Here is a 461,373-nt window from a genome sequence, read left to right as displayed (position 1 = left end):
GTCTGTGTATGCGAAAGAGATTAAAGAATTCGTTCAATGGTGCGTGGAGAAGTTCCAGATGCGTTATTCTGAGTTCTTTGTTGACCCAGCATGTAAGTCCCTCAGGGAGGAATTAAGACTTGTAGGAGTCGCTACCAGAGGGGCAAACAATAACGCAAAGGATGTTAAAGGAACAGCCAAAGGAATTGAGGTTGGGATTGAGCGCGCCCAGAACTCCCTAACAAACGAACAATTCTTTCTGGTGGAGAATGATCAGTTTGGCCATTACCACTTCATTAAGGAAGTAGGTATGTATTGCAGGGATGACAAAGGGAAGCCGATTGATGACTTTAACCACGCCCTCGATGAATTCAGGTACAGCAACAACTATTTCTATAAACGATATGTAATTTAGGCGGTGACACCATGTTCAAAAATATTGTGGCCCGGATAAAGGCGGTGATGTATAGAATGGGTTTGATCAAAGGGGTCAAGAAGCTGGCAGAACACAAGGATATCCAGGTGAACGAGGAATTTTATAAACATATCGATGACTGGAAGGCCCTGTATAAGGGCTATTTTAGTGCTTGGCACGATATCAGCTATACAACAATCTCCGGCACCAAGAAACGGCGAATGGCAACATTGAACATGCCTAAGGTTGTTTCTCAGGAGCTTGCTACTCTTATTTTCAATGAGCGCTGCGAGATTAATATCTCAGAAACTAGCCTTTCGGAAAACATTCATAATGTCTTGAAGGATAACAATTTCATTAAGAAGTTCCAGGACTATCTGGAGTTTAAATTCGCAATGGGAGGCATGGTGATTAAGCCTTATGTCGCTGAGGATAAAATGAAGCTATCCTATGTGACAGCTGACTGCTTTGTTCCGATCAGCTGGGATCATGATAGGATTCAAGAAGCTGTATTCCCCAATGAATTCAGAAGAGGAGATAAGAAATACACACACCTTGAATGGCATGTCTGGGAAGGTGAAGAGTATGTCATTCGGAATGAGGTCTACGAGAATAAAGGCTCGGATGATTTAGGCGTTAAGGTTTCTCTTAAGCAGTTCTTCCCAAACCTCGAAGAAGAGACGAGGATAATAGGGTATAATCGCCCTGGCTTTGTCTACTTCAAGCCGAATACAGCGAACAACTTTGATCCGGCGAGCCCGTTGGGAATATCCATTTTTGCAAATGCGCTTGATACTTTGCATTCTTTGGATATTGCCTTTGATTCATATCAGAGGGAATTCAAGCTGGGTAAGAAGAGGATCCTTGTCCCTGATTCAGCCATTAAAACAGTAGTAGATCCTGAAACTGGTAAGGTAAGTCGATATTTTGACGCAGACGATGAAGTTTACCAGGCGTTTAATATGGGAGATTCAGAGGATAAGATTCACGATATCTCAGCAGAGTTAAGGGTAGAAGAACATATATCTGCTATCAACTCCTTGCTCAATCTACTAGCCATGCAAGTAGGTTTCTCCTCTGGTTCCTTTACGTTCGATGGTGACGGAGTAAAGACTGCCACCGAGGTTGTTTCTGAAAACTCTAAGACCTTCCGGACTAAGCAGAGTCATGAGAACCTGATTGAAGCAGGGATTCAGGAACTTGTAGGGGCCATTGTCCAGGTTGCAGAGCTTTACGATCTGTTCGAACGTCCAGCCAAGGATTATGAGGTTACTGTAGCCTTTGATGACTCCATAGCTGAAGACCAGAACGCTGAGATTAGTAAACAAGTTCAATTGGTGACAAACGGCCTGACATCCAAAAAGAAGTCCATTATGAAAATCCACGGATTCTCTGAGGAAGAGGCTGAACTGCTGCTGAAGGAAATTCGAGAAGACAGCGCCACGGCTACAGCTGAAGGAATTGATTTCTTTGGAATGAACCGGACGTCAGGAGGCAAGAAAAATGCAGAGGTGTCCTAATTGCAAATGGGGAGAATTTGTTCAATGCCCTTGTTGTGATTCAGCATTTTGCACCCGATGCGGCATAGACGAGGAAGATGCTGAAAGAATGCTTGAAGAGGAAGAACAGTAATGGATCCACTCCAACAGCAACAATTAGCAATGCCAACCGTGGAAGTTTTCCTTTCGATTGAAGAGCAGTTGCTTATTAATATTGCGAAACAGCTCAAAAAGCATCATTCTTTACTGGATGCTGAAAATATAGTCACTTGGCAAGCTGAGCAACTGGCCATGATGGGGGAACTTAATCGGCAAAACATCATAGCCATAGCAAAGTATTCCGGAATGGCCGTGGACGAAGTTTCAAAAGCTCTAGAACAGGCAGGTTACAGCACAGTTGAAGAGTATGAGGGAACGCTTCAGGAAGCTGTACAAGAAGGAGTGCTTTTGCAGCCGCCGAGCGTGGAAGCGAGCCAGGCTTTGCAAGATGTTTTAGCTGCTTATCAAGGACAGGCTTTGGATACATTCAACCTGATCAATACAACCCTACTGAATCAATCACAGCAAGCCTATCTAGACATTGTTAACCAATCGGTTGGCAAGGTATTAGCAGGGTCTGTTACTCCCCAGGATGTCCTAAGGGAGTTTGTCAGTAAAACGGCTTCAAAAGGTATTCCAGCCCTTATTGATAAAGCTGGTAGACGATGGTCCACAGAAGCTTACCTGAATGCTGTCATGAGGTCTACTGTGAACAATGTGGCCAATGAGATGCAGGATGCTAGAATGGATGAGTATGGAGTTGATTTGATTGAAGTGAGCTCTCACTTAGGAGCTAGACCAAAATGCGCTAAGGATCAAGGGAAGATATATTCCAGAAGTGGCTATAGCAATCGGTTTCCGTCTCTAAGCATGACGTCTTATGGTGAGCCGGACGGGTTGTTTGGCGTCAACTGCAGGCATCTAAAATATCCTTATCTTCCTGGTTACTCAATTAAAAGATTCCAACCCTACAACCAGGAAGAGAATAAGAAGGTCTATGAAGAAAGTCAACAACAGCGTTTGCTGGAAAGGCGCATCCGAACAGCAAAAAGAGAACTATATATGATGCAAGCGATGGGTGATGAGGTCGGTATTAAAATGGCCAAACAAAAAGTCAGAGAACGGCAGGCACTTGTAAGGGAGTTTATTGACGCTACCGGAAGAACACGAAATCGGGAAAGGGAGCAGGTGTATTGATGTTTGCCTCAAAAAAAGAACTAGAAGAGCTTAAAAATAAGGTGAAAGAACAAGACAACATTATAAACAATATTTCCTATCACCTTGTTCAGCTGCAGCAGGAATTGAATGAGTTGAAGACATCAAAGGAGCCTAACTATTTCGGTTAAGGCTTTTTATTTTGTCCGTTTATTCGTAGTGGACGCCATAAAGAAAACGAAAGGAAAATACCCAAATGGGAGGAATCGAGATGTTCAAAAAGTTTTATATGTTTTTTGTCTTACTGTTTTCAAAGCCGAATCAGCCGGCGAAAGCTGAAGGACTTTTACGATTGAATCTCCAACACTTTGCTGAGGGGGATCCACCACCAGCTGACCCACTAGGGACCGGAGACCCACCGCCTGCCGATCCACCTAAGTCATTCACGCAAGAAGATGTTAACAATCTTATTGCAAAAGAAACGAAAACAACTCAGGAGAAGCTTTTAAAACAACTGGGAATCGATGATTTTAAGAATGCTAAAGACGGTCTTCAAAAGTTCAAGGAGTGGCAGGAATCCCAAAAGACAGATGCTCAGAAGCAGGCAGATGCACTGAAAGCATTGGAGACTGAAAAGGGGACTCTTAGTGAGGAAAATAACTCCCTGAAAGCCCAAGTTTCAGCAATGAAGGCAGGCGTAACGGCCGAATCAGTTGAGGATGTCGTTGCCTTGGCACAGCGATTGGTAAATGACGACACTAGTATTGACCAGGCCATTTCTCAAGTTGTGGAAAAATATCCTCATTTCAAGCAGCAAGCCCAACAGCAGGAACAAGGCGGTACCCAAAAGCCTTCTTTCTCTACTGGTCAACACCAGCAAGGTACTCAAACAGAGCTGGACAAGTGGCTCTCAGCATTTAAGTAAAAATTATAAACGAAAGGTGGAAGCAAAATGCCTCCAGTAAACTATGCAACTCTTTATTTACAAGCTTTACAGCAAAAATTCACAGCCGGACTATTCTTTAACGAACTGTACAACACACCAAATAACCAACGAATTAAATGGCTCAGTGCGAAGACAATTCAAATCCCTCGCATTGACGTATCCGGCATGACCGATCATGACAGGGAGGCTGTTGGCTCGTTCTCTCGTAAGGTTGATAACAGCTGGGAAACTAAAACACTTGGCCACGATCGCGAATTCCGTACCCTTGTGGATCCGGTTGATGTGGACGAATCAAACATGGCTCTTACCATTGCGAATATCACTAGTGTTTTCAATGATGAGCAAAAGATTCCGGAAATGGACAAGTATATGGCTTCCAAGCTTTATGCTGAATTTACAGGTTACGGTCAAACTGCAGTCACTACTGCTTTGGATGACGCGGTTATCCTGGATGCGTACGATACAATGATGGAAGAAATGGATGAGGCAGAAGTACCGGCTGAAGGTCGTATTTTGTATGTCACTCCTGCTGTTAACACAATGCTGAAAAACGCCCAGAAGTTGCAGCGTTATATCCGGGTGGATAGTAATGCTGGCAGCGTTGCTCGTGGAGTCCGTTCGCTTGATGATGTCAGTATCAAAGTTGTATCTTCTGCCAGAATGAAAACTCTTTATAACTTCACAGTTGGCGCTGTAGCTGATGCAACTGGTTTCCAGATTAACATGATCTTGATTCATCCATCTGCTATTATTGCTCCACAGAAATACGAGTTCGTGGACCTAGATCAGCCTACTGCAGCAACAGGCGGCAAGTATCTCTATTTCGAGCGTAAATACTGGGATGTCTTTGTTATCGAGCGCAAGGCTCCTGGAATTAAAATTCATAGAAACGCAGTAGCAGGTTAAGAGAGGGCTTAGGCTCTCTCTAATTTCTTTTTAGGAGGAAAATAACGTGGCAAAAGTTAAAAAGGCAAACCGTGTTCTTACGGTACAAGGTAATGAGGTCGCTAGTTATCTGAAAGAAGGGTATGACCAGATTGATGAAAATGGCGAGGTGCTAAAAAGGGCAACTGGCGGCAGGAATGTTTCATTGGCGGAGCACAATAAGGTGCTAGATGAATTAGATGAATTGAAAAAGGCTTCATCTGGTGTTAATGAGATAGGAAAAGAACTTGTTGAAGAAATGAAGAAAGAAATTAAAGCTCTTAAATCTGAAAATACGAAGTTGAAAAAGGCAGTTGAAGAGCAAAAGGGTGAGTAATCATGCCTTATATTGACCAGGCATTTTATGATGATGTCTATAAGGGCGATCCGGTTAATACGGACGCCTTTTCCCGTTTTGCAGAAAGGGCGAGCGATATAATTGATCAGGTGACTAACTTTGCTCTTGTTAGTGTTGATTTTAATAATCTCCATCCTGTAATTCAAACTCATGTAAAAAAGGCCGTTGCTGCCCAGGTGGAATATCTATCGATGGCAGGTACAAATGCAGTCCATGGAGAAACCTCAGCTTCAAATGTTAGCATCGGGAACTTCAGCTATTCAGAAGGTCCAGATTTAGCTGGATTGTCACGAGAGCAGCGTAGGATAAGTCCTGCAGCGATATCCTATTTGAGGGCTACCGGACTTCTAAACAGGGGAGTGAGTGTCATTGGTTAAACCAATTCCGAGACATGTGTTGATACACACCGTCACCTATGAAGAGTTTCAACAAGGGGACGGAATCAATACAGAAGACGGCTTTAAACCTTCTGTAACCTTAATGAATGTTCGTGTACAATCCTTATCCAATATTCGACGCAACAGTACAGCAGAGGGAATTGAGTACGATGCGATTCTATTTTTTGACGTTGCTCATTCATTGTCCACTGGCTCTTTTGAGTTTGTTGAGAAGTCTAAGGTTATCTTTAACGGCAAAGTCATGTTAGTGGAAAAGGTGAATCCTGTAGTAGCAAACGAACTTCATCATTATGAGATCGGTATGAAATAGGATGTTCTCCTTTAAAACGAAAATCAACATCGATGAAAGCAAGTTGCGGGAAAAGCAAAGGTTATCCAAACAAAAGGCACAATTTGCCCTGGACACCCAGGTCCTTAAAGACAGCAACTTTTTCATCCCGAAAAGAGAAGGTTATTTGGAGAGTTCAGGCCTTCTTCATAGCATGATTGGAAAGGGTCATATCGAATGGAAGACTCCATACGCCAGACGGCTTTACTACAATCCTCAATACAATTTTTCAAAAGATACAAATCCAAACGCTCAGGGATTGTGGTTCGAAGTGGCCAAAAAAGGATCCTTAAAAGAATGGGCTGAAACAGTTGGTATCGAATACTCAAAAATCTTTAACGGGAAGTAGGTGGAGCTGTGGATTTTATAAAACAAATTTCCCAATACCTTACGGATAAGGTGGTTTTGAACGCGCCAATCACTTCACCTGTTTTAAAGAGCGATCCAAGTTCAGTCGCTATCCGTGAGACACCTTCTTCTGTTTCCAGTCGATATCTGAATACTGGTAAATCAGTAGATTTCCAGTTTCAGATTTTAGTTAAGGATCCAGGGATTATTAAAGCGAGAGATACAATAAACGGCATCACCAAAGCCCTTGATGGGATTTTATCAGGAACAGTATCCAGCGGCGACGATAGTTTTTCGATGACTAAATGCGAATGTTATTCGTTTCCTAGTTGGGTTGAGACAAACGAACGAAATGAACACATATTTACGGCTTTATTTACAGCCGAATTAGAGCAAGGAGGGAAATAGAAATGTTTGAATTGATGAACGCTCACTCATTCAAAATCAAAACAGGAACAGATACAACTGCTGGTACTGACATCATGTCTGCTATTGCAAAAGGAATTACAAATGTCGAGCCAAGCAATAATGAAGAGCTCTCTCAGGACAAATACCTAGATGGCGATGGGTATGGAGAAACAGATGTAATCGGCGCTCAAACAGTTTTAGCCTTTACTGGACATCGTTTTTACGGTGATGCTGCTCAAGACTATATCTTTAGCAAAATACTAGATTTGGGTGCTTCCAGAAGGACAACATTTGAATGGGTAGAGCCAGACGGGGGAACATTCAATGGCGCTTGTACCATTGCCAATATTTCAGGTCCATCAGGGTCTGCTGGTGCTAAGGGTGAAATTTCATTCGAAATTCACTTCAACGGTAAGCCAGCCTACACTCCTCCTGCACCATAAAAATATCTAGGGCCGTATATTCAGCCCTTTTTTAGTATGAAAGGATGATAACATGAGAAAGTTTGAGTTTAAGAAATCCTATGAAGAAATTGAAATCGCAGATAAGGTGTATCAAGTCAGATTAAAAGATGAAGATCGCAAGAAATATAGCCAACAGTTGAAGAAGTTCTATGACCTGGTTAACAAAGTGAACAAAACGGATACGGACAGCTTAACTCTTGAAGGAGCACAGGAACTTGAGGATGAGTTTAAAAACATAACTCTTGAAACCTTGGACGTATTATTTGGTGAAGATGCTGGTCAAGATTTATACAAGGCTGCAGAGGAGCAGACGGAGGAATTGATTCCGATCGTTTTCGCGGTTGCTGAAATCATCAATGAACGTAGGCAGGAGAAGTTTAGTAAGTACACCAAAAAGAAAAAAGTGAAGTGATATGGACTTCCTTCTGACAATGCCATTTGACGGGGACTTTTTTGAATTCAAAGGAGAGGTCCTCAATGTTGATATGGCATTTGACAACATACTTTTGCTCTTTGAAATGTTCGATGATGAGGAAATTGAGGATCATGAAAAAGTGTTTCTCACCTTCCAAATGCTAATATTTGAACATGAGCACTTAAAGTTCGATACCTACGAAGAAGCCTACGAATTGTTCAAGTATCTATTGAGGGAATTCCTTAATATTGATTTGGACAATCAAAGTGGTGACGGACAATCGAAAGTGAAAATGTACGATTATCAAAAAGACGCTGAGTTGATTTATGCGTCTTTTTTTGCTGTCTATAACATGGATCTTGCTCAACAACAAGGAAAGCTTCACTGGAAGAAGTTCCAGGCGTTGTTGACTCACTTGGATGATAATTCTCCCTTCAAAAAAGTGATTGGTTATCGCGTGATGAAGGTTCCTAGCGAGAAAGAATCCTCAAAAGATTACAGGCAGCATGTATTGAAAATGAAATCATTATATTCACTTGACGACGGACCGCAGGATGCTACCAGTGTCTTTGATTCACTCGCAAACTCCTTCAAACACCAAAAGGATGGAGGTGAGGGCTAGTGGCTGACGGGAAAGTTATAATTGATTCCAAAATAGATGACTCCGGGGTTACCAGGGGAATTAGGGCGATTAAGGCAAAGTTGGCCGTTCTCAACCATAGCTTGTTGAAGACGGCTGCACTAGGATCAGCAGTATCCCTCTCGACATCTCTCGTTCCTGCAATTGCTGCTGCCTCTGCTGCGACATTAGCATTGGGGGCTTCATTTGGAGCAGTGGGTGCCGGAGTAGTAGCATTTGGTGCAGTGGTCGTTGGAGTATTGGGGCAAGTTTTTGAAGCTGCTGATCAAGTTGCACAGTTAGAAGAAAAGATAGCGAATGCTTCTTCTGCAAAGGAAAGAATAGCTGCTCAAAAGGAACTAGCAAATTACTATAAGCAAATGAGTGATGCACAACGGTATGCACTCGAAGAGTTACAAAGTTTCAAAGCGTTCTGGAAGGACTTCACCAAGCAATTTGAAGAGCCAGTACTTAACTCATTCGGTCTTTCGTTGCATATTGTTCAAGAACTGCTAAAAGGGTTAGCTCCTACCATTTCAAATGTAGCTGATGTTATAGAGAGCTTGCTTGAATCAATGGATCAAGACATAAGTAACGGTGGTCTGGCAAGGTTCTTTGAGTGGCTTGAAACGAATGCGGCAGAAGCTCTGTATAATTTCGCTCGAATATTCGGTAATGTGTTTGCTGGTGTCTTTGAACTCATGATGGCTTTTGCTCCTTTAGGTGCATCGATGGAGGAAGGGCTTTTAGGCTTAACTGAAAGATTTAAGGAGTGGGCAAAATCCTTAAGTGCTTCAGAAGCCTTCCAGAAGTTTGTAGATTATGCAACAAGGAACGGACCAGTACTTCTGTCAGTACTCGGAAACATTGTTGAAGCAGTAATTGAATTTGGAAAAGTATTGTCCCCGTTTGGTCAGGTAGCGCTTGACGTCTTGGATATTTTGACATCGCTTTTAACTGGAGACCTAATAGGGGCTTCTGAAGCTTTTAGCAGGGCTTTTGGGGCTGGTACACTTGCGGCTGTGATATCTTTCTTTGATTCTCTTAAATCAGGTATAGAAGATTCGCAAATATCATTGGATACGATAAAAGAATTTATAACTGTGTTTGCAGAGTCAACTATTGAACGTTTCAAGATGATGGCTGATTTCATTATTTCTGCTTTTACCATTATCTGGTCCTACCTTCAACCGTTAGTAATGGACATCCTAGCATTTCTTCAGGAAAAGCTTCAACAAATCACCCAGTTCTGGAAAGAAAACGGCGAACAAATCATGCAAGCCGTAGAAAATGCCTTTAATTTTATTCTTCAGGTCATTGAATTTATCATGCCTGCAGTCATGTTCATTATTGAGGGAATTTGGAGTGCAATCAAGAATGTGATCAATGGCGCCTTAAACATTATCATGGGTTTGTTAAAGATCTTTGCAGGACTTTTCACTGGTGATTGGGACAAGATGTGGGAAGGCGTTAAGCAAATGCTTTCCGGAGCCGTTGAGGCAATTTGGGGACTCTTACAGCTTGGATTCCTTGGTAAGATATTTAAGGTTGTAAAAACATTTGGAACCCGAGCAGTAGAAAGCTTTCAAATCATGGTAAAGGGAGTAAGGCAATGGATTGATGACTTACTTGCCGGAGCATCAGCAAAATTCTCTAGTATTGCTGAGAAAATCATGACCCCCATAAATAACGCCAAAAATAAGGTCATTGGTTATATCGAAGATCTTTACCTGAAGGCTTTATATAAATGGGATGATTTAAGTAAAGCAGCCAAAACAAAGTTTGATGGCATAAGAGATAAAATCATGAAGCCTATAAGAGAGGCAAAAGACAAAATCAAAGGATTTATAGATGAAATCAAAGGATTCTTTGAAAATCTAAAGTTAAAAATTCCAAAACCACAAATCCCTAAGTTATCTGTTTCGGGAAGTCTGGATTTAAACCCAGTAGGTGGAATGAGCGTACCTAAAATCGGTTTTGATGGATGGTTTGCAGATGGTGCGGTATTCCCTTCAGGAAGTCCGAGGCTCATTGGTATAGGAGATAACACCAAGTATCAAGAGGCAGCCTTACCTTTATCTCCATCTGTACTTGGCATGATCGGAAAGAAAATTGCTGACACGATGCCAGGTGGAAGAAATGATCAACCAATCGAAATCACGATTCATAATGTCAACGAGCTAGATGGTAGAGAGCTTTCTCGATCCACATACAAGTATGATATGGAATTTCAAGAATTGGATAGGAGGTAACCAGGATGAGTTTTATGTTTAACGGGCAGCGACGTTCCTACTTAAAAGCCACCAGGGGTTCGACTCGTCCTGCGTGGGCTCCTGTAACCAGAAACCTTCGGAAAGTGCCAGGGAGACCTGGAGCTTATCCTGAGAGTACAGAAGTTGAACCTGTCATCATTCCGGTAAACATAAGGGTAGAACGAACGGCCGATTTAGACCTGAACAAGGTGAAAGAGGACCTAGCAGCATGGCTTATTACCGAGAATGCTGAGGGGCTTATCTTTGATAATGAGCCTGACCGAACTCTCTATGCAATGGTTGACGGCGGCTTGGATTTAAGGGAATTCGTGGAAACAGGGCGAGGATCATTCAATTTCCTCTGTCCAGACCCATACAAATACGGACCGTTAAAAACGATTCCGGCTATTACAGATTTAGCAGCGCCAGTTGTGTTAAGAAACGATGGCACAGTAGATGCTAAACCAAATATAAAAGTTACACTGAAACAGCCTACCACTTATCTGGATATCATCGGTGAAAATGATTATATGAGGATTGGCCGTCCTATCGATATTGATAAGGCTGCAGTCGCTGAAAAAGAGATAATCCTGCATGATACGATGTCAACGATGACCGCTTGGGGAGACGCTGCCAATACAGACATCGATGGCGGTACAGTAACTGGAACAATGGCAAGTGATGGAGCCAAGTTTTATGCTTCGTCATTTGGTACCGGCACCAGTTGGCATGGTCCGGCTAAGATTAAATCCCTTGGTCAGGAGCTGGTAGACTTTGAGGTAGCATTGCAGCCTATCCTTGATAACGATGACCTTTCAAAGGTAGGGCGAATTGAACTTTACTTGCTTGATGTCAATAAAAAGGCTGTAGCCAAACTGGCTATCAAAGACATTTCAAAAGGACAGGGTGGGAACATCGTTGAAATAAGAGTAGGCGATAACCTCGTTAATACCTTCTTAATCAACGAGTACGGAACCAATTGGAACACATGGCACAACTTTAACGGCTTGCTGCAGTTGACCAAGAAAGGCAACAAATGGACTTCGTATGTATGTAAGTTTATTAACGGTCAGGCTGATCAGAGAACGGCAAGAAAGCTAGCGGAATGGATTGATCTAGATAACCAATTCACTCGTAAGCTTGCACATGTTGTCGTCCACATCGGGGCAAATGGCACCTCCACACCATCCCAAATGAGTATCCAGGATTTAAAGGTGCTCAAGCTGAATCAGCTAACAGAAAGCCAGATTCCATACATCGGAGTAGCTGGTGATGTGTTTGAATTTGATTACGCACGTAGCGTAATACTGAAAAACGGAGAATTTTTTTATAAGAAAGATTTTGGTGCTCGCTTCTTTGGACTAAAGCCAGGTGACAACCCGGTTGTTTTCAGCCCTCCTGAAGTGATTGGACAAGTTGAAGCAGAATGGAAGCCACCGTATCGATGATCCATATACTCCATCATCAGAAAGATGAAATCATTAATTGGATTAATCATGTGAAGTCTGATAATCATGAAAACTCAATAGAGAATGATGAAAAGTATAACTTCATAGTTTCTGTGGATGAATCTGGTGCAGCTGATGTAGGAAGCCGATCGCGAATACTTATCCCAGGAGAAGAAGGAGATTACCGGGAGTTTATTGTCGATTATACATTCGAGCGCACGGCCTATATGGAAAAAGAGGTTTACACCAAAGGCTCATTCATCGATATCCGTAAATCCAAAATCATTTCTCCACAGGTACTTGACGGTCAAACCATCCAGACAGCTGGAGGCATGGTCCTCAGCGGGCTCGAATGGGAAGTTGGCATCGTTGAGTATAGCGGTATCAGAAAATGGGTTATCGAGAAGCATCTGGACGCATATGAAGCATTGAAGGCCATCGCTGAGTTATTCGACTGCGAATTACGTTTCAGGGTGACGGTAGACGGTGACCAGATTACTGGCCGTTATGTGGACTTCATTAAGAAACAAGGGCTGAATCGCGGCAAGGAAACCGTGTTCGGCAAAGATCTCATTGGTATAATTCGAAAAGTCTATTCAGACCGAATTGTTACTGCTTTACATTGTTTAGGACCAGAAAGGCAGGACGGAACCAGGCTAGAGGTTGTCGTTACAGATGACGCGGCATTCCAAAACTGGAATCGTAAAGGAAAGCATTTAATTGAGTTGTACGAGCCAGAATCAACCGATCAGGATATGACTCTTGAAAGACTAACACAGCTGGGCGAGATAGAGCTGAAGAAACGGATAGCGGCAGCCATTGAATACGAGGTGGAGGCAGCAAGTCTCGAGCACATCTTTGGATATGAACATGAGATTACCAGACTTGGAGATTCAGTGAAAATTAAAGATGAACATTTCAACCCTCCTATGTACTTGGATTCGAGGGTTATTTTCGTTGATCGCTCGGTTTTCAATAAGGCGAAAAAGTCCTATAAGCTTGGGGAAGTCATCGAGTATAAAAAAGAAGATGTCATGAAGACGTGGCGAGAGCTGCAGGCACTCTACGCGACTAAGGTAATCAAGTCACCGACTGCCCCTCCAGGAAAGCCGAATATCATCTGGATCAAGACAGGCGGAACTGTCGAAATTGCTCATACTTGGGATGCTGAACTAAATGAATGGGTACCAACAGGTGGAAGTTTATATAACTGGGTTATGTACTCGGATGATGCCTCAGGGAATGGTATTTCAAGCTCACCTGCGGGAAAAGAATATATCGGCTTTGCCTACAATAAGGAAGAAGAAACACCATCTTTGAATCCTGGTGAATATGCCTGGTCTAAGCTTCAAGGTGATCAGGGGGTACCTGGGCCTCCAGGGGATGATGGACAAACACCGTACTTCCATACTGCGTGGGCAGACAGCGCAGACGGAACGGTTAACTTCTCAACGACAACAGCAGGAACTCGCGCTTACATCGGAACCTATTCTGATTTCACTTCGGCTGACTCGACGTCCCCTGCTAAATATAAGTGGGCTAAGATTCAAGGGTCAAAAGGGAATGATGGTTATACGCCGGTAAAGGGTGTTGACTATTTCGACGGGAAAGATGGACAGAATGGGGTCTCAAGTTATCTGCATATCCGATACAGTCAAAGTGCGGACGGTAGTTCAATGACTACAGATCCATCGGGAGCGAAATATATTGGTGTTGCAACAACATCTACATCTGCAGCACCAACAGCCAATACTTCATATCGATGGAGTTTAATTAAAGGTGACCAAGGATTACCTGGGGAAACAGGATCAGATGGTAAGACTAGCTACCTTCATATAAAGTACTCGAATGATGGGGGAGCAACCTTTACTGCTAATAATGGGGAAACAGTTGGAGCCTGGATAGGAACTTATGTGGACTTCATTCAGGCTGACAGTATGAGTGTTTCTGCTTATACCTGGAATAAGGTGAAAGGAGAGAAAGGGGACACTGGAAGTCAAGGTGTACCAGGTCCGGCCGGTAAGGACGGTCAATCTCTTTACACCTGGGTTAAATACGCTGATACTTCAACAGGTGGAGGTATAAGTGATAGTCCAACAGGTAAGAAGTATATGGGTATCGCGGTTAATAAGACGAGCTCAACGGAATCGACGAATGCTGCAGATTACACTTGGGCGAAAATTGAAGGTGATCAGGGGATTCCTGGACCAGCCGGTTCTGATGGTGTAACGACATATACGTGGGTTAAATACGCTGATGACAATCTAGGAAACGGCATGAGCGACTCGCCAGACGGAAAGCGATATTTAGGGTTAGCGTACAATAAGACGACGGCTTCCGAAAGCACGAACAAGGCGGATTACTCGTGGAGTCCATTGTATGACAACGTAAAGGTTGGCGGAAGAAACTTATTGCTTAATTCTGCGCAATTAGTACAGAATGCAAAGTATGACATTGCTCAGTACACACTGAGTGAGTCGGTAGCTAACGGGGATAAAGTCACCTTTACGCTAAAAGGACAGTTAGCAGCCACTAAGTCTTCTTTTAGACTATATAATAGCGGAGGATCGGTACCCTTAGCCACTCTTCAGTCGATAGGTGGAGGGCTATACCAAGCTACTTTTGACTGGGTGGTAGGTAGCTCTGCAAACAGAGAAGTCTGGATTTATACGTTTTTAAGCACTCAATCCGGTACATCTACTATTGAATGGGTAAAGCTTGAGAAAGGGAACGTAGCAACCGACTGGACACCGGCACCTGAGGATGTAGACAAAGCGATTTCTGACGTCGATACGAAAGCCACTAACGCTCAGACTGCGGCTAATAACGCAAAGTCCACGGCAGACGGCAAAAACACATTATTTCGACAATCAACTCAACCTTCAACTTCCGGACGTAAAGTAGGCGATCTATGGTTCGACACTGCAAACGGTAATCGCATGTATGTGTGGACTGGTAGCTGGACGTTAACAAAGCTCGATTATCAGGCCCTGGCTGTTGGTAAGCTTTCTGCTATCAGTGCTGACTTAGGTGATGTGACAACTGGAAACCTATCCGGTGTAAGAATAGTGGTATCAGACGACATTTACAACACTGTCACAATTGATAATGGTATCGTTGAGTCAAAGTACTACACTCCGGCGGGCGAGCAGCGAAAGTCGACGCTTAAGGACGGCTACATTAACTTCGACTACCAGTCCGATTACGTTGCACCTCGGTCGGGTTCTGTCGGCATTGAGATTGGCGGAAGTATGGGAATTAGAGGAGTCAGTCCTGTTGAAGTGAAATCAACTGGGTCATTCGTGGAAGTCAAGTCGGATACAGACGAAGTCAAGATCAATGGCAAAACGGTAGTTGGTCTATACAACAACGGGTTTAAGAGAGCTGAAGTCTTTAACAACGGCATACGTCTCATAGGGGATAATTTCCTTTCGACTGCCGACCGTACATGGATTGCACCAACGCTGTTAAATGGTGTAACAAATATGGGCGGAGGTTATAGAACAGCTGGTTACTACAAAGACGCGCAAGGCTTAGTTCGTATCCGAGCGTTCCTCCAAGGAGTTGCAGATGGAAAGCACCTTTTCACCTTACCGGCAGGGTTTCGTCCATCAGAAATGGAGACATTCATTTGCTGGACTAATAACTCTGTAGGAAGCGGACGAATCACCATATACCCTGATGGAAGAGTTGTAGCAACCATTTCAGGAAATTGGCTTGCTTTATCACCTCCACCTTTCATGGCTGAAATCTAATTGGGGAGTTGACACTATGTATTTTGAAGCTAATAAAATTGATGCGAACGGATTCATTGTAGATCCCGTGATTGTATTACCAACAGATGTTTTACAAAGTGATATAATCACTAATCCTGTTCCGGAAGGACTTTACAAGCCAAAATGGACCGGCACAGAATGGACTGAAGGGGCAACTGATGAATATAAATATTCGGTTGATCATCCACAGAAGGAACCTACTGAAATGGAAATCCTAAAGCAGGAAAACACTTTACTGAAAGCACAAATACAAGCAGCTACTGATAGATCGGACTTTCATGAGGAACTAATCGCTGAAATGGCGATGATGTTTTATCCATGAAGGTTCGTTTTTTATTATTAAAATACTATTTTAGGAGATGAAGATATGATGGCATTATTTTTTGCGCAGCGAGTGATTTTGGGAAAGACAGCCTTCCAGGATGTGCCGGATTCACTAAAACCTGCTGTATACGAACACTTGAAAGATAGTGGCGTGGAGTATTTAGCTGGTGATTATCAGCCGACGGTTAACTAAAATTATAACTTTCATCTGAAAGGGGAAAGAGAATGTTTATTACTTTTGAAGAACTTAGGATTGTACATGCATACTTATTTGGAGCCGTGAAGTTTCTGGATCTGCTGGTCATACTAATGGTCGTTGATATATTCACTGGAGTGCTCAAAGCTATTAAGGAAAAACGATTAAGGAGTCGAAGCGCCCTTTACGGTTATGCAAGAAAAGTCGGGGTGTTTTTGATCATCATCCTGGCAAATGTTATCGATGTAATATTGGGATTAAATGGGGCAGTGGCATTTATCACGGTCCTTTTTTATATTGCAAATGAGGGATTGTCTATTATTGAAAACCTTGCTCAGATTGGCGTTAAAGTACCTTCAGTGATTGCAGATAAGCTTCATGTCATTCAAGCGGATAGTGAGAAAGCAGATGAAAAGAAGCTGTCCTAAAGGGCAGCTTTTCACTTTGAAAGGAGAGAATTCACATGAATGAAGAGCTCCATAATGACTTCGGTCACGGGAAGAACACCTATCCCCCAAGCAAAGGTGTGCCAGGACTTCCTGAATTCGAATTCAACAGTGCCGTTGGCAGAGAAACAAAGAGATTGCTTGAGGGCATAATGACAACTTATGAAGCGCAGCCTTTCAATGGAAATGATGTGCCTCTGAGAACCAGAACCAACTTTTATAACGCTCGGTATGCCAGAAATAAAAAAGCCATTGGTATTTCAGATCACGCGAATGCGAATGGAAAGAAATCCGTTCGTGGGTTCGGTGTCTTTTATTGGCATTCCAGTTCAGAAGCAAAGAAGCTTGCACAGATCATTCTGGATGAGTACAAGAAGGAGTTTCCTGATCGCGAGAAGTATCCGATTTGGGGTGACGGGTTATTTGCCTCAGAGCCAGGTGAATGGACAGACCTCCACATGTGCCGGGAAACAAAAGGAATATTTGTTTTAGTCGAATGGGAATTCATGACTAATCCTGAATCATATAAGCTTTTGAAATCAGATGATTATCGAAAACGCTGTGCGCTGGTCAAAGCCAGGTCTGCTTGTCGTTGGTACGGTATCCCGTTTGATAAGCCAGCTGCAAAACCTGCTGCTAAACCAGCACCAAAACCAAAGGAGGAAGATGACATGTTGGAAAAAGCAATTGTTGTTTTTGGAATGGATGATTTCCCTGCAGCCAAAAGATTAGCAAAAAAGATTAAAGCCCCTATTTATGTTCGTGATGGATTACCTGCCGGAAGACTTGCTAAAGAAGTGTATGTTGTAGGCGGGGATGAAAAAGGTTTAAAGGGCGATAAATTTGTAATCCTGTCTGGTTCCGATCTGTTCGAAACTTCTAATGCTGTTGGAGAGTTTCTGAAGAAATAATGAATATACTAAATGATTTCATTCACCTAACACAAGGTGAGTTGCTAATTAAATACTGGTGGTTATGGGTGACAATCTTGACTGCCTGGTTAATATTAGTTTGTAAAAAATAATATATTGTCTAGCTGTATGCTTAAATGGTACGCTAATACTGAGTTTTGGCGAATTCATAAGTGTAGCAAGATAAAAGCCCTTCTCATTATCTGGGAGGGGCTTTTTTTTATGTTTACTAAACGAACATTTGTTCGTATAATAAAGAAAAGGAGGTCTTATCGATGAAAGGTATGTTAGAAAGAGCGCGGGAATCAGGTGATACATATGAAATGATTTATCAGTCCAATGATGGTGTGTTATCCCAAAGAAAAGTTAAGATTTTGTCTGTAAACGAATTGACCATAAAGGCTTATTGCTACCTGAAACAGCAACCCAGGATTTTCAGCCTCGCTAATATCCTTTCGATCGAGCCAGTTCGACCATCAAGGAAGGGAGCATGACCATGTATTACAACTTTAGACGTCCATCAAGGGCTGAACGCGTGATGGCTCAAGAGGAAGAGATTTTATTAATAATTAAAGATTATTATAGTAAGAAGGGGTATTCACCCACCGTACGGGAAATCGCTAAGAAGTCCCAAGTAAGCTCCACAAGTACTGTGCTTCGGTATTTAAACCGGTTACAGGATAAAGGAAAGATTTCATGGGAAACCAAAATGCCAAGAACTATTAAAGTGAATACAAATATCATTTGAAAATAAAACAATATGAAAAAATATGGACATTTTCCAGTATTTTTTTGTTAATATTTGCTCATTTTTGTTCATTTTTGTACATTTGGTGATATATTATGTATGTACAGAGTATGCACGAATACTATTTTGTTTATTCTAAAAGAAACGAATATTCGGAAAAAAAGGGGGTTAGGGTCATGACATATCCATTATCTGATGTGATAAAATGGTTTCTTTCTCAAGAATCCATGTCACCAAAGAAGCTCCAGAAACTACTTTATTACTCATATGCCTGGTTTTTGACCCTTCAAAACGAATCAAGCGACGAGTTGGATAACAAGCTATTCGATGCTGAATTTGAAGCATGGGTACACGGACCGGTTATCTATAGTGTCTACGATCAGTATCGTCACAAAGGTTATCAACCCATAGAAAGATATGAAGGAGAAATTCCTGTTTTCGACGAAGAAACACACGACGTACTTGAACAGGTCTGGAACGTATACGGTGGTTATACGGGAAATGAATTGGAATCTATTACTCACCAGGAATCTCCTTGGTTAAATGCTAGATCAGGATATTCTCCACTCGATCGATGTAACGAAGTGATATCAGATGAAGATATGTTTAACTGTTATGTAGAGCGACTGGAAGACTAGATATGGGCAAAAGGGGAAAAGTTACGAATACAGTACAAAAGAAAAAGGGTATTACGAATCCCGTCCATCCAGAAGGGATAAGTAATACCTTATCTTTTGATTTCTCATATTCTAATTGGCTTAAATGTGTGAACAACAAGGATTTTACCAACAAATTAAAAGACGAAGCGCAGTTCGCAAGTTACTTTTTTGAGATATTCCAGAATATATTGCCGACAGTTCAAAAGAATTGGGATATCATAAAGTTAAATCAAAAGAAACAATTCCCCCACTGCCATACTCTGGCGAAAGGGAAAATAGAAACAGCCGAAAAGGTAATAAGGGAAATACACGGGAGACCATTATTGGACAAGGATGATAACACATTGAATTATTGGCAGCTCGGTTTAACCCAGTCAATTCGAGTGGTAGCTGTCTATAATCAAGAAAGAAATCTGATCTTCCCTGTGTTTGTGGATTATCACCATTTACTTCATGAGAGTATTAAATACAATCAAAAGGATTATGATAATTACGGATTTTGTCCAGTTTGCAAATATAGTAAATCAATAGTTTATTAAAATCGTATGCGCTCTGCTTCCAGCAGAGCTTTTTATTTTCCCAAGCGCTTGGGAATTTACATATCCCAAAAATCCTTATAATCCACATGGCCGTCATATCTTTTCAACGCTTTAACAATCTTCTTTGCAACTCCAAGCGTCGGCTCGCTTTCGTCTGGATCACACAATCGACTAATCGTACTCTTGCTGACTCCACTTTCCTTAGCCACTTCCTTTTGAGTAATCGAATGCTTATCCAGGTACTTGCCGAATTTAGATCTCTTTTTTCCGAGTCCGAACAATGCTAACCCCTCCTAAACCGTATCTGTCAAAAGCTTGGTCAGATTTCCCTTTTCTTAAACATTCTCCAATAAATTAAATTTTATCCAATCCGTTGGAATATTGGACAAGCAGGACCCAATATTCTTTATCAAGGACGTCACAAGACGCCTAAAAGGAGGCAGTGAAATGTATAGACCTACCGTACGTTATGCAGATTGTTATCAACAATATGTGGATGAGATATTTCTATCCACAACCCTTGATCGGAACCAAATCATCAGAGCAGCGTTATTCACAGCTGCGCACTCGGAAGAATTTTTAAAGTTGATGAAGCAAAACCAAAAAGCTGACGTCCCTCTTCCCTCCCCTTTATGGGAGCTGGATAATACTCCGTTATGGAGGGAGCAATCACCTAAAACAAAAGGAGAGGAGAGGGACGTCAATGATCATGATGACCGAAAGGGAGAAGTTGAGGATTATAGCCGAGTTGTTAAGTCAGGAACCTACATCACCAATATCGAGGGACGTCACCACCAGGTCCAGGGATCAGAAAGGTCGGTTCCAGAAAGAATCAAGACGACAGGAGAAATCAAAATACGGATCGGTTAGGGAGATTAAATTAAAAAAGGTGAGGGGAAGCTACGGCACATTTATAGTGAAAACAAGAATTCTGTCTGAAGAGGATTTAGCATATCTCTATGGGATGGCAGGAGTGATTTTATTGGCCATCATTTTTTGACCACACGACCACGCACCTGACCACATTTTCACCATTTTAGAACATACATTCGTAGAGGGCGATTCCATTTAATTAACTGGAACGCCCTCTTATTTTTACATTATAAATTTTTATAGAAGATTATAAAATCACCTCTTCATACGACACATTGTGAAGCTGTCGCGAAAATTGAACTTGCATAAAATTGAGAGCCTTGTCCTTTCGCGGATAAGGCTTTTTTATAGCCATATTACACTGATTGAAATGATATATGCTTCCTGAATGAGACGCATGAACCGTCCCTATTTGTTCTTTGTTATTAAAATGCATGTACTGCCTTTTTGTGTTATTTCTAAATACTTTGTCCTATACAATCAGCGCTATGATAGGCAATTTATTGTTTTTAGAGACTATATTTTTTTATATGTGGGTGCGTTAATTTCTAGTAAACAACGTCAATCAATTCAACAAAAAATTGCTTTATTCTAATTGAAGGTCATAACATGCAAGAGTTAACATAGGAAAATAAAGTTATCCTGAAACAATTATAAGCTGGCTTCCGTCTAAAGGATGCAAAATTACAGAACAACACGGGAAAGAGGGGGAGTTGTGGAAAAAGATACAAGAGAGAATCTATTGGAAGAAATAATGATAGAGCATGGAAGTGATTTGGTGCGTCTAGCATTTAGTTATGTGAAAGATAAGGAAACAGCAAAGGATATGGTTCAGAACACCTTCATTAAATGTTATGAATATCTAGATGAGTTTCGTTATGAGTCCTCAATAAAAACTTGGTTATATAGAATCACAATTAATCAGTGTAAAGATTATTTAGGAAGCTGGCATTATAGAAAAGTTCATGCTAAGAGTGTTATAGAAAATGCTATTACATCTTTTTTTCCTTCACCAGAAGACAAGATTATCAAGGATTCAGAACAAAAGAAGGTGAAAGGTTTTATTTTTTCTTTGCCAAGTAATTATCGGGAAGTTATCTTTTTGTATTACTACGAGTCTTTAACAATTGACGAAATAGCTGAAGTAACACAAATGAATCCTAATACAGTTAAAACAAGGTTAAGAAGGGCAAAGCAAAGGTTAAAGTTGTTAATTGAGGAGGCGAATGTTTATGGTTGACAAGTTTAATAAAGAATTATTTACTTCTTTGGAAGATGAAGATCTAACCTTTACTCAAGAAGACAGGAAAGAAACCTTCAAGAAAATCAAGAGAAGGAATGATAAAAAAAAGATAAGCAAATTCTCCATTGTCTATTTGAGTAAACAATATATAGGGCCAGTATTAGGTACGGTAATGGTATTTCTCTTAGCAATTGGCTTATTTTTACCGAATCTTTTTTCAGGCAATGACACAAGTATGTCCAATCCAGATTTAAAGCAGGCAATTCAACAGAAGGATTATTCATTTTCAGCATTAGTAATGGGCAAGGACTCTACTAGTCATAGAAGTAATATCAATATTTTGCTTACCTATAATGGTAGTGAAAAAAGTATAAAGTTAGTTCCAATTCCTCGAGATACATATGTTGAGATTTTTAATTCTGAAGAAAAAATGATTGGTAAGGATAAGTTGATGCATGCTATTGCTTTAAACCGCCAACCTGAACAAGTCTTGATAACAGTGTCAAATCTATTTAATATTTCTGTTGATTATTACTCAGTTATTGCAGAAGAAGATATATACCGAGATTTAGGAATTAGAGTGGATGGTAAGGATGAAAGTATCCTGGTTAATGAAGTTGGAAATTCACTTGAAGAACGATCATCCTTTTCAAAAATAAAAAAACTCTTAAAAGAAAGTGAAACTAATATTCCAATTGATATACTTAATGAAATGCAGGGTAGTGATTCTGATTCCATTCAGGTAATCGATATGAATAAGGGGCTAAAAGAAAAGGTTATTAACGGTATCTATTATGTAGAGATTAATCAAAAACTTTTAGAAAAAACGTCTACTACTTTAAAACAGCATTTGGGCGATAAATAGTGAAATGAACTACTTCAGTAAGATAGAGAGGCTTAAATATGGGGAAACACACAAGAGTACAACAAAAGAATGGGAAAAAGGCTTATAAGGTATCATTTCTGATCATAATAACTCTGGCTCTTTGTGCAGGTATTTATTTGCTTTATGTATACAATCACGTAAAAGATACTGTAGATAAAAGCATCCAAGAGACTATTAAAAGTATTGATAATAACCCAGAAAAAATTAAAGAAGGACAAGAATCCCTTAATATTCTATTAATGGGGGTAGATGAGAGAACCAATGATATTGGACGGGCTGATACTTTAGTGATATTATCCTTAAATCCAAAAAATGACAGTATGCAATTAATTAGTATACCACGAGATACCTTAACACCAATCTATGGAAAAGAGGTTGAAGATAAAATAAATCATTCTTACGTTCATGGTTATACAATTAATAATAGTAAGGCAGAAGGAATTAATACTTCAGTTGCTACTGTTGAAAACCTTTTGAATATAGAGTTAGATTATTACGTGATGATGAACATGGAAGGGCTACCAGATTTAGTAGATGCAGTAGGCGGTATAACTGTAGATAATCCTTTAGAGTGGTATGACGAAGGTTACTACAAAAAAGGATATCATTATGAAAAAGGTAATATATCACTCAATGGACCACAAGCAATTGGTTATGGAAGGATGAGAAAAGAAGATCCGGAAAATGACTTTGGACGCAATAAAAGACAGCGTTTAGTTATTCAAGGTATAGTTGACAAGGGAGCGAGTGTTGGATCTATCACCCGTATTGAATCTATTTTAAATACATTAGGGAATAATTTGAAAACTAACCTGACATTTAAGGAAATGAAAAGTTTATATAAAAAATATCGTGATACAAGAGAAAACTCGATCAGTTATCAAATTGATGGTGTAAGTCAGGAAATAAATGGTGTGTGGTATGTAGTAGTTTCAGAGGAAGAGCGTCAAAAAGTTCACGAGATGATTTCTGAATTTAATAATAAAGAATAATACACTGTAGTTTTGTTTTATTATGAATGGGAGCTTAATAGAAACCATTGAAAAAGTCTGCTTTAAGAAGTTGTCAGTTTTGGAGAACTTTTAAGGGTATTCTAGTGGAGGATTAACGAATTTTCGAAGGTGAACATTATTTAAATCTGTACATAAAGGATGGTTAAAATATGAAGGGCACCCCTTTTATTGTTCTAATGATGGCTTTACTGGTCATGGTTGGAGACTGCTCACAGACTGAAGTGAAGAATGATCTGTCACCAGCAAACGAGGAAGAAAATCAAACTGCTTCTCCTGACTTAGATGATGACAATGGAGAGGAAGCGCAACCGTCTGAAACAGATAGTGCTTCAGATGAACAACTCTCAGAAAATATGAATATTGACGAATACCTGAATGCGCACTATAAAATTGATGGAACGCATTATGAAACGGACGTATGGGAAAGCGACTCAGGAATGACGAATTATACAGTTAAATTGCTGCCAGATACGGAAGAGTACAGTCAGGAGATCAACGAAAAATTTCAGAATGGACATATGAAGAGTTATGAAGAAACTGAAATGATGTTCGATATGGCGAAACAAATCATGGATGAATTGCCTGAAGTTAAAAATAAGAGTCGCGTGGATTCAGTCAGTTGGGTCTCCTATGATGGTGAATTCAAAGTCGTACTGATCCAGGATTTTGAAAAAAGTAAACATCAGGCAAACGGGGAAGGGTTATCTAAATATACAAGTAATCAAATTGAGTACGCTCGAGTTTGGCTGCAACTAGGACCCAATCAGGAAATCGATGAATTGAATGTCCGGCACATTCCAGCGGGAGAGAAACTCAATCCTGACGATGAGACAAGTGCCAGTTATCCGGAGGATGTCATCCAGTTGGCGGGTTCTCGTTTGGTGGATGGTTCTGTGACTTATAGTGGTAATGGGGACGGCACGATTAATGTGTACAATATCCCTTTGCGCTGGGATGGTAGATATCCAGCTGGGAAAGATTTTTATAATAAAATCATTCAAAGAACAAAGCTCGTCGTTATTGATACTGGGGACGATCAAAAGGTCATTCGACTGATAAAATTGCTGGAGGTTCACTAAGTTAAATTGTGAACCTGTAATTTTCGGAAGTGAGGGTTTTATTTGAGAATAATCGGAATTGACCTATCAGGACCAAGAAATCATAAGGATACAGTCCTCACTATTTTTAACCAAAAGGGAAACCACCTGCAATTGGTTAAATGGGCAAATAATTTAAGTGATCAGGACATATTGAAAGAGATTTTTGAGCAAAGTCAATTAGATGAGGTCGTTATCGGAATTGATGCACCATTATCCTATGAAGACGGTGGAGAAGATAGAAAAAGTGACCGGGAACTAAGAAAGTTTATTGTGAATTTAGGGATGAGATCTGGGTCAATCATGCCTCCAACCTTAAATAGAATGGTGTATTTAACATTAAGAGGAATAAAGCTTAGTAGAGAAATAGAGAATTTAAACTCCGTTTATCCCATTTCTTTAGTGGAAGTCCATCCAGGGGCCATAATTGGATCGAGACTATCCAAACAAAATATTGAATATGTATTGGCTTACAAACAAGAACAATCAGCTAGAAGTTATATTCGAAATTGGCTTTCGGAGCAGGGACTTACACAATTACCTATTGAAATTGAGGTAGAAAGCCATTCCATCGATGCATGTGCAGCTGCGTTAGGTGCATGGCACTGGAAGGCACCTTCGTATAGTGCAAAGTGGATATTCCCAGCCTGCCCCCCGCTGCATCCTTATGACTATTGCTGTTAAATTCAGCAGTAGCTGGCCGTAAGTATTGAAAATACGTTAGGTTCGGTTAGTTGTTATTTCTTTAGTATCCATTGCAGTTACCAACTGTTTTCCATCTTAGATTACAACCAAGGTAATAAAGAGATTAAAGGCAAAACAAGTTGAAACTGAGGAGGTAAGTAGATGGATGTTTCAAATATTGTTAAAAGAATTAATGAACTTTTTAATATAACAAATGAGGAAATCTATTCAAAGGAATCTGGGCTTACATACCATGCGGATAAAAAAGTTAAGAAGTTAGGGTACAGTGTTAACTTAACGCTTGATACGATAGAGGAAGCGAGAATTCAGGGTGTTGATATGATGGTGACACACCACGATGCATGGGGTGAATTATATGAATTAAAAGAGGCTTGTATAGAAAAACTAGCGGAATATGGCATAAGTCACTACTATAATCACTTGCCGCTTGATGACTGTGATTTTGGAACTAATGATAGTTTATTAAAAAAATTGAATTTAGAAATTGTAAAAAGAACCCACGAATGGGAAGGGTTATATTTTGGTAGAGTCGCAGAATCTGATGAAAAAATCGAATTTAATGAATTAGTAAATCGTATGGTAAATCTACTTGAAGAACCAGTTAAATTTTGGCGGTTCAATGACAAGAAGGTGAAACGAGTGGGTTTGGTCTGTGGCAATGGAGCGCCAACAGATTGCCTTAAAGAAGCAGTTGAAAATGGGTGTGATGTATACATTACAGGGGAATGCAATTTGTCTACGATTCAATATGCTCAGTTTAAACGAATCAATCTTATCATTGGGAGTCATACTTTCACAGAGCTTTTTGGGATAGAAAGTTTAGCATTGAAATTGAATGAGAATATAAAAGAACTTGAAGTAGTGAGACTTAATGAAGGGCATTATGAAGTGAATAATTAAAGCATGAAAATTAAAATTTTTAATCAGATAAGAAGTTATTGACAACGCTAACATTTAGTTTGTATACTATAGTAGTGTTATCGTTAACATTATTTTTGCATCTTGGTTTGTACCGCTTCAGTAAAGGCGGAAGTTTAGGAAAAACAGAGGTTCTGTGTTAATAAAAAAAGAAAAATGAATGAAAAGTTTTTTTTAAACATAAATGTTAACGATAACATAAACCTATTCTGTTGAGGGGGAGAAAGATGAAAAAGCAATACTTGTTATCAATCATTGCAGTTTTAGTATTAGGTCTTTTATCAGCATGTTCTGGCTCCGAGGATACTAGTAAAAGTAATGCAGGCGGAGAGAAAGAGGACGCGACCCTGGATTTTTGGGTATATGAGCCTGAATCCATTGAAGGTAAAAATAAACTGAAGGATTTGGTCAAGGAGTATCAAGAGGAAACTGGGACTGAAGTTAAATTAACGTTTATTCCTAAGGATGATTTTAATACAAAACTTAACGGAACAATTGCTGTTGGTAATAATCCAGATGTTTCATATTTGGATCAACCTTTAGTGCCACAGTTTGCTGCTGATGGGGTTTTGCTAAATGTTGAGAAGTATGCTGATGGAGAGAATGGAATTAACCGTGATGATTACTTTAATGGTGCATTAGATTCTGTATTAGTAGATGGTGAACTATATGGACTTCCATTAAATCAAACAACAGTTGTCCTTTTTTATAACAAGGATTTAGTTGAAAACCCTCCTGAAACTTTTCAAGACTGGGTAGAAATTGCGAAAGAAGTGTACAAAAAGAATGAAATTGCTGCCTTTGAAGGTATTGGTGACGGTGGTTATGCAGCATGGCTATATCCATCTCTTGTGCACAGTGCGGGAGGTTCAATGGTGAACGAGGATGAAACTAAAGTTACATTTGGAGAAGGAAAAGCTCTAGAGGCAGCAAAATTATTAAGCGAATTACTGAAGTATTCAGATCAATCCGTACGTGATACACAAAATGCATTTGGTAACGGATTAATTGCTACTAAGATTAGTGGAGCTTGGGATGTTGACAACTATAAAAACAATTTCCCTGAGTTGAATTTTGGTGTTTCTCTTATCCCTTATAAAGAAGGTGAACAATCACATTCAAACATGGGTGGAGATGATATTGTTATTTATGAAAATACAGAGTATCCAGAAGCTGCATGGGATTTAATTAAGTTCTTAACGAATGACAAGAACGCCATTACTATGTCTGAAGTAACTGGAAACTTTCCTGTTAATGTGAAGGCTGCAGATAATCCAAGGTATACAGAAGATGAATACCTAAGTATTTTTTCAAAGCAAATGGAAACAGCTGTAGCAAGACCAAGAATTACCGAATGGTTAAAGATTAATGACGAAGTTGTTGGCTCATCTTTAGATAAAGTAATTGTTTCTGGGGAAGATCCAGTAAAGGTAATGAAAAAGGCACAAGAAGATGCAAATGCTATAATGGGTAAATAAAATATAAAGAGGGAGGACCTGTTCTCCCTCTTTATATTGACATATTGTAGAGGTGTTAAACAATGAGTAACGAAAAACTAAGAAAATTCAAGAATTGGTATGGAAAAGAGTCAACAATGGGATGGGTATTTATTTTACCATTATTAGGTTATTTTATGGTATTTCAGCTGGCCCCTATGCTTCTTTCATTCGGTATCAGCTTTACATCTTGGAACTTAAGATCACCAGCAGAGTTTGTTGGGTTAGATAATTATAAAAACTTATTGTTTGACTCAGTAAATTATCCTGACTTTTAGCCATCACTGTGGATAACGATAAAATATATTGTTTTTAGTTTACCAGGTGGAATATTTATTTCACTCGTACTAGCAGCAATGTTAAATGCGAATGTAAAGGGAGAAGGTTTCTTTAAAACAGCTTACTATATTCCTAATATAACGGCGATGGTTGCTGTTGCGGCAATGTGGATATTTTTGTTAGATCCAAAATTTGGATTAGTCAGCCAGTTATTTAATGTTGATCACAGTTGGTTAGGAAGTAAAACTACTGCACTTCCAACGCTAGCGGTTATGGCTATTTGGTCAGCCCTTGGGTACAATGTCTTGATTTTATTGTCCACGATGAAGGGGATCCCTGAAGAACTATATGAATCAGCAACAATAGATGGTGCCAATGCATGGCAGAAGTTTACGAAAGTAACATTGCCGATGATTCAACCAACTATATTTTTTTTGATAGTTACAGGTTTAATTGCCGCATTCCAAGTTTTCGATCAAATGTATTTGATGACTGGTGGAGGACCTGACGGTGCAACACAAAGCTTTATGCTTAGTTTGTATAATCATGCATTTCGGTATTTTGAAATGGGTACTGCTTCTGCTATGTCATACATTTTGCTAGTAATTATATTAATCATTACCTGGATTAACTTTAAATTTATACCGCAACGATTTGATGATTAGGAGCTGAACATTCATGAAAAAAATGAAACTCGAACGAATCTTCCTATACATTGGATTGATTCTCTTTGCTCTAGTCTTGGTGTTTCCTTTTATTTGGCTTCTGTCATCGTCATTTAAAGAAAGTAAAGATATCTTTTCTGCTTCTTTTGAATTATTTCCTAAAAAAGAGGACGGTAGCTACTATTTTACATTAGAAAATTATAAACAAGCATTTGAGTACTTAGATTTTGCTTTGCTTTTTAAAAACACATTATTTGTGGCTGTTGTAAACACAGTTTTAAATCTTTATTTGAATGGAATGGCAGGATATGCCTTTGCAAGGATGCACTTTAAGGGGAGAGACGTCATTTTTAAAGTGATCTTAACAGCAATGATGGTACCAGGAACGGTACTGCTCGTTCCTAACATGATCATCGTCAACAAGCTCGGTTTTTATGATAGCTTAGGGGCATTAATCTTACCCTTTTTTATTTCTATTTATAACATCTTTATGATGAGGCAACACTTTTTTGGGTTTGCCGAGGGAGTTAGAAGAAGCAGCCATTATGGATGGTGCAGGCTGGTTTAAAATTTTTAATAAAATAGCCTTACCACTTTCGAAGCCGATTCTAGTTGTATTAGGTATATTTACATTTATGTGGAATTATAATAACTTTCTATGGCCGCTCGTTGTTATAAACTCCTCAGAAAAATATACATTGGCGTTAGGTTTGGGTGCATTACTAACTTCAGGTGGCCAAAGTGCAGAAAAGTATCCAATAATGATTGCAGCAAGTGTTATCGTAGCTTTACCGCTAATTGTATTATTCTTCATCTTCCAAAAACATATTATGAAAGGCATCACAGCAGGAAGTGTCAAAGGGTAAGACTATACTAGACTTGTAGTTAATTTAACAAAAGAGGAGTTTAGAAATGAAAAACGTCAAAGTATATTTAACTTCTAAGGATTCAAGTGATTTACTTGCAAAAAAACAAGATTTACAGTTACATCCAGGTAGTACTTTAGAAAAGAATACTATTTTCATTGATCCGGAAAAAAAATATCAAGAAATCATTGGGTTTGGCGGAGCATTTACTGAAGCTACAGCTTATACATTATCGCAAATAACACCAGATAAAAGACAGGAAGTGATTGAAAGCTATTTTAATCAAGAAACAGGACTTGGTTATACAATTGGTAGAGTTCATATTCATAGTTGTGATTTCGCTTTAGGGAACTACACATATGTAGATGATTACGATGAAAATTTAAATACATTTGATATAAGTCGTGACCATAAGTGGGTTCTTCCGCTATTAAAAGATGCCGTAATAGAAAAAGGGAGTCAAATAAAATTATTAGCTTCCCCGTGGAGTCCACCTGCTTGGATGAAAACTAATAATGAGATGAATAATGGTGGAAAGCTTCTTCATCAATATAGGGATACATGGGCCAAGTATTATACAAAATTCATTGATGCATACGAAAAGGAAGGATTTCCTATCTGGGGTATTACTGTTCAAAATGAACCAGAAGCAGTACAAACATGGGATTCTTGTATTTACACGGGTGAAGAAGAAAGAGATTTTATCAAGAATTATTTAGGACCACAGATGCATCAAGCTGGATATGAAAATGTAAAAATACTTATTTGGGATCACAACCGAGATGTAATTGTTGAGCGAGCAAAGGCAGTCTTTGAAGATCCAGAAGCATCAAAGTATGTGTGGGGAACAGGATTTCACTGGTATGTAAGTGAGGAGTTTGAAAATGTAGGGAAAGTTCATGATCTCTATCCTGATAAACACTTACTATTTACAGAAGGCTGTCAAGAAGGTGGAGTGCAGTTAGGTGAATGGTTCACTGGTGAACGTTATGGTCGCAATATGATAGGAGATTTGAATAATTGGACAGAAGGCTATATTGATTGGAATATGGTACTGAACGAAGAAGGTAGCCCAAATCATGTAAATAATTTATGTGATGCACCAATTATTGCTGATACAAAAACTAATGAAGTTCATTATAACAGTTCTTTTTATTATATTGGTCATTTTAGTAAGTTTATCCGTCCTGGAGCTAAACGTATTGGTTTAGAAAGGACGAATGCGAACCTACAATCAACTGCATTTATGAATACGGACGATTCCATTGCACTCGTGATTATGAATGAAACAGACCAAATAGAATCATTTACGGTTGGGTATGAAAATGAACATTTTTCTGCACAGTTGCCACCGCATTCTATTGCTACGTATGTCCTTGAAAAATAAATAGTACTCGAGGGAGGAGATTCTCTTTGAACACCAACACAGTCCGAGTATGGCTAACTAAACCAGATAAAAGCTGCTTATTAGAAGAGCAAGATTCGCTCTTCTTGATGAATCAAGATGATGCGATTGAGCGATCCGTTATGATAAATGATACACAAGAATTTCAAGAAATTGATGGTTTTGGAGGTTCATTGACAGATTCCTCAGCTTGGCTCTTATCTGAAAAATTAGATGAGCTCTCAAGAGAAAAAGTAATGAAGCAGCTTTTCGATCCAAAAGAAGGTATTGGTTTAAGCTATTTACGACAACCTATGGGTGCTTCGGATTTTGCCTTAGACAACTATACTTATTGTGACATGCCCAAAGGTGAAAGTGATTATGAGTTGTTGAATTTTTCAATAAAGTATGATGAATCTTATATTATCCCCATGGTAAAAAAAGCATTAGAAATTAATCCATTTATAAAGGTAATGGGCAGCCCGTGGAGTCCACCTGCTTGGATGAAAACAACGGAGAGCGTCATTCAGGGAAGATTAAAAGAAGGTTGTTTTGTCCCATTTTCAAATTACTTTGTTAAATTTATACAGGCATACGAAGAAGCTGGTATTCCTATCCATGCAGTTACCTTACAAAATGAACCACATTTTGAACCAGAAGGGTATCCTGGAATGAGAATGGAGCCAGAGGAACAAATAGAAATAATTAAAAATTATATGGGGCCAGCATTCGTGCGAAATGGAATTCAAACCAAAATCCTTATTTGGGATCATAATTGGGATGAACCAGACTATCCTATAACTGTATTAAACGATGAAGCTGCAAATAACTTTATAAGTGGGACGGCTTTTCACTGGTATGCTGGTGATATTGAAGCACAAAATCTTGTTCATAATGCCCACTCAGATAAGGACATATACTTCACGGAAGCATCTGGGGGCTGTTGGACACCGGACTTCCCCCGATATATTAAAAGGGGATGTTGCAAACCTTATTATAAGAGGAATAAGAAATTGGTCAAAAACAGTAATTAAGTGGAATATTGCGCTTGATGAAAATCATGGTCCTCAAAATGGCGGATGTCCTGACTGTAGAGGATTTATACGGATTCACCAAAAAACAGGTGAAGTAAGTTATATGGATGATTTTTACACAATTGGGCATGCAAGCAAGTTTGTCCAACCGAAAGCCAAGCGTATTGAATCCTCTCAAGAAGGTTCAATTGAGAATGTAGTCTTGAAAAACCCTGATGGATCTAAAGTACTGATTGCTTATAATCATGGAAATTCAAATGAAGAATTGATTGTAAGTGATCAAGGCAATTTTTTCTCATATTCACTGCCAGAAGGCGCTGCTGCCACATTCGTATGGAATAGTTAAGCTCCTTTTTAGTTTTTTCTACTTTAAATCTAATAAGAAACGCACTTAGACTATGATTCTATACTTTTAAATTTTTTTCATCATAATTCGTAATAGTGGCTATATTGACACCTGCATAGGATAATACTATATTAGTAATTGTTAACGATAACATAATGTGAGTAATACTTATAATCGTAAAAAAAGAATAGAGGTATATTCTATGGCTACTATGAAAGACGTTGCTTCAAAAGCGGGTGTCTCTGTTATGACCGTATCTAGAGTAATAAATTCACCAGATACAGTAAAAATTGAAACGAAGAACAAAGTATTGTCAGCAATGAATGAATTAAAGTTCCAGCCGAACTATGCAGCTAAAGCGCTTGTAACAAATAGAACGAGAATAGTTCATTTACTAATTCCTAACCAACTTGAAACCGCGGATCCATACTTAATGACACTTATTGCAGGTATTAGTGATATATTAAGTAAAAATTATTATGCCTTCTTATTGAGAAGAGAATGGGATTCCCAGTTTAAGTGTGATGGGGTTATTGCGATGGGGTTAAAAGAAGAAGACCAGTCGTTATTAGATAAAATGGATGTTCCTTGTATTTTATTTGGGGATACGAACCTAAGTATCGATTGTATAAATGTAAACGATCTCAAAGGAGGATATGATATGACAGAATATATCCTCAAAAATGGACATAAAAAGATTGGGATAATTGTGATTGATGAAGATAGTGCGTTTCCTAAAAAAAGGTTTAAAGGCTATCAAGAGGCTCTAAATAAGTACGAAATCCCGTTTAACCCAGACTATGTTCGTTATGCAAATAATACTGAAGGTGATGGTTTTACAAAGGCCCTCGATCTTCTTGGAAATACGGATGTGACTGCTTTATTTTGTTTAAGTGATGTAATAGCACTTGGTGCTTTACGTGCAGCGAGAGAGTTAGGGAAAAGTATCCCCGAGGAAATATCTATTGCAGGTTTTGATGGAGTTTTATTTGATCAAGTTGCAGAACCACACTTAACAACAATGAAACAGCCAGTGTATGAAATCGGTCAAGCTTTAGCGGATGAGTTACTTAAAAGGATCGAAAATCCAACCAAGCTGGAAACTAAAAAATTGTTCGAATCAAAAATTGTGATACGTAACTCAACATCAAAATTACAATAGCTATATTAATTAAAGTGTAAGTCCCTATATGGGGCTTGCATTTAGCACAATAATGTTAGCGCTATCATTTCGGGATATTACATTATTGGAGGGAAGTCAGAGTATGTTAAAAATAATAGTGAAAAAAACCACCTACTTTTTATTGTCGTTACTTGTTTTACTTGGGAGTTCCCCATTTTATCAAAATGATATTTTAGCAGTAGGGAATGAAGTAGAAGTCTGGCTTACTACAGCTGATGAATCGAAAAAATTAGCAAAACAAGAAAATGTCCCATTGCTAATAGATGAAAAAACCCCGTCTAACATGAATACAATTAATGTAAATGAAGAAGAGAAATATCAAGAAATGGATGGGTTTGGTGCAGCAATCTCTGGCTCCTCAGCACATATTTTATCAAATTTAGATCCTGAAAAAAGAGAAACATTACTAAAAGATTTATTTACACCCCAGGGCATTAACTTGAGTTTTTTGAGAATGACAATTGGTTCATCTGATTTTTCGTTAGATCGATATACGTATAATGATATGCCGATAGGAGAAACCGATGAAGATTTAAACCATTTTACTATTGCAAAGGACCAAGAGGTTATTTCTATTTTGCAGCAAGTGTTAGCACAAAAAGACAAAGTGAAAGTTATGGGAAGCCCGTGGAGTCCACCGGCATGGATGAAAGTAGGGAATTCTTTAAATGGTGGAACATTAGACCCTATCTATTACGATTCTTATGCCAGTTACCTTGCAAAATATATTAAAGCCTTTGAGAAACAAGGGGTCCCGGTTTATGCAATTACCCCACAAAATGAACCACTGCATGTCGCGACGGGAAATGACACACAATATGGTTATCCAAGCATGAAAATGACAGCGGCGGAACAAGCTGACTTTATTAAAAGTAGCTTAGGACCAACATTTCAAGAACAGAAAATTGATACAAAAATTATTGCCTATGATCATAACTGGGATAAACCAGACTATCCAGTTGAGGTACTAAACGATGAAGAAGCTAGAAAATATATTGCTGGATCTGCTTTCCATGCATATGCCGGAAATCCAACAGCCCAATCTATTGTACATGATCAATATCCTGAAAAAGGGATTTGGTTTACGGAGATTTCTGGTGGAGAATGGGCTACCAATTTTGGTGATAACCTAGCGTGGAATATGAAAAATATCATAATAGGGACGACAAGAAACTGGAGTAAAAGTATTTTATTCTGGAATTTAGCACTAAATGAAAATCATAGCCCCATTACACCTTCTGACGAAGAAGAAAAAACAGAATCCTCAGGTTGTGAGGATTGCAGAGGGGTTGTAACAATTGATTCAGAAACAGGTGAGATTACTAAAAACGTAGAGTACTATGTTTTAGGCCATGTTAGTAAATTTGTAGAGCCGGGTGCACATCGGATTCAATCTTCGGATATTAATGATCTAAGTAACATAGAGAATGTGGCATTCATAAATCCTGATGGATCAAAAGTAATGCTAGCCATGAACACAAGTGACAGAGAGACAGAGATCAAGGTTCGTTGGGGCGACAAGTCATTCCTTTATACATTAGATGCTGGTTCAGTTGCAACTTTTAAATGGTCGGGTGAACAAGCAGGAAGTCAAGTCATATCAGCTCTTAGTAAGGTAGAGGCTGAATTGTATGATGAATCAAATAAGGACATACCTAGTGAAGTGACAAACGATGTTGGAGGAGGAAAGTCTTTAACAGGAATCACTAAAGGAGATTATATTGCGTTTGAACAGGTTGAATTTTTAGAAGATATACATTCGCTCCAAGTGCGGGTAGCTGCTGAGAAAGCTTCCGGTATAGACTTGAGAATAGGATCACACGAAGGACACTCAATAGGAAGGGTGGCGATAAATCCTACAGGTAGTGAAAACACATGGGAAACTATCACGGTCCCGGTAGATATAACAGGGGTAACAGGAAACCAAAAGCTCTTTCTTGTATTTGAAGAACCAGTAAACCTCAATTGGTTTCGCTTTTCAACTGACTTTTTCCAAGATTCATTGAATTATATAAAAAACCCTAGTTTAGAAACAGGCTCATTCGAGTTTTGGTCGGAAAGCCATCCTGACGGACAAGAGCTTTCGCAAAGTGTTAGCAGTGGAGAAGCGCAAGAAGGTAATCATAAAATAGACCATTGGAGTTCAGAGGATTATAAGCAAGCTACCTATCAAACTGTACACGTACCTAATGGAACGTACAAATTTAGTGTTTGGGTCAGGTCGAGTGGAAATCAAAATGAACTCACACTACAAGCAAGAAACCATGGAAGTTCTATGATAACAAAACAAATTGGTTCAACAGGGATTGGAACATGGACTAAGTATACTATCGAAAAAATCCATGTCTCTACCGGTGAAATAACAGTAGGAGTATTTTCGGATGGTAAGGGAGGAAACTGGGCAAATTTTGACCAGTTTAGCTTAAATCGAGTATCAAGAGAAGTGCCATCTAAGGCAACTAATGGTCTTTCAGCACCTAATAATGTGAATGCTAACCAATCTGAACAAATAGAGTTGACCTGGGATGAAATAGAAAACGCCAAAGGGTATATTTTGTATAAAGCAACAATTGTTAATGGCAAGTACTCTCCATATATTGAAAGAACAATTACTAAAGAAACAAAGTTTATTGATTCAGGATTAAAAGTGGACACAACTTACAGTTACAAAATTACAGCGATTAATGACGATGGTGAATCCCTGCCAAGTCAACCAGTTCAGATTAAGCCCAAAAAAGCAGATGTAACCCCTCCTGCTATTCCAGCGGGTCTACAAGGAATAGCACAGGAGGAAAGTATTCTATTAAAATGGAATAATGTTATTGATCTGGATTTTCAAGCTTATCGTATTTATCAAGATGGGGAAATGGTCACATCAATAAGTCCTATAAATGAGACCATGAAAGTTATATCAAATTTACAAGGTGGAAAGAATTACTCTTTCTCAATAAGTTCAATAGATTTATTTGGGAATGAATCGGAACTTTCAGAGCCTATTTTAATATCTCCTTTATCTATAGGAAAACCCATTACTCTTGAAAATCTAGACTTCGAAACAGGAGATCTAGCTCACTGGAACGATTGGCATCCGGAAAATCAAGAAAGTGCACATAAAGTTGACAATGATTACCCACTGAATGGTGCTTATAAGCTAACTCACAACTTAGCAGAGAATAATGAACAGTACACCTATAGGACGATAGAGGTTCCAAATGGAAAATATAAAGTGTCAGTAAGTGTGCGAGCAGGGATAGAAAAGTTAGAATTACAAGTTAAAAACTATGGAGGCGAAGAGAAGAAACAATTAATGAACTCTCCATCGTGGGATGCGTGGACAAAGTTTACTATTGATCAAATCGAAGTTACAAATGGACAGCTAGAATTCGGAGTTTACTCAAAAACAGGAAACAATACTGGCTGGGCAGCAATTGATGGCTTTGAAATAATTTCTTATGAACAATCACCACCAGGAGAAGAAACACCAGGAGAAGAAACACCAGCAGAAGAGGTACCGGGCGAAGAAGATCCTGAAGAACAAACACCAGGAGAAGAGGTACCGGGTGAAGAAGGTCCAGGAGAAGAAACACCAGGAGAAGAGGTACCGGGTGAAGAAGATCCTGAAGAACAAACACCGGGAAAAGAGGTGCCGGGTGAGGAAGATCCAGGAGAAGAAACACCAGGAGAAGATGATGAGACAGGGGATAAAACAAAAAAAGATCAGGCGCCTTCAGTTAATCAAATTGATGATGAAATGAAAGGACAACAGGGTTCAGGGAATAAGTTACCCAAAACAGCAACACAGGTTTATAATCTATTACTGGCGGGAGTATTACTGATCGTGATAGGATTTATATTCTTCACCCAGTATAAAAAAAGATTAGAATAATATATAAATATCTCTTAAAAGTGACCCTGTATTATTATGGATTGGTATTGACTATCCTGGGAGTCTATCTTTTAGTTTATTTATGATTCTGAACATGTAAGCATTTGTAAAATTAAGTAAAAAGACGTTTCCCGTATAACTGCGTCAACAGCTATATGGGAAGCGTGATCCAAAAATTATCTGGTTATTGAAGTCATAGAGATGGAAGTCAGCACTTCAGGCTTAGACTTTTATTAAAGTAACTGCTTAGGTAATCCGAATGTATAACTTCCTATAAAACAGGGTATCTATCCCTAATTTCATTATTAAAAATAATTTACTTTTCTGATTGCTACAATCATCGTTCTAAGTTCAATCATGAGAGCAAATATTCACCTCATAGAAAACCAGACAGTTATAATAGATTTTTTGATAAAGAACAATTTTGACTTTGATGAAAAAACTAAAGAGGTATTAGTGTTTTTGACACCCTTAAATTTCCGAAAGTTGACGGTATTGCCTGTCCAGAATTAGTCGATTATAATGTCCGTATATAATTCGAAACATTTCGACATTTATTCTGGAGAAAGGAAAAGACGTCCCCCATAATGTATAACTGCGCCAACAGTTATACAGGAGACGTCCCACAAAAAAGTATATGGTTATTGTATCAGATTATCAGCTGATTGAAAACACTCTTACTGGAGTTTTTAGTTAGGGGTGCGGGGAGGATTCCTTCCCCTTGCTGTGGTAAAGACATGTTGGTTAGAGGTACAAAGAATCGAAAAGCCAAGGATCATACAGGTCAGAGTAAAACATATAACATCCGAAGATTGCAGTGCACCAATTGTCAGACCATCCATCATGAACTTCCAGATTTATTGATTCCTTATAAACGCTATGAGGCTGAATGTATCGAAGACGTTCTTACGAACCCATCCACCCACATTGTTGCTGCCGATGATTCCACTCTTTCGAGATGGCACGGCTGGTTTCATCAATTTATGGATTATTGGATCGGCTGTTTGAATTCCATCATGATCAGGACCAACCAGGGAAAGATCCCCCAGGATGTTACGTCCAAATGTTCAGGGACCGCACTTCAAAGGATAGGACGCATGGCAGGAGATGCCAATGGTTGGCTGACAAGAATTGTCCGGCCCATCGTAAATATTAATTTATGGTTACACACCCGTTCTGCATTCATTGTCCAATAGAACCTGATTTACACTCGTGATAGACACAGAGAGGAGAATGTATCATGAGTGACCATAAGAAATCAGAAGAAATGGCAGTGCAGCGTTTTCAGCTGATATCCCCATTATTGGCAGAGGGGCTTGACGCTGGGAAAGTAAAGGAGTTAAGAGACCAGATAGCGAAAGTAAGCGGACTTTCAGAAAGAACCATTAGGCGATATCTTGCTCAATTTCAGGAAGATGGGTTTGGAGGACTGAAGCCGCAAGGAAGAAAAGGTACTAGAAAGTCAGTAGCTATCCCTCCTCATTTAGTGGAACAGGCAATCCTTCTGCGTAAGGAAGTGCCTAGCCGGAGCGTAGCTCAAATCATACAGATTCTCGAATGGGAAGATTTGGCTGAACCAGGACAGATCAAAAGGTCAACACTCCAGGAAAAGCTCACGGAAAAAGGTTACAGTACAAGGCATATGCGACTCTATTCCCAGACAGGAGTAGCTGCCAGGAGATTTCAGAAGCGACACCGCAACCAACTATGGCAGTCAGATATCAAGTATGGGCCTTACTTGCCGATTGGTCCGAATGGAATGAAGAAACAAGTATATCTTGTCGCCTTTATCGATGACGCCACCAGGTTTGTGCTTCATGCAGCTTTCTATCCTACATTGGATTCAAGGATCATTGAGGATGCCTTCCGTCAGGCCATCCAGAAGTATGGTGTTCCAGAAGCTGTCTATTTCGATAATGGAAAGCAGTATCGAACCAAGTGGATGTCGCGTACCTGTTCAAAAATAGGCACCCGCCTTACTTACACACAGCCATACTCAGCTGAATCAAAAGGGAAAATTGAACGCTTTAATAGAGTCATAGATTCTTTCATCAGTGAAGCTGTCATCGAAAAACCCAATACTTTGGATCGTCTGAATGAACTTTTCCAAGTGTGGCTGACAGAGTGTTATCAGAATAAGCCCCATTCGGCACTCGGGGAGAAAATCAGCTCAGAAACGGCATTTCGTTCGTTCAGATAAGAAAGCGATTCGGTTCATCGATCCGGATACGTTGAGTAATGCATTTCTCCATTGTGACACGAGGAAAGTCGATAAATCGGGATGCATCAGTTTCATGGATCAAAAATATGAAGTCAGCCTGGCATTCATTGGACGACAGGTTGAGGTAGTTTATGACCCTGCGAATATCGAGGAGCTTACCATTGAGTTCGATGATCATACTCCTTGGAAAGCCAAGAAGCTTGTCATTGGGGAAAGAGCTGGGAAGCGTCCTGCATTACCTGAGCACCTGCAGGTGCAGGGTGTAGAATCTTCAAGACTATTAAAGGCAGCTGAACGAAAGAACCAGGAACGTCAAACTGAACAGAAACCTGCCGTGACCTTCCGTGCCGTTTGGAAGGAGGATGATTCTCGTGTTTGAAGCCTTCTATGAAATGGATAACACCCCTTTCTCCAGAGATCTTCCGACTGATCAATTGTATGATTCCTCCATGATGCATGAAATTCTTGGAAGGCTGAAGTACACAGCTGAAAGACAGCTTTTTGCCGTTCTGAGTGGGGATAGTGGTACTGGCAAGACCACAACCATCCGTAAGTTTGTGGACAAATTGGATAAAGGGAAATTCCATATCCTTTACCTGTCCGACTCTAAGTTAACGCCTCGTCATTTTTACAAAGGTCTTTTGGAACAGTTAGGTTCTGAAGCGAAGTTTTATCGAGGAGATGCAAAACGGCAGCTTCATCGTGAGATTGAATTAATGAAAGGCATACGAGGGCTACAACCTGTAGTGGTAGTGGACGAAGCCCATCTTCTGGACCGGGAAATGCTTGAAGAGGTTCGTTTCCTACTGAACTTCAAGATGGATTCGCAAAGCCCGATGGCACTCATTCTCGTCGGTCAAAGTGAATTGTGGGATCGGCTTCGACTCCAATCATACGCAGCGATACGCCAAAGAATCGATATCCAATTCCAGTTAGGACATCTCGATCGTGCCCAGGTTGAGGAATATGTTTCTAGGCATCTTCGTTATGCCGGAGTTGACCAACCAATATTCTCTGATGGGGCTCTTGACGAAATCCATCGGTTTTCTGGTGGTGCCGCAAGGCTCATAAATAAACTCTGCACACATAGTCTACTCTATGGCTCACAAAATGGCCGAAGGATCATTGACGACCATATGATCAAGCAAGTCATCCAGGGTGAGCTTTCATGAAAAGTCGCTGGAAAGAAATGAATTACAATGAAGAGTTGGATTGTTGGGTTGTGTTTTGGGGAGAAAATTCTGGTTATAAGATGCGATGTGGGGAATGGTTTGATCTACATCTGGGAAATGGGAAGACTCTTTCCTGTCGACTGGAACTGGGCAGAGACTGGTACATCCTTACGGGTCGAAATGATGTTAGGTTCTACCTTAAGAAAAATGAGACGTATCAAGTTGACTTGTAAAATTATTGGGGAAGCAACGGAGCTGCTTCCCCTTCATTATGGACAGTGATTCCGTCAGTTTTAGGACAATTAGCGCCGTCAAGTTCTGGACATTGTAGAACGTCATTAACAGTATTAGGAATAAATGTTACCATTTTGCCCAACTTCCGACTAACTTCATTCATTGTCACAATTTCGATTTTCAATTTTTCGAAAAAAAGTCGGGTGTGTAAACTCACCAGCTATCTCATGTGTTGCCACATACACTCAACACATTGTGAAGCTGTCGCGAAGATTGAATTGATGTAATTGAGAGAGCCTTATCGTATATATTGATAAGGCTTTTTTTATATTATGGTTTTACACTTGTTGAGAGAGTATTTCCGCCTTTCGAATGAGACGCACATCACCGTCCCCATGTATCTTTATCTTCCAGTTTTAAAAAAATAATTATTTTTTGAATCGTTTTTTGTGTCAGTTTTATCTAATAATCGAAAACGAAAAAGGAGGTGCCACATTGGAACCTAAGTTGAACTTAATATCCAAAGCGAAAAAAGGGGATATAAATGCATTTCAGACATTAATTCATTTTGAGAAGGAAAAATTGTACAAGATGGCATATGTGTATATGCGGAATGAAGATGATGCATTAGAAGTGTTTCAAGAAACGATTTATAAAGCTTTTGAATCGCTGTCAAAATTAAGAAATGATGAATATTTCTCCACGTGGTTGACGCGTATTTTGATTAATTCAGCTATTGATTTATTAAGAAAGAAAAAGAGAGTAGTTCCAATCAATCAAACAGTGTTAGAAAACACTAGTGATACCTCATCTTTCAAATCCGATGAACAAATAGATCTTCTTAAAGCTATGGAAGAAATTGAAGAAAAATATAAAACGGTCTTGCTTTTAAGGTTTTATCAAGATTATACGGTTAAACAGATCGCCGCGATGCTTAAATGTCCAGAGGGAACGGTGAAAACGAATATCCGGCGCGGGTTAGATAAACTTAAGGAGAAAATGAAGGGGGTTTACAGTGATGACAGAAAAAATTCCATCGTTTAAGGAAGACATTGACAAGATTCATGTTCCGACTGATAAGCTTAATACGATAATATCGAACTTTTCATTGGACTCTGATACAAAAAAACAGCAGGTCAAGCGTAAAAGGAATCGTATTTTAATTACTGCTGCCTGTTTATTGATTGGCATACCGACAACTGCCTTTGGTGCAGTAAAAGCCTATGATATGATTGTCCAAAAACAAAATTATGAAGTGAATATTTCAGTGGCAAATAAGATTTTCAATAAGAAAGACAGTTGGTATAAGATGAAAATTGGCTATTTACCAGAAAATATGGAAGAGTTTGAGGCGATGAAATATTCCTTTAAAGATAATTATGCAAATGGTGGGTTTTCATTCATTCTATGGAGATTAGGGAAAGATTCTGATTTTCAAACTTTGTATGCAAACGACTACGAAGAAAAGGAGATCAATGGCAGGAAAGCAGTGATTGTTAATAAAGATACAGGAAACAAAAATGTAATGTTTGATAGACAGGTCTTTCTCTTATTCGAAGAAGAGGGGATGATGTTACAAAGTTATGTTGGAACGGATGTAAGTGATGAGCAAATGTTGAAAGTCATAGATGGCATTTCACTTGAATCAACAACGGAGGAAAAGGCAACATACACAGTGGATTATGATGGAGCCCTTTTTAGTAAAGCGAAGGAACCAACAGAATCTCGTGTTATTCCTTTGAAAAAGAACAGCAAACAACTATTTAAGGTAGGTCAAAAGGTTCCAGTAACCATAGATATGAATGAAACCGAAAGTAAACTTGAATATGTGATAGAAAAAGTTGAAGTCTTTAATTCAATAGAAGATTTTAAACAAGAGAACTTTAATGAATTGGGACTAAACATACTAAGCGAAAATAAGGCTTTAGATTCAACAAATAAATTGTTACCGTACAAACGGGATGTATATAAAGTAGGAAATGGTAAAGATTCTGTTGACGAATTAGTAGAGTCGCAATTAGTTAATCTGAAATTTGTCTACCTGACAACAACAGTGAAAAATAGTGGTAAACAGGCAACAGAAGAAATCTATATGCATCCGTCCTTACAAGTGCTTAAATTTAAAAAGAATGCATGGAACTATGCTGGAGAAGATGGAATCGCCGAAGATAGTATTATGACAGGGGAAGTTGATTATCTAGAACCTCACGGAAATGGAAAAGGCTTTTACAATATTGGCAGTATCCAGCCTGGACAAACGAACAAGATTAATTTAGGTTATTTTGTTGATGAGGATAAATTGGATTCAATCTTCCTTGATGCTTTCCATTTCAGCGGGTTTGGTAGTACTGAAAATATGAATGCGAAAGATCGCTGGTGGATAGATATTCGTCAATAGTAGTAAGTACTAGCACCCCATGTGTTGCCTCTTACTCTCTGGACAATGTCGAATGTGTGGTGCAACTCATTACAAAGAAAGGCAACTAACCCATATGGGAGTTGCCTTTTTGCTTTTTTTGATATGACGGTGTTATTGTCGAATGATTGGGATGTTGTATTATATAGCTACAAACGAAAGAACAGTACATTAATCCTAAAAATAAAATATTGCAAGTCCGACCCTGTTTTCGTTCGGGGTCTTTTTGCTATTAGTCCTTGTTTCGTAGCAAAGGGACATAACCGGGTACGTCCCCTCGTCCCCATGCTCCCCTAAACATTATGCTATAATAACCTAGTTAAAAAACTGTATATACTTATTGATTAATTAACCATTTCAAAACTTTCCTTTTGTTAAAAAAGCAGGTGGATATATGAAAAATACTCAAAGTAAGGCATATCGGTGTCCGATCGCTTTGACCAATAAGGCAAAGAGTAAAATGCGAGAAGCTGGGTTGGATGAGCGATCGTTTTTTTTATTGGAGAAATCGTTTCATGTTTATATAGAAAAGTATCCGCAATCGACCGATGGTCTTGTTTCGGCTGCCTTATTTTTTGACATTGAAAGAAACGAAAGACTGGCAGAGAAGTACGGCAGGTTTGTTGTTGTATTCCATTGTTTAGTAAAAGAAGATGGGTTTGTTGCGACGAATGTAACGACGAGACCGTCACATATCCCATTGCCGTCTAATTGGCGCATTTCGGCAGATCTTACTTTTGACTTAAATGTTCAAGGTAGCGGACGGTTACCGATTGGGTTACTGAACTTGATTCACAACATGCCGGTTGCCCAGGAAAGTTCTATGTATGTGAAAAAGCGTATTGCGAGTTGGGAAGGCTACCTGAAAATTCAGGAGCAGTCTGCAGATATTCCTGATATAACCTCCCGCTATTCCACGCTTTTATTCAATGAAGATTTCAGTACGGTAAAAATAACAGGCTGTGTGCTGAATGATAAGGATTGGAAGTCGCTCAAGGATATGAGCGTCAAGCTAAAGGGAATCGACCAGGAGATTGGCAAAGTTCTGAAAGCGAATCGTGCGGCTTCTACGGTTGAGGTGGAAATACACAGTTATATGGAAGCTCAAGCCCGCAGACAGCGGCTTGATGTACCTCCTAAGGAAGTCATCTTTAGCAATTTTGCAACCTTAAGCCAGCTGAAAAGACTAAGGCAAGGGTTTAAGCAATTGGAAAACGGTTTGGCTGCGAATCCTGAACTGGAACGCCTTTTATTTGAAAATAAGCCGCCGGTCAAAGAGGTCAAAGCTCAGGCAAAGCTGCAGTTTCACAATACATTGAACGAGTTCCAGCAGGCAGCTGTGGAAGGCGCAATGTCTGCCGAAGACTTATACGTCATCCAAGGGTCGCCCGGAACAGGAAAAACAACCGTTATTTCTGAAATCTGTCTGCAAAATGCGAAGGCGGGGCTGCGCACTTTAGTTGCTTCGCAGTCGAATTTAGCGGTCGACAACGCCCTCGGACGTTTGCTGGCAACTAAGGATATCCGAATCCTCAGAGTGGGGCGGACGGAAAGCATAGAAGAAGAGGGCAAAAAGTTCATCGAGGAGAACGTCGGACAGTATTGGAAAGACCATACGCTGCAGGAAGTTTCCAGTCAATTATCAGCTCGAAACCAACGGGAAACCGAAATTGAATTAGAATGGGCAGCGAATGAACAGGAACAAGAGTGGCTTCAGAAACAGCTTGTGGAACTAGAAGGGGAGCTTGAGGCAAAGAAGAAAGCACAACAGCAGTATAATGAAGTTCAGTCCATTATTGAAGAGCATAACAAGAACATTCATGGAGTTGAACAGGAGGGACAAGTAGTCCAGCAGCATGTAAAGAAATCTGAACAGTCCCTACGTTTGTTAAATGAAACGATTGATAAAGACGAAACTTTTCTGGATGAAGAGTCAAATCATGACTTGATCCAAAAAGAGTTGGAAGCCAATCAGCAAGAGATTGATCGGCTGCAAGACAGTGTCGCCATTCAGGTGCTGCAAGATGAAATAAATGAACTGAAACAAACGATAGACAAGGTTTCTGCTTATTGTGAGATATGGAAAGAGGCCACGAAGCAGACGGAGGCAATAACAGATAGAATAACTGCCGCCAAAAAATTCGACAGTTTAAAGTGGATCATTCTGGAACAAAATCTGACTCGCTCTCTACAGGTGCAGTCATTAATCGCAAAGCTTGATCAGCTTCGCGAAAGAATCAATCAGCTGGAAAAGTTAAAGGAATATAATGAAAAATTAAATCCTGCGATTTCCTATCTTGAGCAACTTTTTGGGGAGAAGGAGAAGTACAGCAAGCTTCAGGAACAATTGAAAAAAGTGCCTCCCGTTACTACGACAGCTCTCGAAATTGACCGATTTTTAGAGAAACTGAGAAGTGAGTTAAAAGAAAAATCAACCATTCATCCGGACAGACTTGAAACCTTTCTTAAGTGGCTATATGGCCGGAGACATTTCATATGGCAAAAGGCGGACCAGCTCAAACTGAATGATACAGATAAAAAAATGGCACAAGAAGCTCTTCAGCATTTGAAACAGGAACTGATCGAACAGCTTCAGCCTAGTCTCGATGAAAACAAGATGATGCAACAAAAGTATCAGAGAGAGATGAACGACCAGACTGCCAAGCTTACTTTCCTACAAAACAAGCACGCAAAAAAAATAGTCTCAGCCGTCATTATTCCCAATGCGAAGGAGTTGCTTCATGAAAAAGAAGCCAAAGCGTTTGAACTGAAAGCGAAACAAGAACAATATGGGCAAGCCAAGCTACGGGTAAAAATGAATCGCCAAAAACGGGAACAAGAATCTCTTCAACTGCAGCAAGCAAAGCAGAAACAAATCGAAGTTGAAGTCAGTCTTGCAAATCTCGCCTCCATAATTAAGGGAAAAGAAGCTGAACAAGCACTACTAAATGATATCCTTTCTTTAGAACCCGAAAAGGAGCACGAAGTGGTATTAAAGAAGCTGGCGAGCGTTTCTTTTACCCGGGAGTCGTTGAAACAGGAAAAGCAGAGACTGCCGCTGTTCCAGTCAGTTCAGGGAATGTGGCAGTCCTTGCTAGAAGAAGCAAATGACCATGACCTGAATGAAATCCGAAAGCTTTATGTGAAGCATGCAAATGTAATTGGAACAACATGTGTGGTCTCCGCCCGCAAAGATTTCATAGAAAACTACCCGGTTTTTGACGTTGTCATTATTGACGAAGTATCAAAAGCGACACCGCCGGAGCTCCTTTTGCCGATGCTGAAAGGGAAAAAAATCATTCTGGTTGGCGACCATCACCAGCTGCCGCCTCTTTTGGGGAACGATACGCTGGAGGAAACACTGCAGGAAATGGCGGAAGAAAGTGAAGACTTTGAAGGAAAAGCTGAACTTAAAAAGCTATTAAATGAATCTTTGTTTGAGCGATTGTTTAAAAACTTGCCGAAAAACAATAAAACGATGCTTGCTATTCAATATCGGATGCATGAAAACATTATGGAAACGATAACGCCATTTTATATGCAAGAAAACGAAGTGCTCCAATGTGGCTTAGCCAACTCCGATCTGGATCGGGACCACAAGCTGGAATCACAGCTCATCCAGCGGAACAATCATCTCCTTTGGCTCGATATGCCGAACGAGCCTTTATTTTTCGAAGAAAGAATGAAAGGCGGAAAAAGCCTATACAACCCGGCTGAATTGAAAAGGATTGGCGAATTACTGAAGGAATTGGATGATGCAAGTGCTGAGGCAAAGAGAGCTGGAAGAATGGAAACCAATGAGAAAAAAAGCATTGGAGTCATCAGTTTTTACGGAGAACAAGTAAAAAGGATTGACCGAATGCTTCAACAGGAGTTGCATTTGCCACACTTAACGATTCGCACCGGGACAGTGGATAGATTCCAGGGCATGGAGATGGATGTGATTCTGTTAAGTATGGTGCGTAATCACGATAATAAGCAGGATGATATCGGTTTTGCCAAAGACTATCGCAGGCTGAATGTGGCTTTGTCGAGGGCAAGAGAGCTGCTTGTGATGGTTGGCAGCTCGAAGATGTTCACACAGCGGACGAAAAATAGGGATGCAAGAAAAATGTATACTCACGTTTTAGAAACGGCCAAAAATCAGAATGGACTGCGAACCCTTGAAGAGGTGGGTATGAATGGATAAATTAAAACAGCAGCTACATGCGAATTTACTTAAAAATCCAGCTGTCCAAATCAAGAAATCAGTGATCTGGAAATTTCCGGTGACCATTTATACTGTGTCGTTTAACCGTGTAAAACGCTCTAAAATGGACATTCTCATGAAAATGATGCTGCTCACTTTTGAAAAGACCCAAATCCGGCGCGCAGCCAATTTATCTCAACTGCTCCTGGTCGAGGAGCTGTTCATTGAAGATTTACTGAAGAAAATGCAGCGCACGGGTTTGATCACATTGGAAAAAGGAAGCTACAAGCTGACATCGAGAGGGCACGATCAACTAAATACAGGGATTATGGAAGAAGAATTGGCAGAAGAGTCGGCAGTGCTTTCCTACAGCCCGATTCATGATGAGTTTTGGTCAGAGATGACCGAGCCATTGCCTGAAACTGACGGAGAACTGCCGCTTTACCGGTATGGAAATCATCCGAATAACTTAGAGAAGGATCGTATTCTGGAAGTGCTCGCAGAGAGAGGCAATGGTGAGGAGGAAGACGGATTCCAAACAGTAGTGGCTGCTGTAAATAGCTTTGACCAGCAGAAGATGGAATACATCCCATGCTTGGAATTTCAACTTTACAATAAAGAACAAGACAAATTCTATGCGCGCGTCTGGAATACCTTGCTTCAACGCTGGGATGAAACGTTCGAAAAGCAGATAGAAGAGAAAGAACGTTTGATATGGCGAGAATAATATGCAGAAACAAAGGGACGTACCTTGGGTACGTCCCTTTGTTTCTGGCATGCAAACAGGCGAGGAGTCGGTCATCGACGACTATTGCTGCATCGGCACGATTTCCCTGTTCCTGGCGCAAAAAGCCAAGAAGGTATTCGGTGTTGTAGTCGTTCCCGATCCCATCCAAGATGCAAAAAGTGGATTAATACTTTCTTTTAGGGTATTTCACTTTTCAAATGATACGCATCACCGTCTCCGCATCTCATAAATTTCAGAAGTTGCTTGACACGAATCTTATCCTTAGGATATATTGTGCATATACGGTATACACAATTATTTCAGGGAGGAGTTATCATATGTTAGCCTTAGAGGTTAAAAATTTGAGTAAAAAGTATGAGAATTTTCATTTAGATGATGTATCCTTCCAGTTGGAAAAAGGATATATTATGGGGTTTATCGGCGCAAATGGTGCTGGAAAAACAACCACTATAAAATCAATTTTGAATATGATTCGTATTGATAGTGGTGAAATTAGTGTTTTAGGGAAAAACTTTATCGAACATGAACTCGAGTTGAAACAAGTGATTGGGTATACATTTGGCGGTGTCAATTATTATACGAGAAACAAAGTCAAACATGTGACTAATGTGATCAAAAGGTTTTACGATAATTGGGAGGAAGAAACATATATCAATTATCTAAAAAGATTCAATTTGGATGAGAATAAAAAAATAGCAGAATTGTCAGAAGGAATGAAGGTTAAATACAATTTGGCTCTTGCTCTATCACATGGTTCAAAGCTTCTTATCCTTGATGAACCAACAAGTGGTCTTGATCCTGTAGCAAGAGATAATCTGTTGGATCTATTTCAAGAATTAGTAGAAGAAGGCGAAATTAGTATTCTTTTCTCCACTCATATTACATCTGACTTAGAGAAATGTGCGGATTATATTACCTATATCAATAATGGGAAAATCATAAATAGCTGTGAAAAAGAAGAATTTATTAATACTTATCGATTGTTGAATGGAAATGAAAGTCAACTTGAAAAGGTTAAAGAGCATTTGATTTCCTACAAGAAAAACTCTTTCGGCTTTACAGGATTAATTCATGATCTAGATTTTGATCCAGCGTTAAATATTAAATCAGCGCGTCCTAATCTTGAAGAGGTAATGATTTATTTTTCAAAAAGGGAGGATATGTATGTATAACTTGCTATCGAAAGAATTAAAACTTGGTATAAATCCTTTCTTTTATGTATTACCCTTTTTAACAGGAGCTTTAATGCTAATTCCCGGATGGATATACTTTATTGTTCCACTATATTTTTGCTGGATTACTGTACCTAATATATTTGGGAATTATAAAGCTCAGAATGATTTACTGTTTTCTTTCATGATGCCTGTCACAAAAAAAGACATTGTTCAGGCGAAAATCGCTGCTATTGTAATTCTAGAGTTATTGCACATTGTAATTGCTGTAATCTTTGGAATGATCAATACTCAGTTATATCCTAATATCAATAACTTTTTCTTTGGACCAACTGTAGGGTTTTGGGGACTTTGTTTTATCATGCTAGCTATCTTCAACTTAATCTTCATCTCTATGTTTTTCAAGACAGCGTATAAATATGGAGTTCCATCTTTAGCAGCAATTACCGGTGCTATGCTATTTGCAGCAGGTGCCGAATGGCTTGGAATACAAAACAATAAGGTGTTTGAGCTATTTAAAGGTAGCGGTGCTGATCGTTTAGTCGTTCACATACCTATCCTGTTAACAGGAATGGCTATATTTGCAGTTTTCACGATTACCGCTTATCATATTGCCATTAAACAATTTAAGAAAGTGGATATCTAATGAACATAGCTATTTCAAATTCTTCTGAAAAACCAATCTATCAGCAGCTTTTTGAACAAATCAGCGCTCAAATTCTAAAAGGTGATATTGAAAAAGGCTATAGTTTACCGCCAATACGACAAGCGGCCAAGGAACTGGGTGTTAGCATCATAACCATAAAAAAAAGCTTGGGAAGAACTTGAACGCTGTGGTTTGATTTATACTGTGACTGGCAAGGGGTGCTTTGTAGCCGACCTTTCACCTGAACGTATTCTTCAAAAGCGTGAAGAAATGATCGAAAAGCAATTGGCTGTAGACACGTCATATTACAAATCCTTTGGCCTGACTCTAGAAGAGGTTATTGAACTCCTGAAGAAGGTTTATTAAAAGGTTATACGTATGAATGAAATGAATTGTTACATTCCTTATCAATCAGTGTAGGTTTACAAATAGAAGGCATAGCATTGATATGCTTTGTTTTATCCATGCGGAAAAATAATAGTTTTACCAGGAGGGCAACAACCACTGAGATAAGTCTGGGGGTAAATAATATGAAACAATCGGGGACACTATACTTTTTCTGTGGAAAAATGGGCGCCGGAAAATCAACTAAATCAAAACAATTGGCAAAAGATACACATGCGGTATTATTGTCTGAGGATGAATGGCTTTCCTCTCTTTATCCAAATCAGATCGAATCATTTGAGGATTATCTAAAATTTTCAGCGCAGCTCAAGCCGTTGGTGAAAAGGCATGTCCAAAACATTTTAAGTGTCGGGACGGATGTAGTGATGGATTTTCCAGCTAACACTCAAAAACTGCGAAAGTGGTTTTTGGAGATGGCGTCAGAGGTCAACGCAAACCATCAACTCATTTTCCTTAATCTAAATAACGAGCAATGTTTACATCATATTGCACTAAGGCGTAAGGAACAGCCCGAAAGAGCAGCTTTTGATAACGAAGCGGTATTTAATCATGTGACTAAATTTTTTGAAGCACCAGAAGCATCCGAAGGTTTAAACATTTTGGAGCATTCCCCTGATTAAAATGATAGTTCTTCCCGACTGAGACGCAAGGACCGTCCCTAGGACTTTAAAAAGGAAAAGTTCTGAGCAATAGACCTGCTCAGAACTCAAGGATCATTTCAATGTACTTCCGTCAATATACACTTTCAATCTGTCAATCTTTCCATCACGATTGAAAATCGATTGACTTGTTACATGATTTAACGTATCGGCATCTACAAAAATTGTTTCTGTTCCATCTTTATAACAAACGATGATTTTCGTTTGATTTTCTAAATAATAGATGACGGGAACTGCACAGAATGTAAATCCCAGGGAATTCTTCTCTAACTGGATAATTGTTTCTGTATCCGAAGCATGGTTATTCCTAGGCAGTGTCCAGATTTTCTTCTCTGATAAAAACTCAGACTTTGTTAATAGCTCTGGTTTAAATCGAATCAGTCCATCCTCAACTTTTACTCCTAACTCACCTAGTCTAGAGATAAAGTCTTCTTTAACCTGTCCGGTCATTCCCGGCTGTTGTACGCCTGCAAAGCTCGGAGTATGGGAATAAGCCTCTGTTGGAAATGCGCCGTATTGTTCTGGTGATTTTTCTACTCCGATTCCTGCCTTAAGATCTTCATAATAATTCATAAGCGTCCTGGCTTCTTTAGTCAGCCCTTGTTGATCAGAGAAAACTTCAAAGTTTTCTTGTGTCGCCAGGACTAGCTTTGATACCATGTGCCAATAGATGCTTCCTAAGCCTTCATACTTATAGAACGTGCCGGAGCGTCCTGTAAAAGCATGATGGTCAAAAAGGTTCGTGAAGATTTCTTCAACGTTTTTAATATCCTCATCTTGATACTCTTTTGTGGCTTTAAGTGCTTCTCGAATCTCTTCGCCGTTTCTGAATTGACCGTTAAAATGGTACTTTCCATTCACGTCTTTTTCAATAAACCGTGTGGTATTCCGATTCAGTTCTGCTTTTAAAACCGTTGATGACATCACTTGTGATTCAGGAATCACATTTTTCTCTAAAAACTTTGGCAGCTCACGATTCGGATAGAGCATATAGCTGTTTTGGTCTTCGCGATAAATAGAGCTATTTCGAAGTGCTTCTAAGACATCAATGGTTTCTTTTCCATCCAAAGCTTTTGAACTTAGAACGGCAACCTGGCCTTCTAACATCTCATAAAGATTTGAAATGCTACAGTTTTCCTGATCAAATCGGATGAGATTGTAAGAGTGGTACAGGCCGTCTTCTCGTTTATTCTTTTTAATAGAATCTTGTAAGTGGAGCATCGAAACCTCAATAAATTCTTTCAGCGATTCGATGGAAAGTGCACCTTTTTCTCCTGTAAAACCATTGTCATAGATGGAGTTTCTATAGGTTTCTCCAATCTTGCCTAATGCTTTTACAATAGAATAACGAGTGTCATTGGACATTTTACTGCCAAGGTATTGTTGACTATCCTTCAATACCGCCATTGTTTCCTGGAACATCTGATGCACTTCAACTGAAACCTCAATGGAGTCTTCTTTCAATTCCTTCACGATTTGACTCATGAAAGCCTGGAAACGATGCACATAATACAGGGTAACCATGGACAATCCATTACCAACAAGAGCATTGTTCGCATCGTTCCACTCTGGCAGCTGCGTATTCATCCAAATGCCACCCTCAGGCACATAGTTTGAAAACTTGGCAAGAAGGGTGACCAAAAGTTTTTCCATTAAGTTAACTTTGTAGATTCCATCCTTGTTGGAAACTAACTTGCCATCTGATCCAAGAGTTGCCGTTTTGTTTTCAATACGCTGATCACGCTCTTCATCATAAACAATGCTGTTTCTTGGATCCTTGACTAATGCATCAAATCCTTTAATCCTGTAGGGAACATTTCCATAGACATATATGTCTTTTTGAAGAAGTGCCTGCAATTTTTCAGGATGATAAGCCTTTGATAGTTCCATCAGTTTTAAAAGATAAATAATTTGGTGATCTCCCCAATATCCAATATTCGACCACGGATCTTCAGGGTCAAGCTTTTCCCAGTCGATTCCGGCTTTCGTAATCCGGTAAGGGTTATAGCCGTCAGGTGTTGATGCATTTACAAATTTAGCAATGATGCTCTCCGTATATTCAGGATAGGAAATGGATAACGCTTCCCAATTCTGAAAAATATCACGCCAATTTCCTTCAAACTTCAGATCTTTGCCACCATCTTCTTTGGCAATCTCGATACTGAATTTATTCCATGGACGGCTCGGGTCTCCATGCCGCCTGCTATAGGTAAGTGGCAAGTACTCAAATACTAACCGCTCAAAATCCTTGCAGCCACGCTCAGCTGCCAAAGCAATCAGTTCATTATAATTAATGGTTTCAGGCAATTGATTCATAAAATCCAGCTGTTCCGTAAAGACTTCTTTATTCCAAGTACCTACGAATGCTTTGAAATCTTCTCGATCAATTCCATAGCCATTTGCATAGATACCGCCGCGCATAATATTGTAAAGGGTATTTGAAAAGTGTCTGTAACCCGCCTTCTCATTAGCAGTACTTTGGAATCCGTCTGCATCAAAGACAAGTTTTTTAAGATTGTTATCCCCTTTTGCAACATCAGCTTCTATGTTTTCAAGAATGGAGTGTTCATTCGTAAGATCCTTAATAAGTTTCTCAACTTTTGAAGCGCTTTGATTCAGTTCAGCAGCGATATACCAGTTTTTTGCTTCATTTCCCTTAAGGTGGATCGAATCTGAAACATAGTAAGAACCTCTTCGGCCCTTTATATCCACTTCCGTTTGAATCTCTTCATTTTGTGAGAAAGCTTTAATCTGCTGTTCGGATAAAAGGTAGCTAGGATTCTCAAGTCCCTTTGACCAAACGGTCGTGGCTTTCAATGATTCACTTGGCTCCGCTTTATCGGTTAAAATCGAACTTAGCGTGTAGATGCCAAGTCCTGCTTCTTCAACTAATTCACACCGTTTATATCCATCAACAAGGGTACTTTTTGTGGTTTGCAAAAGCGTGTTGACTCCGTAAGGCAGGATGTTGCGAATCCCGTCCAGGACTCGAATCTCTGCTTCCTGTTCCGCCATGTTCACCAAACTGGATTCTTTAATAAATCCAAATAAATCACTGCTCTTCCATGTGTAGGCATAACGAACCTCAAGATCATGGTTAATCTCTTCAAACATAATCTTATTGCCAATGGTGTTTTTATATAGGTTTCTCGTAATCTTGTAGACATCGCTATGGTGAAGTGAGAAAGGTTTCCACAGAAAATTCTTTTCATCTTTACTTATAATCAGGACGGTATTTGATCCGGTTGTCTCAATACTGTCATGGATTTTATCATCTGTATCATATGGAAATAAGGCTGACTCTGCATTTTTACGGCCGCAAGTCAGTCCGCCAGTACTTGATATGAACATCCAAAGGTCGACATCACTTACGACCGTCATAAAGAATGGATTCATTTGATTGTAGTTTTCTATCTTGAAATAAGTTTCCTCATTCATCGTTACCGTTTGCAGGGAGACTGGTTTCGTTCCAGCGTGCAAAGCTGCATTTCCATAATATAAGGTTGGGATATTTCTCATTGTATATTCCTTTCTAATCAAATTTTAAAAAATATCAAATCACTAATTATAGTTTAACCTTTAGTTGTATTTTTCTTTAGGTTCGGTTTTTTGTAAACGGTCCCAAACTTTTAGGGAGTGTATTGCAGCGCTTATAAAGTAATCTAATTCAATCGGGTTATAGACGCATTTAAGTCACCAGCAGTTGCCACTTACACTAAAACACACGGTGAAGCTGGCGGAGAAGGTACTTACAATACTATAGTCTTATCCATTGGCTGAAAAGGCTCAGTTAATAGTTTGTTTTATTTCCATCTTTTGGTGTGATATATTGGTATGAGCCTTTGGAAGCGCTTGAAGGAGAGGGCTAGCTTAAATGGGAGTGAACTGAATTGGATAGTATCATTTTTGATTTAGATGGAACAATTTGGGATCCAATCGACACTGTACTTAGTGCATGGAACAACGTGATAAGAAAAAATAATCTCATAAATAGTGAATTAACCCGGAATGACTTTGAAGGTACGATGGGTTTACAGATGAATGAAATAAGCCGGAGATTCTTTCCTACCCTTACTGAGGAGGACCGACAAAAGATAATAAGTGATTGTTGCGAAGCAGAACATTCTGTCATAGAAAAAAACGGAGGGGTTCTTTTTCACAATGTAGAGAACGTCCTAAAGAAGCTTTCTCAAAAATACAAACTATACATCGTCAGTAACTGCCAAGATGGTTACATAGAAGCGTTTTATAAGTTTCATAGGCTTGATCAGTATTTTTTAGACTTTGAAAACCCAGGCAGAACGGGTCTGTCAAAAGGTGAAAATATTAACTTGATTATTGAGAGAAATAACTTATCAAGCCCAGTCTATGTGGGCGACACACAAGGTGATTTAGAAGCAGCCAGATTTGCTGATATTCCCTTTATTTATGCTGAATATGGATTTGGCCAAGTAAGTGAATATGATATGAAAATTAAAAGTTTTGAAGAACTTTTAAGAGTATTCTAGTGGATGTTAAATCTGTACATAAAGGAAGGTTAAATATGAGGAGAATCCCTTTTATTGTTTTAATGATGGCTTTGCTGGTCATGGTTGCAGGCTGCTCACAGACTGAAGGGAAGAGTGACACGTTACCTACAAACGAGGAAGAAAATCAAACTGTTGGTCCTGACTTAGATGATGACAATGGAGAAGAAGCCCAACCGTCTGAAACAGATGGTGCTTCAGATAAACAACTCTCAGAAAATATGAATATCGACCAGTACTTGAATGCGCACTACAAAATTGATGGGACGCATTATGAAACGGACGTATGGGAAAGCGACTCAGGAATGACGAACTACACAGTTAAATTGCTGCCAGATACTCAAGAGTACAGTCAGGAAATCAACGAAAAATTTCAGAATGGACATACGAAGAGTTATGAAGAAACTGAAACGATGTTCGATATGGCGAAACAAATCATGGATGAATTGCCTGAAGTTAAAAATAAGAGTCGCGTGGATTCAGTCAGTTGGGTCTCCTATGATGGTGAATTCACAGTCGTACTGATCCAGGATTTTGAAAATAGTGAACATCAGGCGGACGAGGAAACTCTATCTAAATATACAAGTAAACAAATTGAGTACGCTCGAGTTTGGCTGCAACTAGGACCCAATCAGGAAATCGATGAATTGAATGTCCGGCATATTCCGGCGGGGGAGAAACTGAATCCTGACGATGAGACAAGTGCCAGTTATCCGGAGGATGTCATCCAGTTGGCAGGTTCTCGGTTGGTGGATGGCTCAGTGACTTATAGTGGTAATGGAGATGGCACGATCAATATATACAATATCCCTCTGCGTTGGGATGGTAAATATCCAGCTGGGAAGGATTTTTATAATAGAATCCTTCAAAGTACAAAGCTCGTCCCTATCGATACTGGGCACGATCAAAAGATCATACAACTGATAAAATTGCAGAATGTTCATTAAGCAAAATCGTGAACCTGTAATGATGGAAGCGAGGGTTTTATTTGAGGATAATCGGTATTGACCTATCAGGTATAAAAAATCATAAGGATACGGTTCTCACTATTTTTAAACAAGAGGAAAACCACCTGCAATTGGTTAAGTGGGCAAATAACTTAAGCGATCAGGACATATTGCACGAGATTTTTGAGCAAAGTCAATTGGATGAGGTAGTTATCGGAATTGATGCACCCTTATCCTATGAAGACGGTGGCGGAGATCGAAAGAGTGACCGGGAACTAAGGAAGTTCATTGTGAATTTTGGGATGAGATCCGGATCAATCATGCCGCCAACCTTAAATAGAATGGTGTATTTAACTTTAAGGGGAATAAAACTTAGTAGAGAAATAGAGAATTTAAACAGCGCGTATCCCATTTCTATAGTTGAAGTCCATCCAGGGTCCATCATTGGATCAAGACTGTCCAAACAAAATATTGGATATGTGCTGGCTTACAAGCAAGAACGATCCGCTAGAAGCTATATTCGAAATTGGCTTGCGGAGCAGGGGCTTACACAATTACCTACTGAAATAGAAGAAGAAAGCCATTCTATCGATGCGTGTGCAGCTGCGTTAGGGGCATGGCATTGGAAGGCTCCTTCGTATAGTACAAAGTGGATCTACCCGGCGAATCTCCCTCTGCATCCTTATGACTATTGCTGTTAAATTCAGCGTTAGTTGGCCGTGAGTATTGGAAATTCGTTAGGTTCAGTTGTTATTTCTTTAGTATTCATTGCGGTTACCTCAATTAATTCCATCTTTAGATTTCAACCAAGGTAATAATGTAATGAGTAAATTTAGGCAAAACAAGATGGAATGGAGGAGGTCAGTATATGGATGCTTTATTTATTATTGAAAGAATAAATGATTTGTTCAATATAACAAATAAGGAAATCTATTCAAGGGAATCTGGGCTTACATACCATGCAGATAAAAAAGTTAAAAAGGTAGGCTACTGTGTGAACCTCACGCTTGAAACGATAGAGGAAGCAAGAATGCATGGAGTTGAAATGATGGTGACACATCACGATGCCTGGGATGAAATATATGGATTAAAAGAGGCATGCATCGAAAAACTAACAGAATACGGCATAAGTCACTACTATAATCATTTGCCTCTTGATGACTGTAACTTTGGAACAAATGATAGCTTATTAGAAAAATTGAATTTAGAAATTGTTAAAAGAACTCATGAATGGGAAGGGTTCTTTTTTGGCAGAGTCGCAGAGTATGATGAAGAAATCGAATTTAATGACTTAGTAAAAAAGATGGAACATTTGCTTGAAGAACCAGTTAAATCTTGGCGGTTTAATGATAAAACGGTAAAGCGAGTGGGCTTGGTTTGTGGCAATGGAGCGCCAACAGCTTGCCTTAAGGAAGCTGTTGAAAATGATTGTGATGTATACATTACAGGTGAATGTAATTTGTATACGATTCAATATGCTCAGTTTAAAGGGATGAATCTGATCATTGGCAGTCATACTTTCACGGAATTCTTTGGAGTTGAAAGTTTAGCATTGAAATTGAATAAGACTATTAAAGATCTTGAAATCGTGAGACTTAATGAAGAGCATTATGAGGAGAATATAAAAGAAGAACAGATGCGAAATAACCGTTAATATCCAGCCTAACAATTAATAAATGACGTACCAGGGTCTCATGAGATCCACATTACAATTGGTGCACCTGAAGTGTGTGGCACAACTTATTACCAAGTAAGACAACTAACCCATCGGGCGTTGTCTTTTTTTTATTCCCCTTACTCTATGTAAGTTTTCGTATTCTGCGATATATCAATATTCCGAGTTTTAAAGCTAGTTAATCATTATTTCTGAAGTTTGCCTCCTTCACATCTCCTACCTCCATTAATGTTATAAGACAGACGTGGATTTTCTTTAACGATTCCTGATTTTAAACAAATAGTCCAATCCTCTGTAAAGAAATTCCCATAAGATATTGTGTTCTCAATAAAAAATAAGGGAGTGAGATTATTGAGAGATAATGAGAATCACAATAAGGATTTTTCAGCGAATGTTAGCAATTGTTCAAACAGAAACGTAGAACCAGATGTGAATTTTGATGCAAGGATCAGCAAAGTACCTGTAGTCTTAGCTGAGATTGAAGTTAGCACCCCGGTTAAAGTTGACATTACTTTTCCGGAAGATGTACTGGAAATCAAGGATATAAAAAAACGAGTAGTCCTTGTTCAATGTCGTCTTCTGGTGCCAACTAATCAGCTATTCATAAAAGGATATGTAGAAAAAAATATCAGATACGCTGCTGCACCAAAGGGATGGAAGCGAAAGTCTATAGACTCGGATATCCGATCTCTTACTGTGAAAGCTCCTTTTGAGTGTACCACTTCAATTAGGGATTTCATAACTCGTCCAGTAAACGTTCGATTTAACCAGCGAAGTGAATTTGATTTCTTGGTTAAAGAACCTTTACCGAAAGGTTATCCTGAAAAAGATGAGCTGCTGACGAGCGACCCTTCTCAATTTCATCAATCTAGTACTCAACATTATAATGAACTTCCATACTGTGACTTGGTCTCCAGTAATATTATAGAATACGATGAAGCAACAGACAGGGAACCGTTACAAGAGGGAGCAGTATTTGAAGGAACGTTTAGGCATATCGTCGAAAAGATGATTGTCAAATTCACAATCAAGCTGCTTCAGAAACAACAAGTTCCAATTGGTGGGGGAGCACCTGGACCGACTGGACCGACCGGACCGACGGGGCCAACAGGACCGACAGGGGCAATTGGGCCAATCGGAGAAACCGGAGCAACGGGAGCAACAGGGACAACAGGGACAACAGGGACAACAGGAGCAACAGGAGCAACCGGAGCAACAGGGACAACAGGGCCAACCGGAGCAACCGGAGCAACCGGAGCAACAGGACCGACGGGAGCAACAGGACCGACGGGAGCAACCGGAGCGACCGGACCGACAGGAGCGACCGGACCAACGGGAGCAACAGGACCAACAGGACCGACGGGAGCAACAGGACCGACAGGAACGACAGGGCCAACAGGAGCAACCGGAGCAACAGGAGCGACCGGACCGACAGGAGCGACCGGACCAACGGGAGCAACAGGACCAACAGGACCAACCGGACCGACGGGAGCGACAGGACCGACGGGAGCAACAGGACCAACCGGAGCAACCGGACCAACGGGACCAACAGGACCAACGGGAGCAACCGGAGCGACCGGACCGACAGGAGCGACCGGACCAACGGGAGCAACAGGACCAACAGGACCAACCGGACCGACGGGAGCAACAGGACCGACAGGAACGACAGGGCCAACAGGAGCAACCGGAGCAACAGGAGCGACCGGACCGACAGGAGCGACCGGACCAACGGGAGCAACAGGACCAACAGGACCAACCGGACCGACGGGAGCGACAGGACCGACGGGAGCAACAGGACCAACCGGAGCAACCGGACCAACGGGAGCAACCGGACCAACGGGAGCAACCGGACCGACTGGACCAACGGGACCAACGGAGCCAACGGGACCAACAGGGCCAACAGGACCGACGGGACCAACGGGACCAACGGGGCCAACGGGACCAACGGGTCCAACAGGACCGACTGGACCAACAGGACCGACGGGACCAACGGGGTCAACAGGTCCAACAGGACCAATTGGACCAACGGGACCAAGAACAGATGATGAATGTGATTGTTGTGTAGATCCAATGAGAAGATTATTAGAAGATTTAGCTACACCAGACACTCCTAATATAGATTTCAGTACAACCCAACAGAGTAATTTGGGTCCACTGGTGAATGCGACAATCAATGCAGTTATTGGCGATTATGTAATATTGAATGATGGAGAGATTGCAATTCCAATTTGTAAAATAGTTGGATTAAGAGGAGCCAATCTTGCTGGAGTAACGCTACCAACTTCACCAGATTCAGAAGGAGGCTTCTGTGATTGCTGTGAGCAAGCTACGAGGGATATTCTAGAAGCAATTCCTAATGGATCAACTACTGATATTCAAACAGAAGGCGCTGGAAACTTTGATACTATTGGTGATGCAACAATAGGTGACATAGAGGAAGGGTTGGTGAGAGTGACTTCTGGTGCAGCAACTATAATATTATCTACTTGCCACATTTCAGCATTTACTGACATAAAACCATTAGGTTTAACTTTCCCACCAGACCCATCTTAATTGCAAGAAATTTAAAGTGCAGAGAAAAAATTGCTTCTCTGCACTTTTTTATTTATGAATAAAAAGTCATTTATGGAAATAAGACATAAAATGATTGGTGAACAAAAATTCTTTAGTTAAGGCTCTTTTCGTAAGCTTTGTTGTTTTACTTATAATAGTAAAAATAGGCTTCTGGATTTTTCGATAGACATATTTCGGGACGGTAATATCTCGAAGTGAGTCTGAAGGGGAATACAGTATGTAAGCTTATTCAAAAAGCAACAATCAATGCGAACATAGCCTTAGTTAAAAATGGATGTGAGGTATATTGATTCAAGAACTTCGAACAAAAGAGTTTAATGACCGGCTAGCACGCCTTCCTTATTTGAAAAATCAGGTACTAACAGGACCTGGTAAAAGCAATGGTAAGCTGCATATTGTCTACGCAATGACCCATGTAGGAATTTGTGGTGGTGTAAAAGTAATATTTGAACATGCGAACAAACTACAGAACGCTGGTGCTAAAGTAACGCTTGTTTCGCATTATCAAAAGCCTAACTGGTTTCCAATTGAAACAGATTATATCCAAGTTCCATTTGACCTTGAACTAGCAAAAGGAATCCCGGATTGCGATGTCATTGTAGCCACTTACTGGGACCACATTCAGGCATGTATTGAATCAGGCATTGCACCTGTTGTTTATTTTGAGCAGGGTGATTTTCATTTATTTGACTATGATTCAATGAATTTAACATTAAAGAACTTTATTCAGAGACAATATGAAGTTCCTCCTTTTGTTTTTACTGTTTCAAACCAGGCAGCAGGATTGATTACAAAGATATATGGAAGAGAAGCACAGGTTTTCCCGAATGCAGTAGATGAAAGTGTGTTTTGTGTAAATGGAGAAAAAGAGTTAGGGGAACGTCCATACTTATTGATGGTTGGGGGAGAAAGTGCAGCTTTTAAAGGTATTCCTGATATCATTAATGCATATGAAAAAGTAAAAGAAGAATTAGATATTGATCTGTATTGGATCACACCAGAAGAGCCCTCTGAAAAGTTAAGAAGCCGGGTCACGAGGGTATTTGTCAACCCAAGGCAACAAAAGATAGGCAGCCTATATAGAGGTGCTGCTATATATGTATGTGGGTCAACATATGAGAATTTTCCACTGCCGCCCCTTGAGGCAATGGCCTGTGGGTGTCCTGTTGTTACAACAAATAATACAGGTTCACTGGAATATGCAGTACATGAACAGAATGCCTTCATTTGTAATATGAGAGATCCTGTTGATATGGCCGAAAAAATAAAAGAAGTGTTTTCAAATGATTGCCTAAAAGAGAGTTTGATAACGAATGGATTAGCTACAGCGAATCATTACAACTGGAAAACGATCATCCAGAACATCCTGGAGTATTATAAAAACATTGCAGAGCACGAAGTTTCACCTGAAAACACATTAGAGGATTGGGATATAGCCATAAGAGAAAAGGATTGTTTAAATAAGGAAGATTATATTAGGTTGAAAAAAATGCTCCTTGTAACGAATGCAGATATTGTAAGGGTACCTGTCATTTATTCTATAGAAAAAGTTCCTCAAATAGCGAGGTGGGAAGTAGTCGCAATTAGGAAAAACAGCGATGGAGGAATGGTTGAAGAATGCTATTGTCCTGAATGGCCATTAAGGAAGCTCTATTTGTATAATTTAAAAGGCTATCAATCATTTCTGGAAAAACAATATGATAAGGCATTAGATGAATTTACACAATTATATAATGGGGATCAGTCAAAAGATAAAGCGGTTTGGGCAAGATGGATTGTATTAACATTAATCAGGCTGCAGCGGAAACAAGAAGCAAAGAGAAAACTAAACGATTTTATTAAAGAATATCCACACAATGCGGATTTTTATAAATTAAGGATATTAGCAGGGGAAAGGGATCATCCAGACTCGTTTTCGATTGAGGCAATAAAAATATTAGGTGAGGCTACTGCTTCTTCAGAGTTTTTCTATAAAATTGAACCGTAAAATAACAGAAACCCTCTAAAAATTTTAGAGGGTCATTTATATCTATTCACACGTTTATCGATGGTATTTTGACCTTTTATCAAACCGATTGCTCTTATGTTTTGTATAGGTTCGTTATAATTCGGTTGAATGGTTAGCGCTTTGATAAAATGTGAAAAGGCTTCGTCATACTTTTTTAAATAAAGGTAGGCTTCTCCGAGGTAATTTTCGAGAATATGATTTTTCTCATCTGCTTTACGAAACATATTTACGGCACGGTGATAATCCTTTTCTACAAGAGCTTTCATTCCTTCAAAAAAATCCCTGTCAGATTGGGTTTTGATCAGAGGGATGGCATCCCTGAACATATAGATTGCCTCATCCAGCATTCCTCGTCTTGAAAGAGCTACACCTGCTATCAGTTTTGCGGTAAATAGCGAGTTCCCAGCACCTGAATTCCAATCCACTTCCGGAATCCATTTCAAGTCCTCATCTCTTAAATTCTTCCTTACATGCCTGGTCAATACTTCTAGATCTTTGTTGTTCGTCACATTTGTTTGATGTCTTCTGTATAGATATAAGGGTTCTGGAATATGATAGGATTTCCACTCTCTAGCGATTTGCAGGACTAGATCTGTATCGGAACCGACCTTTACTTGTTCATCATGCAAAATGCCATTAATCGCTTCTCTTTTAAAAATGATAGTTGGATTATTAAAAGGTGTACCTGTATTCAGCAAGAAAGGGTACATGGCTTCGGGGAAAATATTGTTGGATTGCCAGTAGCCAAAGGGTTTGCCCTTCTCAGTCATTAACAGCATGTCACTATGGACAAATCCAATGTCACTTGATTCCAAACCCTTTAGCATCCTTTCAAATCTATTGGGAAGGGAGATGTCATCAGAGTCATGGATCGTGATATATTCTCCTTTTGCCTGCTTTAGCCCTGCATTTTTGGCTCCTGCTACTCCTTTGTTTTCTTGCTTATAGTACCGAATGCGCGGATCATGAAAAGATAGGATGACCTCCTCACTTCCGTCTGTTGACCCATCGTTTATAATGATTAATTCAAAGTCGGCTAACGTCTGGTTTAAAATACTCTGGATTGCTTCGCCAATAAAATGTTCGCTGTTATAAACGGCTAGAACTACACTTATCATTTTAATTCCCTACTTTTTAATTTTGTTTGATCATTTTCCTTCCTTCTATATACCAATCTAATAGATGACCAAAATCTATAGCCACTTTACCCTTTTTGGCTATGTCTACGCATATTAGGTTTGCTGGTATTCCAGCGGATACAAAGGCAACATCAAATTCATATTGATTTACTTCTTCAAGTACTTTTGGCACTTCATAAATATTAGGGACTGATATCGTGCCTACAATCGACTTATACCCCAAATTCTTAAAATATTTCGAGCCGTCCTTTGCCCGGTTTCCGATAAGTAAAATACGATATTTTGATAGCAGGTCATGATAGATGGTGAATCCGTCATTCATCAAATAATTTATGCGGGAATCGGTAATATTCATTTCATTCAAAGGCAGCTTCAGTGATTTGGCAAGCTTGTTGAATAATCGCTGATAAGTTGGATATCTGGCAGCAGGAATACCAATGATATCAGCTTCAGATAAATTTCTGGTAAGTTCCTTTCTTTTATCAATGTCAGGTACTTTAAAGCCCCCTAAGGCATATTTCAACTTTCCACTTTTGTTGATTACTTCAGAAGGAACCAAAATATCATGTGCTAGCGCCAAAAGTTCCCCATCACCTAAGCGAATGACACTTAGGCCCTTTTTTTCACTCGTAGCTTGCCAAATTTGCTTCTTTACTTCATGTGGAGTTTTAAGTTGAATAATGTCCTTTGAGAAACTCTTCAAGCCCTCCTCGATAATGTCTTCAATATTATAAGGGAGATATTGATTATCCTTTAATTTTCTTTGTATGAGATCCTCCCCGCCTTTATAGATAGCTTCTGAAGCTAATGAGGCTTTATCCCATTGGCCAGGATACCCAAGATTATAGATCGTTTCCCATTGTTCTCTAGAGATTGAGTAACTCAAGAAATGTCTCCTCTCCATGTGATTTTTGCAGTCTTAATATTATATTTTCAAGCAAATGAATGGTTCATAAATGAAGCCCGAACAACGGGTTGAAAAAGAACATAAGGTATAAAGAAAACAATAAACTAAGCTGTGAAGGGAGAAGACAATGAAGGTATTGGTTGTAGGAGGTGCAGGTTTTATCGGCTCACATGTTGTAGATGCACTGGTTAAGAAGGGCTATGAAATAGTAGTAGTGGATAATCTTTCTTCAGGAAAGAAGGATTTCCTGCATCCAGGGGCCGCGTTTTATTCTTTGAATATACTAGATGAAGGTTTTGTGACTATTTTTGAAAAGGAAAGGCCAGATGCAGTCTTCCATCTTGCAGCACAGATCAATGTCCAGAAATCAATCGAAAACTCAAGACTAGACGCTGAGGTCAATATATTGGGTACGTTGAAAATTTTAGAACTATGTAAAAAACATGATTGTAAATTGATTTACTCCTCCTCAGCCGCAGTCTATGGGAACCCCGTCTATTTGCCTGTGGACGAACGCCACCCTGTTAAACCTCTATCAAACTATGGTATTTCGAAATACACTCCAGAAATGTATATCTCCCTTTATTCCCAGCAATATGATGTTGATTATACGATTCTGCGCTATGCGAATGTTTATGGACCAAGGCAGGATGCAGAGGGAGAAGGAGGTGTCGTTTCGATTTTCATGAAAAAAATGATCAATAATGAACCGCCGATAATCTTTGGGAATGGAGAACAAACCAGGGACTTTATTTATGTAGAAGACGTTGCTGCAGCTAATATCGCTGCTATGGAAAAGGATTGCCGCGGCGTTTTCAATATAAGCAGTAATCAAGAAATGACCATTAACTCGCTCGTCGACGAAATTAATTCTTCATTGAAAACCAAGCTGGCACCCATTCATAAAAAATTCAGGGCCGGCGATATCCTCCATAGCTGCCTTAATAACCTATTGGCACAAAATAAACTAGGTTGGGAGCCTAGATTTTCTTTCAAAGAGGGATTGAAGAAGACGGTTGACAGCTACAGGCAGTGAATCGTTACGGTATAGAAGAGCTTGAAAGGGAGTTTTGGTTATGAAAAAATTTTTACTTGTCTATGACGTAGATTGGTGGGTTCTTGGCAAGCATGCCATGGTCGTTCAATCTCATAATCCAAATCTAGAAATAGCATCGATTCAATCAGTGTATAACCGGGTTGCAGCACATGGCGCGAAAAAGATTAATGACCAATATGAAGTTATTTCTGCCATGTGTTTAGGTCTGGCAGAATACTTGCTGAAGGCAGGGGTAAGAGTAGACAGTTCATTAGCGGTATCTTACTTTTATTTTACTAAAAACCAGCCCGAATTTAAGGAGTGGCTGGGTGACTTCGAGTTAAATCCGCCATTTATCAATAAATACCTAACAAGAATCAATAAAATCGGGTGCATAAATCCAAAGCTTGCTTCCTTTTTGGGAGACATTGTACCTAATTGTAATGTGAAATATTTAAAGCAGTTTGTCGATACAGAACTCTTTAAACCTAAAGAGAAAAAAGACTGTGGAAAACTTGTAATTGGCTGGGTTGGTGATGTGAAAAAGAAAAGTAAAAACTATGAAACTCTTTACAAGCCAATCAAGGATTCTTTTGCAGACAACTCAAAAGTTGAGTTTAAAGAAGCAACTATGGACTCCTACGTCCCCGTTGAAAAGATGCCAAATTATTATCATTCGATTGATTTGCTACTAATCACTGGTAACAACGAAGGGGGTCCTGCTCCTGCACTAGAAGCTTATGGTTGTGGAGTACCTGTTATTTCCACCAATGTTGGGTATGTGAAGGAAGTGGCACCGTCATCAGCCAAGCATCTGGTTCTGGACAGTACTGATCCAGCTGAATATATTAAAGTGATTACTCATTTACTGGATCAAAGAGACGAGTTGCTCAAGTATGGAAAAGAAGGTAGTCAATCTGTCCTAAATAATTATTCGATTGAAAAAACGGTGCCTGAATGGAATCAGTTTTTGTTCGAAATGTAAAAAGAAGTAAGGGCACCCCTTACTTCTTTTCTTTTTTACTCTTCAAAAAATCGCCGAAGAACTTCTCATTGAACAAAACCTGCTTGTCATCCGGGCGGTATTTTTTAGCATTCTGATTATGTTCAATCGATTTTTCTACATTACCTAATTCCCAATAGCATACGCATAGCTGAAGCTGCGGGTACCATGTGGAATAAGCCTGGTTCTGGAAGCCGGCTGTGTCCTTATTTTTCTGTGTGGCGGTAGTATACCAAAAAATTGCTGTATGATAATCCTTATTGGTCTTGAAACGATCGCCAATCCGGCAACACGGTTCAGGCCGTGGTACATCGAAAGACAGCGACTTCAGCAGGGCATCCATTTCTTCATCTTTTTCTCCTCTATTGGCATGGCAATCAGCCAGATTCAAACATGCACATATGTTGTCCTCCACCCAGCCTTTTTTGCCACCCAGGAACTCATTATAATAAATGATTGCTTTTTCAAATTGCCTATGGTCACGAAGCTCATTGGCATAATAGTAAAGATCTCTTGGCGAAAAGTCTTCTCCTCTTTTAATCCGATTTTCATATATTCTTAAATTCCTGTCTGAATGGCCGATCGATTGTTTTTCATCTTTTTTATGCTCTACTGATATATCAGAGGATAAAATATTGCCGCTCACATCAAGATATTCATGGACGGGTCCGTTCCATTTGAAGTTCTTGATTCTCTTCACCAGGCGGTTCCTTCTGTAGTGGAAAGTCGGGTTCCCATATTCATCCCTAAGGATGACATAGATCATGGAGACAGCATCAACATTCGAATTCAGAGAGGTTTTCAGCTTTTTGAACTTTTGCTGGTCGGCCGGCAGCAAAATATCATCAGCATCGAGCCAAAGGATATACTCCATCGTGGCGTTGCTGAAGGCAAAATTCCGGGCTGCGGAAAAGTCTTCAATCCATTCGAAATCAAGTACTTTATCAGTGAACTGCAGGGCTATTTCCTTCGTCCTATCAGTCGATCCGGTATCCACAATGACGATCTCATCACAGATATCCTGTACACTCCTGAGACAGTTCTCCAACACTTCTTCTTCGTTTTTAACAATCATGCAGAGACTGATGGTGGTCATTGTTACCCCTCCTGTAAAAGATTTTCTTCTCATTTTATGTAAAGAGATAAAAATGTGAAACCCGTTCGTATCCGGTTGTGGAATATAGATCTCAAGGTAACACTTTATTTTAACCAGCCCAGTGGAATGCTAAGTGGTGGAAAGTTGAAATTACCATTTCAATCAGTTTGATAAAAAGTGCCCAAGCATGGTATAAGTGTAAAAGGAGCAGGGACATTCTGCTTTTTAATTTTGGGATAAGGGGAAGGTCGTTTATCCCATGATGAGAGGAATTGAACTAAGATGAAAGAGAATTTTTGGCGTGATTTACCACGGCCATTTTTTATATTGGCACCAATGGAAGAAGTGACGGATGTTGTTTTCCGCCATGTAGTGAGTGAAGCGGCAAGACCGGATGTGTTCTTTACAGAGTTTACGAACTCGGAAAGCTATTGTCACCCAGATGGAATCAAGAGTGTGCGCGGACGCTTGACTTTTACAGAGGATGAACAGCCGATGGTAGCTCATATATGGGGGGACAAGCCTGAAAACTTTAAGCAAATGAGCATTGGTATGGCAGAAATGGGTTTTAAGGGTCTGGATATCAATATGGGCTGTCCGGTTCCCAATGTGGTACAGAACGGGAAGGGAAGCGGCCTAATCCGTCGTCCTGAGGTTGCAGCTGAATTAATTCAGGCTGCCAAAGCAGGAGGATTGCCGGTAAGTGTCAAGACAAGGCTTGGTCTTACGGAAGTAGACGAATGGCAGAGCTGGCTGAAACACATTTTGGAACAAGACATTGCCAACCTTTCCATCCATCTGCGTACAAGGGATGAAATGAGCAAGGTGGATGCACATTGGGAGCTAATCCCGGAGATTAAGAAGCTTCGTGACGAGGTGGCACCAGATACTCTTTTGACAATCAATGGAGATATCCCTGACCGACAAACCGGCTTGAAGCTAGTTGAGCAGTATGGTGTTGATGGGGTGATGATTGGACGAGGCATTTTCCATAATCCATTTGCCTTTGAACTGGAGAAGAAAGAGCATGGCAGTGAGGAATTGCTTGACCTCTTAAGCTTGCATATGGAGCTCCATGATAAATATTCACATCTGGAGCTGCGGCCTTTCACGGCGCTTCATCGCTTTTTCAAAATCTATGTCAAAGGATTCCCCGGGGCGAGTGCATTAAGAAATCAGTTAATGAACACGAAGACAACAGATGAAGTGCGTGAATTGCTTGATAATTTTGCGTCACAGAATCTTGATGAACAAATGAAGCAGTAAGATAGCGAACGGAATCAGGTGATACTGGTTCCGTTATTTATTTGTAAAATCATCAACAATACCCCTTGAATGTTAATACAATCAACATGTAAAGAGGATAGCGCAACTTATATTATAGGGAGGCAACTAAAGTAAGTGTTCACATAATTGTTGATAAGTTTTAAAAAAGCGAAATTCAACCAGATACGCAATATGGTATTATTTTTTCATCAGGTGGACAAAAATGAACAAACTATCTCTCACAATTTCTTCGATTAAAAAAGTGATTCTAAAAGTGCATAATAATTGATGCAAACCTTTCTGAATACCTCGGAACCTCGGATTATCTTTCGAACCATCTCTTACTCTCTCATACTATTTTAATTGTAAGTTCCTATATTTATACAAACGTGAAAGGAGTGATTAGCCATGTAGACTACTCGACGTCATTTCTAAAATAACTTTAAATTTGAAGGAGGAATATTAAGTGGGTCATGATATTTACGGATTGAATAAAGCAAGGGAAGAAATCGCTTATGCGCGCTTTAGCATGGGGAATCATAATGCCCTCCTGCTGTATCGTTTTCTCGATGCCTACCAGTTCTATGCTGGAGTCAGCGGTTCTGGCAGGAGTTCGGTCTTTTCGCTGCAACAAGTTGAAAAGGCTATGAAGGGCTATAAAAAATTCTTTAAAACTGCTGCACCGTCGGAAAGTGATTGTATCTCCTGGGATCAAAAACAAATCTTCCTCTTTATCCAAAGCTGTTTGGAAACGGCACAGAAAGAAAAAAGTGTAGAAGTTTATTTTGGCTAATAGTTGACCAGCTTATACAACCTCCTATGCCCCAATTCAACCCTCAGTCGCCTTCCATCATAAAAGATTCCAATTATAGATACTAAATTCCTTGTCTCTTTCATAGTTATTAATGTTGATCGTTTAATCAGTTTTATTTTAACGAAAGGGGAAAGAAAATGGACAAGGATACTGCGAATGTTGGGAAATGCCCGTTTACGCACGGGGGTGCTACTAGTCATAAAACCAGCGGGACAACAAATCGGGATTGGTGGCCAAACCAGCTGCAATTGAATATTCTCCATCAGCATGACAGAAAATCCAATCCTCTGGGAGAAGATTTTAATTATAATGAAGAGCTTAAAAAGCTGGACTATGATGCTCTAAAGCAGGATCTTAGTGATCTCATGACAACGAGTCAGGACTGGTGGCCGGCTGACTATGGACATTATGGGCCGTTGTTCATCCGGATGGCCTGGCACTCAGCAGGCACCTATCGTATAGGAGATGGCCGCGGCGGCGGTGGAACAGGTTCACAGCGTTTCGCACCGCTTAACAGCTGGCCTGACAATGGCAACCTTGATAAAGCACGCAGACTGCTATGGCCTGTCAAGCAGAAGTATGGCAACAAGATTTCCTGGGCTGACTTGATGTTGCTGGCAGGGAATGTGGCAATTGAGTCCATGGGCGGCAAGACCGTCGGCTTTGGCGCAGGCCGTCCGGATATTTGGCATCCTGAGGAAGACACATACTGGGGTGTTGAATCTGAGTGGCTCGGAGATAAAAGGTATACCGGTGACCGCGAGCTCGAAAATCCGCTTGCTACCGTGCAAATGGGTCTGATATATGTGAATCCTGAAGGACCAAATGGCAAGCCGGATCCACTGGCGGCAGCTCGGGACATTCGCGAAACCTTTGCAAGGATGGGCATGAACGATGAAGAAACAGTAGCGCTGATCGCTGGGGGACATACATTTGGAAAAGCCCACGGAGCTGGGGATGCGGTCAAGGTGGGTCCGGAACCTGAAGCAGCCTCTATTGAAGAGATGGGCTTAGGCTGGAAAAATGCATATGGCAGCGGCAAGGGTCGTGACACGATCACGAGCGGTCTTGAAGGAGCTTGGACGGCAAATCCGACACAGTGGGATAATGGTTACTTCGATCTGCTGTTTGGATACGAATGGTGGCTGACAAAGAGTCCGGCAGGTGCCTATCAGTGGCTGGCTGTAGATCCGGCCGAGAAGGACCTTGCCCCGGATGCAGAAGATCCTTCTGTAAAAGTTGCAACGATGATGCTTACCACCGATATTGCTTTGCGTCATGATCCGGCATACGAAAAGATTTCCCGCCGGTTCCATCAGAATCCAGAAGAGTTTGCTGATGCTTTTGCGCGTGCATGGTTCAAATTATTGCATCGTGATATGGGTCCTAAATCAAGGTATCAAGGTCCGGAAGTCCCGGAAGATGATTTTGTCTGGCAGGACCCTGTTCCGGCGGTTGATTATGAATTGAACGCTGAAGAAGTAGAAAAGATGAAATCATTGATTTTGGACTCTGGACTTACCATCGGGGAGCTGGTTACGACTGCCTGGGCTTCAGCAAGCACGTTCCGAGGCTCGGACTTCCGCGGAGGAGCGAATGGTGCCCGTATTCGTCTAGCACCGCAGAAGGATTGGGAAGTGAATCAGCCGGAACAGCTTACAAAGGTGCTAAATGCACTGGAAGAGATTCAAAATCAACTGGATAAGAAAGTCAGTCTTGCTGATTTGATTGTACTTGGCGGAAGTGCTGCAGTCGAGAAGGCCGCGCAAGATGCAGGCTTTGATGTAACCGTTCCTTTTGCTGCTGGCCGCGGGGGATGCTACGGAAGAGCAAACAGATGTTGAAGGCTTTGCGGTACTGGAGCCATATGCAGATGGCTTCCGTAACTATCAGAAAAAGCAGTATGGTGTGAGTCCAGAAGAGCTGTTACTGGACAAAGCGCAGCTGTTAAACCTTAGTGCACCGGAAATGACAGCAATGATTGGCGGAATGCGCGTCCTCGGTACGAACCATGGCGGCACAAAACACGGCGTATTCACTGACCGCGTCGGTTCGCTCACGAATGACTTCTTCGTGAATTTGCTCGATATGGGAGTGGAATGGAAGCCTGCTGATGGCGGAGTATATGAGGGACGCGACCGCAAGACAGGTGACGTTGTTCGTACAGCGACCAGAGTCGACCTGGTATTCGGTTCGAACTCACAGCTGCGTGCGATTGCGGAAGTGTATGCCCAGGACGATAACAAAGAGAAGTTTGTGCGCGACTTTATTTCCGCATGGGTCAAGGTCATGAATGCAGATCGTTTTGATTTGAGTGAACAGGCTCGAGAGACTTCGGAATTGGCACGCACACGGTAAAAAAATTGGATAAAAGTTTAACGGATAGCAGACCGAGAAAATTTGGTCTGCTATTTTTTCTGGCCTGGGACTTTCCGAATTAGAATGTCTCTTCTCTCAATAAATAGAATCTATTCTTTAAAAGTGACCATTCTTGGGAAGAATTATCTATTAACAATTGGAAGCAATTCAAGGTATGATGATTGAGTATTTAGAAAGTTTAAATTTTATGTTAATTATAATATTTATATTGTAATATAATGTTTCAGCCTCTATAATACTCAGTACACGAACAGTTGTGTTTTTAAGGAGGACATTGGTGGTTATTGTCCTCTTGTAAAATTACAATCAACAGAACTTACTTATGGGGGAGAAGACAATGAAAGATTTACTGAGGAAGTGGAACCAAGTAAGCCTGGTGAAACAGATCATAGCGGGTTTGATAGTTGGTATTATCCTTGCTCTATCCATTCCGGAACTAGCAAAGCCAGTTGCTATTTTAGGATCCTTATTTGTAAGTGCCTTGAAGGCGGTTGCCCCTGTATTGGTATTATTCCTGGTTATGTCAGCGATTGCGCAGCATAAACGCGGGCAGAAAACAAATATGAAAACGATTATATCTTTATATCTTCTAGGAACATTTGCTGCCGGGCTTATTGCGGTTATTGCTAGTTTTATGTTCCCGATAAGCTTGAAGCTTACAGCTGGCGCTGAGGGCATGACGCCTCCTGGGAGTGTAGTTGAGGTTCTTAAAACCGTATTGCTCAATATTGTTGATAATCCTGTTAATGCTATTATGAATGCTAATTATATCGGTATTTTAACCTGGGCGGTCTTAGTCGGGCTTGCTCTGAAGAATGCGTCTGATTCAACAAAAACAGTCATTGGGAACTTATCCGATGCGATGTCCAAAATCGTCACTTGGGTGATAAAATTCGCTCCACTTGGCATCATGGGCCTTGTATTTGATTCGATTACAGCAAACGGACTTAGCTCTTTGCTTGGCTATGGAAAGTTACTTGCCGTTCTGATTGGCGTCATGCTTGTTGTGGCTCTTGTAGTCAATCCACTCATTGTATACACTCAAATAAGGCAAAATCCATATCCGCTTGTCTTCAAATGCTTGAAGGAAAGTGGGATTACAGCATTCTTTACACGCAGTTCAGCTTCAAACATTCCTGTTAATATTAAAATCTGTGAAGAATTAGGCTTGGACAAGGATTCATATTCTGTTTCCATTCCATTAGGCGCAACCATCAATATGGCTGGAGCCGCCGTGACGATTACTGTCATGACAATGGCTGCTGTTCATACACTAGGTATCCAGGTTGACATTCCTACTGCCATTCTTCTAAGTTTTATGGCTGCGATCAGTGCTGCGGGTGCATCTGGTGTTGCCGGCGGATCTCTTTTGCTGATCCCTCTCGCTGCAAGCTTGTTCGGCATCCCGAATGATGTCGCCATGCAGGTAGTTGCAGTTGGCTTTATCATCGGTGTTTTACAGGATTCTTTTGAGACAGCCCTTAATTCATCGACTGACGTATTATTTACGGCTGCAGTAGAATTTAAGAAATGGCGGAATGAAGGAAAAGTTATCGAAATCAAAAAGGCATCATAAGCTTGTCAGAATAAAGTTGATCGCTCATCTGTTCAGTATTCATCTGCATAAGGAAGCAGGGGTCCAACAGGTTCCTGCTTTTCTGCTTATAAAGAATATCCCGTCTGTAATAATTTTTGCAGTCTTTTTAGAGGACGTGCCTTTTGTCTTCACTTTTCAATTGATCTAGTATTGATATTTTGCAGGTTATATGGTAACATTTCGTTAATTTAATAAATCAATCGAGAGATTTTCATTAACTTATTTATACTAATAAGCTTGAGCATGCCAGTTAAATTTTTATTTGGCCGGATGAAAAAGCATTTTATTAAAAATAATAAAGTTGATAATAAGTAAATCGATGTATTCCTTAAACTAGAATTTTAGCTTGAGGAATAGATCGATTTTTTGTTTAGGGGGGATTATTATATGAACAAGTCGAAAGGTTCTGTGGAGTCTGATATTAGCAAGGCGATAACTCAATGGGAAAAGGACTATCTTGGACGTGGCTCTGTTTCCGTTAAGACAGATATATTGCGAGATCTGGTCATCGTAAGTTTGCAAGGGGTCCTGACACCAGCAGAATATTCCGTTTGTGAAACTAAAGAGGGAATGTTAACAGTAAAGAAAACCCGTTCGGAACTAGTGGAATCAGGTTTGGGAACTTTGAAAGAAATCATATTTACGAACAGTGGGGAACAAGTGAAAAGTTTTCATACTGATATAAGTTCTCGAACAGGGGAACGAGTAATGGTATTTAAATTAGATAACGACCTTGAGAAAAAATTTTTATGATAATAGAGGGAGATCTTTAATAGCATGTTGCCAGTTGAAGATAAACCGACAATTCCGTTCAGTGGCTAACCGCTTGGACTCTGGAATTGTCGGTTTTTTTATTGAAAAAAACAAAAAGGAGACAGCTGAATGAACGAAATAATACTTCAAAATTTATTATCACCCGTTGTGTTGTTTTTTGTGTTGGGTATTATAGCGGCAATCGTTAAATCAGATTTGAAGTTTCCCAATGGTTTAAGTGAAGGCCTAAGCATTTACTTATTAATTGCCATTGGAATAAAAGGAGGCATTGAACTTTCGCATTACTCAATTGAGTCTGTACTCGCACCAATCCTGGGAGCCTTGTTTTTAGGGATAATCATTCCCGTTATTACGCTGGCTCTCATGAGAGTAATAAAATTGGATCTTAAAAACTCTATAGGATTAGCAGCCACTTATGGGTCCATCAGTATAGTTACCTATGGAGCTGCTATTACATTTCTTGATGAGAGCGGTACATCTTATGAAGGGTTCATGAATGCTTTGGTTGTTTTAATGGAGAGTCCGGCAATTTTAGTATCTTTACTGTTATTAAAAATAGCAGAGAGCAAAAAAGATCTTCCGGTTTATCCCACCCGGAATTTGGGCTTTATCCCTGCATCCTCAAATTTAATAGATAAGGAAGTGCTAAGGGAAAGCATTTTTGGTAAAAGTATTTTGCTCCTTGTTGGCAGCCTGTTAATAGGCTGGGTTCTTGGTGAAAATGCAGTTCCAATGGTAAAGCCTCTATTATAGACTTATACAGCAGTGTATTAATTCTTTTCCTTTTAAATATGGGATTGATTGCAGGAAAACGCCTGCCAGAGGTAAAAAAACACGGGGTGAAATTGCTGGCATTTGGTTTGTTTACTCCCCTTTTGTTTGGCAGTTTAGGCGTTCTCGTAGGGGATTTTGTTGGCTTATCTTTAGGGGGAGTTACATTAATGGGAGTATTGGCTGGAAGTGCTTCATACATTGCTGCACCCGCAGCCCTTAAAACTTCAGTCCCAGATGCAAACCCATCCATATACCTGGGTTTATCTTTAGGAGTCACTTTTCCATTTAACTTAATAATTGGAATACCCGCCTATTATGAAATCGCAAAATGGATACAGTAAAGGAGAGATTTTCATGTCAACATTAATTAGTTCAGCAACGAAAAAAACAATGATCATAACAGGTGTTAATGAGGCGATTTATCCTTTATTTCCAGAGATAACATATAAAAAGAATAAAGATATGATGATTCTTAACAGTTTTGGGGCAGTTATTACCCAGCCTTATGGGTGCTTGATTCGAAATATCATTCTAGCGATCTATAATGAACTGGTGGATGAAATCTTTATAATCGGTGAAATGGAAAGTAAAGAAGTCAAACTAAATATGTCAGATAAAATAAAAGAACATGGAGTTTCAGAAGAAATACTCAAGACAATTAACTACATTGATGTAGTGGAGCATGATGTAATCAACTGGTTAACAGGACCACAAAATATTGAAGATGTCATTAAGAAGAATAAAGACTTAATAAAAGGTCATCCATTAATTCCAAAATCAATACCTGTCCATGCTTACATTGCCAATCCAGAGACTGGGGAGTATTTTCCGGTTTAAGAGAAGAACGTTAATCATTTTAAAACAGGAAATAGTGCCTTTAACGAGGTTCGATTGATGCTCCTTCCACTTTATTGGCGAAAAATAAAATAGATCGACCACATTTTTAAATAGATCAGCGGATTTTTGATTTTATCGACCACTTTCCGAAATATATCGACCAGAACCACTGGAAGGAGGAAAATGAAAAATAGTTGAAAAAGCTGTCAAGATGATTTACTATCAATTCATAACACGATATATTGTGTTGGTAAGTGACTTTTATAACTAAATATTGAAATTACCGGTAAGTATGGTGTCTGAACAAGACTTAATAGGGAATCTGGTGTGAATCCAGAACTGTTCCCGCAACTGTAAGTGCTGACGAAATAAGGATGAACCACTGTCTAAAAAATAGATGGGAAGGCCTTAAAGTAGGGTGAAGCACAAGTCAGGAGACCTGCCATATTTATTCGTGTTATCTTCTTCGGGAATAGGGAAGGTATACGGATAAATTGATAGACTCATGCTGTTTTTTTGCTGCTTCATATGAGCTGTTAATAGATCAACGTTACTTAAGCCCATCTTTCGAGATGGGTTTTTCTTATTTTTCAGGGAACATTTTTTACACACAGGAGGTCAGAAATGGAAGGATTATCAGCAAATGTGTCAAGGACTTTTCAGAACAGGCTCGTTTTGCCGCCGGATACAAACCATCTTGGCACGATTTTTGGCGGAACCGTGCTGTCTTATATTGATGAAATTGCCGCAATAGCAGCAATGAAACACAGCAGAAGGGCTGTTGTCACCGCATCGATTGACTCGGTTAACTTTTTGTCTTCCGCTGTAGTGGGCGATATTTTAACACTCGAAGCGGTCGTCATTTCAACTGGCAGGACGTCGATGGAAGTGTTTGTGAAAGTGGAAAGTGAAAACTTGAAAACTAGCAGAAAAACGCTGACGACCACTTCGATTCTTACCATGGTCGCGAAGGATGACAACGGTGCACCTGTACCGGTTGCGAAGGTCATTCCCGAAAATGATGAAGAAAGGCAAATGTTCAAAACTGCCGATATGAGGAGGCAGCGCAGGCTGGAAATGAGAAAAAGTAATCAAGTTGGAGGGATAATTGATGAATATCCAAGTAAAGGATGAAATTGTAGCCAAACTGATTGCAGAAATAGAGTCTTCGTTCCCTGAATTGGACTTTCAATCGTTCAAAGAGAAGGTGGACCAAGCACTTGAAGTGAAGGATATGACAGTGAATCAGGTTGAAAATATGCTGATTCTGACCGCAGTTGAACGAATCGGCCGAAACGAACCTGAATGGACATATGTGGCAGCGGGTTTTTATCTGAAAAAATTATACAAGCTAAGCGCAAACTTTCGTAATACAAAAATAGAATCTGGTTACGGTTCTTTCTACGAATTGATCAATAGTTTAATAGAGATTGGGATTTATGACAGTCGAGTTTTAACATCCTACTCCCGAGAAGAAATAGATCATTTGGAGAAAGTCATTGATCCCGAAAGAGACAAGCTGTTTACTTACATAGGCCTTGTGACCATGGCGGAAAGATATCTGGCACGCACACAAAATGGCGATTTTGCCGAATTGCCACAGGAGCGGTTCATGATGATTGCCATGACGTTGCTGGCTGAAGAACCAAAGGAAATACGGCTTCAGTTAGTGGAAGAGGCATATTGGGCGCTTTCCAATCTATATATGACGGTCGCCACACCGACATTATCGAATGCTGGCAAAAGCTATGGTCAATTATCGAGCTGCTTTATTGATACTGTTGCTGATGATTTAAGGAGCATCTACGACTGTAATACAGATATCTCCACCTTGAGCAAAAATGGCGGCGGTATTGGCGTCTATCTTGGGAAAATCAGAAGCCGCGGCAGTGATATCAAAGGTTTTAAAGGGGTCAGTTCCGGAGTTATTCCCTGGATGAAGCAGCTGAATAACACCGCTGTTTCTGTTGATCAATTAGGGCAGCGCCAGGGCGCGATTGCCGTGTACCTCGATGTGTGGCATAAAGATATCTTCCCGTTCCTTGATGCAAAACTGAACAATGGTGACGAGCGACAGCGGACGCATGATTTATTCACTGGCATATGCATCCCCGATATATTTATGGAACAAGTTGAAAAACGAGGCGATTGGTATCTGTTCGACCCACACGAAGTAAAGAGGATCATGGGATTTTCGCTTGAAGATTATTTCGATGAGGAGAAGGGGGCTGGCTCTTTCCGTGAAAAATATTGGGACTGCGTCTACCATCCCGGTTTGTCACACGAAGTCGTCCCTGCTATTGAAATCTTTAAATCGATCATGATCTCTCAGCTTGAAACCGGAACACCTTACATGTTTTACAGGGATCAGGTCAACAGGCTCAATGCCAACCACCATAAAGGGATGATTTACTGCAGCAATCTTTGCACGGAAATCACACAGAATATGAGCCCTACCCTCCTTGAAGAAGAAACAGTGCAGGACGGAAAAATTTTAATCTATAAAAAACCGGGTGACTTTATTGTCTGCAACTTGTCCTCCATTTCTTTAGCAAAAAGTGTGATGGATGATGTCCTTGAGAGAGTGATTAATATCCAGGTCAGGATGCTGGATAATGTCATTGATATCAATGACATTCCCGTTCTCCAGGCCCAGATTACTAACAAGAACTACAGGGGGATCGGGCTGGGAACTTTCGGCTGGCACCACCTGCTCGCTCTTAAAGGAATCAAATGGGAGAGCGAAGAAGCGATTGAGTATTGTGATAGTCTCTATGAAAATATCGCCTTTTTAACCATCAATGCAAGCCTCGAGCTGGCAAAAGAAAAAGGGGCGTATCCTTATTTCGAAGGTTCGGACTGGTCGACAGGACAGTTTATCGAAAAGAGACAATACACAGGTGGAAGCTGGGAGGACCTTGCTGTGGAAGTGAAGCAGCATGGGATCAGGAACGGGTACCTGATGGCTGTAGCACCAAACTCTTCAACCTCAATTCTAGCAGGATCATCAGCTAGCATTGACCCGATTTTCAGGCTTGAGTACTCCGAGGAGAAGAAGGATTACAAGATTCCGGTCACCGCACCGGATCTATCAGCCGAAACCATGTGGTTTTACAAGACAGCCTACAATATTGACCAGCACTGGAGCATCAGGCAGAATGCCCGTCGCCAGCGACATATCGACCAAGCCATTTCGTTTAATTTTTATGTGACAAACAATATTAAGGCAAAAGCGCTGCTGGATCTGCATATGGCTGCCTGGAAGTCCGGATTGAAAACGACGTATTATGTCCGCTCCACCTCAAGCAGTGAGTTTGATGAATGTGAGAGCTGCCATAGTTAAGAGGAAAGGACGGATAACAATGACACAATTGAAGAAAAGAACTCTTGTAGACGTTGAAGCTCCCAATGCTTCGACAGGCATTTTAAATGGTCAGAGTTCCAATATATTGAATTGGGATGATGTGCGTTTCCCCTGGGCTTATCCAAAATATAAGAGAATGCTGGGGAATTTCTGGACTCCTTTTGAGATCAATATGTCAAAGGACATTAAGCAATTCCCCATGCTTTCCGAAAAGGAACAGGATGCCTTTTTAAAAATCATCGGGCTGCTGGCACTCCTTGACAGCATTCAAACTGACTATGCAGGTAAAGTTGCCGATTATCTCACCGACTCCAGCTTAAATGCACTGATGATCATTTTGGCTCAGCAGGAAGTAATCCATAATCATTCCTACAGCTATGTGCTGTCAAGCATCGTAACCAAATCAAAGCAGCAGGAAGTGTTCGACTATTGGAGGACAGAACCAATCCTGCGCAAGCGGAATGAATTTATAACAGACGGTTATAAAGGTTTCGCGGAAAATCCAAGCATTGAAAATCTATTGCATTCGATTGTCTATGATGTCATTCTTGAAAGCCTGTTTTTCTACTCGGGCTTTGCCTTCTTTTATAATCTGGCCCGAAATCAGAAAATGGTCGGCACCAGCACGATGATTAACTACATCAACCGTGACGAACAGCTGCATGTGGGGTTATTCGAAAAGATTTTCAAAGAGATTCTGCATGAAAATCCCGAATACAACACAAAATCATTGAGGGAATTTGGTACCGCAGCCTTCCGGGAAGCGGCACGTCTGGAGATTGAGTGGGCAGATTATATAATCGGCAACGAGATCAATGGACTGCTCATGTCAGACGTAGAAGCCTATATCAAGTTCATGGCAAACAAACGAGCAGAACAACTAGGCTTTCCTGCCCCCTTCGAAGGACATCGAACCAATCCGTTAAGGTGGATTATCGCCTATCAAGAAGTAGACCTTGGCAAGACCGACTTCTTTGAGCAAAAATCAAGACAGTACACGAAAACATCCGCTGATAATGGGTTTGATGAACTATAATTTTATAAGTTCCATTACTATTGATAATATGGAAGCAAAGGGACGCCCCTTTGCTTCCATTTTTTCGACGTCCCATACACTCATTTGAAAGTAGGTAAACAGAATGAAATCGGAAAAAGAGAAGATGTTGGCTGGGGAAATGTACAATCCTGCTGACCCATTATTAGTTAAGGAACGTGAGGAAGCTAGACGAAAAGTTAGAATATATAATCAAACATCGGAAACCGAAGGGGAAAAACGCACACAGTTATTAAAGAAATTACTCGGTTCAACCGGGGAAATCGTCGTTATGGAGCCGAATATCCGCTTTGATTATGGCTATAACACCCATGTGGGAGAGAACTTTTTTGCGAATTTCGATTGTACCATATTGGATGTTTGTGAAGTTCGCTTTGGCGACAATTGCATGCTGGCACCTGGCGTCCAGATCTATACAGCAACACATCCACTTCATCCAACTGAACGGAATTCAGGGCGGGAATATGCCAAGCCGATTACGTTTGGAAATAATGTCTGGATTGGAGGAAGTGCCATCATAAACCCGGGGGTAACGGTGGGCGACAATGTCGTAATTGCATCAGGAGCAGTTGTTACGAAGGATGTGCCAGATAACGTTGTCGTTGGCGGCAATCCAGCGAGAGTTATTAAACAGATTGAACTTTAAGCTAGCTTGTTTTTGGACAGGAAGAAATGTCTAGATCAGGTCTGACCCTGGGAATGAAGTGTGAATGAAAGGAGGAAACAAGAATGAAGGAACCGGTTATTATTGTCGGAGCTGGCTTATCTGGGCTTCATGCGGCCGCTTTACTGCAAGCAAAAGGAATAACCTGCAGAGTGCTGGAGGCGCGCAGCCGGATTGGGGGCAGGGTTTTGAGCTTGGAGGTCAAAGACAGTCCGGAGATTGGCAGGTTTGATATGGGTCCAACCTGGTTCTGGCCGAATCACGAGCCTGCCATAACCAAATTGGTGAAAGAGCTTGGATTGTCCACCATTGAACAGCATACCGCTGGAGCAATGCTTTTTGAACAATCGCAAACTGGGCAAGTACAGCGGCATGTTCTCCCAGAAGGCGCAGTTGAGAGGTCGATGCGGCTGGAAGGCGGCATCCAGGCCCTTATTGATGCTCTTGCATCCTCGCTTCCACCTGGGACCGTTGAACTGAATACCCGGGTTAATGCAATCCAACTGGATCAGTCAGGCGGAGTTAAAATAGAAGCAGAACAGGCTGATAGAAAAATGACAAGCATCCAGGGAGCAGCTGTAATCCTGGCATTGCCGCCACGGATACTGGCAAAAAGGATCACCTTTTCACCGGCACTCCCCGATGGAATGATAGCCAGCCTGAAAGAAAAACCGACGTGGATGGCGGGCCAGGCCAAAGTAGTAGCGATTTACGATCGGCCATTCTGGAAGGAGGCTGGTCTCTCCGGTCAGGTCACCAGCTGGGCCGGCCTCTTGCAGGAAATTCATGATGCTTCACCTGAAACAGGATATGGCGCACTTTTTGGTTTTTTCGGGATCCCGGCAAAAATGCGTCAAGAACTTGGTGAGGAACCTACTCTGAGACTGGTCACTGACCAATTGACAAGGCTGTTTGGTCTACAAGCCGGAGAACCTATTGCTCTCCTTTACAAAGATTGGGCGAGCGATCCAGAAACAGCAGTGGAGGAAGATGCCCAACCGTTGACCAGCTTTCCAGAGTATGGCCTGCCAGCTGGAAAGAGTTCGTGGGAAAAGAGGGTTATTTTTGCTGGTACAGAAACAGCGCCTGGACATGGCGGACATCTGGAAGGTGCACTTCAGGCAGCTGAGCGAGCGGCATCTGAAGTATTGAAGGTTTTAAGATAAGGAATAAGGCCTGATCCAATGGGGTCGGGCCTTATCATATTCGTCATTGTTATTTAAAAATATTTTGCTGCATCTTGGTGAAGTCATCTTCCTGGTAGTAACTGTTTTTTACCAGTATATTCGGTCCCAGGCAAGAGACAGCTGGGCAGTGGCAGCTTAGTTCACGTGCAGTCCCTGATTCCTGCCATTTTTGAAAAGCGTCTTCAAGCCTCGTGTCCTTGATATTCCCAAGCGGCGGGGTGTCACCGAAATCGGTGACGATGATATCACCGTTGAAAATATTCACATTGAGACGTGAGCGTCCGTCTGGGTCATTCCGTACGGTAACATTCTTGCTGGTATAAAGGCGTCTTAACAGTTCGAGATCTTCCTGTTTATCGCTGCATGCATAAAAAGGCAGCGTCCCGAACAACATCCATACGTTCTCATCACGGACATCAAGCAGTTGATGAATGGCCGCGCGGATTTCCTCAAGTGTCAGTGATTCCAGGCTGCTGGCGAAATCGCTAGGGTACATAGGGTGCACCTCATGCCTCTGGCAGTTCATTTCCTCGACGATTTGCCTGTGGATTTTTTCAAGATACGGTAAAGTGCGCTTGTTCAGCATCGTTTCTGCCGAAACCATGACACCGGCTTTGACGAGCTCTCTGCTGTTTTCTATCATTCTTGTAAAATATTTTTCGCGCTGGTGGTAGTCAGGTTTCTTTTCCATCATCGCAAATCCGCCTTGAACGAAGTCATCGACAGTACCCCAGTTGTGGGAGATATGAAGAACATCCAAATAGGGAATGATCATCTCATAGCGCGACAAATCCATTGTCAAATTCGAATTGATTTGCGTCCGGACACCACGGTCAGAAGCATATTTCAAAATCGGCACAACGTAATTTTTTACAGAAGAAAGGGACAGCATCGGCTCCCCGCCGGTTATGCTCAAAGAGCGTAGTTTCGGGATTTCGTCCAACCGGTGCAATAGCAGCTCCATTGGAAGTGCAGCAGGGTCCTTGGTCTGCAATGTATAGCCGACAGCGCAATGCTCGCAACGCATATTGCAAAGGGTAGTAGTCGTGAATTCGATATTGGTGAGTTGAGGGCTGCCATATTGTTCGACATCAAGATAAGCTTCCCAGGGGTCGTGTTGAGGGGTAATTGGTTTTATGTCTGTCATAGTAGGCTCCTTATAATAAATTGAATTAAGAAAACCACTTCATTATAACTGAGTTGCCATGCTTAGACTATTCCTTCACCCCTATTTTTTAAAAAGGGAGCATAAAGCCGGAAGCTTTGCTGCTGCCAGTGATTTTTGCCCGGTTTGCCTTCGGATTAGAGTGCTGAAAAAAGGAGGGCGTCTTTTTGACCGGGAGAATGGGGGCCTATTCGCAGGCTGCTCGGATTTTAGGGGAATCTCTTTTTCAAGAATACTCCTTAATGCCCATGATTTCCTGCGAGTGGTTCGTTTTACCTATTTTTCTTGCCGTGATATAGTATTAACTAACGAACTTGAGAGGAAGTTGTCATCGATGAGTTGTCATGCATGCGTGGTCAGTAATCTGCAGTTTGAGATAATGGTAGAAGGGGAGCCGAATTTGTCCATTTATCCTGAAGTGGTTCAGCATATGGAACGCAACGGTGAATTGGTCCGTGCTGAAGGGAATGCTTTAGTTGTAAGTGAAACGGGAATGAGGGATTTCCTTGATTTTTGCTATGATCATATGGACTCGGATAAGGTCTTATTTCGTCTGGATGAAGGGAAATGGCGGCTGCTTTCAGAATCGGAAGAAGTTCTTGAAAGCCAGTGGATTGACGAAGTCATCCGCAAAGAGCAGGTGACTTGCCATGCTCAGCCGATTCTTGATGCTGAAGGGGATACATACGCCCATGAGATGCTGGCCAGATTTTACCGCGAGGATGGTACGATGATATATCCTGGTGAAATCTTTGGTGCTGCCAAAAAGCGTGACCGGTTATATGCTCTCGACCGGATTTGCCGAATGGCTGCAGTCAGGGCAGCTTCATTTACGGACAAGAAGGTATTCATCAACTTCATACCAACCTCTATCTATTCTCCAGAATTCTGCCTGAGGTCCACGACTATGCTGGCTGACCGGTTAGGAGTTCATCCAGACAGGCTTGTGTTTGAAGTGGTGGAGACAGAAAAAGTCGAGGACACAGACCATTTGAAAAGAATACTCGCATTTTATAAAGAAAAGGGTTTCCGCTATGCGCTTGATGATGTGGGTGAAGGGTACAGTACATTGGATTTGCTTTCAGAGTTGCAGCCGCATTACATGAAACTGGATATGCAATATGTCCAGGGAGTAGCTCAAAGTGAAAAGAAGCAGCAAACGGCGCTTGCATTCCTTGATGAGGCGATTAAGCTGGGTTCTGTTCCGCTCGCAGAGGGAATTGAAGTGGAAGAAGATTTTGAGTGGCTTAAGGAAAAAGGTTATATGTTATTCCAGGGGTATTTGTTTGGAAGGCCCGCTCCAATTGGAACCCTAGAAAGACAAAACTAGTGATCTCGCAACCACTAGTTTTTCTTTTGGGGTTTATTAGAATAGTGACGGTAACCATTGCCGCCATTGCGTTTCATTTGGTACATTGCTGTGTCGGCATGTTCAAGCAGTTCCTTGCTGTTCCTAGCCTTGTTCGGATAAGAGGCAATTCCTCCGCTGGCTGTCAGCACAGCGCTGGTTTTATCTACTGTCAAAGGTTCATGGAAGCCTTCCATTATTCTTTTCGCTAGCTCATTACATTCACTTTCATGAAAAACAACCAGGAATTCATCCCCGCCAAGTCTGCCGACTACTGCCCTTCCTTCAGTTATTTCAATGAGCCTATTTCCAATTGCCATCAAAAACTGGTCGCCAACAAAATGGCCACCGAACCGGTCATTAATTTGTTTGAACCCATCAAAATCAATAAGCATCACGCTGAAACTCTTTTCTTTTTTTATCATATATTCAACTAGCATCGTTAAAATTCTTCTATTGGGCAGGCTTGTCAGTTCATCATGGTAAGCTAGAAATTTAATGTGTTCTTCTTGGCGTTTTTTGTCTGTGATATCTTCGATGATCAGGTGAAAGGAAATATCCCTTTGGTTATGTAATTTGACAATGGATAGATGTACATCCTTATAATTTGCCTGTTTGGTGAGCATCCGTGCTTCTATTTTCCGTATGCAGTCTGTTTTTGGATTTAACAGACACTCCTCCATTGAGCTAACCTTTTTAAATGGAAAGAGTGTGTAGATAGACTTCCCCTGTAAATCTTCCTTTGTGTACTGCGTCGTATGAAGGGCATGTTGATTTACTGCTACGATTCGTCCCTTGCCGTCTATGGAAATCATGGCATCAGGATATTGCTCATAAAGATGTTGATACGTTGAAAGTGAATCCTTTAACTTGCTTAGGTACCAAAGCAGCCCAAGAGACGTAGTGACGATTGGCAGAGCTTTTTTTTGAAGGAATGACTTCCAGCGGGACTTCAACAATAACCTTGCAGCCAAAGTAATCCCTCCTGCTGTGTTTGCATAATTTGGTTTCAAATACCTATCAATACCCTTTGTTTAGGTCTATAAACTCAGTTTTTTATATAAGTTGAGCGAATAAACCATGAAAAAGGTCTGAAATTCATTCGTAAGTGCTTAGGGCAAAAAAGAAACCGCAGAATAATCCGGTTTCCTCTGGTGGCAAAAGTTTTACTCAAAAGCTAAGACGATCGTTTACTCATTCATAGTAGGGTCCAGGGAATTTCTTGCTTCCCAAGTCTCCTTTATTTCTTTTATGGCGGCAGAAAGCAGAGCAATATCCTTCTGGATTTGAGCTTTAATGGCGTTGTCAGCACTTGATAGATAGTCGTTTTTTAATTGTAATAATTCCCTCTGGAACAGAAAAAGTGTAAGCATCTTTATCTCCCCTTTTGGTGAAACGTTCTCTCTCTCTATATATAGTCCTAAATACCCAAATAGTCATTCTGTTAAACTGGAAATTGGATATATTTTCAAAAAAAACAAACTCGGAGGCTAGTAGTCGTAATCAAAAATAAAGCCTCATCCGCATTTGCAGATAAGGCTTTTTGTTTGAAATGCTAGGCAGTGGCTGCCGCCTTTTTTTGTGCACTGGCTGCTTCTGAAGTCTTTCTCAGGTAGTAGTACCAGTTTAGGATAATTGACAGTACATAGAATCCAATGAAGATAAAGAGTGCAGGAGCATAGCCACCGGAAATATTGATGGACCAGCCGAACAGCTTAGGAATGACGAAGGATCCATATGCTGCGAAGGCTGCTGTAAAACCGAGCACTGGTGCTGCTTCTTTCGGAACGAAAATTCCAGGGATCATTTGGAATGTTGAACCAGAACCGATTCCTGAAGCAATGAACAGGATCAGGAATGAAATAAGGAAGCCGCTGAATTGTTTGTTGCCAAGGAAAAAGATGACGCTTCCTGCTCCGATCATCATCACGAACAAGACAATCGCTGTCAGCTTGGCTCCACCCATCTTATCAGCAAGCCATCCGCCTACAGGGCGAGATGCTGCAGCAAGGAATGCGCCAAGGAATGCCAATGAAATATGTTCAGGGAATTGTGATTTCAATAAAAGCGGGAATGCCGCTGAGTATCCAATGAAAGATCCGAATGTTGCTACGTAAAGCCATGTCATGATCCAAGTGTGCTTTCTTTTTACAATGACGAATTGATCTGAGAATGATTGCTTTGTTCCAGGCAGGTTATCCATGCCAAACCATGCAGCGATCGTTACGATCGCAATCGGGATCAGCCAGATGAATGCTGCGTTTTGAAGAAAAACTTCCTGGTCATTTGATAATTTTTGTCCATCGCCAGAAATAAATGCAAAGGTTCCAGTTGTAATGATTAAAGGTGTAACGAATTGAACGACTGAAACACCCATGTTACCTAAACCGCCATTAATTCCAAGTGCTGTACCGCGTGCTTTTTTCGGAAAGAAGAAACTGATGTTGGATGAAGAACTTGAAAAGTTACCGCCACCCAGGCCGCAAAGTGCTGCTAGTAAAAGCATGACTGAATATGGTGTTTCAGGATTCTGAACTGCAAAGCCGATACCAACAGCCGGAATGGCAAGAACTGCAGTTGTCAGGACTGTCCAATAACGTCCGCCCATCATACCTACGCCGAAAGTATATACAAACCGTAAAGTTGCCCCGACAAGACCTGGCATTGCTGCCAAAGTGAAAAGCTGCTGTTGGGTAAAACTAAAACCAATATCATTCAATCGAATTGCCACTACAGACCAGATTTGCCAGACAATGAAAGCGAGCATTAAAGAAGGTACCGAAATCCACAAGTTACGTTGGGCATGTTTTTTTCCTTCAGATTTCCAAAAACGTTCGTCTTCAGGATTCCATGTATTTATACGAGCCATTTTAATTCCTCCATATATTTTGATTAGGTGTTTACAAGATTAATAAACCATTTATATCACAGCCAAGGTGTGACGTACCTCACAAATATTTTAGTGCACACAATTCTGTCAAAAAGTCTTGAACAATTTATGACAGAGTGTGATAAAAGTAGTACCCATAGGGGTTTTACCGGATGGTAAAGGGTCTTTCCGCAGCAAAAAAACCAGGAAAAAGGGAAGGGATTAGTCTGCGAGGTGCTTCGGAATATTGTCAAATACACCTCACAAAGTTGAAACGATCTCGCTTCAATTTTGTGATTTAATAGTATATAGATTGTGAAATTATGAGCAAAAAAAGAACGGAGGTAAAATGATTGAAGTATCCGAATTTATTTACCGTTGGAAAGATAGGAAGCTTAATGCTCAAGAACAGAGTCGTGATGCCAGCGATGGGAACACGGCTGGCCACTGCCCATGGAGAAATGACCGATCAGCAAGTCCGTTATTATGAGGAAAGAGCTAAGGGAGGAGCGGGCTTAATCATTACTGAGTTTACGACAGTGGATTTTGAAATGGGAAGAGCGGTAGTCAACCAGCTCAGGATCGATGATGACCGTTTTATACCAGGGTTCCGCAGGCTAGCAGACGCAATTCATATTTATGGAGCAAGGGTGTTTATCCAGCTGCACCATGCTGGAAGAGAATCAGCCTCCTATTTGACAAATGGGAAACAAATTGTTGCTCCAAGTCCGGTTATATGTGAAGCAATAGGTGAAGAACCCAGGGAGTTGACCACCGTAGAGGTAAAGGAAATCATCCAGCAATTCGTGGACGGGGCAGCCCGCTGTCAGGCTGCTGGCATTGATGGAGTGGAATTGCACGGAGCGCATGGTTACTTGATCAATCAATTCCTCAGTCCGAATACGAATATCCGTACAGATGAGTACGGAGGAAATGTTGAAAAAAGAATGAGATTTATAGAGGAAATCATCACCGGGATTAAAGAGAGATGCGGAGCAGATTTTCCTGTCACTGTTCGGCTTAGCGTCAGTGAGTTTGAAGAAGGCGGTCTGGATCTGCCGTTGAGCAGGGAAATAGCCAGACATCTAGAAAAGGCAGGCGCTGATGGACTACATGCGAGCTCGGGGAACTATAATACGATGGAAACGGTCATTGAATCACCACTTTATGAAGAAGGCTGGAGAGTCTACTTGGCTGAAGAAATCAAGAAGGAAGTCAACATCCCAATCTTTGCCGTAGGCAATATCCGTGACCCGCAATTCGTGGAATCAATTTTAGCAGAAGGCAGGGCAGATTTCGTCGCGATTGGCCGTGGACATATCGCGGATCCAGATTGGGTGCGAAAAGTGGCAGAGGGACGTGAGCAGGAAATCAGAATGTGCATTTCCTGTCTTCATTGCATTTACACACAAGGCTCTGTCGAGTGTTCCGTCAATGTCAGAGCAGGTCGTGAGCTCGAATACTTGGAAATGGAAAAGATCCATGAGAAGCGCCATGTGGTGATTGTCGGAGGAGGTCCGGGCGGGATGGAAGCGGCAAGGGTTTTAGCACTCAAAGGGTACAAGGTAACTCTTTTTGAAAAAAACAGCAAGCTAGGCGGACAGCTCAACCTAGTAACTGACCCCGTCTATAAAAAGAAAATGAAAAAATATGTAAAGTACTTAAATAATGAAATGGCGAGGCTGAATATTCATATCAGACGGAATACAGAGGCGACTGTCGAGTTGATCAAAATGCTGGACCCTTACGCTGTTCTTCTGGCAACGGGAGGAATCCCTTATACGCCGGATATGGAAGGGTATGACCTGCCACATGTATGTAATTATAGAGCGATAAAAGTTGAAGACAGTGTCCTCCAAGGCAAAAAGGTTGCGGTTGTAGGAAGCGGAATGGTTTGCCATAGCACATCCCGCAGACTTTTGGAGCAAGGAAATGAAGTGGTTCTCATTGAGGTACTGACTGAATCCGCCAGGAAAATTAGTCCTGTGACAAGAAAGAAACTGCAGGGAAAGCTGCAGAATGAAGGGATTCAGGTCGTTACCGGTCACGATGTAGTCAAGGTAGCTCCTCAGGGACTTATCTTACAAGAGAAAGAAACGGGCACGAGGGTGGAAATCGATGCGGATCAGGTTGTCATAGCTATGGGAGTCCAGGCTTATAATCCATTGGAACACCCATTGAGAATGGAAATGGAGAATGTCTTTGTGATTGGTGATGCAGCAGGCAATACATCGCTGGCTGATGCAACAAGAGAGGGGTTTGAAACAGCCTATTCACTTGAAACATTAGTTAAGCAGCCGGCTTTGAAATAGAAGGACATACTTTATTGGCGAAAATGAAACTATATCGACCACATTTCAAGATATTTCAGCGGATTTTTGATTTTATCGACCACATTTTAGGATATATCGACCACATCCCATCGAGACTGCTAATTTGCAGACTTTTTACACATCAAAGAAGCCTAGATTCACTCGCGGTCTAGGCTTCTTTGTAAACTCGGTTAGTAACCTTTACTCTCTTTTAATGGTGACCGGGTATAAATAAGGAACTGCTGGTTCTTCGGTGATCTCCCATTTGGAGACTTTGACAAGCGGGATAGCGGTGTCCATGTAGGAACCGGCCTCAATGACACCTTCTATTTTGATCCACGTGTCTTTTTCGATCTTCGCTGCGTCTGGGAACTCAGATAAAAATCCGATGATGCTGGCATCTGCGACACAGTGGGTGACTAGGAATCGTGAGACGACCAGCTGATTTTCTGTAAAGCCTTCCTCTTTATACACGAATCCATAGAGACTTACCTTCCTGCCCTGGAACTTATTGATGTCAGAGCTGATTTTCTCATAGTAAGAAGAATAGATACTGTCATTAAAGATGATGGTTGACCCTGTCTCCAGCTCTTTTATCTTTTTATTGTACTCTTCATCTGTCATTTGATTTTCATAACCTGTGGCAGTCTCGGTCCCTTCTGGTACTTGTCCAGCCGAATCATCGCTTTCTTCTGCTGGCAGGCCGGCTTCGTTGGTTTCCTGGCTATCTGCCTGTTCTGTCGTTTCACTCGTTGTCTGATTTCCCTGTCCGCTTTTGCTTGAGCCGGCAATGGACAGCATCGCGCCCTTTTTATCGGCGATCGCGGAGTCGAGAACCTTTGCAGGCAGGAAAAAGCCTGATAGTAATGGCAGGACAATGATTGAGTAGGATAGCAGTTTTTTTACCGAAAAAGGTGTTGTCCCATGATCATGAAAATGGTCATGGTGATCATCATGAGAGCAGCATTCTCCCATATGACTGCAGGAGTCGTGGTCATGTTCCCCCTTTATTGTCCAGACTCGAGTAAGTTGGATAAAAAACAGGAGCAAAAATAGGAACGCGGCTGCCTGACTTAAAAGCAAATACTTTGGATTGATGAATAAATAAATCTTTCCTGTAAAATGCAGCATATAAATCAAGACGGAAAATCCGAGCAGGATCAGGGACCTTGCCGCCTGCTGTGCATGGAATTGCATGGACAAGACCTCCTATAGCATGCCGCCAAACAGCATGAGAATAGTGAATACAGTGCCAGCGACGAGTGCAAGAACGGTCATGACAAATTTAAACCGGAATACGCTCATCATGATCAGCGTGTTTTTCAAGTCAATCATCGGTCCAAAAATCAGGAAGCCAAGGATCGAGGTTGAAGGAAAGATGCTGCTGAAGGAAGCCCCAATGAAGGCATCCGCCTCAGAGCAAAGCGACAGGAAGAACGCTAGTCCCATCATGACAGCCAGCGAGGAAGCCGCACCACTGCCGATTTCCAATAAGGTTTTCGCCGGCATATAGGTCTGGACCATAGCGGCCAGAAATGCACCGATGATCAGATACTTGGCCATGTCGAAAAACTCATCAATCGAATGCTGGAGCATGGCCCAGAACTTTTCGAGGAAGGACTGTTTTCCGGAATGGCTAAGCACATGCATTGAAGTGCTTTTTTTTGAACTGTGTTCCTTTGAAAATCATTCCAACCATGAGGGCGACAAGAATCGCGATGGCAAATCCCAATCCCATCCGAAGCGCAGCGATTTTAAAATCATTGCCAAAAGCCATATAGGTAGACGCAATGACAATCGGATTGATGAGGGGCCCTGTCAGCATGAAACCAATGGCAGCGGCTATCGGGACTCCTTTGCCGACTAGCCTGCGGATGATAGGCACGATTCCGCATTCGCACGCTGGAAAAAGAGCGCCAACACTGCAGCTCATAATAATCGCCAAATATTTGTTCTTAGGAATCCATCTGCTTATATGCTCCTCAGTGACAAAAATCTGGATCATTCCCGCAATCAGCACCCCGATCAGGACGAAAGGGAAGGCTTCTATTAAAATACTGAGAAAGATCGTATTCAGATTTAAAATGGAAGAAGGAATCTCCAACTTACTCTGAAAACCCATCCCCAGGCTTAGCAGCAAAAGAAACGCCAGAATGACAGCAAAACCTGTAATGTCCAATAAATTGGAGCGGATTAATCGAATCATTTTATCCTCCTAGTTAGTTTTACTAGATTGTACTATTTAATTTAAGAAAATATGTACAATCTAGTAAAAAGACTATCAATTTAACACTTTTTCCAGTGTCTGAAGATTTTTCCGCATCAGGCTGAAATAGTCCTCTTGATTCTTCATATCTTCAGCCGAGATGGACTCAAGGTTATACAGGGTAACTGTCTCAGCACCAATTTCCCGTTGAATCATTTCTGCCACGCGTGACGAAACATTCTGTTCAAACGCAATGTATTTCAAATCATGTTCTTTTGCTTCTTCAATCAAATTTGTCAATTCACGTTGTGAAGGCTCCTGGGTAGGAGAAAGCCCATTGACAGCGATCTGGATGATTCCATATCTATTGGACCAGTATCCATAAGCTTCATGGGCAACTAAAAGATGTTTATTTTCAGCCTGTTCAATCACATTCTTGAATTCATTGTCCAATTCCTTTAGGTCTTTCTCAAGTAGCGCAAAATTCTGTTCAAATTCCTGTTCACGATCAGGCATGAGCTCGATCAAGGAATCTTTGATATTTGCTGCCAGTTTGATAGACAGAATAGGATCAAGCCAAACATGGGGATCCAAGTTTTGGTCATGCTGCTCCTCGTCCGAGTGAGAGGCATCTTCGTCCTGGTGCTCTTCATCAGAGTGAGAGGCAGCGTCGTCCTTGTGTTCTTCATCAGAGTGAGAGGCATCTCCTTCCTGGTGCTGTTCATCGGAATGAGACTCCTCTTCATCATGAGAATGCGTATGGCCAGACTCAATCATGTCCACATTCTCTGCTGCCTTTACCATCATGACCTTTTCATTTCTCAAGGCTTTCTCCGCTTTTTCGGTGAACCCCTCGATTCCAGCTCCGGAATAGATGAACAAATCAGCTTCTGCCAAATTCATCATATCCTTCGTGCTTGGTTCGAAGCTGTGAGCGTCTACATTCGGTGGATAGATGCTTTCCACTTCAACAAATTCCCCGCCAATTTTCTTCGCAAAATCCTGAAGAGGGTAGATGGTTGTATAGACAGTCAGTTTATTAGCCTCAGATTCATCTTTTTTGGCTGATTTCTCGCTGGAAGAACAGCCGGCCAGTGTCAGACCCACTAATAGCAGTAATCCAAGCGATAGTTTAGTAATTCTCATAGTGATCTCCTTAAACGATATTTTCATTAATCGAAATGATTACGATTTAAAGTTTAAAACAGAAATTCAAATTTGTAAATTATTTTAGGAATCATTACGATTTAATTCCTTTTGGACAGAATCGACTATGCCCTTAAAGAGAGAAGGGCAGTGAAGTATTTTCATTTATAAATAATTGACAAGCAGGAAGGAAGCGATTATTATCAATCTCAAATCGTAATGATTACGATTAGTGAGGTCTAATTGAATAGTATGCTAAGCGGAAGGCATGTATGTGAAAAAATCAAAATAAATAAAGAGGTGTAGAAATGAACAGGAAAATCCCTGTAACTGTATTGAGCGGCTACCTTGGTTCAGGAAAGACCACGTTACTGAATCATATATTGAACAATCGGGAGAATAAAAAAATTGCAGTGATTGTAAATGATATGAGTGAAGTGAATATCGACGCCGCTCTGATTAAAAATGGAGGCTTTTCAAAAACGGAGGAGAAGCTGGTCGAGCTTCAAAACGGCTGTATATGCTGTACATTAAGAGAGGATTTAATAATTGAAGTGGAGCGTCTGGCGAAGGCTGGGGACGTTGACTATATCGTTATTGAATCGTCCGGGATTTCAGAACCGATTCCGGTTGCCCAGACATTTACTTATGTGGATGAGGAACTGGGGATTAATTTATCGGAGTGGTGTAATCTCGACACTATGGTAACGGTGGTTGATGCAAACAGGTTTTGGCATGATTTCTCTTCAGGGGAAAGCCTTTTGGACAGAAAGGAAGGTACAGATGAGAATGATACACGAGAGGTCGTCGACTTATTGATTGATCAGATCGAGTTTGCTAATGTCATCCTTTTAAACAAAAAGGATCTGGTCGATGCCGATGTCTACCTTGAGTTGAAGGCAGTACTGCAAAAGCTGAATCCGGGTGCAAGAATCATTGAATCCAGTCATTCAAGGGTAAGGATGGAGGAAGTTCTCGATACGGGATTGTTCAATTTTGAAGAGGCCAGCCAGGGAGCAGGTTGGATAAAGGAACTAAATGAAGAACATGTCCCCGAAACAGAGGAATTCGGTATATCTGCATTTGTTTACAGGAGGAAGCGTCCATTCCACCCTGCGAGATGGATGAGGTGGCTTGAGGAATGGCCTGAGGATATTGTTAGGGCAAAAGGCTTTTTCTGGCTGGCAACCCGTAATGATGTAGCAGGATTAATATCCCAGGCCGGACCTTCCATCATGCTGGAGGCTGCCGGAGAGTGGATTGACGCCTACCCGGAGGATGAGAAAAATCAAATTTTAAAAGAAGAGCCTGAATTATTGGCAAAATGGGATATTGAATTTGGGGATCGAATGACGGAGTTGGTTTTTATTGGCGTGAAGATGGATGTGCATGAGATTATTGGTAAACTTGATCAATGTCTGGTGACAGATGAAGAAATGCTGATGGATTGGCGTCAATTCCCTGATCATCTTCCGCCTTTCACCGTACCGGTGGAGAGTGGCAGCTAAGATGGTATTCGGCAGTGTACAGGTGATAGCAGGACGTAAGTTTCATAAAAGGGATTTAAAGGCTAATTAAAAACAAAGCGATTATTGGAGTTGCGCTTACTGAATATATGTGATTAAATATCTTTATGTTATTTTATAAATCGTAATGATTACGATTATCTTTAAGAGAGGAGTGAGTCTATTGGCTAAAAAATCAAAGGTTGTAAAAGAAAAAAAACGCCAGGAGCTGGTGTTGAAATATGCAGACCTGCGCAGGGAACTGAAAGAAAAGGGCGATTACGAAGCGCTGAGGAAGCTACCGCGTGATTCTGCACCGACTCGCTTGAAAAATCGTTGTGAAGTGACCGGAAGACCGCGTGGATATCTCCGTAAATTCAAAATGTCGCGTATTGCTTTCCGTGAATACGCCCATAAAGGCCAGATTCCGGGCGTGAAAAAATCCAGCTGGTAGAAAGATTGGAGGAATTTACGATGAAGGAAAACATTCATCCTAATTATCATAAAGTAGTATTCATGGATACAAACAACTGCTTTAAGTTTTAACAGGATCGACAAAGAATTCGACCCAAACAACCGAGTGGGAAGATGGCAACACTTATCCGCTTATTAAAGTAGAGGTAAGCTCTGATACTCATCCGTTTTATACGGGCGTCCAAAAGTTTTCTGACCGCGGAGGCCGGACTGAAAGATTTATGAAGAGGTATAATTTAAAGGATAAATAAAATGTAAGTCAGCTGAGGTGGACATATGAATTCACATTTAATGGAGATTCTCTCGAGAGATATAATAAAATCACTTCCAATTGAACAAAGAGAGGTCTATGAGTATGTTGTTCGGCTGGAAGACGATTTGGCTCAACAAGCTGAGACATCTGATGAATTTATGTCACTCCTTGTTAAGCATGCACCTCACAGACAGGCAGCAAGGCATTTCAATTTAACATTCGGGCAGCTGATGGCGCTAATGAGAGAAGCGGAAAATTATATCAATCAGCAGCTAGAGAAAAAATCGGAGAATATGACTTGGGTTGATCTCACGGAACAAGTTCTTTCAAGAAGAAGGATCGTTAATGACAAAATAAAATATTTTTATTTCTCAGTTAATGAAGTTCATTCGTGATTTTTTTTATTTTACAAATCGTAATGATTACGTTTTATTTAGCAGGAGGGTATAAATGTGTACGAATGGATTGTAATAGGTGGAGGCATACAAGGATGTACGGTCGCCACCTTTTTGTTAAAAAACAAAAAGGTTTTACCAGGTAATCTCTGTATTATTGATCCGCATGAAAAACCTTTATCTAATTGGACAAGAAATACTGGGTTAATTGGTATGAAGTTTCTTCGTTCTCCATTCGTGCATCACCTTGATGCCGATCCATTCAGCCTCATCAGTTTTACAAAAAAAAAGAACCTCAAGGATAACGAATTTTACGGTCAATACAAGCGTCCATCGCTGAAGATTTTTAATGAACATAATCAGCATCTTTTTCAAGAGACAGCTTTGGAACAATCCTGGCAGCAGGGTTATGTCAATGACATCGAGAAGGTTAAGGACCACTGGAGGGTTCATACATTAGACGGTAAAAGCTTGGTTGGCAGGAATATCGTATTGGCACTAAGTGTAAATGACCAGTTACATATTCCTAAATGGGCAGACGCACTTTATGAAGAATCCAACCAGGTCTTTCATGTCTTCGATAAAACTGCCTCTATCCAGGAGCTGAAGCCTCCCATTGCCGTAGTAGGAGGAGGAATCACTTCTGCGCATCTTGTGATCAAGCTAGCTGCGATGTATCCGGGAGGTGTCACCTTAATCAAAAGGCATCCCTTCAGAGTTTTCGATTTTGATAGCGATCCGGGATGGCTGGGACCAAAGAAACAAACTGCCTATCGTCAAATCAGCGATTATGAAAAACGCAGGGATGTCATTATCGGTGCGAGGAACAGAGGGTCGCTGACTACGGAACTATTCCAGAAGCTAAAGAAACTAGAAAATGAACAAAAGATCAAGGTAGTGGATGATGAGGTAAAATCAGCAAGTAAAGGGGACAGGAAAGAGATTAACCTTATACTTGAACAACAAGAGGTCAGCGTAAAATCGATCGTTTTCGCCACAGGATTTAAGCCCGGTCGCCCTGGCGGCGGATGGCTGGACAAGGCGATAGAAAAATTTGATCTCCCATGTGCCCGATGTGGTTATCCAATTGTCAGTCCAAAGCTCGAATGGTGCCCTCACCTTTACGTGATGGGAGCTCTTGCCGAACTGGAGATTGGTCCTATTGCCCGAAATATCTCTGGTGCACGTCAGGCAGCCGAAAGAATACTTCACAATAGATAAAAGAAATTAGGAGGAAAGAAAAAATGAGAGTCAAAATTACCCTTGCATGCACGGAAACAGGAGACAGAAATTACATTACAACCAAAAATAAAAGGAATAATCCTGATCGGATCGAATTAAAAAAGTATTGCCCGCGCTTAAAGAGATACACGCTGCATAGAGAGACGAAATAAGGAGAATTGCAAGTCTTTAAATTGATTTTTGCGCTCTGATTTTCAGTGGCCGGAAAATGGCTTGGTAAGGGGGAGAAGCTTAATGCTCTCACCCTTATTTTAATGCTGGCTTCGCATATGCTACAATAGAGTCTGCTTAAAATTGTTTCGGCTATAGGAGGCTCTTTCATGCTTAACAATGATATAACAATCCGTTTGCGCTACGCCTTGGATATAAAGGATACCGATATGGTAGAGATCTTCAATCTAGGCGGGGTGAACGTGACGAAGGACGATGTCCGCATGATGCTGCAGAGGGTAGATGAAGATGAATTTGGTGAGGAGATTGTCCCAGAGGGCTACATAAGGATCAACAATGCAATGATGGAGCAGTTCTTGAATGGGATGGTTACTTTTAAAAGAGGCAAGCGTCCAGGGGAGACTGGTGCCCCGCCACTGACCGGAGAGACTGTGAATAACCAGCTTTTGAAAAAAATGAAGATCGCCCTGTCGCTCACGAGCGAGGATATGCTTGAGATTTTTGACCTTGCGGGAGTCCGCGTCAGCAAAGGTGAATTAGGGGCGATTTTACGAAAAGAAGGGCACAAGAACTACCGGGAATGCGGCGATAAATTTGCTCGGAATTTCCTGAAGGGCCTGGCTTTGAAATTCCGCGGATAGAAATCTGAAGAGACGGTACTCATGAAGCATGAGTACCGTCTTCTTGTTGCTTAGGAAATTATAAAAATATTTAAGTGTGGATGACTACATGTAGTTTTCTTAATCCAGCTCCAGCGCCTAGCCCCTCGAGTCGCTTGTCCAGCTGCGGCTCCTAACTCCTTGAGACGCTTGTCTAGCTGCGGCTCCTAACTCCTCGAGACGCTTCGGTCCTGCCAATGAAGTCAAAGACCGACTTCACTGTCAGGCCCTCCAGCGCTTGTCGGGGCTGACCAAGGCGCTTGTGCTTTTCTTATTTTGTAAGCTGGATTTCTTTGATTTTCTGGCGCTGTTCCTCTGGTCACCATGCCCCGCAGTCATCGGAGACGACACAGACGGCACATTTTTCAAGGTCGTAGACTTTCATCCCGCTGATGGGAGGGGAATAGAGGTGGAGAGTGACGAGCCCTTTTGCTGCGTCTGCCTGCATTTTATGCACTCCTTTTTGCGGAGCATAGAAGAATTTCCCTTGATGATGATACTCCTTGAACAGTTCTTTTGGCAGGCTGTTGTCGATGACTTCGTAAACTGAATTAATGGAAGTGCCGTTAAGAACCTGGATCCACCCATGGGAATCGCCGTGGTCGTGCGGAGCGCACTCTAAATCTGACCAGTTCATCACAAGGAGCTCGACATCCTCGGTTTTGTACAGAAGTTTCCGGTAATAAGGCTTGCCGGAAGACGATTGAAGAAAGGGCTTCAACTCTTCTTCAGACATATTGATATTCGCCAGGGCTTTCTTCATCTCTTGTTTGGAAGGGTTTTTTAGTAAATCTAACAGTTTTTTTGCCTGAGAATTCAAAGTCATGGGCACTCCCACCTTCTTCATTTTTTAAAAATCGTACTCGCCACTAAACGTGCAAGACCACCATTGACAATAACCACTCCAATAATAATTATGATTCCGCCAATCGCACTTATGAGGATAAATTTTTCATGTAAAAGAAAGATGGCGGCAATTAGCGTAGCCAGCGGCTCAAGGTATAAGAACATTGACACTTTCGAGGCATCCAAAACTTCCAGTGCCTTTCCCCAATACCAATAGCCAATTCCAGATACAAATATCGCAAGGAATAAAAGATGTGCCCACTCTGTCTCGGTCAGCATGGGCAGAGATTCCCAGCCTTTGTTGCGGATGATAAAAGGGAGGGTGAGCATAAAGCCGATCAGGCTCATGTAAAAAGTCACCAAGAGTGCAGGATACGGGATGTGGAGCTTTTTTAGCAGGATGGAATAGATCGCCCAGTTCAATGTGCTGAGAATCATCAGGATGAAGCCGAAGTTCATCGCGAACTCGAAGGAATGGCCGCTCCGGGTCGTTGTGACAAGAAAGACGCCTGCTATGGCGACCAGCATTCCGAGGACCACCAAATGTGGGATGTATCCGATCGAAATCCGCAGACGAGAACGGTTGAGCAGTAAAATTACCAATAAAAATAAAGCTCCTAGGCCAAAGCGGAGCACCAATAAGGAGTAAGGATCGAGCTTTGCGAGTACAGCTTTTGCAGAAACGAAGGAAACTCCCCAAAAACTGATCGATAATAGGGCATAAAAAGAAGCGGTAAGCTTAGCGCGTAACGGAATCATGGAATGGAATCCTTTCTGGCGGACAAGTTTTCTACTAATTTATGCTTGTCCTGGCGGAAGAAGAATCATGAAAGATTATCCAGTAATATTTACAAAATAATGTAAAACTGAGATAATGAAGCAAATGACTGAGGAGGGAAAGTAAGTTTATGGAACCAACAACTAATTGCTAATTATTAATTTTATTAATAAGGATTTTGTATTGAGTGTAAAAGTACCTATATTGCATAGGTTTATTTCGTTATGCTCTTTATGGAATGTCGGCAATTAGAAGATAACTTACTTTACTGAATCGTGATAGAGATTTTTGGCATGTGCTTATTTGTGCTTGCTGGAATTGTTGATTCAAGACTGTAGGGATTTCTACGGTCTTTTTTGTTTATATATAAGAAAAGTAATTTTTTCTTCGGGAATTGTCCAGCTCCAGCGCTTGTCGGGCCTGACCAAGGCGCTTCCGCTTTTCTTATACAATTGAATAGTAAATAAGTTCTTCTTTGTGCTGTCCATAAAAAGCGTAGCTTCATTATGGATGAAAGAAGGAATGGATATGTTAGAACTGAAAGTGCATGGAATCAAAAAATATATGGAAGCGACGCTGGTCGTGAACAGTTTTACATTGGAGGCATTTGAAGGGGATAAAGTGGGGATTGTCGGTGCGAACGGCAGTGGTAAGAGCACGGTTCTCAAGGTGATTGCCGGGATCGAACCAATGCATTATTATCCGGGCTATCCGCAAACCTCGAGTCCGGGATATGATGAAGGGCTTGTCCATCGTCCTCGGGGAGCTTCGTTTGCCTATCTGGAACAAATGCCTTCCTATCCGGGCGGTCTGAAAGTGATCGATGTACTGAATCTTGCATTTGAAGAGGTTCATGAGGTTGAAAAACAGATGCGTGAAATGGAGGCTCAGATGCAGGTTTTAGAGGATGGTGCTTTGGAAAAAGCGCTCAATAAATATAGTGATCTGGTAAATCTCTACGAGGCAAAGGGCGGGTACGATCAGGAGGAGAAACTAAGCAAGGTTTGCACCGGGCTTAAGTTTACCGAAAGCTTTTTACAGAGGGATTTCGATTTGCTGAGCGGCGGGGAGAAAACAACGGTTGGATTGGGGAAGATTCTGATTCACCAGCCGGATATCCTGCTGCTCGATGAGCCGACGAACCACCTGGATATGGAGTCGATTGAATGGCTGGAAGGCTTTTTGAAAAATTATAAAGGAATCGTGCTGATTGTCTCGCATGACCGCTATTTCCTTGATAATGTCGTCAATAAAATCGTCGAGATCGAGGATATGGAAACGATTAGCTACAGGGGGAATTATTCTTCTTTTATCAGTCAAAAGGAAGAGAATATGCGGGTACAATATGAGCAGTTCCGTGAGCAACAGAAAAAGGTCAACAATATGGAGAAGCAGGTGACGAGCCTGCGGGACTGGGCGTTGCGGGCGGATAATAACAAATTTTTCAGGCGTGCAGCGAGCATTCAGAAGAAGCTCGATAAGCTGGACCGTATTGATAAACCGATTTTCGAGCGGCGGAATATGAGGCTTCATTTTAACGATACGATGAGATCAGGGAATGAAACGATCAAGGCAGTTGGTGTTTCTAAGCGTTATGAAGACCAGTTGATTTTTGATGGCGCTGATTTGATGGTTCATTACGGTGAGCGCGTCGGCCTTGTTGGTCCGAATGGCAGCGGCAAAACGACATTCCTGAAGATGCTTTTAGGTGAAGAACAGCCGGATTCAGGCGTGGTCGAGTTGGGTGCGAATGTGATGGCCGCCTATTTGCCTCAGAAGATTGAATTTAATAATGAAGAGCTGACGGTGCTTGAGTGTTTCCGTGAAGATATCTCAATTGTGGAAGGGAAAGCGCGCGAGTACCTGGCGAAATTCATGTTTTACAAAAAAAAGTGTCTTTAAGAAGGTGAAGTTCCTGTCAGGCGGGGAGCGGATCAGACTCAAGCTGGCGATGCTGATGTTCCAGGATATCAATTTGCTGATCCTTGATGAGCCGACAAATCATCTGGATATCGAATCCATTGAGACCTTGGAGGCAGCGCTTGCCGACTTTAAAGGCACAATTTTCTTCATTTCTCATGACCGTTATTTTATCAATAAAATCGGGGAGCGCGTGATTGCGGTTGAGAATTGTGGGCTGAAGAGCTATGAAGGGAATTACGATGATTATAAAAGGGAGAGAGCAGCAGTCGAGCCGATGCCGATTCTAAAGGAAAAGGCAGAAAAGGTGCAGCGATTATCCTCACCAGACCCGGGTGAAAAGCTTTTGAAAAAGATTGAAAGCCTGGAGAAAGAAATCACCGAGCTTGATCTAGTGATGGGAATCCGGAAATCTTATGAAGAACTGGATCAGCTGTTTAGCAGGAAGCAGCAATTAAATAACGAGCTTGAGCTGGCAATGGAGATGTGGTTGAGTGCCGGTGAGTAAGGGTTTGGAAGCATGGATTCGTTCATGCTTCCTTTTTATTGTTATAGTAAAAAAACACTATAAATAAGTTAGTAATATAAGGATTTTATCCCTTGAAAGGGAATATTTATGTTATAAATATATAGGTAAAAAGTTCTAGGTGGAATAAGAGTGACTTTATATGGATCATTGGTTTTAGTTCATGTGATCGCCGCCGTTGTTGGTTTAGGAGCGAGCTTTGGTATGCCGATTGTAGCCAAGTTTGGTGCTAAGTCAGTAACGAACGCAAAAGTATGTTTTGAGATTAATAAAAAAATAGAGATGTTTGCCAAAGTCGGGTCGTTGACTTTGTTAGCCAGCGGGATTTTAATGGCCATCGTCAACCCCGTGCTATGGTCAGAGGGATGGTATATCGGATCTTTGGTCATTTACGTTCTGATTCAGCCAATCGTCGCAGGAATGTTACCGAAAACAATCGAGAAGCAAGTCGATATGGTGATGAACAGTCATGATGGCGAACTGCCAGCTGAGTATCATCAATTGGATAAAAAAGCTGCCAAGTTGAACGGCATCGCACATGTCGCAGCAGTATTGCTCATCGTGCTCATGTCAACAAAACCATTCTAGGGGGATACGAAAATGCAAGCAAAGCCAATGTTCTATGATGGAAGCGGAGAAAAGAAACAGACGACAAGTGCTGCTGAAGGTACACAGGCCTCCAGTATCGTAATCACTGAAGAAATGAGGAAGTCCATCGGCGGAAATCCTTATGTGTTTGTGAAGTAGGATGATAGAGAGAGTGTGCTAGCCTTTTGGGCTGGCACTTTTTTTGTTATTCAGACAGGTTTGGTGGTGTGAGGAGAAAAGCTGTCCGAAGTAAGGGTAAGTTCGGACAGGTTTAGTAGTGTGTGGGGGGGAAGCTGTCAAGAAACCGAAGGAATTATGACAGGTTTGAGGTCCTAAAGCGAAAAGCTGTCAAGAAAACAAAGGAATTGTGACAGGTTTGAGGTCCTAAAGCGAAAAGCTGTCAAGAAAACAAAGGAATTGTGACAGGTTTGAGGTCTTAAGGCCAAAAGCTGTCAAGAAACCGAAGGAATTGTGACAGGTTTGAGGTCCTAAAGCGAAAAGCTGTCAAGAAAACAAAGGAATTATGACAGGTTTGACTTCCTAAAGCGAAAAGCTGTCAAGAAAACAAAGGAATTGTGACAGGTTTGAGGTATTAAAGCCAAAAGCTGTCAAGAAACCGAAGGAATTGTGACAGGTTCGAGGTCCTGAAGCGAAAAGCTGTCAAGAAACCGAAGGAATTGTGACAGGTTTGAGGTCTTAAGGCCAAAAGCTGTCAAGAAACCGAAGGAATTGTGACAGGTTTGAGGTCTTAAGGCGAAAAGCTGTCAAGAAACCGAAGGAATTATGACAGGTTTGACTTCCTAAAGCGAAAAGCTGTCAAGAAAACAAAGGAATTATGACAGGTTTGAGGTCTTAAGGCGAAAAGCTGTCAAGAAACCGAAGGAATTATGACAGGTTCAAGGTGCTGAAGCGAAAAGCTGTCAAGAAACCGAAGGAATTGTGACAGGTTTGACTTCCTAAAGCGAAAAGCTGTCAAGAAAACAAAGGAATTGTGACAGGTTTGAGGTCTTAAGGCGAAAAGCTGTCAAGAAACCGAAGGAATTATGACAGGTTCAAGGTGCTGAAGCGAAAAGCTGTCAAGAAACCGAAGGAATTATGACAGGTTTGAGTTCATAGGGCTAAGAGTAATTGTAAAGGCTTTACTATATTATGCGATTATTACAATTTTTCCTTTGTCTAAACGAACTTCTAAAAATTGGTGGAATAAAAGTTTGCTAGATTGGGAATACTATAACTAACAACATAACAATGGAGGTAGATTAAGATGAAACAAATTAAGGAATTCATGAATGAAGAAGGTTTTGAGCTGAAAGGGTATCTATCACAACTTTTTGAACAATCTTCCGATAAAAATGATAAGAAAAAACGCTGATCGTAGGAAAGCTGATCAGCGTTTTTTCATTTGCTCCAACACGTCATCGATTTTTGCGTGGTCCTCTGGTGATTCATCGATATGCTTCCACAACAGTTTGCCTTGGGCTGAATAAAGCCATGTTCCTCCCTGGATATAGACATCCTGTGTCTTCATCGATTTCAAGACGAATTCCTTCTGCTTTTCATTTTTCGGAATAAAGTCTTTAACTTTGCCGGTAATGAAGCCGAGGCCGGCCATCGCGAGCAACTTCCATTTTGGCATCGTTTTATGACCCATGCCGCGGTATGCTTTTCTCGAAGGATCCCCGAGTATAGGAAAGGGGAAAGGTCCGAACTGGTCAACAAACTGCTTGATAAAAGAACCTTTTGACGGGGCGACAGCAATGACCTGGTAGCCTGTTGCTTCAACCTCAGTTATTCGCTCGCGCAACTGCGCAAGGTATGCTCGGCACACTGGTCAGCCAAGGTGGCGGACAAACACGACCATTGTCGGCTTTCCCTGGATGGCTGTTTCCAAACTGATGGTTTTTTCAGAATCGGTTGTTTCTAAAATATAGTCCATCTTAAAACCTCCTTTTCCTCACTATATATAACTTCTCCCTTTCATGAAAGAATTAACATTCCTTAACAATCCTTTTCAATGAATTTACAAATCCTTAAAACCACATTAATAACTGTCTAGTAATCTTGTACTTGTAGCAACGGACATAATATTAGGGGGAATTAAGGAATGAAGAGTTTTAAAAAGTTAGCGATGTTTACTATGCTTGCTGGTGTTATGGCTTTCGGAACAGCTTGTTCAGATGGAGATAGCAACGCAGAAGCGACGAATGGTTCTAATGAAACTGAAACTCAACTTGAAGGCAGTGTCGTGATTGATGGTTCAGGTACAGTATACCCGTTCATGGCAAAAATGGCTGAGAACTATATGGATAAACAAGAAGATGTATCTGTTGAAGTAAGCCGCTCAGGAACTTCTGCTGGCTTCAAGAAATTCCTGGTTGAAGATGGAACAGACTACAATGATGCATCACGCCAGATCAAAGATGAAGAAAAAGCACAAGCTGAAGAGCTAGGCATCGATGTGAAAGAAATGAAAGTAGCTTTAGATGGAATTACCATCGTTATTAATAAAGACAATGATTGGGCTAAGGAACTGACTAAAGAAGAAATCGTGGATATCTTCCTAGCTGAAGGCGGAAAGAAAATGTGGTCTGATGTCCGCGCTGACTTCCCGGCTGAAGAGATCAAGACATACGGCCCTAACGAAAACCACGGAACATATGAGTTCATGTTTGAAAAAATCCTTGAGGAAAAAGACCTTGTTGAAGGCATCAACCTTCAGCAAGACTATGCAACACTTGTTGACCTAGTATCAAAAGACAAGAACGGAATCGGCTTCTTCGGCTATGGATATTATGCAAGCAACAAAGACAAATTGTCTGCAGTAAACGTTGATTTCGGTAACGGTTCTGTTGAACCTTCTCTTGAAACAATCAAGGAAGACGGAGATTATGCTCCATTCACACGCCCAGTATTCACATACTTAAACGTGAACATGGCTAAGGAAAAGCCACAAGTGCTTGACTATGCAATCTTCACTATGGAAAATGCACAGGATGTAGCAGCAGAAACAGGCTTTGCTCCTCTTTCTGATCAAGACATCCAGTCAACATTGGCTGAACTGCAAGAATTGAAATAAGGGAAACTTAAAGGATGGGGGAAATCCCCATTCTTTTTTTGTCTGAAAAAAATAACTGCAACTTCCGTTGTAATTGTCGATTTATAGCCGCCATGAATATTGGGTGTTAGTTAGTAAGAAGCTATTCATTGGCTTCCAACAGGGAATCGCTTTCTATCTGTTTTTGCGTTCAGCAATTCAAGCTTAAGTTCCGCGAGTTGTTGTTTTCCTCTGCGTTCAATCCCTGCCTCATCTTTTGTCCGCAAAAAGCTGTTTTATGCCTGAATGAAGAGTGTTAAGGGGGGAGCTATTCTACCTTCATCCACCTTAATTATTTCTCGAATACTTAATCGAGAAATAGAGAATTAAAATATTGGTTATACTACAATTGATTTCCTTTATTTGTAAAAAGAAGAGGCGGAATTATGGTAAATACAATATACGGGTTAATTTGGGTAGGGATATTGATAAAATGGGGAGATTGGAAAAACTGGAGAAAGTATTATCCAACCATTCTCTTTTTTATCCTCGGCGATTTTCTTTATATGTACCTTTTGTCGGATCATTATCCAATGTGGAGGTATGTTCCATCACCCGGGGACGAAGAAGCAGGGATTAAGAATACCCATATTTCTTTTTCAATCATGGCGATAAAGTATCCGGCGACATGCCTGGCGTACTTAGCGCATTTCCCGAGACATGGCTTTATGAAAAAAACTCTTTATTATCTGGCGTGGGTGATTGTCTATTTTGCAAATGAGCTCGTGGATTTACATTTTCAGCTGATCAGATATTTCAATGACTGGAATATTTGGTGGTCTGCGCTGTTCAATTCGGCTATGTTCCTCATCTTAAAACTGCATTTTCATAACCCGCTATTTGCCTGGATTGCCTCTGCGGTTTTTGTCTTGTTTTTATGGAATCAGTTCGATGTGCCGTCAACAGTCTTTCGTTAATTACATAACGAAATTAAGCCTGATTCTCTGTGTGGAATCAGGCCGTATTTATCTTCCCTTTTAGAAACTGCTGGTGAAACTTTTTAGGCAGCAAAATTGCAGGACTACTTTTAAGAAGCATACGAAAATCGGTCAATGGAAGATAATTATTTATTTTTGCTATACCTGATTTTAAACCAGACAAAAAAGTCAGTTATTAATTTTGCATAGATTATGATCGATAAGTAACTAAGAAATAAGTGAATGTAGCTAATCGATCCGTACATTCTAAATAACCCTAGTCCTACAAGCATAGGTTTAAAAACAAAGGACAGGATTACCGCAGTAAGAGTTGCATACAAATAATATTTTTTATTATTGTTTAGTGTGAATTGATAAACGAAAATAAAAATTATTGGAATCAGGCTTGAGTCGAGTGTAAGTCCTGGCAAAACGGGAATGACGGGAAAGGGATAATTCCAGTAACCCATGTTTTTCCCATACAAATCTTCATATGCAAAAGAAATATGAACACTGTAGCCGTAAAAGAGAATCTGGAATAATTTGTTCTTATTAATTTTAAATAGTAGCAAGATGAGCGGGGCCACAAGGAATAAGACCATCAACCAAAACTCAAATGAGGTATATAGAGAATACTCCCACCAATACTCATTTAGAGCTTCTTGACCTTCCTTCCCCTTCTTGACAATCTTATCAAAACGCGCTATACGCTCATTTTCCAAATTGATCAGTCCTTTTAAGAGCCGACTTTGATTGCATATCTATAGATTCTCTTGTTCTATAATCTCGTATGCACTATGTTGAATATTTTTGGAAAATAAATTGTTAAAAAATGAGTAAGTTCGTCATAATGCGGGAAAAAGAGGAAGATAATCGGTTTTTCACTATCGGGAGGTATCGGTATGTCATTTGAATATACAGAAGAAGATGGACGTTTTGTCGCGAAGGACTCAGATGGACTCGAGGTAGGGGAAGTTACCTATACTCGTGATGGAGATGAGCTTCTTGTCATTAATCATACGGGTGTCGACCCAGCGAATCGCGGTCAGGGTGTTGCGGAGGAATTGATCCGCCAAGTTGTTGAGAAGGTCAAAAATGAGGGCATGAAGGTTGAGCCGGTATGTTCCTTCGCGCAAAAGGAATTTGAAAGGAAATCCGAATATAAAGAAGTTTTAAAGCAATAGGGGGGAAGCCTTTGGGTAAGCTCAAAGGCTTTTATCCAGGTTGACATGAAAATCCCCTCATGATAAAATTATCTCGAATTCAAGATATTATGCTTTTTTAAAGTCGTTAAGGATAAAGTAAAAATAGATATTATTTGGATTAATATCTCGGTTTCGAGATAAAGGGGGAGATAACTTGAACGAATTAAAAGGAATTCACCATGTTACGGCCATTACAAGCAGCGCAGAAAAGAACTATGAGTTTTTCACCAATGTGTTAGGGATGCGTCTTGTAAAAAAGACAGTCAACCAGGATGATATCCGCACGTATCATTTATTTTTCGCGGATGATAAAGGGTCAGCGGGCACGGATATGACCTTCTTCGATTTTCCGGGAATTCCAAAGGGAGCTCATGGAACGGACGAGATTTATAAAACGGGTTTCCGCGTGCCGACCGATGAGGCGTTGGAATACTGGGTAAAGCGTTTCGATAAATACGACGTCAAACATTCAGGAATTCAGGGATTGTTCGGCAAAAAGACGATCTCATTCGTCGACTTTGATGATCAGCAATACATGCTGATATCAGACGAGTCTAACGAGGGCGTAGCGTCAGGCACTCCATGGCAAAATGGCCCGGTACCGTTAGAGTACGCGATCACAGGTCTAGGGACGATCCATATTCGTATCTCACGCTTCGATTATTTTAAAGAGGTATTGGAAAAAGTCATGCATATGAGAGAGATTGGGCAGGAAGGCACGCTGCACTTATTCGAGATGGGAGAAGGCGGAAACGGCGCTCAGGTCATTGTTGAGGATAATAAAGTACTGCCGGCAGGACGTCAGGGATTCGGCACTGTGCATCACACGGCATTCCGTGTTGCCGACACATCGGTTCTTTATGAGTGGATCGAGCATATGAAGACTGCTGGATTCGGCACATCCGGCTATGTCGACCGATTCTTCTTTGAATCATTGTATGCTCGTGTGGCACCAGGAATCTTGTTTGAGTGGGCAACAGACGGGCCAGGCTTCATGGGTGATGAACCATACGAAACCCTTGGTGAAAAATTGTCACTGCCACCGTTCCTGGAATCAAAACGGGAGCAGATCGAGGAATTTGTACGTCCGATTGAGACGGTACGGAGCACGCGTAATATTGAAAAAGAGTATCTGTAAGCGGGTTTGTCATAAGAGATTGGAAATGCCATTAAGTTTGTCATAAGACAATAGTGGAAATACCATTAAGTTTGTCATAAGAAATTAGTGGAAATACCATTAAGTTTGTCATAAGAGATTAGTGGAAATACCTTAATGTACTATCAAATAAGGGAGGCAATCAATTTGGTCAAATTAGCAGTGATTTTTTACAGCATGGGCGGAACGAATGTGCAGCTTTCGAAGTGGGCTGCAGAAGGTGCAAAAGAAGCTGGAGCGGAAGTGAAGGTTTTTAAAGTGAAGGAATTAGCGCCTCAATCAGCAATTGAAGGCAACGAAGCATGGAAAGCGACTGTTGAAAAAACAAAGGATATTCCTGAAGTGACTCCAGACGATCTTGAATGGGCAGACGCAATCATCTTCAGTGTTCCTACTCGATTTGGCAACATGCCATCCCAGATGAAGCAATTCCTTGATACGACAGGTGGCCTCTGGGCTGAGGGCAAGCTGGTGAACAAAGTCGTAAGCGCCATGTCCTCCGCGCAAAACTCGCATGGCGGGCAGGAAGCGACTATTTTGTCACTATACACGACGATGTACCACTGGGGTGCAATTGTCGCTGCGCCAGGTTACAGTGATCCCGTGACATTTGCTTCCGGCGGGAACCCATACGGAACAAGTGTAACGGTAGACCAGGACGGCAACATGGTTGAAGACGTCGAGGCTGCGGTAAAATACCAGGCTAAGCGTACTGTGACGGTTGCTGGATGGGTTCAGAACGGAAATCAATAATTATGTAGAGACAGCCTAATTCCTTCATGGAGTTAGGCTGTTTTTCTTAAAGAAGTTTTTTCAGCAATACCTCAACTATGAATTCTATCTTTACTAACTGTTTAGGGCAATAAAACGTTGTGAATGAAAAAGGGTTTCTCAATGTGCCATAAAGGGAGTACCCATATCTCTTTAGGGTAAAAGAATAAAGTCTGTCTGAGTGTTATAAATTCGGATGGAAATCACAGACTAAGAAATAGAGTCCGTCATCTCCGTTTTTTGGCTCCACGATTACTATCCACCACTAACCTTTCAACAATATCCACAAAAAAGGAGAGAAAGTATGTATATTCATTTCAATCACAACAACCAGCTTTCGATTAAGAGGATATGGGGAGCGCCTGAACAAAATATTAGCGGAATTTATTATGATTCACGGAAGTCGACTCCCGGTTCAGTTTTTGTCTGCATGAGCGGCGAGAATCATGATGGTCATATGTATATGAAAGAAGCGATTCAGAATGGTGCCACTGTAATCGCTGGTGACAACGCTGAGCGACTTAAGGAAGGGAGTCAGCAGTACCCGGGAGTAACATTTATTTTAACTGAAAACGCCCGGAGCTTCCTGGCACATATTTCAATCATCTTTCATGAACGGGTACATGAAAAAATCAAAACGGTAGGGGTAACCGGTACGAATGGGAAAACGACCGTTGCCGCATATGTGAAGTCGTTGATGACAAATTTAGGCATGTTGAGCGGATATATCGGGACGATTGGAATGTTTACTTCAAAGGGCCGAATTGAATTCAGCCAAACGACCCCGACTACACCTGAATCAATTGATTTACATTCTATTTTTAATGAAATGTACCTGGAGGGTGACCAGCTGGCTTCGATGGAAGTGACCTCCGTGGTCATCGAACAGAAACGGGTTGAGGGAATCAACTTTGATATCGCCATACATACCAACCTGACACCTGAACACCTTGAATTTCATCAAACATTTGAAAATTACCGCACTGCAAAGCTGAAGCTATTTCACCAGGCAAAACAGGCTGTAGTAAATATCGATGATGAAGGAATGTCAGCGGAAATCCTGGATATTTTCAAAGGACCAGTGCTGACGTACAGCCTGGATAAAAACACGGAGGCGGACGTGAAAGCAAACAATATAAAGATGTCTGCAACAGGGACAGTTTTTGAGATGGTCGTCGATGATGAGTCCTATATCGTCAGGGCTCCGATTTTCGGTAATTATAATGTTGCAAACCTTCTGGCGGCAGTATGCACTGCGCTTCATTCCGGCTACACCGTCCAGGAGATTCTCCCGGCTATTACGATGATTGAGAGCCCTGAGGGACGGCTTGAAGTATTGCAGGAGTATGGGAACCGCAACATCATCCTTGATTATGCGCATACACCTCCTGCTTTGAAAAACCTGATTAGTGAAGTGAAAAAAATGCCGCACCGCCGCCTGATTGTCATGATCGCAGGAATTGGGATCAGGGATTGGGAGAAGATGCCGCAGATGGCTCAGGCGATTGAAGGGGAAGTGGATGAAATTGTTGTTTCGGTTGACCATCCAGGCTTTCATGAACCTGAGGATATTATCAATAAAGTTCTTACCGGTTTTAAAAACCCTCGTGCTGGCAATATCCATACAGCACCAACTCGCCATAAAGGCGTATTGACCGCCCTTGAACTAAGCAGGGAAAAAGATCTAATCATCTTTACCAGTGGATGCATTAATGGTGCACAGCTGGTAAAAGGGGAACGGGTTCCGCATTCTGATAAAGACATCATCACAAATTACTTCAGCTCGACCAAAGAGGCTCCGAGCGTGGAATATGTACAAGGATAGAATTACAAAAGCCTAATCCAATGATGGATTAGGCTTTGTTGTTGTTATGAAAATTACAAAATTGCTTAAGTGTGGATCACTACATTTAATTTTCTTAATCCAGCTCCAGCGCCTAGCCCCTCGAGACGCTTGTCTAGCTGCGGCTCCTAACTCCTCGAGTCGCTTGTCTAGTGTCGCCTCCTATAAACTCCGAAACTTCAACTCCGCCGGCAGAAGCAAAAAGCGCTTCTTTGTCGGAGTCTCCAGTTTCTGCGTTTCTGGGCAGTCGGCTCCGCTTTTCGAATTGTCTAGTGTCGCCTCCTATAAACTCCGAAACTTCAACTCCGCCGGCAGAAGCAAAAAGCGCTTCTTTGTCGGAATCTCCAGTTTCTGCGTTTCTGGGCAGTCGGCTCCGCTTTTCGAATTGTCTAGTGTCGCCTCCTAGAAACTCCGAAACTTCAACTCCGCCGGCAGAAGCAAAAAGCGCTTCTTTGTCGGAGTCTCCAGTTTCTGCGTTTCTGGGCAGTCGGCTATACATTTCGATTTCGGTCCTGCCAATGAAGTCAAAGAACGACTTCACTGTCAGGCCCTTCTGCGCTTGTCGGGGCTGAACAAGGCGCTTGCGCTTTTTGTTCTTGTTAGGCTTTTAAGAAATCAGGCTGTTCATAGGCTGGATTCGGATACTTATAGAATCCTTCGCCGGTTGCGACACCTAGTTTTCCTTTGTCAATGTACTCTGTTTTCAACAGGTTCGCCAATTCCTTGAACTGTGGAACGCCTGCTTCGCCTTTGGCATTAGCGATGTTGTAAGCCGTGGTGATTCCAACGATATCTAAAATTGCGAACGGGCCTTTGGGAGAACCGGTGGCAATCATCCATGTTTTGTCAATCGTTTCAGGGTCAGCGACTTCCTTCATTAACAGCATTTGACCAGCTTCGAGGAACGGAACCAGTAGGGAATTCAGGATATACCCAGGCTGCTCTTTGTATAGTGGCAGGGCGATCATGCCGATGGCTTTGGCGAATTTCAACAGATCGTCAAACACTTCCTTGTCTGTGCCAGGGTGCATCATCACTTCAGCGGTGTTATTTTTCCAAATTTCGTTCGCAAAGTGAAGAGCAAGGAATTTTTCCGGACGGCCTGTCGCCTCGGCAAACTGGCTTGGCAGCAGTGTAGAAGTGTTTGTCGCGAACACCGTCTTCTCGGGTGCAGCTTGTCCTAGTTTTTTGTAAAAATCATTCTTGATATTGATGACCTCAGGGACAGCCTCGATCACGAGATCGGCATCTTTTACAGCCTCTGAAAGGTCACTGTAAAAAGTGATGCGATTGTATGCTGCATCTAAATCGTGTTCAGCAGCACCAAGATCCTGTTGATATCGCGGCTTCAGGAGCATAATTCTATTTTTAGCTCCCTCAATTGCTTCATCATTGATATCATAAATAGAAACGTTGAAGCCGTGGTATGCCGTTTGAAAAGCAATTTGGCTTCCTAAAACGCCGCTTCCGGCGACTGTAATGTTTTTATAATTCATTGTAACTCTCCTTTCTGGATATATGATATTTACCCGAATTTAATATTCTTAAAAAGTATTTTTTAAATCTTAATGTCAAACTAAATGGCAGCTTTACCAAACATTCGGAAGGGTATATTAAGTAACAGGAAGAATACATTAATGGATATGATTAGAAATTGAAGAAAAAGAGAAGGTAAGGAGGCAATCCAATGACATCCAACCATGCTGGCTGGAATATCGATAATAGCTATTCCCAGCTCCCTAACATATTCTATAGATTGCAGAAGCCAACTCCTGTAGAAGCACCGGAAGTGGTAATTTTCAATGAATCACTGGCGGAGGAACTTGGTTTAAATCATGAAGTCCTTCAAGGTGGCGAAGGAGCTGAGATCTTTAGCGGCAATGAGGTTCCCGATGGAGGTACTCCACTTGCGCAAGCTTATGCCGGACATCAATTCGGGCATTTTACGATGCTTGGAGACGGCAGGGCGGTCCTGCTGGGCGAGCATGTGACTCCGGATGGTAAGAGGTTTGATATTCAGCTGAAGGGTTCAGGCCGGACGCCATACTCTCGTGGAGGAGACGGGCGCGCAGGGCTAGGGCCGATGCTGAGGGAATTTATCATCAGTGAAGCGATGGTGGGATTGGGCATCCCGACCACCAGGAGCCTGGCAGTGACGACGACGGGGGAGCAAATCATTCGCGAAACGATGCAGACAGGAGCAATCCTGACGCGTGTGGCAGCAAGCCATTTAAGGGTTGGAACATTCCAATTTGCCGCGAACTGGGGTAAGACAGAGGATCTTCGGGCACTGGCTGATTACGCAATTGAGCGCCATTACCCTGAAGTTGAAGGCCAGGAAAACCGCTATCTTTCTTTTTTGAAAAAAGTGATCAAGCGTCAGGCGGCATTGATTGCGAAATGGCAGCATGTTGGTTTTATCCATGGTGTCATGAATACGGACAACATGGCAATCAGCGGCGAGAGTATTGATTATGGGCCTTGTGCTTTCATGGACACGTACGACCCGGCGACAGTTTTCAGCTCCATCGACCGTGATGGCAGCTACGCCTACGGAAATCAGCCGTATATCGGCGGCTGGAATCTCTCTAGGTTTGCTGAAGCCTTATTGCCTTTGCTTGCTGAGGATGAAGAAGAGGCAGTAAAGCTGGCGGAGGAAGCCCTCTCTGAATACCCAGAAGTATTTGAAGCGGAGTTCATATCCGGAATGAGACTGAAATTGGGGATTTTCAATGAGGAAAAAGAAGATAAGAGCCTTATTTCGGTTCTGCTAAACTTGATGCATACACACAAGGCTGACTTTACGAATACGTTTAAAGCCCTGACCTTTAACCAGCCTGATGGGGACGAGTTGTTCCAAGTTGAGGAGTTCACTGAGTGGCATGGAAAGTGGCAGAAAAGACTGAGACGCCAGGATCAATCGAAGGAAGACTCACTGGAGCTGATGCGTGACAACAACCCAGCTGTGATTCCGCGCAACCATAGGGTGGAGGAAGCACTGCAGGCTGCTGTCAATGGTGACTTGAGTGTCATGGTGAAATTGCTCGAAGTCCTTGCCAACCCGTACGAGCATTCAACTGAACAGGCAGAATTCTGCAATCCGGCTCCACCATCAGCACGGCCATACCGGACATTTTGTGGGACGTGAGCTGTTAGCGTGAAATTATGTTAAAGAGTCCGTCTAGCAGGGCTATGACGGACAAAAACCAGAGGGGAAAGTGGAAATGAGTCCGTCATCAGGGCTATGACGGACAAAAACCCGAGGGAAAATCCAAAAAAAGAGTCCGATAGAAAGGATCTATCGGACAAACGTGAGGGAAGATCCGCCAAAAGAGTCCGATAGAAAGGCTCTATCGGACAAACGTGAGGGAAGATCCGCAAAAAAAGTTCGTCATGCCTTTATATAAAATTCATTTAATAATCTCGTTACTGTTAAAAATCAGCGCATAAACGAGCTATACCATCTATCCCAATCCGAACCGAGGGAGTAACTGACAGACTGTGACTCCAGCTTTGGACAGTCTTTTACACAGCTGCCCCCAACAATGAACTTCAGGGATGGATCTATTTTGAGGCATGATTGAATCCAGTCCTCCACCTTTTTAATTGGATTCGGATTCGTCATGGAAATCGAGACAACCTTGATGTTTTTCAATTTTATCAAATCTGCTAATCCCTCAAGTGGGGTGTTTGGACCTAAATAGATGACGTCGTGGTCTTTCTTCTTTAAAAATAAACTGAAAACCATCAAACCGATTTGATGCTGCTCACCTTCTGGGCAGAACGCCAGCACTTTCGGAAGGGAAGGATTGACAGGCAGGACCCTCAGGAACTGGGTGCAGCGGTTGATGATGAACTGCGTAGCGAAATGCTCCTGGGCAACCGAAATGGAGCCATTCTCCCATTCGTCCCCAACCTTGTACAAAACATGGACTAATATGTGATGGAACACCTCTTCAAAGTCATACAAAGAAAAAGCAAGATCGGCAATCTGGTTTGCCTCCTGGGTGTCAAGGTTAATCAGGGCTTGGTAAAGCTTTTCTTTTAACTCGCCGTACTTGTCAATTTGTGAAGACGGAGCCGGGGAGGAAGCCGTAGGGGAGCCCTGCAGCTGCCTGGCCGCGTCACTGATTTTTATATTTTTTTCATGAACTTGAGTCTTGAGCCACTTAAGTGTTTCAACATCTTTCTGGCTATATAAACGATGACCGCCCTCTGTCCTGGTGGGAGCTACGACATTATAGCGATTTTCCCATGCCCTGATCGTGACTGCGGGTATATCCAATAGTTCTGACACTTGCTTGATGCTATACAAATTCTTCACCTCATTCTTCGGTATGGAGAAGTTATACAAAAATTATACAACGAGTGGTGTCAAATGAAAACTTTGAATATGGTATCATTAGTATTGCTTATTGTCGGCGGATTAAATGGGCTTTTGGTGATATTATTTGAATGGAATTTGGTTGGCGGTCTCTTCTGAGGATTGGATAGTCCGATTGCCAAAGGGTGTACATTCTAGCAGGACTCGCAGCAATTCACAGTATCACGCATTTATCCTAAAGTGTATAAATAGAGAAAAGGGCGTACAGAAACTTATTTGTACGCCTTTTGCATGCACCTTGAATTAACACCTTGATATCGATATTCTAATAAGAGGAAATCGTCGAAACTGGGGGAGTAAGCAATGGATAAAAAAGAAATTGAATATAAAATCGTCGAATTGAAAGATGAGTATTTGCAGCTTCAACACAATCTCGAAAAATTGGAATCTGTAAAAGGCAACCTGCACCCGCTCGAGAAGCGTCTTGCCGCGATTGAAGAGGAGTTAGGCTCTTTGAACACAATGCTTCGTGATCTTTAGTTATCCAAGCCTGTTCTGAATAGGAATCAGACTTGTCATTTGGTAGGATAAGTATAAAAATTTCACTTAGAGAATGTCCAGCTCCAGGCCCTCCAGCGCTTGTCGGGGCTGACCAGGCGCTTGCGCTTTTCTTATCTGAATATAAACAAGGCGTGAGCTTGATCATTAATCGAGCTCATGCCTTGTTTTCCACTAAACTATCAACCTGTTTAAACTCATACTTCCTTTTGGAGCATAGCTTCAGGCACATTTAATCAAACGTTTGATTAATATCCTGCTAGGATGCGAGGGAGCCATCTCACGGTTTTTGAATCTTTTCTTCGGAGATGTCCGCTCCGTCAATTCCTAGTTCAGCAGGTCTTAAGATAGGGTCCTGGTTCGCTTTTTTCTGTGCTGATTAGTAAAGAGATAGCGGATACTTCCTTTTACTTAACTTCCACTTTTCGACCTTCGCGAGCAGAGACCCTGACTGCATCCAATACTTTTTGAGTTGAATGTCCATGATTGAAATCAGCGAGATAGGGATGCTTTGTTCCGGTAGCCAACGTTTCATGGAGCGCATCCAAGGCTCTTTGGAAGCTGTTATAGTAGCGTGCTGCGATCTGCGGCATAGTCGAAGGTGCTTCGAGATCAGCTGCCAGCTCGACTTCTTGAAGTGCGGAATGTCCCTCTGAAAGCAGGACTTTGTTGTCATCCAGCATGACCAGCGTGCCTTCTGTCCCGTAAACCTCAAGGCGCCAGGTGTGCTCAGTTTGTCTCGCCGCAGAGATAAGCTCAAGCGTTACAGTCGCTCCGTTTTCCAGAGAACCAATAATTTGGAAAGCATCGTCCGCTGTCCGGTGTTCAGTAGTCCCGCTATCATCAGACTGAGTCGGAACGTGAATCGGGAGCTGGCCGAATACTTCTTTTAAGGTGCTGTCCATCCACCATTGAAGGGCATCGGTCATATGGGATCCGATTGCGCCAAGCATTCCGCCGCCCTTTTCTTCCTGTCCAAGCCAGCCGCGAGGTTTTGAAACCAGGCCAGTATAATTGGCAAAAGAGCAATCATAGCGGACATGTAAAATTTCTCCGAGTTTTCCGCTTTCCATAATTTCTTTTACCTTTGTGCGAGCCGGAAGAAAGCGGAATTCATGGTTGATATCAAGCCGAGTTTACCTGCACTGTCTCTTTCCGTAATCATTTCTTCTGTTTCGGCAACATCCAAAGCCATTGGTTTTTCACAAACTACATGAACACCCTTTTCGAAAGCTGCAGCAACCATTTCCTTATGTAAATGGACTGCAGAAGCGACGACAACTAAATCGAGCTTCTCCTGCTCGATCATCTGACGCCAATCGGTATAGATATTTTCAATCCCGCTGGCTTTCCGTGCTTCCTCAAAGTTGCCCCGTGATACACTCGAAATTGCGACAACATCAAATCCTTCATGATGATCCATCATCGGTGCATGAACCTTCGCGCCAAAACCGGTACCGATTACGCCTGCTCTAAACTTTTCCATCAATCCCACTCCTGTCCAGAATTTAGTTTAATAGTAAATCCGTTAGAGAGGAATGTAAATCAATATAGTATAATAATGGAAAATACAATGTGAGGCGGGAAATATATTGAACATAGGGGATCTATTATTTCAGCTGATTTTCTTCATTTTACTGATAGGTATTGTGGCGGCTGTTTTCTATGCTGTACGCACACTCGTCATAAAGAAACCAAATAATCAAAAGAGTATAGAACAAAAACTCGATCGAATAATTGAGCTGCTTGAGAAGGAAAATAAAGACTGAACAGCTTATATAATTGTATGTCTGCTCATGGTATAATGAGAAACTTAGATGAATTTGCACATCATTGCACGGATGCTTGAAAAGCCTCCGCTTAGCGATCATATATGGAGGTATAAGAACATGAATAAACGATGGACGATTGATAAGATTAGAGAGTTTGTGGAGAAAAACTCAGATAGTAAGCTGCTGACGACAGAATATCATGGTTTTTCGCAAAAATTACTATTTAAATGCGCGTGCGGCAACAATTTTGAAAAACCCTTCAAGAAGTTCAAGGATAATCACCAGCGCAAGTGTGATGTGTGCCAGCCGCCAAAAGCGTCACGCTAATTGGACAGATAAAAGCGAGATGCTGCCATTAAGCTTCAGGTCTAACAAGGTGGCTTTTTTAGTAAAAAGCTTAATATACTAGCAAAGGAAGCGTAAATCTTAGAGGATTCACGCTTCTTTTTGTTGAATTTAATGAAAAGAATCTTATAGGAGTTACAGGGTAATGTTGAAATTAATGAAATCTTATAGGAGTTACAAGGATAATAATGAAAAAATATATGTTGAAAAACGATTTTAGAGATTTCAAAAAAGGTGCTCAATTTTATTTGATTGCTGAATCGGAGTTTATCGGAATCAAAGAGTATGTGCTGCGAAGCGGGGATTTAAAGATCAGGTTATCGATTAATGATAGTGAGTTTCGGAAGAATTTTATTTTACTAAGTTAAAAATGGGGGGATGGTTGGCATGTATTTGTTTTTATCGATTCTGTTAAGTGTCATTCTAGGATACCTTCTATTTGCCATGGGACCGATTGTTGGCGGAATTGCTGCCTTTGGAATCATTGCCGGCAGTTTATTCAGAGGGATTTACTTGTTGAATGATATCCGCAAAAGGCTCGCGTGCGATTCTCCTGTTGAAAAAGAGGTTCAAGAGCAGCAGGTGACAGAAGTCGTTCCCGAGCATTTGAAGAGTCCGGGTGCTTATAAAAAATATCTGGTTGGAAAAGAAGATCGGGGATTTTAATGCAGTTCACAGCAATAGTAGTGTTTGCGATTGTCTGGGGCGGTTTGATGATCTATTTCCTTACGCCTTTTCACAGTAAAATAGAAAGAAACCCTAATGATACATTCAGCAAAGCATTGCAGGTAAACCTGACCAGGCTTATTTTACATAAAAAAGCCATTCTTGCCTTGCTATTGTTATTGGTTACATTAATGAGTATAAGATCATATTTTATATCGGCTGAAGAGTATGCTCGGCTCCACGCAATAACCAGGGAGTCGGGGAACCCTGTCTTTTATATGGTCAGTGTGGTCTTGTATGCCGCATTAATATATCTTTTTTTGGCAGGCAGGTGGTCCGTGAAATCAGCAAAGTGAATGGAGAGAATTGTTGTGAAAGAGACGATATTAAAATCGCTGGCAAAAATAGAAGAAGATTTCGATGTGAAAATTCTTTATGCGGTCGAGTCCGGCAGCAGGGCATGGGAGTTCCCGTCCAAGGACAGCGATTATGATGTCCGGTTCATCTATGTACATAAAAAAAGAAGACTATCTGACGATTGACCAGATGGGAATAGGCAAGAAAAGAGATGTGATTGAACTGCCGATTAATGATTTGCTGGATATAACCGGTTGGGAACTGACCAAGGCCCTTAAGTTATTCAGAAAATCGAATCCTCCGCTAATGGAATGGCTGCGTTCGGGGATTGTTTACTACCAGGCTTATTCGACCATTGACCAGATGAAGGAGCTCAGCAAAGAAGTTTTCGCCCCGAATTCCTGTTTGCATCATTATTTGAATATGGCGAGCAATAATTTCAGGGAGTACTTGCAGGGAGATCAAGTCAAGATTAAGAAATATTTCTATGTACTAAGGCCGGTCCTTGCTGCAAAATGGATAGAAAAATACAATGAGTTTCCGCCGCTGGAATTTCCGCAGTTATTGGAGGACCTGCTGCCGGAAGGCGAATGGAAGAGTGAGATCCAAACCTTATTGAAACGGAAAATAAGCGGTGATGAACTGGACTACGAACCGAAAATTGAAGTCATCAATCAATTCCTGAACGAGGAAATCATACGCCTGAAAGAATTTACTTCAACACTGAATGTTGATTTGCCAGATTTCACACCTCAGCTTGATTTGCTTTTCAGGAATAAGTTAGCGGAAGTGTGGCAATAGCTTTCTGGCGAATGGCTGGATATTAGTATGGACTGGGAAAAGAATTTGACAAGGGGGATCATCGATATGGCAACGGAAAATAAAAAGCTGTCAATGGAACAGCAGGAAGAACTGCTTGGAAGATTGAAAGCCCGTTTTGAGAAAAATATGAGTCGGCATGAGGGGCTTGATTGGGCGGAAGTGCAGACTAAGCTCGAAAACAATCCTGAAAAAATATGGTCGCTCAATGAAATGGAAGCAACTGGCGGAGAGCCGGATGTAGTTGGTATGGATGGTGTGACGGGGGAATACATCTTTTATGATTGTGCTGCTGAAAGTCCCAAAGGCCGCAGAAGTGTTTGTTACGACAGAGAAGCGCTGGAGTCAAGGAAGAAGCACAAGCCGGAAAATAGCGTCATGGATAGGGCAGCTGCGATGGGCATTGAGCTTTTAACAGAGGAACAATACAAAGAGCTGCAGAAGCTTGGGAATTTCGACCTGAAAACGTCGAGCTGGGTGCAAACGCCTGACAATATTAGAAAACTTGGCGGAGCCCTCTTTTGTGACCGTCGCTATGATACTGTCTTTGTGTATCACAATGGAGCCGATTCCTACTATGGAGCCAGGGGTTTCCGCGGCTCGTTAAAGGTCTGATTTTTGTACAGAAAGCGATTTTTTGTAAAGCTTGGTATAAGACACTTTCAATGTAAGACGAGCCAGTCTAGTTTGCTGGCAAAAGAAAAGCCGTTACGGAAAGATCTTCGGAACGGCTTTGTCTGTTATTTTTCAGAATCTGCCACTTTAACGATCGCTTTTCCGAGATTTGCTCCTTTAAACAAATCCAAAAATGCGTCAATTGTATTTTCAAAGCCTTCTGTAACCGTTTCTTCGTACTTCAGTTTACCTTCCAAAAGCCAGCTCCCCAATTCTTTGGCACCTTCCCCAAAACGGGACGAGTAGTTTCCGACTGTGAACCCTTGCATTAAAGAACTGGTCTTAATTAAGTAACCTTGAACACGAGGTCCTACATCTGGCTCTGACTGGTTATACGCTGAGATCGCTCCGCAGACAGGAATCCTTGCGAAGTTGTTCAAGAGAGGGAAAATCGCATCGGAAATCTCTCCGCCGACGTTCTCAAAATAGACATCGATTCCATCCGGACAAGCCTCTTTTAGAGAAGAGCTTACATCCTGTGTATTGTAATTTATAGCTGCATCAAATCCAAGGTCATCGAGTAGATAACGTACCTTCTCATCGGAACCAGCAATCCCAACGACCCTTGCCCCTTTGATTTTTGCAATTTGTCCAACAATCGAACCGACAGCTCCCGCAGCACCGGAAACAACGACAGTTTCACCAGCTTTCGGTTTTCCGATATCCAATAAGCCGAAGTATGCTGTTAGACCAGTCATGCCTAGTACACTTAAGTATGCTGATACTGGAGCCAAATTCGGGTCGATTTTGCGGACAGTGTTATCTTTTGCGACGGAGAATTCCTGCCAGCCTAATGAACCTATGACGAAATCGCCCACTTCAAAAAGGTCTGACTGGGACTCAACGACTTTTCCGATGACGCCACTTGAAATAGCCTCGTTTAATTTGAACGGCGGGATATAGGATTTGGTGTCATTCATGCGCCCGCGTAAATAAGGATCGACCGAAATATAGATAGTCTGTAAAAGTATTTCTCCTTTGGCTGGTTTTTCTACAGGTACTTCTGCGAATTCAAAATGGTCATAAGTAGGGACTCCGCTTGGTCTCTTTTTTAGCTGTATTTGCTTCTGAATAGTAATCACCCTTCCTAAATATTTTCTAGCCTTAATATACAGGAGAGAAGGGGGGATTCAAACTCATTTGATTTGAAAAGTTGGTTTTAAATTTAATTACAGTAACTATTGGGAGTAGAGATGACATAGGAACAGATAGGCAATTCATTTTAGATGGAATATTGGGTTCTTTGTTTATGATTTCCTGCTAATCATTCTATGTTTCACATATCCTCCTCCTGGGAAGATGACACTATTGGTTCATATAGATAGGAGGAGTTAAAAATGGCTAAAACGATATTTATTACAGGCGCTGGGAGCGGGCTTGGCCGCGGGGCTTCGTTAGGGCTTGCGAAAAAAGGACATCGGGTGATTGCCACGACTGAACTCACTTCCCAAAAGACAGAACTGATGCGGGAGGCTGAGGAACAGGGTCTTGATATGGAAGTTTTCAAGCTCGATATTACGAATGAGCGGGATCGTGAACAGATCAGGCAGTATGATTTTGATGTGTTTGTCGCGAATGCGGCGATCAATGAAGGAGGACCACTGGCTGAGGTGCCGATGGACCGGATCCGTGCGCTTTTTGAAGTGAATGTTTTCGCTACGTTGGAGACTGTACAAATTGCAGCTAAGAAGCTAGTAGAAGAAGGAAGCGGCAAAATCATCTTCATGAGTTCAATGGCGGGTATTTCAGCAACGCCGTATGTCGGTCCATATACGGCAACGAAGCATGCCATTGAGGGCATCGCCCAAACCATGAAGTCGGAGTTGGAGAAGCACAATGTAAAAGTAGCGACGATTAACCCGGGAGCTTTTGAAACGGGCTTCAACAAGCGGGCAGCTGAGGAAAAGTGGAAGTGGTACGATGAGGAGAAGAATTTTACCAGGAAAGAGGATATGGAAAAGCAGGAGGAGGGATTGAAGAACCAATTCGATCCTGAGGATATGATTGCAAAAATGGTAGAAATCATCCCTGCAGATCACCATAAATTCCGGAATGTTTATCCTGAGGAGACGGAAAAACAGCTGAAAAAGACGCAAGAAGAAAGATGGACGATGGATATCTAACATGGTAATAGGAAGCCAGGCAATCGTCGAGTGCCAGGCTTCTTACTGTGCGGACTTCCATCAGATACAACGTGTAGAGGTTATTTTGTGATGGTATAGCTTTAATAGAGCGAAAGTTCGTTAGGATGGAAGAAAGCTTCGAGGATGAAAAAAGCTGGATTCTTTTAGGATTCGGCTGGTCTATTCCTCTTAATCAGTGGTGATAAAGGCATCGATTCCCTTGCTCTCGATTTCCCGGATGCGAGTTTCTGCATTTTCGCGGCTTGAAAAAGCACCAGCCTGTACACGATACCAGATTTTGCCGGATACATCGGTTTTTGCGATAAAGCTTTCAATCCCTTTAGCGGTCAGCTCTGCCACTCGTTGCTCGGCATTCTCTCTTTGTTTGAAAGAACCGGCGATGATTTTATAGTTAGCGTCTCCGCGATTGGCTGTTTCTTTAGCTGTCAGATTGAATGCTTGAGCAATGCCGTTTGCGTGACCCCGGGCAACATCACGACGCCAGGATTCCTGCTTCATAAGGGCTGCGTCCTGGGCATTGTCGATAAAGCCGTTCTCAGATAGCATCGCATCCATCCTTGATTCGCGAAGTACATGGAAATTTGCTTTCTTCTTGCCGCGGTTATTAAGCTGATTCAGCTTCATGACTTCCGTGTGGATGATGTCGCGGTATCTCGCCGTTGCTGAACTGTTCGAAAGACCGTTGTAGATATAGTCCTCGTATCCACGGACAGAGCCGTTGAAGGAATTAGTGTGTATCGAAAGATAAAAATCAGCTCCCCACGCGTTGGCTTCATCTGTACGTTGGGCGAGACTTTTTGTTACATCACTTGTCCTGCTCATTCTGACATCGATATTTTCATAGTTGTTTTCCAGGATAGAACGGATATTAAGCGCAATATCCAGGTTCAGATTCTTTTCCTGAAGACCATTTCCCTGCGCGCCAGGATCCGATCCGCCATGGCCTGGATCTAAATAAAGTTTCATATAACCTCCTCCTTTTAGTTGGTCTTTATAGAATATGTAGGAGAAAAGTATTGGTAAGGGTACATGTCCCGGCTGGGTAAAGATACCTTGTATTTTAACGAAACATTTTTAGAGTTGAATCGTAAAACAAAGAAGACTTAATAATAGCTGAGGTGGTAGGATGGAAACGAACATGCAGACATCACAAACTGTTGAAATAGAAAGGACCCCGGAAGCGGAAATCAAAAACCTATTGAATATCATCGGTGTATTCATCTTTGCTGGATTGGCACTGACCACAGTCACCAATCCGTTGCCGGCAAAATATCTCAAGGAATATATGCTGTTCATCGGAGGAAGTGCCGTGACTTATTACTTTTTGCTGAACATCTACTTCATTGGGGACACATGGAGAAAAGTGTTTTATGCTAGTCTGGCCTTGCTAGGGCTTGGCAGCCTGTTCATGGCGGTGTACTTGTTTATTAATTCATCGCATTAAAATTTGAGTGTAGTTAAGATTCCGCTTGGTATTTTCCTTAATATGGATGAAAGCGCAATTAATAGAGTTAGGTGCGCAATTCCCATTTTGGAGCGTGCAATTATAATAAGAGGCCGTGCAATTAATCAGCTTTACGGTGCAATTATTGATTTTCTCAACACAAAACTCCCTGTACCAAGGGAGTTTTTATTTTGCGAAAAAGTCCTTGTCTAGTCGCTAAATACGTTGATCTGAATTTTCGCAATATATTTACTTCGATAAATTTTGTAAGCGTTACCATTCCTAACAGGCTAGTAATGGCGCGATTTTTGCTTTTTCGCTATATCCTGTAACATCCTTGAAACAATTCGGAATGTTTGTTAGGTTAGATAACCGTAAGCCCCATGAGGGCAGGAAAAACTTGGACGGCATAATTAACATAAGAACTTATTCTGTGTGGTTCGGCTGGTTATCTCTTAATAACTTTCATGATTAAGAATTCATTTTCATTCTTGTATGTTAGCCGCTTTTCAATTGTCTAGCTTCAGCGCCTAGCCCCTCGAGACGCTTGTCTAGCTGCGGCTCCTAACTCCTCGAGACGCTTCGGTCCTGCCAATGAAGTCAAAGACCGACTTCAATGTCAGGCCCTCCAGCGCTTTTCGGAGTTGAGCAGTCGCCTCCGCATTTCGATTTCGGTCCTGCCAATGAAGTCAAAGACCGACTTCAATGTCAGGCCCTCCAGCGCTTTTCGGGGCTGACCAAGGCGCTTGCGCTTTTCTAACCACTATGTTAATTATTTCGTTTAGGGAAAACGAAAAGGAGAGATTTGGTGAGTTTTGAAGTATTTATTTCTTTAGCAATTTATTTTATTGCAATGATCCTGATCGGATTGTATGCATACCGCAAAACATCTGATCTATCAGATTATATGCTAGGCGGACGTGGTCTTGGACCGTCGGTAACGGCTCTATCAGCTGGAGCATCTGACATGAGTGGGTGGATGCTGATGGGATTGCCTGGCGCAATGTACACTTCAGGTATTTCCAGTGCCTGGATCGCAGTTGGATTATCGATTGGTGCTTATTTGAACTACCTCATTTTAGCTCCAAGACTTCGAACCTATACGGAGCTGGCAAATGATTCAATTACAATCCCCGATTTCCTTGAAAACCGCTTTTCAGATGGGACGAAAATCCTTAAGTCTGTATCTGCAGTCGTTATCATCATTTTCTTCACTCTGTACACTTCAGCGGGTCTAGTTTCAGGCGGTACTTTGTTTGAGTCAGCATTTGGACTCGATTATCGTATGGGCTTGTTTGTGACAGCTGGTGTCGTTATTGTTTATACTCTTTTCGGCGGTTTCCTTGCTGTTAGTTTGACTGACTTTGTTCAAGGGGTCATTATGTTCCTTGCACTTGTCTTGGTGCCGGTAGTTGCCTTTACGGAACTTGGAGGACCTGGAAACGTAATGGATACTGTCAGTGAAATCGATCCTACGTTGATGGATCTTTTCAAAGGTACGACATTCCTTGGAATTATTTCGCTATTGGCATGGGGTCTTGGTTACTTCGGCCAGCCGCATATCATCGTTCGCTTTATGGCGATTAAATCGATGGAGGATCTTAAGCCTGCCCGCAGAATTGCGATGACATGGATGATCGTTTCGATTATCGGTGCTTTGGCAGTCGGTCTTGTTGGGATTGCATATGTAGAGTTGAACAACGTTACGCTTGAAAATCCGGAAACAGTCTTCATCATGTTTGCGAACATCCTGTTTAACCCTTATATCACTGGATTCCTGCTCGCTGCGATTTTGGCTGCGATCATGAGTACGATTTCTTCACAGCTGCTTGTGACTTCAAGTGCATTGACGGAGGACTTTTACAAGGCGTTCTTCCGCCGCGAAGCAAGTGACAAGGAATTGGTATTCGTCGGCCGTGCAGCCGTATTGCTTGTCGCATTAGTAGGTATCGCGCTATCTTATACGCCTAATGACACGATTCTTTCATTGGTTGGTAATGCATGGGCTGGATTCGGTGCCGCATTCGGACCAGTCATGATCCTGAGCCTGTACTGGAAGCAGATGAATCGCTGGGGTGCGCTTGCAGGTATCGTCGTCGGTGCGCTTACCGTCATCATTTGGATCAGCATCGATGGATTATCAGCATTCCTGTATGAAATGGTCCCTGGGTTCTTCTTGAGCTTGATTGCCGTCATTGTTGTTAGTAAAATCACAACCGGACCAGGCAAAGCGGTAAAAGAAGAGTTTAAAGAAATGGAAGACATTATGTCTGAGTAAAATAGTAACAGGCTGCTAGATTTAATTGCTGGCAGCCTGTTTTTTTATTGTTTGAATTTTTCCGGCTTTCTCACATAGCTTTCTATAATGAATCCACAGTTTGTACAAATGATATGTAAAATCTCCGACCCTAAACTCATTACTCTATTTTCTGGATGCATAACAGCATAGCCAGCCTGTTTACCTTTCCCGATTTCCGTTCCGCCGCATTTGGGACATTGTTTCGCATAGTTCATCACTGGAATCATCCTTTCAAAACCATTTTCTTCTTATATAGATTTACGATTCAGACATGCAATAGGTTTCAAGGCTTTTTGGTATTGAGGACTTCAATGTATAAAAGTTTGTCTGTAATCATCTTTATTGAAAATTTGCGAGAAATCTTTTTGAACCATGGTTAATTTTGCAATAAAGGCGAATACTACCTTTTGTAAAATACCGAGGTTGTATGTGCCTCTATTTGAAAAGGAGTGTTATCCATGAAAAAGAAATTAGCGTTGGTTTTGTTTGCGGTGATGATGGTGTTGTCAATTGCAAACCCTAGTTTTGCAGCCGACAATGCTGGAGGGAAAAAGGATATTGTTGATACTGCGGTAGCAGCAGGGAACTTTAAAATCCTCGCGGCGGCATTGGAAAAAGCCGGATTGGTTGAAACCTTGAAAGGTGAAGGGCCATACACTGTATTCGCACCGACGGATGAGGCGTTCAATAAGCTTCTGAAGGATTTGGGAATTACAGCAGATGAGTTGTTGGCAAGAAAGGATCTCAAGGACATCCTTCTGTATCATGTGCTTCCTGGCAAAGTCATGTCAGGCGATTTGAAGGATGGAATGCAGGCGCAGACTCTTGCGAAGAAGAATGTCACGATTTCACTTGACCCGGTTCGCGTAAACGATGCAAAGGTGATAACTCCCGACGTTGAAGCATCAAACGGTGTCATTCATGTGATCGACAAGGTATTGCTGCCAAAATAAGTACGACAGGCTGGATTCCATGGGGATTCAGTCTTTTTTTTTGAAATGATCCCGGAAGATTCACCATCATGGACATTTATGATGTAAAACGGTATAATTAATTCGGTTCTCGAAATATTATTTTACATCTTAGAGTTTGAAGGTGAACGTATGCAAAAAGAAAAATTATGGACAAAAGATTTCATTTCGATTTCTCTAGTGAATTTCGTGATGATGCTTTCGATGTATTTATTGATTGTCACAATGGCTTCCTATGCGACTGATACGTATGGAGCTTCAACGAGCATGGCAGGATTGGCGTCGAGCATCTTCATCATCGGCGTTCTTTTTGCCAGGTTGTATGCCGGCAAGGAAATTGCGAGGATTGGCAGCAGGAAAATGTTAATCGGAGGAATCTTGTTTTTCGTCCTGATCACTGTTTTATATTTAATTCCATCGAATATCTATGTCCTCCTGATTGTCCGTTTTCTCCATGGTGTCGGAATCGGGTTTGCGGCGACAGCAACGGGGACGATTGTGGCACAAGTGGTTCCTGCAAGCAGGAAAGGAGAAGGAATCAGCTATTTCAGCTTGAGTGTGATTTTATCGACCGCAGTTGGTCCTTTGATTGGCCTCGGGATGATTGCTGAGTTTGGCTATCAAAGCATGTTCATCTTTTCCCTTGTCGTCGGGCTTGTCAGCTTGCCAATCGCCCTTAGGGTAAATGAGCCTGCTGTGGATGATCAGGGAGAAGGAAAAGGAAATAAAAGCAGCCGCTTCAGTCTGGCAAACTATTTAGAACCTAACGCCTTGCCAATCTCGATTGTCATGTTCGTCATTGCGCTTGCATATTCAGGTACTCTATCATTCATCGCGTCATTTGCAAAGGAAGCTGAATTGACAGACGCAGGCAGTATGTACTTCTTTGTTTATGCGATGGCTGTCTTATTCTCCCGTCCATTCACCGGGAAGCTTATGGACGCAAAAGGTGCCAACAGCGTTGTGTATCCGGCATTGATGGCCTTTGCCCTTGGGATGTATGCACTAAGCCAGGCGCAATCCAGTGCCGTGTTCCTGTTAGGGGCCGCCCTTATTGGGTTAGGGTATGGCAATTTCCAATCTGTCGCACAAACGATTGCCATTAAGATGACACCTCCGCACCGGATGGGAATGGCCACTTCGACCTTTTTCATCATGATGGATATCGGGATTGGCTTCGGGCCCTTCCTGCTGGGATACATGATCCCGGATTTCGGATATCGCGGATTGTATCTGGCGATGGTGCCATTAATCATAGCGGGTATCTTTATCTACTACTCTTTGCATGGAAAAAAAAGAGAGAATGAAGGCTACAATATGAAAACCTCGCCAAGCATCGGCGAGGTTTTACTTTTTTTGCTTAGGAAATAAAAAAATTTTGTTGTAGATGGCTATAGGGGGTATTTTGGTTCAACTTTAAAAACCGACCGGTCTTGCTGAAAAATTTGTTGCCGTGATTGGCTCTCTTAATTTCTCCTTAACCAGTCGGATATCTTTCTGTTAAAAATACTACAGACTGATTGATCAATGCTTTTAATACCTCCACATCAATATCCGCTACTTTATTTATGTACACACATGCTTTCCCTGAAGTATGTTTGCCGAACTTTTCTAGTAACGCTTCTCTTTCCGTGTCGCCGGTCGCGAAATATAAGCTTATTTTTGCCTTCCGAGGTGAAAAGCCAACAAGTGGCGCGTCGCCTTCGTGACCGGAATCATACTTATAATGATAGGAGCCAAAGCCAATAATGCTTGGTCCCCACATTTTTGCAGGATAACCTGTCGTTTCTGTAAAAATATCCAAGAGTCTATAAGCATCATCCCGCTTTTTAGGGCTGTCGACATTTTCAATGAATTCGATGACACTATTGTCGTTCTCCTTCGTTTTCAGTTCGTACATGATCAAAACGCCTCCCTTCCATTCATATACTTATCTATGCTGGTCAACAAGAATCTGATTGCCATCAGGATCTTCAATTGTAAAATGAGCCGGACCCTCTCCAGATTCATCTGCTTCAGTAAGGAACGTAACTCCATTTTCTTTAAGCTGCTTTTGAAGTTCGCGAACATCAGTGAAGCTTTCCAGGTTTTCAGCATTTTGATTCCAGCCAGGATTGAAGGTAAGGATATTTTTTTCAAACATCCCCTGGAACAGTCCGATAATGCAGTTTTCATTCTTCATAATCAGCCAATTTTGATTGATGTCTCCACCCAGGGCTTGAAATCCAAGGTTTTCATAAAAAGATTTCGAAGCTGCAATGTCTTTTACAGTTAAGCTTACAGAAAATGCACCGAGTTTCATATGTATTTGCCACCTTTTATAAAATGAATATTCTGATATATACACTTCTAGTATAGACAAGCACTTTAAAATTTACAATTAGCGACGGTAATAGCGGGCAATTAATTTCGAATTGATCCCTCTGACATAATTTGGTCAAAGCTTTTCAACAGAATTGTGACTAATGTCACAACGCAGTATTTTTCTTCGCTGAATTTGATATCTTAATAGTGTAATAATATTAAATAACTTATTGGAGTGAGGAACATGTTTGCTAAATGGTTAAGAGAAAACAATGTTGCTGCTGGTATATTGACTGTCATTAGGGTATGGCTTGGATACAACTGGATGACTGCTGGATGGGGCAAATTGACAGGTGAAGGCTTCGACGCTTCTGGATACTTGAAAAATGCGGTGGCGAACCCTGTAAAAGGCCCGGATGGAAACATGGTGTATGGCTGGTATGTGAACTTCCTAGAAAACTTTGCGATTCCAAACGTCGATCTGTTCAACTTCATCGTGCCGCTAGGAGAATTCCTTGTGGGTCTTGGGTTAATACTGGGAACACTGACAACTGCTGCAATGTTCTTCGGTCTAGTGATGAACTTCAGCTTCTTCTTAGCTGGAACAGTATCTCACAATCCAACTGACATCTTCTTCGGATTCATCATCCTGTTCGCAGGCTACAACGCAGGCAAATACGGTTTAGACCGCTGGGTGGTACCATTCATCCGAAAAACTGTTTTCAAGGGAAGAGAAGAAGCTGCACGAAACGCTGCTTAACATAGTTAAATCCCCCTTTAAATAATCGAGCTGCCGGGTATTTCCTGGCAGCCGTTTTTTTTTGTCTTTTTTTAAAGTGTAAAAGCATAGGAAAATCAATCCTATGCCTAGCACATGAACTTATCTTCCGAAGAAATTGCCCATTGAGTTTCTGAAGTCATCAAATAGACCGTCTCTGTTTCTGTTATTGCGGATATCATCAGCAAATGTACCCATCCAGTCAAAGGCGTTATCGTCTACAGAGACATATACCTTGTCGAGCCCTCTTTGAGATTGGCGGACCTTTTGTTCAATTTCTCGTTCCAATCCATTTCCACGAGCAGTGTTTCTGTTTGTTTCATCTCCGGCATCACCATGGCCGTCGATGATTCCGTCGTTTCCTGCAGGGTTATCATCTTGGTCTACTCGGCCATTTTCTGCGAACGTTCTGCCGTTTCCATCCAAAGCATCATTGACGTCAGCATTGCCGTTATTATCGGTCGCCAGTCTTACGGCAACATACGCATTATTCTCCGTGATGATGACACGAGCGTCGTCTACTTCTGGCATCTGTTCAACCTGTCGTTCTGCGCGATCTGCCAGCTGCAATTTGTTTTCTTCTGTAGCAGGACCACGTCGAACCTGGGAAATTTGGACTTGCTGTTCGCCGTTGTCGTCGGCTGCATTGTTATTCGCTCCGCATCCAGCCAGCCCAAGGGTAAAAACAGCACAGCCTGCGAGGATTATTGATTTTTTCATCCCGTTCACTCCTTGTAGTGTATTCGTCTTTATGATGGCTTGAAATCAGAGCGCTATGCAGGGTGAAAAGATTTTTTTGCAAAATTGAAGGAGATGATATTGCAGATTAGGAGGCTTTGTCATCATTCGTTCATAACATTTCAACAAAATTGTGAAAATGTTCACAAATAACCCTGCTTTCGAGATTTATTTGTTATCTTATAAGTGTACTAATACTAAATCATTTACTGGAGTGAGGAACATGTTTGCTAAGTGGTTAAGAGAAAACAATGTTGCTGCTGGTATATTGACTGTCATTAGGGTATGGCTTGGATACAACTGGATGACTGCTGGGTGGGGCAAATTGACAGGTGAAGGCTTCGACGCTTCTGGATACTTAAAGAATGCGGTGGCGAACCCTGTAAAAGGCCCGGATGGAAACATGGTGTATGGCTGGTATGTGAATTTCCTTGAAAACTTTGCGATTCCGAACGTCGATTTGTTCAACTTCATCGTGCCGCTAGGAGAATTCCTTGTGGGTCTTGGGTTAATTCTGGGAACACTGACAACTGCTGCAATGTTCTTCGGTCTAGTGATGAACTTCAGCTTCTTCTTAGCTGGAACAGTATCTCACAATCCAACTGACATCTTCTTCGGATTCATCATCCTGTTCGCAGGCTACAACGCAGGCAAATACGGTTTAGACCGCTGGGTGGTACCATTCATCCGCAAAACTGTTTTCAAGCGAGGAGAAGAAGTCACTCGTAACGTCGCTTAACATTAGTTAAATTCTCCTTCAAATACATTAGCTGCCGGGAAGTCAACGGCAGCTTTTTTCTGTATTGATTCTTGTCATTGAAAACTTTCGTTTGATAAAAAAGGAGTGTACGAATGGTTAAGCGAATAAAATATATGACGATAAAAAGGGATTTAAGGAGCGCTGACAGTGCAAAAAATACATAAACCGTGGATTAAACTTAAGGAAAACATTGACGATGAGGATTATAAAGTAATCAACGAACTTCAGGACCGGTGCCTTCAAACAGATCAAATCGCTCTGAAACTGGAGCTTGATTATAAGGTTGGGGTCAGGGGTGACAGCAGCAAGGGTGTTCAGGATATCAACGAGTATTTGTACTTTGATGGGGAGCTGTTGATTGGCTATATCGGGATTTGCAGCTTTGGCGGTCCGTTGGAAGTGAATGGGATGGTGCATCCTGAGTACCGGTGCCAGGGTGTATTCACCAAGCTGTTTGAGTTGGTCATCGCGGAATGGAGGCGCAGGAGTTCAGGCAGCCTGCTATTGTTAAGTGACCGCAACTCAGAATCGGGCCAGCAATTCATTGCAACAACTGGTGCACAATACAAGCATTCTGAATATGAGATGTATTTGAAAAAAGATGTTCCGGTTACGACTACAGACCAGCTGACGGGCATTGTCTTCCGGAAAGCTGCGAATGCGGACGCGAAGGAAATCGCCCGACAGAACGCGATTTATTTTAACGATGAAGAAGAAGTCAACGCAGATGACATGCCACTGCCTGAGGTAGAGGAAAAGCGGGGGATGACTTCTTATCTTGTTGAAAAAGAAGGGGTAATCATCGGGAAAGTGAATTTGCAGCTGACCTCGAAACTAGGTGCCATCTTTGGTCTCGGTGTACTGCCGGAACACCGGCGCAAGGGGTACGGAAGAGCGCTTCTTTTGCTTGCTATTAAAAAGCTGAAGGAAGCTAACGCTCAGGAAATCATGCTGCAGGTAGCTTCGGAAAACTCAAATGCGCTCGACCTTTATAAGTCTTGCGGGTTTGAAGAGACATCTACTATGGATTATTTTGAGTTGAGATCATAAAAGCGTCCGCCTTCATAATAACCCGTTCGGTTGAGAAGGAGAAAACTTAATTCGCAGGTTTATTAGCAAGGGTTTTAGTAAGCTAATTAGCAATACAAATAACAATACAAAAAAAGGATCAGATTCAATCTGATCCTTTTGCTATGAAAACAAAACTTCTTAAACTAAAGCACCCTATAGTTTAAGTACATTTGTTCACAAACTTAGCTTTTTACAGGAATGCTCGTCCGTAAACTCAAAGAGGAAAGCTGCCTACAGACAGCTTTAGAGACTACAGACAGCTTTAGAGAATAAATATCCAGAATACAATAGCTAATACAAACCGATATATTGCAAACGGCACTAATTTAATCTTATTAATAAGATTCAGGAAAAACCTTATAGCAATTAGTGCTACTAAGAAAGCAGTAAAAAATCCTGTTAAAAATAATGGCAAGTCATTAACGCTAAGATAGTTCCAATTCTCCAATAAATCTTTACCAGAAGCTGCAAACATTATAGGTATAGCCATTATAAAACTAAATTCTGAAGCAGTTCGATGGTTCATACCTATTAGCAGCCCACCAGACAAAGTTGCTCCCATCCTAGAGAATCCAGGAACTAGTGCTAAACATTGAAATAACCCCATTCCAAGTGCCTGTTTATATGTTACTTGATCTAAGGTAGTAGCAGTAGGTGAATTTTTCTTATAAGTCTCTGCTAGTAACATTAAGATGCCACCCGCGATAAGAGATATTACAACTATTTGGGCGGAGAATAGGCTTTTTATTAAGCTATAAAAAAAGGCACCTAGTATAAAGAATGGAAGGATTCCTATTAGTATATGGGTATACCTTAACTTTCCTAACTGTTGATTATTATCATTCCCAAGCTTATGTAGACCGAGAATGCTTAATATTCGTTTCCAAAAAACAAATACGACTGCAAGTATAGAGCCTAGTTGTACTATTACCTCGAAGGTTGTTACTCTTATTGTCCCCTCAAATCCTAATAAGTGGCCTACCAAAATCATATGGCCAGTAGAGGATACTGGAGCAAACTCTGTAAGTCCCTCTACAAGGCCCAAAATCAATCCAATAATAATATCCATTAGTTTCTCCTTTATCCACTTTCACACATATATAGAATAGCAAAATCCCAAAAATTGTTAAAGGGATATACTTCAACTATCCTGCCCCGTTAGTTGAACAAACTCTATTTATAGAATAACATATTTACAAAATATTCTTATAAACAAATTGGGAGCAACAGGTTTATAAATTTACTTCATAAATATTTTTTAATAACCTAATTAGCGACCATTTTAACAGGTGTACAAAAATTATTGTAGACCTGTTATTTACTATGCTAATTAGTGTGCTAATTCCACTTCTAAAACCTATAAAACCATCATAAATCATTGATATATCAACGAAAAAAAGAGATGAGAATTAGCGTGCTAATTACATCTCTAAAAGGTGTGTTATTTCGTGTTTTCTCCCTATCAACCGAACGGGTTACCTTCATAATGAAGGCGGATCTTTTTTTTAGCGGAATATTGAAGCAGGTTCAATATGTGAAGGAGTTACTGTGAAATTCTAGACAGGTTGTGGATCTGGTGAAAGGGAAGAAGGATTTTTCAACTTCAGCCATCGTTATTTCTTAGGTGATTACGGTAATACTCAGAGAACTTGCGGAGGAGTTAGCGAAGGTCTTTGCTGGATTTGAGTGAAATTTTAATAAATTCCTAAATAAGGTATTGACAGTCGTTGTGAATCCATGATAAATTTATCTCGAATTAAAAATAAATTGTTTCGAGATTTTATTTTTGGACTTATATCTCGAATTCGAGATAATAACAAAACAGGGGGATTTTAGAATGGCTAAATTTGCAGTAGACCAGGCGCACTCAGCAGTAGGATTTGAAGTGAAACACATGATGGTTTCAAAGGTAAAGGGACAATTTGGTTCATATACAGCTGATGTCGAAGCAGCAGACCTTACGGATTTAACAACAGCTTCCATCGCATTCAAAATTGACGTAGCAAGCATCGACACACGTAACGAAGATCGCGAAAATCATTTGAAATCAGCCGACTTTTTTGATGTGGAGAACTATCCAACAATCGATTTCAAATCCACAAGCATCACTCGCGATGGCGATGATTACAAAGTAACTGGCGATCTGACAATCAAGGACGTAACAAAACCAGTCACATTCGACGTGGAATACGGCGGCAAAGGCACAAACCCATGGGGCGTCGAAGTGTACGGTTTCGAAGCTGAAGCAAAAGTGAACCGCGAAGAATTCGGTCTTACATGGAATGCCACACTAGAAACAGGCGGCGTTCTTGTCGGTAAAGACATTAAGATCAAGGTTGAACTAGAAGTGAATCCAGCAGCTTAAATTTATTGAGAAAAGGGCGACTGACTATATGTGAGCCGCCCTTTCCTTTACAGGATCTATTTCTTTTTCTGGCGAAAGAGATCAAACGATTTATACCCCTGTGATAAGATTTCGATCATTTGTGCCTGACGTTTTTCACGCGTTACTTGCTGTTTGGCTGAAAAAATATACCGTGCCCAATCTTTTTGATAGCCTGGTGTCAGCTCTTTATAAAAATTGAGTTCATTTGGATGATCCGCAAGTAGTTTTTCAACATCAAGAACATGGGACTCATAATCAGCCACACATTGACTTGCAGCTGAAGACTTTTTGGCTGGCTTTTTTTCACGCTTTAATCCGACGACAGTAAACACATCATCCATACTGACCATTCTTGAAAATTTGATATCACTTTTTTCTACATATCCGTCTTCGCCAACCTTCAACGCAGGGAAGATCTCATCTCTATGAACATAGGTATTATATCGTTTGTTGCCTTTTTTCGGGTAAGCAAAAAATACATACCCTTTTTCTTGCAAATGGTGCCCACTAATGATGCGATTTGTGTGTTCCGTCATTTCTTCAATACTTTCAACAAAAATGAAAATCGCGTCATGGTCTCCATAAATTTCCTCCTGATAACCATCGAAAAGCCTATAATCATCCGGTTGGTTGAGTACAGCCAAATTCCTATATTTAGTCAGATTTAATTTATTTATGATTGTCATAAATGACTCCTTCGGTTTTAAAGTATTATGTACCAGCAGTTGGTTTTTATTTTTTATTATAGAGGAAAGAAAGTGGTGTGATGCAAATCCAATTGGCTTACGCATATATATAAAATGAAATTCAGGAAAAAGTGTAGACTATTAAAACCATTCAGACATGTTTATTACAGCGTCTTGGCTATCCAAAAAAGGGCGTCTTATAGACTGTGTGTCACCTGTTTTTTGGATTATTGAGATAAATAGTGTGAAAAACTCATTTACTATTAAACCCATTTTCTTTATGCTTTAATTGAGGTGATGAAGATGATTTGGTTGATAATTGGTGCGCCGTTAATTGTTTTGATCATTATTGCATTGATATTGGAAAAGAAAAATGGGGCTGTACCCCCAGAGCCAGTCCATAACCACGGTATTGAATCTGATACAATGAAAAATCAGTATTATAATACTCCACATAGTGGAGGAAGTGAAGGCAATCCCCCTCAAGGATAATTTAAACACTTAATCACGGTAGATGCCTTCTAATCGTCCAGCCTATCAAGATAAAAATGGATAGAGATAATGATAATTTTGTTTGTGTATGATCTATTAGTAGACCTTTTGATGTATTGAATTATGATGAATCATCCCTTCTCAACTAATGAGATGGGATTTATTTTTTGTAGTCCCTTAACAATTCCTAGGCTGAATGACTGAATGGATATATGTAGATTTGAGTCTTATGGAAGTAGAGAATAATATCAAACTATTTTAGGAGAGTTTTAACATGAAAAAGAAAATGAACTATTTAATCTTCCTTTTAACAATCATGTTTATGGTTGCTTGTACGACCGTAGAAGATGCATCCATTATAGATGAAGAAACAGGTTCAAAAGAAGAAGAAGTAACCAAGGTTAATACAAATGAAAATAGTGAAAAAGAAGAAACTGTTACTACGATGGATGAGGAGCGAGAAGTAGAGGAAACACCAGGCCAATCCAATGATGAACTGTTTTCAGGATACAAACTAATTGAAGTTGATGGCGGTGATTTGTCTGGATATCGTGAACCTAACGTCGTCGTTGACATTGGTTATGGGGACCGTGAATATTGGGCATTTACGAACGAATACGGACAGCTAGTACGTGTCATTGCTGAAGAAATCATTTTACAAGATGATCGTAATGAACCTGTATTATCTTCTGGCAGGTACTACTCTGATGAAGCAAAGGTTCCCGGTGTCGTAAGTGACGTTTTAGATGAAGGGCATGTTATTGCTGATTCTCTCGGAGGAGTATCGAATGCTTATAATATAACCCCACAAGATAGTGCACTCAACCGACATGGTGATCAAGCTTATATGGAAGAAGTGATCCGCAGCGCAGGCGGAGCCACTAATTTTGAAGCAATTATCACCTATCCCAATACGAAAACGCAGATTCCTTCAAGATATCAGTATACCTATACTTTGATGGGTAACGAAATCGTTGATACATTTGACAATGCGAACCCTGATGCAATAAACGAATCAATCGATTCAACAGGCAGTGAGCCTTCCGATTCAACGGATTCAAACACAAACGGTGATATTTCTAGTGTTGATACAAACGGCAATGGACAGGTAACGATAAAAGAAGCAAAAGATGCAGGTTTCAGTATGCCGATCACGAGCGATCATTGGTTATACCCCTATATGGACGATCGCGATAACGACGGTATGGTTGGTGAGTAAGCCCCTAGAGCATTGAGGCAAAATAAATGAACGAAAGAACATTTTCTCATTGGACGATTAATAACAAATTGCGAATGAGTGTCTTTACAGAAACAATAATTTTATATGATGAAGGTATAATTATCCTTCACTAACAGATACGTTGATCCAGCAGGATTAACGGCCTTTTGTTGAATTCTATATTATGCTAACGAAGCAGGTAGGCGGAATAAGGATATTCTATTGTTTATCTAATAACATAACTATGAGAAAGTTCAGTTAAAAGGGGATAAGATAATGGATAATTGGTTGTTTGTTTTCATCATAACCTTCATCGGGAATATTGTTTTAGTATATGGAATTGGATCTATTATTGGTGGAGATAATATTGAATTCATTTATTTACTTTTGTTTATTTTTCAATTTTCTTTTACCACGACAATACTATTTCAGATATTGCATAGAGTGAAACAAATGGAAAAAAAGGAATACCATAAAGAGTAATATTTAATTCTTTTCAAAAAATGCGTTCAATACATTACGTTTTAAGTTTAGGGATCTCCTTTTGGGTGCGTTGATCTTGGAAGGATTAACGCACTTTTTGAGTGTGTTGAAGAAGGAAATAGCTCCTTTTGGAAGAGTTATAACTTTTAAATAAAACTTTATAAGGAGTTCTTATATTGAAAAAGATACTTGTACTCTTACCTGTGAGTTTAATTTTAATAGTAACAATTGCAGTTTTTAAAGTTAAGGAAAATAGTATAGAATATACAAGTTTGAGTAAGAGTCAACTTCCGATAGCGATCCGAAAAGATTTACAAAAAAATCCTGATGATAAATTCACTATTTACAATGATGAAAAGTTTACTTATGTATTATATAAAGCTGAACATAAGACTAATGAATATATGAATACGGATTTAACACTAACTGAGCAGAATGGAAATTATGTTGTTAATGCCATTATTGACATAGCATCAGACGAAACCAATGTTGCTTACGACAAAATAATTAGGTTTAAAAAAGTCCCCCAAAAGGATATTGAGCTAAATGAAATCGACAAAAGATAAATATCCTTACCGCATTAACGAGGCAGTTTAGTGAAGGCAAATTTGAGTTCCCAACAAGACTCAAAATAACCGGAGATTCTCCGGTTAGAGTAAAGAATATGGCTCGGTTGGGTGGAAATAAGCGGAGAATTTCCGATTAAATGGTGCTCCGCTTATTAATCAACTCGCTGCTGCTTCCCTTATCCGTGACCGGGCTGTGCGTGGCAGAAAAAAGTATTCTTGAATAACCACGGACCGCTTATTGAACTCCCTCAGTTAGATACGATTATCTCTCGAATACTCACTTATTCGCAGGATTTCAAATCACTTGAAAGAATAGTAGGGGATTGATTGAATGAGTTTGAACATTATGGCTACAAGAAGGCGTACTTTAATAAAGGATTTAATGCTAAATCCAATGATTTCCATATAATGCACGTTTTCTCCACGCTACCCTTGGAGGTTTTCACTCCCATGTCTCAACGGGTCAAATGCCCTCTCATTCCTTCGTTACACATCCAAGTGGTAGAGTAGGTCTTTCTATAGGAACGGGTCGGAGCCCTTTTGTTCAATAAATCCGGTACTCGTACTTTCTTTGAGTCCTGCGAATAAGTCAGTATTCGAAAGGTATTAAATCTAAAGTGTTTCTTTAATTATCAACTAAACGTTAGGCAGCTATTGGTGAAATCGATTGGATCTTCTCGGAACGATAAGAATCATTCTTTCTGGCCATTCCTACTAATACTCTGGCGAGTTTATGGATTAATTTCATTATTGATTTCATTTTCTTCATCTTCTTCACATTAACATTATTGGCGTGCAGCTCTTTAAAATCAGGGTTGTTCATGACAAGACTCATTGTCGCTAAATACAAAAACCGCCGTAAACGAGATCTGCCACGCTTAGAAAGGACAATTTGTCCTTTCCATTTACCTGAACTGGCCTCTGAAAGATGTAATCCAGCATGGCGCAATAGAGAATTACCATGCGCAAAACCACTGAGGTCACCTGATTCCAAGAATGCCTGCAATTGCAATTTCACTAATTCCTTTGATGGCAAGCAACTTTCTTGCGAAAGGAATTTGTTTAAGTAGGGAAGTGACTTCTTGTTCAACTCGTTCAAGTTGCACAGTGGCTAAATCAAACTCTTCAATTAACTGTTCCAAGTGTAGTTTATAAGCATCGAGTGCTTGTCGAGTGCCGACTGAATGCACAGCTAATTCAATTAACGCTTGTGCTTTTTTTATCCCAGGTTGTCTTTTCATTTGGGATTTCCAGCCTTCAACGATATCAACTGCTTTCATTGAGCGAAGTTCAAGTGGTGTCGGGAATAGGCGAAGAGTCGCCATAGCTCCTTTGCCTTTAACATCTTTGAATACCTGTCGAAGTTCTGGAAAAACAATATCGACCCAACGGTTGATTTGATTGATGGCACTAACAAGTCTCTTAACCGTCATATCACGGTTAGACATTAAAACTCTTAGTTTTTCAAAGGTCTCAGAACTATGATGAATAAAGGAATAATAACCATTCTTGACCATATCAGCGATGACGAGAGCATCTTTTTTATCACTTTTCGATCGGCTATTATCACGGTTTTCTTTATTCTTTTTGACGAGATGAGGGTTAACAGTTACTGCTTCAATGTCTTGGTCATAAAGCCATTTTGAAAGGTTAATCCAGTAATGTCCTGTAGGTTCCATACCAACGATAGTGGAAGCAAATCCTCTTAAGGTTTTTAACTGGTTTATCCACTCTAGTAATTTAGCAAAACCTTCTTCATTATTTTCAAATGTAATTGGATCTCCGACTATTATTCCACGGAAATTCACAGCTCTAGCTACGTGTAATTCTTGTGCAATATCCACACCAACCACAAGGTGGCTATCTGAAATTCTTTCTATTAGTTGATTTTGTTTGTCCTGCATTTTAAACTTCATAGTAAGGGTTCCTCCTAGGGTTTTGAGTTAGAGTGGTGTCTATACTCATATCTTACTGAGGAACCTTATTTTTTTCAAAGTTGAGAATTAGCTCTCTACAGGAATTCTATTGGGTGCTTAAGCTGTATAAAAATGAATTTATTTTTTTAAACTGAAAGTACAAGTAATTAGAAAAATAGCGTGTTAGAACTGTTTTCAGTTTGCATACCATTTTCATTAATAAGATTTGTATCCTTTCTGTTATTTGTAGAGTATCAAGCACTGGATGATATATATTGCTGGACTTTTTGTTATGATGTTTTTATCAGAAAAGTCTTTTAATATGGGAGTTTACTCTATGGTGCAAATTGAATTTATGAAAAATGATGAAGTCGATATTGTTGCTAAGTTCATTTCGGAAATTAATAGTGTTGAAGAATCGCATATTGGTTATTGTGGCAAGGATCCTAAGGAGATTGCTTATTCATTAAGGGAGGATATTTCGGATATCCCCTGTGATCACTGCTTCTTGACTGTCTATGAGGAAGGTAGACTTATTGGTGTATTAGGTTTTGATGCAGATCTAGAAAGCAATAGTGCGGAAGTTTGGGGTCCATTTGTTAAGTGTGATAGGCGGGATATTGTTAATCCCCTTTGGAATAGAATGATTGAATTACTTCCCGAAGAAATAAACTCGATTAGTTTATTTCCTAATAGCAAAAACAAACAAGTCCTTCAACTTGCTAACGACTTTTCATTTACCAGACATAGTGACCAAACCATATTGAATTTCAACCGAAATAGAACGGCTGAATTAGATGAGGTCCCTATTTTAGAATTAAAGGAAGAGTATTTTAAAGAAATGAAACAGCTGCATGATCAATCTTTTCCTGATACTTATTACAATGGGCAACAAATTATTGCCCGACTGAATGAGGATAGGAAGGTTTTTATAATTGTTAAAAACGGTCATCTAAGCGGCTATATTTATGTTGAAGCTCAACCTGAATATGGAGAAGCGAGTATTGAGTTTTTTGCTGTTGAGGAAAGTGAGAGAGGAAAGGGAATAGGACGCGAGCTATTAACTGTTGCACTAAAATGGCTTTTTACGATTGAGAGTATCGAATCGATTACGCTTTGTGTTAATTCAAGTAATCAGAATGCTATAAATCTGTATAAGAAAGTTGGATTTCAACATGTACATGATTTATGTTTTTTTACAAAAAGCTTATAACTGAACACAGGATTAGAAAAACAATATGTTTTAACTTGAAATTTTGGTATAATTTTACCAAAATACTAAAGCAAGAGGTACCTACTTTGACTAAATCTAAACTGCAATCTTGGCTGATTCAAATTTTGCTTATATTGACGATCATTTATGTTTCTACAAAGATTTCATTTATGTTTGAGCCGATTGGAATCTTCATCTCAACGGTGTTCTTTCCGATTCTGATTACTGGATTCCTCTATTTCCTGCTGAATCCGGTGGTGGATTTTCTTGAACGAAAGAAACTTCCTCGGGTACTCGCAATATTGATTATTTATGTGGTGTTTGGGGCGCTTCTTGTTTTGGCGATCGGGAATTTGGTTCCGGCGGTTTCCAAGCAGGCGACAGAACTTGCGAATGATTTACCTGTTTTTGCGGACAAAACGACGGAGTATTTTTATGATGTTGTTCAGTCTTCTGAGTTTAAAAGCTTTAGGGATGAACAGCGGGAAATGATTGATACGGTGCAGGAGCGCGTCATTGAGTATGCAAACACGATGCCGACCAAACTGACGAATGGACTCAAAGGGTTTTTAGGTATTATTACCAATATCGCGATCATCCTTGTTACCGTCCCATTTTTATTGTTTTACATGTTCAAGGATGGGCACAGGTTCCCGCTTGCTGTTTCAAAGTTCATCCCGAAAGATTATCGGGAGGAAGGGCTTAAAATCCTGAAAGAAACGGGAGAAACACTGGCTGCATATATCCAGGGGCAGGTTACCGTCGCTTCCGCTGTTGGGATTTTGGCTTTTATCGGGTATCTAATCATTGATTTGCGCTATGCATTGATCCTCGCGCTAATCGTCGCCTTCACAAACATTATCCCGTATGTCGGGCCGATTATTGGCGGCGCGCCTGCAGTGCTGGTTGGTCTCTTTGATTCCCCGACAAAGGCTTTGCTGGTAGTGGTGGTGATCCTGGTGGCGCAGCAAATTGAAGGGAATTTGCTGTCTCCACTAATTCTAGGCAAAACCCTGGACACCCATCCGGCAACGATCATCATTATTTTATTGGCTGCCGGAAATCTGGCCGGCGTACTGGGGATGGTGTTAGCTGTCCCAACCTACGCCGTCACAAAAACAATCGTATTGAACCTGGTCCGATTTTTAAGAGCCAGGAAACGAGCAACGATTACCACAGACGTAATCTGAGTCATAAACTAACATGAGAATCCTGTCCTAAATCTTTGGGCGATAGAGCTATCTGTATAGAAGCTACTATCGCTTTTTTTAATATGAAGGTAATTTCATGTGCCATTTATGGCGCAATAAATCCTCTTATGGTTACATAAAAGATGGTTAACTTTACAAAAGCAGAGCTGGCCTATGATATCCATTTTCTTATTTGCCACGATCCAATGGTTAGGTGTTTTGGTTTCGTATTTGATTTTTGTTGTTCGGTCTTGAGTACGAAACTTTTTCCATAAAAGTACTAGGGCTTTTCCATACTTAGAACTCCATAACTGAACATAATAAAAGAGGGTTTTTATTAAAGTATGGAGGACGAAATTGTATGAGCGGAACAAAAGATGAACTTAAAGAACAGCTTAGAGTGCTGACAGCTCGCAGGGACCGGATGCAGAAGAATCTCTATGAGGTGGAGAAGGAAATTGCGGAAATCACCAATAAGCTAGCTAAGTTAAGATAGTGACTGCAGCAAAGAGGAAGCGGTAAAAACCAGGCAGCTTCCTTTTTGCTTCTTTTAAGAGGAATTTACTTCTCTTCATCGAATTCAATAAAGTTGGTGGATAAAGGTCGGAAATGAAGGTGGTATTCGGGTGAAGTTCAATCGTTTGGGATGGTTAATACTTTTTCTCTTATTCTTATTTTTTCTTGGACTATTTTATATTGAAGTGTCCGTTTATTCAGTGCTGCCTCCAGAACTAGGCGGAATGAGTTTTTGGACAGAATTGAAGAATGTCTGGTATCGTTCTGTATCGTTTTATGCCATGGTCATGATTGTTTCCTTTTTTCTTTATGTTCGTATTATACATAAATGAAAGTGCCAAAAATAAAAATGTCCCTCCATATGCGGAAGGACATCATAACTATCAGTTATCGTTTGCGAGTTCTTTTCGATTGGGAGCCAGTGGTGGCTGTTCTAACCATTTGTTTTTTTCCATAATATCAAACCATTTCTTTGTCACCATTAAATTTTTCAGGATTATCGTTTCATAAGTAGTGATAAGGTCGGTCCGCATGGCAGATGCCAAACCAGTACCGTGATAGACTTGAGCAGCCTGGAACAAGAAGCCGGTGTGATACATCATCAGCTTGTCTGAAAAAGGAGAGTCCGTGGCTGTTGTGACTTCTGTTTCCCATGACCGGGGAATTGGCAGGTTATCCTCGTGCATGATTTTTCCAAAGGTTTGTATTTGCTGGTCAGCTGTTTTCTCTGAATCCGAGAAGAACTTTCGAAGTTCTTTTGATTGAGCAACTTGGCTGAAAGCAATAGATAGAGTTTTAGCCATAATATTCTTTTTAAGGTTGAAGGAAATACTGATAATTTCTGTGGCAGATAAACTTCTTCCTTTTCCAAATATCCCGTCCGTAAAATCCTTGCTCTCAATTAATTCAGGGTTCTTGGCAGGGTAAAACAGAGGGTCTCTTTGGAAACTGCCTTTCTCGAGTAAAAGTTCAATTGTCTGGTGGTACATTCTTTTACCATCAGAATCACATGAATCGTAAAAATTCCGTAAGTCTTTTCTGACTGAAACTCCTAAGGCAGTCACGTGTCCGACCAATCCATGCAATGTCATGATATGTAAATAATTCAAACAAAAAATGTCTGAAAACAATCTTTTTGCACCTTTAATTAGATCCGCTTCACTAAACCCGATAGGAACTGGAAACCCTTCATTTTCTAAAAATGTTTTCATTTGATTCTTTTGGCGTTCGAATGTCGAAATGGCATCCTCGAAAATTGCCTTGATGGCTTCATCTTCAATAATTGTGTACATATATCGATTCACTGTATCGATCATTGTCCCGTTTACATATTCGCCCCACAAGGTTCCTATTTCAGAAGAAGTTAGTTGTATTTTATCCTTGTCCATATTTTCACCTCCACAGTATTATTTCCTCATTCAGGAAAAATATGAATATTCATGTGTCCAAGATTGGTATTTAATATCAAGTATTTTTGTTATCGAGTTCTTATTGCCAATTGTGATTTTTTTCGGGGGGGAACAGAAGGTCTTAGTATCTCTTGTTACTTATGAATTAGAAAACTACAATTTAAATAATAAAATTCTAAAAAAAATGAACTTTCCATGATGGTTATGACTCTTACATAGGAGCGGGGTGAGGGGATGAATGTTGTCCGGTTGGTGAAAAAGGCCAAAAGAGGCAGTAAGGATGCGTTGCTGGAGTTGATTATGGCGGAGAAGGATGCCATGTACCGGCTTGCTTTAACATATATGAAGAATGAGCATGATGCGATGGATGTGCTGGAGGAGATGATTGTCCGGCTTTATGAAAGCATTGGTCAGCTGAAGAAGGAAGAGGCTTTTTACAGCTGGAGCAAGACCATCCTTGTGAATCTTTGTAAAACAACGCTTCGCAAACAAAAGAAGGTTGTGTTGATCGATAACTGGCTGTCTTCCAAAGAGGAGGAGCAAGTCGAATCCGCTGAATCGAATGGGCAGCAATTAGAGATTGCCGAAATGCTATCGATTTTAAATGCAAATCAAAAAGAAGCGATTCAGTTGAAGTATCTTCTCGACCTTGATTATCAAAGTATTGCGGATTTGACGAATGTTCCGGTGGGGACGGTAAAATCGAGGGTGTTTCAGGGATTAAGGAAAATGAAGGAGCATTTTGGGGGTGAAGGCATTGAAAAAGATAGAGGAAGTGTTGAATGAGGAGAAGAGGCGCTTAGCTGACATGGCACCTCCGCCAGATTTCGAAGCGAGAATGCGCAGCGCCCTTGATGCAAAGCCTTCAATCAAGCAGAAGCGAAGGAATCCCTACGTGATCATGGCTGCTGTTGGCGTTTTGTGCTTTATGCTGATTGGCTATAATTACAATGCCTTAGCCTTTTATGGGAAAAAAATCTTTGGTTATGAGGAAATTATGACTGGAACAATGAAGGACTTGAATGATAAAGGCATGGGGCAAATCATTGATAAAAAAACGACATTGAGTGATGGAACAGAGCTGATCATTGACGGGATCATGACCGATCCGAATCAATTGGTTATGTACTATACACTCTTCAATCCTCAGGGTCTTGAGGATTCACTGGACTACGCCTTTATTGGTGATGAAATAACAGGTTTTCTTACCAATGCCCATAGTGGAGGCAGCATGTCAAAGGTGAATGATGCCGGCACAGAAATTAAAGGGACGATGTATTTTGATCCAGTCAGTCCATTTTCGAAGAAACTGACTTTGCATTTTTGGCAAGGGGAAGAACATCGGGAAGGGAGCATCACTTTTCCTTATGATCCAAACAAAGCCATGCAGACACAGATAAAACAGTCTATTAAAGAGACGGTAAAGGTCGATAAAGGTTCAGTTACTTTCAAAACGATTACAGCGACCCCAACTTTAACAGTGATCGAAGGGAAAATGGACGTGGATAATTTTAATCGACTCCATTTTGGCTTTGAAGGGGTCAAGTTAATGGCAAATGGTCAATCCATCGACAATATGGGTTATGGTGTACAGAGCACGTTTAATGGAAGCAAGTTCGATTTGCGTTTCGATGGTCTGCCTGAAGAGCTGCATTCTCTAGAATTGGTTTTTAACGAGTTTGTTGGATACCAGAAACTATCGGAACAGATCCCACTTGGTAACAATACGCACCATGATCTTGAAGGAAAAGATCTTTGGATTAAAAGCGTCGTTCCTACTGAGCGTGGAATTGAAATCACGATTGAAACAGACTGGAACCTACTGCTTGACGGCGTTTCTATTCAAAGTGGGGACAAAGTGACTCCTTTAAAAACAACGATTGGCCAGAGATTGGACAGAAATACAGATAAATTCACCAGTGAGCGGACGATGGTCTTTGATACGAAGTCCATGCCAGAGGATCTGCTCATCGAAGGGTTCCATTATGTGAAAAACTACAATCATAAGATTGAGATTCCGGTTGATTAGTTGGTGTGTATGGATCAGGGTCAGGAATAGAGGGGTGGCAATGAAGCAAGCTACTTTACAATGTTAGTCATTCTCTTTGAACACTAGATTGTAGATTTATCAGTGATTTGCGAATTCCGGTTGTATTTTTCAGATCACTTCACTGCAAAATAAAGCGAGGGCATTGTTTTTTCAAACAGTGCCTTTTCTTATTGTTTAGGTATTTATAAAATTATTTAGTGTGGAAAACAACATGTATTTTTTAAAAGCGCCTAGCCCCTAGCCCCTCGAGTCGCTTGGCTAGCTGCGGCTCCTAACTCCTCGAGACGCTAGTCTAGTGTCGCCTCCTAGAAACTCCGAAACTTCAACTCCGCCGGCAGAAGCAAAAAGCGCTTCTTTGTCGGAGTCTCCAGTTTTCTGCGTTTCTGAACAGTCGGCTATACGGTCCGCTCAGGTGAAGTCAAAGAACGACTTCACCGGTCGGCCCTCTAGCGCTTGTCTGGGCTGAACGAGGCGCTTGCGCTTTTTGTTCTGCTTGTTATTCAGGTGTTTACTGAAATTTACATATGAAACGTCCATGTGATTTTTAAAAAGAGATTGACACTCTTAAGCGATAGGAGTAATTTATACTTATTCATTTTAATAAAAAGCCTTTATGCTGAATCTTTTGAGCGGGGGAACCGATTTTGATAAAGCTATTTTATCTTGGGGTGAATTTTAGTGATTGAAGCTAAAAAGGGATACTCTCAATCCCTAATCCGACAGCTAACTCCGTAAGCCGTGAAGAGAGAAGGGTTGATGATATGAACATTAACCATTCTTATTAGGGATGGTCTTTTTGTGTTTTTGAAAATTAATCTGACAAAGTAAGAAGGGGTAAATCTTGGCGAAAATTTTAAAAAGGAACTGGCTGAAACCTGCGCAAATCATTGTGTTTTTTTATGTCATTGCTGTATTGATCTCGGCGTCGCTCCTCAGTCTCCCTATTGCGCTCAAGCCTGGGGTGAGCTGGACTTTGATTGACGTTTTATTCACGGCAGTCAGTGCGGTGAGTGTGACAGGGCTAGCGGTGGTATCGACACCGGACACCTTTAGTACACCGGGCGTTTTCATATTAATGTTCATCCTCCAGTTTGGCGGTATTGGGATCATGACGCTTGGTACGTTTTTCTGGATGATATTACGCAGGAGGATCGGTCTTAAAGATCGGCAGTTAATCATGACCGACCAAAATCAGTCTCAAATGTCAGGTCTGGTCAAGCTCATGAGACAAATATTGGCTATCATCCTCTTGATCGAGGCGGTGGGGGCCCTTATATTAGGCACCTATTTTCTTCGTTTTTTCCCGACATGGCAAGAAGCCTATCTCCAAGGCTTATTTGCAGCGGTCAGTGCAACGACGAATGCTGGCTTTGACATTACAGGAAGTTCGCTGATTCCTTTTGCGCATGATTACTTTGTGCAAACCGTGAACATCATCCTACTAACCTTAGGTGCGATTGGATTCCCGGTATTAGTGGAAGTTAAGGAGTTCTTTTTGAATCGTAAAAAACACAATCGATCACATTTTTCCTTATATACGAAACTGACCACCTTAACATTCTTTGCGCTTATGTTCTTCGGTACATTTGCCATTCTGCTTTTTGAATATAATCATTTTTTCAAGGACTATAACTGGCATGAATCATTTTTTTATGCCTGGTTTCAATCGTCCTCCACTAGAAATGGCGGGCTTGCTACTATGAATGTGAGTGATTTCTCTAATCCTACCTTACTGCTTCTTTGCTTTTTGATGTTTATTGGAGCGTCGCCAAGTTCTGTTGGCGGCGGGATAAGGACGACTACTTTTGCGGTCATTATTTTACTGATCATCAATTTTGCAAAAGGGCATAATGCAATCAAGGTGTTTGGACGGGAGCTGCATGAGGAAGATATCCGGAAATCGGTAGTGGTTAGTTTTCTGGCGATGCTGCTCTGTTTCGCCGCTGTGGTGATCATGAACGCGACTGAAAACTTCACGATGATGGAAATCATGTTCGAAGTCAGTTCAGCATTCGGGACGACCGGCTTGTCGATGGGAATCACTCCTGAACTTAGCACGGCAGGAAAGATTGTCATTATTTCTTTGATGTTTATAGGAAGAATAGGGATTCTATCATTCATATTCCTGTTCAACCGCGGAAAGCTAGAGCCAAAATGCCATTATCCGAAAGAAAGATTGATTGTTGGATAGAGGTTTCAGGAAGTATTGGGTGAAGGAAAGTTACCCGATGCTTCCTTTTTTCATGGAACTTCCAGTCTCCTTATCCGTATATAAAACAAGGGATAGGGGGATGGAAATGAAGAAAGTATTTGAGGTTACATATAAAGGGCATCATATACAAGTGGAGAATACCTGGTTTAGTGGGGAAAAACTCTATGTGGACGGCAAATTACAGGACCAGAATCTTGGGTTTGCCTTTGATCGAGCGACTTTAAATGGGGTAATCAAAAATAGTGAAGGAGCACACCAGAATATCAAGGTCAGTCTCGGTGGTGCTATTACGGTTGAATGCAGGATCTTTATAGACAATGAATTGATTTATCCTGAATATGAGGTTTAATAGTAAACAAAAGGAGTTCAACTTAGAAGTTGAGCTCCTTTTTTACTGAATAAGAAAGCATATATTCACTTTGAGAATTGTCCAGCTCCAGCGCCTAGCCCCTCGAGTCGCTTCGGTCCTGCCAATGAAGTCAAAGAACGACTTCACAGGCAGGCCCCTCCAGCGCTTGTCGGGGCTGAACAAGGCGCTTGCGCTTTTCTTAGACGTTAAATCTTTTTCTGATCTTTCTTGCTCTGAAAAATAAAGATGCCGATGGCCACTGCTGATGCGAGTAAAAAGACTAGGATGGTGATCGTGATGTAAAGCGGGTCATTGTTTGTTTCTTCTGGTAGGAGTCTTGTTGCAATCGGACCCATAGAGAGAAATAAAGGAATCAGTATGGTGAACCAGGTTTTGGTGTAGAGAGCTGCACCGATGAAAATGACGGCACAAAGGATAATAATCAGATTGTTTTGCACTGGCGTTGCTACGAAAACGGCTTCGAAGTTTTGTGCTCTATACCAAAACATGAAGACTACCATTAATCCTGTCACAATCAGGGAGGTGCAGAAAATAAAAACATACCCCCATCTAGATTGAAAGAATCTTGGCATTATTTTGAACAAGAACAAGCCATAGCCTAGGAAGCTTACCGTGGTGATGATGAGCGCAAACCAGATCGTCCCTCGTGATACGGAAAAAGTTCCTTCGATTGCAGGACCGATACTTAAATAGGCCGAAATCAGCAGGATCATCAAAGGAACCAAACCCGCGAGCTCGCGATAATCGGTTTTCATGGATTCACCAATGCTTTTCATATAATTCTTCGGGCTGTAGCCAATGATGTGGCTGACATCTTTCCCTTCAGCCTCCGCCTCCATCAAATGAACCTCAAGTTCTTCGGTAATTTCATTAATTTCCTTGTCGTTTTTTCCTTTTGAAATCAAGTACATCCGCAGTTCTACTAAAAATTGTTCCGCTCGTTTTGAAACCATTCTGTCAATTCCCCCTTTTATTCAAAACATTGTTCACCGAGGAGCTCAATTGTGTCCAGCGGTTGATGAATTGCTCCAATTCCAGCTCGCCTTTTTCCGTCAATGAATAATATTTCCGTTTCGGTCCGGCAGTCGATTTCCTTAAGGTGGTGCTCACCAGACCTTCCTTTTGCATTCGCAGCAGAAGGGGATATATCGTTCCTTCGCTAAAAGAATGGAAGCCGTAGGACTCTAATTTGGCAGCTAATTCATATCCGTAAATTTCGCCCTCTTTGATGATGGACAAAAGGCATCCATCGAGAATCCCTTTAAGCATTTGCGTCGTATCAGCCATCTGACAGGCTCCTTTCAGTAACTTGTATTGCAAGGTATTTGATGCAAAAAATAGTACCTTGCATTACAAGATATACCATTACTATACAATATGCTATCTTGTAATGCAAGGGTTAAGGAAGAAGTCAGAAAGACGCCTCTCTCCTGGAAAGGCGTCTTCGTGATTATTTTTTCGCAACTAGCGGCCTGTCGTTTAGATACAGCTTCAGGTCGGGGCTGTTTCCAGTTATGATTTCTTCAGCTATGATTTTCGCAAGCATCTGGCTGTAAACGGTTCCATTGTCGCCGAATCCCATGAGGAAGTAGCTGTTTGGATATTCTTTATACTTACCGATGATCGGGATGCCGTCCGCAGTCCCCCCGTAAAAGGCAGCTAAATAATAGTCCGGTTCTACCTGGATGGACGGAAACATCTTGTTGAATTCTTCAATCAGTTTGTCCCGCTTATGAATGAGTTTACTGTCCCGGTCCTCAGCATAGGGAGTATTATCATCAAGACCGCCAATGATAATCCGGTTATCACTTGTAGTCCGCAAATACAGATAAGGCCTGGCTGTTTCCCATAAAAGCGTCTGGTTGTACCAGAACGTCAAATCAGCAACAGGCTTTGTCGTCACGGTATACGTACTCACGAAAGAAACCTGTTTTTCTTTCTTTAAGTCGATTCCCTCATAGCCACACGCAAATAGGACTTTGCCTGCCGAAATGGATCGACCGTCTGTGGTGGTAAGAATCACCCGTCCTGATTGCGGATCCACATGATGTCCATTCATCTCGGTGTTTTCGAAGATTTGTACACCTTTTTTAGCGGCGTAGTCTATCAGCGCATGGGTGAACTTGAAAGGGTTAAGTTCGCCATCACCATAGGAATAGATGGCGGCCTCACGGCTGAACGGATATTTTTCCTCGATTTCTTCTTTGCTGAGAAAGTCTACCTTCAGACCTTGCTCTTTTAAAAATTCATATTCTTTCCTCAGCGATTCCACATCTTCACTGCAACTTGCCGAATATAGCGAGTCTCTTCTTTTAAATTCGCAGTTGATGTCTACTGTCCTGCATGCTGCTTCTATTTCATCGATCGCTTCCTGCAAGAGTTCTAAATGTCTTGAAATATACTCCTTTCCAAAAGAGTTAACGAGGTTCGTGAACATTTTTTCCCCTGAATACTGAATGAGTGCCGTATTCGAACTCGTGCTTCCGCTGCCAATCTTCCCTTTTTCAATGACTGCCACTTTCAATCCAGAATCCGCAAGATAGTAGGCGCATTGCGAAGCTGAACTTCCTCCTCCAACGATCAGGACATCGCATTCCACATTGTCTTCCAACTGTGGATAGGAGGGGGGAGTAGGGAAAGTGGCAGGCCAATAATATGTACCAGACATTAAGTTCATGCTTGTCCCCCTGCTCATAAAGATATCAATAGTATTTCCATGATAAGCTATGGCATTCATTCAAGTTACACGCCAAGGAATAGCCTGTTTTTGCAAAATCAAACCGTTGGTGGAAAAGCAGACAGGAGTATTTGCTGACCCCTCCGTTGTATGATGCCCTTTCTTTTTACGGCAGGGAAATTGGTGTGTTTTTTCTCCGCTGAATTTTAGCCACAGCTCTCTAGTTCCTATGTCTCTATCTGCCATTTTGTGGTATCGTTGAGGGTAGAGGTGGTTGTCTTGAGGAAAAAATTAGCCTTAAGCTTTTTTATAGTGATCACACTAACAGCTTGCAATACGGATGAACCGTTTGCCTACTGGACTGAAAGGACAGATAACCAGATTCAGCGTCTTGATGAAGCGGGGATAAAGTACGAAATCAGGGAAGGCGATATCTGGGTTCGCAAGAAGGATTTGAAGAAGGTAATGGCCTGTTGCTCTTAAGGGCACGGTCTTGTTTACTGAATAAGAAAGTATAAAATTTTTTGACTTAGATTCGTGTCCAGCTCCAGCGCTTGTCGTGGCTGACCAAGGCGCTTGCGCTTTTCTTAAAATAACTGATTATTCTAATATATTTGTTGTGTCGCAGGAATAGTGGAGTTTGTAATTTTGGGAGGCGGGGGAACAGCCCTAATCCTAGGGGGGGAAGTCATTGATGATCCTGGAAAAAATGGAGCCAATCTCGATTGGAGCGATTCAAGAGAACGGCATACAGTCAGTCGTGGATTGGTTTGATGGGCATAAGGAATATTTCTATCGTTTTGGTCGACACTTTGTTCAAAATCAGCAGCAGATGGAGGAGCTTTTTTACAGGTCGATCCTGAAGGTGCATAAGGAGTATCCACGGTATAAAGAGAATTTGCCGTTCAAAATGTGGGTCACTTCAATTTTTATTCAAAACATCCGCGAGCTTCCAAGCCTGCAAGAATCAAGGGAGATGAACCCGGACCGTGAAGTGTATGCTGGATTGAATCAACTGGAAAGAGAAGCGCTGGTTCTTACATATATAACAGGTTTCACCATGGATGAGACTGCGCAGCTCCTTGAAGTTCCGTATGGAAAAATAAGGGACTTATTATTTTCCGGTATTCAGACGCTCAGAAAACAAATAGATGGAGCTGACTATCAAGGCTGTGAGCCGTTCAAAGAGCATTATATCGATTACCTGGAAAAAACGATGGAACGACCGGCAAAGATTGAGTTTGAAATCCATCTTTATAACTGCACAGAATGTCAGGAGGATTTGGCGAGCTTCCAGGAAGTCGCAATGACTCGGCTGAATGATGTTGAGGCAGGGAATGACCTGAGTGTACACCCTGAACTAATGGAAAATGTGAGAAAAAGATTGGCAGCTAAGAAGGAACATAGGATGCAGAAGACTAAAAAGCGCAAAAAATTGGCGCTTGGTTTTGCGAGTGCATTTGCTTTCATTATGGCAATCGGCTTCATTACCGGTGCATTCCCAAAGGTCTATTATGCATGGACAGAAGATGATGTGCATCTTCGAGCTTTTCTCCAGGAGGGTTTTGGTCAGAGACTGAATCTTGAAGCGGAAAGTGACGGGGTGAAGGTGAAAATCAAAGGCGTGGTGGCGGATGACATCCAGACGCTGGTTTTCTATGAAATTCATGATATGAAGGAAGACAAGCAATATTTCATGAACTTTCAGGATGGGGTGACTGTAGAGAACGAATTTGACATTATGAAACGCGACGCCTATCCGCGCTATTCTTTTCCCGATATCGAGGCGGAGATGAACAAAAGTAATAAAAACGTTTTTTATGGAAAGCTTGCACTGCCACCTCTTAAGGAAAAGCAGAGTGAAGTCAAACTGAGAATCACCAAAATTCAGGAATTGACTAATGAAGCTGGGGGATCATATGGTTTTAGAGCTGGTGAATATAAAAACGGTTACTGGAGCTTCGAGTTCCCGGTAACTAAACAGCCTGTCACTGAGTACGAAATCAATGAACCAAGAGAGCTCGAGGGCGTGGCGATCAGATTCGAAAAATTGATGGTTGCCCCTACTGCCACCTTTTTACAATTTAGCATCAATACAGAAAAACTGGAGAAGCGAATCGATTTCCTCAATTTTAAATCGCTGGAGGTGAATAATGAAAAAGTGGAGGCGGAGCGATATGGCAGCCACTTTATGGAGTACCAGCCGGACAATGGATGGACTGGTTTTCAAGCTTATTTTGATCCCCTTTACGGTGAGAAAGTGAAAGATTTCAGAGTCCAATTAGACTCGATCTATCTATCGATTGTAGATCATAAAAATATCGAACTTAGCGGAAATCAGACCTTCCCGCAGACAATCCAGTATGCAGGCAGCACCCTCTGGATCGATAAGACCAAAGCCGGTCAGTCTACAGAGATTATTATACGCAATGAAGATCTGGAAAGTCAGGGATATGAATCTCTTCACATTAATTTTACGGACGAAAATGGTCATCAGCCTAACATCACCCATATGGATTCCAAAGGAGTGCTCGTCGATAAAGACGGCGTCGAATATGATCCGCATAAAGGTCCAATCGACTATGAGAAATTGGAGCAGCCACGCCATTTCGTCACAGAACAATCCATGAAAGTAGAAGCCATTGAGGAACAGTCCATGAAGCTCCAGATCACTGGTTATAACACGCTAAAATACTTGGACGAAGTTTGGGATCTGGGGGCGGTTAAGATGTCTCAAGATAAGGAATAAAATGAATGCTTTTTGAGGAGGGACGGGAAAACCGTCCCTTCATTTTATTTGTTCGTGTCAGGGGTTCTTATGAAAATAAAGAAATAAAAATAAGAAAAGGCACGACTAAAGTGCCTTTTCTTATCGGAAGTACTCTATTTTGCATTTACATCTGGTTGATGAATGCCAAATATATTTCCTTCTGTATCTTTATAATACCCCTGCCACGCCATGCCAGGCAGTGCGTATTTTGGCAATGCTACTACGCCGCCATTATTAAGGATTTTAGCTTCAGTCGCATCGTAATCTTCTACGCCCATTGTACATGCATAACCATTCAAAGGCTGGTTTGATTCTGGAGGCGGACCTTGACGCTGCATTAAGGCACCGTTAATTCCAAGCGCATCTTCACTGCCAGTCACTGCCCCCAAATAAGGCATGCCAGTGTATTCGCTCCAATCTTCAAATGCCCACCCAAATACTTCACCATAAAACGTTTTAGCACGGTCCATATTATCTACATGTATTTCAAAATGCACTACTCTACCCATAATTACCTCCTGATTATAAAAATATCTTCTTGTATGTATTTTCTACAAAACTGCTGGACACTCCTTCTTCATGATGGGGTTGTACAGTTGATTTATGCATTGAGTAATTTTGCTTCTGCACGTAGTGGTGGTAAAGGAAATCATGAATAAAATCCTATTAAAGAAAATATATAAAGAATATGTAAATGGACAACTACTGGTTTCGATAATTTGAAACTATAAGGTGCTGATCTTTTGAACAGGAATAAGAATCTACAATTATTCATCTTTTTGCTTGTTTGTCTGCTTATAGTTCTCATTGTTCATGTGATCCTCCACACAAAAGTTTATGTAGTGTTCAGCGCAAGTCTTGGTTCAGTTTTCATGATTGGGCTAGTCATCTTCCTGATTGTTTACCTCTATTTAAACGGATAAAAGAGAATTGTGTGGGGAGAAGCTCCCATTTTATTCCGTGAACCTAGACAATTTCGAATTCACTTCTAATGAGCGGTTTTGAATCAGGATTTTAACTTTCTATGAGTTGGTCGATATATTGCGAAAAGTGGTCGATATATTTAAATGTAATCAAATTTTTATTTTAAAAGCGGGTAATTTTGTTGAAAATCTACCTGCGTGCTGTATTTATTAGCGATTTCAGATTTTTATTGGCGATTTTCAAGATTTATTGGCGAAAAATTAATTTTATTGGCGATAATGCGCTGTTTATTGGCGAAAATCAATTTTTATTGGCGACTTGGAAATTTTCGTTGATTTTTTCCAGTTTCGATACGAGGAAACTGTGTGTCCAAGGAATAGCAGGATTTGGGACGGGAAAACCGTCCTTTGTCTTTATAATGCTCCCAACTTCATAGCCGATCTCGCCCCGGCTTTATTTGCAAACTCCGTATAATCCACCAATTCAGCTTCGTTTTCAGGAATCCCTTTGTCGTGAAAACATGATAGGAGGGCGGCCATGAATGCGTCGCCGGCACCGGTTGTATCTACCGCTTTCACCGGGATTCCGGGAACGTGCACCAACGCATGATTATGAATGGCAGACGCTCCGTCTTTTCCTTTTGTGATAAAAAGGAAAGGGATATCCATTTTTGTGAGGTGTTCCAAACTTTTATCTTCGGTTAAAAATAGCCATTCATCCTCGGTCATTTTTACGATATCTGCCTGTCTAATGTAAGAAAGAATCGTTTCTCTGCACTGATTCTCGCTTTCCCATCGTTTCAGCCGGATATTCGCATCAAAGGCTATTAGCAAATTCTCTTCTTTGGCATATTGAAGAGCTTGTTCAGTTGTTTTTCTTGCGATTGGATGAAAAAGAGTGCCAGACCCAAAGTAAAAGATTCTATGATCCGCGAACGGCTTTTTATCGAGTTCTACAGAGGCAATCCACTCATCAGGAGTTTCGTTTAAGTACGCATGGAAATAGCGTTCTCCATGCTGATTCGAATGAATATAAACACAGCAGATTTTTTTATCTGGATGATAGGAACAAAAGGATAGATCAACATTCTCCTTTTGCAATTCTCCCTCTACAAATGTACTTGTTTCATCCATTCCCAGTTTGCATAAATAATACGAGGGAATGCCATGTCGGCTGACTCCGACGGCTACATTAACAGTCGCTCCTCCCAGTAAACGCTCATAGGTTGTATTTGATGAATCGAATGAGATGTAGTCAACTATTGGTTCACCTAGTGATATAATTCCTGGCTTTTTCAATATGTGGCTCCTTTCGTCACTGCAAAGAACGGACATCTTAAGTATTTTACGAATATTTTAACAGCTATTTCAGCTGCATGGGAAACAGAGAATGCATCACATTGAAAGTAAGGAATGCATTACATTGAAAGTAAGGAATGCATCACATTGAAAGTAAGGAATGCATCACATAGGAAGCAGGGGAAGCATCAAATAAAAAACAGGGTATGCATCACTTTGAAAGCAGAAGCATCCTACAATAAGGAATCTTCGATTAACATCCGGACATCCTACTATCAGGAGGGATGTTTTTTGAAGAATACGTGGATTGTCCTGCTAATTTTCATGCATTTTCTTTTACCATTGGAAGTAAGTGCTGAAGTCCCGCTCACGGCTGCGTTTGTCCGCGACCATCAGCTTTGGATCAAAGATGGGGAACAGGAAACGCAAATAACAAAAGGGCGGTATGTATATTCGCCGAAATGGTCTTATGATGGGCGTTTCATTGCCTATATTGATGGAGATGAACAAGGAGGTAAATCGGATTTATTCATTTATGATACGAAGGCTAAAGAAAGCTATCAGCCTTATACCAGGGTTGAAGCATCAGATTTTAAGTGGTCACCGGTAAAAAATCAATTAGCCTACAGTGATCATGGATTACTGAACGTGACAAAAGTAAAGGATGGCCGTCCGCAAGGTTTCGAGAATGTTGCACTGGGGGTAAGCGGGTTTGCGTGGTTTCCGAATGGCGAAGATTTCATTGTTTCCTCGCAATCCAGTTTGCGTCCTACCGGCTGGGGACCAGTCCCGCTGTATAAGGTCCCGGTCCATGCGAATCTCGCAAAGGAAAAAATGCAGCAATTCTATACGATCCAAACACATGAGCCAGACTTGTTTGGTATCGATGCGGACTATTTCAAATGGAGTCATGATGGAAAATGGGTCAGTTTCATTCTGATTCCTACAGCTTCCTGGTCGATGGATAGCCAAACCTTGTGTGTCCTGTCAAACCAAGGAGAACAATTTCAGTCAGTCGGTAAAATGCTGGGGTACAAGGACTGGGTGAAGTGGGCTCCCTCCTCTAACCAGCTGGCTTATATTTCAGGCGAAGGAAGATTTTTTGTTGAAAACAAGAAAACCAAAATTGCGGATATACCGATATTTAAGGAGCAGAAGGATTACACACCAGCGGGTTTCGTAGACCTTGATCTGGAATGGTACTCGCAGGATCAAGTAATCGTCGCCCGTGCAAAAGAAAACAAGGAATGGACAGAAGGGCCGGTCCCAACGATGTACACAGCTCTGTATGCAATCAATATCAAAACCGAGGAGCAAAAACAAATCGCTTTTCCGAAAAAGAATGAACTTGATATAGATCCGCAAGTGGCTGGTCGAAATCTTACCTGGTTTCGAAAAAATCCCAATGATGAGCAGGGAGATGTGTGGGTGATGGAGGGATTGAACGGGGAGGAGTATAGGTGGATTAAGAATGTTGATTCAGCCCCGGAATTTTTCATTGTAAAAGAGAAGCAATGACTTCTTCAATACTGTAAAGTTCCCTTAACCAAAAAAAGCAGCGAGCCCAAATGGCTTCGCTGCTTCAGTCATCAAGATGCTTGTTCTTTATCGGATACAGAATAAATCAGAGAATTTTCCACGCTTAGCATGCTTTTTCGCAGATCCTTCTTGTCATTAAGAATGATGACGCAAGTATCCTCAAACTCTCCAAGACCATTGATATATTTTTCATATAAAGCCTCTTCAGCTTCATCCAGATCTGTACTTTTCGGAAGTGACAGGTCAAGTCCAAGCACATACTGCTTACGCTCTGGAATCGAAGCGAGTTGCTTTCGTACGAGATAAGCAGTTGTAATTTCCTTGTATTGTGCAAGCTGGTTTATGCCGGCGAGTAGTTCTCTGCTATCTTTGTCATGAGTGATAAAGTGGTCTTTTGGCTGGATAAAATCGCACTCCACATTGGAAGCTTCCACGATTTCCTCCCACTTCTCCAGCTCTTCTCTCGTGTTTTCAAATAACTCGCTTTGTTCAGTCTCATAATAGTAACCGCATAATAGGTCAAGCGCTGGCAGGCGCAATTCCCAATCGTAGGACATAGCAAGGTGGATCAATCGAATTCCTTTTTCCGCCGTGTCCCTAGATTCCAGATAATGCTCAGCTAAAGTCAACAGTGCCCCTGCAGTTTGCGGATCTTCCGAATGCTTCTCAGCAATCTCCTCATACAAAGGAATTGCTGCTTCCAGGCTATTGAACTCGACTGTCAAATAGGCTTTTTCCAGCAATTCTTCAAGGTTGGCAACTTGTTTGTTGGTTAATTCCTCGTATCGTTGCTTTGAATCATTAAAGTTTTCAATTTCTTCTTTCCAGCTATCCTGATTGTAGTCGACCCACATTTTATTAAAGTCATTGATCACTCGACCTGGGAATGCCAGGAAATAGTTCAGTGCAGATTCTTTTGGCTTTTCCGGCACTTCGGCTTCTATTGCCAATGCAGCAAGTCTGTCCCTTAAACACGGGTGAGTGTCTGTCATATAACTTTCCTCAGCCAGCTGCTCATTGAAATATTCGGCTGATTTTTGTTCACTAAGTGACTGGAACTTCTCAGTGAAATTCGAATATGGTTGAGGAACACTGTTCGTCTTCGCACATTCTTCAAACAGCTCGCTGTAAAAATCACGGTAGTAATATGGAGCTGCCACAGAGATCAGCGTCAATGCTTCGCCCATCGCCGGCGAGGATGTTGCTAAGGCTGCCGAACGGTCTGCAGCGTATTCTTCCTGCCTTGCCATCGCAAATGTATAGGCGTCAAACCTCGGATAAAACCATTGGAAGAATTTTTTAAAGATGAAGGTGCCGAATTGTTCGTTTTCCTCCAATGAATGCAATAGACAGCTCCAGCTCATTCGCAGACGGTATATTCTCGCGCCGAGGGCAGTGTCAGAATTAGAGATATGGGCAAGCTCATGAGCAAGCACAGCAGTAAACTGTTGCTGGGAAAGTGTGGATAGAAGCGGAATTCCAATGGCAAGGACATTTCGCTTTTTCCCGAACATACCATAGCTTGAAATTTGTGCGACGGAGGCATTAAATTCACTATCAAGTACAATTGCATCAATAGGCGGGGCGTTCAATCTAAGGCGCAGTGTGTCGATGATCTCGAACAACCTTGGAGCTTCCTCCCGTTGCAGGTAATACCCTTCTGGCATTTCCATTTTCACAATCAAGGCCTTGATAATGAAGAATGACAGAGTTCCCGTCAAGAGCAGAACTTTCACATTTCCAAAGGTAAAATTCCCATCAGCAATCATGGCAATTGAAATGGTCATCAAAAATAAAAACAACGACAAAAACAATGCAACATAACCAAAACCAAGTCCAGTAAGCATGATGACCTTGAACCTGTAAAGCTTCGGGTTAGCAGAAGCCTGCTTTTCAAGCTTGTTTACCAACTTTTCAAACTCTTGAACTGTCATTCTCATTCCCCTTTATTAAGTGATCGATAGTATTATATCAGGGAGGAAGTTATTGCTAAAAGATGTTTTTTATTGGAAAATATTAAAATATTAGAGATTGAGGAAATTATACTTTTATTTGCGTATAAATCGCGTTAATTTCCAATAGAAACTTGGACTTGGGGTTATTCGAAGGTACGATAAGGGAAGAACGATACCCTTATGCAGTTGTTTGTGTCCACATAAGGATACGATAAGGAAAAAACGATACCCTTATGCAGCTGTTTGTGACCACATAAGGATACGATAAGGGAAGAACGATACCCTTATGCAGTTGTTTGTGTCCACATAAGGGTACGATAAGGGAAGAACGATACTCTTATGCAGCTGCTTGTGACCACATAAGGATACGATAAGGGAAGAACGATACCCTTATGTAGCTGCTTGTGACCACATAAGGGTACGATAAGGGAAGAACGATACCCTTATGCAGTTGTTTGTGTCCACATAAGGGTACGATAAGGGAAGAATGATACCCTTATGCAGTTGTTTGTGTCCACATAAGGGTACGATAAGGGAAGAACGATACCCTTATGCAGCTGCTTGTGACCACATAAGGGTACGATAAGGGAAGAACGATACCCTTATGCAGTTGTTTGTGTCCACATAAGGATACGATAAGGAAAAAACGATACCCTTATGCAGCTGTTTGTGACCACATAAGGATACGATAAGGGAAGAACGATACCCTTATGCAGTTGTTTGTGACCACATAAGGGTACGATAAGGGAAGAACGATACCCTTATGCAGCTGCTTGTGACTACATAAGGGTACGATAAGGGAAGAACGATACCCTTATGCAGCTGCTTGTGACCACATAAGGATACGATAAGGGAAGAACGATACCCTTATGTAGCTGTTTGTGACCACATAAGGATACGATAAGGGAAGAACGATACCCTTATGCAGTTGTTTGTGTCCACATAAGGGTACGATACCCTGAATTATGTATTTCTAAGAACCGTAATAAATCCATCCAGAATTTGATGGCTTATTTTAAAGCCTTTACTTTTGTAAAAGTTCAGGGCGGCATCATTGCCGTTGGATACATAGATGAATTGGTCTTGAATGTCATCCAGGGAATCTAGCCATTCCTTGGATTTTTCAAACAGTACCGACCCGATGCCCATGCTGCGGTAGCCTTCTTTTATATAAAATTGCGAAAGGCAGCCGACATCACTTCCTTTTACGGATTCCATAGCAAAGAAAGTAGCAAAAGCACTTGAATACACTTCTTTTGGCGAGACATTGCTATACACGTATCCGACAATCTCATCGCCATCCATCGCGGCAATGATATGATTCGCCTTCGCGTTTTTAACCGAGGGGATCATTCTGGTTTCAAAACTCATGCCATCAAAGAGCTCGGGGCGAAAAGTGGCTAGTGACTTTTGATAGATCATCAACTCATTGCAAAGATCTTTTACCAGGCTAATCTGATCATCAGGAATAAGCTCATAACGGATTGGCATCATCCAACTTCCTCTCTTAACAGGGTTCTTATGGAATTATATCGCAATCCATCATTGCTTGATAACCAAAACCCCGCCTCTTGAAGGCTAATTGCTGTTACTGTTCTCTTTCCCGATATCCCTGTGTCTCCTGAGCTGTTGGCCGGAGGGAACAAGCCGAGCTTGCTGGTCATAGAATGAACATGAATAAATGGTCACCTGCCTGGAGGGAGAAGAGAAAATATGATGCACAATGGAATGTATTCACAGGGAACACAAAGCGGACCAATGAATGTGGTGGTGGTTGAGCCGTATGTGTATGCAGCTCTTTATAATCTTATCGGAAAAAGAGTGGTCCTCGATACAACACGAGGTTCCGTTAGCGGAATGGTTAGGGATGCCAAGCCGGACCATGTGGTGATCCAGGAGCATGATTCCAGCTTTTTTGTCCGGATCCGTGAAATCGTCTGGATTATGCCGGAGTCTTAATAAGGATTTTTAGAAGACACTGAGACCAGCTATTGATCTGCGATGAAAAAAAGCAAAGGGAACTGAATTCCTTTGCTTTTTCAATACATAATCTTTAATACTGAATAGAATATTGTCTTATTGTAAGGTTTTGTTGCGCAGAATGGATGAAACCGTTCTGTTTTTATGCGAGGGTTTAAGGTTTGGAAGGGATCCATAACTTAAATCCTATTTTGCGTTGCAAACTTGATGGTCCGGCGCTGCTGAAGACATCAATGCCCAAAAGATTGCCTTCAGATTCGCCAATTGGATCCGAAATCTGTCCGAAATCAGCGCTTCTTCAATAGCCTGAAAAAAACCATGATGAAAATGACTGCGGACAGGACATAGGAAGTGGTGCTGACTATTGGGTGGGAGGCAGCATTTTCTACGCCGATTCCGATCAAAGCCCAGACGAATACAAGCGGATAGATAAAGTCTTCATTTTTTCGGTGAAAATAAATAGCCAGGAGTGTGGCGACCACGAGCATGATTATTGTCCAGGTGACATCTGAAAGGACGAAGCCATTCCAGTCTATATACTTCAAGTAATAGCTGATATTGGCAATGGTGGCGACGCTGATCCAGCCGAGGTAGACAGAAAAGGGGAGTAGGTCCCAAAACGAATGGTCTTCATTTTTAATGACATGATAAAGCCTGATGAGAGTCAGCAGCAAACCAATCATCACCAATACCGTCAGCAGGAAAAACTCGTAATGCCATAAAAGGATCCAGGCGATATTAAGGACTGAGCTCAGTAAATAAAGGGGAGTAGCTTTTTCGTAAATCGGCAAATTCCTCCTTGAAGAGGGAAACTGCCTGATTGTCCAAATAAACAATAAGAAATAAATCAATCCCCATATCCCAAAAACATATCCAGCCGGAGTGAACAAAACATCCAGTCTATCAGATATTTCCCCCGTCGTCTGCCCGTTGATCGGAAGGATATTCGCAAGCGCATTGACCAGCACGACGAGCAACGTGGCAACAAGATTCAAAATAAAACGTCCCATTCTCATTCCTCTCTTTCATTTTAGTAGTTTATTCATAGTATTCCACTTCACTAAAGTGCATAACTACATTTAGCCTCTGTGCAAGGGGATAAACATTCAAATGTGTTGGGAATACCGTCATACCTTATTTCTTGAGTTTTAATGGTTGTGGGACATCTATTATGAATCATCCTTTGTCCTAATATATTCCATATATAGGTCTGAAGGCTGATTAAAGTTAAAGCCTCAGCCTGTTAAAGGAAAATGGGGAGTGCCTTATGATTAACCTATAATCAATTGGAGGCGAAATGAAATGAAAAAAGTGATGGGTTTTGGTGTGGCAGCATTATCAGCCGTTTTGTTACTTTCGGGATGCAATAATACGATTTTTGCCAGTGATGAAAAAGACGATGAAATCTTTGTTGAGAAGGATAAAGCAAAAGAGCTTGAGATTGTTCTAAATTTTGGCGCCGGGAAAATGGATGTTGCGGGCGATGCAGATGAATGGGTGAACGGCAACGCTGTCTATGAGCCTGAAAAAATGAAACCGGAAGTCTCATATGATTTGAATGGGAAAGTCGGCAAAGTGGAGATTGCTCAGCCAGACCACTTTAAACTCGGAAAGATGAAAAATGAATGGGATCTGAGAATAAGCGAAGAGGTTCCAGTGGACCTTGTCGTTAACGCAGGGGCATCAGACACCGATTTGGACTTGAAAGGCATTCAGCTTTCCAACCTGGAAGTGAACGCAGGTGTTGGTTAAATAACCGTCGATCTCGGAGGAGACTGGAAAGAAAGCTTTGATGTCCGTATTTCATCGGGAGTAGGAAAAATGACCGTCATCCTTCCAAAAGATACAGGAATAAGAGTACGCTCGCAAAAAGGCATAGGCTCCTCATCCTTTGAAAACTTAATTTCAAAAGGAGATGGCGTCTATGTAAATGAAGCCTACGAAGATGCAAAAGTAAAGATTGATCTGGACGTAGACTTGGGTGTCGGCGAAGTAACATTTAAAACGGAAAAATAACTCGGTTATAAGGGGCGGTTTCAGCACTTCATAATTCGTAAAGAATTGAGGACTGCGGATCCGTCCCTTTTTGGATTTTTATGGTAAAGTTAATGCGAGGAGGGATAATCTTGAGATTTAAGATATTTAGAATCATTCACCTAGGCTTAATGGGCGCTATTACAATACCAATCAGTATTTTTATGGCAGCAGGGGCAATTGGGGAAAACTTTGGTGATGATTATTTTGTTGACCCTGGATTCCTTGTGTTTATTTTAATATGGTTAGTTGGTGCTGTTCTCTCTTTTACTAAAAGAGGGGCGAGGTTTGGGTTGATTATTAGTGCATTGCCGCCAATGCTTTTCTTGGGGATAATTACTTATACAATTATAAGCGGCTTTTTTATTTGATTTAAAATATTAACGTTCAGGGCTTTCGGGCTCTGGACGTTTTTTTTTTATAAAAGTCAGGATTGGTAACGTCTCCACCCTCTTTAATCAAACGTTTGATTAAGAAAAATCCACTGTAAATATTTTTCGGGATAATAATGTATCATTTACAATACTGTACGACATACACTATACTGAGAGTAGGAGTTGATACAATGAGCAATGTGAATGAAATGGTCGATAAATTGCTGCAGGAATTGCGAAGGGGAACGATTACGATTGCTGTATTGAGCCAGCTTGAAAAACCTCAGTATGGATATTCCCTCGTTACAATACTGGCGGAAAAAGGGGTTCAGGTGGAAGCGGGGACCTTATATCCTTTGCTTAGAAGGCTGGAAAAGCAGGGACTGCTGATTAGTGAATGGGATACAAATGAAGCGAGGCCCCGGAAATTTTACTTGCTTAGTGCTCTTGGAAAAGACGTTTATATAAAGCTGCTGGATGAATGGAAGAAGATGGCCTCAAGTATGGAGGGGCTGATTAATGGGGGAGGAACTGAACATGGAAATGATTGAGAAGTATATTTATGCTGTAACCCACAGGCTTCCGCAGTCTCAGAGAGCAGATATCGCGATGGAATTAAGGGGCTTGATTGAAGACATGCTTGGGGAAAGGACAAATGGCGGTCCGGTTGCTCAAGAGGATGTGGAAAGTGTGCTGCTTGAGCTGGGCCACCCGAAGGACTTAGCTGAAAAGTACCGCGGATCTAAAAGGTACTTGATCGGACCAGAACTCTTTCATCCATATATAACTGTACTGAAGATTGTCTTCTTTGCTTTGGTGGTCGCCATGAGTGTCGTGTTCATAATTGAATACATGATTGAACCACGCTCAGTAGTTGAGCATATTTTCGGTTATGTTACATCGGTAGTCAGCGCCAGCATGCAGGCGTTCGTTTGGATAACAGTCGGATTTGCGATCGCTCAATATAAAGGGGTCGCACCAAAAGCAGGAATCGCTGAAGAAAGTGAAAAATGGTCACCGTCATATCTTCCACCGGTTCCGGATCAGAAAAAACGGATTAAACGCGGCGAGGCAATCACGGGAATTGTTTTTTCAATCCTATTTCTTGTCTTCCTCTACTCTTCCAGTCACGTATTTGGAGTCATGATGTTTGAAGATGGAGAACTAGTAAACGTTATTCCGTTTCTGAATGGAGAGCGCATAGAACAATTCATCAATATCATCTATGTCATCACGGTGATTGGGATTTTAAAAGAAGGATTAAAGCTGATCATCGGAAAATGGACGAAAAAACTAGCGTTATATAATTTGATTCTGAATGCAGTCACCTTGGTACTTGTAGCATTCTTATTTAACGATCAGGCGATCTGGAACCCTGACTTTATGCAAGAGTTGAACCAGGTGAGCAAAGCCGATTTAAACCAGGATACGTACGATCTGATAAAAACGATCTGGATGCAATCAAAAGCATGGGTCGTGATTGGGTTTACGATTGTTTTGATCATCGATACAGTATCCGGATTTTATAAGGCATATTTGAAATGAACCACGGGACGTTGCTTCTTAAAATGAAACCTTTTCGAAGTATAAGCGTAACATTAGATAGGGTCCAACGCTGAATTCTCAGGGAGGTGCATTGTGGCAGCAACGATTTTTTTTACCGTGGTTATTATGGTCCCGATCTATGGCTTGTTGATTTGGACTTATTTTGAACCTGAAGAAAGTATCCTGTTTGGGAGTCGCTGGATGTATAAAGAGGAACCGGAAATATCGAATAAAGCCATTCGCTATACAAGGTTCATAGCGATGGCTTCCATGATTGCAATCCCTTTTTGCAGTCGTAAGTCTTATCCTCGAAATCTATGTGCTTAGATTAGTATTAGTCGTGATTCCGATTGTGATGATATTTGGAGCTCTTAAAATATTCACTGATGAGAATGATCAGTAAACTGGCGTGATCCGGGGAGGATTAGCGCCTTTTTTTTATTTAATCAAGTAAAAGGGTTTGGCGTTACAGGAGGAGGATAGAGCGCGGGGACGCACATTGGGCTTCTTTGTTTTCTCTCTTTGTGAGGGGTTGGAAAATATCTCTGCCATAGAAGCTCAAATAGGCGAACATAAGTTATTATAAAGAGAGTGATTCTTTTTACATAGGAGGTTCTTATGAACGATAAAATTGTGGTAATTACAGGAGCGAATTCTGGTATTGGCAAGGCGGCAGCCATCAAGTTTGCGAATGAGGGGTACACCGTCGTAATGGCTTGCCGGAACCTTGAGAGAAGCAAAATCGCCCAGCAGGAAATAATTGAAGCAACCAAGAATCCTCATATTGATTTACTGCAGCTAGACATTTCTTCATTCCAATCCATCCATCAATTTTCCACAGTGCTCAAAGATAAATATTCAAAACTGGACATTCTGATTCACAACGCGGCTTATTTAAATCATGGGGAGAAAAACTACTTGCTAAGCCAGGATGGCATCGAGCTTTCTTTTGCCACGAATACAGTTGGCCCATTCCTGCTCACCAGGCAATTGGTTAGTATGCTTGAAAAATCGGAGGATGCTCGAGTCCTACATGCATGCACGACCAATATCAGGCATTTTTTCGATCCGAAAAGGAAGATTGAGTTCGACAACCTTCAAGGAGAATTCAAGAACGAACGGCCATTCAAGACATATAAGTTTTACGGAGATACAAAAATGGCCTTGTTGCTGATGACATTTAAAATGGCCGAAGAATTGAAAGGACACCGAATCAGCGTCAATGCCGTGCAAATTTCTGCTATTAAACTATCGAAAGAAACCATTGGAAAATTTCAATCAGGCTGGAAATTCGCGGCAAGGATTCAGAATGTATTCAGCGCACCTCGTGAAACAATGGCCGACACCTATTTCCACATATGCACTTCCGAAGAGTTCAAGAATATGACAGGCAAATTCATCAACGATAAAAGAAAGGTGATGAAGCCATCACAATATTCCGCCGGACTGGCACAGGATATCAAGCAACTAATGGATCAGAATGTATATCCAAAATATGCAGACAATCCGGAGAATATCGAGAGAGTCTGGAATCTGTGTGTCAGCCTGACGAGCGATTCTTTAAGCAGGGTATAGGGAAGCAAAGGGTACGTCCCTGTGCTTTCCTAAGGAGGGATTAGAGCCTCTCGTGTAGAATTTATTTGAAGTGTCTTTAAGGATAGTTGATTAAAAATGAAGGTTCTGACATTACAATTGAATGAGGGGAAGCTTTTTGAGAATAAAAATTATCATTATAGCAGCTTTGGTCGTTGTTTTTATTCTATTGCATTCAACACCTACTATGGCTTTGAAAACACATGTTTTTATAATGGGATATCCAAAAGCTGCGATTTTATCAGGGGTGATTCAAGATGAATATCATAACAAAGTGGACAAAGAGAAATTTGCTGAATTGAACGCTAAGGCGTACACACTGACAAAACCGCCAATTGAAAAAGCTACTCAAGGTGAACTTAGAAATTATCTTGTAAGGAAAATTGGGTTTTTACACTTTGCTGAATACTATGGTGAAGGTTAGCGGAATCTGTTGGTCGAGATGCAAGAACCCCTATTCAAACTGTTAAAAAATTATTGACCGATGATGAAATAGGTTTTATCTGTTAGTTGCTAGTTATCAAGGGTGAGCGGGTGGACATTATGGAAGGTTCTATTAAAATAAATAAAATGCTCCCAGATGATTGGGGAAAAGTACATTCAATCTACCTAGAGGGAATTGCTACTGGACATGCAACTTTCCAAAAGGAGGCACCTTACTGGGAGGAATGGGATCTCGGTCATAATGGGGAATGTCGGATTGTCGCGCGTTTAGATGGGGATGTTATGGGTTGGGCTGCGTTAAGTCCTGTATCAAGCAGGAGTGTGTATGCAGGTGTTGGAGAAGTCAGTGTGTATGTTAGTCAACAACATAGTGGGAAAGGCATAGGCAGTCTTCTTTTGAAGTCCTTGATTGAAATTAGCGAGCAGAATGGTTTCTGGACAATGCAATCTAGCATATTCCCTGAAAACGAAGCAAGTATTAAATTACATAAAAATCATGGCTTCAGAGAAATGGGACGGCGGGAACGGATAGGAAAGATGGATGGGGTATGGCGTGATACGATCATATTGGAAAGAAGAAGTAGGATAATGGGGAATCCTTAAATTCTGATAACCCATTCTGCATGTAGAAGCGCTGAGGGCATTGTGTTAGATGAAAATAACAAATTCAAACTGCATGACGTAGCCAAAGATAAAGGCTCTATAAAATCAACTATTATCAACAAGTTCATCGTTGATATAGAGAAGGTTTTCTCTTGAATGAAGTGCGGGGACGTTCCCTGTGCTTCTTTTTTTCCATTAGTGTCGGATTGGATAATATAGTTTTTTGTGATTGAATTTCGCGTACCAAATATATTTCAATCTGATAACAATTTATTTAAAACTTCCATTTTATTTCGAGTAATGTGATAATATGACGGACAAGTTATGTGAAAGGGGAGTTTCTGATGATGAAGCGTATTTTAACAGGCATTTTCATTTTGAGCATTGCCGTTCTTGTGCTGGGCGCATGCAGCAATGATAGCTCAAAAGGGAATACTGAGAAAGAAAATAAAGAGGATTTGGTTGCGACAGTAGATGGGGAAGGCATTTCCAAGCAGCAATATGAGAGAGAGCTGGAGGGCATGAAGGCAACTTATGAACAACAGGGCATGCCGGAAGATCAGATGGACAGCAAGATGAAGAAAGAACTCGAAAAGTCGGTCCTGGATCAAATGATCAATGCCGAGCTGCTTCTCCAGATAGCTGAGAAGGACGGCATCTCGATTGAAGAAAAAGAAATCGATGCAGAGCTGGAAAAGATCAAAACCAACTTCAAAGATGAAAAACAGTTTGAAGAAGCATTGAAAAAGAACGAAATAACCGTGAAAGAGCTCAAGAGCCAGCTGAAAAAGCAACTGACAGTCAATAAATATCTGGACAGCAAGATTGGCAAAGTAGAAGTAACCGATGAAGAAATCCAGGCTAGTTATGATCAATATAAAGAGCTAGCTAAAGTCCAAGAACAAGAGCCCGAAGAATTAGAAAAGATCAAGCCACAACTCGAGCAGCAGGTTATCTCTGAAAAAGAAAATGAAAAAATCAGCAAGTTGATTGAAGATCTCCGCAAAGAGAATGAAGATAAAATTAAGATCATCGAGGCATAGGGATGATCCTCACAAGAAACAAAGGAACCAATCAGGCAGAAGGCTCTGATTGGTTCCTTTTTTTATTGAGTTAGTCCTTTTCACTCGCGGCAAAGATTTCATTGAGGTGCGTCTTCAAGATCCGTATCAATTTTTCCTCTGTGTACTTTTCTGGAGAAATCATGGCATGAAGGGCTAGTCCATCGACCACAGCCCGTAATCGTTCAATCTCCACCTCCATATCCAGCTCGTTTTTAAGAAGGTCATGTTGCTCCAATTGCGTCATCATGAGGGTGATCCCTTGCAGCATATCATCGGATTCCGGGGAGAATATCCGCTGCCTAACTCCGTTCATGAATTGGAACCAAACGGACATTTCCTGATATGTTTCCTCGTTATGAGGAATCATTTCCAACAGAATGCGCAGGGTTGATTCTGCGGGGGGAAGCTGCTGTTCAAGAATCCGCTGAATCCTTTGCTGAACTCGCTCCTTCACGAGTTCCAATGTGAATCCGATTAATTCATCCTGGGTTTTGAAATAGTAACGTAGTGCACCCAGTGATAATCCTGCAGCCTCTGCAATGGTTCGGACTGTTGCTGCTTCCGCACCCTTCTCAGCAATCACTTTCCAGGTGGCACTTGCAATAGTTTGTCTTCTTTCTTCGTGGTCAACATGTTTTGGCATGTTCTTATTTTAACATAAAAAAGTTTATTTAATACAGTTGTGCTATTTAAACATTTTGTGTTATCTTTTTAATACAAACGTATTAAAAAGGGGGAATTCAATTGAATTATATTGCATGGATGATTGTTGCCTGTGAAATCGCGTTTTGGATTGTCATTATACTGGGACTTGTCACTCGGTATATTTTTAATAAAAATACGCTTAGTATCCTTTTCTTTGCTCTAACACCAGTGGTCGATCTGTTGCTATTGGCTCTGACAAGTTATGATTTGTACCGCGGTGCGACGGCAACCATCGCTCATGGAATTGCGGCCATTTATATAGGTGTTTCGCTTGCCTATGGAAAAAGCATGATCGACTGGGCGGATTCACGTTTCCGATATTATATTTTAAGAACAGGAGAAAAGCCTGAACGCTTGAGCGGAATGGAATTTTCACGGAACGAAGGGAAAAACCTCCTCCGCCACTATGCTGCGTTTCTTATTGGCGGCAGCATGCTTGGACTGATTATTTTCCTAATCAATGATCCTTCAAAGACTGAGAGCCTTTTCTCTGTTTTAAAAGTATGGGGTCTTGTACTCGTCATAGATACAGCGATAACAACAAGCTACTTCATTTGGCCGAAAAAAGATAAAACCACAAGCAGAGTTGGATGATGGAAAACAAGAGGAGTATAGGGACGGTTCATCTTCCATTATCGGTAACCGGAATAAAAAATATAGTCGGAGCATTAAGGAGAACATAATCCGTAATTCTTTTAGTTCGATAACAGAAAGGGACGCAAGAATCGTTCTTGTGTCCCTCCCCAAAAAAACTGTACTCAATTCTGGTTATCCTTTAATGTCGACATGAATCTGTTCCGATACTTCGCTTTGTTGAGCAATTGTTCGATAGCTTTCAGAATGGAATGGCGCTCGTCTTGGTTTTGGGCATTCATTAATTGTAACTTCAAATGTTTTAATTTCGCTTGTTCTTCTGTAGAAAGATTGCTTTGCATTCGTGAATCCTCCTTTAGATTAAAACATTAATACTAGAATAAATGGAGGATATTAAGAAGGTGCAGGTGATTTATTAAGACTTTTTTAAAACTGCAGGGTCCAGTCCTGGTTTAGATGTCGATGCGGGCAATAGCAGAATTCTATCGGACACATTTTGTGTCTTCAGCCATCCGATTGTCCGATAGGGCTCTTCTACTGGACAAATACATGCATATTCATCAAGAAAAGCCTGATCACTGTAGATCAGGCTTTACCTTCAAGACGGAACTGGCTGGTAATCTTGGATAATGACTCGGCGAGGCTATTTAACTTCATACCGATTGCATCTGTGGCTTCCATCCGTTCGACCTGGACCTCGCTTGCCAAGAGCATTTCTTCTGCACTTGCCAGGGTTTCCTGTGAAACAGATAAGAAGCTATCGGCTCCTTCAGCTAATTGCGGCAGTGTGTTTTCAAGGTTTTCCAATTCTCCTTGCATAGAGTGGAGCTTGGTGCTTACGGCGGAAATCCCATTCATCAGTTCATCGAAGGAAGTTTGTGAGCTGCTGGCCATTGATAGATTTGTGTTAATTTTCGTGTGCATCTCATCAAATTCCGCTGTTGCTCCGATTGTGATTTTCTCCATTTTACCGATGGCCCGGGTTATTTCCTCAGCCGTTTTCGCCGATTGTTCGGCGAGGGTGCCGACTTCATTAGCGACAACAGCAAAGCCTTTGCCAGCTTCCCCGGCGCGTGCTGCTTCAATCGAGGCATTGAGTGCGAGCAGCTTTGTCTGGTCGGCAATCGCTTTTACCATGCCAACAAGCTTGGTAATCGAATGGGAATAGTCTTTAACCTGATGGACTGTACTGGCTAATTGTTTGAAGTCGGTCTCAAAAGAGTGAATCATTGAGATTAATTTCCCCAGTGTTTCTTCTCCATTCCGTGCTGATGCGTTCATTGTGGCCGAACTGCTGAACACACTGTCCATATTCGTTACCATGGCTTCAATCATATCCCTCATATCTATAAAGCTTCGAACGCTTGTCTCAGAGCTGGCCGCGGTTTGTTGTGCTCCCGTTTTGACAAGATGGATTGCAGCGACAAGCTGCTGACTGCTTGCCAGTGAGCTTTGAGAAGAATCCTTCAATTCATTTCCGGTATATCCTAATTCTTTTGTTGTTGCCGTCAGTTCGGTGACCATTTTCACCATCTGCTCAATCATGCTGTTGTAGCTTTTTTGCAGTGAGTTGATTTCCGGAATAGAGGTATGTATGTCAGGGAGCACCTTGCAGATGTCCATCACGTACCTTTTTCATTGTGTTTCTAAGCTCATTCAATGGCTTCGTCAGTTTTTTAACGAACAAGCTGATCAACATCGTCGAAGCTAATAGACTGATTAAGATGACAACGAGTGTAAAGGAGGCCATTTCATTAACAGGCCCCATATATGTACTGGTCGGAATCACGATGACATAAATTCCGTCGATTTCTTTCATTTCATTGAATGCCATCGTATAGTCCTGACCATTGAATTCGAAATGGGTCACTCCGTTCTTGGACTGTTGGATGGATTTGATCTGGTTGTCAGAAAAGTTATACTTAGAGTTTTTGCTTACGTTGAAGGGAGAAGCTTTTCCTTCGCTGATATAGAAGAATTCAGAAGCAATACCTTCATCCTTAAGCTTATCCTGCTGTGAGCGGACATTGGCCTCCAGCTGCTGTCTGAAATAATCATCGTCACTGACGTAGACGAATTTTAAATTCTCGGCTATGTATCCTATTAATTCCGCTTCTCTTTCAAGACGGTGCTCGATCGTTTCAACAGCCATATTTCTCGCTTTCATATATGAGCTGACACCCACAGTGACAACCGAAACCATCAGCAAAGAGATGAACAAGAGCAGCAGGCGAGTGCCAAGGGTGAAAGATGAAAGCCTCGTTGTAAACTTCAAAATGATTACCTCCAATTATGATACTATCGACCTATTAAATTAAGTATACAGAGGCATTGTAAATAGAATGTTAAGGTTTTGTAAGGATAATTTTTCTATTTTGCAACAGTGGAGGGCAATCCTAAACTTTATCGTGTTTATAGTGTGCTGATGGGGTTATAGATGATTTCTGAAATGCATCTTCAGTGAAGGATGGAAGTTCTAATATGTTTATAAAGTGAATTCATCTTTAGAATGAGGAGGGAGCTAGTGGACCCGGAAATTACGTGAAATGATGCAGGGCAGGGGAACTTTTTTGGCTGCTGTACTCAAAAAATGGATGGGAACGATAAGCGATCACAAGAGAACCCGAATAAACACGAAAAAAAGCCGGAGATTAATCCCCAGCTTAGGTGTATTATAGACATTCATTTTCCACGGTATAAATCAGCTTTTTTAATATTTCTACTGAGTGATCCAGTGAGAGTGAGTAATACCGCTGCGTGCCCTTTTGTTCGATTTTCACCAGATGATGTTCTCGAAGGATTTTCAGATGATGAGAGATTGCCGGGCGCGATAAGGTTGAATGCTCTGTTATCTCATTGACGCTTAAAGGCTCTTTGTCGGCTAATAATAGGATGATATCTTGTCTGGCAGGATCACTTAATGCTGTGAAAAGCGGTATGCACGAACGAAAAACATCGATTGCTTTTTCCCCCATTGAATGCTCTCCTTTGTTGAATCATTATTTTTTATTAAAAGGCAGTTAGGCTTCTTTCGCAACATATTTAGCGATTTTTGCAGCCAGGCTTCTAGGGAGGAATTTCGCTGCATATGCTCCAATTTTATTTGTACTGCCGGTAATGATGACACGCTTTCCGGCCATTAATGCCTGATAACCTTGTTTTGCAACCTCTTGTGAGGACATGGCTCCGCTGAACATCTTCGTTTTTTCAACATTTGCCACGGATGCAAAATTCGTATTTGTCGCTCCCGGGCACAGTGTCGTGACTGTCACATTCGTGCCGGCGAGCTCTTCTGCAAGAGCTTCGGAAAATGATAACACATAGGCTTTTGTCGCATAGTATACGGCCATCATAGGTCCAGGCTGGAATGCAGCGGTGCTGGCAACATTCAGGATTCTTGCTTTATTGGAGTTTTCCTTCAGTTCCGGCAGAAAGTAATGCGTCAACTCGGTAAGAGCTGTAATGTTCAAGCTGATCATTTCTGATTGCTTTGCTATGTCGAGATCTTCAAATTTGCCCATCAGTCCAAACCCGGCATTATTCACTAAAGTATCGATTTTGATTCCCGCGGCTTTCACTTCCTCATATACTTCCCTTGCTGCCTCCGGCTTGCTTAAATCCTTGGTAACCACTGTAATGGTTAAATTGGGATAACGGTTTTTGATTTCTTCCATTTTAGTCTTGTTTCAGGCCACTAAGACCAAATCATATCCATCCTCTGCAAACTGGACGGCAAACTCATATCCTAAGCCAGCAGATGCTCCCGTAATCAAAGCTGTTTTGTTCATTATATAAAACCCCCTATGTCTATGTTTAAAAGTTTAAACGTTTAAGAACTTAAGCATATAATAAGCTTTGCTTTAAGAAAATGCAAGGTTTATACAGCAGAAATGGATTTGTTTGATTTATCCATCCTGCATTTTTGATTGAATGACATCGGCCGGTTCGGCTTTCTTTCCGGAAGTTCTGGGACTTCCATCATCAATCCTGATATATCCCCAAATTTCTTCTTCAGAAGTGCTGAGTATCGCTCAGCCTTACCTAACCGCTAGTATCTGCAAAATGGCACCGCTTCCATTCGCTATCTCAGCCATATGCTCACGAATGGCAGGATATCCCTTGAAACTGAATCTGAGGATGTTACGATTAATATCGTTGACAAATACGAACGGTATACGAACACTTTTTGAATGAGTGATTGTTCCATATGTGTTAGAGGGAATCACGAGGAGGTATTAGATGTTAGAGCAAGACAAGAAGATAAAAAGAGTTGTAATTAAGATTGGCAGCAGTTCGCTGACGAGTATGCACGGGGAAATCAGCCGCAGGAAGCTCGAGAACCTGGCGAACCAGATTGTGGCCTTGAAGGATGCTGGCTATGAAACGGCCGTTGTTTCATCAGGTGCCGTGGCTGCGGGGTATCGCAAGCTTGGCTGCATTCAGCGGCCGACTTCATTGCCTGAAAAGCAGGCAGCCGCTTCAATCGGCCAGGGACTGTTAATGGAATCTTATTCAGAACTGTTTTTATCTCACGGGTATGTCGCTTCCCAAATCTTGATCACGAGAAGTGATTTCGCGAATGAAAATCGCTACAACAATATGAAAAATACGTTGAACGTTTTGTTGGAGAGGGGAATCATCCCGATCATCAATGAAAATGACACGGTCACGGTTGACCGTCTGCGTTTTGGCGACAATGACACATTGTCAGCAAAGGTCGCAGCGTTGATTCAGGCAGACCAGCTGATTATTCTTTCCGACATCGACGGCTTGTATGATGAAAATCCGAACAACAACCCAGACGCTAAGTTGCTGGATAAGGTGCATGAAATCACTCCTGAAATCGAAGCAGCAGCTGGCGGTTCCGGAAGCGCGGTAGGCACGGGCGGGATGAAATCGAAAATCTCCGCGGTAAAAATTGCGATGGCATCCGGTATCGATTCGTTTTTAGGGAAGGTCGACAGCAAGGACATCCTGGTAAAAGCGGTGAGCGGAACAGCTAAAGGGACGTATTTCAACCAGCATCCAGAAGGATTCAACCTCGACAACAACCAGCAATGGATTGCATTCCATTCCGGCCCTGAGGGTGAAGTCATCATTCGGCCTGACTCCAGGACAGCGATCATCGAGGATCGAAAAAATATCCTCCCATCTGACATTCTTCAAGTAAAAGGCAGGTTCGGAGAAGGAGCCGTCGTCAGAGTGCTGGATGAAAACGGGGAAGAAATCGGACTCGGACGAATCAATTATTCTAGCGGAAAATTGGAAGAAACATTGATTGAAGAAGATTGTGAACGAACAGAAGCAATCGAACAAGGCACATTTGTCTGTTCAAGAGATTTTGCATTGCCGGTATCAGTCTAAAATTTTTCAGGAGGCGTTTTAATGACATTGACTATGACTCAACCAACGACAGTAGAAGAACAAGCCATTGCAGCGAAAAAGGCAGCGAAGCAGCTGGGCATCCTTTCCACTGAGGAAAAAAACGAGGCGTTGCTGATTCTCGCTGACGCACTGGACCATAATTACGAAGCCATTTTAGCGGAGAACGAAAAGGATCTGCAGAACGGCAGGGAAAAAGGCTTCGAAGCTGCATTCATGGATCGCCTGGCACTCTCGCGCGAACGAATCGCAGACTTTGCACAAGGACTTCGCCAGGTGGCAGAGCATGCTGATCCAGTCGGCGACGTCCTGTCAGATTGGACCTTGGAAAACGGACTCCATGTAAAAGAAATCCGCGTTCCGCTCGGAGTCATCGGCATGATTTACGAAGCGCGCCCGAATGTGACCGTCGATGCAGCAGGCCTGGCACTCAAATCCGGGAACGCCATCATCCTAAAAGGCGGATCCTCTGCGCTATCCTCCAACAAAGCCATCGTCGACATCATGCACCAGGCACTTGAAAACACAAAGGTGCCAAAAGAAGCGATCCAGTTCATCGCCACAGCAGATCGCGAAGCAACACAGCAGCTGTTCACGATGAAAGAGCACATCGATGTCCTGATTCCACGGGGAGGAGGAGCATTGATCAAGGCAGTCGTGGAAAACGCAACGGTTCCTGTACTAGAAACTGGAGTCGGCAACTGCCATCTGTATGTCGACGAAGAAGCGGATACCGAAAAAGCATTGAACATCATGGTCAATGCCAAAACAGACCGCCCGGCAGTGTGCAATGCAGCTGAAACACTCATCGTTCATCAAGCGTGGCTTGAGAAGAACAATGAAAAGCTTGCTGCTGCTTTCCAGGAGAACGGAATCACTGTCCATGGAGACGAAGATGCAGCTGCCACACTTCCAAACGTAGTACCAGCAACTGAAACCGACTGGTCCGAAGAATACCTGAGCATGGACATCGCTGTTAAGGTGGTAAACGATATCGATGAAGCGATCGAGCACATCGACCAGTACGGCACCAAACACTCTGAAGCGATCATTACTGAGAATGCAGAGAACGCCAAGAAGTTCCTGCAGCTTGTAGATGCCGCAGCGCTCTATCATAACGCATCCACTAGATTCACAGATGGAGGAGCTTTAGGATTTGGTGCAGAAATTGGAATCTCGACGCAGAAGCTGCATGCCAGAGGACCAATGGGATTGCCAGCGTTAACTACTCGCAAGTATGTGATGGTTGGCGATGGGTTGGTTAGGTAATCGATCAGATATTTATATAGAAGAAAAAGAAGGCTTTCCTCGTCAAATTTGGCGTTGAGAGCCTTTTTTTGTGGGGGTAATTTGAGTGTGAAAATATGGCTGTAAATCCATCTGGAAATAGATACATTAATATTCTTATATAGGAGTTACTCACTTCCCATTTGAAATGATTCAATTATATCGGTTATCATGTTTAGATTATGTAAATAGGACGAATGGAAAACTACTCGAAAGGGTTATGAAGTGCGAGATAGCAGAAATTTGCTTCTCTCAAACAAGCTCTTGAAGTGAAAAGAAAATTAAATGGTGAAACGTTTCCATATATGATATGCTTTTGTCTGAGGTGATAGCATGGCAACGATAAAAGATGTCGCAAAGTTGGCCGGAGTGGGTCTTGGGACAGCCTCCCGTGTAATTAATCAGTCTGGCTATGTGAGCGAAGCAACAAAGAAGAAAGTGGAGGATGCAATAGCTGAACTGGGTTATGTTCCTAACGAAACGGCTAGAGCGTTTGTGACGCAGGATAATAGGATTGTAGCCTTATTTCTGCCTTCCATTAATCATGCGTTTTTCTCTGAACTGGCCTATTTTATTGAAGATGAGCTTGATAAAAACGGTTATAAAATGATGCTTTGCAATTCCAGCAATCAAATAGAGAAAGAGTTAAGCTATATCAATATGCTCAAGCAGAATAAGGTATCAGGCATTATCGGAATATCCTATAATCAGATTGAAAATGAGATTAACAGCTCTATGCCGATTGTGTTAGTGGATCGTCATATCGGCGAGATTCCTTATGTCTCCAGTGATAATTATGCAGGAGGGAAAATGGCTCTTCAAGCACTGAGGGATTCAGGCTGCAAACATGTTGCATATATAGGGACATATTCCAAAACCATACTAACGGAAGTGGAGAAAAGGAAAAAGGGGTTCGAAGATGGAGCCAAGGAATATGGAATGCATTATACACTCCACCTTGAAGAGGACCCGATAAAGGATCAAACCGTTTTTCTCAATCAATTCTTATCTAAGCATAAATATGTGGATGGAGTCTTTGTTGAAAATGATCTTATGGCCCTGGAATTGGTGCAGCTAGCTCTTGAGAAAAACATCAAAGTTCCTGAGGAGCTATCCGTAATAGGCTATGACGGAATCCAAAGATACGCAGCACTTAAACCTAAACTCTCAACCATTCGCCAACCTGTTGAAGTAATGGGAAGAAGCTTGGTTGACTTGCTGATTAAAAGGATCAAAGGGGTGTCGGTAACACCGGCAATTCATCAAGTGGACTACTTGAAGGGTGAAACGACACGATAACAGCCAAAAGAATATTAAAAAAGGATTGACAACAAAGAAGTGCATTTTATATACTGATATTGAAGATGGAAACATTTCCACATACGATTACCCGGGGCATTGCCCCTTTATTATTAAAGTGTGTGGAAACGGTTCCATAATTTAAGGAGGGGTTCAATTGAAGAAAATGATCAGCCTTTTTATGATTTTTGCACTAATTTTGGTTTCAGCTGCTTGTTCTGATTCTGCAGGGAATGATGCAGAAGAAAAGGAAGGAACAAAAGAATTAAAGGTATGGGTTCATGTGCCTGCAGATGAACCTGAAGGAGAAAGCTACGACAAAAGAGCAAAAGAATTCGAAGAAACTCATAAAGGTGTAAAGGTAACAGTTGAACACATCGTCAAGACAGGCGAGGGCAGCGGTTATAATGACAGAATCAATGCGGTCATCACGACTGGAGATCTTCCGGATATCATCACATTAGAGAGTGTACATACGGCCTCTTATGTAGACTCCGAGCTTTTATTGCCACTAGATAAATATTTAGACCAGTCAACCGTTGATTCTTATTTAGAGACAATCGTTGATGCTGGCAGTGTGGGAGACAATCTCTATGCCTTGCAATCCTTTGATTTATCTTCACCAGTTTTTTACAATGTAGATTTATTTAAAGAGGCAGGCATTGAAGTCCCTGCTGATGAAAATGGAAATTGGACCCTGGAGCAAGCCTGGAGCTACGATGAGTTTTTGAAGAATGCACAAAAGCTAAAGGAGCATATGGTCCAGGAACCAGTTCACATGTTTCCTGATAACAGTGGCTGGCAAATGTATGCTCATTCACCAATTATTTTCTCTAATGATGGGCAATTGGTTGGAGAAAATGGATTGGAAACAGATGGGTATTTGAATAGCGATAACACAATTGAAGCTCTGAAATTTATCGAAAAATTGTTCAGAGATGGAATTGTTTCTCCAACTGTAAGAGAAAATGCGTTTGCTTTAGGTAAAGCAGCAATCAGCTTTGAAGGACCTTGGATGGTAGATGTATTAAGCAATGAATATCCAGATCTTAATTGGTCTTTAATGCCTTATCCATACGGAAAAAAAGGCCACCAGTCAGCTCCGCATGGCAGCTGGTATGTATCAGCGACTCAGTCTACTGAGCATCCTGAACTTGCAGCGGAATTGGTTGCTCATTTAACGAATAAAGACAGTGCAAAAGCAATGGAGGAAGCAGCTGGCCTTATTCCTGGGCACAAAGAATTGTTGGAGTCCTCCGAAAAATATAATGAGTATCCAAGAAAGCTTATGTTAGATCAGCTAGTTAACACAGAACATCTAAAGCCAAAATCACCAATTTTCCCTGTGCTGGAAGATGTGCTTGGGGATATCGTTGAAGGAATTGCATTAAATAATGGTTCGGTTGAAGAACTGGTTAAAGATGCGATTGACAAAGCAGATCGTGAGGCAGCAAGATTTAAATAAATCTTTAAAATGATAATAAAATAGGGAGTGTGCGACTAGTCGTACACTTTCTATTCTATTAAGGAGTAATAATATGGACAAAATCAGAAGGCACATAAACCAAATTCCATTTCTGAAGTTTTTATTCAGCAGTCAGTTCTTGTTTCTGCTGCCTGCATTCACCTTAATCGGCATTTTTGTCATCTATCCGTTGATTCTGGCAGTGGGATATTCATTCACGGACTATTACTTGCTAAAACCGAATGATATCTCATTTGTTGGCTTCGATAACTATGTTGAAATAACAAAAGATAAATTTGCTAAACAAGCATTTTTAAATTCTACTAAATATGTCATATATATCGTTCCCCTTCAAGTGATTTTATCATTATTCCTTGCAATTCTAATTGCAAAAAAATCTAGAACCAACACACTCTTCAGGACAGCCTTCTTTTCACCTTATATATTATCTATTATTGTTGTGGTCTTATTATGGAAGAATATTTTAGATCCCAATTTAGGAATTGTGAACATGATTTTGTCAGAATTAGGGTTTGCTAAACAAGAATTCTTTGCGGATCCGAGCATGGCTCTGCCTACGATTTCTTTTATTATCCTGTGGCAAGGTATCAGCTTCCAGATGTTGATATTGATGGCTGCCCTTCAGGATATACCAGCATCTTTATATGAAGCTGCCTCCATTGAGGGTGCAAATGCCTGGCAGAAGTTTAAATACATTACCGTTCCAAGCATCAAGAGCCAACTTGTTTTCGTGCTGATTGTTGTCACAACCGGTACATTTAAAATCATCATTGAGCCGTTAGTCCTCACCAATGGAGGTCCTCAGGGCAGTACATCCAGTATCCTCCTATACATGTTCGAGCAAGGTACGAGGTATCGACAAATTGGATATTCAAGTGCGATTACTGTTGTTTTCGCTTTAATCTTAATCGTAATCGCTTTTGTTCAAAGCAAGTTAGTAAAGGAGGACTAGGACGTGAAGATCTTGCTAAGAGTTTTGAAAATAACTATTTTAATAGCATTTGCCGTTCTGTTTGTATTTCCGACCATCTGGATGTTCGTCAGCAGTACAAAGTCAGTTGCTGAGATTTCAAGAGAGATTGGCACCATCCAAAGCTTTATCCCGAACTTCAGCAATATTGGTTCATGGCTGAATCCATATAAGGAAATGTTCAGCAGGTTCAATTTTTCTCTTCATTTCTTTAATAGTGTGCTCTACAGTGCTGTCATTGTGTTTGGGAGTTTGCTTGTTAACTCTTTAGCGGGATACGCCCTAGCCGTATTCGACATACCATTTAAAAAGTACATATCGGCATTTTTGATTATACTAATCATCTTTCCTTTCCAATCTGTCCTTATTCAAATCTTCATTATAGTCAATGAATTGAATTTGGCTAACACAGTTTGGGGATTGGCACTGCCTCATATTGGCAGCGCCTTTAACATTTATCTTTTCATGGTGTTTTTCAAAAGGATTCCGAAAGAACTGAGAGAGTCTGCTTTCATGGATGGGGCTTCGGACTGGCAGGTCTTTACGAAGATCGTTATTCCGATTTCAAAGCCAATCTTCATGACAATTGGAATATTGGTGTTTGTAGGCTCTTGGAATGACTATGTATGGCCTTTGATGATTTTCACCGAAACGGGAAAGTATCCGTTGTCTGTCGCTGTTAATATCATGAATGAAACAAAGCCTGTCTACCTGAATCAGGTGATGGCGGGATTAACCATTACAACCATACCGATTCTGTTAGTTTATATTTTTGGTCAAAAATATATCATGCCGCAGAATACATCATCAGGAATTAAATAAACAAAGAGGTGTGACCATGAGTCTTATTTACAATCTTGAGTTTAACGAGGGATATGGAAGTAAAACAAAAGAGAGGGTTCGCGGCACTTTTTTATCCATCAATTATGTGTTAAATGATGCAAAATACAAGTCTACTTGTACCCCCAGGTGGGTGAAGTCTAACACATCAGGATACGCTTTGGATTTTGATGGCTATTCTACTTTTATAAAGGATGAAGCGCTGGTTCATGACGGGGCATTCACCATTTCGTCCCTCGTAGCACCTCGTTGTTTTGAAATACTAGGCCTGTCATGGGGAGGTCTCTACAGCAATCATTGACCAGCTTGATAAAGAGAACAATCGGGGATTTGCACTCAGTCTTTTCCAGCATGGTGAAGTCCAATTTGAAATGGGCGATGGAGAAAAGATACATTTGCTGAGGACTCGGCAACAACTTGAGTTGTACAAGAAATCACTTATTACGGTTACATATTCCAAAGGTAAAATCGAGCTATTTATTAATTCAAAGCTGCAAATGGTCAAAGAATTTGATTGGGCTTTTGTCACTTCGGATATTCCTTTGTCCATTGGAATGAATAATACACCCTTCCAAATTAGCGGAATTTTTAAGGGTGGGATGTTTTCCGGTCTGATTGATTACATAAGAGTGTTCAATGAACCCTTATCGGAAGAGGCAATCCACCGGGAATTCATTGAACTAGAGGGGAAGCTGCAGCTGGACCTAAAGGATATTGATTTAGATGAAACATTGTTATTGGATGATGTCCACCGGCCACAATATCATGCGATTCCACCTCAGCATTGGATGAATGAGCCTCACGCACCTTTTTACTACAACGGGAAGTATCATTTGTTTTATCAAAAGAACGCTTCTGGTCCCTATTTTTCCAATTTACATTGGGGCCATTGGACAAGTGAAGATATGGTGTTTTGGCGGAATGAAAGAACAGCTCTATTTCCACAAAGGGGAGATGTGTCTCCCTCAGGGGTATGGTCAGGCTCGGCCACTATAGGTCCAAAAGGGATTCCTTATCTTTTCTATACATCTGCCGACTTTTCTAAGAAGTATAACCAGGGAGTTGCCATCGCAACACCTAAGGACATCGGAGATCCGAACCTGGTGGAATGGGTTATGGCGGATAAGATGGCAATCATGCAGACAGACAGACAAGGTATCAGATCTCAGTTCCGGGATCCTTTTGTCTGGAAAGATCCTGCGAACGATATATGGTATCTGATTATCGGTGGAGGAATAGTCGGAAAAGGACCGACAGCTTGGATTTATACTTCTATTGATTGCGAGAATTGGGAGTTTAAAGGAGAGTTTTTCACAGTCGATAAGGATGAATATCCTTATTTAGGGTCAAATTGGGAGCTTCCAGTCTTTTTGCCAGTTTCAGATGCGAAGGGAAATACGAAACACGTTTTGATAGTTATGAGCTTTTTCCACACTGAATCAAGGTATCATGTCGATACCTATTATTATATCGGTGACTTTGACAAAGACAATTTCAGATTTGTTCCTGACAGTGAGGAACCACAGTTAATAGACTACGGTAAATTTAAATTCAGTGGGCCAAGTGGTTTTGTTGATCCAGTGACTGGAAAGTCCATTGTGTTCTCCATTCTTCAGGGAGACCGGAATGAACAAGAAGAGTATGACGCGGGATGGGCCCATAATGCCGGACTGCCAATCGAGCTCTATTTGGAGAACAACGAACTTAGAATGAGGACGCTAGAGAACTTGACTTCATTGCGAGAAGAATTACTAGTTGATGAATCCAACCTGACTTTATCGGAAATAAATCAAAAGCTCGAAAAGATCAACCATAAGATGCTAGAAGTCCTGGTGGAATTTGATAAAAGCGATGGAAATGTTGGTTTAGAACTTAAAAAAAATCAGAATGGGCATGAGAAAACGGTACTCGTTTATGACGGGAAAAATAGTCAAGTGTGGCTTGACCGCCGTATGAGCCGATTAGGCCGCGAAGGAGATATTCAAGGCGGTCCGCTTGATATCGAAAAAGGTTTTAAGGTGCAGCTTTTTCTTGACCACTCAACCATTGAATGCTTTATGAATAACAAAAAAATGATGACAAGTCGAGCCTATCCTATACTGGCAGACAGCGACCATCTAACTCTTATTGGAGATTTAGAAACAAATATTCGATCAATAAAAGTTTACAGGTTGAAGCCGATTTGGAAACGAGGAGAAACGAGTGACCACTATGACAATAGATACTGACAAAATCAATCAAATGTATAGGCATCACTATCATTTGATGCCTGAGTGCGGCTGGATGAATGATCCGAACGGTTTTTCCTGCTTCAATAATGAGTATCACCTTTTTTATCAGCACTATCCGTATGATACGATGTGGGGTCCTATGCATTGGGCACATGCGGTTAGTCCAGATCTTATCCGCTGGACCCACAAGGAAATTGCCTTAAAACCAGATAAGAAATATGACCGAAATGGCATCTTTTCAGGATCAGGGCTTCAAGTGGGGAATGAGCATTGGCTATATTATACGGGTCATACCGATTCCCACCTGGATTTGTTATATGATGAAAAATTCAAAAAGAAATCAGACACTGCTATCCCTGCATCAGAGCCGCTTATCAGGCAAGTTCAGTGCCTTGCTAGGTCGGAAGATGGGGTGACTTATAAAAAATTTCTTGATAATCCTATTATTGGAATAGATCAGATACCTGAAGGAATCCGGATAGAAGACTTCAGAGATCCCAAGGTCTGGGTTCACAATAATAAATTCTTCATGGCAGTAGGGTCCAAAAGCATCGAAAATATCAGCCATGTCTTATTCTATGTCTCTACAGATGGGGTTAAGTGGGAATTTTTGAATCGGTTAACGCTTGGAAAGAGCTTTGGGACCGTATGGGAATGTCCGGATTTATTTGAATTGGATGGAAAACATGTCTTACTATTTTCTCCCCAGGATAAACCACGGGTAGGGTATGATTTTGAAAATGTCCATTCTTCAATGGCATTGATTGGTTCATTTGATTATTCTACAGGGGAGTTTACAGTAGAGAGCGATCAGGAAATTGACCAGGGGTTTGATTTCTATGCCCCGCAATCTCTTTTAACCCTGGAAGGCAAGAGAGTCATGATTGCCTGGATGAACATGTGGGACATGAAATACCCTCTGCACGAATTAGGGCACGGTTGGAATGGTTCCATGACACTTCCACGAGAGCTTTCTATAAAAGACGGAAGATTAATCCAAAGGCCGTATCATACGATTGAGAACTACCAGGATATTCAAGTTGAGCTTAATGATTTCATCATCAGTGGCGAATATAAGAATGATCGTCTTAATGATATGAGTCAACGAATTGATATTAAATTTAATATGGAACATAGTTCGCATTTTTCGATTGATTTCTTTAAGGGCGCCAAAGAGAAGCTGACATTGACATTCAATAAGAACCGAAACCAAATGGTCCTGGATCGGAAAGAATCTACATACGCAATTGAAAACCTTGCATACAAAAATGATTATTCCAGGAGCCAGAACATCGATTTGTCCAAAGAAGTAAAACTATCTGTCTTCTTGGATGTATCTTCGATTGAGATCTTTGTAAATGGTGGAGAACTGGTGTTTACTTCTTTGTTTTTCACTGAAGAAATGGGAGGCCTTGTTTCTTTTTCTTCGAATGGAAGGACGCATGTGAACAAACTTCTAAAATGGACGATATCTTAGGAGGAGAATAATGGCGAAGGTAATCACGATGGGTGAAGTATTGATTGACTTTATTCCCATTAACAGAGAGTGCAAATTGAAGGAAGTAGAAGGGTTCATCAAGAAGCCTGGAGGAGCACCTGCCAATGTGGCAGCTTGTGTTTCCAGGTTGGGAGGACACGCTAAATTCATAGGGAAAGTAGGGCAGGATGCATTTGGGGAATATTTAATCGATGTATTAAATGAAGAGAAAATTGATACTGATGATGTATTCTTTACAGATGAGGCAAATACTGCACTGGCTTTTGTTTCCCTTACTGAATCTGGGGAAAGGGATTTCTCATTTTATCGCAAGCCAAGTGCTGACATGCTGTTGAGAGAGGAAGAAATCAGACCGGAAATCTTCCGGGAAGGGGACATTCTTCATTTTTGCAGTGTGGACCTTATTGAGTCACCGGTTAAGTATGCCCATTTAAAAGCCATTGAATATGCCAAGCAAAATGGCTCATTGATTAGCTTTGATCCTAATGTGCGTTTGCCCTTGTGGGAAAGTCCTGATGATTGCAGGAGAACAATCAAAGAGTTTATTCCATACGCAGATATTTTGAAGATATCAGAGGATGAGTTAGAATTCATCACCGAAACGAAAGATGAAAAAGCAGCAATTCAAAAAATCCTGGAACTAAACCCAGCTATCTCTTGGTTCATACTCACAAAAGGCGAAAAGGGTGTCGAAGCGATTGTTGATGACGTCGCTTATAAAGTAAAGGGCTATCAAGTAGATGTCAAGGATACAACTGGAGCTGGGGATTCTTTTATAGGAGCGATTCTTTATTCGCTCATTGAAGCAAAGGAGAAAGATATAGCGGGGATTTTGAATTTTGCTAATGTTGTTGGTGCCCTAACGACAACAAGGGAAGGCGCGATTACAGCCTTGCCCCGATATGAGGAGGTCGAAACGTTTCTTCAGGGGGATTTCGACGTATCGGTAAATGGAAAAAGGAATATTTAATAAGAGAAAATAGTGACTCACGCAGGCTTGGCTATTTCGATTCTTGAGACCGTTCTTATGTCTCACAATTTATCCTGAAATTAAAGAGGGTGCCCAAAGGTTTTTACTTTTGGACACCCTTTTATATTGAATATCGCTACTTTTTTACCTCTTTAGGAACATCCACGAAAAAGCCGTTAAGGATGGATTGGAAATTAGTTTTTTGTATATTTAGCGTTTCAGTGGATATAAGAAGTTCTGAATCCGGATTTTCTTTCACTTTCAGATGCGCGACTTCATTATTGATGCTCTCCATTTTTTTATCCAGCTCAGCTGCTGAAATGGCTGCGTCTTTTAGGTCTTTTTTGATTCTTTCTGGTATTTCTTTATCATACTTATAATATATTTTATGTTCCAGGCTGGCCCAAAAATCCATGGCGATTGTTCGTATCTGCAGTTCCACAAAAACCATTTCTACTCGGTCAGACATGAAAACCGGGATTTTAATAATAAGATGGAGGCTCTGATAACCATTGGGTTTTGGCTGTTTGATATAATCCTTTCGTTCAACCAACTCTATATCCTGTTGATTTTCAATCATCTGGCTTATTTTATAAACATCGGTGATAAAAGGACAAATGATTCGGATCCCGGCAATGTCTTTTATATTTTCCCTGATTGAATCTATCGAAAAGCCAAGGTTTTTCCTGCTCAGTTTATTGATGATACTCTCTGGAGACTTTATCCTAGAATTGCAATGTTCTATTGGATTGTAGTCGTGGATATGAATGAATTCTTCTTTTAAAATATTGATTTTTGTATTCATTTCATCCAGTGCGAATTTATAAATCAAAGAAAACCTTTTGAGTTCGGTCCTCATTTGTTTTGGATGGATTCTATACTGTTGAGTCAATTCTTCCATTGTGAGCTTCTCCTTGTGGTTATAGGTGATTATCCCTCCTATTACAGCCCATCAATATTGGGTGGACTTTAACAGGGGGCATCTGCCACTTTTGATATAAATAACTCTCTTTTAAAAATCTAAAAGCTGTAAGTGATCTGCTTTCCATTGAAGCCGTTGAAACTTGCGAACTTTTCTGGGAAGGAATTGCCGGATTTCCTCCTCGTTATAACCAACTTGAAGCTTCTTATTTTCTACAATCAGAGGGCTTTTAAGCAACCGGGGGTGTTCATGGACGATTTCCAGTAATTCCAGTAAAGAAAGTTTATCAAGATCGATATTCATGGTTTTGTAAGGAAGAGACCTTTTAGAAATGATGTCATCGGTCCCGTCGGTTGTCAATCGTAACAGTTCCTGAAGCTCATGAACTGTTAAAGGATCGTCCAGCAAATTTCTTTCAACGTACGGAATTTGGTTGGTTATCATCCATTGCCTTGCCTTCTTTGTTGATCTGCATCCTAATCCATATATCGTTACAGTCATTTAACCTGCACCTCTGTACTTATCAGTTATTTTAAGTTTTGCTTGTATATGCCTTGTTTTAGAAAACTCATACTAAGTTTAAAGGACTCCATAGCTTCATCATCAGATAAGCCTTTTACTGTTTTTTCAATCAGGTTGTTAAAGGAAAGGGCAGAAACTATTTTGAAGATATGTACCAACTCTTTTTCTGCAGTTGAATTCAGGCAGTCTCTATTAATTAATTCCCCGACCTTCTTGGATTCCTGGTTATCTAGCTGAGTATCCCAAACACTTGTAAAGGAACTTTCTACTCGATGTGTTGTGTAGAGCAGGGCATTCTTTAAAAATAGCTTCTCCTCCTCATCGGATAGGGCATGCAAAAAGTAACTTTGAAGTTCAATCAGGGCTTCAATCAGATCTCCCTGGTGTTTTTCAAGTAAACCGCTGAGATAGAATTTTGCCTTTTTTAATTTATCTTCTAATAAATAGAAATATAAATCCTCTTTGTCCTCAAAATATTGATAAAAGCTTCCCCTTGATATACCAGCTGTTTTGATAATATTCGCTATGGAAGCTTCAAAAAATGGAGCACTAGCGAATTCGATTTCTGCTGATTCAATCAGCTTTTCCCTTTTATGATCTGACAAATTAAAGAATGTTTGCTTTGGCAAATGATCACCTCAGTTCGGGTATGTGACACTGTGTCATATTATGATTATATAGTATATGACACGGTGTCACTTGTCAATAACGAATGTGACACGGTGTCATATGTTATGGGTGATAGCTAGGTGTCCAGTTTTTTGTCGAACAGTAATTCTTTATTGAGAACGAAAATTTACTTATAATGAATATGTGATTATTTTTTCTAAGGGGGAAGAAGATGGCGAAGGTTATTGTTATTTACGATCAGCCGAAGGATCAAGCGGGATTTGAACAGTACTATAATGAGGTGCATATTCCGCTCGTACAAAAGGTTCCGAATTTAAAAGGTGCTGAGGTTCACCATGTGCTGCAGTCCATGTATACAGATGAAAAATTATACTTGATTGCTGAACTGCAATTTGAAAATCCAGAAGTCCTGGCACAGGCGCTGGCCACTCCGGAATTCCAGGAAGTGCAGGGAGATGTTAAAAACCTTGTTACCTACCTTAACAAGCCGCCAGTAGTGGCGATTGTCGATTAGATATACACAACGAAGGGACATTAAAAAATGTCCCTTCGTTTTTTTCTTCTATTACTGCTGTTAAGATGTTGTTTTTTCTTGTGCCGTAATGGTAGTACCAGCAGGAGACGCAACAATCGTGATGTATCTCCTTAGCTATTGAGTGAGCTTGGCGACGATTTTCCCTTTCACTCTCCGGGTTGAAAGTTCAGCCAGGGCTTCAGGCACTTCTTCTAAAGAAATCACCTTCTCGACCAAAGGGTTGATTTTTCCTTCCGCCAGCATCGAAAGCATATGATCGCCCATTTCTGCGAGCTTTTTTTTGCTCTCTCAGGTGATTCGATTCGTGCACACTTCCCAGAGCGACCTGGTGGAAGGATAGTGGATGCGCAAATGTAATTGCATCGTTTACGTTTGGCGGGCCGGCAATGAAAGCGATTTGCCCATTGAAAGCTAGAGCTTTCAATGACTTGTCTGCATTGTCCCGGCCGACTGTATCAAGGACTAAATCAACACCGAGACCTTTTGTGATTTCCAGCGCTTTTTCGACGAAGTCTTCTTCACGGTAATCGATGGCATAGTCGGCTCCGAGGCTTTTGACATATTCGTGATTGGCAGATGATGCAGTTGTTAAAACCGTCAGTCCGGCATTTTTCGCTAACTGGATCGCAAAGCCTCCGACTCCGCCAGCACCGGCATGAACTAAAATGGTTTGTCCCTTAGCAGCATGCATCTTGTGGAAAAGTGCCTGATACGCTGTATAGCCTGCAGTAGGCAAAGCAGCCGCATCTTCAAATGAAATGCCTTCCGGAATAAGGGAAACGGTATGGGCTGTTGTCACACCATATTCAGCGTAGCCGCCTTTTTTTCGTTAAGTCTCCATGATAGACGACCTTGTCCCCGACCTTGATATTCGTAACACCTGACCCGACTTCTTCCACGATGCCAGCAGAATCAAGGCCAAGAATATGAGGGTATGTCCAATTCGGATTCCCGCCGTTTCCTGTTTTATAGTCGACAGGATTCAAGGCAGTTGCTTTTATTTTGACGAGGATTTCTCCTTTTCCGGGAGCGGGTTTTTCTGTAGTGCCTACTTTCATTTCAAAAACTTTTCCCTTGTCCTCTAACAGTAATGCTTTCATGACCAACTCTCCTTTTTAATAAGCTCCTTGTGAATAAGTCATTTCGTAGCTATGCGTATAAATTTCGATCAAGTTGCCGAATGGGTCTTCACAGTAGACCATCTTATAAGGTTTCTCATTCGGGTAATATTCCCGGATTGGCATGCGCTGTTTGCCGCCGTGAGCAATAATCTTTTCAACAAGCCCTTCAATATCCGGATCCTGGACGCAAAAATGAAAAATTCCCGTCTTCCAGAATTCAAAGTTGTTTTCCGGTGCTTCGTTGCTCGGGAATTCAAAAAGCTCGATGCCGACCTTATCAGATGTAGCAAGATGAGCAATCTTGAATTGGCCCCAGCCTTCGCCGAATACATCCGTACACATCTGGCCAATCGGGCTGTCGTCTTCGATTACGTCAGATGGTTCCATGATAACGTACCACCCAAGTACCTCCGTATAGAAGCTAACAGCCTCTTTTATATTTGGTACCGATAATCCTATATGTGAAAAAGAACGTGGATAAGTTTTGTTCATTTGAATTTCTCCTTATTTAATAATGGCTTTTTTGTAAGACTTTGTTGCTACTTGCTGCAAAATTGTCTTGAATGACCTAGGCAACTTCGTCTAAATAGACGATTAAGACGAGTAAAGAGCTTGCAAACTAGATACCGACAAGCAAAATGCCTTATAATACGTTAAAATCGGCTTGAGGATTTTAACAATAATCATGATGAAAACAGTCTTAGTAAAAGACTTTTTAAGTATAATGAGTATTTACTGTGAATGTAAGACGGCACTTTTATGTAACCTGGTACCTTATAAGTAACCCTATTTATTTTTACCCATATCGTGTGTGAATATTATGTAGCTGGAGGTTTGAAGATGGTAAAATACAATGTCCCAGTTGAAGCGACTCTTGAAGTGATCGGCGGAAAATGGAAAGTGGTCATTTTATGCTTGTTAAAAGAAGGCGAAAAACGTTTCAGTGAACTGCAGAGGGTCATGCCTGCGATAACAAAGAAAATGCTCTCCCAGCAGCTTAGGGAGCTAGAAAAAGACGGAATCATCAACCGGAAAGTGTACGATGAAATTCCGCCGAAAGTGGAATACTCACTAAGTGAGGAAGGAGAGACCTTAAAGGAAATCTTGAACTTGATGTGTGCCTGGGGCGACAGAAGAATAGGGAATGAGCCGGATTGCGGTTGAAACTTGGAAGCGCGGGGGCGTACCTTTTGCTTCATTTTTAAAGATTGATTTAGAAGCATAAGAAACGTGTCCCTTGTTTCCTCTTGAAATTGTATCCTTATGTGAAGGGAGAAGCTCTTATAAGGGTACGATTAGGCGGAAATTGTATCCTTATGCGAAGGGAGAAGCTCTTATAAGGATACGATTAGGCGGAAATTGTATCCTTATGTGGAGGGAGAAGCTCTTATAAGGGTACGATTAGGCGGAAATTGTATCCTTATGTGGGGGGAGAAGCTCTTATAAGGGTACGATTAGGCGGAAATTGTATCCTTATGTGGAGGCCGAAGCTCTTATAAGGGTACGATTAGGCGGAAATTGTATCCTTATGCGAAGGGAGAAGCTCTTATAAGGGTACGATTAGGCGGAAATTGTATCCTTATGTGGGGGGAGAAGCTCTTATAAGGGTACGATTAGGCGGAAATTGTATCCTTATGTGGAGGCCGAAGCTCTTATAAGGGTACGATTAGGCGGAAATTGTATCCTTATGTGGAGGGAGAAGCTCTTATAAGGGTACGATTAGGCGGAAATTGTATCCTTATGCGAAGGGAGAAGCTCTTATAAGGGTACGGTTAGGCGGAAATTGTATCCTTATGTGGAGGCAGAAGCTCTTATAAGGATACGATTAGGCGGAAATTGTATCCTTATGTGGAGGGAGAAGCTCTTATAAGGGTACGATTAGGCGGAAATTGTATCCTTATGTGGAGGCCGAAGCTCTTATAAGGGTACGGTTAGGCGGAAAAGGTGCCCTTACCGCCCTTTTGTCTTGCTTACAATTCTTTCGTCATAAATAAACTATTTGGATCATCTGCGTAATCGGCAAATGGCGGGCAGTAGTGGAAGCCGAATTTTTCATAAAGCTTCCGTGCTGGAAGGAATGCCTCCATTGAACCTGTTTCCAGGCTTAGTTTTGTATAGCCACGCCTTCTTGCCTCATCAATGATGAATTGTAGTACAGCTCGCGCGACTCCTTTTCGAAGATGGGAAGAAGCCGTCCTCATCGATTTAAGTTCACCGTGCTGGCGATCAAGCTCCTTCAGTGCCCCGCAGCCCATCAGCTGATCTCCATCCCAGACAGTCCAGAAGGAAATCTCCGGTTTTTTCAATTCTTCCAGGCCCAGCGCATGAATGCTTTCCGGCGGAGAATGAAGTGTCATCCCGCTCAAATGCTCCCCAATTAACGAAATAACCTCGCAGCCTGTTAAATCATCCTGTTTAATTTCCACAAAAATTCCTCCAACAGATTTTTTCATTTTATAATAAAGTAGATTTTGGTAAATTAGGATTATCATAACCTTCGATAAAATGGAAGACAACTAGTTTCTTATTTCATATAGCAAAAGAGGGAAATACCATGAAACATTACAACATAATCACGAACTTGCCGCCATGCCCGAAATGCAAAAGTGACCGTACCACGGATAAGCATGCTGCCATGGCCGGTCTTGAACCTCTGCTTAAAACAACCGTAAAGTGGTGAGCGCGATTCAACAGTTACTTTTACTTCAACGAGTCATCGATTATATAGAAGATCATATTAAAGAGGAACTTTGTGCGGAAGAGCTGGCGAGGATGGTTGGGTACTCACCTTATCATTTTTCGCGGATTTTTCATAAACAGACAGGTTACACATTGATGGATTATGTGCTGAAAAGGAAGCTTCAGTTTGCGTTGTATGAATTGGTGAATGGGAAAAAGATTATCGACATTGCCGTGGATTACGGTTTTGAAACACATTCTGGCTTTACGAGAGCGTTTAAGAAATGTTTTGGAAGTCCTCCGAGCCTTTACAAGGAGCATGGTCCGACATCACTGCCTCAAAAACTGAATCTGAGGAGCCTTCACGAGAAGAACACGGGCGGTATTGTCTTGCAGCCACAGATTGTGAACCGGAGTGCCTTCAATGTCGCCGGGAAAATCTTCAGGATCGAGAATTTCCCTGCTGACCGAAATGTGCCCGCTTTTTGGGACCAGGAGGGTTTAACAGACGGGTCGATTGAAACGTACTTGTACAAAGAGCTGTCGCCGAAAAAGCATGGGGAGTATTGCATCAATTTGAGCCGCAGCCTGGATGAGGGCAGGTGCAGTTATTTATTTGCTGTAGACCATGACGATGGAAAAGGCTTACCAGCGGGAATAACTTCTACTCGAATTCCCGAGGCTGTCTATGCGATTTTCCGGACGCCTTTGGTTGAGGTTGATCAATTCGCTGCGGCAATCAAAGGGACGTGGAGATACATTCTCGAGGATTGGTTTCCGCACTCCTCCTATGAAGTAGATGAAGAGGGCTTTGACTTTGAATTTTACGACGAGCATTGCCATTACTGGGATTTTAAAAAGGTCTATATGGAAATACATATTCCGATCAAAGAAAAATCTCGAGAGTAAATTTATCACTCTCGAGATTTTTTGATAGCCAGCTGATACAAATAGATCACAGGCGTTAACAGAATGGCACTTACAATCATGGCGATTTTAATCGAAAAATTTGCGGCAATGAATCCAATGGCCGGTCCTCCGCCAATTTGGCCGATCGCATCAACCTGACCTTTTACCGAAAAGAAAGTTGCACGTGTCGACGAATCAGGGATGATTTTATTCAGCCATGTATCCTCAAGCGGTGCCATGACAGACCTTGTTCCCTGGATGATCAGGTAAAAACACAGCAAACCGATGATACCGGTCGAAAGAGCAAAACCGGTCAGTGACGTGATAATCAGAACACATCCGATCAACAAGGAAGCATAGATGGTGTTCAACTGGTGATGGAGGGAACTCCGGCTGATAAAATGAAGGCCAATAAAGGACAGGAGCATAACGACGAAATTAATGCTTCCGATCAAGATGACCAAGTTTCCTTCCGTCATATAGGCGAGGTGAGTTTCTTCTAAAAAGTGAGAAATCCATAGCCGATCAAAGCCTTCACTATATAACCCGAAAAACAAACTAATAAGGAAGAGAATCCGCATGATATAACTGGCCTTTGTATAATGGACCATCTCGTTGATATTATTTTTTAGCGTCTTCCAGGTTGATGTATTTTCATGTTGAACCGGTTTGAAATTCTCTTCTTTCATAAAAAGGAGCAGAATAACAGCTAAACCCAGCATGGATAATCCGCCGATGATGATCGGCAGATTGATCATGAAAAAGTAACCAATCAACATGCTTAAAGGAATTGCGATCACTTCTCCAAGTGTGCCAGCCTTAGCACCATTCACAAACGCCACGGAAGCACGATCTTCTCCAATTTCATCGGCAATCCACGCTTGATGCGCACCGCTTGTAAACGTGTAGCCAATTCCCCAAAGAACTTGAGACACTAACACGGCTGCGAAATACGGAAACGAGCCTTCGATCAGGAACCCAGCCCCAATCAAAAAATACCCGATAATCACAGAAAGCCTGCGACTCTTCAAATCCGCCACAAACCCAGTCGGAATCTCAAACAGGAAAACAACTGCCTCCAGAACAGTGCCGACCAGAACCAGCTGCAACGGATCAAGACCGACAACTTTCACATGATACAGCAAGTTAACCGTAAAGATAAACGTAAAAAAGAACTGCGACCAAAAACGTGTATATATATAAACAGTATACGAATCCATTTTCTTCAAAAATGTCAATTTCATCTCCCCCTATACAGATTATAGAGAGGGAGAAAGGGGATTTCTTTTCCGAATTTGCGGTTTTGGGAGTGTGCCGATTGCTTTTTTGGAATCTCAGGGGCGGTTCTCGGAGGAACAAAGGGGCGATTCTCATGACCCAGGAAAACGGACCGTCCCACGCCTATTTTAAATTGAAATCATGATAGTTGCGTTATTGTTAGGAAAACTGAACCTAAACTCTGTCACGGTTCAACCCGCTGCCGGGGGAGTTGCTGCATTTATTCTTGTTCCTAATTCTTGATCTATTAGTAAAAGAGCGGAAGGATTATTCCCTGTAAGTTTAAGACGATCAATAATTGTTTTAGCTTGTGCTTCTTCATCTATTTGTTCCCTTAAAAAGTCCTGAATGATCAAGGCAGCCTGAGGGTCAATTGGATTTACATAGTTATAAGCTTGACGGTAAGTATTCGTAACAAATTGCTCGTGGCTTAAAATAACTCCATTTCCTGTACTTTTTTCTATGGATGAAAGAATGTGACTAGATAAGGTGTGCCATCTCACGTCACGTTACATGATTGACCTGCTTTGATAACTCTTTGTGGGAAATTTTTGAAAAAGTGAGATTGGCTGTTTATAATTCTTCTATACATATATCCAAGGAGATACATATGAAAAGATTTTATAGATGCTGACTGCATCCATAATCTTGTATGCTTTTCTGTCTTATTCGTAAAGGAACATTCCGATGTAAGTATCCACTTCATAAATATCGATTCATAAGGCTTTGGCGCCGGAAGAAGAGCAGTGATGTCTGGTAAGAAGGCGGCATGAAAGTTGTTCTGATTTTTGTCCTCTCGTCTGTGACATCAATATAATTAAGGAGTTGTAGTTGTGATAAATAAGATCGTGATTCTTCTGGTTCTGCTTTTGCCCATTGCCACGCCTGTGTTTGCAAGTTCTTATTCGATTGATGAAGTCCGGATAAGGGCGTGGATTCAGCCTGATGGTGATTTGCTAGTTAATGAAATCCTCACGTATACCTTTGATGGTGATTATGACAGCGTAAGCAGGGCTATACATAAGAAAAACCATAAAGGAGTCGAGCTTTTTGAAGCGTATGAATTGGTGAATCCTAAGGCGGAGCTTGGTTATGTGAATATGGAAGACCTGCGTCCCCTCAAGGTATCGAGAGAGGATAATACCTATCGTGCAGGACTGACGGCAAAGGATGAACAGAAAGACGTTTTCTTTATTTATGAATTAAAAAACGCGGTTAAGACCTATGATTCTTACAGCGATCTGACTGTCCCTTTCTTTGGAACGGATACGAACCATGATGAGGATTTAAATATGGTGACGATTGACTTTGTTTTCCCAAAAGAGCTCCGGCCGAACAGTTATTTTGCATTTTTCCATGATCGTCAAGGCAAGGTGACTGAAAAAGGCCCCCTGGGTAGTGCGGTTTAACACCTCAGTGTCCGAGATGTACTCACTGACCGAAACCCGCCTGCTGTTTCCTTCTTCCGTGATGTCGGAGCAATCCAAGGCCAGGGCACCGATGTCATTGAAGGACGCGATTTTAATGGAAGAGCAATTGGCTGAAAAGAAAGCGTTCAAAGAGAAACAGCTCAACATGCTGGAAAATGTATTGCTTGGCATTGCTGGTTTCTTGGCACTCGGAGTGTTGACACTGCTTTTCACGCGTTTGCTTAGGAAATTACGGAGTGCTGACCGGCCAGAGGAACTGCTTCGGACCGATCCGCTTATTCTGTATATGATCAACCGACGGGGTAAAATGGATTCTTACGCTTTCCTCGTCGGATTGTATTCGCTTGTTGAAAAAGGAAAAGCAACCGTGAGGACGGAACAAAATGCCGGCCGATTTCTAAAAGACGATCAATCCTCTGACCAAACGCTCTATTTTACATTAACGGCCCTGGAAACGAGCTTATCGAAATGTGAGCATGTATTGGTGTCCTGGCTGTTCAAGCGGAAAGCTAAAAATGGAAATCCGGTTTTCTTGATGAGTGATATCGCAGGCGCATCCAGCCAGCAAAGAAATAACCCGCAGCATCTGAACAATTATCATACAAAGTACAAATTGTTCAAGGACAATGAAAAGGAATGGTTTGCCTGTGTTTTAAACGAGGTGAAGGAAGAAGGCATGATGAGTGATAAAATGAGCAAGCTGGTTGGCAGGGGACTTATGCTGATTCTGGTTTCGGCTATGGTTTATGCTTATTATCTCGATTCCCTGTCCACTGCAGCTATAGTCATCTATTCAATCACGGCCGGGTTCCTGTTGATTAGAAGCTGGCTGAAACCCGGACGGAAATTGTTCTTCATGCTATTTTACCTGGTATCCCTGATTGCTTCCGTGATGCTTTACGATGCCGAAGCACTCACCCTGCTGCTGATCACGACCGTCTTTTCAGCGATGGTGACTCTACTGATGCCTCATATGACGCTATCAGGAGAAGCTGTCGCGATTGAGCACGACATACAGGCTTTTAAAAAGCAGCTTAAGTTAGAGAGATTCCCAGATCAAATCAGCAGCCAATCCGATAAATGGATGATTCGCAGTCTGCTATTCAAGCAAAAACGTCAATCAAGGTCATTAGAAAAAGAATTCGACGGTGATGAAAAATCAGCAGCCCCATTAACCTATCTAATTGCAACAGGACAGAACCCTGTAGAATTCCTGGTGAATACGTGGAAGTGGAGCATCCCTCCAGGAAGCAGCTCGTCATCCTCGGTGTCTGGAGACAGTGGCTATTCAGGTGGAGGAGACAGCGGAGGAGGCAGTGATGGAGGCGGGGCCAGTGCCGATTGATCGCTAGCTAGCTTATTGAACTACCCACCAAAAGCAAAGGGACGGACCTTTTGCTCTTTTTTCCTTCATAATTTCGGAAGCAAATGGTACGCCCCTTTAGAATATCCAGCCGTTAGCAACCATCCCTAAATTGATAATAAAATGAAATAATATGGCTGGGTATATGCTATTGGTCTTTAAAACTACGACTGCGTAGAAAATTCCTCCTAGCGAAAAAAGTAAACTCATTATTATGGGTATTCCTATTGATAGATGCAAAAGACCGAATCCGATGCTGGTAGTGAGAATGGCGAAAATTGTAGATACATTTCTTTTTAAATTGGATAACATAATACCTCTCCACAGAAACTCTTCCAAAATAGCGTTTATGAATGAGAAAGATATACCATACAACACGAATGACTTTGTATAGCTTATATCTCCAAGGAACAACAGCGGTATGAAGATGGTAGTTGATCCTATTAGTCCATGAATTAAAAAATGTGGCATCTTAATTGAATGTGATGAAAACACTATGGATTTCTTCCAATCTGGTAACCTATTAAAAAGGTACACTTTTTGCTTGGATAACATAATGGAAATCACTAGTGCACTTATGATAATCAGGAGTGTGCTTCTGTTAATTATCACTTTCAGCATTTTGGATAGATCCCATTGAGCATAATAATCGCTTGCTATTTGAAACAGTAACAACCCTAATAAAAAAAAGATAAACAAAGAGACGGTTGATCGATATTTAGAGGTAGAAAAGGCAATGAATACAAAGATTAAGACTGTTAACATTCCCCAAATAAACAGCTTATACGAAAAAAGGATAATGCCTGTGAAAAACAAACTTGCCAAAAATATCTGTAATATATCTATTCGAAATACGGTAATAGTAAATCTCTCCCATGATCGATTATTTTTCAATAACAATAGCCCTTTGACGGAACAATGGCAATTTCTCTTAAATAATTTTAGCATAAATTTCCTATTTAACCGTTTATTTAGAGAAAGTTGCAGAATGGCTCATACTGACGAAAGCCGAATTTGTCACCCACGCAACAGCTAAAAAAACAAACCGGTGAACGTCTGCCTGCCTGTGAATTCTGAGGAAACCTGCACCATTGAATAAAGTAAGAATAAGATATTGGGCGATTGATTTTTGGAGGTGCAGAATGGAGAGCTATTCTACACAAAGCATCATTGTTCTTGGTACGGCGATTCTTGTTATAGGTGCGTTGATTGTCTTTATTGGGGAGTATAGAAAACTCGGGGAAATTGCGGCAGATACTCAGGCGGTGCCTATGTGACGTCTGGGGAATCTTTTAAACTATTTCGGTTTCAAGATGAAATGTGAAAACCTTCCTTTTGCTATAAAAATACAAAACTTTTTCCTTGTTGAATCGTATTAAAGGTCATGACGGATCAATGGAGGTTTAACATGGACAAAGCAAACAGGAATATTGAAAATTATATTGAGATTTATTCCCAGATGAGAGAGAGATTCCGCTGGAAGGTGACCGATCAATCAGTTTTGATGATGGTCGCATCTTTGTATATCTCTAACAACCGGACCTTTGATATCAATAGATTTACTGAACTTGCGGATTTTATAAAAAGAGAGTCGGGGATCTTTTCGCCTATGCGAACTGAGTCGCGTTTCACCTTTGCCGCTATGCTGGACACTAGATTCGATAGTCCTCAAGAAAAATTCCCTGCCTTTATCAACGCATACCATGCATTGATCTCGGAAGGTTTCAGTAAAAATACGTTCAGCTACATCGCCGCCATGCAACTGGTCACAGCCAATCCAGAAGACCTTAAGTCCCTGTCTCAACGGGCAAGAGTCATTTACAAGAAAATGAGGGAAGAGCATTTGTTTTTGACCGGTCACAGCGACTACCCTCTTGCTGTCATGCTGGCTCAGCACGACACTCAGACAGATGAGATGATTTTTCATATTGAAGACCTGTACAGCAAGCTTTCGCAAAATGGATTCCGTAAAGGAAACGATCTGCAAAGCATGAGCCATATACTATCCCTAAATGAAAATTGCCCTGCAGATGACATCGTTGCTCTATCCACTGAAATCTATGACAGAATGAAAAAAGAAGGAATCAAACCGAAGGTCATGTTCTATCCTCAGATTGCGCTGCTCACATTAATTGAACAAGACAACGACAATCTTTCGGAAATAAAAGAAATATCGGAGCAGTTGAACGCAGAGAAGTTTTTCAAATGGAAAAAAGACATTAATTTCATGATGGCGGTCAATTTCGTCATCAGTGATAAAGTCGAACATTCCTCCCTGCTTCAGACCAATCTTTCAACGACAATCGAAACATTGATCCAGGCTCAGCAAGCGGCATCGATCGCGGCTATTTCAGGTGCAGCAGTCGCAGCTTCTTCAAATGGAGGGGAGTAAAGGCATAGGAAGTACGGGGAAGCATTCCTGTGCTTCTTTTTTGTCACGAAGGAATGGTCCATTCCCATTTTGACTTGTTCAGGCATAGACTCAATCCAGTAATCAGTTTTCGCAGCGGTGTCCCACAACCATTCTTGCGAATAAATACTAGCAGTTAATATTCGTTATCTTCTCTTCGGATACTTTTTCGGCAATTCGTCGGACGTATATTTTAATAGGTAAGATTGATAGACTACCAATTAATAGAACAGAAAGATTGGGCAAAATCATCGCCCAGAGGATCGCCGCGATAGGAGAGGATGGCGAAACGCGTGTCATTTGCTGAAATCAGTTCATGGCTGGTAAATTCCTGTTTGATACATAAAAATGAGCCCAGGTTATGTCCCAGGGAGCATGGGGGTGTACCTGTATCCTGTGACTAATTTTAGGAGCAAAGCAACCCAGTACCTCACTTCCTCTATTTCAAATGAATAGTGCATATAAACCTATCAAGCTAAAACTATTTTCCATAAAAATGAAACCTCAGAGATTAGCTTTCGTATGTAGTAAATAAACGAAAATCATGGAGGTTAGCTTATTGAAGATGGTTTGGATCATTACTGGAGTCATTCTAATTTTAACAGCAGCAGTTTTATCAGGATTTTTGTATCTCAAGAGTAAGAGCAGCGGAGATCCTGAGTCAGTCATTAATTATGTGCAAGAACACAGAGAATCAGAAAATATGGCTATGGTTATTCGCCATAACGATGAGGACTGGGTCAGCATCAATAAGGACTTGCCGCTTCCTTTGGCAAGCACGGTCAAAATTATGGTGGTCATTGAATATGCACGCCAAGCAGCACAGGGGAAAATAGATCCGCAGCAAAATATCGATTTAAAGACACTGGAAAAGTACTATGTTCCTAAAACAGATGGCGGAGCCCATGAGGCTTGGATTGATAGCCTGGCAGATGATGCGGAAAAGGTGCCTTTAAGCGAAGTAGCAAATGGGATGATCGCTTATAGTTCAAATGCTAATACTGATTTCCTGTTGAAAGTTCTGGGGATTGAAAATGTGAATAAGCTCCCTGATGATCTGCAGCTTTTCAGTCATGAAGAGATGTATCCGCTTGTCAGTGCCTTGTTTATCCCGATGGAGCTGATGGAGGATATGGGATTCACCAAAGAGGAAACATTAAAAGAATTGAAGAGCATGAGTCTTGAAGAATATCGAAAGAGAGCTATAAACATTCATCAAAAATGGGAAAGCAGCCCGCCGCAAGCAAAGGATAAAGAAAGAGTGCTGAAGGTTCTGGATATGGAATTTCAAAAGGTGTGGTCTGACCGGCTTCCGCGTGCTTCTGCTGATGATTATGCAGAGCTTATGAAGCTGTTAAACAGCAAAAAGTATTTTTCTAAAGAAGTCCATTCTTTTTTGGATCCAGTGATGGAACAGCTAATGAAAAATCCGAAAAACCGGGAATGGCTTGAGCATGCAGGGCAAAAGGGCGGTTCTACAGCCTTTGTTTTTACTATTAGCATGTATGCAACCGACAAAGATGGCAATCGTACTGAAATGGCATTCCTGGCAAATGATTTGAGCAATCTCGAATTCGAAAAGCTTGCAAAGAATATGAATCGTTTTCAGCTTGAGTTTATGACAAACAGCGAATTCCGGGACTCTGTAAAAGAAAAGCTGCATTAAGAGTATTCTTGATCATGGGTGAGGCTGTCAGGAGTTGTGAGTTTATCAGCACAGGGGTTAAAATAGGGATAAAACTAGGAGGCAATGTAGTGCTAATTGGTCATATCAGAGAAATAGTTCGGCATCCTGTTAAATCCTTTTATGGAGAGAGCGTCGAGAAAACAAAGGTTATGGATTATGGATTGTACGGAGACCGCAGTCATACGATCCATGACCAAACAAGGTCAGGGGAATTTTTAACGATTACGCAGTTCCCTGAGATGGCTCGATACAAGGCGAGGTTTATAGGACAAGAAGAGATGGAGGAGTACCCTAAGGTCGAAATCGTGACACCTGAGGGAAAAGTTCTTGAATGGGGCAATAAGGAATTGGAGAAAGAAATACAAGCTAGGTCCGGAAGGGAAATTGCTTTTGCTTCATACCGACCGTCTTACGTCCCTCTAGGCGCAATTGAAGAGGAGCATATTCAACTGGTTACGGACGCTTCACTACAGGGTTTGGAACAAATTTGGGGCAAAGAGGTTGATTATAGGCGTTTTCGTCCCAATTTATTCATTGCATTAAAAGATCCCAAACCTTTTATCGAAGAGGAATGGTTTGGGAGACGAATGACAATAGGCAATGAAGTGGCACTGGAAGTGAAAAGGCATTGTGAAAGATGCATGATCATTACCGTTGATCCTGAAAATGCAAAAAGGGATCCATCATTGCTTAAAGCGGTTGCGAAAGAAAGGAATAATCATTTCGGCGTGTATGCTGCTGTCATAACAACAGGTGAAATCAATGTTGGAGATGAAGTCCATCTTGAATAGTTGGATAGCAGGTCCATGCATGGATTATTGAAGAAAAAGATTCCTAAGCAGACATTTCCGATGATATAAACGAAATGAAATTCATGACGAGCAATTCTGAAGGCAGGGAATAGTGAAGAATGGATGAATAAAAGAAGCAAAGGATGTGATATGCTCCCCTTTAGGTAGACAGATTAAAAAATAAAAATCTGTCTACCTAAAGGGGAGTATTTATTATGTCAAAAAGGACATATTCATTCCAAGATAAAATCAAGATTGTAGAGGCGTTAAAAAAGGGTAGCCATTCTATTTCAGAGCTGAAGTTTATATACAAAGTAAATGATCATGCAATTTATGATTGGGTCTACAGGTATGAAAAATACGGAGCAGAAGGATTAAAGAAGTCTTCTACCTGGAAGAGGTATTCTAAGGAACTTAAGCTGGCGGCTGTACAGGACTATCTTAGTGGGGACTACTCTCAAAATGATGTTATCAGAAAGTATGAAATCTCATGTAGACGCGTCCTCCAGAAATGGATTAACAAGTATAATAGTCATAGAGAATTAAAGGACACTTCCAAAGGAAGGACAAACACTATGACTAGAAGAAACACTACCATAAATGAACGAAAAGAGATTGTGCTCTATTGCCTTGAGAACGGCAAGGATTATCAGAAGGCAGCTGAGACCTTTAAGGTCTCTTACCAACAAGCATATCAATGGGTTAAAAAGTATGAGGATGGCGGCGAAGAAGCCCTTCGGGATAAGCGAGGGAGGAAAAAGGAAGAAGTTGAACTCTCCCCAGAACAGAAGATGAAATTGGAGATGAAGAGGCTTGCGAGCGAAAATGAGCGATTACGCGCAGAGAACTTATTCCTAAAAAAGTTAGAGGAGATCGAAAGGAGGCGAAGATAAGCCAGATACGCCTTGAGGAGAAATATATCGCTATCAAGGAACTACACGAAGAAGAAGGATTCTCTTTCGTTATGCTTTGTGAAATTGCGGGGTTACCAGGTCTGCATATTATAAATGGCTGAAGCGAACACCTTCCAAGCGTGAATGTCAAAATGTGATGCTTGTAGAAGAAATGAAGGCTCTCCATGAGGAGGTTAAAGGAATCTACGGCTACCGCAGGATTACGATGACTTTGAATAGAAGGTTGAACAAGAGCTTCAATGAAAAGCGAATCTATAGGCTGATGAAGATTGTCGGCATTCAAAGCGTTATTCGGAAAAAGAAAAATCGCTATAAAAAGTCAACCCCTCAACACGTCGCAGAAAACGTGTTAGACCGTAATTTCCAAGCCGAAAGTCCAAATGAGAAATGGGTAACTGATGTGACTGAGTTCAAGTATGGAGAAGCAAAAAAGGCTTATTTGAGTGCAATTAAAGACTTACATGATGGAGCCATCGTTAGTTACGTATTTGGACATTCCAACAACAATAAACTGGTATTTGATACGCTGGATCAGTACTACTACCTACTGAATGGTGACCGCCCACTTATACATAGCGACAGGGGCTTTCAGTATACCCATTTTGGATTTAAACAAAGAATAGATCAAGCACAGATGACTCAAAGTATGTCCCGAGTCGGAAGATGTATTGACAATGGTCCAATGGAATCCTTTTGGGGATCACTGAAAAGCGAGAAATATTACATGGAGAAATATAAGACCTTTGAAGAGCTTTCTGCGGCGATTGATGAGTACATATACTTTTATAATCATGAACGTTACCAAAAAAGATTAAACGGCCTTAGCCCCCTAGAATTCAGGGCTAAAGCCGCTTAGGCTGTTTTTATTATTTCCACTGTCTACTTGACGGGGAGCAGTTCAATGCTGTTCAGCGCCCTTTGCTTCTTTTTTTAACTAAACCCCTTTAGTTTAAGTACATTTTTCACAAACCATAAGGATACACTGTTTGTCTAAATGTAGTCCACCCCATCAATGCACCTTCTAAGATGAATATACCTATTTGACTCTAAGAACAATCTTCCCCTTTGTACGCCCACTTTCAATATGCTTGTGAGCCTCTACAATCTTTTCCAAAGGGTAACATTTTTCAATAACAGGTCTTAATTTTTCTTGTTCCACAAGACTACTTAAAAAAGCCAAGTCTACATCATTGGGTTTTGTAAAATGAATCTTAGCTTTTTTGCTACCTAAAAATGAACCTATCATCACTTGAAACGGATGGTATTTAGGAAAAAACAGGTGCTCAGTAATATAAACACCTTTCTCGGTTAAAGTACGTAAGCAGCTGAAAAAGGTTCGCTTGCCAACAGCATCTAGAATAACATCGTATTTATTTCTATGATCAGTGAAATCTTCTTTAGTATAATCAAGGACATAATGTGCCCCAAGATTCTTAACCCAGTCTAAATTGGAGGTACTACAAACAGCAGTTACTTCAGCCCCATAGTAATTTGCAAGTTGAACAGCAAAATGCCCTACTCCTCCAGATGCTCCATATATTAAGACTCTTTGACCTTCCTTTACCTGTGCTACATCTCTCAATGCTTGTAACGCAGTTTGAGCAGCACACGGAATAGCAGCAGCATCTTCAAAAGTTATGTTTTTTGGCATATGACATAGGAAATTCTCACGTGGAGAGACATATTCAGAATGGGACCCGAAGCAACTTCCGAAAACGTTGTCACCCACCTTAAATTTGCGAACATTTTCACCGACAGCCTCAATAGTACCCGCAACATCTATGCCAAGTATGGGATTTTTGGGTTTTGTTAGTCCATTATCCAACCTTGTTGGTAAATAACCCTTTCGGTACAAATAGTCCAAAGTATTGACAGATGCACTGTGAACACGAATCAACACCCTGTCTTGTTCCTTGATTGATGGCTTTTCAATATCCTCTATACCCATAACTTCAGGGGGACCGTAGGTATTATAAATTGCTGCTCTCACCTGCATACCTCCATAATAATCCTATTTTAAGGGTTTATTTAATAGAAACTCTTTCCACTTATTATATACTGTTTTTTAAATGTTCAGACTTTTAACAAAAGTTTTTTATACCTAACCATTAGTTCAAGATGGCTAATGACCGCTAACGCAGATATAATCCTTTAAATTTGGAGAACATTATTTCTCCCTCAAAAAATCCGTCCCATTGGTTTAATTCTTACTAGATCCTTCTTCCGCTAACCTGCCCCATTAGTGAAATAAGAAAAGCTACCTAAATGGTAGCTGGTTCTTGTTATATTGCTCCCGTTACTTAGTTAGAAAAACATTCAAGCACCTGCTGCACTCAAACAATAAATTCCAAGAAGAATAATCATTACCATCAATCAAATTTGATAATGATAAAAAGCTCGGCCTAAGAGCCACACCTACCAAAAGGAGGCGCTGCAGCTACCCCCTTTGTTAAATTTCCAATCAATAGTCAATAGTTTAAGTACTTTACTTCACAATACTTTTTTAACCCCTGGCATCACTTTTCTTTTAACTTAGAATACTTTCGATAAGCTTTATAGTAACTGATACTATAAAAAGCAACCATAATGGCGGGAAACAACCTTAATAGGGCAAATGGAGTTTCAAATAAGAATGCTTTCCAAAATAATGACCCTTTCATGCTCCAAAGACCTTCGGCTAAATATAATCCTGAATCTTTGTAAATCGTATAAGAGAAAAGCAAAAACACTATAGCTAAACTAGATGAATAACCCATCAATCTTTTATAATAATTTCTCCTCGATTGGCGATCCGAGAAGATTTCAGTTTGTCCGTCATCGTCCTTTTGCCAATATTGAATTCCACCAAGCCAGGTACCTTTTATATAATTCCAACCGAAGTCTTCATATATCCCTTTATATTCATTCAATTTTTCCTTTGATAAATATTCTTGATAATCCAGTCGCATCACATATCTCTTGTCAGTCTTTTCGAAAGTGTATATTCCTAATCCACTAATATTTGTGCAGCGATATCCTTTTTGTAATTGCTCGTTCAGCCATTGCTCCTCTTTTTCAATATCAACAAACATCTTAAATTTCTTCATTTCATTCACTTCCTTCGTACAGGGATAAAATATGCAGTAACCTGTCTTGTTCCATTTTCAAGATCGCATTTCCTTCCGCAGTGACCTTATAAACCTTCCTCCGACCTGACTCTCCAACAGATTCAATCCAACCGTGCTTATTCAAGTTTTCAATCGCACCGTATAAAGTACCAGCGGCTAAAATAACAGAACCGTTACTAATCTTTTCAATCTTTTGCATGACGGCATAGCCGTGGAGTGGCTCACGCAAAGTCAATAAAATATAATGCATGGTTTCAGACAATGGTAATAATTTGTGTTTCATAACCTCAACCTCTATTCAGTTCGACTATATAGTTCAACTTAATAAAAAGATAATACAGTTCAACTGAATAGTCAATAAAATTGTTAAAATAAATTAAAGAGCAAATACATTATGCACCTCAAAACTGAACGGCTTAAGAATGTAGTAAAGGTTTGTTGAAGAAGGATTTATTGCTCAAGGTGTTGAACAATGTATCTATCGGAAATGACTCTAAAGCATGGAAACAGGTGGAATGAGGGTGATGCAAATGAAACCGGAATATGAAGATTTTCCATTAAAGGCATATGACAAGATCAGGTATGCAGATACGGATCGTCAGGGACATGTTAATAATGCGCTGTTTTCAACCTTCCTGGAAACGGGAAGAACGGAGCTTCTCTATGCAAAGGAGCCGCTGCATGCTGAAAACGCGGCATTTGTCATAGCAAGTCTGAAGCTGGACTTGCTTTCTGAAATACGATGGCCCGGGACAGTGGAAATTGGCAGTGCCATTACAAGAGTTGGCAACAGCTCCTTTTCTTTATTTCAAGGAATCTATCAAAATGGCAAGCTTGCTGCAGTGGCAGAAACCGTCATCGTGCAAATGGATGAGGAAACGAGGAAATCGGCGCCGCTTTCCTCTGAAACAAAAGAGCGATTAAGACAATATTTAGTTGAAATTCAATAAAGGAATCAATGATCGAAACGTGAGGACGGTATCAGTGTTCTAGACAGCGGAACAGAGGGTTCCTGTAAATCAAAAAAGAAAATTAGTAAGGGGATTAGAAAATGAATGTTCTCATCGTATTCGCCCACCCGGACGGACAATCATTGAATGGGGCACTGAAAGACATAACGGTTGGAATCCTGGAACAGAATGGTCATAAGGTAGAAGTGTCGGACCTTTATAAAAAGAAATTTAAAGCAATTGCAGATCAAGACGATTTCCTTGTCCTTAAAAACCCAAACCGTTTCAATTATATTTCTGAACAATATCATGCACTGAAAAATAATACCTTTGCAGCTGACATTGTTGAAGAGCAAAGATTAGTAACCTGGGCGGACTTAATCATTTTTCAATATCCGATGTGGTGGACAGATGCTCCTGCCATATTGAAGGGATGGTTTGATCGAGTGTTCTCGTATAGCTTTGCCTACGGTCCAGGACGGTATGAAGATGGGAACTTAAAGGGGAAAGCGGCCATTATATCTTTGACCCATGGCGCGGAGGATCTGTCGGAGTATGGAGAAAATGGAATAAAAGGCAAGGTCGAAGAGCGTTTGTTCAATATTCAGCATGAGAAGCTTTACTTTTGTGGGATGACCGTCTTAGAACCGTTCTTATTTCCGGCAGGTGCAGATGAGGAGACGAGACTGCAGCATATACAAGCTTGGGAGAAACGGCTAGCGGGCTTAAAGGACGAAATATTGGTAGGTCTATAATTATGTCTCTATTCAAACAGGGTTGGTGAATATGAATATCTTAATTGCGAATTTACCTGAAACGGAAATAGCGTATATCAGACGAACCGGGAGTTACTTTGAGCCCCAAGAACACTGGGGAAAGCTGGTCCGTTGGGCGACTGGCAATGGACTATACCCTCCCCAGCAGTCATTTATCGGTATTTCATTAGATAATCCGGATGAAGTGGAAAGCAAGGATTGCCGTCACGATGCCTGCGTTACATTGCCAGAAGAATTTGAAAAAGAAAACCATAGAGATATGGAATTCAGGAAGTTGCAAGGCGGGCAATACGCCCTGTATTCCTTTTATGAAAAACCTGAAAAGCTCCATTCTGCTTATCAATACATGTTTGGCGAATGGCTGCCAACTAGCGATTATACAGCCGATTATGAGAGAGATAACCTCGAATACAACATGAATAACCTTTCCGAAGATCCTGAAGGGAAATGTAGAGTTGATCTATACATACCCGTTAAAAAGAGAAAATCTTAGGGCAAAATGTCACCAATCAACGGTGGCATTTTGTAATTGTTCTGAAGGTGCCGGGTGGCAATGTTAAAGATAAGGGTGGAACCAAAATGATGATCAAGTTTTCAATCGATAAGGACAGAAGCTTTCATGTAAGATCTGCAGCGATTATCCAACATAATGGCAGGGTCCTATTTCAAAGGCCGGTTGATAGTGAAAATTGGTTTTTGCCAGGAGGAAGAGTCGAGCATTTTGAATCGACAGAGGAGACGTTAAAAAGAGAGTTAATGGAAGAGTTTAACTTACAAGCAGACCACATGAAACTCTGCTGGGTAGTGGAATATTTTTTAGAGACAGAGAATAAAAAAATCCAGGAATTAGGGATGCATTACCTTGTGGACATTCCTGAAGATCATCCATTAGTTCACTATAAAGATGAGTTCAAAGGAGAGGAAGAGGGGTATATTCATAAATGGATTGAGATCGATGAACTTGATCAGTACAAAATAGTACCCGAGTTTGTTGTTCCTCAGTTACAAAAATTGGAGGATAGTAGCAATATTGAGCATACAGTTTTAGCAGTAGTAAGATAGTACGTTGATCCATGAGGGGTTATTAAGCGCTGTTATCATCCATTATTGATTTTCGTGTAGGTATAGAATTTATAAGCGGAGAAATTCCGGCTATTGTATATAGAGAACGCCTTTGAAGCAGAAATAAGCGGAGAAATTCCGGTTAACTAATAAAAATAAGGCAAAATCCAACGCTTTGGATTAAATAACCGGAAAAATGACCCTTATTTTAAGGAAACAAGGGTTGTTTGCAAATTTAAGCGGAATTTCTCCGTCTATTTTCAAACACTGTGAAATTAACATACAGATATAACAGAGCTTTTTACTAAAGGAGGTGTAAATGTGAATTCAGCGTCAGAAATAATACAAGAATTAACGGAGAAAGAACAATGGTTAGAAGCCTTTCCAGTTATCAATCAGCTGCGTACTGAGCTGACTCAAGAGACATACCTGGAATTACTTGAAGAAATGAGGAAAGATGGGTATTCATTGTATGCTTTATATATAAATAATCGGATTGTATCCCTGGCTGGTTTAAGCTGGAGAGTGAACTTCTATAATAAACGTCACGTTTTTATCTATGATCTGGTAACGGATGCTGCATACCGTTCATCTGGGTATGGAGAGAAATTATTAAGTTATATACATAATTGGGCAAAAGAAAATGGAGCTGAATACGTGGCATTAGAATCAGGAGTTCAGCGAGACAAAGCTCACCGTTTTTATGAAGAGAAATTAGATTATGATAAATGGTGCTACTCATTTAGAAAACCATTATAGGCCTATGGCTTTGAATAGGGAAGAATTACATTATCACTAGATAATCTGGATGCCTGCGTTACATTACGAAACGGATATAACATAGAAATGAGGAAAAATCTTAATGAAAACAGAACAACTGTATTTTGAAGAGGGGAAATCCATTCAAAAGTATATGGATGAAATGGGCACATTAAAAGAGGAAAGTTTTGCTGTTTATGAACAATTTCATCTCCCGGCAGATGGATTTGCTGAGGAGTTAAAACAATATCAACTTCATTTCCTGACGATTACCGAAGATTGGTGTGGAGATGCCATGATGATCAATCCTGTTATTCGCAAATTGGCGGAGGCTGCGGATATAGAAATGCGCGTCGCATTGCGGGATGCAGATACTGATTTGATTGATCGCCACTTAACTAACGGTGGACGCGCCATTCCAATGATTTTAATTTTTAATAATCAAGGAGATTTACTTGGCAAGTGGGGACCTCGGGCACCCAAAGCTCAGCAAATCGTTGATGAAGTTCGTGCTGCACTGCCACCAAAAGAAAATCCCTCCTTTGCGGAGAAACAAAAAGAAGCCTTTGGTTCTTTAAGAAGGAGGTATACAGAGGAATCCGTTCTTTGGTCAGATGTTTATGATAGTTTTAAGGAGACGTTATTAACTGAACCTAAGTGAAGGTGATTTTTATGATAACAAAAAATAAATACCTATTGATTTTCTTTGTGTTGTTTATTATTTGCTTAATATCTTGGCAGGTTACAGGTTCTTTGGCGGAAAAGACGAGTGATATGGACATGGTCACTTCATTTGCGATATTTAGCTTTCTAGGAACAGTGCTTTTTCTTCTGATTACTTTAGTTGTATTGTTGATAACGATTGTATCTAAGTATAAAAATAATAATCTTAATGTATAAAAAACTGATTATTGCTCTATGAAAGAACGGCGTGTCAAAACTGGTGTCAGTTTACACGCCATTTTTTTTGCTTTTTTTCTTCCCGGTTTCTACTGCCTGTTTTCCTGGTGGATTATTCAGGTTTAAAATATAGAATAATTGGGTAATAGGACCTGGATAACATTTGGAAAAACACACCTTTACACCTATTTATAGGAAAATGTAGTGATTTAATTAAGATTACTTCTCATTTATAATTAAAATGAAGTGGAAAAGTACACCAATTTGTCAGGGATTGATTATTTTTGAATTCTAAAATTGTTTTTAATCCTAAACAGGTAAACTCCTCCCTAACGGGTTTGAGTCAAAATATTTCCCGGCTGATCAGTGTTGAGAACGGTATTTCCAATGTGAAGTCCAGTGTGGATCCAAGAATCATAAACAGAAGAGGAATAGGCGGGAGTTTGTCCAGGGCAACAGCGTCCATCAATCGAATTGAACAAAAGATGGTTCAGCTGAAAACCTATACCGCCAATTCGATAAATCAGTATTCAATTGCAGAAAAGCGTGTCAATGGCCAGGCAGAGGAAGTCAAAGAAGCATTTGCATTAGCTCTTGATAAAATGCTGAACGATCGGTATGCGAGCGGACTATATGACAAATACCATTCAATAGCCGGACATCTAGAACATATACTGCATGGAGCCCAATATTCAGCAGGAGCAGGACTGATGCATCTGCTCGGGTTCAGGTTCACCGATGTCGATGATGTCCTTAAGAAGTTCCAAGTAGCTGAGTACATAAAGGCTGGGAAGTTGAAAATCCCACTCGCAAGCATGATTCAGCGAGTCGAAAACTCCCGCCCGCTGAACTTCATGGCGAGGATGATGGTGAATCCATTATATTTGGTTTACAATCGCAAAATGCCGTTAGCGGAACTGCTTTATAAAAAGATGGCGAGTTATTATCCTAAGGATATGGTGAATCTTAGCAATAGCGTTTCTACATTAAAGCAAGCACTCAGGGATTCAAGCACTTTTAAAAGCGGATTCGAGGCTGTAAAAAGCCAGGCAGGCAGTATCCTGAAAAACAGCGGAAAGCTTATCAGATCCAATGCCCTTCTGGCAACAGTCATCACAGCAGGTGTGGAGTCAGTAGGAGCAGGCATTAAAATCACCGAAAACTATGGCATGTACAGTGGCGAAAAATTAAAAGAAGAAAATGCTAAGGTGGTAGGAAGGGCTGTTGTCAAAACTGCTACAGTAACAGCTGGTTCCGTTGGTGGAGCGGTAATTGGCGGTATAATTGGAAGCTTGGGCGGTCCTTTAGGTACAGCAGCGGGCGCCACAGTTGGGGGCTATCTGGGCAGTATGCTTGGAGATAAAGTGGCCTCGATGACTTCTGCTTGGACCGATAAACAATCAGTGCGGTTTAAGGACTCTATCCACAAAGGTACAGAGGCAGTTGCTTCAGGCGTCAGGAATGTCAAGGAGAGCTTTAACAATGCAAAAGAAGCCATTAATGATGTTAAGTCACATGCAGCAAACCTGCTGGATAGTTCAAAATCCTTTTTCGGGAAACTATCATTTGGAAATTAGGAGGAGACTATGGACAAAATTTCGCTTTCGATTGAGGAATTAATCTATTGCTTTTACAGCGAAGGTTTTTTTGAACAGGGCAACGCATTGAAGCAAGTTTACTTCGGTGATCTGGATGATGAAAAAATGGACCTCTTGCTGCAAATCTCAACCCGTTCATTGTTGTCTAAAAGCTTAGTAAGCTATAAAAATCATAAGTTTACACTTGTAGAAGAACTGGCTGATATCATTGCTATCCTTAATTACTCAGACCAATCTATGAAAGTTTCCAGGCATGATGGAGAGGGTGGAGAAGAAGCGGTATCCTACCATCTGAGAGGAGACCGTTTCATCCAGCACTCACTCTTTTATGATGAGCAAGTCCATGTGTTCTCAAGTGTGACATTTGATGAGGCAAGCGATCTGGTATCGGATTTTTATTCTATACAAGGTGATAGAGAAACAGGAACAAATGGTTTTTCATTAAGCCAGCAAGAATTTGAATTCATGATCGATTCATTGGAGAACAATTCTGCATTATTTGAGCAGCAGAAATACGAAGGTTCAAAGAATGATTTCTACCAATCATTAAAAGAGTCGAACGGATTATTGAATACATTGCTCTTTTTCGAATTCAATGAAGCCAAAGAGCCCGAAGTCACAACTCTTGTCTTGTTTACGAATAATCCGGCAAACAATTGGATGATTGAAAAAAGGGAACAGGACTTTTATCTAATACCCTGCAACCGGGAAATGATCAAGATGCTTATTGAGGACAATATCGAGGTCAAAGTAAAGGAAACGGTGAGTGATGGAAAATAAAATCGAGCATAACACGGAAGAACATAATATTATCGTTTCCGAGGATAAAGTAGAGGTCGTTTATACAAACGTCGGGGCTGGTTGTATGCTTACTGGCATAGGCATGATGACGCTTGCTTCACTAGTGATTTTCTTTATCGTGCCAGACGTAAGTTTTGTAAAAGGATTTTTCGGGATCCTCATTGGTGTATTTGGCTTGCTGGTATTTGGGTCGATGCTCATCAGGATGCTGACCATGCTGTTATCCGGCAGAGCGGTCATTACCGTACAGGATGGCTATTTAAAAGGCAGGAAAAAAGGTGTCCGGATCAGCGATATCAAGGATATTCAGTGGGGCGGCAGCGGTTTTAAATACATTGCGATTCGGACCATGAATAACAAAAAAATCAAACTCTCTACTTATAACCTAGTCAACGAACAAAAAGTACATAAAGTCCTTGATACATACGTTGTCCCAGAAGGTACTCCTGAATTGAAGGAGAACTGGGCGAAACGGTATGGCGGTAAGGGATATACAGCGTGAAAATTAAAAGGACTTGTCATCATTCCTGTATAGGGGCTGGTGACGAGTTCTTTTTTATATAAAGGGACAAATATTTGCAAGTATGATAAGTTATGACAAAAAATTTTGAGAAATACGTCGTATAATAAATATATAAGGTAGATATTTCGACATTTAGAATATGGTTTTAACGGTCAACATTGGTTCTAACTACAACTTAGTGAAGGGGAGGAGCCGCAAATGGAAGTGGAGAAGACCAGGGTTGAATCTAACCAAAAACCGGTGCTTCAAAAATATTTGTTTCCTATTACCATTATTTCCTCAATCTTAATTTCAGGTTCAATCGGATATACAGCTAGCAAAATAGCTGTCAACAATAGTGTTAGTAATCCAACAGAGACAAAAAATATGAACAAGCAAATGGATGAAGCTAGAAATCAATCGTTAAAAGTAATAGAAACTGAACTGCCAAAAATAATTAACGATCTGGATCAATACAATCAGGATATTAATCTAGTAGTTGAAAATGTTGAATGGCTAAAAGGGAATTTAGCTCCTATAAGAGATGGAATAGGCAAATTTGATTCAGTAATTTCCGTCGCTAAAGGAGTCAACACTTTTGTTGATTTTCCTGTTGTAGGTAACATAAGTATTAAATTAGCTTCAGCACAGATTCAAATTAATGAAATTGATAGTACATTATCTCGTTTGGAGGACTTAACCGTTATTCAAAAGGAGATCGGTGATTCTCATCAAAAGTTAAATTCATTATACGAAGAGTATCAAAAGGAAAAGGACATTGAACTGTTATTTCAAATTGAACAAGAATTAAACTCAAATTTGATTTATCAGATTGAAGATTTAAGAAGTTCTACAGTAGAAGCTCATAAAGTTCTTGAACTATCTTCAAGTGTGATAACTACAGTAAGTAAAACTAAATCTCTTTTTAGTTCAATCCAAGAAATGAGTAAAAATACGCTAGATGCCATTCAGTTTTGGAAAGAAGATGAAGGAAGTGCTGAAAATGAGGTAGAAAGTATCGAAGAAGATTTAGTTGCTTCTATAGATAAGATTGAAAAGCTGCCTGATGAATTAGCTAAGCGATCCAAGAGGAGTATTACGTCAATAAGCATTGTTCAAAAAGAGTTGCAGACTATAAAGATAGCACAAATGATTAGCAGTGACTAAAGAGGGGATAACCCTCTTTTTATTTTTCGCATTTAGATGGGTTAAATTGACTGTAGCACAAATAGTGGTGAAACTAAGAGTTGAAGTTTCACTAATAAAGAGTTTGCAAAGTGAAATTTTCTTACTAAGTAATAGATATAAAAAGGAGAACTAATTACAGTCCTCCTTTCTTCATTCTATGGTATTAATAAAATCTTACCTGTGCTCCTGCGACTTTCTAATAATTGATGAGCCTCTTGACCATCTTTTAATTTGTATGTGATAGGGGAGTGTATGATTAACTCTTCATTCTCAATCCACTTGAACAGCTGCATGGAACGGTTTATTCTTTCTGTTCTTGAAATAAGGACATTCCAAAGGTCACCACCTGTTAAGGTCTTGGAAGTATCCATTAACATCCTTGGATCAACGGGTTTAGGGTCGCCGCCAGCCATGCCGAAAAATACTACCGTACCGCCTGTTCTCGTTGCAGAAAAGCTATCCGATAAGGTAGAACCGACTGATTCGAATACGACATCTGCTCCATTCCCATGAGTTGCCTGCAGGATTTTGTCTGGCCAATTTTCGTTGTAGAGGAATACTTCTTCTGCTCCCGCTTTCAAAGCGATCTCTGCTTTATTTTTAGAAGATGTCAGTCCTATTGCTTTCCCGCCAAGGAGATTGACCATTTGAATTAACAGTTGCCCAACTCCACCTGCGGCTGCATGTATGACTGCCACATCTCCAGGTTTAATAGCGTAGCTGTCCCGGACGAGGTAGTGCGCAGTTAAGCCTTGCAGCAGAATGGATGCAGCAGTCTCGAAAGAAATCCTCTCTGGAAGCGGAATGGCTTTTTCTATTGGTACCGCCACAAGCTCTGCGTTCGCATAAGGAACATCAGCAAACCCGATTCGGTCACCAATCTTAACAGAGGATACTTCACTTCCAATTTTCTCGACGACCCCTGCACCTTCATACCCCAGAATATAGGGTGGCTGTCCGACAAGATGATAGTTACCTTTTCTCCGATAAATATCTGCAAAGTTCAATCCGATTGCTTTTGTTCTGACAAGGACTTCGTCTGGCCCGATCATTGGGTCGTTTACATCTTTATATTCTAAAACTTCTGGACCGCCAAATTGTCCAAATACTAAAGACTTCATTTGTAGACCTCTTTTCATTAAACTTATTTAAGCATCGCTAATACTTTTTTCCCAACTTGTTCATCCCTGGCGATGAGTGAGACCTTCCGCTGTATGTCAAAATCAGTAATCGGAATGGCTTTGATATTAGGGGAAAGCCCGTTCACGAATATTTCAGGTAAGATGGATATGCCAATATTTGCCTCGATAAAACCGAGTATGCTGTGACCAAATTCAATTTCTGAAGAAATGTTCAGAGTTGCGTTCCTCTCTGCGAATGCATGCTGGATTATAGTTCTTGCATCACAGGTTTCCAACAGCATCACAAATTCCTCCTCTTTTATCTCATCAAATGTGACAGAATCCTTGTTTCCGAATTCAGGATGCAGTTTATTGACAAAAAGCATAAATCCTTCAGAAAACACAAATGTGGAGTAGTAGGGGTGTTGGATGCCTTTTTCATCAAATAATGCGACATCCAAACTACCTTCATTTAATCCTGCTAATAAGTCCACATAACTATGGGAGATCTTTAAGTTGTAGTCAGAACGTAGTGTACAAGCGAGCTTCTTTGGCAAATAGGAAGTAGCAATGCTTGGCCATGCTCCAATCGTGATACCCATTAACCCCTGATCAACCGCTATAGCCTTTTTGACTGCGTTTATCTCCTTTATAATTTCTTTGCTCGCTGCCAGAAGAAGCTCACCAGCCTTGGTTAGTGTTACGCCCGTACTCGATCTATTGAACAAATTGGCTCCAATATCATTTTCAAGATTTCTTATTTGTTTACTTAGAGCAGGTTGTGTCATGTTTAGTATTTCACTTGCTCTGGTTAAACTCTTTGTTTCAGCTGTTGTTTGGAACGCTTCCAGCCATTCTATTCGCATTCTGAATCCCTCATAACGTTTGGTTATCACCCACAAACATAGTGGAAGTACCGCAATTTCTACACAGATGATAACCTATAGCAGTACCAAAAACAAATACATCTGCTTAGCAGCAAGTGATCAATATAGAAGGGAGTGAATTGCATGTTTATAGAAAAAAATGTAGTGAATGGAATTTGGTTTGAAACAAAAGAGACGATCAATATTCAAAATCCTGCTACTAAAGAAATTTTGGGCAGCGTTCCAAGGTCTGGAACCAAAGAAGCCGTGCAGGCTGTTGATGCTGCAGCTAATGCTTTAGCCCTTTGGTCCGGGACTACTGCGTACGAACGGAGCAGGCTTCTGAAGAAATGGCATGACTTAATAGAGGATAATAAAGAAGTTTTAGCCAGAATCATGACAATGGAACAAGGGAAGCCGCTAAATGAAGCGATAGGTGAAATAAACTATGCGAATCAATATGTGGAATGGTTTGCAGAGGAAGCGAAACGATTATATGGAGAGCTTATTCCATCGTCTTCAAGTGAAAAACGACTATTTGTGCAAAAAGTACCTGTAGGTGTGGTTGCGGCGATTACTCCCTGGAATTTTCCCGCCGCAATGGTTACCCGGAAATTAGCACCGGCTTTGGCAGCAGGCTGCACAGTCGTATTCAAACCTTCAGAAGAAACACCTTTTACCGCACTTAAATTAGCAGAGCTGGCAGAACAAGCCGGTATACCCAATGGTGTGATAAATGTTCTGACTGGTGACCCAAAAGAAATCGTTGGGGTTTGGCAAACGGATTCCAGAGTCCGTAAAATAACCTTTACGGGTTCTACGCCCGTCGGAAAGCTTTTAATGAAAGATGCAGCAGATACAATGAAGAAACTTTCATTAGAACTTGGCGGACAAGCACCATTTATCGTGACCAACAAAGCCGATATTGAAACTGCTGTCAAAGGAGCAATCCAATCTAAATTCCGCAATGGTGGACAGGCTTGCGTTGCCGCAAATCGTTTTCTCATTCAAGAAGATATAGCTGATGAATTTATTGCTCGATTTACAGTAGAGACAGCCAATCTTAAATATGGGGATGGTTTGGAAAAAGATGTGTTAGTTGGACCACTGATCAATGAAAAATCATTGATGAAAATAACGGAACACGTGAAGGATGCGGTCCGAAAAGGTGGAATCGTCTTAACTGGCGGCTCTGCTGTAATGGAGGAAATGGGGTATTTTTATCAGCCGACTGTTGTAAAAAATGCTTCTGACGACATGCTTTGTATGACAGAAGAAACCTTTGGTCCACTAGCGCCAGTATCAACCTTCAAAACAATAGATGAAGCGATTGAACGTGCGAATAAAACTCCTTATGGATTAGCCGCTTATGTGTTTTCACAGGATATGAAGGAAGCCTTATATTTGGTAGAGAGATTAGAGTATGGAGTAATCGGTTTGAATGATGGGTTGCCCTCTGCGGCTCAAGCTCCTTTTGGGGGATTGAAGGAAAGTGGGTTAGGCCGTGAAGGTGGGAAGCAGGGAATAAGTGAATATCTTGAAGAGAAATATATATCATTGGGTTCTATAAACTGATTTTAAAATTGGAGGAATTGAAAAATGACAAAACGTATTTTAATGGTAGTAACAACAGCGGATAAAATGAATGAGGGTCATGCAACAGGTTTATGGCTTTCTGAATTTGGTGAGGCTTATGTGGAATTTGCAAAGCAAAGTTATGAAATTACAGTCGCAAGTCCTAAAGGCGGAAAAGCTCCAGTGGATGACCGAAGCCTTGAAGGTGAAGTACCACAGGAAATCCTTGATACAGCGAAATATTTAGAAAATACAATGAAACTTGAAGATGTACAAGATGCATCTGCCTATGATGCTATTTTCATGCCAGGCGGACATGGTACGATGTTCGATCTTCCTGATAACACAAAACTCCACCAGCTTGTACGTGAAGCTTATGAGGCAAATAAAATCGTTGCAGCAGTTTGCCACGGTCCTGCCGGCTTAGTAGGAGTAACATTATCAGATGGGACCCCTCTAGTGGCTGGGAAAACCATCACTGCCTTTACAGATGATGAAGAGCGTGAGACAACACTTGATCGTTTTATGCCTTTCTTGCTGGAGACTCGCCTTCGTGAACTTGGAGCAAATGTGATTGTCAAAGGAAACTGGGCGGACCATGTCCAAGTGGATGGCAATCTAATTACAGGCCAAAATCCGCAGTCGACTGTTTCTGTAGCGGATGAAGTAGTAAAACAACTAAACAACTAACTAACATACAAATCAGGGCTGCATCTTGCAGCCCTAAATCTTAAATATAGAGGAGGATAAAGGAAATGAAAGCATTACTCCTTAAAGATAAGAATATGTGGCGTGAAATGAAGGTAGAAGAAATAGAAACCCCTATTCCTGTAGCTGGGGAAGTGTTGGTGAAGGTACATGCAGCAGGCTTGAACCCTGTTGATTATAAGACTGGAACGAACGGCAATCCTGCTTGAACTTTTCCTCACATCTTAGGCTTAGATGTAGCTGGAACCATTGAAGCATTGGGTGAAGGTGTAACGGGCTGGTCCATTGGAGACCGAGTCGTGTATCACGGAGATTTTAGGAAGAGAGGCGGTTTTGCTGAATACGCCATTACCACTGCTCATACAATTTCCCGTATTCCTGACTCTGTTTCGTTTGAAAATGCCACATCACTTCCAACGGCTGGTTATACTGCCTATCAGGCCTTGTTCCGCAAACTTCCGATGGAAAATATTAAAACCATTTTGATTCAAGGGGGAGCAGGCGGAGTTGGCGGATTTGGTGTTCAGCTGGCTAAACATGCAGGAAAGACAGTTATTTCTACTGCATCTGAACATAACCATGACTATGTGAAATCCCTTGGAGCAGACCACGTCATAGATTATCGAGATGAAGATGTCAGAGCTAGAGTGATGGAAATTACAAATGAGCGCGGTGTAGATGCAGTCCTGGATACAGTAAGCCGCGAAAGTGCTACGAATTCACTGGATCTCGTTGGGTATGGCGGACATTTGGCACATATTGCTGGGGCACCTGATTACACTCATATTAAACCATTCACAAAAGTAATTTCCTATCACGAAGTTGCTTTAAATGCGAACCATCACCAGAATGATGTAGCAGCTGAGGAAGACCTCGCGAAAATGGGCGATGAACTTTTAAAATTAGTAGCAGAAGGTAAAGTGGCTTCTCCGCTTGAAAGAACAATTTCTCTTGAAGAAATTCCACAAGCTCTTGAAGAACTTTCTGAACGTCATGTCAAAGGCAAAATCGTCGCTAAGATTTTATAAAAGTTGGTCGGAGAGAATAAAATGGAGAATATCGTCATTACTGCAATAATCAAATCAAAACCTGACTGTGAGAACGAATTATTTGAAGTCTTGCACCAAGTTGTACACCCTTCGCGGAACGAAAGCGGATGTATCACATATAAACTGCATAAATCCTTAGATGAACAGGGTGTATTTGTATTTTATGAAATATGGCAAGATGAAGAATCACTAAAGAAACACATAGAATCAAATCATTATAAAGCGTACCGACTACAAGCAGAACAGCTGATAGAAAGCAGGAACGTTCATCGTTTATTTTTGGTATAAAGAGAGTGCCCTGCGACTTTGCAGGGCATTTTTTCTGTCAGTTAATTTAGTAATAGGTGAATTTACTTGACTGAAGTGCGTTACAAACAGTGAGCAGTTTTTTTACTTTTTGTCGGTAAGACAACTGTAAAAATACTAAGCTAATTACTTTGCCAATACATTTATAGTTGAGCCGTATCATAAGTAAATGAGGTTTTAACCAAATACCTCTCTCTTAAGGTTAGGAGAGGCAAGAAGAAAAATTATGGAACTAGTATTGAAGTAAACGGATTGACAATTGTAAGAATTCTATTAAACTAAAATTAGTTCTATCCGCGAATTCTTCTTGTAACTTGCTACTTCTAAATTCTTATTTGCCGTTTGCAATTCTCCAGTTGATTTCATATTAATCCTCTTATTTTGTTGTAACCTACCACTTATAAACTTCATAGTTTCTCAAAAATCTGTCTCAATTTCATTGAGTGATTCATTAAGTGTTATAAACGTTTATGTTGTGAATATTCCTATAGTTAGGAGAGGGATGTATGGGATTTGAAGAAGAATACCAGGCCTTTTTGAATGCTCACTTACAGGCAAGAAGCGGTGAACGGTTTCGGCGCTTACAAGAAGGTCATAATCAGGCTGAACTGTTGTTTTTGAAGCAAGTTTGGTGGCCTTTATTTTATCATTTTAAGTACCTTCACCCAGAATATGAAGTCGATGATTTCAAGGATGGTAAAAGGTATTTGGATTTTGCTTATATTCGTCCCTCTATGCGAATTTGCTTTGAGATCGACGGGGGTATGGCCCTCACCTAAAGAACATAAGCAGATGGCAATTTTCCGACAACCTGGAACGTCAAAACCAGCTGGTGATTGATGGATGGACTGTGATTCGCTTCTCTTTTGACCAAGTGAAAGAGAAGCCGCGTAGATGCCAACAGGTTGTTCAGCAATTGATAGGCCGATGGCTGGGTGATGAATTGGACCAGACATCTCTGTCCTTGCTTGAAAAGGAAGTCCTTCGGCTAGTGATTCGAAAAGGAGAAGACATATCCCCAACAGAAGTCGAGAAGTATTTAAAGCTAAGTGACAAGACGGTAAAAAAAGTACTTTCTCAACTAGTCGAAAAAAAAGATGCTAATCCCTGCAACTGGAACCAAAAGGATCCGCTCTTATCGGTTAGGGAATCAGGTTAAGGACCCGGTCTGATTAATAGTCGGAAGAATTCCGCTTAATTATGAATTTTAATAAAAAATAGCTCAAATAGCCGGAGAAATTCCGCTTATTGACTCTAAAAACATAAAAAAGTGGTGTTTTGCTTTGCATAACCGGAAAATCTCCCCTTATTTCCCTCGAAATGAGCTCCATTCTGTATTTAGCCGGAAAATCTCCGCTTATTTTTCTTTTGCAGGATTCCATCAATCAAAAGAAAGAAAGAAGATGAGGAACCGTATCACAAATATCGGTAAAGCAGAGAATTGAAGTTGTGCTTTTAAAGAAGTACATGAATGTAAAAATTATCTTATTGAAAAGGAAAACAAAAAGAATTACCAATCTTATTAAAGTGGTAATTCTTTTTTAAAATTATTTATTAATTCTTTTTATCTCTTTCTTGCATTTTTCTAACATTATCTGAGTGATAAGGAGAACCATAAACTTCATTTACCACACTAAATGGGTTACCATCCAAGTCAAAGAAATCAAAAAATTTCATTCCGCCAAAATGATCAATCTCGGTAGTAACTATGCCATTTTTCTTAAAGTGTTGATGGACAGATTCAATATCATCCACAACAAAATTAAAATAAGAGTTCTTCTGGTCACCTTTGGTAATAAACTCAGTGGGCTGTGGGGAGTCCACTTTCACTAAAGCTAATTGTGTTGACCCAGTTGGTAAATAAAAGCCAGTACCGTCTCCCCAACTATCTATTATCTTTGCACCAAGAAATTTCACATACCATTCTGTCGACTTTTCCATGTCTGTAACTGGGATAAATATACTACCTACCTTAAACATAACCATCCTCCTCAAATTAAATTCTACCTTAAAACGGTTATAATGGTGTAAAAGTTACACATGCATCTAAATTTAATTAAGAAGGTGTTAAAACATGGTTTTTAATGATTTAGAGTTTGAGATTAATAAATTATATAGATATTGCTTAAAGTTGTCAGGTTCACCTTGGACAGCCGAGGATCTTGTACAAGAAACGATGCTAAAGGTGTATAAAATTAAACGTTCGGAACCGAATAGGGAGTTTACTTTCTCCTATTTATGTACTGTGGCTAAAAACAAGTTTATAGATGAGAAAAGGAAATATAAAGAAAGCATTCATTTTAATGAAGACTTATTCGGAGAGGAGTACAATTCCATAGATTACTACGGTTTAATTGAAATCTTACTTACGACCTTACCTTTGAAACAGTCTATGCTCGTTGCCTTAAAGGATGTATTTGGATACACTTCAAAAGAAATAGCTATAATGTTAAGAGTAAGTAATGAGTCAATTAAAACAGCACTCCATCGTTCTAGGAAGAAACTAAAACTAAAAACTAATATTTTGGAAAAGGCAACTCTAACTCCTAATCACGAAATTATTATTGCACTCTCAAAAGCAATACGGGAATCTAAGCCAATGCAAATATTTTTTTATTATCGACTGTTAGAATCGCAAAACTTTCATGTGAGAAGAAGTTCTGTGCATTCCGTATTACATGTTATAGACCCGGATGGGAATATTCTAGAAATTATATCTTAGTCACATGGACACTCACTTCAGCCCACTTTTGTAGCTGAAAAGAATCTATCTCCTTATTTTAGACGGAGGGATTCTGATACTACCGATTCAACCTGACGCATTTCCTTAATAGACATCACTCCAAACAAGCCAATTAGAGAAAAGATGACTGGAATGATGAATCCATAGAAATAGCCTTCACTCATACTGCCTGATACAGACTGAAAGTGATCCAATACTTTTCCGAAAAATCCTGGCAGTAAAACGGCACTTAGAAATCCGCCGGTATTCGCAAAACCAGATACTAAGCCAGATTCGCTGATAGGAAAGGATTGCCGAACGACAGCAAAAGTTAAGGCGCTTGCTCCAAATCCGAAGCCAATGATAAAGAAAAGCAAAATGAGCATGAAAAGTGGCGGATTGCCTTTGAATAAAAGGAATGCAGCCCAGCATGTTAAAACAATAAAATGAACAATCACATAAGGACGCTTAATTGTTCCAAGCATGCTTGAAAGCCAACTGGTTAGCGGGGCCCCGATAAGTGCCCCTATAAGACCAACCATGATAAGCTGACTGGCATCTGATCGAGTCATATCATACATATTCATCCCATAAGGCACGGCCCATGAACTGATAAAGCCCACATAGCCGCCAACAACCCCAAAATGGCAGAAAAATAAAGCCCATGCCTGCTTATTCAAACATATTCTTTTCAGTAACATCCTAACGTTTTGCCGTTGAATTTCACCTTTTACCGTTGCCGATCCATCATGAAAAAGTTGTCTTGGTTTCTTTACCAGCACAATATAAAGAAGAATTCCGGATAGACATAAAGCAATGCCCGCAGAAAAAAAGGCTGCTCTCCAGCCAAGTAAGTCAATCCAAGCGGAGAAAGGAACTGTCGCGAGAAGGAATCCAAGACTTCCCGTCATGCCCGCGAAACCAATCAATCGAACAAATTCCTTTACTTTAAACCATTGTCCTAAAATCAATACCATATTGACCCAAATAGTCGCATCTCCAATGCCCGTAAGGATTCTGGCAAAAAACAAGACAAACTCATGGGTCCCAAGACTGTAAATGATCGTGCCTAACCCAGTAACGATGGCTCCTATAATGAGAAAAAAATTCGGCCCAAACCGATCAGCCAAAATCCCCATCGGAATTTGCAAACTAGTATAGACAAGGAATTGCATACTTGTAAGCAACCCAATCGTTGTCGCTGTTACCTGGAAATCCTTCATCACCTGCTCGGTTATCAATCCCGGAGCTGTTCGCTGGCTCGACATTAATAAGTAAGTGAACAATACGGAAACAAATACAACCCACCGAAACCTGCTATTTTGTTGGTCCAATGATTTCTACTCCCGTCAGCTTTTACACTATATATATGGATATCAAGCAGCGGTAATGATAATTACTGAACCACCGAGCTTCTTCACGTTTTCTTTACGCAGTTAGGAGGGGGAGCAACACTGCCCAGTGTCTACTGCTTCTCTGTTAAGTACATTCCCAAAAAAATCGCATAGGATATTGTGATGAACTGGGAAGGGATTGAAAAAAATGTACTATGTTCCAAATGGTTATTTTAATCAATATTATGGACCGAATAATTACAATGGCAGACAGTCAGGTCAATGGGCTTATCCTTATGGAGCGCAGCAGGTCAACGGTTTTCATGCTTTCCGTTATCCGAACGGCAATGGAATGATTCCTTTAGCGGATTATGGACCCAATCCATATGTGGTAAATATCAATGAAGCAACGAAGCAAAATAACACGTATCGTACGGCTTTATGGACAGGAACACATTTACAGGTCACATTAATGAGCATCGAGGTTGGCGATGATATCGGTTTGGAAGTCCATCCTGATGTTGATCAATTTTTGCGGATCGAACAAGGTCAGGGGATTGTTCAGATGGGCAAGCGCAAGGATAACCTCACCTTCCAAAGTCCAGTCGTTGACGATTCTGCGATCATGATTCCAGCCGGAACATGGCATAATGTGACCAATACCGGTAATACTCCGTTAAAGCTCTACTCCATCTATGCGCCACCTAACCATCCATTCGGGACAGTCCACGTAACCAAAGCCGATGCAATGGCCAGTGAAGGTGGAGCGAACGGAAATGGAAATACGATTGTTTTTGGCAAAACTCCAGATCAATGGGTACAGCACACTGAATATTTAGTGCAGGAAGGATTAGAGGACGTTAAAAGGGGAATCAACGCTACGCATATTCTTCAAGAATTCATTCTAATGGGAGTCCTGGTAGGGAAGGGGTATACTCCTGAAAAAGCATATGAAACAGTGGAAGAGTGGGAGCGTTCCGGAAAGTCGCAACTTCTTCTGCAAAGCAAGAATATGTAAGATAAAAAAGTATGGGGGACATGGGGGCAATGGTTCTCATGTCTCACTTCATGTCTGGGGGCAGCAGCCATTCCTGTGGTGGCAATGGACCATCTAAAACAAAGACCCTTGTCCCTCTAAGGTTAGCATATATTTAATCAAACGTTTGATTAAGAGTGAGGAGCGTTAGAATTATCCCCATGTCTCCTCACGTTCATGGAAATCAATGAGCGGAGATGATGCTGTTCTCACTTTTTTTGAATGTTCACGACATAGGTTAGCTACATGGGGACGGTTCTTAAGTCTCATGTATAGTAAAAATATGTAAAAAAATGAGACAGCCGATCCGTCCCACTGTCTATGTGACAGCTTTCAGGTTGCGGAGCTCAAAGCTGTCAAGAAAACGTAGTTATTGTGACAGGTTTCAGGGTGCGGAGCTCAAAGCTGTCAAGAAAACGTAGTTATTGTGACAGCTTTCAGGGTGCGGAGCCCAAAGCTGTCAAGAAAACGTAGTTATTGTGACAGGTTTCAGGTTGTAGAGCTCAAAGCTGTCAAGAAAACGTAGTTATTGTGACAGGTTTCAGGTTGTAGAGCCCAAAGCTGTCAAGAAAAAGCAGTTATTGTGACAGGTTTCAGGGTGCGGAGCTCAAAGCTGTCAAGAAAACGTAGTTATTGTGACAGGTTTCAGGGTGCGGAGCTCAAAGCTTTCAAGAAAACGTAGTTATTGTGACAGGTTTCAGGTGCGGAGCCCAAAGCTGTCAAGAAAAAGCAGTTATTGTGACAGGTTTCAGGTTGCGGAGCTCAAAGCTGTCAAGAAAACGTAGTTATTGTGACAGGTTTCAGGGTGCGGAGCCCAAAGCTGTCAAGAAAAAGCAGTTATTGTGACAGGTTTCAGGTTACGGAGCTAAAAGCTGTCAAGAAAACGTAGTTATTGTGACAGGTTTCAGGTTGCGGAGCCCAAAGCTGTCAAGAAAACGTAATTATTGTGACAGATCTCAGGTTGTAGAGCACAAAGCTGTCAAGAAAACGTAATTATTGTGACAGATCTCAGGTTGTAGAGCCCAAAGCTGTCAAGAAAACGTAGTTATTGTGACAGGTTTCAGGGTGCGGAGCACAAAGCTGTCAAGAAAGTACTAATGCTAACATTAGTGCTGGTGAACAGCTAAAAAATGGAGAGAGCCTAAATTGATGAAATGTAGGAAAGGTATGTTGAAGAAGGGTTTGTTGTTTCAGGTGTTGAAAAATGTATCTAGAAGGAAATAATTCTAGAAGCATATTGGCAGGAGGAATGAGAGTGATGCAGATAAGACCGAAATATGAAGATTTCCCATTAAAGACATATGACAAGATCAGGTATGCAGATACGGATCGTCAGGTACATGTAAATAACGCACTTTTTTCAACCTTCCTGGAAACGGGAAGAACGGAGCTCCTCTATGCAAAGGAGCAGCTTCATGCTGAAAACGCCTCATTTGTCATAGCAAGAGTCTAAAGCTGGACTTAATATCTGAAATACGGTGGCCCGGAACAGTTGAGATTGGCAGTGCCATTACAAGAATTGGAAACAGTTCCTTCTCTTTGTTTCAAGGAATCTATCAAAATGGCAAGATTGCTGCAGTGGCAGATACCGTCTCATCGTGCAAATAGACGACCAGACTAGAAAATCTGCGCCACTTTCCTCTGATTCAAAAGAGCGATTAAAGGATTATTTAGTTGAAATAGAAAAATAGAAATGAAATCGAAACATGGGGCGATTTTTAGTGTGATAGAAAGCGGAATCGTCCATTATGTATTACTGATGCAGCCTTGGCCTCACAAAACTGTGCTTTGGCTGCTGAAGATATATCCTAACTTCCATTTTGTGGTATCGTTAAATTAGAGCAGTTTTTTTGAAGATGGTGAGGAATTTAGACTGTGTAAAGGAGATGGGATGGTTTGGTGTACAACGGCAGAATACAATCATTTTTAGAAAATGAAGTGAGTGATCAAGAGTATTATGATGGAATCATTGACTTCAATCTGGTCTGGCAATATCAGATGCGGAGAATACGAAGGGAATCAATTTGTCATTCAAAAGGTGGACAAGGATAATTTTATTTTATTTGAAGAATATGTGATTGATGGAAAAAGAGAGGTTCATAATGCTTTTTCCCTTAATAAAAGCAAATTAATGAAATACATCAATGATTATGCACATGTGCAAGGTTTCTCATTGAAGTATAAATAGTGACTGCAGGAGGAAGTATTTCGCCTTTGAAATTCGGGTCGAGAACCGTTGCTGTGTCCCTATAAGCTAAGTGAAAGGATGCATAAAAATAAATGAGATTATTATACTTTTTCGGCAGTATGATCGTTGTTCCTTTCTTGCCATTTTTATATTTTCAAGGAAAAAGAGTCAGAGCAAGTACGCCCCGGTTACCAGAAGCGGAAGGAACCCAAGGCATGGTGAAACTTGAAGGTGATCAGGAGTTTCGCGTTATTTTTCTGGGGGAAAGTTCGATTGCCGGTGTGGGGGTTCGTCATCATGAAGAAGGGTTCGCGGGTGTTTTTGCTAAAGAAATGGCAGAAAAAACGAATGCGACAGTCCATTGGGAAGTGTATGCCAAAAGCGGGTATACTGTAAAAAAAATCAGAGAAAAGATTGTACCGGTAATTCCAGATCGCAAAGTGGACTTGATTGTGATAGGCCTTGGGGCCAATGATGCCTTTACCCTTAATAATCCATGGTCATGGCAAAAGCAATCAGAGTATCTAGTGACTGATTTGAGGTCAAGATTTGAGGATGTACCCATCGTGTTTGCCAATATGCCGCCGATCAAAGACTTTCCGGCATTTCCACTTTTAATCAGAGTGTTCATCGGGAATTTGGTGGATATTTTGGGGAATGAATTGTTGACTACTGCCTCAAAGTTCAATGGAGTCCATTACAATGATCAAAAAATCCGGCTAAGAGATTGGCGAACAAGAATGAACCTGAAATCAGAGGATTTCTTTAGTGACGGAGTTCATCCCTCAAAGCTAACATATGGCTTATGGGCTAGTGAATTATCTGCCTTTGCTTGGGAGAAAGCGGGCCTGAGGGAAAAAGGAACCGTTTCGGTCATTCGGGAAAAGTAAACGTCATTTAGGTGGGGGACATGGGGAAAGTTCAAGAGAAACTTTGGGACGGCAAGACGTCCCTGTGCCTTAAAATAAAAGAAAAAGACCATCGAAATGGTCTTTTTCCTACTTATAGGTAATTCTTTAATGTCTCCTTAAGAGTCCCTCTTGTTTCTGTATCTTTTTCAAAAAGAATCCCTCCATGAATCATTTTTCTGACAAGGTCTGGACGGAGCCCGGTCAGAATGCCTTTGCAGCCCATCATAGCCACTCCAGTCAAGATCTTTTGAAAGTAGTCGATAACATCCTTATCCATCATGGCTACACCTGATAAATCGATAACTAAATTTTGGAACCTTGTGTTAGCTATTTCGTTTAAAACTTTCTCTTCAATTATTCTAATCCTGAAGGAGTCAATGGTGCCGATTAGAGGTAAAACAGAAACAGTCTCACTTACAGGAATGATTGGTACAGACAAATGTTCAACCATTTCTCTTTGCTTATGGAGCATTTGATCTTTATATTTTGAGTAGCTGAGAAAGAAGTTGTTCAGAAATTGGTCTATTTGTTCGTTTATGAATTCTTCCATTTCATAAAAATCCTTTTTTCCATCAGTCAGGTTCTTTTCTTCATCAATTTCCCCAATGATCTGCCAAAAAGTTCTTCTGATTGCTTGAACCCATTCCAATTTTAAAGACAGAGTTAGAGAATGTCCTGCCCAGGCAATTCCCTCCTCCTCTGCAAAAGCGATTAGATCTTTTTCATTTTGATCAATTATGAAGAAAATTAACTTCTTGGCGTTTTTTAAAAGGTCAATGTTTCCTTTTTCTAAAATCTCAGTGATCTTCCCCGAAACATTCACTGCTTGAGAAAGTAAATTCTCTTCAAATATCGCCCCATTATCATTAAAGTAGTTCTTTATTTCTTCTCTTAAAATAATAATGTTATTCAATTTCCCTTACCCCCGTAGTGATAACTTAACAATCGATATTACATACCCTGTGAGACGATTTTTAAACCAAATTACCTAGAAAAATCATTAGAAATTTTTAGGGAGTACGCAGGCGTTATCTCTCAGAATCGTCACTGTATCTACTCAACATCTCAGCCAAAAGTTGTAGATAGATTACACCATTCTTCCGAGGAGATTGCTTTATGGTTTTCTTATACTAAAGATAAGATAATCACAGGAAGGTGTTCAAAATGAACCATTATATATGCAATACTTGCGGTGTCCAATATTCCCATTCTGCTCATGCTCCTGAAACCTGCTTGATTTGCGCTGACGAAAGACAGTATATTCATCCTGATGGACAGTCATGGACAACGCTTCAACAAATTATAGATTCAGGGAAATATCAAAATACCATTGTCCAGGAAGAGGAAGGACTGTACAGCCTTACCACGACTCCTTCGTTTGCGATTGGGCAGACAGCCTATTTAGTTCAGAATAAAGGGTTCAACTTGTTATGGGACTGCATCACCTACCTGGACGAAAAAACAGAAAATGAAATACATTCCCTAGGAGGAATCGATGCCATCGCATTATCCCATCCGCATTATTATTCGACACAGGTGGAATGGGCTGAAAAATTCGGAGCAAGCATTTATATTCACGAAAACGATCGCCAGTGGGTCACCAGGCACAGTGACAGGATCATATTCTGGTCTGGTGAATCCCTGGAGCTTGAGGGTGGTGTAACCCTGCATCGTTTGGGGGGGCATTTTAATGGGGGAAGTGTTTTACACTGGGAAAATGATGTGAACAAGCAAGGGGTCCTGCTTACTGGTGATATTATTACAATAGTGGCCGATCGACAATGGGTCAGTTTCATGTATAGTTACCCAAACCTTATTCCATTGCCAGCCGTCAAGGTTCAGGAGATGGCAGCTCAAGTCAGCGTCCTGAATTTTGACAGACTATATAATGCCTTTCATCGTGTCATTAAGGAAGGTGCCCATCAGTCTGTTCAAAAATCCGCTAAGAGGTATATTGAGGCTTTGGAGGGGAAGTTCGTTCATATAAACAATTAAAATCATTATATAAAATAACGCCTGGTTGATCAAAATAGGCATTCAATGGAGCGAGGGGACGGACCTTATGCTCCTTTTGTTCATTTGATGATTTACTCTGTAAGTAGCATACCAATTAGTAAAGTGAGAATGAACATTACCATGCTGTTAGTTTATATACTCAAACGCCTGCCTGAAAATACTGTGTTAAATTTGATGGGAATGGAAAATTTCCAAACATAAAATAGATGCATCAGCAGAAAAAAGTCTGGTTCTTGAATAAATACCAGCGAAAGTATAATAAGCGGAGTTTTTCCGGTTACATTCAAAATGGAGTACGTTTTCGACTAAATAAGTGGAGTTTTTCCTCTTATGCCAAACAAAATTCAGCCATTTAGCTTTTTTTGAGTCAATAAACGAAATTTCTCCGTCTATTTCGTCTATTTTCAGTGTAATTTACTTATTAAGCGGAATTTCTCCGACTATTTTCCGTCAGGGAATTTCTTTAAACACTCCCCATCTTAAAATGAAAGTGTAATTCCAATTATAATGACTTTGAATGATAAAATTCAGAAGTTAAAAAGCATGATGATTTAATTGCTAATCATCATGCTTTTTTCTACTTTTATGTCCATTGGCAGGGAAAGCCTTTATTTTGTTTTTCACTATTCTTGAACTGTCCATATGTCTTCCATTGATACCATTCTAGCCCATTGAAATTAGAATATACTATTGCTAGTAGTCTATAATTATAGATTATTGGAACATGAATCATGTGGATGTTGGTACGATTTATCTATCATGCTCGTAATGTCTGAATAGTATTTTATAAGTCTGGTTGTTTAAAGACTTAAGCAGATATAAACAAAAGTCTTCTCTCATCATTATATTGGTCCCAGAATGGCCTGCATCAGGTTCAACACCAAGGAGCAGCTATTGTTGGAAAAGGAAGACGCTTCAGGTTTCAGGCTTCTGATTAAACGAGAGGTGGGTGCAGCGAAATGTGGAAAAGATTAAAAGGACTTCACCATTTGAATGGATATGCTACGTTATTTTTGTTCATAAGCGGAATCTTGCTTTTCATTCCTTCATTACGGGGGCCGCCGCTCGCTTCATACCGTGTGATGTTGAAGGATGTCCATATTTGGATCGGTTTTGCAACGGTTGCCTTCCTTTTGCTTTATTTCCGCTATTTTGCTTTCCACTACAAAGTCATAAAAAAACAACAAGGGAAGAAACGGAATCTTGCGATGGTGATTGGATTGATCATTGGCTGGATTATTAGCGGTACGGTTCTAACTTTTCAAAGGAGTCTTCCTGAAGAACTCGTTCAAGCTTCATTGATCGTACATGATGTATTCACCTGGATGGGTCTGCCGGTCATCCTTTTCCACTCAGTGACTAGGTCAGGATGGTTTAAGAAAAGATCAGGTCAACTGCAAGAGAAAAAGAAAGAACTATATGCCTTCAGCCGCAGAGGGTTTTTCAAATACGGCATTGTCACTTTGCTTGCGATCTTTTTGGGTCCATCTATATATAAATGGCTAAAACAAGTGATGGATGATGGAGGATCGACACTGCAGGAGGTGGCGCTGAACAGCACAAATGAGCTTTCGCCCCTGCCAATTCCCGCCACGCAATCCTCGCCTCCCATTGGCGGAGGGTATGAAGGCAAATTCCGGATTTATACAGTGACGGAGACACCGGTTTTTAACAATGGAAATTGGAATTTTGCAATTGATGGACTGGTTGATGAACCAGTGTCGTTGTCATGGGAAGAATTCGTCAAATTGAAGAGGACAGTCCAGGTCAGTGATTTTCACTGCGTTACTGGATGGTCCGTGCTTCATGTCACGTATGAAGGCATCCTGCTGAAAGATCTCATGAAGAAGGTAAAGCTGAAAGAGAACGCCTCCCATCTGAAATTTTACTCGGGCGACGGTGTCTATACGGACTCATTGTCCCTTGAACAGGCAGCCTTGGATGATGTCATGGTCGCTGTGCTCATGGATGGAGAGCTGATTCCGTCAGACTATGGAGGCCCCGTCCGGCTGATTGTCCCCAAAATGTATGCCTATAAATCCGTGAAATGGCTTGTCCGAATCGAAGCTATTGATCATGCTCATGAAGGTTACTGGCAAGTGAGAGGATATGATACCGACGCATGGGTCGGATCATCAGGCACAACTTGAGCTACTCTTGAACAGAAAGATGGAGCACGTACAATAAGGCAGCAAACAGGGAGCAAGGGTGACGGACCTTTTGCTCTTTTTTTCGTTTTTGTTTTTGGAAGCAAAAGGTACGTCCCTATGCTTACAGTAATTGTTTTGTTTGAAGCAAAAGGTGCGTCCCTATGCTTACAGGATTTCACGAAAACAGAAAGTTTGGTACAAAGTAAATCATCCGTGAATGGGAACGCCATTGATCCAAATCATAAAAATTAGATATTATATGAGTTGTAGGAAAATATACCCAACGGTGCACAAAAAGTGATAAAATAAAATTAATAAATAGTGCGAATTCCGGAGGATCTATGACTATAGAAGAGCTACGCAAAAAGAGGATGGATTTAAGTCGAAACACCGACCTCACACTAAGCAACATCACTACGATTGCTGAAGAATCTAAACGAGTGGCAGGGGTGGCAAATCAATCCCAGAAACTTTTACGAAAGTTATCACTTGAATTTGAGCATCAAACAGGGCTGAATGGTGTGGACTTAAGCTTTCTCTTCTTTGCTACTGCCCTTCAATGTGCTCGACAATACTTGCTGACTCCGTTTCAAGAACGGTTAAATGATAAAGAGGCTGCAAAGAAAGTGAAGAAGCAGCAGCCGAAAGAAACGAGCAACCGGATTCATCAATGGTACTGGCCATCACTGGAAGAAATCCAAACAAGTCCTGTCCCTTATGACGCTATTTATGGGGCAAAAGAATTTGATTTAGGTTTCAACGGACATAATCATCGGTACAAGACACTGGGGCATGATCCCTTGCTCGGTTGGGTTTTTGGCCTCGCAAATATTGTGACGAGCACAATGACCACCTGGGATTTTCAGTCCTTTCATATCAAAACTGGTCTGACAGCCAATCTCCATCGGCGGGACAAGATTAGCAATAGAGCAGATACCGCAAAAGTCTTTACATATACAAAAGAACGCCTGCTTGATGATGGAACAGAAGGGAAAAATGCCATGGGGGTCGCATTGTTTAAGCATGCGATCCACCTACAATCCGATCAATATTCGAAGGCAGGTCTACCGATTCCAGCCCTTAGTACCCTTTCTCCGCAGCTTTCACAAAAGGCGGCCGAGTATGGAGTGGATATGGGCAATGTCGCAACGGTTGGGAAGCAGGCTTCGCTGTCGATCCTAATTAACTCTTTGATTGCAACAATCCACGCCCTGTATTATGATCCATCCAAGTATTCATCCTGGTCACTATATGAAGTGAAAACAAGGAAAATACTAAGCTATTCGAATCTGATTGCTTCAAGTAGCAATCTACTATATGTCGGAGTCAGTAAAGATGTGAAAAAACTAGATATTGGAGGCCTCCTCGTCACATTATATCGCTTGGTCTCTGATATTGAATATATCCAAAAAATTAAAGAAGAGTTTGTATTCGGCGGATTCAATGACCTCATTCGTGGAAAAGGATATGACTTTTAGGAGTGGATGAACAGTGGGTTTTAAACGATTTGTGAAGAAAAGTCTCGTCCCGTTCTATAACACTAGAGACATGGTTGATAAGGTTCAGACATACGGTTTCATTGATGGAATTAAAGAAAAGTTACGAGAGGACTTCTTAGAAGACACACCAGGTATCAGCCATATCTACAATGCGGGAAGATATGATGGAAAAATAGAAGGCTATGTAAAAGCCTCTAGGGAGTATGAGCAAAAACTGCTCGACCAAGCAGCAGCCTTCCTTGACCAAAAAGAAGTATTCGAAGACCAAAAAGAACAATACGAACAGCTTCTTCAAGAATATGAAGATTATATTGAAGAAATGAGCGGAAAAGAACACCTAAGCAACGAAGAACAAAGTGCCCTCAACCAAATCATGATTACCGAGCGCGCCCTATCAAAGTTAGTATCTTAGCAGAAGAGCAATAGACTGATAGGAAAGCCGACATGTAGTCTCATGAATAGTTTCATCCATGTCTCATGCCTTCTTTTTAACCTTCGAACGCTATTCCTTGGAACAGGGGGTTTCCGAATGGGACATGGAACCCCTCTGTACTACTCTTTGGTCCTATGATTCTTCGATCTGATTAGTAAAGCCTGTTTGTATATCCTTCATTTAATTCTTTTGCGACTTGTTCAGCGGTCGTGTTTGGCAGCTTTGCGTGCGCAACTAGCATGTTGGGGACAGAGGGAAGGGCTTCTGTCTGTAACCAGGAGTCCGGCTGCCATAAGTTTGATCTGATAAATGCCTTAGCACAATGAGCGTAACATTCCTCTACTTCTACTAAAATACCAAACAATGGAGTCTTTCCATTGACCACTGTTTTTTTCGAGAAGGTCAGCATCACGGCAGATATAGGCTTTCCCGTTGATTCTTAAAGTTTCACCCAGCCCCGGTATGAAAAAGAGCAGCCCGATATGTGGATTGGTAATAAGGTTATGAACGGAATCCATTCTGCGATTTCCAGGCCGTTCTGGGATAAAAAGATGCTTTTCATCAAGTACTGTCACAAACCCGGGAGCATCGCCACGCGGTGAAACGTCACAATGGCCGTCAGCGTGAGAAGTCGACATGGATAAAAAGGGGAGACTTCAAGATAAAGTTTTTACAATGATCGTCAATAAACGAAATCACTTTATTTGCAGCCCTTAGGCTCGGTTCTCCAATAGAAGAACGAAACTCTTCAAATTCTTCCTGTGTTGAGATGATATTTTTATAGTTTGATAGCATGTTATTACCTTTCATATTGGGTATTTGTAACAATGTTACCATTTATTTAATTTAAGTGCATCACTTCCAGAGATGGAAATATGGGACGCACCTTTTGCTTCTGTTTTTCAAGACATAAGGATGGTCCTTGTGTCTTGATGAAAATTAAAACAGGTACATATTAGAAACGTGGGGACGGTTCTTCTGTTTTAGTAAATTGCCTATTTTAACAATTTATGAAACGCCAGAACCGTCCCTGTGTTTTGGGAGTCCAAATAAAAGTTGAATGGTGCTTAGATAATTTAAGGGAAGCTAAATTATGCTTCCCTTTAAATATGATTTGGGACATGTAGGTGAAATTAACCAGAATACAGCATTTTTTTGTACAGATGAACCATCACCATGAATGTCTCCAAATAATTAATCATCTATTACTGCGGTTCCTTGTTCACGTGATTTTTTTAAAAATGTATGCATATGATTTATTTCTTCATCGGTATGTCTTGCCCATGAACCTAATTCAGCTATGATTTTCAAAGGAGATTTAGACCTATACGAACGCGTTGGGTTTCCGGGGAATTTTTTGTCAGTTAAGTTCGGATCATTTTCAAAATCACCTAAGGGTTCTACAATGTAAATTCTTTCTTTTGATTGAGATGTTGCTAATTCAGCACCCCATTTAGCTGCATCTAATGTTGCAGTGAAATATATATAATTCGATTTTTTGTCTTGGTAATTTGATAAGTGCTGCGGTTCTAAAAAATCTCCAATATTCAGTTCTGCTTTAGTACCGTGAAAGAAAGGACCATTATCTAAGACCGCTTTTATGTCATTCATACTGATACACCTCTACTTTTTAGGGATTTGTATATAACAGTATAAGACAGGAATTTTAGAAAATGTAGTCTATAAACAATATATAATTAGTCGTATAATGGAAGTAGAGAGTATGTTGTCGGAGGTTTGGACCCGGTAAATTCCATTATGCTTAACGGTACAGTTCAACTGCGATGAAAGTCGCTGTCACGAAGGTAATCCATGAGGGGGATTACCTTTTTTCTTGCTAATGATTTGAACGACTAAACCAATCAATAATACCCATACTATGAACGCTGCTGTCGCTAAATCCATGATCTCACCTCCGTTCGCTGGAGGATTGATCGCCCAAACCTTAAATTTGTACGAAAGTGGTGGAGACAGCTCAATTCTATATTTTCAGTACGTTCATTGTTTCCTAAATGAGACATGGTTCCTGCGTAAAGTAAGTAGCTCAGTCTTTTTCTAATTAGCTAAAACATGAAAAAGAGCAAAGGGTACGTCACAAAATCTATTATTTTGCTGCGTTTATAGCATAGAGTTTTAACTCTTCATTGCTTTGAGGAAGAGTCACGTATCCTTCAAAATCCATACCAAGCTTTTCAAGGAGTTTTGAGGAGGATGCATTGTCTTTGGTTGTAATAGCCACGATCCGATCCAAACCTAGATTATAGGCATATTCCAATGTTCCTTTTGCTGATTCAAAGGCATATCCATTTGATTGATATTCTTCAAGAAAGGCATATCCAATATCCACATCCTCCAGCCCATCCCGTTTAATCAAACCGCATAGACCAACCGGCAGTTGGCTTTCTTTTAGTTCAACCATAAAAAGACCGAAACCTACTCGTTCATACATCTTTCTTGGCCCGATCAAAATATAGTTCATAGCATCCTCAAGCGACCGAATGCCTTTATCTCCGATATATTTCAGCCATCCTGGTTCATTCAGCAACTTAAAAATAAACTCTTGATCACTGACTTCTAGCCAGCGGACTTTCAAACGTTCCGTCTCAAATACTAGCAAAAGGCATACCTCATTTCATAAAAAAGATCAGTTTAGCACCATCTTATCATTATAGAAAGGTCTCGAGTCGAAATAGAGTCTCCTCGTAGAAGCGCGTGGACGTGCCTATGAGACAAGGGGACGATTCCGGCGTCTCGTTAATAGAAAAAGTATAACCAAGTAATCTCTACTAGCACAGTCTCGTACGGCGTGTACTCAAACAAGAATACTTGATGCATTTCTATGATTATTTCGGTTCACGATTGAGACGAGAAAACCGTCTCTGTGTCTCTGTGTTTACTTTTTTAAATTTTAAAGGAAAAGTAGTTGACACTGAAAATAAATTTATGGTATTATTAAAAATTTGTTAAAAAATAATATATGTGTTAAGGTTAAGAAGGTTACCATATATGGAGGTGGATTATTTGTTTCAAATTGACGATACCATTGTTTATCCAATGCACGGTGTAGGTATAATTAAAGCTATAGAAGAAAAGGAAATCTCAGGGGAAAAGCAACAGTATTATGTCATAAAAATGTTAATCGGTAATATGCAGGTCATGATTCCTGTGGGTAAAATATTGAGTTCAAATATACGGCCTGTTACTGACATAAGTGCAATAAAACACATCATGAACATTTTCCAACATGGAGAATCTGATCGTTTACTGCCGTGGAAACAAAGGTATAAACTGAACACGGACAAAATTAAAACAGGTAAAATACAAGAATGTACTGAAGTTGTACGTGATTTAATGCGTATAAAGAAAGAAAAAGCACTTAATACAAGCGAAAAGCAAATGCTAGATAACGCACATAAATTTTTGATCAGTGAACTGGGATTAATTAAAGGGATTACTGATCATCAAATAAAAAGTTTCTGTTAAGGTTTCTTTCATACATTTCCCGAAAATATTCTTTTCCAAGACATTCAACTTCTCCAACTCACCTGTAGACCATGAACCTCTTTTGTTTTTTTCTACAATCTAATCCATTTTTATTACTTGAATTTCCTTTACGAACGTTTGAAGTTTCATCAAAAACTCGTTAAAATAGTCACTTGATTTTTGCAATCCTGATTCACACTGGCACGGACTAGGAGCCGTAAGGATGAAAGAGAGGTAGGGCTTTCATTGTTTTAGGGATACAATATATTATATACCGCGACAAGGGGACTGTTCAGGCATCTCGTGAATTGTAAGGATTTAACGCGAAGACTGAAATGAACTTTGTCCCCACTTCTTTTTATCGTTGTATGGCAGGGCTTAACTAAGATTTCTTAACTATTTCGGTTCCTGAATGCGACATGAGAACCGTCCCTGTGTCTTCCATTGTGATCGACTTTCATCGCAGTTGAACCGTAACGTTCTCATCCTGCTAAAGTCCCTTGCAATTTTTCCTGAATCTTGTTATTCTTAGGTAGAATTATTTTTGTTCGGTGTAAAGTTCGACTCTTCGTTCTAATGATCACTTTGGGCAAGGATAGTAATACAATGTGCATTAGCACTAGGAGGCAACAAACATGGAACAAGGTACAGTTAAATGGTTTAACGCAGAAAAAGGTTTCGGATTCATCGAGCGCGAAGGTGGAGAAGATGTATTCGTTCATTTCTCTGCAATCCAATCTGAAGGCTTCAAATCATTAGACGAAGGTCAAAAAGTTACTTTCGACGTTGAGCAAGGTGCACGTGGACCTCAAGCTGCTAACGTTCAAAAAGCTTAATTTTGATATAGCATACCGAAACAGACTCCAAAAGGGTCTGTTTTTTTATTTTCAAAAATAACAGCAATAAAAAACCCCTACTCAACGAACGAGTAGGGGCATGGAACCGGTAAAGTAAAAAATTTAAAGCAAAAGGTTATTTACATTATAACACAACAATCTCATAATCAAATGATTAGCAGAAATTTAGCAAGTGCATGATAATGACAACATCGAAGGCACACAATTGGAGGAATGGATGATGAAATTTCCAAACGACGCGGATGGAGAAGCATTGCGCAGTTTGTTTAATGAAGGTGTCAGTTTTAAAAAGCCGCAGCCAGTCGAGTTTTTTATAGCTGTGCCGGATAAGGCAACTGGCGAAAAGCTTCTGCCCGTATTGAAGGAAGCAGGCTTTCATGGCTTACTCGATCAGGATGATGAGACAGATGAGTGGGCTTGCAGCTGCTCGAAAAGGATGCTCCTTAACCATAGCGAATTAAAAAAAAGTGCAGGAAAAGCTGGATAAAATAAGCAAGCCTTACGGCGGCCATTCTGATGGCTGGGGCGTATTTATTGAATAAAATGCAGGTGATGACATGGTCCATACATTTTTGGGTGAAACAATCGGGTATGATGTGATTTATAAAAATCGGCAAACAATCGGCATTTATATGGATTTGTACGGCCATGTCGAAGTCCACGCTCCTAAGGGGACCTCAGATGCAAGTGTGCTTCAAATCCTAGAAGGCCAATGGGACTTGATCCTGCAAAGGGCGAAGGAAATGAAAGAGCGGGCCTCAGCCGGTAGGGAAAAAGAGTACGGACCAGGCGGACAGTTTCTATATTTGGGGAGGCTCTATCACATTCTGATTTCCCAGGATGCAGATATCGAAAAAGACAATGCCGTGTTCGAGGCAGACAAGCTCCACGTATATGTGAAAGAGCAAAATGAAGAGAGCATCAAACAGGCTTTGAAGCGATTTTACTATCAGCAGTGCAAGGCATTAGTCGAAAAACGGGTTAAATTTTTTCAAAGCGAATTCAAAATAAAGCCGCGCTCGATTCGAATCACGGACAGTAAGGCGAACTGGGGAACGTGTGATTCCATGAGGAATTTGACATTCAATTGGAAGCTGTCCATGGCACCAATGGAAGTGATTGATTATGTTGTCGTCCATGAAATGTGCCATATGGTCCATATGAATCACGACCGTTCATTTTGGCGGCTTGTCGGAAAAATCATGCCTGAATATGAACGGTATGAGCGCTGGCTCGCTGTGTCGGGGTGGAGGATGGAGGTTTAGTGTAGCGGGGGTGACAGATCCTCTCAGCGGAGCAAAAAACTTCAAAAATATTACTTTTACTAAAAAGGGATAGATGAATATTCTTTTCTGTTGGAATCGGTAAGTTACATCATCCCCTTCCTCATGTTTATATTCATACTGGCATTTGCAAAGAAGCTTGCTTCCAACAAAGTATTCCCGGAGCAAAATCAGATACATTATATGTCATGTTCAACCTTGGAAACGTGGGGGTGGTTCTTCCATATCAGTGGATAGCATATTTTAACAATTTATGAAACGCCAGAACCGTCCCTGTGTTTTTCCCCTGTGTTTTTTCATGAATGACTTACTGGAAACGCAAAGAAAGCAGTCGAAAAACGAGAGTTGATCTCTCAGTTTTCCAACTGCTTTGCATTTGCATTAGGCAGAGCAACCATGCTCTGAATGTAAGTACACTCTTATTATATCAAGTGTATATCTATTTTTATATGCGTAATTCTAGTGCAAATCTACTTTGAAACAAAAAAACAAGAGAGAAATGCCTCTCTTGTTTCTTGACAACTACAGCTTTCCGAAGAAGTGACGAATTTCCATTTGAATTGCACCATTCTTATAGACAAAAAGTTTGTCCATGTACCAATACTTCTTAGAGTAGTCGTAATAATGCTTGTAGGTTAATTCATATGTGTAACTTCCAAATGTTAACGCAATTAAACCTGCGGCAGCTCCAATTAATGCCGCAGCTTTTACATCCGGTTTCCTCTCAAGGAAGGATTGTGCCAAAGCGGAAGCAATTGCTAGCTGAGTTGCTAGACTATAGACATGAATTTTCATATTTCTGCTATATGAATGTACGTACATTCCTGATCCTACATCAGATGGACCAATCGTGTATTTTGAATAATAAGGCATAATAACGTTTGGGTCATCTTCCAGGATGACTGTTCCTTGTTCCGACTGGTCAGTACCTTCCTTTTCCTTAATGGTTGCTACTAACTTTCCGTCAAAATACGCATCGCCAGTCTTTTTATTGTAACGAGAAATGCTCGTTTTTCTTTCCCCATTCTCTTCGTATGTAACTTTCATGATGTTCATAGTAGCGTTGTCTGTTAGTACTTCCGTTTCTATATTCTCATAGGTTGGAGTTTCTGCTGGCGCAGGAATACGTTCCCTAGTGTTTTCTTCGGCTTGTACTTTTGATAAAGGTGCAAAAACTGAAATCAGAAGTGCCAAACTTAAAATCATTGATACTATTTTTTTTATATGGATTCTCATTAAACTACTTATTTTTTTCGAAATGCATCCCATACCATTATGGCTACTGATATGAAGAACACTCCTTTAAAGATATTGACTACCATAGGCTGAGTCGCATAATAGGTAATTAAGACACTGATCGTCATTAGCAAGACGATGGAAAGCTTACTGTTTCTAGTCACTTAAATACCTCCTAATATATGTGTTTTGCATGCAATAGAAATAAAGTTTTGGAGGCTTATTCCTATTTGGATATTTTTTCTAACCATAACGTTACAATGATACCTTATCACCTTTTCCTATATCTGTCAGTTATTCTGGGCAATTTCACCTATCACTAACGTTGGGAAAATTTTATATGAGCTGAACTTCTAAGAGAACAGACCATAGTTCCTTTAAGGACTTTATTCTCTAAGGGGCTTAAAGGTATTTTGCAAGATAATCTTTGTTTCTTCTTTCAGGAGAATCCATTTTATATTATACTGGCAAACTCTTAGTTTAAGTCACTTATTCCTAATTAACGAACTTGGGGAATTTATTAGTACCTATTCATTTCACGGCTTAACAAAATACTTTACGAACAGCTTTCTATTTTTCTCTTACCTGCATAAAATAGCAATACCGGAAACTAAAAGCGCGAGTATGAACCGAAAACAAGACTCCCGGACCATAGAGGAAGATCAATTGCTTGCGAAAACCGTATTGAGAAACATTCGTGAGGGAGGAACTCAATTAGGAGTCTTTGAAGAAGTAGGACAGCACGTAAAACGAACACCAGCTGCCCGGTAATATGACTGTTGGTGGAACGATAGAAAAGGTTGAACAGTTTGCCGACGTGCTGCAGGTATGTGTGGGTTCAGAAGCAAAGAAAGTGCTGATCCCCGCATCATCAGTTGTTGATTTTCAGACTGTCCCATCAGACTTATTAATAAAAGAGCAGCCTATATTTTATTCAACCCCGATTAATACTGTTTTTAAGGCGTTGGGGTAAGTTGAATTTCGATAACGGACAATTTAAAAGTTGTCGGTTTTTTGTATTTATTGGCAGGATTTAGCAACGGGGTGGAAGAAACGCGGGGACGGTTCTTCAGTTAAGTGAACTAGTAATTTTTTACCAATTTTTGAAACGCCAGAACCGTCCCTGTGTTTTTCTATATTGAGGCTTTGGAGGGAAAGTTCACTAAACCCCATGTAAAACAACGATAAAACTATATTTACATTGCTGTATTCGATTTTGATTGTAGAAAGACTATGTCTTTGACTAATTGATCTCTATCGATAAGAATTACTGAATTTGAATTTGCAAGCTGGTATGCTGCTTTGGTGAAATAACTGTTTGTCACAACCCAGGATTCGTCAGCACCGTAATGAAGCTCTGCAGATTTAACCTCCTGTACTGCTTTAACTCCCACATTCTTTTTATATCGTTTGGCTTGGACAACTATTTTTCTGCCATTTTTATTTAGTATAAGATCCGCTCCAAAATCACCGCTGGCCCTCGTTACTGTTGCTTTATATCCGTATGCTAAATACAATTCCCTTAAATAATGCTCGAATTGGGTACCATCCATCATATCGATTTCGAAAATCCCGGAATCCCTTAATTTTTTTAGTTTATTTTGATTAAGGACGAGAACAAATATAACCGCAATTAACATCATAACCAATAACGCTATTGCTGCCGTAATTAACGATTCTGTTAAATAAAAGACTAATCCGAAGACAGCCATTGATATAAGTGTCATTATACTTTCCGTCTGCTTATCTTGTTTCTTGGAACTTTTTTTCATGTTATCCCCCCTTGATACAATTTCTATAAAAAAAACTAGAGTCTTAATAACCCTAGCAAACAGTATGTGTATCCGTTAATTGAGAAACTTTAGTCTAATCTTTCATCAATTTCCGAAGTATCCACATCATTCCCGAACCAGTCTCTTAATTTTGCTTTCGCTTTATCTTTAACGTCTTTATCTATAAAAATCGCTATTTGGAATAAAGCAACTCCAATAGCACCAAGATCATCAGTGAATCCTACTCCGGGTGTTAAGTCTGGGATTAAATCTAAAGGGAGTATAAAATACCCTAGTGCTCCTATAATAGTTGCTCTTGCTGATAAGGGTAAGTCTGGTTTTTGAAGAGTAAAATATAGTAACAGTACCATGTATATCAAAGAAGAACCTGCTTTTTTCCCAAACTTTTTTACCTTTTCCCAAAACTTAACATCTGAAAAATGCTCTTTCGCTGATTTCATTTTTTCTTCAAATTCATTTTTAAAATCATCATCTGATGGTATAGTTTCTTTTTCACTATCTCTATTCTGCATATCTTTAGAATCAAATCTTTCGGATTTTTGTGATGGATGCATCTTCGTCCCCTCCTATTATTGGTAATTTAATTTTACTACAAAATAGGTTATAAGTGGAAAAATGATATTTAATCTAATTCTATTAATTTGCTATTTTAATTAGTGTGAAGTTGAACATTCCATTAAAATTACAAAATAAAAAACAGCCCTTGAGACGACGTAGTCTCAAGGCCTTAATAAATCAAATGTAACTTTTAATAATCGGCGGCCCTAAACATTAGTTAGCAATAGGTAAGCGTTTGAAGTAATCTCCGGCTTTTCCCCTGCTCCGCAAGGAATGTGACAGTTTCCCATCATTTCGCGGTCCATCTACCGATACAAAATTTTATTATAAGTTTTTGGAGAAACGCCGGAACCGTCCCTTTGTTTCCCCTTTGTTTCTTCCGATTGTCCACTTTAAGAACCGTCCCTGTGTCTCATGGAAGATGAGTTATTCACTTTAATTCGTTGGAGCGAAGAGATAGACAAGGTGTTGGCTTTAGGTTTAGCTTTAGGAAAGTGACAAAAGTGTTTTTGGAAATTATTTGAATGTGTCTTAAGTTATCATTCAAAAGTAAAGGATATCCGATATGGTGTATAGAATACTTACTAATTAAATGCAATGGAATTTGACGGAGATAGGATGAACAAGAATTGGATTATATAATACAACCATTTTTATTTACAACTTACTTTTTTGCTACGTTACTAAAGGATATTCAACAGAGAAAAACTACATTTGTAACCTATATCAAAACCATATTATTTCATTTGCTTTATATAATGATTATTTCTATACCAGTTGGCGGATTAATGTGTTTATATATCGTGATGTTTAAACAAGGGCAGATCGCTCTTAGTTTTTCTCTTTTCCTTAACTTGAATATATTTATTTGGGGTTGCATGCTTCCTATCGTATTATTAAACATCGGGAATCCCAAATTGAATATTCCAAATTTCATTATTAACATTTACTTAGTCATAATAAAAATAAATTTATTAAAACAAGTTATGTTAGCAATTGCTTGGGCTATATCTGCACCACTTTTGTATTTTTACTTATTTTCTAATATTATATTTGAGCTATTTCCAGAAGAGAATTGGTTGTTGGTTGGAACATTGGTGCTTTGTTTCTTTTTTTCGGTAATGCTTTTTACTGAAGGTACGGTAGAGCATAAGCAACGTATTGTAAGAAAATTTATGCTTTGGTTTTTATTATTTCTTCTATTAGCTGGTTTTTCATTTTCACAAATTGTAATGAACGTGAAAGATGGAAATGAAATTGAAATGATATTCGTGGTTCCAGTAGTTTTAGGTTTGATTTTTAATTTTTCATTTATTCTTGAGAATGCTCGTGAATTATACAAGGTGTATGTTATTGAAAATAAAGATTTTCTTATTGAGAAACAAGAGTGGATGGACAAAAAAGAAAGTTATTCTTACCTTTATTTAAAAAATACCCTATACCTGAAGAGAGAAGAGTTAAAAATTATTAAAGAAAAGTATATTCAGATGAATCGTAGAGAAAAGAAACAATTTCATAAATTTATCATTAAACTATTTTTAATAATGGTTTTATTTTATGGAATAGGACAATTTTTATTTGTAGACCAAATTGAAAAAATTGAATTATTTATGACGGATATTTTTAAGGAGATATATTCTCTTTATGTAAGTATGTTTCAAGGTGACGAACGCGTTGCTATCATCATAGCGGTATTGACCTGTTTTCTTTATTACTTCTATAAGGAATTAAAAATCGGCTTAAGTAGTTTTAATTTGTATTCATTGCAAGAAAAGATTAATCAAATCGAAAAAATAGTTTTTTTGTTGACTGCAATAGTGGTAATAGTCTTTTATTTATTTAATTCAAATTCAAATAACCTTTGGCTTGAATATATGGTAATTATTCTAATGGTAATCCTAGTGATTATCATTCCGCTTACGAGAATAATTGTAAATAAAATAAATACTATAAACAGTAAAAATGATAATAATTCACTTGATCAATAGCAATACTGATGTTAATAAGAACCCCGTTCTATCGACGTCCTAATTTGAAACGAAAGTGACAGTGACATCTATACTTGACACCGTCAATTTCGTTTCCTTTTTATTTCCGCCAATTTTTTCATAAAATGGAAAGAATATATTTTCGGAGGGTTCTTCATTTCAATCACCTGCCAGAAGGCTACAATATGAAAGTTATAGATTTTAGATAATAACTTAGATATGATAATAATTGGAAATTTCCAAATTTATTATTTTCAGAACGGGGAGTTATTATGCTAAATACAGAAAATAAAGATCGTCTTATTTATGCTCTTACACTGGCAATTGAAGCGAAATTTGATGCTGGGGATTGGACAAAACTAGCATATGAAATAAATGAGGTTGAAGCAATCGAAGGTCACGGCCGACTAATAAGAAGTTTAAATTGGGGAGACCCTGATTAAGGGAAACGTGGGGACGGTTCTTCTGTTTCAGTAAAATGAATATTTTAATAATTTATGAAACGCCAGAACCGTCCCTGTGTTTCTAGTGGTATCACTGATTGCCATCTGGGCAGTGAAAAGCCGCGTTGAACCAACTGTGATCACTGGTAAAATGAGCTCGGCCAAATAATTGGCCGAGTTTTTACATAAGAAGGAGAGAGTCTATATGCTTATACTGAACGAACAACTAATCCAATCGATTTATAAAATCGAAGATGCCATTCGAGATGTCGAAAACATGTTGGTGGCCATTCATGATGAACGTGTTGAAAATCCTCATCGGACGGTACTGAATGTCCCCGAACGCAACGGATCGGTGATTACGGCCAAAAGAATTTACCACCCGTGCCATCTTTTTTACCACTCAATGACAGAAAATTTACCACCAAATGCCAAGCTCTTTACCATACACATTTCAATAGAATACCCCTGCCTATTTGACCAGTGGCAGGGGTATTCCATTAATTTTGAAAGCTTTATTTTAACGAGGATAACTTTTGTCTTAGTATTTTGTTTTCCTTCTCTAGCTGTATAATTCTATCCTTAATCTCTTTGTTCTCCTGAATGAGCCTACTTATCTTTGTTTCATCATTTATTCCAATCTCGTATGAGCTGCCTTTCCAAAGTATTTCGAGGAAATCATAAACATCATCAAGACCGATTCTGTAAACTCTATTTTCATGCTTCGCTTTTATTTTCCCCTCTATAGCCCATTTCTTTACTTCATGAAACTGACATTCTATTCCGCAAGATTGTAAGATTTCGGTGGCTTCCCGAACCGTTAATAACTCCCTCATCCTACACCTCTATACCCAATCCATGACGTTCCCGCATGGAAATATCCCCATCCAAAAGTAGTTGGTAAGAGTCATGAACAATGCGATCCAAAATTGCTTCTGCCATCGTTCCGTTACCCAATTTGATATGCCAACCGCTCGGATCAATTTGGGAACAATATATGGTGGAAGCAGTTTTGTGCCGGGCTTCTGTAATCTCCAACAGGATATTTGCTTCATCTTTTGAAAGATCCGAAAGTAACCACTCGTCAAGAATGAGTACATCTGTTTTTGTGTATTTTTTTATTAGCTTTCGATAGCTGCCGTCGGCAGCCAATTTAGCCAGAGACAGTTCATCCAGTAATTCTGGGAGCCGGACATACTTCACTTTATACTGCTGACGGCAAGCGGAAACACCCAATGCACACGCCATGTAGGTTTTTCCGGAGCCAGTGGGACCTTTTAAAATGATGTTATGATGATCTTGATATAAAAGTACTTTTACCAATTTCAAAATGAGTTCCTTCTTAAGTCTTCGATCCTCATGGTATTCAATATCCTCAATGCAGGCTTTTGAGTCTGAAAATGTGGCGTTTTTAATTAAACGATTTAGATGATTGCTTTTCCGACGCGAATATTCCAGGTCGACAAGCAAGGAAAAACGATCTTCAAAACTCATAGATTGGTATTCTCTGTTTAAGGATTGTTCTCTAAATGCTTCACCATACCTCCTAAATTCATTTCTTGTAGTTTGGATAACATATGCTCATTTAACATTACTCTTTTCCTCCATAATAAGAAGCCCCACGTGTGAAGCCAAAATTGGTCTCGCTTACCTCTGTATTTTTATTTATTTCTTGTTCAGCGTCTTTTTTCTTGTTGCTTTTCAATATTGTCTGGATGCTTTTGACCGTCGGTCTTCCTGTCATGGATAACACCATTTTACATGCCAGTTCTATCTCATATTTGGTGTAACGCTGCTCCATTTTCTTTAAAGAAAAGATAGATTGCAGTGCCTGTCTTTCAGACTGATAGGAGTCTAAAAGGTATTGAACGACAATAGTAGTGGAGGAGCCAATGCTGCTGGTACCACTCAATCGCTACTTCGGGCGTGTGCTCTACATATAACTTATGATTATCGGGCATATGCTCCGGAAGGGTTGATGGCTGACCGAATCTCCCATATAATCGTTTGTGTGAAGTTAGCCACATGTGCTTAAAATAGACTACAACCATATCATCGGTAAGCTTCACATCCACATCCTGATTAATATATTCGTATGGCACGGAGTAAAACATACTGTCTACAGATATGTGGTAATCAGGCTTTACTTTCGCCGTTCTCCATTCAGATATTTTGTAAGGCGTGGCTGGGAGAGGGGAAAGCGCAAATTTCTCCTCTTCCTCAAAAGCAGAAAAACGGCATCCTTCTTTTCTGGTAAAAGGACGCTGGTTATATTCCTCAAGTTTCTTACGTAATTCCACATTTAATTCTTCGATGCTAAAACAATGCGTATTCCTCAGTGCTGCTATAATCCATGTTGAAATCGTACCAACAGAGCCTTCAACACTCGCTTTATCTTTAGGGCTGCGCACACGTGCTGGCATAATGATTGTATTGTAATGATTGGCCATTTCCTTGTACGTAGGATTCAACACAAGTTCCCTAGAAGTGTGCTTCGTTACACCGGTTTTCAGATTATCCGAAACCAGTATCTGAGTTACGCCGCCAAAATATTCATACGCATGTATATGTGCGTTAATCCAGGAATGCCGATCCATTGAAAGCGTTGCTTCCGCATAGGAAAACTGACTGCACGGTAATGTAGCGACAAATACATACGCCTTCACTTTTTCCCCAGTATCTCTATCAATAATGAAAAGTGTGGACCCAGCCCAATCAACCTCCATTATTTCGCCTGGTTTTCTTCGAATACGCATTGTCGCCTTGTACTTTTGAGCATAATTACTGTAATACCGTACAAAACTCCGATAGGAGTAAGGAATCGTGTTATTCGCACGGCTACGTGCTTCGTATTCATGATGCAAAAGAGACAGAGTAACATTCGGTTTAGCTAACTCTTTGTGAATGTACTCAAAATCAAGAGGCTGTCTGCCGGAGCCTTCCATGGTCTTTTCAGGAAAAAGAAAATCCTCAATCCATCTATCGTCCATTTCCTCCTCTAGCGGGCATTCCAATCCTTTCTTTCCAGCCAATTCAATGATTTCAGTTACTTTCTGCCGAGAGTGACCAGTACTGGCGGCAATGCCCCTTAGACTAATTCCCTCGTCATATAATTCCAATATCTTACGATAATGGATCATAAAAAAACCTCCCATATAAAGTGTCATATCTGTAGATATGCTCACTAATTATACGGAAGGTTTTAGGTGGTAATTAAGTTGTCGATTAGTGGTAAATTTCTTGTCACTCTCTGGTAAAAACAATGGCAGAGGTGGTACATTTGGGTGGCTGTAATCAGGATCGGTTCTCTATATGCCAAGCTCGGATGGAACATCCATGGCAGCGACCAAAATTGTCTCGATTTTTCCTGATAACAGTTCCGCTGATCTACCGACCACACAAGGAGCCATTCTACTTACAGAACTACAAACAGGAAAACATATAAGCTTACTGTCCGCTTCTTACCTGACACGATTAAGAACCGGCGCATTAAGTGCCATCTCAGCCCGCCATCTCGCCAGGCCCGACAGCCAAGTGCTGACCGTCATCGGCACAGGCGGAATGGCGTTCGAGCAAGTGCTGGGAATCGTCAACGTACTGCCGATTTAAGACATCTATTTAATTAATCGTTCCATCGATAAGACATACACATTCGGCGAAAAGCTCAAAGAAGCAGGTATTACCACTAAAATACATACCGGCGTCGACCGCAACGAAGCCGTCGCCCAGTCCGATGTCATCTGCTGTGCGACACGGTCAACACAAGAAGTATTTGATGCTGATTATGTAAAAGCAGGGACACACATCATTGGCGTAGGCAGCTACTTACCCGAAATGCGTGAAATTCCGTTAGGTGCGATTGAAAAAGCAGCATTAATTTATGCAGATGATTATGATGGAATGAAAGCAGAAGCTGGAGAATTCATTGATGCAGTTGAAAGAGGAAAATGGTCGTTTTATCAGCTTTCAGGTACATTGGCTGAACTTTATGTGAATCAGGTCGAGCGTGGGGGTGAGGATATTACTATTTTTAAATCAGTGGGGGCTGCTCATATTGATTTGGCTGTGGCTAAGGGGGGTTTTGAGAAGGCGGAGGAGGTTTCTTTATAGGGTTGCTAGGATAGATATTGGACATGGAACAGACCCCATGTCCAATATGCTTACAAACTATTTGATTGAAGTATTATTAATGTTCTCGCTGTGTTTCAAAATGAGAGACTCTGTACTGGTACTTATATTGGTTTGTTATTTTAATTGTGAGAAAATGTCATTTTTTCGACACGGAGCTTTCTTCAGACGACACGTTTCATCCTCAACTGTAATTGTCGAGTACAATTCATTCTATCCTTTATACAAGAGAATCTTAGTATATTCAGACAGTCATCGGCTCTAATCATTTATTTTGATTCCACACTGAAACGTGGGAACCCGTGCCATCATCCCACCAAAACAGAAAAGCCAGCGGGGTTACCCCAGCCAGCTTCCTGTTAGGATGAATGCAATTACGAAAGTAATAATTCGTAATGATCCATCTGAAATCTCAAATGAGAATTTCATGTCGAACACCTCCAATATAAATTTCCTTAATCAGGAAAACACCTTTTCGGAAATTTTTATATTGGTTATTGGTGTTATTCATATTATACTAGATTATGGGTTAATTTACCACTACATTTTTAAAAAAATAATGGAGGGTTAAAATGATAGAGAAACATTATGATCAAGAACAAGAAGAACTTTTTGAGAGAATACATAATGAAGAAAACGAAGAAGCGGATGAAGAGATTTATGATATAAAGTCTTGGGGTGCTGATCTTTCATTTAGGGAACTAATAATGATGTTTGACGATGACGACCTTATAAAGCCAGAAATTCAGAGAAACTATGTCTGGGATAAAACTATGGCTAGTCGTTTTATAGAGTCCATTCTTATGGGTTTACCAGTTCCTAGTATCTTTTTAAGTAAAATGAAAAATGATAAATATTTAATTATTGATGGATTTCAAAGGTTTATGACTGTTTATGACTTTGTTAAAGGATTATTTAATGATCAAACACCTTTCAAGTTAACAAATTCTAAAAAAATCCAACCTAAATGGGCAGGTAAATCTTTTATTGAACTAAGTGAAGATGATAAAAGAAAGATAAAAACAACTACAATTCATGCTATTATATTTGACCATAAAGATGATGCCAGTTTATTTCAAATTTTTGAACGTATAAATACTGGAGGAAGAAGTTTGTCATCTCAAGAAATTCGGAATTGCTTATATCATAATGAGATGAATAAACTTCTGTTACAGCTTAATCAAAACAAAGATTGGCGATACATTTACGGTAACGATAAATACGACAGAATGACAGATGTTGAGCATATTCTTCGCTTTTTTGCGTTTAAATCGGATGATGTAAAGTCTAAGATGTCTGGCCAACTGCTATTAAAAAGATATTTAAGCGAATTTATGGGTGACGAACGAATATATAAGAATGAAAAAATACTTATGGAATACAAAGAAGAGTTTGATAAAGTAATAAAATATATTCGTAAAAATTTTAATAAGGAGATATTTAAAGCTAGAAATTCTTTTAAATCTCCAATTTTTGATTCCATTGCAATTGCAACAGCACACGCATTATCTGTCAATAAGGATCTTGAAGATATTTCTCAGGATAAAATTGATTCATTGCTCAAGGACGAAGATTTTAATACGTATACTACTTTAAGAACAACAAACTATGAACATATTAATAAGCGAATAAATATTGCTGCTAATAAATTATATGGACTGAAATATCTGAATGAATAATCAAGTTGTTGAAAAAAAAATAAAAGATTGTTTTAAAGAAATTCAATATGTAAAAAGGACATTGAAAAGGTTTAAGCCTTTGGATAAAGAAAGAGAATTTTTTTCGAAATATATATTAATATATATTTCGGGTGTTTTAGAAATAAGCTACAAAACGCTCATTTCGGATTATTGTGTTGAAAAATCAAATGTCCAATTGCATAATTTCTTTGAAACAATTATTGTTAAAAAGTCTAAGAATGCAACCATAGATAATATATGTGAGATTCTCAAAAATATAGATCCAGAAATAAAAAAATCTTTTAAAGAGAATTTAAAAAAGAATAGACACTATGAAGAAATAAAGTCTTCAGTTGAATCTTTGAATACCTTAAGGCACTCTTTTGCACATGGAATACTTACAGAGAAAGTTTACTTTGCTGATATAGAGAAATACTATTTACAGTCAGTAAAGATGTTAATAATTCTAGATAAGACTATTTCAACCAGGCCTGTACTTAGCCAACAGTAATAAAAGAACAAAAAACTCAATAATAAATTATTGCACCGAGACCAAATCTCCACCAGGGATTTGGCTTTTTTCATTCCTGGAATGAAATATAGTGTGACATAGAGAGGAGGTCAGCGTCACGTGGATTGGAAAAACAACTCTATAATCTCTCGGACAGTTAGTCCAATTTAAGAAATTTTTTCTGTGCCAATTCTTACATCTAAAAGTACTTTATATCATCTTTTTTGTCCTGTACACCATGTACTCAAAAAAGAATAATCAGGACTCTTTTCTTAACTAGTTCGTTTCCGAGTAAGACATCCCCTCCCCATGTATCGAGATGCACTAAATTTAAAGTGAAATTAGTAAATAAATGACAATAAATCACATTTTAATAGACTTATTGAGGATAGGATTTTCGTTATCCACTTTAAGTTTACCGCCAATGTGGTTAAAATTGCTTGTAAGGTCAAGCTTTTTAGACCGTACCCTCAGGCACGACCTACCACGTGGTAGTAATTCATTTCCCCGTTCTTCTATTCCTGACAAGCCCTTTTCTTATATTTTTCTTTAAACTTGTCCTCCTTTTGTTCCTGGCTGTATCCATAGAATTCTGGAGTATTAAATCGAACATCCGATATTCTACCCACTGTGGTTCCTTTAATTCATGTTTCCGATTGTTCACTCGAAGTACATTCTGACCAAACAGATGGAAATGTAGTATTATAAGGATATACAAAAGTTCAAACAGACTTGTTCGTTAATTAGAGGTGATAAAATTTGATTTTTGGATACGTCAGTGTAAGTTCAAAAAATCAAAGCCTTGCAAGCCAGTTACGAGAATTAAAAGAGTGTGGCTGTGATAGGATGTATCAGGAAAAACAATCTTGTAAGGATTTTGAAAGACCAGTATACAAGGAAATGCGTTCAAATATGTGTTCTGGAGATGTAATAGTTGTCCATGATTTAAGTGGATTTGGTCGAAATAAACGGGAAATAAGAGATGAATGGGAAGCTCTTGTTGAAGAGGAAATTGATATTGTTGTTCTTAATACACCTATTTTGGATACACGAAAGTATAAGGAACTAGAAGGTGTGGGTCAGTTAGTATCCGATCTAGTGCTTATTCTTTTATCATGGATGGTAGAAGTGGAACGAACTCGTATTAAAACCGCTCAGAGAGAAGGCATTGAAATAGCGAAGAAACAGGGTAAGTTTCGGGGAGGTAAAAAAAAATATTACAAAGGAGCTAATGGAAAAGATAAAGTTCTTTATGATGAAGTAGTTAGATGTTTAAATGAAAATTTAAGTGTAATGGACATTCATCGTAAAACAGGCTTATCAAGAAATACTATTTACACTATCAAACAAGAAATTCAAATTACTGAAACTACCTAAAACAACCATAAAGCGGAGGAATAACAATGATTAAAGAGACGCTTGAGAATAATGGACAAGGAAAACTAAATGATAAGAAAATTGAGATTTTAAAACAGAACTTCCCCAATTGTTTCACGGGGGATACTCTTAATTTTGAGAAATTCAAAAGGGAGATAAACCAAGACATAGATTTTTCTTCGGAAGGCTATGAAATGAACTTTCTAGGGAAAAACTATGCTAAATACATAGCGGATTCTATTGATACAGAAACAGTTTTGGTACCAAATGTCGAGAATAATTCTAAGCCTCAAAACAACAAATCGGAAAACATCTATATTACTGGTGATAATTTAGAAGCGCTAAAACATTTGAGGAAGTCCTACACAAGTAAAGTGGCATGTTGTTACATAGATCCGCCTTATAATACTGGTGGTGATGACTTTGCCTATAATGATAATTTCAAGTTCACAAAAAAGGAACTTCAAGATGCTTTAGATATTGAAGAACAAGAAGCAGACCGTATTTTAAACATGACTTCTTCTAAATCATCTTCTCACAGTGCGTGGCTTACCTTTATGTATCCACGTCTATATCTAGCAAGAGAATTATTAAAAGAAAGTGGAGTAATCTTTATTTCTATTGACGAGAACGAGCATTCCCAATTGAAATTGCTTTGTGATGACATTTTTGGGGAAGAAAATTTCGCAGGTGAATTAATTTGGAAAAACAGTAGTAAAAATGATCAAGATTATATTTCAATGCAACACGAATATATCATGTTCTATGTAAAGGATAAAAAAAAGAATTCAGGTAGTTGGAAGGAAGGGAAAGAGGGAATAGACGAGATAAATAAAGCATTTGCAGAATTTAGAGAAAAACATGGTAATGATTGGGAGGCGATTCATCAAGAGGCTTTAGAATGGTATAAGCAGTTCCCAGAATCCAACCCAATTTATTCAAGCAAACATTACTCCTGGATGGATGAAAGAGGGGTTTATTTTCCAGATAATATTTCGGGTCCAAACTATGGACAGTATAGATATGATGTTATACACCCTATAACAGGTAAAGTTTGTAAAGAGCCTGCTAGTGGTTGGCGGTACCCAGAAACCACGATGAAACAAAGGATAAAAGATGGCCTAGTTCATTTTGGAAAGGATGAAACAACGGTCCCGAATAATAAAACATATCTAAATAATACCACCCTTCAAAGTCTTTCTAGTGTTAAATATAAAGATGGTAGGATTGCATCAAAACAATTAACTACATTGTTAGGGGAAAAGGACATTTTTACTAACCCCAAGGATGTTGATTTAACAGCAATGCTAATAAAAGCTACAACCCAAAGTAGCGAAGAAAATATTATATTGGACTTCTTCGCGGGTTCGGGTACAACAGCCCATTCAGTTATGCAATTAAATGCTAATAATGAAGGTGATTTCAAATATATCATGGTGCAAATTAATGAACCTGTAAAAAAGGATTCTGTAGCGGAAAGACATGGTTATAAAACAATAGATGAAATAGGAAGAGAAAGGATTAATCGGGCCGCACAGGTGATAAAAGAGAGTACAGGTGCGGATTTTGATTATGGCTTTAAACATTACTATGCAAAAGCATTGAATGAAAACGTTATTGATCAAATTAAGGAATTTGATCCTAACCTATTAGCATCCGAGTTAGAAGTCGAATTCGATAAAGAAACGATTATAACAACTTGGATGAATCAAGATGGACATGGTTTAACCCCCTCAGTAGAAGAAATTAATCTTGGTGGGTATATTGGTTATTATGTAGGTGATTATCTCTATTTACTCGATAAAGGGTTATCACAACAGCATATAGATACTCTTTTATCCCAAATAGTCGAGGATAAAAACTTCAATCCCACTAATGTAGTTCTATATGGTTATAACTTTACAGATTTTAACGTTTTGACTCAACTTGAAACGAATTTAAAGCAGTTAAGAAATGAAGAAAAAAGTATTGAAGTATCTTTAATTAAACGATATTGAGGTGAACAAAGTTGGATTTGATTTTAAAGAGAAATTTATCACACCAAACGATTCCGATTGAGAGGCTTTGTTCAATATTCTCAAATGTCGGTATACAAAAACCTATGAAAAGTATTGAAAATCCAATCATTGATTTAAAAAGTCCATATTTGTATCAAAACATAAAAAGGTTGCAGGATGATCTCCCATCCAGTATGCAGGGAGTAAGTCAGGGTGAAACAGATTATTTGAATGTTGATATAAAAATGGAGACAGGTACAGGTAAAACTTATGTATATACCAAGACCATTTATGAACTAAATAAATTGTATGGGTTCAAAAAGTTCATTGTAGCAGTTCCCTCATTGGCAATTAAGGCTGGAACTGCAAACTTTATGAAAATACAAAGCAATATTAATCATTTTAAAAACGTTTGTGGTTATAAAACAGAAATAAAGCTAAGAACAGTTGAAAGTATTAAGACAAAAAAGGGTTCAAAAAAATATATGCCTAACAGCATTCGTGATTTCGTAACCTCATCAAATCTCCAGAGAAATACGATTGAAGTATTGTTAGTTAATATGCAACATTTAAAAGAAAGCAAGAATGGTGTATTGGTACGGAATGATTACGATTCCCATATAGAAGGCTATTATAGACCGATTGATGCCATTTCTGCCACCAGACCAATTACAATAATTGATGAACCACATCGTTTTAGCCGTGAAAATGCTACATTCAAATTTATTGAGGAACAAGTAAAACCACAGCTGATTATACGTTTTGGTGCCACCTTTCCTAGTAAATTCATTGGTAGAGGTAGAAATAAAGTTGAAGTAAAGGATTACCAAAACTTAATATACGACTTAAATATTCATAAGGCATTTGAACAAAACCTGATTAAAGGTGTAGCAAAAGAGCATGTTGAAAGTCCAGGTAATGAAGAAGAAGCATATAAAATTTTAACAATGAAGAAGGGCGAGTTTGTTCGATTTCAAAAAACAGCTTTAAATGAACAAAATCAGACTATTAAAACAACAAAAGATTTGAAAGTACATGATTCGTTGAGTTTACTCTCCCCAAAACTTTCAGGTATTACAATAGAGGGTATATTGGCTACTAAGGTGAATTTAAGCAATGGGGAAGAAAAGTTCACAGGAGATGTATTCTTTGCGGATGTGTTTGCTACTTCTTACGTTAGGGAATCAATAAGGCTAGCCTTAAAAAGACATTTTGAGACAGAACGAGAAAACTTCAAACGGAAGTTCAAGATCAAAACATTAGCCTTATTCTTTATTGATGATATCTACTCATATCGAGATAATGATATAAAAGAGCCTTATTTAAAGCATATCTTTGAAGAAGAATTAAGGAGGAAACTGAAGGAAGAGTTCAAAAAGTGTGATGACTCGGAGATAGAATATAGGAACTATCTTGAAGAGTCGCTTGCAAATATTAAAGAATCTCATGCTGGATATTTCTCTCAAGACAATGTTTCGACGGAAGAAGAAATCGAAAAAGAAGTTAATACAATTCTTTTTGAGAAGGAAAAACTCTTGAGCCTAGTAGATAAGGATGGTAAAGCTAATACAACACGCTTTATCTTCTCAAAATGGACACTAAAAGAAGGATGGGACAATCCCAATATCTTTACGATTGCTAAGTTACGTTCTAGTGGAAGTGATAACAGCAAATTGCAAGAAATAGGACGAGGATTACGCCTGCCGGTTGATGAAACTGGAAATAGGATTGAAAATGAAACCTTTACGCTGAATTATATTGTAGACTTTACAGAAAAGGACTTTGTAAAAAAGTTAGAAAAGGAAATTTATGGGGATACATCTTTTGAACAAAAGGTTCTTACATCTGAACAAATTGAAAAAATTGCTACAAATAAAGGCGTAAGTAAAGAAGAAGTTGTTATCGAACTTATGGGCAAAGGTTTTATTTCGTTCGAAAGAGAGATAAAAACGGACAAGCTACAAGAATTCATCAATGAATACCCTGAAATTTTCAATAAACTTGATAAGAATAGAATACGAGACAGAAATGTTGATAAAAACCAAAAGGTTGCCATTCGTAAGGATAATTACATGAAGTTAAAGAATTTGTGGGAACAGCTAAATGAAAAATACTATCTACACTTTGACACCATTGAAGACGATATACTCATTGGTATAGTTTCGGATGTAATCACTGAGGACATGATAAATAAAACTGTTAGACGAACGAAAAGAGAAATATCAGAAATGGTGCAGGGTGAATTAATTTTTAATATGACGCTAGATTCAATAGATAGTTCAGTTGATGATACTTTTAATTATGGAATATTTTTAAAAGCGGTAGCAGAAAGTACAAATCTTGCTATACCTTTAATTCATCAAGGAATAGTAAAAGCATCGAAACTGAAAAAGATAGAAAATGCTTTTTTTACAAAGGATACTGTAAGAAGTTTTTCTGTTTATTTTAAACAGCGAATTTATGATGAACTATTGAAAATATATTCTTATAGACAATTACCAAATACAACCGTTCATCCTACAGAACTAACTGAAGAAAATGGGAATCCGAGGGATTATGTAAAGACTTCTGCTTATTTAGGTGTGAATGAAAGAAAAGGAACACCATTAGAAAACTACTTGTATGATACTATCTTATTTGATTCCGAAATTGAGGAAAACAATATAAGTGAGAATATCAGTAGTGTCGAGGTATTTGGGAAAATTCCAAAACGCACCATGCAAATACCTTTCATTGATGGAAGTACGTACAGTCCAGATTTCATGTATGTAATTAAGGATAAAGTAGGAAAACCTACAATTAACCTAGTTGTTGAGAGTAAAGGAGTAAAGAAAAAGCAAGATCTTAGAGGTACAGAGGATCATAAAATACAGGCTGCAAATAAACTCTTTAAGATGGTTAAAGAAGAAGAATTTAAGGATAAATATAAAGGACAAACAAATTTGGGTGATTTAGGCGATATGTTGAGCAAAAAAGGAATCAGCGTTACCTATACAAGGCAAACAAACAATGAAACAATACTTGGCATTGTAAATCAACTCATTGATAAAAACTAATAACATACGAGGACTACTCAGTAAGTGGACAACCCAAGAATAAACTGTAGAAGGCAGTTCCTATAACATAATGTGGAACTGTCTTTTTAGTTATAATGATTTAGAACGTATGTTTGCAAAAAAAGTTTAGGTGTTTAGAATATTCAGTATATTATTAATGTTGAAATTAAATTTAGGGAGGTCGCAGATTATGTCGCTCATTGAAACATATCGAAGGAAAATCAAAAGAAAAAAAGAAGAGTTAAATAAACTTAGGATTTCTAAAGCAACTGAGCTTGGAAAAATCCTTTCACACAAGAAAAAAATCCTCTCAGCTCAAGCAAATATAGGTAGAACAAAGTCAACAGCTACCATAAGTTCTAAGTATAGAGAAATTGAACGGGAAGAAAAGAAAATAGCTGATATTGATAAAAAGGTTGCGGATCTTGATAAAAAAATAGCAAGAATAGAGGCAGATGTAATATCTGAAGAAAAGAAGTTGGGTCGAGAAGTTGATGGTGAGCAAAAGAAAAGAAATGCTGCCGATAAGAAGAGATTAGCAGACAACGAAAAACGTATGAAGGAGGTTAGCGGAATGCTGAATAGACATAGTGAAATGCATCAAGAGACAAATAGGGTATTGGAAGAATTGAAGAACCTACCAGAGGAAATTACTGTCTTATTTATGGCTTCGAATCCATTAGATGCACCACAATTAAGATTGGATGAAGAGGCTAGGGTCATACAAGAGATGATTAGAAAATCGGAACATAGGGGTTCTGTATCATTCGAAACTCGATGGGCTACTAGAGCTTTGGATGTAATACAAGCAATTAATGAGGAAAATCCCACAATTATTCACTTTAGTGGACATGGGTCTGAGGATGATGAAATCGTCTTCCAAGACAATCAAGGGAATGCTAAACTTGTCTCCAAAGAGGCAATAGTCCAAACAATGATGAGTACATCGGATGAAATTAAATTGGTGTTTTTTAATACCTGTTTTTCTTATGGACAAGCACAGGTAGTGGTACAACATGTGGATGCAGCCATTGGGATGACGACAACAATAGGTGATGAGGCTGCCAGAGTCTTTGCTGCTCAGTTTTATTCTGCTATCGGATTTGGACTTTCAGTAAAAAAGGCATTTGAACAAGGAAAAGCTGCTCTAATGCTAGAAGGTATTCCAGAAAAGGATACACCAGTAATGTATGTGAAAGATGGACTGGATCCTAATGAATTAACTATAGTGAAACCTTAATTTTATAAGTGTATTCGTATTTAAGTTGAAGATAGAAAGTGACAGGAGTTTCTGTTGAGACAGGGGGACGGTGGTCAAGCCCCCAAATAGTAGAGTCTAATGTAACGTGGGGACGGTTCTTCTGTTTCAGTAAATTGCATATTTTATCAGTTTATTTACCGCCGGAACTGTCCTTCTGTTTTAATCAAAAAAATTACTCATTCAGATACTAGGACCAAATATGAAGCGTTTATATACCGCAGTAGCATCTTTTTTTGAAATTTTTCTAGCAAGCAGGAAGATTCATCTGAGAACCATCTTAACAAATTTATAGGGGTTTAGACGGTATTTATATCATTTTCTGGGATTTTAGTATTTTAAGATAGAGAGTTATTTGTCTGCTTAGTTCTTATTTGCGGTTAAATAGTTCTGGGTATGCCTGTTTGTATAGAAGAGTCATTGCCTTTTTGGCTGCATGCTTTTTGCTTCTGGGGTGTGTGCCTGTGGCGGTGATGTCTCTGTATGGTGGTTGTTCGTCGCAAATATTTACGGTGATTAGATATTCGTTTGGATATTGGATTATTTCCATTTCTATTTCATCGCCGTATTCATTTTTAAATTGGGTCACGTCCCAGGAGAGGTAGTAATCTACTTTCATAATCATCACCTTTTATTCCTTCTCATCTTCTATGATTTCAATCTCTATGATTTTGCGGATGTCTGTGATGTCAAGTGCTTCGCTTATTCGTTTGATGTGATCAAAGTGAATGCTTTTTCTTTTATTGTTGGCCAATTCGCTAAGTGTAGCATGACGAATGTCTGCTAATCGGGATAGCTCTCGTAATGAGATGCCATAATCATTTAGCAGTTTTTTTATATTGATATTCACCTGTTTCTCTGCCATAGCTTACACCCATTCCTATTAACTATAAGGCAAAGCTATCATCTTTAGTTGTGCGAAGTGGTACGCTGTTTAGTACCATTTAGTTTGTTTTTAAAAGAAATTTTGCGGTTAGGGAATAGATGCTGTTTTAATTTTATTTGGAGATGATGTCTTTCTGATTGATAGGGTAATACGGGACATTGGTTGGGTCTCAAATGGAAATTTGATGTATACAATATGCAAGGAAATAGAACGTTTCTCATGTCCCGGAAATTGCTACAAGCCTATAAGCTTAAATGGTTGAAACCCAAAGACAACGATACGCAGCTCAAGCTGCTTATCGTATTTTTTTGCTCTAAAGTCTTCTATCTAACTGTTCACAAAACCGCCACAATCCAACGCTTCCCACCCTGTCCTTTCCACCTTCTCATCCATATATAAAGGGTGAAAGGGTGGTGCATTAGCATGACAATTAAATCGGCGGTTATTGAGAGTTTTGCGGAGTATTCACAGTTTGGTTCGTTGAGGGAGTTTAACAATCATTTTGAGATGTGGATGGCGGATAAGAAGCGTTTTTTCAGTAAGGGGGAGTTGGTTGGTTTGAAACGGCTGGCTCGTTTTGCTGCGAAGGTTCCTGGGGTGGCGAATGCCAAGATCGGGACGGTCCTGAAGGCGATTTATGAGGAGTATGGGGAGATGGGGATTTCCCGGTCTACTTTTAAGAGGATGATCCTGAAGGCGAGTGAGATTGGTATTTTCACTGTATATGAAACTGCGCGCAAGAATGGCTCACAGTCTAGCAACCTGTATGTATTCAATCGTTTCCCGATGAATGAACTACCGGATGGCGATCAATTGAGCCACCAATATAAAACTATCATTCCTTCTGAAACTAACATTAAAAAGAATAATAAACGTGAAAAAAAGTCTGCTGAAGAACAATTATCCGAAATCACAGAGGTAAAACCCATTGCTGAAAGAGGATCGGAAGAGCATCTCTTTGTCAGTGACCGGGTTCCAAGTGATTTTGTCAATCTTGTAAAATATTTTTACCCGACCGCAAAGTCGATCGAAGAATTCTGGCGGATGAGCATGGTGGCTGCCTACCGTAACAACTATGAAAAAGACACGGATCTCTTGTTATCAGTATCACTTGACTCCTTCAGGCAGCTCGTCCGGAAGCTGAAGTCGAAGGTGGAAGTGAAGAATCCGATCGCTTATTTTACCGGGATTTTGAATAAGAAGTTCAAGGAGCTTTATTTTGGAGAGCTTTTTGACATGGAGCTATGTTGGAAATAGGCCAAATATTTTTCTTGTTCAAGTCAAAAGACATTCAAGAATGTGAGGATTATGATCAAATGGCAGGAGACTTTGTTCGGCTTTTTTAAGGGGGAGAGGGAAGGTATCTGCGACTAAAAAATGAGAATTACGAGTACAGCCTCCTGACATTGTCACATATCGTCATAATTTTATAACATATGTTTTTCTTTTAATTGGTTGCTAATAGCCTCTTTTGTTAATTTTGCTTGGTTTGTTTCCAGTAGTATTTTTTGAGGTATTTCCATATCATCTAGAATTATAAGCAATTGGTGTAAATCAAGTATACAATCTTCAAGATGATAACAGCTGTCAAATTGAATACTGTGAAGAATAGAGATAACTTCCTTCTTTAACTCTACTACCTCAATTTTGCTTAAAAGGTCATTTTCCAAAGTTCTCAATGGTCCATCTCCTTAAATTTGTTACTAATATTCAGTTCAGAAATGTATTAATCCATACTTTAGAAAGCTATAACTAAAGCAGAGAACGCAACTTTTACTTCCTTCATCCTAATACTTTCCTGCTTGATATAATTTGAACTAAAATTGGATTGAATAAAGGTATTAGTGGTTAATATTAGAGTTTAAGTATGCTAAGGTGTCTGTTATGTGTAAAATAGAATAAATAGTATGAAAACTTTTACCGTGAGAGGAGGGAGTCCTTTAATGAAGAGTAAGAGTGAGATAATGGACATAATTAGCAAGTTAGACCATCAAGTTGCTGATGATTTTGAAGCACAAGACTTGGATTTCAAACAATGGAACAATAGAAGCAGAGAAGATAATGTTAAAACAATGATTAGTTATGCCGTTTGTATGGCAAATGGCGGTGGGGGAAGTGTTGTTTTTGGTGTGGCTGATAAAGTGCAAGGGGGAGGTCAGGCAATAAAAGGAGTACCACTTGATATAGGAATACCAGAACTGCAAAAAAGAATTTATGAAAAGACGGATCCTCATTTAACTCCTTCATTTGATGATATCTATTTGAATAATGGTTCAGTACGGATTTTGATAATGAATGTATTCCCCGGTATGCCTCCTTATACAACAACGGACGGAGCAGCAACAATAAGGCAGGGAAAAGATTGTCTTCCTTTTACAGGTACATTAAGAAGACAAATGATTGATACAACAGGTCAGGTGGATTTTACATCTGAAGTGATTTACGAGGACTGGAGAACTTTGTTTTCCCATTCGGCAATGGAGCGAATACGTGAATTTATGTCACGTGAGAGAGCTGATCACAATTTGTTAGCTCTTTCTGATGAAGACCTTTTAAAATCAATTGGTGGGATCAAGAATGGATATTTCACAAATGCTACTCTATTGTTAGTGGGTAAATCAGATGCTATTGAAAGGCTAATTCCACAACATAAATGGTCATTTAGAAAAATGCTGAGTGACACAGATTACTCTCATAGAGATGATGGAACTCAGGCTATTCCTGTTGCTCTATATGAATTAGAGAGATATATATCGGTTGATAACCCAATGGTTACAATAGAGTCAGGTCTGGTTCATCCTGAGTTTAGTACGTATCCTACTATTGCCTTAAGAGAAGCGCTGTTAAATGCCTTTGGACATCGAGACTACAGGATGAGCGGAACAATTATGTTAAAGCAATTTAGAGATAGACTAGTTTTGACGAATCCTGGCCAATTCATAGGTGGAATAACCCCTTATAACATATTACATCACCCTCCCGTCGCTAGGAACAATCACCTTATGGATTTACTTGATAGACTCAAACTGGTTAACAGGTCTAATCTAGGCGTATCTAGAATATTTCGCTCGCTGCTAGTAGAAGGCAAAGAGCCCCCAATTTATAGAGAAGTTGGCAGCAATATTGAATTGACCTTTATCTCCTCGCCCTTAAATAAAGGGTTTAAGAACTTAGTGAAGCAAATGGTTGATGAAGGGAATCCGATTGATGTAGATCATTTACTCATTTTGCAATACTTAATGCGTCATGAGCAGATAGATTCAGCGATAGCAGCAGAAGTTTCTCAACGTGGTATACAACAGGCAAGAGAGTTATTAAGTAAAATGTTTAATGATTTTAACTTGTTAGATTCAGTCGGACGTGGTAAAGGAAGGTATTACACTTTATCAAGGAAGGCATATGAATTACTAAAAGAAAATATGAAGTATGAACGTCAGCAAAGTTTAGATAAAGAGGCAGTTAAAATCAGGGTATTGTCAATTTTAAAAGAACGGACTCTGACGAATAAAGAAATAAGGCAGTTAACCGGTATGAATAGCAAGCAAGTACAACGTTTGATAAAGGAACTAGAACCAGATGGTGTAGAGGTAACAGGAAGAGGTGCTGGAACAAAGTATCTATATAATCCATCAAAATAAGGACAAAAATAGAGACAAAGTTCCGGAATTATTGATGTTTATATGCCTGTTTTCCATTTCATGAGAATTTAAAATGCGGACATAATACGGACAAATAAGGACATAATACGGACAAATAAAGACAAAACCATAAGTGCAGTTTATGCTGATATTCAGAAGAATTAGGAAGAGAATAAGTTTTTAGGGAGATACCAAGATGGCTAAGGGATAGAAGTAAGGTTAAAAGCTAAAAGGAAGGCTCTTGAAATGAGCCTTCCTTTTAGCTTTAACGTAAATGGCTTTTTAGCACATTTCTTAATTCATCAAATGTTGTACATCCATGTTCTACGACTAAGTTCCAAACCAATGCTGAGTTGTTCAAGCCTATTCTAGGCATAAAGTAATTCCATAGCTCCATTTGTTCTCGTTGTTTTAAATGAATTTTTTCACGCAAAAGTATTTTTAGATCAGCATATGACAAATTTTCTCCGATCTTACTTGGAGATGTGTGCTGCTTTTGATCTAATAACTGCTGTAATAATTGTCTTTTCTTTTCTTTCTCTTGTTGTTTCTCTTCTTCCTGACGCCTTTGTTCCGCTATAAATGATTCCTTTGCTTGTTGATATTTATTAAGGAAGTTTTTACGATGTTCATCTTCCGAATTGGAGTTACTTAGTAGGAATTCATCTTTAATCGTAAGAGCTTCTGAAAAAGGAATTTCATAGCCGCTATTTAAAAGAAATGATCGATATGGCTTATCAGTCCGGTCCTTCAGAAATCGCTGAACTTTTACAACTACCCTATCTTCACTGGAATAGATGTAATACATACTTCTTACATCAATTTCTACACTTTCATTGTAAAAGGGATAATTGAAATAGGTGAAAAACTCCCTATCCTCAATGACTTCCGAAAGTAAACTGTCCCATAGGTGATCTTCTTCAGTTTTTGAAGAGATTGCTAATTCTGCATCCCAAAGAACAATGGCGTTCTTCTCCAGTTCAACTGATTGCTCTTTCTTTTCTATGAACCAGATTGGTTCCATTCCTTGTTCCTCAAAATATTGGTGTCTTTTTATGATTTGATTAGAAAGTTTACTATCATAAGAAGAGGAGACATTTGTAATAACAGAGAGAGCAAATTCTTTAGCTCCAATTTTAACCCAAATATCCGGATACTCTTTTAAGTCAAACTTTGCTTTGTATCCATATTTGACACTTATGTTTGCTCTTATTTTGGCCTGTGTAGATATCTCATCATGAAGTATGTTGACTATTACAGTATGATTTTTGGTTTCTCTCTCAATTTGTCTTTTATATTTTCTCTCCGCTTGATCGACTTTTTTAGATGGTTCACATGCTTCAGAATGAAGGTGTGAAAAATAAAGTCCTCGCTCATCCCCAGCCTTCACAATTAACTTAGCCTGACAATAGGGACATACAAAAAGATTTTTCTGGGCTAGTTTTTTTAAGTTGTTAACCCTATCTTCATCTGTTGAATGTGGGAGTGTGATGACTTCTTTGTCTATAACATGGAGTGCTTCTCTCATGATTACACCTCAGTTCGTACATTTAGTAAATTTGTAAACTCGTTTTCATTAAGTACTGTTATCTCTATTCCTTGCTCTATAAGGCTATAAGCCTTTACTTCTTTTGTACTTAATCCTTTTTCACCAACCAAAGATTTGTCTTGATGCCCAACAATAACGTAATCAGTTTTACTTGAAACCCCGGATTTAATTATCCCGCCTAGGTTCACAACCCTTTGCATGGCGGCTTTTCTGTCAATAGCCTGGAGTTCACCAGTAAAGACAAAGTTTTTATTGTAAAAAGGATGTTCCTCGTTGAAGTGGTCTACGGTAGATGTTATCTCGGATGGCTTAACTCTATTGAAGGTTTTTCTTTTGTAGAGATGTGTTTGTGGTTTGAGTTCAGAGAATTTTCTCACTGGAATGCTTTTGTGCTTTGTTAAATATGATTTTAAAGATGTGTAGTTCTTACTCTCGACACTTTTGATGACAAGTTCAGCACAAGCACGAGCATCTGCCAATGCATTATGGTGCTCGGGAAGTTGTATGCTAAAATGCTCTGCTCTTTCTTTTAATGAATTCCCAATTTTTAAACCGCGAGTAGCCTTGGTACTTATAGGGATACTGCAAATATAACTGAAATCCGGTACCTCTAATTCATATTCTTTTAGGCAAGCGTATAGGACGCTCATATCAAATTGTGCATTATGTGCGACGATAAAAGTATCCTTGAAATGATGGTTGATTTCCTCCCAAATATTATTGAATTTTGGTGCTGAAAGGACATGTCGAGGCTCAATCCCATGCACAGCAGTCATCTCAGGGTCAAAATTGTTTGTAGGTGGATGTATTAGATAATACTTTTCATCGATGATCTCGTTGTCATGGACAAAGGTAATACCCATTGAACAGGCACTGGTCAAACTATTATTCGCAATCTCAAAATCTATTGAAATAAAATCCATTCTATCAACTCCGTTCTTTTATAAAATTGAAATATCTTCCATTAATTATACCCCCTCTGGAATAAGGTTACAATCTTATAATTGAATCTTTATAAGCTTGTAGGTAGAGGTTTGATGAATATTAGGACACAAGAGCGACATTAAAACTTTTAGTTTATATAGCAATTTCAGGAGATATGACTTTAAGGAAAGTGTACTCTTGGCGTAAATTACGCATCAGTATGTTCTTTTTAGTAGTGTTCACAAAACAGCCACATTCCCCCGCTCCACACCCTGTCCTTTCCACCCTTCCATCCATATATAAAGGGTGAAAGGGTGGTGCATTAGCTTGACAATTAAATCGGCGGTTGTTGAGAGTTTTGCGGAGTATTCACAGTTTGGTTCGTTGAAGGAGTTTAACAATCATTTTGAGATGTGGATGGAGGATAAGAAGCGTTTTTTCAGTAAGGGTGAGTTGATTGGGTTGAAGCGGCTGGCTCGTTTTGCTGCGAAGGTTCCTGGGGTGGCGAATGCCAAGATCGGGACGGTCCTGAAGGCGATTTATGAGGAGTATGGGGAGATGGGGATTTCCCGTTCTACTTTTAAAAGGATGATCCTGAAGGCTAGTGAAATTGGTATTTTCACTGTATATGAAACTGCGCGCAAGAATGGCTCACAGTCTAGCAACCTGTATGTGTTCAATCGTTTCCCGATGAATGAACTACCGGATGGCGATCAATTGAGCCACCAATATAAAACTATCATTCCTTCTGAAACTAACATTAAAAAGGATAATAAACGTGAAGAAAAGGCTGCTGAAGAACAATCATCCACAATCCAGGCGTTAAAACTCACTGCTGAACAAGCACCGGAAGATCATCTTTTTGTCAGTGACAGGGTTCCGAGCGATTTCGTTAATCTTGTAAAATACTTTTACCCAACCGCAAAATCAATTGAGGAATTCTGGCGGATGAGCATGGTCGCTGCCTACCGTCACAACTATGAACAAGAAGCAGATATTCTGTTATCCGTGTCACTAGACTCCTTCAAACAACTCGTCCGGAAGCTGAAGTCGAAGGTGGAAGTGAAGAACCCAATTGCTTATTTTACCGGGATTCTGAACAAGAAGTTTCAGGAGCTTTATTTTGAAGAGCTTTATGATATGCAGGCTGGTTGAAACTCGGTGATTAATATTCACAGTCATTTCTTGAAACGGTTAGCTGTGCGATTGGTAACAATCGGCTTGATAAAAAAGATACATAGGGCAGAACCGTTACTGTGATGAAGTATTGCAATGGTTTGTCTATGCCGAAGAGGAACGATCTTTACAGTGGTGAATTAGATTTTTGTTGAGAATCAGGTTTAGTCACCAACTCCATTGGGTAAAAAGACCTTGATTTCTAACTGGTTAAATCAACCTTTTAACCTATATTCAGGTAATGATATTTAATTAAAAAACGTTCTCAACTATAATAAAAAGTGGAAAACTTCACCAACTCATTGGTGTTGTTTGTAAATTTTTTTAACAGGAAGTGAAGGTCCTTGTCTTCAAAAATTGTATTCAACATCAATGATATCAATAATTCTGTTTCAGGCCTAAGTCATACAATCAGCAGACTGCAAAGCATCCAGAATAATGTTGCCAGTGTGAGGAGCAGTGTGGATCCACGAATACTTGGGCGCAATGGAATTAGCGGCCAGTTTCGGCGTGCTTCGGCTTCCTCGGACCGAATTGAAATGCATATGAAGCAGCTGAAGTCTTTCACCATTCAATCCGCCGACCGATATGCGAATTCCGAAAACCGGGTGAATCGCCAGGCAGACGCTGTCAATAAGGCGATTGAGGCGGCAAGGAAGCAGATTGATGGGCACTTTGCGAGTAATTTATATGAAACGTACAATAATACTTATGGCAGATGGGTGGATTTTCTCCATGGTGCGCAATATTCTGCTGGTGCAGGACTCATGCACCTGCTTGGATTCAGGTTCGCGGATATTGATGGAGTACTGCGCAAGTTCCAGGTAGTCGATGATGTTTTACTGGGTAAGATGCGATTGCCTATGGCTAGCATAATTCATAGGATTGAAAGCTCTAAAATGAATATGCTTGCACGGTTGATGGTCAGTCCTACCAGAGCCTTTAGCAAAAAAACCTTATCTGAACTTATTTATAAGCGGGCGGCCAATTATTTTCCGAAGGATATAGCAGGCCTTAGCAACAGCGTTTCCAAGCTTATGGATGATGCCAAGGGCGGAACGATGCTCAATGCAGTGAAAAATAATGCGGGTAGTGTATTGAAAAACGGGTTGAGGCTCGGAAAATCAAATGCGGCACTGGCCGTACTGATAACAGCGGGAGCCGAAACAATTGGCGCAGGAATAAAAATCACTGAAAATTATAATATGTATAGCGGTGAGAAGTTGAAAGAAGAGAACGCGAAAGTGGTAGGCAGTGCCGTATATAAAACGACGGTTGTATCTGCAACCTCTGTCGCAGGAGCCGTAGCAGGCGGGGCTCTTCTAAGTGTGTTCGGCCCTGTAGGCACAGTTGTCGGTGCTTCTGTCGGCGGTTTTATAGGCAGCTGGGTTGGCGACAAGATTGCTGATAAAACTCCTGCATGGGTTGATAAAACAGCCCTGCATTTTAAAGATGGGATCCATAAAGGAACTGAGGCGATTGCTTCAGGTGTCAGCAAGGTAAAGGATGGTTTTAATAATGTGAAAGAACATGCTTCAGGCCTTTTGAGCGGAGCAAAATCAATCCTTGGATTTGGGGGCTAGGAGGGAAACATGAATAAAGTTTCACTTTCTATTGAGGAATTAATTTATTGTTTTTACAGCGAAGGTTATTTTGAGCAGGGGAATGCCTTGAGGCAGGTTTATTTTGGGGAACTGGACGATGAAAAAATGGATCTTTTGCTGCAAATCTCGACTCGTTCGCTTCTGTCTAAAGATCTCTTGATATACAAAAATCATAAGTTTACTCTAGTGGAAGAGCTGGCAGAGGTCATCTCCATGTTAAATTACTCAGACCAATCAATCAAAGCTTCCCGTCATGGGGAAGAAGGCGGCGAGGAGTCTGTTTCCTTCCATTTCAATGGAAAGATGGTCCTCCAGCATTCTCTGCTATATGATGAGCAGGTGCATGTTTTTGAAATAGTATCTGAAGAAAGAGCAGGAGAGATCATATCTGGATTTTACCGAATAAGTCATCAAAGCAGTGGAAGTGGATTTGAACTTAGTCAGGCTGAGTTTGAACAAATGCTGGACTCACTGGAGGATAATCAAAAGCTCTTCGGACTCCCTGTGATGGAGGGGGAAAAACAGCAATTCTATCAAACTCTGAAAACAACAAATGCTCAGTTAAACACGCTGCTATTTATGGAGTTCACTGAGCAAAAGGAACCCGTAGCAAAGAATGTGGTGTTATTTACAAACGATCGCAAGAATAACTGGATCATTGAAAAAAATGAGGATGCTTTTTATGTGAACCAGTGCGATAGCAGTAAAGTGGACCAATTAATCAAAGAAAATATCATAGAGTCATTGGAAAAGGTGCCATATGGAAAATGAAATGCAAGAGAATAATATAAAAGTTTACGATGATCGAGTAGAGGTGGTTTACACCAGCGGAGGGGCAGGCTGTCTGTTGACTGGTGGCGGTATCATGTTCTTGGCATCCCTCTTCATCTTATTTTACATAGTTCCTACATCAGGGGTAGTAAGAGCATTTATAGGAGTGATAATTGGGGGCATTGGCTTCTTGTTTATCAGCACAATGTTGATAAAAGTGTTAAGAGCTATACTCACCGGAAAGGCAGTATATACAGTTCAGGATGGGTATTTTAAAGGGAAAAACAAGGCAGTCGCGATTAAGGACATCACAGATATGAAATGGGCTGGCAGTTCATTGAAGTATCTGGCAATCAAAACGACAAATAAAAAGACCGTCAAGTTATCTTCTTATAACCTTGTTCCTGAAGAGAAAGTGAACCAGGTGATTAACGATTATGTCGTTCCATATGCGACCCCAGAATTTAAGGAGAACTGGAATAAGCGTATGAGCAATAAAGGTGCATAACTTTATAGAAGCTTGCAGGCTAAAGCGATTAGCTCTGTAAGCTTTTCTTATGTGAAAGGTGAGCTTTATATGGAAGAACATAATATAAAAGTTTCAGAAGGAAAGGTTGAAATCCTCTACACGAATCCCGGTGCCGGCTGCATGGTGTCATCGGCGTTATTTGGCACCTTGCTTTCGGCCTTTGTTCTGTTTGTTGTAGCGCCTGATTCCGGTTTCGTAAGAGGCTTTTTAAGTATCGTAATCGGAATGATCGGACTGGTTTTTTCAGGCTCCATTTTACTCAAGCTCATAAGTGTGATCCTTTCAGGCAAGACATTATTAACGATTGAGTCTGGACTGTTAATATGTCGTAAAGATCATGTTCCAATCAATGAAATCAAAGATATCAAATGGGGCGGCTCCAGCTTAAAGTATCTTGTAGTCCAAACCACAAACAAAAAGAACATCAAATTTCCTACTTATAATCTGGTAGGTGAAGAAAAGGTGAACCAGGTTATACAGGAGTATCTAGTTCCTCATGCGACACCTGAATTAAAATTGAAGTGGGAAAAACGCATGGGTAATAAAGGAGCATGAGTGTGTGACTTAGGGACTCAGGGACGGTATCTTGTCTCAATCGGGAGTTGAAATAAGGGGCCTTTTGCTTCTTGTTTTTGGAAGAAACTCTGCTTCCAAATTAATCAAAGAAAATGTCATAGAGTCATTGGAAAAGGTGCCTTATGGAAAATGAAATGCAAGAGAATAATATAAAAGTTTACGATGATCGAGTAGAGGTCGTTTATACCAGCGGAGGAGCAGGTTGTCTGTTGACTGGTGGCGGTATCATGTTCTTGGCCTCCCTCTTCATCTTATTTTACATAGTTCCTACATCAGGGGTAGTAAGAGCATTTATAGGAGTTATAATTGGAGGCATTGGCTTCTTGTTTATCAGCACAATGTTGATAAAAGTTTTAAGAGCCGTACTAACCGGAAAGGCAATATATACAGTCAGGATGGGTATTTTAAAGGGAAAAACAAGGCAGTCCCGATTAAGGATATCACAGATATGAAGTGGGCTGGCAGTTCATTGAAGTACCTGGCAATCAAAACGGTAAATAAAAAGACCGTCAAGTTATCTTCTTATAATCTCGTTCCAGAAGAAAAAGTGAACCAGGTGATCAATGATTATGTTATACCCAATGCGACCCCTGAATTGAAACGGAATTGGGAAAAACGTATGGGCAATAGAGGAGACTGATTGTGAGATTCTAGGGAGTAAGGGGAAGTACCTTTTGCTCCTTTTTTGGAAGATTTTTTGATACAGCAGAACCGTCACTCTGTCTCCTGTAGGCTATTGGTTTATATAAGGATGTGAATGTTGTTGTATACAATCTTTGTGTTTTTATTGGGGGTATTGCTTGTAGGAATTGGAGCAGTTTCTTTTTTTCGGCCCTACAAATATCCTTGGTTAGTAAGATTCTTGATTTTACTCTTTGGTGTAGGGTTTTTGACTTATTCCTTTGCGGATTGGTCAGGTCTAGTAAATTCATTATTATAGGAATTTAAGCAGAACTGGAATAAGTGTATGAGCAATAAAGGCGCATAGATTGGTAGGAGCTTGCTGGCTAAAGCGATTAGCTCTGTAAGCTTTTCTTATGTGAAAGGTGACCTTAATATGGAAGAACATAATATAAAAATTTCAGAAGGAAAGGTCGAGATTCTCTACACGAATTTCGGTGCTGGTTGCATGGCATCATCTGCGTTATTTGGTACGTTGCTTTCCGCCTTTGTTCTGTTTGTTGTAGCGCCTGATTCAGGTTTTGTTAGAGGCCTTTTAAGTATCGTTATCGGACTGATTGGGCTGATTTTTTCAGGCTTCATCTTACTCAAACTCATAAGTGTCATCCTTTCAGGCAAGACATTATTAACAATTGAGTCTGGATCTTTAAAAGGTCGTAAAGAACCGTCCCTAAGTCTCCACCAACCAACTTCCAACAATCAACAAAACGACTAAAACACCAACAAAGACATTTTTCCTCCCCATACCTAAACCTCTTTTCTTTGAATTAGAAATAGGATTGAGAAAATCACCCTTCAATAATGGGAAAAGACAACCGTCCCTTGGTCTTAGGCTCCTTTATTATCCATGCGTTTTTCCCAATTCAATTTTAATTCAGGTGTCGCATGTGGGACTAGATATTCCTGTATAAGCTGGTTCACCTTTTCTTCACCTACCAGATTATAAGTAGGGAATTTGATTTTCTTTTTGTTTGTGGTTTGGACAACCAGGTACTTTAAGCACCGTCCCTTTATCTATTTTACAGTGGCTATAAGCCACCCTCGTGTACATCCTCTGACTAATCAATGATCTAATCTCATAGGGTAATAGTCCTGGTATCTTGTTTGTATAAAGTTGAAAAATTTGTGCATAGGGAACTGAAATCGGTCAAAAAATGAACATTACTATTTGAAAGTCGACAGGTAATGATGTTTGAAACAAATATATACAATATGCTAATGCAACTAATCAACAATTCAGTAAGTAATTTCAATAACCTCTCTCTTCTCATACGGTACCGCATTCATTATTGTGGAAAAATGAAGTAAACCACATAAAGTTTTCGGTATACTTCACCGAAGATTTCGGTGTTGTCAAAGTTTAGTTACATTATACTGGAAATACACATCCAATGTATCATTTTAATTCCATATTAAAGGAGGGTTTTTTTTGGGAACAAAGCCTTTGGAGAATTTCCATAATCCATTGGGAGGATTAATGTCTTACCCAGTAAGTCTTCCTACCAATTGTGGTGAGCCAGACTACCCGATATTCAGTGCTTCGCTTGGGGACCTGAACAATGTCAGCTTATTTAAGAACCGTAATTACGGCAGGCCGATCGAACTTACTGGTGCTGGAGGAGATTTGAAGGAAGATCTAGCGCGAACCAAAGCGATTGCTGAGACTCTGGAAAGGTATTGTTCGTGTGTTTATAAAGAAGAGCAATTCATTTATGCCACTGCTAACGAGCTTGGCGACGAAGCCTTGAATCTGGATAGCATCCCGCAGATTTCAGACTTAGAAGCGGCTCATCCCTCATGCTTCATTAGCAAGCCAGACAAAGACAAAGTGATTCGCTGGGTCAAAGGTTACTCGCTTACGAATAAGAGGACTGTATGGGTACCGGCTGTCATGACTTATCTACATATCCCCCAGCATGAAAATGAAAGATTTTGGCTGCCAATATCGACTGGTTGTGCCATTCACAGAAGTTATGAAGAAGCACTGATTAACGGGATCAATGAGGTTGTTGAGCGAGATGCGATTGCCTTGACATGGCTGCAGCGTTTACAGCTTCCTAAATTGAAAATCAATGAGTACAAGTTGCCGAAATGGGTTCAGGAATATTATCAACAAATCATCAATCAGGATTTTGTCATCACTGAGTTTTTTGACGCGACAACCGATGTGGGCATTCCTTCCATCTATTGCGTTCAGACAACTCCCCATAACCCAAAGTTGTCTACCATTGTCATGTGTACTACGGAATTAGACCCCAATATTGCTTTGACTAAAATCATGAGAGAGGCTGCCTCCTTAAGGATCGCCTTACAAAATAAAAAGCAGAATGATAGAAACATAGATGAATTTCTCGATGTAATGGACGGGGCTTTATTTATGGGGAAACCAGAAAACATGCACAAGTTTGATTTTCTGAAAGAATCCCCGAATACCACTAATTTTGAGGACATGGCTAACTACGCTACAGGTGATAGCAAAGCAGACCTTGATTTCTTGATTGACCACCTAGGACAGAAAGGGCATGAATTGATCGCAGTAGACATGACAACCGATGAGTCCAGGAGACACGGAATGTACGCTGTAAAAGTGATTGCTCCTTCGTTGATGCCATTATCGTTTGCGTACACGGCGAGATTCTTAGGAACGGAAAGACTATATTCTGCTCCTCTTAAAATGGGATACGGAATCAAAAGGGAACAGGATATCAATAAAGATCCTCAGCCATTTGCCTAAATGAAATTGGAGAAAAGGGGGTTAAAAAATGAAGATTCAATTATTCAGCATTGGAAAATTTGCCGATGAAATCGCTAGTTTTCTAGATAGAAATATGGATAATATCCAAATAACCCAATTAAGTGGTATTTATCCTGAATACGACATGGAATTATTACAGGAAGCGGAATTATTCATTGTTCTAAGTTCTCAGCCTTGTGTTGATTTATGTAAGAATTTGGAGAAGCATGCTTATTCAATTGGTGCGAAGTTCTTTCCTGTCATTGCGAATCAACCAATGGTTACTATTGGACCGCTAAGTAATACGGATGAAGGTGCCTGCTACCATTGCTTTGTTGATCGTGTCTTGCAGCATAGTCCAATCGCTGCCGTGCAGAATTCGGTCAATGAATTCTACAATCATAATATGATTCCTTCGGATATGGGTTTCCACCCTGCAGACGTAAGTATGTTCGGTAATTGGCTGCTTTATACGCTCGAACATAATTTAGGTAGCCTGGAAGGTCAAATATTCAACTTCAATACTTATAGTCGATATGGTTATAAAAGTAATGTCATTGGCGTCCATGGGTGTGAAAGATGCGGTACACAAAATGAGGCAGCCAGGAGCTATATGACTTTGGAAAATATGTTCAAAAATGAAATGGGCGGGAAGGAGCTTATAAAATGATTGCATCCAAAAAAATAACAGCGCAACAAATGGGATTGGCTGTTTTCAACGATCCGCAATTCAAGCTTCCTGAAAGACCTTTGTTTTCTAATCACTTCACCCTAATCCAACATCTCGAGGATGGCCTTATCATAGATGGAGGAATCGAAAAACAATTACTTAGAGGGAATGCGACTAAGACATTGATTCCTGAACTAATCCCGTTATTGGATGGTACTAAAAGTATTCCGAAAATAGCTAGTGAGCTTCCAGAATATGAGCTCAGGAATATATATGAAGCTGTAGCCTTATTATATACAAGAGGTGTCATCCAAGAGGGGTATCAAGTAAATGAATCTCCTGCATCTCCTTACCTGCCGTATCTGGAAAGGTTCATTGATGGGACGCGAATCAATGTTTCGGCTGGCCAGGCTTTAGAGCGTCTGCGCAGCCACACGATCAATATTATTTCCGACAGAGAGAAATACATTAAACTAAAAGAGCATTTTTTACAATATGGGGTACAAGTTGATGATCGGGACTGTGCTGAACAATCCGCAGATGCCAACCTGATTACTTTGTTGGTTCTGGATCACATCGACGATTTATATGACCATAAAGTAACCATGAAGAAGCTGGCTTCCAGGAAAGTTCCTTGCTTTGTTGCGATATTACAGGGCAGTACGCTTATTACTGGGCCATACATAGATACTGAAAATACAATGTGCTTTGAATGTTTTCTAGAGCAGCTGGAGAGAATCTCTGTCAGTACAGAAACAGATGATTCCGTTGGAGTAAGCAGGTTGAAAGAGGCAGGCTTAGGATATGTGGCCGGGGAGCTGACCAATTTCTTATCAAGGGTCTCATCTCTTCTAATCACCCAGAATATGGTGAATATAGTAGATTTAAAAACATGGGACTCAAATCAAATTAAATTCTCTAAAGTTCCATATTGTATAGGTTGTGATTGCGTCGACGACAAGGACCCGGTTATTGATATCGTAAGTCAATATGAAAGTTTTGTATCGTTTCCACCTCGTGAATTCATCAGTATCAAAGATCATCAGAATCATTATCGACCGAAGAATCTTGAGTTGGCAAGGTTTTTTAAAGAGTTTCATAGCTTTCCTTTTATTCAGCTAGAGAAGGAAAGCAGCTTGCCGACGGCACAGGAACTGAAGGAAGGGAAAGCTGCTGATTTAAGAAAGCTGGCAAAAATACTGCTGTTTTCGAATGGGCTCAAAACGGGCAGTACTCCAAGACCGAATCAAGTGAATCGATATGCCCCGACAGGTGGGAATTTGGGATCCGTTGACATGTATTTCTTGAATACAGGAATTGAAGGGCTTGAACAGGCCGTTTACTTTTACGATCCATTAAAACATGGGCTTTATCAAATTACCGAGAAGCTGGATCAATCAATATTAGCTGAAGCCATAGCTGATAAGGACAAAATCCAAGCGGAATTTTCGGAACATTTGGGATATTTTGTACTTGCAGGTTCCTATGAGAAAGTTGCTCAAAAATACAAAGAATTTGGATATAGAATCGTGAATCTCGATGCAGGTGTTGCATTTACCCATATAAAGGCATCGAGTGAGGCAACGGGATTGAGTGTGTTGGAAACAGATCGATATATCGATGATCATTTAATGCAGTTACTCAAGTTCAACAGAAGGAAAGAAATCATCACATACTTAATCGCAGTAGGAAAAAGGAGTGAGCTGGATGAATAAGGCACTTCACCCTAATTATACGATTGTTCACGAGTTGATTGAGACAGCGAAGCATGGCTCATTGGTGGATCTCCCGGCTGCATCTGAACATATTCTTACGGAAATGCCAGCATTCGATCATAGTCTGGATCAGATATTAAGTGCGCGACAATCAACACGATTCTTCGATCAGGAGAAAGCCATATCATATGAACACTTGATGAAGATCCTAGAAAACAATAAGGAGTTCCAGAGGACTAACTGGTTTGAGGATTTTGAAGAGGGTACCAGCATCGAGCAATATGTTCTGGCCAGAAGGGTCGAGAAAGATCTGGAATTCAAGAATGACCGTATTTATGAATACTGTGGACAGGAATTGATTCCTTTAAATGATATCTGTTTAACAGAAATCATCAATGAGATTTTTCTGCAAAAAGAGAATTCTCTCAAGCTGCTGCTATCATCATTTTTGTCGGAAAAGTGGAGAGGGCTGTCCAACTATATGGTCCAAGAGGATACAATCGACTGCTAAAAAAATCTGGCGCGATTGCCGAATTCTCATGGCTGCATACAATTGACCTAGGCTATGTAGGAACCGTCTTCGCAGGCATTTTGCCAAGTGGGTTAAGGAAAATATCAGATCTGGATGGTTATCGGAAGTGTCAGATGTTTGCTTTCGCGTTGGGTCATCCAATACAGCAACTTGAAAGGAGGTGATAAACATGGAAGATAAGAAACAATTAGAACTATATGCTGAGGAACTGCCTGAGATGTCACAAGGGAATGTCTTGCTCGCATCTACTTCTACAATCAGCACTGAGTCCAGTGCCCTAAGCGCTTCATGCCCTACATCAAGCGTAAGCACTTACGGAACAATGAGCAGTTTCAGTTGGTAAGGTGAATTTTGAATTTTAGGAGGACTCATATGGATACTAATCCTAAAAAAGAACTTGAGTTGTTTGTTGAAGAGCTTTCTGAAAATGAAACTTCTATCATGAATTATGGCTGCTGCTGGGCTTGTGGCTCTTCGTTCACATCAGCATCAACATTTGGAAGTTGTGCAGGAACGGCATCGACAGCAGCAAGTGCTTCCTGTGGATGTTAAAAAATAATAAGGTGGGTTTGACATGACTGAAAACGTAGATTTGGAGTTATATGCAGAAGAGCTTACGAATGAAGCTGACTTGAATCTCGCGAACTGTTTGGCCACGCTTTTGACTGGCGGATCCTTTGCAACTGCGGGTAGTTGCGGATCATCTGTGGGAACTTCATCGACATTCTCTTCTGCCGGGTAATAAACAAAAAAAGTATGGATAAGAGACATTATATAGTTGCCGCTATATATGTCTCTTATTACTAAAAGAGGGTGGAACTATCAATGGCAGGTGAACCATTAATATATGACAATAATCAGGATGCCTTTCATTTCTCAAGTACATCTAGACTTCAATTCAATGATCTATTCGAAATAAGTGATATAGATAATAACATATATTTATACAATAAACAAACAGAAAAACTCTTCAGGATTCCGGCACATGCGAAGCTGATCTTATCCAAGATCAGGGAGTCAAACGTAACGTTCGACGAGTTATTTAGGGATCTGGGAGAAAGCTTCGATTTGAAAAATCCGGATGTAACCAACCAATTAACAGCCTTTATAAATCAAATGCTCAATGTGGGTGTTATTTTTACCCATACCCACAATCTTGAAGAAGAGAAAAGTTCTAATGGAACGATGTGGAAGGATAAGATTGATGGACGAATCTTGAAATTCAATCTTATATCTACATTGGATGAAGACCTGCAGGGATTTAAGCTCAAACTTCCCGCCTGGTCGAAAAAGACTTGGACAATAACAATAAGCATATATACATTATCATTATGCCTATTTATCTATATTTTTATGATGGATAACCCTAGTTTATTCTATGGGAGCAGAAATTACTTCTTGATTATTCCCTGGCTGATCGTCCACCTTACAGGACATGAATTAATGCATGCAATAATGTGTAAACACGTCGGCGGTAAGGTCAAAGAAGCTGGTGTAGGATTGTTATATTATTTTATTCCTGTTGCTTATGTGAGAACAGCTGAAACATTCAAATTATCATCGGGAAAAAGGGCAGCCATTGCTGTAGTGGGTCCTGTTTACGATATTACAATGGCTTTGATAACACTTGTAATCACTATTTTGACTGAAGGAACATTTTTCCATTATATAGCTTTTCATATTATGGTTTTTCAGTTTTCATTATTTATCTTCAACTGTAATCCTTTATTGCCAACAGACTTGTTCAGGACAATTGAAAGCTTGTCCGGGCAGATCAATGTCCGCGGAAGAAGCCTTAAGTTCCTGAAAGGAATGGTAATTAAAAAGTCTTTGCCGTTGTATCTCAAGAACATAAGCGTAAAGATGAAGTTTTTTTACTTTACCTATTCCATCCTGTCAGTACTATACCTCTCGTTATTAATCTATTTGACTTTAAATATAATCATTAAGGCCATCAATTAAGGCCCTGGAGGGAGATTTATGAATCCACAAATCCTTGAAGGCACAAGTACCGGGATTGCTGATCTTCTGCTTACTAGAATTAATGTGAACAGTACCCCGCAAATGAAAACACTAAACTTATGTGAAACAGGGGCAATGATTGATAAAATCGTGAATTTGAAAAAATCATTGAAACCATTGTCAAATGAATTAATAGATGAAATCTTTTCAGTGATCCCAAAAGTGGAAGATAAATCTTCAAGAAACGCCTTTATAAAATTAAAAAGGGATTTGCATAATGACAGAAGAACCAGCATTACGGAACAGAAATTACAATCCATGCTTTCTCATTTGAATGATGGGCAAAAAGAGTTATTCAAGAGCTGGTATGAAAACCATATGGAACTAGTTTGCTGTGAAGAGAGATTAGTTGAAACATATAATCAAGAAATCGCTGCTGCCGAAAACAACCTGAAGGCAGCATTTGAGGATACAGATGACAATGAACTGCTCAGAGGGCTTTCTTTGGTGAATCCCAGCCTGGTTGACACTATATTAAGGAAGAAAAATAAAAAGTGGAGCCTGGATGCCAATATTACCAAATCAACCTATTCCTATCTGCAGCGTGCCATTTTGAAAACGAGCCCTTTAAGTACTCTTACCCAATTAGCAGGCACTTGCTTAGATAGTGGGGAAAAAGAACTTCAATGGAGTAACGGCTCCAGGCACAGTCTAAGATGGTCGAGGTCACTGATTACCTCTTTCTTTGAATATGTAAGCAGGAGTGACGAGTATAAGCACCTGATTCAATTCCATCTTTCAACAGAAGTGAATTTCGATGGAAAGTCACGAAGGATCAGAGGTGTGTACTATAACCAGGGAGGATTTAGCTGGAAAAAAGAAGAAATCATCTCTAATAATATGTTGGTCACTATACTTTCTAAGCTTGATAACAAGTTTAATTCACCGTTTTTCTTGGCCGGTTTGGAGGAAGAACTGGATGTCCCGAACAAAAGCATGATTATGAAATTATTATTATCTCAACGTTTGATCAGGCCCCATTGCGCCTTTTTCGAGTGCCATCGATGATCCTTTCGCTAAAATAGCGGACCTTATTGAGACAAGGAATAATGAAAAGGACAATTCCTTAATCAGTCTATTAAGGAATTTGGAAACTCTTAGATGCCGCTTAATAGCAGAAGAGCGGGCCTCAAAAAGGCTGAACATCGTCCAGGATATCAGAACGACTCTTCAACATATCATTGAACAGATTCCTTTCACCAGCGCTGAGCGATTAAGTGAAACGTTAATTTATGAAGATGTCCGCTCGAAATGCTCCATTCCGTACCTTGGAGAGCATGTAAAAAAAAGACTTGGAGAAGCTTGAAAAACATATTGAACCATATATTTTTGTGACGAATTTTTATAGTCAATTGGTTCAATGGTATAAAGACAATATCGGCAAAGGTAAGAAATGTGACTTATTGACATTTCTTACCCAGCTGGCCAGCAAGGAGAATGTTTTGAGCCATATGATCAGTTCAGCAAGAAGTTATGATATGGATCCTTTAAAGGTAAAGGCTGAATTGAAAGAACCACTGACATTCAATGTATTTTTCCAAGTTGCCGCTAAGAGTTATGATGACATTTTAAATGGGAATTACTCTTTGATCGTTAATAAGATTTCTAATGGGCGGGGTACCATTTTTTCAAGGTTTAACAAGTTGTTCAATCCTGAAGTTTACCGAAGAGAGCTGCAATGTTGGATGACACAAACGTTTGAAGGCAGACCTGTGGAGTTCTCCGTTTCGACGGATTGGTCGAATTTGCAAGAGAATTTTTCAGTATTGGATGACTTTATAAGATGGGTCGAAGATATGGATTATACGGATAGCGGAACCAAGCATTTTTTGAAGGACTTTAACATTGAACATGATACCGAGAATGATGTACTGAAAATTATCGATGGATCAGGTGAACGGATTTCCCCGGTTTATACAGGTACGGTACCTGAGCATATGACGTCCGGGATCAACAAGATTTTCATGACGCTTGCTAACCCCTGGATCATCAATACTCCTTTTGGAATTAATCCAAGACCATTTCAGACTGAATTCAATGGAAACAGGATGCACATTGAAAGAGAAGAAGATGGAAGGATCGTGCTTAATAGGGAAAAATGGATTTTCCCAAGTAGCGATTTTGAAGAAATCCTTTCCACTGCGGATAAAATCAATGTTATGTTTAAAATAAGAGAATTTTTCCAATCCAATTATTTGCCAAATGAAGTATTTGTTTTAGTTTCTGACGAACATGGCTCTCTATTGGGAGAGAAACCATTTTATTTACATATTGATAATCTATATTCGCTCAATATGTTGATCAGGAAAGTAAATAACAGTAAATTTGTTGTCTTTACAGAGGTACAACCGAATGAAGGCGATACATGGTACAAGAATGAGGCGGGAGAGCCTGTGGTAACTGAGTTCGTCAGTTTGGGAAGCATTAAATACCAATAAGGGGTAGACAGATGAAAAATTATGAGTGGCTTCAGTACAATATTTATTCGAAGGATATTCACGAGTTGGATTACCTCGTAAGTTTCATTGTAAAACCAGCAGCATACAAAGTGAAAACGATGTTTGATGTGAGCAATTGGTTTTTTATCCGATACCTGGACGAAACGGGTCCACATATCAGGCTCCGCTTCCAAATCAGTGAAAATGAATTCTCGGACGTCATGGGATGCCTGGAAGAGTTCCTGTCAACTTCTCTTGAATCTTTAAATGAACAATCCATTGCCATTCCGAAAAGGCTGCTTCCGCTAAATATGGGAGAAGGGCTTTTCTCCTCGGCTGCGAGAAGATTTGAATTGTCTCTTTATGATCCCGAGTTAGAAAAGTATGGAGGGGAAGAAGGAATCTTACACTCGGAAAAGCACTTCAGTTCATCCAGTAACCTTATTTTAGAGGTTATCGAAGACATTATAACAGAGAGGGTCAACAGGTTCGAATTTGCGATAAAGTTGATGGATAACCTGATGAAGGCGGCTTGGGAAAACCAAAACGAAATCGATGAGTTCTTATTAAACTACACGAAGTATTGGGCAGGAGATAAACTGAAAAATGGTGATAATCAAATCAGCCAAAACTTCATCAATTCTGCCATGTCCAGAAATGAGAAAGTCAAAGAAATACTGGTGTCTGAATTTCCTCCAAATACTGAAAGGGCATTGGAGCAATTCACTGATGAACTGAAGCTGATTTTACAGGAAATGAACCCTTTAGGTGAGAGTGGACCTGACGGCATTTATTTTCATTTCACTCATATGATGAATAATCGCTTAGGGGTATGGCCAATTGAGGAATCTTATTTAGCGGCACTTCTGTATAGTGCAGGGAAAACAACAGTAACCAATTAAAGGTTAGGAGTTGAAAATATGAGCGTGCTGGTAATGGAGAAAGAACCATTGATAGTAGAAGGTTTATCGAAGAGTTATGGAGAAAGCAAAGTGTTGAATGAAATCTCCCTTACTTTAAATCAGGGAGAAATTTTTGGGGTTCTCGGAAGGAATGGAGTTGGTAAAACAACCTTCCTTGAAAGCTTGATTGGTCTTAGGTCATTTGAAGCAAAAAGAGTTGAAATATTAGGGTTAGATGCTAATGATCACCGCAAATTTCTTACTAATAAAATTGGTGTGCAGCCACAAGAGGCAGCCCTTATGCAGCGTCAAAAGGTCAGGGAAATCATGGAGCTATTCGCGAGCTTCTATGAGGAGAAGACGGACATAAACGGAATCCTGGATGATTATGATATGCAGGGAATCTCAAATAAATATGTCAAGGATCTATCAGTTGGTCAAAGGCAAAGATTGTTGATAGCTCTTGCATTAGTAGGTAATCCTTCTATATTGATCTTGGATGAACCAACAGCAGGGTTGGATCCACAGGTCAGGTTGCTTATTTGGGATAATCTGGAAAAGTTGAAAAAGCAGGGAAAGACGATCCTAATCACAACGCACTATATGGAAGAAGCCAGCCAGCTCTGTGACCGTATTGCTATTTTGCATGATGGCCGATTTGTTGTATGTGATACACCGAAGAAAGTTATTCAAAAGCATGCTACTCCAATCAAGCAGACACTCGAATCTGCATTCATTAATTTAACGGGGTCAGATTTAAGAAGAGGAGTGGATTGACCGATGGAAGTTAATACTGAAACAAATGCTAGAATTAAAGTTGACAGCTTTGGGAAGACCCAGAAAAATTCCTTTAATGGGTACAGTCAATTAACTAAGGCTGGGTTAACTGAAATCATCCGCGAACCCAAACTTATGTTTTTCATTTTAGTGTTTCCATTGATCTTCCTTTTGTTTTTTGGTGTGATGGGTAAAATGGTGCCTGCATCGGAATCAATGGGGCTGGAGTTTTTTGAATTCATGTTTCCGGGTTTATTGATTTTTGCATTAATGTCGATCGGGCTGCTTGGCACCTCGACTCCTATTGTGGAAATGAGGCAAAAAGGAATCTTAAGGATGTTCGAACTAAGTCCATTAAGTAAGACAACTTTCATCCTTGCCCAAATCAGTATCCGCTATTTACTCTCAGTGATTCAAATTACCTTGTTTATGATTTTAGGTCTATTATTTGGTTTTATTTCATTAAACAATTTGGTTCCAATCATATTATTATCCTTACTCGGTGTGGGACTTATGCTGACACTGGGATTCTTTTTTGGTTCGGTTTTCAAATCTAGTGAAGTTACAAGCGGAGTACTTGCAGGTGTTAGTGCGCCATTGCTCATGTTGAGCGGTGTTCTGCTGCCATTCACTTTGCTTCCAGATATCATCGAAAAAATCGCCATGTTCATTCCTTTCACCTATCTTGGTGATGCGATGAGGCAGATCTTTTTCCCAGATTTACCTGGCGAATATTCTCTTATGACAGATATCTTAGTCATCATTGGTTTTACAGTGGTTGTTTATTTCATATCAGTTAAAACTTTTAAATGGAATCTAGATAAGAATTGAGGGTGATTTTATGAAAAAAGGCAGAAAGATGGCGATGTTCATTTCTTTGTTCATTTTAATTGTCTTTCCACTCATCTTCTTAATTCTATCTTTGAAGACTGGACAGTGGAAATATAGTACTTATAGCTTGGCTCCTATTTTAGCTGCAGGTCTGACCGGTATCTTAATTGCAGTCAGAAAACCGAAGGAATGACTGAAAGCTATTAAGTCATTCTCTGCCTTGACCGTGGATTTTCCAAGCTTTCGTATCTATCATTAAAATTTTGATTCCGATAACCGTTTTTCTATTTTTACAAAAATGACTTTGATATGGGCCTTTCTATTCTGTCTGGAACAGGGAAAAGTCGTGCTAAATTACTAAGAATTTACTAAAAATTCTCAACAATTCACATGAGTCATGGTATACTACTGGTAAAATAGACCATTCCACACAAGGAAGTCCCCTCTTATTGGGCCTTGTCGAAAGGTCATAGACAAATGGTTATGAGGTTTTAGGAATGATGGATTCTAGTGCTGTACCAATTTATGTGGAAATGATCAAGGTCATTGAGAGCTCTATTTTTCAAGGTTCATTCAAGGAAAGCGCTAAGGAGTTTGTTAGATTCAAAGCTGAAAAAGGTCTGGTTTTCGGTAAGTTGACAGTCCTTCATCATCACCTTTTTGATAATAGTGAAAAGCATATTTATGAATTGGCAGCTGTTATAGAAATTCTAATACTCTCGGCAGATATTTTTGATGATTTGCAAGATAAGGATAATCCGTTTACTCCATGGTCACAAGTTCCCGACTCCATTGCGTTGAATATTGGATTGGGGCTGTTAAGTCTTTCAAATCAATATTCATTCACTATTTCGAAATCCATTCCCCATGGGCAAGAATTGCTCAGCTGCATTCAAGATTACAGTCTTGACTCTATAGCAGGACAGCATTTGGACCTATTGGATTTAATTAAGGGAGAAGAGGACTATATTCAGATGATCCGGCTGAAGTCTGGAAAACTCACTGCATTAGCCTGTCTTGCTGGGGCTATCGCGGGAAATGCATCTCCTCAGGCTTTGGAAATCATCAGAAAATATTCGGAAACTGTGGGAATGTTTGCTCAAGTCAGCAATGATATTGAGGGAGTATTAAGGACTGACACCAAAAATGACCTGTTGAATAAAAGAAGGACCTTGCCAGTTTTATACCTGTTAAATGAATTCAACCAGGCATCGAAGGAAGTTGTCCGGGAAGTCTTTACAGATCGAGGGCTTATAGAAGAAACCCTTCCATTAGTTGTTGAGAAAATTAAACAGTCTGGTGCAGTCCAGTATGCTCAAGTCAAACAAAGAGTCTGGAGTCTAGAGGTATCCAGGATGATCGATGAATTGCCCGTTGAGGATGATAAAAGAAATCAGTTAAAACAATTTATCTTATAAGGAGGAATTATAATGCAGGAGTTAATAAGTTATTTAGTGGAAAATGCTGATGTTTTGGACAAGGTGAAAGTGGGGACAGCCAGTCTGATCAATGTTACATCTACAGAACTCCAGGCGATATTAGATGTCTTTGACAGTTCTTCTGGATTGTCGAAAAGAGCTGGATATTGGGATTGATCCGGGAGAGTTGAATGAGTTTCCACGGTCATATCAAGTTAGATAGTAATAGAAAGATTGTTTTTTATGGCACAATTTTATTTGCTTTGCTCAACATTATTTATTCAGCTTACATAGTCCTTAATTATCCCTATATCGGACTAGACGTTAAGCGACTCCCAGACGAGAACGCATATTTGGTGTACGGTATGCAACCCAATGGGTGGGCAGTTAATTCAGATATAAACATCAGCGATAGAATTGTTTCGATAAATGGTGCACCTCCAGCTGAACATCTGCCAGTGCAGATGTTCAGTACGATTGAGAAAGCCCATTCATTCATCCTTGATCGCCAAGGAAATCGAATGGAATACATAGTAGAGAAGGGATACGGGAACCTTCAATTAGGGACTCAACTTTTGTATCCAATCTCCGTTCTTCTCATATCTGTCCTGCTGGGTCTATTTGTATACAGCCGTTATACTGGTGGGCGTGAAGCCTTGTATCTATTATTATTCACCGTTTGCCTGGGATGCAGTTATCTCAATGCAAGTGGTTCGGCGAGGTCCGACATCTTCAGCAAAGGCATGACCTTTGCCACTTTGATGCTGATCCCAGTATTCTTCGCGTATTTCCTTGATAATTACATAAGAAATAAATTTAATGTATCTTTCATTCATAAGAGACTTTTAAAAATGCTTGTGTTTAGTAACATCCTGTCTTTTTCGGTATTTTTATTATCTCTTTTTATTTATGCAATGCAGGATATTCGCACTGCTCTGATCTCTCTTTCGTTCATTTTGGAAGTTATCTTGATTGTTTTTTCACTTATCATCCTTTTGATCAGGCAGCAGGATCCTGCACTAAGAGCCAATTTGAAAATCTTGTTATCTGGAATCATTCTCGCTTTCTTTCCATTCATGTTCCTGAATAGCATCCCAATGATTTTTTTCGGATCAGGGATTGTATCTGGAGAGTTTGGTGCTATCTTTATATTGATTCTTCCCCTAACAATCGTTTATCTGTTGATGGCCAAGCAGTTGTTTGACATTGACTTTGTCATAAATCGAGTTGTCTATAATTTTGTAGTCTCCATGCTCTTTACACTGATCATAGCCGTTCTGATGCTTTTTTTAATAAAGGATTCTTTAGTTTCCTCAGACTTTATTACGTTCACCGTGATTTTGTTTTTGTTGTTGAATATTTTCTTATATCTTATAAAGGATATATTTCATTATGATTTCAGATTAAGCGTGTTGGCAGGTAAAAATTTTTATCAATACAGTTTATACAGATATATTGAAATGATTAAAAATGAGCCATCCCGGGATAAGTTATTCGTAAAGCTCTCAGAAGAGGTCCGGACCGTCTTGTCTGTTAATGAAGTTTCGGTAATGGGGATTCCTAAGCTTAAAGACTTTCAAGATGCTCCTGAGGAAATTCCGATTGGAATTCTAAGGAATCTTGAAGTTGGTGAAATACACCAGAACCATAAATGCTTCTTTGTGAAGGTTGGCAGTACGAGTGATTTTAATTATTTGCTGTTCAGTAAATCGAAGCCAAATTCGACAAAGTTAAATCGTGAAGAAATGGAATGGTTAAGAGCCCTTGCCTACCATACATTCGTTTCTTTCGAAAACCTATGGCAAATCGATGAATTGCTTACAGAACTGCAATCTCCACAGAATAGGATTGAAGAGGCACCCTCCTATTCGTTTTTTTCTAAACTGCTCTTTTCTATATCAGAGCGGGAGAGAATGAACCTTTCCAAGGATATTCACGATACTATTCTTCAAGAGAGTATATTCATCAATCGTAAGTTCGACTCTATGAATGAAAGTCTAAGCAAAGAGGAACTCCTTGCTGAAGTTCGCTGTATTCAAGAAAGAATTCTTGATGGAATCTCCTTGGTCAGGGAGGTTTGTCATGAATTACGGCCACCTTTGTTGATAGAGAATGGGATACTATTTTCTATAGAAGAATTGATTGGCAAGGTGCATTTAAGAACCAACATGGTTGTGAAGTTCCGACATAATCTAATAGATTCCCTTGAAAATGATATTGATTTCAGCCTTAATATTTATAGGATTTTCCAGGAATTATTGAATAATGCCGTAAAGCATTCAAGGGCTTCCCTTATAGAAATGAATTTGAACCAGGTTGAAGAAAACTTGGTCATTGAATATCGAGACAATGGAGTTGGTTTTGAACCTTCGGAACATCTAGAGGGGTCTGACCAATTGGGTCTTGTAAGTTTAAAGGAAAGAGCTGCAGGTTATGGAGGAACCTTTAAAGTCGAATCAGGAAAAGACAGAGGAGTTTTTATTCAATTCCATTTTCCAATAAAGAAAGGAGAAAGGTATGATTCATATTCTTATTGTAGATGATCATCCTGCGATTGGCGAAGGAACAAGACTTATACTGGACCAAGAAGAAGACTTTAGAGCGGATTATATCGATCCCGTTAACCAAGATCTTGATGCCAAGAACTTTGATAATTATCAAGTATTCATTCTTGACCTTTATATGCCAGAAGTAACTGGACTTACACTGGCGAAGAAAATACTCTCTAGTCATCCAGAAGCAATCATCATCATCTTTACCGGATTTGAAATCAGTACCCATTTTAATATATTGTTGGAATCAGGAGTGCATGGATTCATAAGTAAAACGGCCTCAAAAGAACAGTTCATTACCTCGATAAGATGTGCGTTAAGAGGAGAAGTCGTTTTGCCCTTGGAATTGTTAAGGCAGCTAAAGAAAGTGGAGACCAAGCCTTTAGGGGGAGATTTATCCGATGTCAGTTTGACAGAGAGGGAGCAGAAGATCTTAATTGAGGTTTCCGAAGGATATACAAACAGGGAAATTGGTGAAAATCTTCTCCTAAGTCAAAGGTCAATTGAGTATTCCCTAACAGGAATCTTCAGCAAGCTGGGGGTAAAGTCCAGGACAGAAGCGTTAAGAAAAGCTGATAAACTAGGCTTGATTCCAAAGGTAGGAATTTAGGCAGCGTTAATTCTGAGCATGGGGACGTACCTTGTGCTTTTTTTTGTGTGGGGAAATGGTGGAGGGTCAGGGAGAAGGTTCTTTATTCATAATAAGTGAAATTGTGTAAATTATAGAGACGGCACATCACCGTCCCTTTGTCTCTTTGGTATACAAAAATCATTAGTTTACTCTAGTGGAAGAGCTGGCAGAAGTCATCTCCATGTTAAATTAGTTGAAGTAGTCTATACCGGCGGAGGGGCAGGTTGCCTATTGACTGGTGGCGGTATCATGTTCTTGGCATCCCTCTTCATCTTATTTTACATAGTTCCTACATCAGGGGTAGTAAGAGCATTTATAGGAGTGATAACTGGGGGCATTGGCTTCTTGTTTATCAGCACAATGTTGATAAAAGTGTTAAGAGCTATACTCACCGGAAAGGCAGTATATACAGTTCAGGATGGGTATTTTAAAGGGAAAAACAAGGCAGTCGCGATTAAGGACATCACAGATATGAAATGGGCTGGCAGTTCATTGAAGTATCTGGCAATCAAAACGAAAAATAAAAAGACCGTCAAGTTATCTTCTTATAACCTTGTTCCTGAAGAGAAAGTGAACCAGGTGATTAACGATTATGTCGTTCCATATGCGACCCCAGAATTTAAGCAGAACTGGAATAAGCGTATGAGCAATAAAGGTGCATAACTTTATAGAAGCTTGCAGGCTAAAGCGATTAGTTCTGTAAGCTTTTCTTATGTGAAAGGTGAGCTTTATATGGAAGAACATAATATAAAAGTTTCAGAAGGTAAGGTCGAGATCCTCTACACGAATCCAGGTGCCGGCTGCATGGTGTCATCGGCGTTATTTGGCACTTTGCTTTCCGCCTTTGTTCTGTTTGTTGTAGCGCCTGATTCAAGTTTCGTAAGAGGCTTTTTCAGTATCGTAATCGGATTGATCGGACTGATTTTTTCAGGATCCATTTTACTCAAGCTCATAAGTGTGATCCTTTCAGGCAAGACATTATTAACGATTGAGTCTGGACTGTTAAAAGGTCGTAAAGATCATGTTCCAATCAATGAAATCAAAGATATCAAATGGGGCGGCTCCAGCTTAAAGTATCTTGTAGTCCAAACCACAAACAAAAAGAACATCAAATTTCCTACTTATAATCTGGTAGGTGAAGAAAAGGTGAACCAGGTTATACAGGAGTATCTAGTTCCTCATGCGACACCTGAATTAAAATTGAATTGGGAAAAGCGCATGGGCAATAAAGGAGCCTGAGTGTGAGATTCTAGGGAGTAAGGGGAAGTACCTTTTGCTCCTTTTTTGGAAGATTTTTTGATACAGCAGAACCGTCACTCTGTCTCCTGTAGGCTATTGGTTTATATAAGGATGTGAAAGTTGTTGTATACAATCTTTGTGTTTTTATTGGGGGTTTTGTTTGTAGGCATTGGAGCAATTTCTTTTTTTCGACCCTACAGATATCCTTGGTTAGTAAGATTCTTGATTTTACTATTTGGTATAGGATTTTTGACTTATTCATTTGCGGATTGGTTCGGTCTAACAAATTAATTATTATTAGGATTCACAATTCAGTGATTCATCTTGCTGTCCGTTAGCCTAATAAAGAAAATCCATACTTCTTTGCGAAGTATGGATTCCTCTCAGCGACAAGGGGACGGTTCTCGTGTCTCATAAAAAGTGAAAATATGTAAATATCAGAGACGGTAGAACCATCCCTCTGTCTCGGTAATTGAAGGAGGAGTTAGTATAGCCACATATAAAGTAATTTTATTGGATTTGGACGGAACGATAACAGACCCTAAAATAGGGATTACTAAATCGGTTCAATATGCGTTGCGAAAAATGGATATAGCTTCACCTGACGTCGATCAACTTGAAGGTTTTATTGGGACTCCTCTTCAAGTTTCATTCGTTGAATACTTCGATTTTGATGAACATCAAACTGAGAAAGCAATTGATTTTTACAGAGAGAGGTTTAAGGTAAAGGGAATAGTAGAAAATGAATTATATCCAAACATTCTCGGCTTATTAACATTTCTAAGAGAACAGAGTTTTAGTTTGATTGTTGCTACTTCAAAACCTACTATCTTTGCTGAACAAATATTACAGCATTTTAAGATTGACCACTATTTTGACCTTGTGGTTGGAAGTAATCTAAATGGAACGAGAACTTCAAAAACAGAAATTATTCAATACGTACTTGATGAGTACAAACAATATAAGCCGGAAGATTTTCTTATGATTGGCGATCGGAAGCATGATATAGTGGGTGCCAATCATAACGGTATCGATTCAATAGGAGTGTTGTATGGATACGGATCTCTCGAAGAGTTAAAGAACTCCGAGCCTACTTATCTTGTCGAGAGCGTTGAACAGGTAAAGGCGGTTTTTGACTTGAGTTTTACGCTTTCTGAATAGTTTCCAGTATTAATAGTTGGGATCTTCATAGGTTATATTGGAATTCCAATGCTCTCACGATTGGTCGATTTAATCTTGGACTAACGATGGATTAAGTAAATGAGCAAATCTATAAAATACAATGTTTTGAACCAATAAAGGGGTAATTAGATGAAAAAGGTTGGATTTATACTAGGTATAGCAATAGTTATTATAGCTGTGTTCATATTTGTAAATAAATTGTACTATCCCTCTCTTCCTATAGAGGATTTATCAGCAAAAGAAGCTATTGATAAACTAAAAGAATCGCAAAGTAAAATAGCAGAAATTGCAGTAGAAGGCGATTCTATTTGGTACATCACAAGAAGTGAGAACAAAGGTATATCGATTGCTGATGAAAATATAAAACAAATGATTGGCTCAAATGGATGGGAATTTAAAGAAAAAGATGGTGCTGGTCTGTTCTTTGAAAAAGACGGAAGGAGATTAATTGCCACCACTCAAATGTGGACTGGAAATTATGTTCTCGTTAAAATCCCAGGTGATTTTAAATAATCTTGAGAGGATTTAAATAATAAACTATCCTGTGAGTTGATCCAGGGAGGATTAACTGATTTTTCTGTTTATTTCCTATTGAGTTAAAGTAATCAGGAGTTGATGAAGCACCGCTAATAATAAGTTTACAATGATAAAAGAAGGTGATAAATATGTTTCAATTTCTTAGTCTGGAACTAAGTCAATTATATGGAGAAGATAAGAAAAAATTACGAACCAAAACTGTCCTTTATAGCCACATAGGAGATGGGAGATGGCACACACATATTCAATCGCCATTATCAAAAGAAGATATTAATAAGTTTGAAGAAGATTTAAAACAAGAGTTGCCTGCTGAATATAAAAAGTTTTTAACAGTATATAATGGTTGTTATTTATTTGATTTATTAAGAGTCGCGGGAAAAGGTGCAGACACATATAAAGGTTTAAGCATAGAAGAGCAAGTTTATTCAGCTTTTGATTTGTAAAATATGGACAATTTATACCGAAGAAAACGTACTCCTAAAAACCATTTCATTTTCGCTGATTCAATTGTAAAAAACACTTATTATGTGATTGACTCTAATGAGAAAGTATTGGAAATAGATTTTAGAACAAAAAAAATGATCAAATCGCACGAAGACCTTCAAATTTTCTTTTATGAAATATTATTAGAAGGGAAAGAAAATTAAGTAAATGGAATATTTTATGAATTTGGGTAAAAGTTATTTTAATTAAAGGGTGTATTGTTTCAGGAAGGATTAACCGCATTTTGTTGAATTACTTATGGAACTATCGACGCAGATTAGTGAACAAATTTGAGATCCCAACAAGACTTAAAATAACCGGAGATTCTCCGGTTAGAGTGAAGAATATGGCTCGGTTGGGTGGAAATAAGCGGAGAATTTCCGGTTAAATGGTTTAAAATTGTCCATTTGCCTGTTTTTTGAGTCGATAGTCGGAATTTCTCGGGCTATTTGAGCTATTTTTAAAGCTTTTCGGAAATAAGGGGAATTTCTCCGCTTATCAACTCGCCGCTGCTTCCCTTAACCGTGACCGCGCTGTGCATGGCAGAAAAAAGTATTCTTGAATAACCACCGACCGCTAATTGAACGATCGGGTGCATTACTTTAACAAAGAATACAAAGAAAGGAGCAGGGATTTCAGATCCAGCTCCTTCCTTATTGCTAAATAGTATACAATTTTATTTGCTGATTCATATGTGAAATTTGTTGTTATTTGCTATGTTTTTTTCTATTTTACACTTCAAATTAAAGTCCGTTAGATTAGCCATGCAGGTGGGTTTTTAACCATTGAGCAGTGATTTTCGGGACACAAGAACCGTCCCTATGTCCCCAAACTTTTCTATTAATAAGGCTTCTCCTGGTAAAAGTAATTAGGCTTTACGATTTCATTTTCATACGATTTATGGAAAATATGCGTCGCAGCAGGGGACACTGGCGGAATCAGCCATGTCCAGTCCCCAGTCAGGTTCCTTCCAGCTCCCTTTTCCTTTTCTTCAAAAATCTTAAACTGCATTCCCGCAGTATGGTGGTCGACAATGGCCACTCTGTCTTCATTGAATGAATAGAGAACACTGGCATTAAGCTCAATCAGGGCCCCGGTCTTTCCATAAGGAAGCATTTTTCTTCATATTCAACCCCATATAATCTGCGATTTTTGGCAAAAGATTGTAGCGATTTTCATCTGCCAAATTCCGTGCCCCTATTTCTGTTCCCATATACCAGCCGTTGAATGGAGCAGCTGAATATTCAATTCCGCCAATCTCGAGCTTCATATCGGATATGAACGGAACGGCATACCATTTTAAAGCTAAATCCTCGAACCATTCAAATTCCTCATGGCGCAAAGGGACCTCAAGCACTAAGCTCTCGGGTATTGGGGAGCATTTTGGCGGATTGCCGTCGACTTGAATCACCAATGGCAGGATGTCAAAATCTGTTCCAGCGCCTTCCCAACCCAGTTGTTCACACACTTTTGTAAATTCAATAGAGCTTGAATCACCGATGATGCCAGTCTCCGTTTCATAGCCAGCATACCGTACGAGCTGGTGGTTCCAAATCCGGATAAAATCCTTCTCATTCCTTTTGGGTTTAAAAATAGTGATTGTCGGCCTGATCCGCCCCTGATTCGTTGCATATTCTATATGATGGAACAGGGCATGCTTTATTTGGTCTTCCTGTTGCAGACCTCGACCATCAAACACGGTCAAAGTATCCCAAAAAAGACGGCCGATGCAGCGGTTGCTGTTCCTCCAAGCCATTTTCGCTCCATGCTCAAGTTCTTCAAATGTATGTTCATAAGTTCCGGTTTGAGAAATCTCCTGCTTTATTAGCTGAATTCTCGCTTCGGTTTCCTGCTCCGATTTTTGCAGCTCTTCATAACAGTTGCGTATAAATCTTTCCGCTTCCATGACCAACTGATTAACCAAACCTGAATCCTCCTGTTACTGTTATCTCGTTCTTATTTTAGCATGAAGGCCGCAATATCAATAATTGGAGAAATGCAGTCAGTTATTTGGAGTTGAAATGAATCAATCTGAAAAACGCAAAGCCAGTCGAATAATCGACTGGCCATGTAATTTATTGATTGCTATATTTCTTTTTCATTTCTTCGCCTTTTTCCTTGATCTTAGTTTTGAGGTTTTCGCCGTTTGTTTTTAGCGTCTCTTAACCGGTAATATATTTCTTCAATATGTGCCCGGTTATTTTGTTTCCGCTCATAACCGGTGACATATCCAATCATTATATGCCAGTTGCTTTGTTTTTTTCCTTCAGCACCGGCCACATATCCCTTCATCCAAATAGTATGAGATAGGTGATCAAGCTTATCTTTTATCTGTGAAAAACCATTTATAACAAAAGGTTCTTGCTCAATAGTGATAATATTTTTATGAGGTGATTGGTACCATTCTGGTTGGTTTTCCAGAATGATGGAAGTTCTTGTGGCGCGAGAACCGTCATCATCATACCAAAAAAGTTAGGAATGTTTAAAACTATTTTTCTGTTGATTACGAATAGATGAGTGAAGGTACTTTCACAGAATGAGGACTGACATAATGACGGAACATGCATGGATTAGGAAGGTTCAGAGGAAAGGTGATGAGCGGGCTGCGAATGAGCTGGTGTCGTTTTATTATCGGCCGATTTATGCGTTTGTGTACAGGCAGACGTTTGATAAGGAGCTGTCTCTGGATTTGACGCAGGAAATTTTCATCGGGATGCTGCAGTCAATTCAGGGCTTTGACCATGAAAGGGGTTCGTTCAAGTCATGGCTGTACAGGATTGCGACGAATCATGTCGTGGATTATTTTCGATCGCGGAGTTACAAGTATGAGAGGATTATTGATTCGGTGGAAGATGTGGATGTGCCGGAGCACTATGATTTCACTGTGGAACTTGAGTACAGGGAAGTGATCGAGAAGGCTGGTGCGTTCGTGAATGAACTGGATTCTTTCTCGCAGCAAGTGATGCGTTTGAAGCTTTTTGCTGAATATACTTTCCAGGAGATCGCGAGTTTGCTAGAAAGGCCGGAATCTTCTGTTAAGACGAGGTACTATACGGTCATGAAAAAATTAAAAGAAGAGATGGAGGCTGAGCGTGTTGGAGGATGAAAAATGGACTGTTGACTTTCCGGATGATTCCGAACTGAAAAGCGAGATCCAGTTCATTGTTACCAAGGGTCTTGTTAAACCAAAGCACTTTCATGAGTATTTATTCGAAATGTACAAGCAGCTTGGGTTCCGGTATCTTTTCCGCGACGCAACTGAAATCATTTTTACACTGCTGCTGGTTTCGATAGCGATGATGTTCAGTCTGGCCCAGGTCATGGAAAGCGGGAAAGCTGCGAACGATCTGTATGCCTATCTTTTTACGATGGCACCCATTTTGTATATGCTAATTGCCGCGCTGTTCCTGGTCAATATCCGCCACAGCCATACTTTTGCCATTGAGATGACATGCAAATACCATGTTTACCAGTTGGCGGCGTTTCGGATGCTTGTGTTCAGTATCGCAGCGGCACTGCTGAATATTATGTATATCCTGTTGTTGTTTTTGTTTTACCAGACATTCAATCTAGTCGAAGCGATGCTGATTTCGGTCAGTTCACTGAGCATTTTTTCCACGGGCTACTTATACATCATTCAAAAGGTGAAATTGAGGGTTACAACTTATGCGGTGATGGCTGGCTGGCTGTTCGTGAATGCTGCGCTTGCTTATTTTAGCAAGGAGTTATATGCCAATGTGTTAAGCCACATTCCGTTTTATGTGTATATCAGTGTAATTGCGGGCTGTCTGTATCTTTACGTTCGCCGGTTAAACTTTTTTCTTACATTTCGTAATGTCGAAGGGGTCATATAAATGTTGATGGTTCAAAATGTTTCGAAAAACTTTGGAAAGTACAACGCATTGAAAGAAATCAATCTTGAATTCCGCAATGGGGTATATGGGCTGCTTGCGCCAAATGGTGCCGGCAAGACGACGCTGATCAAAATGCTTACGACGCTGCTGTTCCCGTCTAGCGGCTCGATTTTATATAACGGCAAGGACATCATCAAGCTCGATGAAGAGTACCGGGAGATTCTCGGCTTTTTGCCCCAGGAATTCGGCTACTACAAGAATTATAGTCCGACAGCTTATTTGCTCTACCTCGCAGCGTTGAAAGGAATCGAACGCGAGGCCGCAAAAGGGAGGGTGAAGGAGCTGCTGAAGCTGGTTGCGCTCGAGGATGTTGCGGATAAGAAGATGAAGAAGTTCTCCGGGGGGATGATTCAGCGTGTCGGGATTGCCCAGGCGATGTTGAATGATCCAAAAATCCTGATTTTGGACGAGCCGACAGCAGGACTTGATCCAAAGGAGCGCGTCCGCTTCCGCAATCTGCTGACAGACCTTGCTAGGGACCGGATTGTCATTCTGTCGACGCACATCGTCTCCGATGTCGAATCGATTGCGAATGAAATTATCATGATTAAAGACCAGCAGGTGCTCTATCAGGACAGCGTGTCGGATATTTGTAAAAAGCTTGATGGTCTTGTCTATGAAACGGAAGTAGAATACGAGGCTGCGGCTGCATTCCGCAAGAAGTATTTTTCATTATCAGAAAAACAGGAGAGTGGAAGGATGTATATCCGCTTTCTGACGGAAGAGCCAGCCCGTCCGGAATGGAGAGTGGCCCGGCCGAATCTTGAAGATGTCTTTTTGCATACGTATCAAGATGAAGCGGGTTTAGTATGATCACGAGACTGGAGTTAAAAAAGATTGTTAGCTCGCCAATTGTGTTGACTTTGCTGCTGCTTTTTACCGCATTCAATTTATATCTCATTTATGTGGATGCGCCTAAGAGCGAGGATGTAGAAAAGATTAACGAGGTCATCGATGAATATGGTTCATTGATGGACAAGGATGGCCGCTTTCTTTTAAGAGATTCATATGAGATTGGACTAGAAAGCTGGAATGCCCGGAATGGCAAAGCGTTTGAATCAGCTTCTGAATTTTTTCGGGCTGAAAATTATTATCCTGCGGTGGATTCAGGTGAAATCTCGGATCAAGAGCTTGAAAAAATAATAGATTTGAATGTGAAAGAATCGATCCTTTTAACGTCAGAGGGACTCGAGGAGCAGTATCAAAAATTAGATCTCTTAAAAAATGCAGAAGTTCAGATTGAATTATTTGGAATTCAGGGTGAAGCTGCTGAAACGGTGCGGGAACAGTATCAATCTCTGATTCCTAGACTTGAGGAGATCAAATCCAGTCAGGACCATTTGCATGTTTTCCTTCCAGGGAAAATCTTCAGGACTCATTCGCTTGTATTTAAAACTTTATTCGGTGTTGTCCTCTTCCAGATCATGCTGCTTGTTGTGCTGTTCACAGCGTTTTCGACGAATTATGAATTTGATCAGGGAACGCATCTGGTTGCTTTTTCAACCAGGAGGGGCAGAATGCTGATGTGGGATAAGCTATTGGCCGCCCTGAGTGCGACGGGGATGGTGACGGCATTCCTGCTGCTCGCCACATTTGGAACCTATTTTATTGCGGTAGATTATTCGCGGCTCTGGCATATGCCGATCAGCACGGGATTCATGATTGAGCCGGATGGCAATCCCTTCATCAGCTGGTGGAATTTCAGCTTTATTCAGTATTTCTGGCTGGGGATCCTATTGATTTTCGTCCTGCAGATTCTTTTTACATTGATTACATTTGTTCTGTCACTATGGTTGAAAAACAGCTATGTCGTCTTTATCGTTTTCGCGATTCTGTTTGGGTTGGGTCTGCTTGTGCCCGGGGAAATGCCGAAGAACTCGGTGCTGTCTCTTTACACGACCTTTAATCCCTCGTCTCTAGTGCTTGGGTCGAAGAAATGGTGGATGGAGAGCGGCGCATTCACGACTTTCAAATACTTTGAAATGGTTACAGCTGGCGTATGGATGTCAGGGTTTATTTTAGCAGGATGGTTTAGCATGAAGAAATTTCACATGAGGAATTTATAGATAGGAGAGAGTATATGAGAGTGATCTGGAATGAACTGAGGAAAATCTTGACGTTGAAAATCATGCTGCTGCTCGTGCTTGTCAGCGCCATCTTCTATCAGCTTTTTATCGTGTTTGACTTTGACCATTTTCCGAATGGAAGGCCTTCTGCGGATACGTTCAAAGTCGGCGAAGAGATGATGGCGAAATATGGTCAGTACATGGATGATAAGGAATTCGAGGACTTTAAAAAGGTGTATGAACAAAGGGTGGAAGACGCGACGGCCTATCTTCAATCCCAGCCGGAAATGGAAGCGGCGGGGATGGGCAGCTATGAGGATTTTGGAAATGCTGACCTGATGGAGGATGAGAAAAAGTCTGAACTTCACTCCAAAGTGATGTTCGAGGATGAAGTGGACGTTATGTGGGAGCTGCAGTCGCGGGAGGAACTGATCGATTTGTATGAGCATCCTGAGTGGTTTGGTTATTCTGAGGGGAGGAAGTTGACGAGTGAGCAGTCAGACCGCGTAGAAGCTTTGCGAACGAGCGGAAATGCGTTCGCGATTTTCATTCATGACGTTTTTGAGAATTATCAGAACCTTTCCGGCAATCTGGCCAACCTTGTTCTGGTCAGTGTCATGATCGTCGTGACACCATTGTATATGGCAGACCGCAGGAATAAAATGACCATGTTGCAGTATTCGACGAAAGTGGGACGCAGGCTTTTTTACATAAAATTTGCAGCAGCCTTTATTGCTGTTGTTACGGTCATTACCGTGCAATTAGCGGTGTTTTTCTATCTGTACAGGGGGAATGATACCGGACAGTTCCTAGACAAGAAAGTCAGCTCGGTCTTTAGCTTTTTTGTCTCCTGGTGGGACCTGACATTCCTGCATTATATCCTGCTGACAGTCATGAGCATGTACATAATAGGAATCGCTGTCCTGTTCCTGGTGGCCTTCATCTCAAGCTCGGCTCCTAACTACATGACTAACATCGGATTGCAAATCCCATTGGCCGCCATCTTCATCAGCATTGGAATTGATTATTGGATTAAGGACCTGACCAGTTTTCATTTGTCGAAACTCTTCCTGCCATTATCATTAGGCATGCTGCTGGCAGTGAGCGCCGGAATCTTTCTGTTAAAATGGAGAAAAGAAAGGATTGCCGATGTTCAGTGAGTAATGGTGGAAGGACATGGGGGACTGCCCCTGTTTCTCTTCTGCATTTGTATGATAAAATGGCTTGCTTAAGGAGAGCAGAGGTATCCAAATCAAATAAATTGAGAACAAAAAGGACTTTTTCGGTCCTTTTTGTTTTATAACCGTTGAGGTAAATGGAAAATAATCAAGGTGCCAATAAAAATAATGTATTTCGCTAGCATAAAGCATGTACAAATGAATAAAGAAAAACGGTGGAGGTAAAGATATTATAATAATCTTTACCGTGTAATTTTGTAAAGGTATAATTAAATTAAGCAAGGGAGGAAATAAACATGGCGAACCGGCTTACCAACCAACAAGGTTCTGGAGCAAACATATACTCTAGTGCTTATACTTCGACACTTTCCTCAAAGAATCAAGTAACAGTGCCTTCTAAAATTAGAGAGATCATAAATGCACAACCTGGGGATCAAGTTTTATTTGCCGTAACTGCAGATAACGAAGTGGTAGTGAAGGTAAATAAAAAGGATTCACTACTTGCTCTATTTGGCAGCATGCAACCAAAGGAAAAGTCTGAACCAAAGGATTGGCAATCAATTAGAGAACAAGCACGGGATGAAATGACAGCTCCTAATAACTAATTTTATTAGGAAAGGAAAGATCTAGCTTGGAATCTCATCTTCTTGATGCAAATGCAATTGTACGGTTTTTAACAAATGATGATCCAATACAGTCACCGGCAGCTTATGATTTATTTGAAAAAGCAGTCGAAGGAAAATATCATTTAATACTGATTCCTTTGATCGTCACTGAGTGCTGCTGGGTACTTCAATCAAAAAGGTATGGCTTTTCAAAAACGGAAATTGCTGAAAAAATGAGCCAGATTGTTTCAGCCAATGGGATAAAGACAGTTGACAAAGAAAGTGTACTTAAAGCCTTATACGGTTATAGTACCTATAATGTTGATTTTGTTGACGCATATTTAGCTGCCATATCATTGACAGAAGAATATGGGCCCCTCATTACCTGGAACGTAAAAGATTTCAAGCGTCTTGGTGCTGAGTTTTATACACCTGAACAGATAGTACATTCGAGTGAAACGGAATAATGGTCAAGCCTAGGCTAAACAGTCTAGGCTAAATTTGTATGTGTGGGACGTACCTTTTGCTTCCATTCCCGGGAATCAACACCCTTTGCTTGGCATAACATTCATGCACTTATTTCCTTATTAAAGCCCGAAGCAGGGTAAATAGAGTGGAGGTGCGACTCATCCGGATGGGGAAGATAAAGGCAATGATGAAGCTGATGGAAGAAATTCGTGGGAAGTGGAGATTGAAGGAAAACGGTTCTCGACGATTACCTATTTCAGTGGTCGAGAACCGTTTCTGAATTTTTTCTTATCCTAAAGGTTCGGCATTGTATAGTTTTACATCGGCGGGTGCTGCCATATATTGTGGTGCTTTTGCCGTGAAGGCTGTAAAGTGGCTGGATTGGTTATGAGCCTTGACTGCGACCATGTCTTTCCAAGTTTCGACCATTGTATAGACTCCGGTTTTTTCGGTGTCTTTTAACAAATCGTAAGAAAGGTTGCCTTCTTCTGCTCTTGAAGCTGTAATCAGTTGTTGGATTTCGTTAAGAAATTCGGATTCCTGTTCTGCTTTTACTTGAAAAGTGGCGTGAATGATTAACATGGTGAATCCTCCTTTATTTCCATTCTGCAATTTCGTCAACAGGCAAGCGGACGGATGGATATCCCTGATCAGCTGCTTTCCCGATTGAGATCAGCATGACAGGATAATAGCGTTCCTTGTCCATGTCAAAGGCTTCGGCAATACGATCCTTTTCATATCCGCCAATGGGATTTGTATCATAGCCGTGAGCTCGGGCTGCAAGCATCAGCTGCATGGAAACAAGGCCTGCGTCGATTAAATACATCTCTTTTTTCTGTTCAAATGTCGCAGCATCTAATAGACCTTTTATGGACGGAAGCTGCTGATCTCTTACCTCAGCAGGCATGTATCCTTTTTCCACTGCGGCATTGTAGATGTTTTCTACGTAATCCTCGGTCTTCATGTCCACAAAAACGGCGATGACAGCCGCAGAAGTAGCGACTTGCCTTTGATTGAATTTTGCTAGAGGAGCCAGCTTTTCTTTTCCTTGTTCTGATTCAATCACGGCAAATCTCCAAGGCTGAAGATTAAGCGAAGATGGGGTCAGGGTGGCTTCCTCAAGGATTTCGGCCATTTCCTCTCTTGCGATCTTTACAGCAGGATCATAATTCCTGATTGAGCGGCGGACTGTGATGATATGCTTGAAGTCATTTTGTTTCGTCATGTTGTACACTCCTTATGATGAATTTATCGATGATTAAATCTCTTCTATATTGCTCTGAATACGGGTAAGCATCCCTAAAAGCAGAGAGCTTTCTTCTTTTGTAAAACCTTTTAACACGTTGGAGATGTAACTCTGTTTTTTTTCACAGTAAGAGGATACTCTCCTTATTCCCTCAGGAGTCAGCTGGACATAGGTAAAACGGTTATCTTCCGTATTTTTCCTGCGGCTGACCATATTGTGCTCTTCAAGCTGCTTAAGGTGCCTCGTTACCGCAGCATGATCAATGTTAATCTTTTTCTGAAGAGCCCTCTGATTGATTTCCCCCGACTCATACAGCTCCCGCAAAATATCAAGCCTAGTCTGGCTGATTCCGGTGCAATGTTCAAACTTGCTCATAGCCTGCTTGTTTAGCTCAAACAAGCGTTGAATGATTAACTCTTTCTCATTATCCATTGACATCAGCCGCCTTTAAATAATTGATAGGTCAATTATTGATGCGTCAATTAATATACTACAATAATAAAACATCGTCAAAGAAAGTGACTCGCAGTTCCAGCACGAATGAAGCCTGGGAAGGGAGTTTGTAAGGGTATGGAAGTTCGCGAACGATCCCCTTATGCAGGAGGAAACGAGCACATAAGGGTACGAAAAGAGGCGAACGGTACCCTTATGCAGGAGGAAACGAGCACATAAGGGTACGAAAAGAGGCGAACGATGCCCTTATGCAGGAGGAAACAAGCACATAAGGGTACGAAAAGAGGCGAACGATGCACTTATGCAGGAGGAAACAAGCACATAAGGGTATGAAAAGAGGCGAACGATACCCTTATGCAGGAGGAAACGAGCACATAAGGGTACGATACACCGCGAACGGTATCCTTATGCAGGAGGAAACGGGCACATAAGGGTATGAAAAGAGGCGAACGGTACCCTTATGCAGGAGGAAACGAGCACATAAGGATACGAAAAGAGGCGAACGATGCCCTTATGCAGGAGGAAACGAGGACATAAGGGTACGAAAAGAGGGGAACGGTACCCTTATGCAGGAGGAAACGAGCACATAAGGGTACGAAAAGAGGCGAACGATACCCTTATGCAGGAGGAAACGAGGACATAAGGGTACGAAAAGAGGCGAACGGTACCCTTATGCAGGAGGAAACGAGCACATAAGGGTACGAAAAGAGGCGAACGATACCCTTATGCAGGAGGAAACGAGGACATAAGGATACGAAAAGAGGCGAACGATACCCTTATGCAGGAGGAAACGAGCACATAAGGGTACGAAAAGAGGCGAACGATGCCCTTATGCAGGAGGAAACGAGGACATAAATGGCTGGACTGGGTATGACAAGATTGCCTCCTTTGATTGTTTGTTGCGGGATTTTCTTATTTTCTCAGGGAGCTTTAGCCAATAGGGTGGGTGTTCAGAATCAGCAACTTAAGAATGAATCCTATATCAAATCGGAAACGAAGCCGGACCCTGAATTGGAAAGAGCGTTCAGGAACAAGGTGGTAAATCAGAGGAAGGGTTCTTGCGTCTACGAAATCTGAAATTATTGTAATACGAGACATGAGAACCATCAAATGTACAAAGTGTTATGCAGAGTTGAAACTGACTTTTTAAGTTTTTGAAAACGTATTCAAAAAATGCTTGATTATAATTTGATGTGATGATATTCTTACATCAGAAACAAAAATCTAAACGTTTACATTTTGTTTTAACACATCAATTATAGTTTCTATTCAGTTATTTATCTATTTTTTTATCTTAAAATCTAAACGTTTAGATTTAAGACAATCATTAAATTATTATAGGATATAAGTTATAATATATTTTTAATGAAAAATCTAAACGTTTACATTTACGAGGTGGAAACATGGATACTAAACCAAACATTCAGGATGTAGCTAAGCTTGCAAATGTCTCAATTGCTACTGTATCTAGGGTGATAAATAACCAGGGCGGGGTACGAAAGCCTACTGAAGAAAGAATTCTTAAGGCGATCAAAGAACTAGGATATATCCGCAACGCTGCAGCTAGGACGATTAAGAGTAAAGAGACAAATACAATTGGTGTCATTGTTCCAGATATAAAAAATCCGTTCTTTCCAATGGTAATGGCCGGGATTGAGATGAAGGCCAGAGAGAAGGATTACTTTACTATTTTGAGCAGTACCAATGAGTCACCAATTGTCGAGGAAAAAATAATTAAGAATTTCGTTGAGCGTGGTGTAGACGGGGTAATCCTTACAACGGCAAACGAAAATGGCGATCAGTTAAAGCTTTTGCGGGATCAAAATATCCCGATTGTTGCTGTCGACAGAAGCATTAAGAGTTTTGACGTGGATACAGTATTGGTTGACAACCTGAAGGGTTCCTACCAGGCTGTGCAGCGTTTGATTCTTCAGGGGCATGAAAGAATTGCTATTATTTGCGGGACTCAGAATACAACGCCGGGGAAAGAGCGATTTCTTGGATACAAAAGGGCTTTAGAGGAGTACGGAATTACCCTGGATGAACAGTATGTGGTCCAAGGAGATTTCAGTGAACAAAGTGGTTATTTTGCTGCAAAGGAACTTAGTGAACTCAATGTCCGGCCAACTGCGATATTCTCATCCAATAACTTAATGACTATAGGCTGTATGAAGGCACTTTCGGATCTAGACTGGAAGCTTGGGAAGGAAGTATCGTTCATAGGGTTTGACGATGTTGATATTGCAACGTTCTTAAACCCCAAACTTTCAGTAGTAGCGAGACCGATGAACGCAATTGGGGAGATTGCCTTCACTCTTTTACATGAAAGGATTCATCATAAGGGAAATCTTCCTAAACGAGAGTATTCTTTGACACCTGAGCTGATCATTAGAGAGTCCTGCCGGAAGCAAAATAAATAATTGTGTTGAATAAGTGATGTGCCAAAGTGGTCTGCATCGCTTGATTGGAAATGAAAGCGTTTTAATGATTCGAGGAGGAGAATGAACGATGACGATAGCAAAGATGATCGACCATACATTATTAAAAGCAGATGCCGCGAAAGAACAAATTATTCAAATATGCACTGAGGCAAAGGAATATGATTTTGCTTCCGTGTGTGTGAATCCTGTTTGGGTTAAGACAGCAGCCGTTGAGCTGCATAACAGCGATGTCAAGGTTTGTACCGTCATTGGTTTCCCTCTGGGAGCATCGACTTCAGCGGTGAAGGCTTTTGAAACGAAGGATGCGATTGAGAATGGTGCAACTGAAATCGATATGGTGCTGGCGATTGGTTTGTTAAAAACGGGTGATGTACAAGCTGTTGAACAAGACATTAAAGCCGTAGTAGACAGTGCGCAAGGAAAGGCGCTGGTTAAAGTGATCATCGAGACTTCCCTCCTGACAGATGAAGAGAAGGTCCTTGCATGTGAACTAGCCCTTAAAGCGGGAGCTGATTTTGTGAAGACTTCGACTGGATTCTCAACAGGTGGAGCGACGGCAGAAGATGTTGCTCTAATGCGGAAGGTTGTTGGAGACAAAGCTGGAGTTAAGGCATCTGGAGGAATCAGGGGTCTTGCAGATTTAGAAGTGATGGCAGAAGCAGGGGCAAATCGCATTGGAGCAAGTTCAGGCGTGAAAATCATGAAGGGCGAGGAAGTCCAAGGAAACTATTGATCGCAATCAGGACAGCACCCTCAATTCATACTAAAAGGAGAATGAAAAGATGATAAACAAAGATTTAGTGCAGCTTCCGGACGGTTATTTGAATAGGACCCCGATTTTCCAATTTATCTTATTATCGCTGCTGTTTCCATTATGGGCGGTAGCTGCAAGTTTGAATGATATCCTGATCACTCAATTCAAACATGTATTTGAGCTAAGTGACTTCGCAAGTGCTCTCGTTCAAAGCGCCTTTTACGGTGGATATTTTTTAGTAGCGATTCCTGCATCCATGGTCATCAAGAAAACAACCTATAAGTTTGGTATTATTACAGGTTTATTGTTTTACATAGCAGGATGTACGCTGTTTTATCCAGCTTCCAACATGGCAACCTATACAATGTTCCTATTTGCGATTTTCTCCATTGCGATTGGACTGGGTTTCCTGGAAACAGCAGCAAATACGTATAGTTCCATGATTGGCCCTCGTAAGTATGCAACACTTCGTCTGAATATCAGTCAGACATTTTACCCAATCGGGGCTATTTCTGGAATCCTGTTAGGAAAATACCTGGTGTTCCAGGAAGGTGCAAGCCTTGAAGCGCAGATGGCGAATATGACTCCTGCACAAGCCCATGCATTCGGCTTGGAGATGCTTCAGCATACACTAGAACCTTATAAATATATTATTTTTGTCCTAGTTGGAATTTTGATCATGTTTGTCCTGACTAAATTCCCCGAGTGTAAGCCAGCCGCAGAAAAATCCAAGACTGCCGCGAAAGCTGCAAGCTTGTTTGAGACTTTGAAATTTTTAGCGAAAAATAAACTTTTCCGTAAAGGAATTATGGCTCAGTTTCTATATGTAGGGATGCAGGTGACAGTGTGGTCATTCACCATCCGACTTGCATTGGATCTTAATCCGGATATCAATGAACGTGTTGCATCAAACTTCATGGTATTCAGTTTCATCGCTTTCTTTGTCGGCAAATTCATCGCCAATTTCCTGATGACAAGATTCACACCTTCCAAAGTACTTACAGTGTATGCGGTCATTGGAACAGCACTTATGGCTTATGTCGCATTAGTTCCTAACATGACGGCCGTTTATGCGGCAGTAGCTGTTAGTATGCTCTTTGGTCCTTGCTGGCCAACTATTTATGCAGAAACACTTGAAGTGGTTAAGGAAAAGAAATATACAGAGCTAGCTGGAGCCATTCTGGTCATGTCGATTGTTGGAGGAGCTGTCATTCCTGCTGTACAGGGCTTAGCGTCTGATGTATTCAACTCGTTGCAACTGTCATTCCTTGTACCGATGGGATGCTTTATCTTTGTTGGTTTTTACTTTTACGGAAAAATGAAAGAGCAGAAGATGCAAGATGGGAATTTAAATGAAACGGAAAGAATTGCATAAGAACGATTCACATCCCGGTCAGGCGGCCGCTAGTTGGCTGCCCCAAATCGGGAGCTCTTTATTAGCGGGAGCTTGGATCTAAAAATGGGATATGCCCGAATAAATAATTGGAGATGACTGAATTGGCAACTGGGAAATTGGAATTACAGCGCAGTTTTTTTACAGAGAATAAACGGGTTATTTTTCAAAATGATGGCATAGTGGCCAGTCTTTTCCGCTACCCATCAGGAGTTGAGGCAATTGAACTGAAAAACTCCAGAGGGAAAATGGTCGTCCTTCCTTTCATGGGACAAATGATTTGGGATTTAGAGTTTGATGGGTTAGATTTGAAAATGAAAAACATGTTTTCACAACCGAAGAAGGCATCAAGTGTCATTGATACATATGGCTGTTTCGCGTTTCACTCCGGCCTTATTCGCAACGGCTGTCCGTCACCTGAGGATGATCATGAATTGCACGGGGAAATGCCTTGTGCGGAAATGGATACAGCCTGGCTTGAGATCACTGACAATAGTATGATTGTTTGTGGTGAAACAGAATATGTGAAAGGGTTCGGTCACCATTATCTAGCCAGTCCGAAGGTGGAAATGTTTATAGACGAAACCTTTATTAAAATGAGCATGCAAGTGAAGAACCTGGCGGGTACGGTCATGCCGCTTCAGTATATGTGCCATACAAATTATGCGTATGTGGAAAATGCCGTGATGAAACAAAACATTCCAGACTCTGCCTTTAAACTGAGAGAGTCCATTCCGGCGCATGTTAAGCCAACAAAGGATTGGCTGGATTATAATAAAAGGCTGCTTAAGGGAGAGGACAATCTTACTGTCTTGAACCAGCCTGAGATGTATGACCCTGAAATTGTATTTTTTGCAGATGAATTGAATCAATACACGGATGAAGCAGAATTTGAGATGGTCTCGCCAGGCGGGGCGTCCTTTTTTTCAAGATTTTCAACCGCCGACTTGAACCATGCCACCCGATGGATTCTTCATAATAGTGATCAACAGGTTGGGGCATTTGTGCTTCCAGCAACCTGCAGGCCTGAAGGATTTCTAGCTGCAGCGAACTCTGGTACCTTATTGAAGCTAGAGGCTGGTCAAGAGCGGACTTTTACAGTAATCACCGGAAAGAAATAAGGAGGAAATCTCATGGATATTGCAGTTATTGGGTCCAATATGGTGGATCTCATTTCATATATAAATAAGATGCCAAGAGAAGGTGAAACGCTCGAAGCGCCTGATTTTGAAATCGGTTGTGGAGGAAAAGGAGCTAACCAAGCTGTCGCAGCGGCTAAAATGGGTGCCAGGGTCATGATGGTTACCAAGGTTGGAGATGACCTTTTCGCGGATAACACAATTGCAAATTTGGAGAAATACGGAATTGATACAGAATTTACGAATAAAGTGCCAGGTACCTCAAGTGGTGTCGCACCTATTTTTGTGGATCCGGAATCAAAAAACAGGATCCTCATCATTAAAGGAGCCAATCAATTCCTGACTCCTGAAGATGTGGACCGGGCAGCGCCAAAGCTGAAACTTTGCTCTCTGATTGTCCTTCAGCTTGAAATTCCACTCGAGACGGTGTACAGGGCGATAGAGTTTGGAAATGAAAACGGCATTCCAGTGATCCTTAATCCAGCACCGGCGTCCAAAGAATTGGACTTCAACTATGTGTGCAAATGTGATTTCTTCGTACCAAACGAAAGTGAATTGGAGATCCTGACAGGGATGCCAGTTGAGACAGAAGAGCAGATTAAAGCAGCAGCAGGAACGCTGATTGAAAAAGGGGTAAAAGATGTGATTGTCACGATGGGCAGCCGCGGAGTCATGTGGGTGACAAAAGGGGAAGTTCATATCGTCGATTCGCATAAGGTAAATGCCATTGATACGACGGGTGCCGGCGATGCTTTCATCGGATGCTTCGCGCATTACTTCACCCAAAGCCAAGACGTTCTCCATTCTATTAAGATGGCAACAGCTTTCGCCGCTTTGAGCGTAACAAAGCGTGGTACACAGTCATCCTACCCGACAGTTGAAGAGGTTGAGCACTTTATAAAAGCAGTGGTTTGAAACTAGGATATTAATTATGAAGAATACACATGGAAGGTTCTTTCGCTTTGGAGGAACCTTTTTTGTTTTATAGTGAGAGCAGGAGCATAAGTACCGTACTATGTGCTTCCTTTCCAGTGAGTAAAGTTTAGGAGGATGAACTGACCCATCGGACATTAGTGCCAGAGTATGGGATCACAACGATATTAAGATTAACGAGAGACACCTGTAGCTTTAAGCCGCTTGCTTCGATAAGTAGTAAGTGGCTTTTTGTGTGCCTAAGAATGGGTTAAACAGGGAGTGCAAATATGGACAGATTCTTAAAGGTTTAATGGTTATAACTGATGGTGAAAACGTACAATTTAAAGTCTTTTTGTGAAAAAAGCAGCGATTAGTGAATGATTTCACATATCCGCTACAGAATGATTGCATCATTATTTATATAATACAACTGTAAAATTGTTTTAGTTTAAGGCAATGATTCACAATTTTTCTCCGTGTTAAAAGACTAATCAGAAGGGAAGAAACACCATGTTAATTTTAATTGGAACCCTGGTAATTATCGGAGCTATTTATTTCCTCATCAAGCGCAAGGAAGCACGGATGATTTTGTTTGCTGCAGGGCTTTTGATGGCTATTTTTGCTGGTAAGCCAATGGCTGCTTTTGAAGCATTCACAGCAAGGATGTCTACTGCAGGCCTTATTGAAGCAATCCTGTCGGTCATGGGTTTTGCATTTGTTATGAAGTATACGAAATGTGACTTGCAATTAGTTAAGCTTGTTGCTGGCGGGCTGAAGAAAGCCAATTTATTTCTGATTCCGGGTGCGACTTTAGCGACATTTGCCATAAATATTGCTCTTCCAAGTGCTGCAGGTGCAGCGGCGGCTGTTGGTGCGGTACTGATTCCAGTGCTTATGGGTGCGGGTATTTCTCCGGCTGTTGCAGCGGCCGCGGTTATAGCCGGAACCTTCGGCAGCAACCTGAATGTCGGCAGTGCCCACAATCCATTTATTGCTGAGATTGCCCAGACAACTGCGATGGATGTGGTAAAAGTACATGCTTTTGCTCATGTGCTTTCCGTTGTCATCCTGGCAGTGAGTTTGACGATCATGGCAAAATTACTCAAGGAAAACAAGGGCCACAAGTTTGTCGGCGATGGTGAAAATGACAATATGAAGCTGAACTATCTTTATGCACTAATGCCAATCATCCCGCTTGTGTTGCTTGTTCTAGGTTCTACAATCCTGCCGCAAATTGCGATGAGTGTTCCTGCTGCCATGCTGATAGGGATTCTCCTTACACTGGCTGTTACCCGCAGCAATCCATCTGAAGTGACAAAGACGTTCTTCGATGGAATGGGCAAAGCTTACGGTGACATCATGGGAATCATTATTGCCGCTGCTGTATTTGTAGGTGGTATGACGGCAATTGGCCTTGTCGATGCTATGACCGAAGCGATGACCAACTCACCAAGCATTGCCAAAGTGGCTGCTACTTTCGGTCCGTTCCTGTTGGCTGTTATCTCTGGTTCGGGTGATGCGGCTACCTTCGCATTCAATGAAGCTGTTACACCATTTGCTGAAAAATTCGGTGTTGACCAAATCAATATGGGCAGTGTTGCCTTGCTAAGCGGTGCGCTTGGACGGACAATGTCTCCTATCGCTGGTGCTGCAATCGTGTGTGCGTCCATTGCTAAAGTCAACCCGATGGAACTTACGAAGCGGAACGCACCTGGTGTCATCATCGCTGTCATTATCTCGATGTTTATCCTTTTGTAAGAATAATAGAGATTATCTTTTCGGTGGTTAAGGTTGAGAAGATATTCCGAAAAAATAACAGGAAGGCGGCGGCAGTTTCATTCCGCCTGCCCCTGATTTTATGGGAGGCTATAATGGTCAATCAGGATAGGTTAGTAGCAGAGTTTTTAGAACTGGTACAAGTAGATTCGGAAACGAAACACGAGGCAGAGATAGCAAAGGTATTAACAGAGAAATTTACGGCGCTCGGCCTTAAAGTAGTGGAGGATGATTCACAGCAACGAACAGGCCACGGTGCAGGCAACCTCATTTGCACGCTCGAAGCATTGCAAGGGGGCATTGATTCCATCTTGCTTTCGTCCCATATGGATACCGTCGGCCCAGGAGTCGGCATTAAGCCAGTGATCAAGGATGCTATCATTTATTCAGACGGCACCACCATCCTTGGCTCGGATGACAAAGCTGGAGTAGCAGCCATCCTCGAAACCATCCGTATTTTGAAGGAACACAACCTTCAGCACGGACAAATCCAGGTTGTCATTTCTGCGGGAGAAGAGTCAGGACTCGTTGGCGCCAAGGTCATAGATACTTCGCTCCTTGACGCCAAGTTTGGTTTTGCAATTGACAGCCATGACAAGGTCGGGAATGTCGTCGTTGCTGCACCATCCCGTGCCAAAATCAAAGCGGTCATTCATGGGAAAACGGCTCATGCTGGCGTTGCTCCTGAAAAAGGAATCAATGCCATCCAAATTGCAGCTGCTGCAATCAACAAGATGCCACTTGGCAGAATTGACGAGGATACGACCGCGAACCTTGGAAGAATCGAGGGCGGCAGCCAGTTGAATGTCGTCTGTGAAGAGGTCACAGTCCTTGCAGAAGCGAGGTCGCTGATCAATGAAAAATTGGAACAGCAGCTGCAAGTGATGAAAGAAGCATTTGAAGCAACTGCCGAAGAAATGGGTGGCAGTGCAAAAGTGGAGATGGAAATCCTCTATCCTGGCTTTAAATTTTCAGAAGCAGATGAAGTTGTCCAAATCGCCCAAAGAGCCGCAGCAAAGATTGAACGTCCCTGCAGCTTGCTCCGGAGTGGAGGAGGCAGTGACGCCAATGTCTTCTCCGGTTATGGAATTCCGACAGTCAATTTAGCAGTTGGTTATGAAGAAATCCACACAGTCAATGAGAGAATGCCGATTGTAGAGCTCGTCAAAATAACCGAAATGTTATTGGCCGTCATTGAAGAAACGGTGCGTAAATAGCAGGAGGGGATAAGTGGCCTCAGACGGTTACGCTGTTTCACGATTTTCTTTACAGGTTATTTTCTTTTCAGTGGTGTCGAGCTATTACGCTGTCTCAAAGAATCCAAGCAACTATTTTCCGGCGATGTGGGTAAAATTCTTCAAAGTTGCTGCAAAAATAAGAGATAGTGAGTTTTCTTGACGATTAAGACAAGGGACCGGTTTGTTATTATGCATTTTTGTGAGACAGCGGATTGGATCTGCTGTCTCTTTATTATTTGGAAAATTTAATTGTAATTGTTATTTATTGGTTTAAAATTATTAATAGTAAATCATATGTAAGGTGAGGTTGGGTCATGGGTTTCCAAAAATGGCTTCGTATTTTACTGCCTGAGCTTCAGTTAGTAGATTATGTGCAGGCAAAGGGATTAAGGGGCAAGAAACAGCGGTTGGGCGGACAGGGGCAGGCGATGGTCCATCCTGGTGCATTGAGAACCGAATCGGTTGGAGGCAGTCCCCAGCATGTTCCCCATTCTGCTAGTGGTGTAGGGAAAGTAGTGAAGGATGCGAAGTACGGTATGAAGCAGATGGGATTGAATCGTTCCAATGAAGAACTGGATTCAATTTTTACAGAGATCAAGAAGGAACTGAATAGCAGGATCCTTCGACAAGGCCCATTCATTGATGAGCTGCTAGTCTCATATAAAAATGCCTTTTTTAAGAGAGAGAAAGGCAAGGTTCAAAATACGATTCTGTTGGCAGGACCGGCGGGAACGGGCAAGTATACGACATTGCAGCTGCTGGTCGATCAGCTTTATAAGAAAAAACTGGTTCCTTATAAAAGGGTAGTGACGATAGATTTGCGGAATTACACGGAGGAGGACATTCACAGCAATTTCGTCTTGGATTGTTCGGCAGCTTTTGAGTATGGCATTGGGACGGTTTGTTTCCTAGGATTGGAGAAGGCCAATGCTGAGGTTCTTAAGTATGTTTCCAGGCTAGTCCAGCAAGGTTATTTCCGGACATCAAACAGTCTGATGGTTGATGCCTCCAATTATTTTCTTGTTTTTTACAGTGATGTCGATTTGAAAGAGGAAGTTCACGGACAGCTTCCTGCTGAGGTAGCGAATAAAATCCCTGCTCCAATTTTAAAAGGAGTACAATCTTATGCGATTTCAGCACCGCTGTTGCCGGCCGATGTGGAGGCTATTTTAAGAGGGAAGCTTCAGGCAGCTGCACGCAGGCTCGAAAACCAAACGCAATTGAATGTATCATTAGAACCTGATGTTTTTACTGGTTTGGTCGAACGGATAATGCTGACGAAGAAATACGGTGAAGCAATCGAGAGTCTGGTAGAAAAGGATTTTTATCTCGGGCTTGTTGATTTAAGGTCGAGAGGTACTTTGCTGGCGGGGGGATTTCGTGCATATTCAGCTGCATCAAGATGATTTGCTGGCAGTAAAAGGACAGCAAAACTTCTTATTAAAATCGATTCCAATGGTGGAAGAGGAAAAAATAGAAGACCTGCTTGAAGAGCTTAATATTCTGACTGGATTGGATAGCGTGAAAAGAGCAATTCATGAACTGCTTGAGACGGTAAAGGCAGAAAAAATGAGGCAGGAGGCCGGGTACAACAGTGCTGGCAAGATGGCGATACATATGGTGTTCACCGGTAATCCGGGGACTGGTAAAACAACCGTAGCGCGGCTCGTTTCACGGATTTTAAAAGCGATGGGTCTGCTTTCGCAAGGACAATTGGTAGAGGCAGCAAGGCAGGATTTGGTGGGTGAATACCTGGGATCCACTGCGCCTAAAACCAACGGAGCCATTGATCGGGCACTTGGTGGCGTACTTTTCATTGATGAGGCCTATTCCTTATCGAGAAACAAACAGGATCCATTTGGTATGGAAGCCATTGATACGCTGGTAAAAGGAATGGAGGATCATCGCGACAATCTGGTCATGGTTCTTGCCGGGTACACGAATGAGATGGAAGGTTTCCTGAAGATGAATCCCGGACTTCAATCAAGATTCCCATATATCATTGAGTTCCCGGATTATACATCTGAAGAGATGTTGGAGATTTTGGAGGGAATGGCGAAGGCGAAGGACTTTACGATTGATCGTGGAATTAAGGAGCAGCTCCTTGAGTTGTTTGATTCCATGCAGATTTCCGGACGGAATGACGCCGGGAACGGACGTCTTGTCCGCAATATGCTGGAGGATGCCATCCGGAAACAAGCAGTACGCCTGAACCAGGAAACTGGTGCAAAAGATTATAAGCTTTTAACAGCTGAGGACTTCGGTATTACAGAGCGGCCGCAGTTCGAGCTCGAGCCGGCGTTTGAAAATATCGTTGGTCTTGATAATGTGAAGGATTTTATCAGGAGCTTGGAAAAACAAATACGTGCAAATGAAAAACGGAAAAGAGCTGGAGTCCTGACAGAACAGTCTCAGACTTTGAATATCGTCTTTTCCGGTAACCCAGGGACAGGAAAGACAACAATGGCGCGAATGCTTGCTGAGATGCTTAAATCGATGGGGTTGTTGAAAAGAGGGCATCTGATCGAAGTGGACCGGAGCAATCTTGTGGCGGAATATATGGGTCAGACAGCGATTAAAACAACCGAAGTTGTCCAGTCTGCATTAGGCGGAGTGTTATTTATCGATGAAGCTTACAGTCTGGTAGAAGAAGGTGTCCAGGGTGGAGGCTTTGGTAAGGAAGCGATTGATACTCTCGTCAGATTGATTGAAAACCACCGGAACGACCTGGTAGTGATTTTGGCTGGGTATACCGATGAAATGGAGAAGTTTTTGCGAAGCAATCCGGGCTTGGGTTCGCGTTTCCCATTGAAGATTGAGTTCCCGGATTACACAGCAGAACAGCTTACGAGAATAACGGAAATACAGGCAAAATCAAAGGGATTTACTCTCGATATAACTATGCAGCAAGCGTTGACTCAATTTTATGAGAAAAAACAGATTCCTGGGAAAAATGACAGCGGCAATGGGCGACTGGTGAGAAATACGCTGGAGGCGGCGATTCGAGACCAGGCAGTGAGGATTGTTGAGACTGAAATGATAGGTCCAGAACAATTGAATATGCTGACTCTTGATGATTTTGGATTGCTGGAGAATCAGCCTAAAGTAAATGCGCTAAAAGAGCTGGATTCAGTCATCGGTCTGGATGAGGTTAAAACTTTCGTCCGTTCGCTATCTGCACAGATTGAAGTGGCTAATAAGAGAAAAGCGCTCGGTTTGCCGGATATGGGGGCTCAGTCCCTTCATATGGTGTTCAAAGGCAACCCCGGGACTGGAAAAACGACAATTGCCCGGATTCTGGCCAGAAGGCTGAAGGAGCTGGGGGTTATCAAGCTGGATCATATTGTGGAAACGGATCGTTCGGGGCTCGTCGCAGGTTATGTCGGCCAAACGGCTCTTAAAACACGTGAGGTTCTGGAGAAAGCATTAGGCGGTATTCTATTCATCGATGAAGCCTATGCTCTAATGGGTGATGGTCAGGACTTTGGACAGGAAGCGATTGATACAATCGTCAAGTTCATGGATGATCACCGTGAAAATATGATTGTGATTTTAGCAGGTTATGAGGATGATATGGAACAGCTGCTGGATTCGAACGCAGGATTGCGCTCCAGATTCCCGAATGTGATAAACTTCCCCGATTATTCAGTGGATGAGCTGGTGGAAATCAGTATCTGTATTCTGAAACCTAAGGGTTATGAACTAAGTCCTGACGGAGCAGAAGCTCTAAGAGGTATCTTTGCTCGCATGGAGGGGGGAGCTTCTACAGGAAATGGGCGTCTGGCGCGGAATATCTGCGAAGCAGCGATCCGCCAGCATGCGTTGAGGCTGAGCGAGATTGACCAGCCAACGATAGAGGATTTAACAGTGCTGAAGCATGAGGACTTCTTACAAGCAAGGGGTGCAGCAAGATGAAAAAAATAATCAAATGTTTATGGGCTTTGTTTTTTTATATTGTTCTTTTCCCTGCCACGATCCTGGTCATCGTCTTTGGTCCGCTCATGACTTTTACGGACATCCTTGACGTTTATAAACTGGAAGCGCCAAGGCTTGGGATGGGCTTAGGTGTGATCGCTTTTCTTGGCTTTATTCTCTTTTTATCGATGAGGTATCATTCCTTGAGTTGGATTTATCGCAAGTTCCCGGTGCTTCTTCCGTTTTTCCAGATGTGTTTCGTCAGTTTTATCGTCATGGATCTCAGCCTGACTTTTGCAAACCTGTGGGCAGACCGGATGGTCATTGGGAAAACTGTTGCGATAGGTTTATCCGTGCTGACAATCCTGATTGGAAGAGCATTTTTATCGTATTGGTATTATAAGTACCCAATTAGCTACAAGATGGTACGTTAAGGAGGAACGGCGATGTTGAAAAAAACTAAGAGAGACTCTGCGTATGAAATGGACAATCAAGCGGGGTTCGACGATGAAGAACAGCAGCCGGAGGTCATCTATCACGAACATAGCCATAGAAAGCTGGTCTTCTTTGGAACGATTTCAGCGATGGTATTGGCGATTGGCTTAAGCATGATATTAGGGAGCTACACTTCAGAAGGAAGCGCGGAGGAGGTTGTGGTCAATCGGATCAGCAAGTCTACGATAGCTGGTGAAACCCCATTTTCAGATGAAACTAACGCAGGAATTACCGCCAGAGACTTCGAAGTAACCGTGGGAGATTCCGGTGGCGACGCGAAAATGCTGATATGGGATTTCAACAGTGAGGATAACGACGAAGTCCAGATTCTTGTAAATGGACAGCCGGTGAAAGAGAAACTCATTCTGGCGAACAATCCAGCGGTCATCTCGATTCCTGTTCCAAGCACTGTGACTGTAAAGGGATTGAAGGACAATGGAGGCGGCATATCCTATGCAGTCAAATTCCCGAATGATAAAGTGACTTACTATAATGTAGTAAGCGTGAATGCGGGGAATACATATACGGCGAAGCCGTTGTAAATAGCAGGAGGGGCGATTCGATGAATCGTCCCTTTTAAATAACTTTATCTGGATTATTTTCCTAATATGCTTTTAAAGTCACAAGGGGACGGCTTAAGTTCGGACAACTTTACACAGTTTTACTTCAAAGCTGTCAGAAGTAGCTCCAAGTTCGGACAGCTTTAAAAGTGAGAATCGGAAGCTTGCCTAATATACGATGTGACAAAGGGACGGTTCGAAGTCACTAAAGCAAGCGGAAGAACCTTTTGCTCCTTTGTCAATGTTATCATCTTTATAGATCGACTTAGGGATGATTCTCTTGTCCCATTCGGGAGTCGTAATAAATGCTGGATGGTGCTTGGATAACTTAACATAGGCTAAATAATGCTTCCCTTTACATTTGATTAGAGGCATTCAAGTGGAATTAGATATCAGGTGGTGCGAGAAACAAGTAGTTACCATGTCTACATGTCTAAAGAAGTCCGCCAATGCCTATCCACATCTTATTTTCATTCATATAATGATAAAAAAGGGTGGAGGTGAAAACATTTGAGATATAGTTATTTAAAGTGGTCTGAAATACCGTATGCTGGAGAAGAATTTCCCCCGACCGACCCGGTTACACCTTTAGCAGGACGTTGGCCGTTATTCTTTTTGAAAAGGAATGAAGACGGACACTTTCTTGATCCCTCTGGACGGAGATTGAACCTGCCCATTAGACATCCTCGACTGATAAACTTTGAAAAAGAATTGGAGGTCGTACAACGGACACTCGAAAAACTGACTCCAACCGAGAAGCAAATAGCTGTCTATTACGGGACAGGAGTACCTACTAAACAATGGACTCCGGTGGCTGACCGCTTCATAGATACGTATAATGTTACTCCTACTCAAGCAGCCCGAATCCAGGCAGTTTTGCATGGAGCAATCCATGATACGATGATTGTTGTATGGGATTTGAAGTATCGATGGAATGTGGCGAGGACGAATCAGTATGACCAGGAAATGGAAACCATTTTATGTACCCCGAGATTTCCAACATACCCGTCTGGACATGCTGCAATGTCTGGTTGTGCGGAAGTCATCTTGAGTTATTACTTTCCAACTGAAAAAAAGAAACTGAAAAGAATTGCTGAGGAAGATGCATTAAGCCGTTTACTTGCCGGTGTCCATTTCCCTTCTGACAATTCAGAAGGACTTGAATTAGGTAGAGCCATCGGGCATCAGATTATAAGGTTTTTAAAAAGGGAAGACCATGACATACGGGGCATTGATCAGCAGTACAGGGAATATTTTGATGCTGACATTTTCGCCATAGATTATCAACAATTTATTCCTTTCGATTTCTCTTCAGACTGTACTTCCCTCATAAAGTCAGAACCCAAAAAGTTGTGTAAAAATGTCAATGTACCAAAGCCTCTAATAAAAAAACAGAAGTGAAGTATTTGAAGAAGCACAGGGACGTAGCCAGAGATGTACCCTATGCTTCTTGCTTTTTATCTCGTTCCTTGAGTAATTTGGACTAAGGTGACGGTCAGTATAACTCGATAAAAGTGAATTCACGGTAGTCATCAGTATAGCCTTCGCTATTGTCAATGCTGCATTTTACTACCTATATTTTAAACAGAATGTTCCAAAGGAAACCTACCAGAAAATTGAACAATCCAGAAGCCTTGGAATTTTACTCAAGTATTTTACGGAGGCGTTATTGAAGAAGTCGTCTTTCGGTTTGGATTCATGAGCTTTTTTACATGGCTGTTCAATTTGTGGTTCTCCAACATCCTTTGGTCAATATGGATAGCGAATATCCTGGCGGCCCTTCTTTTTGCACTGGCCCACTTGCCATCCGTCCAACAGTTGAAGGTGACAGATACAAAGTTGATATACCTATATATGAACAGTACGAATGCTATTCTAGGTCTGGTTTGCGGCTGGCTGTATTGGAAGGAAGGGCTGGCTGCAGCCATCATCTGCCACATGACCTTTCACATAGTCTGGTTTATTGCTGAAAAAATTGAACCGCATGTTCAGAAACATGACGATCTATTGGTATAAGCTTCTCATCATTTTGGCCCTCATTTTATTGGAGTGTTGATCCAAGAAGGATTAACGCTCTTTTTGTTGAACTATTTAACAGTCTGGCTGCATTAGTTGTTGAATGTGTCGGGATAATGAAAGAAGATAAAGCAGGCTGTTCATCTATAAAAAGGGGATAATTAAATGGATCATTTTTATTCACTGTGCCTACAAGGAGATCTAAATTCAGCAATGGACTATTTAGATTCAATTCAGCCAAGGACGAAGGAAATTGAAGAAATACAGCAGATGTATATAGAAAGGTTTTATTCTCAAGAACCAGCTGAACCTATTCTGGAAGATGATCAGTGGATTAAAGAAGTACTAGCAGCCTATCATCATTATTTTCAAGGAGTGTTAACCAAAGCAGACTTAATTCATGATGCTGAGTTAACTCTGAATGATAGATTAAGAATGCTTTTAAAAGTTGAGTCACCATTTACCATTGATGAAACTGAAAATGAGCTTGCGGCTATTTTTACTGAAAAAGGCTATCATTTCTTGGGCGGAGTCACTCCTCCATTTAGAGGAGCTTATATTTGGAAGCGATGTGAAACCGTTGATTTTAATGTAGAGATTCCCCATCGATCGATCACAGTGACTGTCCATATGATGTCAGATTTTTTGCTTGAAGGCTGGATAGGGTTCGCAACTTTTAACAATCGAACTGTGGGTGGATGGGCTAAAGAGGATGGGTTGTATTGTAATGTTAAAAGTTACAATAACTTGGGTGACGACGATTTTCAGGTATGCTATTTAAAACACGAAGCTCAGCATTTATCTGACTACAGCTGCTTTCCAGGTTTGACGTCCGCTGAGTTGGAATATCGGGCAAAACTAGTGGAGTTAATATATACGAAAAATCATTCTATATTAAATAAGTTCCTGAACGATGCAAAGAATGACCCTGATTTTCCGCATCCGTATGCTTCTTACAACCTGATTAAGAATATATCCTCTAAAATCTTAGAAAAAGATTATGAGTCTAATATGAATGTTTGGTTAGCAGTAGATTATCAAAAAATATCTTCAGCAGCTCTGGAGCTTTTTGATGAGAATACAAGTGCATTGAAAAGGTCAGCTGTTGAAAAAGAAACACCGAGGGGACAAGGTGATGATTCTTGTATCACTACGAGTTAAGTTATTAAAAATCTATGTTTGAGACTATGAAGAGGTGAGTAAGTGAGGGCGTCTGTCATTGAAGAAACAAAAAGTCCTAAAGAAGAATTTAGTATGAGTAAGGCTATTCCTATATTTGCAATACTGTCACTGACTTGTGGAGTATTGCTATTTGTGTTCATTAAATCAGGGCTTATGTCAATAGAAGATTCCTTTTCATTCGCAAACCCTTTTAAACTATTAGTCAGCAGTCTGATCGCTTCAATTGGTCTGATCGTGTTTGGGGTTGTTTTAACTTTGATAACTCCTACAAAATTTGTTGATGATACAAATAAAACATACCAAAATGAGCCCTTGTTTAACATCATCATTTTTATGTTTTTGGCCGTGTTATTTGAGGAATTTTTGTTTAGAGGTATCATTCAAGGCTATATTTTTCATACCTTCAACAATTACTGGGCTGCGATTATCGGAACAACCGTCCTATTTACTGTTTATCATTTTCAATATTTTAAAAAACCATTAATGTTGTTCAATTTAGTGGTACCTGCTTTTGTATTTTGCTGGATTTACTTTTATTCAAGTAACCTATTAGTCCCGATTGCGACCCACTTTTTAATGAATGTCGGGATGACTTTATTGTTTAAATATAATCTCATAAAGTTAAAGGAATCATGATGACGGAACGAATAGAGGATTTAAATGAAGAAGGCTGCGTGGTATTGGAGGATCATGAAAAAATACAAGAGGTTGTAGAATTCATTAATGATGCTATTGATTGGGAAGCGAAAGCTCCAAAAGTGCAAAAAACAGGTGGAATTGTTATTGGGGAGAAGACCATAAACGTTCTGTATGGAGATGATATTGAACTTTATTTTCAATCGGAATTCGGCTTAAAGTTAATGAAGGCAGAACCTGAGTTTTTTTAATGACAGGATTGAAAAATAGATAAGTTGCTTTGGTTGGTGCAAAAATAGTTGAGTGTTCAAAACTATAAGGGAGTAAGTTATGGGGAACAGGTTCATTGTTGTGGCTATTATATAGCTGAGGGTATGTCTGGGAAGTCAGGAGTAGAGAATGCTGGACAGCTAGCTTCATTCCGGCTAACGGCAGGCTTGGGTTAAGGAAATATGAATTATAGAATGCCTGTTCAACGTGGAACAGGCATTTTCACCATTCTACAGGTTTCTTAAGGAGCAAAGGGTACGTCCCCTTACTCCAGAGCAAAACATGAAAGTTGTATTTATAACCAGGAGATATGGGTTTTTGGGACACAAGGAACGTCCCCATGTCCACCAAAAGATGAATCAGGACGTGTCCTGTGTATTTTTAACAAAAATCAAGTGGTAATAGTGATAATTCTTAAAGTTGTAAGAAAGATTTGACAGTTACTCGAATATATAGGGTGGGGGGGATGCCTGATCTTTCACTTTTCTAGCAAAATATAGAAGTAAACACTTAAATAGATATAGAGGTGGATTTAGATGTGTGAAAGATGCAATGGACAAGTAATGAAAGCAGCAGTCGTAAAGGAATTTAAAAAAGAACTATTAATTGAAGATGTTGCGATACCAAAAGTAGGAAAAAATGATATTTTAGTAAAAATAAAAGCTTGTGGTGTTTGTCACACTGATTTACACGCAGCGCACGGTGACTGGCCTGTCAAGCCATCACTTCCGTTAATTCCTAGCCATGAAGGTGTTGGGGAAATCGTTGAGGTTGGTGAAGGGATTACTCATCTTCAAGTTGGCGACCGTGTTGGCGTACCTTGGCTGTATTCTGCTTGCGGCCAATGTGAATACTGTTTGACAGGACGTGAGACGCTTTGTCTTCAGCAGCAAAATGCTGGCTACTCAGTGAATGGAAGCTATGCGGAATACTGTCTGGCAGATGCCCGCTATGTTGTGAAGATTCCTGAAAACTTGGACTATGTGGAGGCAGCACCGATTTTCTGTGCAGGTGTAACAACCTATAAAGCACTAAAAGTAGGAGAAGCTAAGCCGGGTGAATGGGTAGCGATCTATGGTATTGGCGGCTTAGGTCATGTTGCTGTCCAATACGCGAAGGCGATGGGGCTGAAAGTTGTTGCGGTCGATACATTCGATGAAAAGCTGCAGCTTGCAAAAGATTTAGGTGCGGATCTGGTCATCAATCCGAAAGAGGAAGATTCAGCGGCCTTTATCCAGCGTGAGGTTGGCGGCGTTCAAGCGTCCATTTGCACAGCTGTATCCAAACCGGCTTTCGCTGAGGCATACCGTTCAGTAAAACGCGGGGGGAAAATGCGTCGCTGTTGGACTTCCGCCAGAAACGATGGAAGTGCCGATTTTTGATACCGTCCTAAACGGTGTCAGCATCGTCGGATCTATTGTCGGTACAAGAAAAGACCTGGAAGAAGCATTGCAGTTTGCAGCAGATGGTAAAGTCAAAACCATCGTAGAAACAGCTTCCATTGAAGAAATCAACCAGGTGTTCGATGACCTTGAAAAAGGAAAAATCAATGGCCGCATTGTTATTAAGTTTGGAGAATAGATTTCTGGTGAAGCATAGGGTCGTTACCTTATGCTTCTCTTTTGATACCCCCGCATTGGATGAAATCGATATATAGGTATGAGCATAGGGATTGGGGTCTCTATGCTTTTTTGTCGATAAGAAAATTATAAAATTATTTAAGTGTGGATAACTACATGTAGTTTTCTTAATCCAGCTCCAGCGCCTAGCCCCTCGAGACGCTTGTCTAGCTGCGGCTCCTAACTCCTCGAGGCGCTTGCGCTTTTTGTTCTCCAGTGCTTCATCGCTCGCTTAAAATGGAGCTTATTATGTGCCGGGAGTCCCACTCACGGCCAGAAAACTTTATAATGGGATATTTTTTTGGAAAGAGTTTTTTACATATCTCGTTGGCAGACTCACCTTGATCATGGAGCGTGCAAACGTCATGCTGGATGGACATGAGGTAGTCGAGCTTTTGGGTTAGAGCGGTACGGCCATTTTCTACGTATCCTGCATGGCTGCAAAACATCTCCTTGAATTCGTAGGTTAATACCCGCTTTAAGGAGTCGATGATTTGTGGGATGCTTTCTTCTGACATGATCACTTTGGTGCGCTCCTGGACAAATAAATCGCCGGTAAACAATTGTCCAGTTTCCCGGTTCAGAAATGCCTTATGATCATGGGCATGGCCGGGAGTGTCTATGGCATCCCAGGTTGCTCTGTTGGAAGTGAATGTATCGGGCATCGCTTGAGATGAAAAGGGTTTTCTTCGTCCCCAAAAAAGCTGTCGGTACAACGGATAATCCGCCTTTTGGCTACAAGATTGGATAGATGTTTGATTTAAAAAGATGGGAAGCTGCGTTGATTTGGCAGCATAGGCAGCACAGCCGGTATGATCTTCATGAAAATGAGTCAGCATCACCTGCTGAAAATCTGCTTCATCGATGAAGGCTTCAAAATACTTCTTCAAGGATTGTGCGCCAGTATCAATTAAAATTCCATCCACAGCATAACTATAAACATTCAATGATACACCCTGAAAACGGACTTGACCGTTCATATAAGTAACCCCGTTTTTATCGCCTTTCACTGCACTTTTTTTCAGAAACAACTTCCTAACACCCCTATCGTAAAACCTCTTCTACGCTAACTATAACTCAAAATGGATAGAATAGAATATCGTTTTGCCGCCTCCTCACATTATTAATCCTCTGTTTCAGATACAACCAAAACGTCCTCTTTATTCGGATGATTTTTCTCGATATGCTGTTCTCCCCAGGAGCATAGTGAATCCAAAATCCCCTTCAAGGACCATCCATAATCGGTTAATGAATATTCGACTTTAGGAGGGACCTGGTTATAGACTTCTCGTAAAATGACATTATCTTCTTCTAGCTCTCGCAATTGCTGTGTCAGCATTTTTTGCGTGATGCCAGGCATCAGTTTTTTTAATTCGCTTGTCCGTTTCTTACCCTCGATCAAATGGCATAGAATGACGACTTTCCATTTGCCTCCGATTACCTCGAGTGCGGCTTCAACTGGTATATTGTATTTCTTCAAAACAATCCCTCCTTGCCTTTCTTATATTTATCGAATCGGATTGTGCTTCTATTTATAGAGCCATTATACCCTTACGATTCAATTAGTAGTATAGGGCACTTTTTAGTGCCTATATAACTTGGAGGTGCCTACGTAACTTTAAAGTGCGTACTTCTCAACATTTCCAGTATCCTTCATAATTGCCTTCATGTTGATCAAATGTGAAAGGCGCCTTCACTGGTCAACTTATTAATTTGCAATGGAGGATACCTTTTATGAGTTCACATACACGAAAAAATAATAAGGGAACGCTATCCCTATTAGCGCTGGCAATCAGTGCATTTGGCATCGGTACGACTGAATTTGTCCCTGTTGGATTATTATCGACGATTTCAGAAGATCTCAATATCTCGATTACATTAGCTGGCTTGTTAATATCCGGGTACGCAATGGGTGTAGCCTTTGGAGCCCCAATCTTGACAGCTTTGACAAATAAAATGAGCCGCAAGACATTGCTCATGGCTCTCATGGTCATTTTCATCATCGGAAACTCTATCGCTGCCATATCGACGAGCTTCGGATTGTTGATGGCAGCAAGGATTATCACGGCATTTTCTCATGGAGTTTTCTTTTCCATTGGTTCAACGATTGCCGCAGACCTTGTCTCAGAGGATAAAAGAGCAAGTGCGATCGCCTTCATGTTCACAGGGTTGACCGTCGCCACCGTGACCGGTTTGCCGCTTGGGACTTTCATCGGCCAGATGTTCGGCTGGAGAGCGACATTTTGGGGAGTGGCATTATTAGGAGTAGTGGGAATTATCGCAAGTGCCATACTGATACCAAAGAACATTAAAGATGCGCCACCGGCTAAATTCAGCGACCAGCTAAAAATATTAAGCAATGGTCCATTGCTGCTGGCTTTCGCTATTACAGCACTTGGCTACGGCGGCACCTTTGTCGCTTTCACTTATCTGACGCCTATCCTTCAGGAAGTAACAGGCTTCACACCGAAAATGGTGAGTATAATCCTGCTTGTCTATGGAGTGGCAGTTGCCATCGGGAATGCCATTGGTGGGAAAGCTGCTGACAAGAATCCTTTAAAGGCCTTGTTATGGATGTTCATAGCTCAAGCGATAATTCTCGTAATCCTAACATTCACAGCTCCATTTAAGGTGGCTGGACTCATCACGATCTTCTTAATGGGGATGTTTGCATTCATGAATGTACCAGGATTGCAGGTACTGGTAGTAAGATTGGCAGAACGTTATGTTCCGGCAGCTGTGAATGTCGCATCCGCTTTGAATATAGCAGCTTTCAATCTAGGTATCGCCATCGGAGCATTTGTTGGCGGACTGATAGTTGACTCCATCGGTTTGATCCACACTCCATGGATTGGGGGAGTGATGGTAATTGGAGCCATTCTGCTGACAATTTGGAGTCGTCATTTGGAAAACAAGCAAATGCTGAAATAGCAGAAACAACAGAAGATGATATCTAGAATCCGTGAGATAGATGGAATTTCCATGTGTTTCACGGATTCTGTTTTAAGAAATTCTCTTAAAAGAAGTAATTTCGGATGGAAATGCAGCATTTTAATCATGTTTTTGGCAGAGTGGAAATTTTTCATTTAGGTCACTCTAAAAAGAAGTGAAGATAATGGAGGATGGAATTTGATGAGGATTTCTTTAAGGGGTATAGCAGCTCTGGCAAGTATGATTTGTTGTGGGAATTTCTTTTTATCTCAAGAAGCTTATGCCGCTGAAATAAGTGATCATGGTCAGCTCTTGAATGGGGTAACCTATATGAATTCAGAAACGGAGCCCAATCCTGCTTTGGAAGATGCATTCAGTAAAGAATTTGCGCTGAAACGTGGAGAGGATGAGGTGAGGTATTACTATAATGAGATAGACTTGAATGGCGATGGAGTCCCCGAGACATTTGTCTATCTGACTGGTCCGGTAGTTTGTGGGACAGGAGGATGCGGCGGCCTTGTTGTTGAGCGTGCCAATGGCAGTTATAAGGTCAGGTCCCGCTTTAGTTTAGTCAGAACGCCCGTCTTTGTCAGTGATTCGAAGACAAATGGTTGGAAAGACCTCATTATGTTTGTCGCAGGAGGCGGAATTGAACCAGGCTATAGAATCCTGAGATTTGATGGGAAAACCTATCCTTTGAATCCATCCATTCAGCCTGAGGTCATAGAACAGAGCAACATAAAAGGAATCGGGCTCATTAATGATGATAAGATGAAAAATTCAGGTATTGAATTTTAGCGAGATTTTATATATGAATTAGAAACTTAAAAACAGGGGACGGTGCACATCACCGTCCCCTTATCTTCTATTTATTTTTGCCCTTTTTCCTGCGATTGTGGTGTCCAAGCTTAGTGGCGGTGTGCTTTCCCCGTTTATAGTTGGCATGATGACGCTTGTGAACTTTTCGCATTTTGTCATCATTTTTGCCCATATCATGTCCGCAACGAGGTGGATTAGGGGCATCAGCGGTTTCGGATACTGTAATCAAGCCTTGAGACAGTTCATTAATAATATTCGTATCTGTCCCATTAATCTCTAGCAATAGTGTAGGCGCAAGCACCCCGCCAAAGCGGTTGAAAATAAACTGTGGAGGCATATTGCCCACTTCCGAAAGGGATAAACCGTCCAGGTTGAAGTAATTGACAAAGCTCTCCACCGTTAAATCAGGCAGTACGATCCACGAATAGGCCTGGAATGGCTCTTGAGGAGGGTTGGCAATAACCAGTCCGCTGCCGTTTAACGGGACATAGTTGCCGAACAAGTCGGTTGCGACGAATCCGTACAATCCATCCGGTCCGTCCAATCCTGGAGCGAATGTGAATTCGTGAGTAATCACGAACAAATGATATTTTTGATCAAGATAGACGATATGCGGCAGCTCAAGCTGCTGATTGACACATTCTGCCTCAAGAATTGCCGGAAGGGGCTCCCATTCTGTATAATCGTCAGGTCCTCCGCTTTTAAGCGCAATCCCGACATTGCCGTTAAACTGCACAGCACCATCTGGCACATTGTTTCCGCTTAAGAAATCACCATCCCCAATATTTTCTGGCTCACACTCGCGCACAGCCGGGGTGATCGGAGTGTTTCCCTCGAACAAAATATATTCACAGCCAGTTTCTGGATCAAGGAAATACCAGGGGTCACGGAAGGAATAAATGATCCCGCTTCCTGACTGTTCTTGTGTTTGATAGAATTCACCATCAGGCTCAAGAATGATTTCGTGAGGTCCCCAATTATCAAAGAGAACTCCATCTAAATTAGAAATCACATCCCCTCGTGCAAAAGCAAGGCGTTGTTCATAGGAAATGGTCGCTTCTCCTTCTCTTCCAGTTGCTGTATAGAAGAAGAAAATGTCCCCGTCCTTCACAAAGGACCGATCCTGCCCATTGACGGGAACCTAATGCATCGCCAGGAGCAAAGACAGGTCCGCCCGGAATCCAATCTTGTCCATCTCTAGCATAAAAATAGTTGATTTGCGCGATGTCATGGCGCTTTCCTGGCAAAACACTGCGGGGAGCAGTCAAGGAGAAAATAACCCTCCAGCCACCAGGAAGAACGGCGACCGAACCATCTTGCTCCCTTAAAGTCCACGTATCCCACACCCATAAATCTGGAGCTGTTAACTCCAGCTCATCAAAATCAATGACCGGAGCACTGTTTTCAGGTGTAATTCTGATTCGATCCGCTTGCTGGCGTGTCCAAATGGCCGGCTCACGATCAAAGCCTCCGCTTTCCTCAAGGCAGCACTTGAATTTGCGATCACCTCCCCCATGGCAATGTCCACATTTACCACATGTGCATTGATAACTGCCATCATAATGATGCATATCAATCATCCTTTCTTAAAGAATTGGATTCTATCGTAAATAGAAACCTACTATACTTTATGTGGAAAGATAGAATGTGTTTGGACAAGTTAACTGATATAAATGATTCATTCTCGTCTTGTTTTAAAAAAAGGCTGTTTTCGCTTTGATTGTTGCTTTTCATGCATGTTTCAATGATAATCTCGTAATAAAAGGTGTCGGGGCTCTTTTCGAGGAGACTTCTGAATACAACAACAAAGATTATCGTCACATAAAAGGGAATAATGTGCGGATAAATCCGGAGATGAGAAGATTATCGTTACATAAAAGGGAATAATATACGGATAAATCCGGATTGCTTTTAGATCCGTAATAAGCTGCTGTCGTTTTTTACTCATGATTGAGAAAGCAACAAAGTTTACAAAAGAAGCTTTCTAAAAGAAGTTTGTAAAAAATCATTGCAATGAGTCATTGATGAAAAGGGGGATTTAGATGCAAAAGGGATTGCTGCATCATGTTGAAATCTATGTTTCGAATTTGAAGCAAAGCGCAGAGTTTTGGGGATGGTTGCTTGAAGAACTGGGTTACACCGCCTATCAAAAGTGGGAGGGTGGACAAAGTTGGAAGCTGGGTGAAACGTATCTCGTCTTTGTTCAAGCGGAGGAGAAATTTCTGGAGCCCGCTTATCATAGATGCCGAGTGGGGCTGAATCACTTGGCCTTTCACGCAGCATCCCGCCAACAGGTAGACGACATGACGAAAAAATTGAAAGGAAAAGAGATACAGATTCTCTACACAGACCAACATCCTTTTGCCGGCGGAGAGGATTATTATGCTGTGTTTTTCGAAGACCCAGATCGAATAAAGGTAGAATTAGTTGCACCTGAATAGATTTTATTCGACCGGGGGGGCAGTGTCTTTAAATTTATATTGGATTTCTTTTGCAGATGAAGGCATGTGAAACGTTGTCGATGGGTATACAGTTATAGGGCCTTTTATAGGACGGTATGACAGCCCTATGTCATGAGTTATTGGTAAAAAGTACAAATATTTATTCTATAGGTTTCACATGGTATACTAATGAAGACTAAAACTCTCAAGGGAGTGAAAACACATTAACGAAGAAATAAAAATAGATTATCATCAGATGATAGCCAATCGAATTTTATCAGAAAAACACCAGCTTATTAAACACAAAACTCAGCTGAACACCCACCAAACATCCATTAAAATTGACGGCCAGCTTCAAGAATGGCGGGAAAATATCATTGATATATATGCAGCCTCTGTTTCCAGGGATATGGAAACTTCTTTTAACGTTTTAAAGGAGTGGGGGAGAGAAGCAGTAGACACTTTAGTGAACTACAATCTTCCTTTAGAAATCGCACTTAATGAGGTCCGAGACTATAGAAACCTCATAGGGCATATTATCAAGGAGGAGGCTATAGCGCTTAATCTGCCTATAGCGGAATTCTACGATTTATTATCTGACTTTGATACAGTTGTTGACCGCGCTGTCCATTGGTTAAGCATATCTTACACACGAATGTTCTACACTCGAATCAATATCGCTGAAGCCTCTGCGTTAGAATTATCGATTCCAGTCATTAAAATTTCTGATAAAATTGGGGTACTTCCTATCATAGGGGACATAGATACCCAAAGAGCCCAGGAGTTAATGAACAAGGCTTTATCTAAAGGCAGTGAATTATCCTTGGAACATCTGATCATTGACCTCTCTGGTGTGCCAATCATTGACACGATGGTTGCTGACCGGGTCTTTAAAGTTATAAAAGGGTTGTCACTCTTAGGGATTAATGCCATACTCTCTGGTATTCGTCCAGAAATCGCTCAAACCATGGTTAATTTAGGCGTTGATGTTTCCAATATCCCTATAACCTCAAATTTGCAAAGAGCAATGGAACAATTACTCAAAGTGAAGATCGCATAGTGCCTGCGTAATTAGCAGATATCATAAACATTTTTAAGGAGGCTCTCAACCCAGGTTGAGGGTCTTTTTTTAGGTCATAAACAAAGGAATGGTGATGTGCACTTGATGACTTGAAATTTGTTCCATGTGTACCGATATAAAATGCAGTCACAAACGTTATTTATTACTAGTAAATGAGGTATTAATCATGTTTTGGTTTTTTATCGGAATCTTTTTTGCAGATTTGGTATTAGGCTTCATGCAAGCGCCGTTATGGCAATTTATTTTGGTTAATCTTGTTTTTATCGCAGCCTTTATGTTGAAGGGTTTCTATCCGGTTCTTTTTGAAAAGGATCCGGATAAGATCATGACCTTTATGAAAAAATCGAAGCATCCGCAATTTCAATTTTACTATTATTTTTTCCAGGATCAGTTGGAGGAAGCGGAGGACAAGCTGCATAAAATTAAATCTCCTTTCTATCAAAAGCTGAATCATGTGAATCTGCTTATTAAAAGAAGGCAGTTTGATGAAGCGGAGGAGATGGCCAGAGGGTTAAAGGATAATATGTATAAATGGTATACTCTTGCGGGGGTTGCGATTGAGCAAGGACATCGTGCTTCGTTTGGAGAGTACAAAGAGAAAGTCAGGAACCCTTTCTATCGCAGATTATTGGAGTTGGAGGAAATGGTCCATGATGGGGATAAAGACAAGGTGCTCGCTGAACTGGAAGACATGATCCCGAATTTAAGGGGAGTAAAGCTGCTGAGCGTGATACAGTATAAACAAGACTTATTGAGAAGGCAGGAGGATTAATTTTTCAACCAACAGATGGAGGCGGTCAAATGACAGATCTAACGTTTAGACAGTTATCGGTGGATGAGTGTGAACGGATGAAGGATATGGATGCTTCTCAGTATATTGGGAAAGCGTGGAGAGAAGTGGATGGCAAACGTCAACTGGTCGAGATCAATTACCAGGACCCTGATTGGCCGAATGGTTATGAACATCATTTCAATCATTTAAAACAAACGATCAGCCAGGGTGGGAGTGCGATTGGCGCATTTGGGCAAGATGGTAGATTGATAGGCTTTGCTACCGTCAATCAGGGGTTTTTTGGTGAGAGCTTTAACTATGTTTTGCTGGATCAGCTTTTCATCACACTCGAACACAGGAATAAAGGAATCGGCAAGAAGCTATTTTACCTTTCAGCAAAGCAAGCAAAAGAGTGGCAGGCGGATAAACTCTTTATTTGTGCCGGATCTGCAGAAGAAACAGTTGCCTTCTATTTTGGAATTGGATGCAAAGTGGCTGAAGAAATCCAGCAAGAATTTTACGAAAGTGATCCAAGGGATTTTCAACTAGAGTACTCGTTAAGTCTTTTGTAAACGAGAAGGCGGACACGGAATCGAGGAGCATGTGGACGTTGTGCTCCTCTTTTTTTTTTCGGAACTTCGGAGAGGCTCCGTATTGTAGCATCCTGCCAAAGTAGATATGAACATTGCCCCGCTTCCCCCATTAACACCGGCTATGGACTTGTTTGTTGATGATTTTTCAGGTTAACTATACCTCGCTATCTTCTCTTTTTTCTGTAAATAATAAAATTACTGTGGCTAAAGGTCCTAGAAAAAGAGAAAGCAAAAACCAATTCAAGCCGGTCCTGTTTTTACCTTGTGCAAGTCCAGCATTAATTAATGCCAGGGTGCCCCAACCAACAAAAAAATCATCATTCATCATCTTTCTCCTCCACTAATTACAATTTAGCTGTAAATGTTTATATATAAATTATACTATCAATCTTTAAAAAGTTGGTAATGAAATCGGTAAATGTTGGAAGTGTATATAAGGGCATTGAGACCTGTGTTTCTTTTTTTTGAAGAGATTTCTGGGCACGAATAAGAAAATGCCTCCAGGTGAAAAATACTGAATAAACTTTGGAGGGAACCTGATGCGAGACCATAAGCAAAAACGTTTGGATGACCAAAAGATCAACAATGTTCAAAACGAAGAGTTACTGGAGATCAGTCAAACATATCATGGACTGGAAGCAGTTGAAAACGGCATGGATTACATGGAGGGAGATCAAAAAAATTCGCCAAACCGTGGTGGATTGTAGGATGAATTGATTTATATCAGACAAACGAAAGTCCATCTTGTATAAAAAGGTGGATTTTTTTTTAGCCGATCAAACGGTAATCAGCTTGTCATTATTAGATAATATGATTCATAGACTCTATTAAAAGGGGGGTGTAGAATTGAACCGAGTTCCTAACAGAGTGGATTATTATCTGAAAGACAAGTGTCTCTTAAGTGCCAATGTAAAGCACTGGGAGCACTATGTCTCAGCTTTGAGGGCCAGTAATACGGTCACGATATACAAGAAAGAATATGTTGTGGATAAAATAAATATGGTTCATGATCCCGCAACCGTCGTCTTAAAAATCAACATTGAACCGCTTAAACTATATAAATAGGTATCCTTCGGGATGCTTTTTTTATTGTTAACCAGGATATTTTCTTAATCCAGCTCCAGGGACTAGCCCCTAGAGACGCTTGTCTGGCTGCGGCTCCTAACTCCTCGAGACGCTAGTTTAGTGTCGCCTCCTAGAAACTCCGAAACTTCAACTCCGCCGGCAGAAGCAAATAGCGCTTCTTTGTCGGAGTCTCCAGTTTCTGCGTTTCTGGGCAGTCGGCTATACATTTCGGTTTCGGTCCTGCCAATGAAGTCAAAGAGCGGCTTCACTGTCAGGCCCTCCAACGCTTGTCGGGGCTGAACGAAGCGCTTGCGCTTTTTGTTCTGCAATTGCAAGATATTGTTGAATACATTCAATGTTTGTTCCGCTGATGGCAGCAATGTGATTTAAGCGGGGTGCACAGTTCATCCTTCAAGTGTCGTCGCTTTTTTTAAAAGGGTACCGTATAATTAAACTATAGAAAACAATATACGATTCATTAGGAGGCTCAACGTTTCATGAAAAATGAACTAATAATGCCGACAAAAATATCGTTTAAATCTAATAGGGCAATGATAAATGGAGAAGTTGTGCGGGCAGCGACCTTCGCCAGATTCATAGCCGCAGAGGTTCAGACTGAATCAGCCGAAAGATACTATTTGATTTTCTACAAAAATGCCCTTATTTATGGTGATCAACTCGACAATGTTGAAAAAGGCTCGTTTCTTGATAAAGTGCTGAATGAGGGGATCGTCTTGGATCAACAGCACCCGCTTCTGCCTGTGCTCATTCCCGCGACAGCTTTAACGATACCAGCTAAAAACAAGCTCTTCAATCATCTCCAGCGCAATTATTCTCTTCTGGAAATACCATGTATGGCCGCAGCGCTCGATTCATTTTTCACAACAGAACAGTTCTCCAAACCAATCGAACACATCTTCTTCCACTACAGAAGAAACGGCAGTTTTTCCAAGGCCTATCAATCGATCCATCTATTATCCGACCTATCTCCCTCACTGGAAAAAATCAGTGATCTCCTCCATTCCCGGGAATACAGCTCATATTCGAATTTCTACACTACTTCATCTCTATCGGTAATCCAAAAGAAGGACCCCTTGTTTGCAGAGTTCCTTTGCTTTATGAATCGAACCAACAGCGAACACTATCATATGCTCGAAAAAATATTGAAAAACGAAGAACGGTTCGCAGAAGGGCTGCTGCTTTGGCTCGATGACAAAAGGAATCTTACTTGTGAGTCCGTTAAGGGCCAAACACAGCTGGCCTTGAAGTATCTCCCTCTTGAAAATTGGATTCAAGTCCTATCCTATGCAAAAATAAATCCGTTTAAATGGGTACCGGAAGCTCGGACTTTCATAGAAGGATTGATGAGGAACAGGCAATATGAGAAAGCGGCTGTATACTTATTCCCTTTCATTGAGGAATTGCCTGAAGAGTATCATCTGCTCCTTAATGAAATTTGGAAGCAGGTTGATGCTGAATTTGTGGTTTCTCACCTGGAAGAGTTTCTGCTGCTTCATCAGCAAGTCGCACAGGAAAATGACCCGAGGCAATTTGAACAAAGAATTCTGCAGCTGACAGCAAAGCTAATGGAGGAGCATGACCTGAAAGTAGTCTGTGAAAAACTGAAGCCCATTCAGAAAAACTTTCCACATTCTATCATCATTCGCAAAATCAATGAAATGACCGCTCTTTTGGAGAATCCCGACAGAATGATGGAATTGGGGCAATTTTACGCAGATTTCAATCAATATGATCAAGCAATCGAATGTTTCTATTGGGAAATGGAACTCAAACCGGCAGACCCAGCTCCGGTTAGGCAGCTGTGCAAAATGTATCAGCAAAAAGGCATGGTCAATGAGGCATCAGCCTATCAGCAGATTTATACACAACTAAGGAGCGAGCAGGAGACGGGTTGAAACTTCCTGGAGGTTCCTGAAGCAGAATTAAATGATAGAAAAGCTAAATGAAAACAGCAGGAGCCGAAAATTACGAAAGGATATTCGGCTCGTTATCAGAAGCTGTCACCTCAGCGAGCACGGGGGATTCCTGAAAATTTAAGATGACGAGGTTAAGGGATTGGAATTCGTAGTCGTGACAGGTTTGATGGAGAAGAGGCCAAAGCTGTCAAGAAAACCCTGTTATTGTGACAGGTTTGAGGGAGAAGAGAGTAAAGCTGTCAAGAAACCGTTGTAATTATGACAGGTTTGAGGGGGGAAGAAGCCAAAGCTGTCAAGAAAACCCTGGTATTGTGACAGGTTTGAGGGGGAAGAGGGTAAAGCTGTCAAGAATCCGTTGTAATTATGACAGGTTTGAAGGAGAAGATGCCAAAGCTGTCAAGAAACCCCTGTTATTGTGACAGGTTTGAGGGAGAAGAGGGTAAAGCTGTCAAGAAACCCCTGTTATTGTGACAGGTTTGGTGGAAAAGAGAGTAAAGCTGTCAAGAAACCCCTGTTATTGTGACAAGTTTGAGGGGGAAGAGGCCAAAGCTGTCAAGAAAACCCCGTTATTGTGACAGGTTTGGTGGAGAAGAGAGTAAAGCTGTCAAGAAACCCCTGTTATTGTGACAAGTTTGAGGGGGAAGAGGGTAAAGTTGTCAAGAAACCCCTGTTATTGTGACAGGTTAGAGGGGGAAGAGGCCAAAGCTGTCAAGAAACCCCTGTTATTGTGACAGGTTTGAGGGAGAAGAGGGTAAAGCTGTCAAGAATCCGTTGTAATTATGACAGGTTTGAAGGAGAAGATGCCAAAGCTGTCAAGAAACCCCTGTTATTGTGACAGGTTTGAGGGAGAAGAGGGTAAAGCTGTCAAGAATCCGTTGTAATTATGACAGGTTTGAGGGGGGAAGAAGCCAAAGCTGTCAAGAAACCCCTGTTATTGTGACAGGTTTGGTGGAAAAGAGAGTAAAGCTGTCAAGAAACCCCTGTTATTGTGACAGGTTTGAGGGGGAAGAGGGTAAAGTTGTCAAGAAAACCCCGTTATTGTGACAGGTTTGGTGGAGAAGAGAGTAAAGCTGTCAAGAAACCCCTGTTATTGTGACAGGTTAGAGGTGGAAGAGGCCAAAGCTGTCAAGAAACCCCTGTTATTGTGACAGGTTTGAGGGGGAAGAGGGTAAAGTTGTCAAGAAAACCCCGTTATTGTTACAGGTTTGGTGGAAAAGAGAGTAAAGCTGTCAAGAAACCCCTGTTATTGTGACAGGTTTGGTGGAAAAGAGAGTAAAGCTGTCAAGAACCCCCTGTTATTGTGACAGGTTTGAGGGGGAAGAGGACAAAGCTGTCAAGAAACCCCCGTTATTGTGACAGGTTTGGTGGAGAAGAGAGTAAAGCTGTCAAGAACCCCCTGTTATTGTGACAAGTTTGAGGGGGAAGAGGGTAAAGTTGTCAAGAAACCCTGGTTATTGTGACAGGTTTGAAGGTCAATATAAGAATACGGTATCCCTCGGGATGCCTTTTGTTTATTCGGAATTTTAGTGTTGAAAAGACTACTGCTCCTTGCCAAAAACTTTGGATTTGGGGTTATTCTTATTTGCACTATTACCACATCCTTTTGCTCATTTGTGATTTTTGTTATTGAATTCTTGAATAAAGTATGAAAAAATAATGAGGTCATCTGATGACCAGATTTATGTCGAAGGGTAAACAAACTGTTTTAAAAACTACGAAACTATCAAGCTTTTGAGCAACTAGGGGGAAGGGATTAAATGTTATTGCTGATTGCGTTAAGTGCTATTATTGCTCCGTTTTTATTTCTTGTGATCATGCGGATGCCGGCGGCCAAGGGGATGGCCTTGAGTTCACTGATCGTCATTTTGTTAGCGCTTACTACTTGGGGGATGGAAGGACAAGTGGTATTGGCGTCAGTTTTTCAAGGGGTACATAAAACGCTGACTATTCTTTGGATTTTATTTGGTGCACTGGTGTTGTTGAACACGCTTCGAAATACGGGAGCGGTCGTTAGGATTAACCAGGGATTTCAAAGCATTTCTGGTGACATGCGAGTGCAGGTCATTATTGTTGCCTTTTTATTTGGTTCACTAATTGAAGGTGCTGCAGGGTTTGGAACGCCGGCAATGGTTACCGGACCGTTAATGCTGGCTCTTGGGTTCCAGCCAATTGCGGCTGCGACGATTGCCTTGATTGCGGACAGTACCGCGGTTATGTTTGGAGCGGTCGGAACACCAGTGGCAGTCGGGCTGAGCAATATTCCGGGTGCTGACACTCCGTTTTTCCATGATATTGCCGTTACAGTGACAAGTCTTGATTTACTAGCGGGTTCGTTCATTCCGTTCATTTTAATGGTCGTCTTAACGGTCTTCTTTGGAAGCGGTATCAAAGATGCGTTGCCGATGCTGCCGTGGACACTGATGGTTGGCTTTATCTATACAGGCAGTGCGTTATTGATAGCTACCCTTTTCGGGCATGAGTTTGTATCGATTCTTGCTGCACTCATCACTTTGGCGGTAGCGACATTGACAGCGAAAAAAGGCTTCTTGCTTCCGAAGACTGAATGGAAAGCTGCGATGCGAAAAGATTTTGTCGTTTCAACGGAAAAGTCAAAAATGAGCATAGTGACAGCCTGGTCGCCATATGTCGTTGTTGTGCTTTTATTGCTGCTCACACGGATTGTTCCAGCACTCAAAGAGTTCACGAGGACAACAATTGATTTTACCTGGAGCAATATTTTAGGGGTGGAGGGCGTGACATCGGCCTGGGAATTCTTATACTCTCCAGGAACGATCCTTACTGCTGCGGCAGTTTTAGCGTTCTTGTTCCAGCGAAAATCGTACCAGACTTTTACCAATGCGTCGAAAGAGTCGTTATCGACGATGAAAATGACATCGATTGCCTTGATTGCGACACTTTCTATGGTTCAAGTATTTGTTAACTCGGGAATGAATCTCAATGAACTAATCAGTATGCCACAGTATATTGCGGAGTCCTTTGCTGGCTCGTTGGGTTCAGTATGGATCTTCGTTGCCCCGTTCCTTGGTGAGTTAGGAGCGTTCATTACGGGAAGTGCCACCGTATCTACGCTAACATTTTCGCCCATTCAGTACAATGTTGCGGATGCCGTTGGCCTTGAGTCGAATATCGTGTTGGCCGTCCAGCTCATTGGGGCAGCTGCAGGAAACATGATTTGTGTTCATAATGTCGTCGCGGCGAGTGCGGTGGTTGGGGTTTCCGGTAAAGAAGGAGAAATCATCCGGAAAACATTAGCGCCTGCGATTGTTTATGGAATTCTTGCCGGAGTATCTGGTTTTATTTTCTTAAACTTGCTTTAGCTTTAAGCTGCCAAAAGGTCCCACTATCTTTCGGAGAGTTAAATTCTCTGTATAATACTAAGGAGCAGATGGGAGATGAAGGATATGCCATATAAGCGAGTGCAAACAAAAAGGGTTTATGAACAAGTTGCTGATTCAATAATTGAGTTAATTAAGACTGGTGAATTAAAACCAGGTGATAAATTAGATTCCGTCGAAAAGCTGGCGAAGAGCTTCGACGTTGGGAGCTCCACAATCAGGGAAGCATTAAGTGGCTTGCGGACGATGGGTCTGGTGAAAATGCGCCAGGGTGAAGGGACATTTGTTAATACCTTTGATCCGTCGAAATTCCAATTGCCGGTTACCAGCGCTTTCTTAATGAAGCTTGAAGACGTAAAGGAACTATACGAAGTACGTAAGATTTTAGAAATTGGCACGGCGGCTCAAGCAGCTGCTGTGCACGAAGAAGAAGATTTGCTTGATATGGAAAAAGCGTTGATCGTGATGGAACATGCCAATGGAAATGAAGAGCTCGCTTCGCAAGCGGACCTTGATTTCCACGTGGCGATTGCGAATGCGACACATAATAAATTGTTGATTAATCTGATGAGCAGCGTCTCAGCGCTGAATTCGCAAACGATTCAGGAAACCCGGAAGGTGCTCTTGTATTCGGATAACATCGTCGATGGTCTGCATTCCGAGCATCGACGGATCTTTGAAGCAATTAAAAACCGACAGCCAAACGAAGCGCGCCAAGCCATGCTAATGCATTTGCAAAATGTCCAGGACCGACTTTTTAAATACATTGAATAATTCGGGCGGCGTCGGACGACTTTTACATGAGGTGAACAAACATGAAGGTTTCATTATTTAGTACGTGCCTAAGTGATATTCTCTTTGCGGATGTGGCAAAAAATACACTTGAGATCCTTGAGAGGGTTGGGTGTGTTGTGGATTATCCGATGGAGCAGACATGCTGCGGACAGCCTGCCTATAACAGCGGGTATTTAGAAGAAGCGAAAGCTGCGATGAAACAAATGATGAAGGCTTTTCGTCATTCGGAATATGTCGTTGGACCATCAGGTTCCTGCGTGAGCATGCTGAAGGAATATCCACATATCTTTGCCGGTGACCCGGAGTGGGGAGAAGAGGCGAAAGTCTTCGCTGCTAAGTGTTACGAAATTACGGAATTCCTTGTCGACGTAATGGGCATCACTGATTTGGGCTCGACTTTTAAAGGAAGAGTGACTTTCCATTCCTCCTGCCATATGAAGCGCCTTCTTGGTGTAAAAGAACAGCCGAAAATCTTGTTGCACAATGTCAAAGGTGTTGAACTGGTTGACTTGCCATGGGAAGAGGACTGCTGTGGATTCGGCGGAACGTTTGCCGTGAAAAACCCGGTGATCTCACAGGAAATGGTAAGTGAAAAATCCCGCCATGTGGCAGAAACACAAGCTGAATACTTGGTTGGTGCGGATATGGGCTGCTTGATGAATATCGGCGGACGCTTGGAGCGTGAAGGCAAGAAGGTAAAAATCATTCACATCACGGAAATATTAAATACTCACTAAGAAACGGAGGGAAAAAAGATGAGCATCAAAATTGGTGAGATTCCTTATAAAGAGCGTATCCAAAAAGGAATAAAAGATGATTTTATGCGGCAGGCTGTTTCCCTCCGCGCAAGGAAGATTCCGGACTGGCCGGCTCACACAGGCTGAGGAGCTCGGCAACTGGGAGGACTGGCGCAATTTGGGGGAAGAAATCCGTACCCATACGCTGGAAAACCTCGATTACTATCTGCAGCAATTAAGCGAGCAGGTGTCAAGACGCGGCGGCCATGTGTTTTTTGCTGAGACAGCGGAAGAAGCCAATCAGTATGTGAAAACCATCATTCAGAAGAAGAACGCGAAAAAAGTCGTCAAAGCGAAATCGATGGTAACCGAGGAAATCGGTTTGAATAAGGCACTTGAGGAAGTCGGCGCTGAAGTGGTTGAATCCGATCTTGGCGAATGGATCCTGCAGCTGGATGAGGATCCGCCATCGCATATCGTGACACCTGCGCTGCATAAAAACAAGCAGCAAATCCGCGAGACGTTTGCGAAGAAAAAAGGCTATACCGGTTCTGATACGCCGGAAGAACTGGCTGCATTTGCTCGAGAGCAGCTGCGCCAGGACTTTTTAGCTGCGGATGTCGGTGTGACCGGCTGTAACTTTGCGATTGCAGAGTCCGGGTCAATCACGCTGGTCACAAATGAAGGAAACGCTGAAATGGTGACTGCTCTTCCGGATACCGTGATTACAGTTATGGGCATGGAGCGCATCGTGCCGACATGGGAAGAGATGGAGGTCCTTGTCAGCCTATTGACGCGCGCTGCGGTTGGCCAGAAGTTAACTAGTTATATCACTGCGCTTACCGGAACACGTCTTGATGAAGAAGTTGATGGACCGGAAGAATTCCATTTGGTTGTCGTCGACAATGGCCGCTCTAAAATTCTTGGAACGGAATTCCAATCCGCCTTGCATTGCATTCGTTGTGCGGCTTGCATCAATGCATGCCCTGTTTATCGTCATATCGGCGGACATGCATACAACTCGATCTATCCAGGCCCAATCGGAGCGGTCATCACGCCACTCTTAGAAGGTTACGACGATCATAAAGAGCTTCCTTATGCATCGACATTGTGTGCGGCTTGTACCGAAGCTTGTCCGGTTAAGATTCCATTGCATGAGCATCTAGTTCGTCATCGCCAAATCATTGTGGAAAAAGAAAAGAAAGCCCCGATGGCTGAAAAGATGATGATGAAAGGTTTTGCGGCATGGGCTTCTAACCCGTCGATTTATAATATGAGTGCGAAAATGGCGAAACCAGCACTTGGTCCATGGACAAAAGAGGGAATGATTGAAAATGGACCTGGACCATTAAAAGCCTGGACGGAAGTTCGTGATTTTTATGCGCCGCAGGGACAATCGTTCCGTTCGTGGTTCAAGCAAAGACAGAAAGACGGTGAATCCAAATGAGCATCCAAAACCGAGAAGCCTTTTTAGATAAGCTGGCGTCCAGACTTGGGCGGGAGCGCCGGACAGCAGGAGTGGAGCGCCCTCAGTGGAGTGTCACCCCACAGGATGAAGTGTTCCATGGCATGAGCCAGGACGAATTAGTAGATGTACTTGAAAAACATTGCAAAGTCATCCATACCACTTTTAAACGGACAGACCGTGACGGGCTGACCAAGGTGTTGAACGAAACGCTGGAGGATTATGAAGGCAAGTTAATCATCACTTCCAAAGATCCGCGTTATCAGGAGTATGGAGTCACTGAGTTTTTTGAAGAGCAGAAGGAGCAGCTGGACGTCCATGTGTGGGATTCGGCACAGGGCAAAAAAAATCAACAGATTGCTGAACGCGCCGATGTTGGCATCGTGTTCAGTGACATCACGCTTGCCGAGTCTGGCACAGTGACATCGTTCAATACGAAAGACAATGGCCGCTCGATCAGCTTGCTGCCGCGGACATTCATTGCCATCATCCCGAAAAGTACACTCGTGCCGCGGATGACTCAGGCAGCGAGACATATCCACCAGGCCCAGGCCAATGGCGAAGACGTCCCATCATACGTCAGCTTCATCACCGGCCCAAGCAACAGCGCCGATATCGAGATGAACTTGATCGTCGGTGTTCACGGACCTGTTAAAGCTACTTATATTGTGGTGGATTAGGACGTCGGACATGCGTTAAGCTACTTATATTGTGGTGGATTAGGACGTCGGACATGCGTTAAGCTACTTATATTGTGGTGGATTAGGACGTCGGACATGCGTTAAGCTACTTATATTGTAGTGGATTAGGAAGGCGGAACATGAAGAGTGTTCTTAAATCCTCTATATCGTAAAATGAAAGGCAGCGATACCGTTTCGCTGTCTTTTTGACTATCTTCTGGAACACGGTGCATTTTTTTTGTTTTGTAAATTGTTGGGCGGCTGAACTGTCTCAGCTGCTGTGAAAACAATGGGTCCAAGACTGATGAACTTCCAACCGGCGTCATCGTTGCTGTCTGCCAGCTTGTTAATTGTTTGGAAGTGATGGAGAACAAAAAGACATGGGCAGTGTTGGAGGATGGAAGGATAATGATTTTTCCCTTGTGTTTATAAAGTGGGAGGATATGTCTGGGAAGGTGAAGATGCTGGACCGCTTCATTCCGGCAAAAGGAATGCTTGGGTTATGGGAGCATGAGTTATAGAGTGCCTGTTCATCGAGGAACAGGCACTTTTTGAGCTTTGCGTTCTTTACCGGCTAAAATACGGGCAGGAAACGGGATCATAAATCTGACAGTCTTGTTTTTCAGAAGCGTAAATAAAAAGCAGCCTGCAATAACGATAACGCTGCCAGCGGCCTGGATCCAGGTCATGTTCTCTCCTAAAAAAGCAAAGGCCAGGACGGCGGTAAAGATCGGATTGAAATTAAGGAACAACCCGGAAGTGCTTGGCCCCAGTTTATTGACTCCGATATTCCAGAGAACCATACAGAGCACGGTCGAGACAAGGCCAGTGTATAAAATGCCTTGCATAAAAGAGGAATTCAAGTTTGTCACCGTGAAATCTTTGATGGAAAAAGGCAGCAAAACGAATAGGCCGAAAATACCGGAGTAGAGGATGGACATCATCGGTGTGACGGTCGCCATTGCCCACTTGCTGCTGACCGAATATATCCCCCACATTCCCACAGCTGCCATCATATACAGGTCTCCTTTGTTGAACTGCAAGGAAAATAATACATTCATATTCCCTTTTGAAAGGACGAGCAGAACACCAAATAGGGAGAGAATCATCGTAAGGAATTGAAGTTTATTGATTTTTTCTTTCAGAAAAAAGAAAGAGAATGCCGCAATCGAAAACATATTCAATGTTGAGATCAAGCCAACGTTCGTTGCCGAAGTCTTTTCAAGTGCCATGAATTGCAGTGCCTGAAATAAGGCGACTCCGGTAACTCCCATTATAAACAGTGGCAGAATGGAGGCTTTTGGCGGGATCAGCTTTTTTTCTTTCCACCAGACAAGCAGGATCAGGCAGATGATCGCGATGGCCCATCTTAAAATGGTCAAGGTGATCGGAGAAGCATGGTCGACAAGCGTCTTCCCCACGATAAAATTTCCGCCCCAAAGAAAACTCGTTAAAAGTAAGAGTAAATAATATTTCACGTCATTTGGCTCCTTTGATCAGAGCCATTGTGCACAATGACTTACGTTATATGAATTATTTTAACATTTTCCTGAAATGACAAAAGATAATTTTGTATAATTGGATTAATTCGAAATAAATAAAAGTATAATAGGATTATAGTTTTTATAATTCAAGATTAGGTCCTTTTTTCGCTTGTATTGTGAATTTTTTAAAAGGGGGAGAAATCGTGGAATCTATTGTCAGCAAGGTTTTGGACAATGTGGATATTAAAATCCTGGATTTGCTGCAAAACGATGCTCAGTTAAGCAATCTGGAACTTTCGAAGCGAGTGAATTTATCTGCTCCGGCTGTTCACGCCAGAATCAAGAGGCTGGAAGGTGAAGGGTACATCAAAAAGCAGGTCGCGATCTTGAATCATGAGAAGCTCGGCTTTGATTTGCTGTGCTTTGTTTTTATGAGTACAAATATGCATCAGGCGGAAAAGCTGGAGTCGTTGGAAGAGACCCTCGAAGCAATGGAAGAGGTTTTGGAGTGCCATTGCCTGACAGGAGAGTACGATTATCTGTTAAAAGTGGCCTGCAAAGATCGCAAAGGACTGGAGATGTTTATCAGGGGACTGAATGAGCTGGGAATCACCAAAATCCAGACAAGTCTTGCTTTAAGGGAAATCAAAGACTCGACCGTGCTTCCAATCAGTGGGGAAGCGTGAGATGCAGGGACTTCTTGTGCGGCATAAACCTAAAAAAAGACAGGGAAACCATCTCGCTGTCTTATTTGCATATATGTTAGTCTTCCTTGGACACGGCATTATAATTGAGGATAGGCTTCCTATAATTTTGGAGGCAGTAGGAGCCCCGACTGTCTCTCTTTTACATACTTTTCCTCTCCCTGAGCAACATAAATAGAAAATGGTTGGAAATCAGGAGGCTTCTCAATGAATTTGGATGATGTCATTTTAGCGCGGGAAAAAATGAAGGGAATTGTGCATACGACACCTCTTGATTATTCTAAAACGTTTAGCACTCTTTCTAATAACGAAGTCTTTTTGAAGCTTGAAAACCTGCAAAAGACAGGGTCTTTCAAGGTTAGGGGTTCTTATAATAAACTAATATCCTTGCCTCCTGAAATGCTGCAAAATGGGGTTGTGGCAGCATCAGCGGGGAACCATGCTCAGGGCGTGGCGTATTCGTGCCAGATGCTTGGCATTCGTTGCACAATTGTCATGCCGAAAGGTGCACCTCTCAGCAAGGTACTGGCGACACGGCAATATGGAGCAGAAGTCATACTCGAGGGTGCCGTTTTTGATGAAGCTCTCGCCTTTGCATTGGAGCTTAAAGACAAGGTTGGCGCCACTTTTATACATGCCTTTGATGATGAGGCAGTCATTGCCGGACAAGGCACAGTAGGATTGGAAATACTTGATCAGCTGCCGGATGTCGAAGCGATTGTCTGTCCTGTTGGCGGAGGAGGGCTTATTGCGGGTGTTGCATTGGCGGTGAAGGAGAAAAATCCAGACATTAAGGTTTATGGTGTCCAGACGCTTGCATGCCCGAGCATGAAACAGTCATTAACAGAGAACAAACCTGTTGCTGTTGAAGCCGCCCCAACGATGGCAGATGGAATTGCTGTTCAGAAGCCTGGGCAAAAGACTTTTGAAATCATAAGAAATTATGTTGATGATATTTTCTGTGTGGACGAGATGGAAATAGCGCGAACCATGCTTCTTGTCTTGGAGCGAAATAAGCTGCTCGTTGAGGGATCCGGTGCAAGCTCACTTGCTGCACTGCTTTACGATAAGGTGAAGCTTAGTGGGAAGAAGATTGCCGCTGTTTTAAGCGGGGGAAATGTGGATGTCAATTTTATATCCCGGATCATTGAACGTGGACTGGTTGAATCCGGCAGGTATGCGCAATTTACGATCACTTTAAAAGATAAACCGGGGGAACTTCAAAGAGTGTTGAGCTCCGTCACTGAACTGAATGCCAACATCCAGTCTGTCAATCTTCACCGGGTTGGCAAGCATATCTATCCAGGCTTTGCTCAGCTAGAGTTATCAGTCGAAACGAAGGACCATGAACATATAGAGCAGCTAGAAAAGAAGCTGAGAGGTCAGGGATTTCAGCTGGAGATGGAGGAATAAGTGCGTCCCTACGCTTTCAGGTAAGGAAGATACATCGGAGAGACAATCTCCTAGTCATTAATCATAGTATAATGGACTAACAAGGTTTGTTCTGACTAGCGTTTATTAAGGAGAGGAATAATCGATGGAAGAAAAAATTATCAAATGGGGAATTTTAGGGACAGGTGGCATAGCAAGTGCTTTCGTGAGAGATTTGGCTTTTGCTAAAAATACCGAAAAGCTTGCTGTCGGGTCACGTACGAAAGAGAGCGCGGCAAAGTTCGCAGAAGAGCATGGCGTTTCCCGTGCCTACGGAAGCTACGAGGAATTAGTGCAGGATCCGGATGTTGATGCCATTTATATTGCGACGCCGCACCCTTTCCATAAGGACAATGTATTCTCGTGTCTTCGTGCTGGTAAGGCTGTGCTTTGCGAGAAGCCTTTTACGATCAATAGCGGGGAACTAGAAGAAATCATTCAGTTTGCCAGAGATCAAAAGCTTTTCTTGATGGAGGCGATGTGGACACGTTTCCTGCCTCCGATTGTTAAAGTTAAAGAATGGATTGATAGCGGGGAAATTGGCGAGGTCCTGTTGGTAAAAGCAGATTTTGGTTTCCGGGCATCATGGGATCCTCAGGGGAGGTTGTTTAATCCAGAACTTGGAGGAGGAGCTTTGCTGGATGTAGGGATTTATCCGGTAACATTTGCCTCCATGATATTCGGAACGAAACCGGAGAAGATTGTGAGCACTGCCCATATTGGTAAAACGGGTGTGGACGAACAATTCTCCATTCTCATGTCCTATCCTTCAGGAAAGACTGCTACCCTTAACGGAGCCTTTAGGATTGGGCTAACAAACGACGCTTATATACATGGAACGGAAGGATATATTCGAATTCCATCATTCCATAGTGCAAAGTCAGCATTCTTACATAAGGATGGCGAGGAAGTAGAGTCATTCCATGATGACAGAAAATCTGCTGGTTATGCGTTTGAAATAGAAGAAGTCGGAAGATGCCTGAGTCAAGGTCTCTTAGAAAGCCCTGTCGTTCCGTTGGATGAATCACTAGAAATTATGAAACTGATGGACGAAATCCGCGGGCAGTGGGGACTGAAATATCTCTTTGAGTGATTTTTCAGGAGAAGCACGGGGGACGTTGAACTGCTCCCCGTCAAGTAGACAGTGGAAATAATAAAAACAGCCTAAGCGGCTTTAGCCCTGAATTCTAGGGGGCTAAGGCCGTTTAATCTTTTTTGGTAACGTTCATGATTATAAAAGTATATGTACTCATCAATCGCCGCAGAAAGCTCTTCAAAGGTCTTATATTTCTCCATGTAATATTTCTCGCTTTTCAGTGATCCCCAAAAGGATTCCATTGGACCATTGTCAATACATCTTCCGACTCGGGACATACTTTGAGTCATCTGTGCTTGATCTATTCTTTGTTTAAATCCAAAATGGGTATACTGAAAGCCCCTGTCGCTATGTATAAGTGGGCGGTCACCATTCAGTAGGTAGTAGTACTGATCCAGCGTATCAAATACCAGTTTATTGTTGTTGGAATGTCCAAATACGTAACTAACGATGGCTCCATCATGTAAGTCTTTAATTGCACTCAAATAAGCCTTTTTTGCTTCTCCATACTTGAACTCAGTCACATCAGTTACCCATTTCTCATTTGGACTTTCGGCTTGGAAATTACGGTCTAACACGTTTTCTGCGACGTGTTGAGGGGTTGACTTTTTATATAGCGATTTTTCTTTTTCCGAATAACGCTTTGAATGCCGACAATCTTCATCAGCCTATAGATTCGCTTTTCATTGAAGCTCTTGTTCAACCTTCTATTCAAAGTCATCGTAATCCTGCGGTAGCCGTAGATTCCTTTAACCTCCTCATGGAGAGCCTTCATTTCTTCTACAAGCATCACATTTTGACATTCACGCTTGGAAGGTGTTCGCTTCAGCCATTTATAATATGCAGACCTGGCCAACCCCGCAATTTCACAAAGCATAACGAAAGAGAATCCTTCTTCTTCGTGTAGTTCCTTGATAGCGATATATTTCTCCTCAAGGCGTATCTGGCTTATCTTCGCCTCCTTTCGATCTCCTCTAACTTTTTTAGGAATAAGTTCTCTGCGCGTAATCGCTCATTTTCGCTCGCAAGCCTCTTCATCTCCAATTTCATCTTCTGTTCTGGGGAGAGTTCAACTTCTTCCTTTTTCCTCCCTCGCTTATCCCGAAGGGCTTCTTCGCCGCCATCCTCATACTTTTTAACCCATTGATATGCTTGTTGGTAAGAGACCTTAAAGGTCTCAGCTGCCTTCTGATAATCCTTGCCGTTCTCAAGGCAATAGAGCACAATCTCTTTTCGTTCATTTATGGTAGTGTTTCTTCTAGTCATAGTGTTTGTCCTTCCTTTGGAAGTGTCCTTTAATTCTCTATGACTATTATACTTGTTAATCCATTTCTGGAGGACGCGTCTACATGAGATTTCATACTTTCTGATAACATCATTTTGAGAGTAGTCCCCACTAAGATAGTCCTGTACAGCCGCCAGCTTAAGTTCCTTAGAATACCTCTTCCAGGTAGAAGACTTCTTTAATCCTTCTGCTCCGTATTTTTCATACCTGTAGACCCAATCATAAATTGCATGATCATTTACTTTGTATATAAACTTCAGCTCTGAAATAGAATGGCTACCCTTTTTTAACGCCTCTACAATCTTGATTTTATCTTGGAATGAATATGTCCTTTTTGACATAATAAATACTCCCCTTTAGGTAGACAGATTTTTATTTTTTAATCTGTCTACCTAAAGGGGAGCATATCACGTCCCCCGTGCTTCTCCTATGCTTATGGGATCAGGGATCTTGAGACAATGAGTGCTGACCCATCTCGATCTAGCTTCTGTTTCATATTACAACCCCCGCTCCTTGTTAAGTATTTTTCTTGTTAAAAGCGAAATACCAATACAGATTAAAATAGAAGCTAAGAATCCAATTATTAATTGCGAACTCGGTATCGGTAACGCTGATGCTAATTGTACTGAGTATGCCAGTAAGGTTGCGGTGATAAACTTTGAGACTGAGGCAATCAGCAGAAACTTCTTTGGGGATACTTGCCCTATGCCTGCCCCTACGCATATGATCTCATCTGGAAGGATTGGCACGATGAATAATAGGAACATAATCAATGTTTCATTTTTAGAAACATAATTTTGGTATTTTTCTAGCTGCTCTTCCTTGATGAATTTTGAAATGAATTTCCTTCCCCCATATCTGGCGACAAAAAACATAACAGTTATACCGAGCATTGTTCCAAGGAACGCAATTGCTACAGCAGTTGCAGACCCCAGTACGGCACTTGCACCTGGAACGGTAACAGCTTCAGGGATCGGAAGGAGGATTGGTTGGGCAAAGCTGATAAAAAAGAAAATAAATTTAGCTGTATTTTGCTGCTCTTTTAACAATCCTTCAAACCCGTAGGTATTAGTAAGGACAATCATTTTTGTCATATAAAAGATTGCCAGCACAAGAAGCAAAATTGCTCCCAAATAAAAGATGACCATCCTATTGACCTTCAGAAGGTTTTGATGCTTCGTAACCAGGAAATACCCATCCATTAACAAAACAATAATAAAAGCGCTTAAGTAAAGCCATTTATATACTGGCAGTACAGTCGGCAATAATCCAAACAATAAATATAGTGACAGAACACTGACGGCTATGTGCATGGTCAATTCCATTGCAAGGTTGTGATTTTCTTTATGTGTGAACAATTTTAAATACCCCTTCATCTCATGTAATTATGACTTATGTTCCATTTTAATGAAGGTGAAGACTTTAATCGACGCGCTTAGGATTGAAATTGTGCTAGGACCTGAGGCTTACTACAACCCCCGCTCCTACTTTCTCTCTATCTCTCACCTCCATACTAACTCTGGTATATAGAAAATACTTCCTTTAAAATAAAGAAGATAGAAGTGGAAGTGTGGTGGTTATAGTGTTGAGGCTTTTGCTGATTGAGGATGATGCGTCTTTGTTCCATGAGATTCGGGAGCGTTTGACTCAGTGGTCATATGAGGTGTACGGAGTGACGGATTTTGGGGATGTGATGGGTGATTTTACGAGGGTGAAGCCTGACTTGGTGATCATTGATATCCAGCTGCCGAAGTTTGATGGGTTTCATTGGTGCCGGATGATCCGGTCGCATTCGAATGTCCCGATTATTTTCCTGTCATCACGGGACCATCCTACGGACATGGTCATGTCGATGCAGCTTGGTGCGGATGATTTTGTACAAAAGCCGTTCCACTTTGAGGTGCTGATTGCGAAAATCCATGCGATCCTGCGCCGTGCTTATAATTATAATGCGACTCAGAACCAGTTGAAGACGTGGTGCGGGGCGACGATTGATTATGATAAAAATACGGTTGAAAATGAGATGGGCCGAATTGATTTGACCAAGAATGAAATCTTCATTTTAAAGCTGCTGATCGATCAGAAAAACAAGATTGTCAGCCGTGATGAAGTGATGAACAGCCTTTGGGATGATAAGCGGTTCATCAGCGACAATACGCTGACGGTCAACGTCAATCGGTTGCGGAAAAAGCTGGATGAGATTGGTTTGGGCAGTAAAATTGAAACGAAGATAGGACAGGGATACATGGCCGTTGATGAGGGACATGCCTGATGTTCATTACCTATCTAAAGGAACGGGCAAGCTGGATTCTGTTATTCTTGCTGCTCCAGTTTCTGCTCGTATTCATTGCTTTTTTAGATTCCGCTGTATCAATTGGGTCGGCTCTTTACTATGTTTTTCTGTCAGCTCTAATATTTGTGATTTTTATCCTTATTCGTTACCAGAAAGAAATGAAATTTTATCAGGAACTGGAAGAAGCGGAGAATCTCCTGGATTTTTCAGACAGGGAACACCTCAGTCCGTTTGAAGGGACGGTAGCGGAGAGCATCACCCATCATTTTGAGGCGCTGAAAAAAGCCGTTTCCGAGAATGAGCGGAGGCTGGATCAGGAGAGGGATGAACTGCTTTCCTGGATTCATGAAGTGAAAACACCGCTGACGGCTTTAAGGTTAATGGTTGATCGGCTTGAGGATCAGGCACTGAAAAAGGAAATGACGTATGAATGGCTGCGCATCCATCTTTTATTGGACCAGCAGCTGCATCAGAAACGGATCCCATTCATGGAGAATGACTTGTATATCGAGCAGACCGACCTGGAGAGTGTGATTTTCGGTGAGGTCAAAACCCTGCAGTCGTGGTGCATCCAAAAAGGGATTGGCTTTGATATCGATCTGGAGTGCAACGAAGTAATGACGGATGCGAAATGGCTTGCGTTTATCCTGCGGCAGCTGCTGACGAATGCTGTGAAATACAGTGACGCATCTGATATTCAGATTAGAAGTGCACAAAGGGATGGTCAGATCATCCTCGATATTGCCGATGAGGGAAGAGGGATTGATTCCAGGGATCTGCACCGCATTTTTGAAAAAGGGTTTACGTCCACTGCTTATCACCAGGATCATGCGGCAACCGGAATGGGCTTATACCTGGCAAGGAAAGCAGCGGATTCGCTGAAAATCAGGATTGATGTCATATCCGCACCAGGTGAGGGAAGCACTTTTACCATTACCTTCCCGAAAAGAAATGAATTTGTTCAAATAACAGGCATGTGACAAAAATGTCACATGCCTTTCCCCATTTGTTACCTGAATCGAAGGAAGGTATAGAGCCAGGATTTTATAATGAATGTATCAAAGAAAGGATGTGCGGATATGATTTTACTGGAAGCTGCCAAACTTCATAAAACATATGGGAATAAATTTAATAAACAAGAAGTGTTAAAAGGTCTGGATCTGAAGATTTTGCAAGGGGAGTTCGTGAGCATCATGGGTGCCTCTGGCTCGGGAAAAACGACGCTGCTGAATGTCCTATCCTCGATTGACCGGGTATCCAATGGCTCGATCAAAATTGAAGGGAAAGACATTACCGGGATGAAGGAAAAGCAGCTCGCCGAATTCCGCAAGCAGCATTTGGGCTTCTTGTTCCAGGATTACAATTTGCTCGATACGCTGACGGTGAAGGAAAATATCCTTTTGCCACTCTCGGTCAGCAAGACGCCAAGGAAAGAAGCGAATCAAAGGTTCGAGAAGATTGCCGGTGAACTGGGGATTTTAGAGCTGAAGGATAAGTATCCAAATGAAATTTCCGGCGGGCAAAAGCAGCGGACGTCGGCTGCACGCGCTTTTATCCATGACCCGAGCATCATTTTTGCCGATGAACCGACGGGTGCGCTTGATTCGAAGTCGGCGTCAGACTTGTTGAACAAACTGAGTGATTTGAATCAAAAGCGGCAGGCGACGATCCTGATGGTCACTCATGATCCGGTTGCGGCAAGCTATTGCGGCCGGGTTATTTTTATCAAGGATGGCCTGATTTACACAGAATTGAATAAAGGCGACCAGTCGAGACAGGAATTTTTCAAGGACATCATGAAAACCCAGAGCGTATTGGGCGGTGTGCACCATGAGCGTTAATCAACTCATCCTCCGCAATTTGAAAAAGAATCTGAAAAATTACTACTTGTATGTGTTTGCGCTGATGTTCAGTGTCGCGCTTTATTTCGCATTCGTCACTCTTCAATATGATCCGTCGATGGATGAAGCAAAGGGGTCGATTAAAGGGGCAGCCGCGATCAAGGCTGCATCTGTCCTGCTTGTCGGCATCGTCGCGATTTTTCTGACGTACGCTAATCGAATTTTTATCAAGAGAAGAAGTAAGGAGATCGGATTATTTCAGCTTGTTGGGATGACAAAGGGCAAGATTTTCCGCATCCTGAGTGTCGAGAACTTTCTGCTGTACTACGGTTCCCTGGTGGCAGGCGTATTCCTCGGGTTCTCGGTCTCCAAGCTGATCATGATGATCCTTTTTAGAATCACCCAGGTTGACGGGGTTGCGACGCTTTATTTTTCCAGCACAGCTCTGTGGCAGACTCTGATTGTTTTTTCACTGATCTACGTACTGCTGCTGGTGCTGAACTATATTTTTATAAAAAGGCAAAGCATCCTGTCTTTATTCAGGGTGGTATCAAAAACGGAAGGCCGGGTAAAGAAAATCTCTTTCTGGGAGATGTTGATTGGTGTCCTCGGCATTCTGCTGATTGGGACCGGCTATTTTGTGTCCTCCAAGCTGTTCGAAGGCGATTTCACGTCGATGAACGAACTCTTTTAGGCCATGGTTTTCATTTTAGCTTCAGTCATTTTCGGAACCTATCTTTTTTACAAGGGATCGGTCAGTTTTATTGCCAACGTCATCCGGAAAAAGAAGGATGGTTATTTGAATATCAACGAGGTGCTTTCACTATCCTCAATCATGTTCAGGATGAAGTCGAATGCGCTGCTGTTGACGATTATCACAACAGTATCGGCATTGGCGATCGGATTGTTGTCGCTAAGCTATATCTCCTATTATTCTGCAGAGCAGATTGCGGAAAATAATGTTCCTGATCACTTTGCCTTTGTGAATGAGAACTCTGCTGAGGATTTTATGAAGAATTTGAAGTCGAAGGATATCGATTTTACGGAAAAAAGGATTGAGGTACTTCAGGCGGTCATGAATGCAGAAGACATCATTGGCATGAAAATGGAGGGATACACACAGGACCCGCGGTCCATGGGTGTTTCAGTCATTAGCGAGAAGTCTGAAGGGCAGAGGAAAGTAAGTAAGGACGAAGCCTATATGACAGGCTACAACGATATCATGATGAGATTCATTTCCATGAAGGACTCAGGGCCGATTGAAATCATCGGGAAAAATCACGCCATTCCGCTGCACTATCTTGGAATGGATAAGGAATATCCAGTGTCGCGGTATTTCGGGGGCTCACCGGTAGCCGTGGTGGATGAGACTGTTTTCGAGAAGCTGAAGAAGGATGCGGATCCTACCATTCAAAGAGGTTCTTCATTGTATATCGGAATTAACATTCAAGATGAAAATGACCTGGAGAAAGCGAATGACCTGTTCAATGAAAATAAGTACAATGAAGTGGATGTGAACGAATCCCGCCTCGACAGTGAAAATACCCAAAAGAAACAAATGGGGCTTACGATGTTCATTGTCGGTTTTCTTGGACTGACTTTTCTTGTCACATCAGGTTGCATTCTCTATTTCAAGCAGATGGACCAGACAGAAGATGAAAAACCGAATTATACGATTTTACGAAAACTGGGCTTCACTCAGGGTGACTTGCTGAAAGGAATCCAGGCAAAGCAAGCGTTCAACTTTGGCATCCCGCTAGCGATCGGGCTGCTGCACAGCTACTTCGCCGTCAAATCCGGCTGGTTCTTCTTCGGTACAGAACTATGGTGGTCGATGCTAATCGTCATGGGACTCTACACCGCTTTGTATTCCATTTTCGCTATCCTTTCGGTGGTGCACTCCAAGAAAGTGATCCTTGAATCGCTTTAAATGCCAGCCATGAGCTTAACAAAAAGCACGGGACATACGTACCCTGTGCTTTTTTTGGATTGGAAAAATTATTCTCTTAAGAAACTAGGTTAATTGCGCAATAATACTTAATAATTGCACCAATTCAAGCATTAATTGCGTAAAAACAGCCTGGAATTGCACTGTAAAGATCATTAATTGCACATTTAAACAGTTTTTACCATTTTCCGATGGAGCGTCCCCATGAAACTTTACGGCATTTGATTCGTATATACTAAGGACAAATCGATAAGGGGATTTTATATGGGAAATATACTATTATTTTCAATTTTGGCTGGATTGGCTTCTGCTCTGATTCTTACTCCTTTTTCTAAAGGGGTGGAGAAGGACAGGAAAATGACATCTGCCTTTTTGATCGGTGCAATTGTTCTTTTTACAATAGGGACTTTTGCGTTTTATTATGCGTTTAACTTAGATCGAAATCTTTCGTCTTTGTGGCCGTTCGCGATTGTGATCACGTTTGCTGGAGCGTTTTTTGCGGCTGGCAAGGAAAGAATGATAAAAGGGAGCTTGTTTTTGCTAACTTTGCTTCTGGGCGTGTATTTCATCATCGCTTTTCTTTTTAACGCAGAGGAAAAATATGAGTCTGCGAAAATGACGGAGAAGATGGAAATCCCGACTTTTGATGAAAAAGAAACACCGGCGAGTGTTCCTCCGCATTTTGCGCGCAATAAGATGAAAAAAGCGTTCGGACAGGTCCCAAATACAAGTTATTATGAGCTTGGGAATCTGCAAATCCAGAAGGTCAATGGAGAGTTTGTCTATATTGCTCCAGTTGAATTCTCAGGCTTCTTTAAATGGTGGAATGGTAAGTCCACACCGGGTTATTTTACAATCAGTGCCACGGATTCATCAGCAAATCCAAAATTCAAGAAATCAGACATGGTTTATACACCTTCTTCGTTCTTCAATAGTAATGTAGAACGTCATATCCGTTTGCAGTATCCAGAGGCGATTTTCTACGGAGACACGCAGCTGGAGATCGATGATGAAGGCAAACCTTTTTATATTAGGACCTTCGGTGAGTTCATCTCAGCCCGCAATGGTTTTAATGTGACAGGCGTTGTGGTCGTTGCTCCAGATTCAGGGAAAACAAAGGCGTATGCTTTAAAGGATGTACCTGAATTTATTGACGGTGCTGTTTCACCAGAAGCAGTCAGTCTGCAAAACAGCTATTACGGGAATTACATTCATGGTTATTGGAACAGTGTATTTGGCAAGACAGATATTAAGTTGCCTTCAGATGAAGGAACCGAAGCGCAGGTTAGCCCGATCTTCGATGAAAATGGCGAGATGTATTATTTCACCGATTTTACCAGCCCGAAAGAAGGGGTCGACTCCATGCTCGGGTATGCTTTGACGAACGCAAGAACTGGGAAAGCGACCTTCTATACTGGCAATCTTGAAGAGTCCTATATGGATTCAGAAGGTGCTTTGCAGATTATTGAAAAGAAGTTCATCGAGAAAAAGTGGCATGGTGAAATGCCGATTCTTTACAATTTCTACGGAGAAGCAAGCTGGCTGACACCTGTTTTAGATTCGAATGGCTTCCTGCAGAATTACTTCATCGTATCAGCAGCAAACCCGGAAATTTCGGTGTATGGCAATACGCCTAATGAAGCATTGAAAAAATATAAAACCGCCCTGCAGCATGGCGGCGGGACGGTCGATGGCAGTTCGAAGGCAGAGGAAAAGCAAACGAGCGGAACCGTGTTGCGCGTCTACAAAGAAAAAACAGGTGACTTCACGATCGTTTCCATCCTGCTGGATAACAAAAAGAACTACATCATTTCATCAGAAACGAATCCACTGGCGATTTATGTAAAAGAAGGCGACCAGCTCAATCTAAAATTCATGGATACCGGCGAAACCTTCTTGCCAGTGAAAGAGTTAGTGATTCAAGGATTGGAGTAAAGACAAAAAAAGTGCCTGACCCCGGATTAATATTGCATCTGTGGACAGGCACTTTTTAGTTTTGGATACATAAAGGGATTATGGGGAAATCGAGGACCCAAGAAGTAATTGTGTGAAGGATATTTAAGAGAGGGGCTTAAAAAATCTTACTGCTGTTTTTCATTCAGTATCTCTAAAACATCCTGATGCTGTTTTTGGACATTGGACACATGCTTAATCTCACTTGAAAGCTCTAATTTCGTTTCATCAAGTTTCTTCATTAAACTGCCATAATAAAAAGCAACTTCTTTCCGCATCTCACTCTGTTCTGATTGCAAAGATTGTTGGCCGTTCTCTAAGTTTTCTAAGCGATTATCCATAGTATCAAGACGTTGATCAACATCTTCAAAGCGTTGATTAACAGCTTCAAAGCGTTGATCAACAGCATCGAAACGTGCATCAACAGCATCGAACCGCGCATCAACAGCATTGAAACGTGCATCAACAGAATCGAAACGTGCATCAACAGCATCAAAGCGCTTGTCCATGGAATCCAGACGACTTAAGATTTTATTCAATATACCTTCCATTTCATTTCACCTCTTTGTCTATGAATTAATTATACCCAGTGCAGTAAAATAAGTCATCACAAATGAAAAGTAGTTTTGCTCTCTCAGAACCGCTTTTCCAATCACATTGATTTTATAAAAGCATTCAACTATGTTAGGAAAATTACGGAAACTTATAGTAAAATTGTGCTTAATCTCGTATTCTATATAAGGAAGTCGAAATTCACGTTTTAGGTGGTATTACGTTGCTGAAAGATTTTTTTATCCATGCTAGTTTTGTTATCACATTTTTGTTTATAGGCGGAAGTTTATTTAAAAGCAATCCTAATGTAGATACAACTGTTCAAAAGTTAAAACTTGGTGCATTGGCGGGAATACTAGGGTCTGTGTTAATGGCTTTTAGTATCCAGATTACTCCCGTAATTATGATGGACTTGCGTCATATTGCGATCCTGTTGTCTGCTTTTTATGGCGGGTTCGTTTCTGCTATTTTAGCTGCCACTATCATTAATATAAACAGATTAGTCTTTTTTGATATTAGTACGGAAACATTTCTCGTCACTATGTTGATTATGTTTTCAATCGGAGCTTTTGCCTCACTTGTCGAAAAAAGGTTAAACGGCTCGGGTTTTTTAAAGTGGACCGTGATGGGATTGATTAGCTTACTCACGATCTCAATAGGACTTTTGTATTTAATGGGTTTTACAAATCAAGTGTATCAACTTTTGGTTAACTATTGGGTTATTACAACAATAGCAGGAATGTTGGTGTATTTTTTGACAGGATATATCGTTCAATCCAACCAATTGTTTATGCAGCTGAAAACTCAGTCAGCAACAGACTTCCTTACTGGATTAAATAATGTCCGACAGTTTGATTCTTCATTAAATGAGAGTATAGAAAGTGCCCAGGAGCTTAATGAAAGATTATCCTTGCTTATGATAGATATCGACCACTTCAAAAAGGTCAATGATACGTATGGTCATCAGGCCGGAGATGAAGTGTTAAGGCAATTGGGAGGACTGTTAATCAGCTGCTCACGCCCGAGCGATATTGTCTCGAGAAATGGTGGTGAAGAATTTTCACTGTTATTAAAGAATTGTTCCTATTCTCGAGCGCTGGAAATCGCAGAACGACTCAGGGGGATAGTGGAAAATCATCGATTCTCCTTACCAAATGGCAAGGAAATCAATATCACTATTTCTCTTGGAGCTTCAACCTATCTAGAGACAACCCAATGCTTAGAAGAATTCATCAAACAAGCAGACGACACCTTGTATAAATCCAAACGAACAGGCAGAAATAAAGTATCCGCACTATAGAGAGATGAAAGCACAGGGACGTTGAACCCTGTGCTTTTTTGTTGCTTGCTTAGGAAATAATAAAAATTTATTAAATGTGGATAACTACATGTAGTTTTCTTAATCCAGCTCCAGCGCCTAGCCCCTCGAGACGCTTCGTTCCTGCCAATGAAGTCAAAGAACGACTTCACTGTCAGGCCCTCCAGCGCTTGTCGGGGCTGAACGAGGCGCTTGCGCTTTTTGTTAAAATAAGGAATGACAAGTGGAAAAATCCCAAGCAACTTCAGCTCTATAAGGGTATCGTTCAAGCGGAAAGATATCCTTATGCAATCAACTTCTCCTCTATAAGGGTACCGTTCAAGCGGAAAGATATCCTTATGCAAGCAACTCCCCCTCCATAAGGGTATCGTTCAAGCGGAAAGATATCCTTATGCAAGCAACTCCCCCTCCATAAGGGTACCGTTCAAGCGGAAAGATATCCTTATGCAATCAACTTCTCCTCTATAAGGGTACCGTTCAAGCGGAAAGATATCCTTATGCAATCAACTTCTCCTCTATAAGGGTACCGTTCAAGCGGAAAGATATCCTTATGCAAGCAACTCCCCCTCCATAAGGGTACCGTTCAAGCGGAAAGATATCCTTATGCAATCAACTGCCCCTCCATAAGGGTACCGTTCAAGCGGAAAGATATCCTTATGCAAGCAACTGCCCCTCCATAAGGGTACCAATCACTCCAAAAAGCTAAAAGACATCTAGCATAATAGGGAATTAAATGTAAAATAGTAGTAGAGATGACGTGTCCACAGGGGGGAACAATTATGGTCCCAGAAATGGAATCTATTACGATGGTCACTATACAGGAAAAAGGGATCGATTCTGTCGTTGACTGGTTTGATCGGCATAAGCAATCCTTTTATGCACTGGGTTGGTTTTATCTTCACAACCAGCAGCAAATGGAAGAGTTATTTTACCGGTCGATTATAAAAGTGCATAAGGAATTGTCTCATTATAAAAGGGATACCTCATTCGAATTATGGGTTACCTCGGTTTTCATCGACAATTGCAGGGAGCTTTCTCAGGAAAAAGGTAGACAAGCGCAGGAGGAAATGACACCACATAAAAATTTATTTAAAGCACTCAATCAACTTGAGGATAATGAAAAGGAAGCGATGATCCTTACATATGGAGCAGGTTTTTCCCAAGAGGACGCTGCACATATTCTGCGAGTTTCTGTGGGGAAGTTGAAGGAGTTTTTGTTTTCTGGAGTAATGTCGGTAAGAAAACAACTCGACGGTGCGAATTATAACGGCTGTAACGAATTTCAGAATAGCTATATTGATTATTTACAAAAAACGATGGAACGGCCGAAAAAAATAGAGTTCGAGATGCATATCTACAATTGCCGGGAATGTCAGGAGGATTTGGCTGCCTTTCAGGATGTCACATTTATGCTGAATCATGCGGAGTGGATGAGTGATTTGCCAGTGCATGAGCATCTTATCGAGAACATTAAAGAGCGGCTGACAGAAAAGGAGAGAGCCTGGCAGAAAAAGAGGAAAAAGATTAAGAGAATGGCCCTTATTTTCGCAAGTGTTTTTGCTTTTGTGATCGGCCTCGGTTTCTTTACTGGTGTTTTTGCCAATGTCTATTATGCTTGGACCGAAGAGGATGAGCAATTACGCACCTTCCTGCAAAATGACCTGGGACAAAGGCTGAACCTCGAAGCGGAAAGCTATGGTGTGAACATCAAAATCAGGGGCGTGGTTGCGGATGATTATCAGACGCTAGTTTTCTATGAAATCGAAGATACAAATGAGGATAAACAATATGTCATGTTTTTGGAAGACGGTGTTTTTATAGAAAACGAGAATGACCTCATGAAACACGAAACATATCCACGTTATTATCCTCCAGACCTAAAAGCGAAGATGAACAAAAAGGAAAAGAATGTGTATTACGGAGTGATTGGGTTGCGTCCGATCGAGGAAAATAGCGGTGTTCTTAAACTGAATATTACAAGGCTTCAGGAGCTGGCTCTTGATGGGCAGGAGGCAAGTTGGGGTTTTGGTTATAGGAGCAATGGCTTGAAGACAGGTGATTGGAAATTTGAAGTCCCGGTAACTAAGCAACCTTCCGTCATATATGAATTAAATGAACAAGCTAAAATTGAAGGCGTCCCCATTCTCCTGGATAAATTGATTGTGGCGCCAACAGCGACGCTTTTGGAATATGGGCTTCCTATGGGAGAGATCGAAAAGAGAATCGATCGGATTCAATTTGGCCATTTAGAAGTGAACAATGTAAAAATGAAACCGGACCATTTTGGCGGTTTTAACTATTTACAGCCTGAAGCCAATTGGCATAAATACCAAATGTATTATGATCCGTTATTTGAAGAAGAACCGAAAGACATTACTGTTCAGTTCGAATCAGCCTATTTTTCATTCGATGACAAAAAAAAGTATCGAACTCGATCTAAACCAGTCATTTCCTCAGACGTTTGAATATGCAGGAAGTACCATCAGCATTGATAAAGTAGAAGTTGGCCAGCCCACAATCGTTGTCATCAGCAATCATGAAGTTGAAAACCGGGCATTCGAAACACTGCACCTTAATGTTGTCGGTGAAGATGAGTATGAACCAATTTCCATGGGGATGGACCAAGAGGGAGTGATCGTGGATAAGAATGGGGTTCAATACGATATGAAATCACCCACATTCAATTATGATAAGATTGAACAGCCACGCCATTTTGTTACTGTGGAGACCTTGATGTTAGATGGAAACAAAGTCATCCCTAAAAGACTGGATCTTTACGGGTATAGCTCAATGAAATACTTGGATGATGTGGTGAAGATTTCGCTGGATTGATACGCGGTAATGGACAGCTAGCTTTTATCAAAAAAAAAATGTTCCTTTTTTTACAGGGAGGCCAAAATATGAAGCTATTTATTCAAGCAGCAATTGGTTCGATTGCCATTCATGTAATCTATTTTGTTGGCATTCTGCTGATCGGCTACATGAAAACGATGAATTATACACCAGATATCGAAGGTTCATGGGAAAGTGTTGGTACGCTTCAGAATGAGGTGGCATTCGGCATGACGAGTTCTCCGTTATTCTTCCTTTTTACCTTTATTGGAGTAACATTGTTTTGCCAAGTGGTGATCGTTTTATATAGAAAAGTTAAAGGAGCATAGGGATAAAATGTCCTGTGCTCCTTTAATCTGTCTTCACTTCTTGCCTATATGCTTCAAGGCTTCTCTTCGGCTTAAGTTTGAAAGAGGAAGTTTGTCCGTAATCTCAAGGACTTTCTCTGGATTTTGCTTGGCATATTCTCTTAATGCCCAGCCGATTGCTTTGTTGATAAAAAACTCGTCAGTATGGCAGTTTCTTGAAATAATATCCTCGAGCATGGCCACATCCGTTCTTTCTTTATAACCTAACTGGAATAAAATACAGGAGCGGATCAGCCAGATGTTATCCGAGGCGATCCATCTGTCGATAATTTGCTGCCTGTGCTCCGGGAATCTTTCGAGATAGTAGCCAAAGTGCTTTTTCGCTATATGATCGATGGTGTCCCACCAGGGCTTGGTCGTGATGATGTGTTCCAGAAGCTGTAGATCATCCTCTGTGAACTGTTTCTTCATTAAGTCTAACAAATAAAGCCCGCTAGTCTGCATTTCCCGTTCTTCCAGCTCCCAGAGGGAAGTAATGATCATCTGTAAATCTTCCTTTGCAGGCAGGCCATAGGTCTTCACATGCTGCTTGAAAACTTCCTTCATCTGCGGTGCCCTCAAGCCAATAAATTCAAATTGGTTCCGCATGTAATTAGCTAGCCTAACTGCTTCCTCGCTATTCCGGTGCTGCAACGCTTCCTCATATAATACTGCTACATAATGGTTCATCAGACATTCCTCACTATTCCAATTGAATTGCATTCTAAAAACTAAGAATCCTCTCCCCATATCATTGTACTTCGCCAATTCCTTTTTACGCTCTTTTAAAAGAAGGCCGGTATTTACATTCTATCTCATGAAAAAAAATTTCCGTTTTTGTTTCAGGCTAGGTAATAGTTTGTTAATAATTTGGTCATAACTTGAGGTTAATCTTTTGCTTGTACCCAATTTGCCCAAAGGAGAGAAACCATGAATTTTATTAAACGATCATTTTTAAGTGTGAAAGCGAGGAAAGGGAAAAGTCTGCTCCAGGTTTTTGTGTTTTCAGTGATTTGCGTTCTTGTCCTGGCAGGTCTGTCAATCCAGACTGCAGCTAAGAAATCGAGCGAACTTGCGCGACAAAAGCTTGGAGCGGATGTCACGCTGCAGGTCGATATGGAAAAAATGCGCGAGAAGATGCAGGCCCAGCAATCAACCGGTGAACGCCGTAGATTCCAGCCCACTCCGATTCCGGTAGGAACAGCAGAAGAACTGACCTCATACGAACAAATTAAAGGCTATAACTTCTACTCTTCAACCACAGCTTTAGCATCCAATTTTGAACCCATTACAAACGAAGAGACTGAAACAACCGAAAATAGCACCGACTCCGCAGCCGCAGGTGGTGGAGGAAGGATGTCTGGAGGGAAGGCTCAAGGCGACATCAGCCTTCAAGGTGTGACCTTCACCGATTCTACGGCAGAATTCATGGATGGCACGGCCTCTATAGTTGATGGAGAACATATTTCAGAAGAGGATCATGGGAAAAATGTCACCCTCATTGAACAAACTCTTGCTGAAGAAAATCAATTGAAGGTAGGCGACACCATTTCCATCACCAATCCAAGGGATGAATCGGCCGTCATGGAGCTCCAAATCAAAGGTATCTATAAAACGTCATCCATTGGTGCTGACCAAGGAATGGATATCACCGCCATGATTCCTTATAACAAGCTGTACGTTCCGTTTACAGCATCTGCAGCACTAAAAGGCAGTGAGTACGAGGGAACGATTGACAGCGCGATTTATTATATTGACAATCCAGCCGACATGGAAAGCTTTGTAGCTCAGGCGAGGGAAAAAAGCAGCATAGATTTTGAAACTTTTAAACTCGAGGCGGATGACCAGCTTTATCAGCAAATGGTCGGTCCAATAGAGAATGTCGCAAGCTTTTCGAATAATATCGTTTATCTAGTCTCGATAGCGGGTGCAATTATTTTGGGCTTGATCGTCATGATGTCAATCCGCGAACGGAAATATGAGATGGGTGTTCTGTTGGCGATTGGAGAACGGCGCTGGAAGCTTGCTGGACAGTTTATCGTTGAAATCCTTCTTGTTGCGGCCATTTCCCTCGGGATTGCCACTGTCAGCGGAAATGAGGTTGCCAAACAGGTAAGTGAACAGCTTTTAAAACAAGAGTTGCAGTCAGCTGAGCAAGCCACTGCACCAGAATCATTCCGGGGCCGCGGCAACGGTTTTAGTGGCGGTATTCCGGGCATGCCAAATGGACAAACAGTTCAAGCAGAAACGATTGAGGAACTCGATGTCAGTGTGACAGCGGATGACTTGACCTTGCTGGCATTGATTGGCATGCTGATTGCGATTATTTCTGCGGTACTGCCATCGTTAACGGTCCTGCGTCTGCAGCCAAAAACAATCTTGAGCAGACAGGATTAACTATTTGAGGAGGGACTAAAAAATGAGCGCATTATTGGAATTTCAAAATATCAGCTATTGGTATAAACACGAAAATAAGAAGCAGGAAATCCTTAAAAATATTGATGTCGGCTTTAACAGGGGGACTTTTTACACGATTACCGGTCCATCAGGTTCTGGCAAGACGACATTCCTCGCCGTTGCTAGCGCTTTGGATGTTCAAAAGGAAGGTGCTGTATTGTATGAAGGAAAGGATATTAAAAAAATCGGACTCACCAAATTCCGCAACAAGTATGTCTCCATCGTCTTTCAATCATACAATCTGTTGCCTTATATGACCGCTTTGCAAAATGTGACGACCGCAATGGAGATTACCGGAGCCAAACATAAAAATAAAAAGGAATTTGCCTTGAGTATGCTTGAACGGGTGGGAATATCGGCACAGCAAGCGCATCAGAAGGTTTTAACCTTAAGCGGGGTCCAGCAACAGCGGGTTTCCATCGCCCGAGCCCTTTGCTGCGACACAGACTTGATCGTAGCAGATGAACCAACCGGCAATCTAGATGAAAACACAGCGCGGGAAATCGTGAATCTGCTAAAGGAATTAGCGCATAATGAAGGAAAATGTGTCATCGTAGTAACCCATGATCAAAACATTGCAAGTTCGTCCGATATAACAGTCAAACTGTCAAAAGGAAGCATCACCATCACTTCAAAGAAAACGGAAGTATAAGAAACTTAGGGAGCATAGGACGTATCCTTTGCTTCCTTTTCTTTATAGAATCATATATTGGCATACAGCTACTGAAAAGAAGGTTTTTTATTAATAGAGTCGAAATTAATGTTATAACTATTGGTCTTATATAGGATGCACTACGGATTAAGGGGACAGAGGATGTTGAAGAAGGTAGATAAATCTTTTTTAGGCTGGGGCATTTCTTTGGTGATTTTTCTGGTTATTATGGTTGTGGACCAAACGGTGTATGTTGGTGTTTAGCCATCGACGCTGCCAATTATTCTTCTCGTCACACATGCCCTTTATTTTAAAGAGGATGTAAAGGGGAAAAGGAGAGTGCCATATTGGATCTTTTTAATACTGTTTTTAACGATTCTATATTTCTCTATTCCTCGATTCACCTATAACCAGGCGAAGGAAATCGTCGAGGAGAAATATGAAATTATAAACGAAAAAAAGCAGGTCATACCTGTGATGGATCCCGGATTTCATCCCTTCGCATATTCACAATTTTATTCCTTTAATGTTAAAACAAAGGATGCAGAGCAGCGGGTCATGGTGAACCCGGACACGGGAGAGGTCATCGTCCTGCGATAATTCAGCTAAAGAAAAAAACACTCAAAGTGGTTTATTAATCGCGCATGGAGCCGGCCTATCTGGTAGTCATTGGACCTTGCCCAGCAGCCACATCTTTTTGGATTTGTTGTTTTACTTTTTCTGCATCTGTCCCCGAATAACCGTGTTGCATAACAGAATCATTATTTCCTTTTGACTTTGGAATCCTTCGGCATAGTAATCCTCCTTTGGATTTATTTTTTTGGCTTTGTTAAAGTCCAATGTTGTTTTAAAGCCCTGTTGATTGTAGTAGAAGGCGCGTAGACTCCTCCGAAAATGCTAACGCATTTTCATCGTGCGTGGGCAAATTCGAGGGAGCTTCTCAATGTCCTGCGGGATGAGCAAGTCATGGGGAGACCCCGCAGGCGCTTGCGCCGAGGAGTCTCCCCTACTGCCCGCGGAAAGCGAAGCGCCTGGGACGAAAATCAACAGTCTAGTTTAACAGAACCATTTTTTAAAAAAATTAACAATTTTATCTATTATTTGTAAACAAGTTCTATATAATGTATTTAGGTATAAGCACTGCAAATTCATGGTGCTTGATCTATTCGTTAAATATGGAGGAGAGAGATGATGTCTAATGAGCATGAGGTGTCATTGGATAAAGCTTTAGAAAGAAAGCCAAAAGTGAAAGTGGAAAGGAAAGAAGGGGAACCTACTGCAGCATTCAAGGGAGCTTCATGGGGAGCTCTTATAGTTGGTGTTTCCGCTTATCTGATTGGTTTGTTCAACGCAGCGATGGAACTGAATGAAAAAGGCTATTATTTTGCCGTATTGGTATTCGGTCTCTATGCAGCGGTATCTCTGCAAAAAGCAGTGAGAGACAGGGAGGAAGACGTACCGGTTACGAATATTTATTACGGAATCAGTTGGTTTGCGCTCATCGTATCTATTTCATTGATGGCGATCGGTCTATACAATGCCGGAAGTATTATCTTAAGTGAAAAGGGCTTCTATGGTATGTCCTTTATACTTAGTATCTTTGCAGCGATAACCGTTCAGAAGAATATTAGAGATACACAGCGAGCAAAAGAAAGAGATTGAGACGCGGGTCATAGTAGGATATATGCACGTACGCTATAAAGTCACTGATTAGTGAATGACACAGGGACGGTTCCATTAGAGGAATCGTCCCTGCTCTTTCTTACAAACGACCTTCAATGGCCTTCATGATATCGTACGCCCCACTTGATTTATTGGAGCAAACGACCGCTATTGTTTGGGAAGCTGGATAATAGGCAGAGTGAAAGCTGACTCCTGGGTCATAGCCCATGACATGGTATTTGTAAATTTGCTGATCCTGCTTTTTAATCCAGATTCCGTATCCGAAATAATTTTCTTCATCCTCTTGCGCATGGGGAGTGAATAGTTTGTTCAAGATCTCCTCATTTAACAAAAGTCGACCAAAAAGCGCCTTCCACAGTTTGGTCATGTCCTCAACGGTAACGTACGCGCCTCCGTCCGAACCGCCTTTTACCGGCAAGGAGTAGATGTTGGTTTTCCAGCTCCCTTCAGGCAGGTCGATATAGCCTAAAGCGGTGTTTGATGGCAGGGCGTCAAAGGAGAAGTAGCCAGAGTCACTCATTCCCGCTACTTCAAAGATATTTTTCTGAACATATTCAGTGAATTCCATCCCTGAGGCTTGCTCCACAATCAGTCCAAGCACAATGTAGCCTGCGTTATTGTAGTGAACCGATTCCCCCGGAGTGGATTTCATCTGTTCATTCTGGAACATTGGGAGGAAATCCTGAGCACTCCTGATATGATACATGGGACTCTGCATCCATAACTCTTCAAAATCATTCATGACATCCTCGTCAAAGTAATCAGGAATCCCGGAAGTATGCGTCAGCAAATGATGGATGGTGATTTCTTCACTGAAATTAGGAAACTCTATATCGAGACAATCTTTCAATCTTGTATCAAAGGTTAGCCTCTCTTCCTCCACCAGCTGACAAATGGCGATCGCCGTGAAAAGCTTACAGCCAGAAGCGATTCCGAAACGAGTTTCCTGGTTGTTTTTTAATCGGTCAGACCGATTGGCATAGCCAAAGCTTGCCGTTTCAACAAGGCCGTCCCCATTCTGAAACATGACCGTTCCTGAAAAATCAATCTTGGACGAAAGCTCTTGAAGGGATGTCTCCAAGTTATTCATATCAATTTCCCCCTAACTTTATCTACTTAAGGGTAACACTTAATATTATTAAAATGTTGTAAAATATGACAAAAATGAAAGGATTTAAAATGCTGTTTCGTAGGATTACCAGAAAAATAAAGAATAGAACGAGTAGCTAGTAACAGGGATGATCCTCCCGTGCTCTATTAAAATTGAATCAAAGTAGGGAAAATTTGCCCTTGTAACTAAATGAAGCCCTATGCTTCATTTTCGTTCTCATGTTTTTCTTTTTTTCTCCAATTTTTAGGGTTAAAGTACTTTCTGATTTTACCTGCCACTTCCTTTCCGACCATAATTGCTCCAAGCCAGAAGGTAACTTCAGCAAGTACCAGGAAGCTTGTGATACTGATGACCTTCGTCTTGCTGGATAGCGGAAGAAAAGGAATGCCAAGTGGTGTCACCCATATTATGAAGGATGAAATAATAAGAAACATACCGATTTTATATAATAAAGGCTTTTTTACTGCTGGTGTGGTTTGCATCCTAACCCCCGGATAGAGTTTATTTTGATTTTAACACAGAGGCTCGAATTAGCAGAGCCGAGAATGAAAAGCAGCATATCGTTCTTTTACATTGCTTGTTGACAGAATGGCCAGGAATGAATTATATTGTATTTAATTATTTGAATAGTTCTCCTAAAGGGGAGTAGCTTTTACAACAAAGTCGTCATTTCGGAGGTCACGTATCTCCCGGCTTTGTTGGCAACGCCTGACGTTGTTAGCAAGACCTTTACCTTTTTGGTAAAGGTCTTTTTATGTTTTTAAAGACCTTTACCATGTCTGGTAAAGGTCTTTTTATATATTCAGACCCGCCGCAGACGAATTGGGACTTTCAATAATATCAAACGATTGAAAAGGAGCTGATCAATTGAAAAAGAAAAAGGTGTCTTTTGAGGAATTGCTGAAAGAGAACAGGCGTGAGCTTTTGGAGAATCAGAAGCTGCTTGAAAAAATCGACGAGCGGATTGAAGCAAGACGCATGGGAGCTGAAAACGGAAACGCATCTTAATTTTAAAGGGGGAATAGTGATTGGAACTGTCGATTTTATTTGAATACGGTTGGGTATTGCTGCTATTAATTGCTCTTGAAGGGTTGCTCGCAGCTGATAATGCATTGGTATTGGCGATTATGGTAAAGCATCTCCCGGAGGAAGAGCGGAAAAAGGCACTCTTTTATGGTTTGGCAGGCGCATTTGTTTTTCGCTTTGCTTCACTATTCATCATTTCTTTCTTGGTCGATGTCTGGCAGGTCCAGGCAATCGGAGCATTATATCTGCTGTTCATTGCAATTAATCATATCGTCAGGAAGCTCTATTTTAAAAAGGTCGAAGACGAAAATAACACTGCAGAGAAAAGGAAGTCTGGTTTCTGGGCAACTGTTTTCAAGGTAGAGTTGGCAGATATCGCTTTTGCGGTTGACTCGATTCTGGCAGCTGTGGCACTTGCAATGACTCTGCCGAACACAAACCTTCCGGAAATCGGCGGGATGGATGGCGGCAAGTTCCTGGTCATTTTTGCCGGCGGATTAATTGGTTTGATCATCATGCGTTTTGCTGCCAACCTGTTTGTGAAATTACTTCAATCAAGGCCAGGTCTCGAAATCGCCGCTTTTGCGATTGTGGGCTGGGTAGGAGTCAAGCTGGCTGTGCTCACATTGGGGCATAAGGATATTGGAATCATCTCCTACGAATTTGCCCATTCTGTAGAATGGAAACTGTTCTTCTACACAGTGCTCGTCGGCATTGCAGCAGCTGGCTGGTTCATGTCGAAGGAAAAAGAACAAGCACAGACTGCGGAAAAACATACGATGGATGTGCAATAAGTAAGTCATTTATTCAATAGAGGATCATAAAAAACATCGGCTTTCTTTTACCAAAAGGAATGAATTGGTTACTTGGAGTATTTCTTGTTGATGTCGGGATGCTCCCATTGGCTATGGTTTGGAAATCTTTGATACAATCAAAGTAACGAAGAATTTGGAGGTTGATCCCTTTTGGGAATAGAGATAGTGGTGTTATTGGTTTTAATTGTATTGAATGCTTTTTTTGCTGCATCAGAGATTGCGTTAATTTCGTTGAATGATAATAAAATAAAATTGATGGCAGCCAGCGGAAATAAAAAAGCGAAAATGCTTCATAATTTAACCGCGGAACCAAGCAGGTTTTTGGCGACCATCCAGATTGGCATTACTCTGGCGGGATTCCTTGCGAGTGCGTTCGCAGCTGAAAGCTTTGCAGGCAGGATGGCAGTATTCCTGAACGATATGGGCGTCCCGCTTTCACAGGGGATGCTGGAATTGATTTCTGTCATCACGATTACGCTGGTGCTGTCTTATTTTACACTCGTGCTGGGAGAATTAGTCCCCAAGCGGCTTGCGCTTCAGAAAGCGGAACCGATTGCGATGTTTGCGGCTGCTCCTTTGACGGTGTTGTCCAAAATCTCCTCTCCATTCGTTAAGCTGTTAACGTTATCCACGAATGGAATTGTTCGACTGTTCGGGGTCGACCCGAATGCGGAGAGCGAACACGTGACAGAGGAAGAAATCCGCATGATGGTAGACGTCGGCAGGGAAAAAGGGACTATACAGGATTCAGAAAAGGTTATGATCAACAATATTTTTGAATTCGATAATAAAACGGTCTCTGATATCATGACCCATAGGACCAATATTGCCGCCCTTTCAGCTGATGCCAGCTTGAAAGAGATAGTGAAAGTTGTCAATCAGGAAAAGTACACCAGGATGCCAGTTTACAATGGAGACATGGATCATATCATTGGTATTCTTCATACGAAGGATTTAATCCCGTTCATTGATGGTCTGGATCCAGATGAGTATAATCTAAGAGGCATGCTGCGGGAACCAAGCTTTGTCCTGGAATCCATGAGGCTCGATCAATTGTTCAGAGATATGCAGAAGAGCAATATTCATATGGCGATTGTCATTGATGAATACGGCGGGACCGATGGGATTGTGACCATTGAGGATCTGATTGAGGAAATCGTCGGCAATATTTTTGATGAGTATGATGAACCGGAACTGGACGTCGACGAAATCGAACAAATAGATCAAAACCACTTTATCATGGCTGGCACCCTTAATTTGTATGAGGTAGAGAATAGACTCAAGGCAGAACTCCCAAGAGCAGAATATGATACGTTAAGCGGTTTTATCCTTGGTCAGCTTGGATATATTCCCGGTCCGAACGAACAGCCTGAGGTTGAATATGAGGGAATAGTGTTCACAGTTGCCGAAATGAATGACAGAAGGATCGCCCGTGTCAATGTGAGTATGAAAGATACAGCCTCAGTAACAGAATAAAATCATATGTCCGTCTTAATTAAGAAGGATCTTTCGTTTTTTAAAATGAGAGACCTTCTTTTTTTGTGGTTAAGGAATTTATAAAATTCCTAAGTTGTGGATAACTCCATTAAGTTTTCTTAATCCAGCTTCAGCGCCTAGCCCCTCGAGTCGCTTGTCTAGCTGCGGCTCCTAACTCCTCGAGACGCTTCGGTCCTGCCAATGAAGTCAAAGAACGACTTCACTGTCAGGCCCTCCAGCGCTTGTCGGAGTTGGGCAGTCGCCTACGCTTTTCGAATTGTCTAGTGTCGCCTCCTAGAAACTCCGAAACTTCAACTCCGCCGGCAGAAGCAAAAAGCGCTTCTTTGTCGGAGTCTCCAGTTTCTGCGTTTCTGGACAGTCGGCTATACTTTTCGATTTCGGTCCGCTCAGGTGAAGTCAAAGAACGACTTCACCGGTCGGCCCTCCAGCGCTTGTCAGGGCTGAACGAGGCGCTTGCGCTTTTTGTTCTTTTACAAGAGAATAGCCGTACCTTTTCGACAGAAATTGTTCATAAGGAATTCACATTATCTACCATTTCCGGTTGATAAAATGAAAGGAAGGAGGGCTCTTTATGAAGGTATCTTTGAGAATTGTAGGCCTGATCATTTTAGGTATTTGCATTTTTTTATTCTGGAGCACCTCGAACAATAGTCTTGCCAGTACCATTGATGAAAAGGCGGATGAGGTTCAACTGAATGGCACGGTCCTTGTCGCGAAAGGTGGCGCGGTTTTGTTCCAGAAGGCTTATGGCTTTGAAAATAAAGAATATAATCTTTTAAACACCATCGAGACTGCATTTCCGATCGGCTCCATCACGAAATCATTTACAGCCACCAGCATCCTCCAGCTTGAAGAAACAGGACAACTCTCCACAAACCAGTACATAAGTGATTTTATTGAAGATTTTCCTCACGGTAATGACATCATCATCCACCATTTACTCACCCACAGCTCGGGCATCCCTGAATTTTTAAAAGTGGTCAAAAACGAGCAGGCATACGAGCCCATTCAGATAATCACCGAGATGAAGAAGGAAGAATTGATGCAGCTGCCAGGCGAGGGGTTTTCCTACTCAAACACCAATTATCTGATTTTAGCTAACATCATTGAGAAAGTGACAGGGCAACCGTATCAGAATTATATTAAAGAGCATATTTTCGAAAAAGCCGATATGAAAAGCAGCGGATTCTTGGACGATGGATTAACGGAATATGCTGAAGGCTACGAAAATATGAAAAAACCATCGCGAACGATTGATGACAGTTTGAAGTTTGGTGCTGGCGATATTGTCAGTACGGCCGGCGACATGCTGAAGTATCACCGAGCGATTCAGGACGGTACATTGTTGAGTGAAAAGGCAACCGTGAAAATGCAGACAGGCTATGTAGATAGCGCTCCTTTGGGGATTGTAAAGTATGGGTACGGCTGGCAGGTTTTTGACAATAAAATCAGTTTTGATAAAAAAATGGTCATGCATTCAGGTGGCCTGCCAGGACATAAAGCCGAGTTCACTCGTTATATTGATGACGACGTCACGATTATTATTTTGACGAATAACCAAGACAAAACAAAGCTGCGGGCCATTTCCGCAGAGATTGCCGCATTCTTATTTGGTAAAAGGTTTTATAACTGGCAGAAGTTTATTTAAGCCAAGGTTGAACTAGGAGGAATGAACATGGAGATCATAAAGGCGGCGGAAATCCTGATTGAAAAAATCAAGAAGGATTATCGCGATGATGTAGCTTGTGTTGTCATCATGGGGTCGTATATTTACGGGGATTCGCACAGCCGGTCTGATTTGGATCTTTATTTTATACCGAAGACCGAGCGGGGGGGTTCAGCTCGGGAAGGTTTTTATCATCGATGGAATTGGCTTTGATTATTGGCCGATATCTTGGGACAGGCTTGAACGGATGGCCAATCATGATGAAAGGCTCACGTCCATCATTACAGAAGGAAGAGTTATTTATTATAGCAGTGAAAAGGATTTGAAAAGGTTCGAACAACTGAAGGAAAAGGCATTGGATGTCAGCGATGGCAAAATCTTTTTAGGTAAAGCACAAGAACAGGTGAATGAAGCAAAGCGGACATATTTTGATCTTGCCCATGCTGGTACGCTGGCTGAAGTAAGGTTCCATGCGATGACAATCATTTTTTCCTTAACATATGGCATTGCGCTTTTGAATCGGACTTCCATCAAACGCGGACGTGCAAAGCTGAAACAAGAGATACTGGAGATGCGGCTTGTACCGAAAGATTTCGCAAACCTGTACGATACTGTTTTTTTCAGCAATGACCCAACGGAAATAAAAAAGGTTTTTATGCAGCTGATCCGAAATACAGATGAATTGATTGCACGGGAGCGGGAGACAGAAACGTATTCGCTAGCTGAAAAAATGACTGGTTATTATGAGGAACTGATCAACTCTTACAATAAGATTGAGCATGCCTTTGAGATTGGCGATTACTATACACCTTTGTTTGCGGCCGTTGAACTGACCCTCGAATTGGACGGGGCTTTTACAGGAACAGGATTTTCCGTGGATAGCCTGCCAGATATCGTTGCAGAATACGATCCGCAACTTACCGACAAATTCATGGAAACAGTAAAACAACACCAGAGCAAGCTCGTTCAGCTTCTCAATGATAAAGGCGTCGAGATTACCGAATTTCGAGACTTTGAGGGATTGCGAAAGTTTATGGAAAAGGTTTAGTGGGGAGATTTATAATAGCCAATATTTGATGGAAGGGGATTAACAGAAGCGTAGGGACGCTACCCCACGCTTCTAATCTTATTCGTAAATATAGCTGATAACTTCCAATGCCTGTTCAACGGTTTCTACCGTTACATTTGCTTTATTGGAGAGCTCTTTCAAAGGATGAATCAAGGATTCTGGCCTGACGATAATCGTTGGTTTGTTCATCGTGATGGCTGCGCTTGCATCCATCGCCGTGTTCCATTGTTTGTATTTTTCGCCGAACAGGGCGATGACGATATCCGATTTTTGCATTAAAACCTGTGTCCTGAAGTTGTTTATATCCGATGCAGCGTCGTCCTTATACACATTGCCTGGCTGCTCTCCGAGGATGTCCTCGCCAATATTGTCCGAGCGGTCATGGTCTGTCTGCGGTCCGACGAAGACCAAAGGCAAGTTCATTGCCTTCGCTTTTTTTGCCACCTGATCTCGCCAATCATCATGAATCTGGCCTACTAAATAAACCGTTAATTCCATCGTAACACCCTCCAATTGAATATATTCTTATTCAATCATATTAAACTTTACTGATAATTCAAAGGAATTAGGATGAGGAGATAATGGGAAAAGTAATTCGGTAATAGTGAGATACAGAAATTCATCCGCCCCAACTTGGTGGCTTATTGCGATTACGGTCACATAAACAGGTAATATGTGCCCCAACTTGGAGGAATTGCGGGAGTACGGTCACATAACCAGGTTATATGTGCCCCAACTTGGAGGAATTGCGGGAGTACGGTCACATAAACAGGTAATATGTGCCCCAACTTGGAGGAATTGCGGGAGTACGGTCACATAAACAGGTAATATGTGCCCCAACTTGGAGGAATTGCGGGAGTACGGTCACATAACCAGGTTATATGTGCCACAACTTGATAGATTTGCGGGTCTACGATCACGAGACCTAAAGCATGGGGACGTATCTGTCTTGTATGAAGCAAAGAAATAAGAAGAGGGACGTAACCAGGTACGTACCTCTGATTTGCAACTACTTGAAAAAGATACAAAGAGGTACGTCACTAATTCTTCTTTCAATGTTGAGGAAAACTCTCAGAAACCTTTTTTTCGCTCGTAAGGAAGACGCTTCTGCGGAGTGATTTGCAGCGTTTTTTGATGCGGGCTGCTTCTAGGCTGATATCTTCTATTGTATTGTACTGTTTGTGTGTGTTTTGGATCACGGCGATGGATAATCCGACAAGCGGAATGTTTTCCAGAACACCCATTCGGCTGATTCCATGTATGTATCCTTGCTCAAGTTCTTCTTCGGTGTAAAATTGATGGGTGAACTGTTCGAATCTGTTTATGAGAGACTGGCAAATGATCTTGAATTCATGATGGGGAAGAATGGCAATGAAATCATCCCCGCCGATATGTCCAATGAAAGATTCAAAGGTTGAGCCTCTCAGAAGCACTGTTTCTTTGAGGATTGTCGCCGTATATTGGATCACTTCGTCGCCAAGCTTGAACCCAAATGTATCATTGAACGCCTTGAATAGATTGATGTCTATATATAGAATGGTATATTTTTCATAGTCAATGGCTGTCTTGAGTGCATTCTTTATTTCAAAATTACCCGGCAAGCCAGTCAGCGGATTGGAATAGCGGGCAATGCTGATTTGCTCCTCAGCCAGTTTCATCAGTAGATTCCGGATGCTGACGATTCCGATCAGACGGTCTTCTTTTGTGACGATGACATAGTCGTAAAGATGTTCCTGAGCACGATCCATTGCCTGGGCACTCGTTTCAGTAATCGGGACGGAATGATCGACAATCAAGGGATCAGGAATCATGACAAGATCAATTGTCCTTTTCATGAAGAGATCGAACCCATACTGAGTTGATAGTTTCTGATAGAATGTTGTTTTCGTCACCAGCCCGATCGGACGGTCATCCGAACAGACAACAACCCCTTCGATTGCTGGTTTTTCCTTGAAAATTGTATAAACGTCTTCACATTTAGTTGAAGGAGTAACGACAATTACTTGCTCTGCGATCTCTCCGATCGTCACTTGCATAACGACACCTTCGTTTCATTTTCATAAATGCGCATACAACAGTTGTGGATTTGGCCTTCCCAAATAAAAGCCCTGCCCAAATGGGATGCCTGCTTGCTTGGCGATGGACATTTCCTCTGCTGTTTCAATTCCCTCTAGCGTAACGGACACGCCTTCAGAAATAAAGTAGGAAGAAATCCATTTTAAGAAGGTTTGTTTTTTCACCGATTAGCCAAGGTCGATGGTAAAATACCGATCAAGCTTCACAATGTCCGGCTCGAGTTCCAAAGCAATTTTTAAAGAGGATTGACCTTTTCCGAGGTCATCGAGTGCGATCGCGAAGCCCAGTGATTTCAGGTGCTGGGTCACTGCCTTGAGCTTGTCGAGCGACATGACAGATTCCGCTTCATTCAATTCAAAAGTGATTTGATCTGGTTTCAATGAAACAGTGCTCATCAATCGATCCAATTTGATTAGAAAGGACGGTTCTAAAAGAGTGGATGGAAAGACATTGACAGACAGGCGGGGAGCAGAAGAATGCTTGGACTGTTGCTCAAATGAATATATGCTATTGCATATGGATAAAATATCCAGGTCGAATAGACAATCATGCTGCATGGCAAGGGAAAATAGCACCTCAGGATTCTTGATTTCGGGATTTCGAATCAAACTTTCATAACCAAAAACGCAATCATCAAGCAAACTGTAAATCGGCTGATAGGCATGGTGAACATTAAATAACTGTGAAGTACGATCTCGTGGAGATTCAAAAAGCATTGCTGTCATAGAGTACCATCCTAAGAGAATTGTTTATAATCCAAATGTACTATTTATATGTTAAAGAATTGTAAGCTTTTCGTTAATTCTTCATAAAAGATAAGAGAAAGGAAATCTAGAATCTTAATAGAAAAGCACAAGCCCATTTCTGGGCAAAAAGAAGCATAGGGACCTATGCTTCTTTTTGTACCGGTATAGGTGCTGAGTGCTGGCGGTCCGCGATGATTACTTGCTGATAATGGCTGATGACGTCATCGAAGATTTTCCCCCATTTTTGGGTGAGGGCGTAGTTTCTGCCTTCGTAGCCCATCTGGTACCTTTTGCTGTCTGAAGCTAGGAGGGTGGTGATGGCTTCAGTGAATTGCTGGATATTTTGTGGTTCACAAAGGCAGCCTGTCACTCCATCCCCGATGATGCTCTTTACTCCTCCTGCATTCGCTCCGACAACCGGTGTGCCGCTTGCCAGTGATTCGAGGACGACGTTCCCGAATGTTTCTGTTGCAGAAGGGAAGATGAACAGGTCGGATGCTGAGTAAACTTCGGCAAGCTGGGGACCTTTCAAGTAGCCGGTGAAAGTCATGTTTGCCGGAGCTTCTTTCTCCAGCTGCTCCTTCATTGGTCCATCGCCGACAATTAGCCAATGAACTTTTTCGGCAATCTGCGACGGCATATTCCTGGCAATCTCAAGCAAGGCTCCTGCGTTTTTTTCCGGAGCCAGCCTGCCTGCGTAAGAAAGGATATATTCCTTTCGAATGGAGTAGCGCATCCGGACGGCGAGCTTGTCATAGAAAGGGTGGAACAGTTCACAGTCAACGCCTCTTGGTCAGAGTTCCAGGTTTTTGAATCCATATTCTGTTAATTGATGCATCGTTTCCGGAGAGGGGACCAGGATTTTCTCTAAAGGACGGTGGAACCAGTTCATATATTTCCAAAGCAGGCCCGACAGCAAGGTGAGGTCATAGAATTGCAGGTACTGGTCGAAATCGGTATGGTAGGAACCTACAATCGGGATATTCAACTTTTTTGCGCAAAACATACCCATCATGCCTAAATTGAACGGAGTCGCAACATGGATGAGATCAGGATCGAACTTTTCAAGTTCTTCCTTGATTGTAAAATAATTCGGAAACGCGATCCGGCATTCGGGATACAGGAAAAAAGCTGCGCTCTTGAACCGGTGAATATGGGATGGAACATATTCTTCACCAGGGTTATCGGGGGCGAAAACCTTGACGGAATGGCCCATTTCCGTGAGATAGTCTGTGAAGCGTTTCAAGGTACTGGCGACTCCATTGATTTCTGGGTAATAAGTATCCGTGAAAAAAGCGATTTTCATGCAAGGCTCCCTCCTCTTAAAAATCGAAATCCAAATATCTGTGTCGTTTACCCATGCAAACCAGGGTTAAGTCAGACAAAGAACGAGTAACTGAGAATCCCCGCCACACTTCCAAGCAGGGAACCTGCAAAAATATCAGTTGGATAGTGCAAACCGAGATAGACTCTCGAAATTGCGACAGTCACGGCCAAAGGAAGCAAAACAGCAGCCAAGGCTGGCGCATATATAACAAAAGGCAGCACCAAAGAGAAAATCGCCGTCGTATGTCCAGAAGGAAATGAATGGTCTTCGAGCGGGTTTGCTGGGAAAAAGGCATTCTCAAGGCTGATATAAGGCCTCTTTCTCGGATACCATTTTTTCATGAGATGAACGGGCAAATGGCTGAGTGTTAAAGCGATGGCGCTTGCAACAGCTGTCTGTCTTAGTTCGCCTGCTGATAAAAAAATCATCAGAAGGATGGCTGAAATCGTGAACCTGGCACCGCCCGCATGGGTGATATTACGGAAGAAGGCATTCAATAGTCTGTTATGGTAATGACGGTTGATTCCCCGGAAAATCCATTGGTCAGTCTGGTAGAATACTAGTAAAAGTTTCATCGTACCTTCCTTCCATGTTTGAATTCTTCCTTGCGGGCTTTTGTGCTTTTTTTGGATGAAGCGGCGGCCTGCCGATTGAAATATAGGTGATAGGATGGTTGCTGACCTCCATGAGTGAGTAACAATTGCGCCCATCAAAAATGACCGGATTCTTCATGAATTGCACGTATTTTTCCAGCGGGAGGTACTTGATATGATCCCATTCGGTGGTGATCAGCGCAAGTTCAGCCCCGGAAATGGCTGTTTGGATATCCGCCGTAAATTCGAGAGCTTCTCCAAAAACTTTCCTGGCATTTGGAATGGCAACCGGGTCATAGGCGATGACAGAAGCACCTTCCGCAAGCAATGCCTCGATGATCGTGAGTGAGGAGGCTTCACGGATATCGTCGGTATCAGGCTTAAAGGCAAGCCCCAAAACTGCTACTCTCATCCCTTCAAGTGAGCCGAACATTTCCTTAGCTTTCTGTACGGCCAATATTTGCTGGCGATTATTGACTTTAATGACCGCTTCGAGCAGTTCAAACTGGTGCTCGACATGGCCGGCAATTTGAACAAGCGCTTTTGTGTCTTTTGGAAAACAAGATCCGCCGTATCCGATGCCAGCCTGGAGGAATTGGGGGCCAATCCGCCTGTCTCTTCCTATCCCGAAAGCAACTTCTTCAATATTGGCGCCAACTTTATCACAAATGGCAGCAATTTCATTGATGAAACTGATCTTTGTCGCCAGAAATGCGTTAGACGCATATTTAATCATTTCAGCACTTCTCGGATCCGTTTTGACGAGAGGGATTTTAAGCGGCAGGAAGATTTGCTCGACGATCTTGGCTGCCTCCTCAGAATCTGTGCCAATGATGATGCGGTCACCATGGAAAAAATCATAGATGGCACTGCCTTCACGCAGGAATTCTGGAGTCGAGACCGTTTGAACTTCAAGGTGGGCGGGTTTAACACTTTGGATGATTTCTTTGATCCGCTCGTTTGTGCCCACAGGTACAGTGCTTTTCGTACAAATGATCGAGTCCTTTTCAATACAAAGCCCGATGGTGTAGGCTGCTTCGTAGACATGATCAAGGTTTGCTGTACCATCTGGATTTTCCGGAGTCCCTACCGCGATAAAAATGATGTCGGCATTTTTATAGGCGATTTCAGGGTCTGCTGTGAAAAGGAGGCGGCCAGCATCCAGGTTCCTCCTTAGCAATGAATGGATCCCAGGTTCATAGATTGGTGCACATCCAGATTGAAGCAGGAGGACCTTATCTTCACGAATATCCGAGCAGACGACATCATAGCCCATCTCAGCAAGGCAAACACCAGTAATCAGTCCAACATACCCAGTTCCAGCAACAGCAATCTTCATCAAATCCCTCCTAAAGTGTCTTTAATCTAATCCTAAGGGAATAACTTTAAGGTTATCTAGCGATGTTGTTAAATAAATGTAAAGAAATGAAGGAAATGAGACTATTTATGGTGCCATGTTTTTCAGGTTTTTCAAGACGTGTTTATAATACTTCAAGGAGTTTATCGTACCTATATAGCTGGTGCCATCTTGTTTTTGGTCCGCTGTAAAAAAAGGATGGCAGCATTAGGAAAGAGCTTCTTCGAGCGGAATCGCAAGTCTTTCTAGAAAACAAAATATCCAGCATTCCTTTTTTCTCAAACCGTTCTGTTTTAGGGTGCATGTCTTTTAAATGACAATAAAAATGGCGTGTAAACTGACTTCAGTTTTGACACGCCATTTTTCTAATTTAATGTATTTTCGGATCCAAAATATAATGGTTCTTATTCAACAAAGCACCTGTTTATTCCACACCAAAAAGAACGGACCCTGGTGAGGTGGTCACCATGGGCTGATAAACATACTAACATTAGTAGCACAAACCAAGGTGAACTGCTCCCCGTCAAGTAGACAGTGGAAATAATAAAAACAGCCTAAGCGGCTTTAGCCCTGAATTCTAGGGGGCTAAGGCCGTTTAATCTTTTTTGGTAACGTTCATGATTATAAAAGTATATGTACTCATCAATCGCCGCAGAAAGCTCTTCAAAGGTCTTATATTTCTCCATGTAATATTTCTCGCTTTTCAGTGATCCCCAAAAGGATTCCATTGGACCATTGTCAATACATCTTCCGACTCGGGACATACTTTGAGTCATCTGTGCTTGATCTATTCTTTGTTTAAATCCAAAATGGGTATACTGAAAGCCCCTGTCGCTATGTATAAGTGGGCGGTCACCATTCAGTAGGTAGTAGTAGTGATCCAGCGTATCAAATACCAGTTTATTGTTGTTGGAATGTCCAAATACGTAACTAACGATGGCTCCATCATGTAAGTCTTTAATTGCACTCAAATAAGCCTTTTTTGCTTCTCCATACTTGAACTCAGTCACATCAGTTACCCATTTCTCATTTGGACTTTCGGCTTGGAAATTACGGTCTAACACGTTTTCTGCGACGTGTTGAGGGGTTGACTTTTTATAGCGATTTTTCTTTTTCCGAATAACGCTTTGAATGCCGACAATCTTCATCAGCCTATAGATTCGCTTTTCATTGAAGCTCTTGTTCAACCTTCTATTCAAAGTCATCGTAATCCTGCGGTAGCCGTAGATTCCTTTAACCTCCTCATGGAGAGCCTTCATTTCTTCTACAAGCATCACATTTTGACATTCACGCTTGGAAGGTGTTCGCTTCAGCCATTTATAATATGCAGACCTGGCCAACCCCGCAATTTCACAAAGCATAACGAAAGAGAATCCTTCTTCTTCGTGTAGTTCCTTGATAGCGATATATTTCTCCTCAAGGCGTATCTGGCTTATCTTCGCCTCCTTTCGATCTCCTCTAACTTTTTTAGGAATAAGTTCTCTGCGCGTAATCGCTCATTTTCGCTCGCAAGCCTCTTCATCTCCAATTTCATCTTCTGTTCTGGGGAGAGTTCAACTTCTTCCTTTTTCCTCCCTCGCTTATCCCGAAGGGCTTCTTCGCCGCCATCCTCATACTTTTTAACCCATTGATATGCTTGTTGGTAAGAGACCTTAAAGGTCTCAGCTGCCTTCTGATAATCCTTGCCGTTCTCAAGGCAATAGAGCACAATCTCTTTTCGTTCATTTATGGTAGTGTTTCTTCTAGTCATAGTGTTTGTCCTTCCTTTGGAAGTGTCCTTTAATTCTCTATGACTATTATACTTGTTAATCCATTTCTGGAGGACGCGTCTACATGAGATTTCATACTTTCTGATAACATCATTTTGAGAGTAGTCCCCACTAAGATAGTCCTGTACAGCCGCCAGCTTAAGTTCCTTAGAATACCTCTTCCAGGTAGAAGACTTCTTTAATCCTTCTGCTCCGTATTTTTCATACCTGTAGACCCAATCATAAATTGCATGATCATTTACTTTGTATATAAACTTCAGCTCTGAAATAGAATGGCTACCCTTTTTTAACGCCTCTACAATCTTGATTTTATCTTGGAATGAATATGTCCTTTTTGACATAATAAATACTCCCCTTTAGGTAGACAGATTTTTATTTTTTAATCTGTCTACCTAAAGGGGAGCATATCAAGGCCACGGTTTGTGCTACTATTTTTTTATAGTAGAAGTGAAGGAAGGTCGATCCGCTTATAGGACCATGTAAGAGTCCGTATTATAAACAGGCCAACTTCATACCCTTGTTTGAATCAGTTTAGTATGTTGGGTCCTAGAGACCGTGTATAAGAAAATGGAATCGATAAGGCCCCTGTGAAGACTTCTATGATTGGTTATAAAGGAGAATAGTTATATGAAACATGTCATCGCTCTTGATGTAAGTAAAGGGAAAAGCACCATTGCCATTTATGATGGCTATAGACAATGTGAATTTGAAGGGGAATTAAATCATACACGCATTGATTTTGAGCAGCTACACAATCGCATTAAGGAAATAACAGCTCTTGATGGACAAGTCCCCGAAATCGTATTTGAGGCGACGGGTGTCTATTCAAAATCAATTGAAAAGTTTCTACGGGATCACGGACATACTTACTGTCGCATGAATCCGCTTGAAGCGAACCTACAAATGGCTTCCATGCGTCGACACAAAACCGATATTAGCGATGCCCATGAGTTAGCGAAAACCCACTTTAAAATGGAACGTGAAACGACGCATGTGCAGAATGATTATTATGAACAGATGCGGGCTATTACTCGTTATTATGACGAGATCGAAGAAGAAATTATTCTTTTACGCAATCGTATGCATGCATCTTACATCTTTCATTTCCAGAGTTGGAACGACTTATTACACCGAGTTCAGCACTTTTTTTAAATATTATACAGCTGTATCCCCATCCTGCCCTTTTAATGGCTCATTCAAAGACCATTATTAAAAATCGCTTAAAAAGTAATACACGTAAGCTTCTATCACTAGAACGGGCAGAGAAAAAAGCAATTGTATTATTAGAAGCTGCAGAAAATTCATATCCCGCGATTGAACCAACGGATATTCGTTGCGATCAAGTACGCGATTATGCACGGCGTATTGGAGATTTGATGGAGAAGAAAGACCAGCTTGTTAAACAAATGGCAGCGATGTCTGAAGGAAGAAAAGAATATACGGTATTACGTTCTTTTCCAGGTATTGGAGATACAACAGCGTGCCGAATTATTGGAGAGCTAGGTGATATTGGCCGTTTTAAAAACGCGAAACAACTGAACGCTTACGTTGGTATCGATATTATGCGCTATCAATCTGGCAATACGCAATACCATGACCGTATCAATAAACGAGGCAACAAAAAGCTACGGAAAATTTTATTTTTTATGATTTGTGCGATGCTTATGGCAAAAGGAAAACCCAATCATTTAGTGGATTATTATTACAAATTAAAAACGCAACCTCAGAGAAAGCCTCATAAGGTCGCGATTGTGGCGTGTATCAATAAGTTTCTGAAAGTGACGTTCCAGTTACTGACACACGGCATACTTTACGATTATGAGTCCGCACTACCAGCTCAGAAATCGTAACCAAGTTTATATTTACTATAGCACACAGACCTTTCGAAAAAAAGAATATCGTGAGGTCTTTTCGTCATGGGGAAATTTAGATTTATTTGGGAGGGGTACCCCTCCCAAATAAATCTAAATAAAAAAACATAAATAAAATACTGAAATACACTTGACTAATCGTAAGAAATAAGCGGAGAAACTTCCCTTATTTAGAAAATGGCATGGAAAACAGCTTAAATAGACGGAAGATTTCCGCCTATTTCCTTGAAAAACATAAAAAATTGGCATCCGCACTTGGTTAACCGGAAAACCTCCGCTTATTTACCCCTTTCCGAGCAATACGCTACAGTTTAACCGGATATTCTCCGCTTGTTTCTAGGATTGTTTGTTACTCAATTAAGTTTCAGTCTTCCCTAGTTTTAGAAAAAATCAATCTTCTGCTAAACTGCTCCGTTCGTTAAAGAAAAAACTAAGTGAAATTTCATGTTCATCGTTATACTGGCTATACCTGAATGGAATGTTTTGCGAAATTTGTCGAAAATGTGTCTGAAATTATGAAGTTATTGTAAAAGTTACACATCGAGAAGGGAAAAAAGTCCTATACCATGAGAAAATCATGATGAAATATAATTCAGGGATGAGGGACCGGGGATGTTGTTACTTAAGAAAAAAAGTCAGGTTAATCAGCTTTTTAATGCTATCGGAGAATATGAAAAAAAAGTGGTGCTGGATACTTCTTTTCACAAAGATCTTGCTAACCAGCTTTCTATTATTGGTTTGACAACAAGGGATCTGGCGATTGCGAAACTGATTCAGTCTTTTATTGCGGAGCATCTGGAAACCATCACGGAAAATTACTATAAGGAAATTCGCAAGGAAGCAAGCCTTTTGAAAATCATTGATGATAACAGCAGTGTCGATAGGCTGAAACAGACGCTGACGAGGCATATCTATGAAATGTTTGATGGGAAAATCGATCGTGACTTTGTGCAGCAAAGAAACACGATTGCGCATGTGCACGTTAGAATCGGACTGAAAACCAAGTGGTATATGGGAGCATTCCAGAGTCTTTTCGCAACTTTTGTTTCGATCCTGAAAAATTACGTCACCGATAAAGAAGAACTTCTGGAAGCCATAAATGTTGTCTCGAAAATCCTCAACCTCGAGCAGCAGCTCGTCCTTGAGGCGTATGAGGAAGAAGTGGAAAGAATCAAGCAGGAAGAGCAGCGCAAGAAGCAGATTGGCGAACGGGTGGCCGCTACAGCCCAGGAATTATCTGCTGTGACGGAAGAAACGAGTGCTTCTGTTACGACGCTTACGGAAAAAACAAGAATGATGGTCGATCTGGCTACTTTGGGCGTCCAATCAGCTGAGAAAGTGCAGAACCGTTCAAGCCAAGGAAAGGAAGGCATCGACCTTCAGCAAGTACAGATGCAAAATATTATGCACCATATGTCCTCCATCACCAATGAAATCAAGGATTTAAAGAGTATCTCTCAGGAAATCGACGAAGTGGTCAAACTCGTGAAGGGAATTGCTGAGCAGACAAATCTGCTTGCTCTGAATGCTTCGATTGAGTCAGCGCGAGCAGGGGAGCATGGCAAAGGGTTTGCTGTCGTGGCCAATGAAGTGAAAAAACTGGCAGAGCAGACGAAGGCTTCTGTCGTCAATGTAAGTGAACTGATCAAGAAAACGAATGGACAAATTGAAAATGTGACCTCCAAGTCAATAGAGGTCAACGAACTGGTAAAGAGCGGCTCGAATAAAATGGATCAAATCACTGACTTCTTCAACAGGATTCTCGAAGAAGTGGATAAGAGCAAACAGCAGAGCCAGCGAATAGAAGCTGAACTCGATTCCTTCTCAAAATACTTCGAAGAAATCGACCGGGCAGTCGACCATCTGGCCATCACAACAGACAATCTAACGCAAATTACGCAGGATTTGTAAAAAAAGACTTTGTAGCAGATAGTAGAGCCAAGGAAGCAAAGGGTACCCTATGCTTCTTTTTTGGCTTAGGTGGAAATGATAAATTAGGAGTAATGTGGAAAACTGCACGGGTTCTAAATCCAGCTCCAGCGCCTAGCCCCTCGAGTCGTTTCGGTCCGCTCAGGTGAAGTCGAAGAGCGACTTCACTGATCGGCCCTCCAGCGCTTGTCGGGGCTGACCAAGGCGCTTGCGCTTTTCTTACTTAGTTGCCTTACATTATAGTCTTTTCTTTTATTATGATAGAATGTCTTGCAAAGAGTTTTAAGGAGGAAGAAAAAATTGAAAAAACTGCCTATTAATGAAAATGGATTAAATGCGTCACAGCTTATTTTTGGCTGCATGGGCCTGGCGGAAGCTGGGACAACAGCCCGATCGAATTAGAACATGTCAAGCAAGGACATGAAGCGGTGGAAGCGGCAATAGAGTCAGGGATCAATATGTTTGATCATGCCGATATTTATACTTTGGGAAAAGCAGAGAGAGTTTTCGGTCAGGTTCTAAAAGAGAAGCCAGGACTTCGTGAGGAGATCATCATCCAGTCGAAATGCGGGATTCGTTTTGCTGACCAGGAATCTGGCCTGCCAGGACGTTACGATTTTTCAAAATCATACATACTCGACAGTGTGGATGGCATCCTTTCAAGGCTTGGCATCGAGTATCTGGATATCTTGTTATTGCATCGTCCTGATCCTCTAATGGAACCGGCAGAAGTTGGCGAAGCCTTTCATCAGCTAAAAGCTTCCGGCAAGGTGCGCTCATTCGGTGTTTCTAACATGAGCGCTGGTCAAATTCGTTTTCTTCAGAAGCATACCGATGAAAAAATCATTGTCAATCAGCTGGAAATGAGCTTGAATGAAATTGGCTGGCTTGAGACGGGTGTTCATATCAACCAGGCAGCCGCGCGCCAAAACACCTTCCCTGAAGGGACACTGGAATTTATGCAGATGGAAGGAATCCAGATTCAATCGTGGGGCTCGCTTGCCAAAGGGCTTTATTCTGGTAAAAATATCGGGAATGAAAGCGAAAGTGTCAAGCAGACGGCGTCCATGGTACAAAAGCTTGCAGAAGAAAAACAAACAACACCAGAAGCCATCGTGCTCGCTTGGCTGATGAGACACCCAGCTGCAATCCAGCCTGTCATCGGCACGGTCAACCCTGAGCGGATAAAGGCATGCGGTGAGGCAGTCAAGATCAGCCTCAGCCGAGAGGAATGGTATTCATTGTATGTAAGCTCACGCGGTGTCAGACTGCCTTAGTGAATTTGTAGAGTCAGCAGAACCTATCTGCTGCTCTTTTTTTATTGAGGTGTATAACTAAATCTTATCAATACTTATTAATTTTATTAAATTTCCTTATTGAATATCTACCAATATAATGAATGAAGGAGGTGTTACATTATGGATTATATCCTTCTTTTTTTCATTGGAATTATAGCAACGACGATTGGAACTCTTGCGGGAGGCGGGGGATTGATCAGTTTGCCGGCGATGCTTGTCCTTGGCATGCCTGTTCATTCTGCGATTGCTGCTAATAAAGTTTCGAATACGATCAGCTCTTTCTCCAGCTTTATTCATCTTTACAGGGAAAAGAAAGTAACTTTTAAGGAATCCTTTTGGATTATGCCGGTCAGCCTGAGCGGTGGGGTAAGCGGAGGTATCATTGCATCAAAGATATCAAGTGAAGACATGTATATTGTCGCGATTGGTTTGCTGGTGTTTGCATTTTTAGTCTCGGTCATTAAGAAAGGGGACTTGTCCGGGGATCAGCCATTAAAGGTTTCGGGAAAAAGTGTTCTAGGTTTATATGCAATCGGGATTTACGACGGACTATTCGGTCCTGGACAGGGGACGCTGATGCTTTATTTGTTTGGTTATTTGAACATAGCCTACATTCGGGCAGTCGGATACGTTCGTCTTGCCACGTTTTCAAGCTGTTTAGGCGCAGCTGTAACCTACATTTCAACTGGAGCTGTGATCTGGCCGCTGACCATCGCCTTGATGCTGGGTTCGGTGACGGGAGCGCAAATTGGTGTGCGCATCGCGAGTAAGCTGAAGCCGCAATACGTAAAACCCATTTTACGATTGATGACGGTGGCATTGGTGATTCAAATCTTTTTGGAAAAAGTGTTGTAGCTATCCGCGTTGATAAGGGTGAATCCAAATTAACTTCCATAAAAAACAACCTTCATTTTCATTGGTCATGACACAATCACTCAAAGCACATCCAAATTTGTCGATATATGTCTAGTAGGTATAATTAATCATAAATAGTATGAAAAAGGTGGAAATGTTTGTGACCAATGAATTAATGCTGAAAAACCGGATCATGACGTATTTGAGTGCTGGAGTTGTAGCGCTATCAGTTATAGTGTATGTGCTGCATCGTTTCTTTCATCTGTTTGAGGATTATCTATTGGCAAATGGGCTGAGCACCAGTAATGAAGGAATTCTGGAACTGGTCCTGCTAATCATTCCCGCCTTTTCAATGGTTGCGGCTCTGACGTTTTTGCTTAGGGGAGTTTACCACGAGTACCTGCCCTTATTGAATACAATCACGCTCACTTTTGCTTCGATCTCGCTCATCGCTAGCGGGAATGGAATGGTGGAGTATCACTTTTCTATTTTCATGGTGATTGCCATGATTGCTTATTATGAGTCTATTAAAATGATCCTTGTCTCAACTGTATTGTTTGCTGTCCAGCATTTAGTAGGCTATTTTACAGTGCCTGAAATCATTTGCGGAACGGACCAGTATCCTTTTGGCGTTCTTATAGTGCATGCCATTTTCTTGATTTTTACAAGCGGGGCAACGATTCTTCAAATTTCAATGAAAAAGAAATATATCCAGCAGGTAGAGGTTGAACGGGAGGAGAAAAGACTGCAGTTTAAACACCTTTTATCCAACCTCCAAAACACGTCTGATAAAATCATGGATACAACGAGCCATTTGGTTGGCAATATTTTAAAAACATCCACTTCATCAAAAGAGATTGCTTCCGCTATGCAGCAAATTGCAAGCGGCACTGACCTTCAATCGAGTTCGACGAAAGAGAGCTCCACGGCTATGAATGAGATGGCTGTCGGGATCCAGCGAATTGCAGAGAGTTCAGGCATTGTTTCACAGCGCTCTCAGGAAAGTGTGGATGAAGCGAAAAAAGGCGCAGATTCAATCCTGAAAACAAGGAAGCAGATGGAATCCGTTGATGTTTCCGTGAAAGATCTCGCATTGACGATTGATAGTATGGGAATGAAATCAAACGAAATTGATCGCATTGTTCAAGTCATCACGCAGATCACAGAGCAGACGAACCTGCTGGCGTTAAATGCCAGCATAGAAGCTGCGCGTGCAGGAGAGCATGGAAGAGGCTTTGCGGTAGTGGCAGAGGAAGTGCGAAAGCTGGCGGAGCAATCAAAAGGATCTGCTGCCGATATTACCAGGATCGTGCAGGAAATTCAGCAAGTCACCTCAGCAGCCAAGCACTCGATCGATAAAGGAATCATGGAAGTAAGCGAAGACCTGCCTGGAGAATGTAAAACAAACCGACCATGTCTTAGACAGCATCGTCCATTTTGCCGAAGAGGTCGCGGTTCAAATCGAGGAAGTGTCGGCAGTAGCTCAGCAAATGTCTGCAAGCTCTGAGGAAGTGTCTGCTTCGATTGATGAAATGGCCTTCATCGCCGAAACATCCAATGGCAATACGATGAGCGTCCTAAAACTGACAGACGAGCAAATCTTGGCGATTGAAGAGGTCAAGAAAGTGTCAGGAGTTCTCCAGGATATTTCTGCTGATTTGAATAGTGTGATAGCGGAGTTAGAACAGGAATAAAATTGTGAAGCCCTTATCTTCTGGATAAGGGTTTTTTTGAAGAGATAGGAAAGTATAAATTTCACTTCGAGAAATGTCCAGCTCCAGCGCCTAGCCCCTCGAGTCGCTTCGGTCCGCTCAGGTGAAGTCAAAGAACGACTTCACCGGTCGGCCCTCCAGCGCTTGTCGGGGCTGACCAAGGCGCTTGCGCTTTTCTAATTTGCCATTCCAGTATTTTACTACTATGTTAAAATGAAAATATGGGATTTTGAGCCATTTATACAAAAGGGGGAGAGCCATGTCTTCGGAAGTATTATCAATTACCGGCCTGACAAAATCGTATGGCAGCAAAGAGGTCCTCAAGGGAATAGATTTGAAGGTTCATAAAGGTGAAATCATTGGATACATAGGTCCTAATGGCGCTGGTAAAAGTACGACGGTAAAACTGATGCTTGGCCTTGAAGAAGGATATTCGGGGCAGATTGAGATTTTTGGCGAGGATATTGCGAAGCAAGGTGAAAGTTACAAACGGAGGATCGGTTATATTCCCGAGACTTCGGAAATGTATGATTCGCTTACAGCTCAGGAGTATTTGACGTTCGTTGCCGAGCTGTATGGGATGGATTATGACGATGCAGACCGGAAAGCGAAGCAGCTGTTCGATGTATTTGGGCTGAGTGAGGTCTATCAATCACGGATTTCTTCTTTTTCGAAAGGCATGAGGCAGAAGACGCTGATTGTTTCGAGCTTCTTACACAATCCTGACTTGCTGTTCCTTGATGAGCCGCTGACGGGTCTCGATGCGAATAGTGTGATGGTTTTCAAAGAAATACTTGCCATGTTCGCTGCAGAAGGGAAAACGATCTTTTATTCGTCCCATATCATGGACGTCGTCGAGAAAATCAGCAACCGGATCGTCTTGCTTCATGGCGGTCATATCGTGGCGAATGGAAGTTTTGAAGAATTGAAGAGTCAGAGCAAAGAAGGGTCACTTGAGAATATCTTCAATCAGATGACCGGATTCCATGAGCACCAGGATCGTGCCTCTGAATTTGTATCCATCGTTAAGGAGGGGTGACGATGGACAATTATTTTGTTTTAAGGCTGCTGGATGTTTTGAAGCCTTTATTTTTAAAAATGGGTGTAGACTACAGGACGATGCGCCGGATTCTTCAGATTAAGCTGACGATGGATCAGCGCCGGAAGCCGACAGTGTTCAACCAGTCACGGAAAAAGAAGGATAAACCAGAGAAGAATGAATTCTTCAAGTCATTGTGGATGTACGGTTTTTTTGGATTGATGCTGGTTCCATTTTTATTTTTAAATGATCATTATCTGTTTGAAGTGTCAATTTTATTCAGCATCTTCATGTTTATCATTATGACGACACTGATTTCCGACTTTTCAGCGGTCCTGCTCGACTTGCGGGACAAAAGTGTCCTTGCTACGAAACCTGTCAACTCGAAAACGGTAAGCATGGCAAAGCTATTGCATGTGACGATTTACATGCTGTACATTACTCTGGCAACAACGTTGATCCCGTTAGTGGTCAGCCTGTTTTTCAAGGGCATCCTATTCACCTTATTGTTCCTTGTCTCATTCGCGCTGGCCGACATTCTTATCATTGCATTCACAGCATTGTTGTACTTGTTTATTTTGCGGTATTTTGACGGTGAAAAGCTTAAGGATATTATCAATTATGTCCAAATTGCCCTTACTGTTGGCATGATGATTGGCTACCAGGTAGTAGCACGGTCGTTTGAATTGGTGAATCTCGATTATTCACTCGATTTTTCCTGGTGGCAGGTATTGCTTCCGCCGATGTGGTTTGGCGGTCTGTTCGATGTGCTGCTTGGAGGAGGCAGAAGCATCGGGAGTATGATAATGGCCGTTTTGGCCGTGCTTGGACCAGTTGTATCCATCCTTGTGTATATGAAGATGATCCCGGACTTCGAGCGCAATCTGCAAAAGCTGTCGAGCGAGACAGGCAAGAAAAAAGCCAGTAACAAGTGGAAGATATTCCGTTCCATGCCGATACTGGTTTCCAAAGATGAGCTGCCCTTTTTCCGTTTCGCCAGGATCATGATGAAAAATGAACGAGATTTCAAGCTGAAGGTCTATCCGGCGCTCGGGTTTGCCGTGGTGATTCCGTTCGTCTTCATGTTCAACAGCTATTCCATGATGAGTTTTGAGGAGTTCGCTGCCAGCCGGTCCTATTTGACGATTTATTCGGTGATGCTGGTCATCCCGACTTCAGTCATCATGCTTGCTCATTCAGGTGCCCATAAAGGAAGCTGGATCTATCAAGTGGCTCCGGTAAAAAATCTCGGTCTGATCAATAAAGCTGCATTGAAGGCATTTCTGCTCCAGCTGTTTTTGCCATTGTTCCTGCTCGTGTCGATCCTGTTCTGCTTTATATTTGGTTTAAGAATTTTGGACGACCTGCTTGCAGTATTATTAGCCGCATTGATCTATACAGCAGTGTGCTTCCTGGCAGGAGGAAAGGAACTCGCCTTTTCACAGCCATTCGATGCCGTCCAGCAGAGTGGCGACATCAAAATTTTCCTTCTTTTCTTCATCATCCCTGTCTTTGCAGGACTGCATTTCTTAGCATTAAAAATAAGCTTCGGCGTTGCTGGATTTGCGATTTTGATGTTTATGGTGAATTGGGGATTGTGGAGGATTTTGAAATGACATCAGACGCGCAGGGCCACACCCTGTGCTCTTTTGTGTGGGAGAGGAATCGCGGAGACGTAGCGCTTCTTTTTGTTCTTGAAAAAGAAAGTATAAAATTTTTGTACTTAGATTAGTGTCCAGCTCCAGCGCCTAGCCCCTCGAGTCGCTTCGGTCCTGCCAATGAAGTCAAAGGACGACTTCACTGGCAGGCCCTCCAGCGCTTGTCGGGGCTGACCAAGGCGCTTGCGCTTTTCTTAATAGGAAACTGTTCGTTCGTAGGGTTCCAATATGCAACGGCGGTTGGGTGGCTAATTGTCTGTGGTTGTGGTTGGTGAAATTGTTTAAAAATAAGAGGAGCAGCAACATCCCTTTGGCCCGATTGACACATTGTTTTCATCATTGCCAGGGTTATATGTAGACCGATTGTTATAAAATGATAGTGAGGGGTGAGTGACGATGAAAGAGACTTCAAGGGATAAATTAATCAGTACGGCATCGCGGTTATTCCAGCTGCAGGGATATCATGGAACGGGACTGAATCATATTTTAAAAGAAAGTGGCGCTCCGAAGGGTTCTTTATACTATTATTTTCCTGATGGAAAGGAACAGCTTGCGGTTGAGTCCGTTCGAATAACGGCGGAGCATGTTAGTAGCCGCATCAAACGGGGGCTGGATCAAAAAACTGATGCCATTGAAGCGATTCAAGGTTTTATAGAAAAAATGGCAGAGCAATATCAGAATGACAGCAGCCAAGAAGGCGTTCCAATTGCCGCTGTTGCACTTGAGACCGCTCTTTTCAGCCAGCCGATCAGGGAAGCTTGTCAAAGCGGCTACGAGAGTTTCCAGCAAGTGTTTACCGATAAACTGCTTCAATCAGGCTATGAAGAAAGCAGGGCAAGGGAACTTGGAATCGTCATTAACACCATGATCGAAGGCGCATTTTTATTGTCTTTTACAATGGGTAATAATAAACCTCTGTTATTGGCTGCTAAAAACATTCCGGCACTTTTGAAGTGATTGTGCCGGATGCATTAATAAGAAAATTATATAGACTGGTCTACAAATATATTAAAAGGCGGAATGGACATGACTTTATTGGTGACTGGGTTCAACGGCAAGGTTGGTTATGAGGTAGCGCAGAAGTTAAAGGCGAAGCAAATCCCGATGAAATGTGCTGTCCGTAATGTGGAGCGGGCCAGAGAGCAGCATGGTTCCGAATTTGATTTTGTCGCGCTTGATTTTTCAAAACCGGTAACCTTTACGAAGGCGTTGGAGGGAGTAAATGGGATTTTCCTTATGTATCCGCCAGGAGATCGCATCGAGTTTGAAGCCTTTCTCTCACAGGCTAAGAGGAAAGGTGTCAGCCATATTGTCTACCTCTCGGTGAAGGATGTACAATTCATGCCATTTATCCACCATTTTAAAAATGAAAAATTAATAAAGAAAGCCGGAGTTCCGTATACGTTTTTGCGTGCAGGGTATTTCATGCAAAATTTGAATGACTTTTTATACAAGGAGCTAAAGGAGCGAAAACGCATCTTCGTTCCTGCCGGAAAAGGGAGGACCAGCTTTGTCGATGCCAGGGATATTGCCGAAGTGGCAGCGATTGCCTTGAGCAGCCCTGCAGAGCACAGGAATAAAAATTACGTCATTACCGGAAATGAAGCGCTGGATTTTTATGAAGTGGTCAGGATTATGTCAGAGGTTATTGGCAGGAAGATAGAGTACTCAAACCCATCAGTGAAAGAATTCAAAAATTATATGACTTCTTTGATAAGCGATGAGAATTTTATAAATGTTGTAGTCGGCATCCACATACCGACTAAACTAGGTCTGGCAAAAGGCATAAAAGATGATTTTGAAAAAGTAACTGGAAGAAAGCCAACCAATATTAGAGAGTTTATCGAGGATTATCAGGAAGTTTGGCTTTGATGATTTTTAAAAAGTGCTTTGGTTGTAAATAATGGAGAGGGACTAATTCGTCGCTCTCTTTTTGCGTCTGTTAATAAATTATTAATAATTTGATAAGAGCATTTTAGGGATTGGCTGACAGAATAGAGTATGTGAAAGGGAGGCAATGACAGATGAAAAAACCGATTGTTGAGATAAAGAATTTGAAGAAGGTAATTGGAAACAAAACGATTATCCATGGAATCAGCATGGATGTATTTCCTGGTGAGGTATTTGGTTTCCTTGGGACGAATGGGGCGGGGAAGACAACGACAATCCGGATGATGGTTGGGTTGATGGGCATTACGGAAGGTGAAGTGCTGATCAATGGTTTCAGTATCGAAAAGAACTTTGAAAAGGCGATTTCGCATGTTGGCGGAATCATCGAAAATCCGGAGATGTACAAGTTCCTCTCTGGTTATGATAATTTGCTTCAGTATGCGCGGATGCTGCCGAATCCTGTGAAAAAGGAAAGAATCAATGAAATCGTCAAGCTGGTAGGGCTTGAGAAACGGATTCATGAAAAGGTCCGGGGTTATTCGCTTGGAATGAGGCAGAGGCTTGGTCTTGCGCAGGCATTGCTCCATTCTCCTGCGCTGCTAATCCTGGATGAACCGACAAATGGACTGGATCCCGCAGGAATCAGGGAAATCCGTACCTATATCCGCAAAATTGCCCATGAGGAAGGAATGGCCGTCTTTGTATCCAGCCATATGCTATCAGAGATGCAGCTGATGTGTGACCGGATTGGCATTATCCAGGATGGCCGCCGTCTTGTCAGCGTTGAAACAGTGGGTGACTTTGTTGGAGATAAAGTAAGTACCGCGCTGGAAATAGAGCCAGTCGAAAATGCGAAAGAGTTCGTTGGGAAAACTTTCCCTGAGATGAATCCTGAAGTAAAAGGAAACCAGCTATACGTAGAGGCGAACCGTGAAAAGGTTCCAGCCCTCGTTAAGGCGTTGGCGGAAAAAAATTTCGAGATTTATCAAATTTCTTCTGGAAATAAGACGCTGGAGGAAAAATTCCTGGAAATGACGGAGGAGAAATAAATGAACCATTTTTTAAGATTGATTCATAATGAGAATATAAAAATCTATAAACGAACCGGTACATGGGTGATGATCGGAATTCTGGTACTCATCGTAGCCTTTGTTGGTATTTTTACAAAATTTGTACTCGACCCTGGCAGCAACGCTGACTGGAAGACTCAGCTGAGCGCTGAAAATGCCCAGCTTACAGAGAGTCTCGAATCTGCACCAATGCTCGAAGCCCAAAAGCGAATGTTAAAAGAAAGGATTGCTCTGAATGAGTACAGGATCGAACATGATGTAGCGCCAATAGATCGAGATTCACTTTGGGGATACATGGTTGATACCACAACATTCACTGGACTTGCGGCTTTGTTTACAATCGTTATTGCTGCGGGAATTGTAGCAAGTGAGTTTTCCTGGGGGACGGTCAAGCTGCTGCTTATTCGCCCTGTTAGCAGAACAAAAGTCCTCCTGGCGAAATATGCTTCGACCTTGTTATTCGCACTTTTGATGCTTGTTTTATTATTCAGTGCATCTTTCTTGTTCGGAATCCTGTTTTTTGGCTTCAGCGGTACGGAAACGCCTTATCTGTCTTATAGCAATGGAAGTGTCGTTGAGCAGAATATGGTCACCCATATTATTGAGCTGTTCGGCTTCAGGAGCATCGATTTGATCATGATGGTCACTCTGGCTTTCATGATTTCGACTGTATTCCGCAGCAGCTCGCTCGCAATCGGCATTTCTTTGTTCCTGATGTTCACGGGCCCGCAGATCGTCCAGCTGTTAAGCCAGTATAACTGGTCAAAATACATCCTGTTTGCGAACACGGATCTGCAGCAGTACACCACGGGGACACCGCTCGTTGAAGGGATGACGATGACATTTTCCATCGTAATGCTACTGATCTATTTCGCGCTGTTCGCTTTTCTATCGCTGTTCATTTTTAACAAGCGCGACGTTGCAGCTTAAGCTTGACTATGTTATGAAAGAGGAAACCGCATTTGTGGTTTCCTTTATTTTTTAAAATAGGACGGTACTAATCATGGAAGAAGATTTAATTTTAATTGTGGAAGATGAACGTGAGATTGCCGAGCTTGTCCGTGATTACCTGGAAGCGGAAGGATATCGCAGTGTTCTGGCTTTTGACGGGCTTGACGGAGTGAATCAATTTATTGAACATAGGCCCACGGTGGCAGTGCTCGATGTCATGCTGCCAAAAATGGATGGGATTGAGCTTTGCCGCAGGATCAGGGCTGAATCTAATATTCCGATCATTATCATGAGCGCGAAGAAGAGTGATACTGATAAAATCATTGGACTCGGGATTGGCGCGGATGATTATGTGACAAAACCATTCAGCCCGGGTGAACTTGTTGCCAGGATCAAGGCCCAGCTTAGACGGTTCAAGCATCTGTCTGTCCAAAAGGAAACTGAAAATACGATTAGGTATCCTGGACTTGAAATCAATTTGAAAGAATATACCGTTCAAGCGGACGGAAGGCAGGTCGAACTTTCAGCAAAGGAATTCCAGATGCTCGCCTTCATGGCGGCCAACAAAGGCCAGGTATTCACAAAAGAGCAGCTTCTCGAAAACGTCTGGGGCTATCAGCATGTCGGTGATAGTAACACGATTACTGTTTATGTGAGGAAGCTTCGCGAAAAAATTGAACCTGACCCGTCAGAACCACGGTTCATTAAAACAGTCTGGGGAATTGGCTATAAATTCGCTGGTGGCAGCCAATGAGGTGGGGGCTGAAACCGCGGTTAATCCTCGCCTTTGTCAGCATTATCATTGTGCCGATAGCGGCATCCATTTTGTTCATGACCTTTTATTCGGCAGGTATGGAAGAGCGGGCAGGCAGGAGCGAAGATGAACTCGATGTGCTTTTAACAGAGACAAAGGAAAGTATTAATGAAAATGCTGAACATCTTGAGGATCCAGATCTTTTTTACGAAAAAGTGAGGCCGTTGATGCAAAAATACCAGATTGGATTGACTGTTTATACGTCTGAAGGGGAGACTTTATTCAACTCGTCAGCGTATCAAAAAAGGCAGGAAGCATCCATATGGCTTGATCGGATCGGAAAGCTTAATGTTGACGTTCTGACTGAGGAGCATGGCGAGCTGTCTGCGGAGATCCAGGCTCATTCTCTTACCGTTCCTCCATTTAGCCAGTTCAAAGAAATGATTTATGCCATCTTTGGAGCGATTGGTATTGGCCTGGCGGTCCTGCTTGCGCTGATTTTACTATGGACATGGTATATTTCCAAGACGATCCTCCAGCCTTTGAAGGAAATATATCATGCGACAGAAGAAGTAATTGAAGGGAATCTGGACTATAAGATCAGATATGGAAAAAGGGATGAAATTGGCAGGTTCATCCATGGCTTTGACTTGATGCGTGATCACTTGAAAAAATCAATTGAGCAGCAGCGGCAATATGAACGGGCGCGAAAGCAATTGATCGCGAGCATCTCCCATGATTTAAGGACACCGCTTGCCTCGATCAAGGGCTATGTGGAAGGATTGGAAGACGGAATTGCCAAGAATGAGAAGATGCAGAAGAAGTATTATTCAGTCATCAAATCAAAGACAAATCAGCTGGACAGGCTGATTGAAGATTTGTTCGAGTTCTCGAAGTTCGAGCTTGATCAGCTATCAATTGATAAGAAACTTGTGAACAGCTCTACGTTTTTCCAGGAGGCCTTTCATAGTGCGCAATTGGACTATCAGGAGGTAGAATTAGTGCTTGCTGAGCGACTTCCGTCTGTCAGCCTGCAAATAGACAGTGGCAGAATCAAGCAAGTCATGGAAAACTTGATTGATAATGCAGTCAAATACGGCGGGACGAACATCCTGTTAAAAGTAGTGAACTATGATGGATTTCTTAAAATCAGTATTAAGGATAATGGACAAGGAATTGCAGAAGAAGATTTGCCATTCATTTTCAATCCATTCTTCCGTGGTGAAAAATCTCGCTCAAGAGAATCCGGCGGTACAGGGCTGGGTCTTGCAATTGTAAAATACATCGTCGAAGCACACGGCGGAGAAATCCTGGCCGTGAGCGAACCGGGAAAAGGGAGCGAGTTTATTTTCACCCTGCCTTTGTATCTGAGACAGAAGTGAAGCATGGGGACGTTCCCTTTGCTTTTTTTAGTATACGGCCTCGCATGTTTTTGGACATATTCCAGTGTTCAATTAATGTTTTCACGCATACATTTATAGTTAACAGCATTTTAAATGTACAGCGAGGTGATGACATCATGTTTTCTGTTACGGGAATGCAGGAGTTTGAAATGTTTTCTGCTGAGCACCTGGTTACCCTGGGACTTTTCTTTGGTGTTTGTCTTGGTTTGGTGGTTTTCCGAAACCAAATCAGGCACCATAAAAACGTTTTGAAATGGATGATCTTTTGGACGCTGGTGGCCTGCCAGGTTTCTCATCAGATGTGGCTCATCCTCACCGGCCAATGGCAAATTGGTGACCTGCCATTACACGTGTGTTCGCTCAGCTCCTTTCTGGCAATGTACCTCTTTTTCAGGAAGAGCGTCAAAGGATTTTATGTCCTCTACTTCATTGGCACCTTGCCGGCCATTTTAGCCATGGTTACACCTGAAATGTCTTACACCTTTCCGCATTTCGACTATATTGAATACTTCCTCAACCACTCAGCCATTCCGATTGCCGCATTGTATTTCATTGTTTTTGAAGGCTACAGAGTTCCCCGCAAAGCCATTCTTTTCACTTATCTTGTCGTGAACATAATTGCCGTTCCAATCTTCATTTTCAATTTCCTTTTTGATACAAACTTCTTCTATTTGGCCAGTCCGACAGAGGCGAAAACAATCCTATCCTTCTTTGGCAGCGGCATCATGTATTATCTGAACCTTGAAGTTGCGGCTCTAATAGTATTTAGCCTCACCTATGTCCCGATGTGGCAGCTGATAAAAAAAGAGAACCGAAGACGGCTGGTGGGGATGTATCATAAATAGGTTTGTATAAGATAGTACTGTTGAAAAGTCAGAAGTGCGGCTGATGATTCTTACGGTCGTATACAGCTTGCTAACAGAACGAATTAAAAGAGGCGGATATACCATAATCCGTCTCTTTTTCATTGTTAAGGAAATTATAAAATTATTTAAGTGTGGATAACTACATGTAGTTTTCTTAATCCAGCACCAGCGCCTAGCCCCTCGAGACGCTTCGATCCTGCCAATGAAGTCAAAGAACGACTTCACTGTCAGGCCCTCCAGCGCTTGTCGGGGCTGAACGAGGCGCAAGCTTTTTGTTCTTTGTTGCGCAAAGCGTAGACCATGCTAACTCACCTGAGTTCCTTGAATTGTTTCCAATGACAAATAAATCATATTGACTCGTACACTTGAATCCTGTAAAGTACAAAAGTATGTTTTTGAAAATGGAGAAAGCAGGCAATTCACTTAAGGGATTGTCTAGCCAGCGCTTGCGCATTTATTAATAGGAGGCAGAAATGGATACTCAGAATCAAACACAAATTAAAATTACAACAGCAGATCCATCAGCGATAGGTTTGTTTGGACTGGCAATGGTTACATTGGTTGCATCGTCCCAGAAACTTGGGTTCACAGATGGCTTATCACTCATCATCCCATGGGCTATTTTCCTTGGTGGACTAGCACAGCTTTATGCTGCGATTCTTGATGGCAAGCATAATAATATATTTGGAATGACAGCTTTCGGCGCGTTCGGACTCTTCTGGTTCGGTGTCGGAACGACTTGGCTGATTCAGCTCGGATTTTTCGGTGAAAGCCTTGCCGCAGACGCTGATGTGAAGCAATTGGGAATGGCATTCGTCGGATATTTGATTTTCAGTGTCTTCATGACGATTGGAGCCCTTGAAACAAATAAAGTGTTGTTCTTTATTTTCGTATTGATCGACTTCTTGTTTATTGGACTATCATTAAGCTCATTTGATATTTTCCACGGAGCAACACATATGCTGGCAGCAATAGCTGAACTCGGAATAGCAATTCTTTCCTTCTACGGAGCAGCTGCAAATGTGCTGAATACACACTTTGGACGAGTTGTCCTGCCAATCGGAAAGCCATTCGGGATTTTCAAGAAATAAGGGAAAGGCGCTGAGCGAGCTGGAGGTGTATCCAGCAGCTTCTGACTATTATTCAGAGGTTAGGATTCCGGTTAAAAAAGGGATGGCTCTGCCAATAGTGAAAAAGAGAGTGGCAAGAGGCCACTCTCTTTTTCGTTTATGAGTTTTTTTACTCCCCAAACTCTACATCAAATAGATAATTGGATGATTCAGTGCCTTCAAAGCTTTCATGTACTATTCTTCCTTGATCATCTTTTTCTTCTTCCATTTTCTTCATGGCAAAGGTTGAAACAATATACCCTTCTACTGGCAATTGCTCATGATTTAGTAACTGGATTTCTCCATTTGATACAAAGAAATCAGTTCGATTTTCTTCTTCTGCTAAAAAGACCCGTTCCCCGGAACTTTGGATTACATAGAACGAAAAACTGCCTTTCGTTTGAGTAAGGTCTTTAATATCAAGTACATCAAGATTTTCAAAGAAACGGCCAGCATCTGTTAATCGATCATACTGTAGCCATGTATCAGCCCGGCTTTTTCTAACTTGATACCTGCTCTTATCAAAATCATATTGTATATAATAAAGATTAAAGCTATTGTCATCTTGCTGGACCAGTTGCCAGCTTAGGTCTTTCATGCTGCCATCCTCAAGATATTCCACTTTAAAGTCTTCAAGCTTCAAGAAGTCGTTCTCCAGACTTAATTCCTGCTTCATCCCCTCAAACTCATCTTGAAAATCCACCACATATACGGAGCCAAGATCATGCTTGATAAAAACGGAGCGGTTTTCCCATTGGTTGAGTCCAAACGGGAAAATCCAATGAACAAGGATAAAGGAAAAAACACCAATAACAGCAGCCGTCCGTTTTACATGCACATTCAACTTGGGAAGGAAAAACAGGAGATACAAGATAAACCCAAGAGGCAGAGAGACTTGATTCAAATTAAAGGCAAACGAGCCTAATAAAAAGTATCCAATAATTTTTAACGGAAAATAAGGTTCTGTATCTTCTTTTTTCTGTAATAAAAATAGGAAACTAGCGATTAAAATGACATTATAAATAATAGCTTCCATTTTTGCCCCCCTCTAAGCCATCAAGTCAGCCAGCCAAGTAAAGCAAGCCGAATAATCATTGATTTCATTTTAACATATAATTCCAATAACTCTTGCGTGACCATCTAAATAATTCTAATTAAACGTTTGATTAAATGAAAAAACCACCCTCTTTTTTAAAAGAGTGATGGTTTCAAATGTTTAGTGATTGATTTCTCGGATTGCCTTTTGGGTGTAAACCGGTTCTGGCTCTTGCCGTTCCTGCAATCGTGCGGGCAGGCCCTGGATTGATTGGACGACTGTATCTAGTTTTGCTTCGATTCGGTGAAGCAAGTACAGAGTCACAACAATCGGGAACCCAACATCGCTGATGAATGGAATCAGCTGTTCCATGTGCGATTCCTCCTTCCTTGAATGCTTTAAAACAAGAGCCGGTCTCTAGAAAAAGACCGGCTCACTTTCATTACACTAGTTCATATTCGGTTACGTTGCGTTCAACAACGCGTGCACTGTGAACAGAAACAAGGGTTCCATTCGTTGGCAGGAAAGCATTGGACGCGATGATTTGTTCCATTGCCAGCTTGACAGCAGCTGGATCCACCGGCTCCGCAGGGTTATCAACCGTAAGCTTGGCATATTTGCCAAGATCCGTAGCGAATTGCAACTCAAGGGTTTTAGCCATATTTTTCACCTCCTATTGGATTAGTAGAGTGCCAGATTAGATGATATCGAAGCTGTCGTTACGTTCCACAGAGCTTAACAAGTTCGCGCTAAGGCCGCCAAGAGCCACGGCCGCCTGCTGAACCTGATCAGCAGTAGCTTCCTTTCTAAGATAGCGGTAAGTCTTGCCCTTGAAGATCGGCTCGCCCTTCTCATCGACACCAGCTTCAAACATCAGCCTGATATTAGAATCCTTCAACATTGCCATTGCCATTTGCCTCACCTCCTTTCACCTTCTATATACAGGCGGGGAGGAGAAAAGGACATGGTGTGGGAAAATATTGTGGGAGGGACATCTGATGATCAAGGCTCTATGGGACAAAAAGGCTGAGAAAGAAGTGGGGAGTGTCCGATAGGGATGGCTCTATCGGACAAGCGTGAAGGGAAAGAGGAAGGAAAGTGTCCGATCGAAGGGCTTCCAATAGACAAAAAATACGCTCAACAAAAAGGAACATCTTCATGAAGACATCCTCATGCTTACTACCGTATTGATTTGAATTTTGTTTTCGGGTAGTATGGTAATACTATTTTGTGGAAGGGTGACATGGGGCGATGAATAACTAATCCTGTTTGAGAAGGAATTGACATACACAATTTTTCTGGATAGGATTAGGCTTGCCTTCTGAGAACTCAATGTTAAAAATGAATATGCCCAGGCGTGTTCTGTGTTCTTTTATGGTTGAAGTGCTGCTCCCTATCCAGTCAGGAATGGGGGGTTTTTTTATGACGGAAATGACGCATGACCAAAATGTTGGCATGGGTGCATTGTTTAAAAATCAGGTAATCCGGACAATTTTGCTGTCGGTGCTTTTCCTCCAAATCGGGATCTGGGTCCGGAATTACTCGATTCTCTTGTATGTGATTGAGAAAACGAATGGTAACGCGATTGCTGTTTCTTTAATATCCGTTGCCGAATTTGCACCAATTTTCCTGTTTTCGTTCATAGGAGGAACGTTCGCGGATCGCTGGCGGCCGAAGAGGACGATGATCTGGTGTGATGTTTTAAGTGCCGTATCTGTTTTCGCGGTGCTTCTGACCTTGTTTTTTGGCAGCTGGAAAATGATTTTCTTCGCGACTTTGGTTTCATCCATCCTGTCGCAATTTTCCCAGCCGTCGGGAATGAAGCTGTTCAAGCAGCACGTCCCGATGGAGCTTGTCCAGATGGGGATGTCGATGTACCAAACCGTTTTTGCGCTCTTTATGATTCTTGGGCCAATCCTTGGGACCTTTGTCTATCAGCGTTTCGGCATTCTAGCGGCTGTCGCAGTCATGGGAGTTGCCTTCATTTGCTCCGCAGCTGTCTTGTTGATGCTGCCGGCAGACAAGGAACCAACTACTGAAAAAACAAAAACAACTTTGATAGAAGAGATGAAGGACGGATTCCGCTATGTATTGAACGTCAGGGCATTGACACTGCTGGGCGGATGTTTCGCGGCAGCAGGTCTTGCCATTGGTTTGACCCAGCCGCTTGGCGTTTTCCTGATTACAGAAAGGCTGGGACTTCCTAAGGAAGAGTTGCAGTGGCTAATGGCTGCTTTCGGAGTAGGAATGATTCTGGGAGGAGGCATCACTGTTGCGATTTCGAGGAAGGTTCAGCCGCAAGTGCTGCTGGCGATCGGAATGGCTGCGAGTGCGATCGGCTTCATTGGGATGGGGTTATCAACCGTATTCTGGCTGACATTGACGGCGCAATTTTTCTCCGGATTGTTCATGCCATGCATTCACATCGGCATCAATACGATGATTTTACAAAACACGGAAGAATCTTTCATTGGCAGGGTGAATGGCATCCTCAATCCGCTTTTCATGGGGGCGATGGTCATCACCATGTCAGCGGCGGGATGGCTGAAAACGCATCTTTCCATTGTTTACATTTATGAAACAGCAGCCGTTCTGCTCTTTATTGGCATTATGGTTTTGGTTCCTTTAATGAAAAGGAATCCAAAGGTAAGCCTGGAAGAGGGAGTATAAGGGAAAGGAGGTCCTTTTTATTAGGGCCTCCTTTTTGTGTTAGGATAAAATCCGTTTTTCTCCATCAATCGCCTGAATGGGATTGATGTTCTGAGTGAATTCGAGGGTGCCGATGTACTGATTGTCCTCATCACGGACTGCGAAGTAGCGGATATAGACGAATTTGTCGCCGACCTTGATCCAGAAGTCTTCGGTGTCTTTTTTGCCAGCTTTGAAGTCGCGCAGCAAATCTTCGACGACATGAACGCTTCTCGGCGGATGGCAATTCTGGACAGTACGACCAATGACTGCCTTTGTCCGTGCGAAAATCCGTTCTTTTCCATGAGAGAAATAGCGAACGACATCGTCCTGGTCAATGAAGGTTATGTCGACAGGCAAGTGGTTCAGCAGCAACTCCAGCTGCTTCAAAGACAGAATCCCCGTTTCCATTTTGATATAGCCTTCAGAGATTGCCTCTGCGTCAAGATGTTTTCGGGCAGGCTTCCATTCCTCAGTCGGTGACGTCAGACAATAGCCGATCTCGTCACTTTCATGGGCGATTTTTACCCATTCATCCTCTGTAAAGTTTTGCAATGCCATTGGGAAGAGGATGTTTTCTTCCCTGTAAACCATTTCGCTAACTTCCCTGAGGACAAACTGCACCTCTTCAATGACGCAAATTTTATTACCATCATAATTGGACAGTTTTTTCTTTGCCAACTTGATTCCATCACGGATAAAATCATCGATTCGCCACATATTCGTCGTCGGACCGTAGATTCCGTACTTCTCGAGGTAAGGGAAGATTAAGTTTTCTTTGCGGCTGTAGTGCTTATCAATGTCATAGAGCAGATTGCAGTCCTCCAGCAAAAGGTTGATATTTTCAGCGCTGTCTTCAATTGCAAATTGTTCAAGATGAACTCGAAGTCTACTTTGTAAAAGCTTTTCAATCTCACGGTTTTCCATTTCGAATGTATGGACCGGGTGGCCCGGCTGGTTTTCAGGTCCGTACACTGAGTTGTTATCTTCGATTGCTCCTTTAAAAAGTTCGGAGTGAGCCGCATAAATACGCTGCATTTCCGTCACTGATATATCGCCCTCAAGCAGTTCGACATGCTCAAGACTGGCAATTTCATCGATGGTTATTTTTCCGATGAAAGCATCAAAGTGAGCTTTGACTTCATTCGCATTTTTACCATCATGCAAATCTTTGAAAAGCTGCTTTAAAGTTGCCTTTCGCTTGGCAGGATCCATTGCTTTCAATTCACGATTATTTATCATTTCACTCATGATTATATTTCCTCCTAGAGTGTGTATTGGAAATAACTGATAATGTTTCTCATGTTAAAAATAACACTTAGCCATACACAAAGAAGTGATACAAATCATTCCTTGACGTTTTTTTAAAAGAAATTCAATGTTATGATGGAACGAGCAAAAAATAGAGAGGGGAATGACGTAATGACCTGGTGGGAAAACTTTTTGTCATATGAAGTGCTTGAAAGTCTGGGGATTTCCGTAGGAATCTTCTTTTTATTCCTGTTGTTCCGGAAGCTTTTCACGAAGTATGTGTTCAAGCTGATGTTAAAACTGGGACAGAAAACGCCGACTGAATTTTTCTCCAGTATGACCGTTGCATTTGAGCAGCCGATTCGTTGGTTGTTTATCATTATAGGAATCTATGTGGCGGCGGATTACTTCCCGTTCATGGAACAAACGAATCCGCTATTTTTAAAGATTATCAGAGCGTCGATCATCATGCTCATTGCATGGGGACTCTACAATCTGTCTTCGGGATCGTCCTTGCTCTTCATGAAAATGAATGACCGTTTTAAAATGGAAATCGACCAGATTTTGATTCCATTTTTCTCAAAGGCGATCCGGTTCATCATCGTCGCGATCAGCATCAGTATCATCGCGCAGGTGTTTGAGTACGATGTGAATGGTTTCATTGCAGGGCTTGGCTTGGGCGGGCTCGCATTTGCGCTGGCAGCCAAGGACGCCATCGGAAACTTGTTTGGAGGCATCATCATTATCACTGAAAAACCATTTACGATTGGCAATTGGATCAAGACACCGAGTGTTGAGGGGACAGTTGAGGATATTTCCTTCAGAAGCACGAGAGTCCGCACCTTCGCACAAGCCGTTGTCACGGTTCCGAACGCAATTTTAGCAAATGAACCAATCACAAATTGGAGCAAAATGGGGAAAAGGCAAATCACCTTCAAGCTTGGGGTAACGTATGACACACCGAGGATGAAGCTGCAAAGAACGATTCTCAGGATTGAAGAAATGTTGAGAGCTAACGAAGACATCCATCCTGATACAATCTTTGTAAAATTTGACGAGTACAATGACAGCAGCCTTGATATCTTCCTTTATTTCTTCACAAAAACAACCGTCTGGGAAGAATTCCTGGCAGTGAAGGAAGAGGTCAATTTTGCGATCATGGAAATCCTTGAAGAAGAAGGCGTATCTGTGGCATTCCCAAGTCGGACATTGTATGTAGAAACACAGGGAGAGTCTGTTGGCAGGGTTGCAGGATCTATATAGCAGAAAAAGAGCCGGGGAGCAGTTCACAATCCCTGGCTTCTCTTTATGTGAACAGTTGTTAATAGCATGAATCTTAGAAGGGATTCATGCTCTTTTTATTGAATACTATAGGAATCTCATATTAACAGGAGCCTATGTATGCATACATAAGATGAAAATATCATAAAACAAGAACATGGCGTGCCAAAACTGATGTCAGTTTTACACGCCATTTTCATTGTCATTTAAAGAAAGTACACCTAAATCAGAACGTTTACGCTGCTTCTGATTCCTTGGAATGAACTTGTTTCATAAATTCATTCACATCAGATGGAACTCGTCGATCAAGCTTTGAAACAATATAGACGGACAGGAATCCGACCGGTACCGTGATGATTCCAGGTACGTTGAACTGCAGGAATTCAGGCAGGGTCGTCTTGAAGAAAATCATGTACATCGAAGTGACCAGACCGATGACGAGACCGGCGATGGCTCCTTTTTCCGTCATTCCTCTCCACCAGATGCCAAGAATGAAGATTGGGGTGAACGTACTTGCTGCAACAGTGAATGCCAGCGCGACCAGATGTCCGATGGAGGCTTCCTTTACCATGAGACCAAGTGCTCCGTACAACACACCAAGGACAATGATTGAAACTTTACCAGCGATGACGCGCTCTTTTTCAGTAATATTTTTGCGGAAGAAGGTCGCGTACAAATCATGGGCCAAAGCACCAGAGCTTGCGATGAACAGTCCTGAAAGATTAGAGAAGACAGCTGCGAAGGCGCCGGCGATGACAAGGCCAAGCAGCCATTCCCCACCAAGTGCCTGTGCTGTTGACGGGACAACCATGTTGTTGCCGCCTGTAATCAAATCCTTCATGACTGCAGGATCAGCTTCGCCAGTCAAGAAGATGGAGCGGCCAACTACTCCAAGGTACACTGCGAACAAGAAGAACACGCTTGCAATTCCGATTGCCATTAAAGCGGACCTTCGGGCAGCTTTCGCACTTGGGTTTGTGTAGAAACGCAGAAGGATGTGCGGAAGCCCGATGGTTCCAAGCGAAAGTCCGATTGTCATCGACATGGTTTGCCAGAAGGACGGGAAGTAGTTGCCTGTTCCGGTCCAGACAGAGCCGTCGAACGGGATATCTTTTCCATCTGCCGTCAAACTTGCTGTGCCTGTAATCGTTCCTTTGAACTCATTAATCGATGCCAGGATATCCTGATAATGAAGTCCGCCCCAGATGGCTGCGCCGACCATAAGGAGGAACGCGCCAAGGCGTATCCATAATTCAAGCGCCTGGTTGAGAGTCGTTCCCTTCATGCCGCCGATTCCCACATAGAAAATCATAACCGAGCATGTAAAAATGATTCCGAATTCATAACTGGTGCCAAAAAACATGCTTAGAATTTGAGCAGCACCGAGAAGCTGCGGGGCAGCATAGAAACCGGAAATCGCCAGTACGACAGCGACCGCAGCAAGACGGGCGCGCTTGCTGTGGAACCGGTAGGCCAAAAAGTCAGCGACTGTATAAGCTCCAAAGCGGCGAAGCGGTCCAGCAACGAAAATCGCCAGGAGTGTCAATCCGATCGAGAAGCAAAAAGCATAGTAAGCGCCGTCATAACCGAGCTGATAGGTCAGGCCGGCAATCCCAAGGAAGGTGGCTGCGCTTAAATAGTCGCCGCCGATCGCTGAGCCGTTGGTGAACCAGCCGAAGCTGCGTCCTCCAACGAAGTAATCGGAAGCGGTCGCATTTCTTTTTGTAAGATAGGTAATATACACAATGGTTCCCATCAGGATCAAGGTTAACAGGAATTTCGGCTCAAGGAATGTCGACATCAGCCAATCCTCCTTCCATCAGCAGGAGTCGAGGATTTTTCTGCTTCATTTTTCAGGCGTTTCTCATATAAAGTCGTATGGATGAGAGCAATGACAAACGCCATAGCCATGGCGACAATACTAGTAAAGAACCAGCTGTAGGTCATGCCGCCCCACATCCGGGAGAACATGAACTCTGCTGCATACCAATTTAAAATAGGAATGGAAAGAATGAATACATAGTAAAAGAGCGTAAGTTTAATGCCAGTACTGAATTCACTTTTCATGATTTTCTTCGTTTCTGGATCAAGCGGCTCAAGTTCACTTACGTCAATTGTATCAGCCGCTACATAATTATACTCCCGATACTCCCCTGCCAATATGATTCCCCCTAGTTAATATTTTGGCTTTTCCCGTTATCAAGATTTCCCTCCTTTAGGCAAGCCATGATATGATTAAATTGATTGTACGATAGAGAATTGTCCAATACCTTACAATAAATTATCAGAAATATACAAATATTTAATATAATTTAAATTTTTATTCGTGGAAATGAATAATAACAAAGGGGATGTTATGGTTGTTTTCCATTTGGCTTGGCATTGAAGATGAAGGAGAGCGCGGTAAGCTTGCTGCCTGGATTTTAGAAGAATGCCAGGAGGATTGCAAGCTCGTCGACCAAGAGAATGATATACATATCGCGATTATTGAAGTGAACAAATGGCATGATTGGGTAAAAATACACCGGTTCCGCAAACGGAATAAGAGCTGCCGGATCATTCCGCTGCTGGACCCGTCCCTTTTGCACACCTCTCCGCTGGCAATCGAATTCAAGCTGACCTACCTGCTGGTCAAATCGGTGAAAAAACGGATTTTTTTACGCACCTTAAAACGGGCGATCGAAGAGATTGAAAGTGAGAATACGAGATTCGCAGAAAATGAGGAAGTATTCCACCATTTTGATGCGGAGCAAATTGCTGGGCAGAATGCCTTGCCCTTTAGGGAAGCTTTTTTACGAAGATTGCTATCAGGAGATGTGAAGACAGAGGAAGAGCTTCTGCAGTCCCGCTTTTTCCTGACGGGGGAAGCTGTGCCGAATGCGGTCTGTTTTATTCAGGGATTCGTCCGCTGTCCGGCAAAAAGGTTGGAAGAAGGCATGCAGGCGTCAATGGTCATCCATGATTTTTTAAAAAGTAAGTTTGCAGGTTTTGCGGTTACTTTCCTTTCCTATAGGAAACATCTGCTAATGTTGCTTCAGGTGCCGCCGGAATTTAGTTCGGTGAAGCATTGGAAAGAGGGAGAGGGACGTATTCTCGAGACGATTGATTCTTTGGAAAATGAATATGGTATTCAGCTTTATATCGGAGTGGGCTCGGTCTATCGCGAGCCGCTGATGCTGCACCATTCGTACAAAGAAGCTTGCAAAGCAAGGCGGACATCGCCCTACGAAAGACTGCAGCTCCGCTATTTTGAAGAAATCACGAAGGATATGCAAATTCAAAAGTGTTTCGAGTACATTTCCCAGTACTGTACGGAGGATTTGTCAATCAAGCAGGTTGCCGATCAAATCAATCTCAGCGTTCCATACTTCAGCCGGATTTTCAAACAAGAAACCGGACGAAGCTTCGTCGAGTATGTCACCTTCGTCCGCATGCAGCGCGCCGTCTGGATGCTTCGCCACACCGACCACACCGTAGAAGCCATCGCTGAAGAACTTGGATACAACACCCCTAACTACTTCAGCGGGACTTTTAAAAAATATGTTGGCCTGTCACCGAGGGACTACCGGGCAACCGAGGAGATTATTTTTGTGTAGAGCTGTTAAGGCTGAGTGCCGGCAAGCCGCTTGCTGTCCCAGGGTCCTTAAGAAGATTGAATAGAGCATGAAGGGACAGCCAGTCATGACGGTGGACTCTTAACTCGTCAAACACCAGGTTTATGTGGAAATCAAGCAGGATTTATATTGTCAAATTTTTTGTGCTATAGAGCAAATAAATTACAATAAGAGAGAGCGGGCCAAACGTCTGCTCTTTCTTTTATTTCACTGTTTACTAGTGTAACCAATGGATTTATCTGAAACTAGTTGCCTGAAAGTTCACGAACACATTGGTTTGAAATAACAGATGTCCTTCTGGGTCTTTTGTGCTAGTATTTTTATTGTAGAAGTTTGATGATTTAGATTGGATTGTGGGGAATTGTGATGAGGGTGTTAATTACAGGTGGATATGGTTTTATAGGATCTTCTGTTGCTGAAAGGTTTTATAAAGAAGGACATAAAATATATATTCTTGATGATCTTTCAACAGGTAGGAAAGAAAATATTTCCTTTAGTCATAAAGCCTGGATCTTGGATATTGCCGATCGTAAATGCGAAGAAATTTTCAAAGCTAATCCATTTGATGTCGTGATTCACCTAGCGGCACAGGTTGAAGTGGGCAAGTCCTTTGAAGATCCTGTTCACGATGCCAAGCAGAATATTATTGGATTGATGAACATGCTTGAGCTTTCAAGTAAATACAATGTCAGCAAATTCCTGTTTGCTTCCTCAGCAGCTGTTTATGGGGACCATCCTCAACTGCCGATTCCAGAGGAGGCCCCGTTGTCTCCGCAATCACCCTATGGCCTGAACAAGCTTGCAGGCGAGTATTATACTGAAAAATGGAATGAATTATTCGGCCTGGATACATTGGTGCTTCGTTTTTCCAATGTCTATGGGCCAGGTCAGTCTGCCAAAGGTGAAAGCGGCGTGATTAGCTGCTTTTTGAATAATATCATGAAGGATAAGCCCCTGACTGTCTATGGTGACGGAACACAAACCAGAGACTTTATCTATGTTTCGGATGTGGCAGAGGCGATCTATCGAAGCGTTCTAAGCAATATTCAAGGAATCTTCAATCTTTCGAGCAAAACAAAAACCAGTGTGAATGAACTTATTGCAACCATTCAGACGTTTACGGATATTAAGGAAGTCAGTTATCTTTCAGAAAAACAGGGTGACATCAAGGATTCATGCCTCGACCACTCGAAACTGACCGAAGAAATCGATTGGGTGCCTAAGTATACGATTGAGGCAGGGATGAAGAATACATTCGATTGGTACCGAGAACGAAAAGAGGAGAGCGATCCCTGGAAGGAGCAAGTACCCTCACGGCTTTTTCTTTCATTAAAAAGAAGCCAATACTTTCCGTTCCTCGAGAACCTCTTTGTCTTTGCGTTGTTCTCCTCTCTCAGCCAGTTTCTAAGTCAAACAGTCACTCACATCAATCCCATGCTTGTTTATATTTTCATAATTGGAATGTTACTAGGAAAAAGCCAGGCTTTTATTGCTGTGCTTCTTGCTACTTTCCACCTTATTACAATGAACCTGTCAAATGGGCGAGAACTCGTCTCGATCTTTACGGACTATGGTTTGCTTTTTCAGTTTGCTATTCTTTTGCTTGTTGGCCTTGTTTCCGGTTATGTAATGGACCGAAGAAGGGTCAGGGAGGAAGCGTTACTGGATGATCTGGATGAACTCAAGGAAAAATATCAGTTTCTCGAGTCCATCCATCACGATACCAAACAGAATCACGATCGTCTGCAGCAGCAAATCTTCCAGACGGAAGACAGTGTGGGTAAAGTTTTTGAGGTGATTTCCTCACTTGATAGTCTTGAATCAGTGGAAGTGATCAGCGGTGCAGTCAAAGCTGTGGAAAAGTTGATGAATGTAGATAAGGTCGCACTCTATCATGTGAATGAAAGCCAGCAATTCTTGAGGTTAGCGGGAAAATCCGGAGGAAAAAGCTTTGAAGTCCCCCGCTCCATCTCTGTCATGAGTCATCCGTTACATAAAGAGATTATCAGCAAAAAGAAAGTCCTCATGAACCATGACTGGGAAAATGAAGCCTCGGTGATGGCGGCCCCGGTGATTAGCGGTGAAAAGGTCATTGCGGTCATTGAACTGCATGAACCAAGGTTCGACTCTTTGACGCTGCATTACGAAAATCTGTTCACAGTAATCTCACGGTTGATTTCATCTGCATTATCACGGGGGTATGAATACGAAACAGCTACCTACAGTCAGAGATATATCAGGGGATCACGTATTTTAAAACCAGACGTATTCAAGAAAATGATTCAAAAAAGGGAGCACATGAAGGAAGAAATGAATATTCCATTTTCCTTGCTCGAAATTCCCTGGGTGCCTGAGCTGAAGCAGGTGATCGAGAAAATTTCATCACAGCTGCGTGATACGGACTTCTTGGGAAGCGATGAGGAAGGAAAGCTCTTCATTCTGCTATCAAATTCCACCGAGATGGAAGTTGATGTTGTGGTTGAGAGGCTTAAACGCCAGGATATTGAAGTAGAGAAAGTGAATGACAAAGGAATTCATCAATATGTTTAAACTGTTGATCCTGTACTATGTGCTGGCAGTAATATATCTGATTTTAAGGTTTTTATTTGGAAAAAAGCAGCTTCTAACGCGTTTCATCATCTTGCTTTTTTGTCCATTCATCAGCATTGGCTTGATATGGGCATTGGATAGAAGACAGATTGAACCGAATGGGACCCCTTTCCAGGCGTCAATGGATTATCTCCTTCGCAATAAACATCAGCGCGAAATTTACTTCGAAGAGGATATGGTTGATGTAATCCCATTGGCAGATGCCTTATTACTGAACGAGGATCAGAAAAAAAGACAGATGCTGATCAGGTTATTGAAGGACTACTCAATTGATCATCTTTCGATTCTTAAGAAGGCTTTAGAGAATGAAGATTCGGAGACAACTCATTACGCTGCTGCTGCAATCCAGGAAATGAAACGAAAGCTTGAGACATCCCTGCAAACTCTTGAATATGAAGCCGGGCAAAATCCGGATGATCTTGACATATTATCGGCTTATTCCAAAGCATTATCTGAATATATAAAGAGTGGACTGTTTGAAGAGCGAATGAATATGCGCTATATGTATCAATACAATGATTGTTTGGAAAAACTCATTCAACTTGAACCGGAAGCAAAGCTTCATCATATCGCCAAAATAGAGAATGAGCTAGAACTGAAAGATTATGATTCAGCTAAAAGCGATGCCAAACGTTTTCTTAAATATTTCCCCGACGAGGAAGAGTCATATTTTTCAATGATGAAAGTCTATTACATCCTCAACGATCGTGAAAGCTTCGAGAAAACCATAAATAAGCTTAGGGAGTTCAACAGTCAGACTATCTCCAGCGGGACTGGAGAAATTGAGGTTTTGGCTCAGTAAGGAGTCTTTATGAAAGAAAAGTTCGCCATTCATGCATCTGTGAAAGCAATTGTTGGATTTGTCTTTGTGTTTGGGCTTGTTTTAAGCGTTTTCCAGACAGACTTCATCTTGCTGCTGAACAGCCAAAAAGGGCCAGTTGTGAATGCCCCTAACGAAGAAAAGCGATTGAGTGAAGAAGAGTTGTCTGAAGCAAAGAAGGAAAAGGTATTGATTCTCACCAACTCAAATAATGAGGACAGCGTTAAAATGGCTGATAATCTTGCGCAGACCCTCACGTATATGAAAAAGGATTGGGAAGTGGTGCCCTTTACTAATACGCCACAGGAATTAAATGGATATGAAACCATCGTGATTGCTTTTTCAATGATAGATCAGATGGATCGTTTTAATGAACTTATGGATTACGCAGCGAATGGGGGAAGTGTGTTTTTTGCGATAAGGCCGGAAATTGGCAGCCAGCTCTATCAAATCTATCGTAAACTCGGCATCAATGAAATCGGGGACTATGAGTTGACTGAAGGTGTAAAGGTGAACTCTTCTGTTTTGTTCGGCGCCAAAGGGATGGAATTCCAAGGCGGATTCTTTACGAATTCTTCTTTGTCCTTATCCCTCCAGCAAGATCTTGATGTCTTGCTTGAAACAGGTGAAGGAATTCCTCTGCTGTGGAAACAGGACTTTGAAAAAGGCAGATTCATTTTTTTTAATGGTTCGTCACTAGGTTCGAAGGATAATAGGGGAATTATAGCCGCTGCCATGAGCCTTACCAAAGAGAATTATGCCTATCCGGTCCTTAATGCAAAAGTGGCATTCATCGATGATTTTCCTGCTCCGTTTCCAGAAGGCAATCACCCATTGATTCAAAAAGAATTTCAAATGAAAACGAAGGATTTTTACCAGCGAGTTTGGTGGGCAGATATTCAAAAGGGTGGGGCAAAATATGATGTAGTATATTCCAGTGCGATGATCCAGACATATCAGAATAATGTAGAGCCGCCATTTTCTTTGGAATTGCATAATACTAAGAACCTTTTGATAAGATATGGTCGGGATTTGCTCAAGATGGATGGAGAAATCGGTTTTCATGGCTATAACCATCAATCGTTGACATTGAACGAAAACGATGTGAAGGACCTTGGCTACAAAGTGTGGAAATCCCAGTCAGCTATGGAAGAATCCCTGAAGACACTTGATTCCTATTCCGAGGAACTGTACCCCGGTTATGAGCAGAATCTGTACGTTCCTCCTTCCAATATCATTAGCAAGGAGGGGCTTCAGGCAATTAAAAAGGCTTTGCCAAATGTAGGTATAATTGCAAGTCTCTATCTCCCAAGTGAAGAAAATAAATCGTTCACACAAGAGTTCATTGCCGATGAAGATTTTATCCACCTGCCAAGGATCACCTCAGGCTATGTCATTCAAGATAACCAGTACTGGTCTTTAATCAATTCCCTGAATTCTGTCGGAGTGTTTTCTCATTTTATCCATCCGGATGATGTATTGGATCCAGATCGCAGATTCAACCGGACGTATGAAAAAATGAATGAAAACTATCAAAACTTTTTAAAATATTTATACAAGAAACATGCCTGGCTGAGACCGATGATTGCTTCACAAGCTGGACAGGAAATCTCCGAATATTGGAAAACACAAACCTATATCATGGATACAGAAAACGGAATGACGATTTATAATGACTTCGTTGCGGGTGACTTAACTTTCATTGTCCGTTCAGAAAACGGAATATCCTCGGTAACCAATGGAACGTACAAGGAAATTGATGAGCATGTGTATGCCATCACGACAGACTCTGCCAAGACAACAGTAGAATTTAGGAGAACGCCATGAAGATATGCCTGATTGCTGAAGGATCGTATCCATATATATTGGGTGGCGTCTCAAGCTGGATCCAGCAGATCGTCACTTCCATGCCGCAGCATGAGTTCATCATATATAGTATTGGGGCAAAGGTGGAACAAAAAAGCCGTTATGCTTATCAGCTCCCCGAAAACATAAGCAAGGTAGAAGAAGTATTCCTTGATGAGTTCAAGGCAGGGGAAAGCACCTTCGGCAAGAGTTATGGCCTGACAGAAGAAGAAAAAGCGGTCATTAAATCACTGCTCGATGAAACGGACACCGACTGGATCCTTATTTTTTCCTTATTCTCAAGCGGTCGAATCGACAAAGTAACGGGATTTATCATGAGCCGGGACATCTATGAAATCATCCATGAAGTCTGTCTTGAGAGATACGCTCACTTGCCGTTTACGGAGATGTTCTGGACGATGAGGTCGATGCTGCTGCCATTGTTCGTTGTGCTTATGCATCCTCCACCCCAAGCCGATGTGTATCATAGTGTCTCCACCGGATATGGCGGAGTTGCAGGAAGCATAGCCGCTTTTTTTAGGGACAAGCCATATATTTTGACCGAGCATGGAATTTATACAAGGGAAAGGGAAGAGGAAATCATCAAGGCATCTTGGATTAAGGGCTATCTAAAAGACTTGTGGATTCAGTATTTTTATTCCATGTCTGCTGCTGCCTATACTTTTGCCGATCCTGTCGTTTCCTTGTTTGAAAAAAACAGACAGATACAAATAGCATTAGGGTGCAAGGAAGCGAAGACTCAAATCATCTCCAATGGAGTGCAGCTGCCAGATGCAGCGCCGAAACATCATATGGACAAAACAGATTTTACAATTGGGGCCATTGTCCGTCTGGTACCGATCAAGGATATCAAAACAATGATCCAAAGCTTCGCCCTCGTGAAGCAGAAGCATCCTCGTGCTAAATTTCTGATTATGGGACCAGTGGAAGAGGATGAGGGATATTATCATGAATGCCTGCAATTAGCTGATGCTCTCGAGTTGGCAGATATCGAGTTTACTGGAGCGGTAAAAATCCAGGACTATCTCTCAGAAGTGGATGTGCTTGTATTATCAAGCATTAGCGAAGGGCAGCCGTTAGCAATTCTCGAAGGTTTGGCAATGGGAATTCCCTATGTCACAACAGATGTTGGCAGCTGTAAAGAGATAATTTATGGAACTGGCGAGGATAAAGAGAAGGCTGGATTCGTTGTGCCTGTTATGCACTATGTTGAATTGGCCAATCGCATATCCGAACTTTGTGAATCCGCCCAGTTGCGAAATCAAATGGGCCGGGCCGGGCGAGCACGGGTCCAGATGAAGTATACAGAAACAAAATTCATTAATAGTTATCAACAATTATACGAAAATGTGGTGGATCAGTATGGCAGGAGTAGGTTTTGAACTGCAGAAGTTATTTCATAGACGATCTGTCGCCAACCAGTTGAGGGCCTATGGCTATTCTGCCTTGGCAACAGTCGGACCGATGGCATTTTGCATCGGTTTGATTGCCTTGGCCAGCCAAATCCTTGAATATGCTGGTACTTCATTTCTTGAGAGGGAACGTTTCATGGCGGCAGCTGAATATGCGTTCGTGTTTTCGCAACTCGTTACAGGAGGATTCAATCTGGTCATCTCACGCTATATCGCGGATGAATCATTTGTGAACCGTCCAGAACGAGTGCTGTCTTCACTGTTCGGTCTTGTTGCGATGGCTGTGATGATAGGTGGAAGTCTGGCCTATTGGTTTTACTGGTCTTCACCATTGCCGCTTACCTTCAAAGTCGTCACCTATTTATTTTTTATCCAGTTGATCGTCATTTGGATTCAGTGTATGTACGTTTCAGCTTTCAAGGATTATATGAAAATCGTAAAAAGCTTCTTTGCCGGCTTCATTGTTTCCATCGTATTGATTCTGGTCACCATCTTTTTGTTTGGAAAGAAAGATGCGACTTCTCTGTTCATCTGTCTTGATATCGGTTTTTTCATTATTATGGCAGGCTTTATGCGCTATATCTTACTCTTTTTTCGTGTGAATGATCATGATTACTTTCACTTTTTCATTTATCTGGAGAAGCATCCATTTTTATTTCTTGCTGGTTTTTTCTATACATTAGGGCTGTTTGGTCATACAGTTGTTGCCTGGTTTGGAGAATATCAGCATGTGGTCGATCAGACCTTCTATATTGCTCCCTATTATGATGTCCCGGTATTTTACGCGTATTTGACGATCCTCACGGCGATGATCATGTTCATTGTCGCGGTGGAAACGAAATTTTACACCGTCTACAGGAAATATTATGACCGGATTTTGACGCAATCGCCGCTAAAGGAAATCATTCATGCTAAAAAGCAGATGTTCAAGACCATTGGCCTTGAGATCTCGTTTATTGCGGAAGCCCAGTTGCTGATCGTTATCGCCTTCATGGCACTTGGACTTTTCTATCTTCCTAGGATTGGCTTCACAAATGAACAAATCTATATTTATTTGATCGTTACGCTGGGCTATTATTTTTTCAGTATTTTCTATACTATGTTTCATTTCATCTTGTATTTTGACGATAAAAAAGGAGCAATGATCTCTGCTGGCACATATGCGTTGTTAAGTGTATTTTTTACCGTAATCATTTTGTATACAGGTCACTACGGTCTATCAGTGTTCTTGGCAGGTGCTGTGGCAGTTGTCATAACAGGAAAACGGCTGACCTTTTACTTAAATGAGCTCGATTATTATACATTTTGCGCCCAACCGCTGTTCCGCACAGAAGAAAACTATAAAGTTAGTAAACTTCTTGAAAAATTAAAACTCTTTCAGTAGGAGGGAAAATGACCATTGCTAAACAGGCAAAATAACATTCTGCTGACATCACTGCTGATCCTATTTGCTCTTTTGCCAGGGTGCCAGCAGGCAGATCCTTATGAAGAGAAGGCTGACCCCGCACTGAATGAGAGGAAAAAATAGGCCCAAAGCGGATTAATTGAGGACAAACGGATTTATCAGGAGGAGTCACTAGAAGTCGTTGACATGTACATTACGATTCCAAAGGATAATAATGACAGCTTTTATGAGTTGAATCATTGGTATGATTTAAACAGCAGCAACACAGACAGTCCTTCCCTGGATGTCGTCTTCTCGTTGAATGGAAAGAAAGAAGAAGCACCGGGGCTGTCAACAGCTCAGACAAATGCCACCATGTCGATCAGAGGACGTTCTAATAGGGTTGCTCCGCAGAAATCCTACAAAATAAAGCTGAAGGATTCGGCGGGTCTTTGGAAAGGTCAGCGGACGCTGAATCTGAATAAACACAGTTATGATATGACGAGGGTGCGGAATAAACTTTCTTTTGACATGTTTAAAAACATCCCTGACATAGCCAGCTTCAGAACGACATTTGTTCATTTATATGTCAAGGATGAAACAGAAGGAAATGCCTTATCAGAATTCAAGGATTATGGATTATATACTCATATTGAACAAGGAAATGAGCGATACTTAGCTGCGCGCGGACTTGACCCAAATGGCCAGCTTTACAAAGCAGAGAACTTTGAATTCTTCCGGTACCCAGATGAAATCAAGATGGCTGACAACGAGGGTTATGATAAGAAGTTATTTGAACAAAGGCTGGAAATTCACGGCAGCGAAGATCACCAGAAACTGATTGAAATGCTTGAAGATGTTAATGATTACAAAATGCCGATCAATGATGTGATTGACAAGCATTTTGACAGGGATAATTATGAAACATGGCTTGCTGTCAACTTGCTGATGGACAATACAGATGTTGTTTCACAGAATTTTTATTTATACAGCCCATTGAATGATAATAAATGGTATTTTATCCCATGGGATTATGATGCAGCTTGGGGATGGGAAGATGAAGAGTCTTCCATTGAATTTCCTGATTGGGAGGATGGGATTGGCCTTTTTTGGGGAGTCAGTCTTCATAATCGTTTCCTGAAGGATCAGCGGAATGTTGAGTCCCTTTCTGCCAAAATGGAGGAATTATCCAAGATCATAAACGAAGAAAACACGAAGGAGTATTTGACCACTTATCGTAAGATTGTTGAGCCTTTTATTCAAAGGCAGCCGGATGTCAATTTCCTGCCTATGAAAGCTGAAAGTTTCTCGAAAGCTTTCGATGCGCTGGCAGCAGTTCCAACTCGTGAATATCAGGACTATTTGGATTCTTTGGAAAATCCGATGCCATTCTTCCTGAATGCTGCCAATGTCAGCGCTGGCGGGATTACCCTTACGTGGGAACATTCTTATGACCTGCAAATGGACGATCTTTCCTACACAGTGGAAATCAGCAATAATCCTGATTTTCAAAATCCATTGGTTAAAAAGGAACAATTACGCGCGGCTTCTTTCTCGACAGAGACGCTGCCAGCAGGTATCTATTATTGGAAGGTCATTGCCTATGACTCAAAAGGCAACTCTCAGAAGGCCTTTGATGCCTATGAAGATGATGACGGCAATATTTATCATGGCGTACAAGCATTTCGAGTCGAGTAAAGGCGGAGAGTAGAATGAGGAAACTAAGGCATGAACTTAAGTATTATATCAGCTACACCGATTACCTGATATTAAGGAAACGGCTGGCGCTGCTACTTAAAGCGGACCGTCATCATGTTTCAGAAGAAGGATACCGGATTACCAGCTTATACTTTGATAATGCAGAAGGTACAGACATATATGATAAAGTCAATGGGATAAAGAATCGAAAAAAGTTCAGAATCCGTATCTATAATGAAAATACAGGAACGATCAATCTTGAAAAGAAAAGCAGGTTTGGTGATATCGTCGAAAAAACGACAGCCTCTATTAATATGGATATCTATCATCAGCTGCTCAGCGGTAACTTTTCAATTTTAGGCGAAATGGAGGATCCCTCTGCAAAGGATTTCTACCTGTTAAGCAGGTCGCAGTTGATGAGGCCTGCAGTTATTGTTGATTATATAAGGGAAGCCTATGTCGACCCTTTCCATGATATCCGGATCACTTTTGACAAACAGCTGAATTCGGTATGGAATACGCACGATCTGTTCGATGAGCACGCAGTTGGCAGAGAGGTATTACAGGACGGAGTGATCATAATGGAAGTGAAATACAGGCATTTTTAGCCAGAATCACTTCAGTCTGTCCTCCAGCTTGGCAGCTATGAGAGACAGGCGATATCCAAGTATGTCCTGTGCCGCGAAGAACGGATCAAGCAATTTAAAGAGTGAGTGGGGAAGAAAATGGAACAGACCAACTTTAACGATATCGTAAAAAAGAGTTTTTTGAATGTGGAGGCCTTTCAACAGCTTCCATTCTTGAACATCCTTATCGGATTACTGATTTCTTTTGCTATGGGGATGTTCATTTATTATATTTATAAAAAGACATACCGAGGCGTTGTCTATAGTGATAGTTATAATATCAGCCTTGTACTGATGACCTTGATTACTAGCATTGTCATCATGACAATCAGTACGAATATCGTCCTGTCCTTAGGGATGGTAGGTGCTCTGAGTATTGTCCGCTTCAGGACCGCAGTAAAAGATCCCAGGGATATCGTGTTCATGTTTTGGGCCATTTCTGTCGGTATCGCAGCAGGAGCAGGAATCTTTTCGGTGGCGATCATTGGCTCCCTGTTTGTGGCGGCTGTCGTTTTGCTCATGACAAAGAAAAAGTATAACCATTTCGCCTATCTGCTCATCATCCGCTACCATAACGATAGCCATGAGGGAGTGAAGAAGGAAACCGCGAAAATCGATGCAGTGCTCAAGTCGAAGATCATCCGCCACGATGTGACTGAACTGACAATGGAAGTAATCCTGAAGGTTGATAACACCTCTTTTGTTAACAGACTATCCAGTATCGAAGGGGTAGAGGATGTATCGCTTGTCCAATATAAAGGGGATTATGTGAGTTAACGGTAATTTGGAAAGACGGCAAGAAATAAGTGGAAAAGCCCTTGCACCGATAAGGAGCAAGGGCTTTTCACTATTGTACAGAGAATTCTTAACGAATTTGCTTTTTCAGCTCCTGCTTGGGCTGACCAAGGCGAATGCGCTATTCTCTGTCCAGCTCCAGCGCCTAGCCCCTCGAGACGCTTCGGTCCGCCCAATGAAGTCAAAGAACGACTTCACCGGTCGGCCCTCCAGCGCTTGTCGGGGCTGACCAAGGCGCTTGCGCTATTCTCTGTCCAGCTCCAGCGCCTAGCCCCTCGAGACGCTTCGGTCCGCCCAATGAAGTCAAAGAACGACTTCACCGGTCGGCCCTCCAGCGCTTGTCGGGGCTGACCAAGGCGAATGCGCTATTCTCTGTCCAGCTCCAGCGCCTAGCCCCTCGAGACGCTTCGGTCCGCCCAATGAAGTCAAAGAACGACTTCACCGGTCGGCCCTCCAGCGCTTGTCGGGGCTGACCAAGGCGCTTGCGCTATTCTTATTCCCATTCATTATATATACTTGAATTGTTCTGATATGGAATGAATCCTTGTTTCTTGCTGTATTGTCTGCTTTTTTCATCGGGTGCGACTGTGAAGACAGCAAGCTTCTGTTCTTTTTTGAAAAATTCAATCCAATTTTGACCCCATTCGCTGTTCTCCAATCGGGAAATATCAAAGTTTTCCCACATGATCCCATTCACTAGATTTTTGGTTGTTGTCTTGTAGGTATCGAAGCCCCAGTTCTGTAGAATCAAGATTTCCGGATCCTGCTGTTTAAGGGCCGTAAGCAATTGGAGATAACCATCCCTGAGTTTTTGTTTCGTTTGTTCATCCTTATAAAAATAATCATCAATGTCACCTGCAGTATCAATGAAAATCCCATCCACATCTTTACTCAGGATATGATTTCTGGCATCTGTCAAAAGCAGCTCTTGATAGTGCTTGCTTGATAGATCCATAAGATAGGTGTCCCACTCTTGTATATACTTTTTCTTTTTATCCACGAACAGGTAGTCGGATTCTTCTACTTTTTTCACTAAGCCTTCATTCCACGTCTCCAGCTCCATGACACTTAAATAGCCCAGAACAATTGTCCCGTCCTGTTGTATGGTTTTAATTTGTTCAGAGGTGTATTCATGTGTTTCGATTATCACCATATCGAACTTGCGCATCTCTTCCAATATATTTTCTGTGGGCGATCCATAAAAGATTTTATAATCGCTTATTTTTAATAAACGTTCCTTGTTGCCAAAAAACTGAAACCAGGTGAAGGCAGTCAATAATGGCAACACAATCAGCAAAGTTATTGTCAGCATTTTTTTCATCTCCAAAATCCTCCACTCTAACCTTTGCTAGTATACCATTATTAAAGGTCCCTTCATTTTTATTTTAAAAAAAATGACCGGAATCATGGGGAAGGAATTTCCTCTATAGAATGGACTTTTATGCCAGCTGCTGCTGTGCAAACTCTCTATATAAATCATGTGTTTGGATTAATTCCCGATGGGTGCCGATTCCGGTCACTCTTCCTTTTTCGATAAAAACTATCTTATCTGCATTAACGATGGTGGAGAGCCTGTGTGCAATGACGAATGTCGTCCGGCCATCCATCAGGCGGGTCAATGCTTGCTGGACGATGCCTTCTGATTGGCTGTCGAGGCTGGCGGTGGCTTCGTCCATCATCAGGATTTTCGGATCGCGGAGGAAGGCACGAGCGATTGCAATCCGTTGCCGTTGTCCCCCCAGATAATTTGACGCCACGTTCGCCGACTTCTGTATCAAGTCCTTTTGGGAAATCTGCGATGAATTGGTCGGCATAGGCCATTTTTGCGACCTCCCACAGGCGCTCATCGGGAATTCTGTCTCTGTTGTCCAGCCCATAATATAGGTTTTCACGGATGGTGCCGGCCATCATCGCACTTTCCTGGGAAACATAGCCGATTTGGTTGCGCCATGAGTTTAGCGATAATTCTCGAATCGGCGTGTCACCAATCCGGATTTCTCCTATAGTCGGTTCGTAAAAACGTTCGATAAGCCCAAACATGGTCGTTTTGCCGCCGCCGCTTGGTCCGACGAAAGCAACCATCTGTCCAGGCTGCGCATCCAGCGAAACGTCCTCAATGACGGGTTCTTCCTCACTATAGGCAAAGCTGACATTATCGATGGTGATCGGCAGGTTGCTAATGTCTGTTTCGATGCCTTCCTGGCCTTCTTCAAGTTGCTGATCGAGTATCTCGATAATGCGTTCTGTCGCGCCCTTCGCTTTTTGCAGCTGGGTAAAGAACATCGCGAACGAAGTGATCGGCATGATGATCTGGAACAAGTAAAGCAGGAAGGCGATGAGTGCACCTGTCGACATTGTCCCATTTACTACGCGCATACCGCCGTAGGCAATGATGATGACGATGACGACCATGATCATCAGCTGCATGATCGGACCAATCAACGCGAAGATCCGCGCTTCCTTCAACCCAAAGTTGAACAGCTTATCAATCCCGCCATAGCCATTGTCTTCTTCAATCTTTTCAGCCGTAGAGGCTTTCATTAAGCGGATTTCACCGAGAGTCTGGGTGATATGTCCGGTGAAAACTGCTGTCTCATCCTGCAGCCCGCGTGCGACTTTTGCCATTTTCCTGCCGAGAGGGATCATGATGGCGAGCGTCAGTGGCACGGAAATGAGCATGAGCAAGGTCATTTTCCAATCCATCACGAGTAAAATCACGACAGCACCAATGATGGAGATGATCCCGGTGGCGAAATTGGGAAAATAATTCGTGATCAGTTCCTTGACTATACTCGTATCATTAACAATCCGGCTGACCGTTTCGCCGCTGGACTGCTTGTCAAAGTAACGGACAGGCATGCGGATCAGCTTGGACCACATCTTTTCGCGCAGCCTCGCGACGACCTTTTGCCCAACATAGCTGAGCAGATAGATGGAAATTCCGCTAATCAATGCCTGAATAATGAAGGCAGCGCCAATCGCGATGATGAGCGGAACGCTGATTGCCTCAACCGAAAATCCGTCGACCAGATTTTTCGTCAGAAGCGGAACCACCAGGCCAGCCAGAGTAGTGATGAGACTGGCAGCCATACCGGTGAACAGGGCCGCCTTCGGAATATTTGTCGATAAAATTAAATTGAGGAAAGGCTTTAAACTTGTTTGCTGTTTCTGCATTACAATTCTCCTGTTCATTCTAGTTAATTCCATCATAAACCACTTTCAGTATAGATGAAAATATGGGGGTAAGACATAAATTGATAAGATAATCGCCTCTTTTACCTTTAAAAATAAACAAGCATTCTGGTACATGCATATGATGGAATTGAACAATAGTTTGGAGGTGAAGCATATGAGTAACGGTGTTCATGCTGCGTGCAGTGTGTTCGAATTGTTCCTTGGTGTCCTGGTGGGGGTAGGGTTGATTCTGTTGTCTACTTTTGGATTAGTCGCTGGGGTCCTGGCATTCCTTGGCCCATTGGCTGCTACTATAGGTACAATTATAGGAGTAATTGGTCTAATCGTCGTCATCCTGTTTGCCTACTGCATCATACGAAGGTTATGGCGTTGTTGTTTTGGCGGCCGGTGCTAAAAGATTGAATAATATTGAAGAAACAGTCTCTAATTCTTATTTGAGGCTGTTTTTTTCGTTTGGCTTTCTCCTTGCACGAGAAGGTCTTTTTCAAGGTAATACTCCCAACAAATTATAAAATTGGTTAATTTTGAAACTTTTTACATGCCAGTCTCGTAAAAGGTAAGTCGAAAGGCTTAAAAAGAATGGGAGTGTATGTAATGGAGCAAGAATTGAAAAGCAAAATCGAGAAACCGAGTTTAATAGGGATGTTCTGGAGTCCGGGAGAGCAATTTGATCGGATTAGGAAGAACCCGAAGATCTGGATTCCGCTGATTTTAGTGAGTATTCTGTATGCCATTGGCATGTATCTGATGACATTGTCAATGGATGCCTCTTACCTTGGGCTTGATGGAATGAGTGAGGAAGAAGCCGCCATGGTACTGGCTTTTTCAAAGATTACGGTTGCAATTACAGGAATCCTGACACCAGTGTTCGTAGTGCTGATATCAAGTGCGATTTATATGATTTTTACAAAAATCAGTGGTTCTGATGTAACATTCAAGCAATTATTTTCAATGAATACACATATCATGATCATCGGTGCTGCCGGCCTGTTGCTGAATATGCTCCTTAGGGCGGCGATTGGCGGTAATCCTGAAATCTTCATTACGAGTCTTGCCGGCTTGCTGAATAGTGACCAGGCGGGTGTTCTTGGATCGATCGAGGTATTTTCCATCTGGCAGTCGATTTTGACAGCGATCGGGCTTCAACGTGTTGCGGGTTTGTCAAAAGGATGGGCATGGGGCATTGCCATTGTCTTCTTCCTGATTGGTATCGGCTTCGCCATTATTGGGGCCATGTTCTCTAACACAATGGGTGTCTAATCATGAATAAGAAAATTTGGATTGCCATTGGCGTAGCCGGCCTGGTGCTGCTGATGGCAGGGGTGAGCATTTACAGGCAAGCCTTTGCAAAGGGACCGGAAGTGAAGGTGCAAAATCCGTCGAAGGAAGAAATCGCCGATGAAATCATGATTCCGGGAACTGTCGTACTCGAAGAAGAACAGAAGGTTTACGCTTCACCTGAGAAAGGCAAGCTGGCTGAGATTTTGGTTAAAGAAGGCGAAACGGTCAAAAAAGGTGATGTGTTGGCAAAGTATGATCACAGCGCTTTGAAGCTGGAACTGGAGCGAGTAAAACTTCAGGCAGAATCAGGCTACTTGCGAATCAATCAGCTGGATAAAAAGATAAAAGACGTACGGGAAAAGGAATCTGAGCTCAGCAAGCAAATTGGAAAAAAAGCTGCTAAAGAACAGACTGAAGCGGAAATCGACCAGTTCGAGGCTGAAAAAAGGCTTGCAAACATCGACCTCAGACAGGTGCTGCTCCAGCAGAAGGATACAGAAGCACGTCTGCAAGACTTAGAGATTAAGAGCTCGATAGATGGCGTGGTCCTCCAGGTGAATGAGGAAAGCCCAGCAGATCCTGCGGCGGCAGTGAAGCCAGTAATTCATATTGGGGATCTTGATGCTAAAGGAGCCTCCGGGCTTTTATCCGAGTTTGACAGCATGAAGGTAAAAGAAGGACAGAAGGTCAAGCTTCATTCAGATGTTCTTCCGGAGAAGGAGTGGAATGGTGTCGTAGAGGAAATTGCCGTCTTCCCGGAAGAAACACAATCACAGGCAATGGGTGGTCCTTCTGCCGTACAGTATCCTATTAAGGTGAAAGCAACTGATATGGAGTTGAAGCCAGGATTCCAGCTGATCATGGAAATCGAAACAGAACGCAAACATGCGCTTACGGTTCCGGCAGCGGCTGTCCTGACTGACAAGGATTATGTCTATGTGTTCCTTTTAAAAGAAGGAAAAAGCCACAAGCAGGAGATCGAAACAGGAATCGCTTTTGGCAGTAAAATGGAAGTTATCAGCGGTTTGAGTGAAAAAGATAGGGTCATTGTCAATCCGTCCGACGATTTGAAGGATGGAATGGAAGTGGATGTAAAATGATCGAACTGAAACAAATTACCAAATCCTTCGCAGTCGGCAGGGAAACGATCGATGTTTTAAAAGGGATCGATTTAAGCATTCAGGCAGGAGAATCGGTCGCCATCATGGGACCGTCTGGTTCGGGAAAGTCCACACTGATGAACATCATCGGCTGTCTCGACAAACCGACAACAGGCGAGTATGAGCTGGCTGGAGAAAATGTCTCCCGCTATTTGGATGCAGAACTTGCGAAGGTGAGGAACCAATCCATCGGCTTTGTCTTTCAACAGTTCCATCTGCTGCCGAGGCTGACAGCAGTCCAGAATGTCGAGCTGCCGATGATCTACAGTGGAATTTCGAAAAAGGAGCGCCTGGAGAGGGCGAGGGCTGCCCTTGAAAAGGTCGGCCTCGGTGACCGGATGGACCACTTTCCAAATGCCCTGTCAGGGGGGCAAAAACAGCGAGTGGTCATTGCCAGGTCGATCGTGAATGAACCGAAAATCATTCTCGCTGACGAACCGACCGGCGCACTGGATACGAAAACGAGTCAGACGATCATGGAGCTTTTCACCGGTTTAAATGAGGAAGGCTCAACGATTGTATTGGTCACCCATGAGCGGGAAGTCGCAGAATATGCGCAGCGGACGATCATGGTCAGGGACGGGCTGATTGTCTCTTCCACAAGTACTGGAAGGGGGATCCGCACATGAACATGATGGAAAATCTCCGGATGGCCCTCGGGTCGCTGAAGGCACATAAAATGCGATCGATTTTAACGATGATCGGCATCATCATCGGCGTCGGCGCTGTCATCATTGTGGTGGCGATCGGCCAGGGCGGGGAAGCGATGTTGAAGACCCAGCTAACTGGACCTGGAAACACGATTGAGCTGTTTTACCAGCCGTCTGATGAAGAAATTCAGGCAAATCCCAATATATTCAACGAAGCTGCTTTTGAGCAGGAAGACATCCGCGCGCTCGAAAAAATCCCTGAGATCAAGCAGGTAGTGGCATCGAGCTCGCAGCTCTCGAAGGCTTCCTTCGGTCAAGAAACTGTGGACGCCTCGACCACGGGAGTGAGCCAGGCCTTTTTCGAAATGAACGATATCCAGGCGGAGAAAGGCAGGAGCTTCACGGCAGCTGATTTCCTCGGCGGCAGAAGGGTCGGGATTGTCAGTTACTCGATGCAGGAGGAATTGTTCGGCGGCGAATCACCAGTGGGAAAAGTCATCCGCATCGGTGTGCAGCCGATTGAGATTGTGGGAGTGCTGGAGAAGCCTACCGGGCTATTCGCGTTTGGGGCGATGCAAATTTATGTCCCAGGTAAGACATGGCAAGTGATCTATGGTAAGAATGATTTTACCCAGGTGACACTTCAGGCAGCCTCAGCTGACGAACTGCAGATAGCCGGGAAAAAAGCAGCAGATCTCTTGAACAAAATGCATGACACCAAGGATTCCTACATGGTTATCAATATGGAGGAAATGGCCGAGGGAATCGGGAAAATCACCAACGTCATGACGCTGATCATCGGCAGCATCGCCGGGATTTCGCTGTTTGTCGGCGGAATCGGCGTCATGAATATCATGCTCGTATCGGTAACGGAACGGACGCGGGAAATCGGCATCAGGAAGGCGCTTGGCGCGACAAGATCGCAAATCATGACCCAGTTCCTGATCGAATCCGTCACCTTGACACTGATTGGTGGAGTGCTCGGCATCCTGCTCGGCTGGGGATCAGCTTCGGTGATTTCCTATTTTGCCGGCTGGCCATCGCTCGTATCCTGGCAAGTCGTGACCGGCGCCATGCTGTTCTCAATGATCATCGGCATTGTCTTCGGGCTGTTGCCTGCCAATAAAGCGTCAAGGCTGGATCCAATCGATGCATTGAGGTATGAATAGAAATGCAGCTAGTGCCGCTTTTCGCGGCTCCGCTGTTTGGTGAAATTGGAAAAAGTGCAGCGGGTGCCTGAAAAGGTTCTCGTTGCATTTTTAATTGGAAAAAAGGCCGGTAAATTTCCAATTCGCTATAAAAATTAGAAATTCGCTATAAAAAAGAGATTTTCGCTATAAAAATTAGAAATTCGCTATAAAAATAATTTTTTCGCTATAAAATTTGGATTTTCGCTATAAAAACTTTTCAGTGCAGGTTATTTATTTACTTGTATATTGTTATTACTGCGATTTCATGAATAGTAAGTCAATCCTGATGAATTTTTAACAAAAAAGTGGTGAACGCAATGACTTGCCATTATTTTATCGCAACAATGAGGCCAATAGAGGAATTCCATGTTAACGGACAGGATGGTCCTTTCATAAGTGGTGAGGCTTATAAAAAGGAACTGCCGCTTTCTCTGCCATATGTGTATGAATACGGAAGCGAGGATTCCGAATTCCTCACATTTCTGGATGATTTCATGCAATTTGGCGATGTGGTGGAGTTTTACATATATGAAGAAGGGAAGTGGGGGAGACCTTTGTCTTACAATCTTCCCGAAGAAGCCCGGACGATCAATCTATTCAAAAAAACTTATAAAAATGAATATGGTGAATACCAGCTGGATGAGAAGGACTGGAAGGAAGAGCTCGCCAGAAAGACGATTGCCTCGAAGCGGAGTATCACTACCTTCCTAAAATATTGATCACGACAAAGCCACTTGGAATCACAAGTGGCTTTAGAGGGTTACCAATCTTTCATGATGGATATGATCCAGCTTTTCTTTTAACAAATCAGCGAATTCATCAGGCTGGTCGATGTAGAATAGCACTTTTTGCACTTCTTTTTCCTGGCCGAAGTATCCTCTTGCAATCATCGGTTGTTTGAAGATAATCTCATATTTCGCCTCATCACTCATCCCGAAAATCCTAGTTAGCGCCCTCGGGGAAGGCAGTGGCATGGAACACTCCCTTTTCATGGATGATCCCGCCGCTGTTATTGTATTTCAATTTGGCTGGCTGAATTTTGTCAATATCGCCGAAAGAAAAATTCAATTCCCGCCGAACGCCGATTTTTATGTGGATCGCATCCTTCTTTACAATAATCGGTGTATTCCTCAACAAATTATAATCTCCCATTATGTAAAAGACGCTGTAAATATGAAGCAGCAGCATGGCTAAAGCGATTTCCGGCTCTTCTTTTCTTAAATAAATATGGAAAACAATCATCTCGATGACTTGTTCATGGATGAGGGCGAGATACAGCCAGAAGTAACTTGAATTTTTATGGTAATAGAAAGTCTCTGGGTTACGGGACGGTATCTTCCATTTGAAAAAAGCATAAAACAGGATTTTCAATTCTTTTTTGTAAATCAACAACAAGGGATTCTCGGTAATTTTTCCTTTTCTATACAAAAGAAATAAATGCACAAGAAAGCCTTCGAGCAGCACAACAAGAATGACACCCGTGACGATTAAACGTGTCTCCATAAAAAATTCCTCCTGTTTTACGAGTATCGTTTCATTTGGAACCAATAGATCAGGTACTGTGCAACTCCCATGATGATGAACAGAATGATCGGCAAATATGGAATGTGATTCAAGTAAGCAGTAAGGGCAATCGCTATTGGAATGAATAAAGCAAAGAAGATATACACCTTTCTCGCTGCCTTAAAAGTCAGCCATTGCATCCCTTCGTCCTCTTCGCGCATTTCCATCGGAATGATGCTTGGTTTTATCGGATCTTCAGGGTTGCGTTTGTTATAAAGCGGAATCACGGCAACCATGATAAGAATTGGAATGCCCAAAACCATCGGATCAATCGTAAGCCAGACCGGGACATGCTCGCTATAATAATTGCCAATCATGATTATACCCAGTCCCAATATAAGAACCATATTGAATAACGGTGATTGAAACGTTCTTTTTAACACGGTCATTTCTCTCCTTCTAAGCGAAACACTTCTTCGACTGGTACTTCGAAGACAGCTGCTATTTTTAATGCGAGGGTGACAGAGGGCGCGTAATCTCCTTTTTCAATCAGTCCAATCGTCTGTCTCGTCACGCCGATTTTATCTGCTAAGTCTTGCTGTGAAAATCTGAATCTTGCCCGAAATTCACGAACAGAGTTTTTTAACATTTCCACGTTTACTCCTTTGGGAAAATTTGTTTTTATAATTAAAATGTAATATATCCTTTGCATTTTGTAAATGATTATTAACATAAACTTTTGATAATTTAGTTTTGTAAGTAGGAATGAGAAAGGTCGTCGAGTGAGGGGCTTTTTCTGTTGAAAAAATATTCGAACGTTCTGGAGTGTTTTTCTCCGTTTTGTAGTAGCTACTGGTTCTGTTTGTGACTGTTTTGTTCTTCCTTAGCCCATACGCCGATGATTTTGTCGGATTCTGGCTTTCGAGGTGTTGTAAATAGCGAATTGGCTGGATTTTTGCTATATTAATTGAATAGCAGATGTTAAAAGGAAGCGGGAGATAAAATGGGCTTTAAAAGGAAGCAATATGTCGGCTTAGGACTGACGGTCTTCTTTTTGTTCCTCTTATTGATTACTATTCTAGTGATGATGAACTCAATCAGGGAAAACCTGCTTGAAATTGTAGAGGACCGTTATTATAAAGTAAATGAAGTGACGGAGATTAGGCAGCAGCTGTACCAAAGAGATCGGAACCTTGTTCATTTAATCACGGATAATAGCGGTGAGAATAGAACGGGAATGGACATGGATGAAAATTCTGCGAGTATAGCAGGTATCAGCGACAGGCTTGTTGAATTGGCCGTGAAGTTAAATAGGGAAAGGTCCAAAGCCTTGATATTCCAAGTTCAGGATTCCTATAAAGAATATTCCTCCATGGAGATGGAGATCCGGAGACTCCTTGAAAATGGAACTAGCCAGGCGGAATTGCAGGAGATTTACCAAAAAGAATTGACTGTAAGGGATCAGTTATTCAGCAGTATCGACGAATTCAAGGGTTTTCAGGAATCCTTGATGAATACTGCTTTAAAAGATGCGACCGAAACCTATGACAATATGATGATAGGCGTGATCGGGATAGTGATTCTGGCCATTTTGCTGATCACGGGTGTCATGGTCTGGGTCATCAGAGGGACTGTCAGGACGGTCCACTCGTTTACTGAAACGATTAAAGAAGTGGATTATGATGATTTGTCCTCCATTCCAAGGATGGATGATGGAGTGAAGGGTGAATTCGGGGAGATTGCCAAAGCCTATAATTCAATGGCAGCTTCGATGGAGATCCTGACGGAAAAGGAAAAGAAATACAATGAAGACATGATCGAGCAAAACTGGATTCAGTCCAACTCGTCCGATATCGTCAAATTTTACAGCAGGCATGTGGACACAAAAGCATTAACCGAGAACTTCATCACCAAGCTGACTCCGCTTATGGGTGGGGATCTGGGAGCTTTTTACCTCAAGGATGAGGCGGCAGCGCATTTCAGAAAAATTGCTTCCTATGCGGATGGACAAGGCAGGGATGGATTTGATGAGGGCGAAGGGCTTGTCGGTCAATGTGCTGCAGAGAAAAAGATGCTGATCCTGAATCAAGTTCCGGCAGATTATCGGGTGATATCGACTGGGCTTGGGGCGGCAGTGCCGCAAAGTATTATCATCGCGCCTGTCTTATTGAAGGATGAAGTCATTGCAGTAGTGGAAATCGCCAGTCTGTCAGCGTTCACACCTGGAAGCCAGAAGCTGCTTGAAAATGTTCTTGAAACACTTGGGATTGGCATCACCAATATCCTTGGGCGCATGGAGGTTGAACGTCTATTGCTTGAATCACAGGCACAGACGGAAGAACTGCAGGCTCAATCAGAGGAGCTTCAATCTCAAGCGGAAGAGCTCCAATCCCAATCAGAGGAATTACAGATGCAGACGGAAGAACTGCGTATTACGAATGAGCAGTTGGAAGAGCGAACTCGTGATGCCGAGCTGAAGTCAGAAGAGCTGCAGGCAGCAAAGGAAGCACTCGAGCAAAAAGCGAAAGAGCTTGAGCAGAGTTCATCCTATAAATCGGAATTCCTTGCCAATATGTCACATGAGCTAAGGACACCGCTGAACAGTATCCTGCTTCTGTCCGAGATGCTGCTCGATGATGCAGAACATGGGCTTTCCGATGAACAGAAGGAGTTCTCAAAAGTCATTCATTCTTCCGGCCAGGACCTCTTGAATTTGATCAATGATATTCTTGATTTATCAAAGGTTGAAGCAGGAAAGCTTGAAGTGAGTTTTGAGGAAGTATTCCTTGATGAATTTGCCGGCCGGCTGGAAAGACAGTTTGACCAGGTTGCCAAGAATAAAAAGATCAATTTTATCGTGACTAAGACAGATGATATTACACCGATTATCTATACGGATGAACAAAGGCTGCAGCAGATTTTGAAAAACCTGCTGTCAAATGCATTCAAATTCACAGAAGAGGGTACGGTATCGATAAAAATCGAAAAAGCACCTGAAGAAGAAACCATTGGCTGTCCGCTGGCAGGCCATTCCGATACATGGGTGAAGTTTACCGTCACCGATTCGGGGATTGGGATTCCTTCCGAAAAACAGCGCATGATTTTCGAAGCATTCCAGCAAGTGGATGGTGCCATTATGAGAAAGTATGGCGGAACAGGGCTGGGCCTCTCCATCTCCAGAGAATTCTCCCATCTGTTGGGCGGAGTCTGCAAGGTGGATAGCAAGGAAGGCGAAGGAAGTACGTTTACCGTCATTATTCCGAACTTGCCGAATGGGTATCCTGCAGCTGACATGGATCTTCTGGAATTCCAGAATGAAGTGGCGGCAGCGGTTGAGCCATCTATGAATGACACGAAAGAGCGCGGAGAAGTCACTGCTGATCATCAGCAGGAGCAGGAGAGTGGACCTGATAGAACCACTGTCCTGACCGGGAAAACAGTAGTCGTCGCCGATGATGACCACCGCAATATTTTTACATTGAAAAATGTCCTAAAAAAAGAAGGGATGAAGGTGATCACTGCTGAAAACGGTGTGATTTGCCTTGAAAAGATGAATGAACTGGACGCGGTGGATATCGTTCTGATGGACATCATGATGCCTGTTATGGATGGATATGAAACGATCAGACAAATCCGGCAGACTGGCAGCCATAGCGAAACGCCGATCATTGCTCTGACGGCTAAGGCTATGAAAGGCGATCGGGAGAAATGTCTCGATGCCGGAGCGAATGATTACATCAGCAAACCGATGAAACTGGACCAGCTGCTGTCGGCAATGCGAGTATGGCTCTCTTAAGGACAGCGAGTGGTAATGAAAGCAGAGGGTGGAGATGTGAATAACGAGGATTTAGAACTTGAATTGCTTTTACTGGCCATCTACCGTCTTTCTGGCTATGATTTCAGGAAATACATGCGTTCCTCGATTTCGAGGCGGGTCACTTCGAGAATGAATGCCGAAAAGCTGAACAGCATTACCAGCTTAACGGGAAAAAGTCATTCATGATGACCGAGTGCTGCAGAGTATCCTGAAGGATTTTTCGATTAATGTGACAGAAATGTTCAGGGATCCGGACTTCTTCAAAGCAATGCGCGAAGAAGTCATCCCCCTATTAAAGGAGCTTCCTGAAATCAGGATCTGGCATGCCGGTTGTTCGACGGGAGAAGAAGCCTATTCGATGGCGATTTTACTAGAGGAAGAAGGGCTGGGAGACAGGGCGAAAATTTACGCAACGGATATGAATGAAATCGTGTTGCAAAAAGCGGAAGCCGGGGTCATCCCGCTTCACAAAATGCAGGCCTACACGAAAAACTATATCCTGGCTGGCGGGAAAAAGTCGTTCTCCGAATATTACAATGCCGATAGTGAAGCTGCGCATCTGGCCCCATATTTAAGAAAGAATATCATGTTTGCTCAGCATAATTTAGTGACAGATGGGTCCTTTAATGAATTCCATGTCATCATCTGCAGGAATGTCATGATCTACTTCAACCTGCAGCTGCAGCAGCAGGTCTTTCGCTTGTTCAACGAAAGCCTGAGCGACGGAGGTTTTCTCTGCCTTGGCACGAAGGAATCAGCCAGGACGGACCATGGCTTCCTGGATGAATTCAATTCAACAGAAAAGATTTACCGAAAAAAAAGCAGGAATCCTTTATCTTAGGATTCTTGCTTTTTGTTTTGACCTGAGCGATTGTTCACTTGGATTAATGCCCATCCCCAGCGCTTTTCTATGTCTATCTCCAGCCCGCTTCTGCTTTTCTATGTCCAGCTCCAGCGCCTAGCCTCTCGAGTCGCATGTCCTGCTGCGGCTCCTAACTCCTCGAGACGTTTGTCTAGTGTCGCCTCCTAGAAACTCCGAAACTTCAACTCCGCCGGCAGAAGCAAAAAGCGCTTCTTTGTCGGAGTCTCCAGTTTCTGCGTTTCTGGACAGTCGGCTATACATTTCGATTTCGGTCCTGCCAATGAAGTCAAAGGGCGATTTCACTGTCAGGCCCTCCAGTGCTTGTCGGTGACCAAGGCGCTTCTGCTATTCTATGTCGCCTGGATAAGGATGATGCACATATCATCTGCCCCTGATTCTTTCTGCTCAGGGGTCAGGACGAGGTCGAGCGGTTCCGTTTCTTTCGTGCACGGAAAGGGATTAGTGACTAGATGTCTTAAGTATTCAGTTCCTGCTTGTTCATATTTATCGATGGCCTCATGGACGCCGTCCGTACAAATCAGCAACTGCAGGGAGCTTGTGTAATGAATCGTCTTTTTATCAGTATGTATTTCAGGAAAAAAGCCAACAGCGCATGTATTGCTTTTTAGTTCTGCGATCTCATGGCCGTCGATCATCGCATGCGCGGTAGGATGTCCGGCGTTGATGTATTCGATTTTTCGCTCGGCAGTGTCGATCGTTAAGTAAATGGCGGTAAAGTAATAAGGGATTTTCTGGTTATAATGGTTCAGGGAAGTCATCCACTTGTTCAATTCACTTATTACATATTCCGGATCAGGATTCGTTCTGATGGCATCCCTCAGGACAGAGGAAATGAACATGCACACGAGGGAAGATGAGATGCCATAGCCCATCATGTCAAGCTGGATGGCAGCAAATTTATGCTCATCAATCTGGCGCCAGTAATAAAGATCTCCGGCAAGCTTGAAGGCTGGGAGATAAGAGGCTTTGATGAGCAGATTATCATTGTATACAGGCTCACTTAACAAGCTCGTCTGCACTTGCATTGAAAGTTCCAGCTCATTGGTGATCTTCTCTTCCTGTTTCTTATGCCAGTCCTTTTCATATTTCAATCTCAGTGCTACCCTTAGGCGTGCCAGCAGCTCGGTCTTTTTGATCGGTTTCATCAAATAATCGGTCCCGCCCGCATCAAGAGCCTCAACGACTTTGGCCGTGTCCTCAAGCGCCGTGACAAAGACAACGGGAATATCCTTCAGGTGCGGCATTTCCTGAAGGCGGCGGCAAGCTTCAATTCCATCTACTTCAGGCATCATGATGTCCATCAGGATGACATCTACCTGCTCGGCAACAATATAAGGATTGTCAGAATCCAGATACGCAAACAGATCATTTGCAGATGTGAATGAGAGATGGTCTGCATACCCAGCCCGATTCAATAGTTTTTCAATAACGAATAAGTTCGCTTCATTGTCATCTACAATCAGAATACTCATTTGCAATTCCTCTCCTGCTAAAATTCAACATCATTATATTCCCATCATATCATCTCCGTAAACCTTTTTGAAAAATAACACAAAATAACGCATTTGATTGTAAGGAACTACCAGTGAATTTTTGGAAGGATTATCCGATATAAAAAACTAGATACATAAGAGAAAAAGGTGAGGAATTTGCAGCCAGATTTAAACAGCAGCACACTTTTTAAAGTGTACAAATCTTTGTTTCAATATAATCATGATGGATGCTTCGCCCTTGACGCTGAGGGGAATTTTATAGCATTCAATGAAGAAGCTGAAGCGGTGACTGGATATACGCTGAACGAGGCTTTGAATATGAATTTCATCTTCCTGCTTCACGATGATTCTGTGGATGAGTCCATCCGTCAATTCCAGCATGTAATGAGTGGAGGACGTACAAGGTTTGAAACAGCGATCTTTAAAAAAGGCACAGGTGAACGAATCGACTTGATGCTCACTGCTGTTCCCATCACGGTTGAACAGGAGATACTGGGCATAGTCGGCTGCGCTCAGGATATTACGGAAAAAAAAGAGCTGGAGGCTTTATTGGGCGGTCAGAATCGGATCCTGAAGATGATGGCGAAGGGCGCTTCTTTTCATGACGTCCTTGATGAAGTGGTGTTTTTTATAGAAAGTTTTACAGATGGAGCGCACTGTTCGATTCTGGTAGTCGATCAAGAGGGGAAAAGGTTGGTCCATGGATCATCGCCTCATTTGCCTCCAGCTTTTAACAAGGCAGTTGATGGACTTGTGATTGGTCCAGAGGCAGGGTCCTGCGGAACAGCGGCCTATCGGAAGGAGTACGTGGTTGCTGTCGATATTGAATCAGATCCATTATGGGAGAAATATCGGGATCAGGCGCTTTCTTACGGATTAAAGGCATGCTGGTCAACACCGGTGTTTGATGATGATCAAAGTGTAATCGGCACCTTCGCACTATACTATTGCCGTTCCCGGTCGCCCCGAGAAAAAGACAAGGAAATCATCCGCAACGCGACGGATCTCGCCAGCTTGGTGATCCAGCATTATCGGGCAAAGGAAAAAATTAATTTTATGGCGTATCATGATGCGCTGACAGGTTTGGCCAACCGCAGGCTGTTTGATCATCGAGTCAAAAAAGCATTCACTGAAACGAAAGTGAATGAAGGTGAAAAAATGAGCCTCTTGTTTCTCGACCTGGACCGGTTCAAATATGTTAACGACTCATTAGGTCATACGATAGGCGATCGTTTGCTTGTGTATGTGTCAGAGAAGCTGAAAGCAAGCCTTGGTGATGGAGTGTTTTTTTCTAGGCAGGGCGGGGACGAATTCACTATTTTACTCGAACATACGACGAAGGAAAAAGCCGAAGCCGTTGCTCGTAAAATTCTTGAGACTTTAGAGGAGCCATTTGTGATTGACGGATCAGACATCTTCATCACAACGAGTATTGGCATGAGCTTCTACCCGGATGATGGCGCAGAGGTTGACATGCTGTTAAGCAAAGCTGATGTCGCGATGTACCAGGCGAAGAAGCAGGGACGCAATAACTTCCAGGGCTATGATGTCATGTTGGATAAAACAGCTTTCGAAAAGCTCCAAATCGAAAATGAACTCCGCAAAGCACTTGAACGCAAAGAATTTGTCCTGCTATATCAGCCGATCATCAATCTGTTTACAAATGAGGTAACAGGTGCCGAGGCGCTGATCCGCTGGAAAAATGAAAGGATGGGTTTTGTAACCCCCGATCAGTTCATTCCGATTGCGGAAGAAACGGGCCTGATCATCCCGATTGGCGAGTGGGTGCTGAAAACAGCTCTGCTGCAGCTAAAGGATTGGCATGGTAATGGGAGGGAAGGATTAACGGTATCCGTCAATTTATCGATTCGCCAATTTTACCAGTCCAATTTGATCTCGATGGTTAAAGAAACCCTTGAATTTGCTGAAGTCGATCCGCGTTTCCTGACAATCGAGATTACCGAAAGCATGACAATGGACGTCGAGAAAGCGAGCATCATCCTTCATGAGCTAAAGGGGCTGGGAGTCAATATCTCCATCGATGATTTCGGCACAGGCTATAGCTCGCTCAGCTACTTAAAAAGGTTCCCGATCGATCATTTGAAGATTGATCGCTGCTTTGTCCAGGACATCGCTGATAATAAAAGCGACGAAAACATCGCCACGACCATTATTTTGATGGCGCATAATCTGGGTTTGTCCGTCATTGCGGAAGGCGTGGAAACAGCAAAGCAGTTAGGCTTGCTGAAGCAGCATCGCTGTAACGAAGCCCAGGGGTATCATTTTTCCAAGCCTGTTCCGGCAGAAGAATTTAGTAAGATCAAGGTTCCTTCGTAATACGAAGGGGCTTTTTTTTTACCATTAAATTGAAACGCCTGGAACGAATTTCCGTCTTATTTTACAAAGGGGCTGAAAAAAATGAAAAAATGGTGGTTGATCATCGGATTAATGTCCATTTCTATTGCCGCATTGGTTTTTTATTCTTTTTCCCAGTTCAAGGTGGTCAATGCGTGGGAAGAGGAGCATGCCGTATTGCCGAACAAGGTATGGCAGCTGCAGTTCTCGGAAAAGGTTTCAGAACAAAGCCTTGATCAAGATTTGTTGTATGTGACGAATGACAAGGGAGAGAAGCTCGACACGAAGCTGGAGCTGGGTGACGACCGTAAGAGCATTTACATCCATCCTCCTGAAGATGGGTATGACCCGCAGTCGAAGGGCTATACGGTTCATTTTAAAAAAGGGATCAAATCAGCATTGGGCAGGGAGCTGGACGCTGAGCATAGCTGGAAGTTCGTTGTAAAAGAAACACTCCCGACCGTTGGGACGCAGGAGAACCTGGCGAGCTATTTTGAAGAAATCATCAAGGAAGAAAAAAAGGCGCGGGGCTGGTTTGGCGGTTTGAAGGAATCCTTTTCTGCAGGCGAGGATAAAGCGACGGAAGAGTCAGTGGCTGCTGATAAGTCAGGAGGCGGCGGAGATGTGTCCGAAACGAATGTCCAGGTCCAGGGTGTCGATGAAGCGGACATTGTGAAAACAGATGGAAAAAGCATCTTTCAGGCTGAGCATGATAAGGTGCGGATTATTCAGGCTGTGCCTGGCGCGCAGATGAAGGTGTTGTCGACGATTCCTTATAAGGAAAATTTTTCTCCAAGCCAGCTGTTTTTGCAAGAGGATCAGCTCGTGGTCATTGGGCATCAGTACAATGAGATTTACAGACCTTACGAAGATGTTGCCAAAGATTCGCTGATTGCTCCGATGATGCAGTCGACGACCATCCTTGTTTATAATGTGAAAAATCCTGCTGACCCAAAACAGATTCGTGAAGTGAAGATGGAGGGCCACTACATTTCGGCCAGGAAGGTGGATAACCTTGTTTACCTTATCACACAGCATTATCCAGATTACTGGCTGCTGAAGGAGAGCAGGAAAATGGATATCCGGCCGAAGTTCTCCGATTCAGCGGTGGGTTCGAAGGAGAAAATGATTGGTTATGACGAAATTTACTATTTTCCGGAATCGCGTCAGCCGAACTATACAATCATAGCTGCTCTCGATCTTGAGCAGCCGAAAAAGAAAGTATCAATGACTACCTATTTGGGCAGCGGCAACCAGGTTTATATGTCAAAGGAAAATCTGTATCTCGCAGTTGAGAATTACGGGGATATGGATTTCAAAGAGCGCGGTGTGATTGCACCTGACACGGATGTCCATAAATTCGCGATCAAGGGCATGGAGGTCAAGCACCATAGTTCTGCTACGGTGCGGGGGACGGTGCTGAATCAGTTCTCGATGGATGAGCACAACGGCTTTTTCCGGTTGGTGACGACGAAGGGATACGCTTGGGATGAGGATCGGCCTTCATCCAACCATCTCTATATATTAGATGAAAATTTAAAGGAAACCGGGAAGATTGAAGAACTTGCCCGCGGTGAACGAATTTATTCTGCCAGGTTCATGGGGGACCGGATTTATATGGTTACTTTTAAAGAAACCGATCCGCTGTTTGTGTTTGATGCAAGCGACCCGGCCAACCCGAAGGTGCTAGGCGAACTGAAAATCCCGGGTTTCAGCAATTACCTTCATCCGTATGATGAAAACCATATCATCGGATTCGGACAGGATACGAAAATCGTCGCTGAAAAAGGAGCCGCACAGCCGCGGATCCTGACAGATGGAGTCAAAATCTCCCTTTTCGACGTCAGCGATATGTCCAATCCGAAAGAGAAATTCACTGAGGTCATTGGCGGCAGGGGAACCTATTCTCCGCTGAATCATGATCATAAAGCTTTGCTGTTCAATAAAGACAAAGATATCTTCGCATTCCCAATCTCGGTTTACCGAAACAGCGAGAAGAACGAATACGAACAAATCTTTGAATATCAGGGAGCTTATATTTATGATATTGACCCTGAAACAGGTATCAACCTTAAGTCAAAAATAACCCATATTAACGGCGACATGCCGTATTACGAAGAATGGGAGCACCAAATCCAGCGCCTGCTTTATATCGGTGACACCTTATATGCTCTGTCGGCAGATAAAATCACCAGCTATAAAATGGGCAGCTACGAGAAGGTAGGAGAGCTGGGATTTTAGGATAGTACCGGTTGGAAATAAGGAGAGTTGAGATTTTAGGAAAGTTCCGGTCCAAAACAAGAACAAATTCCGCTCAAAATAAAAGTGGAGTCAGGCTGTCAGGTGCGGCCAGACTCCACTTTTTTTCATTGACAGGAAATTATAAAATAATTTCGTTGTGGATAACTATAGGCGTTATCTTAATCCGGCTCCAACGCCTAGCCCCTCGAGACGCTTCGGTCCGCTCAGGTGAAGTCAAAGAACGACTTCACCGGTCGGCCCTCCAGCGCTTGTCGGGACTGAACGAGGCGCTTGCGCTTTTTGTTAGTAAAGGTTACCCCAATCCCTCTGTATTCTGCAGCACAATCCTCCAGCCATCCGGATCGGCAATCGTCACACCGGCCTTTTTCCAATACGGATTTTCTGGCTCGACCTCATGATAGCCCATATCACGCAGCCGCCTGGCGATTGTGTCTAGGGCTTCCTTGTCTGGAATGTAGAAGACTAATAGATTGTCTTCTGTGGGCGCGGGACAAGGACTGCCATTTTCATGCTGGGTAAACTCGAGATGATAGCTTAAATCTGGCAGGCCAAGCATCACCCCGTCATAACCATCATGTTTTTCAAAAGAACCTACAACTTCAAGTCCGACACCATCGCGGTAAAATTCAACGACCTTTTTCAACTGATCCGTTGGCCGAGCAATCCTGAATTGGACAGCAGGCATTTTTCCAGACCAAGGCTTCTTCATCTTCAGCACCTCGCTTCCATTCTTTCATTTTATTATATAGTGAAAAAACACCATTGAGGCCGGAGATAGGAATGAGACTTTCTCAGACTTTCGTTGTAGTTTGTTATAATTAAGAGGATTTTATATAAAGAGGTGATTACATGACACTTGGTCTTGTTTTAGTCATCATTATTCTCATTGGAGCATTACTGGCAACATTGTTATTGTCCGGAAAGGGAGACGATGAATATAGTAAAGACACGAAAAAAAACACGACGAATCTAACGATGATTTATATTGTTGTCATCTTACTATCATTCATTGCTGTCGGAGTTTATATTAGGTGGTTTGTGTAGGCAAAGAAAGGTCAGCCCATTTATAAAGGGCTGACCTCTTCTTTTTATACAAACAGGCTGAGCAATAGAATGAATCCTAATCCTGCTACTGAAATAATCGTTTCAAGCAATGTCCAAGTTGCGAATGTTTCTTTCATGCTAAGACCGAAGTATTCTTTGAACATCCAGAAGCCTGCATCGTTCACGTGTGAAGCGATCAAGCTTCCTGCTCCTGTTGCAAGTACGACTAGCGCAAGGTTAACGTCTGTCTGTCCAAGAAGCGGGATGACAAGACCAGCTGTTGTTAAAGCTGCAACCGTTGCTGAACCGAGAGAGATACGAAGAATTGCTGCGATGATCCAGGCAAGCAAGATTGGTGATAATGAAGTACCTTGGAACAATTCAGCTACATAGTCACCAACGCCGCCGTTGATCAAGACTTGCTTGAAGGCGCCGCCGCCACCGATGATCAAGAGCATCATGCCGATGTGAGAGATGGCTGTCGTACAAGAATCCATCACTGTTTTAATTGGAATATTACGTGCGATTCCCATTGTGTAAATGGCTACAAGCAGAGATAGTAGCATCGCAGTACCGGCATCACCGATGAACTGGATCGTTGCAAGGAAAGCATTATCCTCGAATCCCATCGTTTTTTGCAGTAAAGAAATGATTGTTGCGATCGACATTAAGATAACTGGCAGTAGTGCTGTGAAAACGCTGATGCCGAAACCAGGTGTTTCTTCAAGTTTGAAAGTTTTCTGTTCTCCTAAAGAAGCGATGTTTCCTGTTTTGTTAAAAGATTCTGGTACAAGTTTCTTCGCGATTTTCGTGAAAACTGGACCAGCCAGGATGACAGTTGGAATCGCAATGATGAATCCGTAAAGCAATACTTCACCAATGTTTGCACCATACTCACCAGCGATGACTGTTGGACCTGGGTGAGGAGGCAGGAAGCCGTGTGTGACAGATAAAGCGGCAGTCATTGGAATACCAAGATACAAAATAGAAATCTTTAATTCTCTTGAAATAGCGAATACGATTGGAATCAATAATACTAAACCTACTTCGAAAAATAGAGCAACACCGATGATGAATGAAGCAGCCACGACTGCCCACTGGATGTTCTTTTCACCAAATTTGTTCACAAGTGTCATTGCAATTCGCTGGGCACCGCCAGAATCGGCGATCAATTTACCAAGCATCGCACCAAGACCGAAAATCAGTGCTAAGTGGTCAAGTGTTCCGCCTAAACCGGCTTCAATTGTTTTAACAATTTCACCAAGTGGCATGCCAAGTGCTAAAGCGACACCAAATGATACGATAATTAAGGAAATGAATGTGTTGAGCTTGAAGCCCATGATCAATAATAATAAGGCTAAGATTCCAATTGCTACAATAACCAATGGCATTGTAATTTCCCCCTAAGATGTATAGTATTCCCGCATGGAGCGAGGTATTGCCTCTGTTGATTTGCATTGGGGTTAGGCCCCTCTGTAAAATAAAGCGCTAACATTTTTACGAAAGGATGAGGATCATCCCTTTATTTAATCAAACCTCTTTGATAGTTAGCGATTCTCGAATAATCCTGTTCAAGTGCTCTCGATAAGCTGATGAAAATTGGCACGAGCTGTCTGTATTCTTTGGCTGCATCCTCATTCGGCGTGTGACTGTGCGTGCTGCCGATCATATCAGAAACTACATCAAATGAATCGATTTTACCTGTTGCATAAAGACCGAGAATACAAGCGCCAAGGCACGAGCTTTCGTAGCTTTCTGGAACGACTACCTCGATGTCGAAAATATCGGACATCATCTGTCGCCAAACTTCTGACCTGGCGAAACCGCCGGTAGCCTGAATCCTTGTAACCGGACTCTCCATCGCTTCGGTAAGCGCCAAGAAGACGGTATATAGATTGTAAATGACACCCTCTAATGCAGCTCGAATCATATGTTCTTTTTTATGAGACATCGTCAGTCCGAAAAAAAGAACCGCGGACATCAGGATTCCACAGTGGAGCTCGCTCACCCGCTAGGTAGGGGTGGAACAACAATCCTTCAGCACCTGGTCTAACGCGCTCGGCAATTTTTGTTAGCACATTATAAGGGTCAATTCCTAAACGCTTTGCCGTTTCGACTTCGGATGCTGCGAATTCATCGCGAATCCAGCGAAAGACCATGCCGCCATTGTTGACAGGGCCCGCCGATGACCCAATGGTTCTCAGTCAGGGCGTAACAGAAGATACGTCCTTTTTCATCGGTCTGAGGCTTGTCGATGATCGTGCGGATTGCACCGCTTGTCCCAATCGTGACTGCAATCTCACCTTTGCCAATCGCATTGACTCCGAGGTTGGAAAGAACGCCATCACTTGCACCGATGACAAAAGGAGTGTCCGGATCAATCCCGATTTGCTTCGCGATTTCTGAATTGCAATTCATGAAGGTTTTTGTTGTTGGTACCAGCTCGGATAATTGGTTTTTTGTAATTCCCGCGACTTGCAGGGCCTCTTCGTCCCATTCCAGCTTTTTAAGGTTCATCATTCCCATCGCTGATGCCAATGAGTGGTCCACGGCATACTGGTCAAAGAACTTTTTGAAAACAAATTCCTTGATGCCGATGTACTTTTTCGCTTTAGCGGCGATTTCAGGACGCTCGTTCACGATCCAGGCGATCTTGCTTAATGGCGACATCGGGTGGATCGGCGTTCCTGTGCGCTTGTAAATTTCGTGTCCGTTTAATTCTGTTTTGATTTTATGGGCCCATGCTTCACTGCGGTTGTCCGCCCATGTGATACAAGGCGTGAGCGGCTCGTCATTTTCATCAATCGCAATGACGCTGTGCATCGCGCTGCTGAATGAGATGAATGCCAGCTTCTTTTGCAGATTGTGCTTCATTATTTTTGTAATGGCCGTTAGGACCGCCATGTAAATTTCTTCAGGATCTTGCTCGGCTGTTGAAATATCCGGCGTATGGAGAGGGTAACCAATGTTCTCCTGCTGGATGACTTCTCCTTTTTCATTGAATAGGACGGCCTTGGTACTGGTAGTACCGATGTCGACCCCTAACATATACTCAGTCACTTTTCTCCACTCCCTTGGAAAGCGTTTGCTGCGATATCCAAAGGTCGTCTACTTTACCTTGAACATCATCAAAATTTTGGTGTAAGGATTTAATCATAAGTTCGCGATTCTTCGTTTTGATGGCTTCAATATAAAGCTCGTGGTTTTCGAGAATGCGGTTGAAATCATCGTATTTCTCTTCGATTCTTGCCCGCATCGATAACAAGATGAAAGCTTCCATTACGGGCTTCGTGTTATCCCAAATCATTCTGATATAGGAATGATTGATGGACCGGATAATCGTTTCATGGAAGAGCACATCCTGTAGTGAAAATTCGTCGGCATCTTTGTACTTGATGGCGATTTTCATCATTTCGAGGATTTTGCTCAATTCCATCACCAGGTGGGTTGTATCTATTTTTGTCAGTCTTTCGAAAACGAAAGACTCAATTAAAAGACGTACATCGTAAATTTCTTCAATATCTTTTTCTGTCAGGCCGATGACTACAGCACCCATTCTTTCCAGGCGAATCAAGTTTTCTGCTGAGAGGATTTTAAGCGCTTCACGGATGGGTGAGCGACTTACGTTAAAATCAGCAGCCAATTTATTTTCAGATAGGATGGCACCGCTTTCAATCAGTCCCGCGATAATTTGCATCCTTAGCTCACTCGCAACCCGGTCACCGGTTGAAGCCTTAGAAAGCCATTTCTGGGGATAAAGGAATTGTTTATTTTGAGTCATTTCCTCACCTTCCTGGTTAATCAAGTATACTTGTATACAAGTATTATAAAACGAATTTGAAAAATTGCAAGCGTTTTCTCTAATGATTATTTTGCCAATATATTTTACATTCATCCAATAAGGGAAACGTGTTACCGAAAAAGGGAGTCCACCATGATTTCGGTAACAAGAAAGCGGAACATGTGCCCGAAAAGTGGAGGAGCAGAAGATTTGGGTAACAAGAAAGCGGAACATGTGCCCGAAAAGTGGAGGAGCAGAAGATTTCGGTAACAAGAAAGCAGAACATGTGCCCGAAAAGTGGAGGAGCAGAAGATTTCGGTAACAAGAAAGCAGAACATGTGCCCGAAAAGTGGAAGAGCAGAAGATTTCGGTAACAAGAAAGCAGAACATGTGCCCGAAAAGTGGAGGAGCAGAAGATTTCGGTAACAAGAAAGCGGAACATGTGCCCGAAAAGTGGAGGAGCAGAAGATTTCGGTAACAAGAAAGCGGAACATGTGCCCGAAAAGTGGAGGAGCAGAAGATTTCGGTAAGAAGAAAGCAGAACATGTGCCCGAAAAGTAGAGGAGCAGAAGATTTCGGTAAGAAGAAAGCGGAACATGTGCCCGAAAAGTGGAGGAGCAGAAGATTTCGGTAACAAGAAAGCAGAACATGTGCCCGAAAAGTGGAGGAGCAGAAGATTTCGGTAACAAGAAAGCAGAACATGTGCCCGAAAAGTGGAGGAGCAGAAGATTTCGGTAACAAGAAAGCAGAACATGTGCCCGCAAAGTGGAGGAGCAGAAGATTTCGGTAACAAGAAAGCGGAACATGTGCCCGAAAAGTGGAGGAGCAGAAGATTTCGGTAACAAGAAAGCGGAACATGTGCCCGAAAAGTGGAGGAGCAGAAGATTTCGGTAACAAGAAAGCGGAACATGTGCCCGAAAAGTGGAGGAGCAGAAGATTTCGGTAACAAGAAAGCAGAACATGTGCCCGAAAAGTGGAGGAGCAGAAGATTTCGGTAACAAGAAAGCAGAACATGTGCCCGAAAAGTGGAGGAGCAGAAGATTTCGGTAAGAAGAAAGCGGAACATGTGCCCGAAAAGTGGAGGAGCAGAAGATTTCGGTAACAAGAAAGCGGAACATGTGCCCGAAAAGTGGAGGAGCAGAAGATTTCGGTAAAAAGAAAGCAGAACATGTGCCCGAAAAGTGGAGGAGCAGAAGATTTCGGTAACAAGAAAGCGGAACATGTGCCCGAAAAAGGAAGAATTGCCATTTGATTCATCATGGCAATTCTTCTAGTATTACATTACTCATAATAAGTGGAGCTAAACACCCCATTGACTGAAAGGTTGTTCTGAAAGACTCTTCTAATAGCTTTAATTGGAAGAAGACCATCGCTCCAATCATAGATAGCTGTTGTGGTTAATTTCCGTTCTGGAAAAAGTAACTGAAAGGTTTTAGCTGAGTGAAGCACAACTGATTCTATATATTCTAGAGAATTACAGTTTCTACAAATGTATTTATTTCTACTATAACTCTCCAAAAACTCCCCGCAAGACTCACAAATAACCCCTTTCCTCAACATCTCCAAATCATAACTAGGTACCCTAGTATATGGTGATTTCTTAACATGCAATGACAAAAGGGTCTCAGCCAATTTGGAATGTTTGCTCGTTAATTTTGAAGAGGTTCTATTCATCTTATCCATAAAGCGATTTAGTTGATTTGGTAAAATAATAGGGGATTTCAATGGTGCTTGCAGAAGGGCGAATTCAGGGTTGATGAACATGAGGTGGGGTTCGAGAGGGATGTAAAAGCCCAGATTCTTCAGTAGTTGTTTTAGCAGGATCTCTGCACGGTTTAGTTGATGGAGTGGGTTTTTAACTTCGTTCCCGGCAACTGTCTTGAATTTGTCTCCATCCAGGTAATAGTCCCCTTCGAGATTTTTCACTTCGAAGAGATGGAGCCGATCCTGCGTAATCACGAACGAATCGATTTGAAAAAGTGTGCCATTCACTTCAAGGCGTAGGTCGTTGATAATGAGACTCTCCACTCGATGGTTCGTAAACCATAAGTCGAATTGAACTTCACCTTCATAGCCTTTCTCCAGGGTCCATAGGTTTTGCGCATCTTTCTCTTCCAGTTCCATTCGAGGCTTAAGTGCTTGCAGAATTACCAATTCTTCTGGTTTGGTTCTTTCTTTTAATAACATATTCCACTTCCTTTCTTCTTCATTTTAAAATGGGAGCAACTAAAAAACTGTGAACATTTTAAGACATTTTAGAATCTTGATTAAAATAGGACAATTTGATAGTATTAACCTAATTTCATATGATCTTATCAGATCGGTGAGGTAGGGGAGCAAATAACAAGAGTAGACCATCGGAGATAGACAATCGTTGATGGTGGCTGAAAGGGTTGTTTGCCGAAGCATAATCAGGGTCGGACTGATTATTGCTGGGATGCTTTCTGAACAAGGAGCAGACTGTCATGCGGGGTTTTGTGCATGGAGAACTACTGATCGAAATGGCGGATAACGTATATTGTAAAAAGCAATGATAGGTTATTTTCTGTCATTGCTTTTTTGCATGCCAGAGCGTACCAACTATCCCCTTCCATCAACTCCAAACGCGCTCCCCAGGCATTCACATTTTATCCAAAGGGGAGATCTTCTTGAGAACCATCTACAAAAATGGAACCATCTATACATTCAATTCACGCAATCCAATTGTACAAGCAGTGGTCATTGAAAATGGCCGTTTTATTGATATGGGAATTTCAACAGATATTGTGCTGCAATGGGGCAGCCAGGCGCAAATCATTGATTTGGAAGGGAAGACGGCAACACCGGGTTTGATCGACAGCCATCTTCACTTATCAATCATGGCCGATAGTTTCATCAATCTCGACTTTGTCGGAATCACGACCAAACATGAAATGCTGGCAAAAATAAAGGGAAAAGCCAGTCAGCTTGAACCTGGTGAATGGATTGTCGGCAGCAGCTGGGATGAGAACCTTTTTACCGACGGAGGAATTCCGACGATTGCCGAGCTGGATTATGTGGCTCCTGCCAACCCGTTATTTTTAACAAGGACGTGCCTGCACGCAACCCTGGTCAACAGCAAGGCGCTCGAAGTGAGCGGCTATCATCCGTTGATATCGGTTCCGGAGGGCGGAACCATCGTACTCGATGAAATCACGAAGCAACCGACCGGACTGTTCCTCGAGTCAGCGGCAAATTTAGTCCGACAGTATATCCCGGAGCGCTCGTACAACGACTGGAAAAAAGCGATGCGGCAGACGATGAATTATGCGATGAGCAAAGGGTTGACCAGCGTGCATACAAATGACCCGCTCTATCTTGGCGGTCTTGAAAAAACATGGAATCTATTTAATGAGCTTTTAAATGGAGAGCAGCTCGGCTTACGCAGCAATCTCTTGATTAACCATGAGTTTTTATCAAACCTGAAAGAAGCCGGAATGTACACAGGCTACGGCAATGACACGCTGCAAATCGGTGCGGTGAAGATTTTTGCCGATGGGGCATTTGGCCGGAGGACCGCGCTGCTATCAGAACCATATAGTGATGCGCCAGGTCATTACGGCGATGCGATGTATGATCAGGAGCATTTATACGAAATCGTGAAAGGGGCGCGCGAGCTGGATATGCCGATTGCTGTCCACACAATTGGCGACCAGGCACTGGAAAATGTTCTTGATGTGCTGGGCCAATTCCCGGCAACGGCTTATCGAGACCGGCTGATTCATGCACAAGTTTTACGGGAGGAACTGATTCCACGCCTGAAGGGGCCTAGCCGGATTGCGGATATTCAGCCACGTTTTATAGCAAGTGACTTCCCTTGGGTTCAGGAACGTCTTGGTGAAAAAAGAATCAAACTTTCCTACGCTTGGAAAACCCTGATGGAAGCAGGCGTCATTTGTGCCGGAGGTTCCGATTCGCCGGTTGAACCAGTCGACCCGGTTCTGGGAATACATGCCGCGGTTACTAGGAAAAAACCGGGCGAAACTCACGATGGCTATGTGCCAGAGCAGAAGCTGTCAATGCTCGATGCGTTCCGACTTTTCACAGAGCTCGGAGCCTATCCAACAAACGAAGAAATGCTGAAAGGCACGATCGCACGCGGAAAATTAGCTGATATGACCGTTTATACCAAAAATCCATTTGAAATGACGGACGCAGATGAACTTTTATCAATGGATATTGAAATGACGATCATTGGCGGGGAAATCAAGTATCGAAGGCTTTCCTAAGATTATGGGCGGTTTTCAGCTTCCATTCGGAAGCCGTACCGTCCTTTTTTGCGAAAATTCACTTTGAGTAATGAATAGCTCATCAAGTCGCTTCGGTCCTGCCATTGTATTCAAAACCGACTTCACTGTCATGCCCTCCAGCGCTTACCGGGCTGACTGAGGAGCTTGTGATTTTCATAGGTAAAGCTCTCGATTTGAGTCGTGTCGTTTATTCGATTACAAAATGATTTAGTTTTTTATGGCTAAAGTCCTAAAATTTTCAGAATTTGAACCGAAAGAAGGTATGAGTGGTAATTTAATCTATTGCTGGACAGGAGAGCGGAAAATGAAATCCAAAAAAAGATTTGCAAAACCACAGATGAGATTCAGTGTTCGAGCCAAACTATTGACCGGATTTTTCTCGGTATTAGCTTTGTTGGCGCTCGTGGCCATCGTCACGAATTTTGAGTTTAACAAGATGAACAGCCAGTATTCGTCATCCATTGATGAAAGGATGGAAAAGCTGAATTTGATTGTCGAGATGAAGGATGCAATCATGAGAGAGCAGCTGGCCCTCCAAAAGTATATGGCAAATGGTGATGGAGAAAGCCTGATTGAATTTGAGGGTGCGGTAGAAGATTTTGATAAAAGTTCTAAGAAATATTTAAGCTCGGAAAAATCAGCTGAAGGAAAAAAGGTTGGAGAAAAGCTTGTTGCAGCTGAGGCACAGTATTATGAGATGGCTTCCGAGGCGTTTCTTTTAATAAGAGATGAACAAATGGTCAAGGTTAGATTGTTGATGCAGGAAAAAGGGAATCCGCTTATCTTCAGCCTGAATTCTGCGGCTGAGGATGCGATTGAGTACCAGCAAGATGCTTTGGAATCTACAAGTGAAGCCTTGTCTGGGAATGTACAGAAGGTAGCAATGCTGATTATCGTCCTCAGTGCAGCGGCTTTTGTGATAGGCATCTTTATTGCGCTGCAAATTAGCCGCATGATTTCCAAGCCGGTTCAGCTTGTATCACAGGCAGCAAAACAGGTGGCTCAAGGAAACCTGGCTGTTGAAAAAATGAATGTGAAGAACAATGATGAAATCGGTGAGTTGGCTGCAGCTTTTAACGAGATGACGTCCAATTTAAGGGAACTGATTTTCAAGGTAAGCAGTACCTCTGAGCAGGTTGCGGCATCCGCTGAAGAAATGATGGCAAGTGCGGAACAAACCAACTCTGCGACGAATCAGGTTGCAACAGCCATCCAGGAGGTTGCAGGCGGTGCAGAGGTCCAGAGCAAGAATACAGAAGAAAGTGCGAAAGCGGTAGGCGAGATGTCAGGAGGGATCCAGCGAGTTGCACAAACGACTTCTACTGTTGCGGAGTCTGCGGCTGAAACGGCAAAACAAGCCCAAGTCGGACAGGAATCTCTTGAAAAAGTAATTGAAAAAATGAAGTCGATCAATAATACGACAAGTGAAACCAATGGGGTCATTAAAGACCTGGATCGGAAATCAGCAGAAATCGGCAAAATCATCGAAGTCATCACAGGCATCGCTGACCAGACCAATTTGCTAGCGCTAAACGCCGCCATAGAAGCGGCAAGAGCAGGGGAGCATGGCAAAGGCTTTGCAGTTGTCGCTGATGAAGTCAGGAAGCTGGCAGAATTATCGAGGCAATCTGCGAGCCAAATTTCTGGCTTGATCGAGGTCATTCAAAAAGAAACACATCAGGTTGTAGAAATGATGAATAAAGGATGGGTTGAGATCTCTGAAGGAGCGTCTTTAGTTGATGATACGGGACGGACATTTGAAGAAATCCTAAAATCGATCGAAAATGTCAGCGAGGAAATCCAGGAGGTATCCGCGATTTCAGAGGAGATGTCAGCAAGTGTCCAGCAGGTGAATGCCTCGATCGAAGAGGTGACGAAAATCGCCCGTGATTCCGTAGCAAACACAGCAGAAATCGCATCCGCAACGGAGGAACAGCTGGCATCAATGGAAGAAGTCACCTCATCATCAGCTTCACTGGCAAGTCTGGCGCAGAACCTGAGAGAGATGGTCGCAAAGTTTAAAATTTAAAAGTTTGGGAGCATGGAAGTCGTGTGTGTCTTTCATGCTTCTTTTTTTGTGAAAATAAATGCCTGGGTTGAAAGCAGAAAACTCATGAATATTTTTCGGGAAAGAAAATCTGTGTCCAATCTTTTTAGCCACTATTTTTAGGAAGCGATTTGGAAATTAAGGAATATATTCAGGTTTTTCAGAAATATATTCAAAAAGTAAGGAATATATTCAAAAAGTAAGGAATATATTCAAAAAGTAAGGAATATATCTAGTAGTTTAAGGAATATATTCAATTTTTAAGGAATATCCTGTTTTAACAATGGTCCTGCACTAGCCTCCCACCCTGAAATCCACGTTCTATGTGCGTTCGCCCAAGCCAAAGACATGATAAACGCATATAAAGATAGTGAGTACAAAAAGAGAAGAGGGAGGTAAGCCGTATGCATGCATACAGACATCCTTATCGTTCGCAGGATCAGAGGTTTTTCGGCTTTGGCTTTGGATTGCCGTTTTTAGGTGGTTTGGCTGGTGGCTTGTTGGGTGGGGCTTTGTTTTCCCCGCGTCCGTTTTATCCACCCCCGTTTTATCCGCCAGTATACCCGTGCTGCCCGCCGCCTAGATATCCGTATTATTATTAATTTACCAACAAATAAAGGGAATGAGCTGTTCAGCTCATTCCCTATTTTTATCTTTATATAAAGTATAGACTTTCCACACTAATATTAGTGTCCAACTCCAACGCCCAGACCCATCGAGTTGCTTCAATCCGCCCATTGAAGTCAAAGAGCGGCTCTCCAGCGCTTGTCTGGGCTGACCGAGGCACTTACGCTTTTCAGGCTAACTGATATTTGCTTGTTTGATTTCATGCTTATCCATGAATTCGAGTGCCTGCTGGTTGAATTCATCAGCTTTATCTATATTACAGACATGCCCGCACCGCTCCAGAATCACGAGCTCCGAGCTTTCGTCACCGTGAAGGTCTTCTGCTAAATCCCTGACAAACATATGGTCCTCAGCACCTGAGATATAAAGCTTGGGGACAATCTTGCTTTTTTCCTGAACCTTGCTGTATGTGGTTTTGACGTCACCGGCAAGCGGATACCACGCAAGAAAGTTTTTTCGTTTCATTTTATAGGCCTCCTGGATGAAAAACCTCCTTGAGCCTTTATGGTTACCGCGAGGCATCAGGATCAAGGCTAGTATGCGATAAAGCCACATAAAGGGAATGAAATCCCTTATAAACCAGGCCAATTTAATCAGTGATTTTGCAAATAGGTTTAATCTTGTAATTGCTCCGCCAAGGACCGCTGATCTCACACGTCCCGGTTCCGTCTGCAGCAAATGGTGGACGATGATCGTTCCCAGCGAAACGCCGACAAAGTGGGCCTTGTGGATTGAAAGGTGGTCCATTATCTTAAGAATCTCTCTGATAATCAAATCAAAAGAAAACTTTTCCTTATAGGAATCTATGTCAGGTGACTTCCCATGCCCAGGCATGTTAATCGCGACTATATTATATTTTTTCAGGAATGGTTTTAGCTGTTTGTAAAAAATATTCGAGTTCCCGCCAATTCCGTGGAGCAGAACAATATACTCCGAGCCGTAGCCCTTATACAATCTGTAATCTAGCATCCGATTCTCCTTAGGCGTACTTGTTGTGATAATAATGATACCCTTGATATTTATGTTAGTAAACTAAAAGACGATACGAAAAAAATGGCAGGAGGAAATTCTGTTGGACGATGATAATAATTGAATCCTACTAATGAGTACTTAAAAATGGCTAAACTCATTGAGGCAGGAAAGTTCTAAGGAGATTTGTATAACGTAAAGGGCCACTCATAGGCATCACGAATGTCTTCGAGTACCCCAGGATACGTAGGATTGTTTTTGGGTGACAGTACCGTTATCCATTTACTATATTTTACTTATGGTGGGATTGCCAGATGGGTGTAATATCATAGAATGCGATCGAGAGGATTTACGAACTTTTTAAGCTACTATATCAAAGTATGATGATCAAGATGGTTGTTTCTATAAAGAATAACAGTATTATTAACATGCTATTATGAATATTATTGATTATACCAAAAGATGAGCGGGAGTGGGACTAAATTCACTGTATGTTCGGGAGGATGCAATTTATGGAATTAAATCATTTATTTCGAAAAAGAATCGGCTTCTTCGAGAGTGAGAAAATCACGGCTGCCAATCTGGGAATCCTGCTAGAGATGACAGCTGCAGCACTACCTTTTGAGAATCTGGGCACCCTGTCAGGAGACCTCAGTAATTTGAATGAAGAAAGACTGGTCGACAAGATCCTCCTTAAAAATGAAGGCGGACTATGCTATGACCTGAACGGCATCCTCTATTTATTTTTAAAAGAGAATGGGCTTGATGTGCGGCTTATTCGCGGGTCAGTGTATGTCCCGGATTTGAACGGTTTCAGTCCAACGGGCAGGACGCATGCTGCGATTTTACTGAATGGCGAAGGCAAAGGATATTTGGTGGATACCGGTTTTGGCGGGAACCTTCCTCTAAGACCGGTGCCGATGGATGGGACGGAGATTAGTTCTCCTAATGGGGATTTTCGGGTTAATCAATATGATAGTGAGTTCGGAGATTACCTTTTAGAGATGAAGCTGAAGTATAAGGATTCTGAATGGCGAATTGGATACGCTTTTGATTCAAGAGAGCCGATAGAGAATGTCAGTGATTTATCCGAAATGAAGAAAATTATAACAAAACACCCTCAGTCCCCTTTTAATAAGAAGCCCTTGCTGACAAGAGTGACAGCAAATCGAAGCATGGTGTTAACTGAAACTAGTTTTATACAGTGGACGGAAGATGGAGTCGAAAAAGAGGTCATAGATGCGAAACGCTTCAAGCAGCTGGCGAAAGAATTCTATAATATCGAATTAAAATGAAACCTTCTCAAGATGTTAACCGTTAATACAGTATCAAATAATGACAGGTGGATGAAGCAGATGGATTCACGAGACTACTTATTGAATGAACTAAAGGAAATTGAAAAGTGGGAGAAGGACCAGAAGGGGCTTTGGTTTTGGGAGCGCCTGACCCGACTGCCATTCAAGATGCTTGACCGTTTTACGCCAAAGTTCATTCAGGAGAAGGTAGGAATCCTGCTTGATGAGCTGGGAAGCTACATTCAAACGGGCGGACAATATTTAACCAGCGAAAAGTCTGTGTTTCAATTTTTCGAGAAAAAGACTGGAAGGAGAGTCAGTCAGCTCACAGATATGGAGCGCGTTCCGGTGGAAGAAATGAAGCGGGCATCTTTGGCACTGGGCGAACAAAGGAAGAAAGCCGCGACGATTCAAGGTGCAAGTACGGGTATTGGCGGTATTTTTACGCTGGCAATTGATATTCCTGCTGTTCTGGCCCTCTCGCTAAAAACACTACAGGATATCGCCATTCTCCATGGGTACGATCCAAGAGATAAGAAGGAGCGAGTGTTCATCATTAAGTGCCTGCAGTTTTCTTCGGCAGATGTGGTCGGAAAGCAGGCAATTTTAAACGAGTTGAGTGATTTCAACAGTGAAAATAAATCACGGGAAGTCATCTCGCAGCTGCAGGGCTGGCGAGAAGTAACCTTGACGTATACCGAATCATTCGGCTGGAAAAAACTGCTGCAGATGGTACCGGTGGCAGGAATTGTGTTTGGGGCGTTCGCCAACCGATCGATGGTCAGTGATCTTGCCGAAACCGCGACAATGCTCTATCAAAAACGCAGGATTTTGGAGAGGCTGGATGCTGATTCATCGATTTCTATAGAATAAAAATTAAACAATGTTTGGATAATATGGAGGAAATCCAGATGAAGGAGGCTTTCATATGAATCCAAAGGATAAACAGAAAAAAGATCAATTAAAGGCAGACCAGAATAAAACAGAAACAAATGGCAAATCTTCTAAAAATGACGGTTTCCGCTATGATTATGATGATTCATCCGACTTGAAGTAAAAGAGGAAAACCAGATATCATTGGTTTTCCTCTTTTTTTGAATGTACTCTGCAATTCCAATTCATCTTCTGAAACAAGACCTAATTTCCGTTTTGGACAAAAATATGAGCTTGGATAAGAAAAGAGAGTATACTGCTCTCTTTTTTTATTTTTCCCATAAAAAAAAGATAGTAAAACACCTATCCGCGTTGTAAAATAAATTGAAAATTGAATAGAGTTTGAGATTCGGTTTTGTCATCCATTTTGAATTACGGGAGGAAACAAGGGACATAAAGAATGAATGATGCTTTCGTTTATATATCAATCTAATTTTTGGAAAATACATGATTAAGAGGTTGATGAAAGTTGATAATGGATGCTGTTGATTTAACTGTTAAAGAACCTACGATTTTTAATCATATCGGGAACAAAATCAAAACCGAAGATCGTGAAATCAACATTATTGCTAGAATGGAAGAACCGTTAATCGTCATTTTAGGAAATGTATTAAGTGATGAAGAATGCGATGAGCTGATGAAGCTGTCTAAGGACAAGCTGCAGCGCTCGAAAATTGGGAATACTCGCGAAGTTGATCAGCTCAGGACGAGCAGCAGCACGTTTATAGAAGAAGCAGAAAATGCTGTTGTTGCGCGAGTTGAAAAAAGAATCTCGCAGATCATGGGCATTCCGAATTCACATGGAGAAGGCTTACAAATTTTGAATTATAAAATCGGTCAAGAGTATAAAGCCCACTTTGACTTTTTCTCGTCAAATGTAAGCAATCCGAGAATCAGTACACTCGTCATGTACCTGAATGATGTCGAGCAAGGTGGAGAAACTTATTTCCCTAAGCTTAATTTTGCCGTATCCCCACAAAAGGGAATGGCCGTTTATTTTGAATATTTCTATGATAATCAGGACTTGAACGACTTAACCTTGCATGGCGGAGCGCCGGTTGTTATCGGCGATAAATGGGCCGCAACCCAATGGATGAGGCGGAAGAGTGTGAAATAGAGATGGAAGGAGCATGGAGAACATGCTTCTTTTTTTAAATGAAAAAGAAAGTATAAAATTTTTGTACTTAGATTAGTGTCCAGCTCCAGCGCCTAGCCCCTCGAGTCGCTTGTCCTGCTGCGGCTCCTAACTCCTCGAGACGTTTCGGTCCTGCCAATGAAGTCAAAGAGCGACTTCACTGTCAGGCCCTCCAACGCTTGTCGGAGTTGGGAAGTCGCCTCCGCATTTCGAATTGTCTAGTGTCGCCTCCTAGAAACTCCGAAACTTCAACTCCGCCGGCAGAAGCAAAAAGCGCTTCTTTGTCGGAGTCTCCAGTTTCTGCGTTTCTGGGCAGTCGGCTATACTTTTCGATTTCGGTCCTGCCAATGAAGTCAAAGAGCGACTTCACTGTCAGGCCCTCCAGCGCTTGTCGGAGTTGGGCAGTCGCCTCCGCATTTCGAATTGTCTAGTGTCGCCTCCTAGAAACTCCGAAACTTCAACTCCGCCGGCAGAAGCAAAAAGCGCTTCTTTGTCGGAGTCTCCAGTTTCTGCGTTTCTGGGCAGTCGGCTATACTTTTCGATTTCGGTCCTGCCAATGAAGTCAAAGAGCGACTTCACTGTCAGGCCCTCCAGCGCTTGTCGGGGCTGACCAAGGCGCTTGCGCTTTTCTTTGTCCAGCTCCAGCGCCTAGCCCCTCGAGTCGCTTCGGTCCTGCCAATGAAGTCAAAGAACGACTTCACTGTCAGGCCCTCCAGCGCTTGTCGGGGCTGACCAAGGCGCTTGCGCTTTTCTTTGTCCAGCTCCAGCGCCTAGCCCCTCGAGTCGCTTCGGTCCTGCCAATGAAGTCAAAGAACGACTTCACTGTCAGGCCCTCCAGCGCTTGTCGGGGCTGACCAAGGCGCTTGCGCTTTTCTTTGTCCAGCTCCAGCGCCTAGCCCCTCGAGTCGCTTCGGTCCTGCCAATGAAGTCAAAGAACGACTTCACTGTCAGGCCCTCCAGCGCTTGTCGGGGCTGACCAAGGCGCTTGCGCTTTTCTTATCCTATGATTCTACTGAAATGATTCAATGTCGTTCTAGTTCTTATATTTCGTTAGTCTACTGCTTCTGAATCTTAGCAAGAATTTTACTATTCCGTCTTGTGGTTTTCCTCTTTCTATTCCCGTAAACACCATCTATAATGTTTTAAGTCTTATGCAATTATTTGTCTGAATATTTATATTAATTTTAAGGAGGTCCTCTCTTGGAAACGACAAATAAAAAAGGTATTATTTTGCGTTCACTCGATGTGATTGAACGTGTGGGAAATAAATTGCCTCATCCAGTCACTTTATTTGCGATTTTCTCCGTGATGGTGATTGTGCTGTCTGCGGTTTTCTCAGCAATGGGTGTAAAAGTGGCAGACCCTATGAATGAAGGGGAATTCTTAACAGTCAAGAACTTGTTAAGCAAAGAAGGGATCGCCTATCTATTTGAAAGTGCCGTCACAAACTTCACCGGCTTTGCTCCGCTGGGAACGGTTCTTGTTACGATGCTGGGAATAGGGATTGCGGAACGTACTGGATTAATCAGTGCGGCATTGCGTGGTCTTGTAACATCCGTTCCTAAGCAATTATTGACGGCTGCCCTAGTA

445 protein-coding genes, 30 pseudogenes and 3 riboswitches (2 of these 478 only partly in view) are annotated in these 461,373 nt (G+C 41.4%); of the genes and pseudogenes, 344 read left to right on the top strand and 131 right to left on the bottom strand.

Annotated elements, in window-relative coordinates; all coding sequences use genetic code 11:
* From LC048_RS20990 to LC048_RS20875, 25 genes are all read left to right on the top strand, one after another.
* Positions 1-394, top strand: partial view of a PBSX family phage terminase large subunit gene (locus LC048_RS20990; RefSeq protein ID WP_306048711.1) — the 3' end only. 875 nt of this gene lie to the left of the window's left edge; 394 of the gene's 1,269 nt are visible here — the last part of the coding sequence; its start codon lies beyond the left edge, outside the window; its stop codon occupies positions 392-394.
* Between the two features lie 11 nt (positions 395-405).
* Positions 406-1,914, top strand: coding sequence for a phage portal protein (locus LC048_RS20985; protein ID WP_306048709.1), 1,509 nt, complete (start codon positions 406-408; stop codon positions 1,912-1,914).
* A gap of 111 nt (positions 1,915-2,025) precedes the next feature.
* Positions 2,026-3,129, top strand: coding sequence for a phage minor capsid protein (locus LC048_RS20980; protein WP_226605430.1), 1,104 nt, complete (start codon positions 2,026-2,028; stop codon positions 3,127-3,129).
* Positions 3,129-3,278: a hypothetical protein gene (locus tag LC048_RS20975; protein ID WP_226605446.1), complete on the top strand. Its 150-nt coding sequence runs from the start codon at positions 3,129-3,131 to the stop codon at positions 3,276-3,278. The genes LC048_RS20980 and LC048_RS20975 overlap by 1 nt, the downstream gene beginning before the upstream one ends.
* A gap of 80 nt (positions 3,279-3,358) precedes the next feature.
* Positions 3,359-4,012: a hypothetical protein gene (locus LC048_RS20970; RefSeq protein WP_306048707.1), complete on the top strand. Its 654-nt coding sequence runs from the start codon at positions 3,359-3,361 to the stop codon at positions 4,010-4,012.
* A gap of 27 nt (positions 4,013-4,039) precedes the next feature.
* On the top strand, positions 4,040-4,939 hold the full coding sequence (locus tag LC048_RS20965; protein WP_226605452.1) for a capsid protein: 900 nt from the start codon (positions 4,040-4,042) through the stop codon (positions 4,937-4,939).
* Positions 4,940-4,985: 46 nt separating this feature from the next.
* Entirely contained in the window at positions 4,986-5,294 is a 309-nt protein-coding gene (locus LC048_RS20960) for a hypothetical protein (protein WP_226605454.1), read from the top strand.
* A 2-nt stretch (positions 5,295-5,296) separates the two neighbouring features.
* Complete coding sequence (locus LC048_RS20955) at positions 5,297-5,692, top strand: head-tail connector protein (protein ID WP_226605456.1); 396 nt, start codon at positions 5,297-5,299, stop codon at positions 5,690-5,692.
* A complete protein-coding gene (locus tag LC048_RS20950; RefSeq protein WP_226605459.1) occupies positions 5,685-6,023 on the top strand; it encodes a putative minor capsid protein in 339 nt (112 codons plus the stop codon). Before LC048_RS20955 ends, LC048_RS20950 begins: the two co-directional genes overlap by 8 nt.
* A 1-nt stretch (position 6,024) precedes the next feature.
* A complete protein-coding gene (locus LC048_RS20945) occupies positions 6,025-6,390 on the top strand; it encodes a minor capsid protein (protein WP_226605462.1) in 366 nt (121 codons plus the stop codon).
* Positions 6,391-6,398: 8 nt separating this feature from the next.
* Complete coding sequence (locus tag LC048_RS20940) at positions 6,399-6,797, top strand: phage tail terminator protein (protein ID WP_226605465.1); 399 nt, start codon at positions 6,399-6,401, stop codon at positions 6,795-6,797.
* Between the two features lie 2 nt (positions 6,798-6,799).
* Entirely contained in the window at positions 6,800-7,240 is a 441-nt protein-coding gene (locus LC048_RS20935) for a phage tail tube protein (RefSeq protein ID WP_226605467.1), read from the top strand.
* Positions 7,241-7,292: 52 nt separating this feature from the next.
* Positions 7,293-7,673, top strand: a complete 381-nt coding sequence (locus LC048_RS20930; protein ID WP_226605470.1) for a hypothetical protein — start codon at positions 7,293-7,295, stop codon at positions 7,671-7,673.
* Position 7,674: 1 nt separating this feature from the next.
* Positions 7,675-8,298 carry a Gp15 family bacteriophage protein gene (locus LC048_RS20925; protein ID WP_226605472.1) on the top strand — a complete coding sequence of 208 codons (624 nt, stop codon included), beginning with the start codon at positions 7,675-7,677 and terminating at the stop codon, positions 8,296-8,298.
* Positions 8,298-10,547, top strand: coding sequence for a phage tail protein (locus LC048_RS20920; RefSeq protein WP_306048704.1), 2,250 nt, complete (start codon positions 8,298-8,300; stop codon positions 10,545-10,547). Before LC048_RS20925 ends, LC048_RS20920 begins: the two co-directional genes overlap by 1 nt.
* 5 nt (positions 10,548-10,552) lie before the next feature.
* On the top strand, positions 10,553-11,995 hold the full coding sequence (locus tag LC048_RS20915) for a distal tail protein Dit (RefSeq protein WP_306048703.1): 1,443 nt from the start codon (positions 10,553-10,555) through the stop codon (positions 11,993-11,995).
* Entirely contained in the window at positions 11,974-15,750 is a 3,777-nt protein-coding gene (locus LC048_RS20910) for a phage tail spike protein (RefSeq protein WP_306048701.1), read from the top strand. Before LC048_RS20915 ends, LC048_RS20910 begins: the two co-directional genes overlap by 22 nt.
* A 16-nt stretch (positions 15,751-15,766) precedes the next feature.
* Entirely contained in the window at positions 15,767-16,093 is a 327-nt protein-coding gene (locus LC048_RS20905; protein ID WP_226605512.1) for a hypothetical protein, read from the top strand.
* Between the two features lie 45 nt (positions 16,094-16,138).
* On the top strand, positions 16,139-16,288 hold the full coding sequence (locus LC048_RS20900) for a hypothetical protein (RefSeq protein WP_226605514.1): 150 nt from the start codon (positions 16,139-16,141) through the stop codon (positions 16,286-16,288).
* Positions 16,289-16,320: 32 nt separating this feature from the next.
* Entirely contained in the window at positions 16,321-16,719 is a 399-nt protein-coding gene (locus tag LC048_RS20895; protein WP_306048699.1) for a phage holin family protein, read from the top strand.
* Between the two features lie 35 nt (positions 16,720-16,754).
* Positions 16,755-17,648 (top strand): N-acetylmuramoyl-L-alanine amidase family protein, encoded by an 894-nt coding sequence (locus LC048_RS20890; RefSeq protein ID WP_226605519.1) that lies wholly within the window; start codon positions 16,755-16,757, stop codon positions 17,646-17,648.
* Positions 17,649-17,923: 275 nt separating this feature from the next.
* On the top strand, positions 17,924-18,142 hold the full coding sequence (locus LC048_RS20885) for a hypothetical protein (protein WP_306048697.1): 219 nt from the start codon (positions 17,924-17,926) through the stop codon (positions 18,140-18,142).
* Positions 18,139-18,396, top strand: a complete 258-nt coding sequence (locus LC048_RS25190) for a LexA family protein (RefSeq protein WP_371931942.1) — start codon at positions 18,139-18,141, stop codon at positions 18,394-18,396. The genes LC048_RS20885 and LC048_RS25190 overlap by 4 nt, the downstream gene beginning before the upstream one ends.
* A gap of 176 nt (positions 18,397-18,572) precedes the next feature.
* Positions 18,573-19,034, top strand: coding sequence for a Panacea domain-containing protein (locus LC048_RS20880; RefSeq protein ID WP_226605524.1), 462 nt, complete (start codon positions 18,573-18,575; stop codon positions 19,032-19,034).
* 2 nt (positions 19,035-19,036) lie between these two features.
* Positions 19,037-19,594: a hypothetical protein gene (locus LC048_RS20875; RefSeq protein ID WP_226605527.1), complete on the top strand. Its 558-nt coding sequence runs from the start codon at positions 19,037-19,039 to the stop codon at positions 19,592-19,594.
* Between the two features lie 56 nt (positions 19,595-19,650).
* On the opposite strand, the gene LC048_RS20870 is transcribed toward LC048_RS20875, so the two are convergent.
* Complete coding sequence (locus LC048_RS20870) at positions 19,651-19,875, bottom strand: helix-turn-helix domain-containing protein (RefSeq protein WP_226605530.1); 225 nt, start codon at positions 19,873-19,875, stop codon at positions 19,651-19,653.
* 166 nt (positions 19,876-20,041) lie between these two features.
* Between LC048_RS20870 and LC048_RS20865 the strand changes: the two genes are divergently transcribed.
* From LC048_RS20865 to LC048_RS20715, 30 genes and pseudogenes are all read left to right on the top strand, one after another.
* Complete coding sequence (locus LC048_RS20865; protein ID WP_226605531.1) at positions 20,042-20,464, top strand: hypothetical protein; 423 nt, start codon at positions 20,042-20,044, stop codon at positions 20,462-20,464.
* A 718-nt stretch (positions 20,465-21,182) separates the two neighbouring features.
* Positions 21,183-21,707, top strand: a complete 525-nt coding sequence (locus LC048_RS20860; RefSeq protein WP_226605534.1) for a sigma-70 family RNA polymerase sigma factor — start codon at positions 21,183-21,185, stop codon at positions 21,705-21,707.
* Complete coding sequence (locus LC048_RS20855; RefSeq protein ID WP_226605548.1) at positions 21,700-22,575, top strand: LCP family glycopolymer transferase; 876 nt, start codon at positions 21,700-21,702, stop codon at positions 22,573-22,575. Before LC048_RS20860 ends, LC048_RS20855 begins: the two co-directional genes overlap by 8 nt.
* A gap of 38 nt (positions 22,576-22,613) precedes the next feature.
* Positions 22,614-23,588, top strand: coding sequence for an LCP family glycopolymer transferase (locus LC048_RS20850; RefSeq protein WP_226605551.1), 975 nt, complete (start codon positions 22,614-22,616; stop codon positions 23,586-23,588).
* Between the two features lie 737 nt (positions 23,589-24,325).
* A pseudogene (locus LC048_RS20845) lies at positions 24,326-24,688 on the top strand (hypothetical protein); the annotation flags it as partial.
* A gap of 42 nt (positions 24,689-24,730) precedes the next feature.
* Positions 24,731-25,390 (top strand): DUF429 domain-containing protein, encoded by a 660-nt coding sequence (locus LC048_RS20840; protein WP_226605553.1) that lies wholly within the window; start codon positions 24,731-24,733, stop codon positions 25,388-25,390.
* Between the two features lie 162 nt (positions 25,391-25,552).
* Positions 25,553-26,311 (top strand): Nif3-like dinuclear metal center hexameric protein, encoded by a 759-nt coding sequence (locus LC048_RS20835; protein WP_226605555.1) that lies wholly within the window; start codon positions 25,553-25,555, stop codon positions 26,309-26,311.
* A gap of 245 nt (positions 26,312-26,556) precedes the next feature.
* Positions 26,557-27,807 (top strand): sugar ABC transporter substrate-binding protein, encoded by a 1,251-nt coding sequence (locus tag LC048_RS20830; protein ID WP_226605558.1) that lies wholly within the window; start codon positions 26,557-26,559, stop codon positions 27,805-27,807.
* Positions 27,808-27,869: 62 nt separating this feature from the next.
* Complete coding sequence (locus tag LC048_RS20825) at positions 27,870-28,103, top strand: hypothetical protein (protein WP_306048692.1); 234 nt, start codon at positions 27,870-27,872, stop codon at positions 28,101-28,103.
* Between the two features lie 6 nt (positions 28,104-28,109).
* A complete protein-coding gene (locus tag LC048_RS20820; protein ID WP_371932079.1) occupies positions 28,110-28,769 on the top strand; it encodes a carbohydrate ABC transporter permease in 660 nt (219 codons plus the stop codon).
* 13 nt (positions 28,770-28,782) lie between these two features.
* Positions 28,783-29,337, top strand: a complete 555-nt coding sequence (locus tag LC048_RS20815; protein ID WP_306048690.1) for a carbohydrate ABC transporter permease — start codon at positions 28,783-28,785, stop codon at positions 29,335-29,337.
* A complete protein-coding gene (locus LC048_RS20810) occupies positions 29,315-29,635 on the top strand; it encodes an ABC transporter permease subunit (protein ID WP_306048688.1) in 321 nt (106 codons plus the stop codon). Before LC048_RS20815 ends, LC048_RS20810 begins: the two co-directional genes overlap by 23 nt.
* A gap of 46 nt (positions 29,636-29,681) precedes the next feature.
* On the top strand, positions 29,682-31,022 hold the full coding sequence (locus LC048_RS20805; RefSeq protein ID WP_306048687.1) for a glycoside hydrolase family 30 protein: 1,341 nt from the start codon (positions 29,682-29,684) through the stop codon (positions 31,020-31,022).
* A 26-nt stretch (positions 31,023-31,048) separates the two neighbouring features.
* Complete coding sequence (locus tag LC048_RS20800) at positions 31,049-32,053, top strand: glycoside hydrolase family 30 protein (RefSeq protein WP_306048686.1); 1,005 nt, start codon at positions 31,049-31,051, stop codon at positions 32,051-32,053.
* 103 nt (positions 32,054-32,156) lie between these two features.
* The gene (locus LC048_RS20795) at positions 32,157-32,399 is read left to right on the top strand and encodes a glycoside hydrolase family 30 beta sandwich domain-containing protein (RefSeq protein WP_306048684.1); all 243 of its coding nucleotides are present in this window, start codon (positions 32,157-32,159) and stop codon (positions 32,397-32,399) included.
* A 202-nt stretch (positions 32,400-32,601) separates the two neighbouring features.
* On the top strand, positions 32,602-33,561 hold the full coding sequence (locus tag LC048_RS20790; protein ID WP_226605592.1) for a LacI family DNA-binding transcriptional regulator: 960 nt from the start codon (positions 32,602-32,604) through the stop codon (positions 33,559-33,561).
* 103 nt (positions 33,562-33,664) lie between these two features.
* A complete protein-coding gene (locus tag LC048_RS20785; protein WP_306048682.1) occupies positions 33,665-37,468 on the top strand; it encodes a carbohydrate-binding protein in 3,804 nt (1,267 codons plus the stop codon).
* Positions 37,469-38,133: 665 nt separating this feature from the next.
* Positions 38,134-38,664 (top strand): DUF6431 domain-containing protein, encoded by a 531-nt coding sequence (locus tag LC048_RS20780; protein WP_226607951.1) that lies wholly within the window; start codon positions 38,134-38,136, stop codon positions 38,662-38,664.
* A gap of 44 nt (positions 38,665-38,708) precedes the next feature.
* Positions 38,709-40,068: pseudogene (locus tag LC048_RS20775) on the top strand (DDE-type integrase/transposase/recombinase).
* Positions 40,061-40,861 carry an ExeA family protein gene (locus tag LC048_RS20765; protein WP_306048676.1) on the top strand — a complete coding sequence of 267 codons (801 nt, stop codon included), beginning with the start codon at positions 40,061-40,063 and terminating at the stop codon, positions 40,859-40,861. The pseudogene LC048_RS20775 and the gene LC048_RS20765 overlap by 8 nt, the downstream one beginning before the upstream one ends.
* Positions 40,858-41,094, top strand: a complete 237-nt coding sequence (locus LC048_RS20760) for a DUF5348 domain-containing protein (protein WP_371931941.1) — start codon at positions 40,858-40,860, stop codon at positions 41,092-41,094. The genes LC048_RS20765 and LC048_RS20760 overlap by 4 nt, the downstream gene beginning before the upstream one ends.
* Positions 41,095-41,590: 496 nt before the next feature.
* Positions 41,591-42,139, top strand: coding sequence for a sigma-70 family RNA polymerase sigma factor (locus tag LC048_RS20755; RefSeq protein WP_226605939.1), 549 nt, complete (start codon positions 41,591-41,593; stop codon positions 42,137-42,139).
* The gene (locus LC048_RS20750; protein WP_226605944.1) at positions 42,114-43,493 is read left to right on the top strand and encodes an anti-sigma factor; all 1,380 of its coding nucleotides are present in this window, start codon (positions 42,114-42,116) and stop codon (positions 43,491-43,493) included. The genes LC048_RS20755 and LC048_RS20750 overlap by 26 nt, the downstream gene beginning before the upstream one ends.
* A gap of 412 nt (positions 43,494-43,905) precedes the next feature.
* The gene (locus tag LC048_RS20745) at positions 43,906-47,700 is read left to right on the top strand and encodes a DEAD/DEAH box helicase (protein ID WP_306048674.1); all 3,795 of its coding nucleotides are present in this window, start codon (positions 43,906-43,908) and stop codon (positions 47,698-47,700) included.
* Complete coding sequence (locus LC048_RS20740) at positions 47,693-48,427, top strand: hypothetical protein (protein WP_226605935.1); 735 nt, start codon at positions 47,693-47,695, stop codon at positions 48,425-48,427. The genes LC048_RS20745 and LC048_RS20740 overlap by 8 nt, the downstream gene beginning before the upstream one ends.
* A gap of 1 nt (position 48,428) precedes the next feature.
* A complete protein-coding gene (locus tag LC048_RS20735) occupies positions 48,429-48,677 on the top strand; it encodes a hypothetical protein (RefSeq protein WP_226605946.1) in 249 nt (82 codons plus the stop codon).
* A gap of 88 nt (positions 48,678-48,765) precedes the next feature.
* Positions 48,766-49,620: an ABC transporter ATP-binding protein gene (locus LC048_RS20730; protein ID WP_226605933.1), complete on the top strand. Its 855-nt coding sequence runs from the start codon at positions 48,766-48,768 to the stop codon at positions 49,618-49,620.
* Positions 49,613-50,266, top strand: coding sequence for an ABC-2 transporter permease (locus LC048_RS20725; protein WP_226605931.1), 654 nt, complete (start codon positions 49,613-49,615; stop codon positions 50,264-50,266). Before LC048_RS20730 ends, LC048_RS20725 begins: the two co-directional genes overlap by 8 nt.
* A pseudogene (locus LC048_RS20720) lies at positions 50,266-50,632 on the top strand (GntR family transcriptional regulator). Before LC048_RS20725 ends, LC048_RS20720 begins: the two are co-directional and overlap by 1 nt.
* Positions 50,633-50,796: 164 nt before the next feature.
* Positions 50,797-51,291, top strand: a complete 495-nt coding sequence (locus tag LC048_RS20715) for a P-loop nucleotide/nucleoside kinase family protein (protein ID WP_226605914.1) — start codon at positions 50,797-50,799, stop codon at positions 51,289-51,291.
* Positions 51,292-51,384: 93 nt separating this feature from the next.
* Here the strand turns inward: LC048_RS20715 and LC048_RS20710 are convergent, their stop codons facing one another.
* The gene (locus tag LC048_RS20710) at positions 51,385-54,849 is read right to left on the bottom strand and encodes a hypothetical protein (protein ID WP_306048671.1); all 3,465 of its coding nucleotides are present in this window, start codon (positions 54,847-54,849) and stop codon (positions 51,385-51,387) included.
* 371 nt (positions 54,850-55,220) lie between these two features.
* On the opposite strand from LC048_RS20710, the gene LC048_RS20705 reads away from it, so the two are divergent.
* The 6 genes and pseudogenes from LC048_RS20705 to LC048_RS20680 all read left to right on the top strand — a co-directional run bounded on the left by LC048_RS20705 (position 55,221) and on the right by LC048_RS20680 (position 63,039).
* Entirely contained in the window at positions 55,221-55,838 is a 618-nt protein-coding gene (locus tag LC048_RS20705) for an HAD family hydrolase (protein ID WP_226605910.1), read from the top strand.
* A gap of 602 nt (positions 55,839-56,440) precedes the next feature.
* Positions 56,441-56,803 (top strand): annotated as a pseudogene (locus LC048_RS20700) (hypothetical protein); the annotation flags it as partial.
* Between the two features lie 41 nt (positions 56,804-56,844).
* Positions 56,845-57,504, top strand: coding sequence for a DUF429 domain-containing protein (locus LC048_RS20695; protein ID WP_306048669.1), 660 nt, complete (start codon positions 56,845-56,847; stop codon positions 57,502-57,504).
* Between the two features lie 167 nt (positions 57,505-57,671).
* Positions 57,672-58,457: a Nif3-like dinuclear metal center hexameric protein gene (locus LC048_RS20690; RefSeq protein ID WP_226605905.1), complete on the top strand. Its 786-nt coding sequence runs from the start codon at positions 57,672-57,674 to the stop codon at positions 58,455-58,457.
* A gap of 372 nt (positions 58,458-58,829) precedes the next feature.
* The gene (locus LC048_RS20685; RefSeq protein ID WP_306048667.1) at positions 58,830-61,031 is read left to right on the top strand and encodes a CsxC family protein; all 2,202 of its coding nucleotides are present in this window, start codon (positions 58,830-58,832) and stop codon (positions 61,029-61,031) included.
* A 364-nt stretch (positions 61,032-61,395) separates the two neighbouring features.
* Positions 61,396-63,039, top strand: a complete 1,644-nt coding sequence (locus LC048_RS20680) for a glycosyltransferase family 4 protein (protein ID WP_226605889.1) — start codon at positions 61,396-61,398, stop codon at positions 63,037-63,039.
* A gap of 32 nt (positions 63,040-63,071) precedes the next feature.
* On the opposite strand, the gene LC048_RS20675 is transcribed toward LC048_RS20680, so the two are convergent.
* Both LC048_RS20675 and LC048_RS20670 read right to left on the bottom strand, forming a co-directional pair.
* On the bottom strand, positions 63,072-64,178 hold the full coding sequence (locus tag LC048_RS20675) for a glycosyltransferase (protein ID WP_226605886.1): 1,107 nt from the start codon (positions 64,176-64,178) through the stop codon (positions 63,072-63,074).
* A gap of 16 nt (positions 64,179-64,194) precedes the next feature.
* Positions 64,195-65,085, bottom strand: a complete 891-nt coding sequence (locus tag LC048_RS20670) for a GT-D fold domain-containing protein (protein ID WP_226605883.1) — start codon at positions 65,083-65,085, stop codon at positions 64,195-64,197.
* A gap of 148 nt (positions 65,086-65,233) precedes the next feature.
* Between LC048_RS20670 and LC048_RS20665 the strand changes: the two genes are divergently transcribed.
* On the top strand, positions 65,234-66,142 hold the full coding sequence (locus LC048_RS20665; RefSeq protein ID WP_226605880.1) for an NAD-dependent epimerase/dehydratase family protein: 909 nt from the start codon (positions 65,234-65,236) through the stop codon (positions 66,140-66,142).
* 40 nt (positions 66,143-66,182) lie between these two features.
* Positions 66,183-67,127: a glycosyltransferase family 4 protein gene (locus LC048_RS20660; protein WP_226605877.1), complete on the top strand. Its 945-nt coding sequence runs from the start codon at positions 66,183-66,185 to the stop codon at positions 67,125-67,127.
* Between the two features lie 19 nt (positions 67,128-67,146).
* Here the strand turns inward: LC048_RS20660 and LC048_RS20655 are convergent, their stop codons facing one another.
* On the bottom strand, positions 67,147-68,241 hold the full coding sequence (locus tag LC048_RS20655) for a tetratricopeptide repeat-containing glycosyltransferase family 2 protein (RefSeq protein WP_306048664.1): 1,095 nt from the start codon (positions 68,239-68,241) through the stop codon (positions 67,147-67,149).
* A 282-nt stretch (positions 68,242-68,523) separates the two neighbouring features.
* Between LC048_RS20655 and LC048_RS20650 the strand changes: the two genes are divergently transcribed.
* From LC048_RS20650 to LC048_RS20595, 12 genes and pseudogenes are all read left to right on the top strand, one after another.
* Positions 68,524-69,507: a tRNA dihydrouridine synthase gene (locus tag LC048_RS20650; protein WP_226605871.1), complete on the top strand. Its 984-nt coding sequence runs from the start codon at positions 68,524-68,526 to the stop codon at positions 69,505-69,507.
* Positions 69,508-69,973: 466 nt separating this feature from the next.
* Complete coding sequence (locus tag LC048_RS20645) at positions 69,974-70,300, top strand: hypothetical protein (protein ID WP_226605868.1); 327 nt, start codon at positions 69,974-69,976, stop codon at positions 70,298-70,300.
* A 158-nt stretch (positions 70,301-70,458) separates the two neighbouring features.
* Positions 70,459-72,679, top strand: a pseudogene (katG, locus tag LC048_RS20640) (catalase/peroxidase HPI).
* Positions 72,680-73,037: 358 nt separating this feature from the next.
* Entirely contained in the window at positions 73,038-74,276 is a 1,239-nt protein-coding gene (gene sstT, locus LC048_RS20635; protein WP_226605863.1) for a serine/threonine transporter SstT, read from the top strand.
* 408 nt (positions 74,277-74,684) lie between these two features.
* Positions 74,685-75,050, top strand: a complete 366-nt coding sequence (locus LC048_RS20630; RefSeq protein ID WP_226605860.1) for a Na-translocating system protein MpsC family protein — start codon at positions 74,685-74,687, stop codon at positions 75,048-75,050.
* Between the two features lie 129 nt (positions 75,051-75,179).
* A pseudogene (locus LC048_RS20625) lies at positions 75,180-76,186 on the top strand (sodium-dependent bicarbonate transport family permease).
* 13 nt (positions 76,187-76,199) lie between these two features.
* Positions 76,200-76,682 carry a carbonic anhydrase gene (locus LC048_RS20620; protein ID WP_226605858.1) on the top strand — a complete coding sequence of 161 codons (483 nt, stop codon included), beginning with the start codon at positions 76,200-76,202 and terminating at the stop codon, positions 76,680-76,682.
* A 276-nt stretch (positions 76,683-76,958) separates the two neighbouring features.
* A riboswitch (cobalamin riboswitch) is annotated at positions 76,959-77,143 on the top strand.
* Between the two features lie 163 nt (positions 77,144-77,306).
* The gene (locus tag LC048_RS20615; protein WP_041967372.1) at positions 77,307-77,816 is read left to right on the top strand and encodes an acyl-CoA thioesterase; all 510 of its coding nucleotides are present in this window, start codon (positions 77,307-77,309) and stop codon (positions 77,814-77,816) included.
* Positions 77,794-80,025 (top strand): ribonucleoside-diphosphate reductase subunit alpha, encoded by a 2,232-nt coding sequence (locus LC048_RS20610; protein WP_306048658.1) that lies wholly within the window; start codon positions 77,794-77,796, stop codon positions 80,023-80,025. Before LC048_RS20615 ends, LC048_RS20610 begins: the two co-directional genes overlap by 23 nt.
* Before the next feature lie 19 nt (positions 80,026-80,044).
* The gene (locus LC048_RS20605; protein WP_306048656.1) at positions 80,045-81,082 is read left to right on the top strand and encodes a ribonucleotide-diphosphate reductase subunit beta; all 1,038 of its coding nucleotides are present in this window, start codon (positions 80,045-80,047) and stop codon (positions 81,080-81,082) included.
* A gap of 103 nt (positions 81,083-81,185) precedes the next feature.
* Complete coding sequence (locus LC048_RS20600) at positions 81,186-81,746, top strand: sugar O-acetyltransferase (protein ID WP_226605850.1); 561 nt, start codon at positions 81,186-81,188, stop codon at positions 81,744-81,746.
* Positions 81,747-81,829: 83 nt separating this feature from the next.
* Positions 81,830-82,930, top strand: a complete 1,101-nt coding sequence (locus LC048_RS20595; RefSeq protein WP_306048654.1) for a flavin monoamine oxidase family protein — start codon at positions 81,830-81,832, stop codon at positions 82,928-82,930.
* Between the two features lie 49 nt (positions 82,931-82,979).
* On the opposite strand, the gene yfkAB is transcribed toward LC048_RS20595, so the two are convergent.
* Positions 82,980-84,098: a radical SAM/CxCxxxxC motif protein YfkAB gene (yfkAB, locus tag LC048_RS20590; protein WP_226605846.1), complete on the bottom strand. Its 1,119-nt coding sequence runs from the start codon at positions 84,096-84,098 to the stop codon at positions 82,980-82,982.
* Between the two features lie 352 nt (positions 84,099-84,450).
* Here yfkAB and LC048_RS20585 point away from each other — a divergent pair, with 352 nt between their 5' ends.
* Positions 84,451-85,446, top strand: coding sequence for an EAL domain-containing protein (locus LC048_RS20585; protein ID WP_226605844.1), 996 nt, complete (start codon positions 84,451-84,453; stop codon positions 85,444-85,446).
* A gap of 14 nt (positions 85,447-85,460) precedes the next feature.
* On the opposite strand, the gene LC048_RS20580 is transcribed toward LC048_RS20585, so the two are convergent.
* From LC048_RS20580 to LC048_RS20570, 3 genes are all read right to left on the bottom strand, one after another.
* Positions 85,461-86,438 carry a sensor domain-containing diguanylate cyclase gene (locus LC048_RS20580; protein ID WP_306048652.1) on the bottom strand — a complete coding sequence of 326 codons (978 nt, stop codon included), beginning with the start codon at positions 86,436-86,438 and terminating at the stop codon, positions 85,461-85,463.
* A 216-nt stretch (positions 86,439-86,654) separates the two neighbouring features.
* On the bottom strand, positions 86,655-86,837 hold the full coding sequence (locus LC048_RS20575) for a hypothetical protein (RefSeq protein ID WP_226605827.1): 183 nt from the start codon (positions 86,835-86,837) through the stop codon (positions 86,655-86,657).
* A gap of 182 nt (positions 86,838-87,019) precedes the next feature.
* Complete coding sequence (locus tag LC048_RS20570) at positions 87,020-88,333, bottom strand: MFS transporter (RefSeq protein WP_306048649.1); 1,314 nt, start codon at positions 88,331-88,333, stop codon at positions 87,020-87,022.
* 353 nt (positions 88,334-88,686) lie between these two features.
* Here LC048_RS20570 and LC048_RS20565 point away from each other — a divergent pair, with 353 nt between their 5' ends.
* Positions 88,687-90,645 carry an oxidoreductase gene (locus tag LC048_RS20565; protein WP_226605822.1) on the top strand — a complete coding sequence of 653 codons (1,959 nt, stop codon included), beginning with the start codon at positions 88,687-88,689 and terminating at the stop codon, positions 90,643-90,645.
* 201 nt (positions 90,646-90,846) lie between these two features.
* On the opposite strand, the gene LC048_RS20560 is transcribed toward LC048_RS20565, so the two are convergent.
* From LC048_RS20560 to LC048_RS20550, 3 genes and pseudogenes are all read right to left on the bottom strand, one after another.
* Entirely contained in the window at positions 90,847-91,842 is a 996-nt protein-coding gene (locus tag LC048_RS20560; RefSeq protein WP_226605819.1) for a TIGR03943 family putative permease subunit, read from the bottom strand.
* A 12-nt stretch (positions 91,843-91,854) separates the two neighbouring features.
* Positions 91,855-92,851: pseudogene (locus LC048_RS20555) on the bottom strand (permease).
* A gap of 75 nt (positions 92,852-92,926) precedes the next feature.
* Complete coding sequence (locus tag LC048_RS20550) at positions 92,927-93,997, bottom strand: metal ABC transporter solute-binding protein, Zn/Mn family (RefSeq protein WP_226605815.1); 1,071 nt, start codon at positions 93,995-93,997, stop codon at positions 92,927-92,929.
* Between the two features lie 308 nt (positions 93,998-94,305).
* Here LC048_RS20550 and LC048_RS20545 point away from each other — a divergent pair, with 308 nt between their 5' ends.
* From LC048_RS20545 to LC048_RS20515, 7 genes and pseudogenes are all read left to right on the top strand, one after another.
* A complete protein-coding gene (locus LC048_RS20545) occupies positions 94,306-95,505 on the top strand; it encodes a GTP-binding protein (RefSeq protein ID WP_226605812.1) in 1,200 nt (399 codons plus the stop codon).
* A 181-nt stretch (positions 95,506-95,686) separates the two neighbouring features.
* Positions 95,687-95,956, top strand: a complete 270-nt coding sequence (gene rpsN, locus LC048_RS20540; RefSeq protein WP_167832349.1) for a 30S ribosomal protein S14 — start codon at positions 95,687-95,689, stop codon at positions 95,954-95,956.
* Positions 95,957-95,976: 20 nt separating this feature from the next.
* Positions 95,977-96,227: pseudogene (locus LC048_RS20535) on the top strand (type B 50S ribosomal protein L31).
* Positions 96,228-96,252: 25 nt separating this feature from the next.
* Entirely contained in the window at positions 96,253-96,624 is a 372-nt protein-coding gene (locus tag LC048_RS20530) for a hypothetical protein (RefSeq protein ID WP_226605810.1), read from the top strand.
* A gap of 57 nt (positions 96,625-96,681) precedes the next feature.
* A complete protein-coding gene (locus tag LC048_RS20525) occupies positions 96,682-97,845 on the top strand; it encodes an FAD/NAD(P)-binding protein (protein ID WP_226605795.1) in 1,164 nt (387 codons plus the stop codon).
* 23 nt (positions 97,846-97,868) lie between these two features.
* Positions 97,869-98,018, top strand: coding sequence for a 50S ribosomal protein L33 (gene rpmG, locus LC048_RS20520; RefSeq protein WP_079504591.1), 150 nt, complete (start codon positions 97,869-97,871; stop codon positions 98,016-98,018).
* 168 nt (positions 98,019-98,186) lie between these two features.
* Positions 98,187-98,678 carry a YehS family protein gene (locus tag LC048_RS20515; protein WP_226605792.1) on the top strand — a complete coding sequence of 164 codons (492 nt, stop codon included), beginning with the start codon at positions 98,187-98,189 and terminating at the stop codon, positions 98,676-98,678.
* A gap of 337 nt (positions 98,679-99,015) precedes the next feature.
* On the opposite strand, the gene LC048_RS20510 is transcribed toward LC048_RS20515, so the two are convergent.
* Together LC048_RS20510 and LC048_RS20505 are read right to left on the bottom strand one after the other, a co-directional pair.
* Entirely contained in the window at positions 99,016-99,522 is a 507-nt protein-coding gene (locus tag LC048_RS20510) for a cysteine dioxygenase (protein ID WP_306048646.1), read from the bottom strand.
* A 17-nt stretch (positions 99,523-99,539) separates the two neighbouring features.
* Complete coding sequence (locus tag LC048_RS20505) at positions 99,540-100,301, bottom strand: DMT family transporter (protein ID WP_226605775.1); 762 nt, start codon at positions 100,299-100,301, stop codon at positions 99,540-99,542.
* Between the two features lie 547 nt (positions 100,302-100,848).
* Here LC048_RS20505 and LC048_RS20500 point away from each other — a divergent pair.
* From LC048_RS20500 to LC048_RS20485, 4 genes are all read left to right on the top strand, one after another.
* Positions 100,849-102,222, top strand: a complete 1,374-nt coding sequence (locus LC048_RS20500) for an ABC-F family ATP-binding cassette domain-containing protein (RefSeq protein ID WP_306048644.1) — start codon at positions 100,849-100,851, stop codon at positions 102,220-102,222.
* A 4-nt stretch (positions 102,223-102,226) separates the two neighbouring features.
* The gene (locus LC048_RS20495) at positions 102,227-102,748 is read left to right on the top strand and encodes an ABC transporter C-terminal domain-containing protein (protein WP_306048642.1); all 522 of its coding nucleotides are present in this window, start codon (positions 102,227-102,229) and stop codon (positions 102,746-102,748) included.
* Between the two features lie 150 nt (positions 102,749-102,898).
* A complete protein-coding gene (locus LC048_RS20490) occupies positions 102,899-103,354 on the top strand; it encodes a DUF2269 family protein (protein ID WP_226605769.1) in 456 nt (151 codons plus the stop codon).
* A 12-nt stretch (positions 103,355-103,366) separates the two neighbouring features.
* A complete protein-coding gene (locus tag LC048_RS20485) occupies positions 103,367-103,513 on the top strand; it encodes a hypothetical protein (RefSeq protein ID WP_226605755.1) in 147 nt (48 codons plus the stop codon).
* Positions 103,514-104,741: 1,228 nt separating this feature from the next.
* Here the strand turns inward: LC048_RS20485 and LC048_RS20480 are convergent.
* Entirely contained in the window at positions 104,742-105,182 is a 441-nt protein-coding gene (locus LC048_RS20480; protein ID WP_226605752.1) for a peroxiredoxin-like family protein, read from the bottom strand.
* A 276-nt stretch (positions 105,183-105,458) separates the two neighbouring features.
* Here LC048_RS20480 and LC048_RS20475 point away from each other — a divergent pair, with 276 nt between their 5' ends.
* Complete coding sequence (locus LC048_RS20475; RefSeq protein ID WP_226605749.1) at positions 105,459-106,430, top strand: PstS family phosphate ABC transporter substrate-binding protein; 972 nt, start codon at positions 105,459-105,461, stop codon at positions 106,428-106,430.
* A gap of 404 nt (positions 106,431-106,834) precedes the next feature.
* Positions 106,835-107,365, top strand: a complete 531-nt coding sequence (locus LC048_RS20470; RefSeq protein WP_226605747.1) for a CBO0543 family protein — start codon at positions 106,835-106,837, stop codon at positions 107,363-107,365.
* A 146-nt stretch (positions 107,366-107,511) separates the two neighbouring features.
* Here LC048_RS20470 and LC048_RS20465 read toward each other — a convergent pair whose 3' ends face one another.
* Entirely contained in the window at positions 107,512-108,087 is a 576-nt protein-coding gene (locus LC048_RS20465) for a hypothetical protein (RefSeq protein ID WP_226605744.1), read from the bottom strand.
* Between the two features lie 180 nt (positions 108,088-108,267).
* Between LC048_RS20465 and LC048_RS20460 the strand changes: the two genes are divergently transcribed.
* The 4 genes from LC048_RS20460 to LC048_RS20445 all read left to right on the top strand — a co-directional run bounded on the left by LC048_RS20460 (position 108,268) and on the right by LC048_RS20445 (position 112,322).
* Positions 108,268-108,549, top strand: a complete 282-nt coding sequence (locus LC048_RS20460; protein WP_306048639.1) for a GNAT family N-acetyltransferase — start codon at positions 108,268-108,270, stop codon at positions 108,547-108,549.
* Between the two features lie 175 nt (positions 108,550-108,724).
* Positions 108,725-109,708 carry a ring-cleaving dioxygenase gene (locus LC048_RS20455; protein WP_306048637.1) on the top strand — a complete coding sequence of 328 codons (984 nt, stop codon included), beginning with the start codon at positions 108,725-108,727 and terminating at the stop codon, positions 109,706-109,708.
* Positions 109,709-109,867: 159 nt separating this feature from the next.
* Positions 109,868-110,479 (top strand): NAD(P)H:quinone oxidoreductase, encoded by a 612-nt coding sequence (gene wrbA / locus LC048_RS20450; RefSeq protein WP_226605942.1) that lies wholly within the window; start codon positions 109,868-109,870, stop codon positions 110,477-110,479.
* 322 nt (positions 110,480-110,801) lie between these two features.
* Positions 110,802-112,322 carry a UDP-N-acetylmuramoyl-L-alanyl-D-glutamate--2,6-diaminopimelate ligase gene (locus LC048_RS20445; RefSeq protein ID WP_306048635.1) on the top strand — a complete coding sequence of 507 codons (1,521 nt, stop codon included), beginning with the start codon at positions 110,802-110,804 and terminating at the stop codon, positions 112,320-112,322.
* Between the two features lie 133 nt (positions 112,323-112,455).
* Here LC048_RS20445 and LC048_RS20440 read toward each other — a convergent pair whose 3' ends face one another.
* Both LC048_RS20440 and LC048_RS20435 read right to left on the bottom strand, forming a co-directional pair.
* On the bottom strand, positions 112,456-112,881 hold the full coding sequence (locus LC048_RS20440; RefSeq protein ID WP_226605729.1) for a hypothetical protein: 426 nt from the start codon (positions 112,879-112,881) through the stop codon (positions 112,456-112,458).
* 58 nt (positions 112,882-112,939) lie between these two features.
* Entirely contained in the window at positions 112,940-113,836 is an 897-nt protein-coding gene (locus LC048_RS20435; RefSeq protein ID WP_226605727.1) for a 3-hydroxyacyl-CoA dehydrogenase, read from the bottom strand.
* Positions 113,837-114,027: 191 nt separating this feature from the next.
* Here LC048_RS20435 and LC048_RS20430 point away from each other — a divergent pair, with 191 nt between their 5' ends.
* Complete coding sequence (locus tag LC048_RS20430; protein WP_306048633.1) at positions 114,028-115,488, top strand: protein adenylyltransferase SelO; 1,461 nt, start codon at positions 114,028-114,030, stop codon at positions 115,486-115,488.
* Between the two features lie 291 nt (positions 115,489-115,779).
* Here LC048_RS20430 and LC048_RS20425 read toward each other — a convergent pair whose 3' ends face one another.
* Complete coding sequence (locus tag LC048_RS20425) at positions 115,780-116,655, bottom strand: MerR family transcriptional regulator (protein ID WP_306048631.1); 876 nt, start codon at positions 116,653-116,655, stop codon at positions 115,780-115,782.
* A gap of 63 nt (positions 116,656-116,718) precedes the next feature.
* Between LC048_RS20425 and LC048_RS25185 the strand changes: the two genes are divergently transcribed.
* Entirely contained in the window at positions 116,719-116,823 is a 105-nt protein-coding gene (locus tag LC048_RS25185; RefSeq protein ID WP_371931939.1) for a DUF378 domain-containing protein, read from the top strand.
* Positions 116,824-117,027: 204 nt separating this feature from the next.
* Positions 117,028-117,204, top strand: a complete 177-nt coding sequence (locus LC048_RS20415; protein ID WP_226605719.1) for an SE1832 family protein — start codon at positions 117,028-117,030, stop codon at positions 117,202-117,204.
* Positions 117,205-117,629: 425 nt separating this feature from the next.
* Here the strand turns inward: LC048_RS20415 and LC048_RS20410 are convergent, their stop codons facing one another.
* Both LC048_RS20410 and LC048_RS20405 read right to left on the bottom strand, forming a co-directional pair.
* A complete protein-coding gene (locus LC048_RS20410) occupies positions 117,630-118,295 on the bottom strand; it encodes a Gfo/Idh/MocA family oxidoreductase (protein WP_226605704.1) in 666 nt (221 codons plus the stop codon).
* Between the two features lie 8 nt (positions 118,296-118,303).
* Entirely contained in the window at positions 118,304-118,708 is a 405-nt protein-coding gene (locus LC048_RS20405) for a Gfo/Idh/MocA family protein (RefSeq protein WP_226605702.1), read from the bottom strand.
* Positions 118,709-118,814: 106 nt separating this feature from the next.
* On the opposite strand from LC048_RS20405, the gene LC048_RS20400 reads away from it, so the two are divergent.
* From LC048_RS20400 to LC048_RS20370, 7 genes and pseudogenes are all read left to right on the top strand, one after another.
* Complete coding sequence (locus tag LC048_RS20400; protein WP_226605699.1) at positions 118,815-118,991, top strand: DUF4083 family protein; 177 nt, start codon at positions 118,815-118,817, stop codon at positions 118,989-118,991.
* Between the two features lie 120 nt (positions 118,992-119,111).
* On the top strand, positions 119,112-119,321 hold the full coding sequence (locus tag LC048_RS20395) for a hypothetical protein (RefSeq protein WP_226605697.1): 210 nt from the start codon (positions 119,112-119,114) through the stop codon (positions 119,319-119,321).
* Between the two features lie 206 nt (positions 119,322-119,527).
* Positions 119,528-119,707 (top strand): hypothetical protein, encoded by a 180-nt coding sequence (locus LC048_RS20390; protein ID WP_226605694.1) that lies wholly within the window; start codon positions 119,528-119,530, stop codon positions 119,705-119,707.
* Positions 119,708-119,726: 19 nt separating this feature from the next.
* Positions 119,727-120,005 carry a hypothetical protein gene (locus LC048_RS20385; RefSeq protein ID WP_226605693.1) on the top strand — a complete coding sequence of 93 codons (279 nt, stop codon included), beginning with the start codon at positions 119,727-119,729 and terminating at the stop codon, positions 120,003-120,005.
* A complete protein-coding gene (locus LC048_RS20380; RefSeq protein WP_306048628.1) occupies positions 120,005-120,361 on the top strand; it encodes a hypothetical protein in 357 nt (118 codons plus the stop codon). The genes LC048_RS20385 and LC048_RS20380 overlap by 1 nt, the downstream gene beginning before the upstream one ends.
* A 15-nt stretch (positions 120,362-120,376) precedes the next feature.
* A pseudogene (locus LC048_RS20375) lies at positions 120,377-121,163 on the top strand (nucleotidyltransferase domain-containing protein).
* 66 nt (positions 121,164-121,229) lie between these two features.
* Positions 121,230-121,796, top strand: a complete 567-nt coding sequence (locus tag LC048_RS20370) for a DUF4256 domain-containing protein (protein WP_226605685.1) — start codon at positions 121,230-121,232, stop codon at positions 121,794-121,796.
* Positions 121,797-121,921: 125 nt separating this feature from the next.
* On the opposite strand, the gene LC048_RS20365 is transcribed toward LC048_RS20370, so the two are convergent.
* Entirely contained in the window at positions 121,922-122,929 is a 1,008-nt protein-coding gene (locus tag LC048_RS20365) for an NADP-dependent oxidoreductase (RefSeq protein WP_371932078.1), read from the bottom strand.
* 264 nt (positions 122,930-123,193) lie between these two features.
* On the opposite strand from LC048_RS20365, the gene LC048_RS20360 reads away from it, so the two are divergent.
* Positions 123,194-123,979 carry an SDR family oxidoreductase gene (locus LC048_RS20360; RefSeq protein WP_226605681.1) on the top strand — a complete coding sequence of 262 codons (786 nt, stop codon included), beginning with the start codon at positions 123,194-123,196 and terminating at the stop codon, positions 123,977-123,979.
* A 189-nt stretch (positions 123,980-124,168) separates the two neighbouring features.
* Here the strand turns inward: LC048_RS20360 and LC048_RS20355 are convergent, their stop codons facing one another.
* Complete coding sequence (locus LC048_RS20355) at positions 124,169-124,966, bottom strand: N-acetylmuramoyl-L-alanine amidase (RefSeq protein WP_226605679.1); 798 nt, start codon at positions 124,964-124,966, stop codon at positions 124,169-124,171.
* Positions 124,967-125,126: 160 nt separating this feature from the next.
* Between LC048_RS20355 and LC048_RS20350 the strand changes: the two genes are divergently transcribed.
* Positions 125,127-125,444, top strand: a complete 318-nt coding sequence (locus tag LC048_RS20350; RefSeq protein WP_226605676.1) for a hypothetical protein — start codon at positions 125,127-125,129, stop codon at positions 125,442-125,444.
* 808 nt (positions 125,445-126,252) lie between these two features.
* Entirely contained in the window at positions 126,253-127,722 is a 1,470-nt protein-coding gene (gene putP / locus LC048_RS20345) for a sodium/proline symporter PutP (RefSeq protein ID WP_226605675.1), read from the top strand.
* Positions 127,723-127,766: 44 nt separating this feature from the next.
* On the opposite strand, the gene LC048_RS20340 is transcribed toward putP, so the two are convergent.
* A complete protein-coding gene (locus tag LC048_RS20340; protein WP_226605672.1) occupies positions 127,767-127,958 on the bottom strand; it encodes a transcription initiation factor TFIIIB in 192 nt (63 codons plus the stop codon).
* A gap of 243 nt (positions 127,959-128,201) precedes the next feature.
* Between LC048_RS20340 and LC048_RS20335 the strand changes: the two genes are divergently transcribed.
* Both LC048_RS20335 and LC048_RS20330 read left to right on the top strand, forming a co-directional pair.
* Positions 128,202-128,696 carry a fasciclin domain-containing protein gene (locus LC048_RS20335; protein ID WP_226605664.1) on the top strand — a complete coding sequence of 165 codons (495 nt, stop codon included), beginning with the start codon at positions 128,202-128,204 and terminating at the stop codon, positions 128,694-128,696.
* A 150-nt stretch (positions 128,697-128,846) separates the two neighbouring features.
* Complete coding sequence (locus tag LC048_RS20330; protein WP_306048626.1) at positions 128,847-130,085, top strand: MFS transporter; 1,239 nt, start codon at positions 128,847-128,849, stop codon at positions 130,083-130,085.
* Positions 130,086-130,191: 106 nt separating this feature from the next.
* Here LC048_RS20330 and LC048_RS20325 read toward each other — a convergent pair whose 3' ends face one another.
* Together LC048_RS20325 and LC048_RS20320 are read right to left on the bottom strand one after the other, a co-directional pair.
* Positions 130,192-130,614: a DUF1801 domain-containing protein gene (locus LC048_RS20325; protein WP_226605658.1), complete on the bottom strand. Its 423-nt coding sequence runs from the start codon at positions 130,612-130,614 to the stop codon at positions 130,192-130,194.
* 30 nt (positions 130,615-130,644) lie between these two features.
* Complete coding sequence (locus LC048_RS20320) at positions 130,645-131,016, bottom strand: VOC family protein (protein ID WP_226605656.1); 372 nt, start codon at positions 131,014-131,016, stop codon at positions 130,645-130,647.
* A gap of 246 nt (positions 131,017-131,262) precedes the next feature.
* Here LC048_RS20320 and LC048_RS20315 point away from each other — a divergent pair, with 246 nt between their 5' ends.
* Positions 131,263-131,778 carry a DoxX family protein gene (locus LC048_RS20315; protein ID WP_226605653.1) on the top strand — a complete coding sequence of 172 codons (516 nt, stop codon included), beginning with the start codon at positions 131,263-131,265 and terminating at the stop codon, positions 131,776-131,778.
* A gap of 120 nt (positions 131,779-131,898) precedes the next feature.
* Here LC048_RS20315 and LC048_RS20310 read toward each other — a convergent pair whose 3' ends face one another.
* Positions 131,899-132,516: a YhcN/YlaJ family sporulation lipoprotein gene (locus LC048_RS20310; RefSeq protein WP_226605650.1), complete on the bottom strand. Its 618-nt coding sequence runs from the start codon at positions 132,514-132,516 to the stop codon at positions 131,899-131,901.
* Between the two features lie 241 nt (positions 132,517-132,757).
* On the opposite strand from LC048_RS20310, the gene LC048_RS20305 reads away from it, so the two are divergent.
* Together LC048_RS20305 and LC048_RS20300 are read left to right on the top strand one after the other, a co-directional pair.
* Positions 132,758-133,273, top strand: a complete 516-nt coding sequence (locus LC048_RS20305) for a DoxX family protein (protein WP_226605647.1) — start codon at positions 132,758-132,760, stop codon at positions 133,271-133,273.
* Positions 133,274-133,441: 168 nt separating this feature from the next.
* On the top strand, positions 133,442-134,344 hold the full coding sequence (locus tag LC048_RS20300; protein WP_226605644.1) for a GNAT family N-acetyltransferase: 903 nt from the start codon (positions 133,442-133,444) through the stop codon (positions 134,342-134,344).
* A gap of 283 nt (positions 134,345-134,627) precedes the next feature.
* On the opposite strand, the gene bacA is transcribed toward LC048_RS20300, so the two are convergent.
* A complete protein-coding gene (bacA, locus tag LC048_RS20295) occupies positions 134,628-135,434 on the bottom strand; it encodes an undecaprenyl-diphosphate phosphatase (RefSeq protein WP_226605641.1) in 807 nt (268 codons plus the stop codon).
* Between the two features lie 768 nt (positions 135,435-136,202).
* Between bacA and LC048_RS20290 the strand changes: the two genes are divergently transcribed.
* Positions 136,203-136,730, top strand: a complete 528-nt coding sequence (locus LC048_RS20290) for a YceI family protein (RefSeq protein WP_226605639.1) — start codon at positions 136,203-136,205, stop codon at positions 136,728-136,730.
* A gap of 56 nt (positions 136,731-136,786) precedes the next feature.
* On the opposite strand, the gene LC048_RS20285 is transcribed toward LC048_RS20290, so the two are convergent.
* On the bottom strand, positions 136,787-137,437 hold the full coding sequence (locus tag LC048_RS20285; RefSeq protein ID WP_306048623.1) for a YdeI/OmpD-associated family protein: 651 nt from the start codon (positions 137,435-137,437) through the stop codon (positions 136,787-136,789).
* 303 nt (positions 137,438-137,740) lie between these two features.
* Between LC048_RS20285 and LC048_RS20280 the strand changes: the two genes are divergently transcribed.
* From LC048_RS20280 to LC048_RS20265, 4 genes are all read left to right on the top strand, one after another.
* A complete protein-coding gene (locus tag LC048_RS20280; RefSeq protein WP_306048621.1) occupies positions 137,741-137,929 on the top strand; it encodes a hypothetical protein in 189 nt (62 codons plus the stop codon).
* A gap of 274 nt (positions 137,930-138,203) precedes the next feature.
* Positions 138,204-139,148 (top strand): DNA/RNA non-specific endonuclease, encoded by a 945-nt coding sequence (locus tag LC048_RS20275; RefSeq protein WP_226605631.1) that lies wholly within the window; start codon positions 138,204-138,206, stop codon positions 139,146-139,148.
* A gap of 276 nt (positions 139,149-139,424) precedes the next feature.
* Complete coding sequence (locus LC048_RS20270; RefSeq protein ID WP_226605629.1) at positions 139,425-139,631, top strand: hypothetical protein; 207 nt, start codon at positions 139,425-139,427, stop codon at positions 139,629-139,631.
* Positions 139,632-139,807: 176 nt separating this feature from the next.
* Positions 139,808-140,197 (top strand): hypothetical protein, encoded by a 390-nt coding sequence (locus LC048_RS20265; protein ID WP_226605626.1) that lies wholly within the window; start codon positions 139,808-139,810, stop codon positions 140,195-140,197.
* Positions 140,198-140,843: 646 nt separating this feature from the next.
* Here LC048_RS20265 and LC048_RS20260 read toward each other — a convergent pair.
* Positions 140,844-142,116 (bottom strand): annotated as a pseudogene (locus tag LC048_RS20260) (IS110 family transposase).
* 337 nt (positions 142,117-142,453) lie between these two features.
* Here LC048_RS20260 and LC048_RS20255 point away from each other — a divergent pair.
* The 4 genes from LC048_RS20255 to LC048_RS20240 all read left to right on the top strand — a co-directional run bounded on the left by LC048_RS20255 (position 142,454) and on the right by LC048_RS20240 (position 145,367).
* A complete protein-coding gene (locus LC048_RS20255) occupies positions 142,454-143,329 on the top strand; it encodes a GNAT family N-acetyltransferase (protein WP_226606947.1) in 876 nt (291 codons plus the stop codon).
* Between the two features lie 86 nt (positions 143,330-143,415).
* Positions 143,416-144,519 carry an AI-2E family transporter gene (locus LC048_RS20250; RefSeq protein ID WP_226606944.1) on the top strand — a complete coding sequence of 368 codons (1,104 nt, stop codon included), beginning with the start codon at positions 143,416-143,418 and terminating at the stop codon, positions 144,517-144,519.
* A gap of 361 nt (positions 144,520-144,880) precedes the next feature.
* A complete protein-coding gene (locus LC048_RS20245; RefSeq protein ID WP_264188540.1) occupies positions 144,881-145,015 on the top strand; it encodes a hypothetical protein in 135 nt (44 codons plus the stop codon).
* Positions 145,016-145,145: 130 nt separating this feature from the next.
* On the top strand, positions 145,146-145,367 hold the full coding sequence (locus LC048_RS20240) for a hypothetical protein (protein ID WP_226606942.1): 222 nt from the start codon (positions 145,146-145,148) through the stop codon (positions 145,365-145,367).
* 51 nt (positions 145,368-145,418) lie between these two features.
* Here the strand turns inward: LC048_RS20240 and LC048_RS20235 are convergent, their stop codons facing one another.
* Positions 145,419-146,423 carry a DUF3231 family protein gene (locus LC048_RS20235; RefSeq protein ID WP_226606940.1) on the bottom strand — a complete coding sequence of 335 codons (1,005 nt, stop codon included), beginning with the start codon at positions 146,421-146,423 and terminating at the stop codon, positions 145,419-145,421.
* A 255-nt stretch (positions 146,424-146,678) separates the two neighbouring features.
* Between LC048_RS20235 and LC048_RS20230 the strand changes: the two genes are divergently transcribed.
* The 4 genes from LC048_RS20230 to LC048_RS20215 all read left to right on the top strand — a co-directional run bounded on the left by LC048_RS20230 (position 146,679) and on the right by LC048_RS20215 (position 151,055).
* Complete coding sequence (locus tag LC048_RS20230; RefSeq protein WP_226606938.1) at positions 146,679-147,230, top strand: RNA polymerase sigma factor; 552 nt, start codon at positions 146,679-146,681, stop codon at positions 147,228-147,230.
* On the top strand, positions 147,202-148,473 hold the full coding sequence (locus tag LC048_RS20225; RefSeq protein ID WP_226606937.1) for a DUF4179 domain-containing protein: 1,272 nt from the start codon (positions 147,202-147,204) through the stop codon (positions 148,471-148,473). The genes LC048_RS20230 and LC048_RS20225 overlap by 29 nt, the downstream gene beginning before the upstream one ends.
* A gap of 625 nt (positions 148,474-149,098) precedes the next feature.
* A riboswitch (cyclic di-AMP (ydaO/yuaA leader) is annotated at positions 149,099-149,247 on the top strand.
* An 88-nt stretch (positions 149,248-149,335) separates the two neighbouring features.
* Positions 149,336-150,685, top strand: a complete 1,350-nt coding sequence (locus tag LC048_RS20220; protein WP_226606935.1) for a TrkH family potassium uptake protein — start codon at positions 149,336-149,338, stop codon at positions 150,683-150,685.
* A gap of 106 nt (positions 150,686-150,791) precedes the next feature.
* Positions 150,792-151,055 carry a hypothetical protein gene (locus LC048_RS20215; RefSeq protein ID WP_226606933.1) on the top strand — a complete coding sequence of 88 codons (264 nt, stop codon included), beginning with the start codon at positions 150,792-150,794 and terminating at the stop codon, positions 151,053-151,055.
* A gap of 206 nt (positions 151,056-151,261) precedes the next feature.
* On the opposite strand, the gene LC048_RS20210 is transcribed toward LC048_RS20215, so the two are convergent.
* The 3 genes from LC048_RS20210 to LC048_RS20200 all read right to left on the bottom strand — a co-directional run bounded on the left by LC048_RS20210 (position 151,262) and on the right by LC048_RS20200 (position 153,753).
* Entirely contained in the window at positions 151,262-152,029 is a 768-nt protein-coding gene (locus LC048_RS20210; RefSeq protein ID WP_226606932.1) for a DUF1129 family protein, read from the bottom strand.
* A gap of 4 nt (positions 152,030-152,033) precedes the next feature.
* A complete protein-coding gene (locus LC048_RS20205) occupies positions 152,034-152,363 on the bottom strand; it encodes a PadR family transcriptional regulator (protein ID WP_226606930.1) in 330 nt (109 codons plus the stop codon).
* 163 nt (positions 152,364-152,526) lie between these two features.
* Positions 152,527-153,753 carry an NAD(P)/FAD-dependent oxidoreductase gene (locus tag LC048_RS20200; protein WP_226606928.1) on the bottom strand — a complete coding sequence of 409 codons (1,227 nt, stop codon included), beginning with the start codon at positions 153,751-153,753 and terminating at the stop codon, positions 152,527-152,529.
* Between the two features lie 279 nt (positions 153,754-154,032).
* Here LC048_RS20200 and LC048_RS20195 point away from each other — a divergent pair, with 279 nt between their 5' ends.
* On the top strand, positions 154,033-154,236 hold the full coding sequence (locus LC048_RS20195; protein ID WP_226606925.1) for a hypothetical protein: 204 nt from the start codon (positions 154,033-154,035) through the stop codon (positions 154,234-154,236).
* Between the two features lie 211 nt (positions 154,237-154,447).
* The gene (locus tag LC048_RS20190) at positions 154,448-156,502 is read left to right on the top strand and encodes a DUF4179 domain-containing protein (RefSeq protein ID WP_226606963.1); all 2,055 of its coding nucleotides are present in this window, start codon (positions 154,448-154,450) and stop codon (positions 156,500-156,502) included.
* A gap of 134 nt (positions 156,503-156,636) precedes the next feature.
* Here LC048_RS20190 and LC048_RS20185 read toward each other — a convergent pair whose 3' ends face one another.
* Complete coding sequence (locus LC048_RS20185) at positions 156,637-157,032, bottom strand: VOC family protein (protein WP_226606922.1); 396 nt, start codon at positions 157,030-157,032, stop codon at positions 156,637-156,639.
* 596 nt (positions 157,033-157,628) lie between these two features.
* On the opposite strand from LC048_RS20185, the gene LC048_RS20180 reads away from it, so the two are divergent.
* Positions 157,629-157,883, top strand: a complete 255-nt coding sequence (locus LC048_RS20180; RefSeq protein ID WP_306048618.1) for a hypothetical protein — start codon at positions 157,629-157,631, stop codon at positions 157,881-157,883.
* Here LC048_RS20180 and LC048_RS20175 read toward each other — a convergent pair.
* On the bottom strand, positions 157,861-158,745 hold the full coding sequence (locus tag LC048_RS20175; RefSeq protein ID WP_226606921.1) for a carbohydrate kinase family protein: 885 nt from the start codon (positions 158,743-158,745) through the stop codon (positions 157,861-157,863). The two genes, LC048_RS20180 and LC048_RS20175, sit on opposite strands and share 23 nt — an antisense overlap.
* A gap of 324 nt (positions 158,746-159,069) precedes the next feature.
* Between LC048_RS20175 and LC048_RS20170 the strand changes: the two genes are divergently transcribed.
* Complete coding sequence (locus LC048_RS20170; RefSeq protein WP_226606960.1) at positions 159,070-160,263, top strand: TolB family protein; 1,194 nt, start codon at positions 159,070-159,072, stop codon at positions 160,261-160,263.
* A 71-nt stretch (positions 160,264-160,334) separates the two neighbouring features.
* Here LC048_RS20170 and LC048_RS20165 read toward each other — a convergent pair whose 3' ends face one another.
* The gene (locus LC048_RS20165) at positions 160,335-162,218 is read right to left on the bottom strand and encodes a M48 family metallopeptidase (protein WP_306048615.1); all 1,884 of its coding nucleotides are present in this window, start codon (positions 162,216-162,218) and stop codon (positions 160,335-160,337) included.
* 984 nt (positions 162,219-163,202) lie between these two features.
* A complete protein-coding gene (locus LC048_RS20160; RefSeq protein WP_226606916.1) occupies positions 163,203-163,733 on the bottom strand; it encodes a GNAT family N-acetyltransferase in 531 nt (176 codons plus the stop codon).
* A 219-nt stretch (positions 163,734-163,952) separates the two neighbouring features.
* On the opposite strand from LC048_RS20160, the gene LC048_RS20155 reads away from it, so the two are divergent.
* The gene (locus tag LC048_RS20155; RefSeq protein ID WP_226606913.1) at positions 163,953-164,198 is read left to right on the top strand and encodes a YuzF family protein; all 246 of its coding nucleotides are present in this window, start codon (positions 163,953-163,955) and stop codon (positions 164,196-164,198) included.
* A 308-nt stretch (positions 164,199-164,506) separates the two neighbouring features.
* Here the strand turns inward: LC048_RS20155 and LC048_RS20150 are convergent, their stop codons facing one another.
* A complete protein-coding gene (locus LC048_RS20150; RefSeq protein WP_306048613.1) occupies positions 164,507-165,229 on the bottom strand; it encodes a TspO/MBR family protein in 723 nt (240 codons plus the stop codon).
* Between the two features lie 292 nt (positions 165,230-165,521).
* Between LC048_RS20150 and LC048_RS20145 the strand changes: the two genes are divergently transcribed.
* The 10 genes from LC048_RS20145 (at position 165,522) to LC048_RS20100 (ending at position 171,855) form a co-directional block, all read left to right on the top strand.
* Positions 165,522-165,971: a toast rack family protein gene (locus LC048_RS20145; RefSeq protein WP_226606908.1), complete on the top strand. Its 450-nt coding sequence runs from the start codon at positions 165,522-165,524 to the stop codon at positions 165,969-165,971.
* 69 nt (positions 165,972-166,040) lie between these two features.
* Positions 166,041-166,235, top strand: a complete 195-nt coding sequence (locus tag LC048_RS20140) for a hypothetical protein (protein ID WP_371931938.1) — start codon at positions 166,041-166,043, stop codon at positions 166,233-166,235.
* A 110-nt stretch (positions 166,236-166,345) separates the two neighbouring features.
* Positions 166,346-166,624 carry a hypothetical protein gene (locus LC048_RS20135; RefSeq protein WP_226606905.1) on the top strand — a complete coding sequence of 93 codons (279 nt, stop codon included), beginning with the start codon at positions 166,346-166,348 and terminating at the stop codon, positions 166,622-166,624.
* 194 nt (positions 166,625-166,818) lie between these two features.
* Entirely contained in the window at positions 166,819-167,178 is a 360-nt protein-coding gene (locus LC048_RS20130) for a PadR family transcriptional regulator (RefSeq protein ID WP_226606902.1), read from the top strand.
* Positions 167,165-168,172 (top strand): HAAS signaling domain-containing protein, encoded by a 1,008-nt coding sequence (locus LC048_RS20125; protein ID WP_226606901.1) that lies wholly within the window; start codon positions 167,165-167,167, stop codon positions 168,170-168,172. Before LC048_RS20130 ends, LC048_RS20125 begins: the two co-directional genes overlap by 14 nt.
* A 93-nt stretch (positions 168,173-168,265) precedes the next feature.
* Positions 168,266-168,499 carry a hypothetical protein gene (locus tag LC048_RS20120; RefSeq protein ID WP_226606899.1) on the top strand — a complete coding sequence of 78 codons (234 nt, stop codon included), beginning with the start codon at positions 168,266-168,268 and terminating at the stop codon, positions 168,497-168,499.
* Between the two features lie 291 nt (positions 168,500-168,790).
* Positions 168,791-169,747 carry an SDR family NAD(P)-dependent oxidoreductase gene (locus tag LC048_RS20115; protein WP_226606897.1) on the top strand — a complete coding sequence of 319 codons (957 nt, stop codon included), beginning with the start codon at positions 168,791-168,793 and terminating at the stop codon, positions 169,745-169,747.
* A gap of 136 nt (positions 169,748-169,883) precedes the next feature.
* On the top strand, positions 169,884-170,189 hold the full coding sequence (locus LC048_RS20110; protein WP_226606895.1) for a hypothetical protein: 306 nt from the start codon (positions 169,884-169,886) through the stop codon (positions 170,187-170,189).
* A gap of 119 nt (positions 170,190-170,308) precedes the next feature.
* Positions 170,309-170,812: a GNAT family N-acetyltransferase gene (locus tag LC048_RS20105; protein WP_226606893.1), complete on the top strand. Its 504-nt coding sequence runs from the start codon at positions 170,309-170,311 to the stop codon at positions 170,810-170,812.
* 344 nt (positions 170,813-171,156) lie between these two features.
* Positions 171,157-171,855 (top strand): SurA N-terminal domain-containing protein, encoded by a 699-nt coding sequence (locus LC048_RS20100; protein WP_226606891.1) that lies wholly within the window; start codon positions 171,157-171,159, stop codon positions 171,853-171,855.
* 70 nt (positions 171,856-171,925) lie between these two features.
* Here the strand turns inward: LC048_RS20100 and LC048_RS20095 are convergent, their stop codons facing one another.
* Entirely contained in the window at positions 171,926-172,519 is a 594-nt protein-coding gene (locus LC048_RS20095) for a TetR/AcrR family transcriptional regulator (protein ID WP_306048609.1), read from the bottom strand.
* A 101-nt stretch (positions 172,520-172,620) separates the two neighbouring features.
* Between LC048_RS20095 and LC048_RS20090 the strand changes: the two genes are divergently transcribed.
* Positions 172,621-173,175 (top strand): hypothetical protein, encoded by a 555-nt coding sequence (locus LC048_RS20090; protein WP_226606887.1) that lies wholly within the window; start codon positions 172,621-172,623, stop codon positions 173,173-173,175.
* A gap of 164 nt (positions 173,176-173,339) precedes the next feature.
* On the opposite strand, the gene LC048_RS20085 is transcribed toward LC048_RS20090, so the two are convergent.
* The 6 genes from LC048_RS20085 to LC048_RS25180 all read right to left on the bottom strand — a co-directional run bounded on the left by LC048_RS20085 (position 173,340) and on the right by LC048_RS25180 (position 176,963).
* Positions 173,340-173,516: a hypothetical protein gene (locus LC048_RS20085; protein ID WP_226606884.1), complete on the bottom strand. Its 177-nt coding sequence runs from the start codon at positions 173,514-173,516 to the stop codon at positions 173,340-173,342.
* A gap of 244 nt (positions 173,517-173,760) precedes the next feature.
* The gene (locus LC048_RS20080; RefSeq protein ID WP_306048607.1) at positions 173,761-174,798 is read right to left on the bottom strand and encodes a methyl-accepting chemotaxis protein; all 1,038 of its coding nucleotides are present in this window, start codon (positions 174,796-174,798) and stop codon (positions 173,761-173,763) included.
* Positions 174,773-175,450, bottom strand: coding sequence for a sensor histidine kinase (locus LC048_RS20075; protein WP_306048605.1), 678 nt, complete (start codon positions 175,448-175,450; stop codon positions 174,773-174,775). The genes LC048_RS20080 and LC048_RS20075 overlap by 26 nt, the downstream gene beginning before the upstream one ends.
* Before the next feature lie 397 nt (positions 175,451-175,847).
* Positions 175,848-176,150 (bottom strand): ArsR/SmtB family transcription factor, encoded by a 303-nt coding sequence (locus LC048_RS20070; protein WP_226606880.1) that lies wholly within the window; start codon positions 176,148-176,150, stop codon positions 175,848-175,850.
* A gap of 45 nt (positions 176,151-176,195) precedes the next feature.
* Positions 176,196-176,849 carry an SDR family NAD(P)-dependent oxidoreductase gene (locus LC048_RS20065; RefSeq protein ID WP_371931937.1) on the bottom strand — a complete coding sequence of 218 codons (654 nt, stop codon included), beginning with the start codon at positions 176,847-176,849 and terminating at the stop codon, positions 176,196-176,198.
* 12 nt (positions 176,850-176,861) lie between these two features.
* On the bottom strand, positions 176,862-176,963 hold the full coding sequence (locus tag LC048_RS25180; protein ID WP_371931936.1) for an SDR family NAD(P)-dependent oxidoreductase: 102 nt from the start codon (positions 176,961-176,963) through the stop codon (positions 176,862-176,864).
* A 451-nt stretch (positions 176,964-177,414) separates the two neighbouring features.
* Here LC048_RS25180 and proB point away from each other — a divergent pair, with 451 nt between their 5' ends.
* From proB to LC048_RS20015, 10 genes are all read left to right on the top strand, one after another.
* A complete protein-coding gene (proB, locus tag LC048_RS20060) occupies positions 177,415-178,539 on the top strand; it encodes a glutamate 5-kinase (RefSeq protein ID WP_306048603.1) in 1,125 nt (374 codons plus the stop codon).
* A gap of 21 nt (positions 178,540-178,560) precedes the next feature.
* The gene (locus tag LC048_RS20055) at positions 178,561-179,826 is read left to right on the top strand and encodes a glutamate-5-semialdehyde dehydrogenase (RefSeq protein WP_226606876.1); all 1,266 of its coding nucleotides are present in this window, start codon (positions 178,561-178,563) and stop codon (positions 179,824-179,826) included.
* 351 nt (positions 179,827-180,177) lie between these two features.
* Positions 180,178-181,143 carry a LacI family DNA-binding transcriptional regulator gene (locus LC048_RS20050; protein WP_226606873.1) on the top strand — a complete coding sequence of 322 codons (966 nt, stop codon included), beginning with the start codon at positions 180,178-180,180 and terminating at the stop codon, positions 181,141-181,143.
* A 166-nt stretch (positions 181,144-181,309) separates the two neighbouring features.
* Positions 181,310-182,608, top strand: coding sequence for an ABC transporter substrate-binding protein (locus LC048_RS20045; RefSeq protein WP_306050560.1), 1,299 nt, complete (start codon positions 181,310-181,312; stop codon positions 182,606-182,608).
* Positions 182,609-182,681: 73 nt separating this feature from the next.
* Positions 182,682-183,581 (top strand): carbohydrate ABC transporter permease, encoded by a 900-nt coding sequence (locus LC048_RS20040; RefSeq protein WP_306048600.1) that lies wholly within the window; start codon positions 182,682-182,684, stop codon positions 183,579-183,581.
* A gap of 3 nt (positions 183,582-183,584) precedes the next feature.
* On the top strand, positions 183,585-184,421 hold the full coding sequence (locus LC048_RS20035; protein WP_226606868.1) for a carbohydrate ABC transporter permease: 837 nt from the start codon (positions 183,585-183,587) through the stop codon (positions 184,419-184,421).
* 16 nt (positions 184,422-184,437) lie between these two features.
* Positions 184,438-184,740, top strand: a complete 303-nt coding sequence (locus LC048_RS20030; RefSeq protein WP_306048598.1) for a hypothetical protein — start codon at positions 184,438-184,440, stop codon at positions 184,738-184,740.
* Complete coding sequence (locus LC048_RS20025; protein WP_371932077.1) at positions 184,733-186,667, top strand: glycoside hydrolase family 32 protein; 1,935 nt, start codon at positions 184,733-184,735, stop codon at positions 186,665-186,667. The genes LC048_RS20030 and LC048_RS20025 overlap by 8 nt, the downstream gene beginning before the upstream one ends.
* On the top strand, positions 186,651-188,147 hold the full coding sequence (locus LC048_RS20020; RefSeq protein WP_306050554.1) for a glycoside hydrolase family 32 protein: 1,497 nt from the start codon (positions 186,651-186,653) through the stop codon (positions 188,145-188,147). The genes LC048_RS20025 and LC048_RS20020 overlap by 17 nt, the downstream gene beginning before the upstream one ends.
* A gap of 10 nt (positions 188,148-188,157) precedes the next feature.
* Complete coding sequence (locus tag LC048_RS20015; RefSeq protein ID WP_226606864.1) at positions 188,158-189,138, top strand: PfkB family carbohydrate kinase; 981 nt, start codon at positions 188,158-188,160, stop codon at positions 189,136-189,138.
* A 136-nt stretch (positions 189,139-189,274) separates the two neighbouring features.
* Here the strand turns inward: LC048_RS20015 and LC048_RS20010 are convergent, their stop codons facing one another.
* From LC048_RS20010 to LC048_RS20000, 3 genes are all read right to left on the bottom strand, one after another.
* Entirely contained in the window at positions 189,275-190,039 is a 765-nt protein-coding gene (locus tag LC048_RS20010; RefSeq protein WP_226606861.1) for a GTP pyrophosphokinase, read from the bottom strand.
* Between the two features lie 111 nt (positions 190,040-190,150).
* Positions 190,151-190,561 carry a Spx/MgsR family RNA polymerase-binding regulatory protein gene (locus LC048_RS20005; RefSeq protein WP_226606860.1) on the bottom strand — a complete coding sequence of 137 codons (411 nt, stop codon included), beginning with the start codon at positions 190,559-190,561 and terminating at the stop codon, positions 190,151-190,153.
* Between the two features lie 26 nt (positions 190,562-190,587).
* A complete protein-coding gene (locus LC048_RS20000) occupies positions 190,588-191,211 on the bottom strand; it encodes a TetR/AcrR family transcriptional regulator (protein WP_226606858.1) in 624 nt (207 codons plus the stop codon).
* Between the two features lie 212 nt (positions 191,212-191,423).
* Between LC048_RS20000 and LC048_RS19995 the strand changes: the two genes are divergently transcribed.
* A complete protein-coding gene (locus tag LC048_RS19995) occupies positions 191,424-191,726 on the top strand; it encodes an EthD family reductase (protein ID WP_226606856.1) in 303 nt (100 codons plus the stop codon).
* A 135-nt stretch (positions 191,727-191,861) separates the two neighbouring features.
* Here LC048_RS19995 and LC048_RS19990 read toward each other — a convergent pair.
* Both LC048_RS19990 and LC048_RS19985 read right to left on the bottom strand, forming a co-directional pair.
* Positions 191,862-192,847 (bottom strand): annotated as a pseudogene (locus LC048_RS19990) (zinc-binding dehydrogenase).
* 15 nt (positions 192,848-192,862) lie between these two features.
* The gene (locus tag LC048_RS19985; RefSeq protein WP_226606851.1) at positions 192,863-193,360 is read right to left on the bottom strand and encodes a lactoylglutathione lyase family protein; all 498 of its coding nucleotides are present in this window, start codon (positions 193,358-193,360) and stop codon (positions 192,863-192,865) included.
* Between the two features lie 348 nt (positions 193,361-193,708).
* Between LC048_RS19985 and LC048_RS19980 the strand changes: the two genes are divergently transcribed.
* Positions 193,709-194,032, top strand: a complete 324-nt coding sequence (locus LC048_RS19980) for a winged helix-turn-helix transcriptional regulator (RefSeq protein WP_306048595.1) — start codon at positions 193,709-193,711, stop codon at positions 194,030-194,032.
* Positions 194,033-194,838: 806 nt separating this feature from the next.
* Here LC048_RS19980 and LC048_RS19975 read toward each other — a convergent pair.
* Positions 194,839-195,294, bottom strand: a complete 456-nt coding sequence (locus LC048_RS19975) for a GNAT family N-acetyltransferase (protein WP_226606846.1) — start codon at positions 195,292-195,294, stop codon at positions 194,839-194,841.
* A 128-nt stretch (positions 195,295-195,422) separates the two neighbouring features.
* On the opposite strand from LC048_RS19975, the gene LC048_RS19970 reads away from it, so the two are divergent.
* Both LC048_RS19970 and LC048_RS19965 read left to right on the top strand, forming a co-directional pair.
* The gene (locus LC048_RS19970) at positions 195,423-195,548 is read left to right on the top strand and encodes a hypothetical protein (RefSeq protein ID WP_264188538.1); all 126 of its coding nucleotides are present in this window, start codon (positions 195,423-195,425) and stop codon (positions 195,546-195,548) included.
* Complete coding sequence (locus LC048_RS19965; protein WP_226606844.1) at positions 195,545-196,456, top strand: AraC family transcriptional regulator; 912 nt, start codon at positions 195,545-195,547, stop codon at positions 196,454-196,456. The genes LC048_RS19970 and LC048_RS19965 overlap by 4 nt, the downstream gene beginning before the upstream one ends.
* Before the next feature lie 5 nt (positions 196,457-196,461).
* Here the strand turns inward: LC048_RS19965 and LC048_RS19960 are convergent, their stop codons facing one another.
* Together LC048_RS19960 and LC048_RS19955 are read right to left on the bottom strand one after the other, a co-directional pair.
* Entirely contained in the window at positions 196,462-197,700 is a 1,239-nt protein-coding gene (locus LC048_RS19960) for an MFS transporter (protein WP_306048592.1), read from the bottom strand.
* A 225-nt stretch (positions 197,701-197,925) separates the two neighbouring features.
* Positions 197,926-198,237 carry a ferritin-like domain-containing protein gene (locus LC048_RS19955; protein WP_371931935.1) on the bottom strand — a complete coding sequence of 104 codons (312 nt, stop codon included), beginning with the start codon at positions 198,235-198,237 and terminating at the stop codon, positions 197,926-197,928.
* A 330-nt stretch (positions 198,238-198,567) separates the two neighbouring features.
* Between LC048_RS19955 and LC048_RS19950 the strand changes: the two genes are divergently transcribed.
* Together LC048_RS19950 and LC048_RS19945 are read left to right on the top strand one after the other, a co-directional pair.
* Positions 198,568-199,143 (top strand): DUF2207 domain-containing protein, encoded by a 576-nt coding sequence (locus tag LC048_RS19950; protein ID WP_306048591.1) that lies wholly within the window; start codon positions 198,568-198,570, stop codon positions 199,141-199,143.
* A 115-nt stretch (positions 199,144-199,258) separates the two neighbouring features.
* A complete protein-coding gene (locus LC048_RS19945; protein WP_371931934.1) occupies positions 199,259-200,509 on the top strand; it encodes a DUF2207 family protein in 1,251 nt (416 codons plus the stop codon).
* Between the two features lie 96 nt (positions 200,510-200,605).
* On the opposite strand, the gene LC048_RS19940 is transcribed toward LC048_RS19945, so the two are convergent.
* Positions 200,606-200,998, bottom strand: coding sequence for a CPBP family intramembrane glutamic endopeptidase (locus LC048_RS19940; protein WP_226606949.1), 393 nt, complete (start codon positions 200,996-200,998; stop codon positions 200,606-200,608).
* 671 nt (positions 200,999-201,669) lie between these two features.
* Between LC048_RS19940 and LC048_RS19935 the strand changes: the two genes are divergently transcribed.
* From LC048_RS19935 to LC048_RS19915, 5 genes and pseudogenes are all read left to right on the top strand, one after another.
* Positions 201,670-201,804 carry a hypothetical protein gene (locus tag LC048_RS19935; RefSeq protein ID WP_264188537.1) on the top strand — a complete coding sequence of 45 codons (135 nt, stop codon included), beginning with the start codon at positions 201,670-201,672 and terminating at the stop codon, positions 201,802-201,804.
* Between the two features lie 131 nt (positions 201,805-201,935).
* The gene (locus LC048_RS19930) at positions 201,936-202,919 is read left to right on the top strand and encodes a DUF4003 family protein (RefSeq protein WP_306048588.1); all 984 of its coding nucleotides are present in this window, start codon (positions 201,936-201,938) and stop codon (positions 202,917-202,919) included.
* Positions 202,920-203,502: 583 nt separating this feature from the next.
* A complete protein-coding gene (locus tag LC048_RS19925) occupies positions 203,503-204,603 on the top strand; it encodes a serine hydrolase (protein WP_371932076.1) in 1,101 nt (366 codons plus the stop codon).
* A gap of 89 nt (positions 204,604-204,692) precedes the next feature.
* Positions 204,693-205,415, top strand: a complete 723-nt coding sequence (locus LC048_RS19920) for an MOSC domain-containing protein (protein WP_306048584.1) — start codon at positions 204,693-204,695, stop codon at positions 205,413-205,415.
* A 215-nt stretch (positions 205,416-205,630) separates the two neighbouring features.
* Positions 205,631-207,185, top strand: a pseudogene (locus tag LC048_RS19915) (IS3 family transposase).
* Between the two features lie 180 nt (positions 207,186-207,365).
* Here the strand turns inward: LC048_RS19915 and LC048_RS19910 are convergent.
* From LC048_RS19910 to LC048_RS19900, 3 genes are all read right to left on the bottom strand, one after another.
* A complete protein-coding gene (locus tag LC048_RS19910) occupies positions 207,366-208,319 on the bottom strand; it encodes an NAD(P)-dependent alcohol dehydrogenase (RefSeq protein WP_226607586.1) in 954 nt (317 codons plus the stop codon).
* A 526-nt stretch (positions 208,320-208,845) separates the two neighbouring features.
* Positions 208,846-209,415: a DUF2812 domain-containing protein gene (locus LC048_RS19905; RefSeq protein WP_226607575.1), complete on the bottom strand. Its 570-nt coding sequence runs from the start codon at positions 209,413-209,415 to the stop codon at positions 208,846-208,848.
* 1 nt (position 209,416) lies between these two features.
* The gene (locus LC048_RS19900; RefSeq protein ID WP_226607573.1) at positions 209,417-209,719 is read right to left on the bottom strand and encodes a PadR family transcriptional regulator; all 303 of its coding nucleotides are present in this window, start codon (positions 209,717-209,719) and stop codon (positions 209,417-209,419) included.
* Positions 209,720-209,960: 241 nt separating this feature from the next.
* Here LC048_RS19900 and LC048_RS19895 point away from each other — a divergent pair, with 241 nt between their 5' ends.
* The 10 genes from LC048_RS19895 to LC048_RS19850 all read left to right on the top strand — a co-directional run bounded on the left by LC048_RS19895 (position 209,961) and on the right by LC048_RS19850 (position 217,951).
* Positions 209,961-210,386, top strand: a complete 426-nt coding sequence (locus LC048_RS19895) for an acyl-CoA thioesterase (RefSeq protein ID WP_226607593.1) — start codon at positions 209,961-209,963, stop codon at positions 210,384-210,386.
* A 101-nt stretch (positions 210,387-210,487) separates the two neighbouring features.
* Positions 210,488-211,141 carry an NAD(P)H-dependent oxidoreductase gene (locus LC048_RS19890; RefSeq protein WP_226607571.1) on the top strand — a complete coding sequence of 218 codons (654 nt, stop codon included), beginning with the start codon at positions 210,488-210,490 and terminating at the stop codon, positions 211,139-211,141.
* 31 nt (positions 211,142-211,172) lie between these two features.
* Positions 211,173-211,655 carry an AraC family transcriptional regulator gene (locus LC048_RS19885; protein ID WP_226607568.1) on the top strand — a complete coding sequence of 161 codons (483 nt, stop codon included), beginning with the start codon at positions 211,173-211,175 and terminating at the stop codon, positions 211,653-211,655.
* Between the two features lie 86 nt (positions 211,656-211,741).
* Positions 211,742-212,224 (top strand): NUDIX hydrolase, encoded by a 483-nt coding sequence (locus tag LC048_RS19880; protein WP_226607566.1) that lies wholly within the window; start codon positions 211,742-211,744, stop codon positions 212,222-212,224.
* 321 nt (positions 212,225-212,545) lie between these two features.
* The gene (locus tag LC048_RS19875; RefSeq protein WP_226607563.1) at positions 212,546-212,983 is read left to right on the top strand and encodes a GNAT family N-acetyltransferase; all 438 of its coding nucleotides are present in this window, start codon (positions 212,546-212,548) and stop codon (positions 212,981-212,983) included.
* Between the two features lie 103 nt (positions 212,984-213,086).
* On the top strand, positions 213,087-213,644 hold the full coding sequence (locus LC048_RS19870; RefSeq protein WP_226607560.1) for a thioredoxin family protein: 558 nt from the start codon (positions 213,087-213,089) through the stop codon (positions 213,642-213,644).
* Between the two features lie 523 nt (positions 213,645-214,167).
* A complete protein-coding gene (locus LC048_RS19865; protein WP_226607558.1) occupies positions 214,168-215,460 on the top strand; it encodes a hypothetical protein in 1,293 nt (430 codons plus the stop codon).
* A 9-nt stretch (positions 215,461-215,469) separates the two neighbouring features.
* A complete protein-coding gene (locus LC048_RS19860) occupies positions 215,470-216,261 on the top strand; it encodes a hypothetical protein (protein ID WP_226607556.1) in 792 nt (263 codons plus the stop codon).
* Complete coding sequence (locus LC048_RS19855; RefSeq protein WP_226607553.1) at positions 216,251-216,784, top strand: DUF5381 family protein; 534 nt, start codon at positions 216,251-216,253, stop codon at positions 216,782-216,784. Before LC048_RS19860 ends, LC048_RS19855 begins: the two co-directional genes overlap by 11 nt.
* 219 nt (positions 216,785-217,003) lie before the next feature.
* Positions 217,004-217,951, top strand: coding sequence for a hypothetical protein (locus LC048_RS19850; protein WP_226607552.1), 948 nt, complete (start codon positions 217,004-217,006; stop codon positions 217,949-217,951).
* Positions 217,952-218,127: 176 nt separating this feature from the next.
* Here the strand turns inward: LC048_RS19850 and LC048_RS19845 are convergent, their stop codons facing one another.
* Together LC048_RS19845 and LC048_RS19840 are read right to left on the bottom strand one after the other, a co-directional pair.
* Positions 218,128-219,093: a quinone oxidoreductase family protein gene (locus LC048_RS19845; RefSeq protein WP_226607549.1), complete on the bottom strand. Its 966-nt coding sequence runs from the start codon at positions 219,091-219,093 to the stop codon at positions 218,128-218,130.
* A gap of 23 nt (positions 219,094-219,116) precedes the next feature.
* Positions 219,117-219,959, bottom strand: coding sequence for a LysR family transcriptional regulator (locus LC048_RS19840; RefSeq protein WP_226607546.1), 843 nt, complete (start codon positions 219,957-219,959; stop codon positions 219,117-219,119).
* Positions 219,960-220,103: 144 nt separating this feature from the next.
* Between LC048_RS19840 and LC048_RS19835 the strand changes: the two genes are divergently transcribed.
* From LC048_RS19835 to LC048_RS19810, 6 genes and pseudogenes are all read left to right on the top strand, one after another.
* Positions 220,104-221,534, top strand: a complete 1,431-nt coding sequence (locus tag LC048_RS19835) for an NAD-dependent succinate-semialdehyde dehydrogenase (RefSeq protein WP_226607544.1) — start codon at positions 220,104-220,106, stop codon at positions 221,532-221,534.
* Positions 221,535-221,558: 24 nt separating this feature from the next.
* Positions 221,559-222,224, top strand: a complete 666-nt coding sequence (locus tag LC048_RS19830) for a type 1 glutamine amidotransferase domain-containing protein (RefSeq protein WP_226607542.1) — start codon at positions 221,559-221,561, stop codon at positions 222,222-222,224.
* A 65-nt stretch (positions 222,225-222,289) separates the two neighbouring features.
* Positions 222,290-223,270, top strand: a pseudogene (locus LC048_RS19825) (zinc-binding dehydrogenase).
* 21 nt (positions 223,271-223,291) lie between these two features.
* On the top strand, positions 223,292-223,579 hold the full coding sequence (locus tag LC048_RS19820) for a putative quinol monooxygenase (RefSeq protein WP_226607540.1): 288 nt from the start codon (positions 223,292-223,294) through the stop codon (positions 223,577-223,579).
* Between the two features lie 524 nt (positions 223,580-224,103).
* The gene (locus tag LC048_RS19815) at positions 224,104-224,376 is read left to right on the top strand and encodes a hypothetical protein (RefSeq protein WP_306048576.1); all 273 of its coding nucleotides are present in this window, start codon (positions 224,104-224,106) and stop codon (positions 224,374-224,376) included.
* A 137-nt stretch (positions 224,377-224,513) separates the two neighbouring features.
* Entirely contained in the window at positions 224,514-224,756 is a 243-nt protein-coding gene (locus LC048_RS19810) for a helix-turn-helix domain-containing protein (RefSeq protein WP_306048574.1), read from the top strand.
* Positions 224,757-225,151: 395 nt separating this feature from the next.
* Here LC048_RS19810 and LC048_RS19805 read toward each other — a convergent pair whose 3' ends face one another.
* Entirely contained in the window at positions 225,152-225,577 is a 426-nt protein-coding gene (locus tag LC048_RS19805; RefSeq protein ID WP_226607535.1) for a VOC family protein, read from the bottom strand.
* Positions 225,578-225,671: 94 nt separating this feature from the next.
* On the opposite strand from LC048_RS19805, the gene LC048_RS19800 reads away from it, so the two are divergent.
* Positions 225,672-226,319 (top strand): RNA polymerase sigma factor, encoded by a 648-nt coding sequence (locus LC048_RS19800; RefSeq protein ID WP_226607534.1) that lies wholly within the window; start codon positions 225,672-225,674, stop codon positions 226,317-226,319.
* 53 nt (positions 226,320-226,372) lie between these two features.
* Here the strand turns inward: LC048_RS19800 and LC048_RS19795 are convergent, their stop codons facing one another.
* Complete coding sequence (locus LC048_RS19795) at positions 226,373-227,653, bottom strand: MFS transporter (RefSeq protein WP_226607530.1); 1,281 nt, start codon at positions 227,651-227,653, stop codon at positions 226,373-226,375.
* A 208-nt stretch (positions 227,654-227,861) separates the two neighbouring features.
* Between LC048_RS19795 and LC048_RS19790 the strand changes: the two genes are divergently transcribed.
* The 4 genes from LC048_RS19790 (at position 227,862) to LC048_RS19775 (ending at position 231,767) form a co-directional block, all read left to right on the top strand.
* Positions 227,862-228,671 carry a cupin domain-containing protein gene (locus LC048_RS19790; protein ID WP_226607527.1) on the top strand — a complete coding sequence of 270 codons (810 nt, stop codon included), beginning with the start codon at positions 227,862-227,864 and terminating at the stop codon, positions 228,669-228,671.
* Positions 228,672-229,944: 1,273 nt separating this feature from the next.
* Positions 229,945-230,142, top strand: coding sequence for an acyl-CoA thioesterase family protein (locus tag LC048_RS19785; protein ID WP_226607525.1), 198 nt, complete (start codon positions 229,945-229,947; stop codon positions 230,140-230,142).
* 489 nt (positions 230,143-230,631) lie between these two features.
* Positions 230,632-230,877, top strand: coding sequence for a hypothetical protein (locus LC048_RS19780; RefSeq protein ID WP_226607523.1), 246 nt, complete (start codon positions 230,632-230,634; stop codon positions 230,875-230,877).
* A gap of 92 nt (positions 230,878-230,969) precedes the next feature.
* A complete protein-coding gene (locus LC048_RS19775) occupies positions 230,970-231,767 on the top strand; it encodes an SGNH/GDSL hydrolase family protein (protein WP_226607520.1) in 798 nt (265 codons plus the stop codon).
* 112 nt (positions 231,768-231,879) lie between these two features.
* Here LC048_RS19775 and LC048_RS19770 read toward each other — a convergent pair whose 3' ends face one another.
* Entirely contained in the window at positions 231,880-232,701 is an 822-nt protein-coding gene (locus LC048_RS19770) for an STAS domain-containing protein (protein WP_264188560.1), read from the bottom strand.
* 251 nt (positions 232,702-232,952) lie between these two features.
* On the opposite strand from LC048_RS19770, the gene LC048_RS19765 reads away from it, so the two are divergent.
* The 4 genes from LC048_RS19765 (at position 232,953) to LC048_RS19750 (ending at position 237,865) form a co-directional block, all read left to right on the top strand.
* The gene (locus tag LC048_RS19765; RefSeq protein ID WP_226607517.1) at positions 232,953-233,783 is read left to right on the top strand and encodes an MBL fold metallo-hydrolase; all 831 of its coding nucleotides are present in this window, start codon (positions 232,953-232,955) and stop codon (positions 233,781-233,783) included.
* Between the two features lie 980 nt (positions 233,784-234,763).
* On the top strand, positions 234,764-235,954 hold the full coding sequence (locus LC048_RS19760; protein ID WP_306048570.1) for a molybdopterin-dependent oxidoreductase: 1,191 nt from the start codon (positions 234,764-234,766) through the stop codon (positions 235,952-235,954).
* Positions 235,955-236,295: 341 nt separating this feature from the next.
* Positions 236,296-237,432: a hypothetical protein gene (locus LC048_RS19755; protein ID WP_226607513.1), complete on the top strand. Its 1,137-nt coding sequence runs from the start codon at positions 236,296-236,298 to the stop codon at positions 237,430-237,432.
* 13 nt (positions 237,433-237,445) lie between these two features.
* Positions 237,446-237,865: a hypothetical protein gene (locus LC048_RS19750; RefSeq protein WP_226607511.1), complete on the top strand. Its 420-nt coding sequence runs from the start codon at positions 237,446-237,448 to the stop codon at positions 237,863-237,865.
* A gap of 172 nt (positions 237,866-238,037) precedes the next feature.
* Here the strand turns inward: LC048_RS19750 and LC048_RS19745 are convergent.
* From LC048_RS19745 to LC048_RS19735, 3 genes and pseudogenes are all read right to left on the bottom strand, one after another.
* Positions 238,038-238,681, bottom strand: a pseudogene (locus tag LC048_RS19745) (pyridoxamine 5'-phosphate oxidase family protein).
* Positions 238,682-239,080: 399 nt separating this feature from the next.
* Positions 239,081-239,497 (bottom strand): NAD(+)--rifampin ADP-ribosyltransferase, encoded by a 417-nt coding sequence (gene arr / locus LC048_RS19740; protein WP_226607508.1) that lies wholly within the window; start codon positions 239,495-239,497, stop codon positions 239,081-239,083.
* Positions 239,498-239,990: 493 nt separating this feature from the next.
* The gene (locus LC048_RS19735; RefSeq protein ID WP_226607506.1) at positions 239,991-240,503 is read right to left on the bottom strand and encodes a GNAT family N-acetyltransferase; all 513 of its coding nucleotides are present in this window, start codon (positions 240,501-240,503) and stop codon (positions 239,991-239,993) included.
* A 389-nt stretch (positions 240,504-240,892) separates the two neighbouring features.
* Between LC048_RS19735 and LC048_RS19730 the strand changes: the two genes are divergently transcribed.
* The 4 genes from LC048_RS19730 (at position 240,893) to LC048_RS19715 (ending at position 243,491) form a co-directional block, all read left to right on the top strand.
* Entirely contained in the window at positions 240,893-241,369 is a 477-nt protein-coding gene (locus LC048_RS19730) for a CarD family transcriptional regulator (protein WP_226607505.1), read from the top strand.
* A gap of 635 nt (positions 241,370-242,004) precedes the next feature.
* Positions 242,005-242,205 carry a cold-shock protein gene (locus LC048_RS19725; protein ID WP_026694123.1) on the top strand — a complete coding sequence of 67 codons (201 nt, stop codon included), beginning with the start codon at positions 242,005-242,007 and terminating at the stop codon, positions 242,203-242,205.
* 238 nt (positions 242,206-242,443) lie between these two features.
* Entirely contained in the window at positions 242,444-242,713 is a 270-nt protein-coding gene (locus tag LC048_RS19720) for a ribonuclease E inhibitor RraB (protein ID WP_306048566.1), read from the top strand.
* Positions 242,714-242,783: 70 nt separating this feature from the next.
* A complete protein-coding gene (locus LC048_RS19715; RefSeq protein ID WP_226607499.1) occupies positions 242,784-243,491 on the top strand; it encodes a M48 family metallopeptidase in 708 nt (235 codons plus the stop codon).
* A 540-nt stretch (positions 243,492-244,031) separates the two neighbouring features.
* Here LC048_RS19715 and LC048_RS19710 read toward each other — a convergent pair.
* Positions 244,032-244,745, bottom strand: coding sequence for a hypothetical protein (locus LC048_RS19710; RefSeq protein ID WP_226607498.1), 714 nt, complete (start codon positions 244,743-244,745; stop codon positions 244,032-244,034).
* Positions 244,746-244,753: 8 nt separating this feature from the next.
* Positions 244,754-244,909 carry a hypothetical protein gene (locus tag LC048_RS19705; protein WP_226607496.1) on the bottom strand — a complete coding sequence of 52 codons (156 nt, stop codon included), beginning with the start codon at positions 244,907-244,909 and terminating at the stop codon, positions 244,754-244,756.
* A 460-nt stretch (positions 244,910-245,369) separates the two neighbouring features.
* On the opposite strand from LC048_RS19705, the gene LC048_RS19700 reads away from it, so the two are divergent.
* A complete protein-coding gene (locus LC048_RS19700; RefSeq protein WP_371931933.1) occupies positions 245,370-245,516 on the top strand; it encodes a hypothetical protein in 147 nt (48 codons plus the stop codon).
* Position 245,517: 1 nt separating this feature from the next.
* Positions 245,518-245,718, top strand: a complete 201-nt coding sequence (locus tag LC048_RS19695) for a hypothetical protein (protein WP_226607493.1) — start codon at positions 245,518-245,520, stop codon at positions 245,716-245,718.
* Between the two features lie 223 nt (positions 245,719-245,941).
* On the opposite strand, the gene LC048_RS19690 is transcribed toward LC048_RS19695, so the two are convergent.
* Complete coding sequence (locus LC048_RS19690) at positions 245,942-246,517, bottom strand: restriction endonuclease (RefSeq protein WP_226607491.1); 576 nt, start codon at positions 246,515-246,517, stop codon at positions 245,942-245,944.
* A gap of 89 nt (positions 246,518-246,606) precedes the next feature.
* Positions 246,607-246,978: a YkvA family protein gene (locus tag LC048_RS19685; RefSeq protein WP_226607589.1), complete on the bottom strand. Its 372-nt coding sequence runs from the start codon at positions 246,976-246,978 to the stop codon at positions 246,607-246,609.
* A gap of 747 nt (positions 246,979-247,725) precedes the next feature.
* On the opposite strand from LC048_RS19685, the gene LC048_RS19680 reads away from it, so the two are divergent.
* Together LC048_RS19680 and LC048_RS19675 are read left to right on the top strand one after the other, a co-directional pair.
* The gene (locus LC048_RS19680) at positions 247,726-249,084 is read left to right on the top strand and encodes a hypothetical protein (protein WP_226607489.1); all 1,359 of its coding nucleotides are present in this window, start codon (positions 247,726-247,728) and stop codon (positions 249,082-249,084) included.
* A 272-nt stretch (positions 249,085-249,356) separates the two neighbouring features.
* A complete protein-coding gene (locus tag LC048_RS19675; RefSeq protein WP_226607487.1) occupies positions 249,357-249,527 on the top strand; it encodes a hypothetical protein in 171 nt (56 codons plus the stop codon).
* Positions 249,528-249,753: 226 nt separating this feature from the next.
* Here the strand turns inward: LC048_RS19675 and LC048_RS19670 are convergent, their stop codons facing one another.
* From LC048_RS19670 to istA, 5 genes and pseudogenes are all read right to left on the bottom strand, one after another.
* Positions 249,754-249,918 (bottom strand): hypothetical protein, encoded by a 165-nt coding sequence (locus LC048_RS19670; RefSeq protein ID WP_306048562.1) that lies wholly within the window; start codon positions 249,916-249,918, stop codon positions 249,754-249,756.
* A gap of 124 nt (positions 249,919-250,042) precedes the next feature.
* On the bottom strand, positions 250,043-250,363 hold the full coding sequence (locus tag LC048_RS19665) for a hypothetical protein (protein ID WP_226607958.1): 321 nt from the start codon (positions 250,361-250,363) through the stop codon (positions 250,043-250,045).
* A 1-nt stretch (position 250,364) separates the two neighbouring features.
* Positions 250,365-251,119: pseudogene (gene istB / locus LC048_RS19660) on the bottom strand (IS21-like element helper ATPase IstB).
* Positions 251,119-251,271: a hypothetical protein gene (locus tag LC048_RS25175; protein ID WP_371931932.1), complete on the bottom strand. Its 153-nt coding sequence runs from the start codon at positions 251,269-251,271 to the stop codon at positions 251,119-251,121. The pseudogene istB and the gene LC048_RS25175 overlap by 1 nt, the downstream one beginning before the upstream one ends.
* Positions 251,272-251,365: 94 nt before the next feature.
* Positions 251,366-252,667: an IS21 family transposase gene (istA, locus tag LC048_RS19655; RefSeq protein WP_371931931.1), complete on the bottom strand. Its 1,302-nt coding sequence runs from the start codon at positions 252,665-252,667 to the stop codon at positions 251,366-251,368.
* A gap of 169 nt (positions 252,668-252,836) precedes the next feature.
* Here istA and LC048_RS19650 point away from each other — a divergent pair.
* From LC048_RS19650 to LC048_RS19640, 3 genes and pseudogenes are all read left to right on the top strand, one after another.
* Positions 252,837-253,637: pseudogene (locus tag LC048_RS19650) on the top strand (ornithine cyclodeaminase family protein); the annotation flags it as partial.
* Between the two features lie 590 nt (positions 253,638-254,227).
* Entirely contained in the window at positions 254,228-255,334 is a 1,107-nt protein-coding gene (locus LC048_RS19645) for a DUF262 domain-containing protein (protein WP_226605951.1), read from the top strand.
* On the top strand, positions 255,327-255,845 hold the full coding sequence (locus LC048_RS19640; protein WP_226605953.1) for a HEPN domain-containing protein: 519 nt from the start codon (positions 255,327-255,329) through the stop codon (positions 255,843-255,845). The genes LC048_RS19645 and LC048_RS19640 overlap by 8 nt, the downstream gene beginning before the upstream one ends.
* Before the next feature lie 383 nt (positions 255,846-256,228).
* On the opposite strand, the pseudogene LC048_RS19635 reads toward LC048_RS19640, so the two are convergent.
* Positions 256,229-256,477, bottom strand: a pseudogene (locus LC048_RS19635) (transposase); the annotation flags it as partial.
* Between the two features lie 127 nt (positions 256,478-256,604).
* Here LC048_RS19635 and LC048_RS19630 point away from each other — a divergent pair.
* From LC048_RS19630 to LC048_RS19615, 4 genes are all read left to right on the top strand, one after another.
* On the top strand, positions 256,605-257,222 hold the full coding sequence (locus tag LC048_RS19630; protein ID WP_226605962.1) for a recombinase family protein: 618 nt from the start codon (positions 256,605-256,607) through the stop codon (positions 257,220-257,222).
* A gap of 26 nt (positions 257,223-257,248) precedes the next feature.
* On the top strand, positions 257,249-259,219 hold the full coding sequence (locus LC048_RS19625; protein WP_226605972.1) for a site-specific DNA-methyltransferase: 1,971 nt from the start codon (positions 257,249-257,251) through the stop codon (positions 259,217-259,219).
* An 11-nt stretch (positions 259,220-259,230) separates the two neighbouring features.
* Complete coding sequence (locus tag LC048_RS19620; protein WP_226605975.1) at positions 259,231-262,275, top strand: type III restriction-modification system endonuclease; 3,045 nt, start codon at positions 259,231-259,233, stop codon at positions 262,273-262,275.
* A 190-nt stretch (positions 262,276-262,465) separates the two neighbouring features.
* Complete coding sequence (locus LC048_RS19615) at positions 262,466-263,515, top strand: CHAT domain-containing protein (RefSeq protein WP_306048558.1); 1,050 nt, start codon at positions 262,466-262,468, stop codon at positions 263,513-263,515.
* Positions 263,516-263,903: 388 nt separating this feature from the next.
* Here LC048_RS19615 and LC048_RS19610 read toward each other — a convergent pair whose 3' ends face one another.
* Positions 263,904-264,161 (bottom strand): hypothetical protein, encoded by a 258-nt coding sequence (locus LC048_RS19610; RefSeq protein WP_306048556.1) that lies wholly within the window; start codon positions 264,159-264,161, stop codon positions 263,904-263,906.
* A gap of 3 nt (positions 264,162-264,164) precedes the next feature.
* Complete coding sequence (locus LC048_RS19605) at positions 264,165-264,398, bottom strand: helix-turn-helix domain-containing protein (RefSeq protein ID WP_226605991.1); 234 nt, start codon at positions 264,396-264,398, stop codon at positions 264,165-264,167.
* Between the two features lie 444 nt (positions 264,399-264,842).
* Between LC048_RS19605 and LC048_RS19600 the strand changes: the two genes are divergently transcribed.
* Positions 264,843-265,676 (top strand): hypothetical protein, encoded by an 834-nt coding sequence (locus tag LC048_RS19600; protein ID WP_226605994.1) that lies wholly within the window; start codon positions 264,843-264,845, stop codon positions 265,674-265,676.
* A 170-nt stretch (positions 265,677-265,846) separates the two neighbouring features.
* Here the strand turns inward: LC048_RS19600 and LC048_RS19595 are convergent, their stop codons facing one another.
* Positions 265,847-266,098, bottom strand: coding sequence for a hypothetical protein (locus LC048_RS19595; RefSeq protein WP_226605996.1), 252 nt, complete (start codon positions 266,096-266,098; stop codon positions 265,847-265,849).
* A gap of 264 nt (positions 266,099-266,362) precedes the next feature.
* Between LC048_RS19595 and LC048_RS19590 the strand changes: the two genes are divergently transcribed.
* Positions 266,363-268,057 (top strand): RNA-binding domain-containing protein, encoded by a 1,695-nt coding sequence (locus LC048_RS19590; RefSeq protein WP_226605999.1) that lies wholly within the window; start codon positions 266,363-266,365, stop codon positions 268,055-268,057.
* 265 nt (positions 268,058-268,322) lie between these two features.
* Here the strand turns inward: LC048_RS19590 and LC048_RS19585 are convergent, their stop codons facing one another.
* Both LC048_RS19585 and LC048_RS19580 read right to left on the bottom strand, forming a co-directional pair.
* Positions 268,323-269,585 carry a competence protein CoiA family protein gene (locus LC048_RS19585; protein ID WP_226606012.1) on the bottom strand — a complete coding sequence of 421 codons (1,263 nt, stop codon included), beginning with the start codon at positions 269,583-269,585 and terminating at the stop codon, positions 268,323-268,325.
* A gap of 2 nt (positions 269,586-269,587) precedes the next feature.
* Positions 269,588-270,529: an exonuclease domain-containing protein gene (locus LC048_RS19580; RefSeq protein WP_226606014.1), complete on the bottom strand. Its 942-nt coding sequence runs from the start codon at positions 270,527-270,529 to the stop codon at positions 269,588-269,590.
* A 328-nt stretch (positions 270,530-270,857) separates the two neighbouring features.
* Here LC048_RS19580 and LC048_RS19575 point away from each other — a divergent pair, with 328 nt between their 5' ends.
* From LC048_RS19575 to LC048_RS19540, 8 genes are all read left to right on the top strand, one after another.
* On the top strand, positions 270,858-271,685 hold the full coding sequence (locus LC048_RS19575) for a hypothetical protein (protein ID WP_226606016.1): 828 nt from the start codon (positions 270,858-270,860) through the stop codon (positions 271,683-271,685).
* A 365-nt stretch (positions 271,686-272,050) separates the two neighbouring features.
* Positions 272,051-273,289 carry a hypothetical protein gene (locus LC048_RS19570; protein WP_226606030.1) on the top strand — a complete coding sequence of 413 codons (1,239 nt, stop codon included), beginning with the start codon at positions 272,051-272,053 and terminating at the stop codon, positions 273,287-273,289.
* A gap of 9 nt (positions 273,290-273,298) precedes the next feature.
* Complete coding sequence (locus LC048_RS19565; protein ID WP_226606032.1) at positions 273,299-274,081, top strand: hypothetical protein; 783 nt, start codon at positions 273,299-273,301, stop codon at positions 274,079-274,081.
* Complete coding sequence (locus tag LC048_RS19560) at positions 274,071-274,589, top strand: DUF5381 family protein (RefSeq protein ID WP_226606035.1); 519 nt, start codon at positions 274,071-274,073, stop codon at positions 274,587-274,589. Before LC048_RS19565 ends, LC048_RS19560 begins: the two co-directional genes overlap by 11 nt.
* A gap of 69 nt (positions 274,590-274,658) precedes the next feature.
* Positions 274,659-275,165: a DUF5381 family protein gene (locus tag LC048_RS19555; RefSeq protein ID WP_226606038.1), complete on the top strand. Its 507-nt coding sequence runs from the start codon at positions 274,659-274,661 to the stop codon at positions 275,163-275,165.
* 143 nt (positions 275,166-275,308) lie between these two features.
* A complete protein-coding gene (locus tag LC048_RS19550; protein ID WP_306048552.1) occupies positions 275,309-275,638 on the top strand; it encodes a DUF5381 family protein in 330 nt (109 codons plus the stop codon).
* A complete protein-coding gene (locus tag LC048_RS19545; RefSeq protein ID WP_306048550.1) occupies positions 275,635-275,826 on the top strand; it encodes a DUF5381 family protein in 192 nt (63 codons plus the stop codon). Before LC048_RS19550 ends, LC048_RS19545 begins: the two co-directional genes overlap by 4 nt.
* Before the next feature lie 417 nt (positions 275,827-276,243).
* Complete coding sequence (locus LC048_RS19540) at positions 276,244-276,582, top strand: DUF5381 family protein (RefSeq protein WP_226606040.1); 339 nt, start codon at positions 276,244-276,246, stop codon at positions 276,580-276,582.
* A gap of 113 nt (positions 276,583-276,695) precedes the next feature.
* On the opposite strand, the gene LC048_RS25170 is transcribed toward LC048_RS19540, so the two are convergent.
* The gene (locus LC048_RS25170) at positions 276,696-276,881 is read right to left on the bottom strand and encodes a DUF5381 family protein (protein WP_226606285.1); all 186 of its coding nucleotides are present in this window, start codon (positions 276,879-276,881) and stop codon (positions 276,696-276,698) included.
* A gap of 415 nt (positions 276,882-277,296) precedes the next feature.
* Here LC048_RS25170 and LC048_RS19535 point away from each other — a divergent pair, with 415 nt between their 5' ends.
* The 23 genes from LC048_RS19535 to LC048_RS19425 all read left to right on the top strand — a co-directional run bounded on the left by LC048_RS19535 (position 277,297) and on the right by LC048_RS19425 (position 296,490).
* Complete coding sequence (locus LC048_RS19535; RefSeq protein ID WP_226606056.1) at positions 277,297-278,601, top strand: YcaO-like family protein; 1,305 nt, start codon at positions 277,297-277,299, stop codon at positions 278,599-278,601.
* 28 nt (positions 278,602-278,629) lie between these two features.
* Positions 278,630-279,271 carry a hypothetical protein gene (locus LC048_RS19530; RefSeq protein ID WP_226606059.1) on the top strand — a complete coding sequence of 214 codons (642 nt, stop codon included), beginning with the start codon at positions 278,630-278,632 and terminating at the stop codon, positions 279,269-279,271.
* Positions 279,268-280,986: a SagB family peptide dehydrogenase gene (locus LC048_RS19525; protein ID WP_306048548.1), complete on the top strand. Its 1,719-nt coding sequence runs from the start codon at positions 279,268-279,270 to the stop codon at positions 280,984-280,986. The genes LC048_RS19530 and LC048_RS19525 overlap by 4 nt, the downstream gene beginning before the upstream one ends.
* Entirely contained in the window at positions 280,979-281,497 is a 519-nt protein-coding gene (locus LC048_RS19520; protein ID WP_306048546.1) for a hypothetical protein, read from the top strand. The genes LC048_RS19525 and LC048_RS19520 overlap by 8 nt, the downstream gene beginning before the upstream one ends.
* 190 nt (positions 281,498-281,687) lie before the next feature.
* Positions 281,688-281,861, top strand: a complete 174-nt coding sequence (locus LC048_RS19515; RefSeq protein ID WP_226606069.1) for a thiocillin family RiPP — start codon at positions 281,688-281,690, stop codon at positions 281,859-281,861.
* 29 nt (positions 281,862-281,890) lie between these two features.
* Positions 281,891-282,070, top strand: a complete 180-nt coding sequence (locus tag LC048_RS19510) for a hypothetical protein (protein ID WP_226606072.1) — start codon at positions 281,891-281,893, stop codon at positions 282,068-282,070.
* 22 nt (positions 282,071-282,092) lie between these two features.
* The gene (locus LC048_RS19505; RefSeq protein WP_226606074.1) at positions 282,093-282,260 is read left to right on the top strand and encodes a thiocillin family RiPP; all 168 of its coding nucleotides are present in this window, start codon (positions 282,093-282,095) and stop codon (positions 282,258-282,260) included.
* Positions 282,261-282,343: 83 nt separating this feature from the next.
* Positions 282,344-283,480, top strand: coding sequence for a site-2 protease family protein (locus LC048_RS19500; protein WP_226606077.1), 1,137 nt, complete (start codon positions 282,344-282,346; stop codon positions 283,478-283,480).
* An 18-nt stretch (positions 283,481-283,498) separates the two neighbouring features.
* A complete protein-coding gene (locus tag LC048_RS19495; RefSeq protein ID WP_306048544.1) occupies positions 283,499-284,548 on the top strand; it encodes a hypothetical protein in 1,050 nt (349 codons plus the stop codon).
* Positions 284,549-284,832: 284 nt separating this feature from the next.
* Positions 284,833-285,978, top strand: a complete 1,146-nt coding sequence (locus LC048_RS19490) for a hypothetical protein (RefSeq protein ID WP_306048542.1) — start codon at positions 284,833-284,835, stop codon at positions 285,976-285,978.
* 11 nt (positions 285,979-285,989) lie between these two features.
* Positions 285,990-286,880 (top strand): thiopeptide-type bacteriocin biosynthesis protein, encoded by an 891-nt coding sequence (locus tag LC048_RS19485; RefSeq protein WP_226606083.1) that lies wholly within the window; start codon positions 285,990-285,992, stop codon positions 286,878-286,880.
* Positions 286,881-286,898: 18 nt separating this feature from the next.
* Positions 286,899-287,657 (top strand): ABC transporter ATP-binding protein, encoded by a 759-nt coding sequence (locus LC048_RS19480; RefSeq protein WP_226606085.1) that lies wholly within the window; start codon positions 286,899-286,901, stop codon positions 287,655-287,657.
* A 3-nt stretch (positions 287,658-287,660) separates the two neighbouring features.
* Complete coding sequence (locus tag LC048_RS19475; RefSeq protein WP_226606088.1) at positions 287,661-288,488, top strand: ABC transporter permease; 828 nt, start codon at positions 287,661-287,663, stop codon at positions 288,486-288,488.
* A gap of 10 nt (positions 288,489-288,498) precedes the next feature.
* Complete coding sequence (locus tag LC048_RS19470; RefSeq protein ID WP_226606090.1) at positions 288,499-288,681, top strand: hypothetical protein; 183 nt, start codon at positions 288,499-288,501, stop codon at positions 288,679-288,681.
* A gap of 304 nt (positions 288,682-288,985) precedes the next feature.
* A complete protein-coding gene (locus LC048_RS19465) occupies positions 288,986-289,906 on the top strand; it encodes a polyprenyl synthetase family protein (protein ID WP_226606092.1) in 921 nt (306 codons plus the stop codon).
* A 12-nt stretch (positions 289,907-289,918) separates the two neighbouring features.
* Entirely contained in the window at positions 289,919-290,083 is a 165-nt protein-coding gene (gene comX / locus LC048_RS19460) for a competence pheromone ComX (protein WP_226606095.1), read from the top strand.
* A 14-nt stretch (positions 290,084-290,097) separates the two neighbouring features.
* Entirely contained in the window at positions 290,098-292,449 is a 2,352-nt protein-coding gene (locus tag LC048_RS19455; protein WP_226606098.1) for a sensor histidine kinase, read from the top strand.
* A complete protein-coding gene (locus LC048_RS19450; protein ID WP_306048536.1) occupies positions 292,424-293,068 on the top strand; it encodes a response regulator transcription factor in 645 nt (214 codons plus the stop codon). Before LC048_RS19455 ends, LC048_RS19450 begins: the two co-directional genes overlap by 26 nt.
* A 150-nt stretch (positions 293,069-293,218) precedes the next feature.
* Positions 293,219-293,752 (top strand): DUF5381 family protein, encoded by a 534-nt coding sequence (locus LC048_RS19445; protein WP_226606286.1) that lies wholly within the window; start codon positions 293,219-293,221, stop codon positions 293,750-293,752.
* 69 nt (positions 293,753-293,821) lie between these two features.
* The gene (locus tag LC048_RS19440; protein WP_226606102.1) at positions 293,822-294,328 is read left to right on the top strand and encodes a DUF5381 family protein; all 507 of its coding nucleotides are present in this window, start codon (positions 293,822-293,824) and stop codon (positions 294,326-294,328) included.
* 489 nt (positions 294,329-294,817) lie between these two features.
* The gene (locus LC048_RS19435; protein ID WP_306050548.1) at positions 294,818-295,489 is read left to right on the top strand and encodes an HAD family hydrolase; all 672 of its coding nucleotides are present in this window, start codon (positions 294,818-294,820) and stop codon (positions 295,487-295,489) included.
* A gap of 150 nt (positions 295,490-295,639) precedes the next feature.
* A complete protein-coding gene (locus LC048_RS19430; protein WP_226606106.1) occupies positions 295,640-296,023 on the top strand; it encodes a hypothetical protein in 384 nt (127 codons plus the stop codon).
* A 152-nt stretch (positions 296,024-296,175) separates the two neighbouring features.
* Positions 296,176-296,490 carry an SMI1/KNR4 family protein gene (locus LC048_RS19425; RefSeq protein ID WP_306048534.1) on the top strand — a complete coding sequence of 105 codons (315 nt, stop codon included), beginning with the start codon at positions 296,176-296,178 and terminating at the stop codon, positions 296,488-296,490.
* Positions 296,491-297,370: 880 nt separating this feature from the next.
* On the opposite strand, the pseudogene LC048_RS19420 reads toward LC048_RS19425, so the two are convergent.
* Positions 297,371-298,436 (bottom strand): annotated as a pseudogene (locus LC048_RS19420) (nitric oxide synthase oxygenase).
* Positions 298,437-299,081: 645 nt separating this feature from the next.
* On the opposite strand from LC048_RS19420, the gene LC048_RS19415 reads away from it, so the two are divergent.
* The 7 genes from LC048_RS19415 to LC048_RS19385 all read left to right on the top strand — a co-directional run bounded on the left by LC048_RS19415 (position 299,082) and on the right by LC048_RS19385 (position 304,760).
* Complete coding sequence (locus LC048_RS19415; RefSeq protein WP_226606114.1) at positions 299,082-299,636, top strand: RNA polymerase sigma factor; 555 nt, start codon at positions 299,082-299,084, stop codon at positions 299,634-299,636.
* Positions 299,623-300,384 (top strand): hypothetical protein, encoded by a 762-nt coding sequence (locus LC048_RS19410; RefSeq protein ID WP_226606117.1) that lies wholly within the window; start codon positions 299,623-299,625, stop codon positions 300,382-300,384. Before LC048_RS19415 ends, LC048_RS19410 begins: the two co-directional genes overlap by 14 nt.
* Positions 300,385-301,257, top strand: coding sequence for an ABC transporter ATP-binding protein (locus tag LC048_RS19405; protein WP_226606129.1), 873 nt, complete (start codon positions 300,385-300,387; stop codon positions 301,255-301,257).
* Entirely contained in the window at positions 301,254-302,510 is a 1,257-nt protein-coding gene (locus LC048_RS19400; protein WP_226606132.1) for a hypothetical protein, read from the top strand. The genes LC048_RS19405 and LC048_RS19400 overlap by 4 nt, the downstream gene beginning before the upstream one ends.
* A gap of 14 nt (positions 302,511-302,524) precedes the next feature.
* On the top strand, positions 302,525-303,670 hold the full coding sequence (locus LC048_RS19395) for a hypothetical protein (RefSeq protein ID WP_226606135.1): 1,146 nt from the start codon (positions 302,525-302,527) through the stop codon (positions 303,668-303,670).
* A 314-nt stretch (positions 303,671-303,984) separates the two neighbouring features.
* The gene (locus LC048_RS19390; protein WP_226606137.1) at positions 303,985-304,293 is read left to right on the top strand and encodes an AbrB/MazE/SpoVT family DNA-binding domain-containing protein; all 309 of its coding nucleotides are present in this window, start codon (positions 303,985-303,987) and stop codon (positions 304,291-304,293) included.
* A 26-nt stretch (positions 304,294-304,319) separates the two neighbouring features.
* Entirely contained in the window at positions 304,320-304,760 is a 441-nt protein-coding gene (locus LC048_RS19385; protein WP_226606140.1) for a type II toxin-antitoxin system VapC family toxin, read from the top strand.
* 289 nt (positions 304,761-305,049) lie between these two features.
* Here the strand turns inward: LC048_RS19385 and LC048_RS19380 are convergent, their stop codons facing one another.
* Genes LC048_RS19380 through LC048_RS19370 form a run of 3 tightly spaced genes read right to left on the bottom strand, consistent with a single transcriptional unit; the run spans position 305,050 to position 306,439 of the window.
* Positions 305,050-305,343 (bottom strand): putative quinol monooxygenase, encoded by a 294-nt coding sequence (locus tag LC048_RS19380; RefSeq protein WP_226606143.1) that lies wholly within the window; start codon positions 305,341-305,343, stop codon positions 305,050-305,052.
* A gap of 13 nt (positions 305,344-305,356) precedes the next feature.
* On the bottom strand, positions 305,357-305,986 hold the full coding sequence (locus tag LC048_RS19375; RefSeq protein WP_306048529.1) for a nitroreductase family protein: 630 nt from the start codon (positions 305,984-305,986) through the stop codon (positions 305,357-305,359).
* Positions 305,987-306,019: 33 nt separating this feature from the next.
* Positions 306,020-306,439 (bottom strand): MarR family winged helix-turn-helix transcriptional regulator, encoded by a 420-nt coding sequence (locus LC048_RS19370; RefSeq protein ID WP_226606147.1) that lies wholly within the window; start codon positions 306,437-306,439, stop codon positions 306,020-306,022.
* 876 nt (positions 306,440-307,315) lie between these two features.
* Between LC048_RS19370 and LC048_RS19365 the strand changes: the two genes are divergently transcribed.
* The 18 genes and pseudogenes from LC048_RS19365 (at position 307,316) to adhP (ending at position 326,771) form a co-directional block, all read left to right on the top strand.
* Complete coding sequence (locus LC048_RS19365; protein WP_306048527.1) at positions 307,316-307,537, top strand: hypothetical protein; 222 nt, start codon at positions 307,316-307,318, stop codon at positions 307,535-307,537.
* A gap of 326 nt (positions 307,538-307,863) precedes the next feature.
* On the top strand, positions 307,864-308,880 hold the full coding sequence (locus LC048_RS19360) for a LacI family DNA-binding transcriptional regulator (protein WP_306048525.1): 1,017 nt from the start codon (positions 307,864-307,866) through the stop codon (positions 308,878-308,880).
* An 88-nt stretch (positions 308,881-308,968) separates the two neighbouring features.
* Positions 308,969-309,634, top strand: a complete 666-nt coding sequence (gene deoC / locus LC048_RS19355; RefSeq protein WP_226606166.1) for a deoxyribose-phosphate aldolase — start codon at positions 308,969-308,971, stop codon at positions 309,632-309,634.
* A 49-nt stretch (positions 309,635-309,683) separates the two neighbouring features.
* Positions 309,684-311,030, top strand: coding sequence for an L-fucose:H+ symporter permease (gene fucP, locus LC048_RS19350; protein WP_226606168.1), 1,347 nt, complete (start codon positions 309,684-309,686; stop codon positions 311,028-311,030).
* Positions 311,031-311,152: 122 nt separating this feature from the next.
* Positions 311,153-312,169 (top strand): aldose 1-epimerase family protein, encoded by a 1,017-nt coding sequence (locus tag LC048_RS19345; protein WP_306048523.1) that lies wholly within the window; start codon positions 311,153-311,155, stop codon positions 312,167-312,169.
* Between the two features lie 12 nt (positions 312,170-312,181).
* Positions 312,182-313,102 carry a ribokinase gene (gene rbsK, locus LC048_RS19340; protein ID WP_226606174.1) on the top strand — a complete coding sequence of 307 codons (921 nt, stop codon included), beginning with the start codon at positions 312,182-312,184 and terminating at the stop codon, positions 313,100-313,102.
* A 510-nt stretch (positions 313,103-313,612) separates the two neighbouring features.
* Entirely contained in the window at positions 313,613-314,860 is a 1,248-nt protein-coding gene (gene dcuC / locus LC048_RS19335; RefSeq protein ID WP_306048520.1) for a C4-dicarboxylate transporter DcuC, read from the top strand.
* A 113-nt stretch (positions 314,861-314,973) separates the two neighbouring features.
* Complete coding sequence (locus LC048_RS19330; protein WP_306048518.1) at positions 314,974-316,095, top strand: M20/M25/M40 family metallo-hydrolase; 1,122 nt, start codon at positions 314,974-314,976, stop codon at positions 316,093-316,095.
* A 335-nt stretch (positions 316,096-316,430) separates the two neighbouring features.
* Positions 316,431-317,522 (top strand): hypothetical protein, encoded by a 1,092-nt coding sequence (locus tag LC048_RS19325; RefSeq protein ID WP_306048516.1) that lies wholly within the window; start codon positions 316,431-316,433, stop codon positions 317,520-317,522.
* Positions 317,497-320,031, top strand: coding sequence for an AAA family ATPase (locus LC048_RS19320; protein WP_306048514.1), 2,535 nt, complete (start codon positions 317,497-317,499; stop codon positions 320,029-320,031). Before LC048_RS19325 ends, LC048_RS19320 begins: the two co-directional genes overlap by 26 nt.
* Complete coding sequence (locus tag LC048_RS19315; protein WP_226606195.1) at positions 320,028-320,465, top strand: hypothetical protein; 438 nt, start codon at positions 320,028-320,030, stop codon at positions 320,463-320,465. Before LC048_RS19320 ends, LC048_RS19315 begins: the two co-directional genes overlap by 4 nt.
* 12 nt (positions 320,466-320,477) lie before the next feature.
* A complete protein-coding gene (locus tag LC048_RS19310) occupies positions 320,478-321,068 on the top strand; it encodes a hypothetical protein (RefSeq protein ID WP_306048512.1) in 591 nt (196 codons plus the stop codon).
* Positions 321,069-321,596: 528 nt separating this feature from the next.
* The gene (locus tag LC048_RS19305) at positions 321,597-322,487 is read left to right on the top strand and encodes a vanadium-dependent haloperoxidase (protein WP_306048510.1); all 891 of its coding nucleotides are present in this window, start codon (positions 321,597-321,599) and stop codon (positions 322,485-322,487) included.
* Positions 322,488-322,709: 222 nt separating this feature from the next.
* A complete protein-coding gene (locus tag LC048_RS19300) occupies positions 322,710-323,102 on the top strand; it encodes a CPBP family glutamic-type intramembrane protease (protein ID WP_226606291.1) in 393 nt (130 codons plus the stop codon).
* Between the two features lie 165 nt (positions 323,103-323,267).
* Positions 323,268-324,263 carry a hypothetical protein gene (locus tag LC048_RS19295; RefSeq protein ID WP_226606203.1) on the top strand — a complete coding sequence of 332 codons (996 nt, stop codon included), beginning with the start codon at positions 323,268-323,270 and terminating at the stop codon, positions 324,261-324,263.
* 42 nt (positions 324,264-324,305) lie between these two features.
* Positions 324,306-324,920 (top strand): CPBP family intramembrane glutamic endopeptidase, encoded by a 615-nt coding sequence (locus LC048_RS19290; protein WP_306048508.1) that lies wholly within the window; start codon positions 324,306-324,308, stop codon positions 324,918-324,920.
* Positions 324,917-325,171, top strand: a complete 255-nt coding sequence (locus LC048_RS19285) for a hypothetical protein (RefSeq protein ID WP_306048506.1) — start codon at positions 324,917-324,919, stop codon at positions 325,169-325,171. The genes LC048_RS19290 and LC048_RS19285 overlap by 4 nt, the downstream gene beginning before the upstream one ends.
* A gap of 582 nt (positions 325,172-325,753) precedes the next feature.
* Positions 325,754-326,771 (top strand): annotated as a pseudogene (adhP, locus tag LC048_RS19280) (alcohol dehydrogenase AdhP).
* Between the two features lie 259 nt (positions 326,772-327,030).
* Here adhP and LC048_RS19275 read toward each other — a convergent pair.
* Both LC048_RS19275 and LC048_RS19270 read right to left on the bottom strand, forming a co-directional pair.
* Complete coding sequence (locus tag LC048_RS19275; protein WP_226606210.1) at positions 327,031-327,840, bottom strand: MBL fold metallo-hydrolase; 810 nt, start codon at positions 327,838-327,840, stop codon at positions 327,031-327,033.
* Positions 327,841-327,932: 92 nt separating this feature from the next.
* Positions 327,933-328,289: a winged helix-turn-helix transcriptional regulator gene (locus tag LC048_RS19270; protein ID WP_226606213.1), complete on the bottom strand. Its 357-nt coding sequence runs from the start codon at positions 328,287-328,289 to the stop codon at positions 327,933-327,935.
* 254 nt (positions 328,290-328,543) lie between these two features.
* Here LC048_RS19270 and LC048_RS19265 point away from each other — a divergent pair, with 254 nt between their 5' ends.
* On the top strand, positions 328,544-329,740 hold the full coding sequence (locus LC048_RS19265) for an MFS transporter (RefSeq protein ID WP_226606216.1): 1,197 nt from the start codon (positions 328,544-328,546) through the stop codon (positions 329,738-329,740).
* Positions 329,741-330,070: 330 nt separating this feature from the next.
* A complete protein-coding gene (locus tag LC048_RS19260) occupies positions 330,071-330,538 on the top strand; it encodes a hypothetical protein (RefSeq protein WP_306048503.1) in 468 nt (155 codons plus the stop codon).
* A gap of 67 nt (positions 330,539-330,605) precedes the next feature.
* Here LC048_RS19260 and LC048_RS19255 read toward each other — a convergent pair.
* Positions 330,606-332,130: pseudogene (locus LC048_RS19255) on the bottom strand (glycoside hydrolase family 68 protein).
* Between the two features lie 471 nt (positions 332,131-332,601).
* Between LC048_RS19255 and LC048_RS19245 the strand changes: the two are divergent.
* The 4 genes from LC048_RS19245 (at position 332,602) to LC048_RS19230 (ending at position 335,425) form a co-directional block, all read left to right on the top strand.
* Entirely contained in the window at positions 332,602-333,000 is a 399-nt protein-coding gene (locus tag LC048_RS19245) for a VOC family protein (protein WP_226606223.1), read from the top strand.
* A 256-nt stretch (positions 333,001-333,256) separates the two neighbouring features.
* The gene (locus LC048_RS19240) at positions 333,257-334,060 is read left to right on the top strand and encodes an STAS domain-containing protein (RefSeq protein ID WP_226606226.1); all 804 of its coding nucleotides are present in this window, start codon (positions 333,257-333,259) and stop codon (positions 334,058-334,060) included.
* Between the two features lie 187 nt (positions 334,061-334,247).
* Positions 334,248-334,853, top strand: a complete 606-nt coding sequence (locus LC048_RS19235) for a hypothetical protein (RefSeq protein WP_226606229.1) — start codon at positions 334,248-334,250, stop codon at positions 334,851-334,853.
* Between the two features lie 29 nt (positions 334,854-334,882).
* Positions 334,883-335,425: a GNAT family N-acetyltransferase gene (locus tag LC048_RS19230; RefSeq protein ID WP_226606232.1), complete on the top strand. Its 543-nt coding sequence runs from the start codon at positions 334,883-334,885 to the stop codon at positions 335,423-335,425.
* Between the two features lie 175 nt (positions 335,426-335,600).
* On the opposite strand, the gene LC048_RS19225 is transcribed toward LC048_RS19230, so the two are convergent.
* On the bottom strand, positions 335,601-335,774 hold the full coding sequence (locus LC048_RS19225) for a hypothetical protein (protein WP_226606296.1): 174 nt from the start codon (positions 335,772-335,774) through the stop codon (positions 335,601-335,603).
* A gap of 211 nt (positions 335,775-335,985) precedes the next feature.
* On the opposite strand from LC048_RS19225, the gene LC048_RS19220 reads away from it, so the two are divergent.
* Positions 335,986-336,153 carry a hypothetical protein gene (locus LC048_RS19220; RefSeq protein ID WP_226606243.1) on the top strand — a complete coding sequence of 56 codons (168 nt, stop codon included), beginning with the start codon at positions 335,986-335,988 and terminating at the stop codon, positions 336,151-336,153.
* A gap of 139 nt (positions 336,154-336,292) precedes the next feature.
* A complete protein-coding gene (locus tag LC048_RS19215; protein WP_226606246.1) occupies positions 336,293-336,511 on the top strand; it encodes a hypothetical protein in 219 nt (72 codons plus the stop codon).
* 62 nt (positions 336,512-336,573) lie between these two features.
* Here LC048_RS19215 and LC048_RS19210 read toward each other — a convergent pair whose 3' ends face one another.
* Complete coding sequence (locus LC048_RS19210; protein ID WP_226606248.1) at positions 336,574-336,780, bottom strand: hypothetical protein; 207 nt, start codon at positions 336,778-336,780, stop codon at positions 336,574-336,576.
* Between the two features lie 228 nt (positions 336,781-337,008).
* On the opposite strand from LC048_RS19210, the gene LC048_RS19205 reads away from it, so the two are divergent.
* The 7 genes and pseudogenes from LC048_RS19205 to LC048_RS19175 all read left to right on the top strand — a co-directional run bounded on the left by LC048_RS19205 (position 337,009) and on the right by LC048_RS19175 (position 346,002).
* Positions 337,009-338,427, top strand: coding sequence for a tetratricopeptide repeat protein (locus LC048_RS19205; protein WP_306048494.1), 1,419 nt, complete (start codon positions 337,009-337,011; stop codon positions 338,425-338,427).
* 1,778 nt (positions 338,428-340,205) lie between these two features.
* On the top strand, positions 340,206-341,786 hold the full coding sequence (locus tag LC048_RS19200) for an L-lactate permease (protein ID WP_226606254.1): 1,581 nt from the start codon (positions 340,206-340,208) through the stop codon (positions 341,784-341,786).
* 84 nt (positions 341,787-341,870) lie between these two features.
* Positions 341,871-342,578, top strand: coding sequence for a FadR/GntR family transcriptional regulator (locus LC048_RS19195; protein WP_226606266.1), 708 nt, complete (start codon positions 341,871-341,873; stop codon positions 342,576-342,578).
* 41 nt (positions 342,579-342,619) lie between these two features.
* Positions 342,620-343,336: a (Fe-S)-binding protein gene (locus LC048_RS19190; protein WP_226606268.1), complete on the top strand. Its 717-nt coding sequence runs from the start codon at positions 342,620-342,622 to the stop codon at positions 343,334-343,336.
* Between the two features lie 18 nt (positions 343,337-343,354).
* Positions 343,355-344,783: pseudogene (locus LC048_RS19185) on the top strand (LutB/LldF family L-lactate oxidation iron-sulfur protein).
* The gene (locus tag LC048_RS19180; RefSeq protein ID WP_226606272.1) at positions 344,780-345,481 is read left to right on the top strand and encodes a LutC/YkgG family protein; all 702 of its coding nucleotides are present in this window, start codon (positions 344,780-344,782) and stop codon (positions 345,479-345,481) included. The pseudogene LC048_RS19185 and the gene LC048_RS19180 overlap by 4 nt, the downstream one beginning before the upstream one ends.
* 380 nt (positions 345,482-345,861) lie before the next feature.
* Positions 345,862-346,002, top strand: a complete 141-nt coding sequence (locus LC048_RS19175; RefSeq protein WP_226606274.1) for a hypothetical protein — start codon at positions 345,862-345,864, stop codon at positions 346,000-346,002.
* A 9-nt stretch (positions 346,003-346,011) separates the two neighbouring features.
* Here the strand turns inward: LC048_RS19175 and LC048_RS19170 are convergent, their stop codons facing one another.
* Positions 346,012-346,959, bottom strand: coding sequence for a DMT family transporter (locus LC048_RS19170; RefSeq protein ID WP_226606276.1), 948 nt, complete (start codon positions 346,957-346,959; stop codon positions 346,012-346,014).
* A 209-nt stretch (positions 346,960-347,168) separates the two neighbouring features.
* Here LC048_RS19170 and LC048_RS19165 point away from each other — a divergent pair, with 209 nt between their 5' ends.
* The 3 genes from LC048_RS19165 to LC048_RS19155 all read left to right on the top strand — a co-directional run bounded on the left by LC048_RS19165 (position 347,169) and on the right by LC048_RS19155 (position 350,193).
* The gene (locus LC048_RS19165; protein ID WP_226606278.1) at positions 347,169-347,651 is read left to right on the top strand and encodes an Lrp/AsnC family transcriptional regulator; all 483 of its coding nucleotides are present in this window, start codon (positions 347,169-347,171) and stop codon (positions 347,649-347,651) included.
* A 225-nt stretch (positions 347,652-347,876) separates the two neighbouring features.
* Positions 347,877-349,082 carry a threonine ammonia-lyase gene (ilvA, locus tag LC048_RS19160; protein ID WP_226606280.1) on the top strand — a complete coding sequence of 402 codons (1,206 nt, stop codon included), beginning with the start codon at positions 347,877-347,879 and terminating at the stop codon, positions 349,080-349,082.
* A gap of 124 nt (positions 349,083-349,206) precedes the next feature.
* Positions 349,207-350,193: a Gfo/Idh/MocA family protein gene (locus LC048_RS19155; RefSeq protein ID WP_226606283.1), complete on the top strand. Its 987-nt coding sequence runs from the start codon at positions 349,207-349,209 to the stop codon at positions 350,191-350,193.
* A 71-nt stretch (positions 350,194-350,264) separates the two neighbouring features.
* Here LC048_RS19155 and LC048_RS19150 read toward each other — a convergent pair.
* Together LC048_RS19150 and LC048_RS19145 are read right to left on the bottom strand one after the other, a co-directional pair.
* A pseudogene (locus tag LC048_RS19150) lies at positions 350,265-351,822 on the bottom strand (IS3 family transposase).
* Between the two features lie 156 nt (positions 351,823-351,978).
* Positions 351,979-352,839, bottom strand: coding sequence for a TVP38/TMEM64 family protein (locus LC048_RS19145; protein WP_226607736.1), 861 nt, complete (start codon positions 352,837-352,839; stop codon positions 351,979-351,981).
* Positions 352,840-353,063: 224 nt separating this feature from the next.
* Between LC048_RS19145 and LC048_RS19140 the strand changes: the two genes are divergently transcribed.
* The 5 genes and pseudogenes from LC048_RS19140 to LC048_RS19120 all read left to right on the top strand — a co-directional run bounded on the left by LC048_RS19140 (position 353,064) and on the right by LC048_RS19120 (position 359,498).
* On the top strand, positions 353,064-353,753 hold the full coding sequence (locus LC048_RS19140) for a response regulator transcription factor (RefSeq protein WP_226607742.1): 690 nt from the start codon (positions 353,064-353,066) through the stop codon (positions 353,751-353,753).
* A complete protein-coding gene (locus tag LC048_RS19135; RefSeq protein WP_226607733.1) occupies positions 353,753-354,754 on the top strand; it encodes a sensor histidine kinase in 1,002 nt (333 codons plus the stop codon). The genes LC048_RS19140 and LC048_RS19135 overlap by 1 nt, the downstream gene beginning before the upstream one ends.
* Before the next feature lie 99 nt (positions 354,755-354,853).
* The gene (locus LC048_RS19130) at positions 354,854-355,615 is read left to right on the top strand and encodes an ABC transporter ATP-binding protein (RefSeq protein WP_226607730.1); all 762 of its coding nucleotides are present in this window, start codon (positions 354,854-354,856) and stop codon (positions 355,613-355,615) included.
* Positions 355,605-357,545, top strand: a pseudogene (locus tag LC048_RS19125) (ABC transporter permease). Before LC048_RS19130 ends, LC048_RS19125 begins: the two are co-directional and overlap by 11 nt.
* A 282-nt stretch (positions 357,546-357,827) precedes the next feature.
* Entirely contained in the window at positions 357,828-359,498 is a 1,671-nt protein-coding gene (locus LC048_RS19120) for a hypothetical protein (RefSeq protein ID WP_226607725.1), read from the top strand.
* 146 nt (positions 359,499-359,644) lie between these two features.
* On the opposite strand, the gene LC048_RS19115 is transcribed toward LC048_RS19120, so the two are convergent.
* A complete protein-coding gene (locus LC048_RS19115) occupies positions 359,645-360,067 on the bottom strand; it encodes a hypothetical protein (RefSeq protein ID WP_226607722.1) in 423 nt (140 codons plus the stop codon).
* Between the two features lie 224 nt (positions 360,068-360,291).
* Between LC048_RS19115 and LC048_RS19110 the strand changes: the two genes are divergently transcribed.
* The 4 genes from LC048_RS19110 (at position 360,292) to LC048_RS19095 (ending at position 364,547) form a co-directional block, all read left to right on the top strand.
* Positions 360,292-361,368: a GGDEF domain-containing protein gene (locus LC048_RS19110; RefSeq protein ID WP_226607719.1), complete on the top strand. Its 1,077-nt coding sequence runs from the start codon at positions 360,292-360,294 to the stop codon at positions 361,366-361,368.
* A gap of 797 nt (positions 361,369-362,165) precedes the next feature.
* The gene (locus LC048_RS19105; RefSeq protein WP_306048488.1) at positions 362,166-363,851 is read left to right on the top strand and encodes a DUF4179 domain-containing protein; all 1,686 of its coding nucleotides are present in this window, start codon (positions 362,166-362,168) and stop codon (positions 363,849-363,851) included.
* Positions 363,796-364,218 (top strand): hypothetical protein, encoded by a 423-nt coding sequence (locus LC048_RS19100; RefSeq protein ID WP_306048486.1) that lies wholly within the window; start codon positions 363,796-363,798, stop codon positions 364,216-364,218. Before LC048_RS19105 ends, LC048_RS19100 begins: the two co-directional genes overlap by 56 nt.
* Positions 364,219-364,286: 68 nt before the next feature.
* Positions 364,287-364,547 carry a hypothetical protein gene (locus LC048_RS19095; protein WP_226607715.1) on the top strand — a complete coding sequence of 87 codons (261 nt, stop codon included), beginning with the start codon at positions 364,287-364,289 and terminating at the stop codon, positions 364,545-364,547.
* A gap of 33 nt (positions 364,548-364,580) precedes the next feature.
* Here LC048_RS19095 and LC048_RS19090 read toward each other — a convergent pair whose 3' ends face one another.
* Positions 364,581-365,255, bottom strand: coding sequence for a DNA alkylation repair protein (locus tag LC048_RS19090; protein WP_226607713.1), 675 nt, complete (start codon positions 365,253-365,255; stop codon positions 364,581-364,583).
* 240 nt (positions 365,256-365,495) lie between these two features.
* Between LC048_RS19090 and LC048_RS19085 the strand changes: the two genes are divergently transcribed.
* The 4 genes from LC048_RS19085 to yiaA all read left to right on the top strand — a co-directional run bounded on the left by LC048_RS19085 (position 365,496) and on the right by yiaA (position 369,336).
* Positions 365,496-366,962 carry an ABC transporter permease gene (locus tag LC048_RS19085; protein WP_226607710.1) on the top strand — a complete coding sequence of 489 codons (1,467 nt, stop codon included), beginning with the start codon at positions 365,496-365,498 and terminating at the stop codon, positions 366,960-366,962.
* Positions 366,963-366,984: 22 nt separating this feature from the next.
* Positions 366,985-367,674 carry an ABC transporter ATP-binding protein gene (locus tag LC048_RS19080; protein WP_306048482.1) on the top strand — a complete coding sequence of 230 codons (690 nt, stop codon included), beginning with the start codon at positions 366,985-366,987 and terminating at the stop codon, positions 367,672-367,674.
* Positions 367,675-368,013: 339 nt separating this feature from the next.
* On the top strand, positions 368,014-368,274 hold the full coding sequence (locus tag LC048_RS19075; protein ID WP_306048480.1) for a hypothetical protein: 261 nt from the start codon (positions 368,014-368,016) through the stop codon (positions 368,272-368,274).
* Between the two features lie 591 nt (positions 368,275-368,865).
* On the top strand, positions 368,866-369,336 hold the full coding sequence (gene yiaA, locus LC048_RS19070) for an inner membrane protein YiaA (RefSeq protein WP_226607739.1): 471 nt from the start codon (positions 368,866-368,868) through the stop codon (positions 369,334-369,336).
* A gap of 100 nt (positions 369,337-369,436) precedes the next feature.
* Here the strand turns inward: yiaA and LC048_RS19065 are convergent, their stop codons facing one another.
* Both LC048_RS19065 and LC048_RS19060 read right to left on the bottom strand, forming a co-directional pair.
* The gene (locus LC048_RS19065) at positions 369,437-370,447 is read right to left on the bottom strand and encodes a serine hydrolase domain-containing protein (protein WP_306048478.1); all 1,011 of its coding nucleotides are present in this window, start codon (positions 370,445-370,447) and stop codon (positions 369,437-369,439) included.
* A 218-nt stretch (positions 370,448-370,665) separates the two neighbouring features.
* Complete coding sequence (locus LC048_RS19060; protein WP_226607702.1) at positions 370,666-370,950, bottom strand: transporter suffix domain-containing protein; 285 nt, start codon at positions 370,948-370,950, stop codon at positions 370,666-370,668.
* A gap of 385 nt (positions 370,951-371,335) precedes the next feature.
* On the opposite strand from LC048_RS19060, the gene LC048_RS19055 reads away from it, so the two are divergent.
* The 3 genes from LC048_RS19055 (at position 371,336) to LC048_RS19045 (ending at position 373,785) form a co-directional block, all read left to right on the top strand.
* The gene (locus tag LC048_RS19055) at positions 371,336-371,476 is read left to right on the top strand and encodes an FbpB family small basic protein (protein ID WP_226607700.1); all 141 of its coding nucleotides are present in this window, start codon (positions 371,336-371,338) and stop codon (positions 371,474-371,476) included.
* A 20-nt stretch (positions 371,477-371,496) separates the two neighbouring features.
* Positions 371,497-372,288 carry a TerC family protein gene (locus LC048_RS19050; protein WP_226607698.1) on the top strand — a complete coding sequence of 264 codons (792 nt, stop codon included), beginning with the start codon at positions 371,497-371,499 and terminating at the stop codon, positions 372,286-372,288.
* 171 nt (positions 372,289-372,459) lie between these two features.
* Entirely contained in the window at positions 372,460-373,785 is a 1,326-nt protein-coding gene (locus LC048_RS19045) for a hemolysin family protein (protein WP_226607695.1), read from the top strand.
* Positions 373,786-374,011: 226 nt separating this feature from the next.
* Here LC048_RS19045 and LC048_RS19040 read toward each other — a convergent pair whose 3' ends face one another.
* A complete protein-coding gene (locus tag LC048_RS19040; protein WP_226607693.1) occupies positions 374,012-374,206 on the bottom strand; it encodes a hypothetical protein in 195 nt (64 codons plus the stop codon).
* Positions 374,207-374,377: 171 nt separating this feature from the next.
* On the opposite strand from LC048_RS19040, the gene LC048_RS19035 reads away from it, so the two are divergent.
* From LC048_RS19035 to LC048_RS19025, 3 genes are read left to right on the top strand one after another with little or no spacing between them, the layout of a single operon-like run.
* Positions 374,378-375,454, top strand: coding sequence for a serine hydrolase domain-containing protein (locus LC048_RS19035; protein ID WP_226607691.1), 1,077 nt, complete (start codon positions 374,378-374,380; stop codon positions 375,452-375,454).
* A 27-nt stretch (positions 375,455-375,481) separates the two neighbouring features.
* Positions 375,482-375,685 carry a hypothetical protein gene (locus LC048_RS19030; RefSeq protein ID WP_306048473.1) on the top strand — a complete coding sequence of 68 codons (204 nt, stop codon included), beginning with the start codon at positions 375,482-375,484 and terminating at the stop codon, positions 375,683-375,685.
* 34 nt (positions 375,686-375,719) lie between these two features.
* Positions 375,720-376,520 (top strand): hypothetical protein, encoded by an 801-nt coding sequence (locus LC048_RS19025; protein ID WP_306048471.1) that lies wholly within the window; start codon positions 375,720-375,722, stop codon positions 376,518-376,520.
* A gap of 78 nt (positions 376,521-376,598) precedes the next feature.
* On the opposite strand, the gene LC048_RS19020 is transcribed toward LC048_RS19025, so the two are convergent.
* From LC048_RS19020 to LC048_RS18990, 7 genes and pseudogenes are all read right to left on the bottom strand, one after another.
* Positions 376,599-377,039, bottom strand: coding sequence for a YtoQ family protein (locus LC048_RS19020; protein ID WP_306048469.1), 441 nt, complete (start codon positions 377,037-377,039; stop codon positions 376,599-376,601).
* 554 nt (positions 377,040-377,593) lie between these two features.
* Positions 377,594-378,577: a GGDEF domain-containing protein gene (locus LC048_RS19015; protein WP_226607685.1), complete on the bottom strand. Its 984-nt coding sequence runs from the start codon at positions 378,575-378,577 to the stop codon at positions 377,594-377,596.
* A 21-nt stretch (positions 378,578-378,598) separates the two neighbouring features.
* A pseudogene (locus tag LC048_RS19010) lies at positions 378,599-379,333 on the bottom strand (EAL domain-containing protein).
* Positions 379,334-379,505: 172 nt separating this feature from the next.
* Positions 379,506-380,669: pseudogene (locus LC048_RS19005) on the bottom strand (glycosyltransferase family 4 protein).
* A gap of 71 nt (positions 380,670-380,740) precedes the next feature.
* Complete coding sequence (locus LC048_RS19000; protein ID WP_226607681.1) at positions 380,741-381,265, bottom strand: phosphatase PAP2 family protein; 525 nt, start codon at positions 381,263-381,265, stop codon at positions 380,741-380,743.
* On the bottom strand, positions 381,234-382,622 hold the full coding sequence (locus tag LC048_RS18995; protein WP_226607679.1) for a UDP-glucose dehydrogenase family protein: 1,389 nt from the start codon (positions 382,620-382,622) through the stop codon (positions 381,234-381,236). Before LC048_RS18995 ends, LC048_RS19000 begins: the two co-directional genes overlap by 32 nt.
* Positions 382,623-383,194: 572 nt before the next feature.
* Positions 383,195-384,750, bottom strand: a protein-coding gene (locus LC048_RS18990; RefSeq protein WP_306048466.1) for an IS3 family transposase whose coding sequence is annotated in 2 segments (ribosomal slippage) — positions 383,195-384,111 and positions 384,111-384,750 — 1,557 coding nt in all. Because the reading frame shifts where the segments join, the coding sequence is not laid out codon by codon here.
* A 286-nt stretch (positions 384,751-385,036) separates the two neighbouring features.
* Here LC048_RS18990 and LC048_RS18985 point away from each other — a divergent pair.
* The 16 genes and pseudogenes from LC048_RS18985 to LC048_RS18910 all read left to right on the top strand — a co-directional run bounded on the left by LC048_RS18985 (position 385,037) and on the right by LC048_RS18910 (position 402,796).
* Positions 385,037-386,259, top strand: a pseudogene (locus tag LC048_RS18985) (IS110 family transposase).
* Positions 386,260-386,892: 633 nt separating this feature from the next.
* On the top strand, positions 386,893-388,191 hold the full coding sequence (locus LC048_RS18980) for a globin-coupled sensor protein (RefSeq protein ID WP_226606300.1): 1,299 nt from the start codon (positions 386,893-386,895) through the stop codon (positions 388,189-388,191).
* Positions 388,192-388,509: 318 nt separating this feature from the next.
* A pseudogene (locus LC048_RS18975) lies at positions 388,510-389,486 on the top strand (aldo/keto reductase).
* Positions 389,487-389,627: 141 nt separating this feature from the next.
* On the top strand, positions 389,628-390,362 hold the full coding sequence (locus tag LC048_RS18970; RefSeq protein ID WP_226606306.1) for a sulfite exporter TauE/SafE family protein: 735 nt from the start codon (positions 389,628-389,630) through the stop codon (positions 390,360-390,362).
* A gap of 160 nt (positions 390,363-390,522) precedes the next feature.
* Positions 390,523-391,869: a methyl-accepting chemotaxis protein gene (locus LC048_RS18965; protein ID WP_306048463.1), complete on the top strand. Its 1,347-nt coding sequence runs from the start codon at positions 390,523-390,525 to the stop codon at positions 391,867-391,869.
* The gene (locus tag LC048_RS18960; RefSeq protein ID WP_306048461.1) at positions 391,853-392,056 is read left to right on the top strand and encodes a hypothetical protein; all 204 of its coding nucleotides are present in this window, start codon (positions 391,853-391,855) and stop codon (positions 392,054-392,056) included. The genes LC048_RS18965 and LC048_RS18960 overlap by 17 nt, the downstream gene beginning before the upstream one ends.
* Before the next feature lie 277 nt (positions 392,057-392,333).
* Positions 392,334-393,113, top strand: a complete 780-nt coding sequence (locus LC048_RS18955) for an ABC transporter ATP-binding protein (protein ID WP_226606321.1) — start codon at positions 392,334-392,336, stop codon at positions 393,111-393,113.
* A gap of 2 nt (positions 393,114-393,115) precedes the next feature.
* The gene (locus LC048_RS18950; protein ID WP_226606324.1) at positions 393,116-394,729 is read left to right on the top strand and encodes a hypothetical protein; all 1,614 of its coding nucleotides are present in this window, start codon (positions 393,116-393,118) and stop codon (positions 394,727-394,729) included.
* 432 nt (positions 394,730-395,161) lie between these two features.
* The gene (locus LC048_RS18945; RefSeq protein ID WP_306048459.1) at positions 395,162-395,728 is read left to right on the top strand and encodes a TetR/AcrR family transcriptional regulator; all 567 of its coding nucleotides are present in this window, start codon (positions 395,162-395,164) and stop codon (positions 395,726-395,728) included.
* Between the two features lie 69 nt (positions 395,729-395,797).
* Complete coding sequence (locus tag LC048_RS18940) at positions 395,798-396,643, top strand: SDR family oxidoreductase (RefSeq protein WP_306048457.1); 846 nt, start codon at positions 395,798-395,800, stop codon at positions 396,641-396,643.
* 152 nt (positions 396,644-396,795) lie between these two features.
* Positions 396,796-397,710 (top strand): ABC transporter ATP-binding protein, encoded by a 915-nt coding sequence (locus LC048_RS18935; RefSeq protein ID WP_306048455.1) that lies wholly within the window; start codon positions 396,796-396,798, stop codon positions 397,708-397,710.
* Complete coding sequence (locus tag LC048_RS18930) at positions 397,711-398,661, top strand: ABC transporter permease (protein ID WP_226606365.1); 951 nt, start codon at positions 397,711-397,713, stop codon at positions 398,659-398,661.
* Between the two features lie 73 nt (positions 398,662-398,734).
* On the top strand, positions 398,735-399,436 hold the full coding sequence (locus tag LC048_RS18925; RefSeq protein WP_226606378.1) for a response regulator transcription factor: 702 nt from the start codon (positions 398,735-398,737) through the stop codon (positions 399,434-399,436).
* Positions 399,433-400,818 (top strand): sensor histidine kinase, encoded by a 1,386-nt coding sequence (locus LC048_RS18920; RefSeq protein WP_226606392.1) that lies wholly within the window; start codon positions 399,433-399,435, stop codon positions 400,816-400,818. Before LC048_RS18925 ends, LC048_RS18920 begins: the two co-directional genes overlap by 4 nt.
* 137 nt (positions 400,819-400,955) lie before the next feature.
* A complete protein-coding gene (locus tag LC048_RS18915) occupies positions 400,956-401,684 on the top strand; it encodes a YwaF family protein (RefSeq protein ID WP_226606394.1) in 729 nt (242 codons plus the stop codon).
* A 494-nt stretch (positions 401,685-402,178) separates the two neighbouring features.
* On the top strand, positions 402,179-402,796 hold the full coding sequence (locus LC048_RS18910) for an acetate uptake transporter (RefSeq protein WP_226606397.1): 618 nt from the start codon (positions 402,179-402,181) through the stop codon (positions 402,794-402,796).
* A 148-nt stretch (positions 402,797-402,944) separates the two neighbouring features.
* On the opposite strand, the gene LC048_RS18905 is transcribed toward LC048_RS18910, so the two are convergent.
* The 4 genes from LC048_RS18905 to LC048_RS18890 form a co-directional block, all read right to left on the bottom strand.
* Positions 402,945-403,850 carry a hypothetical protein gene (locus LC048_RS18905; protein WP_226606400.1) on the bottom strand — a complete coding sequence of 302 codons (906 nt, stop codon included), beginning with the start codon at positions 403,848-403,850 and terminating at the stop codon, positions 402,945-402,947.
* A 180-nt stretch (positions 403,851-404,030) separates the two neighbouring features.
* Entirely contained in the window at positions 404,031-404,222 is a 192-nt protein-coding gene (locus tag LC048_RS18900) for a YvrJ family protein (protein WP_226606402.1), read from the bottom strand.
* Between the two features lie 70 nt (positions 404,223-404,292).
* Positions 404,293-404,511, bottom strand: coding sequence for a DUF2922 domain-containing protein (locus LC048_RS18895; RefSeq protein ID WP_226606405.1), 219 nt, complete (start codon positions 404,509-404,511; stop codon positions 404,293-404,295).
* Positions 404,512-404,547: 36 nt separating this feature from the next.
* Positions 404,548-404,763, bottom strand: coding sequence for a DUF1659 domain-containing protein (locus LC048_RS18890; protein WP_226606407.1), 216 nt, complete (start codon positions 404,761-404,763; stop codon positions 404,548-404,550).
* Between the two features lie 509 nt (positions 404,764-405,272).
* On the opposite strand from LC048_RS18890, the gene LC048_RS18885 reads away from it, so the two are divergent.
* Positions 405,273-406,520, top strand: a complete 1,248-nt coding sequence (locus LC048_RS18885) for an MFS transporter (RefSeq protein ID WP_226606410.1) — start codon at positions 405,273-405,275, stop codon at positions 406,518-406,520.
* A 39-nt stretch (positions 406,521-406,559) separates the two neighbouring features.
* Here the strand turns inward: LC048_RS18885 and LC048_RS18880 are convergent, their stop codons facing one another.
* The gene (locus LC048_RS18880; protein ID WP_226606413.1) at positions 406,560-407,789 is read right to left on the bottom strand and encodes a DUF438 domain-containing protein; all 1,230 of its coding nucleotides are present in this window, start codon (positions 407,787-407,789) and stop codon (positions 406,560-406,562) included.
* Positions 407,790-407,960: 171 nt separating this feature from the next.
* Between LC048_RS18880 and LC048_RS18875 the strand changes: the two genes are divergently transcribed.
* Positions 407,961-409,052 carry a mechanosensitive ion channel family protein gene (locus LC048_RS18875; protein WP_226606416.1) on the top strand — a complete coding sequence of 364 codons (1,092 nt, stop codon included), beginning with the start codon at positions 407,961-407,963 and terminating at the stop codon, positions 409,050-409,052.
* Between the two features lie 253 nt (positions 409,053-409,305).
* Here LC048_RS18875 and LC048_RS18870 read toward each other — a convergent pair whose 3' ends face one another.
* Together LC048_RS18870 and LC048_RS18865 are read right to left on the bottom strand one after the other, a co-directional pair.
* Complete coding sequence (locus tag LC048_RS18870; protein WP_226606419.1) at positions 409,306-410,871, bottom strand: sodium/solute symporter; 1,566 nt, start codon at positions 410,869-410,871, stop codon at positions 409,306-409,308.
* Positions 410,871-411,230 (bottom strand): hypothetical protein, encoded by a 360-nt coding sequence (locus tag LC048_RS18865; protein ID WP_226606422.1) that lies wholly within the window; start codon positions 411,228-411,230, stop codon positions 410,871-410,873. Before LC048_RS18865 ends, LC048_RS18870 begins: the two co-directional genes overlap by 1 nt.
* A 200-nt stretch (positions 411,231-411,430) precedes the next feature.
* On the opposite strand from LC048_RS18865, the gene LC048_RS18860 reads away from it, so the two are divergent.
* The 10 genes from LC048_RS18860 to LC048_RS18815 all read left to right on the top strand — a co-directional run bounded on the left by LC048_RS18860 (position 411,431) and on the right by LC048_RS18815 (position 423,877).
* Positions 411,431-412,666, top strand: coding sequence for an AraC family transcriptional regulator (locus LC048_RS18860; protein ID WP_226606445.1), 1,236 nt, complete (start codon positions 411,431-411,433; stop codon positions 412,664-412,666).
* 384 nt (positions 412,667-413,050) lie between these two features.
* Positions 413,051-415,234, top strand: coding sequence for an NAD-dependent epimerase/dehydratase family protein (locus tag LC048_RS18855; protein WP_226606448.1), 2,184 nt, complete (start codon positions 413,051-413,053; stop codon positions 415,232-415,234).
* Positions 415,227-416,096, top strand: coding sequence for a tetratricopeptide repeat protein (locus LC048_RS18850; protein WP_306048450.1), 870 nt, complete (start codon positions 415,227-415,229; stop codon positions 416,094-416,096). The genes LC048_RS18855 and LC048_RS18850 overlap by 8 nt, the downstream gene beginning before the upstream one ends.
* Before the next feature lie 9 nt (positions 416,097-416,105).
* The gene (locus LC048_RS18845; RefSeq protein WP_226606454.1) at positions 416,106-417,941 is read left to right on the top strand and encodes a DUF2194 domain-containing protein; all 1,836 of its coding nucleotides are present in this window, start codon (positions 416,106-416,108) and stop codon (positions 417,939-417,941) included.
* Positions 417,938-419,362, top strand: a complete 1,425-nt coding sequence (gene pelF / locus LC048_RS18840) for a GT4 family glycosyltransferase PelF (RefSeq protein WP_306048449.1) — start codon at positions 417,938-417,940, stop codon at positions 419,360-419,362. The genes LC048_RS18845 and pelF overlap by 4 nt, the downstream gene beginning before the upstream one ends.
* The gene (gene pelG / locus LC048_RS18835; protein WP_226606458.1) at positions 419,343-420,776 is read left to right on the top strand and encodes an exopolysaccharide Pel transporter PelG; all 1,434 of its coding nucleotides are present in this window, start codon (positions 419,343-419,345) and stop codon (positions 420,774-420,776) included. Before pelF ends, pelG begins: the two co-directional genes overlap by 20 nt.
* 15 nt (positions 420,777-420,791) lie before the next feature.
* Positions 420,792-420,920, top strand: a complete 129-nt coding sequence (locus tag LC048_RS18830; protein ID WP_306048447.1) for a hypothetical protein — start codon at positions 420,792-420,794, stop codon at positions 420,918-420,920.
* Positions 420,921-420,983: 63 nt separating this feature from the next.
* Positions 420,984-422,474, top strand: coding sequence for a CotH kinase family protein (locus tag LC048_RS18825; RefSeq protein WP_306048446.1), 1,491 nt, complete (start codon positions 420,984-420,986; stop codon positions 422,472-422,474).
* Between the two features lie 14 nt (positions 422,475-422,488).
* On the top strand, positions 422,489-423,082 hold the full coding sequence (locus LC048_RS18820) for a polyphosphate polymerase domain-containing protein (RefSeq protein WP_306048444.1): 594 nt from the start codon (positions 422,489-422,491) through the stop codon (positions 423,080-423,082).
* 117 nt (positions 423,083-423,199) lie between these two features.
* Entirely contained in the window at positions 423,200-423,877 is a 678-nt protein-coding gene (locus LC048_RS18815) for a DUF4956 domain-containing protein (RefSeq protein WP_226606466.1), read from the top strand.
* Between the two features lie 212 nt (positions 423,878-424,089).
* Here the strand turns inward: LC048_RS18815 and LC048_RS18810 are convergent, their stop codons facing one another.
* From LC048_RS18810 to LC048_RS18795, 4 genes and pseudogenes are all read right to left on the bottom strand, one after another.
* The gene (locus LC048_RS18810) at positions 424,090-424,215 is read right to left on the bottom strand and encodes a hypothetical protein (RefSeq protein ID WP_306048442.1); all 126 of its coding nucleotides are present in this window, start codon (positions 424,213-424,215) and stop codon (positions 424,090-424,092) included.
* Complete coding sequence (locus tag LC048_RS18805; protein WP_306048440.1) at positions 424,212-424,337, bottom strand: hypothetical protein; 126 nt, start codon at positions 424,335-424,337, stop codon at positions 424,212-424,214. The genes LC048_RS18810 and LC048_RS18805 overlap by 4 nt, the downstream gene beginning before the upstream one ends.
* A 51-nt stretch (positions 424,338-424,388) precedes the next feature.
* On the bottom strand, positions 424,389-425,216 hold the full coding sequence (locus LC048_RS18800) for a putative glycoside hydrolase (protein WP_226606469.1): 828 nt from the start codon (positions 425,214-425,216) through the stop codon (positions 424,389-424,391).
* 118 nt (positions 425,217-425,334) lie between these two features.
* Positions 425,335-427,069: pseudogene (locus tag LC048_RS18795) on the bottom strand (ABC transporter ATP-binding protein).
* A gap of 175 nt (positions 427,070-427,244) precedes the next feature.
* Between LC048_RS18795 and LC048_RS18790 the strand changes: the two are divergent.
* The 6 genes from LC048_RS18790 (at position 427,245) to LC048_RS18765 (ending at position 432,090) form a co-directional block, all read left to right on the top strand.
* Positions 427,245-427,484, top strand: coding sequence for an ABC transporter (locus LC048_RS18790; RefSeq protein WP_226606472.1), 240 nt, complete (start codon positions 427,245-427,247; stop codon positions 427,482-427,484).
* Between the two features lie 200 nt (positions 427,485-427,684).
* The gene (locus tag LC048_RS18785) at positions 427,685-428,350 is read left to right on the top strand and encodes a YknW family membrane protein (protein ID WP_226606474.1); all 666 of its coding nucleotides are present in this window, start codon (positions 427,685-427,687) and stop codon (positions 428,348-428,350) included.
* Between the two features lie 2 nt (positions 428,351-428,352).
* The gene (locus LC048_RS18780) at positions 428,353-429,471 is read left to right on the top strand and encodes an efflux RND transporter periplasmic adaptor subunit (RefSeq protein WP_226606477.1); all 1,119 of its coding nucleotides are present in this window, start codon (positions 428,353-428,355) and stop codon (positions 429,469-429,471) included.
* Entirely contained in the window at positions 429,468-430,160 is a 693-nt protein-coding gene (locus LC048_RS18775; protein WP_306048437.1) for an ABC transporter ATP-binding protein, read from the top strand. The genes LC048_RS18780 and LC048_RS18775 overlap by 4 nt, the downstream gene beginning before the upstream one ends.
* Positions 430,157-431,350: an ABC transporter permease gene (locus LC048_RS18770; RefSeq protein WP_226606483.1), complete on the top strand. Its 1,194-nt coding sequence runs from the start codon at positions 430,157-430,159 to the stop codon at positions 431,348-431,350. The genes LC048_RS18775 and LC048_RS18770 overlap by 4 nt, the downstream gene beginning before the upstream one ends.
* 338 nt (positions 431,351-431,688) lie before the next feature.
* Positions 431,689-432,090, top strand: coding sequence for a hypothetical protein (locus LC048_RS18765; protein WP_226606486.1), 402 nt, complete (start codon positions 431,689-431,691; stop codon positions 432,088-432,090).
* 33 nt (positions 432,091-432,123) lie between these two features.
* On the opposite strand, the gene LC048_RS18760 is transcribed toward LC048_RS18765, so the two are convergent.
* The 4 genes from LC048_RS18760 to LC048_RS18745 are packed head-to-tail and all read right to left on the bottom strand — an operon-like array spanning position 432,124 to position 433,523.
* The gene (locus LC048_RS18760; protein WP_306048435.1) at positions 432,124-432,303 is read right to left on the bottom strand and encodes a hypothetical protein; all 180 of its coding nucleotides are present in this window, start codon (positions 432,301-432,303) and stop codon (positions 432,124-432,126) included.
* Between the two features lie 10 nt (positions 432,304-432,313).
* The gene (locus LC048_RS18755) at positions 432,314-432,874 is read right to left on the bottom strand and encodes a hypothetical protein (RefSeq protein ID WP_306048434.1); all 561 of its coding nucleotides are present in this window, start codon (positions 432,872-432,874) and stop codon (positions 432,314-432,316) included.
* 17 nt (positions 432,875-432,891) lie between these two features.
* Entirely contained in the window at positions 432,892-433,317 is a 426-nt protein-coding gene (locus LC048_RS18750) for a hypothetical protein (protein ID WP_306048432.1), read from the bottom strand.
* 2 nt (positions 433,318-433,319) lie between these two features.
* Entirely contained in the window at positions 433,320-433,523 is a 204-nt protein-coding gene (locus LC048_RS18745) for a helix-turn-helix transcriptional regulator (protein WP_226606493.1), read from the bottom strand.
* A 354-nt stretch (positions 433,524-433,877) separates the two neighbouring features.
* Between LC048_RS18745 and LC048_RS18740 the strand changes: the two genes are divergently transcribed.
* Positions 433,878-436,670: a response regulator gene (locus LC048_RS18740; protein ID WP_306048431.1), complete on the top strand. Its 2,793-nt coding sequence runs from the start codon at positions 433,878-433,880 to the stop codon at positions 436,668-436,670.
* 15 nt (positions 436,671-436,685) lie between these two features.
* Positions 436,686-437,532, top strand: a pseudogene (locus LC048_RS18735) (CheR family methyltransferase).
* A 117-nt stretch (positions 437,533-437,649) separates the two neighbouring features.
* Here the strand turns inward: LC048_RS18735 and LC048_RS18730 are convergent.
* The gene (locus LC048_RS18730) at positions 437,650-437,856 is read right to left on the bottom strand and encodes a hypothetical protein (protein WP_226606512.1); all 207 of its coding nucleotides are present in this window, start codon (positions 437,854-437,856) and stop codon (positions 437,650-437,652) included.
* 47 nt (positions 437,857-437,903) lie between these two features.
* Positions 437,904-439,046, bottom strand: coding sequence for a PP2C family protein-serine/threonine phosphatase (locus LC048_RS18725; protein ID WP_306048430.1), 1,143 nt, complete (start codon positions 439,044-439,046; stop codon positions 437,904-437,906).
* 177 nt (positions 439,047-439,223) lie between these two features.
* On the opposite strand from LC048_RS18725, the gene LC048_RS18720 reads away from it, so the two are divergent.
* Both LC048_RS18720 and LC048_RS18715 read left to right on the top strand, forming a co-directional pair.
* Positions 439,224-441,404, top strand: coding sequence for an EAL domain-containing protein (locus tag LC048_RS18720; RefSeq protein WP_226606518.1), 2,181 nt, complete (start codon positions 439,224-439,226; stop codon positions 441,402-441,404).
* An 81-nt stretch (positions 441,405-441,485) separates the two neighbouring features.
* Positions 441,486-443,663 carry a beta-propeller domain-containing protein gene (locus LC048_RS18715; RefSeq protein WP_226606520.1) on the top strand — a complete coding sequence of 726 codons (2,178 nt, stop codon included), beginning with the start codon at positions 441,486-441,488 and terminating at the stop codon, positions 443,661-443,663.
* Positions 443,664-443,976: 313 nt separating this feature from the next.
* On the opposite strand, the gene LC048_RS18710 is transcribed toward LC048_RS18715, so the two are convergent.
* On the bottom strand, positions 443,977-444,393 hold the full coding sequence (locus LC048_RS18710; RefSeq protein ID WP_226606533.1) for a VOC family protein: 417 nt from the start codon (positions 444,391-444,393) through the stop codon (positions 443,977-443,979).
* 140 nt (positions 444,394-444,533) lie between these two features.
* On the opposite strand from LC048_RS18710, the gene LC048_RS18705 reads away from it, so the two are divergent.
* Positions 444,534-444,728 carry a hypothetical protein gene (locus LC048_RS18705; RefSeq protein ID WP_226606536.1) on the top strand — a complete coding sequence of 65 codons (195 nt, stop codon included), beginning with the start codon at positions 444,534-444,536 and terminating at the stop codon, positions 444,726-444,728.
* Positions 444,729-444,772: 44 nt separating this feature from the next.
* On the opposite strand, the gene LC048_RS18700 is transcribed toward LC048_RS18705, so the two are convergent.
* The 4 genes and pseudogenes from LC048_RS18700 to LC048_RS18685 form a co-directional block, all read right to left on the bottom strand.
* Positions 444,773-446,119 (bottom strand): GntP family permease, encoded by a 1,347-nt coding sequence (locus LC048_RS18700; RefSeq protein WP_306048428.1) that lies wholly within the window; start codon positions 446,117-446,119, stop codon positions 444,773-444,775.
* 131 nt (positions 446,120-446,250) lie between these two features.
* Positions 446,251-447,788, bottom strand: a pseudogene (gene gntK / locus LC048_RS18695) (gluconokinase).
* Complete coding sequence (locus tag LC048_RS18690) at positions 447,781-448,509, bottom strand: GntR family transcriptional regulator (protein ID WP_226606551.1); 729 nt, start codon at positions 448,507-448,509, stop codon at positions 447,781-447,783. Before LC048_RS18690 ends, gntK begins: the two are co-directional and overlap by 8 nt.
* A 1,281-nt stretch (positions 448,510-449,790) precedes the next feature.
* Complete coding sequence (locus LC048_RS18685; protein WP_226606555.1) at positions 449,791-450,696, bottom strand: nuclease-related domain-containing protein; 906 nt, start codon at positions 450,694-450,696, stop codon at positions 449,791-449,793.
* A gap of 134 nt (positions 450,697-450,830) precedes the next feature.
* Positions 450,831-451,009, top strand: a riboswitch (Lysine riboswitch).
* A gap of 148 nt (positions 451,010-451,157) precedes the next feature.
* Here LC048_RS18685 and LC048_RS18680 point away from each other — a divergent pair.
* From LC048_RS18680 to LC048_RS18670, 3 genes are all read left to right on the top strand, one after another.
* On the top strand, positions 451,158-452,756 hold the full coding sequence (locus tag LC048_RS18680; RefSeq protein WP_226606557.1) for an amidohydrolase: 1,599 nt from the start codon (positions 451,158-451,160) through the stop codon (positions 452,754-452,756).
* A 325-nt stretch (positions 452,757-453,081) separates the two neighbouring features.
* Positions 453,082-454,806, top strand: a complete 1,725-nt coding sequence (locus LC048_RS18675) for a methyl-accepting chemotaxis protein (RefSeq protein ID WP_226606561.1) — start codon at positions 453,082-453,084, stop codon at positions 454,804-454,806.
* Between the two features lie 422 nt (positions 454,807-455,228).
* Complete coding sequence (locus LC048_RS18670; RefSeq protein ID WP_226606564.1) at positions 455,229-455,426, top strand: hypothetical protein; 198 nt, start codon at positions 455,229-455,231, stop codon at positions 455,424-455,426.
* 199 nt (positions 455,427-455,625) lie between these two features.
* On the opposite strand, the gene LC048_RS18665 is transcribed toward LC048_RS18670, so the two are convergent.
* On the bottom strand, positions 455,626-456,420 hold the full coding sequence (locus LC048_RS18665; RefSeq protein WP_306048426.1) for an alpha/beta fold hydrolase: 795 nt from the start codon (positions 456,418-456,420) through the stop codon (positions 455,626-455,628).
* Positions 456,421-456,932: 512 nt separating this feature from the next.
* On the opposite strand from LC048_RS18665, the gene LC048_RS18660 reads away from it, so the two are divergent.
* The 4 genes from LC048_RS18660 (at position 456,933) to LC048_RS18645 (ending at position 459,765) form a co-directional block, all read left to right on the top strand.
* Positions 456,933-457,715 carry an arylamine N-acetyltransferase family protein gene (locus LC048_RS18660; RefSeq protein WP_226606570.1) on the top strand — a complete coding sequence of 261 codons (783 nt, stop codon included), beginning with the start codon at positions 456,933-456,935 and terminating at the stop codon, positions 457,713-457,715.
* A gap of 60 nt (positions 457,716-457,775) precedes the next feature.
* Positions 457,776-458,588 carry an EcsC family protein gene (locus tag LC048_RS18655; RefSeq protein ID WP_226606573.1) on the top strand — a complete coding sequence of 271 codons (813 nt, stop codon included), beginning with the start codon at positions 457,776-457,778 and terminating at the stop codon, positions 458,586-458,588.
* Between the two features lie 55 nt (positions 458,589-458,643).
* On the top strand, positions 458,644-458,772 hold the full coding sequence (locus LC048_RS18650; protein ID WP_264188530.1) for a hypothetical protein: 129 nt from the start codon (positions 458,644-458,646) through the stop codon (positions 458,770-458,772).
* A 351-nt stretch (positions 458,773-459,123) separates the two neighbouring features.
* Positions 459,124-459,765 carry a 2OG-Fe(II) oxygenase gene (locus tag LC048_RS18645; RefSeq protein ID WP_226606576.1) on the top strand — a complete coding sequence of 214 codons (642 nt, stop codon included), beginning with the start codon at positions 459,124-459,126 and terminating at the stop codon, positions 459,763-459,765.
* 181 nt (positions 459,766-459,946) lie between these two features.
* Here the strand turns inward: LC048_RS18645 and LC048_RS18640 are convergent, their stop codons facing one another.
* Complete coding sequence (locus LC048_RS18640; protein ID WP_306048424.1) at positions 459,947-460,153, bottom strand: hypothetical protein; 207 nt, start codon at positions 460,151-460,153, stop codon at positions 459,947-459,949.
* Between the two features lie 2 nt (positions 460,154-460,155).
* Positions 460,156-460,362, bottom strand: a complete 207-nt coding sequence (locus LC048_RS18635) for a hypothetical protein (RefSeq protein WP_306048424.1) — start codon at positions 460,360-460,362, stop codon at positions 460,156-460,158.
* Between the two features lie 621 nt (positions 460,363-460,983).
* Here LC048_RS18635 and LC048_RS18630 point away from each other — a divergent pair.
* Positions 460,984-461,373: the 5' end (the start) of an AbgT family transporter gene (locus LC048_RS18630; RefSeq protein ID WP_306048422.1), read on the top strand. 1,140 nt of this gene lie beyond the right edge of the window; the window shows 390 of its 1,530 coding nt (coding positions 1-390); its start codon is at positions 460,984-460,986; its stop codon lies off the right edge, out of view.

This window comes from Mesobacillus subterraneus, assembly GCF_020524355.2.
Lineage (GTDB): Bacteria > Bacillota > Bacilli > Bacillales > Cytobacillaceae > Mesobacillus > Mesobacillus subterraneus_C.
This window is presented reverse-complemented; position numbering and strand designations above follow the sequence as displayed.

Coding starts and splice junctions, on each gene's coding strand:
- LC048_RS20985 (WP_306048709.1), top strand. CDS start 406: ATGTTCAAAAATATTGTGGCCCGGATAAAGGCGGTGATGTATAGAATG.
- LC048_RS20980 (WP_226605430.1), top strand. CDS start 2,026: ATGGATCCACTCCAACAGCAACAATTAGCAATGCCAACCGTGGAAGTT.
- LC048_RS20975 (WP_226605446.1), top strand. CDS start 3,129: ATGTTTGCCTCAAAAAAAGAACTAGAAGAGCTTAAAAATAAGGTGAAA.
- LC048_RS20970 (WP_306048707.1), top strand. CDS start 3,359: ATGTTCAAAAAGTTTTATATGTTTTTTGTCTTACTGTTTTCAAAGCCG.
- LC048_RS20965 (WP_226605452.1), top strand. CDS start 4,040: ATGCCTCCAGTAAACTATGCAACTCTTTATTTACAAGCTTTACAGCAA.
- LC048_RS20955 (WP_226605456.1), top strand. CDS start 5,297: ATGCCTTATATTGACCAGGCATTTTATGATGATGTCTATAAGGGCGAT.
- LC048_RS20945 (WP_226605462.1), top strand. CDS start 6,025: ATGTTCTCCTTTAAAACGAAAATCAACATCGATGAAAGCAAGTTGCGG.
- LC048_RS20935 (WP_226605467.1), top strand. CDS start 6,800: ATGTTTGAATTGATGAACGCTCACTCATTCAAAATCAAAACAGGAACA.
- LC048_RS20930 (WP_226605470.1), top strand. CDS start 7,293: ATGAGAAAGTTTGAGTTTAAGAAATCCTATGAAGAAATTGAAATCGCA.
- LC048_RS20925 (WP_226605472.1), top strand. CDS start 7,675: ATGGACTTCCTTCTGACAATGCCATTTGACGGGGACTTTTTTGAATTC.
- LC048_RS20915 (WP_306048703.1), top strand. CDS start 10,553: ATGAGTTTTATGTTTAACGGGCAGCGACGTTCCTACTTAAAAGCCACC.
- LC048_RS20910 (WP_306048701.1), top strand. CDS start 11,974: ATGGAAGCCACCGTATCGATGATCCATATACTCCATCATCAGAAAGAT.
- LC048_RS20905 (WP_226605512.1), top strand. CDS start 15,767: ATGTATTTTGAAGCTAATAAAATTGATGCGAACGGATTCATTGTAGAT.
- LC048_RS20900 (WP_226605514.1), top strand. CDS start 16,139: ATGATGGCATTATTTTTTGCGCAGCGAGTGATTTTGGGAAAGACAGCC.
- LC048_RS20895 (WP_306048699.1), top strand. CDS start 16,321: ATGTTTATTACTTTTGAAGAACTTAGGATTGTACATGCATACTTATTT.
- LC048_RS20890 (WP_226605519.1), top strand. CDS start 16,755: ATGAATGAAGAGCTCCATAATGACTTCGGTCACGGGAAGAACACCTAT.
- LC048_RS20885 (WP_306048697.1), top strand. CDS start 17,924: ATGAAAGGTATGTTAGAAAGAGCGCGGGAATCAGGTGATACATATGAA.
- LC048_RS25190 (WP_371931942.1), top strand. CDS start 18,139: ATGACCATGTATTACAACTTTAGACGTCCATCAAGGGCTGAACGCGTG.
- LC048_RS20880 (WP_226605524.1), top strand. CDS start 18,573: ATGACATATCCATTATCTGATGTGATAAAATGGTTTCTTTCTCAAGAA.
- LC048_RS20875 (WP_226605527.1), top strand. CDS start 19,037: ATGGGCAAAAGGGGAAAAGTTACGAATACAGTACAAAAGAAAAAGGGT.
- LC048_RS20865 (WP_226605531.1), top strand. CDS start 20,042: ATGTATAGACCTACCGTACGTTATGCAGATTGTTATCAACAATATGTG.
- LC048_RS20855 (WP_226605548.1), top strand. CDS start 21,700: ATGGTTGACAAGTTTAATAAAGAATTATTTACTTCTTTGGAAGATGAA.
- LC048_RS20850 (WP_226605551.1), top strand. CDS start 22,614: ATGGGGAAACACACAAGAGTACAACAAAAGAATGGGAAAAAGGCTTAT.
- LC048_RS20835 (WP_226605555.1), top strand. CDS start 25,553: ATGGATGTTTCAAATATTGTTAAAAGAATTAATGAACTTTTTAATATA.
- LC048_RS20830 (WP_226605558.1), top strand. CDS start 26,557: ATGAAAAAGCAATACTTGTTATCAATCATTGCAGTTTTAGTATTAGGT.
- LC048_RS20825 (WP_306048692.1), top strand. CDS start 27,870: ATGAGTAACGAAAAACTAAGAAAATTCAAGAATTGGTATGGAAAAGAG.
- LC048_RS20815 (WP_306048690.1), top strand. CDS start 28,783: ATGAAAAAAATGAAACTCGAACGAATCTTCCTATACATTGGATTGATT.
- LC048_RS20810 (WP_306048688.1), top strand. CDS start 29,315: ATGGATGGTGCAGGCTGGTTTAAAATTTTTAATAAAATAGCCTTACCA.
- LC048_RS20805 (WP_306048687.1), top strand. CDS start 29,682: ATGAAAAACGTCAAAGTATATTTAACTTCTAAGGATTCAAGTGATTTA.
- LC048_RS20795 (WP_306048684.1), top strand. CDS start 32,157: ATGGATGATTTTTACACAATTGGGCATGCAAGCAAGTTTGTCCAACCG.
- LC048_RS20790 (WP_226605592.1), top strand. CDS start 32,602: ATGGCTACTATGAAAGACGTTGCTTCAAAAGCGGGTGTCTCTGTTATG.
- LC048_RS20785 (WP_306048682.1), top strand. CDS start 33,665: ATGTTAAAAATAATAGTGAAAAAAACCACCTACTTTTTATTGTCGTTA.
- LC048_RS20760 (WP_371931941.1), top strand. CDS start 40,858: ATGAAAAGTCGCTGGAAAGAAATGAATTACAATGAAGAGTTGGATTGT.
- LC048_RS20750 (WP_226605944.1), top strand. CDS start 42,114: ATGACAGAAAAAATTCCATCGTTTAAGGAAGACATTGACAAGATTCAT.
- LC048_RS20745 (WP_306048674.1), top strand. CDS start 43,906: ATGAAAAATACTCAAAGTAAGGCATATCGGTGTCCGATCGCTTTGACC.
- LC048_RS20740 (WP_226605935.1), top strand. CDS start 47,693: ATGGATAAATTAAAACAGCAGCTACATGCGAATTTACTTAAAAATCCA.
- LC048_RS20735 (WP_226605946.1), top strand. CDS start 48,429: ATGCAGAAACAAAGGGACGTACCTTGGGTACGTCCCTTTGTTTCTGGC.
- LC048_RS20730 (WP_226605933.1), top strand. CDS start 48,766: ATGTTAGCCTTAGAGGTTAAAAATTTGAGTAAAAAGTATGAGAATTTT.
- LC048_RS20725 (WP_226605931.1), top strand. CDS start 49,613: ATGTATAACTTGCTATCGAAAGAATTAAAACTTGGTATAAATCCTTTC.
- LC048_RS20715 (WP_226605914.1), top strand. CDS start 50,797: ATGAAACAATCGGGGACACTATACTTTTTCTGTGGAAAAATGGGCGCC.
- LC048_RS20710 (WP_306048671.1), bottom strand. CDS start 54,849: ATGAGAAATATCCCAACCTTATATTATGGAAATGCAGCTTTGCACGCT.
- LC048_RS20690 (WP_226605905.1), top strand. CDS start 57,672: ATGGATGCTTTATTTATTATTGAAAGAATAAATGATTTGTTCAATATA.
- LC048_RS20675 (WP_226605886.1), bottom strand. CDS start 64,178: ATGATAAGTGTAGTTCTAGCCGTTTATAACAGCGAACATTTTATTGGC.
- LC048_RS20665 (WP_226605880.1), top strand. CDS start 65,234: ATGAAGGTATTGGTTGTAGGAGGTGCAGGTTTTATCGGCTCACATGTT.
- LC048_RS20660 (WP_226605877.1), top strand. CDS start 66,183: ATGAAAAAATTTTTACTTGTCTATGACGTAGATTGGTGGGTTCTTGGC.
- LC048_RS20655 (WP_306048664.1), bottom strand. CDS start 68,241: ATGACCACCATCAGTCTCTGCATGATTGTTAAAAACGAAGAAGAAGTG.
- LC048_RS20650 (WP_226605871.1), top strand. CDS start 68,524: ATGAAAGAGAATTTTTGGCGTGATTTACCACGGCCATTTTTTATATTG.
- sstT (WP_226605863.1), top strand. CDS start 73,038: ATGAAAGATTTACTGAGGAAGTGGAACCAAGTAAGCCTGGTGAAACAG.
- LC048_RS20630 (WP_226605860.1), top strand. CDS start 74,685: ATGAACAAGTCGAAAGGTTCTGTGGAGTCTGATATTAGCAAGGCGATA.
- LC048_RS20620 (WP_226605858.1), top strand. CDS start 76,200: ATGTCAACATTAATTAGTTCAGCAACGAAAAAAACAATGATCATAACA.
- LC048_RS20615 (WP_041967372.1), top strand. CDS start 77,307: ATGGAAGGATTATCAGCAAATGTGTCAAGGACTTTTCAGAACAGGCTC.
- LC048_RS20610 (WP_306048658.1), top strand. CDS start 77,794: ATGAATATCCAAGTAAAGGATGAAATTGTAGCCAAACTGATTGCAGAA.
- LC048_RS20605 (WP_306048656.1), top strand. CDS start 80,045: ATGACACAATTGAAGAAAAGAACTCTTGTAGACGTTGAAGCTCCCAAT.
- LC048_RS20600 (WP_226605850.1), top strand. CDS start 81,186: ATGAAATCGGAAAAAGAGAAGATGTTGGCTGGGGAAATGTACAATCCT.
- LC048_RS20595 (WP_306048654.1), top strand. CDS start 81,830: ATGAAGGAACCGGTTATTATTGTCGGAGCTGGCTTATCTGGGCTTCAT.
- yfkAB (WP_226605846.1), bottom strand. CDS start 84,098: ATGACAGACATAAAACCAATTACCCCTCAACACGACCCCTGGGAAGCT.
- LC048_RS20585 (WP_226605844.1), top strand. CDS start 84,451: ATGAGTTGTCATGCATGCGTGGTCAGTAATCTGCAGTTTGAGATAATG.
- LC048_RS20575 (WP_226605827.1), bottom strand. CDS start 86,837: ATGCTTACACTTTTTCTGTTCCAGAGGGAATTATTACAATTAAAAAAC.
- LC048_RS20570 (WP_306048649.1), bottom strand. CDS start 88,333: ATGGCTCGTATAAATACATGGAATCCTGAAGACGAACGTTTTTGGAAA.
- LC048_RS20560 (WP_226605819.1), bottom strand. CDS start 91,842: ATGCAATTCCATGCACAGCAGGCGGCAAGGTCCCTGATCCTGCTCGGA.
- LC048_RS20550 (WP_226605815.1), bottom strand. CDS start 93,997: ATGAGAATTACTAAACTATCGCTTGGATTACTGCTATTAGTGGGTCTG.
- LC048_RS20545 (WP_226605812.1), top strand. CDS start 94,306: ATGAACAGGAAAATCCCTGTAACTGTATTGAGCGGCTACCTTGGTTCA.
- LC048_RS20530 (WP_226605810.1), top strand. CDS start 96,253: ATGAATTCACATTTAATGGAGATTCTCTCGAGAGATATAATAAAATCA.
- rpmG (WP_079504591.1), top strand. CDS start 97,869: ATGAGAGTCAAAATTACCCTTGCATGCACGGAAACAGGAGACAGAAAT.
- LC048_RS20515 (WP_226605792.1), top strand. CDS start 98,187: ATGCTTAACAATGATATAACAATCCGTTTGCGCTACGCCTTGGATATA.
- LC048_RS20510 (WP_306048646.1), bottom strand. CDS start 99,522: ATGACTTTGAATTCTCAGGCAAAAAAACTGTTAGATTTACTAAAAAAC.
- LC048_RS20505 (WP_226605775.1), bottom strand. CDS start 100,301: ATGATTCCGTTACGCGCTAAGCTTACCGCTTCTTTTTATGCCCTATTA.
- LC048_RS20500 (WP_306048644.1), top strand. CDS start 100,849: ATGTTAGAACTGAAAGTGCATGGAATCAAAAAATATATGGAAGCGACG.
- LC048_RS20485 (WP_226605755.1), top strand. CDS start 103,367: ATGCAAGCAAAGCCAATGTTCTATGATGGAAGCGGAGAAAAGAAACAG.
- LC048_RS20475 (WP_226605749.1), top strand. CDS start 105,459: ATGAAGAGTTTTAAAAAGTTAGCGATGTTTACTATGCTTGCTGGTGTT.
- LC048_RS20470 (WP_226605747.1), top strand. CDS start 106,835: ATGGTAAATACAATATACGGGTTAATTTGGGTAGGGATATTGATAAAA.
- LC048_RS20460 (WP_306048639.1), top strand. CDS start 108,268: ATGTCATTTGAATATACAGAAGAAGATGGACGTTTTGTCGCGAAGGAC.
- LC048_RS20445 (WP_306048635.1), top strand. CDS start 110,802: ATGTATATTCATTTCAATCACAACAACCAGCTTTCGATTAAGAGGATA.
- LC048_RS20435 (WP_226605727.1), bottom strand. CDS start 113,836: ATGAATTATAAAAACATTACAGTCGCCGGAAGCGGCGTTTTAGGAAGC.
- LC048_RS20430 (WP_306048633.1), top strand. CDS start 114,028: ATGACATCCAACCATGCTGGCTGGAATATCGATAATAGCTATTCCCAG.
- LC048_RS25185 (WP_371931939.1), top strand. CDS start 116,719: ATGAAAACTTTGAATATGGTATCATTAGTATTGCTTATTGTCGGCGGA.
- LC048_RS20415 (WP_226605719.1), top strand. CDS start 117,028: ATGGATAAAAAAGAAATTGAATATAAAATCGTCGAATTGAAAGATGAG.
- LC048_RS20410 (WP_226605704.1), bottom strand. CDS start 118,295: ATGGAAAGCGGAAAACTCGGAGAAATTTTACATGTCCGCTATGATTGC.
- LC048_RS20405 (WP_226605702.1), bottom strand. CDS start 118,708: ATGGAAAAGTTTAGAGCAGGCGTAATCGGTACCGGTTTTGGCGCGAAG.
- LC048_RS20395 (WP_226605697.1), top strand. CDS start 119,112: ATGAATAAACGATGGACGATTGATAAGATTAGAGAGTTTGTGGAGAAA.
- LC048_RS20390 (WP_226605694.1), top strand. CDS start 119,528: ATGAAAAAATATATGTTGAAAAACGATTTTAGAGATTTCAAAAAAGGT.
- LC048_RS20385 (WP_226605693.1), top strand. CDS start 119,727: ATGTATTTGTTTTTATCGATTCTGTTAAGTGTCATTCTAGGATACCTT.
- LC048_RS20380 (WP_306048628.1), top strand. CDS start 120,005: ATGCAGTTCACAGCAATAGTAGTGTTTGCGATTGTCTGGGGCGGTTTG.
- LC048_RS20370 (WP_226605685.1), top strand. CDS start 121,230: ATGGCAACGGAAAATAAAAAGCTGTCAATGGAACAGCAGGAAGAACTG.
- LC048_RS20360 (WP_226605681.1), top strand. CDS start 123,194: ATGGCTAAAACGATATTTATTACAGGCGCTGGGAGCGGGCTTGGCCGC.
- LC048_RS20355 (WP_226605679.1), bottom strand. CDS start 124,966: ATGAAACTTTATTTAGATCCAGGCCATGGCGGATCGGATCCTGGCGCG.
- LC048_RS20350 (WP_226605676.1), top strand. CDS start 125,127: ATGGAAACGAACATGCAGACATCACAAACTGTTGAAATAGAAAGGACC.
- LC048_RS20340 (WP_226605672.1), bottom strand. CDS start 127,958: ATGAACTATGCGAAACAATGTCCCAAATGCGGCGGAACGGAAATCGGG.
- LC048_RS20335 (WP_226605664.1), top strand. CDS start 128,202: ATGAAAAAGAAATTAGCGTTGGTTTTGTTTGCGGTGATGATGGTGTTG.
- LC048_RS20330 (WP_306048626.1), top strand. CDS start 128,847: ATGCAAAAAGAAAAATTATGGACAAAAGATTTCATTTCGATTTCTCTA.
- LC048_RS20325 (WP_226605658.1), bottom strand. CDS start 130,614: ATGTACGAACTGAAAACGAAGGAGAACGACAATAGTGTCATCGAATTC.
- LC048_RS20320 (WP_226605656.1), bottom strand. CDS start 131,016: ATGAAACTCGGTGCATTTTCTGTAAGCTTAACTGTAAAAGACATTGCA.
- LC048_RS20315 (WP_226605653.1), top strand. CDS start 131,263: ATGTTTGCTAAATGGTTAAGAGAAAACAATGTTGCTGCTGGTATATTG.
- LC048_RS20310 (WP_226605650.1), bottom strand. CDS start 132,516: ATGAAAAAATCAATAATCCTCGCAGGCTGTGCTGTTTTTACCCTTGGG.
- LC048_RS20305 (WP_226605647.1), top strand. CDS start 132,758: ATGTTTGCTAAGTGGTTAAGAGAAAACAATGTTGCTGCTGGTATATTG.
- bacA (WP_226605641.1), bottom strand. CDS start 135,434: ATGGATATTATTATTGGATTGATTTTGGGCCTTGTAGAGGGACTTACA.
- LC048_RS20290 (WP_226605639.1), top strand. CDS start 136,203: ATGGCTAAATTTGCAGTAGACCAGGCGCACTCAGCAGTAGGATTTGAA.
- LC048_RS20285 (WP_306048623.1), bottom strand. CDS start 137,437: ATGACAATCATAAATAAATTAAATCTGACTAAATATAGGAATTTGGCT.
- LC048_RS20280 (WP_306048621.1), top strand. CDS start 137,741: ATGATTTGGTTGATAATTGGTGCGCCGTTAATTGTTTTGATCATTATT.
- LC048_RS20275 (WP_226605631.1), top strand. CDS start 138,204: ATGAAAAAGAAAATGAACTATTTAATCTTCCTTTTAACAATCATGTTT.
- LC048_RS20270 (WP_226605629.1), top strand. CDS start 139,425: ATGGATAATTGGTTGTTTGTTTTCATCATAACCTTCATCGGGAATATT.
- LC048_RS20255 (WP_226606947.1), top strand. CDS start 142,454: ATGGTGCAAATTGAATTTATGAAAAATGATGAAGTCGATATTGTTGCT.
- LC048_RS20245 (WP_264188540.1), top strand. CDS start 144,881: ATGAGCGGAACAAAAGATGAACTTAAAGAACAGCTTAGAGTGCTGACA.
- LC048_RS20235 (WP_226606940.1), bottom strand. CDS start 146,423: ATGGACAAGGATAAAATACAACTAACTTCTTCTGAAATAGGAACCTTG.
- LC048_RS20230 (WP_226606938.1), top strand. CDS start 146,679: ATGAATGTTGTCCGGTTGGTGAAAAAGGCCAAAAGAGGCAGTAAGGAT.
- LC048_RS20215 (WP_226606933.1), top strand. CDS start 150,792: ATGAAGAAAGTATTTGAGGTTACATATAAAGGGCATCATATACAAGTG.
- LC048_RS20210 (WP_226606932.1), bottom strand. CDS start 152,029: ATGGTTTCAAAACGAGCGGAACAATTTTTAGTAGAACTGCGGATGTAC.
- LC048_RS20205 (WP_226606930.1), bottom strand. CDS start 152,363: ATGGCTGATACGACGCAAATGCTTAAAGGGATTCTCGATGGATGCCTT.
- LC048_RS20200 (WP_226606928.1), bottom strand. CDS start 153,753: ATGAACTTAATGTCTGGTACATATTATTGGCCTGCCACTTTCCCTACT.
- LC048_RS20190 (WP_226606963.1), top strand. CDS start 154,448: ATGATCCTGGAAAAAATGGAGCCAATCTCGATTGGAGCGATTCAAGAG.
- LC048_RS20185 (WP_226606922.1), bottom strand. CDS start 157,032: ATGGGTAGAGTAGTGCATTTTGAAATACATGTAGATAATATGGACCGT.
- LC048_RS20170 (WP_226606960.1), top strand. CDS start 159,070: ATGCATTTTCTTTTACCATTGGAAGTAAGTGCTGAAGTCCCGCTCACG.
- LC048_RS20165 (WP_306048615.1), bottom strand. CDS start 162,218: ATGACAGTTCAAGAGTTTGAAAAGTTGGTAAACAAGCTTGAAAAGCAG.
- LC048_RS20160 (WP_226606916.1), bottom strand. CDS start 163,733: ATGATGCCAATCCGTTATGAGCTTATTCCTGATGATCAGATTAGCCTG.
- LC048_RS20155 (WP_226606913.1), top strand. CDS start 163,953: ATGATGCACAATGGAATGTATTCACAGGGAACACAAAGCGGACCAATG.
- LC048_RS20150 (WP_306048613.1), bottom strand. CDS start 165,229: ATGGGACGTTTTATTTTGAATCTTGTTGCCACGTTGCTCGTCGTGCTG.
- LC048_RS20145 (WP_226606908.1), top strand. CDS start 165,522: ATGAAAAAAGTGATGGGTTTTGGTGTGGCAGCATTATCAGCCGTTTTG.
- LC048_RS20140 (WP_371931938.1), top strand. CDS start 166,041: ATGACCGTCATCCTTCCAAAAGATACAGGAATAAGAGTACGCTCGCAA.
- LC048_RS20130 (WP_226606902.1), top strand. CDS start 166,819: ATGAGCAATGTGAATGAAATGGTCGATAAATTGCTGCAGGAATTGCGA.
- LC048_RS20125 (WP_226606901.1), top strand. CDS start 167,165: ATGGAAATGATTGAGAAGTATATTTATGCTGTAACCCACAGGCTTCCG.
- LC048_RS20115 (WP_226606897.1), top strand. CDS start 168,791: ATGAACGATAAAATTGTGGTAATTACAGGAGCGAATTCTGGTATTGGC.
- LC048_RS20105 (WP_226606893.1), top strand. CDS start 170,309: ATGGAAGGTTCTATTAAAATAAATAAAATGCTCCCAGATGATTGGGGA.
- LC048_RS20100 (WP_226606891.1), top strand. CDS start 171,157: ATGATGAAGCGTATTTTAACAGGCATTTTCATTTTGAGCATTGCCGTT.
- LC048_RS20095 (WP_306048609.1), bottom strand. CDS start 172,519: ATGCCAAAACATGTTGACCACGAAGAAAGAAGACAAACTATTGCAAGT.
- LC048_RS20085 (WP_226606884.1), bottom strand. CDS start 173,516: ATGCAAAGCAATCTTTCTACAGAAGAACAAGCGAAATTAAAACATTTG.
- LC048_RS20080 (WP_306048607.1), bottom strand. CDS start 174,798: ATGGACATCTGCAAGGTGCTCCCTGACATACATACCTCTATTCCGGAA.
- LC048_RS20070 (WP_226606880.1), bottom strand. CDS start 176,150: ATGGGGGAAAAAGCAATCGATGTTTTTCGTTCGTGCATACCGCTTTTC.
- LC048_RS20065 (WP_371931937.1), bottom strand. CDS start 176,849: ATGGAAGAAATCAAAAACCGTTATCCCAATTTAACCATTACAGTGGTT.
- LC048_RS25180 (WP_371931936.1), bottom strand. CDS start 176,963: ATGAACAAAACAGCTTTGATTACGGGAGCATCTGCTGGCTTAGGATAT.
- proB (WP_306048603.1), top strand. CDS start 177,415: ATGTTAGAGCAAGACAAGAAGATAAAAAGAGTTGTAATTAAGATTGGC.
- LC048_RS20055 (WP_226606876.1), top strand. CDS start 178,561: ATGACATTGACTATGACTCAACCAACGACAGTAGAAGAACAAGCCATT.
- LC048_RS20050 (WP_226606873.1), top strand. CDS start 180,178: ATGGCAACGATAAAAGATGTCGCAAAGTTGGCCGGAGTGGGTCTTGGG.
- LC048_RS20045 (WP_306050560.1), top strand. CDS start 181,310: ATGATCAGCCTTTTTATGATTTTTGCACTAATTTTGGTTTCAGCTGCT.
- LC048_RS20040 (WP_306048600.1), top strand. CDS start 182,682: ATGGACAAAATCAGAAGGCACATAAACCAAATTCCATTTCTGAAGTTT.
- LC048_RS20030 (WP_306048598.1), top strand. CDS start 184,438: ATGAGTCTTATTTACAATCTTGAGTTTAACGAGGGATATGGAAGTAAA.
- LC048_RS20020 (WP_306050554.1), top strand. CDS start 186,651: ATGACAATAGATACTGACAAAATCAATCAAATGTATAGGCATCACTAT.
- LC048_RS20015 (WP_226606864.1), top strand. CDS start 188,158: ATGGCGAAGGTAATCACGATGGGTGAAGTATTGATTGACTTTATTCCC.
- LC048_RS20010 (WP_226606861.1), bottom strand. CDS start 190,039: ATGGAAGAATTGACTCAACAGTATAGAATCCATCCAAAACAAATGAGG.
- LC048_RS20005 (WP_226606860.1), bottom strand. CDS start 190,561: ATGACTGTAACGATATATGGATTAGGATGCAGATCAACAAAGAAGGCA.
- LC048_RS19995 (WP_226606856.1), top strand. CDS start 191,424: ATGGCGAAGGTTATTGTTATTTACGATCAGCCGAAGGATCAAGCGGGA.
- LC048_RS19985 (WP_226606851.1), bottom strand. CDS start 193,360: ATGAACAAAACTTATCCACGTTCTTTTTCACATATAGGATTATCGGTA.
- LC048_RS19980 (WP_306048595.1), top strand. CDS start 193,709: ATGGTAAAATACAATGTCCCAGTTGAAGCGACTCTTGAAGTGATCGGC.
- LC048_RS19970 (WP_264188538.1), top strand. CDS start 195,423: ATGAAACATTACAACATAATCACGAACTTGCCGCCATGCCCGAAATGC.
- LC048_RS19960 (WP_306048592.1), bottom strand. CDS start 197,700: ATGAAATTGACATTTTTGAAGAAAATGGATTCGTATACTGTTTATATA.
- LC048_RS19945 (WP_371931934.1), top strand. CDS start 199,259: ATGGAAGAGCAATTGGCTGAAAAGAAAGCGTTCAAAGAGAAACAGCTC.
- LC048_RS19940 (WP_226606949.1), bottom strand. CDS start 200,998: ATGCCACATTTTTTAATTCATGGACTAATAGGATCAACTACCATCTTC.
- LC048_RS19935 (WP_264188537.1), top strand. CDS start 201,670: ATGGAGAGCTATTCTACACAAAGCATCATTGTTCTTGGTACGGCGATT.
- LC048_RS19930 (WP_306048588.1), top strand. CDS start 201,936: ATGGACAAAGCAAACAGGAATATTGAAAATTATATTGAGATTTATTCC.
- LC048_RS19925 (WP_371932076.1), top strand. CDS start 203,503: ATGGTTTGGATCATTACTGGAGTCATTCTAATTTTAACAGCAGCAGTT.
- LC048_RS19905 (WP_226607575.1), bottom strand. CDS start 209,415: ATGAAGAAATTTAAGATGTTTGTTGATATTGAAAAAGAGGAGCAATGG.
- LC048_RS19900 (WP_226607573.1), bottom strand. CDS start 209,719: ATGAAACACAAATTATTACCATTGTCTGAAACCATGCATTATATTTTA.
- LC048_RS19895 (WP_226607593.1), top strand. CDS start 209,961: ATGCAAATGAAACCGGAATATGAAGATTTTCCATTAAAGGCATATGAC.
- LC048_RS19890 (WP_226607571.1), top strand. CDS start 210,488: ATGAATGTTCTCATCGTATTCGCCCACCCGGACGGACAATCATTGAAT.
- LC048_RS19885 (WP_226607568.1), top strand. CDS start 211,173: ATGAATATCTTAATTGCGAATTTACCTGAAACGGAAATAGCGTATATC.
- LC048_RS19880 (WP_226607566.1), top strand. CDS start 211,742: ATGATGATCAAGTTTTCAATCGATAAGGACAGAAGCTTTCATGTAAGA.
- LC048_RS19870 (WP_226607560.1), top strand. CDS start 213,087: ATGAAAACAGAACAACTGTATTTTGAAGAGGGGAAATCCATTCAAAAG.
- LC048_RS19860 (WP_226607556.1), top strand. CDS start 215,470: ATGGACAAAATTTCGCTTTCGATTGAGGAATTAATCTATTGCTTTTAC.
- LC048_RS19855 (WP_226607553.1), top strand. CDS start 216,251: ATGGAAAATAAAATCGAGCATAACACGGAAGAACATAATATTATCGTT.
- LC048_RS19850 (WP_226607552.1), top strand. CDS start 217,004: ATGGAAGTGGAGAAGACCAGGGTTGAATCTAACCAAAAACCGGTGCTT.
- LC048_RS19845 (WP_226607549.1), bottom strand. CDS start 219,093: ATGAAGTCTTTAGTATTTGGACAATTTGGCGGTCCAGAAGTTTTAGAA.
- LC048_RS19840 (WP_226607546.1), bottom strand. CDS start 219,959: ATGCGAATAGAATGGCTGGAAGCGTTCCAAACAACAGCTGAAACAAAG.
- LC048_RS19835 (WP_226607544.1), top strand. CDS start 220,104: ATGTTTATAGAAAAAAATGTAGTGAATGGAATTTGGTTTGAAACAAAA.
- LC048_RS19830 (WP_226607542.1), top strand. CDS start 221,559: ATGACAAAACGTATTTTAATGGTAGTAACAACAGCGGATAAAATGAAT.
- LC048_RS19820 (WP_226607540.1), top strand. CDS start 223,292: ATGGAGAATATCGTCATTACTGCAATAATCAAATCAAAACCTGACTGT.
- LC048_RS19815 (WP_306048576.1), top strand. CDS start 224,104: ATGGGATTTGAAGAAGAATACCAGGCCTTTTTGAATGCTCACTTACAG.
- LC048_RS19805 (WP_226607535.1), bottom strand. CDS start 225,577: ATGTTTAAGGTAGGTAGTATATTTATCCCAGTTACAGACATGGAAAAG.
- LC048_RS19800 (WP_226607534.1), top strand. CDS start 225,672: ATGGTTTTTAATGATTTAGAGTTTGAGATTAATAAATTATATAGATAT.
- LC048_RS19790 (WP_226607527.1), top strand. CDS start 227,862: ATGTACTATGTTCCAAATGGTTATTTTAATCAATATTATGGACCGAAT.
- LC048_RS19775 (WP_226607520.1), top strand. CDS start 230,970: ATGAGATTATTATACTTTTTCGGCAGTATGATCGTTGTTCCTTTCTTG.
- LC048_RS19765 (WP_226607517.1), top strand. CDS start 232,953: ATGAACCATTATATATGCAATACTTGCGGTGTCCAATATTCCCATTCT.
- LC048_RS19760 (WP_306048570.1), top strand. CDS start 234,764: ATGTGGAAAAGATTAAAAGGACTTCACCATTTGAATGGATATGCTACG.
- LC048_RS19755 (WP_226607513.1), top strand. CDS start 236,296: ATGACTATAGAAGAGCTACGCAAAAAGAGGATGGATTTAAGTCGAAAC.
- arr (WP_226607508.1), bottom strand. CDS start 239,497: ATGAATGACATAAAAGCGGTCTTAGATAATGGTCCTTTCTTTCACGGT.
- LC048_RS19730 (WP_226607505.1), top strand. CDS start 240,893: ATGGAGGTGGATTATTTGTTTCAAATTGACGATACCATTGTTTATCCA.
- LC048_RS19725 (WP_026694123.1), top strand. CDS start 242,005: ATGGAACAAGGTACAGTTAAATGGTTTAACGCAGAAAAAGGTTTCGGA.
- LC048_RS19720 (WP_306048566.1), top strand. CDS start 242,444: ATGATGAAATTTCCAAACGACGCGGATGGAGAAGCATTGCGCAGTTTG.
- LC048_RS19715 (WP_226607499.1), top strand. CDS start 242,784: ATGGTCCATACATTTTTGGGTGAAACAATCGGGTATGATGTGATTTAT.
- LC048_RS19710 (WP_226607498.1), bottom strand. CDS start 244,745: ATGAGAATCCATATAAAAAAAATAGTATCAATGATTTTAAGTTTGGCA.
- LC048_RS19700 (WP_371931933.1), top strand. CDS start 245,370: ATGAACCGAAAACAAGACTCCCGGACCATAGAGGAAGATCAATTGCTT.
- LC048_RS19695 (WP_226607493.1), top strand. CDS start 245,518: ATGACTGTTGGTGGAACGATAGAAAAGGTTGAACAGTTTGCCGACGTG.
- LC048_RS19690 (WP_226607491.1), bottom strand. CDS start 246,517: ATGAAAAAAAGTTCCAAGAAACAAGATAAGCAGACGGAAAGTATAATG.
- LC048_RS19685 (WP_226607589.1), bottom strand. CDS start 246,978: ATGAAATCAGCGAAAGAGCATTTTTCAGATGTTAAGTTTTGGGAAAAG.
- LC048_RS19675 (WP_226607487.1), top strand. CDS start 249,357: ATGCTAAATACAGAAAATAAAGATCGTCTTATTTATGCTCTTACACTG.
- LC048_RS19670 (WP_306048562.1), bottom strand. CDS start 249,918: ATGGCACGGGTGGTAAATTCTTTTGGCCGTAATCACCGATCCGTTGCG.
- LC048_RS19665 (WP_226607958.1), bottom strand. CDS start 250,363: ATGAGGGAGTTATTAACGGTTCGGGAAGCCACCGAAATCTTACAATCT.
- LC048_RS25175 (WP_371931932.1), bottom strand. CDS start 251,271: ATGACAGGAAGACCGACGGTCAAAAGCATCCAGACAATATTGAAAAGC.
- istA (WP_371931931.1), bottom strand. CDS start 252,667: ATGATCCATTATCGTAAGATATTGGAATTATATGACGAGGGAATTAGT.
- LC048_RS19645 (WP_226605951.1), top strand. CDS start 254,228: ATGATAGAGAAACATTATGATCAAGAACAAGAAGAACTTTTTGAGAGA.
- LC048_RS19640 (WP_226605953.1), top strand. CDS start 255,327: ATGAATAATCAAGTTGTTGAAAAAAAAATAAAAGATTGTTTTAAAGAA.
- LC048_RS19625 (WP_226605972.1), top strand. CDS start 257,249: ATGATTAAAGAGACGCTTGAGAATAATGGACAAGGAAAACTAAATGAT.
- LC048_RS19615 (WP_306048558.1), top strand. CDS start 262,466: ATGTCGCTCATTGAAACATATCGAAGGAAAATCAAAAGAAAAAAAGAA.
- LC048_RS19605 (WP_226605991.1), bottom strand. CDS start 264,398: ATGGCAGAGAAACAGGTGAATATCAATATAAAAAAACTGCTAAATGAT.
- LC048_RS19600 (WP_226605994.1), top strand. CDS start 264,843: ATGACAATTAAATCGGCGGTTATTGAGAGTTTTGCGGAGTATTCACAG.
- LC048_RS19590 (WP_226605999.1), top strand. CDS start 266,363: ATGAAGAGTAAGAGTGAGATAATGGACATAATTAGCAAGTTAGACCAT.
- LC048_RS19585 (WP_226606012.1), bottom strand. CDS start 269,585: ATGAGAGAAGCACTCCATGTTATAGACAAAGAAGTCATCACACTCCCA.
- LC048_RS19580 (WP_226606014.1), bottom strand. CDS start 270,529: ATGGATTTTATTTCAATAGATTTTGAGATTGCGAATAATAGTTTGACC.
- LC048_RS19565 (WP_226606032.1), top strand. CDS start 273,299: ATGAATAAAGTTTCACTTTCTATTGAGGAATTAATTTATTGTTTTTAC.
- LC048_RS19560 (WP_226606035.1), top strand. CDS start 274,071: ATGGAAAATGAAATGCAAGAGAATAATATAAAAGTTTACGATGATCGA.
- LC048_RS19555 (WP_226606038.1), top strand. CDS start 274,659: ATGGAAGAACATAATATAAAAGTTTCAGAAGGAAAGGTTGAAATCCTC.
- LC048_RS19550 (WP_306048552.1), top strand. CDS start 275,309: ATGGAAAATGAAATGCAAGAGAATAATATAAAAGTTTACGATGATCGA.
- LC048_RS19545 (WP_306048550.1), top strand. CDS start 275,635: ATGAAGTGGGCTGGCAGTTCATTGAAGTACCTGGCAATCAAAACGGTA.
- LC048_RS19540 (WP_226606040.1), top strand. CDS start 276,244: ATGGAAGAACATAATATAAAAATTTCAGAAGGAAAGGTCGAGATTCTC.
- LC048_RS19530 (WP_226606059.1), top strand. CDS start 278,630: ATGAAGATTCAATTATTCAGCATTGGAAAATTTGCCGATGAAATCGCT.
- LC048_RS19525 (WP_306048548.1), top strand. CDS start 279,268: ATGATTGCATCCAAAAAAATAACAGCGCAACAAATGGGATTGGCTGTT.
- LC048_RS19520 (WP_306048546.1), top strand. CDS start 280,979: ATGAATAAGGCACTTCACCCTAATTATACGATTGTTCACGAGTTGATT.
- LC048_RS19515 (WP_226606069.1), top strand. CDS start 281,688: ATGGAAGATAAGAAACAATTAGAACTATATGCTGAGGAACTGCCTGAG.
- LC048_RS19510 (WP_226606072.1), top strand. CDS start 281,891: ATGGATACTAATCCTAAAAAAGAACTTGAGTTGTTTGTTGAAGAGCTT.
- LC048_RS19505 (WP_226606074.1), top strand. CDS start 282,093: ATGACTGAAAACGTAGATTTGGAGTTATATGCAGAAGAGCTTACGAAT.
- LC048_RS19500 (WP_226606077.1), top strand. CDS start 282,344: ATGGCAGGTGAACCATTAATATATGACAATAATCAGGATGCCTTTCAT.
- LC048_RS19495 (WP_306048544.1), top strand. CDS start 283,499: ATGAATCCACAAATCCTTGAAGGCACAAGTACCGGGATTGCTGATCTT.
- LC048_RS19485 (WP_226606083.1), top strand. CDS start 285,990: ATGAAAAATTATGAGTGGCTTCAGTACAATATTTATTCGAAGGATATT.
- LC048_RS19480 (WP_226606085.1), top strand. CDS start 286,899: ATGAGCGTGCTGGTAATGGAGAAAGAACCATTGATAGTAGAAGGTTTA.
- LC048_RS19475 (WP_226606088.1), top strand. CDS start 287,661: ATGGAAGTTAATACTGAAACAAATGCTAGAATTAAAGTTGACAGCTTT.
- LC048_RS19470 (WP_226606090.1), top strand. CDS start 288,499: ATGAAAAAAGGCAGAAAGATGGCGATGTTCATTTCTTTGTTCATTTTA.
- LC048_RS19465 (WP_226606092.1), top strand. CDS start 288,986: ATGATGGATTCTAGTGCTGTACCAATTTATGTGGAAATGATCAAGGTC.
- comX (WP_226606095.1), top strand. CDS start 289,919: ATGCAGGAGTTAATAAGTTATTTAGTGGAAAATGCTGATGTTTTGGAC.
- LC048_RS19455 (WP_226606098.1), top strand. CDS start 290,098: ATGAGTTTCCACGGTCATATCAAGTTAGATAGTAATAGAAAGATTGTT.
- LC048_RS19450 (WP_306048536.1), top strand. CDS start 292,424: ATGATTCATATTCTTATTGTAGATGATCATCCTGCGATTGGCGAAGGA.
- LC048_RS19440 (WP_226606102.1), top strand. CDS start 293,822: ATGGAAGAACATAATATAAAAGTTTCAGAAGGTAAGGTCGAGATCCTC.
- LC048_RS19430 (WP_226606106.1), top strand. CDS start 295,640: ATGAAAAAGGTTGGATTTATACTAGGTATAGCAATAGTTATTATAGCT.
- LC048_RS19425 (WP_306048534.1), top strand. CDS start 296,176: ATGTTTCAATTTCTTAGTCTGGAACTAAGTCAATTATATGGAGAAGAT.
- LC048_RS19415 (WP_226606114.1), top strand. CDS start 299,082: ATGACGGAACATGCATGGATTAGGAAGGTTCAGAGGAAAGGTGATGAG.
- LC048_RS19405 (WP_226606129.1), top strand. CDS start 300,385: ATGTTGATGGTTCAAAATGTTTCGAAAAACTTTGGAAAGTACAACGCA.
- LC048_RS19400 (WP_226606132.1), top strand. CDS start 301,254: ATGATCACGAGACTGGAGTTAAAAAAGATTGTTAGCTCGCCAATTGTG.
- LC048_RS19395 (WP_226606135.1), top strand. CDS start 302,525: ATGAGAGTGATCTGGAATGAACTGAGGAAAATCTTGACGTTGAAAATC.
- LC048_RS19390 (WP_226606137.1), top strand. CDS start 303,985: ATGGCGAACCGGCTTACCAACCAACAAGGTTCTGGAGCAAACATATAC.
- LC048_RS19380 (WP_226606143.1), bottom strand. CDS start 305,343: ATGTTAATCATTCACGCCACTTTTCAAGTAAAAGCAGAACAGGAATCC.
- LC048_RS19375 (WP_306048529.1), bottom strand. CDS start 305,986: ATGACGAAACAAAATGACTTCAAGCATATCATCACAGTCCGCCGCTCA.
- LC048_RS19370 (WP_226606147.1), bottom strand. CDS start 306,439: ATGGATAATGAGAAAGAGTTAATCATTCAACGCTTGTTTGAGCTAAAC.
- LC048_RS19365 (WP_306048527.1), top strand. CDS start 307,316: ATGGCTGGACTGGGTATGACAAGATTGCCTCCTTTGATTGTTTGTTGC.
- LC048_RS19360 (WP_306048525.1), top strand. CDS start 307,864: ATGGATACTAAACCAAACATTCAGGATGTAGCTAAGCTTGCAAATGTC.
- deoC (WP_226606166.1), top strand. CDS start 308,969: ATGACGATAGCAAAGATGATCGACCATACATTATTAAAAGCAGATGCC.
- fucP (WP_226606168.1), top strand. CDS start 309,684: ATGATAAACAAAGATTTAGTGCAGCTTCCGGACGGTTATTTGAATAGG.
- rbsK (WP_226606174.1), top strand. CDS start 312,182: ATGGATATTGCAGTTATTGGGTCCAATATGGTGGATCTCATTTCATAT.
- dcuC (WP_306048520.1), top strand. CDS start 313,613: ATGTTAATTTTAATTGGAACCCTGGTAATTATCGGAGCTATTTATTTC.
- LC048_RS19330 (WP_306048518.1), top strand. CDS start 314,974: ATGGTCAATCAGGATAGGTTAGTAGCAGAGTTTTTAGAACTGGTACAA.
- LC048_RS19325 (WP_306048516.1), top strand. CDS start 316,431: ATGGGTTTCCAAAAATGGCTTCGTATTTTACTGCCTGAGCTTCAGTTA.
- LC048_RS19315 (WP_226606195.1), top strand. CDS start 320,028: ATGAAAAAAATAATCAAATGTTTATGGGCTTTGTTTTTTTATATTGTT.
- LC048_RS19310 (WP_306048512.1), top strand. CDS start 320,478: ATGTTGAAAAAAACTAAGAGAGACTCTGCGTATGAAATGGACAATCAA.
- LC048_RS19295 (WP_226606203.1), top strand. CDS start 323,268: ATGGATCATTTTTATTCACTGTGCCTACAAGGAGATCTAAATTCAGCA.
- LC048_RS19285 (WP_306048506.1), top strand. CDS start 324,917: ATGATGACGGAACGAATAGAGGATTTAAATGAAGAAGGCTGCGTGGTA.
- LC048_RS19265 (WP_226606216.1), top strand. CDS start 328,544: ATGAGTTCACATACACGAAAAAATAATAAGGGAACGCTATCCCTATTA.
- LC048_RS19260 (WP_306048503.1), top strand. CDS start 330,071: ATGAATTCAGAAACGGAGCCCAATCCTGCTTTGGAAGATGCATTCAGT.
- LC048_RS19245 (WP_226606223.1), top strand. CDS start 332,602: ATGCAAAAGGGATTGCTGCATCATGTTGAAATCTATGTTTCGAATTTG.
- LC048_RS19240 (WP_226606226.1), top strand. CDS start 333,257: ATGATAGCCAATCGAATTTTATCAGAAAAACACCAGCTTATTAAACAC.
- LC048_RS19235 (WP_226606229.1), top strand. CDS start 334,248: ATGTTTTGGTTTTTTATCGGAATCTTTTTTGCAGATTTGGTATTAGGC.
- LC048_RS19230 (WP_226606232.1), top strand. CDS start 334,883: ATGACAGATCTAACGTTTAGACAGTTATCGGTGGATGAGTGTGAACGG.
- LC048_RS19225 (WP_226606296.1), bottom strand. CDS start 335,774: ATGATGAATGATGATTTTTTTGTTGGTTGGGGCACCCTGGCATTAATT.
- LC048_RS19220 (WP_226606243.1), top strand. CDS start 335,986: ATGCGAGACCATAAGCAAAAACGTTTGGATGACCAAAAGATCAACAAT.
- LC048_RS19205 (WP_306048494.1), top strand. CDS start 337,009: ATGAAAAATGAACTAATAATGCCGACAAAAATATCGTTTAAATCTAAT.
- LC048_RS19200 (WP_226606254.1), top strand. CDS start 340,206: ATGTTATTGCTGATTGCGTTAAGTGCTATTATTGCTCCGTTTTTATTT.
- LC048_RS19195 (WP_226606266.1), top strand. CDS start 341,871: ATGCCATATAAGCGAGTGCAAACAAAAAGGGTTTATGAACAAGTTGCT.
- LC048_RS19190 (WP_226606268.1), top strand. CDS start 342,620: ATGAAGGTTTCATTATTTAGTACGTGCCTAAGTGATATTCTCTTTGCG.
- LC048_RS19180 (WP_226606272.1), top strand. CDS start 344,780: ATGAGCATCCAAAACCGAGAAGCCTTTTTAGATAAGCTGGCGTCCAGA.
- LC048_RS19175 (WP_226606274.1), top strand. CDS start 345,862: ATGGGCAGTGTTGGAGGATGGAAGGATAATGATTTTTCCCTTGTGTTT.
- ilvA (WP_226606280.1), top strand. CDS start 347,877: ATGAATTTGGATGATGTCATTTTAGCGCGGGAAAAAATGAAGGGAATT.
- LC048_RS19155 (WP_226606283.1), top strand. CDS start 349,207: ATGGAAGAAAAAATTATCAAATGGGGAATTTTAGGGACAGGTGGCATA.
- LC048_RS19135 (WP_226607733.1), top strand. CDS start 353,753: ATGTTCATTACCTATCTAAAGGAACGGGCAAGCTGGATTCTGTTATTC.
- LC048_RS19130 (WP_226607730.1), top strand. CDS start 354,854: ATGATTTTACTGGAAGCTGCCAAACTTCATAAAACATATGGGAATAAA.
- LC048_RS19120 (WP_226607725.1), top strand. CDS start 357,828: ATGGGAAATATACTATTATTTTCAATTTTGGCTGGATTGGCTTCTGCT.
- LC048_RS19115 (WP_226607722.1), bottom strand. CDS start 360,067: ATGGAAGGTATATTGAATAAAATCTTAAGTCGTCTGGATTCCATGGAC.
- LC048_RS19105 (WP_306048488.1), top strand. CDS start 362,166: ATGGTCCCAGAAATGGAATCTATTACGATGGTCACTATACAGGAAAAA.
- LC048_RS19100 (WP_306048486.1), top strand. CDS start 363,796: ATGACAAAAAAAAGTATCGAACTCGATCTAAACCAGTCATTTCCTCAG.
- LC048_RS19095 (WP_226607715.1), top strand. CDS start 364,287: ATGAAGCTATTTATTCAAGCAGCAATTGGTTCGATTGCCATTCATGTA.
- LC048_RS19090 (WP_226607713.1), bottom strand. CDS start 365,255: ATGAACCATTATGTAGCAGTATTATATGAGGAAGCGTTGCAGCACCGG.
- LC048_RS19085 (WP_226607710.1), top strand. CDS start 365,496: ATGAATTTTATTAAACGATCATTTTTAAGTGTGAAAGCGAGGAAAGGG.
- LC048_RS19080 (WP_306048482.1), top strand. CDS start 366,985: ATGAGCGCATTATTGGAATTTCAAAATATCAGCTATTGGTATAAACAC.
- yiaA (WP_226607739.1), top strand. CDS start 368,866: ATGTCTAATGAGCATGAGGTGTCATTGGATAAAGCTTTAGAAAGAAAG.
- LC048_RS19065 (WP_306048478.1), bottom strand. CDS start 370,447: ATGAATAACTTGGAGACATCCCTTCAAGAGCTTTCGTCCAAGATTGAT.
- LC048_RS19060 (WP_226607702.1), bottom strand. CDS start 370,950: ATGCAAACCACACCAGCAGTAAAAAAGCCTTTATTATATAAAATCGGT.
- LC048_RS19035 (WP_226607691.1), top strand. CDS start 374,378: ATGAAGGTATCTTTGAGAATTGTAGGCCTGATCATTTTAGGTATTTGC.
- LC048_RS19030 (WP_306048473.1), top strand. CDS start 375,482: ATGGAGATCATAAAGGCGGCGGAAATCCTGATTGAAAAAATCAAGAAG.
- LC048_RS19025 (WP_306048471.1), top strand. CDS start 375,720: ATGGCCAATCATGATGAAAGGCTCACGTCCATCATTACAGAAGGAAGA.
- LC048_RS19020 (WP_306048469.1), bottom strand. CDS start 377,039: ATGGAATTAACGGTTTATTTAGTAGGCCAGATTCATGATGATTGGCGA.
- LC048_RS19015 (WP_226607685.1), bottom strand. CDS start 378,577: ATGCAAGTGACGATCGGAGAGATCGCAGAGCAAGTAATTGTCGTTACT.
- LC048_RS19000 (WP_226607681.1), bottom strand. CDS start 381,265: ATGAAACTTTTACTAGTATTCTACCAGACTGACCAATGGATTTTCCGG.
- LC048_RS18995 (WP_226607679.1), bottom strand. CDS start 382,622: ATGAAGATTGCTGTTGCTGGAACTGGGTATGTTGGACTGATTACTGGT.
- LC048_RS18980 (WP_226606300.1), top strand. CDS start 386,893: ATGTTGTTACTTAAGAAAAAAAGTCAGGTTAATCAGCTTTTTAATGCT.
- LC048_RS18970 (WP_226606306.1), top strand. CDS start 389,628: ATGGATTATATCCTTCTTTTTTTCATTGGAATTATAGCAACGACGATT.
- LC048_RS18960 (WP_306048461.1), top strand. CDS start 391,853: ATGTCTGCAAGCTCTGAGGAAGTGTCTGCTTCGATTGATGAAATGGCC.
- LC048_RS18955 (WP_226606321.1), top strand. CDS start 392,334: ATGTCTTCGGAAGTATTATCAATTACCGGCCTGACAAAATCGTATGGC.
- LC048_RS18950 (WP_226606324.1), top strand. CDS start 393,116: ATGGACAATTATTTTGTTTTAAGGCTGCTGGATGTTTTGAAGCCTTTA.
- LC048_RS18940 (WP_306048457.1), top strand. CDS start 395,798: ATGACTTTATTGGTGACTGGGTTCAACGGCAAGGTTGGTTATGAGGTA.
- LC048_RS18935 (WP_306048455.1), top strand. CDS start 396,796: ATGAAAAAACCGATTGTTGAGATAAAGAATTTGAAGAAGGTAATTGGA.
- LC048_RS18930 (WP_226606365.1), top strand. CDS start 397,711: ATGAACCATTTTTTAAGATTGATTCATAATGAGAATATAAAAATCTAT.
- LC048_RS18925 (WP_226606378.1), top strand. CDS start 398,735: ATGGAAGAAGATTTAATTTTAATTGTGGAAGATGAACGTGAGATTGCC.
- LC048_RS18920 (WP_226606392.1), top strand. CDS start 399,433: ATGAGGTGGGGGCTGAAACCGCGGTTAATCCTCGCCTTTGTCAGCATT.
- LC048_RS18915 (WP_226606394.1), top strand. CDS start 400,956: ATGTTTTCTGTTACGGGAATGCAGGAGTTTGAAATGTTTTCTGCTGAG.
- LC048_RS18910 (WP_226606397.1), top strand. CDS start 402,179: ATGGATACTCAGAATCAAACACAAATTAAAATTACAACAGCAGATCCA.
- LC048_RS18905 (WP_226606400.1), bottom strand. CDS start 403,850: ATGGAAGCTATTATTTATAATGTCATTTTAATCGCTAGTTTCCTATTT.
- LC048_RS18900 (WP_226606402.1), bottom strand. CDS start 404,222: ATGGAACAGCTGATTCCATTCATCAGCGATGTTGGGTTCCCGATTGTT.
- LC048_RS18895 (WP_226606405.1), bottom strand. CDS start 404,511: ATGGCTAAAACCCTTGAGTTGCAATTCGCTACGGATCTTGGCAAATAT.
- LC048_RS18890 (WP_226606407.1), bottom strand. CDS start 404,763: ATGGCAATGGCAATGTTGAAGGATTCTAATATCAGGCTGATGTTTGAA.
- LC048_RS18885 (WP_226606410.1), top strand. CDS start 405,273: ATGACGGAAATGACGCATGACCAAAATGTTGGCATGGGTGCATTGTTT.
- LC048_RS18880 (WP_226606413.1), bottom strand. CDS start 407,789: ATGAGTGAAATGATAAATAATCGTGAATTGAAAGCAATGGATCCTGCC.
- LC048_RS18875 (WP_226606416.1), top strand. CDS start 407,961: ATGACCTGGTGGGAAAACTTTTTGTCATATGAAGTGCTTGAAAGTCTG.
- LC048_RS18870 (WP_226606419.1), bottom strand. CDS start 410,871: ATGTCGACATTCCTTGAGCCGAAATTCCTGTTAACCTTGATCCTGATG.
- LC048_RS18855 (WP_226606448.1), top strand. CDS start 413,051: ATGAGGGTGTTAATTACAGGTGGATATGGTTTTATAGGATCTTCTGTT.
- LC048_RS18850 (WP_306048450.1), top strand. CDS start 415,227: ATGTTTAAACTGTTGATCCTGTACTATGTGCTGGCAGTAATATATCTG.
- LC048_RS18845 (WP_226606454.1), top strand. CDS start 416,106: ATGAAAGAAAAGTTCGCCATTCATGCATCTGTGAAAGCAATTGTTGGA.
- pelF (WP_306048449.1), top strand. CDS start 417,938: ATGAAGATATGCCTGATTGCTGAAGGATCGTATCCATATATATTGGGT.
- pelG (WP_226606458.1), top strand. CDS start 419,343: ATGGCAGGAGTAGGTTTTGAACTGCAGAAGTTATTTCATAGACGATCT.
- LC048_RS18825 (WP_306048446.1), top strand. CDS start 420,984: ATGTACATTACGATTCCAAAGGATAATAATGACAGCTTTTATGAGTTG.
- LC048_RS18820 (WP_306048444.1), top strand. CDS start 422,489: ATGAGGAAACTAAGGCATGAACTTAAGTATTATATCAGCTACACCGAT.
- LC048_RS18815 (WP_226606466.1), top strand. CDS start 423,200: ATGGAACAGACCAACTTTAACGATATCGTAAAAAAGAGTTTTTTGAAT.
- LC048_RS18800 (WP_226606469.1), bottom strand. CDS start 425,216: ATGAAAAAAATGCTGACAATAACTTTGCTGATTGTGTTGCCATTATTG.
- LC048_RS18790 (WP_226606472.1), top strand. CDS start 427,245: ATGAGTAACGGTGTTCATGCTGCGTGCAGTGTGTTCGAATTGTTCCTT.
- LC048_RS18785 (WP_226606474.1), top strand. CDS start 427,685: ATGGAGCAAGAATTGAAAAGCAAAATCGAGAAACCGAGTTTAATAGGG.
- LC048_RS18780 (WP_226606477.1), top strand. CDS start 428,353: ATGAATAAGAAAATTTGGATTGCCATTGGCGTAGCCGGCCTGGTGCTG.
- LC048_RS18775 (WP_306048437.1), top strand. CDS start 429,468: ATGATCGAACTGAAACAAATTACCAAATCCTTCGCAGTCGGCAGGGAA.
- LC048_RS18770 (WP_226606483.1), top strand. CDS start 430,157: ATGAACATGATGGAAAATCTCCGGATGGCCCTCGGGTCGCTGAAGGCA.
- LC048_RS18765 (WP_226606486.1), top strand. CDS start 431,689: ATGACTTGCCATTATTTTATCGCAACAATGAGGCCAATAGAGGAATTC.
- LC048_RS18760 (WP_306048435.1), bottom strand. CDS start 432,303: ATGAGTGATGAGGCGAAATATGAGATTATCTTCAAACAACCGATGATT.
- LC048_RS18755 (WP_306048434.1), bottom strand. CDS start 432,874: ATGGAGACACGTTTAATCGTCACGGGTGTCATTCTTGTTGTGCTGCTC.
- LC048_RS18745 (WP_226606493.1), bottom strand. CDS start 433,523: ATGTTAAAAAACTCTGTTCGTGAATTTCGGGCAAGATTCAGATTTTCA.
- LC048_RS18740 (WP_306048431.1), top strand. CDS start 433,878: ATGGGCTTTAAAAGGAAGCAATATGTCGGCTTAGGACTGACGGTCTTC.
- LC048_RS18725 (WP_306048430.1), bottom strand. CDS start 439,046: ATGAGTATTCTGATTGTAGATGACAATGAAGCGAACTTATTCGTTATT.
- LC048_RS18715 (WP_226606520.1), top strand. CDS start 441,486: ATGAAAAAATGGTGGTTGATCATCGGATTAATGTCCATTTCTATTGCC.
- LC048_RS18710 (WP_226606533.1), bottom strand. CDS start 444,393: ATGAAGAAGCCTTGGTCTGGAAAAATGCCTGCTGTCCAATTCAGGATT.
- LC048_RS18705 (WP_226606536.1), top strand. CDS start 444,534: ATGACACTTGGTCTTGTTTTAGTCATCATTATTCTCATTGGAGCATTA.
- LC048_RS18700 (WP_306048428.1), bottom strand. CDS start 446,119: ATGCCATTGGTTATTGTAGCAATTGGAATCTTAGCCTTATTATTATTG.
- LC048_RS18690 (WP_226606551.1), bottom strand. CDS start 448,509: ATGACTCAAAATAAACAATTCCTTTATCCCCAGAAATGGCTTTCTAAG.
- LC048_RS18685 (WP_226606555.1), bottom strand. CDS start 450,696: ATGTTATTAAAAGAAAGAACCAAACCAGAAGAATTGGTAATTCTGCAA.
- LC048_RS18675 (WP_226606561.1), top strand. CDS start 453,082: ATGAAATCCAAAAAAAGATTTGCAAAACCACAGATGAGATTCAGTGTT.
- LC048_RS18670 (WP_226606564.1), top strand. CDS start 455,229: ATGCATGCATACAGACATCCTTATCGTTCGCAGGATCAGAGGTTTTTC.
- LC048_RS18665 (WP_306048426.1), bottom strand. CDS start 456,420: ATGCTAGATTACAGATTGTATAAGGGCTACGGCTCGGAGTATATTGTT.
- LC048_RS18660 (WP_226606570.1), top strand. CDS start 456,933: ATGGAATTAAATCATTTATTTCGAAAAAGAATCGGCTTCTTCGAGAGT.
- LC048_RS18655 (WP_226606573.1), top strand. CDS start 457,776: ATGGATTCACGAGACTACTTATTGAATGAACTAAAGGAAATTGAAAAG.
- LC048_RS18650 (WP_264188530.1), top strand. CDS start 458,644: ATGAATCCAAAGGATAAACAGAAAAAAGATCAATTAAAGGCAGACCAG.
- LC048_RS18645 (WP_226606576.1), top strand. CDS start 459,124: ATGGATGCTGTTGATTTAACTGTTAAAGAACCTACGATTTTTAATCAT.